Origin of the sequence: Streptomyces sp. NPDC003247 (genome assembly GCF_042888135.1) — a bacterium.
GTDB lineage: Bacteria > Actinomycetota > Actinomycetes > Streptomycetales > Streptomycetaceae > Streptomyces.
Genome location: NZ_JBIAPF010000002.1, coordinates 456,750 through 912,665 on the forward strand (window position 1 = coordinate 456,750; position 455,916 = coordinate 912,665).

Here is a 455,916-nt window from a genome sequence, read left to right on the forward strand (position 1 = left end):
GGCGTGGCCGCCGACGGGACCGTGTGGCACGTGAACTCCGCGGGTGCGATCTACCGCTACACCGGGGACCAGGGTTCGACCAACTGGGTCAACGTCTCCGGTGGCCTGGCCCGGATCTCGGTGGGGTCGAGGACCCACGTGTGGGGCGTGAACTCCTCCGACCAGATCTACCGTTACACCGGCCACGACGCCAGTCCCTGGATCGGTATCCCGGGCAGTGCGGTCGACATCGGCGTGGCCGCCGACGGCACCGTGTGGTGCGTCAACTCCGCCGGCGCGATCTACCGCTACACCGGGGACCAGCCGAGCTGACGTGGCCGACAACCGGTGGAGGGGTCCCGACCGGAAGCACCGGGCCCCCTCCTGGCCGGCTAGCGGGGATCCCGCTTCAGGGCCTGGAGGAAGGGGGTGAAGGCGGTGGTGGGGAAGGTGAGGGTGGCTCGGGTGGGGGTTTTGGAGTCGCGGATGGATATGTGGGGGTGGTGGTGGGCCACTTCCACGCAGGCGTTGCCGTCGCCGCCGCCGGAGTAGGACGACTTCTTCCAGGTGCCGGGGGTGACGATCATCGGCTTCTCGGCTCCTTCGCGACGGGTGGCTAGTGGGGGTTCCGCTTCAGGGCCTCGATGAAGAGGGTGAAGCCGATGGCGGTGAAGGTGAGGGGGGCACGGGTCGGGGCTTTGGAGTCGCGGACGGCGACGGTGCAGCGGCGGTCGGATATCTCCACGCAGTTGTTGCCGTCGCCGCCGCCGGAGTAGGACGACTTCTTCCAGGTGTCGGGCGTGACGGTCATCGGCTTCTCGGCTCCTTCGCGACGGGCGGCTAGCGAGGGTTCTGCTTCAGTGCTTGGAGGAAGGGGGTGAAGGCGGTGGTGGGGAAGGTGAGGGTGGCTCGGGTGGGGGTTTTGGAGTCGCGGATGGATATGTGGGGGTGGTGGTGGGCCACTTCCACGCAGGCGTTGCCGTCGCCGCCGCCAGAGTACGACGACTTCCGCCAGTTGCCGGGGGTCATTATGGCCTCACAGCTCCTTCGCCAACCTGTGGATGAAGTCACGGGAACGCACGGGTTCGAGCGATGCCGCCTCCACTCTACGGAAGAGCGTTCTAAAGACGTTGAGCTGCGCTGCGGAGTCGGCGAACACCGTTCCATGAGGGGTGTCCTGCACCACGGTGTCCAACTCCGGGACGTCGGCGCCCGCGTACACGATGACGCTTCCGAGAGGGGCGAAGCTCTCCAGGTCGAAGGGGACGATTCGTACGGTGATGTGGTCGGCTTCGGACAGTTCCAGAATGCGCGTGAGCTGAGCCCGCAAGGTGGTGCGGCCGCCGACTCGGATGCGTAGCGCCGCCTCATGGATCACCGCTTTGTACGGGACAGGTGCCGGATCTTCGATGATGACGCGTCGCTGCATGCGATGCCGGACGCGCAACTCAAGGTCCTCCTGCGGCAGTTCCGGAACCCGGCAGGAGAAGAGCGTCCGTGCGTAGTCCTCCGTCTGGAGGAGGCCGGGGATGTGCAGGAAGTCCATGTCCCAGCGGTATGCGGAGTGGTGCTCCAGCTCGGAGAGGTCGAGGAACGACGTGGGCAGGAGGCCTCGGTACTCCTCCCACCAGCCCTGAGTCCGGTCGCTCGCCATCGCCGCGAGCGCCTCGATCAATTCCTCGTCGGTGCAGGAGTACTGAGCGGCGAGCCGTCGTACGCGCTCGCCGCTCACGCCGGCCGTGCCGAACTCGATCTGGCTGATCTGAGCCGAGTCCGTGCCGAGCAGCGCGGCGGCCTCGCGTCCTTTGAGCCCCGCGGCCTCTCGTAGTTTCCGCAGCTCGGAGCCCAGGCGCTCCTGGCGTGCGGTGGGCTGCTTCCTGCGCGCCATACGGGCCTCCTCGCGCCGCAACTGCCCCACGGCAGCACCTCTTTCGAGGGGGAGATTATGACAACGACTTGCACGGTCCCAAATTGTGTCCCTACTGTCAGTGACGCGACGCACACACAGCGGAACACCGGGACCCCCGGAAGTGCACCGCCCCGTCCTGCCATGACGGCCGCGGCAAAGACACCGCCCGCCGACCGCAACACCTCACTACCGCAACGGAGTTGAGTCACGCCCGAGAACGACACCACCGCCCCCGTCGACTCCTGGGAGTACTCCCTCTACGTCCCCAACGACCCCCGCGCCGTGACCGTCGGTCGCCGCACCCTCCGTGCCGCACTCACCCTTCACGGGCACGCCGGGCTGGTCGACACCGCGGAGCTGCTGGCCTCCGAGCTGGTCGCCAACGCCGTAGGACACCAGAAGGGACCGGCCGCCCTCCGGGTCCGCTGGCGGGAGGGGGTGTTGCGGATCGGGGCGTGGGACGCGGATCCGGAGCCGCCCGGGGCGCCCGGGAGGTTCGAGGAGCTGGGGGACGCGGAGGAGGGGCGGGGGCTGGCCCTCGTGCGGGCGTGCTCGGACCTGTGGGGCTGGCAGCCGCTGTCACGGCTCGGGCACCGCGGCAAGTACGTGTGGTGCGAGCTGGCCGGACTGTGACAGATCCGTGCGGCGGGACGCTGATCACGACGGGGGTGTGGACGCGGCTCGACCGTGGACACGGTGGGCGCCGCGCACCCACCGGACACTCCGCACGGACGAGGACGGTTCTTGGGCCAGGGAGGGGAACCCCGACGTGCGCAGGCGTACGACGGGGAACTGGGCGCGGCCGTGGCACGGGCCCAGGAGGGGGACGAGGCCGCGTTCGCGGTCGCCTACCGGATCGTGCACCCGGGGCTGGTGGGCTATTTACGCGGCCTGGTCGGCGACGACGCCGAGGACGTCGCCTCCGACGCCTGGCTGGAGATCGCCCGGGACCTGGGACGGTTCCAGGGGGACGGCACGGGCTTCCGGGGCTGGACCGCCACCATCGCCCGGCACCGTGCGCTGGACCACCTGCGGCGGCAGCGGGCGCGGCCCCGGGCGACCGCGCTCGAACAGGACCTGCTCGAACTGCCCGGCCCGCACGACACCCACGACCAGGCCCTGGAGAGGCTCTCCACCGAACGGGCCCTGGAACTGGTGCGCGGGCTGCCGCGCGACCAGGCCGAGGCGGTGCTGCTGCGGGTCGTGGTCGGACTGGACGGGCCCACTGCCGCGCGCGTCCTCGGCAAGCGGCCGGGTGCGGTGCGGACGGCCGCCCACCGGGGGCTGAAACGGCTCGCCCGCCGGCTCGGCGCCGACGGCGGGACGGACGACGGTCCGCAGACTCCGGAAACGCCGGGGGCGTGACATGGACGCAGACGACTGCGTCGTTGAGACATATTCAATGCGACGCATTCTGTCGAAGTAGACTTAGACGCACTCGTGGGTCACCGAGGTGGAGGAGGGCGAGTGAAAAGCCTGCCGGTCAAGCCTGACGATGTGGTCGACCGTGACCGGGAGTGGGATCTGCTCGCGGAGTTCGTCACCGATCCGGATCCGGCGATGAGGCTCGGCATCGTGTCGGGGCGGCGGCGGCATGGGAAGTCGTACCTTCTACAGGCCCTGTCCGAGCAGGTCGGCGGCCTGTACGTCACGGCGGTGAGGGAGGAGGGGCGGCTTCCCGCGATCCAGCGGTTCAGCGACGCGGTCGCCGCCCACGCCGGCCTGCGGCCGGGGAGTCTGCGTCTGACCGACTGGCGTGACGTCCTGTCCAATGCCCTCGATGTCACCGCCCGTTCGGCGCACCCGCTCCTGGTGATCGACGAATTGCCGTACTTGCTCCAGCACTCGCCTGAGATCCCGGGGCTGCTGCAACAGCTCTACGACGAACGTCAGCGGGGTGCCCGGCCCGGCGCCGGGCCGGGCCCGCGGCTGATCCTGTGCGGCTCCGCGATGAGCGTCATGCACGAACTGCTCTCGGGGACCAAGCCGCTGCGGGGGCGCGCCGTGGTCGATCTACGGCTGGGGGCTTTCGACTACCGTGACAGCCGGGCCTTCTGGCAGATCACCGACCCGCTGACCGCGCTGAAGGTGCACGCGGTCCTGGGGGGAGCCCCCGGCTACCGGCCGGTGGCCGCCCGGCCGCATCCGGAGGACGGCTTCGACACCTGGCTCACCCGGACACTGCTCGACCCGGGGCGGGCGGTCTACTCGCGTACCGAGACCGAGTACCTGCTGCGCGAGGACCCGAGGATCACGCAGCACACGCTGTACTACGACATCCTCACCGCGATCGCGCAGGGCGCCACCACCCCGAGCAAGATCGGTGCCGCCCTGGAGCGCCCGCGGAACGCCGTCGCTCACCCGCTGGGAGTGCTGGAATCCACCGGCTACATCCGGCGGGAACAGGACATCCTCCGCTCCAGGCACCCCGTCATCACGCTCGCCGACCCCGTCATCCGCTTCAACCAGCTCATCACGCTCCCGCAGGCCGCCGCCGTGGAGCAGGGTTTCGCCGAGCAGGTGTGGCACCAGGCCGCTCCGACCTTCAACTCCAAGATCCTCGGGCCGCACTTCGAGGACCTGGCCCGCGACTTCACCCGTCGGTACGCCCACACCCTGTTGCCCGGTGGGCTGCCCGGACCGGTCGGTACCACCGAGGTCGCCGACCAGGCCGCCCGGACGAAGCACGAGGTCGATGTGATCGCCCTGGCCGCCGGTGAGCGCCCGCAGGCTCCCCGTGCGAGGATCGCGCTGCTGGGCGAGGCCAAGGCGACCGCCGCCCGCCGGGGGACCGGTGACCTGGAGCGCCTGGAACGCATCCGTGCCCTGCTCGCGGATCAGGGGTACGACACCGCTGCCACCACTCTGGCCCTGTACTCCCTGCACGGCTTCTACCCCGACCTGGTCGACCTGGCCGACAGCCGTGACGACCTCCTCCTGGTCGACCTGCCCGCCCTTTACGGCAGCTGAGACCAGAAGCGGTCGGTCCTCGAAAACGCCGCAGGTCAGAAAGGTGAACCGAGGCAACGGCCGGGGCCGCCACCCCCCACAGGAGAGGCCCCGGCCGTCGCGCGGCACGGGCCGCGCGGCGGCCCGTACTCCCTACAGCGCCGTGCGTGCGTTTTCTGTCACACCCCGCGCCCGCCCACCGCGTCACACGTCCCTCGCGCCTTGTCCGGACATGGACGGCCGACGGTTTCAGGTCGTAACGTGCCTTTCGCGCCGGACGGCGGAGCGGTGTGAACACCGTGACCACCGTGACCACTACGGGCCGCGACCACCCGCGGGCCGCGACCACCTACGGGTTGGTCACACCGCAACCATCGACCGAGGACCACGACGTGGGGGACGACGCGGAGCTGACAGCCGCGGTGCTCGCGGCACAGCACGGAGACGAGACCGCGTTCCGGGCCGTGTACCGCGCGGTGCACCCGCGGCTCCTCGGGTACGTCCGCACGCTCGTCGGCGACCACGACGCCGAGGACGTCGCCTCCGAGGCCTGGCTCCAGATAGCCCGGGACCTGGAGCGGTTCAGCGGCGACGCCGACCGCTTCCGCGGCTGGGCCGCCCGTATCGCCCGCAACCGCGCCCTGGACCACGTCCGGATGCGCGGCCGCCGCCCGGCGATCGGCGGCGACGAGACGGAGCTGACCGGCCGGGCCGCCGACTCCGACACCGCGGGGGAGGCCCTGGAGGCGCTCGCCACCGGCCGCACCCTCGACCTCATCGCCCGGCTGCCGCAGGACCAGGCCGAGGCCGTCGTCCTGCGGGTGGTGATGGGCCTGGACGCCAAGACCGCCGCCGAGACGCTCGGCAAGCGGCCCGGCGCCGTCCGGACGGCCGCGCACCGCGGACTGAAGAAGCTCGCCGAGCTGCTCGGCGACGACCCGGAAACGGCCGGTGTGCTCGACACCCTGCCGCCCCAGCGAGGACCGCGCACGCGCTCGGCGACGTCCGCCGGTGTGACGCCTGCGCTCGCGCGGACGCAGAAGGACATGTGATGGCCGACGAGCGCTGTGTCTTCCCGGGGGACGGGCAACCCCCCGGCGGTTCCGCCCCGGCCCGCGGTCCCGGCGGGGAACGCGGCTCCGGCCGTCGGCTGGACCGGGCGGCGGTGGAGCGCCTGCTGAGCGGGGACGTCCCCGACAACGCTGTCGGTCCCGCCCGCCGCGACGAGGCCGAACGGCTCGCCCGTACCGTCGGTGCCCTCGCCGCGCTCGCCGCCGCCCCCGCCCCGGCCGACGGCGAACTCCCCGGCGAGGCCGCCGCCCTGGCCGCCTTCCGCAAGGCCCGCGCCGAGCGCGTGCCCCAGCCGGTGGCTTCCCCGACGGCCTCCCCGACGATCTCCCCGACGGCCTCCCCGGACCTCGGCGGCGACGGACGCCCCGGCCGGACGGCGGCACCAGCCGCACTTTCGGCGGCCGGGCACGGCGACCACGCCGCGGCCGGGCACGGCGACCACGCCGCGGCCGGGCACGGCGACCACGCCGCGGCCGGGCACGGCGACCACGCCGCGGCCGGGCACGGCGACCACGCCGCGGCCGGACACGGCGACCACGCCGACGACGGCGGGCTGATCCGTATCGGCGGACGGCGCGCGCCGGACGGCCCTCGCCGCCGCCGCCGTCACCCCGTACGCCTCGGGCTGGCCGCCGCGCTGGCCGTCGGCATGGCCGGCGGGGTCGCCGTCGCGGCCGGTACGGGCATCCTGCCGACCCCCTTCGACGGCACCGACCCGGGACCCGCGTCCTCCGTCTCCGGTGCCGCGACCCCCGGCCCGGACCGCCCGCTCGTCTCGCCCCCGCCGGACGACGGCGAGGGCGGCGCGACCGCCTCCGACGGCACCGCGAGCGGCACCTCGGCACCGGACGCCGACGGGACCGCGCGGGGCACCGGCGACGACTCCGCCGCCCGTGGCACCGGGGACGGCCTGAGCTGGCCCAGCGGCGTGACCTCGGCCTGCCGCGACGTCCAGGACGGCCGCCGGCTGGACGCCGACCGCCGCAGCGCCCTGGAGGACGCGGCGGGCGGTTCCTCCCGCGTGTCGTCGTACTGCGCGCAGGTCCTCGACACGACCGGCGGCCAGGACTCCGGCACCGGCGACGACCGCGACGCGTGGGACAGCCAGGCCGAGGGCGGCACGAGCAGCGGCCAGGACCGCACGGACACCGGCGACGAGCAGGGCTACGACGGCGACCAGGGCATCACGGGCCAGCAGAACGACGACGGCGGCGGCGGAGCCGGCCAGGACACCGGGGACGACGAGGACAGCGGCGGCGGGAAGAGCGGCAAGGACACCGGTGCGAACGAGGTGACGGGTGAGTCCACCGCGTTCCACGGCACCAGCAGCACCAGCAGCACCAGCAGCACCGGTGGCGCCAGTGGCACCAGCAAGTCCGGTGCGTCTGGTGTGTCCGGTGTGTTCCGTGGTGCCGGTGGGTCTGTCGGCCCCGGTCCGTCCGGCGCCTTCCGGTGACCCCGCCCCGCCTCTCCCACCGCCCCCCGGGCCCCTGCAAACCCTCCTGACCTGCTGTTTCCCAACCGCCGAAAAAACTTCGGCTCAGGGTGTGACGTTTTCCGCGGCCGTGACGCAGTAGAGAGTGAGCCGACTGGTCATCGGCCCCTCGCACGAGCCGGGGTTCCCCCCGTACCCGCGGCTCGTGCACCCGGCGCGGGCGGGACACGTTCCCCCGGTCCCGTCCGCGCCGCGAACCTCTCCCCGAGAATCCCTCCCCGAGACGACGGCCTTAGGCGCGCGCCGGGATGACGGCACGCGTCCGGCCCGGCATGGTGGTGACTGACCGATCCGCACGATCGCTCAGCGGGAGGCATCACACCATGGCGCGCGAGTCGGAGTCCGGACTGCCGATCGAGCCGGTCTACGGGCCGGCCGCCCTGGACGGCTGGGACCCGGAGCGAAAACTGGGGGAGCCGGGGGCGTACCCCTTCACCCGGGGCGTCTACCCGTCGATGTACACGGGCCGCCCCTGGACGATGCGGCAGTACGCGGGGTTCGGCACGGCGACCGAGTCCAACGCCCGCTACCGGCAGCTCATCGCCCACGGCACCACCGGCCTGTCGGTCGCCTTCGACCTGCCCACCCAGATGGGCCACGACTCCGACGCGCCGATCGCGCACGGCGAGGTCGGCAAGGTCGGCGTGGCCATCGACTCGGTCGACGACATGCGGGTGCTGTTCGACGGCATCCCGCTGGACCGGGTCTCCACGTCGATGACGATCAACGCCCCCGCGGCCCTGCTGCTGCTCCTGTACCAACTGGTCGCCGAGGAACAGGGCGTCGCCGCCGACCGGCTGACCGGCACGATCCAGAACGACGTGCTGAAGGAGTACATCGCGCGCGGCACGTACATCTTCCCGCCCCAGCCCTCCCTGCGCCTGACCGCGGACATCTTCCGCTACTGCCGGACCGAGATGCCGAGGTGGAACACCATCTCGATCTCCGGCTACCACATGGCCGAGGCGGGCGCCTCCCCCGCGCAGGAGATCGCGTTCACCCTCGCCGACGGCATCGAGTACGTCCGTACGGCGGTCGCGGCCGGCATGGACGTCGACGACTTCGCCCCCCGGCTGTCCTTCTTCTTCGTGGCGCGCACCACCCTCCTGGAGGAGGTCGCCAAGTTCCGTGCCGCGCGCCGGATCTGGGCGCGGGTGATGAAGGAGGAGTTCGGGGCGGAGAACCCGAAGTCGATGATGCTGCGCTTCCACACGCAGACGGCGGGCGTCCAGCTGACGGCGCAGCAGCCGGAGGTGAACCTGGTGCGGGTGGCGGTGCAGGGCCTGGCGGCCGTGCTCGGCGGCACCCAGTCCCTGCACACCAACTCCTTCGACGAGGCGATCGCGCTGCCGACCGACAAGAGCGCGCGGCTGGCGCTGCGGACGCAGCAGGTGCTGGCGTACGAGACGGACGTGACCGCGACGGTCGACCCCTTCGCCGGGTCGTACGTCGTCGAGAGCATGACCGACGACGTCGAGGCGGCCGCGCTGGAGCTGATGCGGAAGGTCGAGGACCTCGGCGGGGCGGTCGCGGCGATCGAACACGGCTTCCAGAAGTCCGAGATCGAGCGCTCCGCCTACCGCATCGCCCAGGAGACCGACAGCGGCGAACGGACCGTGGTCGGCGTCAACCGCTTCCGGCTCGACGCGGAGGAGCCCTACGAGCCCCTCCGCGTCGACCCCGCGATCGAGGCCCGGCAGACGGAGCGGCTGGCGAGGCTGCGGGCGGAACGCGACCGGGCGGCGGTCGACTCCGCCCTGGACGCCCTGCGGAAGGCGGCGGAGGGCGACGACAACGTCCTGTACCCGATGAAGGAGGCGCTGCGGGCCCGGGCGACGGTGGGGGAGGTGTGCGACGCGTTGCGGGGGGTGTGGGGGACGCATGTACCGGCGGATGCGTTCTGAACCGGGTGATTCCCCCGTGTGGGTGATCACCGGAGGAAGGCGGCACGTCCCCGGACGCCCTCCTGAAGAGTGCTCCCGAAGGGAGGTCGTCGTGACTGTGACAGAGCGCCAGATGACGATCGCCGAGGCCGCCGACCGTGTTTCCGGCTGGCTGCCCGGACACCGCGCGGAGATCATTCGAGGGAGCCTCATCGTGTCACCACCGCTGGACGAGTCGCATCAGGGAACGGTGTTCGAGGTCGGCTACCAGATCCGGCGGGCCGGAGCGAAGGAGGCCGGTCTCAAGGTGCGCCCCGGGATCGGCCTGTGGTTGCCGACAGGGCCGGCGGACTACGCGATTCCGGACCTGTCGATCGTCGAGGCCGGAATCGGTGACGCTCTCGTCCAGAAGAACTGCTACGCACCGCACGTATTCCGCCTGGTGCTGGAGGTCACCTCCTCCCACTGGGCCGACGACACACTCAGCAAGCCCGAGGTCTACGCCGAGGCCGGGGTCCCCGTCTATGTGGTGGCCGACCGCAAGCACGCCGAGGTCCTCGTGTTCACCGACCCGGCCGACGGCAAGTACCCCGCCCCCCTCCGCTACGAGCGAGGCCAGTCGATCCCCCTCCCCGAGTCGGTCGGGGTCACCCTGGAGCTCTCCGTCGACCTCCTCCTGGACGGCGAGGACTGACGGTCGTACGCCCGTGCGACACTCGTCCTCATGTTCGGCGTCATCGATCTTCCCACCTACCTGGCAGGCCTCGTCCTGATCGTCCTCCTTCCCGGGCCCAACTCCCTGTACGTGCTCTCCGTCGCCGCCCGGCGCGGTGTGCGGGCCGGGTACACCGCCGCGGCCGGGGTGTGGTGCGGCGACACCGTCCTGATGACGCTGTCCGCCGCCGGTGTCGCCTCCCTCCTCCAGGCCAACGCCGTGCTGTTCGGGATCGTGAAGTACGCGGGCGCCGGGTACCTGACCTGGCTGGCGGTCGGCATGCTGCGGGCCGCGTGGGGGATGTGGCGGGAGCGGCGCGAGCCGGCCGCCGAGCGGCCCGAGGCCGCCGCCCCCGACGAGCGGCCCTTCCGGCGGGCCCTCGTCGTCAGCCTCTTCAACCCCAAGGCGATCCTGTTCTTCGTCGCCTTTTTTGTTCAGTTTGTTGACTCCGGATACGCCTACCCGGCCCTGTCGTTCGTCGTCCTCGGGGCGTTCGCGCAGCTCGCCAGCTTCCTGTACCTCAGCGCGCTGATCTTCAGCGGGACCAGGCTGGCGGACGCCTTCCGGCGGCGCAGGCGCCTCTCTGCGGGGGCCACCTCGGCGGCCGGGGCCCTGTTCCTCGGGTTCGCGGCGAAGCTGTCCCTCGCGAGCTCCTGACCGGGCCGGTTACCGGCGCGGACCCAGCTCCGTGACGTACGCGACGTACGCCGCGAGGTCCGCCGGCTCGTCACCGGCCCAGCCGACGTACCCGTCGGGCCGGACGAGGAACCACCCGGCCCCGTACCACTCCGGGGCGGCACCGCGGACGACACGCACCTCGTCCCCCGGGCCGTCCCCCAGACCGTCCCCGAGGCCGTCCCCCAGGTCCGGGACCTCACCGGCGGTGTCCAGCGCGAGCAGCGTCCAGTGCGGTCCGCGAAACGCGTCGAAGAGCCGTACGCCGCCCACCCTCCCGTCGGGTGCGCGGTCACCGGCCCGCACCGGGCCCGGGGTCGCTCGGGTCTCCCGCGACAGCGACGACTCCCGGTAGCCGAGGCCGAGCTGACGCGTCGCCTCCCCGCGCCGGGTCTCCCCCCGGTGCACGCTCGTCGACAGGCCGAGCACATCGGCGGCGATCGGGCGCCGCTCCTCCTCGTAGGTGTCCAGCAGGGCGGCCGGGGCCTGCCCCCGCAGGACCGCCGCCAGCTTCCAGCCCAGGTTGTACGCGTCCTGCACGCTGGTGTTGAGGCCCTGCCCGCCGGCGGGGGAGTGGACGTGCGCGGCGTCCCCCACGAGGAAGACCCGCCCGTCGCGGAAACGGTCCGCCAGTGCCGCCCGCGGACGGAAGTCGGACGCCCAGCGGACCTCGGTCACATCCTGCGGGGCGAGGTGCGTGCGGGCGGCGACGACCGCGCGGATGCCGTCGGCGGAGAGGTCCACCGACGTCCCCTCCGCGAACCGGGCCACCAGCTGGAAGTCGTCCGTGCCCGCCAGCGGGCAGAGGGCGAGGAAGCCGCCGTCCTCCCCGCTCGGCGGGAAGATGTGCCAGTTGTCGCGGTCCAGCCCGGCCACCCGCACGTCCGCCACCAGTGTCGGGCTCGGGTCGACCGTCTCGCCGGTCATGCCGATGCCGAGCGCCCGGCGCACGGCCGAACGGCCCCCGTCGGCGGCGACCACGTACCGGGCGCGGACGTCCCCGCCGGAGGCGCAGTGCGCCGTCACCCCCGTCGCGTCCTGCGCGATCCCCGTCACCTCGCGCCCGAAGGCGACCTTGCCGCCGAGTTCCTCCAGACGCGCCCGCAGGATCTCCTGCGTGCGCCACTGCGGCACCATCCACGACTCGTCGTAGGGGGAGTCCTCGGTCGGCTCCACCGGGTCGAACATGTGGTGCTCGCCCGCCCGCCGTCCGTCCTGCCAGATCATCCCTACCGGATAGCTGCCACCGGCCGCGCGGATCGCGCCGAGGACGCCGAGGTCGTCGAAGACCTCCATCGTGCGCGGCTGGAGCCCCTTGCCCCGCGAGCCGGGGAACAGCCCGTCGGCCCGCTCGACGAGGACCGCGTCCACCCCGCGCCGGGCCAGTTCGATGCCCAGGGCCAGCCCGCTCGGGCCCGCGCCCACGACGAGCACGTCCGTCTCGTGCGCATACGCCGTCATACGACCACTCTCCTTAACGCTGTTAAGTGCCGTCGGTCGCAAGGGTGTCCTTAACGGCGTTAAACTGTCAAGCGTGACCCCCGAACGACGCGCCCCCCTGGACCGGAAGCAGGTGGCCGACACCGCGCTGCGGCTGCTCGACGAGGTCGGCCTGGAGGGACTCACCCTGCGGGCCATCGCCCGGGAGCTGGACGTGAAGGCGCCCGCCCTGTACTGGCACTTCAAGGACAAGCAGGCGCTGCTCGACGAGATGGCGACGGAGATGTACCGCCGCATGGTCGCCGGAACGCCCCTGGACCCGGGCGACACCTGGCGGGAGCGGCTGCTGAAGGCCAACCGCGGACTGCGGGCGGCGCTGCTCGGCTACCGCGACGGCGCGAAGGTCTTCAGCGGCTCACGCTTCACCGGCTTCGAGCACGCCGAGCAGATGGAGGACAGCCTGCGCCTCCTCACCGCCGCCGGATTCCCCTTCGACCGGGCCGTCCGCGCGACCACCACGACCTACCTGTACACCCTCGGTTTCGTCACCGAGGAACAGGGCGTCCTCCCCCGGCCCGGCGAACGGAGCGAGGGCATCGACCTCGACGAGCGCGCCCGGATGATGGCCGACTTCCCCCTGGCGGCCCGGGCGGGCAAGGAGATCTTCACCGACTACGACCGGCACTTCGAGGAAGGGCTGGCGATCGTCCTCGACGGGATCGCGGAGCGGTACGGAATGCCGTAGGGGCCTTCCTCACCGCACCCGCGACAGCGCCGCCCGCAGCCGGGGCGTCAGCGGCTTCTCCACGAACCGGTTCAGCAGCCAGGCCAGCAGCAGCATCGAGGTGAGCGTCAGGGCGAAGGTGGCCGCCGACGGCAGGTGCAGGCCGCGGTGCAGCACGCGGATCACCACCCACCCCAGGTGCTCGTGGACCAGGTAAAACGGGTACGTCAGCGCCCCGGCCACCGTCAGCCGGCGCCAGTTCACCCGGTTCAGCAGGCCGAGCGCGATCGCCGCGACCGCCGCGAAGCCGAAGGCGACCACGAGGACGATGCCGAACGTGGTGCGGTGGGCGAAGGCGTCCGGGTCGGAGGCGTTCCACAGCGAGTCCACCGCGTAGTGCTGCCCGATCAGGAAGCCGACGGCGACGATGCCCCAGGCGACGGCGTCCCGCCGGTCGCGGTGGACCAGGTAGAGGCCGATGCCGCCGATGAAGTACGGCGCGTACTCCGGCATCACCAGCAGGTCGAGCAGCGGCTCGTGCGCCGCCTCCGCGACGACCGCCGCCAGGGTCCACACCGCGCAGAACAGCACGACCCGCCGCCGGCTCGCGCCCGGCAGCACGACGCACAGCGCGAACAGCGCGTAGAAGCGGATCTCCACCCACAGCGTCCAGCACACGCCCAGCACCCGGTCCGCGCCCAGCGGCTGCTGGAGCAGGGTCAGGTTCACCAGCGCGTCGCTCGGCGACACGGCCTCGTACACGACCGCCGGCAGCGCGAACACCGCCGTCACCAGGACGACGGCCACCCAGTACGCCGGCAGCAGCCGGGACGCGCGGGAGGCGAAGAACGACCGCGGCGAACGGCCCCAGCCGCTCATGCAGATCACGAACCCGCTGATCACGAAGAAGACCTGGACGCCGAGACAGCCGTAGGCGGCGAACGCGCTCAGCGTCGGGAACTGGAGCTTCGGCGAGGTGCCCCAGGCCCGGGTGACGTCACCGCCGCGCCCGGCGTAGTGGTACACCGCCACCATCAGCGCGGCGACCAGCCGCAGCCCGTCCAGGGCCCGGAGCCTGCCCTCCCGCCGCCCCGGACCCGGCGCGGACGGGTCCGGCGCGGACCGGGTCGGCGCGGACGGGTCCGGAACGTCCGGCTCCCGGGCCGCCGGTGCCGCGCCGGACCGTGATGCGGAGGTGCTCACGACCGTTTCCGTCACGCTGGTATCCCTCGCAGTGCGCCGTGGGTTCGTCTCTCCCGGCCCCGGACGCCCGGGGCCGGGCCGTGCGGTCGCCTCGGTCCGGTTTCGGCGGCCGGGCCGTGCGTGTGTCTCGGTCCGGTTTCGGCAGCCGGGTCGAGAGCGTGCCTGAGTCCGGCTTCGGCAGCCGGGTCGAGAGCGTGTCTCGGTCCGACTTCGCCAGCCGGGCCCAGAGCGTGCCTCAGTCCGACTTCAGCAGTCGGGCCGAGCGGTTGCCGAGCTGGACGCGCACCGCCTCCCGGCGCGCGAGCTGCCGGATGGAGCGGCCCCGCGTGCCGAGCAGGTTCGCGACCCGCGCGACCTCCGTCCACACCCGGGCCCGCTCGCCGCCCGCGATCGCGGCCGCGGAGAGCAGCCGGCAGGCCTCCTTGACCTCGCCGCGCCGGGCCCGGATCTCGGCCATGCCGATCAGGACGTCCACCGGCTGCCGGCGGCGCAGGATCTCGGTGCCCACCCGCAGGGCGTCGTCGTGCTTGCCCGCCTCGAAGTGACGGGTGAAGTCCTCGGTGAGGTACTTGCCGTGCCGGGCGAGCACCGCGGCGAACCGCGCGTTCGGCGACTCCGCGCCGTCCGGCAGGCCGTCGCCGGTCCCGTGGCCGCCCTCCGACACGCCGTGGGCCGTCCCGCCCGTGCCCTCCGACACGCCGTCCGCCGTCGACGCCGCGCCGGTCCCGGACGCCCCCGGGGACCCGCCGTCGGCCACGGGGGACCCGCCGTCGGCGACGGGGCGCCGCCGGGACTCGCCCGGCCCGGGCAGCCCCAGCGCCGTCGTCATCCGGGCGGTGAACGCGGGGATGTCGAACAGCTCCTCGACGTCCTGGTACTCCGTCTCCGACACGGCCTCGTCCAGCACCCGGCGCAGTGCGTCGAGCGCCGCCTCGGGCGTGTACTCGGCGAAGGAGCGGTAGCCGGGAACGCCCTCCAGGACCTCCCGGGAGCCCACCCGGTGGTAGGTGACGGTCCGCAGCCGCTGCTGGACCGCCTCCACCACCGACAGCGGCATGGGGTCGTCGACGCTGGACAGGAAGAAGACGTCCGAGGCGGCGAGTTCCTCCCGCACCCGGTCCCGGGAGAGCGCCCCCATCCACTCGACGCGGTCCGACAGCAGCGTGGAGGCGTTGATCCGCCAGGTCTTGTGCCCGATCCACGCGAAGCGCCACGGCAGTCCCTGCGCGTAGGCCAGTTCGGCGACCCGCGAGAACAGGTCGAGGCCCTTGCGGTCCTGCATGGAACCGACCATCACGATCCGCGGCCGCTCCCCGGGCGTGCGCCGCGCGCGGGCGCGGTGGGTGTCGCGGGGGACCGTGTTGTAGACCACGACCGGGTCGCTCACGCCCAGCTGGCGGAACATGTCGGCCTGCGCGGTGGAGACGCACAGCACCTTCAGCTTCGGCAGCAGGGTCAGCATCTCCTGGTGCCGCAGGGTGTGCTGGCCGCCCTCGAAGTTCATGACGTACTCGGTCTCGTGGGCGTACAGCACCACGGACTTCCCGGCGTCCCGCAGCGCCTGGACCAGCTCGTTGGCCAGCGGCGAACGCCAGAACGGGGCCAGGCTGTTGACCAGGACCACCTCGGCGCCCTCCAGGTCCGCCATGACGTCCTCGGCGCGGCTGTAGGCGCCGAGGTCGAAGTAGCGGACGTCCACCGGGCTCTGCGCGAGCAGCGCCTGGGTGTAGGTGAGGACGGGGATCGCCACGCCCGTGACGTACGAGAAGCCGAGGCCCAGCACCGCCAGCGAACGCGGCCGGTCCATCCGCCCCTGGACGGCGCGCAGCGCCCGTTCGGCCCGCGACAGGCCGGCGTGCCCGTCGTCCTCGCCCGCCGTCCAGCGCGGGGCGGGCCGCTCGGCGGGCACGCGGGCCCGCTCGACCAGGCGCAGGACGCGTTCGGGCACGTCGTCCTGGAAGGCGATGAAGTGCTCGACGGGCTCGCCGTGCACGTTGGCCGCGAACTTGCCCGAGCGCTGGAGGTCGGCGACCACGTCGACGAGCTCGCCGACGGTGCCCACGTTGCGCAGCAGCGGGTGGTTGACCGTGGGGAAGACGATGTTCAGCGGGGGCGGGCTGAACAGGATCAGCGGGGTGCCCGCCCGCAGCGTCTGGAGATACGTCGTCGAGAAGAACGTGACCGCCAGGTCGTACCCGTCGAGGGCCTCGGCGTCCAGCAGGGCCTTCTCGTCCAGGACCGTCACGTCCGGCAGGGTGCGCAGCCAGGTGAGGTGGCCGTCGAGCGTGGACGGATGCGGCTTGATCTCCACCTGCCCGAACTCGGTGAGCGCGGCGCACAGTTCGGTGAGCTGCTCGCGGTGCTGGTTCCGGGAGAGCTTGCGCTGGTCGCCCAGCGGCTGGTCGAGGACCACGATGCGCAGCGGCTCACCGGGGTCCTTGGCGTGCCGGTGGGTGGTGGAGCGGGCCGCCCGCAGCAGGGCGGGGTCGTCGCTGTGCCCGAGGGCGCCGGTGATGTGGACCGGCGCGTCGGCGTCCGCGGAGCGGAACAGCAGGTGGTGGGCGGTGGCCGGGCCCCAGACGCAGACGGCGGCCGGGCCGGAGGAGCCGTAGTACCAGTTCTGGTCGTGCAGCCCGGCGTCGGTCCGCTTGAAGTGGAAGTCGAGGTGGCCGTCCTGGACGAGGACCAGCGGGAGGGAGCGGCCCAGCGTCCCGGCCACCCGGCGTCCGCGCTGCGACTGGTCGTTGAAGAACACCAGCCGGTCGACGCCCTCCTCCTCGGCGAAGGCGCGTATGCGGTGGCCCAGTTCCTCCAGGAACTCGGCGTCGCTCAGCGCCTCGTCGACGGTGAAGAGATTGCGTGCCGTGAGACCGTCGAAACGGGCCGCCGCCTCCTCCGCGATCCATCCGGCGACGTTTCCGTCCCGGTCCGCGGTGACCAGGTGGAACGAATGGGCGTCGGCGCCCTCGGCGCGCATGATCTCAGACGCGAGGTTGACGCCGTTGCGGTTCTCGACAAACACAGCGATGCGCATCGATGTACCAGTCCACTCCGAAATCTTGGGCGGCGGAGAAGGCGCTCAGAACGCGGTAGCCACCTTGAGTACCGGCCTCGGTGACGGAGGACCAGGCATACCTTCTTTCGTGCATGAAATACGATCAGGTTTCCCGGAACGGGGAATCCAGGGGGAACGCCCGGTGAACATTCCGCGAGCGCTGGACGTCCATGCCCGGCCGTTCCGGGGTGATCCCTGAGCAGCGCCCTGGCCGAGCCTGTGCCCGACGCCCGACGCCCGACGCCCGACGCCCGACGCCCGACGCCCGACGCCCGGCACGCCGGCGTCCGACGCACCGGCTACGCCTGCGTACGCCGCACCGCCTTACGCAGCGCCCGTGCCCGGCGTACCACCCGGCGGGCGGTGGCGTTGCGGGGCAGGAAGGACAGCCGTTCCGGAATGCCGCCCGGCAGTCCCAGAGCGGTGAGCCGCTTGCGGCGGACGTACCGCTGGGTGCGCGGGCCGAGCCGGGTGCGCAGGTACTCCTCGGCGGCCGGGCGCAGGCCGGGGTGCATCTGCGGCTGCATCACGAAGCCGACCGCGGCGACCAGGTCGCCCACCGAGTCGGCGTCGAGCGGCTGCTCGCCCTCCCGGTCCTCCAGGTCCGGCAGCAGGGCGTCCGCCAGCACGGCCGGGATCCGGTTGCTGTTCTGGAACGGCGACAGCCGCTCCAGCAGCGGCCCGGTGCCGATCCGGGCGACCGGCAGGCCGTAGAACTCCCGCGCGGTGAACAGGGCCGTGGAGAAGCAGCCCACGACGAGCGCGGGCCGCGCCCGCTCGAACAGCACCTCGGCGAGGACCGGCGTCTCCAGCACGGTCAGCTCCACGCCCAGCGTGGCGGCCTCCGCCTCCAGGACGCGGCTGTAGCGGACCGGCGCGGTGGGGTGCGGCTTGAACACGATCGCGCGGTGGCCGCGGGCGACCGCCCCGCGCATCATCCGCACGTGCAGGTCCTCCTCCTCGTCCGGGGAGAGGATGCCCAGCGCGGACAGGTACTGGCCCAGCAGCAGCGCGCTGCCGTCGGGCAGCGCCGGCAGCGCGGGCACCGCCTCGCCGACCTGGCCGAGCACCTTCAGGAACGCGCTCACCGGCACGGTCCGCGCGGGCACCGCGAACTCGGTGAGCAGCAGCGGCGTCAGACCCGGCACCAGGTCCAGGTGGAGCAGCCGCCGCACGCGGGTGCCGATCAGCGGGTCGATCTTGTTGCGGGTGGGGCCGTAGCTCATCAGCCCGTCGGCGTAGACGTCGACGGGCGCTCCCGTGAAGATCTGGGCGATGGCCTGCGCCGGGTCGACCTGGATCGACTCCAGGACGATCTCCACCCGGTCCTCGCCCAGCCCCCACAACAGGCGCAGGTACCGCTCGAAGAGGGGCACGTCGTCGGGGCGGGGCGACCAGGCGCCGGGGTGGAAGGGGCTGATCGCCGCGTTCCAGGACAGCACCACATCAAAACGGTCCCGCAGCGGTTCAAAGCCGGGCATCTCGTCGACCGCCGGGGTGGTCTCCGGGTTCGTCGCGTTGTTGCACACCAGCAGCAGCCGCCGGTCCGCGGGCGACAGGCTCCCGGAGTCCAGGGCGGCGGCCAGGGTGGCGGCGCCGTAGAGGGTGGAGGCGCACAGGATCTGGGTCGTACGGGTCATCAGGCGGCCGCCTCGGATGTGCCGGTCTTCGATGGGTCGGTCTTGGATGTGCCGGTCTTCGGTGGGTCGGTCTTGGATGTGCCGGTCTTCGATGGGCCGGTCTTCTGGGAGGTGATCTTGCGGCGCAGCCGGCGCAGCTTCGCGGAGCGGCGCAGGTCCATGCGGTCCAGGACGTCGGTGAGCAGTTCCTGGGGCATGCGCTGTATGGCCGCCGCGCTCATCGTGCGCAGCTGCCGGGCCACGGCCGGCTCGAACTTCTCGGTCTCGGCGAGGTGGTGGGCGATGATCGCGCAGTAGGTGCGCACCGCCTTGGGCAGCAGCCGGCCCGCCTCGGGGTCCCGCGCTGTCTCGTCGACGACCTGGTCGAAGGCGCGGATGAAGTCGAGCTGCCGGACGTCACCGATCTGGGTGAGGGAGGAGGCGACCCCGCGGCGGTAGAAGACGCCGTGCAGGTTCAGCACCGCGAACGACTCCGCCTCCCGGTGCAGCTTCCAGATCCACGGCCGGTCCTCGGCGGTGCGCAGCCCGTCGGTGAAGTGCAGCAGGCCCTTGTCGAGCAGCCGGCGGTGGTAGGCGCCGGCCCAGGCGTAGGCGTAGTCCACGGAGGTGGTGCGGTCGGCGGGCAGGATCGCCTCGCGCGGGCGGAGCACCTCCCCGCGCCGCCCGAGCGGGTGCCGGACGAGCGTGCGGGCGCGCCCGGTGGCCTGCACGTGGTCGACGCGCACGAAGTCGCAGCCCAGTTCCTCGATCGCGGTGACCAGCTCGCCCAGATAGCCGCGCGCGAGCCAGTCGTCGCCGTCCAGGAACGTCACGTACTCGCCCTGCGCGGCGTCCAGGCCGGTGTTGCGGGCGGTGGCGAGTCCCCCGTTCTCCTCGTGGCGGATCAGGCGCACCCGGGCGACCGCCGACAACTCCTCGGCCGCCCGTTCGAGAATGGCCGGGGTCTCGTCCTTCGAATGGTCGTCCACCAGGACGAACTCGAAGTCCGGACGGGCGTTCGTCCGAAGGCTTCTGAGGGTGTCCGGGGCGTATTGCTGCACGTTGTAGAACGGCACGATCACGGAGAGCTTTGGCACCCGCGAAAGCCTAGGAGCGCGCCGGACAGCGAGTATTTCCGCCGCGGGTACGGGCGATGAAATCGGTGTGACGGAACGGTGCACCCCGTGTAATTCCCATGAATCGACGGGCCAGTTCGGTGACCGGTGGGGCGTTGTTAACTTCCTGTTGAGTCGAGGTTGGGCCGGACCTGGATTTCGCTTCCTAGCGTCTTCGACGTGCCACCACGTACTTCGAACCCCCTGCGGATCGCCGTGCTCGCGGACTCCGACACCCGCTGGAAGTGGGGTGCGGCGACCGCGGCCCGGATCGCGCCCGGCGGCCCGGCCATCGAAGCCGGATCCCCGGACGCGGCGCAAGCCGCCCCCGTTCTCGACGGGTTCCTCCTGCGCGGCCGCGCCACCCCCACCCCCCGGCAGCTGGCCGAGGTGGGCGTGCGCGCCGACTCCCTGCACGAGGTCACCGCCGTCGAGTTCCTGCGCGCCATGGCGCGGGAGCGGTACGACGTCCTCGTCCTCGCCCTCGTCGGCGGCGGCGTCCAGGCGGTCCTGCACGGGCTGAAGCGGATCACGGAGGGCACGAGCGAGCGGCCCGTCGTCGTCACCGGCTACGTCGGTGTCGTCTACGAGAAGCTCGCCGACGGTCTGCTGCTGCGGCACGGCGCCGACCTCGTCCTCGCCAACTCCCGCCAGGACGCGGAACGTTTCCGCGCGGTGTACGAGGGCGTGGGCGCCGACGCCTCCTCGGTGACCGAGGTGGCCCTGCCGTTCCTCGGGGGCGCCGCCCACCCGGGCGGACCCGACACCCGCACGGTGGTCTTCGCCGCCCAGCCCTCCGTACCGGAGAACCGCAGGGACCGCACCTACCTGCTGGAACGGCTCATCCGGCACGCCCGGCTCCACCCCGACCGCGACGTGCTCCTCAAGCTGCGCTCCCGGCCGGGCGAACACACCACCCACATCGAGGAACTGCCCTACCAGAAGCTGGCGCAGAAGCTCGACGCGCCGTCCAACTTCCGCCTCGTGTACGGCAACATGGGCGAGGTCCTCGACCGCACCGACCTGCTGGTGACGGTCAGCTCCACCGCCGCCCTCGAATCCCTCCACCGCCGCGTCCCCACCGCGATCCTCACCGACCTCGGGATCCGCGAGGCGCTCGGCAACCACCACTTCGTCGGCTCCGGCTGCCTCGCCTCCTGGGACCAGCTCGACGCCGGCCACCGCCCCACCCCCGACGAGGACTGGGTGGCCCGGCAGGGCGTCGCCGCCGACGGCTCGTACGACCGGGCCTACGACACGGCCCGCGCCCGCATCACCGATCTCCTCGCCCGACCCGGCGGCCTCCCGCCGCTCACCCCCTACTACACCCCCGCCACCGCCCCCGGCTACCTCCCCGGCATCCTCGCCCGCCACCACCTCGCCGCCGACGGCAGCCCCCTGCCCAACGCCCCGGCCGGCGACCGGGCCCCCGGCCCGGTCCGCCAGATCGTCCGCCGCGCGGCCCGCGGCGCCTACCGGCACGGCGTCCAGCGCGTGGCACCCGTCATCCGGCGCATGGGGGAGCTGTGAACGCCCGCCGCCCGGAGGCCGCCGTACCGCCGCACCGCCGGGCCGCCGGGCGGGGAGCGCGGGCGGCGTCGTGAACCACCGCCCCTCCCGCCGGGGAGTCCCGCTTCCACGTCAAGGAGTCCAGCCCATGTCCCACTCCCAGGCCGGGGTACGCCGGGTGCTCGCCGTGATCCCGGCGCGCGGCGGCTCCAAGGGCGTCCCCGCGAAGAACCTCGCCGCCGTCGGCGGTGTGCCGCTGGTGGTGCGGGCCGTGCGCGAGTGCCGGGCCGCCCGCCTGGTCACGGACGTCGTGGTCTCCACGGACGACCGGGCCATCGCGGCGGCGGCGCGCGAGGCCGGCGCCGAGGTCGTGCTGCGGCCCGCCGCCATCGCCGGCGACACCGCCACCTCCGAGGCCGCCGTCCGGCACGCCCTGGACGCGCACGAGGCCCTGCACGGCGCGTCCGTCGACGTGGTGCTGCTCGTGCAGTGCACCAGCCCGTTCCTGGTCCGTGAGGACGTCGACGGGGTCGCCGCGGCCGTCGTCGAGGACGGAGCGGACACGGCGGTGACCGTCGCCCCCTTCCACGGGTTCGTGTGGCGGGACGCGGAGGACACGTCGAGCGACACCGGCGAGTCGGGGGGCGGGGAGGACGCGCCGAGGGTCGCGGAGCACGCGCCGAGGGTCGCGGAGCGCGCGTCGGGAGTCGCGGAGCGCGCGCCGAAGGACGCGCAGTACGGCACCGGCGGCCACGGCGTCAACCACGACAAGTCCTACCGCCCCCGCCGCCAGGACCGCCCCCAGGACTTCCTGGAGACCGGCGCCGCCTACGCGATGGACGCGGCCGGCTTCCGCGAACACGGCCACCGCTTCTTCGGCCGCACCGACCTCGTCCGCACCGACCCCGCCCGCGTGCTGGAGATCGACGACCCGCACGACCTGGCCCGGGCCCGCGCCCTCGCCCCCCTCTTCGACGCGGACCTGCCCGGCGCCCTTCCGACCGCCGACGACATCGACGCGGTCGTCCTCGACTTCGACGGCACCCAGACCGACGACCGGGTGCTGATCGACTCCGACGGACGGGAGTTCGTCTCCGTGCACCGCGGGGACGGCCTCGGCATCGCCGCCCTGCGCCGCAGCGGACTGAAGCTGCTCATCCTGTCCACGGAACAGAACCCGGTCGTCGCCGCCCGGGCCCGGAAGCTGAAGCTGCCGGTCCTGCACGGCATCGACCGCAAGGACCTCGCCCTCAAGCAGTGGTGCGAGGAGCAGGGCATCGCGCCGGAGCGCGTGCTCTACGTCGGCAACGACGTCAACGACCTCCCGTGCTTCGCCCTCGTGGGCTGGCCCGTGGCGGTCGCGAGCGCCCACGACGTCGTACGCGGCGCCGCACGCGCGGTCACCACCCTCGCCGGTGGCGACGGCGCGATCCGGGAGATCGCCGGCTGGATCCTCGGACCGTCTCTCGACTCTCTCGACCCCGTCACCCAGTAAGGAACTTCCTGACATGAGCACCAACACCCGCCTCCGCCAGTTCGGCTCGCGCACCGCCGGCCCGGGGCAGCCCGTGTACATCTGCGGCGAGATCGGCATCAACCACAACGGCGAGCTGGACAACGCCTTCAAGCTCATCGACGTGGCCGCCGAGGCCGGCTGCGACGCCGTCAAGTTCCAGAAGCGCACCCCCGAGATCTGCACCCCGCGCGACCAGTGGGACATCGAGCGCGACACCCCCTGGGGCCGGATGACGTACATCGACTACCGCCACCGCGTGGAGTTCGGCGAGGACGAGTACCGGCAGATCGACGCGTACTGCAAGGAGAAGGGGATCGACTGGTTCGCCTCCCCGTGGGACACCGAGGCCGTCGCCTTCCTGGAGAAGTTCGACGTCCCCGCCCACAAGGTGGCCTCCGCCTCCCTCACCGACGACGAACTGCTGCGCGCCCTGCGCGCCACCGGCCGCACGGTGATCCTCTCCACCGGCATGTCCACCCCGAAGCAGATCCGCCACGCCGTCGAGGTCCTCGGCAGCGACAACATCCTGCTCTGCCACGCCACCTCGACCTACCCGGCGAAGGCCGAGGAGCTCAACCTCCGCGTCATCAACACCCTCCAGGCCGAGTACCCGAACGTCCCGATCGGCTACTCCGGCCACGAGACCGGCCTCCAGACCACCCTGGCCGCCGTCGCCCTCGGCGCCACCTTCGTCGAGCGCCACATCACCCTCGACCGCGCCATGTGGGGCTCCGACCAGGCCGCCTCCGTCGAACCGCAGGGCCTCACCCGCCTCGTCCGCGACATCCGCACCATCGAGTCCTCCCTCGGCGACGGCGTCAAGAAGGTCTACGACTCCGAGCTCGGCCCGATGAAGAAGCTGCGCCGCGTCACCGGCGTCGTCGCCGAGGCGGAGATCGCCGCGGCGGCCGGCGAGCCCGTCGCGGTCTGACCCGGACCCCGACCCCGGACCCCCTCCGACCACCGCCACCAGTGCCCTACGGGACGGTCGTACGACGATGAGCCCTCGCGCCGGGTCCACCGGCACCACTCCCCACACCCTCGCGTTCGTCGAGAGCCCGGTGCAGCTCCTGAACGTCCTGGAGTGGGCGCACGCCCAGGAACTCCACCCCCAGGAGGAACCCGGCGCGGGGCTCACCCTCGTCGTCCTGTCCCCGACCGACCCGATGACCCGCGGCCAGCTGCGCCGCATGGCCGAGCTGGCCCGCGAGGAGGGCCACGAGGTCCGCTGGGAGGAGGCCCGCGGCGGCACCACGGCCCCCTTCCGCACCATCGGCGGCCTCGCCCCCCTGCTGCGCGGGGCACGCCGGGTCGTCATGGGAGACCCCTTCTCCCGCTACGTCCAGCTCCTGCTGACCATCACCCGGGCCGCCGACCTGGTCGTCGTCGACGACGGCACGGCCACCATGGAGTTCGTCGGACAGCTCGCCCGCGGCGAGCGCCTGGTGCGCTGGCACCGCAAGGGCGGCACCCCCGGACCCCGCGACCTGCTCTTCGCCCCGGTGTCCGCCTCCGCCCGCCGCCGCCTGACACCCCGCGCGGACCGGCGGGTGGAGGTCTTCTCCTCCATGCCGGTGACCGAGGCCCCCGCTGACGTCACGGTCACCCCCCACACCTTCGCCTGGACCCGCGCCCGCTTCGGCCCGCCCCGCGTCACGAGGGGCGCGGACCTGGTCGGCACCTCCCTCGTCGAGACGGGCGTCGTCGACGGCGACCGCTACCTGCACGCCGTCGGCGCCCTCGCCCGGGCGCACGGCGCCACCCGCTACTTCGCCCACCGCCGCGAGAGCGCCGACAAGCTCCACCGGCTGGCCGGCGAGACCGGTCTGGAGATCGTCCGCCCCGAGCTCCCCCTGGAACTGATCGCCCGCCGGGGCCCCATCGGCAGCACCGTCCTCAGCTTCCCCTCCACCGTCGTCCACACCCTCCCCCTCGCCCTGGCCGGCACCGGCGTCCGCGTCGCCGTCTGCGACATCGACCCCACCTGGCTCACCGCCCACGCCTCCCCCCGCGCCCACGGCTTCCTCTCCGGCGTGACGGGAACGGCCCGGGGGGTGGACCGGCTGGCGACGGTGGTGAGCGTGGCGTAGCGCAGGCACCCGCGACGACGAGCGACGCCCGCGACGACGACGAGCGACGCCCGCGACGACGACGAGCGACGCCCGCGACGACGACGAGCGCCGCCCGCGACCACGACGAGCGCCGCCCGCGACCACGACGAGCGACGCCCGCGACCACGACGAGCGACGCCCGCGTCACCTCGCGGCGGCCCCGCGTCCCGCCCCCTCCGGCCTGCGCACCAGCAGAAAGGCCCGGCCCCGCGTCTCCTCCCCCTCCGGCTCCCGCGTCACCCGCGCCCGCACCTCCAGCCCGGCCCCCGCGAGCCGAGCGGTCACCGCGTCCGGGCCGCGCCAGAAGCAGGGCAGCGAGACCGGGTGACCGAACCGCTCGGTGAGCCGCTCCTCCTCACCGTCGCCCGTCCGGAAGCCGAGCAGCAGGTGGCCGCCGGGCACGAGGACCCGCCGGAACTCCCCGAACAGCACGGGCAGCCGCTCGTCCGGCACATGGATGACCGAGTGCAGGCAGAGCAGGCCGCCGAGGGTCGCGTCCGGCAGGGCCAGGGACTCCATCGAGCCCACGTGGAAGCGCAGCCGGGGGTGGGTGCGGCGGGCGAGGGCCACCATGCGGGGCGAGACGTCGACGCCGAAGACGGGTACGCCGAGGTCGTGGAGGCGGGCCGTCACATGGCCGGGTCCGCTGCCGACGTCCGCCACCGGCTCGGTCCCCCGCTCCCTGACCAGCTCGGCGAACCCGGTGAGCAGGGCCCGGTCCAGGGGCCGGTGCCCGAGTCCGTCCGGGACGCGGCGCGCGTACTCCTCGGCGATCGCGTCGTAGGACACCCGGGCGTCCCGCACATGACCGGGGTCCGCCGGCCCGTTCGGTTCCGTCACGGGGCGGACTGTAGCGAGGGCCGGTGAACGCCGGGGGAGGAACGGCCGTCCTCCCAACGGCCGAACTCCCCCAAGGAGCCGCGGCCCGGCGTCACGGAGGTGCCGGGGGCCGGTACCTCCGCGTACCGGCCCCGGTCCGCGGACCGCGACGCGGGTTCCGGCAGATGGACAGGCACGGCGTGGTTTCCCTGTGCCGTGGTATCCGTGGAGAGAGGAAAGAGTGAGATGGGTGGCGATGTCATGATCACTCGGGCGAAGTCGGCCGAGTTTACCCACCTCGAATGACAGCCATGCGCCGCGCGGCCAACTTTTCTTCACCGAATGGGTTGAAGTTTTGTTGATCGGGTCAGTTGACCGCCTCGGCGTCCTACCCTTCAGAGGGTGAAGCAACAGATGTCCCGAGAGTCCGAGGCCGATTCCGCCGGGGAAGACGCGCTCCCCGGCACCCTTCCGGAATCCCTGCGCGCCGAGCTCGTCGCCTTCCGCCGCGACATGCACATGCACCCGGAGCTCGGCAACCAGGAGTTCCGCACGACCGCAGCGATCAAGGAGCGCCTGGAGAAGGCGGGCCTGAAGCCGCGCGTCCTGTCCAGCGGAACCGGGCTCATCTGTGACATCGGCGACTGGACGGACGGCGTCCCCGTCCTGGCGATGCGCGCCGACATCGACGCGCTGCCCATCCCGGACACCAAGACGGAGTGCTCCTACCGCTCCACCGTGCCCGACCGCGCGCACGCCTGCGGCCACGACGTGCACACCACCGTCGTCCTCGGCGCCGGTCTCGTCCTCGCCGACCTGCACCGCCAGGGCCGGCTCCCGCGCCCGGTCCGGCTGATCTTCCAGCCCGCCGAGGAGGTGCTGCCGGGCGGTGCCGCCGAGGCCATCGAGGACGGCGCGCTGGAGGGCGTGGGCCGGATCATCGCCGTGCACTGCGACCCCCGTGTCGACGCCGGTCTGATCGGACTGCGGGAGGGCGCCATCACCTCCGCCTGCGACCGGCTGGAGATCGCCCTCGACGGGCCCGGCGGCCACACCGCCCGCCCCCACCTGACCACCGACCTCGTCACCGCCGCCGCCCGGGTCGTCACCGACGTCCCCGCGCTCGTCGGCCGCCGGGTCGACACCCGGGCCGGCCTCGCGGTGACCTGGGGCCGGATCGACTGCGGCCACGCCCCGAACGTCATCCCGCAGCACGCCGAACTGTCCGGCACCGTGCGCTGCCTGGACATCGAGGCCTGGCGCCAGGCCCCCGACCTCGTGGTCGCCGCGATCGACGAGGTCGCCAACCTGCACCGCGCCAAGTCCGAGATCAACTACGTCCGTGGGGTCCCCCCGGTCGTCAACGAGCCCGGCGTGACCGCCCTCCTGCGGGACGCCATGCTCGCCCGGCACGGCGAGGCGTCCGTCGAGGGCACCGAGCAGAGCCTCGGCGGCGAGGACTTCTCCTGGTACCTGGAGCGCGTGCCCGGCGCCATGGCCCGCCTCGGCGTCCGCACCCCCGGCGAGCGCACCGTCCGCGACCTGCACCAGGGCGACTTCGACGCCGACGAACTCTCGATCAAGGTCGGTGTGGAGCTGTTCACCGCCGCCGCGCTGCTCGACGCGGCGACCCGCGTGAACTGAGCGCGCGCCGGCCGTCGTACCGGCCGCTGTACCGACCGTCGTACCGACCGGAGGGGCGCCGGAAAGGCGCCCCTTCGTCCGCTCGTGTCACCCGGCCGTAACCGGCGGACGCCGCCCGTAACGCACGGTCGGCACGAATCGATAACGGCCGCGAGGAACCCCGTTCCCCTCCCCTTCTACGCGCGTTACTGTGCGCCGGAATCGCCAGCCGGAACGGCCCGTCGGGGAGCCGCGCCGCAGGCGTCACATTGGGGACGAGCGGGCCGGTGACGGCGCCGTGGGGATGAAGGGGTGGCTGCTGTGCGTCTCATATCTCGGAGGACCGGGTTCTCCCGGGCCGCGGTGACCGTCGCGGCCGTCGCGCTCGCGGCCGCCGGCTGCGGCGAGTCCAGCACCGGCTCCAAGGCCGCCGACGCCAAGGAGTCCGGCACCTACACCGGCAAGGGCATCGGCCTCGCCTACGACATCGGCGGCAAGGGCGACCAGTCGTTCAACGACGCCGCCTACGCCGGCTTCCAGAAGGCCGACAAGGAATTCAAGATGGGCGGCCGGGACGTCGAGCCGCAGGACGGCGAGTCGGACGCGGACAAGGTGCAGCGCCTCACCCAGCTCGCCCAGGCCGGCTACAACCCGGTGATCGGCGTCGGCTACATCTACGCGCCGGCCGTCAAGGAGGTCGCCGCCAAGTTCCCCGACACCACCTTCGGGATCATCGACGACGAGACCGTCCAGGCGAAGAACGTCGCCGACCTGGTCTTCCACGAGGAGCAGGCCTCCTACCTGGCCGGCGTCGCCGCCGCCAAGGCCTCCAAGACGGGCCACATCGGCTTCATCGGCGGTGTGGACATCCCGCTAATCCACAAGTTCGAGGCCGGCTACGTCCAGGGCGCCAAGTCCGTCGACCCGGCGATCAAGATCGAGTCGCAGTACCTGACGGAGACCCCCCAGGAGGGCGGCTTCTCCAGCCCCGACAAGGGCAAGGCGGGCGCGAGCGGCCAGATCGACGCCGGCGCCGACGTCATCTACCACGCGGCCGGCCTCTCCGGCCAGGGCGTGATCTCCGAGGCCGCCGCCAAGAAGGTGTGGGCCATCGGCGTCGACTCCGACCAGTACAACCAGAGCTCGCTCGCCACCTACAAGGACTACATCCTCGGCTCCGCCCTGAAGAACGTCGGCGGCGCGGTCTACGACCTCGCCAAGTCCGTCCACGACGGCAAGCCCTTGTCCGGCGTGGTCCGCGGCAGCCTCTCCAACGACGGCGTCGGCTTCGCCGACTCCAACCCCAAGTACCAGGCCATGACCGAGGTCGTCGCCGCCGTGAACGCGGCCAAGCAGGACATCGTCGACGGCAAGGTCACCGTCAACACCAATTGACATGCTCCTCGCCCTGAAGGGCGAGGATTCTGGCCTTCCTGACTGGTTGCCGTGCCTCCCCCAAGCTCTCAACTACGTTCGAGCAGGGGGTGCCCCCATCGCGGCACGGTTTCCGGTCGGGAATCCGTGGCTTCCTGTTTCTTCGCGCTGTGCCGGGATCGCTCCCGGTCTTACCGGCGCTCCGCAGGCCGATACCGCCAGTCCGGCGGCCGTTTCGATGTTGATCGCGGCGTTGTGGTCCCGGTCGTGGACCGTGCCGCAGGCGCTGCAGGTCCATTCCCGGACGTCGAGGGGCTTGGACCGTCCTTGACCCCGCAGGTGGAGCAGACCTGACTCGTCGGCTCGAACCGGCCGATCTTCACCAGGGTGCGCCCGTACCGGGCGGCCTTGTACTCCAGCATGTTCACGAACGACGCCCAGCCCGCATCATGGACGGACTCGGCGAATAAAATTCCGGTAGCGCTTCCGCCCGTCCGGACCTCCGTCCGACCCCTGATACGCCCCCCACGGGTGTCCTCGCAGCTGAGCGCCCCTTGCCCACGGCAAGGGGCGCTCAGCTGTCCGTAGTCTGGACAGTAACTGTGGCCACATCTCGATAACGGACCGGACAGAAGGGTTTTTCCGTCCGGTCTACGCGCGTTACGCTGCGCCGGAACCAGCGCCTGGTTTGGGCGCTTGCACGAAGGAGTTTCGTTCCATGCGCCGGGTGTCCCGTATCGCGGTTGCGGGTGTTGCCACCGCAGCCCTCGCCGTCACCGTTTCCGCTTGCGGAAGCTCGTCCACGTCGTCCGCCGCCTCCTCGGGCGACGACAAGAACCTGGGCCTCGCCCTCGCGTACGACGTCGGCGGCAAGGGCGACCAGTCCTTCAACGACGCCGCCACCTCGGGCATGGAGAAGGCCGACAAGGAGTTCGGCTACACGTCCACCGCCGTGGAGCCGCAGGACGGCGAGTCGGACGCGGACAAGGTGCAGCGCCTGGAGACCCTGGCCAAGCAGGGCTACAACCCGGTGGTCGGCGTCGGCTACGCCTACGCGCCCGCCGTCAAGGAAGCCGCCGCGAAGTTCCCGGACACCACCTTCGGCATCGTCGACGACGAGCAGGTCAAGGCCGACAACGTCGCCGACCTCGTCTTCAGCGAGGAGCAGGCCTCCTACCTGGCCGGCGTCGCCGCCGCCAAGGCCACCAAGTCGAATGTCGTCGGCTTCGTCGGCGGTGTCGACGTCCCGCTGATCCACAAGTTCGGGGCCGGCTTCAAGCAGGGCGTCCAGGACACCAAGAAGGGCGTCACGGTCAAGGAGCAGTACCTGACCGAGACCGCCGCCGAGGGCGGCTTCTCCAGCCCCGACAAGGGCCAGAGTGCCGCCGAGGGTCAGATCGACGCCGGCGCGGACGTCGTCTACGCGGCCGCCGGCCTGTCCGGCCAGGGTGTCATCAAGGCCGCCAGCGCCGCCAAGATCTGGGCGATCGGCGTCGACTCCGACCAGTACCAGCAGGACGCGCTGAAGGCGTACAAGTCCTCGATCCTGACCTCCGCCATGAAGAACGTCGAGGGCGCGGTCTACGACCTGGCGAAGTCCGTGAAGGACGGCAAGCCGCAGTCCGGCGTGGTCCGCGGCAGCCTCTCCAACGGCGGTGTGAGCCTGGCCTCCTCCAACCCGACGTTCTCCTCGGACAAGACGATCCAGGACGCCGTCACCAAGGCCGCGGAGGCCATCAAGGCCGGCACGATCACGGTGAAGACCTCCTGACGACCGTGTCGCGGGCCTGTCGACGGCCTGTCGAAGGCATGGCCAAAAGGGCGCTGTGATGACAGCGTTACGGCCACGGAACGGGGCCCTGGGAACATGACCTCCCGGTGCCCCGTTCGCGCGGCAGAATGCTCGGAACAGATCGGCTCCGAAACGAGTCGATCAGGTCCGGGCACTATTCAATGCAGGGGCGCTACGCGCGTAGAGAGGCCCCTTTCCCGAGGAGAGTGCGCCATCGACGCGTCCAGCAGCCCTCCGCCCACCGCCCCGTCGACCGTCGCGGTGGAGCTCGCGGGCATCACCAAGCGATTCCCCGGTGTCGTCGCCAACCACGACATCCACCTGACCGTCCGCAAGGGGACCGTGCACGCCCTGGTCGGTGAGAACGGCGCGGGCAAGTCGACCCTGATGAAGATCCTCTACGGCATGCAGAAGCCGGACGAGGGCACCATCGCGGTCGACGGCGAGCAGGTGAGCTTCGGCAGCCCGGCCGACGCGATCTCGCGCGGCATCGGCATGGTCCACCAGCACTTCATGCTCGCGGACAACCTGACCGTCCTGGAGAACGTGGTGCTCGGCAGCGAGAAGCTGTACGGCATCGGCGGCGGCGCCCGCCGGAAGATCAAGGAGATCTCCGACCGCTACGGCCTGGGCGTCCGCCCCGACGCCCTGGTCGAGGACCTCGGCGTCGCCGACCGCCAGCGCGTGGAGATCCTCAAGGTCCTCTACCGCGGCGCCCGCACCCTCATCCTCGACGAGCCGACCGCCGTCCTCGTCCCGCAGGAGGTCGACGCGCTCTTCGCCAACCTGCGCGAGCTGAAGTCCGAGGGCCTCTCCGTCATCTTCATCTCCCACAAGCTGGGCGAGGTGCTGTCCGTCGCCGACGACATCACCGTCATCCGCCGCGGCACCACCGTCGGCACCGCGGTCCCCTCCGCGACCACCCCGCGCCAGCTCGCCGAGATGATGGTCGGCAGCGAGCTGCCCACCCCGGAGACCGCCGAGTCCACGGTCACCGACCGGCCCGTCATCACGGTGGAGAACCTGACCGTCCACGCCGCCGGCGGCGCCTCCGTCGGCTGGGAGGAGGAGCCCGCGGGCGAGGGCCTCACCGAGTTCGCGGGGGGCGGCGACGTCAAGCGCGTCCTCGACGACGTCACCTTCACCATCCACGCCGGCGAGGTCATGGGCATCGCCGGCGTCGAGGGCAACGGCCAGACCGAGCTGATCGACGCGCTGATCGGCACCCGGCACGCCGACTCCGGCACCATCGCCTTCCTCGGCGAGGACATCACCGGCTGGCCCACCCGCAAGCGCCGCGAGTCCGGCGTCGGCTACGTCCCCGAGGACCGCCACCGCCAGGGCCTGCTCCTGGAGTCCCCCCTCTGGGAGAACCGCATCCTCGGCCACGTCACCGAGACCCCCAACGCCAAGGGCTTCTGGCTGAGCCCCAAGGGCGCCCAGGCCGACACCCGCCGGATCGTCGAGGAGTACGACGTCCGCACCCCCGGCATCGACGTCACCGCCGCCTCCCTCTCCGGCGGCAACCAGCAGAAGCTGATCGTCGGCCGCGAGATGAGCCACGACCCGAAGTTCCTGATCGCCGCCCACCCCACCCGCGGTGTGGACGTCGGCGCGCAGGCGCAGATCTGGGACCGCATCCGCGAGGCCCGCCGCGAGGGCCTGGCCGTCCTGCTGATCTCCGCCGACCTCGACGAGCTCATCGGCCTGTCGGACACCCTGCGCGTGATCTACGACGGCAGGCTGGTCGCCGACGCGGACCCCGCGACCATCACCCCGGAGGAACTGGGTTCGGCCATGACCGGCGCCGCGTCCGGGCACCTCGAGCACGTCGAAGAAGAAGCCGCCCCGGAGGACGAGGCCCGATGAAGAAGTTCGACAAGGAGCGGCTGCTCCTCGCGGTGGCCGGCCCGGCCATCGCGCTGGTCTCGGCGATCCTGCTGACCTCGGTCGTGCTGATCGCCTCCGGCAAGAACCCCTTCGAGCCGTACCGGCTGATGCTGGAGCAGATCCCCTACTCCGACATCCAGGTCCTGATCATCAACCAGGCGTCGCTGTACTACATCGCCGCCCTCGCGGTCGCCCTCGGCTTCCGGATGAACCTGTTCAACATCGGCGTCGACGGCCAGTACCGCCTCGCCGCCATGATGACCGCGGTGGTCGGCGCGCACGTGGCGCTCCCGTCCTTCCTCCAGATCCCGCTGCTGCTGCTGGTCGGCGCGCTCACCGGCGCGTTCTGGGCGGGCATCGCGGGCGTCCTGAAGGTCACCCGGGGCGTCAGCGAGGTCGTCGCGACGATCATGCTCAACGCCATCGCCACCAGCCTCATCGGCTACCTGACCCTCCGCGACAACTTCGGCGTCCTGGTCGGCGACAACGTCACCACCGGCGAGATGAAGGAGTCCGGCTGGGTGCCCGGCATCGACCTGGGCCCGGACGTCGGTGAGATCTACGGCCTGGTCTTCCTCGCCGCCGCCCTCGGCATCGGCTACTGGGTCGTCCTCAACCGCACCCGCTTCGGCTTCGACCTGCGCGCCACCGGCGCCTCCGAGACGGCGGCCGCCGCCTCCGGCGTCAACGCCAAGCGCATGGTCCTCACCGCGATGCTGATCTCCGGCGCGGTCGCCGGCCTCTCCGGCCTGCCGCTGCTGCTCGGCGACGCCCACACCTACAGCCTCAGCTTCCCGGCCGGCCTCGGCTTCACCGCCATCGGCATCGCCCTGCTCGGCCGCAACAACCCGGGCGGCATCGCCCTGGCCGCCCTGCTGTGGGCCTTCCTGGAGAAGACGTCCCCCGCCCTCGACTACGCCACCCCGGTCGCGTACGAGAAGGAGATCGCCACGATCATGCAGGGCCTGATCGTCTTCGCGGTCGTCATCTCCTACGAGGCCGTACGCCAGTGGGGGCTGCGCCGCCAGCAGAAGCGGGTCGGCGCCGAGCTCGCCGCCCAGGCCGCCGACAACAACGCCAAGAAGGAGGTGGCGGCCTGATGTCCACCGCGACCATCGCCAAGCCGCAGGCGAAGCAGCCCGGCAAGGGCGGCCGCCGCATGTCTCTCCCGGTACTCCTGCTGGTCATCGCGGGCGTACTGGTCCTCACCTCGATCGTCCGCCTGATCAGCGGCGCGGACGGCATCACCTCGACCGGCCAGATGTCCACCGCCCTGCGCCTGGCCGTCCCGATCGGCCTGGCCGGCCTCGGCGGCCTGTGGGCCGAGCGCGCGGGCGTCGTCAACATCGGCCTCGAGGGCATGATGATCCTCGGCACCTGGTTCGGCGCCTGGGCCGGCTACCAGTGGGGCCCGTGGACCGGTGTCGCCTTCGGCATCATCGGCGGCGCGCTCGGCGCCGTCCTGCACGCCGTCGCCACCGTCACCTTCAACGTCAACCACATCGTCTCCGGTGTGGCCCTGAACATCCTGGCCCTGGGCACCACCCGCTACCTGTCGAAGTTCACCTTCGAGGACGTCCCGCAGGGCTCCTCCAAGCAGTCCCCGCCGATCGAGTCCCTCGGCACCTTCGACATCCCCGGCCTGTCGTCCTGGCTGGAGACCCTGAACGAGAAGCACTGGTTCCTCGTCTCCGACCTCGCGGGCCTGGTCGGCGGCCTGGTCACCAACCTCTCGCCGCTCACCGTCGTCGCGGTCGCCCTCGTCCCGGCCACCTGGTACGTGCTGTGGCGCACCGCCTTCGGCCTGCGCCTGCGCTCCTGCGGCGAGAACCCGGTCGCGGCCGAGTCCCTCGGCGTCAACGTCTACAAGTACAAGTACATCGCCGTGATCGTCTCGGGCGGCTTCGCCGGCCTCGGCGGCGCCTTCCTGTCGATCGTCGCGTCCAACGTGTACCTCGACGGCCAGACCGCGGGCCGCGGCTACATCGGCCTCGCCGCGATGATCTTCGGCAACTGGATGCCGGGCGGTCTCGCCCTCGGCGCCGGTCTGTTCGGCTACACCGACAGCCTCAACCTGCGCGGCGGCACCACCAACGTCCACGCGCTGATCCTGCTGCTGGCGATCCTGCTGGTGTTCGGCGCGGCCTACCTGGCCTGGCAGAAGAAGTACGTCTCCGCCGTCGTCACCGTGGTGGTCTCGGCGGTGATGTTCCTCTGGTACGCCAGTGTGGACGAGGTCCCGCGTCAGGTCGTCTCCGCCGCCCCGTACCTCGTCACCCTGCTGGTGCTGTCGCTGTCCGCCCAACGCCTGCGCATGCCCAAGGCGGACGGCCTGCCGTACCGGAAGGGACAGGGCAAATGACCCCGGCCGCCCCGGTCGACTGGGACGCCCTGCGGGAGCTGGCCCGGGAGGCCATGCGCCACGCCTACGCCCCCTACTCGGGCTACCCGGTCGGGGTCGCGGCCCTGGTCGACGACGGCCGCACGGTCTCCGGCTGCAACGTCGAGAACGCCTCCTACGGCATCGGCCTGTGCGCCGAGTGCGGGCTGGTCTCCGAGCTCCAGCGCACCGGCGGCGGCCGGCTCACGCACTTCACCTGCGTGGACGGCCGGGGCGAGATCCTCGTCCCGTGCGGCCGCTGCCGGCAGCTGCTGTACGAGTTCGGCGGCCCCGAGCTGCTGCTGGAGACACCGGCCGGGATCCTGCCGCTGGCGGAGATGCTCCCGCAGGCCTTCGGCCCCGACCACCTCAAGTAACGACCGCGCCCGCGAAGCAACGCCCCGAGGCCCCTCCGACCGCCCGACCCGGACGGAGGGGCCGCGCACTTCCCGCGACGTCGTCCCCACCGGACGTCCTGCCCACCGGACGTCTCGCGCACCACCGGAAGGAAAGCCATGGCCATGGACGCCATCTCCGTCATCCGCACCAAGCGGGACCGCGGTGAACTCAGCGACGAGCAGATCGACTGGGTCATCGACGCGTACACCCGCGGCGAGGTCGCCGACGAGCAGATGTCGTCGCTCGCCATGGCGATCCTGCTCAACGGGATGAACCGCCGGGAGATCGCCCGCTGGACGGCCGCGATGATCGCCTCCGGCGAGCGCATGGACTTCTCCGCCCTGTCCCGCCCCACCGCCGACAAGCACTCCACGGGCGGCGTCGGCGACAAGATCACCCTGCCGCTGGCCCCGCTGGTCGCCGCCTGCGGCGCGGCCGTCCCGCAGCTCTCCGGCCGCGGCCTCGGCCACACCGGCGGCACCCTGGACAAGCTGGAGTCGATCCCCGGCTGGCGCGCCCTGCTCTCCAACGAGGAGATGCTGCACGTCCTCGACACCACCGGCGCGGTGATCTGCGCGGCGGGCGACGGCCTGGCCCCCGCCGACAAGAAGCTGTACGCCCTGCGGGACGTCACCGGCACCGTCGAGGCGATCCCGCTGATCGCCTCCTCGATCATGTCGAAGAAGATCGCCGAGGGCACCGGCTCGCTCGTCCTGGACGTCAAGGTCGGCTCCGGCGCCTTCATGAAGACGATCGAGGACGCGCGCGAGCTGGCGTCGACGATGGTGGGCCTGGGCACCGACCACGGCGTGCGCACGGTCGCCCTGCTGACCGACATGTCGACCCCGCTCGGTCTGACCGCGGGCAACGCCCTGGAGGTCCGCGAGTCGGTGGAGGTCCTGGCGGGCGGCGGCCCCGCCGACGTCGTCGAGCTGACGATCGCCCTGGCCCGCGAGATGCTCGACGCGGCCGGCGTGACGGGCGCCGACCCGGCGAAGGCCCTCACCGACGGCTCCGCGATGGACGTCTGGCGCCGCATGATCACCGCCCAGGGCGGCGACCCGGACGCCCCCCTCCCCACCTCGCGGGAACAGCACGTCGTCAAGGCCCCCGCCTCGGGCGTACTGACCCGCCTCGACGCCTACGACATCGGCATCGCCGCCTGGCGCCTGGGCGCCGGCCGCGCCCGCAAGGAGGACCCGGTCCAGGCGGCCGCCGGCATCGAACTCCACGCCAAGCCCGGCGACCCGGTCACCGAGGGCAGCCCCCTGCTGACCCTGCACACCGACACCCCCGAACGCTTCGCGTACGCCCTGGAGGCGATCACGGGCTCCTACGACATCGCCCCGACGGGCACGGCGCACGAGGCGTCCCCGGTGGTACTGGAGCGGATCGCCTGACGCCGGCAGCGACGCGCCCCCGACTGCGGCCCTTGCCTCCGCAGCCGGGGGCGCTGCCCGTCCCGGACGGGGGCACCGGGACGGGGTTCACCCGCTGCTGCCCTCGTCGCGCGTCACAGCGCCCCCCGACTCCGCCTGTTGACCTCCGCCACCTGGGCGCGCAGCCTCGCGTCCGTCCCCGCCCGGCACAGCGGGCAGGCGCAGGGCGGGAACCTGCCGAAGAGTTCGGGCACGTCCGGAGGCTCGACGGTCCGCACCGGCCGTACCTGGGTGCGGACGCCGGTCCGCGGATCGACCCGATAGACCGCGATCGTCATCGTCACCGCACATCCCCCCAAGGGTGCGCCCAGGGGCCTGCCCAGGGCGTTGCCTGGGCATCCGCGCGGTTGTTCCGGGGCGAGGCGCCCAGGTGTGCCACGTAGGGCCGGACGAGGGCGCCTGTCGGCTCCCATGCTTCCTCTGCCTCCCGGTTACGGAGCGGCTGCGTCTGTGTGGGCGTTGGGCGCTTTTTCGCGCGGAGCCCGCGCACGGTGACCAACCGGGCGCCCCAGACGTCCGGCGACAGACGGTGCGAGGAGGCAGGCAGTGTCACGGGGTGCGTGGCAGGGCGCCTGTGCCTGCCGGCGGTACGCGATCCGAACAGGACCACTCTCACCCGTTCGAGTAGCTGCGTGATAAGCATGGACTGTCGACGCTCCTAGTCAGCGTGGGCCATGCCCCCGGGCCGTTCGCGCGGCTGCGGGGGTCCTTGCGTCTGGGGCCACACTTCCGTGCTGCCCGCAGGTCGCACCACGGCAGAACTGCCGCATCTGGGCGGTAGGAAGGCGCCGGCAGACGATGAAGAAATGGCCGCATGGGAGTTGCCTCGACGCGTGCAGGCAAGCGATGTAGGGCCGAGACAACCCACCTGAACGCGCCTTTGATGCCTTTACGGTGTCGGCGCCACCGCCGGCAGGGCCAGGGAGCGCAGGGCGGCCTCCAAAGCCAGGGGCCGGTACAACTCGCTGGCCCCGTGCCCAGTAGTGGCTACGACTGCGCATTCCGTCGTCAGCGCGACGGAATCCAGCAGGCCCTGAAGGGCGAGGATCGACCCGGGCAGCCACTGGTACAGGAGTGGCAGGCCGTTCTGAAGCATGGCCGCTTCGCATGTGGCTGCGAAGTTCTCCCGCAGTGGCGGGTGGACGACCTCCCGGGAGTACCCAGCCTGTTCAAGGCGAATACGCATCAGCTTCTTGCCTCGCCGCCATGCCAGCGGCAGAGATTCACCGAATCGCAAGACGAGCGGGGTGGCCAGCGGACTGACGGGCCACAGGCCGTGACGCATGGCAGTCGCGCTGTGGACAGCGAGGGCGAGGAGGGTGGAGGCGTGGAGTACGGACGCGGGCGCCAGGTCGTCCTCGATGTGAGGCAGGGTGTCCCGGGCACGGGGGCCGAGGTGGACGGGCACGGGGTGCAGGTTCCACGGGTCGCCGGTGAGGGTGCGTTCCTCCGGCCGCTGGAAGCACAGCTCGTCACCACCGATCCCGGTGAACACCCACCGAGCACCGGCAGCGCCTAGTCGGCTGTACAACTCGTTCATGGCTTCGGCGTAGGTGCCGTCCGTGGGGCTGGTGGGCCGGCCACTGGCACGGGGCCCGGTGGGGTGGAAGGGGCCGAACTCTGCGACGGGTACGGTCAGGTCGGGGCCGAGGCGGGCGCGTGCGGAGAGCTCACAGCGCCGTCGGCGTTGCTGATCACCGATGTCCCCGCCGAGCGTGAGCGCCGCCGTGCGGACCGGGCCGACGGTCTCGGCGAGGGCGAGTGCGGTCATGGAGCTGTCCATGCCTCCGGACAACTCCACCACACAGTCGTCGGCGGACAGCGGACGGGCTGTGATCTCGCGTCGCAACAAGTCGTCGAACGCGGCCACGGGATCGGCGTCGGCGTGCAGAATCCGGGGCCGGGAGTGCAGGGCCGGGGCCGGGTAATTGATGCTCAGGCCGGTTCTGTGGTCCCAGGTGGCGGTCGAGCGTTCGGTGAGCTGGCGGATGGTACGGAAGACCGTCGCTGTGCTGTAGCGGGTGCGGTAGGCCAGCATCGCCGCCACTTCGCGGGCGTCCAGGTCATCAGCCCCCGGTTCCAGGTTGAGCAGGTCCCACGAAACAGCCAACCGACCTCTCGTGGAGCGGAGGTAAAGAGGTGCAACGCCGCGTTCCCCGCACGTGATGCGTACGCCCTGCCCGGCGGCCATCTCCACTCGCACCGCCGCCAGGGGCCAGGCATCGACCTCTTCGACCTGCCGCCGGTAATCCGGATCGCTCATCACGCGCCGGATCATCGTCACCGGTTGTCGGCCGCTGACGGCTTCACGCACGATCAGGCACGACTGGCCGTATTCGGGATTGGTGACCACGAGGTGCTCGATCGCGGGGTGCGTGAACGGCTCGATCCAGGACCGACCGGAGATCCACCGGCGCCTGTCCCACTGCCAGAGGCCCGCGTCGACCCCTTCCGTCAACTCCATCTTGATCATCGCGCGCCTCCCTGCCCCGGCGGCGGGCCAGGCACTTTCGCCTGGCCCGCCCCCGAGGACTGTCAGATGTCGTCGGTCTCGGTCTGCGTGTCCGAACTGCCCTGCTTCTTGGTGTAGAGCAGGTCCAGGCCCGGAACCTCACGGATCTCCTGGTCGGCGAACAGTTCCTCGAACGGAGTCTTCTGCTGCATGGCGATCACCTTTCTCATCGGGACAAGACGTGTGGTGCAACCGTCACTCAGGCGGAGTGCCGGAGTCTTTGATCACCGCCGCCAGGTCGGGCAGGGCCTCTGCCCGGCGAGCCATCAGGTACGCGGTGCGGTTCTTGCGCCGGGGCGTGTGGATCAACTCCCAGCCCTGAACGTCGCGGTAGTAGGTCATGAGCCGTTCCACGAACGTGCCGCGGCGCACCCACTCGACGCCTTCGTGGGCAGCTCGGTCCAGGACCCACCACGCCATCAGGGGGCCGGGCTGGTCCCGTCGGCGGGCGGGGTGGGTGAACGACGTTGCCAAGAAATACGCGCTCTGGGCCAGTTCCTCAGCCGTCCAGCCCCATTCCGGCGTCGTGGTGAACACGGTGGTGCAGCCGACGATCTGGCCGCCGTCGGCGAGTACCCAGACGGGGAAGTTCGGGTCGGCGGCCTGGGAGGCGATGGTGTCCACGTCGTCGTCGGTTCGGGGCCAGTCGGGGACACCACGCTCACGCATCCAAGCCATGCGCGCTCGCACCATCGCGGCGATTGCTTTCTGATCCTCGGCGGCGGCCGGACGCATCTCGTACACGGCGGTCCTCCTGGCTTTCGTGCTGAGTGAGTTATCCCGGCAAACGGTCCGTCGGCAGGGGATGTCCGGGACCGTAGCGCCGCTGCGGTTCCGGAGGTGCGACACACGGCGTCCCCAACTCCAGGCCCGGTAGCGAAGTCCCGCCCCTGGTGCAGGGCTGGGTCATCGAAGGCTTCGCTCGCGGGCTGGCTCTCGCCGGCCGATGGCCTGCTCCAGCTGAATTGCGCAGAGCTCCACCTCGCCGGCCGTAAGGATCAGGATCGTCTCCTCGGTCCCGCCATCGGTTCGGTGCAGGGCGATCGGCAGGGCGGCTTGCCGGGCACGGCCGTCATACGTCACATCGCGCTTGATCGGCGTGGCGTGGGTGATCACCTGTTGGTTGGCCTCTCTGGTCTGCACGAAAGCGTGATGTTCAGTCAACGACCCAGCAGGAAAACAGAGGAGGGGCCAGGCTGTGGTCCAGGTGTAGGCCCGTGTAGTCCAGGGGAGGCACAAGTGCCGGGGAACACGAGCATCGGGGACGTGATCCGACAAGCGCGCGAAGCGAAGGGCTGGGGACTGGCCAAGCTCGCCCGCGAGCTGGGCATCGCCGAAGGCCGGGGCCCGACTCAGCTGGAACGACAGGCTGTCTACCGGTGGGAGAGCGGGAAGCGGAAGCCTGAATACTGGTTGCCGTACATCGTCCAGGTCCTCGACCTGGACATGCGGGTTGTCCCCCCGTCGGATACCGCTGCAGAGGACCCGACGCCCGCAGATACCGTGGAGTCAGTCCTTGTCCTTGGAAGGAATGACGTGGATCGCCGGAACTTCCTGGCCGCATCCAGCGGTTACGCCCTCAGCGCGCTTGCACTGCCCGATCTGGAAAGCATCGTGCGCCGCACCCGTATGGTTCCGGCCGGGGCCGTACGCGTAGGCAAGGGTGAAGTGACCGCCATCCGGCAGATGGTCAAAGCGCTCGGCGACTCCGCTGCCGAACTCGGTGGCGGCCATGCCCGCCACCTCGCGGTCCGCTACCTGACGCAGGACGTAGCCCCCTGGCTGAACGGCAGATTCACCGAATCCACCGGCCGCGAACTGTTCGCGGCCACGTCGCAACTCGTCCACCTGGCCGGATGGATGGCCCAGGACGAGGGCCGCGACACGGAACACCAGGGACGGGCCCAGCAGTACTACGCGCATGCTTACCGGCTCGCGGCCGAAGCAGGGCATCCCGAACTGTCCGCGACCGCCCTGCGAGGTCTCGCTGTCCAGGCCATCGACCTGGGATACCGAGCCGAGGCCGTACAGCTCGGCGAAGCATGTGTCCACTACGGCCGGCACTCGGAGAACCCGCGGGCCGTCGCCTACTACGAGGCCACCCTCGCCAACGCCGCAGCCCAGGACGACGACCGACGTACCGCCATCCGCCATCTCGCGCTCTCCGAGACCGCCATCAGCGTCTCTCCCGACGAACCCGGCGAATCCTGGGCTGCCCATTACTCGCCCGGCCGATGGGCCCATGAATCCGGCATGATCCTTTCCCGCCTCGGAGACCTCGACGCGGCTGAAGAGCATCTGCGCCTCGCCCTCGAGATCCATGGCCTGGACCGGCGGCGTACCCGTGCCATCGTCCTCGCCGACCTCGGCGGCGTGCGCCTCCGACAAGGTGACATGGATGGTGCCCTGTCCACATGGAACGAGTTCATCGACTGCGCCGACGGCATCCGCTCTGTGAAGGTCCACCACGCCGTCAAAGACATGCGGCTGAGGCTGAACCGATTCCCTGGCATGGCGGCAGCCGAAGAATTGCGGCACAAGGCCGATCGGCTCATGGCCTGACAGGCGACAGTCACAGTCTGGCGGGGCCGCCCTGCTTGACCCCCTGGAGGGATGGCTCCAGCCCGCAGCTCCGCCGCACGACCATGCCGCTGCGGGCGGCTCGGCGCTCGGGAGACCGAGCAACTGGAGTCCACGGCTCGCGCCTTCCGCGCCTGGGACCACAAGTACGGCGGCGGTCTGCGCCGCAAGTGGCCAGACGGCGCCGCCCGCCGAGGCTGAGCAAAGGCGGCAGGCCGGGACTTCTCACCCGAACGCCCCGCCCTCCCCGAAGACCAGCGCGGCGAACCGCTCCCCGATGAGCCGGTGAGCGTCGGCACCGGGGTGCAGCCCGTCGGGCAGCGGCAGCTCGACGGCGTCGGCCTCGCCGTACAGCTCCCGCCCGTCCAGATAGTGGAGGTGTGGATCATCGGCGGCCCGCTGTGCGACGATCCGTTCCAGTTCCGTCCGGACGACCCGCAGTGTCAGCTTGCCCGCCGCCACCTCCGCCGGGTCGCCCAGCGGGACGAAGCCCAGCCGCCCCTCGGCGAGCCCGTCGAGGTCCGGCGCGCTGGGGCCGGGTGTGTCCTCGTGCGCGGGGCACAGGATCGGGGAGACGACCAGCAGCGGCGTGGTGGGGTGGCCCTCCCGGACGGTGTCGAGGAAGCCGTGGACGGCGGGGCCGAACGCGCGGAGCCGCATCACGTCGAGGTTGACCAGGTTGATGCCCACCTTGACGCTGATCAGGTCGGCGGGGTGGTCCCGGATGGCCCGCGCGGTGAACGGGTCGAGCAGGGCGCTGCCGCCCAGCCCCAGGTTGACCAGTTCCACGCCGCCGAGGGAGGCGGCCAGGGCGGGCCAGATGGCGGTGGGGCTCGCGGCGTCGGAGCCGTGGCTGATCGAGCTGCCGTGGTGCAGCCAGACCTTGCGGCTCGGGTCGGCCGGCGCAGGTTCGAGGGGGGCGTCGGTGCGCAGGGCCAGGAGTTCGGTCGTCTCGTTGTGGGGCAGCCAGATCTCGATGTCCTTGCGGCCCGGGGGCAGGTCCGTGAAGCGGACGGTGCCCGGTTCGCCGGTCCGGTGCTCGACGGTCCCGTCGCTCATGTCGATGGTCACCGTGCGGCCGCCGGTGACGCTCGCCTGCCCGCTCAGGCGGCCGTCGACGAGCAGGTCGTAGACGCCGTCAGGGACGGGCGGGGCGCCGACGTAGACGCGCCGGGTGCGCAGCGAGTCGAGTTCGACGGCGGTCGCCCGGGTCCGGAAGGCCAGCCGTACGCCCGAGGGCTGTGACTCCACCATCGCGAGCTGGGCGTCGGGGCACTGGGCGCGGGCGGCGGCGGGCAGGCGGTGCGGCAGGACGCCGTGGTCGGTGCGCTCCACCTCCAGGGCTCCCCGCAGGAGGTCGGCCGTGACGGGCGTGGTGATCCAGGGTTTCGGGGCGGCGGGCATGGCCTCGGTTTCGGTCGGCGGTGTACGGGCCTTTCCCAGGCGGCTGTCCGCTCGACGGCCGGGGAAACGCGGCGCGGCACGACCTGGGCAGTTCCGTCGGGATCACCACGCGGACCACCAGCTGCTCGACCTGCGGACGAGCAGCTGGTCTATGCCCAGTTCTGGCGCGCCCACACCACGTCGTCGACAAGGCCCGGGCCGCCGGCCGCGTAGTTGACCATTCCAGCGGAAGCATCCGCATTGTCCGAGGACTGAACAGCGATGATGCGGGGATTGCCCTGACCGAAGAAGGCGAACATCGGGCCGCCGGAAGCACCAGGGGTGATATCGCCGTAGTGGAGGCATTCGATGCCTCCATTGATGTCACTGTAGGCGGCGTGCACGCTGATTCCGCTCTCGTAGCTGGTTCCCAGGAGCCAGTAGATGTACGGGTAGCCCATGTTGGTCCACCACGACTGGCCGTTCCAGGCGGGGAGGTAGTGTCCCATTCCGAAGAAACCGAGTTGGTCCCCGAGCGGCTCGTACAGTCGGCAAACGGCCCTGTCGTAGGCTGCGGTCTCGCCCCCTGCCAGGTCTGGGTTGAAGCCGGACACATCCGATACGTAAGACTGGACGCCGGCGCCATGGAGGGACGTGCCGTTGTAGTGAGCGGGCACGAAACGCATCCACCAGTTTCCTGCCGCGACGTCAGCCCACGGCACCACATGGCCGGCCGTGAGGAGAACGCGGCGGCCGACGAGCGCCCCTGATCCAGTCCATCCCGCGCTGGTGAAGATCTTTCCCACGCAGCCCCAAGGCCAGCTTGTCTCGTTCAGTTCCTGCCGGTTGTCGGGGCCGATGACCCATCTCAGTTGCGTGCCGTCCCCGTCCAGTCGACTGATCGGCTTCTGCTTCTGCCTGCGACTGGGAAGAACGCGTGGCACATAGAAGAGGTCGAGCCAGTCGGGGCGATGGGGTGGCACGTCCCCGTCGTGATCGGTCCCGGACAACGGTTCCTGCCTGAGGCCTTGGATCGCGGTCCTGCCGGGCAAAGGAACGTCCCCCGCGGTCCCGACCGGCACGTCGACATGCCACACATTGCCGTCGGCTCCCTCCACGCGGCCGATCTCCGGCTTCGGCGGGCCGTCGTCGGAGTCGGTGAGCACGTGGATGCGCTGGCGGCTGGCACGCTCGACCATCTCGGCAGGCCGTTCGCCGGTTGCGAGTACCGGCCGCAATTGTGTGAGCTCAGACGGCATCAGTGGCCGCTCGCCGTTTCCGGCGAAGTTCAGGGAGCTCACCATCTGCTTCTGCGTGGGCATAGCGTGTCTCCGGAGTGAGTGAATGACGATCACGCTTGGCTGCTTGATGTGCCCGCGAAACCGGCGGACTTCGCCCTGCGTTCCGCACGGGCCGGACCGAGCGTGTGCCCTACCACGGCCTCGGAAAGAGGGCTCAGCGTGGCGGTGTGTTGCACCTTTCTTCCAGGACAGCACTGATCAGGCGGCGTCGCATCCGCTGCGGGTGGCCTCGCCCCATGGCCGGGACGTGCGGTCGTACGCTCAATCCGTGGGCGGGTGTCGTGACTTGACGCCCGGCCTTCGCTGTCACGGGTGTTGCCGACCGTGACGCCGACGACCAGCGGCGGTCTGTTCGCGTCCGGCAGGACGTGCACGGTGGCGGGATCGCCGTGAGGTGATCGCGTGATCGCCACCTGGGAAGATCACGATCGGCCTACGTCGCTTGTCCGGGCAGGTCGGGGGCGTCGGCCCGCGCCGCGCCACCGCGCCCCGCCCCCGTCGTGGGCCAGGTGCGCAGCAGGGCGTCGAGGGCGTCCAGGATGCGGTCCCACGACTCCTGGGAGTCGGGGGCGCTGTGGCTGAAGCCGCCGGCCAGTTCGAGGCTGACGTAGCCGTGGAAGACGCTGCCCAGCAGACGGACCGCGTGGGTCTGGTCCGGCTCGGTGAGGTCGTAGCCGCGCAGGATCGCCCGGGTCATCCGGGAGTGCCGGGGGCCCGCGCCGGCCGCGGCGGCCTCGGGGTCCAGGGGGAACCGGGCGGCGGCGTAGCGGCCGGGGTGCTCGCGGGCGTAGTCGCGGTAGACGTTCGCCAGGGCGGCGAGGGCGTCCTGCCCGGCGCGGCCGGCCAGGGCGGCGGATCCGCGGTCGGCCAGCTCCTCCAGGGCGAGCAGGGCGATCTTCGTCTTCAGGTCGTGCGAGTTCCTCACGTGCGCGTACAGGCTCGCGACCTTGACGTCGAACCGCCGGGCGAGCGCCGAGACGGTGACCTGCTCGAAGCCGACCTCGTCGGCGAGTTCCGCCCCCGCCCGGGCCAGACGTCCGGGGGTCAGCCCTGCGCGTGCCATGAGGTCTCCGGTGTCGTCGCGGCCGTGACTGACGTCGACCAGGGAGTTTCCTAAAAGCCTTAGCCGATGTCCTGCACATATTAGGAGTGGGAAGGCGATGAGTCGCGCCGTTCCGCCCGGTCTACCGCTCGTGGACGCGACGAGACCGCCGGTGATCGGCCTGTGCGGACCCCTCACCCGGACCCGGGTGGCGGGCCTCTGCGACGACCTGAGGGCGCTGCTGGACGGGACCGGGGCGGCGGTCGTGGTGTGCGACGTCGCCGGGCTCGGGCCACCCGGTCTCCCGGCCGTCGACGCGCTGGCCCGGCTCCGGCTCACGGCCCGGCGGGCCGGGGGGCGCCTCCGGCTGCGCGCTCCCGACCCGGCGCTACGCGCCCTGCTCGACCTCGTCGGGCTCCCCTTCGAGGTGGAGGGGCAGGCCGAAGAGGGGGAACCAGCGCCGGGTGTCGAGGAAGAAGTGGAAACCGGTGAGGCCGCCGTCTGAGATCTCCAGCACCTGGATCGCCCACGGCGTGTGTCCGCCCGCCTCGGGGTCCGGCTTGTACTGGGCGAAGCCCGGCAGGCCGTTGACCCGGACCGGCAGCAGCCGGGAGCCCGTGCAGGCGGAGCCGATCGTCGTCATGAAGCCGGTGATGTCCGCGTGGCCCGTCAGCCACAGGTCGAACGGCGGCATCGTCATGACCGCGTCCTCGTGGAGCAGCTGCGTCAGCGCCGTCATGTCGTACCCCTCGAAGGCGGCCACGTAGCGCTCCAGCAGCTTCCGCTGCTCCTCGTCCAGCGGGTCCGACACGGCCGCGTCCGCCGCCCTGTCCCGCTGTTCGGCGAGGGTCGCGCGGGCACGCTGCAACGCGCTGTTGACCGAGGCGACCGTCGTGCCGAGCAGCTCGGCGACCTCGCTCGCCCGCCACGCCAGGACCTCGCGCAGGATCAGCACCGCCCGCTGCTTGGGCGGCAGCCGCTGCAACGCGGCCATGAACGCGAGCCGCACCGACTCCTTGGCGACGGCCGCCTCCGCCGGGTCCTCGACCGCGGGCAGCACGCGCGCGTCCGGCATCGGCTCCAGCCAGGTGGTGTCCGGGCGGGGGGAGAGGGCCGCCCGGGAGAGCGGGGTGGACTCCGTGAGGTCCATCGGCCGGGCCCGCTTGTTGCCCGCCGTCAGCATGTCCAGGCACACGTTGGTCGCGATGCGGTAGAGCCACGAGCGCAGGCTGGAACGTCCCTCGAAGGTGTCGTAGCTGCGCCAGGCGCGCACCAGGGTGTCCTGCACCGCGTCCTCGGCCTCGAAGGACGAGCCGAGCATCCGGTAGCAGTAGCCCGTCAGCTCGACCCGGTGCCGCTCCAGCCTGGCGTCGAGGTCGTCCACCGTCGCCGTACCGTCCGTCATCGTCGTCCACCCACCCCTGTGGCCGTTTCTGTCACGCGCCTGTGCGTGCGTCCAGTACTCCAGAAGCTAACGCAGGCCACTGACAACGGCCCCCTGAGTCGACGAAAGCCCAGGTGGAGGGGGTTTCGCCGGGTGCCGGACCGGCCGCATCCGGCCCGGTACCCGACGGACCCCCCGCCCGGACGGTCGTGGTCCGCCGGAGCCGGCGGCGACCACGGACGGACGGTCCGGAGCGAGGGGACGGGAGGAGTGGGGGGAAGGAAGGAGTGGGGGGAAGGAAGGAGTGGGGGAGGAAGGGGTGCGGGGAAGGTCAGTGCGCGGCCACCGGCTCCCGGCGGGCCGCGACCCGCGCCGCCCGTGTGCCGAACGCCGTGATCGTCACGACGCCGAGCACCGCCAGGACGCCCACGCCGACCGTGCCGGCCCAGCCGCCCGCGTGGAAGGCCGTGGCGCCGACGGTGCTGCCCGCGCTGGAGCCGATGTAGTAAGCGGACTGGTAGAGGGCGGAGGCCTGCGCCCGGCCGGTGGTCGCCGTCTTGCTGACCGCCGAGGACGCCACCGCGTGGCCCGCGAAGAAGCCCGACGTGATCAGGACCAGGCCCAGCAGGACCAGGGCCAGCGAGTCCGCCAGGGAGAGCAGGAGGCCCGCCGCCGTCGTGCCGCCGGCCAGGTACAGCGCCCCGCGCCGGCCCAGCCGGCCGACCAGCCGGCCCGCCGTCGACGCCGACACCGTGCCCACCAGGTACACCAGGAAGATCGAGCCGACGATGCCCTGCGGCAGCGAGAACGGCGCCTCCGTCAGGCGGTAGCCGATCACCGTGTACACCCCGCCGAACACCGTCATGAACAGCGCGCCGATCGCGTACAGGCGGCGCAGCAGCGGGTCGGTGAGGTGGTCGCGGACCGTGCGGGCCAGGACGCGGGGGCGCAGCGAGCCCGCCACGAAGTGCCGCGGCGCCGGCAGCAGCAGCCGGAACGCCACCGCGCAGCCCACCGCGACCGCGCCGATCACGCCGACGGCCACCCGCCAGCCCCACTCCTGCGCGACCCAGCCGGTGATGACCCGGCCGCTCATCCCGCCGACGCTGTTGCCCGCCACGAACAGGCCGATCGCCGTGATCAGCGCCTTGGGCCGCACCTCCTCCGCCAGGTAGGCGGTCGCCGAGGCCGGCAGACCGGCCAGGGCGGCGCCCTGAAGACCGCGCAGGACGACCAGCGCGCCCAGCGACGGGGCGAAGGGGACCAGCAGCCCGACGGTCACCGCGACCGCCAGCGAGGCCGTCATCACCGTACGGCGGCCGTAGCGCTCCGACAGGGCGCTCATCGGCAGCACGAACAGGGCCAGCCCGCCGGTGGCCGCCGCCACCGTCCAGCTCGCCTCGCTCGCCGCGACGCCGAACTCGCCGGAGATCAGCGGCAGCAGCGCCTGCGTGGAGTACAGGAGGGCGAAGGTCGCCACGCCGGCCAGGAAGAGGGCGAAGCTCATCCGGCGGTAGCCGGGGCCGCCGGGGGCCATACGGGAGTCGGAGGAGGGGACGGCGGAGGAGGCGGCGGAGGGGACGGACGGAACGGCGCCCACGACGGTGGACGCCCCGGTACTGGCGGGAGACATACCTCGAACCTAGGACGACCCCACTCATCCGTCCAATGCATGGAATCGCCATAATCGTTCCCATGGAGCATCAGCAGAGGTCACAGGCGCGCCTGTCACCGTCCAGTGACACAGAAGACATCGTCACGCTGCTCGCGCCACGGCTCGCGTACTTCGCGGGCGTCGCCCGCACCGAGCACGTCACGCGGGCCGCGCAGGAGATGCAGGTCCCGCAGTCGACGCTTTCCCGGGCCATGGTCCGCCTCGAACAGGACCTGGGCGTCGACCTGTTCGCCCGCCACGGCCGGACCGTCTCCCTCACCCCCGCCGGACGCACGTTCCTCACCTCCGTCGAGCGCGCCCTCGCCGAGATCGAGCGCGCCGCCGACGCGGTGCGCGCCGACGCCGACGCCGCCACCGGCAAGGTCGCCTTCGGCTTCCTGCACACCATGGGCGCCGAGACGGTACCCGGCCTGATCCACGCCTTCCGCGCCGACCACCCCCGCGTCCGCTTCAGCCTCGTCCAGAACTACGGGGAGGCCATGCTGGAGCGGCTGCGGGCCGGCGAGCTCGACCTGTGCCTGACCTCACCGGTCCCGGACGCCCCCGACCTCGTCGCCCGCCGCCTCGACGAGCAGAAACTGCGCCTGGTCGTCCCCGCCGACCACCGTCTCGCCGCCCGCAAGCGCGTCCGGCTCGCCGAGGCCGCCGACGAGACCTTCGTGACCCTGGAACCCGGCTACGGCCTGCGCCGCATCACCGACGACCTCTGCCAGGAGGCAGGTTTCCGCCCCCGGGTCGCCTTCGAGGGGGAGGAGGCGGAGACCCTCCGCGGGCTGGTGGCGGCCGGCCTCGGCGTCGCCCTCCTGCCCCCGCCCGCCGTACCCCGGCCCGGCGTGGTGGAACTGACGGTCACGGCACCGAGGGCGGTACGGGAGATCGGCGTTGCCTGGCTGGACGGCCACCCGGACACACCCCCCGTGGCGGCCTTCAAGAGGTTCCTGCTGTCGCGGCGGGGGAGCCTGCTCCCGTAGGCCCCGCCGGGCCCTGACCTTTCCGCTCACGGTGCTAGTGGGCGATCCCCCCGCCCCCCATGTAGAGGTCCAGCCCCTCGGTGGAGTCGAAGCCGTCGCCGTACAGCCGGGTGACTCCGCCGGTGGCCGGGCCGTCCGCCGTGCCGGGCAGGAGCCACGCGGAGCCGTCGGTCCTGTCGGTGCCGGGTGCCGCCACGACCAGGTCGGACCGGTGGTCGCCGTCCATGTCGACCAGGCGCACCGCCGCGCCGAACCCGGGGTCGGGGTGGCCGTCCCCGTCGAAGTCGGCGGCGGGGGCGACCCCGGCCGGGGTCCTGCCGCCCGTCGCCGCGGTGCCCCCGGCCGGTGCGGTGCCGTGGGCGGCGGTGTGGCAGGCGTGCGGGGCGGTGAGGGGCTCGGTGCCGTCCCGCGCGACGACGGCCCCGACCACGACGGCCGGCGTCAGGGCCGCCGCGCCGCCCGCGATCACCCACCGGCGTCCGCCGCCTCGTCCCCGCACCGGCTGCGGCTCGCCACCCCGATCACCCATGTGGTCAAGCACGCCCGGACCGGACCCGGCGGTTCCGTCATCCCCGCCGAACGGCCTCACACCCCGCCAGCAAGCCGACGGCAACGCCGCTGGGGGCACCCCTTCCGGGGGAGAGCCACGTGCCAGACCCCGCGTCCGCGGCGTGATCCGAACGCGTGATGCGAACGCGTGATCCGAACGACAGGCCCTACCGTCGCAGCGAACTGCCGAAGCCCGCGGCCAACGGCATCCTCAGCCCCAGTGGCGGAGGCGCCGCCAGGGCGTCCCGCACCGGACGCGAGAAGCCGTGCCCGAACAGGGCGCCCCGCACGAAGTCCTCCGCCAGGGCCAGGACTTCCTGCCGGTACTGGTGCAGCCCGTGCCCGTCGGAGTGCACCTCGAACCGGCACACCTCCCGGTTCACCTTCTTCATCCGCGCCGCGAGCCGGAAGGACAGCTCGGGATCGGTCCGCTGGTCGTTCGTGCCGTGCACGATCAGCACCTGCCGCCCCACCAGGTGCTTCACCGGTTCGGGTGGCGCCGCGACGTCCTCCTCCGGCAGCCAAGGGGCGATCGCGAGCACCGAGTTGACGGCCTCGTGGCCGCCCGCGCGCAGCGCCGCCCGCCCGCCCATGCCGACACCGGCGAGGCATACGGGGACGTCCCCGTAGCGCCGTACGGCCTCGTCGGCGGCCCAGGACGCGTCGGTGGCGAGATGGGCCTCGCTGCCGTTCCAGCCCCGGTAGCGGTAGCGCACCACGTGGACGGCCAGGCCGTCCTGCCGGGCCGCGCGGGCGAGTCTGCGTCCGACGGCACGCACCGGGCCGTTCCCCCACAGGGGCGAGGGTCTGCGGTCGGAGACCTCGTCGCCGCCCGGGAGCAGCAGCACCACGCCGCTCACCGTCTCCGGCTCCGGGCCGATTCCCTTCCCCAGCCTGGCCGTTCGCACCGGCGTCGCTTGCTGTCCCATGACAGAACAGTGTCAGAAGCGCCGGTGTACTCCACCCGTCCGTGCGGTCACCGTTACATATCGGCGTAGATGTACAGCGCGCGATCTACGCGCGTAGGAGTTAGAGTGCGGAAATGACGAGCCAGACCATTCGACAGGGCGTCACTCCGAGCGCGGACCAGATCCGCCGGGCGCCCAAGGTTCTGCTGCACGACCACCTCGACGGCGGGCTGCGCCCCGGCACGATCGTCGACCTCGCCCGGGAGACCGGGTACGCACGGCTCCCCGAGACCGATCCCGGAAAGCTCGGCCTCTGGTTCCGGGAGGCCGCCGACTCCGGTTCACTGGAGCGGTACTTGGAGACCTTCTCGCACACCGTCGGCGTCATGCAGACCCGGGAGGCCCTGGTCCGGGTCGCCCGCGAGTGCGCCGAGGACCTTGCCGAGGACGGGGTCGTCTACGCCGAGGTCCGCTACGCGCCCGAGCAGCACCTGGAGGGCGGGCTGCGCCTCGAGGATGTCGTCGAGGCCGTCGACGAGGGCTTCCGGCAGGGCGAACGGCTCGCCCGGGCGAACGGCCACCGCATCCGGGTGGGCGCGCTCCTCACCGCCATGCGGCACGCCGCCCGCGCCCTGGAGATCGCCGAACTCGCCAACCGCTACCGGGACCTGGGCGTGGTCGGCTTCGACATCGCCGGCGCCGAGGCCGGCTACCCGCCCACCCGGCACCTCGACGCCTTCGAGTACCTGAAGCGGGAGAACAATCATTTCACCATCCACGCCGGGGAGGCCTTCGGGCTGCCGTCCATCTGGCAGGCGCTCCAGTGGTGCGGCGCCGACCGCCTCGGACACGGCGTCCGCATCATCGACGACATCGAGGTCGCGGAGGACGGCTCGGTGAAGCTCGGGCGGCTCGCCTCGTACGTCCGGGACAAGCGCATCCCGCTGGAACTGTGCCCCAGCTCCAACCTCCAGACCGGGGCGGCCGCCTCCTACGCCGAGCACCCGATCGGGCTGCTGCGCCGACTGCACTTCCGGGCCACGGTCAACACCGACAACCGGCTGATGTCCGGCACCGGCATGAGCCGGGAATTCGAGCACCTTGTCGATGCGTTCGGTTACACGCTCGACGATCTCGCATGGTTCTCGGTCAATGCTATGAAGTCAGCATTCATTCCTTTCGATGAACGACTGGCTATGATCAATGACGTGATCAAGCCCGGCTATGCCGAGCTCAAGTCCGAATGGCTGTTCCAGCAGACCGCCTCCACCAGGGGTTCCGTGGCCGGGGAGAGCTGAGGGGCGGGAAATTCCGGACCGTAATGCGGGCGGGCCTTCACGGTCTGTCCGCATTTCGTTGTTTGCGGTGGGTGCCTTTTTGTGTTTACGGTCGTGGACCGCTCAGTTCCCCGATATTCGAGGACGCATTTACCATGAAGCAGTCTGCTGCCAAGACCCTCGGCATCGCCGCGCTCGGTGCCGCTTTCGCCGCCGCCGGTGCGGGCGCCGCCACCGCGGCCCCGGCCGTTCCGGACGCCACCCAGGCACTGGGCGGCGTCACCCAGTCGCTGCCGGCGGAGAAGCTCGCCACGGCGCTGCCGGGAGCCGGTGACGCGGTCCAGCAGGCCCAGCCGACGCTCGGCGCCGGCCTGGCCTCCGTGCAGCCGATCGCCCAGCAGGCGCTCACCGAGCAGCCGACCGCGCCGGCCGCCGATCTGCTCGGCGGTCTGCCCATCCTCAAGGGCCTGCCCACGAACGGGGTAGGGGTGAACGGGATCCCGCTGGGCTGACTCCTCCGCGTCGCGGCGCCGTCGGGCGCATCCGGGTCCTCCGGGTGCGCCCGACGGCTTTTCCCGTGCGCGGCTCCTTCCGTACCCGCTGCCCACCAGGCCGCGCGGGCCCTACCAGGCCGTGGGCGCCTACCAGGCCGTGGGCCCCTACCAGGCCGCGCGGGCCTTGTCCTCGGACGGCAGGAAGATCCACAGCGCTATGTAGAGCAGGAACTGCGGGCCCGGCAGCAGACAGGACAGCAGGAAGATCACGCGCATCGTCGTCGCGGAGGTGCCGAAGCGCCGGGCCAGCGCGGCGCACACTCCGCCGATCATGCGGCCGTGGGTGGGGCGGGCGAGGCTGCGGGACATCTGCGGCTCCTTCGTGAGTCGGTCCGGGGCGGCCTTTCGGTGGCTCCCCCGTCTGATGTCCACGCTACGGAGACGAAGCGGGTGAAACGTCGCCCTACGGGGCGATCCCGACCCTGGGAATCGTCGGGGTCCGCCCCTGAGCCGGCTCCTCCGGGCGGTCCGCCCGGTCCGCACGGCGCTCGGCCCGGTGCCGCAGGCGGGCGCGGGCCGCGGGCACCACCGCGGTGTGTGCCAGGGCCACGCCCACGGTGTTGAGCAGGAGCGAGTCCACGTCGACCACCTGGCCGGGCACCCCGGTCTGGAGGAGCTCGATGGCCAGCGACAGCAGGGCGCCCGCCGTGACCGTGCGGACCAGGGAGGCGAGCGGCGAGACGTGGAGCCGGCCGTGCACCAGGGGGAGGAGGACGCCCAGCGGCGCCAGGAGGGCGAGGCCCCCGCCGATCCGGCAGGCCGCCTGCGGCCAGCCCAGCTCCAGGTCGGCGCGGATGCCGGCGAACGGGCGCAGGTTGGAAGGCATCACCCAGGGAACGTCCAGGGGGCGCAGCGTGCACCAGGCGACGAACACGAGGTGGACGACCAGGAGAACACTCCCGGTCGCGCGAACGCGGAACGCGGCGCTGCCGCCGATGGAGCCTTGACGCTGCACGTCCCCCTAGACGCGGGAGGCGGCGGGATCGGTTCCGGCCCCGCGGCAGCCGCACCGAGGCCCGCGCCACAGCGACGGCCGGACGGGACCCTACGGGCCCGCCGAACCGGCCGAAAGACCCGAACCGGCCTGGCCCGCCGGCCGGCCCGGATGCCCTCGCCGGTCCGGCCCGGATGCCCTAGCCGGTCAGGCCCGGATGCCCTAGCCGGTCAGGCCCGGATGCCCTCGCCGGTCAGGCCCAGATGCCCGGACCCGCTCGGCCCGCCGAGCCAGTCTGGCCCGCCGACCGCCCATGACGTCGGCCGTCAGCCGCCCATGACGTCGGCCGTCAGCCGCCCGTGCCCCCGCCGTCAGCCCCCCGTGACCTCCGTCGACGGGGGTTCCGCCGTGCCCGGGCGGGAGCGGACCTCGTCCGTGCACTGGTAGCGGCGGGGAGGGGCCGTGGGACCGCCCAGGACCACCGAGCCGTCGCCCTCCGCCGCCGCCGAGTCGGAGAAGGTGCAGACGATCTGGGCCAGGGCGTACGAGGTCAGGTCGTCCGGCGAGGTGCTCAGGCGCAGGGTGTCGTCCGGGTCCTCGGCGGCCGGGCCGCTCACCGCCGTTCCGCCCCGCACGTCCGTGGTGTAGCCGGCTTCCTTCTCCGCGGCCGAGGGGGACCGCGCCAGTTCGTCCAGCAGGCCCTGGGCGACCAGGACGCGGCGCGCGGAGTCGGCCGTGCCGTCGGGGACCGGGACCGTGCGGTCCACGGCGACCAGGGAGGAACCGCACAGCAGGAACACCCGTACGGGGACGTCCCCGGAGGCCTGGGCGGTCACCTCGGGCCCGGAGAGGGAGCAGCGGACCCGGGAGGGGGCCGGGCCGAAGTCGGTCGGCACCTCGGTCGCGCGTATGCCGCAGCCGGTGAGCAGGGCGGCGAGGACGGGGAGGACGGGGAGGACGGGGAGGATAGGGAGGGCGAGACGGCGGCGCGCGGACGTGGCGTGAGCGGTCATCAGGTGGTGTCCCCCTTGTCCTTCTGCTCGCCCTGTTCCGCCAGGTCCGAGATGTCCCGGGGCAGGCGGAGGGTGAAGACCGCGCCCGACTCGGGCGAGTTGGCGGCGCTGATCTCGCCGCCGTGGATGTGGGCGTTCTCCAGGGCGATGGAGAGACCCAGCCCGCTGCCCTCGGAGCGGGGGCGGGAGGCGCTCGCCTTGTAGAAGCGGTCGAAGACGTGGGGCAGGACCTCCTCGGGGATGCCGGGGCCGTGGTCGCGCACGGCGATGACGACCTCGTCGGCCGACTCCCGTACGGACACCCGCACCGGCGAGCCGCCGTGCTTGAGGGCGTTGCCGATGAGGTTGGCGAGGATCACGTCCAGGCGGCGCGGATCGAGGCGGGCGTGGATGCCGCGCTCGGCGTCCAGCTCTACGGCGTCCAGCCAGGCGCGCGCGTCGATGCAGGCGGTGATCTGGTCGGCGACGTCGACGTCGTCCAGGACCAGGCGCGCCGTGCCGGCGTCGAAGCGGGTGACCTCCATCAGGTTCTCGACCAGGTCGTTCAGCCGCCGGGTCTCGGAGACCACCAGGCGGACGGCCGGCTCGATCATCGGGTCGATACCGCCGGACTCCGCGTCCAGTTCCTCCTCCAGCACCTCGGTGACGGCGGTGATGGCGGTGAGCGGGGTGCGCAGTTCGTGGCTCATGTCCGCGACGAAACGGCGGGATGCCTCGTCCCGGGCCGCCATGTCCGCCACCCGTTTCTCGAGCGACTCGGCGGCGAGGTTGAACGTACGGGACAGATCGGCCAGTTCGTCCGTCCCGGAGACCCGCAGCCGGGTGTCCAGCTTGCCCTCGCCCAGCCGGCGGGCGGCCACTCCCAGCCGGTGCACCGGCTTCAGCACGGTCGTGGCGGCGGCCTGCGCGAGCAGCGCGGCGCCGATCAGCGCCAGACCGGTGGCGATGCCCAGGGACCAGGCCAGCGAGTTGAGGTCCTTGGCCTCCGGCTCCAGCGACTTGCGCATGTAGCCGGTCGGACCGCCCCCGATCACCTTCGTCCCGGCCACCAGGTACGGCGTCCCGTGGTCGACCACCCGCTGCCAGTACAGGTGGTACGGCGACGTGTTGCCGGCGGTCGTCCCCTGCTGCTTGTCCACCGCCCTGCGCAGCGACTCGGGCACGTCCTCCAGGGAGAAGCCGTTCAGCCCCCCGGAACTGCCGTAGACCGTCTTGCCGGTGCCGTCCTCGGCGACCAGCAGCACGCTGAAGCGCTGGCTGCTGGTGGCCATCTGGCCGGCCGTGTACTGCAACTCGTCCTGCGACGGGTACTCCGCCAGCGAGCCGGCCCGGTTCTGCATCTCCTGCTCGAAGTCGCGCAGCACCGCGCCCTGGGTACGGGTCAGCACGGCCTCGCGGTTGAGCCAGTACGCGATGCCGGACGCGGACACGGCCGCGGTCAGCGCCACCAGCCCGAAGACCACGACGAGCCGCAGCCGCAGGCTGGTCAGGCGCAGCCGTGACAGATGTCCCTTGCGCGCCGCGGACCAGCCGCGGATCCCCCCTTGCCGCTGTGTCACTGAGGGGCGTCCAGGCGGTAGCCGACCCCGCGCACGGTACGGATCAGGGTGGGGGACGACGGCACGTCCTCGACCTTGGCGCGCAGCCGCTGGACGCAGGCGTCCACCAGCCGGGAGTCGCCGAGGTAGTCGTGCTCCCAGACCAGGCGCAGCAGCTGCTGCCGGGACAGCGCCTGACCGGGGCGCCGGCTCAGTTCGAGCAGCAGCCGCAGCTCGGTCGGGGTGAGCTGGAGGTCCTCGCCGTTCTTCGTCACCGTCATCGCGGCGCGGTCGATGACGAGGCTGCCGAAGGTCGCCGAGTCGTTCGACTCGCGCTCCCCGCGCCGCAGCACGGCCCGGATCCGGGCGTCGAGCACCCGGCCCTGCACCGGTTTGACGACGTAGTCGTCGGCGCCGGACTCCAGCCCGACGACCACGTCGATGTCGTCGCTGCGTGCGGTGAGCAGGATGATCGGCAGCTGGTCGGTGCGCCGGATGCGCCGGCACACCTCGAATCCGTCGATGCCGGGCAGCATCACGTCCAGCACGATCAGATCCGGCCGCTGTTCGCGCAGCAGCTTCAGACCGTCCTCACCGCTCGCAGCGGTCGCCACGCGGTGTCCCTGGCGCGTCAGTGAGAGCTCCAGGGCCGTACGGATGGCGTCGTCGTCCTCGATCAGCAACAGGGAAGGCACGGGCTCATTCTGGCCCATGGAGGTGCCGTCGTTCGACCTGTGGGCGGGGGCTCGGATGCCAGAGGGGCGTGGTTTCCGCGGCGCGCGCGGCGTACGCGGGGTCGGGGGCGGGTCCGGAGCGCCGGTGGAACCCGCGCCGGAACGCCGTAGCGCCGGTGCCTGTGCGCGGGCTGTGGCGCCACCGTGACGGACCCCTGTGACAGGTCTGTGACAGTCGGCGGACACGGCGATGAAGTGCCATGGGCAGGATTTTCGGCACAGGCACGGCAGCGGGCGGCACACAGCACACCGCCGCGGCGGACGGGCCGAACGGAACGAGCACAGACACCGGAAGTCCACGACGGGGGGCGCGAGATGAACACGCTGCACGGTAAGAGCACCAACGCAGCCGCAGTCGTCACGCGTCTGCACGACGTGCACCGGGTGTCCGAGAAGTCCGGTGCCGTGATGAGCGGGCGGGGGTGCGCTCGCGGCACCGGGCGTCAGCACACCGCCTTCATGACGGTGGTCGACGCGGGGGAACAGGCGGCTCACGGGGGAGCCGCGTACAGGGAGGACACGGGGGAGCGCCGCTCGCTGTCGGAGGCGGAGTTCACCGCCTACGTCCAGGAGCGCCGCGCCTCCCTGTACGCCACCGCCTACCACCTCACCGGCGACCGCTTCGAGGCCGAGGACCTGTTGCAGAGCGCGCTGTTCTCGACCTACCGGGCGTGGGACCGGATCAGTGACAAGGCGGCCGTCGGCGGCTACCTGCGACGCACGATGACCAACCTGCACATCAGCGCGTGGCGCCGCCGCAAGCTGAACGAGTACCCGACCGAGGAACTGCCGGAGACGCCCGGCGACACGGACGCGATGCGCGGCACCGAGCTGCGCGCCGTCCTGTGGCAGGCGCTGGCCCGGCTGCCCGAACTCCAGCGGACGATGCTGGTCCTGCGCTACTACGAGGGCCGCACCGACCCGGAGATCGCGGAGATCCTCGACATCAGTGTCGGCACGGTGAAGTCCAGCATCTGGCGGTCGCTCCGCCGGCTGCGCGAGGACGAGGTCCTCAGCTTCGGCCGTGACGAGGAGGACGCCTTCGGCGAGCTCGTCGCCTGAGGTGCACGGGGGCCGGCCTCCCTCGGGAGGCCGGTGATCGGGGGAACACGGGGGAAACACGGGGGAGCGGTACCGGGGGGACCCAACGGGGGACGTCGGGGGAGCGGTACCGCGCACAGCACGGGGGAGCACCACCCGGGGGACACGGGGGAACACGGGGAACACGGGGGAAACGAGCGGGGCTGGAGGGCCGGGGGGTCCGTCCAGTCCCGCTCTTCCGCGTCCGCCCGCCGGAGCCGGTCTTCCGCCCGCCGGAGCCGGTCTTCCGCCCGACGGAGCCGGTCTTCCGGCAGCCGGCCGGGGCCCGCGCGCCGCAGGGGCTGCCGCCCGCCCGTCAGACGGGCGGGCCGGGGCCCCGCGCGTGAGCACGCCCGTCACGGCCCGCGCGTCGCATGGGGCCTGCCGCAGCCCGCCCGTCAGCCGTCAGACGGCCGTACGCGCCGTCGTGGCGCTGTCGCCCGCCGCCGCGGCCGCCAGGCGGCCGAGCGCCTCGTCGCGGTCGCAGGCGTACGCGCCGAGGGCGGTCTGGCGGGCCACGATGGAGCGTTCGGCGCGCATCAGGCGCCAGCCGCGGCGCAGGAGGAACGGCACCGACTTGCGGCCCTCCTTCAGGTCCCGCAGGAAACGGCGGCGGAACGTCGTCACCGGACCGCGGCTCAGGCACAGCGCGTCGGCCAGCACGCCCAGGTCCCGGCAGCGGGCGACGATCTCCGCGGCGAAGATGCCCTCCGCGATGAACAGCGGGGTCCGCCCGATCCCGACGGTCTCCGCGCCGGTGCGGGCGCTGAGCGCGATGTCGTAGACCGGGACGTTCGTACGGCCCGTGCGGCACAGGTCGGTGATCGCGGCGACCGCGGTGTCCGCGTCCCACGAGCCGGGGTGGTCCCAGTCGATGTCGGAACTCCCCGCCACCTGCGGCAGCGTCGGGTCGTCGCCCTCCTTGTAGAAGTCGTCGAGCCGCAGCACGGGCAGGCCGGAGAGGGCGGCGAGGAGGGACTTGCCGGAGCCCGAGGGGCCGCAGAGCAGCACGACTCGCGTGGATAGGGGCGGTGGGGAACTCACGGGACACCAGTGTGAGGCATCCGCCGGGCGGTGAACGACCCCGCGGGTCGGCTTTGATGCACGGGTCACTCCTCAACTACCCTTCGTGTCGACCTGATTACCCGACGCAGCAGAAAGTGGGCATCGCGATGGCCCGACACGACTCTTCCCGCACCCCGACCGGACGGCGCGCCCTCGTCGCCCTCGCCACGGCGGGAGCGGCCCTGGGCGCGGGCACGGGCGTGGCCGCGGCGGCCGGGACCGAACCGGTCGTGGACGTGGTGCGCACGCGTCCCACCTCGCTCGGCAAGATCGACCCCCAGGCCGGTGCGCAGGCCCTGGGCGGCACCGTCGGGTACGTCACCGGCCCGCTGTCGGACCTCAAGCCCAACCCGCTCGCGGGCACGGGTGTCGACCCGCTCGACAACGGCGTCGGCACCCGGCTCGCCGACTTCCAGCCGGTGTCGTCCCGCTCGCTGACCGAGCCGGTGGCGCAGGCGTCGTCGGTCGGCGCGGTGCCGGTGCTGGGGCAGGCGACGGGGCTGCTGGGCGGCTGACCGGCGCGTACCCGCGGCAGGCCGTGCGCGTGGAGCGGGCCGCGTCCCTCCGGACGGAGAGGGGCGCGGCCCGCTCGTCGTGGCGGGCCGTCAGTACGACGAGCCCGAGGCGCCCAGCGACCCCGTCGGGTGCCAGACGGTCTTCGTCTCCAGGAACGCCGTCATGCGGTCGATCCCGGGAGTCGCGGACCAGTCGTCCACAGGCTGTGGACGGAGAACCCGCTTCAGGTTGTCCGCGGCCGCGATCGCCAGCTCCTTCGCCAGCGCCTCGTCGGCGCCCGCGAGGTCGATCGCGTTGACGTCCTGGTGGGCGGCGAGGGGCGCCGCGATCTCCGCCGTACGGCCGGAGAGGACGTTGACCACGCCGCCGGGCACGTCGGAGGTGGCCAGGACCTCGGCCAGGGAGAGGGCGGGGAGCGGGGACCGCTCGGAGGCCACCACGACCGCCGTGTTGCCGGTCGCGATCACCGGGGCGAGCACCGAGACCAGGCCCAGGAACGACGACTCCTGCGGGGCCAGGACGGCGACCACGCCGGTCGGCTCGGGCGAGGACAGGTTGAAGAACGGGCCCGCGACCGGGTTGCCGCCGCCGACCACCTGGGCGATCTTGTCGGTCCAGCCCGCGTACCAGACCCAGCGGTCGACGGCCGCGTCGACGACCGCGGCCGCCCTCGACTTCGACAGACCCTCGGCGTCGGCCACCTCGCGGACGAACTGGCCCCTGCGGCCCTCCAGCATCTCGGCGACGCGGTAGAGGACCTGGCCACGGTTGTACGCCGTCGCCCCGGACCAGGCGCCGAACGCCTTGCGGGCGGCCACGACCGCGTCCCGGGCGTCCTTGCGGCTCGACTGCGGCGCGTTGGCCAGCCAGTTGCCCTTGGAGTCGGTCACTTCGTACACCCGGCCGCTCTCGGAACGGGGGAACTTGCCCCCGACGTACAGCTTGTAGGTCTTGAGGACGGAGAGACGGGTCACGTCAGACATCGAGGTACGCCTCCAGGCCGTGGCGGCCGCCCTCGCGGCCGGAACCCGATTCCTTGTAGCCGCCGAACGGCGACGTCGGGTCGAACTTGTTGAACGTGTTGGACCAGACGACACCGGCCCGGAGCCTGTTCGCCACCGCGAGGATGCGGGAGCCCTTCTCCGTCCAGATGCCCGCCGACAGGCCGTACGGCGTGTTGTTGGCCTTGGCGACGGCCTCGTCCGGGGTGCGGAAGGTGAGGACCGACAGGACCGGGCCGAAGATCTCGTCGCGGGCGACGGTGTGCGCCTGGGTGACGTTCGTGAAGAGCGTCGGGGCGAACCAGTAGCCGGCGGAGGGGAGCTCGCAGGCCGGGGACCAGCGCTCGGCGCCCTCCGCCTCACCCTGCTCGACGAGCGCGGTGATGCGCGCGAGCTGCTCGGCGGAGTTGATCGCGCCGATGTCCGTGTTCTTGTCCAGCGGGTCGCCGAGGCGGAGCGTGGAGAGCCTGCGCTTGAGCGACTCCAGCAGCTCGTCGTGGATCGACTCCTGGACCAGGAGGCGGCTGCCCGCGCAGCAGACCTGGCCCTGGTTGAAGAAGATGCCGTTCACGACGCCCTCGACGGCCTGGTCGATCGGGGCGTCGTCGAAGACGATGTTGGCGCCCTTGCCGCCCAGTTCGAGGGTGAGCTTCTTGCGGGTGCCCGCGACCGTGCGCGCGATCTCCTTGCCGACGGCCGTGGAGCCGGTGAAGGCCACCTTGTTCACGTCCGGGTGCGCGACGAGCGCGGCGCCCGTGTCACCGTAGCCGGGGAGGATGTTGACGACCCCCTTCGGCAGGCCCGCCCGGCGGCAGATGTCCGCGAAGAACAGGGCGCTCAGCGGAGTGGTCTCGGCCGGCTTGAGGACGACCGTGTTGCCCGTCGCCAGCGCCGGGGCGATCTTCCACGCCAGCATCAGGAGGGGGAAGTTCCAGGGGATGACCTGGCCGGCGACGCCGAGGGGCCGGGGGGCCGGGCCGAAACCGGCGTGGTCGAGCTTGTCGGCCCAGCCCGCGTGGTAGAAGAAGTGCGCGGCGACCAGGGGGAGGTCGGCGTCGCGGGTCTCCTTGATGGGCTTGCCGTTGTCCAGCGTCTCCAGGACGGCCAGTTCGCGGCTGCGCTCCTGGATGATGCGGGCGATGCGGAAGAGGTACTTGGCGCGCTCGGAGCCGGGCAGCGCCGACCACTTCTCGAAGGCCTTGCGGGCGACCTTCACCGCGCGGTCGACGTCCTCGGAACCGGCCCGGGCGACCTCGGAGAGAACCTCCTCGGTCGACGGGGAGACCGTCTTGAAGACCTTGCCGTCGGCCGCGTCCACGAACTCGCCGTCGATGAACAGCCCGTAGGAGGGCGCGATGTCGACGACCGAGCGGGACTCGGGTGCGGGGGCGTACTCGAATGCGGATGCCGATGCCATGGTGATCAGTCCACCGTCACGTAGTCGGGGCCGGAGTAGCGGCCGGTGGCCAGCTTCTGACGCTGCATCAGCAGGTCGTTCAGGAGGGAGGAGGCGCCGAAGCGGAACCAGTGGTTGTCCAGCCAGTCCTCGCCCGCGGTCTCGTTGACCAGGACCAGGAACTTGACGGCGTCCTTGGAGGTGCGGATGCCGCCGGCGGGCTTCACGCCGACCTGGACGCCGGTCCGCGCGCGGAAGTCGCGGACGGCCTCCAGCATGAGCAGGGTGTTGGCGGGCGTGGCGTTGACGGCGACCTTGCCGGTGGACGTCTTGATGAAGTCCGCCCCGGCCAGCATGCCGAGCCAGCTCGCCCGGCGGATGTTGTCGTACGTCGACAGCTCGCCCGTCTCGAAGATGACCTTCAGCCGGGCGGACCCGCCGCAGGCCTCCCGTACGGCGACGATCTCGTCGTACACCTTCAGGTAGCGGCCCGCGAGGAAGGCGCCGCGGTCGATGACCATGTCGATCTCGTCGGCACCGGCGGCGACGGCGTCCCGCACGTCGGCCAGCTTGACGTCGAGGGCCGCGCGGCCCGCCGGGAAGGCGGTGGCCACGGAGGCGACCTTGACGCCGGAGCCCGCGACGGCCGCCTTGGCGGTGGCGACCATGTCGGGGTAGACGCAGACCGCGGCCGTCGAGGGCGTCGTCCGGTCGGTCGGGTCGGGGCGGACGGCCTTCGCGCCGAGCGCCCGGACCTTGCCCGGGGTGTCCGCGCCTTCCAGCGTCGTCAGGTCGACCATCGAGATGGCGAGGTCGATGGCGTACGCCTTCGCGGTCGTCTTGACGGAACGGGTACCGAGGGATGCGGCGCGCGCCTCCAGGCCGACCCCGTCGACGCCGGGCAGCCCGTGGAGGAAGCGGCGCAGCGTGCTGTCGGACGCGGTGACGTCCGTGAGGGCGTGAGCTGCGGTGGGTGCGTTGGTGGGCATGGTCACCAGACGAGCATATCTACGCGCGTAGCGGCTGTACACCCCGGAGGACGGCTCCGTGGGCGGCGAGGTGAGGGCGGGTCGGCCCGGCGCCGCGGGCGTGCGGCAGAATCGGGGCCATGACGAGCCCGGAAGACCAGTCACCAGCGCCGCAGCCCTCGGCCCCCGAGTCCAGGGACCGTGTCTACCGGTCGCCCGCGGGCATCGTCGGCGGGGCGCTGCTGCTCGCGGTCGTCGGCTGGCTCGGTGTCGACGCGATCGTCGCGGGGGAGGGCCGCACGCCGTGGCTGGCGCTCGCGGCGCTCATCCTGCTGGTGCCGCTGATCGTCGCGTTCACGCTGCGCCCGGCCGTGTACGCCAACGCGGACCGGCTGCGGGTGCGCAACCCGCTGCGGGTGATCGCGGTGCCCTGGGGGGAGGCCGAGTCGCTGCGGTCCGGGTACTCCAACGAGGTCGTCACCCGCTCCGGGCGGAAGTTCCAGCTGTGGGCGGTCCCCGTGTCGCTGCGGGCCCGGAAGAAGGCGGTCCAGCGGGAGGCGCGGGCCGCGGCGGAGCGGGAAGGCCGGGGCGGCCGCGCCGGCCGGGGGTCCGGGGGGCTCGGCGGTCTCGGTGGGCTCGGGGGCGGGCTGCCCTCGCGCGGCTCCGCGGCCGGCGCGGGTGTGCCGGAGGGGCCGGTGCGGGCCGAGAGCGACCAGATCATGTACGAGCTGCGGGAACTGCTGGAGGCGGGGGAGAAGGCGGAGAGCGCCCAGGGCGAGGTGACCGTGCGGTGGGCCTGGGAGATCGTGGGGCCCGCCGTCGCCGGGGCCGTGGTGCTGGGGATCCTGCTGGCCGTGGGGTGAGGCAAGGGCCTCGCTCTACGGGCGTTCGGGCGGCCGGCGGCGCCGTGTCCGGGGCGGCGCCCCACCCCATGGGCGGGTCGGTGTCCCGAACGCGGGTTCGTCTGCCGTGGTCGGGGCTCCTTCCGGACGTCCGGGGCGTCGCCCGTGCGGAAGGGGCCCGTCCAGGGTGGGACGCGCGGTCGCGAGCCGGGCGGCCGAGAAGCATGCGGCACACCAACTCCCCGTGAACCAGGACCGCCCGGCCACCTGCGGACCGGGCAGGCCCGCGGCACGCCGACCCCACGGCCGTACGGGTCAGATGCCGGCCGCCGCCGACAGGTCCCGCTTGACGGCCGCGAGCAGCTCGTCCGCCTCGGCGCGGGCCGCGGGGAGGCCGGCGTGCGTCGCGACCGGGACCACGACCTCCAGGTAGCACTTCAGCTTCGGCTCGGTGCCGCTGGGCCGGACGATCACCCGGGCGCCGTCGAGCGTGTAGCGCAGGCCGTCCGTGGGAGGGAGTCCGCCGGTGCCCCGCGTGAGGTCCTCGACGCGGGTGACGGGCAGCCCCGCCAGGGCGGACGGCGGCCGCTCGCGCAGGCGCCGCATCGCGTCCGTGATCACCGACAGGTCGTCCACCCGCACCGCGAGCTGGTCGGTGGCGTGCAGACCGTGCTCGACGGCGAGGTCGTCGAGGAGGTCGAGCAGGGTGCGGCCGCCCTCCTTCAGGACGGAGGCCAGCTCGGTGACGAGCAGGGCGGCCGTGATGCCGTCCTTGTCGCGCACGCCCTCGGGGTCCACGCAGTAGCCGAGCGCCTCCTCGTAGCCGTAGCGCAGGCCGTCGACGCGGGCGATCCACTTGAAGCCGGTGAGGGTCTCCTCGTACGGCAGCCCGGCCTTCCCGGCGATCCGGCCCAGCAGGGACGAGGAGACGATCGACTCGGCGAACGTGCCCCGGGCGCCCCGGTCCACCAGGTGCGCGGCGAGCAGGGCGCCCACCTCGTCGCCCCGGAGCATGCGCCAGCCGCCGCCGTCCTCGACGGCCACGGCGCAGCGGTCGGCGTCCGGGTCGTTGGCGACGACGAGGTCGGGCCGGGTCTCCGCGGCCTTCGCGAAGGCCAGGTCCATCGCCCCGGGCTCCTCCGGGTTGGGGAAGGCGACCGTCGGGAAGTCCGGGTCGGGCTCGGCCTGCTCGGCGACGAGGGCGGGCGCGGGGAACCCGGCCCGCGCGAAGGCGGCGAGCAGGACGTCCTTGCCGACGCCGTGCATCGCCGTGTACACCGTCCGCGCGGTGCGGGGGGAGCCGGGGGCGAGGACGGCGTCCGTGCGGGCCAGGTAGGCGTCGAGGACGGTGTCGTCGAGGGTCTCCCAGCCGGAGTCCGGGCGGGGGACGTCGGCCAGCGCGCGGACGGCGGCGATCTCGGCCGCGATCTCCGCGTCGGCGGGCGGGACGATCTGCGAGCCGTCGCCCAGGTACACCTTGTAGCCGTTGTCCTGGGGCGGGTTGTGGCTGGCGGTGACCTCGACGCCGGCGACCGCGCCCAGGTGCCGTACGGCGAAGGCGAGGACGGGGGTGGGCAGCGGGCGGGGCAGGACGGCCGCGCGCAGGCCCGCGCCCGTCATCACGGCGGCGGTGTCCCGGGCGAACTCGGCGGACTTGTGGCGGGCGTCGTAGCCGATGACGACGAGGCCGTCGCCCCGGCCCTTCGCCACGAGGTACGCGGCGAGGCCCGCGGCGGCGCGGATGACGACGGCCCGGTTCATGCGCGTCGGACCGGCGCCGAGCGCGCCGCGCAGACCGGCGGTGCCGAACTGGAGGGTGCCGCCGAACCGGGCGGCGAGCTCGGCGCGGTCGCCCGCGGCGAGGAGCGCGGCGAGTTCCTCGCGGGTGTCCGGGTCGGGGTCCTCGGCGAGCCAGGCGTGGGCGCGAGCGGTCAGATCGTCGTCGTGCACGGGGGTCAACCTCTCAGAGTGTGCGTGCGGTGCGGGTGCCGGGCGTCTCCCCGCCCCCGCCGCCCCTTACAGCCGGTCCAGCACCTGCGCCAGCAGGGACCCCATCCGGGCCGCGCTGTCGCGGCCGGCCTGGAGGACCTCCTCGTGGTTGAGGGGCTCGCCCGTCATCCCGGCCGCCAGGTTCGTCACCAGGGAGATGCCCAGGACCTCCGCGCCCGCCTCGCGCGCGGCGATCGCCTCCAGGACGGTCGACATGCCCACCAGGTCCGCCCCGATGACCCGCGCCATGCGGATCTCGGCCGGCGTCTCGTAGTGCGGGCCGGGGAACTGGGCGTAGACGCCCTCCTCCAGCGTGGCGTCGATCTCCTTGCACAGCGCCCGCAGCCGCGGCGAGTACAGGTCGGTGAGGTCGACGAAGTTCGCGCCGACGATCGGGGAGGCCGCCGTGAGGTTGATGTGGTCGCTGATCAGGACCGGCTGTCCGGGACGCATGCCCTCGCGCAGACCGCCGCAGCCGTTGGTCAGCACGATCGTCTTGCTGCCGGCCGCGACCGCCGTACGGACGCCGTGCGCGACGGCGGCCACGCCACGGCCCTCGTAGTAGTGCGTCCGGCCCAGGAAGACCAGCGCGCGCTTTTCACCGATGCGGTACGAGCGGATCCGGCCGCCGTGTCCCTCGACCACCGGCGGCGGGAAGCCGGGCAGCTCGGTCACGTGGAACTCGGCCTCGGGCGCGCCCAGGGCGTCGACGGCCGGTGCCCAGCCGGAGCCCATCACGAGGGCGACCTCGTGGGTCTCGGCGCCGGTGAGTTCGCGCAGGCGCGTGGCGGCCGCGTCGGCGGCGCCGTGGGGGTCGCCCTGGATGTCGTCCGGGAGAAGAGATGCGTTCACGCGGACGAGCGTAGCCGGTCCGGGCCTACGCGCGTAGATGACGGAGCCCACGGGACGGCGATCGTTGTCTTGTCGTTTCCTACGGTGTCGTAGCCGAGGGCAGGACGGACGAGGACGAGGGCCTCACTCGTCCGTGATGAGGACGTCCTTGTCGTTGAAGACCTCGACGATGAAGACGAGCAGCCTGCCGCGGCTGACCGTGTACTCCACGAGGATGTTCTGCGTGAGCCGGATCGTGCGGTCGTCGCCGGTGGAGCTTATGGGCCGGGACACCGAGAGGAAGGGATCGCGGGACAGGAGGGCGATGCCCTTGTCGAACGCGGCGCGCTGCCGGTCGTCGAGCCGGTCACGGGCCTCGGCGGCCTGCACCGTGTAGTAGACGTCATACGTGGTGGGGGCCATGCGATCTCCCGTTGATGCGTCGATCCCCCAAGCTTATGGGGCCGCGGTCATCAGCACGGCCGCTTGCGCAGCTCCATCACGTAATCGTGTGGTGCTCCCGCGGACTCGGCGGCGTCGGCGACCTCGCCCAGGTAGCGGGCGGACGGCAGACCGCCCTCGTAGCCGTTCAGGACGTACGTCCAGCCGCGCTCCTCGCCGTCCAGGGTGTGGACCCGGACCCGGAGCCGGCGGTAGATGCCGAGGCCCACGCCCTCCCACCGGTCCAGCGGCTCCTCGTCCATGGGGGCGAGGTCGTACAGCGCGACGAAGACCTGCGCGGTGGGGTCCTCCACGATCGTCGCCAGGGCGCCCTCCCAGCCCAGCTGCTCCCCGCCGAAGGTCAGCCGCCAGCCGTTCAGCCAGCCGGTCGCGCGCAGCGGCGAGTGCGGGGCGCGGCGGGTCATCAGCCGCGCGTCGAGGTTGCCGGCGTACGCGGCGTAGAGCGACATGCGACGAGGGTACGGCAGCCCCGGCACGTCCCTCCCGTCGTCCACCGCCCCCGCGGCACCGGCCGTACCGCCGCCCGGCCCCCCGGCGACGTACGACGCCGGGGCGTGCGGGACAATGGAGTACGTGACTCGGATCGTGATCATCGGTGGCGGACCCGGCGGCTACGAAGCGGCGCTGGTGGCCGCTCAGCTCGGCGCGGAGGTGACCGTCGTCGACGCCGACGGTCTGGGCGGGGCGTCGGTGCTGACCGACTGCGTACCGTCGAAGACTCTCATCGCCACGGCCGAGGTGATGACCACCTTCGACTCCTCCTACGAGGAGCTGGGGATCATCGTCGCCGACGACACCCCGCCGCTGGAGCAGTCGGCCCGGGTCGTCGGCGTGGACCTCGACAAGGTCAACCGGCGGGTGAAGCGGCTCGCGCTCGCGCAGTCGCACGACATCACCGCCTCCGTCACGCGCGCGGGCGCCCGCGTCCTGCGCGCACGCGGCCGACTGGAGGGCATGCAGGCCCTCGACGGTTCCCGCAAGGTCGTGGCGCGGGCGGCCGACGGCAGCGAGGAGACCCTCGTCGCGGACGCCGTGCTCATCGCCACCGGCGGTCACCCCCGGGAGCTGCCCGACGCCCAGCCCGACGGCGAGCGCATCCTCAACTGGACCCAGGTCTACGACCTCCGTGAGCTGCCCGAGGAGCTCATCGTGGTCGGCTCGGGCGTGACGGGCGCCGAGTTCGCCGGCGCGTACCAGGCGCTCGGCTCCAAGGTCACCCTCGTCTCCTCCCGGGACCGCGTGCTGCCGGGCGAGGACCCCGACGCCGCCGCCGTCCTCGAGGACGTCTTCCGGCGCCGCGGCATGAACGTCATGGCCCGCTCCCGCGCCCAGTCCGCCAAGCGGGTCGGGGACGGCGTCGAGGTGACCCTCGCCGACGGGCGGGTCATCACCGGCTCGCACTGTCTGATGGCCGTCGGCGCCATCCCCAACAGCGAGGGCCTCGGACTGGAGGAGGCGGGCGTCAAGGTCCGCGACTCCGGGCACATCTGGACCGACAAGGTCTCCCGCACCACGGCTCCGGGCGTCTACGCCGCCGGTGACGTGACCGGCGTGTTCGCGCTCGCCTCCGTCGCCGCCATGCAGGGGCGCATCGCCATGTACCACTTCCTCGGCGACGCGGTGGCCCCGCTGAACCTCAAGACCGTCTCCTCCAACGTCTTCACCGACCCCGAGATCGCCACCGTCGGCTACACGCAGGCCGACGTCGACGCGGGCAAGATCGACGCGAAGGTCGTCAAGCTGCCGCTGCTGCGCAATCCGCGCGCCAAGATGCAGGGCATCCGCGACGGATTCGTCAAGATCTTCTGCCGGCCGGGCACGGGGATCGTCGTCGGCGGCGTCGTCGTCGCGCCGCGCGCCTCGGAACTCATCCACCCCATCTCGATCGCCGTCGACAACAATCTGACGGTCGAACAGATCGCGAACGCCTTCACCGTGTATCCGTCCCTTTCGGGCTCGATCGCCGAGGTGGCACGGCAGTTGCACACGAGGAAGACGGGCGGGGACGTCTAGGGCGTGACCTGCGGCCGGATTCGATTCCCCGCCGGTGACGGGGAGTTGTGGACCGTGCGGGTGGCATAGGCATCAGAACTAAACCCCTATACCACCTCCCACCCTGCTGTGCGAACAACTTCTATTATTCGGCGCAAAGAGCTGAAAGCAGACGGTCGTCCGCGTTACTGTCAGTTTCGTGTTCGCTGCAGAACGTCGCCAATTGATCCTCGAAATGGTGCGAGCGAACGGAGCCGTGTCGCTCCGTGAGCTCGCCCGCGTCGTCCAGACCTCCGAAGTGACCGTACGGCGGGACGTGCGCGCACTGGAGGCAGAAGGACTCCTCGACCGCCGGCACGGCGGTGCGGTACTGCCGGGCGGTTTCACGCGGGAGTCCGGCTTTCCGCAGAAGTCCCATCTCGCGACCGCCGAGAAGACCGCCATCGCCGACCTCGCCGCCAACTTCGTCGAAGAGGGCGAGGCCATCGTGGTCGGGGCGGGGACCACCACCCAGGAGCTGGCCCGCCGGCTCGCCCGGGTGCCCGGACTCACCGTGGTCACCAACTCCCTCCTGGTCGCCCAGGCGCTGGCCCACGCCAACCGGGTGGAGGTCGTGATGACCGGCGGCACGCTCAGGGGGTCCAACTACGCCCTCGTCGGCAGCGGAGCCGAACAGTCCCTCCAGGGGCTCAGGGTCTCCCGGGCCTTCCTCTCCGGCAGCGGCCTCACCGCCGAACGCGGGCTCTCCACGTCCAACATGCTGTCGGCCTCGGTCGACCGGGCCCTCGTCCAGGCGGCCGCCGAGGTCGTCGTCCTCGCCGACCACACCAAGCTGGGCACCGACACGATGTTCCAGACGGTCCCCACCGACGTCATCACCCGCCTGGTCACGGACGAGCCGCCCGCCCACGACGACCGCGCCCAGACCGAGTTGCAGGCCCTGGCGGACCAGGGAGTGCAGATCTCGGTGGCCGGGGCGTCGGGAAACCCGGGGGGTGACGCGGTCCCGGCGCGTCGCCAGCAGCAGCGCCGGGACGTCCCCCTGCCCGCGCCCCGCCGCGGCCAGGTCCCCGGCGCCTCGTCGGGCCTCCGCGCCACCACGGTCCTGGGCGAACAGCCCCCTGGCGCGGAACGGGCCAGGGTGGCCGACCTGCGCCGCCGGTGAGACGACGGCCCCGGCCGGCGTGTCCGCCGTGACGGGTCCGGTCGATCCGGGCGAGTCGCTCGGTGTGGCGGGTTCGGCTGATCGGGGCCGAGTCGCTCCCTGTGACGGGTCCGGCTGATCCGGCCGAGCCGCCGTTGCGACGGGACGGCTGATCCGGTCGGTCCGGTCGACGTGACCACTGGTCGGCCGTGGCACGCCCCGCCTCGCGACGGGTCCAGCGGACGGCGCATCGTCCACGGGCGCACGGCGACGGACGCCGAGGGGTGTGGGCGGCCGAGTGCCCGCCGGCCCACGCACCACCCGCGGCCACCGGCACACCGCGCACCTGCACGCCTCCTGGCGCCCGCGAAGCCACTCCGGCCCGTGCACCTGCCGCCGCCCGCGCGAGGGGGCGGAGGCCGCCGCCGGTCGCCCCGGAAGCCGTACGTCTCGCGTCGGCCCGGCGCCCGGTGCGGCCATCGTGTGTTGTCGGGGCAGTGCCCCGGGACAGAGGCCGCCGCCGCGGGCCTCCGGGCCGTACGCCCTGCGGAAAGCCGCTCGCCCTGCGAAAGCCACTCGCCCTCGCGGGGGCAGACGCGAAGCCGCTCCCTGCCGACGCGAAGCCGCTCCCTGCCGCACGTCGCCCGGTGACGGGGCCGAGGCGCGGGATGCGTCCGTCAGCGGATGCCGGTGCTTCGGGGTTTCGGGTCGTCGGACGCGTCCGTCAGTCGACAGGGCCGGGCGGTGCGCCGCGCGCGCCGGCCCGAGTGCGGGACCTGCGCCGAGTGCAGGGCTTCCGCCGGGTGCGGGGCCTGCGCCGGGTGTGGGGCTTCCGCCGGGTGTGGGGCCTGCACCGTGGCGTGGGGCCTCCGCCGGAGTGCAAGCCCCCCGGCGGAGTCTCCGGCGTGTGAGCTCCCGGCGGAGTCTCCGGCGTGTGAGCTCCCGGCGGAGTCTCCGGCGTGTGAGCCCCCGGCGGGGCCTCCGGAGTGCGAGCTCCCGGCGGGGCCTCCGGAGCGCGAGCTCCCGGCGGGGCCTCCGGCGTGCGAGCCCTCGGAGGGGTCTCCGGCGTGCGAGCCCCCCGGCGGAGCCTCCGGGCCGCGAGCCCCCTGCCCGCGGCCCGGAAAGCAAGGCGCCCGGCGGGCCGCAAGGTGCGGGCCGCCGGGCGTCTGGACGCCGGGTGAGGGGGGTCAGTCCTTGATCTCGCAGATGGCCGCGCCCGACGTGATCGACGCGCCGACCTCGGCCGACAGGCCCTTCACGGTGCCGGAGCGGTGCGCGTTCAGCGGCTGCTCCATCTTCATCGCCTCCAGGACGACGATCAGGTCGCCCTCCTGGACCTCCTGGCCCTCCTCGACGGCGACCTTGACGATCGTGCCCTGCATCGGGGAGGCGAGGGTGTCGCCGGAGGCGACGGGGCCGGACTTCTTCGCCGCTCGGCGCTTCGGCTTGGCGCCGGCCGCGAGGCCCGTGCGGGCCAGGGACATGCCGAGCGAGGACGGGAGGGAGACCTCCAAGCGCTTGCCGCCGACCTCGACGACGATCGTCTCGCGGTCCGTGTCCTCCTCGGCCTCGGCGTCGGCTGGGGCGGCGAAGGGCTTGATCTCGTTGACGAAGCCGGTCTCGATCCAGCGGGTGTGGACCGTGAACGGGTCGGTGGAGCCGGTCAGCTCGGGAGCGAACGCCGGGTCCCGCACCACCGCGCGGTGGAACGGGATCGCCGTGGCCATGCCCTCGACCTGGAACTCCTCCAGGGCGCGGGAGGCCCGCTCCAGGGCCTCCTTGCGGGTGCGGCCGGTGACGATCAGCTTGGCCAGCAGCGAGTCCCAGGCCGGGCCGATGACCGAGCCGGACTCCACGCCCGCGTCCAGCCGCACACCGGGACCGGTCGGCGGGTCGAACGCGGTGACCGTGCCGGGGGCGGGCAGGAAGTTGCGGCCCGGGTCCTCGCCGTTGATGCGGAACTCGAACGAGTGACCGCGCAGCACCGGGTCGCCGTAGCCGAGCTCCTCGCCGTCGGCGATGCGGAACATCTCCCGGACGAGGTCGATGCCGGCGACCTCCTCGGTGACCGGGTGCTCGACCTGGAGACGGGTGTTGACCTCCAGGAAGGAGATCGTGCCGTCGTTGCCGACGAGGAACTCCACCGTGCCGGCGCCGACGTAGCCGGCCTCCTTCAGGATGGCCTTCGAGGAGGAGTACAGCTCGGCGATCTGCGCCTCGGACAGGAACGGCGCGGGCGCCTCCTCGACCAGCTTCTGGTGGCGGCGCTGGAGGGAGCAGTCACGGGTGGAGACGACCACCACGTTGCCGTGGGTGTCGGCGAGGCACTGCGTCTCGACGTGGCGCGGCTGGTCGAGGTAGCGCTCGACGAAGCACTCGCCCCGGCCGAAGGCGGCGACGGCCTCACGGACGGCGGAGTCGTACAGCTCGGGGACCTCGTCGAGGGTGCGGGCCACCTTCAGACCGCGGCCGCCGCCACCGAAGGCGGCCTTGATCGCGATCGGGAGCCCGTGCTCCTTGGCGAAGGCGACGACCTCCTCGGCGCCGGACACCGGGTCGGGCGTACCGGCGACCAGGGGCGCGCCCGCGCGCTGGGCGATGTGACGGGCCGCCACCTTGTCGCCGAGGTCGCGGATGGCCTGCGGGGGCGGGCCGATCCAGATCAGGTCCGCGTCCAGGACCGCCTGGGCGAAGTCGGCGTTCTCGGAGAGGAAGCCGTACCCGGGGTGGATGGCGTCCGCGCCGGACTCGCGCGCGGCGTTCAGCACCTTGCCGATGTCGAGGTAGCTGGTCGCCGGAGTGTCACCGCCCAGGGCGAACGCCTCATCCGCGGCGCGGACATGCAGAGCGTCCCGGTCCGGCTCCGCGTAGACGGCAACGCTCGCGATACCGGCATCCCGGCAGGCCCGGGCCACACGGACTGCGATTTCGCCACGGTTGGCGATGAGCACCTTGCGCACGATTGAGGCTCCCTCCTTGAAACAAGCCGAGTTTAGGGACTGCCGACACGGCTCTTCGACCCGTCCCCTCAGGTGAGCTTGCCCACACGGAGCGTGATACCAGGCTCACTCGACCGTGAAATCCCTTGCAGTACCGCCGTACGCAGCACTCCTTTCGGAAACCCTAGCCCTCTACTGTGGCCAAGGTCTCTGTGAGGGCGTGCTGCGGCCCACTCTGTTTCTTTGTCGAGTCCCTACGAATGGCCCAACGATTCTTTGCGGGCCGCCGGACCCTTGTCCCGCCGTTTACCCGTTAGTAGCGTTCGCGATGTCTCGAACGTACTAGGGGTAACCACAGTCCCTCCGAGGGCTGGGACGAGAGTGGGTGGGGAACCGGTGGTGCGCAGACCCGTGGCGGCGGTCGTGGCGCTCGTGCTCTTCGGGGAGGCGCTCGGCGTGGCGGCGCTGAACTGGTTCCTCGGGATGGTCGTGGACCGGCAGGACATGTCCCTGGCGGGTCTGGACCCGGACAGGATGTCGGCCTCGGCGAAGGCCGGCGGAATCGTCTTCGGCCTCTACTTCGCCCTGTGCGGACTGGTCGCGCTGCTGGTGGCGGTGCGCGACCGGCAGCCCGCCGGGTTCGGCCGCGTCCTGCTGATCAGCGCCGCGGTGGTGCACGGGCTGCTGGGCGCGTTCGTGTGGGGGCTGGTGGGCCCGTCGGCGTTCGCGTTCATGATGGCCGTGCTGGCGCTCATCGTGCTGCTGCTGATGACGTACGACCGTCCGGTGGACGCGGGCGGGGACCCGGGCGCCCCGGAGCCGCGCGACGGCGGCCCCCAAGGCGCGCCCCAGGGCGACACGCCCGCTCCGGTCACTCCGCCGGCGCCCACAACTCCGTGATGCCGACCCCCAGCTCGGCCAGCAGGCGCCGCAGGAGGGGCAGGCTGATGCCGATGACGTTGCCGTGGTCGCCGTCGATGCCGTCGACGAACGGGGCCGACCGGCCGTCCAGGGTGAACGCCCCGGCGACGTGCAGCGGCTCGCCCGAGGCGACGTACGAGGCGATCTCCTCGTCCGTGGGCTCACCGAAGCGGACCACGGTGGAGGCGACGCCGGAGACGTACCGGCCGGTGGCGGTGTCGTAGACGCAGTGCCCGGTCTGGAGCGTGCCCGCCCGCCCGCGCATGGCCTTCCAGCGGGCGGTGGCCTCCTCGGCGTCCGCGGGCTTGCCCAGGGCCTGGCCGTCCAGGTCGAGGACCGAGTCGCAGCCGATCACCAGAGCGCCCTTGACCTCGGGCTTCGCGGCCACGACGGAGGCCTTCGCCTCGGCGAGGGCGAGCGCCAGCTCGGCGGGCGTGGGAGCGGTGACCGCGTCCTCGTCGACCCCGCTCACGATCACCTCGGGGTCGAGCCCGGCCTGCCGCAACAGGCCCAGCCGGGCGGGGGACTGGGAGGCGAGCACGAGTCGGCGGCGCGGCTGATCAGTCATGCGGCCAGCGTATCGGCGCGCCGCGGGGCCTTCACACCCGTCCCGCGGCACCCGCGACGCCCCCCGGGCCGGCCGGTCCCCGCGCGGCCGGCCGGTCACCGCACGCCGATCACGATCATCGCGAGCACCATGGCGAGCGCCATGAGGAGTCCGAGCCGCCGCAGCATCGCCTGCATGTCGCGCAGTTCCTCGGGCGGCTCGTTCTCGGGATCGGACCACAGCATGGTCCCCAGCGTGCGGCGAAGCCGTGGCCGGCGCCTGAGTACGCGTACTCAACTTGCCGCCGCGCCCCACGGCCCGTGCCCCGCCGCCCGCGTGTCCGGGCCTAGCCGGGCCAGTACGTCCGCGCCCAGGTGGCCGGTCCCGGCTGGGGCAGGCGGTGGGCGGCGATGCGGGACGGGTCCGACCAGGAGTCGCGGGAGCCCTGCGCGCCGGACGGCGTGGCGGCCGCCGCCGCGGCGCGGGCCCGGACCACCGCCAGAGCGGCGGCCAGCTCCTCCGGGGTCGGGTTGCCCCGTACGACCTTGATCACAGCGGCTCCTTACAGGGGGATGTTGCCGTGCTTCTTCGGAGGGAGGGATTCCCGCTTGGTCCGCAGTTGACGCAGCCCGCGCACGATGTGCCGGCGGGTGTCCGACGGCATGACCACCGCGTCCACGTAGCCGCGCTCGGCCGCGACGTAGGGGTTGAGGAGGGTGTCCTCGTACTCCTGGATGAGCCGGGCCCGGACGGCCTCGACATCCTCACCGCCCGCCTCGGCCTCCGCGAGGGTGCGGCGGTGCAGGATGTTGACCGCGCCCTGGGCGCCCATCACCGCGATCTGCGCGGTGGGCCAGGCCAGGTTGAGGTCGGCGCCCAGGTGCTTGGAGCCCATCACGTCGTACGCCCCGCCGAAGGCCTTGCGGGTGATGACCGTGATCAGGGGGACGGTGGCCTCGGCGTAGGCGTAGATCAGTTTCGCGCCGCGGCGGATGATGCCGTCGTGCTCCTGGTCGACGCCGGGCAGGAAGCCCGGCACGTCGACGAAGGTGATCACCGGGAGGTTGAAGGCGTCGCAGGTGCGCACGAAGCGCGCCGCCTTCTCGGAGGCCTTGATGTCCAGGCAGCCCGCGAACTGCATCGGCTGGTTGGCGACGATGCCCACCGGGCGGCCCTCGACGCGGCCGAAGCCGGTGAGGATGTTCGGCGCGTACAGCGGCTGCGTCTCGAAGAACTCGGCGTCGTCCAAGACGTGCTCGATCACCGTGTGCATGTCGTACGGCTGGTTCGCGCTGTCCGGGACGAGCGTGTCCAGCTCCAGGTCCTCGCCGGTGACGGTGAGGTCCGCCTCCTCCGGGAACGACGGGGCCTCGGAGAGGTTGTTCGACGGCAGGTACGACAGCAGCTGCTTGACGTACTCGACGGCGTCCTTCTCGTCGCCGGCCATGTGGTGGGCCACGCCCGAGGTGGCGTTGTGGGTGCGGGCGCCGCCCAGCTCCTCGAAGCCGACGTCCTCGCCGGTGACCGTCTTGATGACGTCGGGGCCGGTGATGAACATGTGCGAGGTCTGGTCGACCATCACCGTGAAGTCGGTGATCGCCGGCGAGTAGACCGCGCCGCCCGCGCACGGGCCGACGACCAGGCTGATCTGCGGGATCACCCCGGAGGCGTGGGTGTTGCGGCGGAAGATCTCGCCGTACGCGCCGAGCGAGGCCACGCCCTCCTGGATGCGGGCGCCGCCGGAGTCGTTGATGCCGATGACCGGACAGCCGGTCTTCAGCGCGAAGTCCATGACCTTGACGATCTTCTGCCCGTAGACCTCGCCCAGCGCCCCGCCGAAGACGGTGAAGTCCTGGGAGAACACGGCGACCGGGCGGCCGTCGACGGTCCCGTAGCCCGTCACGACGCCGTCCCCGTAGGGGCGGTTGGCCTCCAGGCCGAAGTGGGTCGAGCGGTGGCGGGCGAACTCGTCCAGCTCGACGAAGGAGTCCTCGTCGAGGAGGAGTTCGACGCGCTCACGGGCCGTCAGCTTGCCCTTGGCGTGCTGCTTCTCCACGGCACGTGCGGAGCCGGCGTGCGTCGCCTCCTCGACGCGGCGCCGGAGATCCGTGAGCTTCCCCGCGGTCGTGTGGATGTCGATCTCTTGACGCTCTTCCGGCTCGGACATCGGGATACGGCTCCCTGCCTGCTCAAAAGGGGGGACGGTTACTCATCCGTAGCGTAGTGGCGGCCCTACTGGTCGGCAGTGCGGTGTTTACCACACCTAGGGTGGCTTGCATGACGCCGCGAGATGCCTCAGACGACCCCCACAGCCGCTGGTCCGACCTGGACCGGCCTCCGCTCAACGCCGCGGCGCTACGGCGCGGGCTCGTCCGGGAGGGCGGACTGTGGACGGGGCTGGACGTCGTGGCGCGGACCGGGTCCACCAACTCCGACCTGGTGGCGCTGGCGACCGCCGGGAAGGCCGCCGAGGGGGCGGTCCTGGTCGCCGAGGAGCAGAGCGCCGGACGGGGGCGCCTGGACCGGCGGTGGACGGCACCGGCCCGCTCCGGGCTGTTCTTCTCCGTCCTGCTCGAACCGAGCGGGATCCCGGTGGCCCGCTGGGGCTGGCTGCCGCTGCTCACCGGCGTGGCGGTGGCGACCGGCCTCGCTCGCGCGGCGGGCGTGGACACGGCACTCAAGTGGCCGAACGACCTGCTGGTGACCGTGGGCGGCGAGGAGCGCAAGGCCGGCGGCATCCTCGCCGAGCGGGCCGGGGAGGACGGCGTCGTCGTCGGCGTCGGCATCAACGTCACCCTGCGCGCCGCCGAGCTCCCGGTGCCGCAGGCGGGGTCGCTGGCGCTGGCCGGGGCGGTGAGCACCGACCGGGATCCGCTGCTGCGGGCCGTGCTGCGGTCGCTGGAGGAGTGGTACGGGCGCTGGCGCGCGGCCGACGGCGACCCGGCCGACAGCGGACTCCAGGAGGTGTACACGGCGGGGTGCGCGACCCTGGGCCGCTCGGTGCGCGCCGAGCTGCCGGGCGGGCGCTCCCTGGTGGGCGAGGCGGTCGCCGTCGACGGCGACGGCAGGCTCGTGATCGCCACGGAGGACGGGGTGCAGGAGCCGGTGGGGGCGGGGGACGTGGTGCATCTGCGTCCGGCGTGAACGCCGGTGCGGGTCCTGGCGGGCCCCGGCCCTGGCGGGCGCCGGTGGTGGCGGGTCCTGGTCCTGGCGGGCCCCGGTGGTGGCGGGTCCTGGTCCTGGCGGGCCCCGGTGGTGGCGGGTCCTGGTCCTGGCGGGCCCCGGTGGTGGCGGGCCCCGGCCCCGGCGGGCCCCGGCCCCGGCGGGCCCCGGCCCCGGCGGGCCCCGGCCCCGGTGGACCCCGGTGGACCCCGGTGGTGGCCGTCCGCGCCGGGTGTCCTCGCCCCGGGCGGCGGGGCCCTCCGGTTCCTGCTTGCGGAGTGAGCTGGCGCACACCTGCCGTAGAGTTGAGGCCGGTCGATACCTGACCGCTGTAGATCGGAAGGGCAGCAGGCGTGACCGTCGACGACACGGGCTCCGGCGCGGGCGCGGACGGCCGGGTTGACCATCCTCCGCACTCGGTCCCGGCCGAGCGGGGGGACCCCCAGGCCACCGAGCCCGGCGACGACCCGCTCGCCCTGCGCCTGGAGCAGCTCATCCTCGGCGCCGAGCGGCGCTACACCCCCTTCCAGGCGGCCCGCAGCGCCGGTGTCTCCATGGAGCTGGCGTCCCGTTTCTGGCGGGCGATGGGCTTCGCCGACATCGGGCAGGCCAAGGCGCTCACCGAGGCCGACGTGCTGGCGCTGCGGCGGCTCGCGGGTCTGGTGGAGGCGGGCCTGCTGAGCGAGGCGATGGCGGTGCAGGTGGCCCGGTCGACCGGGCAGACCACCGCCCGGCTGGCGGAGTGGCAGATCGACTCCTTCCTGGAGGGGCTGACCGAGCCGCCCGAGCCGGGGATGACCCGCACCGAGGTCACGTATCCGATCGTCGAGCTGCTGCTGCCCGAGCTGGAGGAGTTCCTCGTCTACGTGTGGCGCCGGCAGCTCGCCGCCTCGGCCGGGCGGGTCGTGCAGGCCGCGGACGACGAGGAGATGGTGGACCGGCGGCTCGCGGTCGGGTTCGCCGACCTGGTCGGGTTCACGCGGCTGACCCGCCGGATGGAGGAGGAGGAGCTCGGCGAGCTCGTCGAGGCCTTCGAGACGACCGCCGCCGACCTGGTCGCCGCGCGGGGCGGGCGGCTCATCAAGACGCTGGGCGACGAGGTGCTGTACGCGGCCGACGACGCCGGTACCGCCGCCGACATCGCGCTGCGTCTCGTGGAGACGATGAGCAACGACGAGACGATGCCCGAGCTGCGCGTCGGCATGGCGTTCGGGACGGTGACCACCCGGATGGGCGATGTCTTCGGCACGACCGTCAACCTGGCCTCGCGGCTGACGTCGATAGCGCCGCGGGACGCCGTGCTCGTCGACAGCGCGTTCGCCGAGGAGGTCGTCCGCACCGGCGACGCGCCCGCCTCCGAGGCGGAGGCCGCCGAGGAGGCCGCCGCCGCGGAGAAGGAGGGCAAGGAGCCGCCCGTCTACCGCTTCGCGCTCCAGCCGATGTGGCAGCGGCCGGTGCGCGGCCTCGGCGTGGTCGAGCCCTGGCTGCTGACCCGCCGCGGCGACGGCGGCCGCTGACGACGCCCCTCCGGACCCGAGCGGGCCGGCGCACAGGCCGGCGCACAGGTCGGCGCACAGGCCGACGAGGGGGACGCGCGCCCCCGGTCGGCCCGGCGGTCGCGCTGTCGCCCTTCCCCCCGCCCACCCGGCCTGCGATCATCGGGCGAGCGGTGGGTGTTAACCCGCGTTAACCAGTCCAGTGTCGGTCTGTCGATCCGGAGGGTGTCGTGAGCGGTGTCGTGCGTGAGGAGCGGTTCGGGGAGTCCGTGCTGGTGCGGCGGCACGGGGACGGGCATGTCGCGGAGCTGGTCCTGGACCGGCCCAAGGCCATGAACGCCGTCTCGACGGAGCTGGCCCGGTCGATCGCGGCGGCCTGCGCGGCGCTGGGCGGCGACCGGGAGGTGCGGGTGGTCGTGGTGACCTCCACGCACGAACGGGCCTTCTGCGTCGGCGCCGACCTCAAGGAGCGGAACTCCCTCACCGACGCCGAGCTGGTGCGGCAGCGGCCGGTGGCGCGGGGGGCGTACACCGGGGTGCTGGAGCTGCCGGTGCCGACGGTGGCGGCGGTGCACGGGTTCGCGCTGGGCGGCGGGTTCGAGCTGGCGCTGGCGTGCGACGTGATCGTGGCGGACCGTACGGCCGTGGTCGGGTTGCCCGAGGTGTCGGTCGGGGTGATCCCGGGCGGTGGCGGGACGCAGTTGCTGCCCCGGCGGGTGGGGGCGGCACGCGCCGCCGAGCTGATCTTCAGCGCACGGCGGGTGGAGGCCGCGGAGGCGCGGGAGCTGGGGCTGGTGGACGTCCTGGTGGAGGCGGGGCGGGACCGCGAGGAGGCGTTGGCGCTGGCCGCGCGCATCGGGGCGAACTCCCCGGTGGGGCTGCGGGCGGCCAAGCGGGCCCTGCGGCTGGGGCAGGGGCTGGATCTGCGGGCCGGACTGGAGGTCGAGGACGCGGCCTGGCGGGCGGTGGCGTTCTCGGGCGACCGGGCGGAGGGCGTGGCGGCGTTCAACGAGAAGCGGACGCCGCGGTGGCCGGGTGAGTGACGCCGCCCCTCCGGCCGGGAGGGGGCGCGGGACACGGGCGCGTCACTTCGGGTGCCTGCTGGTGCCACCTTCGTAGGCAAAAGTCCCTAACCTGGTGAAATGGGTGAGGACAGACGCCTCGCGGCCGTGGTGGCGCTGGCGCAGGGGATGGCGGCCGCGCACACGCCCCGCGAGTCGTGGCGTGCGGCGGCGTTCGGCGCGTGCCGGGCACTGGCCGGCGCGTTCGCCGCGCTCTCGGTGTGGGAGCGGGACCTCGGGCGGCTGCGGGTCCTTGTGAACGTGGGGGACCGGGCGCCGGACGAGGACGAGTTCCCCGAGGGTGAGGCCTATCCGGTGCATCAGTTCCCGGAGATCACCGAGTTCCTGCACGAGCGCTGGGCGGCCGGCGGCGAGCCCAACGCCTGGGTGGAGACGGCGCGGGGGCCCGCCGCCGGGCGGCCCGGCTACTGCCAGCAGCGGGTCGCCGCGCTGCGCCGGCGCGGCCGCGGCTCCTGCGTCGTCGCGCCGATCGTGCTGCACGGCCGCGCGTGGGGCGAGCTGTACGTCGCCCGCTCCACCGGCGCCCCCGTCTTCGGCCGTGCCGACGCCGACTTCGCCACCGTCCTCGCCGCCGTCGTCGCCGCCGGGCTCGCGCAGTCGGAGCGGCTGGAGGAGGCCCGCAGGCTCGCCTTCACCGACGCCCTCACCGGCCTGGCCAACCGCCGCGCCGTCGACGTACGGCTGGAGGAGGCCGTCGAGCGGCACCGGACGCACGGGGAGACGGTGAGCCTCGCCGTGTGCGACCTCAACGGGCTCAAGCGGGTCAACGACACCCGGGGGCACGCCGTGGGGGACCGGCTGCTGGAGCGGTTCGGGTCGGTGCTGTCGCTGTGCGGGGCGATGCTGCCCGGCGCGCTCGCCGCGCGGCTCGGCGGGGACGAGTTCTGTCTGCTCGCCGTCGGTCCGCCGGCCGACGACGTGGTGAAGGTCGCCGGCGAACTGTGCCGGCGGGCCGCCGAGCTGGAGCTCGGCGAGGGCGTGGCCTGCGGGGTCGCCTCCACGGACGACCCCATCGGGCCGGTGCGCTCGGCCCGGCGGCTGTTCCGGCTCGCGGACGCCGCCCAGTACCGGGCCAAGGCCGTACGGGCCGCCCGGCCGGTGGTCGCGGGCCGGGAGGGGCCCGACGACCCCGTCGTACGCCTCGCCGACGAGCCGCCGCGGGGACCGGCCGCCGAACGGCGGAGCTTCCGCGGGCTGCCGAACTGAGCCGGCGGTGTGACGCATCGGTAAGGGGTGAACCCCGGCCCCACGGGTGACATCCTCGTCTTCACTGCGTACGCTCCTGAATATGGATATGCATACTGTGGTGGTGGGGACGTCCGGGGTGACCGCGTCCGACGTGCTCGCCGTGGCGCGCGGCGGCGCCCGGGTCGAGCTCTCCGGGGAGGCGGTGGCGGCCCTCGCCGCCGCCCGCGAGATCGTGGACGCGCTGGCGGCCAAGCCCGAACCCGTCTACGGCGTCTCCACCGGATTCGGCGCCCTCGCCACCCGGCACATCAGCCCGGAGCTGCGCGCGCGGCTCCAGCGCAACATCGTCCGCTCGCACGCCGCCGGCATGGGACCGCGGGTCGAGCGGGAGGTCGTCCGGGCCCTGATGTTCCTGCGGCTGAAGACCGTCTGCTCCGGCCACACCGGAGTGCGCCCCGAGGTCGCGCGGTCCATGGCCGACCTGCTGAACGCCGGCATCACCCCCGTCGTCCACGAACACGGCTCCCTCGGCTGCTCCGGCGACCTCGCCCCGCTGTCGCACTGCGCCCTGACGCTCATGGGGGAGGGGGACGCCGAGGGCCCCGACGGCGTCGTACGGCCCGCGGGCGACCTGCTCGCCGAGCACGGCATCGCGCCCGTCGAACTGCGGGAGAAGGAGGGGCTCGCCCTCCTCAACGGGACCGACGGCATGCTAGGCATGCTGCTCATGGCCCTGGACGACCTCGACACCCTCTACAAGTCCGCCGACGTCACGGCCGCCCTCAGCCTGGAGGCCCTGCTCGGCACCGACAAGGTGCTCGCCCCCGAACTGCACGCCATCCGCCCGCACCCGGGACAGGCGGCCAGCGCCGCCAACATGCTGGCCGTGCTGAAGGGCTCGGAGCTGACCGGCCACCACCAGGACGACGCGCCCCGCGTCCAGGACGCCTACTCGGTGCGCTGCGCCCCGCAGGTCGCCGGCGCCGGACGGGACACCCTGGCGCACGCCCGGCTGGTCGCCGAGCGGGAACTGGCGTCGGCCGTCGACAACCCGGTGGTGCTTCCCGACGGACGCGTCGAGTCCAACGGCAACTTCCACGGCGCCCCGGTCGCCTACGTCCTCGACTTCCTCGCCGTCGCCGCCGCCGACCTCGCCTCGATCGCCGAACGGCGCACCGACCGGCTCCTGGACAAGAACCGCAGCCACGGGCTGCCGCCGTTCCTCGCCGACGACGCCGGGGTCGACTCCGGGCTGATGATCGCCCAGTACACGCAGGCCGCGCTGGTCGCCGAGATGAAGCGGCTGGCCGTACCCGCCTCGGCGGACTCCATCCCGTCCTCCGCCATGCAGGAGGACCACGTGTCGATGGGCTGGGCGGCGGCGCGCAAGCTGCGCACGGCCGTCGACGACCTCGCGCGCGTGCTCGCCGTCGAGCTCTACGCCGCCACCCGCGCCGTCGAACTGCGCGAGGGGCTCACCCCGGCGCCCGCGACCCGGGCCGTCATCGACGCCGTCCGCGCGGCGGGCGTCCAGGGGCCCGGACCCGACCGGTTCCTCGCGCCCGACCTCGCGGCGGCGGACGGGTTCGTCCGCGAGGGACGGCTCGTGGCCGCCGCGGAGACGGTCACCGGGCCGCTGCGGTAGGGGGCCAGGGGGTGGCCGACGTGCCGGGGCCCCGCCGCGCGCACGCGCGTGGCGGGGCCCCGGACGGTCACTTCAACTTGGCGACCTGCGCCTCGACCACGACGGCCGGGACCTCGCTCTCGCCACCCTCCACCAGTGTGGTCAGGTTGATCGGGTAGAACGTGGCCAGCGTGCTGCCGCTACGGACCATCTCGACGTGGAACGTAACCGGGCCGTCGCTGCCCGTGTCGACCACGGCGGCGAACGCGGCGGACCCGTCGCCCGCCACGGAGGCCTGGTCCGCCGTGACCTTGGTGATCTTCTGGTCCTCGCCGTCGGCGGTGATGCCGAACCCGCCGGAACAGGCGTCGATGCCGTCGGTGACGGCCTTCAGGGCCTTCTCGGCGCCGTCCCCGTCGTAGGAGGACAGGCCCACGAAGGTGGTGGCGACGCTGAAGGCGTCGTCGATGTCTTCCTCGGTGAGGTCCTCCACCGAGGTGGCGTCCGACAGCTTGTCCTCCGTCACCGTGTTGCTCGCGCCGGCCTCCGTCTCACCCGGCGGGAGGGCGGCCATGGCGTAGGCGAGCGGCGCGCACGCCTCGTCGTCGACCTGCACCGTGCTCTTGGACTTCGGGAGCGTGTCGTCGCCCGATTCGACGGTGAACCCCTTGTCCACGCCCTGGGCGAGGAGCAGCTTCTCCAGTTCGGCCGAGGTCAGCGCCTCGGCGGCCGGAGCCGACGACGAGGCGGCGGCACCGGAACCGGAGCCGGACCCCTTGGATCCCTTGTCCTTCTTGCCGTCGCCGCTGGAGCACCCCGTGACGAGTGCGAGCGACAGCGCCCCCAGGACAGCCGCGGCGCACAGCCGCGCCCCCGATGATCTGTTCATGATCGGGACTATGAGGTCCCTGTGAACGAAGCGTCAAGTCTTTTCAAAAACCGAGACGCTCCCGGCGCACCGAGTACACGACGAATCCCGCCCCCAGCGCGAGCAGTGCGGTCCCGCCGGCCACATAGGGAGTGGTGTCGAAGCTGCCGGTGTCGGCGAGGCGGGTGCCGTCCCCGGTCTCCGAGGTGTCCGTGGCCGTGGAGGCGGCCCGGGCCTGGGTGGTGACCTGGGTCCGGGTGGCCGTGGCGGACTGCGCCTGGCCGTCGGACTGTGCCTGGATGGTCTGCGACGCCGCGTTCGTTCTCGCCGGGGCGTCCTGCGTCGCGTTGGCGTTCGGGACGAACCACAGGGCGCCCAACAGGGTCCCCGCGGCGGCGGCGGTCAGCAACGGACGGCGAGCGGATGACACGGAATATCGATCCCCTTGTGACGCTGGCGAATTGGCCGTGTGTCCCGATGCTAATGAAAGGCGCGGGTCGCGGGAAAGTTGCGGGAGCCGACAGGCACGCGCTCCTCACGGGAACACCGAAAAGGCGCCCGGATATGTCCCGATTCACATGGATTTCGCATCGCGAGGGGAATGTCCGGCCGCTGTGACCGAAGACACCGCGGCGGAGCCCGGTGCCCCCACCGCTCCGTACGGGCTGGTCAGCGCGGTGCCGACGGCCGGACTTCACCGAGTCTCCCGGCCCCGCGCACCGATCGATCATGACGGTGACTCGCCTTGCCGGGGCCCGGCCGAGGATGATGGTGGGCGGACGACGGGCGGACACCGACGGCGGTGGCCGCACGGGTGGCATCGGCTGGGCGTATCGGGGAATTCTTGACTCCGGACGGCAACCGCGCCCGGGGTTCCGTCGTCTCAAGCAATGCGCCCCGAGCGAAGTGCCTCAGGATGACGCGCTGACCGACACCGCGCCGCGGGTCCCGGGCGGGCCAGCCCCGCCGTGGACGTGGTGTGGCCCACACATCGGGGAAATGTGGAACGGGACGAACCGGTCGAGGCGTTGAGGCTTTTTAACGGGGACCCTCGGGGTAGTTCGGGATTTCGGCAACGATGGAGAAGCGTGTGATGACGGACAGTAGGCGGCGCAGGGGTCTGATGACCGCGTCCGCACTGCTCGGCGGTGTTCTGGTGCTCACCGCGTGTTCCAGTGGCGACAGCAGTGCCTCGGACGGCGCGGGAAGCTCCTCTCAGGCCCAGGCCGACGAGGCGGCGGCCCAGAAGGCCTCCGAGGCCCAGATCAAGATCACGCCCGCGGACGGCTCGGACAACGCCTCCATCAACAACTCGGCGGCCGTCACGGTGAGCAAGGGCACGCTCACCGAGGTGACGATGACCACCGCCGACGGCACCGCCGTGGCGGGCGAGCTCTCCGCCGACAAGACCACCTGGAAGCCCAGCGACCAGCTGGAGCGCTCCACCACCTACAAGCTCGCGGCGACCGCGAAGGACTCCGACGGCCGCGAGGCCCACGAGAACGCCTCCTTCACCACGGTCTCCCCCGACAACAGCTTCATAGGCAACTTCACGCCGGAGGACGGCTCGACCGTCGGCGTGGGCATGCCGGTGTCGATCAACTTCAACAAGGAGATCACCAACAAGGCCGCCGTCCAGAAGGGCATCACGGTCAGCTCCAGCAGCGGCCAGGAAGTCGTCTGCCACTGGTTCAACACCCAGCGCATGGACTGCCGCCCCGATGAGTACTGGCAGGAGAACTCCACCGTCACGCTGAAGCTCGCGCTCGACGGCGTCGAGGGCGCCGACGGCGTCTACGGCGTCCAGCAGAAGACGGTCACCTTCACGATCGGCCGCAACCAGGTCACGTACGTCGACGCGAAGACCAAGCAGATGAAGGTCACGCAGGACGGCAAGACGGTCCGGACCATCCCGATCTCCGCCGGCTCGCCCGACAACAAGACGTACGAAGGCCAGATGGTGATCTCCGAGAAGTTCAAGGAGACCCGGATGAACGGCGCGACGGTCGGCTTCACCGACGACGACGGCAAGGGCGAGTACGACATCAAGGACGTGCCGCACGCCATGCGCCTGACCACCTCCGGCACCTTCGTGCACGGCAACTACTGGGGCGCGAAGTCCATCTTCGGCTCGGTGAACACCAGCCACGGCTGCGTCGGCCTGTCCGACACCAAGGGCGCCGACGACGACAGCACGCCGGCCGCCTGGTTCTACAACAACTCGATCATCGGTGACGTCGTGGTCGTCCAGAACACCGGCGACAAGACCGTCTCCCCGGACAACGGCCTCAACGGCTGGAACATGGACTGGGCGCAGTGGAAGGCCGGTTCGGCCGTCTGACCCGCCCGGCCTCCGGGCCGATCCACAGCTTTCCGGTGCCGCCCCCAGGGGCGGCACCGGCGTTTCCGGGGTTGTTCACAGCCTTCTCATCGTTCTCTTATATTCGCCTTATCCCTTCATCACGGTCTGTCCCTAGCTTGCGGCGCATGTTCTTCACCTACCTGAGGCGCGAACTGCGCCGCCGCAGAAAGGCGGCCCTCGTCGTCGCCTCCGGGCTCGCGCTGGGTATCGCGCTGGTCATCGTGGTCACCTCCGTGTCCGCCGGCATGAGCAAGGCCCAGGACAAGGTCCTCCAGTCCCTGTACGGCCTGGGCACGGACATGACCGTCACCAAGGCCGCCGCCGCCCCCACCGCGAACTCCTCGGAACGCCCGCGCTTCCAGTTCGACGCGCAGGAGGACGGCTCCGACGAGGAACAGAGCAGCGACCGCGTCATGGTCCAGGGCTTCCAGACCCTGTCCACCTCGACCGTCACCAAGGTCGGCAAGCAGAGCGGTGTCGCCGACGCGGTCGGCGGACTGAGCCTGCAAGTCATCAAGGTCAGCGGCCAGTTCACCCGCGGCCAGTTCCAGCAGGACGGCAACGGCGGCGGCCAGCAGGGCGGTCCGGGCGGCATCGGCGGCGGCTCCGGCCAGCCGCAGGGCGAAGTGCAGGGCGGCGGCGCCGACTTCGACGTCAACAACTACTCCGTCTACGGCACCGACGTCGCCGAGCCCGCGCTCGGCCCGCTGACCTCCTCCAAGATCACCAGCGGTCGTACCTTCAAGACGACGGAGACCGACGGCAAGGTCGCGGTCGTCGACTCGGCGTACGCCAAGGAGAAGGAGCTCAAGGTCGGCTCCACCGTCACCATCAAGAGCGTCAAGTTCAGCGTGATCGGCATCGCCACCGCCGACAGCGGCGACTCCGCCGCCAACGTCTACATCCCGCTGACGCAGGCTCAGACCCTCAGCGACTCGAAGAACAAGGTCACCACGATCTACGTCAAGGCGACCGACTCGCAGCAGATCGACAGCGTCAAGTCCGCGATCCAGAAGAACGTCTCCGGTACGACGGTGACGACCTCCGCCGACCTCGCGGACACCGTCTCCGGTTCCCTCTCCACGGCGTCCTCCCTCGCCACCAGCGTCGGCAAGTGGCTGTCCATCGCGGTGCTGATCGCCGCGTTCCTGGTGGCCGGTCTGCTGACCTCCTCGGCGGTCTCGCGGCGCGTGCGGGAGTTCGGCACGCTCAAGGCGCTCGGGTGGAAGTCCGGGCGCGTCACCCGTCAGGTGGTCGGGGAGGCGATGGTCAACGGGCTGCTGGGCGGCGCGCTGGGGATCGCGATCGGCCTGGCGGGCGCCTACGTCGTGACGGCCATCAGCCCCACCCTCGAGGCCCAGCTGGGCTCCGGCGGCGGTGGCGGCATGGGCGGCGGTGGCGGCATGGGCGGTGGCCCCGGCGGCGGTGGCGGGGGCGGCTTCGGCGGTGGCGGCCCGCAGTCGGCCTCCCAGACGCTCGACGTCGCGCTCACCGCGCCCGTCAGCGTCACGACCGTGGCGATCGCCGTCGCGCTCGCCGTGGCCGGTGGGCTGATCGCGGGGGCGTTCGGTGGCTGGCGTGCCTCCCGGCTGCGGCCGGCCGACGCGCTGCGCCGCGTCGAGTAGCACGCCGCGTCGCACAGCCGGCGCCGCCGCAACCCCTTCACCCACCCCAGGAGTTGACCCATGTACGAACTCAGAGGCGTCACCAAGCGCTACACACGCGGCAAGGAGACCGTCCACGCCCTCGACGGCGTCGACCTGACCATCCCGGACGGCGACCGGCTCGTCATCCAGGGACCCACCGGCGGCGGCAAGTCGACGCTGCTCCAGATGCTCGGCGGACTCGACCGGCCCTCCGAGGGCGAGGTCGTCCTCGACGGCACCGACCTGGCCAAGCTCTCCGAGGCCCGCCTGACGAAGGTGCGCAGCGAGAACATCGGCTTCGTCTTCCAGTCGTTCAACCTCATCCCGACGCTCACCGCCCAGGAGAACGTCGAGACCGCCCTCGTCCCCCTCGGCGTGAAGACCCGCGAGCGGCGCGAGCGGGCCGCCGAGGCACTGCGGTCGGTCGGGCTCGGCGAGCGGCTCGGGCATCTGCCCAGCGAGATGTCCGGCGGGCAGCAGCAGCGCGTGGCGATCGCCCGCGCGCTGGTGAAGCAGCCGAAGGTGCTGCTCGCCGACGAGCCCACCGGCAACCTCGACGAGTCGATGCGCGACGAGATCATGGACGTGCTGGAGACCCTGTGGAAGGAGCACGGGCTCACCTTCATCATGGTCACCCACGACTCGTCCATCGCGAAGAAGGCCCCGCGCCTGGCGACGATCCGCAAGGGCAAGATCACGGTGAAGGAGAACCCCAAGGCCGCCGCGGCGGAGAAGGCCAAGGGCCCGGTCAAGGAGGGCTCGGCCAAGGAGGGCTCGGTCAAGGAGGGCGACAAGGGCACGGTGGACGAGGACGCCAAGAAGGCCGCTGCTTCCTGAGGTCCGGTTCTTCCGGTCCGTCGGCCTTCCGGCCGGTCCTTCCGGGCCTCCGGTTCTCTCGCGTTCTTTCGCGGCGCACCGAGCGTCCCCCGGGACCACCCCGCACCACCCCGCACCAGCCCGTACGACGACCCCGTACGACGACCCCGTACGACCCCGCACCCCCCGGCGGCCTTCCGGCGCCGGGGGGTGCGGGTATGACAACGGGTTCTGTACGGGTCCCGCTGCCCCGCCCCTCAGGCGTACGGCGCCTGGGACCCCGCCCCCGCCCTCGTCGCGTCGGCCCCCCAGCTCGCCAGCAGCCGCAGCGCCTCCGCCGAGGGCGATCCCGGTTCCGCGTGGTAGGTCACCATCGACTGCTCGCCGTCGCCCGAGAGCCGGAACCCCTCGAAGTTCAGGGACAGCTCCCCGACCAGCGGATGACGGAGCAGCTTCACCCCGTGGCTCTTCTCCTTGACGTCGTGCGTCGCCCACAGCCGCCGGAAGTCCTCGCTCTTCACCGACAGCTCGCCCACCAGCGCCGACAGCCGGGGGTCGTCCGGATAGCACCCGGCGTCCATGCGCAGCGCGCACACGATGTCGATCGCCTTCTGCTCCCAGTCGACGAACAGCTCGCGGTAGTCGGGCCGCAGGAACACCAGCCGCGCCCAGTTCCGCTCGGCGTCCGTCAGCTCCGACCAGTCCCCGAAGACCGCCGCCGCCATCCGGTTCCACGCCAGGATCTCGGCCCGCCGCCCGACGACGTACGCGGGCACCCCGTCCATCACGTCCAGCAGCTGCCGCAGCGCCGGCCGCACCTGCCGGGCCCGCGCCGCCGGCTTCTTCTTGTGCTGCTTGGGCTTGGCGAGGTGGGTGAGGTGCGCGTGCTCGGCGTCCGTCAGCCGCAGCGCGCGGGCGATGGAGTCCAGCACCTCCGCGGACACGTTCCGCCCGTTGCCCTGCTCCAGGCGCGTGTAGTACGCCACCGACACCCCGGCCAGCTGCGCCAGCTCCTCGCGCCTCAGCCCCGGCACCCGGCGGTGCCGCCCGAAGTCCCGCAGCCCCACGTCCTCCGGCTTCAGCCGGGCCCGCCGGGTGCGCAGGAACTCGCTGAGCTCGGCACGCCGGTCCAGACCCGCGCCGGCCCCGCCGGGTGCGCCGGGTGCGCCGGTCCTCGGCACGGGCTCGGGCTGTTCGTCCATGCGTCCAGTATTCCTGGTCGTACGCACACGATCCTGACCTTGCCAGTGGTACGCACCGTGGTCGTAGGCACGGGCGGGGGCTGGGCGGCCGCCGTGCGGCACGGCAGGCTGGTCGCCGTACCCGGTCCGGTCGCGGGCCGGGTGTACGACCCGCTAGGAGACCCCCGCATGACCACGGGCACGACCACCGTCGCCGCGTACGCCGCCCCCGCCGCCAAGGCTCCGCTGGAGCGCACCACGATCGAGCGCCGCGCGGTCGGCGAGCACGACGTACTGATCGACATCAAGTTCTCCGGAATCTGCCACTCCGACATCCACCAGGCCCGGGAGGGCTGGGGCAAGGCGATCTTCCCGATGGTGCCCGGCCACGAGATAGCGGGCGTCGTCTCGCAGGTCGGCCCCGGCGTGACGAAGTTCGCCGTCGGCGACCGGGTGGGCGTCGGCTGCCTCGTCGACTCCTGCCGGGAGTGCGACAACTGCCGGGCGGGCCTGGAGCAGTACTGCACCGGCGGCAGCGTCGGCACCTACAACGCCCTCGACAAGAACGGCGAGCCGACCTACGGCGGCTACGCGCAGAAGATCGTCGTCGACGAGGACTTCGTCGTCCGCGTCCCCGACGCGCTGCCGCTGGACGTCGCCGCCCCGCTGCTCTGCGCCGGCATCACCACGTACTCCCCGCTGCGGCACTGGAACGCCGGACCCGGCAAGAAGGTCGCCGTCCTCGGCATGGGCGGCCTCGGCCACATGGCCGTGAAGATCGCCCACGCGCTCGGCGCCGAGGTGACGGTCCTGTCCCAGTCCCTGCGCAAGAAGGACGACGGCCTGCGGCTGGGCGCCGACCACTACCACGCCACCAGCGACCCCGAGACCTTCGAGAAGCTGGCCGGCACCTTCGACCTCATCCTGTCCACCGTCTCCGCCCCGCTGGACCTGGGCGCCTACCTGTCCCTGCTGCGCACGGACGGCGCCTTCGTGAACGTCGGCGCGCCCGAGGAGCCCGTCGCCCTGAACCTGTTCTCGGTGATCGGCGGCCGCAAGACCCTGGCCGGCTCCTCCATCGGCGGCATCCGCGAGACCCAGGAGATGCTGGACTTCTGCGCCGCGCACGGCCTCGGCGCGGAGATCGAGCTGATCGGCGCGTCCGAGATCAACGAGGCGTACGAGCGGGTGCTCGTCAGCGACGTGCGCTACCGGTTCGTGATCGACGCGGCGACCATCTGAAACGCCCGGACCCCCGAACGTGCGTACGTGCGTACGACGAGCACGGACGAACGGCCGGGCGGCACCGAGACGACCGCCCAGGGCCCCGGCACCGCACGCACCCCGCCGGGGCCCTACGGGGCGGCGGTGAAGGACTCCCCGGCGCCGTAGGACCGCACGAGCACCCCGCCCCCCGGCGCCGGACGGACGGAGTGGGCGCGCCCCCGCCCGGCGACCCGGGCCGTACCGTCGCCCGACACCCGGACGACGGTGTGCTCGTCGACGGCGACCCCGTGCCGGAGCCGCCCGTCCGCGACGACGGCGGCCAGCCTCGGCAGCGTCCCCCACTGCGCCGCGTGCACGTCCACCCCGAACGGCACCAGCCCGAGCCCCGGCCGCACCTCCACCTCCTCCAGGTCCTCCGCGGTCTCCGGCGGACACACCGCGGCCCCGTCGACCAGCCATCCCCCGGCCACGCAGTCCCGCGCCGCGACCGCGGCACCGGCGGAGAAGCCGGCGTACGGAACGCCCCGCTCGGCGACCAGCGCGGCCAGCGCGTCCCGGCACCCGGCGAGCGCCTCCTGGTACGCCGGCGTCGGCCCGCCGCAGACGAACACCGCGTCCACGTCGTCCGACAGCGCCCCGAGCCCGACCCGCCCCCCGACCGGCACCGGCAGCGGCACGGGCGTACAGTCACCGGCCTTCCGCAGCAGCGCGTCGTACCGCGCGAACTGCTCGGCCCCGTCGCCCTCGTCGACCAGCACGCACAGGACGCGCGGCACCCGCACCGGGGCGGCCCGCAGGAACGGCCCGCACACGACCTCGGCGACGGACTCGTCCCGCCCGCCGCCGATCAGGAACACCTCACCGCCGGCCCTGTCGTTCCTCCTGTCGTTCCTGCCGCTGCCGCTTGCGCCGTGGCTGCTCACGCGTGTGCCTTCCTGGCCGGTCGTCCGATGTCCGCGGCCAAGTAACGCACGACCGGCGGCCCGCCCGCTCGGGCATTTCCCGTGGGTGACGGCCGGCGGCGGAGGTCACCGCGCCGGTGCGCGCCCACTCCGTACCGGCCGGCGGAGCAGGTAGACGGCCGCGACCGAGACCAGGACGGCCATGCAGGCGATGAACACCAGCCCCGCGCCCTCCAGGCCGAGCGGGACCGTCAGCACGCCCACACCGATGACGGGGACCGAGATCCCCGCGTACGCCACCACGAACAGCGTCGAGATCACCGCCGCGCGCCGGTCCTCGGGCGACGCCCCGGCGACCACGGACAGCCCTCCGCGGAACGCCAGCCCCTGCCCGCCACCGCCGACGAGCGCGCTCAGCACCACCAGCGGCAGCAGGTCCCACCGCAGCGCGCCCGCGAGCAGCGCCAGCCCGGCGAGCAGGCCGGCGCAGCCGAGCGGCAGCGAGCGCCCCGCTCCGACCCGGCCCACCGCCAGTTGCCCGGCGGTCGAGGCGAAGAAGGCCAGCGCGACGACCAGTCCGCTCACCGCGTGGTTGCCGACGTCCAGCGACTGCGCGAGGAACGCCGGGCTGACCGACGTGAACACCCCGAACAGCGCGAACCCCACGAACGAGGCGATCGCCGCGGGCCCGAACACGGCCCGCACCCGCGGGGGCAGCGCCGGCCACCGCGGCCGTACCGCGCTCAGCGGGCGCCGCTCCCGGACGGTCTCCCGAAGGCGCAGCAGGACCGCGGCCGAGCCGGCCACCAGGACGAGGTGCACGGCGAACGGCAGGTACAGCGGCCGGGCCGCGTACTGCGCGAGCACCCCGGCGAGCAGCGGACCGCAGCCCAGGCCGCCCATGGTGGCGGCCGTCGCCACGAACGTGGCCCGGGAGGCGCCGCCGCGGGGCGCCGACTCCATCACGTACGCCGTGGCGGCTCCGGTGAACAGCCCGGCGGACAGTCCCGACAGCAGCCGCCCCGCGTACAGCCAGCCCAGTCCGGTGGCACACAGGAAACAGACGGCGCTCGCCGCCGCGAACCCCAGCCCCCACAGCAGCACCGGCCGCCTGCCCACGGCGTCCGAGGCGTTCCCGGCCAGCAGCAGCACGCCGATGACCCCGAAGGCGTACACGGCGTACACGACGGTCACCGTCACCTCGGAGAACCCGAACTTCTCCTGGTAGAGGCCGTAGAGGGGAGTCGGCAGCGTGGTCCCGGCCATGCACACGGCGAACACCGCCCCGGCGAGCAGACACTGGCGCCACCCCCGACGATCACCGTTCATGCCGCCGACCGTAACCCCGCACACCACCGCGAAAGGTGTGGCGTGCCCGGCGGCGCGGGAGAGCCGGGGACGGCGGGCAGCGGACCAGGGGGTCCGTCAGATCACGGACCCCCTGCGTCTTCTCCCGGGGCGGGCCGGCGGGCGGTGCGGTTCTGTCAGGTGCAGATCGTGCCGACGGGCGGAAGCTGACCCTGTGTCAGATAGCGGTCCACGGCGGTGACGACGCAGGCGTTGCCGCGGTGGTAGGCGGCGTGCCCGTCGGCGTCGTAGGTGAGCAGGCGGCCGGAGGAGAGCTGGCGGGTGAGCGCCTTGGCCCAGGGGTACGGGGTGGCGGGATCACGCGTGGTGCCGACGACCAGGATGGGCGCGGCATCCGGCGCGGAGACGGTGCGCGAGGGCTGGGCCGGCGGGACGGGCCAGTGGGCGCACTGCATGAGCGGGGTCGCGAACAACCTGCCGAACTGGGGCGAGGTGCGCAGGAACTGCGGCAGCGCGGCCTGGACCTCCGCGGAGCTGAACCGCGGGGCGAGGGGGGCGCTCAGGCAGCTGATGGCGAAGAACGCGTCGGTGGCGTTGCTGGAGGTGTCCGTCGCGGAGCCGAGGAGTCGCTGGAGCGCGGTGGTGTCACCGGCCAGCACCTGCCGGAGCGCGGTGCGCAGCAGCTCCCACTCGGGGGCCCTCAGCGCCGTCGCGATCGCGATGAGGAGCTCGTCCCCCGAGACGGAGATGTCCTTGCCCTGGCGCAGGGGAACGCGGTCCAGGGAGCGCCGCAGCGTGTCCAGTCCGCGGCTGATCTCCTCGACGGAGCGGCCCAGCGGGCAGTCGGTGCGGGCGGCGCACGCGGCGGCGAAGGACTCCCAGGCCTGCTGGTAGCCGGCCGCGGTCTGAAGGACGTCCTGGTACCCGTCGAGGGAGGGGTCGACGGCACCGTCGAGCACCATCCGGCCCACCCGGGACGGGAAGAGGTCGGCGTAGGTGGTGCCCAGGTAGGTGCCGTAGGAGAAGCCGAGGTAGTGCAACCGGTCGTCGCCCACGAGCGCACGGAACAGGTCCATGTCCCGGGCCGCGTCCAGGGTGCCGAGGTGGGGGAGCAGCCGGCCGGCGTGCCGTGCGCACGCGGCGGTGAACTGCTCGTACTCCGCGTCATGGGCGGTGAACTCCGCCGAGTCGGCCGACAGGTGGCGGCCGAGCCCCGAGGAGTTCGTGGACGTGTCGGTCCCGCAGTCCACCGGGGTGCTGTGCTGCACGCCGCGCGGGTCCAGCGCGACCAGGTCGTAGGCGGCCCGCACGGCCGGGGAGAAGCGGTCGGCGCCGCCGCCCACCAGGAAGTCGATCGCGGACGCTCCGGGTCCGCCGGGATTGACCAGCAGCGAGCCCCTCCGCGCCGCGCCGTCGCCGGTGGACTTCTTCCGGGTGGCCTTCAGGAGGAGGTCGCCCGCGTCCGGACGGGCGTAGTCCAACGGCACCTTCATGGTGGTGCACTGGAACGAGGGGGAGCCGGGACAGGGCTCCCACAGGAGTTCCTGCTGGTGGTAGCGGAGCAGTCCCGGCGGGACGGCCGCGTCGGGGGCGGTGCCGTCCGTCTTCGCCGACCGCGTCACGGCGGGGGCCTCTCCGGGCCAGGCGGCGTACGGGGCGGTCAGCAGCAGCCCGCAGGCGCCCAGCAGTGCCGCCCTGTCGCGCAGCCTCCGCCTGCGTATTCGGTCGAGGTGGGGTGTGCGGTCAGTGGCTCGTGCAGCGGTCATCGCCATGCCTTCCTCGTGCGCCCATGCGAGCGATCCGGACCCGCCGGATGGGGCTTCACGGCGGGCCCGAGGTCACCTGCGTGCCTGGACGGTTCGGGCGGTTCCCTCCACCGCGCCCCGTCCTGTGATCAGGTCATCACAGACTGTGCTCAATGGATGGTTCGAGTAGGCCGAAGGCGTGAACCGGGACGGTCCGCGGAGCGGCCGGAGCGACGCTGTCGCGTCACCCGGGCCGTTGCACGGTGCTCTGTGCGTGGCTCTGCGTGCTGCTCTGCGTGCTGCTGTGTGCGCTGCTGTGTGCGCTGCTCTGTGCGCGCGGGATGCGGCCGGAGCCGTGCCGGGGCCCGGTGAAGTAGTCCGCGTCCTTGGCCCGCGTGGCGTCATGGCCGGTGGGGCGGGGTGCCGGTTCCAGGTGGGGTATGTACTTGGAGCAGTGGATGTAGGCCTCTTCGACGCTCAGGTGGACCCACAGCTCGGGGCTGCGCCCGGGCGCGACGTCGGTGGGCAGACCGGGATGGAGGGAACGCAGGCCCGCGTCGGTGTGCAGCCGGGCCGTGCCGTTGACGTGCAGGCCGACGTGGTGGTGGGTGAAGTCCACGAAGAGCATGCCGAGGTGGGGGTTCTCCGTCATGTTCCCGGCGCTGGCGAGCACACCGTTCCCGCGGAACTCGGGATACGCGAGCGAGTGGTCGTCGATCACGTGGACGAATCCCGGCGGTCCGGCGCGGAAGCTGGCGTCGCACTCCCCGTGGGAGTCGGCGGTGGCCAGGAAGACCATGGCCTGGCGGCCGATGAAGTCCCGCATCTCGGGCGTGAGACAGGGGCGTACCTGTCGGTCGTAGAACCGGGCGGCGCGGTCGGCGGTGCCCAGTTGCTGCTGCAACCGGTGTTCACCTGCTGATCCGAAGGGCGGCTGAGGGAAGGTCACGGGCGTTCTCCTGGCGGGACGGGCAAGCGCTTGGCTCAGGGAAGGGACAGGACGGGCGTCTCGAACGGGTCGTGGTGGATGCGGTCGGGCGAGGTGCCGCCCAGCGTGAGCGCCTTCGTGGCGGCGACGACCATCTGGGCCGGGCCGCTGAGGTAGGCGTCGTGCTGGTACCACGGCCCGTACTCGGCCAGGACGTCCGGCAGCGACCCCCTGATCCCGGGGATGTGCTCCTGGGACACCGCGCCTCTGATGGTCAGCCAGTGGTGCCGCTGGGCCATCCGCAGCATGTCGTCGACCCCGTACAGCTCGGCGCTGGTCCGGGCGCCGAGGAACAGGTCGACCTGGTGGCGGCCGCCGCGCCGGGCGACCTCTTCGACGAGCGCGCGGATGGGGGCGAGACCGGTGCCGCCGGCCACGAGGAGCAGGTCGCTGTGGGCGGCGGCGTCCAGCACCATGTCGCCCTGCGGGGGGCCCAGCCGGATCACGTCGCCCACCGAGGCCCGGTGCACCAGCGCGCCGCTGACGGAGCCGCCGGGCACCGCGCGCACGTGGAAGGTGAGAGTGCCGTCCTCACGGGGCGCGTTGGCGGGCGAGTAGGAGCGCCACAGCTTCGGCCACCAAGGGGTCTCGACGCCCACGTACTGTCCGGCGGCGTACTCGTACGGCAGGTGGGGGCGCACGGTGATCTCGACGATGCCGTGTCCCCGCGGGAGACGGTGGACGACCGTGGCGGGCCACACGGCGGGCCGGACCGCCTCGTCCTGCTCCGCGGCACTGATCATGACGCCGGCGACCGTGCCGTACGCCTTGGTCCAGGCGGCGGCGATCTCCGCGGTCCACGCGGGGCCGGCGTAGTGGGCCAAGGAGGCGAGGAGGCACTCGCCCACGGCCGGGTAGTGCGCGCCGAGCGTGCCGAACTTGCGGTGATCGCGTCCGAGGTGTCCGCAGAAGCGCACCAGGCTCTCGGGGTCGTCGACCAGGTCCACGATGCGCAGCAGCGCGCGCAGCAGGCGGCCGCGCTGGGCGTCCATCGCCTGCGGGAACAGGGGGCGGACCTCGGGATAGCGGGCGAAGAGGATGGCGTAGAAGTAGACCGTCATCTCCGCGGCGAACGGCTCGACCACCGAGACGGAGGCACGGATGAGGGCCTGCTCGTGGGCCGACAGAGGTGGCTCGACGATCTCGGGTTCCACGACCTCGGGCTCCACGGCGTGCGCCGTGGGAGCGGGTGCCGAGTGCTCCGAAGACGGGGGCGCCGTGGACGCGCTGCTCGAACGGCTGAACCGGAATCTCAACGGGCCGGCGCTCCCCCGTCCGTCGGCAGGGATCTTCTCCCGTCGGCGGACCGCGGGGCGGCATCGCGCAGGGGGGCGTCGCTCACGGCGGCATCGCTCAGGGGGACGTGAGGGACGTGAAGGACGTGGGGGGCGTGGGGGGCGTGTCTTCGTGGCGCGGCGGTCGGGGCGGCTGCACAGGCGGGCATGAGTCCTCATCAGGGGCGGCGGCAGAGAAACGGATCAAACGGCTCCGGACGCTACATGACCGCACGGGTGACTCAGAAGTAGCCATGATCCCGGGACACGGTCCCGGTGAACTGCCCTGACCGGACGGGGAGGAGGGGGCGAACCGGTCGGCCTGCTCAGACTGAGTTGAGTACGTGCGCTCATGTCCGGCAGGCCCGTGCGCGGCGAGCATCGGGGAAGCGGCGCGGTCGAACGGCGCCGGCCCGATCCAGCTGAGACAGTTGCGGAGAATCCCATGTCCCGACGTATCGCCCTGTCCGTGGCCGCCGGTGTCGTCGCCCTCGGCGGTGCCGGTGCCTTCGCCCTCGCCCACGCCGGGGAGCAGCCGCCGTCGCTGGCGGACAGTACCGTCCGCTACACCGCTCCCGACGGCGACCGCGCCGGCTCGTTGACCTTCGTCACCGGCGTCACGGCGTCCTCCGGCGTCAAGAGCGTGAAGGTGCTGGCGTGGCCGGAGAACTCGTCCCTCGCCGAGGAGGAGCCGACCGCCAAGGACATGGCCGCCGTGGAGTCGGCCGTCTGCAAGGCCTCCGGGGAGGACACCGCGCGCTGCACCTACACCGTCGAGGTCACCGCTTCCGACGCCGCGTCGTCCCCGCGCGGTCCCTGGCACGTCGCCGTCCTGGCCACCGCGCAGGACGGCACCACGACCCTGGACACCGAGGCGGCCGACTTCACCGTCGGCTGACCCGGTGATCGCCGGTGGCTGGTGGCTGGTGGCCGGTGGCCGGCGATCGGCGATCGGTGGTCGGCGATCGCGCGGCGGGTGGTCGGACGGGCGCGGAATCGCCGGGACCCCTCCGGCGTTGAGGACGGTGTGCAGGGGATGCCGGTGGTATGCGAGCCGAGCAGCCCGAAAGACCGAGCTGACAGACATTGGAGGGGCCGTGATGGCGGCGCAGACGCAGAGGGCCGTGCTGGCCGGCGGATGCTTCTGGGGGATGGAGGAGCTGATCCGCCGACTCCCGGGCGTGACGGCGACCCGGGTCGGATACACGGGCGGTGACGTGCCGAACGCGACGTACCGCAACCACGGCACGCACGCGGAGGCCATCGAGATCCTTTTCGACCCCGCGCAGACCGACTACCGCGCGATCCTGGAGTTCTTCTTCCAGATCCACGACCCGAGCACCAAGAACCGCCAGGGCAACGACATCGGCCTCAGCTACCGCTCGGCGATCTACTACGTGGACGACGAGCAGAAGCGGATCGCCGAGGACACGATCGCGGACGTGGACGCCTCCGGACTGTGGCCCGGCAAGGTCGTCACCGAGGTGGAGCCCGTCGGCCCCTTCTGGGAGGCCGAGCCCGAGCACCAGGACTATTTGCAGCGTTACCCGAACGGCTACACCTGCCACTTCCCGCGCCCGGGATGGCGGCTGCCCGCCCGCGCGGAGGGCTGACCGCGAGGCCGTGAGGCCGTGAGATCGCCCGGGCTGACCGCGAGCCGGCTCGGGCGGGAGGCGGCCCGGGCGGGAGGTGGCTCGGGCGGGAGCCGGCCCGGCGGAACGTTCGCCGTGGCCGGGTCGGCCGTACGCCTGTACGCCTGTACGCCTCAGTGCGGGAGGGACGCCGGGCTGCCGCCGTTCGCCTCGTAGCCGGCCACCGCCAGCGCCCGGTACACCGCGAACTCCGCCGCCGGGTCAGGGGACAGGGTCCAGGGCAGTGCGCCGACGTGGCCGTCGACGTGCACCAGCTGGTTCATGGCCTCCGCCCAGCGCTCGGCGCGCACCAGGAAGAAGACGAGGAGATGGCGCACGTGCGCCAGCATCGGGTCGTCGGGGCGGGCGGCGTGGACGGCGAAGAGCGCGCCGTGGACCGCCTTCGTCACCACCTCGCTCTGGTAGAAGCCCCTGACCAGGTTGACCTCGGGGAGGTGCTCGAACACCGCGAACAGGGGCATCGCCGCGAGCAGTGACCCCTGGGGCGCGCGGGCCGCCGCGGCCTCCGCGAAGGACATCGCCGTCTCGCGCGAGCCGTGCCACTTCTCGCACCAGTAGTGCAGGGCCGCCAGATGCGCCCCCATGTGCGCCGGTGCCCGGTCCAGGATCCTGAGCCACAGCTGCTCGAACTCCGCCTGCGAGTAGCCCAGACCGCGGGCCACCGAGAGCTCGACGATGTACGGGACCGGGTCACCGGGGGCGAGCAGCGCCGCCTGGCCGCAGGCGTCCCTCGCCTCCTCCATGATGATCCGGAAGTCGTCCGTGCCGGGCGTCGAGGTCCGCCACGCCTGCTGCACCAGGAACTCGGCGTGCACCGCCGCGCCGCCCGCGTCCTTGGGCACCTCCGTGCGCCACACCCGCAGCCACTGCCCGCCCGGCAGGTCGCCGACCCCGCCGGGCCGCTGCTGGAGCTCCAGCGAGGCCGAGCCCGCGAAGGCCTGCACCCGCTGCCAGCGCAGCTCGCCCTCGGCCTCCGTCCCCGCCAGCAGCTGCTGCGCCGCCCGGTAGTCCTGGGTGCGCTGCACCACGTCGAGGACGTCCAGCAGATCCTGGTCGGGGCCGGGCATGCGGACGTCCAGCTCCTCCGTCCGCGCGAAGCCGTAGTCCGCCGGGTCCGCGGCGTCCGGGTGACCGGCCGGAACCTGTTCGATCATGCCGCGCCTGCGGCGCAGGATCGGCAGCAGCACGAAGCCGAACATGACCAGCGCCATCAGGACCCAGAGAATCTCCATGCCTCAAGGGTTCCAGACGCCGCCGACAATTGGCCAACCCCCTACGCCCCGCGTCCGGCCGTCCCGCGCACCGGCCTCCGGCGCACTACGCTCGGTGCCCATGAGCGACAGGCACATCAGTCAGCACTTCGAGACCCTCGCCATCCACGCGGGGAACACCGCCGACCCCCTGACCGGCGCCGTGGTCCCGCCGATCTACCAGGTGTCGACCTACAAGCAGGACGGCGTCGGCGGCCTGCGGGGCGGCTACGAGTACAGCCGCAGCGCCAACCCGACCAGGACCGCCCTGGAGGAGAACCTGGCGGCCCTGGAGGGCGGCGTCCGGGGCCTCGCGTTCGCGTCCGGACTGGCGGCCGAGGACTGCCTGCTGCGCACGCTGCTCAGCCCCGGGGACCACGTGGTCATCCCGAACGACGCGTACGGCGGCACGTTCCGGCTGTTCGCGAAGGTCGTCTCCCGCTGGGGCGTGGAGTGGTCGGTGGCCGACACCGCCGACCCGGCCGCCGTACGGGCCGCGATCACGCCGCGGACCAAGGTCGTCTGGGTGGAGACCCCCTCCAACCCGCTGCTCGGGATCACCGACATCGCCGCCGTCGCGCAGGTCGCCCGGGACGCGGGCGCCCGGCTCGTCGTCGACAACACCTTCGCCACCCCCTACCTCCAGCAGCCGCTGGCGCTCGGCGCTGACGTGGTCGTGCACTCGCTGACCAAGTACATGGGCGGCCACTCCGACGTCGTCGGTGGCGCGCTGATCGTGGGCGACCGGGAGCTCGGGGAGGAGCTGGCGTACCACCAGAACGCCATGGGCGCGGTCGCCGGGCCCTTCGACTCCTGGCTGGTGCTGCGCGGCACCAAGACGCTGTCGGTGCGCATGGACCGGCACAGCGAGAACGCCGTGAAGATCGCCGACATGCTGACCCGGCACGCGCGCGTGACGCGGGTGCTGTACCCGGGCCTGCCGGACCACCCCGGTCACGAGGTCGCCGCCAAGCAGATGCGGGCGTTCGGCGGCATGGTGTCGTTCCAGGTCGAGGGCGGCGAGGAGGCGGCCGTCGAGGTGTGCAACCGCGCCCAGGTGTTCACCCTCGGGGAGTCCCTGGGCGGCGTCGAGTCCCTGATCGAGCACCCCGGCCGGATGACGCACGCCTCGGCGGCGGGCTCGGCCCTGGAGGTCCCGGCCGACCTGGTGCGCCTCTCCGTCGGCATCGAGAACGTCGACGACCTCCTGGAGGACCTCCAGCAGGCCCTGGGCCGGCCCTAGCCCGGCCCTGGCCCGGCCCTGGCCCAGCCCGCTCGTCCGCTTCACCAGTCGGTCAGCGGCGGAGTCGTCTCCGACGGCGGCTCCTCCCACGGCCGGGCCGTCAGCGCCCACACGGCGAACAGCACGACGGCCGCGCACAGCAGCAGCCACAGCAGCCGCCGGGCGAGCGCCCGCCGGCGCAGCAGGCGGCTGCCGCGGCGTACGGCGTCCGCGTGCAGCTCCGGCGGCACGCGCGGCACCGTCCGGTGCATGATCCGCCGTACGGCGGCCTCCTGTTCGGTCCGGTTCACCCGCGCCTCCCCTCGGCGATCGGCCGCTCGGCCGCGTGCGCACGCGCGCGTGCCGCACGACGGCGGTCCGGCGGCGGACGCAGCAGGGTCGCCGTCGCGCGGTCGCGGAGGGCGTGGACGCGTTCCGTCGGGAGACCGAGCAGGGCCGCCACCTGTTCCTCGGCGAGGCCTTCGTGGAGTCTCAGGACGAGGACGAGGCGTTCCTGAGGGGAGAGGCGGGCCAGAGCGCCGGCGGGGCGGTCCCGGGCGCGGGCCGGGCCGGCGCCGTGGCGGTGCCGGCCGGTGTGGGCGAAACGGGTGGCGAGATGCCGGCGGGCGTGGTCGTAGGGATCCTCGCCCCGCAGCCGGTCCCAGCAGGCGTACGTGTGCGCGAGGGCGAGCGTCGACAGCCGTCGCGCGCGCGGGTTGTCGTCCGGTGCCTCCGCGGTGAGCAGGGTGGCGGAGAGCAGCAGCCGGGCGCCCGCGCCGGCGACGAACGCCTCGAACTCCCCGGCCCGGCGGGCGTCCCGGGCCGCATGCCGTGCTCGCACCCCCGCGCCCCCCGCCTGCCGGAGACTCCCCTGGAGACGGATCCCGGCCGCACGCGGCGAACGGGGACCCGGTCTCATATGAGGCCAGGGGCGGTCCGTCGTCAAGAGCCGCGCACACGCGGACCGGCCGCCCCCGCGCGGACCGGAACGCCCCCGCGCGCGTGGGGGTCAGGAAGTCTGCGAGGGCTCCGCGCCGGCGACGCCCTGGGAGGTCATCCGGGCGGAGAGCGCGCCGTTGAAGCGGGCGAGGAGGGTGCAGAACGCCTCGCGCTCCTCGGGCGCCCAGTCCTGCGTCAGCTCGGCCATCAGCTGACGCCGGGAGGAGCGCACCTCCTCCAGGCGCGACATCCCGCGCGGGGACAGCTGGAGCACCACGGCCCGCCCGTCCTCGGGGTGGGAGGTGCGCTTGACCAGGCCGGTGTCGACGAGCGGAGCCACCTGCCGGGTGACGGTGGAGGAGTCGATGCCCATGCTCGAAGCGAGCGCCTTGACGCCCATCGGACCCTCCTTGTCGAGGCGGTTGAGCAGCAGGTACGCGGCGCGGTCCATGGAGTTGCGCACCTGCCCGACACCGCCGAGCCGGGTCTGTTCGGCACGGCGTGCGAAGAGCGCCACCTCGTGTTGCAGCGTCTCGAGAAGACCGGTGTCACCGACGGTCGTCATGTCCATCGACATTTCAGGTGTTGTGGGCATGGCCGGGGGCTCACTTCATGAAGGGGTGCTGGGTTGGGGGACAGGGTACGCGGCCGGACGGCGGGCCGTACCGGCGCTGCCGAAACCGGTCTCGGTGGTTGGGCACGGCGGTCGTTCCCGCCCGTGAACTGCGATGCTGGTGCCATGAGCTACGGCACGGCTGACCCCTTGCCGCCCGTCACCCTCGATGACGTGCGCGGCGCCCAGAAGATGCTCTCGGGCGTCGCGCGGATGACCGCGATGGAGGGCAGCAGGCACCTCTCCCAGCTCGTCGGGGCGCCGGTGCACTTCAAGTGCGAGAACCTCCAGCGGACGGGTTCGTTCAAGCTGCGCGGCGCGTACGTCCGGATCGCCGGGCTGCTGCCGGAGGAGCGGGCGGCCGGCGTGGTCGCGGCGAGCGCGGGCAACCACGCGCAGGGCGTGGCGCTGGCGTCCTCGCTGCTGGGGGTGGGCTCCACGGTGTTCATGCCGAAGGGCGCGCCGCTGCCGAAGATCAGCGCGACCCGCGAGTACGGCGCGGAGGTGCGCCTGCACGGCCAGGTGGTCGACGAGACGCTGGCCGCGGCGCAGGAGTACGCGGCCGGGACCGGCGCGGTGTTCATCCACCCCTTCGACCACCCGGACGTCATCGCGGGGCAGGGCACGGTGGGCCTGGAGATCCTGGAGCAGTGCCCGGAGGTGCGCACGATCGTCGTCGGCATCGGCGGCGGCGGTCTGGCGGCGGGCATCGCGGTCGCGGTGAAGGCGCTGCGGCCGGACGTGCGGATCGTCGGCGTGCAGGCGGCGGGGGCGGCCGCGTACCCGCCGTCGCTGGCGGCGGGGCGCCCGGTCGCGCTGGAGAACCCCGCGACGATGGCCGACGGCATCAGGGTCGGCCGGCCCGGCGACGTCCCGTTCGGCATCATCGGCGACCTGGTGGACGAGGTGCGCACGGTGACGGAGGACGAGCTGTCCGCCGCGCTGCTGCTGTGTCTGGAGCGGGCCAAGCTGGTCGTGGAGCCGGCCGGGGCGAGCCCGGTCGCGGCGCTGCTGAGCGAGCCCGGCGGCTTCGAGGGCCCGGTCGTGGCGGTGCTCTCGGGCGGCAACGTCGACCCGGTGCTGATGCAGCGGGTCCTGCGGCACGGCATGGCCGCCCAGGGCCGCTACCTCGCCGTACGGCTGCGGCTGACGGACCGGCCGGGCGCCCTGGCCACGCTGCTGGGGGTGCTGTCGGCGGTCGACGCCAACGTCCTCGACGTGAGCCACGTGCGGACCGACCCGCGGCTCGGCCTCACGGAGGCGGAGGTGGAGCTGCACCTGGAGACCAAGGGGCCGGCGCACTGCGCCGAGGTGGAGCAGTCCCTGCGCGAGGCCGGTTACCCGGTCATCGGCTGAGGCGGGCACCCGCACCCGCACGGCACGACGAGGCCCCTGCACGGCGTGGCGAGGTCCCCGCACGGCACGACGAGGTCCCTGCACGGCATGGCGAGGTCCCGCACGGCATGGCGAGGCCCCCGGCGCCGCGGGGCGCCGGGGGCCTCGTCGGGGGACCGGGAGGCGGTCCGTCAGCCGTTGTAGGGATCGGCCTTGAGGATGCGCACGGAGGCCTTCTTGCCGTTCGGCAGCTCGTACTCCGCGTCCTCGCCGACCTTGTGACCGATCACGCCGGCGCCCAGCGGCGACTGCGGCGAGTAGGTCTCGATGTCGGAGCTCGCGTACTCGCGCGAGGCCAGCAGGAAGGTCAGGGTGTCGTCCTCGTCACCGTCGAAGGCGATCGTCACGACCATGCCGGGCGCGACCGCGCCGTCGGCGGACGCGGGCGCCTCGCCGACCTTCGCGTTCTCCAGGAGCTGGGTCAGCTGGCGCACACGGAGCTCCTGCTTGCCCTGCTCCTCCTTGGCCGCGTGGTACCCGCCGTTCTCGCGCAGGTCGCCCTCCTCACGCGCAGCCGCGATCTTGGCAGCGATCTCGGTGCGCGCAGGACCAGTAAGGTACGCAAGCTCATCCTTGAGCTTGTTGTACGCCTCCTGGGTCAGCCAGGTGACGTTCTCGCTGGTCTGGGTCACAGGGTGCTCCTCGTCGGTACTGGGAATACAAAGCATCGCCCTACCCGGAAGCATGTTCCTCCAGGGATGGGCGAAACCACGAGCCTAACAATTCAGTGGCCCAAGGGGGAGGACATAAGCCATCAGAATTACGTCAACGCAGGTCAGCGCGTACGTATTCCGGGGGGCGGGCCGAGGTGTCAGTCGGCGTGACAGCCGAGCAGCTCCGCCGACGTGGCCTTGGCCGTCGTACGGAGCGTGACCACCTTGTCGATCCGCGTGTCGGGGCCGGAGAAGCGGAAGTCCGCGCGGCCCACCTCGGCGCCGCTCTCCGCCTGTGAGCGGACCGTGCAGTAGCCGCTCGACCCCGCGTCCTTGCGGACCTCCAGGTGCACCTTCACCGCGTCGTCCGCGATGGAGAAGGCGATCAGCTCGCCGCTGATCTCGTTCTGGCCGACGTAGTGGTAGCCGAAGAAGCCGATCACACCGAGGAGGACCGCGCCCAGGGCGGCGCCGACGAGCTTGAGCGTGCGGTCGGTGCGCTCGTCCGAGGAGCGGCCGTAGCGGCCCTCGGGCGTGCGCGTGCTCGCCGTACTCATGAACGTCCTCCCGAGGGACTCGACAGGGGGTGGGACGAAGGTCCCGAAAGGGCTTCCGAAGCCCGGCTCCGGAATTATTGGCCCTTCGATTCGGTCACTATAGAAGCCGCCGATCGCACCCCTGCTCACGGGGGCGCCGACCTACCGAGGATTGAGTCTTGACTGACCAGCTGCGACTGATGGCCGTCCACGCGCACCCCGACGACGAGTCGAGCAAGGGCGCGGCCACCATGGCGAAGTACGTGTCCGAGGGGGTGGACGTGCTGGTCGTGACCTGCACGGGCGGGGAACGCGGCTCCATCCTCAACCCCAAGCTTCAGGGCGACACGTACATCGAGGAGCACATCCACGAGGTGCGCAAGAGGGAGATGGACGAGGCCCGCGAGATCCTCGGGGTCGAGCAGGAGTGGCTCGGCTTCGTCGACTCCGGCCTGCCCGAGGGCGACCCGCTGCCGCCGCTGCCCGAGGGCTGCTTCGCCCTGGAGGACGTCGACAAGGCGGCGGGCGAGCTGGTGAAGCGGATCCGCTCCTTCCGTCCCCAGGTGATCACCACCTACGACGAGAACGGCGGCTACCCGCACCCCGACCACATCATGACCCACAAGATCTCGATGGTCGCCTTCGACGGCGCGGACGACACCGTCAAGTACCCGGAGGCCGAGTTCGGGCCGGCGTACCGGCCGCTGAAGCTGTACTACAACCAGGGCTTCAACCGTCCGCGCACCGAGGCGCTGCACCAGGCGATGCTGGACCGGGGCCTGGAGTCCCCCTACGGGGAGTGGCTCAAGCGCTGGGACGAGTCCGGGCACAAGGACCGGACGCTGACCACGCACGTGCCGTGCGCCGACTTCTACGAGGTCCGCGACAAGGCGCTGATCGCCCACGCCACCCAGATCGACCCCGACGGCGGGTGGTTCCGGGTGCCGCTGGACGTCCAGAAGGAGGTCTGGCCCACGGAGGAGTACGAGCTCGCGAAGTCGCGGGTCGACGTCTCCCTCCCCGAGGACGACCTCTTCGCGGGCATCCGCGACAATGCCTGATATGAGCGCAAGCGTGAGCCTGGCAGTGACGCAGTTCGCCACCCTCGCGAAGGAGGTGGACGAGGACAAGGTCACCCCGGGTGTCCTCGGCTTCATCGTCTTCGCGGTGATGGCACTGGCCGTGTGGGGGCTGATGAAGTCCATGAACCGCCACATGGGCAAGGTCGACTTCGAGGAGACCCCGGAGGACGCCTCCGGCCAGGACACCGCCGGCAAGGCCACCCCGGGGAAGGCCTCCCCGGCGAAGGGCTGATCCCGGCAGCCGGGGGGGCACGTACCGGGCGGCCTGCCCCGGTTGCCGGGTCGGCACGCACTGGCGGTCCGCACCGGCTGCCGGGCCGGCACGTACCGGGCGGCCCGCCCGGCCGCCGGGGCCGACGCGCACCGGGCGGCCCGTCCCTGCCGCCCGGGGACGTGCGGACGTGCGGCGCGATCACCTGGCGGAACGAGCGCGTCCGCCACTGCGGGCGTCCGGAGGCGCGGTTTGGTCTCGGGGTCCGGCCCGATCGCGGTGCGCGCGGCCGGGGCCGTGGTGCAGGGTCCGGCCGTGGTGCCTGGCCTGGCCGCGATGCAGGGTCCGGCCGTGGTGCCTGGCCCGGCCGCAGCGCCTGGCGTGGCCCGGCCGCGGTGTGCGGCCTGCTGCGAGGGTGCGGTCCGGTGCGCGGCCTGCTGCGAGGGTGCGGTCCGGTGTGCGGCCTGCTGCGAGGGTGCGGTCCGGTGCGCGGCCTGCTGCGACGGGTGCGGTCCGGTGCGTCCGGTGCCGGTCGGCGTGGGCCGCGCGGCCGCCGCGGTACGGGTGCCCCTCAGCCCTCAGCCCTCAGCCCTCAGTCCTCGCCCTCCCGCACCGCCACCCCCATGACCTCCCGCGCGTGTCTGCCCGGCACCATTCCCAGACGCCACGCCTGCCAGCCGGACTCCGGGCGGACACCGCGGTCCAGCAGCGGGCCGTAGGCGCCCACCGCCTCGGTGAGCCGGGGGTCCCGCAGCGGATGGGCCGCCGCGGACAGGCGGGCCAGCTCCTCCCGGGCCGCCGCCGTGCCGGACGCGACGCCGCCGGGGGCCGTGTACGGGAGCAGCGTGCAGCGCAGGAAGCGGGCCCAGTCCTCGCCGCGGCGGTCGCCGTAGGAGGCGAAGAGCGCCGCCGCCTCGTCGCACAGCGCCAGGGCCTGACCGGTGCGGGCGTTGCCCGCGTCGACGATCGCGAGCTCCAGGCAGGACCAGGCCTCGCCGTGGGCGACACCGATGCGCTGGAAGTCGGCGCGGGCGTCCATCAGGAGCTGGCGGGCGAAGCCTGAGTTCCGCAGCGAGCCGGTCTGGGCCGCCCGCTGGTCGCGGGTGACACGGGCCGAGTGATGGCGGGCACAGGCCAGGCCGTAGACGTCGCGCAGACGGGAGAGCAGGGACCGGGAGCGTTCCAGTTCGCGGACCGCCTGGTCCAGCTCGCCCGCCTCCTCCAGCGCGAGCCCCAGGTAGTAGACCGTCCAGGCCTCGCCCCGCGCGTCCTCGTTGTCGCGGTGCCGGGCCGCGGCGGCGCGCAGGCCGTCCACCGCCCGCGACGGGTCGCCGGCGATCAGCCGGGCGCGGGCCAGCTGGGTCAGCGCCCAGGCGGCGCCGCGGCCGTCGCGGGTACGGCCGTACAGGCCGAGGGCGCGGCGCAGCTCGGTCTCCGCGCCGGCGACGTCGCCGCGGCGCAGGTTCAGCTGGCCGAGCTGGTAGTGGGCCCACGCCTCGCCGTGCACCGAGCCGCCCTCGCGGTGCAGCACCAGGGAACGGGTGAGCAGGTCGAGGGCCTCCGCCAGCCGGGCCCGGTCCCGTTCCACCGCGGCCAGCGCGTGCAGGGTCCACGCCCGGTCCGTCGCCAGTTCCGGTGCCGCCTGGAGGTCCAGGGCCTCCCGCAGCCGCGCCGCCGCCTCCGTGAGGTTGCCCTGGTGGTGCAGGGTGATGCCCAGCGAGCACAGGGCGCGGGCCGCGCCCGCGTCGTGGTGGGCCTGGAGGTAGAGGTCCACCACGGAGCTGAGCGTCGTGCGGGCCTTGTCGAGCTCGCCCAGCTGGCGGGCCGCGATGCCGGTGCGCCACCGCACGGAGCGCACCAGCGGGTCCTGGCCGGCCGACTGCGCCAGCTCGCTGATCTCGCCGAGGCGGTAGAGGTCGCCGCGCAGCAGGCAGTGGTCGCACAGCGCGCCCAGCAGGCTCAGCACGGCCGCCTGGTCGACGCCCTCCGCGTGCCGCAGGGTCGCCGTGATGGAGCCCGACTCGTCGTCCAGCCAGCGCAGCGCCTCCTCCAGGGAGGCGAAGCCGTGCGGGGTGAAGCGGTCCGAGCGGGTCGAGATGTTGCCGTCGACCAGGCGCAGCACGGCGTCCGCGAGTTCGGCGTAGCTGACGATCAGGCGTTCCTGGGCCTTGGCGCGGTCGGCCGGCTCCTCCTCGTCGGCCAGGCGGGCCTCGGCGAAGGCGCGGACCAGGTCGTGCAGGCGGTAGCGGTCGCCGCGCACCGGGGCGACCAGGCCCGCCCGCGCGAGCGCCGTGAGGTGCCGGGCCGCCTCCGTGCGGTCGGTGCCCAGGAGGGCCGCCGCGGCGGCCGCGCCGAACGAGGCCCGGCCCGCCGGCGCCAGCCGCCGCAGCAGCCGCCGGGCCTCCTCCGGCTGGTCGGTGTAGCGCAGCCGCAGCGCGCGCTCGACCGGGTCCACCGGGCCGTACGCCGCCAGGTCCGCCGCCAGCCGGCGCGGGGAGCGCGGGCCGAGCGAGGAGCCCGCGATCCGCAGCGCCAGCGGCAGCCCGCCGCACAGCTCGCGGATGCGGTCGGCGGACTCGGCGTCGTACGGATCCGAGGCGTCCTGCGCGGCCGCGGCGAGCAGTTCGTCCGCGCCGGCCGCGTCCAAGGGCGCGACGGGCAGCTCATGCACCCGGGCGGACAGGCCGGGCGGCAGGGCCAGCGGGGCCCGCGCGGTGACCAGGACGAGGCTGTCGGAGCGCTCCGGGACGAGCGCGCGGACCTGGTCCGGGTCGGCGGCGTTCTCCAGGACGACCGTCACCGGCAGGCCCGTCAGACGCTGGTGGTACAGCTCGCCCAGCCGCTCCACCTGCTGCTCCGGTGAGGAACGCTCCCGGAAGAGCAACTGCTCGCGCGGTGCGCCGAGCCGGTTCAGCAGGTGCAGCAGCGCGTCCCGGGTGGACAGCGGTGCCTGCGCCGCGCCGTCACCGCGCAGGTCCACCACGCACGCGCCCCGGAACCCGTCCCGCAGCTCGTGCGCGGCCCGTAGCGCGAGGGTGCTGCGGCCGCTGCCGGGCGGGCCGTGCAGGACGACCACCGTCGGCCGGGTCCCGGTGGCGGCCCGGTCCTCCCGCACCCACTGCCGGATCCGCTCCAGTTCCGCCCGGCGTCCCGCGAACGGCGAGACCGGCTCGGGCAGTTGGGCGTACGACTGCTCCAGCACCGTCCGCCCGCGCGCCGCCGCGCTCTTGTCCGCGCCGCGCAGCCGCGGCCCCGGCCCCGGCCCCGGCTTCCCGGAGGCGGGACCGCGGGAGCCCGGTCTCCTCGGGCCCGTCGTCGTGCCCAGCACCCGTTGCCGGTCCAGGAACGGACGGATGCCGCGCTCCTCCAGCGCCGCCAGCCACCGCTGCCGCAGCTGCTCCGGGTCACCGGCCCGGCCGGCCTCGCCCGCGGGGCGGCGGGCCGCCGGCAGCGGGGTCCCGGCGGCCTTCACGACGGTCGTCGCCGCGCCGACGACACCGACGGCCACGCCGGCCCCCAGTGCCGTCCCCGCACCCGTGCCCAGTGCCAGGTCGGCGACGGCGGTCGTCACGGCCGCGACGCCCGCCACCAGCAGGGGGACCCCGCCCCCGCCCTCCCGCGCGTACCGCTGGGCGAGGGCGAGCCGCCCGGAGCGGGTCTCCGTGTCGGCCCGCGCGTACGCCTCGTACTCCTCGGCGGCGGTCTGGAGAATCGTTTCGAGCGCGCCGTGCGCCCGTGTCGTCAGCACCTGCCGGTCGGTACGGCCGCCCGTGCGCCGCACCTCCTCCTCCACGGCCCGGGCCAACAGCCTCTCGGCTTCCGCCCGATGGCGGTCCCGCATGTCGTCCCCCTCCGGCGGCCACAGCGTGTCCAGGCCAAGTGTGCGGCGGAGGGCGCACGGGCGCGAGGGTGCGGACGCGGTCCGCTCGCCGGAGTGCGCCGGAGGGCGGGCGAATGTCCCGCGCGTGCCCCGTGGGGTACTGCGGCAGGATGGACCCCATGGCGAACCGACTGGCCCATGAGACCTCCCCCTACCTCCTCCAGCACGCCGACAACCCGGTCGACTGGTGGCCCTGGTCGGCGGAGGCGTTCGAGGAGGCGCGCCGGCGGGGGGTGCCGGTGCTGCTGAGCGTCGGGTACTCGAGCTGCCACTGGTGCCACGTCATGGCTCACGAGTCCTTCGAGGACCAGGAGACCGCCGACCACCTCAACGAGCACTTCGTGAGCGTCAAGGTGGACCGCGAGGAACGCCCCGACGTCGACGCCGTCTACATGGAGGCCGTACAGGCCGCCACCGGGCAGGGCGGCTGGCCGATGACCGTGTTCCTGACGCCGGACGCCGAGCCGTTCTACTTCGGCACCTACTTCCCGCCCGCCCCCCGCCACGGGATGCCGTCCTTCCGCCAGGTGCTGGAGGGCGTCGGCCAGGCCTGGCGCGACCGCCGGGAGGAGGTCGCCGAGGTCGCCGGGAAGATCGTGCGGGACCTCGCGGGACGGGAGATCTCGTACGGGGAGGGCGTGGCACCGGGGGAGCAGGAGCAGGCGCAGGCCCTGCTGGGGCTGACCCGCGAGTACGACCCACAGCGCGGCGGGTTCGGCGGCGCGCCGAAGTTCCCGCCGTCCATGGTGATCGAGTTCCTGCTGCGGCACCACGCCCGCACGGGCGCCGAGGGCGCGTTGCAGATGGCGGCGGACACGTGTGAACGGATGGCGCGCGGCGGCATCTACGACCAGCTCGGGGGCGGCTTCGCGCGGTACTCCGTCGACCGGGACTGGATCGTGCCGCACTTCGAGAAGATGCTGTACGACAACGCGCTGCTGTGCCGGGTGTACACCCACCTGTGGCGGGCCACGGGATCCGAGCAGGCGCGGCGGGTGGCGCTGGAGACCGCCGACTTCATGGTGCGCGAACTCCGCACCGAACAGGGCGGTTTCGCGTCCGCGCTCGACGCCGACAGCGACGACGGGACGGGCAGGCACGTCGAGGGCGCCTACTACGTCTGGACGCCGGAGCAGCTCACCGAGGTCCTCGGCGCCGACGACGCCGCCCTGGCCGCCCAGTACTTCGGGGTGACCGAGGAGGGCACCTTCGAGCACGGCTCCTCCGTCCTGCAACTCCCGCAGAGCGAGGGCGTGTTCGACGCCGAGCGGATCGATTCGGTCAGGCGGCGGCTGCTCGCGGCGCGGGCGGAACGCCCCGCCCCCGGCCGGGACGACAAGGTCGTCGCCGCCTGGAACGGGCTCGCCGTCGCCGCGCTCGCCGAGACCGGGGCCTGCTTCGACCGCCCCGATCTGATCGACGCCGCCCTCGCCGCCGCGGACCTCCTCGTCCGCCTGCACCTCGACGACCGCGCGCACCTCTCCCGCACCAGCAAGGACGGGCGCGTCGGGGCGAACGCGGGGGTGCTGGAGGACTACGCCGACGTGGCGGAGGGCTTCCTCGCGCTGGCCTCCGTCACCGGGGAGGGCGTCTGGCTGGAGTTCGCCGGCTTCCTCCTCGACCACGTCCTCACCCGCTTCACCGACCCCGGCTCCGGTGCCCTGTACGACACCGCCGACGACGCCGAGCGGCTCATCCGCCGCCCCCAGGACCCGACCGACAACGCGACGCCCTCCGGGTGGACCGCCGCCGCGTCGGCCCTCCTCGGGTACGCGGCCCACACCGGTTCCGAGGCGCACCGCTCGGCGGCCGAGCGGGCGTTGGGCGTCGTCAAGGCGCTCGGGCCGCGGGTGCCCCGGTTCATCGGATGGGGCCTCGCGGCGGCGGAGGCCCTGCTCGACGGGCCCCGCGAGGTCGCGGTCGTCGGACCGTCCGCCGAGGACGCGGGCGCCCGCGAGCTGCACCGCACCGCCCTGCTGGGGACCGCGCCGGGGGCGGTGGTGGCCTGGGGCACGCCGGACAGCGGGGAGTTCCCGCTGCTCGCCGGCCGCGCGCTGATCGACGGGAAGCCGACGGCGTACGTCTGCCGCGGTTTCGTCTGCGATCTGCCGGTGACGGACCCGGCCGCCCTGAAGGCGAAGCTGACGCCGTGAGATGAAGGGCCTGCCCGTCGTCCGGGGCCCGGGTGCCGGGCGCCGGGAGTCGCGGACGACCAGGGGCCCGGGGGACGGATCCCCCGGGCCGCCTCGGCGTCCGGTCAGCCCAGCGGGTCCGGTACCGGCTCCGCCACCTTCTCCGGCGTGACGCGGGCGAGCGCCGCCTCGCGCCGGTGCAGGCGGCCGTACAGCCACCGGTCCACGACCAGGAAGCGGGCCGTGAACACGACCGCCATGGCGAGGGCCGTGGCGGGCAGGGCGGTCATGCCCCCGGCGCCGATCAGGAGCGCGGCCAGGGGGATGCGGGCGATCAGGTCGGCGTTGCCGACGGCCGCGAAGGAGAGCAGGCGCACGTCGCGCCGGCGGTGGCGGCGCTGGTTGCGGTAGACGAAGGAATCGATGAGGGCGAAGTTCCACAGGAGCCCCGCCTGGTTGGCGATGATCTCCGCCGGGGCGTAGTGCAGACCGGGGGCCCAGGTGGTCAGGAACCACAGGAGTGCCAGGTTGGGGACGAAGCCCGACAGGCCGATCAGCCCGAAGACCACCGCCCGGGCGCGGGGGTCGGCGGTGCGCAGGGTGATCAGGTGCCGCAGGAAGCGCATGCCCTCGCGGGCCGTCGACTTGGACTCGCCCGCGTGCCGCTCCCCGAAGGCGTACGGCACCTCGGCGATGCCGCGCGGACGGCACCGTACCGCCAGTTCGAGGAGGATCTTGTAGCCGAGGGGCTGGAGGCCCTCGTCCTGGCTCGACGCCCGGTCGATCGCGGTGCGGCGGATGGCGAAGAAGCCGCTCATAGGGTCGGTGAGGCCGCTCAGGGCGCGCGGGAAGAGCGCCTTGGTGACCAGCGTGGAGGTGCTGGAGACGAGCTTGCGGTAGCCGCCGTCCAGACCGCTGCGGTCGCCGCCGGCCGCGTACCGGCTGGCCACGACCAGTTCGGCGCCGGTGGCCTCGCCGCGGGCGATCAGCTCGGGTATGAGTTCCGGCGGGTGCTGGAGGTCGGCGTCGATGACGACGATCCAGGGTGCCGACGCGCGGGCGATGCCCTCGACCACCGCACCGCCCAGGCCGCCCTCGGGGGTGTCCCGGTGGTGCAGGACCACCGGGACGGCGCTGTAGGCCGCCTCCTCCTCGATGACCTGGCAGGTGTGGTCCGTGGAGTCGTCGGCGAAGACGACCTCCGCGCGGGTCCCGGCGGGGACCGCGGCGCGGACGCGGGACAGCAGCTCGCGGATGTTGTCGGCTTCGTTGAAGGTGGGGACGACGATGGACACGTCGGCGGGCAGCGCCGTCACCGTGCCTCCTGGGGCTGCGGGGTCTGGACGGGGAGGTGGGCACCGACGTGCGAGGTCAGCTCCCAGTCGCGGCGGCCGGTGTACTCGCGCCACACGGCGCGCAGCGCGGCGGCCGCGAGGATCACGGCGTACACGGGACCGCCGAGGACGAGCTTGGCGTAGTGCCCGAAGCCGATGCGGAAGCCGTACTCGCGGCCGAAGTCGTGCAGGGCGACCGCCTCGAAGACGATCATCGCGGCCATCGGCAGCATGGGCAGCCAGGCGAACATCGAGAACGGCAGCGGGACGCCGCCGATGACGGCGAAGAGGACGCCGAGCGGGATCATCACGCCGGTCGCGGCCTGCACGAACGGGGTGCTGAGGGTGTAGCGGGCGAGCATCCGCTGCCCGAAGCCGGGCAGCCGGCGCCACTCGCCCTTGCGCAGGACCTGGAGGAACCCCTGGTTCCAGCGGGTGCGCTGCTTGTAGAGCGCCTTGATCGAGTCGGGCGTCTCCTCGCGGGTGACCAGCGCGGAGTGGTAGGCGACGACGACCCTGGCGCCGCCGCTGGACAGCCTGACGCCCAGGTCGCAGTCCTCGGCGAGGCAGTTGCCGTCCCAGCCGCCGGTCTCCCGCAGCAGGGCGGACCGGACGAAGACGGTGTTGCCGCCGAGCGGGATGAACCCCTTGCGGGCGTGCAGGTGGAGCCGGCTGCGGAACCAGAAGAAGTACTCCAGGCAGTTGCGCAGGCTGTACCAGCTGCTCTCGTAGTTGATCAGCTGGACGCCGCCCTGGACGACGTCGGCGTCCTCCCGCCGGAAGGCGAAGTCGACGTGGCTGAGCAGCTCGGGGTGGACGACGTCCTCGGCGTCGAAGACCCCGATGACCTCGCCGCGGGCGTGCGGCAGCGCGGTGTTGAGCGCGCGGGGCTTGTTCTTCTTGTCGTGGGTGTCGACCACCGTGCGCACCGTGCCGGGGTGCTCGGCGGCCAGCTCGTGGGCGATGGCGGCGGTGCCGGGATCGTCGTGGCCGACGATCAGCAGGATCTCGAAGTCCGGGTGGTCGATGCGCAGCATCTGCTCGACCGTGTGCCGCAGCACGGCTTCCTCGTGCCGGGCCGGCACCAGGAGAGAGAAGGACAGGTCCGCCCTGCCGTCGGGTGTGGCGAAGGCCGTCGACTCCAGTGTCTCCGGGGTGCGCCAGGCGTGCAGCATCCACCACAGGGTCACGCCGGCGGCGGCCATGAGGACGATCGAATCGATGAAAAGAATGGCGGAGACCACGAATTCCCCCCTCGGTCTTTCTTGGTCATCCTTGGTGAACGGTCGTTCAACTCTTACGTGCGCGGAAGGCTCCCGTCCGTCTGCGGCCCCCCGGCCGACGGGACTTCCAAAGGTGCTCGTGATCAGTGACGGCCCTCGGCGAGGACCCGGTTCCCAGCCGGTTCCCAGCCCGTTCCCCTCCGGTTGTCCGGAGTTTTCGCGCATGATCGATTCGGGCTCACGAGCAAAGTAGGGCCGAAGTTAGCAGGTTCGGCTTTTACGCCGCAATGTGGCCTCGCTGTGATGATCCCCGCCTCAAACGGAATCACAGGTTCTGCTCATATTGGGTCCCGAGCTGTGTCATGATGCTCCGGCATGCCTGATTCCGGGGGGTTTCAAGGGGGAGGCCCCCGGCTGCCATCAGGCCCAGAAATGGGTGGGGGGATTCCGCATGGGGACCGCCATACCGCACACGCGAGCGCGTGATGCGTCCGAGGCGCAGGTTTCCGAAAGTTCTTCTTCCGTTTCCCGTCCGGGTTCCGGTGATTCCGATGACGGGCGCACCTCCATACGCGGGAGTGTGTTACGGAAAGATGTTTTCTGGGTTGCGCCTGTTTTCGTCGTAGGCCTCCTGGCGAGGATCCTCGGAATCGGCAATTACCCATTCCCGAATGACGACGAGGGCACGTATCTCGCGCAGGCGTGGGCCGTACAGCACGGTGAACTCGCGCATTACACCTACTGGTACGACCACCCGCCCCTGGGCTGGATCCAGCTCGCCGGCGTCTCCTGGCTGCCGAACTGGCTCCTGCCCGACGTGCCCACCTTCGTGCAGGGGCGGATCGCCATGCTGCCGGTGGCCGCGGCGGCGATGGTCCTGGTCTACGTGATCGGCCGGCGCCTCGGACTGGCGCGGCCCACGGCCGCCGCGGCCATGCTGCTGTACGCGCTGTCGCCGCTCGCCGTGGTGCTGCACCGGCAGATCTACCTGGACAACATCGCCGTCCTGTGGGTGCTGGTGTCCTTCGCCTTCGCCCTGTCCCCGCGCCGCCACCTGTGGCACCACGTCGCGGCCGGCACGGCGTTCGCGGTCGCGGTGCTCTCCAAGGAGACCATCGGGGTCCTGCTGCCCGTGCTGCTGGTCACCCTCTGGCAGGGCAGCCACCCCAGCACCCGCAAGTTCTCCTTCGCCGGCTTCGGCTCCGGGTTCGTCCTGACCGGCCTGTTCTACCCGCTGTACGCCCTGCTCAAGGGCGAGCTGTTCCCGGGCGCCGGACACGTGTCGCTGCTCGGCACGCTCAAGTTCCAGCTCGGCGGGCGCGAGGGCAGCGGATCGGCCTTCGAGGACGGCACCGACGCCCACCAGCTGTTCACGGACTGGCTGGACCGGGACCCGTACCTGCTGATCGGCGGGGGCGTGGCGGCGCTGTGCGCGTTCGCGGTCCGCCGGCTGCGGCCGGCCGCCCTCGCCGTCCTGGTGCTGGCCCTCGTGGCGCTGCGGCCCGGCGGCTACCTGCCGCAGATGTACATCGTGCAGGTGCTGCCGTTCCTGGCGCTCACCCTGGCCGGGACCGCCCAGGCCGTGGTCGCCCGGCTGCCCGGGAAACCGCACCTGCGGCCGGTGGCCGCCGTCGCGGCCGTGGCCGCCGCCGCCCTGCTCGCCGGGCCGCACTGGTACGACCGTGACCGCGCCGCCACGCGGGCCGACGACAACGGCGTCTACCGCGACGCCGCCCGCTGGCTGCGCGAGACCCCCGTCGGCGACCGCTCCGAGGTCCGCGTCGTCACCGACGGCGTGCTGTGGCTCGACGCGGTCGACGCCGGCTACCGCCCGGGCACCGGTGTCATCTGGCACTACAAGCTCGACCAGGACCCGGCGGTCACCAGGACGCTGCCGCACGGCTGGCGGGACATCGACTACGTGGTGTCCACCGCGGCCCTGCGCGGTGAGCGCGAACACCTGCCCACCCTGCGCGCCCTGTTCGCGCACGGCACGCCCGTCGCCACCTTCGGTGAGGGCGGCGGCCGGATCGACATCCTCCGCATCGAGAACGACGCCTGACGCACCACCTGTACCGCAGGCAGCCGTGACCGGCACCACCTGCATCGCAGGGCGGCCGTGACGGAACCGCCTGCACCGCAGGACAGCCGTGACGGAACCGCCTGCACCGCAGGACAGCCGTGACCGGAACCGCCTCTACCGCAGGGAGCCGCGACCGGTACCACCTGCATCGCAGGGCAGCCGTGACCGGCACCGCCTGCATCGCAGGAGCCGTGAACAAGGGGGGAAACACCATGTACGGAGCCCGAAGACCAGCCCGTGGCGGACGGTGGCGGCCGCTGCCCCGCGGGAGAACGACACGTCTGCTGCTGACCGCCCTCATGCTCTTCACCGCCGCCCTCGGGCTCGGCCCGCTGGGCGCCCAGCCCGCCACCGCCGCGACCAACCTGGTGAAGAACCCGGGCCTGGAGATCCTCGACGGGCCTTCCCAGTTCCCCCAGTGCTTCGAGAAGTCGGGCTGGGGGGACAACGACTTCACCTTCACCGTCACCGACGACGCCCACTCCGGCAGCCGCGCCGTCCGCATCGAGCTGACCCGGCGCGCCGACGGCGACCGCAAGACGATGATGCTGGAGAACTCCTGCGCCCCGCAGGTCACTCCGGACCACCAGTACGACCTGTCGTTCTGGTACCGGTCGACGACGCCGGACGTCGCGTTCACCCTCTTCCGCCACGACACCGTCCAGGGCTGGGTCTACTGGACCGACCTCAAGACCCTGGCGCAGTCGGCCGGCTGGACCCGCACCGAGGTCCGCACCCCGGTGATCCCGCCGAACACCGATCGGATCACCTGGGGCGGCGCCCTCTACGGCGTCGGCACCCTCACCACCGACGACTACGCGATGACGGACGCCACCGTCCCCTCCGACCCCGACCCCTGCACCACCGGCGGCACGGGACCGGAGTGCAAGGGGCAGTGGACCGTCCAGACCACCGAGATGCCGGTCCGGGCCATCCACTCGGTGCTGCTGCACACCGGGAAGGTGCTGCTGATCGCCGGCTCCGGCAACAACCTCGACATGTTCGAGGCCGGCACCTTCAAGACGTCCGTCTACGACCCGGTCGCCGGCACCTACACCGACATCCCGACGCCGGAGGACTTCTTCTGCGCCGGACACGTCCAGCTCCCCGACGGACGCGTGCTGGTCATGGGCGGCAACAAGGACTACGCCGAGCCCGACGGCAGCGTCGGCTACAAGGGCCTGCGCTCCAGCTACGTCTTCGACCCGGACCTCAACCAGTACATCAAGGTCAACGACATGCTGGCGGGCCACTGGTACCCGTCGGCGACCGCGATGGGCAACGGTGACGTCATCTCCCTGGGCGGCCTCGCCGAGGACTCCTCCGGAACGGTCGTCAACGAGCACTTCTCCTACGCCCAGAACAAGTGGCTGCCGCTCGGCGAGGCCAAGCAGGCCTGGACGTTCTGGGGCCTGTACCCGTCGATGATCCTGCTCCAGGACGGCCGCCTCTTCTACACCGGCAGCCATGTCTTCGGCAACGGCCTGCCCGGCACCGGCGCCTCCGTCTACGACTACGACGCCGGCACCATCGCCGACGTACCGGGCCTGCGCAAGAAGGACGAGCGGGACCAGTCGATGTCGGTGCTGCTGCCGCCCGCCCAGGACCAGAAGGTCATCACCATCGGCGGCGGCAACCACACCGTCGCGCCCGACGCGCACCGGCTCACCGACGTCATCGACATGAAGGCCGACTCGCCGCAGTACGTGCCCGGCCCCGACCTGCCGCAGGGCCACTACCAGGACGGCACCGCGCAGACTGGCGACCAGGGCAAGGTGTACGTGTCGGCCGTCATCCTCCCGGACGGCAAGGTCCTGGAGACCGGCGGCGCCCTGCACACCTACCGAGAGGACCCCGTCTTCGAGGCGTCGATGTACGACCCGGCGACCAACGCGTTCCAGCCGGGCCTGGCCACCGACCCCGTCCCGCGGACCTACCACTCCTCGTCCCTGCTGCTGCCCGACGGACGCGTCCTGAGCGTCGGCGACAACCCGGGCGACGGCTCCTTCGACCAGCGGGTGTCGATCTACCAGCCGCCGTACCTGTTCAAGGGCGACCGGCCGCAGATCACCTCGGTCGCCGACACCGAGTGGGCGTACGGCACCTCGCAGCGCATCACGGTCGACAAGCCGGTGGTGAAGGCGTCCCTGATCCGCCCGGCCGCGATCACCCACTCCTCCGACCCCAACCAGCGCTACGTCGACCTGCCGATGACGGTCGAGGGCAACACCATCGACCTCAGCCTGACCAGCAACCCCGACCTGGCGCCGCCCGGCTGGTACATGCTGTCGGTGGTGGACGCGAACGGCGTCCCCTCCGTGTCGAAGTGGGTGCGCATCGGCACCGACGGCCAGGTCGCCGCGGCCCGGGTGCAGGAGTTCGCGGAGGACCTGACGGAGGTCCCCGCGAGCGAGAAGAGCACGGTGAGCCCGGAGAGCACCGCCAAGAGCGACGTCCAGCACCACCAGGGCCACGAAGGTCACGAGATGCCCGCCGGGTACGACGGCTGCGACCACTCCTACGGCACCATCAGCCAGTGCGTGCCGTGGACCTTCCCGAAGAAGGTGAACACCGTGGCCGAGCGGTGCGACTGGCTCGAGGAGAAGGGCTACGGCACCGGCCTCACCGTCGCCGGCCGCGACCGCCACGGCCTGGACCGCGACAAGGACGGCATCGCCTGCGGGAAGGGTGACGTGAAGAAGAAGTAGACCGGGTCAGCGTTCGCCCGGCAGTCCGGGTCAGCGTTCGCCCGCGAAGTCCTGAAGGGCGCGCTCCACGATGGCCTCCAGCTGTTCGTGGTGCGCGCCCTTCCAGTACGCCCGCCCGCACTCCCGGCACTGCGCGAACACGTCGTACGACCGCTGTGTGCCGTGCTCCAGCTGGTCGGCCACCTCGTCCTTGGTGGCCTCGCGCAGCAGCCCGTTGCAGGCGGTGCACCGCGTCCAGGGCCGCAGGGCGGGCGCGAACCGGTCCAGGACGTCACGGAGCTGGTCGTCGGGGCGGGTGCTGTAGACGAACGCCCCGGCCCACAGCTCACGGCGGCGCAGCAGACCGCGGTCGCGGCTGAGCATGACCCGCCGCTCGGCCGCCGACCGGGCGGCGAGCGCCGGGTCGCCGATGTCCGTCGACTCGTACGCCGTGTCCACGCCGAGCAGCCGCAGCCGGCGGGCGAGGGTGCCGAGATGGACGTCCAGCAGGAACCTCAGCGGAGCGCCCGGCACCCGCTGGGGGCGCTCGACCGGACGGACGCTCACCGACTCGCCGTGCGCCGGGATGTGCGAGACCGGCACCTCGCGCCCGTCGACGACCAGCGCGCCGACCTCGGTCAGCGGCACGCCGACGGACTCGACGACATGCCCCAGGGTGGAGACCCCGTCGACGGCCAGGGCGTGGGCGCCGCCGCGCCGGGCGTGCGGGACGAACAGGGCCAGCTCGGGGGCGACGGCCAGGTGGATCTCGGGTGTGCTCACCCGGTCAGGATGGCACGGGGGAGCGGCGGGACCTCAGGGGTTTTCCCGGGGCAGGCCGTGCTGGAGGACCAGCAGGGTGCGGTCGACGAGGGAGGTGAAGTCGTCCTGGTGCCCCTTCTCCGCCCAGTACAGGGAGGTCTCCATCAGACCGCCGATCAGGGCCATCGCGTAGACCCGGACCTCCAGGCTGTCGGGGTCGCGGCCGGTGCGCTCGCCGATGGCGGTGCAGAGCAGGCGGCCGGTGACCGACATGCTCTCCATCATCCGCGACCGCACGGCCGGGACCTCGACCATCAGCCGGGTCCGCAGCCGCGCCACCTCCAGGTCCGCGTCCACGCCCGTGCGGACGGCCTCGCGCAGCACGGACCGGATCGTGTCGGGCCACGGCTCGTCGGCGGGCCGGGAGCGCACCTCCTCCAGCAGGACCGGGTCGTACTCGTCCGTGAGGACGATGTCCTCCTTGGTCGGGAAGTAGCGGAAGACGGTCGACGGCGACACCTCGGCCCGTTCGGCGATCTGCTCGATCGTCGTGGCGTCGTACCCCTGCTCCTCGACCAGCGCGTAGGTCGCGGCGCGGATCGCCTCCCGCGTCTTGATCTTCTTGCGCTCGCGCAGGCCGGGCTGCGGTCGGTCGGCGGAGGTGAGGGGGGAACGTGCGGCCGTCATGGCGTCATTGTCGGGCATCCGCCGTCGACGCGACCACGTCAGGGGCGTCGCTTTCCGCACGCCGTGACGCGCCCGGCAGGAACGCCGCCGCCAGCAGCGCCGAGACCAGGGCGGCCGCGCACACGACCAGCACCACGGTCATGCCGTGCACGTACGCGGTGTTCGCGGAGGCGGCGAGCGGTGCCGAGCCCACCTGTTCGGCGATCGTCCGCGCGGCGACCACGGAGTCCCCGGCGGCGTCGGCGGCCCCGGGCGGCAGACCGGTGACGTCGAGGCGGTCGCGGAAGGCGGCGGACAGCAGGCTGCCCAGGACGGCGATGCCGATGGCGGCTCCGACCTGACGCAGGGTCAACAGCAGCCCGGATCCGCTGCCCGCGCGGTCGGCCGGCAGCGTGCCGAGGGCGCCGGACATCGCCGGCACGACCGAGAAGCCGAACCCGACGCCGGCGACGGACAGCCACAGCGCGGTGAAGCCGTACCCGGAGTCCACCGTCGTACGGCAGCCCAGCAGGGCCGCGAAGGCCAGCACCGCCAGGCCCGCGCCGACCACGGCCCGCGCCCCGAACCGGGCGACGACCGGCTGCGCGGCCCGCGCGGCGACCATCAGGCCGCCCATCAGCGGCAGCAGCCGCACGCCGGTGCCGAGGGCGTCGTGGCCGAGGACGGCCTGGAGGCAGGGCGGCAGGACGAACATCAGCCCGGACAGGACGAACATCACCAGCGTGGCGGCGAGCGCGTTGAGCAGGAAACCGCGGTGGGCGAGCAGCGTCATGTCCAGCATGGGCCGCGCGACCCGCCGCTCGCGCAGCACCAGCGCGGCGATCAGGGCCACGGCGGCGCCGGCCACGGCCAGGACCAGGGGGTCGCCCCAGCCCCGGGTGGGCACCTCGATGATCGCGTAGACGAGGGCGCCGAGTCCGGTCGCGGTGAACGCGGTGGAGACGGTGTCGACCTTCGGGGAGGCCGGGTCGCAGGTCTCGGGCAGCAGGAGGACGCAGGCGGCGATGCCCAGCGCGGCCATCGGGACGTTGATCAGGAAGACCGAGCCCCACCAGAAGTGGTCGAGCAGCCAGCCGCCGACGATCGGGCCGAGCGGCAGGCCGAGCGTCGAGCCGGCGGAGACGATGCCGACGGCCTTGACACGCTCGTCGGGCGCGAAGAGCGAGGGCAGGACGGAGAGGGCGAGCGGGGTGACCAGGGCGGCGCCGACGCCCGTCACGGTGCGTGCGACGACGACCGCGGTCACGTCGTCGGCCAGCGCGCCGACCAGCGAACCGGCGAGGAAGATCCCGAGCCCGGTGATCAGCATCCGCCGCCGCCCGAAGCGGTCGCCGAGCAGCCCGGCCGGAAGCATCAGGGCCGCGAAGACGACGACGTACGCGTCCGCCATCATCCCCCAGTGCTAAACGCCTGGGGGACCCCCAGCTGCTCACCGGTACCGGCGCCGAGTTCACCGGCCATCGTCGGGAGCGCGACGTTGAGGATCGTCATGTCGAAGCCGAGCGTCAGCATGCTCGCGACCAGGGCACCGAGGGCCCACCAGCGGCGTGGATCGGGAGAAGTGGAAGTAGCAATGAAATGAAAGTAACTGTCAAAAAATGGAGTCTGTCAATAAGATGGGGGCGCAAGGAAGAAGGGCCACGGCGGGAAGCCGTGGCCCTGAGGGGGTCGGGGTGTCGGAGGAGGGCTACGCGTGCTGGTAGGCGACCAGCGAGATGCCCACGTAGTGCGCGATGAACGCGGCCAGTGTGAAGGAGTGGAACACCTCGTGGAAGCCGAACCACCGCGGTGACGGGTTCGGGCGCTTGATGCCGTAGATCACGCCGCCCGCGCTGTAGAGGAGGCCGCCGACGATCACCAGGACGAGGACCGCGATCCCGCCCGCGCGCATGAAGTCGGGCAGGAAGAAGACGGCCGCCCAGCCCATCGCGATGTAGCAGGGGGTGTAGAGCCAGCGCGGGGCGCCGACCCAGAAGACGCGGAAGACGATGCCCGCCGCCGCGGCGGCCCAGATGCTCCACAGCAGCCACTGGCCCTTGCTGCCCGGCAGGAGCAGCAGCGTCAGCGGTGTGTAGGTGCCCGCGATGATCAGGAAGATGTTCGCGTGGTCGAGGCGGCGCAGGACGCCGTCCATGCGCGGGGACCAGTCGCCCCGGTGGTAGAGCGCGCTGACGCCGAACAGCAGGCACGCCGTGAGGGCGTAGACGCCGCAGGCGATGCGGCCTCTGGGGGAGTCGGCGAGCGCGGTGAGCACGAGGCCCGCGATGAGGGCGGCCGGGAACATGCCCAGGTGCAGCCAGCCGCGGAGCTTGGGCTTGACCGGATGCGGAAGGGAGAGCGCGACGGGACCGCGGCCGGCGGCCTGCGTGTCCCTGGGCGCGTCGGGGGCGGACGCAGTCATGGATCGCATCGTACCTACGGAACCGTAAGTTACGGGTCAGTGAGGCGAGATGAACGGCTGCCGTCACCATCATCTCACGGCCGCCCAAGGGTCGCCGAGGGGTCGCGCCGAGAGGTCGGGGAGGGCGTGTCGGGAGGTCGGGGAGGGCGTGTCGGGAGGTCGCTGGTGCGGGCGGGTGACGCCGGACGGCGGGGCGGATGCATGGGCCGGCGCTCCGAGGGGTACGCGTGGCGAGGCTCACCCTGCTCATCTGTGACGCCCTCTGGACAGATGCGCTGAGGCGTCGGATGATCAAATGAGTGCGGTCGACACCGGATGAGCGCTCAGCAGCTCGCTGCGAAGCATCCGGGTCGCGGCCCCCACGGGGCAGACAAGGACAAAATCCCTCACCTAGGAGCAATCGTGGCGCGCGACATCGCGGCTCCCCCCGTCATCCCCACCCAGCACCAGGAACTGATCTCGTGGGTGAACGAGATCGCCGAACTGACCCAGCCGGACAGCGTGGTCTGGTGTGACGGATCCGAGGCCGAGTACCAGCGGCTCTGCGACGAACTGGTCGAGAAGGGCACCTTCCGAAAACTCGACCCGATCAAGCGCCCCCACTCCTACTACGCGGCCTCCGACCCGACCGACGTCGCCCGCGTCGAGGACCGCACCTTCATCTGCTCCGAGAAGGAGGAGGACGCCGGCCCGACCAACCACTGGAAGGCCCCCGACGAGATGCGGGAGATCTTCCAGGGCGAGAAGGGCCTGTTCCGCGGCTCGATGCGCGGCCGGACGATGTACGTCGTGCCCTTCTGCATGGGCCCGCTCGGCTCCCCGCTCTCCGCGATCGGCGTCGAGATCACGGACTCCGCGTACGTGGCCGTCTCCATGCGCACCATGACCCGCATGGGCCGCCCGGTCCTCGACGAGCTCGGCTCCGAGGGCTTCTTCGTGAAGGCCGTGCACACCCTCGGCGCCCCCCTGGAGCCCGGCGAGCAGGACGTCCCCTGGCCCTGCAACCGGACCAAGTACATCTCCCACTTCCCGGAGACCCGCGAGATCTGGTCCTACGGCTCCGGCTACGGCGGCAACGCCCTGCTCGGCAAGAAGTGCTACGCCCTGCGCATCGCCTCCGTCATGGCCCGCGACGAGGGCTGGCTCGCCGAGCACATGCTCATCCTCAAGCTGACCCCGCCGCAGGGCGAGTCCCAGTACGTCGCCGCGGCCTTCCCGAGCGCCTGCGGCAAGACGAACCTCGCCATGCTGGAGCCGACGCTCTCCGGCTGGACCGTCGAGACGATCGGCGACGACATCGCCTGGATGCGCTTCGGCGAGGACGGCCGGCTGTACGCCATCAACCCCGAGGCCGGTTTCTTCGGCGTCGCGCCCGGCACCGGTGAGCACACCAACGCCAACGCGATGAAGACGCTGTGGGGCAACTCGGTCTTCACCAACGTGGCGCTGACCGACGACGGCGACATCTGGTGGGAGGGCATGACGGAGGAGACCCCGGCCCACCTGACGGACTGGAAGGGCAACGACTGGACGCCGGAGTCCGGCACCCCGGCCGCCCACCCCAACGCCCGCTTCACCGTGCCCGCCGCCCAGTGCCCGATCATCGCGCCCGAGTGGGAGGACCCCAAGGGCGTGCCGATCTCGGCGATCCTCTTCGGCGGCCGGCGCGCCACCGCCGTACCGCTGGTGACGGAGTCCTTCGACTGGAACCACGGCGTCTTCCTCGGCGCCAACGTGGCCTCCGAGAAGACCGCCGCCGCCGAGGGCAAGGTCGGCGAACTGCGCCGCGACCCGTTCGCCATGCTGCCGTTCTGCGGCTACAACATGGGCGACTACATGGGCCACTGGGTCGACGTCGCCAAGGGCAAGGACCAGGCGAAGCTCCCGAAGATCTACTACGTCAACTGGTTCCGCAAGAACGACGAGGGACAGTTCGTCTGGCCCGGCTTCGGCGAGAACGGCCGCGTCCTGAAGTGGATCGTGGAGCGGCTGGAGGGCAAGGCCGAGGGCGTCGAGACGCCGATCGGCGTGCTGCCCACCAAGGACGCCCTCGACACCGACGGCCTCGACCTCGCCGACTCCGACCTGGACTTCCTGCTCACCGTCGACAAGGACGTGTGGCGCGAGGAGGCCGCCCTCGTCCCGGAGCACCTGAACACCTTCGGCGACCACACGCCCGAGGAGCTGTGGGACGAGTACCGCGCACTGGTGCGGCGCCTGGGCTGAGCGAGCCCACCCAAGACGCCGCGGCCGGCTCCGATCGTGCCCTGACCAGCAGTATCGTCACGGCCGGCCGCGGTGAGCACCACAGACCGGCGAGGCTTCGCACAACGGAGTGCGAGGCCCTGGGCCTGTCGTCGCCCCTCCCGTCCGCCCCGACGGGCGGGACGGCGGCAGGCCTTCGCCCGTCCCGCCCACCTTCCCCGCGACGTCACTGCGACCGGTCCTCCAGGTACCGGGTGTGCGACTCCTGCCGCCGCGCCTCCGTCTCGCGCAGACCCGCGGCCAGCCGTTCCGCCTCCTCCTGCAACAGCGTCAGCTGCTTCTCCAGGTGCCGTTCGGGAGGCTCCTGGCCGGGGGCGAGCCGGGTCCACCACCGGGTCCGGACGAACGTGTCGACGGCCTCCGGGACGTCCTGCCGCACCGCCCGGGACAGCGCGTGGACGGCCTCCGGGTCCTGGGCGAGCAGCTCGGTGACCCAGCCGGGGTCCAGCAGCGCGGCCAGCAGCTCGGTCAGCTCGGTGAGCCGGCCCGCGGCGGCGGGCGGCAGGTCGACGTCCGCCAGATAGGCCCGGAGCCGGCCGAAGTCGGCGCGCACCTCGTCGAGCTGCGCGGACGGGTCGGGGAAGTCCGGCACCGGCGGGCGCTCCGGCGGGGCGATCAGCGCGCCCGCGCCGTACAGCCCGGCGACCACGACCGGCCAGTACGGGCCCGCCACCCCCGCGAAGGTGAGGGCCAGGCCGGCCAGCCCGCACAGGCTGCCGGTGATGTTCTTGCGGGACTCCAGGTATCCGGTGAACCTACTGGTAGCCACGGATCTCCTCGAAGGCGCCGTCCAGCGAGCCCTCCTGGGCGTCGAAGAGGCGGCCGCCGGTCAGCTCGGCGATGTGCTCCAGCTCGGAGCGGTCGGAGTCGCCGAAGAGGATGGGGAAGACGGGGATGTCCTGCCGCGCGCCGCTCAGCTTCCGGTAGAAGGCGTCGAAGTCCCCGGCGTCCGCCCCGGCGGTGTTCTCGCCGTCGGTCATCAGCACGATCGAGGTGAACGTGTCCCGGCCGGTGCCCAGGTGGTCGTACGCCTTCTGGAGCGAGGTGTAGATCGCGGTGTCGCCGTCCGCCTCCAGCTGCTCGGTGTCCGCGCGGATCGCGGCGAGCCCGGTCTCCGGATCGGAGGGGCTGACGACATGGGTGCGCACGCTCTTCACGTCCGAGCCGAACGGCATCAGGGTGACCTCCTCGCGGTCGCGGAAGTCGCCGGTGAGACCGGTGAGCGCGTCCTTGAGCCCCTGGAGCCGGTCGCCCTCCATGGAGCCGGAGGTGTCGAGGACGTACACCGTCCGGGAGGGCCGGCGCAGTTCGTTCTCGTACGCGTCGAGGAGTCCGTCGGCCACCGAACGGCTGCCGGGGAAGGGCAGTTCGCGCCGCCGGGTGGTGTCCAGTCCGGACGCGGGCGGTACGGAGGCGACGACCGGGCGGCGGTGGGTCCGCGTGGTGATCAGCTCCTGGACGGCGGGGGTGCGCAGCGCGTCGGCGACCTTCTTGACGTCCTCGCGGGTCGTCGCGTCGGTCGCGGCCAGGGAGGACAGCGGGTAGTCGGCGGTGAGCACGCCGTCCTTGGGCCGGATCACGGTCAGCCCCGGGATGCCCTTGAGCACCGACTCGTAGTTGAGCAGCGCGTCGACGTCGCCGCGCCGCCGGTAGGCGCTCGCCAGCCAGCCCGACGAACCCGACGTCAGCTTCTGCCCGGCGAAGAACTCCTTCAGCCGCGGGCTCGCCTTCGTGACGTCCGCGTCGGTGAGCGCGGACTGGGCGCCGGAGAGCGCCGAGGCGACCGAGACGAGGGTGGCGAAGCCGGAGTGGGAGCGGGCCGGGTCGGTCATGCCGTAGGTCAGCCCGCCGTCCTGGACGGCCTGTTCGATCTGCGACCAGGTGACGTCCTCCGGCGTCCAGCCCAGCGCGTTCATCGTCCGCGTCTTCACACCGAGCGCGACCGGGCTGGACATCACCGGCGTCTCGGACACGACCTTCTTGGCGACCTCCGGCCGCAGCCGCAGGTAGTCGTTGGAGGACAGCCACACGGCGTCGTAGCGCGCGTCGGCGCTCTTCTCCGCCAGCAGGTTCACCGCGTCCAGGGTGCCCATGTAGGTGGGCCGGATCGTGACGCCGGTGTCCTCGCGGACCTGCTCCCACACCGGTTCCATGTCGGCGAGTTCGCTGGAGGCGAGGACCCGCAGGGTGCCGGGCGCGGGGGCGGCCGGGTCGTCCTCGCGCTCCTGGCCCGTGCAGGCGGTCAGCAGCAGGGCGAGCGCGGTCAGGGCGAGCAGGGGCCGTCTCATCCGAGGCCCCCGTCCAGCGGGCCCCGCGACCGGCTGCGCTCCAGGTAGGTGCTCGCGCCCTGGAGTTCGGTGGTCAGGCTCTCCACGGTCGCCGCCATCGCCTCGGTCGCCTGCACCTTGTAGCTGTCGATGGCGTCGAGGGTGCGGTAGATCTGCTGGAAGGCCGCGCGCAGGGTCTCGGCGCCCACGGCCGGGTCGGCGGCGATCCGCTGGATCTCCCCGCTCTGCGTGGCCAGCATCTCGGCGTTGCCCCGGATGAGGTCCTCGGTCGTCCCGCGCAACGCGTTGACCTGCTCGACGACCTTCTTCTGGTGGTCGAGGGCGGAGGCCAGCATCACGGAGATCCGCAGCGCGGAGACGGTCGTGGTGGCCGCCCGGTCGACGCCCTTGATCAGCTCGTCGTTGTTGCGGCGTACGACGTCCATGGCGAGGTAGCCCTGCGCGCACACCGCGAGCTGGGTGAGCAGGTCCTGGTGCTTCTGCCGGACGGGGAAGAGGACGTCGGCGCGCAGCCCGTCGGCGCGCTCGGGGTCGGTGCCCGCGACGCCGGTGATGTGCCGCTCGACGGCCGTGTCCAGGGCGTCGGTGAGGACGACGTACTCCTGGAGCTTGCCCATGGTCTCCCAGAGGCGGACCCGCTCGGTCTGCAACGCGGCGTTGTCCCGGCGCAGTTCGTCCTGACCGCCGCGCAGCGACCCCACGATCCTGTTCAACGTGCCCTGCGCGGAGGCGTACTTGGCGACGTGGTCGCGCAGCTTGTTGCCGCCGGGCAGCTTGGACAGGAACCTGCGTCCCTTGTTCGCGGACAGATCGCGCGGGTCCAGGTCCTCCACCACCCGCCGCAGCTCGACGAGCGAGCCCGCGACCTTCGACTGGGCGTCACCGCCCTTGTCGGGCAGGCTGCGGACGGTCCGCTCCAGCATGCGGTTGGACTGCGCGGCGGCCGTGCGCATCTCGCCGGCGCCGAGCGCGGTGATCTCGCCGACCTTGCCGGCGAACTCGGGCGAGCGGGCGTCGAGGACGGCCAGTGACTCGACGTACGCGGCGGCCTTGGCGGCCATGTCGGTGCGTACCCCGTCGTCCACCGGGACGAGTCCGCCGGCCTTCTCGCGCGGCACGGCGGCCACCGGCTCGGGCGGGGTGAGGGTGAAGGTGTCGTCGGGCGTGCTCATGGTGGTGTCCCCCTTTATCCGCGCGCCCGTCGCGCCAGCTCGTGCAGCACCTTCGAGGTGGGCACGGGCGCCTGGCGGACGCCGGTCAGTCGCTGCTTGAGGTAGGTGCCGGCCGAGGCGAACTCGGCGGTGTCGCCCTGCGGGCGGAATCCGTGCCGGACCTCCAGCTCGCGCAGTCGCGGGTCGGTGGCGAGGAGTTCGGCCACGGCCTTGCCGTTCCCGGTGAGCGGTACGGCGGTGTGGTCGCTGTTGACCGTGGTGTCGGGGTAGAGGACGACCAGGTCGTCGGGCTGCTGTCCGTCCGCGAGGAGGGCGGCGACCTGCGACTCGTAGACGAGGACGAGCGGGTTGCCGGCGCCGCTGACGAAGTCCCGGAAGGCCGCGTCCGTGCTGGACTGCTGGGCGCCCTGCACGCTGACCAGCTTGTGCAGCAGCGGCCCGGCCCCGTCGACCTCGGCGTCGCTCGCGACGACCTTGCCGTCGTTGGCGACGTAGGAGGCGGCGGCGAGGTACAGGGCACCGGAGTTGGAGGTCTCCGGGTCGGTGCTGGACAGGTACAGCGTGCCCGTCAGCTCACCGTACTTGTCGGCCCCCTTGAGCTGCTGCCAGGTGCGGTCGGCGCGGGCCGCGTCGAGGTAGGCGGCCATCTCGAACGTGCCCCGGTGCTCGGCGTCCAGGGCGGCGAGGCCGTTGCCGGCGAGCACTTCGGCGGCGTTCTTGTGCGCCACGACGACGAGCGGCGAGTAGAAGGGGCGGGGGAGGGTCCCCGTCACCTTGTACTTGGCCGCCAGCTCGACGGCCGGTGCCTGGCTGGACGGGAAGGCGAGGTCGTACCCCTTGAGGTCCAGCCCTTCCATGGCCCAGGACCCGGAGGTCTCGGCCCGCACGGTCCAGCCCTTGGCGGCGAGGGCCTTCACCACGTCCGGATCCGCGAAGAACTCCGCCTTCTCCGACCCGATGACCATGCGCACGGTCTTCGTTGCCGTGCCTGTCGCCTCGTTGTCCCGGCCTGCGACGACGGCGGCCACCACGCCACCGATCAGCAGCACCGCGAGGACTATTCCTGCGATACGTCTCACGCGGGGAGCGTGCTCGCGGAACGGGTCGTTCCTGGGGGAGCCGGGTGAACGGGGGGTGAAGGGGGCGCCCCGGAACGCAACGGGAGGGCGGAGTTCCTCTTCGCGCGGGCGACAGAAGGCTCAGTGAGCGATGCTGCCGAGCCTGCCGTAGCGGCGGAACTCGGAGGTGTCCACCGTCCAGGCACCGAAGGGCACTTTGTCCCCGTAGATGTACGGGTCCTTGCCGGTGTAGCGGCCCCGGCAGGGCTCGGAGTGCACCTCGACGGTGCCGGTGCGCGGGTCGACGATCAGGTAGTGGGGGATGCCCATGGCGGGGTAGTCGGCGAGCTTCTCGACGTAGTCGTTGTTCGGGTTGGACGGCGAGACGATCTCGATGACGGCGAGCACCTGTGTGGCGTCCACGGCGAGGCATTCCTCATCGAGGACGTCCTCGCGGAGGACGACGGCGTCGGGCCGGCGCATACGGCCGAGTCCGGGATGCTCGATCCCGGGGCCGTTCGCACAGATGTGTCCGGGGTGAGTGACGGGCACCTGTGCGTCCAGTTGCCGGCGGATGCGGTGAACGGTGCCCTCATGGCGCTTCGGCCTGCACGTCATGGCCAGTACCGGGCCGGAGGGTCCGATCTCGACGCTCCAGGTTCCCTCGAGCCGCTCGGCGTAGGCGTCGAGCTTCTCGGCGATCGCGCGCATCTTCCTGTACTCCATGCCCATGGCCGCAGAGTACGGAGATCGTGGCGCCCGGTCCGCGCGTCGCTGCGGGTGCACGCGGACCGGGGCCGTTCGCGGGGACCCCGGGGAGGGTCGGACCCGGGTGGGGGCCGGCCCGGGAGGGGTCAGCCGGCGGGGGTCAGTTCCCCGCCGGACAGCGCGGCGGAGTGCGCGTCCATGCGCTCCGCCACGAGGATCGCCACCGCGGTGTCGGCTCGCGACGCCGCGACGACGAGGGCGCGCCCGGCGAGCGTGTGCGCCCGCTCGTGCAGTGCCGTGAGGGACGCCTCACGGCTGCCGGATGCCACCGCGCGGACCGGCGTCCGTCCTCCCCGCAACCGGGCCACCTGCTGCGCGAGCCGTTCGGCCGCGGTGTCCAGGTCGGTGGACGGTGCCTGCGCGCGCAGCTCGTCGGTGACGGCGAGCAGCGCGGCGAGATGGCCCGCGAGCTGGATGTCCAGCTCCTCCTCGCGGGACCGATGGGGGAAGTCGGAGGTGGTGCCGGCCATCGTGCTGTGGACCGACTTGGTGCGGATCGGCTCGTACATGGATGGCCTCCCGTGCTCTGACAGGAAGCCATCCTAGCTTAGATTTCGTCTAAAGTTGACTTGATCGCAAAACCGGACTTATATGATCATGGCGGTGGGGGTGGGGCGGGGTCAGGGCTGGCCGTAGCCGTCCAGGAAGCGCGCGATCCGGCCGACCGCGTCCCGCAGGTCCGTGACCGTCGGCAGGGTCACCACCCGGAAGTGGTCCGGTTCGGGCCAGTTGAAGCCGGTGCCCTGGACGACCATGATCTTCTCCCGGCGCAGCAGGTCCAGGACCATCCGCCGGTCGTCCTTGATCTTGAACACCGTGGGGTCCAGCCGTGGGAAGAGGTACAGCGCCCCCTTCGGCTTGACGCAGCTCACCCCCGGGATCTGGGTCAGCAGCTCGTACGCCACGTCCCGCTGCTCGCGCAGCCGCCCGCCCGGCAGTACCAGGTCGTTGATGGTCTGGCGGCCGCTGAGCGCGGCCACGACGCCGTGCTGCCCCGGCATGTTCGCGCACAGCCGCATGTTCGCCAGGATCGTCAGGCCCTCGATGTAGGAGTCGGCGTGGGCGCGCGGGCCCGAGATCGACACCCAGCCGACGCGGTAGCCGGCCACCCGGTACGCCTTCGACATGCCGTTGAAGGTGAGGGTCAGCAGGTCCGGGGCGACCGAGGCGGTCGGGGTGTGCGTGGCGCCGTCGTAGAGGATCTTGTCGTAGATCTCGTCCGAGCAGACCAGCAGGTTGTGCCGGCGGGCGATGTCGGTCAGGCCCCGGATCATCGCCTCGTCGTAGACCGCGCCCGTCGGGTTGTTCGGGTTGATGATGACGATCGCCTTGGTGCGGTCGGTGACCTTGCGCTCGACGTCGGCGAGGTCCGGCATCCAGTCCGCCTGCTCGTCGCAGCGGTAGTGGACGGCCGTGCCGCCGGAGAGGGAGACCGCCGCGGTCCACAGCGGGTAGTCGGGCGCCGGTACGAGGACCTCGTCCCCGTCGTCCAGCAGGCCCTGCATCGCCATCACGATCAGCTCGGAGACGCCGTTGCCGATGAAGACGTGCTCGACGTCGGTCTCGATGCCCAGGGTCTGGTTGTGCATGACGACCGCGCGGCGCGCGGCCAGCAGGCCCTTGGCGTCGCCGTAGCCGTGCGCGGAGGAGACGTTGCGGAGGATGTCCTCCAGGATCTCCGGCGGGCAGTCGAAGCCGAACGCGGCCGGGTTCCCGGTGTTCAGCTTCAGGATGCGGTGCCCTGCCGCTTCCAGGCGCATCGCCTCCTCGAGAACCGGGCCCCGGATCTCGTAGCAGACGTTGGAGAGCTTCGTGGACTGGATCACCTGCATGTCTGGGAGCTTACGGCTCGGTAACGCTCCTCGGGGGGTGTTTTCCGCCACGTGAGACGTGTGGTTTGTGTGGATATCGTCCTCAGCTGTCCCTTCCGCCCCACGGATACCTAGAATCCACGGTCATGTTCAGGCCAGGTGAAAGTGAGGTGTCCCCGGTGCGTCCGAACGTGTACCTCCCGGACGCGGCGGACGCGCCGGCGTACGAGCAGTACCGGGATCCGGCCGCCGCGCACGGCTGGGAGATCGCCTATGACGAGACGGCCGAACTGCCGCGCGTGGCTTCCGCCGACGCCGGTGCCGCCCCCGATGCCGATGTCGCCGCGGACGCGGGCGCCGGGGGCGGGGGCGGTCGCGCGGCCCGGCGGCGCGCGGCGGCCCGCGGGGCGGCGGCGGGGCGGTCGCGGCGGTCGCGGCGGGTGGTGGCCGCCGTGGGGGCGGTGGGGGCCGTCTCGGTGGCCGCGCTGATCGCGGGGATGGGGTTCTCCGGGGCCCCGGAGGGCGGCACGCGCGGTGAACAGGGGGGTACGCGCTCGGAGCCCGCGGAGTCGGCCGCCCCGGCGGAGTCGGTGTCCCCGTCGGCGTCCGTCTCCGCCGGCGGGACCGTACGGACTCCGGGTGCGTCCGTCTCCGCCGGCGGGACCGTACGGACTCCCGGTGCGTCCGCCGGTGCGTCGGGTATGCCGGACGCTGCGTCGCCGGAGGTCGCGGAGACCACGGCGGGTGCGGCGTCCGAGGCGACCGCCGAGGTCGACACGCCGACGAGCGCCGCCCCGGTGGCCGGGACGGCCGACTCCGGCACCCCTGCGGCCAAGGGCAACGGGAAGGGGCACGGGGCGAGCGGGTTCAAGGGGGATCGGTAGGGCGGGGGGGAGTGGGTTCAAGGGGGATCGGTAGGGCGCGCGGGGCGAGCGGGGCCGAGGGGGATTTGGTAGGGCCCGGTGGTCGGGGGCGCTCGCGGGGCCCGGTGGTGTGTCCGGCCCGGTTCTCCCGGCCCAGCCTTCCCGGCCCGGTCTTCCTGACCTCGTCCTCCCGGCCCAGCCTTCCCGGCCCGGTCTTCCTGACCTCGTCCTCCCGGCCCCGCCTCCCCACCCCCCGGCGGCCGAAAACCACTGCTTGTTCTCCCCTCCCGACGCACTGATGATGCACATGACAAATCAGCGGGCGACCGGAAGACCTCCGGTCGCCTCGTCGTCAGAGGGGACCCCCACATGCCCAAGCCTCTCGTCGCCGCGCTCTTCGCCCTGGCCATCGCCGGGGCCGGCGCGGCGCCCGCGGTCGCGACACCCGGGACCGCCACGGCTCCGACCGCCGCCACCGCCGCGCGCACCGTGCCCACCACCGAGGTGACCGCCACCGCACCGGCCGCGGCCCCCGCGTCGCCCGCCCTCCAGGCCGTCACCCTGGCCGGGACCGTCGCGCTGAGCAACTGTTCCGGGTCCGTCGTACGCTTCCCGGACTCCCTCGACACCGACCCGGCGCTCGTGCTCACCAACGGCCACTGTCTGGAAACCGGGTTCCCGGAGCCCGGCGAGGTGATCGTCGGCCAGGCCTCCACCCGCACCTTCGGGCTGCTGAACTCCGCCGGCACCCGCGTGGCCACCCTGCGCGCCTCCAAGGTCGCGTACTCGACGATGACCGACACGGACGCCACGGTCTACCAGCTCACCACCACCTACGCGGCCATCCGCAGTTCCTACGGCATCAGCGCGCTCACCGTCCAGGACACGCACCCCACCGCCGGCACCGCGATCACCGTCGCCTCCGGCTACTGGAAGCGGCTCTACAGCTGCGCCATCGACGGGTTCGTGTACCGGATACGGGAGGGCGACTGGACCTGGAAGGACTCGGTCCGCTACACCTCGGCCTGCCAGACCATCGGCGGCACCTCCGGCTCGCCGGTCGTCGACCAGGCCACCGGCGCGGTCGTCGCCGTCAACAACACCGGCAACGAGGACGGCGCTACCTGCACGGTGAACAACCCGTGCGAGGTCGACGAGAACGGCACCGTCACCGTCCGCCAGGGCATCAACTACGCCCAGCAGACCTACCAGCTCCCGGCGTGCTTCACCACCGGCAACCAGCTGGACCTGAGCGCCGCCGACTGCACCCTGCCCAAGCCGTAGCCGGCGCGCAGGGGCGGTCCGTCACCCGGGACGGCGGCGGACCGCCCGCCCGGCCAGGACGTCCGTCCGCCGCCCGTCCTCGATCACGAAGCGGCCGTCGACCAGGACGTGCGGGATGCCGGTGGGCAGCGCGCGCGGGGTGTCGTAGGTGGACCCCGCCGCGACCGTCCCCGGGTCGAACAGCACCAGGTCCGCCGTGTACCCCTCCCGCACCAGGCCCCGGTCCGGCAGGCGCAGCCGGGCCGCCGGACGTCCCGTGAGGTGGGCGACGCACTCCTCCAGCGACAGCACCCCGAGCTCCCGGACGTACCGGCCCAGGTAGCGCGGGAACGTGCCGTACGCCCGCGGATGCGGCCTGTCGCCCTGGAGGATGCCGTCCGAACCGCCGGTGTGGACCCGGTGGCGCATGATCGCGCGGACGTTCTCCTCGTGGCCGACGTGCTGGAGGACCGTCGGGGCCAGGCGGTCCTCCAGGAGCAGGCGGCGGGCCGTGGTCCAGGGGGTTTCGCCGCGCAGACGGGCCGACCGGTGGACCGTCCGGCCGACGTGGTCCGCCAGGCGCGGGTCCCGCACGCCGGAGATCTCGACGGTGTCCCAGTCGACCGGCACGCCGTGGCAGCCGTCGGCGCCGGTCACCTCCAGGTCGTGGCGGATGCGTTCGGCCGTGGCGTCGTCGGCGAGGCGGCGCAGGACCGCCTCGGGGCCGCCCTCGCCCGCCCAGCTCGGCAGCAGGGCGGCGAGCGTGGTGCAGCCGGACGTGTAGGGGTAGGTGTCGAGGGTGATGTCGGCGCCCGCGGCCAGCGCGTCGTCCAGCAGGGCCAGCAGCTCCGGGGCCCGGCCCTCGTTCACGCCGAAGTTCATGGTGGCGTGCGCGAGGTGGAGGGGGCAGCCCGTCTTCCGGGCCAGCTCCACCATCTCGGCGTACGCCTCCAGCGCGCCCGCGCCGTACGAGCGGTGGTGGGGGCAGTAGTAGCCGCCGTGGCGCGCCACCACCTCGCACAGCTCGGCGAGTTCGGCGTCCTCGGCGTACATGCCGGGCGTGTAGGTCAGACCGGACGACAGGCCGACCGCGCCCTGCTCCAGGCCCTCCGCGACCAGCCGCCGCATCCGGTCCAGCTCGGCGGGGCGGGCCGGCCGGTCCTCCCAGCCGACGGCGAGGGCCCGGACCGTGCCCTGCGGGACCAGGTAGGCCGCGTTGACCGCGATGCCCCGCCCGTCGGCCCCGCGGTCCAGCCGGTCCAGGTACTCGCCCACCGACCGCCAGTCGAAGTCGACGTCGTCGCCGTACCCGTTCCAGCCGGCGATCGCCCGGCGCACCTCCTCCAGCGTCCGGTCGTCGACCGGCGCGTACGACAGCCCGTCCTGGCCCAGCACCTCCAGCGTCACGCCCTGCGCCGCCTTCGCGCTGTGGTCGGGGTCGCGCAGCAGGGCGAGGTCGCTGTGGGCGTGCATGTCGATGAAGCCGGGGGAGAGGACGAGCCCTTCGGCGTCCAGCTCCCGCGTCGCCCGGGGGCGCTGGCAGCCGGCCGCCGCGGCCTCCTGGACGATCGAGACGATCCGGCCGTCGTCGACGACCACATCGGCGCGGTACGACGGGCCGCCGGTGCCGTCGACGACGTCCGCGTCCCGGATGACGAGATCTTCCATGCCCGGCCTCCCCGACTCGGAAGAACTAGAAGAACTAGAGGAACGTGCGACCAGAAGAACGTGCGACCAGAAGAACGTGCGACCAGAAGAACGTGCGACTGGAAGAACGTGAGACTAGAAGAACGTGCGGATGTAGTCGACGACCGTGCCGTCCGCCTCGGCCAGCGGGATCAGCTGCCACTTGTCGAAGGACGTGCACGGGTGGGACAGGCCCAGGCCCACCCAGTCGCCGACCTCCAGGTCCGCCTCGTCGGTCGTGCGCAGCCAGGCGTGCTGGTCGGACAGGGCGGTGACCGAGATGCCGGTGGCGGGGCGTTCCGTGCCGTCCCGGCGGACCACCTGGGCGAAGGGCAGGTCGAGGTCGTACGCCGCGTCGCGCTTGCCCGCGTTGACGAAGGCCTGCTCGGGGGAGGGGCGGGAGACCACCTGCGTCCACAGCCGGAACGCCGGCTCCAGGGCGCCCTCCTCCGGGACCCGGTTGAACGGCGTCAGCTTGCGGTAGTGGCCGTCGTCGTGCGAGACGTACGCGCCCGAGCGCAGCAGCTTCAGCACCGGCCGGGAGAGGCCGGGCAGCTCGGCGAGGACGTCGGCGACCGCGTCGAACCAGGCGCTGCCGCCCGCGCTGACGACGATCTCCTCCGCGTCCGCGAACCGCCCCGCCGCGTCGAGGTCCACGGCGAGCGCGACCAGCCGCCGGAGCCAGGCGCGCACCCGCTCGGGGGTGGCCCGCGGGACCTCGCCCTCGTACCCGGCGACCCCGACCAGCCGCAGGCCCGGGGCGGCCGCCACCGCGGCCGCCACCGCCGTGCACTCCGCCTCCGTGCGCACACCGGTGCGGGCGCCGTCGCCGGCGGCCAGTTCGACGACCACGTCCAGCGGGCGGGACGTGCCGTGCAGCGCCGCCTGCATCAGCTCGACCCCGCGTACGGAGTCCACGTAGCAGACGACGCGGAAGTCCGGGTCGGCGCGCTGCCGGTCGTCGATCCAGCGCAGCGACGCCGCGTCCACCAGCTCGTTCGCGAGGAAGACCCGCCGCACGCCGTATGCCCGCGCCACCCGGACCTGGTGCGGCACCGCGACGGTGATGCCCCAGGCGCCGTGCTCGATCTGGCGCCGGAAGAGCTGCGGGGCCATGGACGTCTTGCCGTGCGGCGCGAAGGCGAGGCCGTGGCGGGCCGCGTACGTCTCCATGAGCCGCAGGTTGTGCTCCAGACGCTCGGCGGACAGGGCCAGGACGGGGGTCGCGAAGCCGTCGGTGAAGAGGTTGCGGCGCTGCGCGGCCAGCTCGCCGACCGTGAGCCCGTCCGCGTCCGGCGGGAGACCCTTGAAACGGTGGTCGACGCGTTCCTCGGCGAGACGGGCGAGCGCTTCGGTACCGGTATCGAGGGCCATGCGTCTCTCCTCATCAGCTACGTTGCATCAAGTGCAACGCTCGTTGCGTATGCCGCTCACGGCTGTCTAACATCTCGGCCGAGGCGGGGTCAACGGAGACGGCCGCCCCGCCACCGCCCCCTCACACGGACCGGGAGCCACCATCGTGACCACCAGCGGACCGTGCACCGCCCCCGACGTCGTGGACGTCGTCGCCCTCACCGCCCCCGGCGACCTCGCCGCGCCCCCTTCCCGCCACCACGCCGACCGCCTGGCCGCCCTCGACGACACCGGGTGGGGGAGACTGCGACTCGGCCCCGGCTGGACGCAAGCCGAAGAGGACCTGGAGGAGGTACGCACCCCATGAGCCAGACCGTCGACCGCGCCCTGAGCATCCTTCCGCTGCTCGCCGAGGGCCCCGCCGACCTCGGACAGGTCGCCGACCGCCTCGGCGTCCACAAGTCGACCGCCCTGCGCCTGCTGCGCACCCTCCATGAGCACGGGCTGGTCTACCGCCAGTCCGACCAGCGCTACCGCCTCGGCGCCCGCCTCTTCGCCCTCGCCCAGGAGGCGATGGAGAACCTCGACGTCCGCGAGATCGCCCACCCCCACCTGGCGCGCCTGAACGAGCACTGCGGTCACACCGTCCACCTCGCCGTGTACGAGGAGGGCGAGGTCCTCTACATCGACAAGGTCGACAGCCGCTACCCGGTCCGCATGTACTCGCGGATCGGCAGGCCCGTCGCCCTCACCGTCGCCGCCGTCGCCAAGCTGCTCCTCGCCGACCTGCCCGAGCCCGAGCGGCGCGCGGTCGCCGAGAAGCTCGACTATCCCCTGTACACGGCCCGTTCCACCCCCGACGCCCCGGCTTTCCTCAGGGAGTTGGAGAAGGTGCGCGAACAGGGCTGGGCCACCGACCTCGGCGGCCACGAGGAGTCCGTCAACTGCGTCGCCGCGCCGATCCGCGGCGCCGACGGCCGGGTGGTCGCCGCGATGTCGGTGTCCGCGCCGAACGTCGTCGTCACCGCCGACGAACTCCTCACCCTCCTCCCGCAGGTGCGCCGCACGGCCGACGACATCAGCGGCGAGTACTCCGGCAGGACCCCAGTGAAGGACACCGTATGACCGACAAGACCGCGCTCACGCCGAAGACCCACACCACCCCTCCGGCGAGGTTCTCGCACGGTGTGCGGAAGGGGAACATCCTCCAGGTCGCCGGGCAGGTCGGCTTCCTGCCCGCGGAGGAGGGCAAGCCGCCCACGCCCGCCGGCCCCACCCTGCGCGAACAGACCCTCCAGACCCTCGCCAACGTCCAGGCGATCCTGGAGGAGGGCGGCGCGAGCTGGGACGACGCGATGATGATCCGCGTCTACCTCACCGACGTGGACCACTTCGCCGAGATGAACGACCTCTACAACGCCTACTTCGAGGAGCAGGGCCTCACCCAGCCCCCCGCCGCCCGTACGACGGTCTACGTCGGCCTGCCCGCCGGGCTCCTCATCGAGATCGACGCGCTCGCCGTGCTCGGCTGACGTCCTCTCCGGCCGGCGGCGGGGCCGTACCGAGTCTGTTCGTATGGCCCGTTGCGCGCCCGGGGCCCCATGTAGGCGTCTCATAACGAAGTCGGGGGCTGACTGTGTACGGCACAGGATCTTCGACCATACTGCCCGCTGTGGAGCAGCGCATAGGTTCGAGCAGCCAGCCCCTGGAGGGCGCCGGATTCGACCCGGCATTCATCCCCGGGCTCACCTCGCCCGTGACCGCGGAGCCGAAGGGCGGGAAGCCGGGGGGCGTCGACCCGGAGGACGCCGTTCCGGAGGACGCCGCGCCGGAGGACACCGTGCGGGAGGACTCCGGGGCGGCCGTCGTGGAGGACGACGCCGCCGCGGCGGGACCGGCCGCCGACGGGGAGGAGCCGGAGGAGGAGACCGCCGACGGTCCCGTCTTCGAGGCCGCCGACCGCCGGGCCCGGATCGTCGCCGACGCCAAGGGCGTCCGTCTCCGGCTGGACGCCGAGGAGTGCGAGTTCCGCTGGGACGAGATCGGCGCGGTCGAGACGGAGACGCCGCGCTTCGGCAAGCGGTACACCGTCACGGTGCACACCCCCGACCGCCGTTGGTACCCCATCGAGATCGAGGCGACGGCCAGGGGGCGCTTCAAGGAGTGGGACGACCAGCTGGACGCGGTCCTGGACGCCTACTTCGACGAAGGCACGGAGGACACCGAGGACGCCGATGACGTCACGGAGGCCGACGACGCCGAGGACACCGGGGGCTCCGAAGGTGCCGGGGACGTCGAGGGCTCCAAGCACTCCGAGGGCTCCGAGGGCTCCGAGGAAGTGAAGGACACCAAGGACACCAAGGACGCCAAGGGCGACGCCGGCTAGGTCCCCGAGTCCGGCGGCCTAGCCGCAGTACTGGGTCTCCTTGCCGATCGACCGGTACATGCAGTCCGCGTTCTCCAGCAACTGGAGTACGGCGTCCCGGTTCCGCGCGGTCTCCCGCTCGATCACCTCGTCGGGCGGGTAGAACCCGCCCCCGCTCGCCGAGCCCGGGTACATCTCGAAGGTGTACCCGAAGATCCGGTGCGTGCCCCAGAGGTAGTCGTCGATCGACCCGTCCGTGATGTACAGGTCGCTCGACTGCTCCGGGGTGTACCCGTTGCTCGCGGCCATCGACTGCCCGACGGTGGCGAAGGCGTTGCGGTCGTCGGCCGTCATCCCGGTGGCCGTGTCGGCGGTGGTGTACCCGAAGGGCCACAGCACCAGTTCGCTGTAGGTGTGGAAGTCGATGCCGGCCTTGATCTGCTGGACGCCGCCGACGACCCGGCCCCGCACGAAGTCCGCGACCACCTTCACCTCGGGCGCCGACTCGGCCGCCGCCCCGCGGTACGTCTCGGAGGACGCCGAGCCCGACGAGCCGCCGCAGCAGCCCCACCGGTAGGCCCAGTTGCGGTTGAGGTCCGTACCGACGTACGAGGAACCGGAGTTGGGCTGGCGGTTCTTGCGCCACGAGCGGTAGGAGCCGGTGGCGATGTCGTACTCGCCGCCGTCCGGGTTGAGGTCGGGGACGATCCAGATCTCCCGGCCGTTCACCGCGTCGGTGACCCGGGAGTCGGTGCCGTACCCGGCGCCCAGCTCGCGGATCAGGTACAGGGCCATCTCCACGGTGAGGTGCTCACGGGCGTGCTGGTGGTGGGTGAACAGCACCTCCGGCTCGGCCTCGTCGGTGGCCACGTTGTCGCTGATCTTGACGGCGACGATGTCCCGGCCCTGGTACGACGTGCCGATGACCCGCTTGCTCATGATGCCCGGGTAGGCGGCGATCCGCTGGTCGATCTCCGCCGTCATCTCCGCGTAGTTGTGGTACTGGGAGTCGGCGGAGGGGAAGTCGTACAGCCGCACCTCGCCCTCGGCGACGCGGTCCGGCGCGGCGCCGGCCGGCGAGACCTCGTAGCCCTGGGCGCGCAGCTTCGCGATCTGGTCCGCGCGCCCGGAGACGACCACGGTCTCCTCGTCGGCCTCGTCCACGCTCACGCCGGACGCGGCGATCGCGGTGCGCGTCCGGGACGTGCTGTGGTGGACGTGGATCTCGTACTGGCTGATGTCGTCGGCGGAGGCCGTGGCCTCCGGGGCGCCACCCGCGGCCGCGGGCGTGACGGTCGCCGAGACCGGTGCCGCGAGGGCCAGGGCCATCAGGGCGGCGAGCACGGCGGTCCGTCTGCCGCCGCGGGCGCCTGAGCCGCGTATACGGAGTCGCATGAACTCTCCTCGGTTCTCCGGAAGTCCGGGATCGCCGGACCTGTGGGGGAGTGGAGCGGGGGGTGGTGCCTCGTGCGACGTGCTGTGCGCCGGCCGTGCGCGGGTCCGCTCATCGTCGAGCCGTGACATGGTCAGGTCAAGTGTGAACGGGCGGGCGGATGACCGGAATCCGCCTCCGCGGGGCCCGGCCGGCCGCGCAGTGTAGGGCTCGGCGGTGGTGCCGACCGGGTCCTGGCGGAAGGTCACCCGCAGGTGTGAGGCGGGCGTGCATATATGTACGGACCGGGGAAGGCTAGGGGTCCGCACGGAAGAGGAGCCGTATCCTCCGGCCCTCCGAACCCACCCGAAGGACTGGCTGATCATGGGCGGATCAGCGCCACGACGGGACTGCCGCCTGCCGGCGGAGACGACCAGTTTCGTCGACCGGCGGACCGAACTGGCCGAAGGGCGCGAACTGTTGGCCAGGGCGCGGCTGGTCACCCTGACCGGTCCCGGCGGCGTCGGCAAGACCCGTCTGGCCGGACGGCTCGCGGCCCGTGTCGCCCGGGCCTTCCCCGACGGCGTGCGCTTCGCGCACCTCTCCGGTCTGCACGACCCCGCCCTCGTCCCGCTCGCGGTCGCCGACGCGCTGGGGCTGCGCGACCACTCCGACCGCCCCGCGCTGGACGCCCTGGTGGAGCGGGTCCGCGACCGCCGCCTGCTGCTCGTCGTCGACAACTGCGAACACCTGCTGCCGGCCTGCGCCGCCCTCGCCGGCGCCCTGCTGCACGGCACCCCCGGCGTACGCCTCCTCGCCACCAGCCGGCACCGGCTCGGGCTCACCGAGGAACACCTCCTGGACGTACGGCCGCTGCCCGTCCCCGATCCCGACGGCGACCTCTCCGCCGCCGACGGCTACCCGGCCCTCGCCCTCTTCGCCGACCGGGCCGCCGCCGTCGTCCCCGGCTTCCGCCTCACCGCCGCCAACCGCGCCTCCGTCGCCCGCCTCTGCCGCCGCCTCGACGGCCTCCCCCTCGCCATCGAACTGGCCGCGGTCCGCATGCGGGTCCTCGGCGTCGACCAGCTCCTGCGCCGCCTCGACGACCGCTACCACCTGCTGACCACCGGCAGCCCCACCGACCCGCCCCGCCACCAGACCCTCCGCGCGGCGGTCGCCTGGAGCCACGACCTGTGCGGCGAGACGGAACAACTGGTCTGGGCCCGCCTGTCGGTCCTGGCGGGCAGCTTCGACCTGGAGACCGCGGAGGCGGTGTGCGGGGGGCTGCCGACGGACGCGGAGAAGGGTCAGCCGACGGACGCGGAGAAGGGCCAGCCGACGGAAGGGGGCCAGCCGCCGGAAGGGGGCCAGCCGCCGGAAGAAGGACGGCCGCCGGAAGAGGGCCAGCCTCCGTCCTCGCCGCCGACCGTGCCCCCCGTTCCCGCTCCGCCCCTGCGCGCCCACGACGTCCTCGACGCCGTGGCCGGTCTGGTCGACAAGTCCGTCCTCAGCCGTGAGACGACCCCCACCGGCACCGTCCGCTACCGGCTCCTGGACACCCTGCGCGACTACGGCCTGGAACGGCTGGGACAGCACCCCGGGGAGGAGCACACCACCCGCCTCCGCCTGCGCGACTGGATGCAGCACAGGGCCACCGCCTGCGAACGGGACTGGTTCGGCCCGGACCAGCCCGGCATCGCCGCCCGCCTCCGCGCCGACCAGGACAACCTCCGCGCCGCCCTCGACTTCAGCCTCACCGCCCCCGGCGAGGCCCTCGCCGGACTGCGCCTGGCCGGCACCCTGTGGTTCCACTGGCACGCCTGCGGAGCCCCCCGCGAGGGCCGCTACTGGCTCGACCGCGCCCTCGACGCCAGCCCCGGACCGACCCGGGAACGCGCCCGCGCCCTGTGGGTCGCCGGGCTCCTCGCCGGCTGCCCCGAGGACCTCACCCGCGGCCGCCGCCTCGCCGAACAGGCCCGCGACCTCGCCCACCGGCTCGGCGACGCCGCCGAGGCCGCCCACGCCGAGTACGCCGTCGGCGTCATCCGCCTCTTCAGCGACGACCTGTCCGGCGCCCTGGAACACTTCCGGGCCGGCGTCGAACGCGGCCGCGTCCCCGGTCAGCACCTCGGCCTCGTCGGCCTCGACCGCGTCGAACTCGCCTGCTCCCTGGCCCTGCTCGGCCACGCCGACGACGCCCTCGCGGTCTGCGAGGAGACCCGCGCGCTGTGCGTCGGTCACGGCGAGCGCTGGGTGCTGTCGTACGTGGAACGGATGACGGCCCTGGCCCACAGTGTGAAGGGCGACTGGCGGCAGGCGGAGCGGCACGGCCGTGAGGCGCTGCGCCTGAAGTTCGCGGTGCACGACGTCGTCGGGATGGGCCTCACGCTCGACCTGCTGGCCCGGGTCGCGGCCGAACGCGGCGCCCACGGGCGCGCGGCCGTCCTGCTGGGCGGCGCCGACCGCACCTGGGCGGACGTCGACCGCAGCCGCTGGGGATCGGCGGCCCTCGACTCCACCCGGCGCGGCAGTGAGGAACACGCCCACCGGGCCCTGGGCCGCACCGCCTTCCGCAGGGCCTACGACCGGGGCGCCGCCCTCTCCCTCCCCGACCTCGTCGCCCACGCCCTCAGCGACGACGACCCCGTCCGGCGGCGCCCGCCGTCCCCGTCGGTGCCGTGCCCGGAGACCCCCGGGCACCGGCGGCCCGACGGCCCCCCGACCGCCGTCCGCCCACCCCCTCCGCACGCGCCCGCCGCGAGCCCGCGGCCGCCGGGCGACGCCCCGCCGGCCGCCGTCCGCCTCACCCGCCGCGAGGCCCAGGTCGCCGAACTCGTCGCCGAGGGACTCGCCAACCAGCAGATCGCCGACCGCCTGGTGATCGCCCGCCGCACCGCCGAGGGACACGTCGAACGCGTCCTCAGCAAGCTCGGCTTCAGCAACCGCAGCCAGATCGCCGCATGGGTGACGGCCCAACGGTGAGACACCCCGCAACCGCCCGACCCCCCACCTCGTTCAGCCCACGCACCCCTCTCGGCACCGCACCTCCTCCCCGAGGCCTTCCCTCCCTCCACCCACCCACCCGCCTCTCCACCCACCGCAACCGCCTCGCACACCGAAGTTGAGGGCCAGATGACCGCTCGACCCGTCCACCCGCCGGTGGCATTCGACCACCGCATGGCCGCCCCCACCACGGACGACGCCTTCCTGGCCGCCGCCCTTCCCTTCCTCGCCGAAGGGCTCGCGGCCCCCGACGAACCCCCGCCCCTGGCCATCGCCGCCCCCGCCAAACTGGACCTCCTGCGCGACGCCCTCGGCGCCGACGCCGAACGGGTCGGCTTCGTCCCGCACACCGACTGGTACTTCGGCTCCGCCGCCAACGCCGTGGCCCGGGCGGCCGAGCACCTCGCCGGGCACACCGGTCCGGACGGCCGCGTCCACCTGCTGATGGAACCGGTGTGGAACGGACGGGCCGGCCGCTCACCGCGCGAGAGCGCCGAGTGGATCCGCTACGAGGCACTCTCCAACCTCCTCTTCGCCGAAGCCGCCACCACCGCGCTGTGCGTCTACGACACCCGCACCGCCGGCTCCGCCCTCGTGGCCGCCGCCCGCCGCGCCCACCCCGGCACGGGCGTGTACGAGGATCCGCTCCGGCTCGTGGCCGAGCTGGAGGCCGTACCGCTGCCCCCGCCCCCGCCGGACGCGCGCCGCCTCGCCGTGCCCGAAGCGGACACCGTGCGGGACTGGGCCGCGGGGCGCGGGATGGGCGCCGCCGACGCCGAGCGGTTCGCGGCGGCCGTCGCGGTGGCGGCCGCGCTCGGCCCGGTCACCGGCGCCGTGCTGTGGGGCGAGCCCCCCGGCTGCGTCTGCGAACTGACCCTGGCCCGCCGGATCGACGACCCGCTCATCGGCTTCGCCCCGCCGACCACCCCCGGCCTGGAACCAGGCCAGGGCCTCTGGTTCGCCCGCCAGGTGTGCGCCTACGTCGACCTCCGCGACGCCGACGACGGGGGCACCGCCGTACGCCTCCAGTACGTCTGACACGTACGCTTCCGGTACTCCGACACGTACGCCTCCGGTACGCGGACACGTACACCTCTGGTACGGCGGACACACACACCTCCGGTACGGCGGACACGTACACCTCCGTACGGAGACCGTGGGACCCACGGGTCTCCCGCAAGTCCCACGGGTCTCCCCGCAAGTCCCACGGGTCTCCCCGCAAGTCCCACGGGTCTCCCCGCAAGTCCCACGGGTCTCCCCGCAGGTCCCACGGGTCCCGCCCCGTCCCCGCAGGTACGGAATCGGGTAGTCCTCCCCGTGTACGGGCCGTTCGGCCCGGCCATCCTGGAGCCATGCTGGAACTCTCAGGGGGGCGCCTTCCGGAGCCCGACGCTCCGTACGGCGCCTGTCTGCAACCGCCCCTCGGGGCGGGCCACCTCAGCGTCGGGTACGACCTGCGGCCGCCGTCGGTCGGACGGGCGCGCGCCGAGGTGCGCCGGCAGCTGGAGCTCTGGGGCCTGGCGGACCGGGGCGACCTGGCCGACACGGCCGTCCTGCTCGTCAGCGAGCTGGCCACCAACGCCCTGCTGCGCCATCACGGCCGGGACGCCGCGGGAGGCCCCGACGCACGCCGCTTCCAGCTCACGCTGTCTGCCGCGCACGGCGTGCTGCGCTGCGAGGTGACCGACGCGGGCCGCCGCACCGCGCAGGTGACGGAGGCGGGCTGCGCGCAGACCTGCCGGGGGATGTTCCTGCTGGAGGCGCTCGCCCGGCGCTGGGGGTGCCGTCAGGACGGGGCGGGCACCACCGTGTGGTTCGAACTCGGCACCTGCGGGTGCGGCGACTGCGGCCGGCGTCAGCCGTAGCGCCGGCCCGGTCCACGCCCCGCACCGGACCCCCGGGGCCGGCGCGCCGACCGCCCCTGCCGGACGGGTCACGGGCGCCGTCCGGTGCTTGACCACATCGGGTGGACATCGCGCACGCCCCCTTGCCGGACCGGCGCCGGTGGGCTTTCTTGACCGTCATGGCGGACACCACGGGCAACCCCACGGACTCCCAGGCCTCCCAGACCCCCCATGCCTCCCCGGCACCATCCGGCGGCGACGGTCCCCTCCCCCGCAAGGCCGGCTGGCGTCACATCGGCCCCGGCATCGTCGTCGCCGCGACCGGCGTCGGCGCCGGCGACCTGGTCGCCACCCTCATCGCCGGCAGCAACTTCGGCTACACCCTGCTGTGGGCGGCGATCATCGGCTGTCTGGTCAAGATCTCCCTGGCGGAGGCGGCCGGCCGCTGGCACCTGTCCACCGGCCGCACCCTGTTCGACGGCTGGGCGAGCCTCGGCCGCTGGACGACGTACTTCTTCGTCGCCTACGTCGTCGTCTGGGGCTTCGTCTACGGCGCGGCGGCGATGTCGTCCAGCGCGCTGCCGCTCCAGGCCCTCTTCCCCGGTGTGATGGACCTGAAGTGGTGGGCCGTCGCCTGCGGGCTGGTGGGCCTGGTGTTCGTCTGGTTCAACAAGTACGCGGTCTTCGAGAAGGTCATGACGGTCCTGGTGGGCGTCATGTTCGTGGTGACCGTGTACCTGGCGGTCCGCGTCACCCCGAACCTGGCCGACGCCTTCGCCGGCCTGCTGCCGGTCCTGCCCGACGAGAAGGACTCGGTCCTCAACACCCTCGGCCTGATCGGCGGCGTCGGCGGCACCATCACCCTCGCGGCCTACGGGTACTGGGTCAACGCCAAGGGCTGGACCGACACCGGCTGGATGAAGGTGATGCGCCTGGACAACCGCGTCGCCTACGCCACCACCGGCGTCTTCGTCATCGCCATGCTGTTCGTCGGCGCGGAACTGCTGCACTCCGCGAACATCGCCATCGCCAGCGGCGACAAGGGCCTCGTCCAGCTCGGCGACATCCTGGAGGAGGAGTACGGCACGGCGACGGCCACGTTCTTCCTCGTCGGCTTCTTCGCCACCTCCTTCACCTCCCTGATCGGCGTCTGGCACGGCGTGAGCCTGATGTTCGCCGACTTCGTCGCCCGCTACCGCAGCCGCGAGGGGACGACCGGCGCGGAGGTCGCCTCCGGCGAGCGCGAGCGTTCCCGGCCGTTCCGCGCCTACCTGCTGTGGCTGACCTTCCCGCCGATCGTCCTGCTCTTCCAGGGCGAGCCGTTCCGCCTGATCATCCTCTACGGCGTGCTCGGCGCGGCCTTCCTGCCGTTCCTCTCCCTCACCCTGATCTGGCTCCTCAACTCCGCCCGCACGCCCCGCGAGTGGCGCAACGGATGGGTCAGCAACGGCATGCTCGCGGTGGCCGCGCTGCTGTTCCTGGTGCTGTGCGTGAAGCAGGTCTGGGACCAGCCGTGGTCGGAGTTCTTCTGAGGCACTCCTCCGGCCGGGGGAGAACGGCGGTCCGGGCCCGGAAGAATGTGCCCAGCGCACCACCGCGACGCACGAGGAGCCTCCGGATGACCTACCCGCCCCCGCCCCCGGGCCACCAGCCCCCCGGCTTCGGCCCGCCCCCGCCCGCGTACGCCTACCCCGCGGCCCCGGCCCCGGGTTACGGCGCCCCGGCACCCCAACCCGTGCCGACCGGCCCGGAGTTCCTGGCCGTCGACAAACACAACTCGGTCGTCGTCGACGTCTCGGGCGTCGCCTTCGAGATGTACGGCACGTCGGCCGAGTTCGACTGGCCGGAGATCCGCAGCGTCCACTACAAGGCGAGCCCGAACGGCAAGGCCCTCATGGTCGCCGTCGTCCACCTGGACGGCCGGGTGTACGAGTGCGTGGTGAACGCGAAACCGCGGGAGGCGTTGCAGGGTTGGTTCGCGCAGTTGGCGTGGGTGCTGGGGCACTACCGGCCGATGGGGTGACGGGCGGGGACTGGATAGGGTGCTCCACCGACTGCCGATCAGCAACGGAGACGTCGTGAGCACACCCCCACCTCCCCACCAGCCTCCGTACGGCCACCCGGCATACGCGCCCCCGCCGTACCCGCACCCGCACCCACAGCCGGGTCCGGCCCCGCTCCCCGTGTGCCAGATCTGCGGAGCCGCCCCCGCCGTGTCGGTGACCGTCCGAGGCCACCAGGGCATGATCGTGCTGATGCGTTTCCTGCGGCGGCAGGGCGTGTTCTGCCGGCTCTGCGGGCTGGCCGTCTTCCGTGAGATGCAGGCGGACACCATGCTGCTGGGCTGGTGGGGCCCGCTGTCGCTGCTCATCACCCCCGTCACCCTGCTGATGAACCTCGGCGCCAGGTCCGCCCTGCTCCGTCTCCCCGAGCCCACGACCTGGGGCGGCCGCCCACCGCTCGACCCGGGCAAGCCCCTGATGAGACGCCCGGCCGGCGTGGTCGCCCTCGTGCCCCTCGCCCTGCTCGGCCTGCTCGTGACGGCCGTCCCCGTACTGATGATCATCGGTCTGGCGAGCGGAGACAGCAGCCCGAAACCCCTCACCGTCGGTTCGTGCGCCCGCAACGGCGGCTCCTGGGCCGACCAGGACCTGACCGAAGAACCGTGCGGCTCGCCGGACGCGCAGTACCGGGTCCTGGAACCGGGAACGGACGGCTGCGAGGACGGCGACTACCTCGCGTACCCGGAATACAGCGAGGCCGGCACTACGAGCCTGTGCCTGCGGCCACTGGACTGACGCTCCTCAGCGCCGGCTTATCTTGGGTCACCAAGCTGGATGGAGACGAGGATGACGCCCCTTTCCAGGGCCCTGACTCCTTCCCCCGAAAAGTGAACTTTGGCACTGTGGGGCGGATCAATAAAATCCGTCAACTGTTCATATCGATTAATCCAGTCAAGTGCCACGGGTGGCATACCGCCGGCTGCTCTTGCCTCCTGGTCAATGGTGAATTGCCGACCGGTCTGGACGACGCCGCCTACGCACCGCACAATGCATACAGCGGCCTCTGCCCCTCGATATTCCACTGAGTAGATTTGCAATTTCCCTGCAGTGTCGTCATCCATGCCTGTCGGCCTCCTTGAAGCACTCCCTCCGTCAGCCGCTCGAAATTCTCGCCTGGTGGGGACGAGCAGATTGTTTTTATTCCTGCCGTGCAGTTGTTCATCGGCCGTGAGCGGAATGAGGTCCTGCTCCGGGATCGGTGCGGAAGCCCAGTACGCGATTGACCAGCAGCGTAATCTCAATCAGTTGCTCCTGTTCCAAAGGTGGCACGCGGAATTCATTCCCCTCGATGAACGTCAGGAATTCCTGAGGTAGGGCGATAGAGTGGTGCTGCACATAAGAAGCCAGATCCAGTCGCCAGGTGAAGCATCCGTCGGTCAGTACGGAAGATCCCCCGGGCACGCGAAAGGCGTTCCCGATCACATCTCTCGTTAGTTCGGTCACATCGAGGATCGAGTGTCCGGAGAGTAGATATTGACCCACAGTCTCAACTGAGTAAGAATGAGCGGGATTGGGGGAGGGAACGAGGCTCGAAGCGGCGAGGATCGGACAGGCGGAGGGTTGCGAGGAGGGCGACTACCTTGCGTACCCGGAGTACAGCGAAGACGACACCACGAGCCTGTGCCTGCGGCCACTGAGTTGCCCCTCCTCGAAGCCACGGAGACGCTGCTGCAGCGCTGAATGCCCCCGATAACCCTCAGCGCGATCGATGCCCTCGCTGCGAGGCGTCGAATCCTATGCCATGGTGTCCGAGAAAGGGTTTCCTGTTCCCTTCCAGGTAAAGACATAATCCCCGGTCGACGCGATGACGGCAGCGGCCACACCATTGTCTGCCAAACCGAACTCTTCTTGTAGCCACAAGTTCATCGCAAGTGCTGCCACTTCAGCTCTGTAGTCACTCAAGGGCACCTGGAGAGCTATCACTTGGATCTTTACGCCTTCGGGGAACCTGGCATCGATCTCCTGGGCGTTGAGGGAGACACCGAAGGACAGCCATGCGACATCCTTCCAATGAAGTCCGCCGGGCGGCAAAGCCATTCGAACTTTCCCGAACACTTGAATATCTGGAGCATCCGGATCTGTGAGACTCCGCTGCGCTGCGGTGAGATCGACCGCCAACCCGCCAACAGGTGTGCGCAAGCGATATTTAACTTTTCGAGCCATCTTGGGTCTTTCCGGTCTCAGAACTTCAAATTTGGAAATACGTGACGTGTGAAGTAGTGCTCATCTCCCATTCCGATGTGGCCTCGTATGTAATCGTAGTCGTGTGGGAGGCCATCGCCGTAGAGTCTGCTGTGAGTATCGACGAACGCCTCGGCTTGTTCGGGTGTCATAGAGACGATGTCTGCCCTCTTCATGCTGGCGAAATCGTCACCGGAGCCCCGGAAGGTGACTATCTCTACGTCGCCCCCACGGCTGCGGATGCGCTCGGCATAACGGACCGCCTCCTCCATGGATCCCCATGAGTAGACACCTTCTCCATACTGGCCACGAATATCCTCGGTTGGCCAGCATTGGCGCGGTCCTGCACCGTGTGGAACACGTGATAGTCAGGCGCGAGGCCCATCGGGTCAACCCAGCTGACTGGGTTGTGAATGTAAGTGGTGGGGTTGGGTGCTGGCGCCAGTCCGAGAGGGTCGGGCGTGAGGTACCTTGCGGTTTCGGGGTCGTAGTGCCGGAAGTAGTTGTAATGCAGGCCCGTTTCCGGGTCGCAGTACTGGCCCGGGAAGCGGAGCGGTGTGTAGGCGGTGCTGTTCGCTGTCCAGGCGGTGGTGCCCCCTCTGCTCGGCCTGCTCGTGACGGCCGTCCCCGTACTCATGGTCATCGGCCTGGCGAGCGGGGGCAGCGCCCCGGAGCACCTCACCGTCGGTTCCTGCGTCCGCAACGACGCCTCCTGGCCCGACCAGAACCTGGCGAACGAGCCGTGCGGCTCGCCCGACGCGCAGTTCCGGGTCCTGGAACCGGGGACGGAGGGCTGCGAGGACGGCGACTACCTCGCGTACCCGGAGAACAGCGAGAACGGCATCACGAGCCTGTGCCTGCGGCCACTGGACTGACGCTCCTCAGAGGAGGTGGTCGGCCTTCCCGGCCTTGATGTCGAGGATCATCGTGCGGAGCGCTTCGCGGGAGTCGGTGAGGTAGGTGTCCTCGGCGCCGGCTATGGCGATGTAGGCGTTGCCGGCGGGGTCGGTGCCGAGGCGGAAGCAGGCCGATCCCTCGGCGCAGAACGCGTCTTCCCAGGTGATGTCGGGCACGGTCGTCTCCTCAGAGCTGGCTGGCGATGTCCTGGATGAACCCGTACGACTCCTCGGTTGAGAGCGCCCGTTCCTCCATCCAGTCCAGTTGCGTGCGGTACTTGGACAACTGGGCTTCCTGGTATAGGAATTCCGGCCCATGGGTGCTGTCTACCTGAACGGTGTCCAGACGTGGCACTGGCCCCTCAAGGTAGACCACGGTCTGTCCGGCCCCGGGGAACGACCCCGCCTCGAACGGAATGACACGCAGCGTCACATGAGGGCGCTCCGATGCGGTGAGCAGGTGCTCCAGCTGTCCCCGTGCGACCTTGCGCCCACCGAACTGCATGCGCAGCGCGGCCTCGTGCAGTATGCCGATGTACTCGGTGGGCGTGTCGCCCTCCAGAACCCGCTGCCGCTCCAGCCGGTGGGCGAGCCGCAGGGCGACCTCATGCTCGGGCAAGGGCGGAAGTGCGGTTTTGAAGACGGCCTGAGCATGCTCGGTGGACTGCAACAACCCGGGCATATGGATCAGATGCACGCTGCGGATCCGCGCAGCGTGGTGCTCCAGTTCTGCAATGTCGAGGATTCCGGTGGGAAGGCTGCCCCGGTACCGTTCCCACCAGCCTCGCTCGGCAGGCTGGGCCATCTCGACCAGCGCATCGACGTATGTCTCGTCGTCGCAGTCACAGTTGCAGGCCAGAGTGCGCAGCCGCTCGGCACTGATGGCACGTGTGCCCGACTCGATGTTGGAGATCTTGCCGCGGTCCACACCGAGCAGTCCGGCCGCGTACTCCCCGGTCATGCCGGCAGCGGTGCGCAGCCTGCGTACCTCCACGCCGAGCCGCTTCTGACGTTCGGTCGGGGACGTCCTCGCGGCCATGCGATCTCCTCCTAGAATCGGCGTCCCCCAATAGGGGCCTATGTTGCCCCAAGTAGGGGCAACATAGGCCCGCAAGCCTTACGTTCGGTAGTGCACAAGCTACACACAGCAGCTGGGGCTGTGCCGCGCCAGCCTGCCGCACACCCTTTGCTTGCAGGGGCGGGCCCGTGCAGGGCAGACGAGTCACCGACTGCGAACGCCTGCTCGCCTATATGCGACAAGGAGCCTCCATGCCCATGCCCCTCTGCCCCCTCGCCTCCCCTTTCCCCACGGACTTCACCGCCCCCGTCCCCGAAACCCTCTCCTACAGCCTCACGCTTCCCGCAGCCCTGGCGAGCCCCGCCCTGGCGCGGGCGACCACGCGTGAGGCGCTGACGGCCCACGGCCTGCACGACATGCTGGACCCCGCGCTGCAAGCGGTGGGCGAACTGACGGCGGTCGCGGCTCAGTTCACGGAGTCCACGGACTTCTACCTCTCCCTCCGCTACCGAGCCGACACCCTTCGGGTGATCGCCTACGACAACCACCCCCGCCACACCCAGTCCCACCTCGCCACCGCCTGCGACACCCGCCGCCGAGCGGCCCTCCGCGTCCTCGCCTGCGTCTGCCGCGCCTGCGACGGCGACTGGGGCTTCGGCGAGGCACGGGAGCCCGGCGGCGGGACGCGGATGTGGGCGAGGCTGCCGAGGGCGGGGGCGACGGCGTACGGCAGGGCTGCCGGAAGGGAATGTTGAGGTACGGACTGCCGGGGGTGGACATCGGGATCCGAAGGGCAGCGACCATGTTCGTATACCGCTCGCCGAACTCCTCGTCGTCGAAGTGCAGACACCGGCCGAGGATGTAAGCGGCGGGAAAATCTTGCCAGGACTGCACCGTGCCGCTGTCCGCTCGGCCTCCATGACGGCGGTATCGACCTCGCGCAGGGCAGGATCCCGGCGCCGAACGGAGGCAATACCGTCTCTTGTTCGGCGTTCTGTCGACCCGCATGCGAGCCTCGTACCGGGTGATACGTCCGATGGGATGCTGCGCGCCTTCGGTGACGGCTGCCGATCGGGCGTCGTGAGGCTGTCGTAGGTTCAGGTTCAGTCTGGGGCAGCCTGATGTCCCCGATTCATAACCGCCTCGATGAATTGGTGCGGGGGAAGATATTCATGGTCGACGATGTAATGGACGATCAATGTGGGAGCTCGATATGTTATCCCGAGTGCGGTTTTGGTTACAATCTCGCCATTTCCTAGGAATGCAGTTTCCTTTGATGTCCGACTTGTCATTTGGATGGGTGACCGCTGTTCGCAAAATTCGCAGTGATGAACCCCCCTGGTTAGGTTGTCCGGTGTGCTTGCATGCTCGATAAGGCGATCGATGAAACCTCTAGGGCATTTTCCGCGAGGGAAGCTTGCGCCTTGTCCTAGCCATCCCACGTTAAAGCAGTTCTCGGAATTTTCGGGAGGGGTTGGCGGGTAGATTGTCTTCCAGTATTCGTAGTGAGAGAGGTCGTCGTACCGCGTCATGGATTCTCCCAGATTGAAGGGCCATTTCGGCATGCAGCCCAGTGGCAGGGGCCCATGTCAGGGTACAGGAGGTCGCCTAGATTCATGTCTCCGGCGACGTCTATGGACTCGCTCATCCTTGGGAGCTCTGGTGCTGGGCTGAGTGTGTAATTGGGTATCATTGATCCCGCTTCGAAAGTCTCGACTGGATTCCAGTTAATTCCTTGTTCCACGTCCAATGCGCTTCGATTGGCGAGTCCTGTTCCGTGGGGGGAATAGAAGGTTATGGAGGTTCCCTCTGGTACAACTGTGAATCCATTCGATGGGTCCCATCCCCCATGTCCGGTGAAAACGAGTTCGCCATCGGAGCGACCTCCTGGGATCACTGCTCCAGCGTCGGAGTCTGATGCGTTGTCGGAACGCCCGCGCATCGGTCCGCGTGAACCATCGCTGCTGCGGCATTCAGTTGGTGCCAAGCCTAGATGGTCAATCCATCTGTGAGGATTGCTGACGTAGCTGGCGGGATTCGGTGCAGGTCTAAGGCCCAGTGGGTCGGGAGTAAGGTAGCGGGCGGTTTCGGGGTCGTAGTGCCGGAAGTAGTTGTAGTGCAGCCCTGTTTCCGGGTCGTAGTACTGGCCGGGGAAGCGGAGTGGTGTGTAGGCCGTGCTGTTCGCTGCCCAGGCGGTCGTGCCCCAGAGGGTGCTGCGGGTCCGCCAGGCGATCTCGCCCTGTTCGTCGACGAGTTCGCTCGGGGTGCCGACCAGGTCGGTGACGATGGCGAAGAAGCGGGAGTCGATCTCTTCCTGGGGGGCGTCGGCGGCGTGGATGCGTTCGGTCTGGGCGATGGGGTGGAGGCCCCGGTGGTCCCACGTCAAGGTGACCGGGTGGGGGAGGGCCGGGGACGTGGTGGTCTGTTCGCACAGGGTCGTGCCGTCCCAGGTGAACAGGACCTGTTCGACGACCGTCTCGCCGTCGTCGGCCAGGCGGAGTTTGGCCGTGCGGCGGCCCAGGGGGTCGTAGGTGTAGCGCCAGCGGGTGCCGTCCGGGGTCGTGACGGAGGTCAGGCGGTCCTCGGTGTCCCACTCGTAGCGCCAGGTGTCCGGTCGGCGGGACAGGCGGGTCTTCTGGCGCAGGACGATGCGGCCGAGGGTGTCGTGTTCGTAGCGGACGCGGCCGGCTCGGGTGATGCGGGTGCCCGTGTACGCGCGGTCGCCGGTCGCCTCCCCGCCCGGGTGGGAGGCCGGCCAGGACGCCGACGTCTGGTTGCCCGCCGCGTCGTAGGCGTAGGTCTCCGTCCAGTTCGCGGCGTGCACCGCCGTCACCCGGCCCGTCGCGTCCAGGTCGAAGCTGCGGGGGCCGGAGAGCTGGTCGTCGACGCCGGTCAGGTTGCCGTCGGCGCGGTAGGTGTACGTGCGGGACTGGACCGTGTGGCCGCCCGCTCCCGTCACCGACTGGGTCGTCAGGCGGCCGAGGTCGTCGAAGCCGTGCTCCAGGGTGACCGTCTCGCCGATGCGGCGGGCCAGTTCGCGGCCCGCCTCGTCGTACGTGAAGTCGATCGAGCGGCCCGAGGCCGTCATGCCGGTGCGGCGGCCCGCCGCGTCGTACGACCACGTCGTCGCGGGCGCCGGTCGGGGTCGTGCGGCCCGTTCGGCGGCCCAGTTCGTCGTGCTCGTACGTCAGTGTCCGGCCGTTCACCGTCTCCGACCTCAGGCGGCCGAAGCGGTCCCGCAGCAGGGTCAGCACGGTGCCGTCCGCAGCCGTCGCCTGAGCGAGCTGGTCAGTCAGGTCGTACGCGAACGTGGTGACCCGGCCCGCCGCCTCCTTGCGGATCACCTGGCCCAGGTCGTTGCGCCGGAAGGACACGACCTTGCCGAGGGCGTTCGTACGGGTGGCCAGGCGGCCCGCCGCGTCGTACGCGTACGTCAGCTCGCGGTCGTCGAAGTCCGTCTCCCCCACCAGGCGCCCGGCCGCGTCGTACTCGTACGTCCACGTCAGCCCTTGCGGGTCGGTGACCTTCGTCAGCCGCAGTTCCATGTCGTGGTCGAAGGCGTAGCGCACGCCGTCCGGGCCCGTGCGGGCCGTCAGGAGGTCGAAGTGCGTGTACTCGAAGGACGAGACGCCGCCCATGGGGTCGGTGTGGCTGGTGCAGTTGCCCTCGCCGTCGTACGTCCACGACTCGGTCGTGCCGTCGGCCGCCGTACGGCGCGACGGGCGGCCCTCGACCGTCCACTCCAGGCGGGTCGTCGAACCGGTGGGGTCCGTGATGGCGACCGGGCGGCCGTAGGCGTCGCGTCGGTAGCGGGTGACGGCACCCAGCGGGTCCGTGATCTCCAGGGGGAGGCCCGCACGGTCGCACACCACCGTGGTCGTGTGGCCGAGCGGGTCCGTGACGGCGGTGAGGCGGCCCGCGTCGTCGTACGTGAAGCCGGTCGTCCGGCCCGCCGGGTCGGTGACCGACGTGCGGTTGCCGTGGTCGTCGTACGTCTGGCGTACGACCGTGCCGTCCGGGTTCACCACCTTCACCGGCAGACGGAGTGCGTTGTACTCCGCTCGGGACTCGTGGCCGTCCGGGCGGGTGAGCCGGACGAGGTTGCCCGCCTCGTCGTAGTCGAACGTCGTGCGGTGGCCGAGCGGGTCCGTGTGGGAGAGGAGGCGGTGGTACCGGTCCCGTTCGAAGCGGGTGACCCCGCCGAGGGGGTCGGTCTCGGCGACGACCCGGCAGGCGTCGTCGACGGCGTAGCGGCGGGTGTGGCCCTCGGCGGTGGTCGTGGTCGTGACCCGCAGGCCCGTCTCGGGGTCCCGCTCGCCGTAGGACAGGCGCAGGGTCATGTGTCCGTGCGTGCCGCCCTCGGCGACGCAGCGGTCCCGGTCGTCGTAGGCGTAGGTGTAGCCGCGGTCGTTCGTGTCCGTCCAGGACGTGACACGGCCGTAGGCGTCGTAGGTGAAGCGGAGGGGCCGGCCGGAGGAGTTGACGACCTCTGTCAGGTCGCCGTCGGTGTAGCCGTAGCGCATCAGTACCTGGTCGGCCGCCGACAGGCGGAGGGCGGTGACCCTGCCCGCCTCCGTGGCGATGCGTACGTCGTAGCCGGCGCTGGAGACGATCCCCAGCGGGGTGCCCTCCGCGTCGTACTCGAAGGTGAGCCAGTTGCCGTTGCGGTCGTCGATCTGTTCCAGGACGGCCAGATCGTCGCCGCGGTCGGCGAAGTGCCAGACGCGGCGCGTCCCCGGGTCGGTGACCGTGTAGCCGCCGTCCTCGCGGTCCAGCGGCCAGCGCGGGCCGTGACTGGGCAGGGTGGGCAGGCCGGGTGCCGGGTGGGGGTAGGCGAGCAGCATGCCGTCCTCGGTGGCGAAGACGACCCCCTCGGAGTCGATCTCGAGGCGCTGGTCGACCGTCGAGGACCAGGACGGGCCGAACCAGCGGCCGAAGTGATAACCCGACTCCACGCGTCGCCGGAAGACCAGGGGGAGGGCGCCCGGCAGCGTCACGTCCGTCTGCGGCAGGTACATCTTGCCGGTGGTGAGGTCGACCGGGTCGGTGGGGTCCTTGTCGACCTTGTCCCGAGGGCTGGGGGTGTCGTGTTCCGGGCCATGGTTCCTGGCGGTCTCGGCGGCGCCCTTGGCCTCTTTCCGTGCCGCGGCCTCCGCAGCCTCCTCCGCTCCCGCTTTGATCCCCGCCCGCACCCCACCCCGCGCCAGCCCCATCCCCTTCGTGCCGATCAGCTCCGGCAGGAGGCGGCCGATGCCCTCGGCCGGGTCCTTCTTGAAGCCGTCCCACATCGACTTCGCCGTGCGCTCGGGATGCGAGGCGCTGGAGACGAGGCCGGAGAGCGTCATGCTGATGTTCTGGTAGTACTCGGCTGGGTGCGCGAGGTTGTACGGGTCCATCGGGTTGAGGCCGCGGGCGAAGTTCACGAGGCCGCCCAGACCCTTGGTGACGCCGCCCAGGAGGTGCATGCCCTCCGTGTTGAGCGCCTGGAAGCCGTCGGCGGCGTCGGCCTGGAGCCGGTCCAGTGCCGGCGGTTCGGCGGGCGCGTGGGCGAGGGCGGCGGTGACCGCGGCGGCGGCGGTCCGGCCGGCGTCGTCGCGCTGGCGGCGGGCCTCCGCGAGGACCTGGCGGGCCTGCTTCCTGAGGGCGTCGCCGGGGTCCCGGCCGGGCGCCGGGCACGGGCCCGGGTCCTCGTTCGCCTTGATCTTGGCCTGGTAGGCGTCGACCCGCTCGGTGTACGCCTGCTCCGCCCGCTCGGTGGCCTTCCTGCCCTGTTCGTAGAGGTCGATGGCGTCCTGGGCCTGGACCTGCGCCCAGGTGATCGTGTCGGCGAAGTCCTCCAGCGCCTTGGCGGCCTTCTCGCAGGCGTCCGCCGCGTGCAGCCACTTGGCGGGGTGCATGGCGAACTTCTCACGGAAGGTGTCGGCGGCCTCGCCCTTCCAGTGCGAGGAGTCGAGCTTGCGCATGCCCTCGCCGGTCGTGTCGAAGGCCTTCTTGAAGTCCTTCAGATGCCCGGCGGCACCTCGGACGGCGGCCGGGTCCCCGTGCACCAGCTCGTCGGCCTGGTCGGTGGCCCCGAGCTGTTGTTCACCCGGTGTCGCGCCGAGGTCGGAGGCGAGGCCGTCGCCGAAGTCCTCGACCTTGTCGGCCAGGCCCTCGGCACCGACCTTCTCCAGGCCCCACCCGACGGCGTCGGTGCCCTTGTCGATGCCCTCCCCGACGATCTTCTTGCCGGCGTCGATACCGTCGCCGACCTTGTCCAGGCCCGCGTTGACCAGGTCGTCGATCCCCATCAGCCGGCGTTCCCGTCCTGCTGTGCCTGCCCCGCCTCATCCGCCTGATCTGCCTGATCGGCCTGATCCGCCTGTCCTGCTTGCTGCTCGGCGGCCTCGGCCCGGTCCTCCGGCGAGGGGCCGAAGGTGTCGTCGAGCCACTGGTCGTACTCCTCGTCGCTCACCCCGACCGCGCCGTGCAGGTTCTCCGGGTTCATGTACACCGGACCTCCCCAGCGAGAGGTCATCACGTCCCGTCCCGCGTCCTTCCACCCCTGCGCGCTGTTGTCCCACGCCTCCTCGAAGGACTCCGCACTGTAGTCCGGGTTGCGGAGGGCGTCACCGCTGCTCTGTACCAGCTCGTCCCAGCTCATCCCCGTCACCTCGTCCTCGGAGGCATACGGGTTGCCCATCAGGGAGTTCGCCCCGATCTTCAGGGCGCCTTCGACGTACACGTCGGTCTCGTACAGCGTGCCCGCCGCGAGGCCCACGTTCTGCGCGAAGGCGTTGCCCTCGATCACGAGCGCGCGGACACCCCACTCCCAGCGCTCGCAGAACGAGTCGAAGGCGGACCGCAGACCGTCGTGGCCGAGTTGCAGTCCGGACAGGGACAGTTGGGAGAAGCCGCGGCCCGCCCCGGCCGCACTGTCGACGCCGAGCTCCTTCAACTCGGCCAACGTCAGCGTGATGCCCTGGGCGATCGCCTCCAGGCCCGACGCCCTGATGTCCTTGCCCTCGTCACCGCTCACCGCGGCCCCTCCCTCTTCTCCGCCCGTACGTCCACCGCCGCCGCGTCCGGCACGATCCCCGCCACCGGCGGGAACAGCACGCCGTCGCCCTCGCTCCCCACGTCGAGCGCCACCCCGCACGGCACGCCCGTCCCGACGACACCGGCGTCCAGCAACCGGGCCCCCAGCACCCGCCGGTACGTCCACTCCCGCGCGCCTTCGCCCCTCGCGATCGCGAAGCGGGCCAGCGCCGACTCGTCCGAGAAGGCGTAGATCCAGCGGATCCCGCCGAGATCGGCGGCCAGGGGGGCCTCGTCCCCGTCGGCCGGGACGACGGGGACGAGTACGGCCGTGCGCCGGAACTCGCCGAGCAGCGCCGGGAACACGCGGCGGTCACGGGCGAGGGTGAGGGCATGTGCGGCGTCGGGGGAGGGAACGGCGCTGGTCGGCGGCTCGGGCGGTGTCTCTGCCGGCGGGGCGGGGGGAGGCGGCAGCGCTGCCGCCACGGGGCCCGTACCGTCAGGCACCGTCATCTCCGCGTACCTGTCCAACGAGGACCTGGGCGTCCGCTCCTCGCGGCCGGTCCCCCCGTCTGCGACCATGCCCGGGATCATCACATCAGCGCATTGCCGGATGCAACGCGGATGTTCTGCCGGGTGTTCGGCCATGGCGTGAATCCGACGCCTGCCGCCGGTTCCTTCGACGGGCAGGCGTCAGCCGCCCGCCCGGCACGCCTCAGGGCACGGCGTGCCCTCGCGATGCCACCTCCGTGCCGGACCACGCGATCCCGGCCGTCGTGAACCCGTTCGTCGACCGCGCCGTCGGGCTCCGCGGACCGGGGCGAATCCGCGGCGGGCTGACGGCGCCGCGGTCCGCGGTCCGGTCCGGGGAGCGAGGGTGTGTGGGGAGGCGTTGCCGCTGCCTGGAGGGCGAGGTGGAGGATGCCATGTGGGCAACCTGTGCCGGTTTGGCGGGACTTGCGCGAAGAACAGTTGCTTCGCAGCCGTGGAAGTGCCACGGAAAGTGGTTCTCCGGCCACAGGGCCGTGGATACAGTGCTGAGGTAGTCACGCAATGAAGTCACCCCGGTGCGCCGGAGTAACACCGGTGGGCCGGACCGCGGAAATCGGGGAGCTGCGCGTGCCAACTGCCATTGCCGTGACCGGCGCCGACCTGGCGCTGCCACCGCAGGACGAGCGGACCCTGCCCGCCGCCGTGCTCGACGGCCTCGACCGCCGGCCCCTCGACGAGGCCGTGGCCGACGTCCAGACGCTCGTCGAACAGCACGGGCACCTCATCGTCGTCTACTCACGGGCCGTCCCCGCGGCCGTCGAACAGCGGCTGCACACCGTCCGCTCCCTCCTGGAGAGCGACCGCATCGCCCTGTTCCGGCCCGACCTGCCGCCGCTCGGACTCGCCGTGCTGGCCCGTCAGCTGCGCCAGCTCGCCTCCTGCGACCTCAGCCCCGGCGTCCTCGCCTCGGCGGGCCGGCTGCTCACCCACTACCTGCACGCCGGCGCCCTCCTCGCCTCCGTCTCCCGGCTCGACCGGATCCCCGTGGGCCTGACGTCGCACGCCCGGTCCTGGGTCCCGGGCAGCCAGTTCGGGGTGCTCGCCCATCCGCAGCCGCAGCTGGTGAAGGCCGGACCCGACACCGTCCTCCAGGGGCCCGAGTTCGGTACGTGGATGCTGGTCGCCCGCGGACAGCTCCCGGCCGACTGGGTCACCGGCACCCTCGCCCCCGCCTGGCGGGTCCAGGGCCTGCGCGAGACGGAGCTGCCCGCCGAGTCCGCCGACTGGTGGGGCACCGGCAGGCTCGTCGAGTTCTGCGCCTACCTCCCCGACCTGTCGGTCCTCTACCAGCTCGTCACCTCGGTACGGCAGACCGTCTGCCACTGGTGCGGCATCGACGTCATCGGCGACCGCTGCGTCTTCTGCTCCGCCACCCCGCCGCCCGCCCACGAGACGACCCACCCCGTCCGCGCGCTCACCGCGGGCGGCGGCCGCCACAGCCGCGCGCTCACCGCCGGCGGCTGACCCGGGTCCACCGCCCCGCCCGTTCCCGTCCGCACGACCCGACCCCCAACGAGGTTGCACGGTTCATGAACTCCCGTCAGCGCCGCGGCGTGATCCTCCTGCTCCTGTCCGTGCTGTGCGCCCTCGGCGCCTCCGCCGGCGTCCTCTCCGTCATCGACGACGTGGAGTCCAAGGTCGGCCCCGAGGTCGCCGCCTACCGCCTCAAGACCGACATCACGCCCTACACCCCGCTCACCACGGGCCAGTTCGAGAAGATCGAGATGCCCGAGCGGTGGCTGTCCGAGAACGCGGTGACCGATCTCGCCGCCATCCGCGGCAAGATCGCCGTGACGGCCCTGAAGAAGGGCTCGCTGCTCCAGAGCGACATGATCGTCGACCAGCCCGCCCTCCAGCCCGGCCAGCAGGAGGTCGCCATCATGATCGACGCGGCCACCGGCGTCGCCGGAAAGATCACCCCGGGCTCCTCCGTCAACGTCTACGCCACCTTCGAGGGCGCCAAGGAGAGCGACCCCGACCAGTCGAAGATCATCGTCACCAACGCCCGCGTCCTCGACGTCGGCGAGCTGACGGCCCTCGAACCCGACGCCGACAACCGCGCGCAGCAGCCCACCGACGCCGTCCCCATCACCTTCGCCCTGTCCACGCTCGACGCCCAGCGCATCACGTACGCCGAGTCGTTCGCCAAGCGCGTCCGGCTGGCACTGGTGGCGCCCGGCACCGACACCGCGGTCCCCGACCAGGACCGCACGTACGAACTCGCCACGGACAAGTAAGGGGCCGCCGCCATGCCCACGAGGATCTTCCCGGCCGTCGGCGACGCGGACGCGGCCCGCTCCCTCACCACGCTGCTCAGCCAGCTCCCGGACGCCGAACCCGTCACCCCCGTCACCGACTCCACCCAACTGGTCGACGCCCTCGGCCGCCTCGCCGCGGAGTCCGTCGACGAACTGCCCGAGGTCGTCGTCGTCCACGAACGCATCGGTCCCGTACCGGCGTTGGAACTGGTCCGCGACGTCGCCCTGCGCTTCCCGGCGGTCGGCGTCATCCTCGTCACCACCGACGCGAGCCCCGGCCTCTTCGCCGCGGCCATGGACTCCGGCGCCCGCGGCCTGGTCACCCTCCCCCTCGACTACGAGGAACTGGCCAGCCGCGTCCAGGCGGTCGCCCGGTGGTCGGTCGGCGTACGCCGCCATCTCGGCCACGGCGGCGACGTGTTCACCGGCGTCGGCGGCACCGTCGTCACCGTCAGCGGCGCCAAGGGGGGCGTGGGCGCGACCCTCACGGCCGTCCAGCTCGCCCTCGCCGCCCAGGCGTCCGGCCGTTCCACCGCCCTGGTCGACATGGACCTCCAGACCGGCGACATCGCCTCCTACCTGGACGTGCAGTTCCGCCGCTCGGTCGTCGACCTCGCCGCCATCACCGACATCTCGCCCCGCATCCTGGCCGAGGCCGTCTTCCGCCACGACACCGGCGTGGCCCTTCTCCTCGCCCCCGGCGAGGGCGAACGCGGCGAGGAGGTCACCGACCGCGCGGCCCGCCAGATCGTCACCGCCCTGCGCTCCCGCTACGAGGTCGTCGTCGTCGACTGCGGCGCCCAGCTCGGCGGCGCCGGAGCCGCCGTCGTCGAGACGGCCGACACGGCCCTGCTGGTCACCACCCCGGACGTGGTGGCCGTGCGGGGCGCCAAACGCGCCGTCCGGATGTGGGACCGCCTCCAGATCCGCAAGGCCGAGGAGACCACCGTCGTGGTCAACCGGCACAGCCGCGCCACCGAGATCCAGCCCGCGCTCATCCAGAAGATCACCGGTACGGCCATGGCCACGACCACGATCCCCGCCCACTTCAAGGAACTCCAGGCCGCCGTCGACGCCGGCCGCGTCCACGCCCTCGACGCCAAGGGCGCCGTCCGCCAGGCGACCTGGGCGCTCGCCGGCGAGCTGGGCCTGGTGAAGACACCGGAGGGCACCGAGCGCAGACACGGACGGGCCCGCGGCGCGGTCCGGGGCGGCGACCGGGGGTCGGTGGGGTTCCGGCGGAGGAGGGAGTGAGGGTGACGTCACGGCGGTGCAAGGACGACCGGGGCCAGGTCACGATCGAATTGCTCGGCATGACCCCGCTCATCATCGTGACCCTGGTGGTCGTGTGGCAGTTCGTGCTGGTGGGGTACACCTTCACGCTCGCGGGGAATGCTGCCGACGAGGCGGTGCGGGCGGCGACGGCGGCGCATCGGGGGGAGCGGCAGGCCGTGTGCGAACAGGCGGGCACGCAGAAGCTGTCGGGCGCGTGGCAGTCCGGCGCCCAGGTCGACTGCGGGTGGTCGGCGGAGTACGTCACGGCCCGGGTCACCCTGAGGGTCCCCGTCCTCTTCCCGGGCACGGTCTCCTTCCCGTTCGACGTGCACGGTCAGGCGGGCGCGGTCGAGGAGGAGGACGACTGAGATGGCGGCGTACGAGCATCGGGACCGGCGGCGGGACGGCTTACGGGACGGCTTGCGGGACGGCGGCCCGGACGGCTTGCGGGACGGCTGTCCGGACGGCCGGTGGTTCACCCCCCGCGGGGGGTGCCGCGACCGCGACCGCGACCGTGTCCGCGACTTCCGCCGCGACCGGGGCCAGGTCGCCCTCGAATACCTCGGGTTCGTGCCGGTCCTGCTCCTCGTCGCGCTGGCCGCCGTCCAGTTGGGCCTGATCGCGTACACGGCCCAGCAGGCGGGGACGGCGGCCCGGGCCGGAGCCCGCAGCGCGTCCCTCGACAAGGGCGCCCAGCAGGCCTGCCAGGGCGCGGTCAGCTCCTGGCTGGCCGGCGGCACCAACTGCACGAGCGCCGGTCTGGGCGACGAGGTCCGGGTCACCGCCGGCGTCACCATCCCGTCCGTCATCCCCGGGATCGGGGACTTCGGCCAGGCCCGCAAGACGGCCACGATGCCGGTCGACCACTGAAGGCCAGCGAAGGAAGGCACCGGAGATGAGCCTGCGCGCACGCATCACCTCGCCCGAGGAGAACACCGGCCGGGGCGAGGACGGCCACCTGGTCGCCTCCTACCGGGCCAAGCTGCTGGAGGAGATCGACCTCGCGGAGATGAGCGCGCTGGCGGCGGCCGAGCGCCGGGCCCGCCTGGAGCGGGTGCTGGGGCACATCATCAGCCGCGAGGGCCCCGTGCTGTCGACCACGGAACGCTCCCAGCTCATCCGCCGGGTGGTCGACGAGGCCCTCGGCCTGGGCATCCTGGAACCGCTCCTGGAGGACGCGTCCATCACGGAGATCATGGTCAACGGCCCCGACGCGATCTTCGTGGAACGGGCCGGCCGGGTCGAGCAGCTCCCGATCCGCTTCGCGTCGAACGACCAGCTCATGCAGACCATCGAACGCATCGTCTCCACGGTCAACCGCCGCGTCGACGAGACCAACCCGATGGTCGACGCCCGCCTCCCCTCCGGAGAACGCGTCAACGTCATCATCCCCCCGCTGGCGCTGACCGGCCCCACCCTCACCATCCGCCGCTTCCCGCGCTCCTTCACCCTGCACGAACTGATCGGCTTCGGCTCCCTCGACGAGCACATGGTGTACCTGCTGGCGGGCCTGGTGCAGGCGAAGTTCAACGTGATCGTCTCCGGCGCGACCGGCACGGGCAAGACCACGCTGCTCAACGCCCTCTCGGGCCTGATCCCCGACGGCGAACGCATCATCACCATCGAGGACTCCGCGGAACTCCAGCTCCAGCAGTCGCACGTGATCCGCCTGGAGTCCCGCCCCCCGAACGTCGAGGGCAAGGGCCGCATCACCATCCGCGACCTGGTCCGCAACTCGCTGCGCATGCGCCCCGACCGGATCGTGGTCGGCGAGGTCCGCGGCGGCGAGTCGCTCGACATGCTCCAGGCCATGTCGACGGGCCACGACGGCTCCCTCGCCACGGTCCACGCCAACAGCGCCGAGGACGCCCTGATGCGCTTGCAGACCCTGGCCTCCATGTCGGACGTCGAGATCCCCTTCGTCGCCCTCCACGACCAGATCAACAGCGCCGTGGACGTCATCGTCCAGCTCACCCGCTTCGCCGACGGCGCCCGCCGCATCACCGAGATCGCCCTGCTCGACAGCCACGGCAGCGAGCCCTACCGGCTGGCGACGATCGCCCGCTTCCACGCCCGGCCGATGACGGCGGACGGCCGCATCCACGGCTCCTTCGCGTACTCCCCGCTCCCGCGCCGCGCCGCCGACCGCCTCTACATGGCGAGCCAGCCCGTCCCGCAGGCCTTCGGCGTGGCCCGCACGCTCGACGAACTGACCACCCGAGAAGCCCGGTAGACAGGCCAGGCAGGCCAGGCAGGCCAGGCAGGCCAGGCAGGCCAGGCAGGCCAGGCAGGCCAGGCAGGCCAGGCAGGCCAGGCAGGCCAGGCAGGCCAGACAGGCCAGACAGGCGAGACAGGCCAGAAGGACAGACAGGACGGACAGGACGGACAGGAAACGGCCCCATGGATCTGAACACCCTGATCACCCTCACCACCGGCGTGACCCTCCTGGCCTGCGTCCTGGCCGTCGCGGGCCTGCACACCTACGGGCGGGGCCGCGCCCAGCGGGCGGCCCTCGTCGACCGCCTCTCCGCCACCGGCCAGATCCCCCTCACCGGCCGCCGGCGCCGCTTCCGCACCCTGGACCGGCGGCTGCGCCGTACGCACCTCGGCCGCACCCTGGAGCGGAAGCTCAACGCGACGGGCCTGGACGTGACGCCGGGCGAGTTCTTCGTCTCCATGCTGGCGGCGGTCGCCGCCCTGTGGCTGATCGGCCAGGCCACCCTCGCCCCCTTCTTCGGCCCCCTGGCGGGCGTCCTCGGCGTCTGGGCGGCCTGGCAGTTCCTCACCTGGCAGCGCCAGAAACGCATCGAACGCTTCATCAACCAGCTCCCCGAACTCGCCCGCATCCTCGCCAACGCCACCCACGCCGGCCTCGCCCTGCGCACCGCGATCGGCATGGCCGCGGAGGAACTGGAGGCCCCGGCCGGCGAGGAACTGGCCAAGGTCGCCAACCAGCTGGCCGTGGGCCACTCCCTCGACGACGCCCTCGGTGAACTCGCCGACCGCCTCCCCTCCCGCGAACTGGTCGTCCTCGTCACGACCCTGGTCCTCTCCAACCGGGCCGGCGGCCAGGTCGTCGGGGCGCTGCGGAACCTGACGGAGACGCTGGAGGAACGCAAGGAGACGCGACGGGAGGTGCGGACCCAGCTGTCGCAGGTGAACATGACCTCGTACGCCGTGCCGGTGCTCGGGGTCGGCGCGCTGTTCCTGATGAACAGCGTCGAGGACGGCACCCTCGACCGCATGACGGGCTCCCCCCTCGGCCAGGCCGCCGTGATCATCGCCTTCGGGCTGTACGCCGTCGGCTTCGTCCTCATCCGCCGCATGTCCCGCATCGACGTCTGAGGCCGGGGAGGAACCGCCCGCCATGGAACTGCTGCTCGCACTCGTCATGGGCCTCGGCGTCTGGGGCGCCTTCACCGGCCTGCGCATGTACCGGGCCGACGCGAAACTGCCCAGCGACCTCGCGCTGGCCCTGGAGATCGGCGCCAGCCGCACCGGCGCCGTCGGCTCCCTCGTCGACCGCCTCGGCATGCGGTACGCCCCCGCCGTCCTGCGCCTCATGGGACCCGCGCAGGTCGCCCGCTACCGGCGCCGGATCGACCTGGCCGGCAACCCCGGGGGCCTCACCATCGACCGCTACGCCGCCCGGCGCGCGGTCTACGGCGCGGTCGGCGCCCTCGGCGGCCTGGTCGCCCTCCTCCAGGGCAGCTACTTCCTCGCCCTCCTCATGGTCGCCTTCGGCGTGTTCTGGTCCGAGGTCGGCATCTGGTCCGCCATCCGCGTCCGCAAGGACGCGATCGAACGGACGCTGCCCGACTTCCTGGACGTACTGGCCGTCGTCGTGAGCGCGGGCCTCGGCTTCCGCCAGGCCCTCGACCGCGTGGCGTCCCGGTACGAGGGCCCGTGGGCCGACGAGATCCGCATCACGCTCCGCCAGATGGACCTCGGCATGAGCCGCCGCGAGGCCTTCGCCGAACTGCGCCGCCGCAACGACTCCGAGCAGGTCGCCATGTTCGTCACGGCGCTCCAGCAGGGCGAGGAACTGGGCGCGCCGATCGTGGACACGCTGGTCTCCATCGCCAAGGACATGCGCCGCACCGACGCCCAGAACGCCCGCCGCAAGGCCGCCCGGGCGGTCCCCAAGGCCACCTTGATGATCACCACGTTCATGGTCCCGGCCACCATGCTCCTCCTCGGCGCGGGCATGCTGCTCGGCTCCGGCACGGACTTCACTTCGATCACGGGCGAGTAGGGGGAGCGGGGTGACGGTCATGACGGCGACCACCCAGGGGCACGACGACCGCCCGGACCGACGCGCCGGCCCGTCGGCGGCCGACGGCGGATCCGAGGACGCGGTGCCCGGGAGCGGGCCACCCCACGGGCCCCAGCCGCCCCTCACCCTCCAGGTCAACGCCCTCCAGGCCATGTGCCGCCACGTCTTCGGCTTCCGCCTCGCCATGATCGCGCTGGCCGCGCCGGCCGCCCTCCTCAACGCCTCCCCGGGCCTGGGCGCCCGCCTGGTCGGCGCGGCCGTGGTCGTCACCTTCATGGGCTCGTACGTCCTCTTCCGCGACTGGGAACGCTTCGGCCCCCTCCTCCTGCGCCACCCCACCCTCCTGGCCGTGGACACCCTCTTCGGCACCCTCCTGCTGATCTCCGCCGGCCCGGACACCACCCTCGCCTACGTCAGCGTCTGCACGCCCCTCCTCGCGGGCATCGTCTACGGCTGGCGCGGGGCGGCCTGCTTCGCCTCGCTCCAGTCGCTGATCCTCCTGCTCGTCCACACCACCCTGGAGCGGGAGTCCGGCGCGAGCCTCGCCGAACGGCTGCTCCTGCCCGGCTTCTGCGTCATCACCGGCGCCGTCGGCTCCACCCTGCGCAACCTCATGCTCCGCTTCGGCACCGCGACGCACGCCCTGACCACCGTCAGGACCCGCCTCGCGGCCACCGAGGCGGTCGCGGCCGAACGCGCCCGCCTGGCCCGCGAGATGCACGACTCGGTGGCCAAGACCCTCCACGGTGTCGCCCTCGCCGCGGACGGCCTCGCCCGCTCGGCGGCGGCCGCGACCGTGGACCGGACCCGTGTCCAGCACCAGGCCGCGCTGATCGCCCGCGCCGCCCGCCGGGCCGCCGCGGAGTCCCGCGAACTCCTCACCGACCTGCGCCGCGAGACGGACCCCGCGCAGGGCGTCGACGTCCTGGCGGAACTGGCGGCGCACACCCGCGACATCGCCGACCGCCTCGGCGTCCCGGCCACGTACCACCCGACGGGCGACCGCGCGGCGCTGCCCGTCCCGCCGGCCGTGGCCCGCCACCTCCTCACGATCGCCTCGGAGGCCCTGGAGAACGCGCACCGTCACGCGGACGCGCACCGCGTCGAGGTACGGGCCGGCGTCCACGGCGGCGTACTGCGTCTGAGCGTCCTCGACGACGGCCGCGGCCTCCCACCCGGCACCACCTTCGAACAGCTCCGCCGCGGCGGACACTTCGGCCTCGTCGGCATGGCGGAGCGGGCCGCCTCCGTCGGCGCCCGCCTCCACCTGGGCGACGGCCCGCACGCCCGCGGCACCAGCGTGCTCCTCGAACTCCCGCTCACGGCCCTCGAATGACCCGTGGCACCCCGCCCGCCCCCGACCCGTGACGCCCTCGACCGCTAGCGCCTCGCCCGCCATCCCCACGACGAAAGGAGGCCGCCTCCCATGCCGGACCGACCGCGGCAGCCGACCCCCCCGCCACCGCCATCACCCCCGCCACCGCCATCACCCCCGCCACTGCCATCGCCACCGAACCCCTTCGGAAGCGTCTCCCGGCCCCGGCCGGCCCCCCGCCCGACCCTGCGCGTCGTGATCGCCGACGACAACCCCGTGGTCCGCGCCGGTCTCACGGCACTCCTCTCCGACCGCGAGGACATCACGGTCGTCGCGGAGGCCACCGACGGCCGCGAGGCCTACGAGGCCGCCCACCGCCACCGGCCCGACATCGTCCTGCTGGACGTCCGCATGCCCGGCGTGGACGGCCTCTCGGCACTGCCCCACCTGGTGGGGATCGCCCCGGTCGTGATGCTCACGTACAGCGGCGAGTCGGAGGTGGTCGAGGAGGCACTGCGCCGGGGCGCGGGCGGCTACCTGGTCCACGGGGAGTTCACCGTCGAGGAGTTGGTGAACGCCGTCCGGGACGTCAGGGACGGCCGGGCCCACTTCACCCCGACCGCGGCGACCGCCGTACTGACCCGGCTGAGGTCGACGCCGAGCGCGATGTCGAGTGCGACTGCACACAATGGCGTAACCCAACCACCCCCATTTCCAGCGACTTCCCTCAAACTGCTTTCGCAACTGCAATCGACTGTGGGACAGTCGCGTCGGGGCTCGGAACTCAGCGTGAGGGAGGCGGAGATCATGGACCTCATCGCATCCGGCATGACCAACCAGCAGATCGCCGCCACCTGCTTCATCAGCGAGAAGACGGTCAAGAACCACATCAACCGCATCTTCGCCAAACTGCACAGCAGCAGCCGCTCCGAGGCGGCCGCCAAGTGGCTGGGAACGGCGGTGACCCCATGAGGCCCCGCCACCCCTCGGCCTGGGCCCGGATCTGGGCCCAGGGACCCTTCCCCCGGCCGTCCGCTCCGCCCTACGTTCCCAGAGCCGGGAACGCCTCAAACGGAGAGGAACGCCATGAGCGACCTGAGCGACCTGCTGCTGAGGACCACCGTCGCGGCCCGGGTCCGGGTGAGCGGCTGGAAGAACACGACGGCACAGGCCGTACGACGCCGTGGCGACCGGGGACAGACCGCGGTGGAGTACCTGGGCATCATCGCGGTGGTGGTGGCGATCGTGGTGCTCATCGCCAATACGAACCTCGGCGCCACCATCGTCAACAAACTCACGGCTCAGATCGCCAAGGTGGCACCCTGACCCGATCGCGTTTCTACGGCGACGCAGGGCAGGTCTTCCCCGTCTACATCACGGTGGTGGGGGGCCTGCTCTTTCTCGCGTTCGCGTACTTCGCGGTCGGCCAGGCAGCGGTGAACCGGAACGGCGCCCAGACCGCCGCCGACGCGGCGGCGCTGGCGGCGGCGCAGGAGACCCGGGACCAGCTGGCCGACCAGTGGCTGCTGGTGGTCCGGGACCCCACCCGATGGCAGGACGTCTTCGACGGCAACGGCGCCACCGACTCCTGCTGGCGGGCGGCGCAGCTCGCGGCGCTGAACGACGCCGGCAACGTGCAGTGCGGCCCGGACGGCCTGCTGGGATACAAGGTCACCGTCCAGGCGAACCAGTCCGCCGGAGACTCCGTCATCCCCCTCACGAGCACGACGCGGGCGCATGCCTCCGCGACCGCCGTGATCGAGCCGCTGTGCACGTTCGAGCTCCCGGCCGAGGATGCGGAGGACGACGTCCTGCCGGGGCTCACCTGTGACGACGAGGACTGGGAACTCGACCCGGATGACCTCACCGATCTGCCGGGACCCGAGGACCTCTTCGATGTCCACCTGGTCGGCTGACGAGCGAACGACGAGTGGAGAAGGAAGCAGAGTGATGAGCATGCGGTTCACTGCGGAGGCCCGCAGGGGGTTGGTCACGCTGGCCGTCGTGGCCGGCCTGGCCCTGGGGTCCGCCGCCTGCGGTGGTGGTGGCGGGGACGACGACAAGAAGGCGAACAATTCGGCGTCCGCTTCGCAGAGCAGTGGGTCCGCGCCGAGTGCTCAGGAAGGCCAGTCCGACTCGCCGCTGGCCGAGATCAAGGGCCCGAGCGGGCTCCTCCTCCAGATCACCTCGGCGGTCCGTGACTCCGGCGGATTCGTCACCGTCAACGGCGCTCTGAAGAACGACGGATCGGAAGTCGCCGTCATCCCGCTGGAGTTGAGCGGCAACGAAACAGAGATCATGAACAACGGCAGGTCCCTCGGCGGAGCCACCCTCGTCGACTCCAAGACCAAGAAGCGCTACTACGTCCTGCGCGACACGGAAGGCCGCCCCCTGACCACCACGGGCTTCTCGACCCTCAAGGCCGGGGAATCGATCGACGTGTTCCTCCAGTTCCCGTCGCCGCCCGCCGACACGACCGACGTCTCCTTCCAGCTGCCGCTGTTCCCCAGCGCGGTCGTCAAGATCTCCGGGTGAGGCCGGTCATGACCCGCACCCGGACGGCGTCCGCCCCCCTCGCCCTGGCGATGGTCACCACCGCGCTCCTCCTCACCCCCGCGAGCCCGGCCCGGGCCGACGGCCCCAGCGTGCCGCCGGGCACCGAACCCACCGCCACCGCCCCCGTGGAGGTCGACCCGAACGACCCCGACCTCAAGCTCCCCGAGGGCGCCACCCTGGCCGAGCCCAAGGTGCTGGACATCAAGCAGGTCGTCGAGGACCAGAGCGGCGACGAACGCCGGGAGGACACCAACGCCGACGTGACCTTCGCGCTCCAGGCGGAGGTCCTCTTCGGCAAGAACAGCGCGAAGCTCAGCGCTGCCGCGCAGGCGCGGATCGCCACGATCGCCCAGGAGATCAACACGCAGAAGGCCACCCAGGTCCGCGTCTTCGGCTTCACGGACAACCTCGGCTCCTCGTCCCACGGCGACGTCCTGTCGAAACAGCGTGCCGACGCCGTCCAGGCCGCGCTCGCGGGCGATCTGAACGACCCGAACATCACCTTCGAGGTGCGCGGCTACGGCGAGCAGTTCCCCATCGCGGACAACTCCACCGAGGCCGGCCGCAAGAAGAACCGCCGAGTGGAGGTCACCTTCCCCCGCATCGCGAGCTGAGTAGTACGGACAGGTGAGCGTGGTGTCTCATTCGGCGAGCTGCAAATCGTTCGGGATGTCTGGTTTGTTGATGCAAGCCAGTTCATCCCGCAGTGTGCGAGCCAACTCCACGGCCAACTTCTGATGGAAGTCCTGCGTGACCCGAGGGGGATCCGGGGCACTGACTCTGGCTTCGAGGAGCACCTGAGGCTGTTGCCCGTCCGTGCCCTTGATCTCGCAGCGAAAAAGGAGGTCGACGTCTCCGGCCACGCTGGACGGTTCGGCCACGTAGACGTCCGTAGCCGCTTGATGCCAGCGTTCAGTGTAAGTCTGTACCGCCTTCAGGGTATCCGAGGCCCACCTCGTCGTGGCAGAGAAGTGGCCGCTCCCCGAAAGAGTGCAGGCGTTATACTCCTCAAACCCCTTGTTAACGTTGTAAGGTTCAGTCGCTTCCCGGGTCAGATTGTTTCTGATCTGGGCGATGGAGAAAGCGCTACCGGAGAACTTCAGGTCATCGGAGTCGAGGGCGTCCCGCAGTGACTTCATGTTATCTGTGCCGAATAGTGCGTTACAGGTTTTCCACTGCGTGGGGTACTTTTCGCTCAGTGACTGTTCGTCCGAGCAGCCTGTGGACAGTGCCAGGGTCGCTATCACTCCGCACCAGGCAGTCCAGGTCAGAGGTCTCACTACGACACCTTTTCATTGTTTGAAATGGCCGTTTTCCCAGCCAAGTAGGACTGCTCGATCTCATTGATGAGGTCAGTGGCCTGCTTGTTGCTCATTCCAGTGGTCTGGGCATACTGCAGAACGGGGTGGGTCACCGCCCGCTCGCCGACCTCCTCCACCCACTGCACGTCTTGGAGTGCCTCGGGACTGTTCTTGTACTCGTTGTCCTGGAGGTACTGCATGGTGTGGTTGCCGTAGGCCGTGCTGACCGTCGAGGCGCCTGACTCCAACACGATCGGAACCACGGTAGTGGCGACGACGCCGGCGGCAGGGCCCAGGATCATAGCCGTGCCACCAGCGGCGACTGCTGTGACAACACCGGTCATCAGGGACTTGCGCCATTCGCCCTGCTTCCCCAACTCCAGGTTCTCAGCGGTCGCGTCGTCCTTGAACTCCTCACGGATCCCGTGGGACCGGGACTCATCAAGGATGCCGTGTACCTTCGCGGCGTTCTGCGCGAACGCGATGCCGTGGTCCTGGTCGTTCTCGAATGCTGCGAGACCACTCGCCATGTAGACCTGCTGGGCTACGGTCAGTGTCTTGTATCCGTCCTCGTCCCCAGCCACCAGCATCATGAAATTCCGCACCTGGCGCTCGTCGAATGATGTTCGTGTCGAACCGTCGCTGCTGTGAGCGAAGAGCGCGTCGCGATCCAGTACCTCGCCCGAGCCGCCGAAATTGTTGATCGAATAGTTGAAGTCGTCGATGTACGCCGCACCCATGCGGGCCAGGCTGTCCTTCATGACGTCGTGCGGAGGTCCGTCTTCGGAAGCCACGTTGTAGCGCTCGATCACCCGTCCCATGATGTCGGCCGTCTCCTCGTCCCGGTGCAGCACCGGCGGATCCGCGTCCCACGCCGCCCCTGTCGTAGCGGCCTCCAGGGCGTGCCCCAGGGCGTCCGGGCCCATCTCACGGGCGTGTTCGGCCTCGTCGCTGGCGGGGTGGGCGAGGCTGTCCGGGGCCCATTCGAAGTCCGCCTTGTTCAACTCGTCGAAGTACGACGTGAAGTCGAGGGTGCCGTCCTTGTCGACCGTGCCGTCCTCGTTGTAGGCGGTGGGCGGGTCGGTGAAGAACCTCTTCGCGGCCTCGGGGCTGTGCCCGAGCCCCTCCAGGACGCTGGTCAGCGGGTCGTAGCCGGCGCCGTTCTTTCCCGAGGGGTTGAAGCCCCAGTCGAGGTCGGAACCGCCGATCATGGGCTTGTTCTCCATGAACCGGTACGGGTCCTGCTTGTGCAGCTGCACGACGTGCTCGGCGATCGGGTTGATGAACCGCGCGTCGTAGTTGCCGTAGCGCAGGATTCCGCCCAGGAGCTGGTAGCCGTACGGCGACATGCCCGCGCCGGGGTAGAGCTCGACTCGCTGCGTGCCCAGCTTGCGGAACTCCGTCGACCAACTCGCCGGCAGGTGCGACTTGTTGTCGGGATCGGTTGCCGAGGCCAGGGCCAGGCCCATGTTCCGCTGGAGCTGCCGGGTGAGGGCGAGCCGCTCCTTGTTGTCGCCCATCGTGCCGTCCAGGGACATACGGCCGTAGAACTCCAGCGCCTCCTTCGGGCCGCCGAGGGACTTGTAGAAGTCCGTGGAGAAGTCCGCGTCCCTGGCGTTGAACCTCATGATGGAGTTCAGTTCCATGAACTGCTTGTCGCTCAGCTCCGGCCCGAGCTTCGCCAGCTCGGCCGCGCGCTCGGCCTGGGCGTCGTCGAGGGACTCGTACGACGCGTGACCGGCGTTGTGCTTGTCATTGCCGTGGCTCTTGGCCAGTGCACGGGTCAGGGACGTGTCGATCTCGGTGGCGTGGGCGACGAGCCGGTTGATGCGGTCCTCCAGCTCCTGCTTGGCGTCGAGCTGTTCCTGGGTGCGCTCGTCGCTGTCGCCCCGGATGTGCGGGAAGAAGCAGCGGACCTTGCCCTCGCCGATGTCCTCGACGCGGATCCCGAGGTTCACCGCGTCCTGCTGGACCGCGGTCCGGATCTTCTTCTGGAGCGCGACCAGTTCCGTGTGGCCGTCGACGAGCACCTTGTGGATGCTGTCGGCCTCGGTGTGCAGGTCGTCGATCTCCTTCACCGTCTTGGTGACGAACTCCCGCGTCACCGTCGCGTTCACACCGGCCCATCGGGCCTTGTCCGACTTGGCCTGCATGCCCGTGCGGGCGTTCTCCGCCGCGGTCTTGAGCGCGTCCACGCTCTTGCTCCAGTCGGAGACCGCGGTGCCGAGTCTGCCGAGGTCGACCTCGACGAGGTCCATGTAGGTGAGGGCCACCGAGACGCTCCTACTGGAAGTACTTGTCGATCTGGGACACGGGCAGGGCCCCACCGTCGGTGCCGAGGATCACGGCACCGATCTTGGCGTCCTCCTGGGCATGCAGCTTCTTGCTGAAGTCGAGGTGGTCCGAGATGTGGGCACAGGCCTGGAGCACCGTCTTGAGCTGCGACGTCCAGATGTCGACCGTCGTCTCCAGCGCGCCGCCTGTCGTGAAGCCGTGCGACTTCAGCGCGGCGGCGGCCTGGTTCGAGGAGCCCACGCCGTCCTTGTTCGCACCGGCGCCGGCGATGTCCGCGCCGGCCTGGAGGTCCTCGTAGAGGAGGAACGCGTCGTGGCCGACGGCACCGAGGTCGTCCTGGTTGACCACCAGGTCACCGGCCCCGCCGCCACCACCCGGGTCCGCGGGGATCTGGTTGAGCCGCATCTGCGTCGCTCCGCGCCCGACCGCGTCGGCCTTCAGTTGCTCCCACTCGTCCCACGCCATGTCAGTGCCCCCGCTGCACTCCGCCGATCAGGCAATTTGCGGGGACTTTACCGTACGTACGGTGCGCGCGGGCTGACTCTGCGCCCACAACTCGTGAGGTACATGGACGTACTTGAGGGCCCGGTGGGCCTGATCAGCGGAGGACCGTGTAGTGCAGCAGGGTGACTCCGCTGGGGAAGGTGCGGGATGCGGTGAGGTGGAGGGGGGTGGTGGTGCCGGTGGGCGGGAAGAGGGGTTTGCCGTGGCCGAGGAGCACGGGGTGGACGTAGAGGCGAATCTCGTCCACCAGGTCGTGGCGGAGGAAGGTGGCGGCGAGGTCGGCGCCGCCGAGGCCGAGGTCGCCCGCGCCCGGCTGGTTCTTCAGGGCGGTGACCTCCTCGGGGACGACCTCCCGGACGATCGTCGTGTTCCAGTCGGCCCGTTCCAGCGTCCGCGAGTAGACGTACTTCGGGATGTCGCGCCAGATGCCCGCGAACTCGGCCTCGGTCGAGCTCGTTCGGGGGTCGGCGTCGGCCGTGGGCCAGAAGGCAGCCATGAGGTCGTAGGTGACCCTGCCGTGGATCAGGCCGCCCATGTCTCCGACGATGTCGTTGAAGTGCTGGTGCAGTGCGTCGTCGACCCGGTTCCAGGAGATGTCGTGGTCCGGGCCCTCGAAGTACCCGTCGATGGAAACCGACGCCATCAGAACGATCCTGCGCATACGACGGCCACCTCTTCGTGTCCCGGCTCGCTACCGTGCAGAGGGTAGCTACGCGGCCGAGGGGAGACGGGTATGGCGCGCTGGCGTGACGGGCGGGGGGAACTCGTCGTGGGCGGCGAGGCGGGCCCGCGGGTCCCCTTGGAGATCGCCACCTCGTACCGGGCGCGGACGCGCGGGCTGCTCGGCCGGGACCGCGTCGAGGGGGCGTTGCTGCTCTCCCCCGCCGGGAGCGTCCACACCTTCGGCATGCGCGTCCCCATCGACGTCGCCTATCTCGACCGCCGCCTCACCGTGATCGCCGTCCGGACCATGCCGCCGGGGCGGCTGGGGCTGCCCCGGCCGCGTTCCCGGCATGTGGTGGAGGCGGCCGCGGGGGCCATGTGGGGGTGGGGGATCCGGGTCGGGGTGACGGTTGAGGTCGTGGCTGCTCACTGAGGGCCCCATGCCCCTCCGCCCGCTGCGTACGAGAGCCCAGGAGCCATCCCGTGGTGAGGAGCTGAGGAACGTTTCCTCGGCGGCCGACTCAGTTGATCACCAGGGGGAAGACCAGGGCTGGACGGTGCCGAGGTCGGGGCACGGTAGGAGGAGTAACACGGTCACCGGGCCAAGCGCTGCTGGCTCACGGGCGGGACACTACGAGGAGGCTGATGGCGCCTGTCGGCTTCGCGGACATGACCTCATCGCGCTGTGCGCTCGGTTGAGCTCAAGCTCAACTGGGAGGCCGAGTGTTCGTAGGAGAGGGGAAGCGCGTCATCTCGAACAATGAAAAGGTGTCGTCGTGAGGTTTGCCGGCAGGACGTTCCCGGCGATCGGGGCGGTGATCGCGGCACTGGCTGTGCTGGCTGCCTGCTCCGGTTCCGAAGAGGGAGACACGAAGGACCGGAACGATGCCCCGATCGGCTGGAGCACGTGCAACGCGCTCTTCGGCGAAGACCGGATCGACGCGTTGCAGGACGAGATGGGGAAGGGGACCCTGGCCGTGCTGAACCAGACGTTCCCGGTGGACACGTTCGTGTCCGGCTCGGCGAGTGTCGTCCAGTCGTGGGAGCCGGGCGATACCGGGCACGTCGCGTATACCGCGAGTCACCCCTGTGACCTGGGACTCGACGGCACGGGCAAGCGGTTCAACTCCTACGTTCGCTGGTCCGTCGACACCCCGAAGGGCATCGAGAACGGTGTCGCGTCCAAGAACGGCTGGCAGTCGGCGGGTGGTGACGTCTACGTGGTGCGCGAGGATTCCGGCCTGCGCCTCACCGCCCTGTTCCCCTGCAAGATCAAGGGGTCTCACCAGGAGCAGCAAGCCGAACTTCCGTTGGAAGTGGAGACCGAAGTCCGGAACGTCCCCGGTTTCGACGCCGAGCTCCTGAGCGAGATGACCGCCCAGCTCGCCCGTAACCTCGCGAAGAAGCTGCCCTGCACCAACGACCCGGAGATTCCGAGCGCGCTGTGAGGGAGCGGCAAGGCTGGTGAGGACCGGTGCAGCGGAAAATCCCTCCCGCGTCCGAGATTCCGCCGCCGGCGGCGCCCGTGCGGGTGCCTCGGAATCCCGCCGACCGCCTCTGCGGGCGCCACCGGGCCCCCTCCCGCGTCCTGCCGCGGGATTGGCCAGGAAGCGCCGCCCGAGCGCTCGCACGCTCACCTCACGCCAACCGGTCGTCGAGGTCGGGACGCTGACGGAAGAGCCCGAAGAGGGCGCGTCCCGTCCTCGGTGGCAGTCGAGCGGAACGGTGTATTCCGTCTTGTGACGCGACAGAACGCCCCGCCATCTCCACAGGGTTTCCACATCGTTATCGCCAGCGGCTCGCATCACCCGTCTGCCTCACGTAAGTTCATGGCCGGGCAATTCGCGCCAGCAAAGCTGCGCGGGCGTCACCGCGCGGTGGAGGGGGCTGTGCGGTGGCGTCCGCGTCAAGGTGGCGCGCATCCTCGGGGTAGCCCGTCGGAGGGATGGTCGTACGTCTGCCTGATGTGGGGCGAAGTGGGGCGGATACCTCCACTTCCGTTGTCGTATGACTGATTGACCTGTGAATCTACTGCCTTTCGGCCATGTGTCATCTGAAAACCTGGCCGTACAGGGCCAGCGCCGCGTCGTCGCACGGCTCCGGAGAGTAATTGTGGCGCGCTGATGCACGCACCATCCCTCACGAAGGGTTATGGTGGAAACCCCCCCTCGGGCCGGTCCGTCTCCCCCCCACGGACCGGCCCGTTTTTTCTGCCCGCGTGCGCGGCCCCCCGGCGGCCGGCCCGGAGCGTGCGTCCGGCGTTTGCCGCACCGGTCTCCGTGCCGCGCCGGCCCCGTGCCGCACCGGTCTCCGTGCCATGCCGGCCGTGTGCCGCACCGCCCCCGTGCCGCGCCGTCGGCGGCCCCCGAGCGCCACGGGCCAGGCGCCGCAGGGGTAGGCTTCCGGCTCGCGGGGACCGCATCCGCCCGGAGGGACCGCATCCGCACGGAGGGGCTGACATTCACGTGAACCTGCGCGACAAGCTGCGCGGCCTGCTGGTGAGGCTGTACGCACGCCGGGTGGAAGGACACCTGGACCACGCTCAGGTGCCCAAGCACATCGGCGTCATCATGGACGGCAACCGCCGCTGGGCGAAGGCCGCGGGCTCCACCACCGTGCACGGTCACCGGGCCGGCGCCGAGAAGATCGAGGAGTTCCTCGGCTGGTGCTCGGAGACGGACGTCGAGGTCGTCACCCTCTGGCTGCTGTCCACGGACAACTTCGACCGCGCCAAGGAAGAGCTCGTCCCCCTCCTCGGCATCATCGAGGACGTCGTGCGCACCCTCGCCGCCGACGGCCGCTGGCGCGTGCACCACGTCGGCACCCTCGACCTCCTCCCGGCCGGCATGCAGCGCACGCTGAAGGAGGCCGAGGAGAGCACCGCCCACACCGACGGGATACTGGTCAACGTGGCCATCGGCTACGGCGGCCGCCAGGAGATCGCCGACGCCGTCCGCTCGATGATCCTCGACGCCCAGGACAACGGCGTCTCGATGGAGGACCTCGCCGACTCCGTCGACATCGACATGATCGGACGTCACCTCTACACGGGCGCCCAGCCCGACCCCGACCTCGTGATCCGCACCAGCGGGGAGCAGCGGCTGTCCGGATTCATGCTCTGGCAGACGGCCCACTCCGAGTACTACTTCTGCGACGTCTTCTGGCCGGCCTTCCGCAAGGTCGACTTCCTGCGCGCCCTGCGCGACTACGCGGCCCGCCACCGCCGCTTCGGCGGCTGACGCACCCCCCTGCCGGTCACCCGTTCGGGCGTATCCCACGTCGCCCCGGAGCCCGCCCGCACCGCCGAGGAAAGTGTCGCGAGTGCCCCGGTCGGTGCGGAAGTAACAAGGAGTTCACCGGCGCGCCGTTCTGGGCCGTGGCATGGCGTCGCGTGTTCGAGGGCATAGTCCAAGCAGGTCGACGCCCGAACCACGGGTGTCGCATCCTCAGCGGGCGGCACGGGGCCGTCCGCCCGGGAGGCCCTTTGCACCAGCCCGATCGTGCGGTCAGCACGGACGCAGCGGAGGGCCGGTTTTCGGCCCGTGCAGGGGCGCCGAACTCCGGTCCAGCTCCACTCCGTCGCTCCCCGACCTCATCCGAGGGGGTACGTCCTTCCGTGGTGACCAGCACAAAGCGCCACAAGCCCGACCGGCGCACCTACGTTCTCGACACCAGCGTCCTGCTGGCCGACCCGAACGCCCTGACCCGCTTCGACGAGCACGAGGTCGTGCTCCCCATCGTCGTGGTCACGGAGCTGGAGGCCAAGCGGCACCATCCCGAACTCGGCTACTTCGCCCGGCAGGCACTGCGCCTGCTCGACGACTACCGGGTGCGGTACGGACGCCTCGACGCGCCCATCCCGATCGGGGAACTGGGCGGAACCATCCGTGTCGAGCTCAACCACTCGGACCCCAGCGTGCTGCCCACCGGCTACCGCCTGGGGGACAACGACTCACGCATCCTCGCGGTCGCCCGCAACCTCCAGGCCGAGGGGTTCGACGTCACCGTCGTGTCGAAGGACCTCCCGCTCAGGATCAAGGCGTCCTCCGTCGGGCTCCTCGCCGAGGAGTACCGGGCGGAGCTCGCCATCACGGACTCCTCCGGCTGGACCGGGATGTCCGAACTGCCCCTGTCGGGCGAACAGGTGGACGTCCTCTTCGACGAGGGACACGTGTACGTGCCGGAGGCCGCCGACCTCCCCGTGCACACCGGCCTGACCATCCAGTCCGAGCGCGGCAAGGCGCTCGGCCGGGTGACGCCCGAGGGCAACGTCCGGCTGGTGCGCGGCGACCGGGAGGCATTCGGCATCAAGGGCCGCAGCGCCGAACAGCGCATCGCGCTCGACCTGCTGCTCGACCCGGACATCGGGATCGTGTCCATGGGCGGCCGGGCCGGCACCGGCAAGTCGGCGCTCGCGCTGTGCGCGGGCCTGGAGGCGGTCCTGGAGCGCCGCCAGCACCAGAAGGTGATGGTCTTCCGTCCGCTGTACGCGGTGGGCGGGCAGGAACTGGGCTACCTGCCCGGCACCGAGGCCGAGAAGATGAGCCCGTGGGCGCAGGCGGTCTTCGACACCCTGTCGGCGGTCACCAGCCGCGAGGTCATCGAGGAGGTCACCGCCCGCGGCATGCTGGAGGTCCTCCCGCTCACCCATATCCGCGGCCGCTCGCTCCACGACGCCTTCGTGATCGTGGACGAGGCCCAGTCGCTCGAACGGAACGTCCTGCTGACCGTTCTGTCCCGTATCGGCGCCAATTCACGGGTCGTCCTCACCCATGACGTGGCGCAGAGGGACAATCTGCGCGTCGGCCGTTACGACGGCGTGGTCGCCGTCGTGGAGAAACTGAAGGGCCATCCGCTCTTCGCGCACGTCACCCTGAACAGGTCCGAGAGGTCCCAGATCGCGGCCCTTGTGACCGAAATGCTGGAGGACGGGCAGATCTGACCCGTCTGCTCGAATTCACGCAGGTCGCGGGGTAGTTGGCGCCGTCCGGCAAAGGCTGTGAGCCTAGTCGGGCGGCGCCTTCGTATGTGGCCGAACGGCGAAATCCCCAGGGGCGAACAGGATGTGAGCTTTCACACCCGACACGGAATTGCCTTGCGGCGCTGGATTACGGCAGAGTCTCACTCCTGTCAGGCCCCGCATACGACACATCTGCGCCCCCATCGGTGCGGCACCACAAGCGCTTCACAGCCAACTCCATACCGACCGTCGTATGCCGCCCGAGCATCACGCGGCGCTCCCCACGGGGAGTTGCCCACCGGGCCCGCGCCTCCGTGACCCCGCAGTGGGGAGGCCAGTGCCAGGGGCACGATCGCGTCCGTCAGGGTCACCTCAGCGGGCGATGCTGGAAGGAAACCGTGTGAGCCGGATCTCGGTCCGGGGATTCGCAGTGGCCTCGGCCACGGCGGTCACCGCTGTCGGAAGCGTCGTCGGCGTTGCCTCGGGCAGCACCGCGCAGACCATCGACGCTGAAACGACGGCCAGCGACGCGACCCTCCTCGCGGACATCCCTGTCGGCCAGCAGGCCCAGGTCCAGACCGCGTCCCTGACGCAGCAGGCCAGCGTCCAGGCCATCGCCGCGGACGAGAGCGCCAAGAAGGACGCCGAGGAGGCGGCCCGCAAGGCGGCCGCCAAGACCGCGATCGCCAAGAAGGAGGCCGCCGAGAAGGCGGCCGAGGCGGCCAAGGAGGCCAAGGAGCGCGCCGAGGCGACGGCCACGGCCAGCCGCAGCTCCTCCGACTTCCCGGTCCAGAGCTCCTACACCGTCGCGCAGATCCAGGCGATGGCGGCGCAGATGGTCCCCAGCGGGCAGTTCCAGTGCTTCAGCAACATCGTGAACCACGAGTCCAGCTGGAACTACCAGGCCGTCAACGCCTCCTCCGGCGCCTACGGCCTCTTCCAGGCCCTGCCCGGCTCCAAGATGTCGTCCGTCGGCTCCGACTGGCAGACGAACCCGGCCACCCAGATCAAGTGGGGCCTCAACTACATGAACGAGCGGTACGGCAGCCCCTGTGAGGCCTGGACGTTCTGGCAGGCCAACCACTGGTACTAGCCGACCACCGGTAGCCGGCCCCGGCCCCTCGGTACCGCACGTCGAGCAGGACCCACGGTCCGCGCCCGGCGGCTCAACCCCGCGCAGCCCCTCCCCGTCCTAGGGGGAGGGGCTTTCGCCCTGTACGGTCGGATCCGGCGACTCCAGGGGGAGTGGTGGGGAGAGACGGGGGAAGAGGTCGGATCATGTCGCGAGTGCCACGGTGGCTCGGCCGGGTCGGTGCCGGTCTGAGCAGGATGGGGGAGCGGCTCGACGAGCGCCGTGCCGAGGCCCGGCGGGAGAGCGCGGAGGCCGGGGGAACCGGACCGGTGGCGCCCGACACCCTGGTGGTGCCCCCCGAGGAACTGCCGCCTCCCCCTCCCCGCCCCGACCCCGCACAGGTCGTGCCGTGGGGAGTCCGGGTCGCCGCCGAGGCGGGCTGGCGGCTGCTGGTGCTCGCGGGGACCGTCTGGGTCCTGATGAAGGTCATCAGCGCCGTCCAACTCGTCGTCCTCGCCTTCGTGGTGGCGCTGCTGCTGACCGCCCTGCTGGAGCCCACCGTCGCCCGCCTCAAGCACCTGGGCGTGCCCCGGGGTCCCGCGACCGCCCTGACGGCCATCCTCGGGTTCGTCGTCATCGGGCTGATGGGCTGGTTCGTGACCTGGCAGGTCATGGAGAACATCGACAACCTCTCCGACCAGGTCCAGGACGGCATCGACGACCTGCGGCGCTGGCTGCTCACCAGCCCGTTCCACGTGACCGACAAGCAGATCAACGGCATCGCCGAGAACCTGCGGGACGCCGTCGGCGCCAACACCGACGAGATCACCTCGGCCGGCCTGGAGGGCGTCACCGTCGTCGTCGAGGCCCTCACGGGCATCCTGCTCGCGTTCTTCTCGACGCTGTTCCTGCTCTACGACGGCAGGCGCATCTGGCAGTGGACCCTCAAGCTGGTCCCGGCCGCCGCACGGGCCGGCGTGGCGGGCGCGGGCCCGCGCGCCTGGGCGACGCTCACGGCGTACGTGCGGGGCACGGTGATCGTCGCGCTGATCGACGCGATCTTCATCGGCCTGGGCATCTACTTCCTCGACGTGCCGATGGCGGTGCCGCTCGCCGTCTTCATCTTCCTGTTCTCCTTCATCCCGCTGGTCGGCGCGGTCGCCTCCGGCGCGCTGGCCGTCGTGGTCGCGCTGGTGACGCAGGGCGTGTTCACCGCGGTGATGACCCTGGCGGTCGTCCTGGCCGTCCAGCAGATCGAGGGCCACATCCTCCAGCCGTTCATCCTCGGCCGCGCGGTGCGTGTCCACCCGCTCGCGGTGGTGCTGACGGTCGCGGCCGGCGGCATGGTCGCGGGCATCGGCGGCGCCGTGGTCGCCGTACCGCTGGTGGCGGTGTCCAACACGGTCGTGGGCTATCTGGCCGCCTACTCGCGGGAGTCGGCGCTGCGGCAGGCGCCGCGGCCGCGGGGAGCCACGGCGCTGGAGGTGGCGCCGGTGGCGCCCATCGAGGCCGGGGACGACTCCGGCCGCCCGGCGGAGGGTGCCCCCTCCGGGGAGGCCTGAAGGGCCGGGAGGGCCGGGAGGGCCGGGGGGCCGGGGGGCCGGGGGGCCGGGGGGCCGGGAGGGCCGGGGGAGCCGGGGGAGCCCGAAAGGAGAACGACGCCGCCCGTACGGGTGCGGCGGCGCGCGCCCCGGAAGGGAGCCCCGCCGGGAGACGCGCGGCAACGACGGAGCCCCGCCCACCACCCGGGTGGACGGGGCCCGCGGACGACCGGCCCTACTCGGAGAGCACCGCCTCCGTCTCCAGGGTCACGCCGACCGCCTGGACCACCGAGGCGATCTTGAACGCTTCCTGGATCACCTCGCGCTCGACGCCCGCCTTGCGCAGCACCTGCTCGTGCGAGTCCAGGCACATGCCGCAGCCGTTGATGGCGGAGACGGCGAACGACCACAGTTCGAAGTCGGTCTTGTCGACCCCGGGGTTGCCGATGACGTTCATCCGCAGGCCCGCCCGCAGGTTGCCGTACTCGTGGTCCGACAGCAGGTGGCGGGTGCGGTAGAAGACGTTGTTCATCGCCATGATCGCGGCGGCCGACTTGGCGGCCGTGTACGCCTCCGGCGAGAGGTTCGCCTTCGCCTCCGGCTCCAGCTCGCGCAGGACGATCGGGGAGCGGGAGGCGATCGCGGTCGCCAGCACCGTGCCCCACAGCTGCTGCGCGGGAAGGTCGGAGTTGCCGATGACCGAGCCCAGGTTGAGCTTCAGGTCCTTGGCGTAGTCCGGTATGCGGGACTTCAGGGTGTCGAGGGCCATGTCAGGTCACTCCCCGGCCAGCAGCTCGACCGGGTCGAGGGTGTCCTCGCCCTTGGACCAGTTGCAGGGGCACAGCTCGTCGGTCTGGAGGGCGTCCAGGACCCGCAGGACCTCCTTGGGGTTCCGGCCGACGGAACCGGCGGTGACCATCGTGAACTGGATCTCGTGGTTCGGGTCCACGACGAACACGGCACGCTGGGCGAAGCCGTCCTCGCCCTCGATGCCGAGCTCGCGCATCAGCTCGTGCCGGGAGTCGGCCATCATCGGGAACGGCAGGTCCGTCAGGTCCGGGTGGTCCTTGCGCCAGGCGTGGTGGACGAACTCGGAGTCGCCGGAGAAGCCGAGGATCTGCGCGTCGCGGTCGGCGAACTCGTCGTTCAGCCGGCCGAAGGCGGCGATCTCCGTCGGGCACACGAAGGTGAAGTCCTTCGGCCACGCGAAGACCACGAGCCACTTGCCCTCGTAGGACTTGTGGTGGATCTGTTCGAACTCCTTGCCCTTCTCCAGCGAGACGCAGGCGGTCAGTTCGAACTCGGGGAACTTGTCACCGACGGTGAGCACAGGCCCTCCTTGCAGCGAGGAGACGTCCGGATCGCGGACATTTCCCATGGGTTGGACGGAGGCGATCGTGGCACATAGTGCATTGATTACGGAAATGGCTACACTCGATAGGGTTGATCGGAGGTGGTTATCGGTGACCGTCGGTAATGTCGGTGCCAAGAGCGGGGGCGGTGCGGGGACCAAGCGGCGGCAGCCCACCCTGGCCCAGCTGAGGGCCTTCGCGGCCGTCGCCGAGCACCTGCACTTCCGGGACGCGGCCGCCGCCATCGGCATGAGCCAGCCCGCCCTGTCCGGCGCCGTCTCCGCGCTGGAGGAGACGCTCGGCGTGACCCTCCTCGAGCGTACGACCCGCAAGGTGCTGCTCTCCGGGGCCGGCGAGCGGCTTGCCGTACGGGCGAAGGCGGTGCTGGAGGAGGTCGGGGCGCTGCTGGAGGAGGCCGAGGCGGTCCGGGCGCCCTTCACCGGCGCGCTGCGCCTCGGCGTCATCCCCACGGTCGCGCCCTATCTCCTGCCCACCGTCCTGCGCCTGGTGCACGAGCGCTACCCGCTCCTCGACCTCCAGGTCCACGAGGAGCAGACCGCCAGCCTCGTCGACGGCCTGCACGGCGGCCGGCTCGACCTGCTGCTGCTCGCCGTGCCGCTCGGGGTGCCCGGAATGCGGGAACTCCCGCTCTTCGACGAGGACTTCGTGCTCGTCACCCCACCGGGCCACCGGCTCGGCGGCCGGGACGGCATCCCGCGCGAGGTGCTCAAGGAACTGAACCTGCTGCTCCTGGACGAAGGGCACTGCCTGCGCGACCAGGCGCTCGACATCTGCCGCGAGGCCGGGCGCGGCATGAGCGGGGCGGGGCGGACCGCGTCCGAGGGCGGCGGCGGGCGCCGGGAGGGCGCGCCGGTGACGACGACCGCCGCCGGGCTCTCCACGCTCGTCCAGCTCGTCGCCGGCGGACTCGGCTGCACCCTGCTGCCGCGTACCGCCGTCACCGTCGAGACCAGCCGCTCCAGCCGGCTCCTCACGGGCTCCTTCGCCGACCCCGCCCCCACCCGCCGGATCGCCCTCGCCATGCGGGCCGGCGCCGCCCGCGGGGCGGAGTACACGGAGCTGGCGGCCGCCCTGCGCGAGGCGCTGCGGCCGCTGCCGGTCCGGGTGCTCGACACCGGCGACTGAGACCCGCCGACCGGTCGAATGCGGTCCCGGGCCGCCGAATTGAGCCCAGCGGCGTGGCAACTTCCGTCACCTGGGGGCAGGTCGGAAACACGCCACAGGACGCTCCGCCCCGGCTGATACACATTCCCTCCTCAGCGCTACGCGTCAGGCGTGTGTGCGAGAGTCCAAGGGGCGTGATGTCGGGCTACGAGCTGCTGGCACGCGACCTGGCCGCGTGCGGGCGGGACGGCTTCACCGGGGAAGTGCGGGTGTCCGGCTCGCCCGGCGGCACCGTCCACCTGCGCGGCGGCCTGGTCGTCGCCGTCGAGTCACCGGGGGCGCCCGGACCGGAGGCGCTGCTGCTGCGCTCCGGGCGGATCGGCGGCGAGGAATGGGCCCGCCTGGTGCGCGAGTCCGGCGGTGCGCGCTGGCCGGCCGCCGGGCTCGTCGCCCACGGCCACACGGGCGCGGCCCAGCTGCGGGTGGTCTGCGCGATGGCCCTGAGGGACGCCGCGTTCGCGGTCGTCGCGGGCGGCGTCGACGGCTGCGAACGCGGTCCGGCCACCGGACCGGCGCCCGCCGCGGTCGCCGTGGGCGAACCGCCCACCCGGCTCCTGAAGGACGCGGCCCGCAGACTCGGCGCGCTGCTCGCCCTTCCGTACCCCGTCCGTCCGGAGCGTGAGCGTCCCGTCCCCGCGCCCCGCTCCTTCCCGGCCGACGGCCTGACCGCGCTGCGCCGCGAGCTGCTCACCCACGCCGACGGCCGCCGCACCGCCCGCGACCTCGCCTTCCTCACCGGGCGCGGCGTCTACGCCGTCACCGTCGAGGTGGCCCGGATGCTCGGCGAAGGGCTCCTGGAGTGCCCCGGGGCCCCCGCCCCGATCCCGGTCCGGCTGCCGCCCGACGGCCCCGGACTCCGCCCCCGCACACCCGTCCCGCCCCCGCCGGCCACGCCCCCCGAACCGGTCGCCCTGCCCCGCCGCCGGCCCGGCGCCAGCGGCATCAAGGAGTTCTTCCGGCTGCGGAACCCGGCCGGCAACTGACCGTCCCCCCACCCGAACGTCCCACGACACAGGGGAGTTGCACCATGGTCCACCAAGCCCTCGCGCGGGAGATGCGCGGTCTGCGAGAGCAGGTGAGCGGCATCACCGACACCGCGGTCGCGGCGGCCGACGGGCTGCTCATCGCCGCCGACACCGCCGACTCCATCGATCCCGAGGGCCTAGCCGCCCTCGCCGCGGCCGGTCTCGGCCTCGCCCGCCGTACCGCCGAGGCCACCGACCGCGGCGCCCTGCACCGCACGGTGACCTACGGCAGCCACGGCTGCGCCGCCTTCTACGCCGTCGGCGACACCGCGCTCATGATCGTGCTCGGCGACGAGGGCATGGACGTGGACCGGCTGCACACGGCGACCCAGCCGGCCCTGCGCCGCATCGACCTGATCCTCACCGGCCCGGCCGGGGAGACCGTGAAGGCCGCCGAAGGAGTCTGAAGGGATGGCGACGAAGCGTATGACCCCGGGTTTCTCCGACCAGGTGATGGGCCTGGTCAAAGCACTGCGTACGGATGCCCCCGACTGCGTCGCCTCCGGCGTCGTCGACATGTCGACCGGCATGCTGCTCTCCTACGAGACCGTCGACAACCATCCGCCCGAGGTCCTCGACCTGCTCGCGGGCGCGACCCTCGACCTCTTCCAGGGCCGTACGGTCGTCATGATCGAGGACGTCTTCAAGGAGCGGCGCGGGATCACCGGTGACAACCACTTCTTCCAGGAGATCCTCGTCAACAGCGACAACCTCACCCACCTGTTCGTGCGGATGACCGAGCAGCAGGACGTCGTCGCGGTGGTCGTCTGCCGCAAGTCCGTCAACGTGGGGATGTTGTTCGCGCAGGTGCGCAGGGTGGTGAAGGAGTACCGGCTGTGAGCGTGCCGAGGGCTCCTCACCGCGTTTCCCCGGTGAGGAGCCCTCGGCCGTGCGTGGCCTACTCCGTGCGCAGCCCGTCCGGCCGCATCAGCCGTACCAGCGGGGGCAGGCTCAGCAGCGTCACCAGGAGGACGACCGCCGCGCCGCAGCCGGCCATGGCCAGGACGCTCGCCCAGTCCACGCCCACCGGTGTGTCCGTCATCCGCAGCAGCACCGCGCCCAGGGTGAGTCCCACCACCGAGGCCGGCAGCAGGCCCAGCGCGACCGGGACCGCCGTCTGCCACAGCACCGACAGGCCCAGCGTGCGCCGCCGGGTGCCGAAGGCGACCAGCGACGACAGCAGCTTGCGGCGCTCGCGCAACTGCTCCAGCTGCGACACCAGCAGGCTCGCCCCGATCAGCGCCAGCACACAGACGGCGCCGACGAGCAGCCCGGTGCGGATCGAGTCGTACTTCGAGGACGTCGTCGTGGCCGACCAGGTCGTCGGGTCGGTCAGCGGGCCGATCGCGGCGGCGGTGTTGCGGACGTGCTCGACGGCGTCGGGCACCGACTCGTCGACCGAGAGGTAGAGCTGGCCGCTGGTCACCTTCTGGAGGTCTTCGGGCAGCGCGGCCGGTGTCATCAGGAAGCCGCCGCGCCGGGTGCCGGTCGGGTCCTCGGCCGCGTGGGCGCGGGTGACGCCCGCCGGGACGGTCCAGACGACCTCCGTGCCGCTCGCGGGGGAGGACGACTCCAGGTACAGCTTCGTGCCGGGCACGTTCAGCTTCGGCCCGTCGGCGGAGTAGTCGGAACCGTCGAGGACGAACAGGTCGCCGTCCGCGCAGGACGGCAGCTCGGCCACCTCGCGCAGCGCCGCGCAGTCGCCGACGGTCAGCTCGGTGGCGAGGTCCGGGCCGTTCTCGCCGCGCCAGCTGGAGTCGCCGAGGTAGCCCTCCCCCAGGGCCGTGACCTTCCGTACGCCCTCGGTCTCGGTGAACTTCCGGGCGCTCGCCGCCAGCGAGGTGCCGTCCGGCACGCTCACCTGCATCTGCGCCCGGCCGAGGTCCATGGGGGTGTCCTCGGTGTACTGGCCGTCGAGCCCGGCGAACAGCATCTGGAGCGCGATCGCCCCGGCCACCGCCACCGCGATGCCGTTGACCATCCGGGCCGCGGAACCGCTGCTCAACTGGAGGCGGCGCACGGCGAGCTGCCAGGCGACCCCGCCCGCGCCCAGCCGGGCGACGAACCGCTCCACCAGCCACGGCAGCAGCGCGGTCACCCCGACGAGGAGGAGCAGGACGCCGCCGACCACCAGGTACTGGTTGAAGTCGCCGTTGGCGCGGCCCTGGCCGATCATCGGGTAGAGCAGGGCGAGGCCGGTCACCGGCAGCAGCAGCCGCCACCACAGCCGGCGCCGCGAGGGCTTCGCCGCGCGCACCACGCCGAGCGGCTCGATCACCACACCGCGCAGCGCGACCAGGGTGACCAGCACGGCGGCCGACGGGACCGCCACCGCCACCAGTGCGGCCAGCACCGGCGAGGGGTCGAGGTAGCTGGGCCACACGCTGATGCCCATCACCTCCACCGACCCCGCCACCTGGCGTCCGATCAGGAAGAAGCCCGTGCCGAGGACCAGGCCGAGCAGCGCGCCGGCCATCGCCTCGCCCGCCGCGATGCGCCGGGCCATCCGGCTGTCGGCGCCGACCAGCCGCAGCGCGGCGAGCCTGCGGTCGCGCCGCTCGCCGCCGAAGCGGACGGCCGCCGCGATGAACACCGCGACCGGCATCAGCAGCACCACGATCACCACGAGGTTCAGCAGGACCAGGACCGGGTCGTCCTCCTCCTCCGGTTGGTTCCGGTCCCCGAACCGCTCCAGCCGGGACACCGTCGAGCCGTCGACGCGCGCGGCGAGCCCGGAGGCGCCCGCGTAGTAGGCGAGTTCCCGCGAGCCGATGAGCCCGCTCTCCCCGATGGTCCCTACGATCCGGTACGGCAGCCGCTCGCGCAGCAGCTTCGCGCCGTCCGAGGCGAGCAGCTCCTTCAGCGCGGGGGAGACCACCATGTCGCCCTCGGCCGGGTACGCGTCCACCCCGGGCGGCAGCGGCGCGCGCGGTCCCTCCGGCTCCACCAGCCGGCCGCGGATGTCCCGGTCCCGGAACGCCGTGTCGACGTCGGCGACGAGCAGGGTGTCGTCGGCCGCGGACGGCGGCTCGGAGCCGAACGTGTAGTCGATACGGGCCTGTTCGCGGGCGTGCCGCTCCGTGAGCGCGTTCGGTAACGCGGTCGACAGCAGCAGCAGTGCCACGCCGAGTCCGACGCCCACCGCCGTCAGCACGGTCCGGACCCAGCTCTCCCGCCCGCCGGCGAAGGCGAACCGGACCCCCAGCCCCAGGTCGCGAGGCCACCGCGGCAGGCTCATACGATCCGCTCCATGTCCCGGGACTTCCCGTCCCGTACGACGATCTCGCGGTCGGACCAGGCGGCCACCCGCGCCTCGTGCGTGACCAGCACGACGGCCGTGTTCGCGGACCGGGCGGCGTCGGTGAGCAGCTCCATCACGCGCTCGCCGTTGAGGGAGTCCAGCGCGCCGGTCGGCTCGTCGGCGAACACCACCCGCGGGCCGGTGACCAGGGAGCGGGCCACCGCGACCCGTTGCCCCTGCCCGCCGGAGACCTCGCCGGGCCGTTTGCCGGCCAGGTCGTCGGCCTCCAGCCGTTCCATCCAGCTCAGCGCGGTCCGCTCCGCCTGCTTGCGCGGGGTGCCGTTCAGCCGGAGCGGCAGCGCCACGTTCTCCACGCAGGTCAGCTCCGGCACCAGCTGCCCGAACTGGAACACGAACCCGAACTCCGAGCGCCGCAGCGCGCTGCGCCGGGCGTCGCCCAGGGTGGTGAGCTCCTGTCCGTCGTAGGTGATCGAACCCGAGTCGGGGGTGACGATCCCGGCGAGGCAGTGCAGCAGCGTGGACTTGCCGGACCCGGACGGGCCCATGACGGCGACGACCTCGCCGGGGTGGACGGAGAAGTCGGCGCCGTCGAGGGCGAGGGTCGGACCGTAGGCCTTCCGCAGGTCCTCGGCGGCGAGCAGGGAGCCGGCGGGGGCGCTCATGACGTCACCGCCCGGCGCAGCCTGTCGAGGCGCGCGGCGGTCAGCTCCAGCCAGCGCACGTCGGCCTCGAGGTGGAACAGGGCGTGGTCGCAGATCAGCTGGTCGGCGAGGTCGCCCCGGCGCTTGCGGTCGGTCAGGATGCGCATGCCGCGCAGGTGCTCGGCGCGCTGGGTGTCGAGGATCTCGGCCGCGTCGCGGTGGGTGAGCAGGGCGAGGACGACCTTGGTGTACAGCGTCGACTGGAGGTACGGCTCGGGCTTCTCGGGCGTGGCGAGCCAGCGGGCGAGGTCGGTGACGCCGGCGTCGGTGACGGCGTACCGCTTGCGCTCCGGGCCGCCGCCCGGCTCGATGCCGTCGACTTCCACGAGCCCGTTCTTCAGCAGCCGGGACATCGTCGAATAGACCTGGCCGTAGTGCAGCGGCCGGTCGTGACCGAACTTCTCGTCGAAGGCCCGCTTGAGGTCGTAGCCGTGGCGGGGCCCGGACTCCAGGAGTCCCAGAAGGGTGTGACCGATGGACATGGCAGCGACTGTACACACGGTGTATACGCGGTGTGTATACGTGAAGTCCGGGACGGTCGGGAGGAGTTGGTGAGTGCGCAGGTGGGGGCCGATTGTCACAGATCCGCTACAGCGCCGACGGGTCGCCCGTGGCTGTTCCCGGGGCGGCGGGGTGGGGGCGTTGTGCGCCTGCGGCCGTTCCCGGGGTGGCGGGGTGGGGGCGTTGTGCGCCTGCGGCCTTTCCCGGGGTGGCGGCCGCCCCGCGGGGCGCCGGCCGCCGTGCTCAGGGCGACGGCGGCCGGGGCGCGGAGTCCTTGGGCGGCCGTCCGCGACGCGGGAGGGGGCCGGCCTCGCCCGGCAGCCTCCCCGCCTCCTTCAGCGCCTTGCGCAGCAGGAACTCGATCTGGGCGTTCGCCGACCGCAGCTCGTCCGACGCCCACCGGGCCAGCGCGTCGTGGACCGACGGGTCGAGCCGCAGCAGCACCTGCTTGCGCTGCCGCGGCCGACGCTGCGGGGCACCGCCCCCGGCGGGATCCGTCACTGGTACAGGGACCCGGTGTTGAGCACGGGCTGCGGTGACCGGTCCCCGCAGAGCACCACCAGCAGATTCGACACCATCGTCGCCTTCCGTTCGTCGTCCAGTTCCACGATGTCCCGCTCGGCGATCCGGCCGAGCGCGTCCTCGACCATGCCGACCGCGCCGTCCACGATCTGCCGCCGCGCCGCGACCACCGCGCCCGCCTGCTGCCGCTGGAGCATCGCGGAGGCGATCTCCGGGGCGTAGGCGAGGTGGGTGAAGCGGGACTCGATGATCTGCACACCGGCGGCGTCCACGCGCACGCGCAGCTCCGCGGCCAGCTTCTCGGTGATCTCCTCGGCGTTGCCGCGCAGCGAGAGCCCGTCCACGTCATGGGCGTCGTAGGGGTACTCGATGGCGATGTGCCGGACGGCGGCCTCGGTCTGGGTGGAGACGAACTCGACGTAGTCGTCCACCTCGAAGGTCGCCCGGGCGGTGTCCTCGACCCTCCACACCACGACCGCGGCCAGCTCGATCGGGTTGCCGTAGGCGTCGTTGACCTTCAGGACGGCGGTCTCGTGGTTGCGGACCCGGGTGGAGATCTTCGTGCGGGAGGTGAAGGGGTTCACCCAGCGCAGGCCGTCCTCGCGGATGGTCCCGCGGTACCGCCCGAAGAGCTGCACCACGCGGGCCTCGCCCGGTGCCACCATGTTCAGTCCGCGCAGGGAGAGGAGCGAGGCGAGGGCGACGAGCACGCCCACGGTGATCAGGACGGCCTTGCCGGCGGTCGCCGCCACCGCCGCGGCGGCCGCGATCAGCCCGCCGCCGGCCAGCAGCCCGACCAGCCCCGTCAGCAGCGCGAGCCCGCCCCCCACGCTCCGCGCGGGGAACTCCCGCACGCGCGGGGCGGGCATCTCCGGCACGTCGATCTCGGCCGGGACGGGCGCGGCGGGCGCCGGGATCTGCGGGTCGTGCGTGGACATGGGAATCCCCCGTTTCTCGCCGGCCGCTGCCTCGCGAACCGGCTCTCGTCACTCCGGCCTTCTTCACTCCGGCCTTCTTCACTCCGGTCGTCTTCACTCCGGTCGTCTATCTAAGTGATAGCACTTTATTCAGGGATGGCAACCCTGGGGCCCTGTCGTACGTCGATTTCGGTGGAACGGCGTGCCGGTTCCCCCGCGGGGGGTGCTGATTCTCACGCCCGGGCCCGGCCGGATCGGGCCCCCTTCGTCACAGAGAGCGGTGTTAGCTTTCTGAGCTGACCTGCCTCCGGGCACGGGTGCGACTGCCGAACAGGAAGCGGAGCGAGCGGACTCATGGGACGAGCGGACGAGAGACGAGCGCGACAGCGCGGTGGCCGCCGCGCAGCGCCCAGGGACCGTTCGCCGGGGGCGGGCCCGGAGCCGAGCGAGGAGTCGGTGCCGACGGCGCAGGCGGCCACCGGCGTCGCGGCCGGCGGACGCGCGGCGGCCCGCCGGAGCGCCAGGAAGGGCGCCAAGGGCGGCGACAAGGGCCGCATACGCCGGCTCTTCACCTGGAAGAAGATGATCGGCACGTTCCTCGGCGTCTGTCTGCTGGGCATCGGCGCGTTCGTCGTGCTGTACCTGACGACGCCGATCCCCGAGGGCAACGCGGCCGCCCAGTTGCAGAGCAACGTCTACAACTACAGCGACGGCACCCTGCTGACCCGCGACGGCGAGCTCAACCGGGAGAACGTCGACCTCGCCGAGGTCCCCAAGGCCGTCCAGCGCACCTTCGTCGCCGCCGAGAACAAGTCCTTCTACCAGGACGCCGGCGTCGACCTGAAGGGCACCGCCCGCGGTCTGCTCAACACGGTCATGGGCAAGGGCGCCCAGGGCGGTTCGACGATCACCCAGCAGTACGTCAAGAACTACTACCTGACGCAGGAACAGACCGTCACGCGCAAGCTGAACGAACTGGTCATCTCGCTGAAGCTGGACCGGGAGAAGTCCAAGGACTACATCCTCGCCGGCTACATCAACACCAGCTACTACGGCCGCGGCGCCTACGGCATCCAGGCCGCCGCCCAGGCCTACTACCGCGTCGACGCCGACCAGCTCACCGTCGCCCAGGGCGCCTACCTCGCCGCCCTGCTCCAGGCCCCCAGCCAGTACGACTGGGCCGTCGCCACCGACACCGGCAAGAAGCTGGTCCAGCAGCGCTGGAACTACGTCCTGGACAACATGGTCGAGGAGGACTGGCTCGACAAGTCCGAGCGGGACGCCCTGAAGTTCCCGGTGCCCAAGGAGCCCAAGGCCGCCCCCGGCCAGGAGGGCCAGGTCGGCTACCTGGTGAACGCGGCCAACAGCGAGCTGGAGCGGCAGCTCGTCCAGCAGGGCGTCGCGGACAGCAGCAAGGAGGCCGAGGCGATGGTCAACGCCGGCGGCTGGAACATCACGCTGAACATCGACAAGAAGAAGCAGAAGGCGCTGGAGAAGTCCGTCAAGCAGCAGCTCACCAGCAAGCTCGACGCGACGAAGCGCTCCGTCGACGGCGACGTCCAGGCCGGCGCGGTGTCCGTGGACCCGAAGACGGGCGCGGTCGTGGCCATGTACGGCGGGGTCGACTACGTCAAGCACTACACGAACAACGCCACCCGCGCCGACTACCAGCCCGCCTCCACCTTCAAGCCGGTGATCCTCGCCGCGGCCCTGGACCAGGCGGCCCAGACCCAGGACGGCGAGGAGATCACCGCCGACACCCTCTACGACGGCACCAGCAAGCGCCCCGTCGTCGGCAGCGACATCGGCTTCGCCCCGGAGAACGAGGACGACGTCGACTACGGCGACGTCACCGTCCAGACGGCGATGAACAAGTCCATCAACTCCGCCTTCGCGCAGATGGGCGTCGACGTCGGCATGGACAAGGTGCTCCAGACCGCCAGTGACCTCGGCATGGACACCGAGGGCCTGAAGGCCGTGCCCGCGCAGACCCTGGGCACCATGGGCGCGAGCCCCCTCCAGATGGCCGGCGTCTACGCGACCCTCGACAACCACGGCAAGAAGGTCACCCCGGCCGTCATCAAGTCGGTGGAGAACAGCGCCCACGAGGTGGAGCTCTCCGACCCCATCGGCGAGCAGGTCATCAGCCGCGAGGCCGCCGACACGGTCACCTCGGTCCTGACCGGCGTGGTCGACGACGGTACGGCCCAGACGTCCGTACGGGACAACCCCGAGCGCAACGGCCAGAAGGTCGCGGGCAAGACGGGCACCTCCGACAACAACCTGTCGGCCTGGTTCACCGCCTACACCCCCGACCTGGTCACCTCCGTCGGCCTGTTCGGCGAGTCCGCCAAGTCCCCGCACCCCCAGGTCAGCCTGACCGGCGCGACCGGTCTGATCCCCGGCAAGGGCCGCATCAACGGTGGTGGCTACCCGGCGCAGATCTGGGCGGCGTACACCTTCGGCGTCTCCACCAAGGTCACCAAGTTCGACCTGGAGACCGACCAGGGCGCCGCGGTCCAGCCGACCGTGACGGCCGAGCCGTCCCCGTCGGAGTCCCCGGAGCCGACGGAGGAGCCGAGCACCGAGGCCCCGACGTCCAGTGCGCCCGCCGAGAGCGCGACCCCGTCCGAGGAGCCGACCACGGAGGAACCCTCGGAGGAGGCGACCACGGAGGAGCCGTCGGAGTCGCCGACGGCGGAGGAGTCCGAGACGGAGGAATCCGAGAACCCGTTCGAGCAGATGGGCCAGTAGCGGACGGTCCGGTGGTGGACCGTCCGGTGGTGGACGGTCCGGTGACGGCAGGGGGCCCGGTGATCACCGGGCCCCCTGCCGTGTCGCACGGGCTAACCGTGGTTGAGCTCGAACCAGACCACCTTGCCGGTGCTCAGCCGGGTCGCTCCCCAGCGCCGGGCCAGCCGGTTGACGAGGAACAGGCCCCGCCCGCCCTCGTCCGTGGCGCGGGCCTGCCGCAGCCGCGGCAACTGCGGCACGTCGTCCCCGACCTCGCACCGCAGCACATCGGTACGGAGCAGCCGCAGCGTCACCGGCCGGGTGGCGTACCGCACCGCGTTGGTGACCACCTCGCTCACCAGCAGCTCCACGGAGTCGGACAGTTCCTCCAGCCCCCAGCGGGCCAGCGCCCGCCGGGCCAGCCGCCGCGCCCGGCCCGGCGCGGCGTCCTCCGGTTCCAGGTACCAGTACGCCACGTCGTTCGGCGCGATCCCGTCGAAACGCGCGGCGAGCAGCGCGATGTCGTCGTCCCGGTCGCCCGGCCCGAGCATGTCGAGCACCTCGTCGCACAGCGCTTCCAGGGGCGGCGGATGGTCCGGCCCGGTGAGCTGGGCGGTCACCGCGAGCTTCTCGCGCAGTTGCTCTATGCCGGTCGCCACGTCCCGCAGCCGGGACTCGACCAGGCCGTCGGTGTAGAGCAGGAGCGTCGCCCCGGCGGGCGCGTCCAGCTCCACGGCCTCGAAGTCGACGCCGCCCACCCCGATCGGCGCGCCCGGCGGCACCCGCAGCACCTCGGCCCGCCCGCCCAGGTGCAGCAGCACGGGCGGCGGATGGCCGGCGTTGGCGATGGTGATGCGGTGCGAGACCGGGTCGTACACGGCGTACAGGCAGGTCGCCATGCGGTCGGTGCCCAGGCGCTGCGCCTGCTCGTCCAGGTGGTGCAGCACCTCCTGGGGCGGCAGGTCGAGCCCGGCGAGCGTCTGCGCCGTGGTCCGCAGCTGGCCCATGATCGCGGCCGACGTCATGGAGTGACCCATGACGTCCCCCACCACCAGCGCCACCCGGCTGCCCGGCAGCGGGATCGCGTCGTACCAGTCGCCGCCGACCCGCGCGGTCTCCGCGGCGGGCAGATAGCGGGAGGCCAGCCGGACGCCCGTGGGGCGCGGCAGGGTCTCCGGCAGCATCGTGCGCTGGAGCTCGTCGGCGATGTACGCCTCACGGTCGTACAGCACCGCCTTGTCGATGCCGAGGGCGCTGTGCGTGGCGAGCTGGGCGGCGACCAGCAGGTCGTCGTTCTCGAAGGGGATGCGGTCCGGGCGGCGGATGAACACCGCGGCCCCGATCACCCGGCGCCGGCCGCGCAGCGGGGCCAGGATCGCCCGCTGGCCGTCCGGCACGTCCAACTGGCTGTCCTCGCCGAGCAGTTCCGGGAGCGCGGCGCGCGCGGCCGGATGGTCGGCGAAGACCGGGCGCACCCCGCGCAGCACCTCTGCCAGCGCGCCGCCGGGCCGCACCTCGCACAGCTCCGCGATCGCCGCCGACAGCTCCGACAGCTCCGGTGTCTCCGGGGGCGGCAGGCCGAGCGCCGCGAACCCCGTCTCGGTGTCGCGCTCCTCGGGGATGCGGTCGGTGCGCCGCAGCCGCAGCACGACCCGGTCCGCGACGGGCCGTTCGTCGCCCACCGGCAGGGGGTCGCGCAGGTAGACGAGGATCGCGTCGGAGAACGTCGGCACGGTGGCTCGGCACAGCCCCATCACGATCTCGTCCAGGTCCAGGCCCCGGGCGATCCGCCGGGTGGCCGCGCCCACGAAGCGCAGCCGGTCCCCGTCCCGCCGCATCGGCGTGGGCCGGCCCGGAGCCGGCGCCTGGCCGGTGCGGCGCTCCGGCCCGTCGGCGCCGTGCTCCGGCCGCGTCTCGGCGCCCGGCTGGACCGGGATGGACTCGGGCGCGGGCCGCGGCCGGTGCTCCCCGACGCCCGGCTTCGACCCCGCGGACGGCACGCCCAGCGGCTCGGCGGCCGTGGGCTGGGAGTGCTCGGAGCCGGACGCGGCCGGTTCCGTCCCCTTGCCGCGCGGCGCGGTGCCCGGGGCGTCCTCGGTGCGGCCCTGGGCGGCGGCGGACGGTAAGGCGGCGGAGCCCGGCGCGGAGGCCTGGGTACGCAACAGCGCCCCGCGGGGGTCCGTGGGGTCGACGCCCTGGGGGCGTTCGTAGGAGGTGGGCTGCTCCGTCACGCGTGTCGAATCCGTCCGTCCGGGGCTGCGCGCCGTGCGTGCAGTCGGTCCCGCAGAGAACCCGATACCCGGAACACATGTCCCCGGAACGGAATTCCCGCGTGGTCAGAGGCTGTTCCTGTGTCACCGGTGGATCGGGCACGGCCGCGAGGGCCCACGTCGAAGGCCCTGCCGGTGTTGCCCTCGTACCCCTCGCTCACGTCCTGCCGCCCCTCGGTGACGTTGGGTCAGACTCGGCGTCTGATCCGGGAGTTGCTCTGTGCTGCGCTTGCGGAGGACGATCCTACGTTTGTTGCCCGGGGGCGCAGCAAGGGTCTCATGTGGACAGGTGCGCGGGCACCCGGTCCCAGTCCTCCGGCAGCAACGGTACGGCCCAGGACGGATCCGGGCGCCAGTGCTGCCAGCCCTCGTCGAACGGCGGCCCCCAGGCGCGGATCGCCGCCACGGCGGCCCGGCCCGCCTCCCGCACCCGCCCGGCCGCCGCCGCGTCCATCAGGCCGTCCTGCTGGGCCTGCGCGAACTCGTCCTCGTCGCGCCACTCCCAGGTCCGGTCCTCGTAGACGCAGAGGTCCAGGAAGTGGTCCTCGGAGTCGACGCCGCCGTCCCAACGGGCCAGCGGTTCCTCGAGGTTGACGTACCAGTTCTTGAACTGCCAGCCCGGCTCCCAGAACAGCCACACCGACCAGGGCTCGCCGGGCCGGGCCAGCTTCAGCACGCCCGTGCCGAACCAGCGGTCGAGCACCATGCTGCGCGGCTTGACGTACCGGCTGTGCAGCGGTTCCTGGTGCAGCGGGGTGCCGTCCGCGAGGACGGGCTTGACGCACTCGGTGCCGGGGGCGAGCCACACGGCGAGCACGTCCTCGTCGTCGCGGACGACGGTCACGGGCCGGACGATGTGCAATCGCTCGCCGCCGTTCTCCCGGTAGCGCCACAGGATCTGGTCACCGGGCTCCCAGAAGGCCGCCGCACCGCCCGTTCCCACGTGTCTCACCGCTCCGCCGTCTGCCATGCACAGATATTAGGTGCCATGGGCATACGACGCTGCGGCGCGCGTCACGGTTCTCGCGCCGGGCGTGAAACGTCACGGACGTGTCATCCGCAGGACATCGAGCGCCTCGTCGAGCTGTTCGAGCGTCAGGTCGCCGCGCTCGACGTACCCGCCCTCCAGGACCGCCTCCCGGATGGTCCGCCGCTCCGCCAGCGCCTTCTTGGCGACCTTCGCGGCCTCCTCGTAGCCGATGTACTTGTTGAGCGGGGTGACGACGGACGGCGACGACTCGGCGTACTCGCGGGCCCGTTCGCGGTGGGCGACGATGCCGTCGACCGTCCGGTCGGCGAGCAGCCGGGAGACGTTGGCGAGCAGCCGGACCGACTCCAGCACGTTCTTCGCGATGACCGGCAGCATGACGTTGAGCTCGAAGTTGCCGGCGGCGCCCGCCGCGGCGACCGTGGCGTCGTTCCCGGTGACCTGCGCGGCGACCATCAGCACGGCCTCCGGGATCACCGGGTTGACCTTGCCGGGCATGATCGAGGAGCCGGGCTGGAGGTCGGGCAGGGAGATCTCGGCCAGTCCGGTGCGCGGTCCCGAGGCCATCCACCGCAGATCGTTGGCGATCTTCGTCAGTCCCACGGCGATGGTCCTGAGCTGCCCGCTGGTCTCGACGACGCCGTCGCGGGCGCCCTGCGCCTCGAAGTGGTCGCGGGCCTCGGTCAGCGGCAGCCCGGTGACCCGGGCGACCTCCTGGATGACGGCGGCGGAGAAGCCGGGGGGCGTGTTGATGCCGGTGCCGACGGCGGTGCCGCCCAACGGCAGTTCGGCCAGCCGGGGCAGCGAGGCCCGCAGCCGCTCGACGCCGTACCGCATCTGGGCGGCGTACCCGCCGAGCTCCTGGCCCAGTGTCACCGGGGTGGCGTCCATGAGGTGGGTCCGCCCGGACTTCACCACGTCGGCGAACTCCCCGGCCTTCCGCTCCAGCGCGGCGGCCAGGTGCTCCAGGGCCGGGATCAGGTCGCGGGTGACGGCGGCGGTGGCGGCGATGTGGAGGGAGGAGGGGAAGACGTCGTTGGACGACTGCGAGGCGTTGACGTGGTCGTTGGGGTGGACGTCCCGGCCCAGGCGCTCGGCCGCCAGCGTCGCGACGACCTCGTTGGTGTTCATGTTGGACGAGGTCCCCGACCCGGTCTGGAACACGTCCACCGGGAAGTGCTCGTCCCACCGGCCCTCGGCCACCTCGGCGGCCGCCTCCTGGATCGCCTCGGCGATCTCCTTGTCGAGCACCCCCAGTTCGGCGTTGACCTTGGCGGCGGCGCCCTTGATCCTGGCGAGGGCCTCGATGTGCGCGCGCTCCAGGCGCTGCCCGGAGACGGGGAAGTTCTCCACGGCCCGCTGCGTCTGGGCCCGCCACTTCGCGTGCGCGGGAACGCGGACCTCGCCCATGGAGTCGTGCTCGATGCGGTAGTCGCTCATACCGGGTTCAGCGTGGGGGCGGGCGCGGTTGTTCCGGGAGTGGTCCGATCGGGGTCCCCCAAAAGCCTGTCCGGCGTTTGAGGACGAGGCCCGTCCAGGGCCGAAGCGGGGGTCCGGGGGCGCAGCCCCCGGGGACGATGGGGGTCCCCCGCTCGAGCGAAGCCGAGAGTGGGGGAGGGAAGGGGCGTCGGGGGCGAGAGAACTCCCGCCTCCGCCGCCCCGCCGTACAAGGCGCTACGCCAGCCCCGGCCCCCGCACCGGGATCGACGTGAACGTCGGCGCCGGCGCCGGGTCCTTGAAGAAGTCGTTGCCCTTGTCGTCGACGACGACGAACGCCGGGAAGTCCTCGACCTCGATCTTCCAGACCGCCTCCATGCCGAGTTCCTCGTACTCGACGACCTCGACCTTCTTGATGCAGTCCTGGGCCAGCCGCGCCGCCGGCCCGCCGATCGAGCCGAGGTAGAACCCGCCGTGCGCGCCGCACGCGTCGGTGACCTGCTGCGAGCGGTTGCCCTTGGCCAGCATCACCTTGGAGCCGCCCGCCGCCTGGAACTGCTCGACGTAGGAGTCCATGCGGCCGGCCGTCGTCGGACCGAAGGAACCGGAGGCGTACCCCTCCGGGGTCTTCGCCGGACCCGCGTAGTACACCGGGTGGTCCTTCAGGTACTGCGGCATCTCCTCACCGGCGTCCAGCCGCTCCTTGATCTTGGCGTGCGCGATGTCGCGCGCCACGACCAGCGGACCGGACAGCGACAGCCGGGTCTTGACCGGGTACTTGGTCAGCTCGGCGAGGATGTCGTCCATCGGCTGGTTCAGGTCGATCCGGACGACGTCGCCGTCCTGTTCGAGGTGCTCGTCGGTGGTGTCGGGCAGGAACCGCGCCGGGTCCGTCTCCAGCTGCTCCAGGAAGACGCCCTCCGCGGTGATCTTCGCGACGGCCTGCCGGTCGGCCGAGCAGGAGACGGCGATGGCCACCGGGCAGGAGGCCCCGTGGCGCGGCAGCCGCACCACGCGCACGTCGTGGCAGAAGTACTTGCCGCCGAACTGCGCGCCGATGCCGATCTTCTGCGTCAGCTCGAAGACCTTCTCCTCCAGCTCCTTGTCGCGGAAGCCGTGCCCGAGCGGCGAGCCCTCGGCCGGGATCTCGTCCAGGTAGTGCGCGGAGGCGTACTTCGCGGTCTTCAGCGCGTACTCGGCGCTGGTGCCGCCGACCACGATCGCCAGGTGGTACGGCGGGCAGGCGGCCGTACCGAGCGAGCGGATCTTCTCCTCCAGGAACTTCATCATGGAGGCCTCGTTCAGGACGGCCTTCGTCTCCTGGTACAGGAAGGACTTGTTGGCGGAGCCGCCGCCCTTCGCCATGAACAGGAACTTGTAGGCGCCGCCGTCCGTGGCGTACAGCTCGATCTGGGCCGGCAGGTTGGAACCGGTGTTCTTCTCCTCCCACATGGTGACGGGGGCCATCTGGGAGTAGCGGAGGTTCAGCTTCGTGTACGCGTCGTAGATGCCGCGGGAGAGCGCCTCCTCGTCCCGCCCCTGCGTGAGCACGTTCTGCCCGCGTTTGCCCATGACGATCGCCGTGCCGGTGTCCTGGCACATCGGCAGCACGCCCGCCGCGGCGATGTTGGCGTTCTTCAGCAGGTCGAGGGCGACGAACTTGTCGTTGCCCGACGCCTCCGGGTCGTCGACGATCCGGCGCAGCTGCGCGAGGTGGGCCGGGCGCAGGTAGTGCTGGATGTCGTGGATCGCCTCCTCGGCCAGCTTGCGCAGCGCCTCCGGCTCCACCTTGAGGAAGGTCCGCCCGTCGGCCTCGACGGTGGAGACACCTTCGGAGGTCACCAGCCGGTACGGGGTGGTGTCCTCTCCCATGGGGAGCAGATCGGTGTACGCGAACTCAGGCATCTCGCCCATTCCTCACTCGACTGACGCGTGCGGCCGGTTTCCAGAGCACGACGGCTGGCCTCCTTCGGCAGCGCTCACCAGCGTAGAACCTGCCGTCGGCGGTGAGCTTGTGAGGTAAGGCTCAGTTCGGCCTCGACGGGGACTGTCGCGATCTATCGTGTCTCGGTACGCTGCTGTCGTGGACCTTCAGAAGCGGACCGCCCCGCGTGCCCCCGCCGCCGACCCGCGCGCCTCCGTGGCCGAGCTGCGTGCCTCGGACGCCGACCGTGACCGCATCGTCGGCATCCTGCGCGAGGCCCTCGCGGAGGGACGCCTCACCGCCGACGAGCACGCCGAGCGCGTCGAGGGCGTGCTGGCCGCCAGGACGGTCGGCGAACTGGACGTGTTCATCAGGGACCTGCCCGCGGCCCACCACCGGCACGTCCCGCCGTACGCCCCCGCCGCGCACCGTCCGCCGCCCGGCGCGCTCCCCGCCGACCCGGACGACAACCTGGTCGCCGTCTTCAGCAGCAGCGTCCGCAGGGGCCGTTGGCGGGTCGGCCGCCGCATCCACGCGTACGCGGTGTTCGGCAGCGTCGAGATCGACCTGAGCGAGGCGCTGTTCGAGTACCGGCACGTCGTCGTCAGGGCGGTCTCAATCTTCGGCAACGTCGAGGTCCGCGTCCCGGAGAACGTCTCGCTGTTCGGCACCGGCGGCGGTGTCCTCGGCACCTTCGAGGTCGACACGCTCGACTCCGCCGATCCCGACGCGCCGGTCGTCCACGTCGAGGGGTGGGCCGTCCTCGGCCACATCGAGGGCCGGCCCCGGCGCGGCCGGGTCGTCGCGGACATCCTCGACAAGGTGCACCGCAAGGTCGACCGGGGTTTGCGCAGGCATCTGGACCGTTGACGGTCGCGAACCGGCGGGCGGGGCGGTGGGACGGGCCGAGGGGGAGGGCCGCGGGGCGCACCGGAAGGGGCCGGCCGGCGGGCGGACCGGCGGGCCGGGTGAGCGCCGGTCCCCGGCGGGAGCGTGCGCGAGGCCTGGTCCCCGGCGCGGGGTCCGGTCCGGCGGTCGGGAACTCAGTGCATAGGCGCGCGCACAGCGGGTAGGCCTTGCTGCATCGTCTCTCGCTCGCGAAGCCGTCGTCAGGAGTAGACCGTGCTGCAACCGCCGCATTCGTCCCTGCAGGTCGCCGCAGTTCCGGCCCAGCGGGTGCCGGCGCGGGACAGGGACCAAGACGCTCCGTGGCACACCGAGGCCGTGTGCCGGCGCGACGAGGCAGGCCTGTTCTTCGCCCCCTCCAAGGAGCCCACCGCCGCCCGGCTCTCCCGCGAGGAGGCCGCCAAGCGGGTCTGCGCCCGCTGTCCCGTGATGGTCGAGTGCCGCGAGCACGCCCTGCTCCAGCCCGAGCCGTACGGCGTCTGGGGCGGCCTCACCGCCGCCGAGCGCCGTGTGGTCCTCGCGCGCCGTCGGCGCCGCGACATGGAGCTGAAGAAGGCGGCCCGGGCCACCGACCGCATAGCGGCGGCCGGCTGACGCACATCGACAAGGGGCGCCCCCTCCGCACCGGGGGCGCCCCCTTTCGTCCGGGACGGGCCGTCACGCTCGTTCAGGCCCTCCCGCAGGCCACCTACTTCGCGCGGTCGAAGTCGATCGCGCTGTAGGCCCGCAGCTTGCTCAGCCGGTGCTCGGAGTCGATCCGCCGCACCGTCCCCGACTTCGACCGCATCACGATCGAGTCGGTCGTCGCGGTCTCCGAGCGGTAGCGCACCCCGCGCAGCAGCTCGCCGTCGGTGATCCCGGTGGCGACGAAGAAGACGTTCTCGCCCTTCACCAGGTCCTCGGTCGTCAGCACGCGGTCCAGGTCGTGCCCCGCGTCGATCGCCCGCTGCCGCTCCTCGTCGTCCTTGGGCCACAGCTTGCCCTGGATGGTGCCGCCCAGGCACTTCACGGCGCAGGCCGAGATGATGCCCTCGGGGGTGCCGCCGATGCCGAGCAGCAGGTCGATGCCGGTGCCCTCGCGCAGCGCCAGGATCGAGCCGGCCACGTCACCGTCCGAGATCAGCTTGATGCGCGCGCCGGTGTCCCGGATCTCCTTGATGATCCCCTCGTGCCGGGGCCGGTCCAGGATGACGACGGTGACGTCCTCCGGCGTGGCCCGCTTGGCCTTGGCGACCCGGCGGATGTTGACCCCGACGGGTGCGTCGATGTCGACGAACTCGGCGGCCTCCGGGCCGGTGACCAGCTTGTCCATGTAGAACACGGCGGACGGGTCGAACATCGCGCCACGCTCGGTGGCGGCGAGGACGGCGATCGCGTTCGGCATGCCCTTGGCCGTCAGCGTGGTGCCGTCGATCGGGTCGACGGCGATGTCCACCTCCGGCCCGGTGCCGTCGCCGACGCGTTCGCCGTTGAAGAGCATCGGCGCCTCGTCCTTCTCGCCCTCGCCGATGACGACCACGCCGTTCATCGAGACGGTGGAGACGAGGGTCCGCATCGCCCGCACCGCGGCACCGTCGGCGCCGTTCTTGTCGCCGCGCCCGACCCAGCGGCCCGCGGCCATCGCCGCCGCTTCGGTCACCCGGACGAGTTCCAGGGCGAGGTTGCGGTCGGGAGCCTCGGAGGGGACATCGAGTTCGGACGGCAAGTGATGGTGCTCGGTCATCGGAGCGCACCTTTCTGATACGACGACGGCCGGATGAGGGTTCGAAACCCGACTCTATCGCCAGTCCGACAAAATGAGCAGGGGACCCCACGGATGAGCGCACCGGGCACCTGCGACGATAGGGGGCGTGGCAGGTTCGAAAGGCAAGATGCAGACGGTCCGGGACATGGTCCTCTCCCTCGGAGTGATCATGATCGCAGGCCTGGTGATGTACCTCTTCATCCCGCACGACGACCACGCTCCCGACGTCCAGCGCGTCGACTACCGCGTGGAACTGCTCACGGCACGTCGCGCGGCCTCCTACCCGATCGCCGCGCCGGAGGGCCTGCCGTCCACCTGGAAAGCGACCTCGGTGCGCTTCGACGGCACCGAGTACGACGCCTGGCACCTGGGCTTCCACACGCCCGACGGGGAGTACGTCCAGGTCGAGCAGTCCACTCAGAAGCCGTCCACGTTCATCGACGAGGCGACGCAGGGCGGCCGGCGGGCGGAGCGGACCGAGCAGCTCGCCGGCCGCACCTGGACCCGCTACACCGAGGGCCGCTACGACGCCCTCGTCGTGGAGAGCGCCGACGGATCGACGACGGTGGTGGCCGGCACGGCGTCGTGGGCCGAGCTGGCGCGGTTCGCGGAGTCGCTGGAGACGTCGGAGACCTCGTCGTCGCAGACGGCGTCGGAGACGGCGTGAGTGCGCCGCGCCGCCTCACGGCCGTACCGCCCTCCCGGTGGGCGCGCCGCGCCGCCTGAGGTGAGCGACGACCGAGGCCCCCGGCGGGATCGCCGGGGGCCTCGGTCGTGCCGTGCGCGAGCTGTCAGACCGTGGTCACGACCTGCTCGTACGTCAGGCGCGGGGAGCGCGGGAACCAGGCGTTCTCGCCCGGCTTGCCGATGTTGACGACCATCAGCGGGGTGTGGTCGTCGTCCAGGAACTCCTTGCGGACGCCCTCGAAGTCCAGACCGGTCATCGGGCCGGCGGCCAGACCGGCGGCGCGGACGCCGATGATGAAGTAGGCGGCCTGGAGGGCGGCGTTCAGCAGGGCGGCGCTCTCACGGGCCGGACGCTCGCTGAAGAAGAGGTCCTTGGCCTGCGGGAAGTGCGGGAGGAGCTGCGGCAGCTCCTCGTGGAACTCGTTGTCCGCGGAGAGGATCGCGACCAGCGGCGCGGCGGCGGTCTTGGCCTGGTTGCCCTCGGCCAGGTGCTGGACCAGACGCTCGCGGGCCTCGGGGGAGCGGACCAGGGTGATACGCAGCGGGGTCTGGTTGAAGGCGGTCGGCCCGTACTTGACCAGGTCGTAGATCGCCTGCACCTGCTCGTCGGTCACCGGCTCGTCGGTGAAGGTGTTCGCGGTGCGGGCCTCGCGGAACAGCAGGTCCTGGGCGGCGGGGTCAAGAACGAGAGACATGCGTGGACTTCCCTGGGGTGCGCGTCCGGACCCGGGTGCACCGGACCGGCTGACGTGATCGACCGTACGCCATGGAAGTTCAAGCTTCAACTAGCGGTGGGGCGGGGGTGACCGCCCTCACAGCCGTCCGCCGCGTCACCCCTCCTCCTCCGCCTCCCCCTCCTCCGCGAGCGCCGCGTCCAGCCGTGCCCGCGCGCCCTCCAGCCAGCGCCGGCACACCTTGGCCAGCTCCTCCCCGCGCTCCCACAGGGCGAGGGACTCCTCCAGCGTCGTACCCCCCGCCTCCAGGCGGCGTACGACCTCGATCAGCTCGTCGCGCGCCTGCTCGTACCCCAGCGCCTCGTCCGTCCTGCCCGTCATGCACCCAGCCCCTGATCGTCGACTCGTACCGTGAACTCACCCTCGGCGACCCGCGCGCGCAGCGCCTCGTCCGCCGTCACCTCGCCCGGATCCCGCACCACGTGCCCGTCGGCCCGCTGGAGCACCGCGTACCCCCGCTTCAGCGTGGCGGCCGGCGAGAGCGCCACCACGCGCGCGTGGGTGTGCGTCAGCTCGGAGTCCGCGCGGTCCAGGAGATGGCCGAGGGTACGGCGGGAGCGGTCGACCAGCGAGGCGAGGTGATCCGCCCGCTCGTCGATCATCCGGTGCGGATCCTGGATCACCGGCCGCGCCAGCGCGTGCGCCAGCCCCCGCTCCTCCCGCTCCACGAATGCCTCAGCGCACCGGCGAGCCCGGCCGCGCAGCATCCGCACCCGCTCCAGCTCCTCGCCGACGTCCGGCACGACCTTCTTCGCCGCGTCGGTGGGCGTCGAGGCCCGCAGGTCGGCCACATGGTCCAGCAGCGGGTTGTCCGGCTCGTGGCCGATCGCCGACACCACGGGCGTACGGCAGGCCGCGACCGTCCGCACCAGCTGTTCGTCGGAGAACGGCAGCAGGTCCTCCACGCTCCCGCCCCCGCGCGCCACGACGATCACGTCCACCTCCTCCAGCGCGTCCAGCTCCTTGACGGCCTGTACGACCTGCGGCACGGCGTGCACGCCCTGCACGGCGACGTTGCGCACCTCGAAGCGGACGGCGGGCCAGCGGTGCCGGGCGTTCTCCAGGACGTCCCGCTCGGCGGCGGAGGCCCGCCCGCACACCAGCCCGATGAGCTGGGGGAGGAAGGGCAGCGGCTTCTTCCGCTCGGGAGCGAACAGCCCCTCCGCGGCCAGCGACTTCTTCAGCTGCTCCAGCCGGGCCAGCAGCTCCCCGACCCCCACCGGCCGTATCTCGACCGCCCGCAGCGACAGCTGCCCCCGCGGCGCGTACCACTCCGGCTTGGCGTGCACGACGACCCGCGCGCCCTCGCCGACGACGTCCGCGACCGCGTCGAACACCTGCCGGTAGCACGTCACACTCACCGAGACGTCGTGCGACGGGTCCCGCAGCGTCAGGAAGACGACGCCCGCACCCGGGCGCCGCGACAACTGGGTGATCTGCCCCTCGACCCACACCGCGCCGAGCCGGTCGATCCACCTCCCGATGAGCCGGGACACCTCGCCCACGGGCAGCGGAGTCTCGGCGGACGTGTTGACAGCCATGCCCGCGAGAGTAGTGGCAGCCACTGACAACCGGGCGCCCGCCTCGGCTGCGGCACCGCGTCCGCCTGGGCTGGCCAGCACTGCGCCCGCCTGTGGCCGCCGGCACCGCGTCCGCTTCGGCCGTCGGCATCGCGTCCGCCTAGCTGGGCCGCCGGTACCGTGGCCGGCGCGGTGTATGGCGTCCGCGGTGTACGGCGTACACGGTGTACGGCGTACACGGTGTACGGCGGCGGCCGAGGCGGACGGTCAGCCGGTGGCGGCGCCCGGTGCTCTCCGCCCCCGCTGCACCGCCAGCACCACCAGCCCCACCGCCAGCCACACCGCCCCCACCACCTGAGCCGTGCGGGACGCCTCCACGATCACCGCGACGGTGATCGCCGCCCCGGCCACCGGCGCCAGCACGTGCCGCCACCACACCACCGGGCCGCCCGCCCGCCGCACCGCGAACCAGCCCACCACGCTCGCGTGCAGCAGCGTGAACGCCGTCAGCGCCCCGACGTCCACCACCGACACCAGGTGATCCATCCCGTCGTCCCGCCGGGCCGCCCACACCGCCGCCACCAGCGTCACCACGGCCGAGCACGCCACCGCCACCCGCGGCACCCCGGAGTCCGTCCGCGCCAGCACCGCCGGCAGCCGCCGGTCCCGCCCCATCGCGAACAGCAGCCGGCCGGCCGCCGCCTGGCCGGCCAGCGCGGCGAACGCGGCCCCGACCGCCTTGCTCACGGCCACCAGGTCGTGCAGCCAGGTCCCCACGGACACGTCGACGGCGTCGTAGAACGCCGCCCCCTGCCGCCCCGGCTCGGCGGCCAGCCCGGCCGACGTCACCGGCTCCAGCAGCGCCACCAGGTACGTCTGCGCGACGAACAGCACACCCGCCAGCGCCAGGCAGAACAGCAGCGCCCGCGCCACCTTCGCCGAACCGCCCGTGACCTCCTCCGCGAACGTGGCGACCGCGTCGAAGCCCAGATACGACAGCACGGCCACCGACACCGCCCCCAGCACCGCCGACAGCGCGAACGCCCCCTGCGTCCCGTCCCCGGTGAACGGCGACAGCCATCCCCGCTCCGCGCCGTCCCGCGCGAGGACGACGACCGCCGACACCACGAACACGGCCAGCACCACGATCTCCATGGCCAGCACCAGGAAGCCCACCCGGGCCGCGGCCCGCACCCCCCACAGGTTCAGCAGCGTGGTGACGACCACCGCCAGAGCCGTCCACACCCACCGCGACACCTCCGGGACCAGCGCGTTCATCGCGATGCCGGAGAAGAGGTAGGCCACGGCCGGGATGAGGACGTAGTCGAGCATCGCCATCCAGCCGGCGACGAACCCGGCCCCGTTCCCGAGCCCCACGCGCGCGTAGGCGAACACCGACCCCGCCTGCGGCACGACCCGCACCATCTGCGCGTAGCTGAACGCGGTGAACGCCATGGCGACCGTCGCGACGACATAGACCAGCGCGACCGCCCCGTGCGACTTCGCGTCCAGCGTGCCGAAGACGCCGACCGGCGCCATGGGCGCGATGAACAGCAGCCCGTAGACCACCAGGTCCCGGAAGCCGAGACTGCGCCGCAGCTCGTGCGCCCCGGCGGGCGGGTGCGTCGACGTACCGGTCTCGGACATCCGTGCCTCCGATCCTCCGCGGGGAGCGCCCTGCCCCGCCCGTCCCCGCCCACCCGCCAGTCTCCCCGCCCGCACCGTCCACAGGCGATCTTCGACCCGCCGGACGCGGCCTTACGATGGGACGCATGACCGCTTCGCCTGGCCGCCGTGTCCTGCTCGCCGCCCCCCGGGGCTACTGCGCGGGAGTGGACCGCGCCGTGATCGCCGTCGAGAAAGCCCTGGAGCAGTACGGCGCTCCCGTCTACGTCCGTCACGAGATCGTCCACAACAAGTACGTCGTGCAGACCCTGGAGAAGAAGGGCGCCGTCTTCGTCGAACGGACGGAGGAGGTCCCGCCGGGCAACATCGTCATGTTCTCGGCGCACGGCGTCGCCCCCGTCGTGCACGAGGAGGCCGCGCGCGGCAGGCTCGCCACCATCGACGCGACCTGCCCGCTGGTCACCAAGGTCCACAAGGAGGCCGTCCGCTTCGCGGGCGAGGACTACGACATCCTGCTGATCGGCCACGAGGGCCACGAGGAGGTCATCGGCACCTCCGGCGAGGCCCCCGACCACATCCAGCTCGTCGACGGCCCCGCCGACGTCGCCAAGGTCGAGGTCCGCGACCCGTCCAAGGTCGTCTGGCTGTCGCAGACCACCCTCTCCGTCGACGAGACCATGGAGACCGTCGACGCCCTGAAGGAGAAGTTCCCGCAGCTGATCTCCCCGCCCAGCGACGACATCTGCTACGCCACGCAGAACCGTCAGCTGGCGGTGAAGCAGATGGGCGCCGAGGCGGACCTCGTCATCGTGGTCGGCTCGCGCAACTCCTCCAACTCCAAGCGGCTCGTCGAGGTCGCCAAGCTCGCCGGCTCGCGCCAGGCGTACCTCGTGGACTTCGCCAGCGAGATCGACGAGGCCTGGCTGGAGGGCGTGACCACGGTCGGCGTCACCTCGGGCGCCTCCGTGCCGGAGGTCCTCGTCGAGGAGGTCCTGGAGTGGCTCGCCGAGCGCGGGTACGGCGACGTCGAACTCGTCAAGGCCGCCGACGAGCACATCACCTTCTCCCTGCCCAAGGAGCTCCGCCGCGACCTGCGCGAAGAGGCCGCGGCCCTGGTCGCCCAGCGCGGCGGGACCGGCGCGGGGACCGCGTCGGCGCAGTGACCGCGCGGCGGGCGGTGCCGGAGTCCGCGTGAGACCGCGCGGCGGGGTGGTGGCGGCGTCCGGGTGACGAGGCACCGCGGGCGGTGACCGTCAGTCGGTCGTCGTAACGTGGTGCCATGCAGATCTTCGGCGTGGACATCGGTGGATCCGGGATCAAGGGTGCCCCTGTGGACCTGGACCAGGGCGACCTGGCCCAGGAGCGGTGCAAGGTGCTCACCCCGCACCCGGCGACGCCCGAGAGCGTGGCCGACGGCGTGAAGCAGGTCGTCGACCACTTCGGGTGGACGGGACCGGTGGGGCTCACCTTCCCGGGCGTGGTCACCGGCGGATCCACCATCCGCACGGCGGCCAACGTCGACAAGGGCTGGATCGACGTCGACGCGCGCGCGTTGTTCAGCGAACGGCTCGGCGGCCTCCCGGTGACCGTCGTCAACGACGCCGACGCGGCGGGCGTCGCCGAGGTCGCGTTCGGCGCCGGCCGGGACCGCAGCGGCACCGTGATCCTGCTGACGTTCGGCACGGGCATCGGCAGCGCCCTCTTCGTCGACGGCGTCCTCGTCCCCAACACCGAACTCGGCCATCTGGAGCTGCACGGCCACGACGCGGAGAAGCGCGCCTCCAGCAAGGCCAAGGAGGACGGCGACCTCAGCTGGGAGCAGTGGGCCCACCGCGTCCAGAAGTACCTCGCCCACGTGGAGATGCTGTTCTCGCCGGAGCTGTTCATCATCGGCGGTGGCGTCAGCCGCAAGGCGCAGAAGTTCCTGCCCCTCATCGAGGGCATCAAGGCGGAGATCGTCCCGGCGCAGCTCCAGAACAACGCGGGCATCGTCGGGGCGGCGATGCGGGCGGCCAAGGACAGCCACCAGGCCTCGTAGGGGGCCGGCCGTCGGGAGAGGCTTCAAGACAAGCCCCTTCGGGGGTCCCGGAGGCCCTTGGGGGCCGCCGGACGGCGCGGCGCGGGACGGCAGCCCCTGGGGGCCGCCGGACGGCGCGGCAGCCCCCGGAGGTCGCCGGACGGCCCGGCACGGCTACGGACGGCCCCCGGTGTGACCGCTGCCCCCGGTGTGATCGCGGCCCCTGCTGTGATCGCGGCCGCCGGATCGGCCCGCCGCGCCGATCCGGCGGATCAGCACCACCAGCCCGGCGACGAAGGTCCCGCAGTAGAGCCAGCCGACCTCCGTGGCCAGCGCGGTGACCACCCCCATCAGCCGGGAACCGAACCCGTCGCCGCCGTCGGCGACGGGCAGGAGCCCCACCGCGAACGCGATCGGTGCGACGGTGGGCGCGGACAACGGCTCGGCCCGGCGCACCCACAGCGCGGTCAGCAGGCACACCGGCAGGAAGAGCACCCCGTACACCGTCGGCGAGGCGCCGAACAGCGCGTGGTCGAGCCAGCCGGCCAGCAGCATCAGCGCCATGCTGAACAGCCCGCAGCCGAGCCCGGTGAGCCGGGGACCGGGCAGCCGGCGCGCGACGACGCCCGCCGGAGCCGCGGCGCCCACTCCCGGAGCACGTGCGGGCCGGGGAAGGCCCGGGGAACGACCGGACTCGGCCGGCGCACCGGAACGGGAGCCGGAACCGGCCTCTCCCCGCGCGGGAGCCGCCGGACGTGCGCCGCGGCCCGCCTGCGGCGGCAGGGGTGGTGTCCCGCGTCGCGCCCCGTTCCGCCGTGGACGAGTCCTGTGCTGCTCCATTGGTCCAACATAAGTCGGTTAATGTGCCGAATCCGGCGCGGGACACGCCGGGGCCAGGACCTTGACCGTGCGTTCGACAGGTCCGCCGGGGCGGGCGCGGGCACGCCGTAAACTGGGGGATCGGCCAGCCCTCTGGCCCCCTGGCCGTCTGGCCCCCTGGCCCTCTGACTACGGGAAGTCGCAACGTGTCGCTCACGATCGGAATCGTCGGTCTGCCGAATGTCGGCAAGTCGACCCTGTTCAACGCCCTGACCAAGAACGACGTGCTGGCGGCCAACTACCCGTTCGCCACGATCGAGCCCAACGTCGGCGTGGTCGGCGTGCCCGACGCCCGCCTGACCAAGCTGGCGGAGATCTTCTCCTCGCAGCGCGTCCTCCCGGCGACCGTCGACTTCGTCGACATCGCGGGCATCGTGCGCGGTGCGAGCGAGGGCGAGGGCCTGGGCAACAAGTTCCTGGCGAACATCCGCGAGTCCGACGCGATCTGCCAGGTCATCCGCGCCTTCAAGGACGAGAACGTCGTCCACGTCGACGGCAAGGTCTCCCCGAAGGACGACATCGAGACGATCAACACCGAGCTGATCCTCGCCGACCTCCAGACCATCGAGAAGGTCCTGCCGCGCCTCCAGAAGGAGTCGCGCATCAAGAAGGACGTGGCGCCCAAGGTCAAGGCCGTCGAGGAGGCGAAGGAGATCCTGGAGAAGGGCGACACGCTCTTCTCGGCGGGCATCGTCCAGGGCTCCGGGAACGAGGAGCTCCTCCACGACCTCCACCTGCTCACCACCAAGCCCTTCCTCTACGTCTTCAACGTCGACGAGGACGAGCTGACCGACGAGACCTTCAAGGACGAGCAGCGCGCCCTGGTCGCCCCCGCCGAGGCGATCTTCCTCAACGCCAAACTGGAGGCGGACCTCGCCGAGCTCGACGAGGAGGACGCCCTGGAGCTGCTGGAGTCGGTCGGCGCGGAGGAGCCCGGCCTCGCCACCCTCGCCCGGGTCGGCTTCGACACCCTCGGCCTCCAGACCTACCTCACGGCCGGCCCCAAGGAGTCCCGCGCCTGGACCATCAAGAAGGGCGCCACCGCCCCCGAGGCCGCCGGCGTGATCCACACGGACTTCCAGAAGGGCTTCATCAAGGCGGAGGTCATCTCCTTCGGCGACCTGGTGGAGACCGGCTCGGTCGCCGAGGCCCGCGCCAAGGGCAAGGCCCGCATGGAGGGCAAGGACTACGTGATGCAGGACGGGGACGTGGTGGAGTTCCGCTTCAACGTCTGATACGTCCGGCGAAAGGCCGTCTGACCTGCGACGGAGCGGGTTGGGCGGCCTTTGCGGTCCGCACAGAGTCCGCAGCGTGCTGACTTCGGTCAGCGCGCGGGGGGAGCGGCTACGCCGCTTCGTCGACCTGCGGCTGGATATCGGCGGACTGATCCGCGTACGCCTTGTCGACGGCAGCCCGGGTTCGCTCCTCGGAGTCGGGCCACAGGTGGGTGTAGATGTTCAGCGTCATGGCCGCGTTGGTGTGGCCGAGGCGCTCGGAGACCGTCTTCACGGACTCGCCGTGCTTGATCAGCAGGCTGGCGTAGTGGTGCCGGAGTGCATGAGGTCCGGTGCCCTTCGCTATGCCGGCCTTCGCGCAGGCGGGCCGCCAGGACCCGTCCATGAAGTGCGTGTAGACCACGGGCCCGCCCTGCGGCGCCGTGAAGATCCAGCTCTCGGGCCCATCGGCGGGAAAGTCCCGCAGGTGGGCCTTCATCGCGTCCACCGCTATGCGGGGGAGCGGGACCGTGCGGTGCGAGCGAGCGGTCTTGGGCGGGCAGACATACACGCCATGCTTGGCGGTCTGCTGGACCTGCTGCTCGACCGAGACGGTGGCGTGCAGCAGGTCCACGTGCCGAAGCTGCAGGCCGAAGAGCTCGCCGGGGCGGAGCCCGGTGGCCGCGCCGAGCAGCACGAGGCCCTTGTATCGGGCGGGTATCTCCTCGGACAGCGTCCGTACCTGCTCGACGGCCAGTGGCACGATCTTCTTCCGTGGTACCGAGGGCAGTTTCGCCTCGGCGCACGGGTTGTGGGGGATCATCCGGTCACGGACGGCTGCCCGGAAGACGGCGTTGACCGTGTTGAAGACCGTCCGTGAGGTGCTGGCGGCCAGCCCGTGCGTGGTGGTCAGGCCGGTGACCCAGCTCTGTACGTCGCCGGGCTTGATGGCGCCGAGCGCCCGCTTCTCCCAGGCCGGGTAGACGTAGCAGCGCAGGTGCTGGGCCACCGCCTTGGCCGTGGAAGGCCGGTGCGGCTGGATGGCCCGCCATTCCTCCGCGTACTCCTTGAAGGGCTTCTTCGCCGATCGCGGGTCAACGTACTGACCGGTGACCAGGCTGGCCGTGACCTCGTCGATCCACCTCTGGGCGTCGATCTTGCGGTCGAAGTGGCGGGCGTGCTCCTTGCCGTCGAGATCGCGGTAGCGGGCCCGCCATTTGCTGTTGGGGCGCTTCTGGATGTTGGCCAAGTGGCCTCTCCTTCGTGTCGGTTGTCAGTAGTGGCCGCCGTCCTCGATGTCGCTGCTGAGCGTGCGAGCGTCTCGCTCGTCGCCCATGAGGCGGAGGCACTGCTCGTGGATCGCCCGCGAGCTGTCGGGGTGGGCCTTGATGTGGTCGGCAATGGCGACCACGGCGCGGTGGAGACGGTCGCGCGCGTCGCGGGTCTCGTAGAACGCCTCGACGGCCTCCTGAACGAGCCGCCGGCTGTCGATGTCGAGCCCCTCCAGGGGCGGGGACATCAGCTCTTCGAGGGGGAGCTCGAAGACACGGGAGAAGGCGAGAGCCTCGTCGAGGTTGATGCGCCGACGAGGGGTGCCGTTCTCGATACGCCAGACCGCCGTCTGGTTCATCTTCACGCCGGCTCTGGTCACCCGCTCCGCCAGCTCGGTCGTGCTCCACCCTCTGACCTCGCGCTCCAGCGCCACGCGCGCGGCCACGTTCCCCTCGCTGTAGAGCAGCGGCACCTCGCCGCCCTCGGGCCTGTCGCCTGCCATCGAACCTCCATCGTCACCGTCGCTATCCCAATTGAAACATGAGCTTCCCTATTTGGTTAACCGGCGATCCCGGGGTACAACTCTATGCAGATCGAATCGCCGCCTAGCCGAATGGGAATGCATGCGATACCTGACCACCACCGAGGTCGCCGAGCGCTACCGCACAGCCGAGAGCACCGTCCGCTACTGGCGCCACATCGGGAAGGGGCCGCGCGGCATCAAGGTCGGCAAGCGGGTGCTGTACCCCGAGGCGGAGCTGCTGCGCTACGAGCGCACGCTGATCGACGGCCGAGACGAGTGGGGCCTGGCCTCATGAGCCACCGACAGGCCCGGACACAGCAACGGCCCTCGGCGCGCCAACGCCGAGGGCCGGAGATTCCCCTGCCTGTCGCCCATCCCTGAACGAACGAACCGGTGAGGGGCGGGACCTTGCCCGTCCCGTCCCTCACCTGAGAGGAACGTCGATGGAGGACTCTACGTCCCCCGCCACCTCGAACACGTCCCACAATTTCGTCTGGCCCACCCCCGCGGTCCCCGGCCAGGGCATCCCCTGGCGCAACGGGGACCGAACGGAGTCACGGTCCCCGGCTGCAACCACCAGCGGCGCTGCTGCGACGGGTGTTCCGGTTAGGGACCGAAATTCCCCCAACGCGGGACATGCGCAGGTCAGCGCCCCGGGGACCGGTCCCGCCGAACCGGAAGTCGGGGACCGGACAGAGACTTCCGGTCCGCCGGTCCCCGAACCCGGTCCCCGAATCCCGGACGAGCGCGACGCGCCCCGAGCCGATGGTGACGACCACGGTCCCCAGGTATCTGCGGGGACCGTGGTCCCCGACGGCGGTTCGGGGACCGGGGACCCCGCCCGTGTGAGCGACGAGACGGCGGACGAAGGAGCCGTGCTGCTGGATGACCTCCGTGCGGCGATCGGCCGGTACGTCGTGCTGCCGAGCGAGGAGGCACTGACCGCGGTCACCTTGTGGGTGGCGGCCTCCCACATTCAGCCCGCCCTCCAGCACGCGCCGCGCCTGGCGGTGGTGGGGCCGACCAAGGGATGCGGCAAGTCCCGCGTCCTGGACGTGCTCCACGAGACCGTGTCCCGGCCGATGATGACGGTGAACACCTCGCCGGCGGTGGTCTTCCGGATCATCGGCGAGGACCCGCCAACGCTCCTGGTGGACGAGGCCGACACCATCTTCGGCCCGAAGGCAGGCGACAAGGAGGACCTGCGCGGCCTCCTGAACGCCGGACACCAGCGCAACCGCCCCGCCTGGCGGATCTCCGGCCCGGAGCACAAGCCCACTGCGTTCCCCACCTTCGCCATGGCCGCGCTGGCAGGCATCGGCGACCTGCCGGACACGATCATGGACCGCGCCGTCGTGCTCCGCATGCAGAAGCGCAAGCCCGGCGAGAAGGTCGCCCCCTTCCGCTCCCGGCACTCCGTCCCGGAACTGAACGCGCTGCGCGACCGACTGACCGCATGGCTGACCCCACTACGCGGGGCAGCGCACCGGCTGGTGCCACCGATGCCGGTCGAAGACCGGGCCGCGGACACCTGGGAGCCCCTGGTCATCGTCGCCGACCTGGCCGGCGGCCACTGGCCCGCCCAGGCCCGCGCCGCCTGCCTGGCAATGACCCGCACCGAGCTGGTCCAGGACGAGCAGACGACGCTGAAGACCCGGCTGCTCCGGGACATCCGCCGTGCCTTCGAGCAGTGCGGCCACCCGGAGGCGCTACGCAGCCACGACCTGCTCGCCGCCCTCATCCAGGACGCTGAGGCGCCCTGGGCCGAGTACGGGACGAAGGGCCTGAACGCCTACCACCTGGCCAACTTGCTGCGCGACTTCGGCATCAGCCCGGCCAACCACCGCTTCGAGAACGGCAGGCAGGCGAAGGCGTACGCCCGCAACCAGTTCCTCGACGCCTGGGCCCGCTACTGCCCCGACCCCGCCCCACCGGCCCCCGCAACCGGCGAGGCCGCGCTCGCACGTCAACCCCAGGGCAAGCCACCGATCCCGCCGTCGAGGATGCTGCCCATCGGTCCTCCTGGCGGGCCTGCCGGCCCCAGGCCCACTCGCTGACACCGGCTCCGTATCAATCCGTCGCATCCGTCCCCGCGCAGGTCAGCGCGGGGACGGAGTTCCTTGCCGATACGGATCACTCCGTACCTGCGACCGCCTCCGTACCTGTGCTGACCAGCTACGGGACGGATGCAACGGACGTGACGAAGCCCCACCCCCACACAACCACCGGAGCGCCACCATGCCCGAAACGAGCACCGCCAACGCCCCCGCCCGCCGCCGCAAGGGATTCTTCGGCCTGACCCGTCGATCAGCAGCAAGCTGGAGCGAACGAGCCTCTAACGAGGCTTCGTCCGCGCTTGCCCCCGCCCCAGGGGTGGCGGAGGAGAAGGCCGAGCGCCAGGGGGCGCCCGAGCCGGAGGAGGCTGTAGCCGAGACCAGCTCTCAGCCCGCAGCCGACTCCGTCGCCCCGAGCGCTCAGCCGCCGGCCGATGTCCCGCCGCCCGCCGAGCAGCCCTCCTGGCGGGATCTCGACGCCCCCGTCCTGCCCGCACTGATGAACCGCAAGCGCACCGTGGAGAAGCGCGACCAGGAGAAGACCATCCGCTTCACGCGGACCGCTGTGAGCGTCATCAGCGCCGCAGCCCACCAGCGCGGTCAGAAGTTCGCCGGATTCGTCGGCGACGCCGCCCTGGCCGTTGCCATCGGCAAGGCAGGGCTGGTCGGCAGCCCGGAGGACGATCCGGTCCGCCCGCTGATCGAGGCCGTCGAGGCACAGACGGTCGCGCTGAAGCGCATCGGCGGCAACCTCAACCAGATCACCGCAGCCATCCACAGAGGAACCGTGCCCGAGCGTGCCGAGGCGGTGCTGGACCGCGTCGAGCAAGCAGCCGAGAGCAGCTATCGACTGATCGACCAGCTCCTGACGGAAGGCGCCGCGCATGGTTCCTGACGTCTCCACCGGTTCCGACACCCGCGGGCTGATCGTCTACCTCTTCGGCCCCGGCCGCCGGGACGAACACACCGATGCTCACATCGTCGCCGCCTGGGACATGGCCGGCGCCCCCGACCCGGGCCGCGACCCGGCAGCCACCTACTCCCAGCTCGCCAAGCGCCTCGACCACCACGTCGACCTGCGCACTCGCGAACTGGGCGGCAAGAAACCACCCCAGTACGTCTGGCACTGCCCGGTCCGCACCGCGCCCGGCGACCGCTACCTCACCGACACCGAGTGGGCCGAGGTAGCCCGCCGCATCGTTCACGCCACAGGCATCGCCCCCGAAGACAACGAGAAGGCATGCCGGTGGATCGCGGTGCGCCACGCCGACGACCACATCCACATCATGGCCACCACTGTCCGCGCCGACGGGCGCCGTCCTCGCACCCACCGCGACGGACAGCGGGCCCAGGCGGAGTGCCGCAAGATCGAGGCCGAGTTCGGCCTGCGCCGCCTGAAGTCCGGCGACCTTACCGCGCCCCGCACCCCCACCGGCGCCGAACGCGCCAAGGCCGAGCGCCAGGGCCAGACGGTCACGGCACGGCACTGGCTGCGCGAGCAGGCGTACGCGGTGGCCGCCGCCGTACACAACGAAGCCGACTACTTCACCGTGCTGCAGTCCCTCGGCATTAAGGTCAAGACACGCCTCGGACCCGAGACCGGCAACGTGATCGGCTACAGCCTCGCCGCACCCGGCGACACCAACGCGGCCGGCGAACCCGTCTGGTACGGCGGCTCGAAACTCGCCCCCGACCTCTCCACCAACCGCCTACGCGAACGCCTCCCCGACCAGGAGATGACCGACCGCCCGCGGTATGTGGCGGACCCCGCCACCCCATGGCGGCACACCACCACCCCATGGCGGCACACCACCACCGCCATACACGCGGCGCGCTCCGTTCTCGACTCCGGTGACGATGCCGCCGCCCAGGGCCACCTGGCCGCCTTCGGTGACGCCCTGTACAACATCGCCAGCGCCACGACCGATCCACACCGGGCGGAACTGCAGGCAGCGGCGATGGCGTTCAACCGCGCCCGACGCTCCGCCACCCGCGCCGACCACCAGGCCGCCACCGCCCTACGCAAGGCCGCCAAGGAACTCGCCTACGCCTCCAGCGAGCCGGGCGGACTCGCCATCGCCCTGCTCTTCGCCACCGTGCACCTGGCCCGCGCCGCCTCCAAGTGGCACGAACAGCGAGGCCACGAACAACAGGCCGCCGCGGCCGAGGAAGCCCTCCGCCACCTCCAGGCGGGTTACCAACAAGCCGCCACACCCGTCCTGGCGGACTTGGCCCGCCGCGCACCACGAGCCGCAACCGCCCGCCGCTTCGAGCAGGACGTTCGCGCGGCCCTCCCCGACCACGCCGACCGGATCCTCGCCGACCCCACTTGGACCGCCCTGACCGCCACCCTCGCCCACGCCGAAACCGCCGGCCACAACCCCCGGCACCTCCTGGCCACGGTCGGCACCCTGCGGGAACTCGACAGTGCCGAGCGCCCCGCCGAGGTCCTCAACTGGCGCATCACCGCTCAGCCGAACAGGCGGACGCAAGCGGCTCGCAGGCGAAGTACGGTCAGCGGCACGTCGTCCATGTCCGCCACACCAATCCCACCGGCCACACCAGTGGGCACGAGGCCCGAAGAGCACAGTCGACACCGCTGACCCCGGCCGGATGCCCCCGCCACGCATCGTGGCGGGGCACCGGGTCGAGTTCAATGGCAAGCTTCATGATGGTGCTGTCCTCTGCGGCCCGCACGATGATCGCCGCGGCCGTAGCCGCCCGGCAGCCCCAACGTCGTGATCACCACTGCTCGGGCTACGCGCGAGCTCACCCACGGGGCGAACCTCCCGTCAGACGCTTGTGAAACTGGCTTCGTTGAGCTGAGGTCGAGAACGGGTCAGGATTGTCAGACCGATCATCTACTGTCAAAACCTGATCAGTACTCAACTGACCTGCTGGCCCGAAGACTTGTATGAGGTGTGCGACATGGATGTTCCGTATGAGGCACGACTGCGCGACATGCTGGCCGACCTCCTGCCGCTCATCGAGCCGAGTCTTCGGTTGATTGGCACGGAGTACCCGCTGCCCAATGCTCATGGAACACGCGGGCGTATAGACATCCTGGCCCGAGACGGCCACGGATCGTGGGTGGTGATCGAATTGAAGCGATCCGACTCGACCTCGGCCCGCGCCCTTCATGAGGTCACGAAGTACGCCGAGCTGTTGCAGCAGGAGTTGGGGCTCCGCAAGGACCGCATCCGCGCGATGATTGTCTCCACCACTTGGCACGAACTGCGCGTCCCGGTGAGCAACATGGCGAGAGACTGGTCCCACGATCTCCGCGGGTACCAACTCACATTGGACGACAACGGCGTTCCTGTGCGCGCGGACCGGGTGGAATTTCTCGAAGCGGCGGTACCGCCTCGGGTCACCCCACATCACTTCATCTACTTCTACAACTCCCCGGAGGAGCGATCGAAAGGCTGGAACGAAATTCTGGCCACATCCGCCGAGGCGGGAGCGCATGATCTCCTCGCGGCGAACTTCCGGCGCATCTCACAGAAAGACCTTGTTGTCGCACCGTACGGCCTCTATTTCGCAATCGGGCGCCTGGACCCCGATGAGGCGCCAGCATGGCTCGATGGCAATGAGGCGGATTCGTACGAGGAAACTGGGGGGTATCCCCTAGAGTACTCGGCCCTTTGCCATATCACCCGGAATGTCTTCGCAGCTGGCTATGATACGGCCCGCCCCGGCGTGCTCCGGCATCTGGCGGAGAACCCGCACTGGGAGATTGAGGGCTATCGGGCGGCAGGTGCATTCGAGAAGCGTACTTCGCTGGACGAGCGAGATCTTCTCCGCGACCTGAACGGTGACGAAGAGGGAATCGGCGAAGTTCTCTACACAGGCTCCGCGCGTACCACGGATCGTGGAAGATGGCCGGCTTTCCGGGAGGAGAGCAGGATGTGCTTTGCGGGGAATCCCGATTGGGAGAGGCTCGTGGGACGGTGGCTGGACGACGTCTCGGCTGATGCCGTAGAGCGGGATGTCATGCTCCACGTGTACAACCCCTGCGACCTGATTCGATCCCTGGTGCACGGGTGGCCTGACAAGCTCTCAAACCTTGTTCCGATGACCTTTGGAACGGCGCTTACCCAGGATGGCGTCAACCGCACGATCCATGGCTCGCTTTATTGGGACGGCATTCCGCACACCAATGTGACTGACCGAGTAAGGTTGGTTTATCGAGACGCTATGCACTGGCAGGCCCACCGACTCATGGATGCGGCCTGGGTCACCGATCTTGATCTCCTTAACCTTCTCGGTCTTCGTTACGTACTCATCGAGCAGATTGGGGGAAATCCATTGAACATCTCCGAGGCGCGCGAACTCCGACTCCACTTCGTAAAGGACGCGGACCTCTGCACACTACCGATCCCCTGTGAGGGGTCGCAGCTGCGCGACGCTGGCTGGAACGGCGCCTACTCGCTCGATACATTCCTGGAAAAGTACAGAGATCAGTTCGATGCAATGATTTCGACATATCGATCCGGATTTCATTTCGCGCCCTGATGTTCCACAGTGATCGGCCAGCGGGTCACTTCGCGCGATCACTAGAATCCGGAGGTCATGGGGTCAATCCCCTGGATAGTTGATAGATGCCAACAAATTGCTGGTCGAGAGCAATATCGACGAGTAATTTTCGTTGGCGAGTCAATAGAAGATCGATCTCAACGGCGCAAGTCCCCACTATGGAACGCCGAAGCCGCCGCCACCACTCCGCCGCACGCGGCTATGCCCTCGCTGCTCGTGGCAGCGAGGGCCAGTCGTCAGGCGGCGTGGGCTGTGGGTAACTGTGCGACCCACCTCGTGACCTCGGTCAGGTGCTCGGGCTGTAGACCGAGGTGCGGGTCGGGCTGAATGAGGAAGGTCGCCGTTCCCTTGGCATTGCGCTCCGCCGCCCATTCATGGTCGAGGCCGGTGAAGTCGTCGTCGATCCACACAGCGGGGGCGTCGCCGAGCCAGTCGTCGACGTGGTCGCGCTTCCACAGGTAACCGTTGGGGTGGCTGGTGGTGATCTGCGGACGCGGCAGATCGACGTACGAGAGGGTCGGAAGGCCGAGGAGCGGGCCGATGAGGGCGGTGGCGTCCTGGCGCCAGCTGGTGCACCAGACCGGGGTGACCAGGCCGGTGCGGATGACGTCCATGAGCAGGCGGCCGTGGTCGGGGTTGAGCCAGACGGTGACCGGGTCGTCGGCGCTGCGGCCGGTGGGGACGACGTCGTGGCGGGCGTGCGTGGCCGGGGTCGAGCCGTGCTCGTCGGGGAAGGGTATGAGGACGCCGTCAATGTCGAGAAGCAGGTAGGGCGGGCGCATCGGTTCCTCCGGGGGAAGCCGGGCGGGGGCTGTCAGAGCTTGCGGGCGCGGATCAGCAGGGTGGTGGGCCAGTGGCCCATGCGGGGGTCGTGGAACTCTTGGGCCGAGATGAGCCAGAAGCCGGCCTGGCTGAGGTGCTTCTCCCAGAGGTCGGTGTCGAACTCCCAGCGGGCGATGGGGAGCCGGGTGCGGTCGGGGAGAGTGACGTAGTCGCGGCGGGGCCGGTCGTCGCCGGAGGGGCTGCGGCCGCCGCGCTGCGGGTGGGGGACGGAGAAGGCGAGCACCCGGCCGGGCGTGAGGCGCTGGGCGATGGCCGGGAGCAGGAGTTCGGGGGCAACGAGGCCGACGGCGCCGAAGACGGAGTAGATCGCGTCGAACTGCTTGTCGGAGGCGTGCAGGTAGTGCAGCGCGTGGCCTGCGACGAAGGTGAGGTTGTTCAGCCGTCCGTAGTGGGAGCGGGCGCGGCGGACCTGGAGGCCGACCAGGTCGACGCCGGTGACGTGGGCGCCGTGGCGGGTGGCGAGGTGGGCGGCGTTGTGGCCGGGGCCGCAGCCGAGTTCCAGGAGTCGCTTGCCGCGCAGGTCGGGGCCGAGTATCTCCGCTCCGGGACCTTGGCCGGGTCTTGTGGTCCATTCCATCCGGGTGGGTATGGAGAGGGGTTCGGCGAGGCCGGCGGCGGTGCGCTGGGCGGCGTGGGCGTGCCAGGGGGATGCCTGGGCGAGCACGTCAGATCTCCAGGAGGTGGAGGACGTCGGTGAGGTGGCGGCGGACGGCCTTGATGTAGGCGGGGTCGGTGGTCGGGTTGTTGATCCAGCGGATGGACTGCTCCATGAACCACTCGACGGCCCACATGCGGTGCCAGCCCAGGGCCCAGTTCTCGGCGGTGAGCCCGCCGCGCGGGGCGAGGGCGTCGGGGGTGCCGCCAGCGGTGACGTACTGCTCCAGGAAGACGCGGAGGCGGATGGGGTGCGGGGACTCGATGGTGCCGTGCCAGCTGGCGAGGTCGAGCAGGCCGGGACCGGTGAAGGCGCGGGCGAAGTCGAGCAGCCGCCAGCCGCGCTCGCCGATGTGGAGGCTGGTGGGGTGGAACTCGGAGTGCACCCAGCCGAACGGTTTCAGCGTCGCTCCGGCCGAGCGGGCCTCGGCGGCCTGGGCGATCCGGTCGAGCGCGTCCTCGACATCGTCGGCGTCCTGCCACCGGTCGGCCTTGCGCAGCCGTTCGAGATGCTCCAGAGCCCGGGCCGGAAGTGTGCGCAGGCGCTCCTGGCCTAGGACGGGCAAGGGCGGAGCCGTACGGGTGCCGTGCAGGACCACGGCCGCAGCGACACCGTCGAGGTCGTCGGCCTCGCGGACGGACGGTCCGAGGTCCTCCATGAGCATGCCGAGCCAGCCGTCCAGGACGGCGGAGGTGTGGACCTGGGGGACGGGTGCGCCGAGGGTGTGGGCCAGGCGGAGGGCCTGGTCCTCGCTGTCGAAAGGCTTCTTGGCGTACTTGAAGATGGCCGTGGATCCGTCGGGGAAGGTCACGCGCTCGACGCCGGACATGGACCACACGCGTACCTCCTCCCGTACGGCGGTGGTCTGGCCGGTCGCGGTGAGCAGGTTGTCGAGGAGTTCGGCGCTGGGGTTCGTGGTCACGTGGGGCTCCGGGGAGGGGTGGTGGCGTCCGGGGCGGGCGAGGGATGTCGGCCCGCCCCGGAGCCTGATCGGGTGGGTTACGCGGCGGGGTTCACGCGGTGGGCGTAGACCTGCTCGATCCAGCCCGCCTTGAACGCGGCGAGGTCGTCGCGGAAGTTCGCCATCGAGGCACCGTAGGGCGCGACCACGCCGCCGGACTGGTCCGGCACGGACTGGCAGCCGTGCACGAGCCGGCCGCCGAGCGCGGCGTGGGCCTTGATGGACTCGATCCGGCGGTGCTCGTTGAACCAGCCGCCGTGGTAGACCTCGTCGAGCATCCCGCCCATCTCGTCGTCCAGGTCGAAGACGACGGAGGTGGCGGCGGGGAAGAACCAGCACGGGCCGACGTTGGAGATGTGCCCGTCCAGCTCGACCTTGTTGAGCGCCATGAGCGTGGCGGCCTCGCGGAGCATCCGCAGGTGGTCGGCGGTGATCTGCGGCAGGCCGAGGCTGGCCAGGTGCTCGTCGCGGAAGAGGTACGCGTACACCTCGTACGCGGTGGCCAGGACACTGGCCGCGTCGGAGGTCGACTCGCTGTGCTGCTTGATGAAGTCGAGCGCGAGCTGCTCGACCGCGCTCTCGGTCGTCTCGTCCACGTCCAGGAGCTGGGACGTGACCAGCTCCCAGTCGGCGACGAGCCAGGTGTTCGACTCGAAGCGGAAGAAGTACTCGGCCGGGTCGATCGTGATGCGTCGGCCGTCGACCTGGATGCCGGGCAGGCGGCTCCAGCGCGGGTCGAATGCCTCGGGCAGCTCGACCATGATGGCCGTGGTGTCGATGGTGGTCACCGTGTCTCCGTCTCTGATCGGCCGGGTCCGGGCACAGGAATGCCCGAGCCCGGTGTGGGCGTACGGAACTTCGGGGAGCCGCCCCGGACCAAGGGGGAGCCTGGATCACGGTCGCGCCGTTCCGGGCGGCTGCTGATAAGTGAACCGGTGGTCACGCTCAGTGGGTACGGTGGAGGGCAGTTGAAGCGGTATACGCGGTTTACAGCTCCGGAGTGGAGGCGATCGTGGCGGCGCAGCGAGAACCCAACTCCCGCCTGCGTGATGCCATCGACGCGGTCGGCTGCACCTACGAGGCCCTCGCCAGAGACGTGCGACGCGTCGCCGCCGAGAACGGCGAGATCCTCCAGACCAACAAATCGGCCATCTCGCACTGGGTGACCGGCGCCCGTGCCCCGTCGGGCCGGGTAGGCCAGTACCTGGCCGAGGCGTTGTCCCGCCGAGCGGGGCGCACGGTCACCCAGACCGAGATCGGCCTCCAGGCCGGTGATGACGAAGAGCCGGCGGAATCCGACCCCGTCCTCGCGGTTACTGACCTGGGCCGGGCCGACGTCGAGCGCCGCCGCTTCCTCGCCATCGCGGCCTTCACCACCGCCGGCGTCGCCATGCCACTCGGTTACGACCACGAAGCCACCGCCCGCATGCTCCGCGCCCGCGCCGGCACGTCCCTGGTCGGTGCGGAGGACGTGGACGTCGTACGCCAGATCACCGCCGCCTTCAGCGCCGCCGACGAGCGCCTCGGTGGCGGGCACGGCCTGACCACCGTCACCGCGTACCTCGCCGACACAGCCGCCCCCATGCTGCGCGGACGCTTCCCCAGCGAAGCCTTACGCCGGGCCGCCTTCGGTGCCGTCGCCGAACTCGCCTACCTCGCAGGGTGGAAGCACCACGACCTCGGCCAGGAAGGTGCCGCGCAGCGCTACTACCAGGTCGGCTACCAGCTCGCCTGCGAAGCCGACCCGCACGGCCACGCCGCCTGGATGATGCGCGCTCTCGCCCACCAGGCCCTGAGCCTCAAGCAGCCCCACCACTGCATCGACCTCGTCGAAGGCGCCCTCCGCACAGGTCTCGGCCACGTCGACGGCCAGACCGAGGCCCTCCTCCACATCACCCACGCCCGCGCCTACGCAGCGGCCGACGAGAACTCGTCGGCCGCACGCGCCCTGCTTGCCGCCGAGGACGCCCTCCTACGGGACGACGGCCCCCAGCCCAGCTACTCCCGCGTCAGCGGCCCCGCCGCCGGCACCGTGGCCAGCCACACCGCCCGCACCCTGACCGACCTCGCCGACCACGTCGGCACCGAACAACAGCACCGCGACGCCCTCACCCGCTGGGACCCCGCGAAGTACAAGCGCGTCCACGCCCTCACCCACGCCGACCTCGGCGACAGCCTCGCCGCCCAGGCCCGCGCCGACGAAGCGGTCGCCGCCTGGACCCAGGCCCTGGTCCTCATGGAGGGCATGACCTCCGACCGCACCCGCAAGGCGATCACCTCGATCCGATCCACCCTCGCGATCTACCAGCGCCGCCGCGTTCCCGGTGCCGCCGATCTCGCCCGCCGCGCCCGCGAGGCCCTCGCCTAACATGCCCAACAACCCGCCCGACGAAGGGAACACCGTGGCCCAGCAGACCGACGACCGCTCCCAAGCCCTCAAGCCGGCGCTCGAATCGATGACCCTGCTGGTCGCGGCCGTCATCGTCCACGACAAGGCCACCAACCGCGTTGTCCTCCTCCAGCGCAGCGAGAACGCCAAGTTCGCCCAGGGCCTGTGGGACCTCCCCGTCGGCAAGAGCGAGCCGGGCGAACCCATCACGGAGACTGCGGTCCGCGAGCTCTACGAGGAGACGGGCCTCACGGTGAAGCCCGAGTCTCTCAAGGTCGCCCACATCATCCACGGCGCCTGGGGCGTCGAAGCCCCCAACGGCTTTCTCACGGTCGTTTTTGCCGCCCACGAATGGACCGGCGAACCCGAAAACCGCGAACCCCGCAAGCACTCCCAGGTCCGTTGGGTCGACGCCAACGCCATCCCCGATGCCTTCGTAGACACGACCGCCAGCGCCCTAAGGCGGTACCTGGCTGATGGCCACCAGGTGTCTCTTGATGGCTGGCGCTAGAGCGACAAGAGAAATTCAACCCGTAGTGGCGATCAAATGAAACGGCGTGTTGGCGTGAAGTGCATTATTACCGGATATTCAAATATGTCGGTGCAAGGGATCGCGGAAACCCTGTCTATGCTCGGTGTCGAGGCGCTCAGGGTGGATCGATACCATGGTGACTGGGTGACCGGTCGAATGAAGCACGAGGTGGACTTTCTCTGTGCCGTTCTTGGGCCTGGTGATCAGGAATTTCCACCTGTGGTCTATCTGGATATTGGTGTAGCTCTGGGGCGGAAAATTCCAGTCCTTCTGATCATGCCGCCAGGCGTCAGAACCCCTTTGGCGATCTCTGGACTCCCTCGGGTCGACGTCAGCCTAGACAATCTGGAAGCCTTGCAACTTCATTTAGAAAACTTTGTCGCTTCGATGCGAACCCCGCAGGCCGAGCCGCAGGAGCTGGGCGGAAGGTCTCTTGATGACAGCCAGTATGCCGACCTTAAGCATGAACTGGAGCGCATAGCTAGCGGCTTCGAGGGCGTGGATTACATCCGGCAGCCTTACAAGGAGTTGGAAGACTACGTTCGCAAGGTATTCGAGACTGCAGGTGCGGTTACGTCCACTCCCGCGAGGCGAGATTCTGGGTACGACTTTGCCATATGGGTAGATGGGGCCAGCGAAGTGATTGGCGGGCCGACCATCGTGAGTGTCAAGTTCATGCGACAGCCTCGAAAATCCGCCTCCATTCACGCGCGAGAATTCTCCTCGTACCTCCATTACAATCCGTCCCCCTTTGGGCTGCTCATCTATGCGCTCCCTTCGGGGGTGGAAGGGCCTCGCTACGAGAACCCTGGGCTGCCCGTTTCCATGCTCTCGGTGGCGGAGCTGCTCGAATCGCTGCATGAAGGGTCACTAGCGACGCTCATTTTGAGAATGAGGAATGCCCTCGCTCACGGAGGGGTGCGTCGTGACGGGATTTAATCCGGTCCGCCTCAGGGGGCACCTGAGGGCTGCATCAAACTCCAACGCCACTGCCCAGGCAAGAGGGCGTGCCTACGAGGATGCTTTGACTTACCTTTTTGGCAGCCTCCCCGGTTGTACGACAAGGAGGAACAGCCTCAATAAATTCGAGTCTGAAGAAATTGATATCATCGTCGCGAACCACAGGTTTGACGATGGGCTGAAGATGCTCCCACCTATCTTTCTTGTCGAGTGTAAGAATTGGAGTGCCCCCGTTGACTCTTCGACTATCTCGATCTTCCTCCAGAAGATCGAGAACAGGGCTTGTCGGGTTGGAATTCTCGTGGCGGCAAGTGGGGTAACGGGAGACGCTGAGAATCTGAAATCGGCGCATCATCAGGCCAGTCTTGCGTTGGCCAGGGGAATAATTCTGATCTTGCTCACCTCTCACGACCTGCGCCGCCTGGAAAGTCCGGATGAATTCGTTTCTCTTCTTCATGGGCGCTTCCTTGACGTTTATGCCGCAGGTACGTTCGTCACGCCAAATTCATAGAATCCCAAGGGCAGCAACACGCGCGATAGCCATCTCAGGCTCGGTTCCAGTGGCGCGGCTGTGACCGAGTCCAGCCGTTTGCGAAGTCGCACTGGAGGTCGGTCCAGCGGCGCTGTTCTTCCGGGGCGTAGCCGGGCTGCTGGCAGAGGTGCGCCAACGCCTGGACCCAGCGGTCCCAGAGACCGTCAGGCTGGGTGAAGCGGTCCGCATGGTGGGTGCCGAGGTGGGCGTCGAGGCGGAGGAGGGCGCCGAGGGCTGCGGGCTGGTCATAGCGGAGGTCGGTGCGGGGGAGGTAATGGTCGAGGTAGGCGGTGAGGATCTCGGCGTCCGCGTGGGTGCCGAAGCGGGCCAGGGTAAAGCAGTAGGCGCTACCGGAGAAGCAGACCTCGCTGGCCAGGAGCAGGTCGCCGATGCGCTCGCGGAACCGTTCGCGGCGGTCGACGCCGATCAGCCATGCGGCGGTGAGGCGCGAGCGCCACTCGTAGCCGAGGAGGGCTTCCAGCTCGGCATCGGTGATCGTGGCCGCGTCGTCGACGAGGTGATGGGCGAAGCGTTCGCCGTGAGGCCACTCGGGCCGCAGGAATCGACCACTTTTCAGGACGAGGTAGCGCGCGTGGCCTGAGTCCTTCCTTGCCGCATAGCGCTCGATCACGTAGCCGTAGCCGACCTCCTCGGGGTGCTGGAACGGCATCGGTCACCTCTCCGGGTACAGGTCGGTACGGTCGATCCAGGTGGGGGCGACGAAGATGTTGTCGCCGGTGGGGGCTTCGGAGGCTTCCAGCAGGGACCAGGTGCGGGACTCCTCGACCAGGTGCTCCCAGGGCGCAGTCCAGTCGAGTTCCCAGTTCAGGGCGGGGCCGGAGACGCCGTATGTGTCGCAGGCGTCCACTCGCCAGAACTGGGAGTAGAGGATCACCTGGGCGTGGTCGGCCAGGTCGTTGATGATCTCGGGGAAGTGAGCTGAAGGCCAGCCGGGGGCGTTGTCCGCAGTGGTGGGTCGTAGGTGCGCGGTGAGCGGCGGGACGACGGGGGTGCGGGCGCCGAGTTCGGTCAGGGCCCAGCGGATGCCGACGGGCTCGGTCCAGTCCGGTGGGGTCGCCCGTTCCAGGCAGGCGCGGTAGGCGCGGCGCAGGGGCTCGATGGCGCCGTCGATCTCAAGGCTCGCCAGGGCGATGGCCGCCCATTCACGGACGGTCGGGTTGTCGCTGTCCAGCAGGCCGATCAGAGCGGGGCCGCAACGGTGATCGCCCACCTCCTCGAAGACCTCGATGGCGGTCAGCTGACCGAAGCCGTCGAGGGAAGGCAGGCCGTTGATGACGGCGGATATGGCGTCGGTGCCGATCCAGATCAGCTCCGCACGGGCGTCGTAGGACTCGTCAGCCTTGCCGTCGAGCTGCTGGACGAGTGTCTCGATGTGGGAGGTCATGACGCGGAGTGGTCCCGGCGCCAGAAAGTGGGGAGCCACCAGCACAGCACCGAGCGGTCGTCGGGCCACGGGGCGCGGTCCTCGGCCTCCCAGTCCTCGAAGGAGTCGCGTGTCAGGTCGATGGGGCGCCAGGCGGGGTCGAGCGGCTCGTCCTCGGCCGGAGGGCGGACATACCGGCGGCCGTGCTGGTCGCAGGCGCCGAAGTCCTGGTAGTTGCGCTGGGCCTCGATGAGGGAGACCTTGTTCGCGCCATCGGCCATGGTGGGCCAGCGGAACTGGACCCCGTCGTCCTCCCAGAAGCAGACGGGGCAGATGTCGTACGAGCCGGGCATCGCGTCCAGCACGCGGTGTCCGCAGCACGGGCAGGGGTGGGAGTCGCTCACCTGCGCAGTCTCGTTGCAGGTCCGGCCGGTGCGCCATGGATTTCTCTGCCTCGGTATGCCCGGTCAGTCCGCAGCCAGTCCGCAGGACACCCGTAAACAGCCGTCTGGAGCCAACGCATGCCAACCAGGAAGTCCCAGGTCAGAGCCCTGAAGGGGGCTCCGCCGCAGGTCAGGATCAGTCCGCAGACATTCCGCTTCAACGTCTGCTACGTCCGGCAAAAGGCCGTCCGACCTGCGGCGGAGTGGGTCGGGCGGCCTTCGCTGTCCGTGCGGGGGTGCTGGGGCCACAGCGTGCTGGATGAGCCCGGTGCGCTTCGCTACGCAGGATCGCGCGGGAACAGAAGCTCGTACGGCAGGTGATCGTCGTCCGGTACGCGCGGCACGTAGTCGGGGGCCGTGCGGGCGGCCACGGCCAGCAGCCGGGCGGCGGCCTCCTCCTCGGAGACGGGAGCAAGCCCGAGGGCGTGCAGGAGGCGGTCGCGCTCGGCGTCGAAGTCCGGGTGGTCGGCCCGAAGGTCCGAGCCGAGCTCGCTGATCGTGAAGCCCATCGCCAGGTCGCGCCAGAAAGGCAGTACGGCGATGAGCGTGATGGCCTCGACGAGGTCGGCGCCGATCAACGTGGCCTGTCCCTCGGAATCGGCATACAGGACAGGCCGCTCCTCGGGCCCGGCTTCCCCGCAGAGGAAGTACGTGCCGCCGGCGCCGCATCCGGCTACCGCGTGCAGGGGCCTGCCGGAGGGGAGTACGAGATCCTCGATGGGATCCCGGCGACCTATGTCGAAGTCACCTGGCCAGGCCAGCGCGGCAGCCAGCGACGAGTCCTGCTCGAGGCGGCGAAGCAGAGCGTCTGATGCGGTCATGGGCGGAAGGTAACAGCGCCCTCGGACAGTGCGTCCGGCTGCCGTGCTGCGTGACGCCGAAGCCGGAAGCCGGAAGCCGGAAGCCGGAAGCGGTGTGCGTGGCCGTCGGGCGCACGGGAATTCATGTGTGGCCGTCGGGCGCCGCCGTCACCAGGTGACGGGCAGTGCGAGCGGGTAGCGCCAGATCGATGTCTTGTTCCAGCGCACTTCCTCGGCCGGCTTCGCCAGTTTCAGGTCGGGGAAGCGCTCCAGCAGGGTTCCGAGCGCGACCTGGAGTTCCGTGGTGGCGAGCGGAGCGCCGAGACAGTGATGTCCACCCCAGCCGAAGGTCATGTGGGAGGGACCGGAGCGACGCAGATCCAGCTCGTCGGCCCGTTCGAACTTCCGTCCGTCACGGTTGGCCGTCAGATAGGAGACGTGCACGATGTCCCCTGCCTTGATGGTCACCCCGCTCAGTTCCACGTCCTCCAGGGCGACGCGGGGAATGCCGACGCCCTTGCGGAACGGGATGAAGCGCAGCAGTTCCTCGATGGCCTGCGGAAGCAGAGCGGGATCGGCGCGCAGCATGGCGAGCTCATCGGGGCGGGTGAGCAGGAGGTAGGCGATGTTGCCGATCTGGTAGGTGGTGGTGTCCTGTCCGGTGATGAGCAGGACCATGGCCATGACGGCCAGTTCCTGGTCGTTGAGGATCTCGTCCCCGTCGCGAGCCGTGGCCAGCGCGCTGATCAGGTCGTCGCCCGGGTTCTCGCGCCGGTGCTGCGTCAACGTCTGGAAGTAGGCGCGGAGATCGGCCTTGGCCCGTACGGCGTCGTCCCGGTTGTCGATGCCGGTGTCCATCATGGTCCGTGCGTGGGCGCGCAGTTGGGCCCGATCGGCCTCGGGGATGTCGAGGACCTCGCAGATGGTGGCGAGGGGCAGCGGGTCGGCCAGGTGCTCGGTGAGGTCCGCGGGAGAACCGTGCTCCGCCATCCGGTCGAGCAGTTCGTTCACGACATGCTGGGTGCGGACCCGCATGCGTTCCATGTGACGAGGGGCGAATCCCTTGGAGACCAGGCTGCGCAGGCGGCTGCTGGCCGGCGGGTCCATGACGTTGATCGCCTCGTCCTGGACGATGGGCTCAGGGGTCATGCGCGGGAAGTTCCGGCCGATGACGGCGCGGCGGCTGAAACGCCGGTCCGTGGTGACCGTGCGCACGTCGTCGTAGCCGGTGACGAGCCATGCTTCCCCCTCGCCGTGGGGCAGCCGGATACGGGAGACGGGCTCTTCGGTCATCAGGTGCCGGAGCACGGGATCGAACTCGAGGGCCTCGGCATAGTCGAACGGACAGGTTCGCGGAGGGGCGACTGGTTCCATGCGTGGCTCCCGATCGGATCTGACAGGCGGTCCCAGGTGTCCGGAGTGTCCGGCGCGACATGGGTGCCCGATCACCCGCGAAGGCACGCACCACTGCGGCCATCCGGCCCAAGAACTTCTCCTCGGCGGTGACGCGTCCGCCCGCCGACTCCCCGCCGTCGAGCAGCCCCTGAGGGGGCGCCACCTACGGCCACCCGGGAGGCGACCGGGGTGCGCGCCCCGGCGTGGGGGGCCGCCTGCGCGCCGCCCGGATCGTCGCGTTCGCGCCCCCCGTACCGCCCCCGCGCGCGCGGTGCTTACCATGCGCCCAGTCGTCGTACGTCAGTTCGTCAGTCAGGAGCCCGTCGCTCGTGTCCATACCCCCGCCCTCCGGGCCCCAGCCGCCCCAGGACCCGTACCGGCCTCCGCAGCCGCAGGACCCGTACGCTCCCCATCCCCAGGGGCCGGCTCAGGGAGCCCCCCAGGGGCCGCCCGCGGGGGCGCCGCAGGGAGCACCCCCCTCGCCGCCCCAGGGGCCGTTCCCCGGGCCGTTCCAGGGGCCGCCGCACGGGATGCCGCACGGGATGCCGCAGGGCCCCTACGGGGGGCCGCCGTCGTACCCGGTCTGGGGGCAGGGATACCTGCCCTTCAACCGGCCCGCGCCGGTCAACGGGGTCGCCATCGCCGCGCTCGTGCTCGGCGTGCTGTGCTTCCTGCCCGCCGTGGGGCTGGTCCTCGGCATCGTCGCGCTGGTGCAGATCCGCCGGCGCGGTGAGCGCGGCAAGGGGATGGCGATCGGCGGTGCGGTGCTGTCCTCCCTAGGGCTCGCCCTGTGGGTGACGATGCTGGCCACCGGGGGCGCCTCCGCAGTCTGGGAGGGCTTCAAGGAGGGCGCGAGCGGCGCCGGCACCCTCTCGCTCGCCAAGGGCGAGTGCTTCGACGTGCCCGGCGACACCTTCCGCGAGGACGTCTACGACGTCGACAAGGTGTCCTGCTCCGGTGAGCACGACGCAGAGGTCTTCGGCACGGTCACCCTCACCGGGAGCGGGTACCCGGGCGACGACTCCGTCACGGACACGGCCGAGGACAAGTGCTGGACGCTCCAGGACGGTTACACCATGGACCCCTGGCTGCTGACCGAGGAGGTGGACATGTACTACCTCACGCCCACCCAGGAGAGCTGGGACTGGGGCGACCGGGAGATCACCTGCGTCTTCGCCAACACCGACGAGCGGGGCACCCTCACCGGCTCGCTGCGCGCCGACCGGACGACCCTCGACGCCGACCAGCTGTTCTTCCTCGAGGCGATGGCCGCCGTCGACGAGGTGCTCTACGAGGAGCCGGAGGCCTACGCCGAGGACGACCTGGAGGTCAACCGGACCTGGTCGGGCGAGGCCGGCGACGCGACCGGTGAGCAGGCCGAGGCGCTGGGCGGGCACACCTGGTCCGCCGAGGCGCAGCAGCCCGTCGCCGACCTGGTGAAGGACATGCGGGACGCCGCCGAGGAGTGGGCGAAGGCGGCGGACGCCACCGACGTGGACACCTTCTACGAGCACTACGACAACGCCTACGCCTACGTGGACGGCGACACCACCGTCACCGCGCGCGAGGCTCTGGGGCTGGCCACCACCCCGCCGAGCTACGGGGAGGACTACGAGGACGGAAGCGGCTCCGGGGACGAGGGCGGGCTCGATGTGTGATCACGTCCATAGCGGGGAGAAAGTGCCTGCGTAAAGCCTCTCCCGGCGATAAGTCATCACATCGAGTGATTCTCTGGCCTTTACTTGCACGGCCCAACCCACGGTTGCCAGTCTGTTGCTGTCTGTACAACCTGATGGGAGCGGCCAGTGACATTCGGTGAGCAGCCGGCGTATCTGCGTGTCGCGGGTGATCTCCGCAAGAAGATCGCCGACGGCTCGCTGCCACCGCACACCCGCCTCCCGTCCCAGGCCAGGATCCGCGAGGAGTACGGCGTCTCCGACACCGTCGCCCTGGAGGCGCGCAAGGTGCTGATGGCCGAGGGGCTGGTCGAGGGCCGCTCCGGGTCGGGGACGTACGTGCGGGAGCGGCCGGTGCCGCGCCGGATCGCCCGCTCCGGCTACCGGCCGTCCGGCGGTGCGACACCGTTCCGGCAGGAGCAGGCCGATGCCCGCGCGCGCGGGACCTGGGAATCCAGCAGCGAGCAGGCCGAGGCGAGCCGGGCCGTCGCCGAGCGGCTCGCGATCCAGCCCGGTGACCGCGTGATGTGCACGAGGTACGTCTTCCGGGAGGGGGGCGAGGCGATGATGCTCTCCACCTCCTGGGAGCCCCTCGCCGTCACCGGCCGCTCCCCGGTCATGCTGCCCGAGGAGGGCCCCCTGGGCGGCATGGGCGTCGTCGAGCGGATGCGCGCCATCGACGTCGTCGTCGACAACGTCACCGAGGAGGTCGGCGCCCGTCCCGGCCTCGCCGAGGAACTGCTCACCCTGGGCGGTGTCCCGGGCCATGTCGTCCTCGTCGTCCACCGCACGTACTACGCGTCGGGCCGCCCGGTGGAGACGGCGGACGTGGTGATCCCGGCCGACCGCTACCGGGTCTCCTACCACCTGCCGGTGAAATAGCCGCCCATCGGTGTACTGGCCGCCCGCCGCCCGCCGCCTGCCGCCTGCCGCCTGCCGCCTGCCGCCTGCCGCCTGCCGCACGCCGTCCGCCGCATGCCGCACGCCGTCCGCCGCACGCCGTCCGCCGCCCGCCGGTGGGTGACGGCGGGCCGCCCGTCCGCGGGCCTCACCGGCCGCCCAATGGTTGGGGTCCCGGCTCGCCGGTGGGGCGCGGGCGGTCGCGGGTGCGGCGGCGCGTCCGGTGAGACAGCGCACACCCCTTTGGCAGATGCCCCCGGAAACCGCCCGCCGCGAGGCCGCCCGCGCGCCGTCGGAATCCGGTCGAATCCCGTCGTTCCCGCAGGTGGCCCGCCCGATGCCCGGCGTGCCGCCGACCGGAGGCGTCGCGCCACGCGCCCGGCGCATCCGGACCCGTGCGCCCCCTCCGCCATGGCTGGTTGCGTACCTCTTGGTGAAAAGCCGTATTCGCTGCGTAAAGGTTAGGCGTACGCTCGGGCATATGCGGATTGCGGTTTCCTTGCAAGGCCGGGCGCGGGACGCGCTCGGGACGGGACCGGGATGGGCCGGGGAGGGAAGGGGGCGCGGGGCGTGATGAACGACAGCACCATCTCTCTGCCCTGGCTCGTCATACGGCAGGACGACAACGGCAATCGCTACCGTGTGGGGCGGTACGCGACGCGCGCCGAGGCCCAGAAGATCGCGGACAGCCTCGACGTCCGCGGACACAAGCAGCTCTACTGGGTCGAACGCATCGGCCAGAACGGGGACGCCTCCCGTAACTGACCGCCCCGGCGGTCCCGTAGGCTCCGGCGCATGACGGATCGCACCGTGGTGGTCGGCGCCGCCCTGCTCGACGGCGACCGCCTGCTCGCCGCGCGCCGCAGCGCACCCCCCGAGCTGGCCGGGCGCTGGGAGCTGCCCGGCGGCAAGGTCGAGCCCGGCGAGCGGCCGCAGGAGGCGCTCGTCCGTGAACTGCGCGAGGAACTCGGCGTGGCCGCCGAAGCCGTCGAACGCGTGCCGGGGGAGTGGCCGCTGAAGCCCCCCTACGTCCTCCACGTCTGGACCGCCCGTCTGCGCCCCGGCTCCCCGGCCCCCGCCCCCCTGGAGGACCACGACGCCCTGCGCTGGCTCACCCCGGACGAGATCTGGGACGTGGACTGGCTCGACCAGGACGTGCCCGCCGTACGGGAGGCGGTCCGGCGGCTCGGGCCGACGGCGCCCCGCCTCCGCCCCCGCCCCCGCGCGCCGCGTCGCTGAGGAACTCCCGCCCACGCCCTCACGCCCCGCGTCGCTGAGGAACTCCCGCCCCGCCACCTCCCCGGCTGTCCCACCACCCTGCCGCGCCGTCGCCCCGCTGCCCGGCCGCCCCGCCGCCCAGTACACCGTCGCCGCCGGCGTCGACGTCGCCGTACGCCGTCGCCGTACGTCGTCGCCGTCGCCGTACGCCGTCGGTGCCGCCGTGTGCCACCAGTGCCACCGGCCGCGGTACCGGACGTCGTATATCGGGTATGTGCCGATTAGCCCAGTTAGAACGGATATGGGACGCACGCTGCTGGCCCGGGAAGTGATCGGCGTGATCGACACCGAAGGCGACTGCGCCGAGTGGACGTTCCCCGCGGATCCCGGAGCGGTGCGCACCGCCCGCGGCGCGGTGCGGGGGCAGTTGCGCCACTGGGGGCTGGACAGCGTCGGCGACCTCACGGCCCTGCTGGTCAGCGAACTGGTGACGAACGCGCTGCGGCACGCCACCGGCCCCATCGGCGTCCGACTGGTCCGCCCGGTCGGCCTGGACGGCGTGCTGCGGGCGGAGGTCTCCGACCCGCTGCCGGACCCGCCGCGCGAGCGGGTCGCCCGGCCCGACGACGAGGGCGGGCGCGGACTGCAACTGGTGGCGTCCTCCGCACGCTCCTGGGGCACCCGGCCCGGCGACACCGGCAAGACGGTGTGGTTCGAACTGGTGGTGCCCGACTGAGTCCGTCCGGGATGCCGGGGGCGGACGGGGCGGGGTGTGCGTACGTCGGCACGCCCCGCCCGGCGACCCGTGCCGGAAGGTGGGGTTCGGCGGCGTGTTCGCTGGTTAGAAGACTGGAAGTGTTGTCACGGAACGGTTCTGAATACGTTTGGACCGTGCTGTGATCGTGAACACCGTGCCGTGCGGCGCCGTAGTGCTGGATACTGCGGGCAGCCGCCCCCGGTGACCGGTGCCGGGCGCGGTGAGCTGGAGGGGACGGTTCGCGTGAGCGAGATACCAGCGAAGGCCACGGAGTCGGAGGACCCGTCGGACGGCGCGAGGGCTGCGGACGCGGGTACGCGCGCAGGGGATACGGGACATGTCCCGGCTGTCCGCGGTGGCGCCCGCGGCGACGGCGAGGTGCCGGCCGGGGACGCCCTGTGGCAGAGCAGTCCGCCCGGCTCGATCTACGACTACATCAGGGTCGCCTCCTTCTCCATCGGCCCCGACGGGCTGGTCGACCAGTGGAGCCTGCGCGCCGAACGGATCTTCGGCATCCCGGCCGAACGGGCCGTCGGCATGGACCCGATCGACGCGTTCGTCGACCCGGACCTGCGCGAACGCGGCCAGCGCAAGATGGCCGAGATACTCGACGGGCGGGAGTGGACCGGCGTGGTCCCGTTCCGGATGCCCGGCATGGAGAACGGCAAGCCCGGCGAGGACGGCCTCGCCGAGGTGTACGTCATGCCGACGCGCACCCGGGAGGGCGAGAAGGCCGCCGTGTGCATCGTCGTCGACGTCCGCACCCTGCGCAGCATCGAGACCGACCTGGCCGCCTCGCAGGCGATTTTCGGTCAATCTCCTTTCGGGTTCCTGCTGATCGACCCCGAGCTGCGGGTCCGCCGCGTCAACCATCGGTTCGCCTCCCTCTTCGGCGGAGGTCCCGACGACCACCGCGGCAAGGGCGTGTACGACTACCTGCCCCGCCCCGAGGCCGACCGGGTCACCGCCATCCTGCGCCGCGTCCTGAAGACCGGCGACTCCATCACGGACATGCACGTCACGGGATTCGTCCCCGGCTCCGACGAACGCCGGCACTGGTCGATCAACCTCTACCGCGTGAAGAGCGGCTCCGGCCGCCCGATCGGCATCGCCTGGCTCGGCACCGACATCACCGCCCGCCGTGCCGCCGCCCGCGAGGCCGCCGCCGCCCGGCGCAATCTCGCCCTGCTGAACGAGGCGGGCGCCCGCATAGGGAACTCCCTCGACCTGGAGACGACCGCCCGCGAACTCCTCGACGTCGTCGTCCCCGGCTTCTGCGACCTGGCCACCGTCGACCTCTACCAGGGCCTCCTGGCCGGCGACGAGACCCCGCCCGGGCTCGCCGACGGCAGCGCCGAGCTGCGCCGTGTCGCCTTCGCGTCCGCCGTCTCCGACGCGCCCTTCGCCGGCACCGGCGCACCCGTCGCGGTCGGCGCGGTGCACCACTACCCGTTCAACTCGCCCTGCGCGGACGCGCTGCGCACCGCCCGCCCGCAGAGCATCCCCGGCGAGGACGGCGGCCTCGTGCAGTCCACGCTCGCCATTCCGATGGTCGCCCACGACACCGTCGTCGGCCTCGCGCAGTTCTCCCGGACCAAGGGCAGCGAGCCGTTCGGGGACCGGGACCGGGACCTGGCGGTGGAGCTGGCCGCCCGGGCCGCCGTCTGCATCGACAACGCCCGCCTCTACCGCCGCGAGCACGAACGGGCGTTGATACTGCAACGGTCCCTGCTCCCGCCCGGCGACCCGGTCGCCTCCGGCCTGGACATCGCCTGCCGCTACCTGCCCGGCAACGTCGCCACCGGCCGCCCCAGCGAGGTCGGCGGCGACTGGTTCGACGTCATCGAACTCCCCGGTCACCGCACGGCGCTGGTGGTCGGCGACGTGATGGGCCGGGGCCTGCGCGCCGCGGTCGCCATGGGCGAACTACGCACGGCCGTCCGCACCCTGGCCCTGCTCGACCTCGAACCCGCCGAGGTCCTCTCCGCGCTGGACGAGATCGCGCGCGGGCTCGGCACCCCCGGCGGCGTCCAGCAGGCCACCCGCGCCGCCCGCCGCCCCCGCGAGGCCGACCTGTCCGAGGTGTACCTCGCGACCTGCGTCTACGCCGTCTACGACTCCGTCACCCGGCGATGTACGTTCGCCAACGCCGGCCATCTGCCGCCGGTGCTGGTCGAGCCGGGCGAGCCGGCCCTGATGCTCGACGTGCCGCCGGGCATGCCGCTCGGCGTGGGCGGGGAGCCCTTCGAGGAGGTCGAGGTCGAGCTCCCCGAGGGCGCGCTGCTGGCGCTCTACACAGACGGCCTGGTCGAGTCCCGCGACCACCCCCTGGACGAGGGCCTCCAAGCCTTCGTAGGGGCGCTGACGGACCCGTCACGCCCCCTGGAGGACGTCTGCGACCACGTCCTCAACACCCTCGACACGCACCACGGCGAGGACGACATCGCGTTGCTGATGGCACGTGTCCAGGGACTGCCCACCGAGTCGGTCGGCGACTGGACCCTGCCGCGCGAGCCGCGCAGCGTCGGCCGCGCCCGCGAGTACGCGCGCGGCCAGCTCCTCAGCTGGGACCTGGAACCCCTCGTCGACACCACCGAGCTGCTCGTCAGCGAGCTGGTGACCAACGCGCTGCGGTACGGCGAGGGCGAGATCCGGCTGCGCCTGCTGCTGGACCGCACCCTGGTCTGCGAGGTCTGGGACGCCGGCCTGGTCCAGCCACGCCGCCGCCGGGCCCGCGACACGGACGAGGGCGGCCGCGGCCTGCAACTCGTCGGCCTGCTCTCGGCGGCCTGGGGCTCACGCCGCACCCCGCACGGCAAGACGGTGTGGTTCGAACTGCCCCTGCCCGACGGCGAGACGCCCCTGACGGATCCGGCGGAGGCGCTGCTGAGCCTGTTCTAGACGGCACGGGCGGCGGCGCGGCACGGGTGCCGGAGACGGAACGGGCGCGCCCCCGCCGTGACGTGGTACCTGGCCGCAGCCTCACCGAGTCGCTCGGAATGCTTGCTGTTGTTCGGAACGCCTTCCAGGCACGCGACCGGCCCACCGGTCCTCCCGCTGTACGTCGCCGGACGTGCCCACCTGGCGCCAGACCTGCCGCGATCCGGGCATCAGACCACGCTGGACCCGCCCCTCGCGGCCGCAGACCGACGGCGCACGCCTAGGTGTCCTCCCTGCTCCAGGCCCGCGTCGGCTGTCCGTTCTCGTCCCACTCGCGGTCTGACAGCATGGTCAGCCCGTCGTCGGCGAAGACCCGTTCGGACGCGAGCGTGCCGTTCGCGTGCCACTCGCGTGAGACGCCGACGGGGCGGCCCCTGCGCGCCGTGCCTTCGGAGCGGAGCGTGCCGTCCTTGTACCACTCCTGATTCGGACCGTGCCGCAACCCGTCCTCGTAGCCTTCGAGGCTGACAAGCGCATCGCCCAGGTGTTCCACGACCTCGCCCGTGAACAGCGCTCCCCGATACAGCAAACGCTGCATGTGGTCCATATCGACTTCGGGGTCGTCAATGTCGATACGGATCGGCTCAGCCATCATGGAATCCAATTACTGTCGTCGGCGTCTTTACCAGTGAACCTGCCGTGCAGGCTGTCCACGTCTTTCAGCATATGGTGGCAGTTCACGCAGAACGGCGCCGGACGCCCAGGGAGCTGCGTCTCCATGTGCGGGGTGTAGGGGAATTCGACCGCCGCACGAAGCTCGCCCAGCGCCGACGGGCCGTCCGGCAGCCCGAGCTTGGTGCGTTCCCAGAGCAGCTCATTGACCGCCTTCACCTCCGCGTGCCCCAAGGGATGGTCGTAACCCGGAACGGGATCGGGAAGGGCATCGAGATTCGCGGCGAGCGTCGGGTGGACGCGGTCCGGCGGAATGACGTTGTCGGCCTTTCCGTTGATGCCCTCGACGATATTGCCGGTGCGCAGGTCCATGACCTGGCCGGCGCAGGCTCCGACCTGCCTTCTCGACAGCGTTCCGAGTTCCTTGGCCTCCCGGAAAGCCGCACCGCGCTGGTACGAGAGATCCTTGAGGAAGTGCTCGAAGTCGCGGCCGTCGACGTGGGTGATCAGACCGTCCGCGTCGCGTTGTACACGACTCTCCGGCAGCCGGCCGAGTGAGTTCTCGCCCGCTGCCGGGGAGGGCATCGGCTGGTCTCCGATCTGGATGGGGTCCGCCGCCCGCCGTGCGGCGTCGTCCGCGAGCGAGCCCCTGGGTTCACGCACGTCCCGAGGGTCGGCCTCGTGCCCACCGTGATCGGTGTGATCGTGCGGAGTGCCGCCGTCGCCGGTATGACCGTCGCCCACGCGGTCGCTCCCGTGGCCCGACGAGCCCTCACCGTGACCGGTGTCGGCCGCATCGCCGCCATGCCCGTCCGAGGCACTCTCATGACCGCCCGCGTCTGATCTTTCGCGTCCGCCGTCGGCCGGGTGACCGTTGGGCCCGTCGCCCGTTCCCTCGGTGTGGCCGGTCGGCGGCTCATGGCCGGCGGAAGGCCCGGCACCGTGCTCGTGTGCCGATCCGCCGGGCAGGTGGTCGGGTGCCGATCCTCCGGGGAGGTGGGCGGCGGTGCCGCCGGGGAGGTGGCTGCCCGCGCCGCTGCCGGGCAGGTCGCCGCCGGCGTGGACGGCCGGGAGGTCGCCGCCCGCGTGGACCACCGGTGTCGTGCTCACGTCCTCGCCGACGCGGCCAACGTCCCCGACGTTGTCGAGGCTGTTGCCGAGGCCGACGTGCTGGGCGGCGTTGTCGGCGGTGTGGGGGGCCGCGCCGACGAGGGCCGGTTCCTTCACCGGGGAGTCCACCCGGGGCAGGTCCGCGCCCGCCGGCGGGCTGCCGAGGTCGGGCTGGTCGACGATGTCGCCGGGACCGTCCTCGGCCTTCTGCAGGACGTTTCCCCGCTCGTCGAGGAGGTTGCCTTCCGGGTCCCAGTAGCGGTCCGGAGTGCCCGGCTCGGTCGGCAGCTTCGTGCTGCCCTCCGGCAGCACCGGCGCGTCGTCGGGCAGCTTCACACTGCCGTCCGGGAGCTTCGCCGCCCCCTCCGGGACCGCCACGCCCTCCGGCAGCCGGACCGTGCCGTCGGGGAGTCTCACCGTGCCCTCGGGGAGGGTGATGGCGTTGTCCGGCAGCTTCGGGATCTCGATGTTCCCGACGCCCTTCAGCGCCTTCGTGATGTCGCCGATCTTCGACAGGCCCGCACCCGCGCCCTTGGCGATGTACGTCATCGGGTCGATGATCTTGCCGGCCTTCCCGGCGACCGACAGGACCTTCGCCACCGCGCCCGCCTTGCCCGCGCCGGACGCGGCAGCTCCGGTCCCGCCGGTGAACACCGTGGTCAGCACGTTGAAGGTGACCGCACCCGCCGCACGGGCCGGGTTCTTGCCCCACTCGTCCCACGCCACCAGCGCCTTGCCGGTCTCCTTCATCGCCGTGCGCGAGTCCCGCAGCCACGACGGCAGCTTGTCGTCCGGCAGCAGCCAGAACGCCGTGCCCACCAACGGCATCCCGGTGAGGACCAGACCCGTCGCGAGCTGGGCGAGGCCCTTCCAGGCCTGCCCCATCGCCTCCCAGCCACCGAACCCGACCAGCGTCCCCAGACCCTTGATCGTCCCCCACACACCGTCGACGATCAGACCGTCCCACACGAACGACTTCACCCAGTGGCCGACCTCGTACCAGTGGTGCTTCTCCTCCACCGGGTCACCCCAGGGAAGCTTCGCGTTCTTCATGTCCTCGGCGTTGAACCCGTACTGGTCGGTGCGCTCCGAACCGTCGCCCGCGACCATCTGGGTCCCGCCCCACAACGCGGTGATCTTGTTGTGGCAGGTCCGCTCCGCCGCCCAGAACGCCGCCACCGTCGCCGTGATGTCGTCCCGCAGCCGGTTGTGCTCCCCGACCTTGTCCTCGTCGTACTCCCACTCGTCGTCGTCCTTCACCGAACCGACGAAAGTGTGCGCCTTGGTCTTCAGCTCCAGCAGCTTCGACACCAGCGGACGGATCTCCGCCGCGTACGACGACAGCGCGGACGACACGGTCTCCAGATCCGTCGCGAAGTCGTCCGCACGGTCCTGCACCGGCTTCGTCGTCGCGAACAACTGCTCCGCCTCCGGAGCCTGGTAGAACGCCGACAACCCCTGGAACTGGGAGTGCACATCGCTGCCCGTGTCCCGCACGGCCCCCGCGTCCTTCTTCAACGCGGCATGATCCAACTCCAGTTGGAAGAGGTTGCCGGTGAACTGCGGGATCTCCTCCGGATTGATCACGCTCAACCACCCCCGTTATGCGTGTCAAAACCAGGTCATCATACAAATGGGGGTCCTGGGGAGCCGGAAAGCGTCACTGAACCGCTACAAGTGCGGTGGCTTCCGGGGAGCTTGAGGCGCGCGGCCCTACAAGTGGCCGAAGCCCACCGGGCCGTACGGGTCCCCGTCCGTACCGGTGCCCGGCAGGAGGCCGCCCAGGACGGCTCCGGCGGTCCCGCTCTCCTCGCCGGCCGCTTCGGGAAGGGGGTTCCCGCGCAGACGTACGTCCTGTTCGGCGAGGCCGCGGGCCTCCAGGGCCAGGGTGTCGGCGAGCAGGCGGTCGGACACGGTGTCCGAGGCCAGGAGGCGGCGGGCCTCCGCGAGGCGGGTGCGGGCCGTGGCGCCCACCGCGCCCCGGTGCGTCGCGACGAAGTCGTCCGCGGCGGCGGTGGCGCTGCCGGCGGTGAGGCGGGCGGCGGCCGGCAGCACCCCGGACCGGCCCGGGGCGAGGGGCGCCGTCGCGCGCACGATCCGGCGCAGGACGCCCATCGGGTCGTACGCCTGACGTGCCGTCAGCTCCTGCCGTACGGCGGCGAGGACGGCGTCGGCGTGGAGCAGCGCGGCGAGGACCCCGCCCCCGCCCCCGCCCCCGCCCCCGCGCCCGGAGCCGGCCGGGCCGCGCACCGCCGCCAGGTCCGCCTCGGCGCCGGTCAGCGCGGCGGGCACCGTCGACTCGGCCTCCCGCAGCTCGGCGGCCAGCCGGTGCACGCCGTCGACGAGGACGTCCGCCTGTACGACGGCGCCCTCGGCGGCCCGCAGATGCCGGGCGGCGTCCTCGGGCCGCCCCGCGTCGGCGGCCTGGCGCGCCAGGTTGAGGCGGACGGTGGCGAAGAACAGCCGGTCCTTGGCCTGTTCGACGTTCCCGGCGACGGAAGCGGTCGCGATGGGGGCGTACCGCGCACCGATCTCCCCTAGGAGCGCCTCGGCCGCACCCGTACGCCCCGCCAGCTCGCGGAACCGCGTCTCCGCCACCTCCAGCGCTCCGCCCGGCCCTTCCGCCACCCCCAGCGCCCCGCCCGGCCCTTCCACCGGCCCCCGCAGCCGCGCGAAGTCGGCCGCCACCGCGTCCAGCCGCCGGCCCGCCTCCTCGCACCGCCCGACGACCCCGGCGAGCGCGTGCCGCCGGCTCTCCTCCTGCTCCGGCACCCCCTCCTCGAAGAGCTGCCGTATCCGGAACGCGGCCGCCAGCTCGCCCTCCGCGTCCCGCAGCGCACGGGCGAACCGGGCCACGGGCTCCGCCCCGGACCTGGCCTCGGCGAAGGCGAGTTCCCCGCGGGCGGTCCGGACGCGGTCGTCGGCCGCGACCAGGGCCGCACGGGCCTGCTCGTCCAGTTCGTGCAGTTCGTGCAGTTCGTGCAGGAGTGGCGAGGAACGCTTCGGCGGCGGTGGTCCCGTTCCGCCCGGTGTCGTCCGGCCACGGGCGCGGCGGACGCGCCGTACGTACCCGTAGCCCGCCACCGCGCCCGCCGTGCCGACCGCCACGAGCGGCAGCACCAGGTCGGCCGTGGACGTGCCGTCCTCCGCCGGTGCGGCGGACGTCGGAGAGGCCGGTGCCGGAGAGTCCGGTGCCGGAGAGTCCGATGTCGATGCGCCCGATGTCGATGCGTCCGAGGTCGGTGCGGCGGACGCCGGACGGGTGATCGCAACCGGAGCGTCCGTCCCCGACGTCATTCCCGGCAACACCAGCCACACCACTCCCGCGACGCCGCCCCACGCGGCAAGGGCCACCCGCACGGACAGGTGCGACGTGGCCTGCCGGGGCCGGCCTCGGAAGAGCGATGGCGTCACCTTTCGGAGCGTATGACCGCCCATGCGGCCACGCGAGCGGGATGCGCCCGAGGTGGGAGGCGTGTGACCGGGCGACAGGGGAGGGGAACCGGTGGATCGGCAGTCGGCGCGAACGGGAGCGCGGTCGCAGTCACAGCCACGGGCAGAGGCACAGTCACAGCCGCGGCAGAAGCCGCAGCCGCAGCAGAAGCCGCAGCAGAATCCGCAGTCACAGCCGCAGGGGGACACCGGCGCGGAAACGGCCCCGCCCGTCGCCGCCCCGGCCACCGCCCCACCCGACGCCCCCGACGCCCCCGGCCCCGCCGAGCCTCCCGCCCCCCGCCGCCCCTGGCTCCGCCGCGTCCGTCGGACCGTCCTCGTACTGGTCCTCCTGGTCCTCCTCCCCGTCCTCGCCTCCCAGATCGCCCTGAGCGTCAACTCCCTGGGCGACCCCGCCGACAGTGCCCGCACCCGGGGCCGGGACGCGGTCTGGCTCGGTCATGCCTGGGTCGACGGCCGGAAGAAGGACGCCGACGTCACCGCCCTGGCCGCCCGTCTGGAGGACACCGGCGTCCACGATCTGTACGTGCACGCCGGCCCGCTGGAACACGACGGCACGCTGCCCGCGACGGCCTACCCCGAGGCCCGCTGGTTCATCGCGGCCGTGCACCGCGCGATGCCCGGCATCAGGGTCCAGGCGTGGCTCGGTGACGTCCTGGCGAGCGAGAGCCCCCGTGGCATGCGGCTGGAGGACGCCGGGACGCGCGCCCACGTCGTCACCTCCACCCGGCAGATCCTCGCCGCCGGCTTCCAGGGCGCCCACTTCGACCTGGAGCCGCTGCACTCCGGCGACCGGGACTACCTCACGCTCCTCGACAGCCTGCACGACGTCACCGGCGCGCAGGACGCCCCGCTCTCCGTCGCCGCCCACCAGATCGACCCGCTGCCCGGTCTCCACTCCGTCCGGGGCGCCGTCACCGGCCACCCGAAGTGGTGGTCGCAGGAGTTCTTCGGCCAGGTCGCCCGCCGCGTCGACCAGATCGCCGTCATGTCGTACGACACCGGGCAGCTGATGGAGAGCGCCTACGCCGGCTACGTCGCCCAGCAGACCTCGCTCGCCCTGGAGGCCACCCCGCCCGGCACCGACCTCCTCATGGGCCTGCCGTTCTTCCACGAGAACGACGTCGGCCACTGGGAGCACGCCGAGACGGTCCCGGCGGGCGCCCGCGGCGTCCGGCTCGGCCTGTCCCGCACCGACGCCGGCCGCGCCGCCTTCGGCGTCGCCCTGTACGTCGACTTCGCGGCGACGGAGTCCGACTGGACGGCGTACCGGGAGGGCTGGGTCCGCTGAGAGCCTGTGGTGGCCGTCGAGTGCCGGTGGCGGTCGTCGAATGCCGGTGGCGGTCGTCGAAGTGCCGGCGGAGGCCGCCGAGAGCCGGTGGAGGCCGTCCGATTCGGTAGCGGCCGTCCGGTCCGGTGGAGGCCGTCCGGTCCGGTGGCGGCCGTCCGGTCCGGTCCGACGTCCGGGATGTAACCCAGGCGTCGGCCACACGTCACCCGGGCTTCTCCCCGATGGCCCGCCGTCGCGGTTGTGCATGGGCTGTGGACGTCCTAGCGTCCTCGTCCCCTACCTCTGCGAGGGTCACACTCCGATGCGATCACCACTCACCGGCAAGGCCGTCCGCCGGGCTCTGCGCCCGGTGGCACACCTCATCGACCAGCGCATCGAACGCCAGGTCCGGCGCCTCGTCGGGACCGGCGGCACCCCGGCCGGCGCGGCGCGGCAGCCGGAGGCGCACCGCGACCACCGGCACCCCCTGGAGCTGTTCTTCGACGGCACCGGGCGCGGGGTGTCCCGGGTGCCGTCCGCCGCCGCTCTCCAGCGCCTGATCGCGGAGCTCGCCGAGGTGACCGGGGACCGGGCCGGCGCCGAGCGCGCCGCCGCCCAGGCGTTCCGGCTGCTCGTCGCGCTGGAGGCGCTCGGGGTCGGCCGGATCGCCGGCGGCACCATGAACATCGTCGGCAAGCTCTCCGCCGTACCGCTGCTGGATCCGCCGAACGACGAGATCCTGGAGATCGGCACCCTCTACGGGATGTTCGGCGCGGCCCTGATCCGGATGATGGAACGCGCGGGGCGCGACCCGGGGCTCACCATCGTCGACCCGCTCGCCGGAACGCAGGTGCAGCCCGGCACCACCATGGGCGACGACGCGTCCGGCACGCCCGTGCGGGAGGCGGCGGTGCGCACGAACCTCTCCCTGGCGGGCGCGGCCGGCGCGGCGGCGCGTGTCCAGCAGGGCTACTCCGGGGACCCCGGGGTCCGCGCCCTGGTCTCCGACCGGTCGTACGGCGTGATCGTCGTCGACGGCGACCACTCCGCCGCCGGGGTCGCGGCCGACCTGGAGTGGGCCGAGGAGATCACCGCCCCCGGGGGCATCGTCGTGCTGGACGACTTCGGGCACCCGAAGTGGCCCGGCATCACGGAGGCGTTCCAGCGGCACATGGCCGGGGACACCCGGTTCACGTTCCTGGGCCGCGTGGCGCACTCCGGATACCTGCGCGCGAAGGCCGCCTGAGACGGGTCACGCGCGCCCCGGGACCGGTTACGTACCTCGGGACCGGTCATCCGCGCGCCCCCGGACCGGTTACGCGCGCCCCGGGCCGGTCACCCGCGCGCCCCCGGACCGGTCACGCGTGCCCCAGGACCGGTCACGCACGCGCCCCCGGACCGGTCACGCGCGTCGGCGGATCTTGTTCCCGAGCCAGACGAGCGGGTCGTACTTGCGGTCCACGGCCCGTTCCTTCAGCGGGATCAGCGCATTGTCGGTGATCTTGATGCCTTCGGGGCAGACCTCCGTGCAGCACTTGGTGATGTTGCAGTAGCCGAGACCGTGCTCGTCCTGGGCCGTGCGCCGGCGGTCCAGCCCGGTCTCCTCCGCCGCGTCCAGCGGGTGCATGTCCAGCTCCGCGACCCGCATCAGGAAGCGCGGTCCCGCGAAGGCCCGCTTGTTCTCCTCGTGGTCGCGCACCACATGGCAGGTGTCCTGGCACAGGAAGCACTCGATGCACTTCCGGAACTCCTGCGGCCGGTCCACGTCCTCCTGCATCATCCGGTACTCGCCGGGGGCCAGACCGGCGGGCGGGACGAAGGCCGGGACCTCCCGCGCCTTGACGTAGTTGAAGCCCACGTCGGTGACCAGGTCCCGGACGACCGGGAACGCGCGCAACGGCGTGACGGTGATGGTCTCCGCCCGGTCGAACACCGACATGCGGGTCATGCACAGCAGCCGGGGCCGCCCGTTGATCTCCGCCGAGCAGGAACCGCACTTGCCCGCCTTGCAGTTCCAGCGCACGGCGAGGTCGGGGGCCTGGGTCGCCTGGAGGCGGTGGATGATGTCGAGGACCACCTCGCCGTCGTGCACCTCGACCGTGAAGTCCCGGAGGCCGCCGCCGTCCGCGTCGCCGCGCCACACCTTGAAGCGCGCCTGGTAGCCGCTCATTCGTACAGCTCCTCCTCGGCGAGGTACTTGACCAGCTCCTCCTTGTCGAAGAGGGCCAGCAGGTCGGGGCGGACCGGCTCGGTGGTCTCCCGGTCGAGGGCGATCTGGCCGCGGACCGGGTCGGTCGCCGCGAGCCCGCCCGTGGGGTCGGTCAGCCGGCACAGCAGGTTGATCCGGCGCCACGGGCGCTCCATCGCCGGGTGGTCCTCACGGGTGTGGCCGCCGCGCGACTCGGTGCGCTCCAGCGCGGCCCGTGCCACACACTCGCTGACCAGCAGCATGTTCCGCAGGTCCAGGGCGAGGTGCCAGCCCGGGTTGAACTGCCGGTGTCCCTCGACGCCGGCCCGGCGGGCCCGTACCCGCAGCTCCGCCAGCTTCTCCAGGGCCTGTTCCATCTCCGCCTCCCGGCGGATGATGCCGACCAGGTCGTTCATCGTCTGCTGGAGTTCCTGGTGCAGGGTGTACGGGTTCTCCGGCGGCCCTCCGGACGGCTCCTCCACCTCCGCCTCGGCCGAGAACGGGCGCAGCGCCTCCGCCGCGGCGGCGGCCACCTCGGTGTCGTCCACCCGGGGGCGGTCCGCCGCCGCGGCCGTCGCGTACCCGGCGGCGTGCAGTCCCGCCCGGCGCCCGAACACCAGCAGGTCGGACAGGGAGTTCCCGCCGAGCCGGTTGGAGCCGTGCATACCGCCGGCCACCTCCCCGGCCGCGTACAGCCCCGGCACCCCGCGCGCCGCCGCGGTGTCGGAGTCGACGGCGACGCCGCCCATCACGTAGTGGCAGGTGGGCCCGACCTCCATCGCCTCCGCCGTGATGTCGACGTCGGCCAGCTCCTTGAACTGGTGGTACATCGACGGCAGCCGGCGTGTGATCACCTCGGCGGGCATCCGCGTCGACACGTCCAGGAAGACCCCGCCGTGCGGGGAGCCGCGGCCCTCCTTGACCTCCGCGTTGATCGCCCGCGCGACCTCGTCGCGGGGGAGCAGCTCGGGGGGCCGCCGGTTGGCGTCCGGGTCGTCGTACCAGCGGTCGGCCTCGTCCTCCGTCTCGGCGTACTTCTCCTTGAAGACGTCGGGGATGTAGTCGAACATGAACCGCTTGCCGTCGGAGTTGCGCAGCACCCCGCCGTCGCCGCGCACGGACTCGGTGACCAGGATGCCCTTCACCGACGGCGGCCAGACCATCCCCGTCGGGTGGAACTGCACGAACTCCATGTTCAGCAGCGGCGCCCCGGCGAGCAGCGCCAGCGCGTGCCCGTCGCCGGTGTACTCCCACGAGTTCGACGTCACCTTGAACGACTTGCCGATGCCGCCGGTCGCGATCACCACGGCGGGCGCCTCCAGGACGAAGAAGCGGCCCGTCTCGCGTTCGTAGGCGAAGACGCCGGAGACCCGGCCGCCGTCCTTGAGGACACGGGTGACCGTGCACTCCTGGAAGACCTTCAGCCGGGACTCGTGGTCGCCGGTCTCGCGGTGGTCCTCCTGCTGGAGGGCGACGATCTTCTGCTGGAGGGTGCGGATCAGCTCCAGTCCGGTGCGGTCGCCGACGTGGGCGAGGCGCGGGTACTCGTGGCCGCCGAAGTTGCGCTGCGAGATCCGGCCGTCCTTCGTGCGGTCGAACAGTGCGCCCCACGTCTCCAGCTCCCACACCCGGTCCGGGGCCTCCTGGGCGTGCAGCTCGGCCATCCGCCACTGGTTGAGGAACTTGCCGCCGCGCAGGGTGTCGCGGAAGTGGACCTGCCAGGTGTCGTGCTCGTTGGCGTTGGCCATGGCCGCCGCGATGCCCCCCTCGGCCATCACCGTGTGCGCCTTGCCGAACAGCGACTTGCAGATCACGGCCGTACGGGCGCCCCGCTCGCGCGCCTCGATGGCGGCGCGCAGGCCGGCGCCACCGGCCCCGACCACGACGACGTCCCACTCCTGCCGGTCGACCACGGACATCAGAAGGCCCCACCCATCTAGAAGAAGCGCGGATCGTCGAAGACGCCGGACGCGACGAGATAGACGTAGAAGTCGGCGAGCGCCACGCTCACCAGCGACGCCCAGGCGAGCAGCATGTGGCGGGCGTTGAGCCGCCCCACGAACTGCCACATCCGGTAGCGGACGGGGTGCCGGGAGAAGTGCTTGAGCTTGCCGCCGACGATGTGCCGGCAGGAGTGGCACGAGATCGTGTACGCCCAGATCAGCACGATGTTGACCAGGAAGACGAGGGTGCCGAGGCCCATGTGGCCCCAGGCGTAGTGCTCGTCGCGGAAGGCGAGCACGGTGTCGTAGGTGAGGATCCCGGCGACCAGGAGGGCCGCGTAGAAGAAGTAGCGGTGGAGGTTCTGGAGGATCAGCGGGAAGCGGGTCTCGCCGGTGTACGTGCGGTGCGGCTCGGCCACCGCGCAGGCCGGCGGGGACGCCCAGAAGCCCCGGTAGTAGGCCTTGCGGTAGTAGTAGCAGGTCAGGCGGAAGCCGAGCGGGAAGACCAGGATGATGATCGCGGGGGAGACGGCCCACCACTCGCCGAAGATCTCCCAGTTCGGGCCCGCGCGCATCGGGGTGCAGCGCTCGGCCAGACAGGGCGAGTAGAACGGCGAGACGTAGGGGGCCGCGTAGTAGTCGGCGTCCGCGAACGCCCGCCAGGTCGAGTACACGACGAAGGCCAGCAGCCCGGCCGCGGTGGCGGCCGGGGCCAGCCACCAGCGGTCGGTGCGCAGGTGGGGCGCGGAGATCGCGGCGCGCGTGGCGGAGCGCACGCCGCGGGGCGGATGGGGGTCGGTGGCGGGAGGTTCCGTACCAGTGGCCACTTCAGGACTCCGGTCGGCTCGGGACTCCGGACGGTTCAGGACTCCGGTCGGCTCGGGACTCCGGACGGTTCAGGGGGCACGTCGGTCACGGGCGCCGAGTCCCTCGTCGTCCGTGTCGATCCACAGGGAGTCGTCGTAGGGGGTGTCGGGGATGGTGACGAGGTCCGGGCGCTTGGCCGCGGCGGGCGTGGCGGCCGCCGCGCGCAGCAGCGCGACGCTCTCGCGCAGGTGGTCGGTGTCGGCGCGGACCCGGCGCATGTCCAGACCGCCGCTGCCGAGCTGCTGCTCCAGACGGCTCACGGACCGTGCCAGGTCGTCCAGACAGCGCTGGACCGTTGTCAGATCGTCGTGCACGGACATGACGTGACCTCACTTCCGCGGGCCGGTGGCCCTGGACGGAGACGCTCATGCGCCTGCGAGTGTTGCGCGTCACACCTGTGGATGTGAAGGCGTGTGCAGCGATTGGCCGATCGCACGCCCCCGACACACGCGGGACACGCTCTGTGTGCGCCGGGGGCGCGCGTTGCTCCGCGCGGGTGAGGTTGCGTGCCTCCGCCGCCGTGTCGCCCCCGGCAGGCGAACCCTTTCCTCTTCAGTGGGCCGTAGATCAGATCAGCTCCAAAATACCGCCAAATGTGAACAGAACGCACTAACAGGGCGCAGTAATAGCAGGACGCAGTAATAGAACGCACTCGTGTCACCGGCGCGTGCGACCGGCGGCAGCGGCTCCCCGGAGGTACCTGAGATGTCCCACGACGGCGTCGGACTGCGCGCGGTCATGCGCTCGGTCGCCTTCCTCACCGCGGGCGCGCTCGCGGTGCCCGCGCTGGCCGGCTGTGGCACCGACGACCCGGCCGGCAGACCGCTGGCACCCCAGGACATCGCCCGGGCGGACCGCGCCCAGGTCGCCGAGGGCGGCACCCTGCGCTGGGCGGTGGACGCCCTGCCGGAGACCTTCAACGCCTTCCAGTCCGACGCCGACGCCACCACCACCCGGGTCGCCCAGGCCGTCCTGCCGTCGATGTACCGGCTGGACGCCGACGGGCGGCCCGCGCGCAACCCCGACTACCTGGAGTCCGCCGGCGTCGTCGAGACCGAGCCGAAGCAGGTCGTCCTCTACCGGCTCAACCAGCAGGCCGTCTGGAGCGACGGCCGTGAGATCGGCGCCGCCGACTTCGCCGCCCAGTGGCGCGCCCTGTCCGGCAGGGACAGCGCCTACTGGACCGCGCGCAACGCCGGATACGACCGCATCGAGAAGATCGAGCGCGGCGCGAACGACCTGGAGGTCCGGGTCACCTTCGGCCGCCCCTACGCCGACTGGCAGTCGCTGTTCTCCCCGCTGTACCCGAAGGACGTCATGGGCACGCCGGACTCGTTCAACGACGGGGCGCGGCGCAAGCTGAAGGTCACCGCCGGACCGTTCGCCGTGAAGCAGGTCGACCGGGAGAAGGACCGGATCCGGCTCACCCCCAACCCGCGCTGGTGGGGCCGGCCCGCCAAGCTCTCCGAGATCGTCCTGACGGCCGTGCCGCGCGAGAAGCGGGCCGCCGCGCTCGCCGCCGGCGACATCGACCTGGCCGAGATCGACCCGGCCGCCGCGCAGCGCATCGACGGCGCGGCCCAGGGCGGCGCCGGGCCCCTGGCCGGCCCCGGCGGCGGCCGTACGGCGGCCAAGGCGCTGCGGTCCTGGGCCCTGGCCCACGGCTCCGACGAGGACGCCGCCGAGGACGAGACGCACGCCCGCAGGAAGCTGAGCCAGGCGATCGCCACCTGGGAGCGCCAGCAGAAGGCGCTGCGCGACTTCGAGGTGCGCAAGTCGCTGGAGCCGGCCTCCACGCAGCTCGCCCTGAACGGCGCCGACGGCCCGCTCGCCGACGAGCGGGTGCGCCGGGCGGTGGCCCGGGCGCTGGACCGCGAGGAACTGGTCGAGGTGGTGCTCAAGCCGCTGGGCCTGCCCGCCGTGCCCGTCGGCAGCCACCTGGCCCTGTCCGGCCAGGAGGCCTACGCCGACGGCAGCGGGGCGCTCGGCGGTCAGGACACCAAGGAGGCCCAGGCGCTCCTCGCCGACGCCGGCTGGGTGCCGGGCGGCCCGGTCGAGGAGCGGAAGAAGACGGAGAAGGCGGCCGGCTCCGAGGGCGAGAAGGGCGAGAAGGGCGAGAAGGGCGAGAAGGGCGAGAAGGGCCGGAAGGGCGACGACGGCGGCGGCGACCGGAGCGAGCAGGGCGCCCGGTCCGGGAACGGCCGGTCCGAGGGCGACGACGACGGCACGTACATCGTCGGCGAGGACGACAAGGCCCCGGGCGAGGCGGGACGCGAGGACCACGTCCGGCAGCTCGCCCAGGACGGCAAGCGCTCCGTCGGCCAGCAGGGCCCGCCCGGCGCCTACGCCCCCCAGGGCACCGCCGCCCCGGCCGGTGCCGCGCGCGGGGCGCTGGCCAAGGACGGCAAGGCGCTCACCCTGCGGTTCGTGCTGCCGAGCGGCGCGGGCTCGGAGCCCCTGCACGCGGTCGCCGCCCGGATCACCCGGATGCTGGACCAGGTCGGCATCGGCACCGAGATCACCAAGGTCTCCGACGAGAGCTACTTCAAGGACCACATCGCCTCCGGCGAGTACGACCTCGCGCTGTACTCCTGGCCCGCCTCCGCCTACCCGGCCACCGACGCCCGGCCGATCTACGCCAAGCCGGTGCCGGCCGCCGACGGGTCGCTGAGCGTCCAGCAGAACTACACCCGCGTCGGCACCGACCAGGTCGACCAGCTGTTCGACCAGGCGATCTCGACGCTGGACGCGGAGGAGGAGCGCTCCCTGCTCCGCAAGGCCGACGCCCGGATCTGGGCGGCCGCCGGATCGATTCCCCTCTACCAGCGCCCCCAGCTCACGGCCGCGAAGAAGAACGTGGTCAACGCCGGCGCCTTCGGCTTCCAGACGCCCGTCTACGAGGACATGGGCTTCCTGAAGAAGGGCGCGCGGATCGCCGCGAGCCCCTCCGCGGAGTGACGCGGACCCGCCCGGGGAGTGAGGCGACGGGCACGGGGGAGTGAGCTGCGTGGCCCTGCGGAGGTCGGCTCCCGCAGGGCCACGTACCATGGGGTGAGGCCGTGGCATGTCAAGCCCGGCAGGGCCCGCGTAACACAGATGTACGCAGCAGGGCCGTCCTCACACTCCGGGAGAACGCCGCTTTATGGCCACGCGCCACGACATTCGCAACGTAGCCATCGTCGCCCACGTCGACCACGGCAAGACGACCATCGTCGACGGCATGCTCAAGCAGGCCGGTGCCTTCGCCGCCCACCAGCTCGACTCGGTCGACGACCGCATGATGGACTCGAACGACCTGGAGCGTGAGAAGGGCATCACGATCCTCGCCAAGAACACCGCGGTGAAGTACCACCCGAAGGACGGCGGGGACCCGATCACCATCAACATCATCGACACCCCGGGCCACGCCGACTTCGGTGGCGAGGTCGAGCGCGGTCTGTCGATGGTCGACGGTGTCGTCCTGCTCGTCGACGCCTCCGAGGGGCCGCTGCCGCAGACCCGCTTCGTGCTGCGCAAGGCGCTCCAGCAGCGCCTGCCCGTCATCCTGTGCATCAACAAGACGGACCGTCCGGACTCCCGCATCGACGAGGTCGTCAACGAGACCTACGACCTCTTCCTCGACCTGGACGCGGACGAGGAGCAGATCGAGTTCCCGATCGTCTACGCCTGCGGTCGCGACGGCATCGCCTCGCTGACCAAGCCGGAGGACGGCACGGTCCCGGCGGACTCCACCAGCCTGGAGCCGTTCTTCTCCACGATCCTCCAGCACATCCCGGCCCCCACGTACGACGAGGACGCCCCGCTCCAGGCCCACGTCACCAACCTGGACGCCGACAACTTCCTCGGCCGTATCGCGCTGCTCCGGGTCGAGCAGGGCGAGCTCAGGAAGGGCCAGACCGTCGCGTGGATCAAGCGTGACGGCACCATCAGCAACGTCCGCATCTCCGAGCTGATGATGACCGAGGCGCTCACCCGCAAGCCGGCCGAGATGGCCGGCCCGGGTGACATCTGTGCCGTCGCCGGTATCGCCGACATCATGATCGGCGAGACCCTCGCGGACACCGAGAACCCGGTCCCGCTGCCCCTGATCACGGTCGACGAGCCCGCGATCTCCATGGTCATCGGCACCAACACCTCCCCGCTGGTCGGCCGCGGCGGCACCGGCAAGGGCGCCGACGCCAAGTCGGCCGTCAAGGACCGCAAGGTCACCGCCCGCCAGGTCAAGGACCGCCTGGACCGCGAGCTGGTCGGTAACGTCAGCCTCCGTGTCCTGGACACCGAGCGCCCGGACGCCTGGGAGGTGCAGGGCCGTGGTGAGCTGGCGCTGGCCATCCTGGTCGAGCAGATGCGCCGCGAGGGCTTCGAGCTGACCATCGGCAAGCCCCAGGTCGTCACCAAGGACGTCGACGGCAAGACGTACGAGCCGGTCGAGCGCATGACGATCGACGTCCCCGAGGAGCACATGGGCGCGGTCACGCAGCTCATGGGTGTCCGCAAGGGCCGGATGGACAACATGTCCAACCACGGCTCGGGCTGGGTGCGCATGGAGTTCGTGGTGCCCTCGCGCGGTCTCATCGGATTCCGGACCGAGTTCCTGACCCAGACCCGCGGCACCGGTATCGGCCACTCCATCCACGAGGGCTTCGAGCCCTGGTTCGGCACGCTCCAGACCCGTAACAACGGCTCGCTGGTCGCCGACCGCTCCGGCGCCGTCACCGCCTTCGCGATGACGAACCTCCAGGAGCGCGGTGTGCTGTTCACCGAGCCCGGCACCGAGGTGTACGAGGGCATGATCGTCGGCGAGAACTCCCGCGCCGACGACATGGACGTGAACATCACCAAGGAGAAGAAGCTCACGAACATGCGGTCGTCCTCGGCCGACTCGTTCGAGGCGATCGTCCCGCCGCGCAAGCTCTCCCTGGAGCAGTCGCTGGAGTTCTGCCGCGACGACGAGTGCGTGGAGGTCACCCCGGAGGCGGTGCGCATCCGTAAGGTGAACCTGGACGCGCGGGAGCGCGCCCGCGCCGCGAGCCGCGCCAAGCACGGCTGATCACCGACCGCACCCGACGACACCGGGCACCCCGCCAGGCGGGGTGCCCGGTGTCGTCGTTGACGACAGGGCGCGGACACCGCTGCCGGTCGACGGTACGAGGGTAGGGAAAACCCTCTGTTTGCCGCGGTGTGCCCCTCTGATGGCGCCGCGCCCACTACCCTGCTTGCGAAAGCGGCCGTGACGGATCGTCCGCGGCCCGGCGGCCGGCCACCGCGCCGACGGCGGAACGGCCCCGCCGGAAGCGCGGGGAGAGCCCGCGAGCCCGCGGGGCACCTTGCACGCCGGCCCCGCTCAGCGCAATCGAATTTCCTCCCCCACGCGTCCGGAAACCGGACACCTGTTGCCGCTAGGCGTGTAACAAGTCCGTTTCGCAGGGATCTCCCACCAAACTGTTTGTCCGGATTTTGGAAGATGTTAGCGCGAGCTGTGATCGAACCGAGACCTCGTGGGTGTGGTTCGGCCTTGGCGCATGGCAGATAGTTAGGCGCGTAGAACTCGGACGAACGGGTCACACGCCGAGGCGGCGCCCGTTCACGAGGGCGGGGGCACCCGAGCAACTCCGGCACCGGCGACGGGCGGTGCGGTGCTGTGTCGCACGCTCCCTTTGCGGTGAAGCTATGGATGTATGAGGAGGAACCCATGCGCGGTGGCCACGAGCGCCCTACGGGTCGCGTCGTCCCCGAGGACAGGTGCAGGCCCCGCGGGTTCGCCCGGTCCCGTCGCGCTGGTCGCGGCAGCGACGCGTCGACGCGCACTTCCTCGACGACCTGTTCCGTCGGCCGGTAGGCGCCGGCCGCGAACCAGGGTTCCCCAGGGGGCTGGTGTCGCCCCTCCGTCGTTGTTCCCCTCGCGCGCTGCGCATGACGTACGCCGTGCGAAGGCCGTCGGGTCGCCGTGCACTCCCGACGACCTCCAACCTGTGAAATGGACGAATCATGACGAGTCCAATCGAGATTGAGGGTGCTGAAGCCTCTTCCGTCTTGGACGAAGCGAGCGTGCCCCCCGGTGGCGCCAAGGAGTCGAAGAAGCTCGAGGGGCGCAGTCCCGGGCAGTTGATGTGGGCGCGTTTCAAGCGTGACCGGACCGGTGTGGTCTCCGCCGTCGTCGTCCTGTTCTACTTCCTCATCGCGGCGGCGGCACCGCTGATCGCGAAGCTGTACGGCAAGGACCCGTACACCCTGTACGGGCAGGACAACCCCGAACTGCTGGACATGTTCACCATGCCGGCGAAGCCGGCCGGCGGCATCGACGGCGAGTTCTGGTTCGGCATCGAACCGGGCCTCGGCCGCGACGTCTTCACGCAGCTCCTGTACGGCATCCGGACCTCGCTGCTCACGGCGCTGGCCGCCACTCTGCTGATGACCGTGGCGGGCGTGCTGATCGGCCTCGCCGGCGGCTACTTCGGCGGGAAGATCGACTACTGGCTCGGCCGGACGACCGACTTCTTCATGGCCCTGCCCAACCAGCTGTTCTTCGTCGCGGCGATGCCCGTCATCACCACGGTGTTCGTCGCCCCCGACGAGGAGACGCCCACCTACGTGCGCACCGCCGCGATCATCATCGTGCTGTCCTTCCTCGGGTGGATGAGCATGGCGCGCATCGTCCGCGCCGCCACGCTGTCCCTGCGCGACCGGGAGTTCATCGAGGCCGCGCGCATCTCCGGAGCCTCGTCCTGGCGCATCATCCGCAAGGAACTGCTGCCCAACATCGTCACTCCCACGCTGGTGCAGGCGACGCTCACCCTGCCGAGCACCATCCTCAGCATCGCGTTCCTGTCCTTCGTGGGTGTCGGATACGTCGAACCCACCCCGGACTGGGGGCGGATGTTCTCCATCGGCGCCAACATCGTGGAGCAGGACCCGTACTACATGCTCTTCCCCGGCGTGGCCATGGTGGTCTTCGTCGTGGCCTTCAACCTCCTCGGTGACTCGGTGCGGGACGCCTTCGATCCCAAGACCGGACGCTGAACCCCGGCAGGTCCTCCCCCCACACTCTTCGCCTGGCCGGTCCGGGGGCTCCACGGCCCGGAACCGGTCACGTACCAGCATGGCTCACTACTCACAGGCAGGTGGATTCGTCCCCATGAGCATCTTCCGCAACCGCACCGCCACGGCCGCGATAGTCGCGGTCGCCGCCGGCGCCCTGACCCTGACCGCTTGCGGCGGTGGCAGCGACAGCTCCGCCAAGGACAACAGCAAGAGCAAGGAGGATGCCAAGTCGCAGTCCAAGCCGGTGCAGATCGGTGACGCCAAGGCGTCGACCGGTCCGGCCCCCGCGGTGACCGGTGCCCAGACCGGCGGCACGGTGACCGTCTACCAGGAGGCGGACTTCTCCCACCTGGACCCGGGCCAGATCTACGTGTCGGACGGCAAGCTCCTCAGCCGCCTCATCTTCCGCGGTCTGACCCAGTACGCCGAGGACGACAACGGCAACCTGACCGTCGTGGGCGACCTCGCCACCGACGCGGGTACCGCCTCGGACGGCGGCAAGACCTGGACGTACACCCTGAAGGACAACCTGAAGGACGAGAACGGCAACCCGATCAACGCGGCGGACATCCGCCACACGGTCGAGCGCCTGTACGCCTCGTACATCACCGACGGTCCGACGTACCTCCAGCAGTGGCTGTCCGGCTCCGGCACCGCCTACCGCGACGCGTACGCGGGCCCGGACAAGGGCAAGCACCTGCCGGACAGCGTCCTGGAGACGCCGGACGAGAAGACGATCGTCTTCCACTTCAAGGACGCGCAGCCCGACCTCCCGCAGACGCTGACCATGCCGGGTTACAGCGTCGTCCCGGAGGAGACGGACACCAAGGAGAAGTACGACACCGACCCGGTCGCCACCGGGCCGTACAAGATCTCCGACTTCAAGCCGGGCAAGTCCATGACGCTGGTGAAGAACCCCCAGTGGGACGCGAAGTCCGACTCGGTGCGCCACCAGTACGTGGACGGCTTCGCCATCGAGATGAACCACGATGACGAGGACCAGACCAAGACCCTCCTGGCCGACCAGGGCACGGCCAAGAACGCGATGATGTTCACCGGCCAGGTCGCCACCACGCAGCTCCAGAACGTGGTGAGCGACAAGACCGCCATGGCGCGCACCATCCAGGGCTACGCGCCCTACGTGTGGCAGCTCAACTTCAACCTGGACCGCGTCAAGGACAAGAAGCTCCGGGACGCCATCACCCTGGCGCTGCCCGCCACCTCGGTCTTCAAGGCCGACGGCGGCGCCTACGGCGGTGAGGTCGCCAACTCGCTGTTCTCGCCGACCACTCCGGGCTACGACGAGTCCTTCGACCCGTTCAACCGCGCGTCCAAGCCCAACGGCGACATCGAGGCCGCCAAGAAGCTGATCAAGGAAGGCGGCTTCGAGGGCAAGAAGCTCGTCTACGCCTACGGCAACACCCCGGTCCGCCAGCAGCAGGCCGTGCTGATCGCCACCGCCCTGGAGAAGATCGGTCTCGACATCCAGAAGAAGGAGATCGACTCCGCCACCTGGTACGAGCAGGTCGGCAAGGTCAACAACGGCTACGACCTGTACATGACCGGCTGGGGTCAGGACTGGCCGTCCGCCTCCACGGTCATCCCGCCGCTCTACGACGGCACGCAGATCCAGGACGGTTCGTCGAACTACGCGCACATCAACGACGACCACGTCAACTCGGAGATCAAGCGCATCCAGAAGATCACCGACACGGCGGAGGCCACCAAGGCCTGGGCCGAGCTGAGCGAGTACATCGCCAAGGAGATCAACCCGGCCGCCCCGATCTACTACACCAAGGTGTTCCAGATCTTCGGCTCGAACATCGGCGGCATCCGCTACAGCTCCGACTCGAGCTACGTGGACGTCACCCGGATCTTCCTCAAGAAGTAACCGTCAGACCGGGAACCCGGTGGGGGACGCGCGGCGGAGCGCCCCCACCGGGCCCCGGACCTCCCGCAGACCCCTCCCGATCGCCGCCGTCCTGAGAGCAGCTGCCTGCCATGCTTCAATTCCTCATTCGCCGGACGTTCGGCGCGGCGCTGATCTTGCTGTTGATCAGTGCTTTCACGTTCTTCATGTTCTTCGCCATCCCGCAGGACCCGGCCATGCTGGCCTGTGGCAAGAACTGCACTCCGGACGCGCTGGAGATCATTCACAAGAACCTCGGCCTCGACCAGCCGGTCACCACCCAGTACTGGGACTTCCTGGTCGGTATCTTCGCGGGCCGTGACTTCGCCGTCGGCCACTGCGACGCCCCCTGCTTCGGCGTCTCCTTCGCCAACAACCAGAACGTCTGGGACACCATCCTCGACCGCTTCCCGCTGACCGTCTCGCTCACCGTCGGCAGCCTGCTGGTCTTCCTCACCGTCGGCCTCGGTGCCGGCCTGCTGGCCGCCAAGTTCCGCGGCACCTGGCTGGACAAGGTGTTCAGCACCGGCTCGCTGGTCATCAGCTCCCTCCAGATCTACTTCCTCGGCCCGCTGCTCCTGCTCGCCTTCGTCTACAGCACCGGCTGGCTCGACAAGCCGAAGTACGTGCCGATCTCCGAGGATCCCGGCGGCTGGTTCATGGGCCTGCTGATCCCCTGGGTCGTGCTGGCGACCATCTTCACCGCCAACTACACCCGTATGAGCCGTTCCTCGATGGTCGAGCAGCTCCAGGAAGAGCATGTGAAGGCGGCCCGGGCCAAGGGCATGTCGGGCAACTACACCTTCTTCCGCTACGCCTGGCGCGGCTCCCTCATCCCGATCATCACCATCCTCGGCATCGACCTGTCCGCGCTGCTGGCCGGCGGCATGGCGACCGAGCTGACGTTCGGCCTGGCGGGGCTCGGCCGGCTCGCGCTGGACTCCGTCACCAACAAGGACCTGCCGATGCTGATGGGCGTCATGCTGATCAGCGCCGCGCTCATCATCGTCTTCAACCTGATCGTGGACGCCCTGTACGCCGTCATCGACCCGCGCGTGCGCCTGTCCTAGGAGAACCACCGTGACCACTCAGACCAAGCCCGACGAGGCCGCGGCCGCCGCCGCGGGGGACGCCTTTCTCTCGGTGCGCGACCTCAAGGTCCACTTCTCCACCGAGGACGGCATCGTCAAGGCGGTGGACGGGCTCTCCTTCGACCTCCAGCGCGGCAGGACCCTCGGGATCGTGGGCGAGTCCGGCTCCGGCAAGTCGGTGACCAACCTGGCCGTCCTCGGCCTGCACAACCGCAAGAACACCGCCGTCGACGGGTCGATCAAGCTGGACGGCCAGGAGCTGACCGACGCCGGTGAGAAGCAGCTGGAGACGCTGCGCGGCAAGAAGATGGCGATGATCTTCCAGGACGCGCTGACCGCGCTGTCGCCGTACTACACGGTCGGCCGGCAGATCGGCGAGCCGTTCATGAAGCACACCGGCGCGTCCAAGAAGGACGCCCGGGTACGCGCCATCGACCTGCTGGAGAAGGTCGGCATCCCGCACCCGCAGAAGCGGGTCGACGACTACCCGCACCAGTTCTCCGGCGGTATGCGGCAGCGCGCCATGATCGCCATGGCGCTCTCCTGCGACCCGGACCTGCTCATCGCCGACGAGCCCACCACGGCGTTGGACGTGACGGTCCAGGCGCAGATCCTGGACCTGCTCAAGGACCTCCAGCAGGAGTTCGGCTCCGCGATCATCATGATCACCCACGACCTCGGTGTGGTCGCCAACATGGCCGACGACATCCTGGTGATGTACGCCGGCCGTGCCGTGGAGCGCGGATCGGTGCGCGAGGTGCTCAAGGCGCCCGAGCACCCGTACACCTGGGGTCTGCTGGGCTCGATGCCGCGCCTGTCGTCCGACGTCGACGAGCCGCTGGTGCCGATCCCCGGATCGCCGCCCTCGCTGCTCAACCCGCCCACGGGATGCCCGTTCCACCCGCGGTGCGCGTTCACCGACCGGGTGGCCGGGGAGCGTTGCTCGGGTGAGCGCCCGTTGCTCGCCCCGGGACGTGCCGCGGCCTGTCATCTGACGAAGGAGCAGCGGCAGCAGGTCTTCATCGAGACGATTCAGCCCCGGCTGGGCTGAGCGGAAACCGGCGACTGGGGCATCACCATGAGCGACAACAGCAAGACGACCACGGCGGTCGCCGACACCATCCCGCAGCAGCGGGACGAGGCCGCCGCACCGCTGGTGAAAGTCAGCGGTCTGACCAAACACTTCCCGATCAAGGGCGGTTTCCCGATCCGGCGTACCGTCGGCGCGGTGAAGGCCGTCGACGGCGTCGACTTCGAGGTGTTCCCGGGGGAGAGCCTCGGCCTCGTCGGCGAGTCCGGCTGCGGCAAGTCGACGACCGGCCGGCTGCTGACCCGGCTGTACGAGCCGACCTCGGGCACCATCGAGTACAAGGGCCAGGACATCAGCCGGGCCGGCCGCAAGGAGCTGGCGCCGGTCAGGTCCGAGATCCAGATGATCTTCCAGGACCCGTACGCCTCGCTGAACCCCCGGCAGACCGTGGGCACGATCATCTCGGGCCCGATGGAGATCAACGGCATCAACCCGCCGGGCGGCCGGGAGAAGCGCGTCCGTGAACTCCTGGAGATCGTCGGTCTCAACCCGGAGCACTACAACCGCTTCCCGCACGAGTTCTCCGGCGGCCAGCGCCAGCGCATCGGCGTCGCGCGGGCCATCGCCCTCCAGCCCCAGCTGATCGTCGCCGACGAGCCGGTCTCGGCCCTCGACGTGTCGATCCAGGCCCAGGTCGTGAACCTGCTCCAGGAAGTGCAGCGGGAGATGGGCATCGCGTTCGTCTTCATCGCCCACGACCTGGCGATCGTGCGGCACTTCTCGCAGCGCGTCGCGGTGATGTACCTCGGGAAGATCGTCGAGATCGCGGACCGCGACTCGATCTACAACCGGCCCCGCCACCCCTACACGCACGCGCTGCTGTCCGCCGTGCCGGACGCCGACATCGACGCGGAGAAGCGGGAGCGCATCCGTCTGGAGGGCGACGTCCCCTCGCCGATCGCCCCGCCGTCCGGCTGCCGCTTCCGCACCCGCTGCTGGAAGGCGCAGGACAAGTGCGCGACCGAGGAGCCCCCGCTGGTCCGCCTCGACGGGAACAAGCAGGGCCACCTGACGGCCTGCCACTTCCCCGAGGCGCCCAGCACCACGGCGCGCACCGAGGACGTGGTGATGGACCCGGGCCTGAAGGCCCTGGAGGAGCACGGCACCGCGGACGTCGACAAGAGCTGACCCGGCGGACCCCTCCGTTCGGGGCACCGGCCACGCCGAACCACCCGGGACCGGGGGCGGGAGCGAGCGCTCCCGCCCCCGGTCCCGCTGTGTGCCGGGCGTTCCTCCGTACGCTCCTGTGGAGCAACCCCGTACCCATACGGACCGGACGAACGTGCGCCGCGCGGCACCTCCTCGGAAGCTGACCCAGCAAGGGATCGGCGGACGAGGAGGCACTCCATGCGCGGAGCGACGCACGCCAGATGGGCCGCGGGCGCGGCGGCGGCAGCCCTCGCGGCGGCGGGCTGCGGAGGCGGGGCGGACAGCGGCGGCGACACCGCCGCGGTGCTCAGCTCCTCCTGGGGGGACCCGCAGAACCCGCTGGAGCCCGCCAACACCAACGAGGTGCAGGGCGGCAAGGTCCTCGACATGATCTTCCGCAACCTGAAGCGGTACGACCCCCAGACCGGCGAGGCCGAGGACATGCTCGCCGAGAAGATCGAGACCTCCGACTCGCGGAACTTCACGATCACCGTCAAGGACGGCTGGACGTTCAGCAACGGGGAGAAGGTGACCGCGCGGTCCTTCGTGGACGCCTGGAACTACGGCGCGAGCCTGAGGAACAAGCAGCGGAACGCGTACTTCTTCGAGTACGTCGAGGGCTACGACCGGATCCACCCCAACGACGGCGGCAAGCAGAGCGCCGACACCCTCTCCGGTCTCCAGGTCGTCGACGACCGTACGTTCACGGTCCGGCTGACGCAGAAGTTCTCGACCTTCCCCGACACCCTCGGCTACCCCGCCTTCGCGCCGCTGCCGCGGGCCTTCTTCACCGACCACGAGGCCTGGCTGGCCAAGCCCGTCGGCAACGGCCCGTACGCGATCCAGTCCTACACCAAGGGCTCCCAGATGGAACTGCGCACCTGGGAGGGGTACCCGGGGCCGGACAAGGCGCGCAACGGCGGGGTGACCCTGAAGGTGTACACCGACAACAACACCGCCTACACCGACCTGATGGCCGGCAACCTCGACCTCGTCGACGACGTGCCCGCCGCCCAGCTCAAGAACGTGAGGAACGACCTGGGCGACCGCTACCTCAACACCCCCGCCGGCATCATCCAGACGCTCGCCTTCCCCTACTACGACCCCGACTGGAACAAGACCGGCTCCGCCAAGGTCCGCACCGGCCTGTCCCGGGCGATCGACCGCGAGCAGATCACCCGGACGATCTTCCAGAACACCCGCACCCCCGCCACCGACTGGACCTCCCCGGTGCTCGGCGAGGACGGCGGCTACAAGAAGGGCCTGTGCGGGGACGCCTGCGCCTACGACCCCGAGGCGGCCAAGAAGCTCATCGAGGAGGGCGGCGGCCTCCCCGGCGGCCAGGTGAAGATCACGTACAACGCGGACAGCGGCTCCCACAAGCAGTGGGTCGACGCGGTCTGCAACTCCATCAACAACGCCCTGGACAACGACCGGGCCTGCGTCGCCAACCCGGTCGGCACCTTCGCCGACTACCGCGGCCAGATCACCGAGAAGAAGCTGGCGGGCCCCTTCCGGGCCGGCTGGCAGATGGACTACCCCCTCATCCAGAACTTCCTCCAGCCGCTCTACTACACCAACGCCTCCTCCAACGACGGCAAGTGGTCCGACGAGCAGTTCGACCGGCTCGTCGACGAGGCCAACGCCGAGACCGACACCGCCGCGGCCGTGGCGAAGTTCCAGCAGGCCGAGGAGGTCGTCCGGGACAGCATGGCCGCCATCCCGCTCTGGTACCAGAACGGCAGCGCCGGCTACTCGCAGCGGCTGTCCGGCGTACGGCTCAACCCGTTCTCCGTCCCCGTCTACGACGAGATCAAGGTCAGCTGACCCGCCATGGGGCGGTATGTGATCCGGCGCCTGCTCCAGATGGTCCCGGTGTTCGTCGGCGCCACCCTGCTGATCTTCCTGATGGTGCACGTGATGGGCGACCCCATCGCGGGACTCTGCGGCGACCGCGAGTGCGACCCGGCCACCGCCGCCCAGCTCAGGAAGGAGTTCGGCCTCGACCAGCCGGTGTGGCGGCAGTACCTGACCTACATGGGGAACGTCTTCACCGGCGACTTCGGCACGGCGTTCAACGGCCAGCCGGTCACCGAGCTGATGGCGACGGCGTTCCCGGTCACCGTCCGGCTGACGATCGTCGCGATCCTCTTCGAGATCGTCGTCGGCATCACCCTGGGCGTCGTCACGGGCCTGCGCCGGGGCAGGCCCGTGGACACCGGCGTCCTCCTCGGCACCCTCGTCGTCATCTCCGTCCCCACCTTCGTCACCGGTCTGCTGCTGCAACTGCTGCTCGGCGTGGAGTGGGGGTGGATCGCACCGTCGGTGTCCCCGGCGGCGACCTTCGACGAGCTGATCGTCCCGGGCCTGGTGCTGGCCTCGGTCTCCCTGGCCTACGTCACCCGTCTGACCCGCACCTCCATCGCGGAGAACCGGCGCTCCGACTACGTCCGCACCGCCGTCGCCAAGGGACTGCCCCGGCACCGGGTCGTCACCCGGCACCTGCTGCGCAACTCCCTGATCCCCGTGGTCACCTTCATCGGCACCGACATCGGCGCCCTGATGGGCGGCGCCATCGTCACCGAGCGCATCTTCAACATCCACGGCGTCGGCTTCCAGCTCTACCAGGGCATCCTCCGCCAGAGCACCCAGACCGTGGTCGGCTTCGTGACCGTCCTGGTGCTGGTCTTCCTGGTGGCCAACCTGCTGGTCGACCTCCTGTACGCCGTACTCGACCCGAGGATCCGCTATGTCTGAGCAGCCGTACGCGATGTCCGAGCAGCCGTACGCGGTGCCGGAGCAGCCGTACGCGCCCGGGGGCGCCGTCGCCGGGACCGGCATGGGCGGCACGATGGACCTCGCGACGAGCGAGGGCGCGTCGCTGGAGGCGGCGCCGCGGGGCCCGGACGACGCCGGCCCCGGCGCCAAGCCGCGCTCCCTGTGGTCCGATGCCTGGCGGGACCTGCGCCGCAACCCGGTCTTCCTCCTCTCCTCCCTGGTCATCCTCTTCCTGGTGTTCGTCTCCCTGTGGCCCTCGGCGATCGCCTCCGGCTCCCCCCTGTCGTGCGACCTCGCCAAGGCCCAGGAGGGCTCCCAGCCGGGCGCTCCCTTCGGCTACGACGGACAGGGCTGCAACGTCTACACCAGGACCGTCTACGGCGCCCGTACGTCCGTCACGGTCGGTGTCCTGGCCACGCTGGGCGTCGCCGTCCTCGGCAGCGTGCTCGGCGGGCTCGCCGGGTTCTTCGGCGGGGCGGGGGACGCGGTCCTGTCCCGGATCACCGACATCTTCTTCGCGATCCCGGTCGTCCTCGGCGGTCTGGTCCTGCTGTCCGTGGTGACCGGCGACACGGTCTGGCCGGTCATCGGGTTCATGGTGCTGCTCGGCTGGCCGCAGATCTCCCGGATCGCCCGCGGCTCGGTCATCACCGCCCGGCAGCACGACTACGTCCAGGCCGCCCGCGCCCTGGGCGCCTCCCCCGCCCGGACGCTGCTGCGGCACATCGCGCCCAACGCCGTCGCCCCGGTGATCGTCGTGGCGACCATCGCGCTCGGCACGTACATCGCGCTGGAGGCGACCCTGTCCTACCTCGGCGTCGGCCTGAAGCCGCCGACCGTCTCCTGGGGCATCGACATCTCCGCCGCCTCCCCCTACATCCGCAACGCCCCGCACGCCCTGCTGTGGCCCTCCGGCGCGCTGGCGGTCACCGTCCTCGCGTTCATCATGCTGGGCGACGCGGTGCGCGACGCCCTCGACCCGAAGCTGAGGTGACGGCGTCATGCTGCTCGACGTACGCGACCTGCACATCGAGTTCCGCACCCGCGACGGCGTCGCGAAGGCCGTCAACGGCGTCTCCTACGGTGTCGACGCGGGCGAGACCCTCGCCGTGCTCGGTGAGTCCGGCTCCGGCAAGTCCGTCACCGCCCAGGCGGTCATGGGCATCCTCGACACCCCGCCCGGGCGGATCACCGGCGGCGAGATCCTCTTCCGGGGCCGGGACCTGCTGAAGCTGAAGGAGGAGGAGCGCCGCGCGGTCCGCGGCGCCCAACTGGCGATGATCTTCCAGGACGCGCTGTCGTCCCTCAACCCCGTGCTCACGGTGGGCGACCAGCTCGGCGAGATGTTCGTCGTCCACCGGGGCCTGTCGCGCAAGGACGCGCGGGCCCGCGCCGTCGAGCTGATGGACCGGGTGCGCATCCCGGCGGCGAGGGAGCGGGTCAGGGACTACCCGCACCAGTTCTCCGGCGGCATGCGCCAGCGCATCATGATCGCGATGGCGCTGGCCCTGGAACCGGCGCTCATCATCGCCGACGAGCCGACCACCGCCCTCGACGTCACCGTGCAGGCCCAGGTCATGGACCTGCTCGCCGAGTTGCGGCGCGAGTACCGCATGGGCCTGATCCTCATCACCCACGACCTGGGCGTGGTCGCCGACGTCGCCGACCGCATCGCCGTGATGTACGCGGGCCGGATCGTGGAGTCGGCCCCGGTGCACGGCCTCTACAAGGCGCCGGCCCACCCGTACACCCGGGGGCTGCTGGACTCCGTCCCGCGCCTGGACCGGAAGGGCCGGGAGCTCTACGCGATCAAGGGCCTGCCGCCGAACCTCATGGACATCCCGCCCGGCTGCCCCTTCCACCCGCGCTGCCCGATGGCCCGGGACGTGTGCCGGACCGACGTGCCGCCGCTGTACGCGGTGGACGAGGACCGGGGCAGCGCCTGCCACTTCTGGAGGGAGTGCCTGCATGGTGCCGACGGCTGAACCGGTCCTGGAGGTGAGCGGGCTCGTCAAGCACTACCCGCTCACCCGGGGCGTCCTCTTCAAGAAGCAGGTCGGCGCCGTGAAGGCGGTCGACGGCGTCGACTTCGCGCTCGGCCGGGGCGAGACCCTGGGCATCGTGGGGGAGTCGGGCTGCGGCAAGTCCACGGTCGCCAAGATGCTGGTCCACCTGGAGCGGCCGACGGCGGGCCGCATCCGGTACCGGGGCGAGGACATCACCCGGCTGTCGGGCCGGGCCCTCAAGGCCGTCCGCCGCAACATCCAGATGGTCTTCCAGGACCCCTACACCTCCCTCAACCCGCGGATGACGGTCGGGGACATCATCGGGGAGCCGTACGAGATCCACCCCGAGGCGGCCCCCAAGGGCGACCGGCGGAGGCGGGTGCGGGAACTGCTGGACGTCGTGGGTCTCAACCCCGAGTACGTCAACCGCTATCCGCACCAGTTCTCCGGCGGCCAGCGCCAGCGCATCGGCATCGCGCGCGGGCTCGCCCTGCGGCCCGAGGTCATCGTCGCCGACGAGCCGGTCTCCGCGCTGGACGTGTCGGTCCAGGCCCAGGTGGTCAACCTCCTCGACCGGCTCCAGAGCGAGTTCGAGCTGTCGTACCTCTTCATCGCGCACGACCTGTCCGTCGTGCGGCACATCTCGGACCGGGTCGCGGTGATGTACCTCGGGCGGATCGTGGAGACCGGCAGCGACACCGCGATCTACGACCACCCCACCCACCCGTACACCCAGGCCCTGCTGTCGGCGGTGCCGGTGCCCGACCCCGGCGCGCGGGAGCGCCGGGAGCGCATCATCCTCTCGGGTGATGTGCCGTCCCCGACGAACATCCCCTCCGGCTGCCGCTTCCGCACCCGCTGCTGGAAGGCGCGGGAGCGGTGCGCGGTGGAGGTGCCGGCGCTCGCGGTCCCGGCGTGGTTCCGCGCCGGGGGCGGTCCCGCGGCCCACGACTCGGCCTGCCACTTCGCGGAGGAGAAGAAGGTCGTTCCACCGGAGCGGTCGCGCGAAGATCGTGCCCAGGGAGACGCATAGCAGCACATTTGTGCAGTAATCGCGTTAACACGCAGGCAACTTGGCCGACCCGGTTCCGATATACGGACGCGTCAGGCTGAACAGCGTACGGCCGTGCGGGTGCCGTGAACGGGCCGGGAGCACCATGTCTCCCGGCCCGTTGCCGTGTCTCAGCCGCCGGGGCGTCCGGCGGTGCCGCCCGTGAGGCCCAGGGACCGCTTGAGGAAGTCCACCTGGAGCAGCAGCAGGTTCTCCGCGACCTGTTCCTGCGGGGTGATGTGCGTGACCCCGGACAGCGGCAGCACCTCGTGCGGGCGGCCGGCGGCCAGCAGGGCGGAGGACAGGCGCAGGGCGTGGGCGACGACCACGTTGTCGTCGGCGAGGCCGTGCACGATCATCAGCGGGCGGTGCGGGCCGGCCGGCGCGGAGAGCCCCTCGTCGGTGACGAGCGAGTTGTGCGCGTACGTCCCGGCGGCCGCGGCCGGGTCGCCGAGGTACCGCTCGGTGTAGTGGGTGTCGTAGAGCCGCCAGTCGGTCACCGGGGCGCCCGCGACGGCCGCGTGGAAGACGTCCGGGCGGCGCAGCACCGCCAGGGCCGCCAGGTAGCCGCCGAAGGACCAGCCGCGGATCGCCACCCGGGACAGGTCCAGGGGGTGGCTCCGGGCCAGGTCCTGGAGCGCCTCGATCTGGTCGTCGAGGGCGACCGTGAAGTCCTGGTGGATCGCCTTCTCCCAGCCGGGGGAGCGGCCGGGCGTGCCCCGGCCGTCCGCGACGACCACCGCGAAGCCCTGGTCGGCGAACCACTGGGAGGTCAGGTGCGTGTTGTGCGCGGCGAGCACCCGCGGCCCGTGCGGCCCGCCGTAGGGGTCGAGGAGCACCGGCAGTGAGGTGTCACCGGGGTAGTCCGTAGGCATAAGCACGGCGCACGGGATTCTTCGTGCGCCCCCCTCGGTGAAGCGCACGCGGGGGGACAGACCGGGATCTTCCGCATACGACCGGACAGTCGCCACGGTCTTCCCGTCCCGCTGGACCAGGGCCCGGCTCCCCGGCCGGTCGGGCACCGCCGATACCATCACGGTCACGCCCCCCGAGCGCACCGCCGAGTGCACCCCCGGCTCCTGCGAGAGGCGCTCGACGCCGAGTTCGCTGACGCGGTAGACGTGCACCTCGCCGGTCTCCCGCGGCGACGCGTCCTCCCCGGCCGACGCCGAGACCAGTACGTCGTCGGCCGTCACGTCCAGCACCGCCCGCACGTGCAACTGTTCTCCGGTCAGCGGCCGTTCGCCGACCGCGAGGACCCGCGCACCGCCCTCGTCGGTGATTCGGACAAGTTGTCCCGACGGGCTCCAGCACGGCACTCCAGGGAAAAGATCAAGCCATTCTCGATCTTCGTCGGCGTGCACCATCCGGGTCGTCCCGGAGTCGGCGTCCACCGCCAGGTACACCTGAGTTCGCTGGTCGCGAGCCTGTACGAGCAGCAGTGGCGCACCCCCCGCTGACCAGTGCACTCGCGCCAGATAGGGGTAGCGCGCACGGTCCCAGACGACCTCCGTGCGCGCCCCGTCGAGGCCGAACAGGAACAGCCGGACCTCCGCGTTGGCCGTCCCGGCAGCTGGATACGGCACGTGTTTTGGGTCACGTTTCGGATGGGCCGGATCGGAAATCCACCACCGTTCCACCGGCGTGTCGTCCACCCGCGCCACGAGCAGCCGGTCGGACTGCGGGGACCACCAGAACCCCCGCGAACGCCCCATCTCCTCCGCCGCGATGAACTCGGCCAATCCATAGGAAACCGGCTCCGACTCCGGTGCGGCGACCACCCGGTCGCCCTCCCCCTCGGCTCCCACCACCCGCAGCGCACCCCGGGCGACGTACGCGACCAGCCGTCCGTCGGGGGAGGGGCGGGGGTCGACCACCGGCCCCGCGACAGGGAGTTCGCGCGCCGTACCGGCCCGCAGCTCCGCCGTGAAAAGCCGCCCTGACAAGGCAAAAGACGCCAACTCGACGGTCTCGTCGGTGGCGTAGCCGACGATGCCGGCGCCGCCCTCGCGGCTGCGCTCGCGGCGTGCCCGCTCCTCGGGCGGGAGGTCCTCCGGGGCGCCGCCCAGGAGGGCGCGCGGGTCCGCCGCCACGCGCTCCCGGCCGTCCGCCGGATCGAGCATCCACAGCGCGTTCGCCCGGTCCGTGCCGGAGGACGAGCGGAGGAACACGACACGGGAGCCGTCGGGGGCCACCGTGAACGAACGCGGCGCGCCGAGCGTGAAACGCTGGGTGCGGGCGAGCCGCCGGGGGAAGGAGTCCGACTCGGTCGTCATACCCCGACCATATTGGCCATGCGCCCCCTTGTGCGGCTGTGCGCCACTCGATGCGCACGCACTCATAGTTATGATCACTAGCGCTGTGTGGGTATGAACCTGCTGGCAGTTGTACGGTTTTACGCGTTCCCCGCTCTGTACTTTCCCCCACGTTCCCGGGTTCTTGGAGGTGAGCCGCCGTGGCACTCTCGATTTCGGCGGTGGTGCTGCTGGCGATCATCGTCTTCTTGCTGATCAAGAAGTCAGGGCTGAAGGGCGGTCACGCGGTCGTCTGCATGCTGCTCGGCTTCTACCTCGCCTCCTCCACCATGGCGGGGACGATCAGTGATCTGACGACGAGCGTGGCAAGCATGATCGGCAGTATCAAGTTCTGACGCGCGTCGGCCCGTGGCTCCGGTGAGCGGTCGACCGGAGCCCGGCTCCGGTCGTCCTGATTCCGCGCCTTCCCCGGATCGGGGTCCGTAAGCCACCCGGCTTCGGGCGTTCTCCCCTCGGTCCGGGGTGAGCGGACCGTCAGCCCTCGGACGCGTACGGCACGAAGGCGGCCCAGGCCCCCGGCGAGAGCCGGAGGCGTGGTCCTTCGGTGTGCTTGGAGTCGCGGACGTGGACGGTGCCGGGGGTGGTGGCGATCTCGACGCAGTCGTTCGGGTTGCTGCTGTCGCTGTAGCTGCTCTTGAACCACGCCAACGTGAACGCGTCTTCGGCAGAGTCCTTGCGGATCATGTCTCTCCCACCAGTTGCTCGACGAAGGCCAGTGACTCCCGTGTGGTCAGAGCCTCGGCCCGGATGATGCCATAGCGCAGTTCGAGGATCCGGAGCTGCTTCGGGTCGTGGACGGGACGGCCGTTGAACTCGTCGTCCATGCGCCCAACTGCCGTGCCGTCCAAGAACTTCAGCACCTGGATCCGCCCTCCCGTCCCAGGGTGGTCCCAGCGGTCTGTCGGCATCACCTGAATTTCGACGTTCCGCAACAGCGAGACCTCCAGCAGGTGTTCGAGCTGCCGGCGCCACACCATCTTGCCTCCGACCGGGCGCCTCAGCGTCGTCTCTTCCAGGATGAAGCTGAGTTCAGGGGCTGGTGAGCGCTCGTAGATCGCCTTCCTGGCCATGCGCGCCGCCACAGCCTGCTCCAGTTGGTCTTCGGGGGTCACCGGCCGCCGCGTCTTCAGCAGCGCCCGTGCGTACTCTTCCGTCTGTAGCAGACCGTGCAGATTGTGGTTGCCGTACGAGAGCAGCTCCGCGGCCTTTGCCTCCATCTCCGCCAGCTGCCGGAGCTTCCTGGGGTACCGGACCTTCTCCACGTCCTCCTTCATCGCCGCCAGCAGTCCACCCGCCCCCAGCAGCTCGTCCGCCCGGTCCAGGAACTCCGGCCGGGGAATCCGCTTCCCGCCCTCGATCTTGTAGATCAGGTCCTCGCCGTACCCGAGGGCCTCCGCGAACTGGCCGGCGCGCATCCCCACGGCCTCACGCCGCAGCCTGATCTGCCGCCCCACCGTGGCGACGACCGCGATGCCCCACTCGTCGTCGGGCTCCACCTCCCAGCCCGGCTCGTCCGCCTCGGCCGTGGGCCGGTCCAAGACCCGGCCGTCCACCTGCTGCATCCCGCACCCCTCCGTCGTCCGAACGTGGCGCGACGCCCCTACCCGCACGGCGGCCCTCGACGGCCTCGACACGACCGGACAACCTCCGGACGGTCACCGTGCGCAACGGAGTCGTCACTCGTCACGGTAAGGGGGTGCGGCCGCTTCGGGTGACGCGATCCGGGGAACCGCCCCCTCTGCATCTGCGATCCCGCCGGAACCCGCGCTCTCGCGTTCCGGTGCCACGGGCGGTCTTTCCCAAGGATCACGATGGAGAAATCACCCCACCAAGCCCCACCCCTCCCGCCCGTCGGCGGGCTCTCACTCGCGCGAGTGAATATCGCCGATTGGGCTGGATTTGCGGGGTGTTGCCTGCCCTACTCTCAGCGCAACGCAACACCACACCGCAGACATGAGACGGCCCTCGCCGGGCTGCAATCCCAAGGCGAGGGCCTGACCACCGAGGAAGAAAAGGCCTTCCTGATGGATGCGCAGAACCCTAGCGTGCGCCCACACGCCCAGTCCCGTCCTACCGCCGACAAACCCCCGAAACGGCGGAACTTCGGCGGTCTCGTCCACGACAACGCCCGCCACACCACCCGCTTCACGGTGATCGGCAACCATCTCGCCCAGCACAGGGAGCTGTCCCTCCTGGCCATCGGGCTGGCCGTGTACATCCAGTCACTGCCCAAGGGCGCCCGCGTCGACATCAAGTCCCTCGTCGCGCGCTTCCCCGAGGGCGCGACCCGTATCGCCGCCGCCCTGCGCGAGCTGGAGGCCCACGGCTACCTCCGTCGCGAGCGCGAGCGCATCCCCGACGGCCGCATCGTCACCCGTACGGTCTCCTGCAACCAGCCCGGCCATCACCGCCGTGCCGCTGCGGTCGCCACCGAGCACACCCCGAGGACGGTCCCCGCCGGGCCGAGGCCGTCCGTGCCCCGCAAGGCACTCCCCGCCGTCCCACGCCCCTCGCACCCCTACCCCAAGCTCCTCGAAGCGGCGACCGACCTCCTTGCCGGTCTCCGCCGCCACGACTCCCGCCTCCTCCTCTCCGCCTGCGACACGGCCCACCTGGCCCCCGGCGTCGCCGCCTGGCTGGAGCGGGACGTCAGCCCCACCGCCGTACGCCAGGCCCTCTCCGCCGACCTGCCGCCCGAGGGCCTCCGCCGCCCCGCCGCCTTCCTGGCCCACCGCCTCACGGCCCTGATGCCGCCCCTGCCCCTGCCCGGCGCCTCCGTCGCCCCGCCGCCGGCCGTCCGGCACCCCCTGCGGAACTGCGAGGGCTGCGACCGAGGCTTCCGCGGGCCCGAACCAGGCCTCTGCCGCGACTGCCGAGCGCGGTCGGCAGCGGCCGTCTGAACACCGAACAAGCAAAGGAACCGCATGGTCAACTCGTCCCACGAGGCGATGCACCGCATCTTCCAGGAGTACCCCGGCCTGTTCACCGGTGTCTCCAAGGTGCTCGACCTCCCCTTCATCCAGCCCGCGTCCGTCACGGTGCTGCCGACGGATCTCACCGAGGTGCGACCCGTCGAGCGCCGTGTCGACACGCTGCTGCGTTTCGACTACGACGGCGAGGACTCGTTCCTGCTCGCTGTCGAAGCGCAGAGCGGGAAAGATCCGGACAAGCCCGCGAGCTGGGCCTACTACCTGTCCTTCCTTTACGCGAAGTACAAGATCCCGCCCTTGCTGCTGGTCGTCTGCCAGGACCGGAGCACGGCCGAGTGGGCCGCGCGTCCGATGGTCCTCGGACCCCCGGACTGGCCGTCTCTCACCCTGCGCCCGCTCGTGGTCGGGCCGCACAACATGCCCGTGATCACCGATCCGGAGGAGGCCCGCGCAGACCTGGCGCTGGCGGTGCTGTCCGCCATCACTCACGCGAAGGAACCGGCCGTGGATGGGATACTGAAGACCCTGTCCACCGCTCTGCACGACGCACCCGAGGCGGTCGTCGTCACGATCATCGAATTCACCGCTCAAGGCCTCGGTGGCAACCGTCGGGCCGCAGAACTCTGGAGGAACCTGGTGGCTGTGGACCTCTCCCCTTACAAGTCGTACATCTTCGAGGAGTTCCGTGACGAGGGGCGTGCCCAGGGGCGTGCCCAGGGGCGGGCCCAGGGGCATGCGGAGGACATCCTGCTGGTCCTGGAGGAACGGGGCCTCGACGTCTCCGAAGAGACCCGTGCGCGCATCACCGGCTGCGACGACCCCGACCTCCTGCGCCGCTGGCTGAAGCGCGCCATCAATGTCTCGTCCGCCGAGGACGTCTTCAGGGAGCCGGACGGCGCCGCCTGATCTTCCCGGGAGCCGTCGTCCCCGCTCCGGCGGGGCGCGGCGGCTCCCCCAGGCAGTCGTGAACGACGCCATCGACTGGCGCGAACGCCTCGCGCTCGCCATCGCCCCCGTACGCGGCGGCGCGGCGGCAGCCGGCCGGGTGGGCGGCCGGGGACAGGCGTCCGCCTCGTAGGGTTGGGCGCATGACGGAACTGCCCGCTCGACGTCTGCTGCTGGTGCACGCGCACCCGGACGACGAGTCGATCAACAACGGCGCGACCATGGCCGGGTACGCGGCCGACGGAGCGCACGTGGCCCTGGTCACCTGCACCCTCGGTGAACGCGGCGAGGTCATCCCGCCGGAGCTGCGGCACCTCACGGGCGCCGCCCTCGGCGAGCACCGCCTGCGCGAGCTGCGGGCCGCCACGGCGGAGCTCGGCGTGCACGACGTCCGGCTGCTCGGCGGCGCCGGCCGCTTCGCCGACTCCGGGATGATGGGCATCCCCGACAACGACGACCCCGGCTGCTTCTGGCAGGCCGACGTCGACGGTGCCGCCGCCCTGCTCGCCGAGGTGATCCTGGAGCTGCGCCCCCAGGTGCTCGTCGCCTACGACGACGACGGCGGCTACGGCCACCCCGACCACATCCAGGCCCACCGCGTCGCCATGCGCGCCGTGGAGCGGGCCGCCGACGCCGGCTGGAGCGTCCCCAAGGTCTACTGGAACCGCGTCCCGCGCTCCGTCGTCGAGGCCGCCTTCGACCGGCTCCGGGACGAGCTGCCCGGCCTGCCCTTCACCGAGAGCGCGACGGTCGGGGACGTCCCCGGCGTCGTCGACGACGAGCGGATCACCACCGAGATCGACGGCACCGCCCACGCCGCCGCCAAGGCCGCCGCGATGCGCGCGCACGCCACCCAGATCGAGGTCGCCCCCGACGGGCGCTCCTTCGCGCTCTCCAACGAGCTGGCGCAACCCCTGTTCACCACCGAGTACTACCAACTGGTGCGCGGCGGTCCGGTGGCGGGCCCCGGCCGGGAGACCGACCTGTTCGCCGGCGTCGGGGAGGAGGCCTGATGTCCGGTCACGGCTCCCCGCTCGCCCAGCCGCTGCGTCCGCCCTCCGCCGGACGGGCCGCCGCCTACCTGGGCCTGCTGCTGCTCGGCGCGGTCACCGGCGCCGCCGGGGCGCTCGTCCAGTCCGGCTGGTTCCCGGGCGGACTGCTGCTCGCGCTCGCGGGCGCCGCCGGCCTCTTCCTCGGCGGGGCGCGCGCCCTCCGCGGCCGGGGCGGGGCCGTCGCCCCCGCCGCGGGCTGGATGATCGCCGTCGTCCTGCTCACCACGGCCCGCCCCGAAGGCGACTTCATGTTCGGCGCGGGAGGCGGCTCCTACCTCTTCCTGCTCGGCGGTATGGCACTGGCTGTGATCTGCGCCACCCTCGCTCCGGGGCGGCAACCTGTCGGCGACGACGTCCGACTTGAGAAGTGACGTACCGCTTCGCCGTGCCGGGGCCGTGCGGGTCCGGTGCGGGTTTCGACGGCGGTCGTGGGATAAGCGCCAGAAGTGGCCAGTATGGTGGTGCGCGCCGCCGGGCCGCCTCTGAGGTCGTGGCGGGCGGCGGAGCCAACCTGGAGAACCTGCCTTGAGTCGTGAAACTGACAGTCCGTCCTCCGGGCCCCACGGGCGCGGCGGAGCCGCATACCCCTCGGGCACCCCGCCCTACGGCACACCGGTGGTGTCCGACGGCGGTGCGGACGCGGGCCGTTCGGCCGCGCAGCCGGAGGAACGCAAGACCGAGACCACGCTGACGACCCGGATCCGGATCAACATCCCCGGGTCGCGGCCCATTCCGCCGGTCGTCGTGCGCAAGCCCGTGGCGGACGCCGAGGGCGCGGGCGACGGCGGTGCCGACGCCCGGACGCAGGGCTCCCCCGCGGAAGCGGGCGCCCCGGCGGCGTCCGCGGCTGCCGGGAACGGAAGTTCCGCGTCCGCCGCGAGCACCGCCGAACCGCCCGCCGCGCAGGCGCCGGCGACCGGGGAGAAGACCAGCGACTGGTTCGCGCCGCGCAAGTCCGCGCCGGGCAAGGCCGGTCAGGGCGGCGGCCCGGCCAACGGGGCCGCGGCCGCGGGCGGTTCCCCCGCGGGCGCCAACGGCGCCGCGGGCGGCGGCGCCCCGCGTCCGGCCGGACCCGGGGCCGGCGCGCCCGGTGGCGGTGCCCCCGGTGGCGCGCGTCCGGGCTCCGGGCGGCCCGGTGGCGCCGGCGGCCCGATGAGCACGCAGGGCGCCCCCCGCTCCGGCGGTGCGAACGGCGCCGGGCTGCCCGGTGGCGCCACCGGCGGTCCGGTGGCTCCGGGGCACGGCGGCGGCACCGGCTCCTTCGACGTGACCGAGGCGCTCGCCGCGGGCCCGCTGGCGGGCGGCACGCGTCCGGGGCAGGGCGGCGGCACCGAGCCGCGCCGCGACGACCTGCCGTACTTCTCGGACGACGGCGGCGGCGGCCGGAACGGCTACGCCCCGGCGAACGGCCAGGGCGGCGTCCCCGGCGCCCCGGGTGGTACCGGTGCTCTGGGTGTCCCCGGTGCGCCGGGTACGCCCGGTGGGCCGAACGGCTTCACCGGCGCGGACGCCCCCGGCGGGCCGAGGGACTTCAGCGGCCCGGACGGCGCCGGCCGCGGTGGCAGGAGCGGCCCGAAGGGTCCCGCCGGCCCGACCGGCGGCCCGGTCACCGGCGACGGCCCGATGGTCCCGCCGATGAACGGCACGGCGCCCGGCGCCGCCACCGGCACGGTGGGCGCCCCCCGCGCTCCCCAGGCACCCGGTGGCCCCGGCGCGCCCGGCGGTCCCGGCGCCCAGGCGGGTCCGGGCGGTCCTGGTGGTCCGGGCGTGCAGGGCGGTCCCGGCACCGGGCCGCTCTTCCCCGGTGGCGGTCTCAGCGACGACACCGCGATCCTCACCCCGCAGCAGCCGGCCCCCGAGCCGGGCCCGGGCGGCGGCTACGGCCGTCATGACAACGTCTCCGGCCAGACCGTCACCAGTGGCATCCCGGTCGTGCCCCCGGGCGGCCAGGGCGCCGGTCCCGGCGGGCCGTTCGCGCCCGGCGCGCACCCCGACGGGCCGCTGCCGCACACCCCGCCGCAGCAGACCGGGCCGGCCGGGCAGAGCACGCCCGCCGCCGACTCGAAGAAGAAAAAGAAGAAGGGCCGCAGCAAGCTGGTCCTGCTCGGCGGCCTGGTCGTGGTCGGCGCCGCCGGCGTCTACGGGGCCGGCCTGCTGATGAACCACTCCGACGTGCCCAAGGGCACCACCGTGCTCGGCGTGGACATCGGCGGCGGCACCCGTGACGACGCCGTCAAGAAGCTCGACAGCGCCTTCGACACCCGGGTGAACCAGGCGCTGAAGCTGTCCGTGGACGGCGGCACCGTCACCCTGAAGCCGGACCAGGCGGGCCTCCAGTTCGACATGCAGGCCACGGTCGACGAGGCGGCCCACAGCGACTACAACCCCGTCTCGGTGATCGGTTCGCTGTTCGGGCAGCAGCGTGTGGTCGAGCCGGTCATGCCGGTCGACGAGGAGAAGCTCCAGGCCGCCCTGGAGAGCGCCGCGGGCGGCTCCGGCTCGGCCACCGACGGCTCGATCACGTTCAAGGCGGGCAAGGCCGTCGCCGTCTACGGCAAGGCCGGCAAGGGCATCGACGCGACCCAGGCCGAGACGGCCGTCGTGGCCGCCTACCGGGCCCTGGTGGAGAACGGCACCACCACATCGGTGAAGGTCCCGACGACCACCAAGCAGCCGACGGTCACCGACGCCGAGGTCGACCGGATGATGAAGGAGTTCGCCGAACCGGCGATGTCCGGCACCGTCACGGTCCAGACCGATGCCGCGCACAGCGTCGCCTTCAGCCCCGAGAACTCCCTCTGGAAGTTCCTCAAGGTCAAGGCCGTCGACGGCAAGCTCGTCGACAGCTACGACGAGGCGGCCCTGAAGGAGCTGTACGGCGGGACCTTCGACGGCGTCAAGATCACCCGCGCCACCGGCCAGAAGACCGACGTCACCGTCCAGGACGTCATCGGAGCCCTGCGCCTGGCCCTGAAGAGCACCACCGACCGGGTCGGGGTCATCGAGACCGACCCGAGCTGACACACCCCATCCGCGAGGGGCACCCGGCACCACCGCCGAGTGCCCCTCGCTCGTCCCGGCCCGGGACGAGCGGATCAGGCGGCGCCGGGTCAGTTCATCAGGGCCCGCGCGGCCTGGGCCTCCTGCCGTACGCGCGCGGCGGCGGCCTCGTCCACCACCTCCACCAGCCCCGCGTACTCCTCCAGCTCCGCCGCCCCGCCGAGGAAGTCCCCGCGCCGCACCAGCACCTGCCCCCGCTCGTAGCGCAGCCGCGCCGGATGGGACGGCACCAGCAGCGACAGCTCCACCGCCCACAGGGCCACGTCGGACCGCTCGGGCCGGGCCGCCGCCCACGACCGGATGTTGTTCAGGATGCGCATCACCACCTCCAGCGGCTCGGCCGGCGTCAGCATCGACGGCTCCAGCCGGGCCCCCGTCGCCCCGCTCACCAGCCGGTCCGCGTCACCGGCCGTGAGCACCCGGCCCCCGTCGAAGGGATCGACGAGCACCTGCCGCTCCAGGTCGCCGGGCGGCCCGAACCCCACCGCGAAGTGCCCGGGCAGGGCCACCCCGTACACCGGTGCCCCCGCCCTGCGCGCCACCTCCAGCCACACCACCGACAGCAGGATCGGCAGCCCGCGCCGGCGCCGCAGCACCTCGTGCAGCAGCGAGGACTCCAGCCGCCCGTAGTCCGCGGGGGAGCCGCGGAACCCGTACCGCTCACCCAGCAGCTCCCGCAGCGCCTCCGCCCACGCCCGCGGACCGCCCGGCCGGAACGGCACCTGCCCGGCCAGCGCGTCCAGCTCGACCTGCGCGGCGTCCAGACCGGCCTCGTCCAGCGCGGGGTCCGCCTCCGCCCCCATCAGCAGGCACAGCACGGACAGGTCGGGCCGCTCGGCCCGCGCCTCCTCGCCGAACCGACGCCGCGCATCCCCGGGCTCCCACGCGTTCACGGCGCACCAGCCCCCGGCTCCCGGTAGTGGTGGTACGCGTGGTGCGGCGCGAAGCCCAGCGCCTCGTACAAGGCGCGCGCCCCCACGTTGTCGGTCTCCACCTGGAGCCAGGCGGCCGAGGCCCCCTCCTGGAGCGCCCGCCCGGCCAGCGCGGCCATCACCACGGTGGCCAGCCCCCGTCGGCGCTGCTCCGGGTCCACCTCGACGGCGGCGAAGCCGGCCCACCGCCCGTCCACGACACACCGTCCGACGGCGGCCGGCGCCGCCCCCTCGTCGCCCGGCACGGAGGCGAACCACACCGACGGTCCGGACCCCAGCACCTTCAGGGCCACCTCGCTCACCCCCTTGCGCTGATACCGGGCGAGCCACGCCTCGTCGGCCTCCCGGGCGAGCGCCACGCCCGCCACGTCCTCGGCCGCCACCCGGTCGGCGACCGGCGCCAGGGCCCCGGTCCACAGCTCGGCGGTCACCTCCCGCACCCAGCCGCGCCGCTCCAGCTCCGCGCCCAGCAGTTCCTGGGTTCCCTCGGCGCCGGTCGCGGTCTGCACATAGGCGGGCAGGCCCCGCTCGCCGTACCAGCGGCGCACGGCGTCCAGCGCCGCGTCGAGCGGCAGGCCCGGGTCGCCGAGCGGCAGCACCGAGTTGGCGCGGCGGGTGAACCCGGAGGCGGCCCGCAGCTCCCACTGCCCGAGCCGCTCGCTCTCCACCGGCCGCCAGGCCCGGGAGGAGACCCGGGCGAGCTCCTCGTACGAGGCGGCCGGCCCCCGGCGCCGCGCCGGAGCGGCCGGCACGACCTTCCCGGCGACCAGAGAGGTCTCGTCAATACGGACACTCTCCCCGCTCTTTCGTGTGATCACCAGCACACCGGCGTCCCATGATGTGAGAACACCCAGCGTGTCAGTGAATTTCCCCTCCGTCACACCGGGCTCGCTCAAACGCCGCACAGAGACGCGTTTCCCCACGTCAGCGGCGGTAATGCGGACCTCGAGGCGTCCGGCGGCCGAGAATTCCACAGGTCGGTCCACCCCTCCTGTTCGGATCATGCCCAAGAACGGAGATACTAGGGGCGGGCATCGACGACGCCGCGCTCCCGCGCGCCAGGCGGCGGAGCCTGTGGGAGGCCCGCCAGCGCCCTATCGAGGAGGAACGACAGCGTGACCTACGTCATCGCGCAGCCTTGTGTCGACGTCAAGGACAAGGCGTGCATCGAGGAGTGCCCGGTCGACTGCATCTACGAGGGCTCCCGGTCCTTGTACATCCACCCGGACGAATGCGTCGACTGTGGTGCCTGTGAGCCGGTCTGCCCGGTCGAGGCGATCTTCTACGAGGACGACGTCCCGGACGAGTGGAAGGACTACTACAAGGCGAACGTCGAGTTCTTCGACGAGCTCGGTTCGCCCGGCGGCGCCAGCAAGCTGGGTCTGATCGAACGCGACCACCCCTTCGTCGCCGCGCTGCCGCCGCAGGCCGAGTAATACGCGAGCGGCCCGCACACCGTGCCGCCTCGGTCCCGTACGGCCCGATCGTCCGCGATCGCCGTACGGGGCCGAGGCGTTTGCCGTGACCGTCCCGTGCGGGTCGCACCGAGGAAAGTGAGCCAGTAACCGTGTCCGCAGTATCCGACCGCCTTCCGGTCTTCCCCTGGGACAAGCTGGAGCCGTACAAGAAGACGGCCGCCGCCCATCCGGACGGCATCGTCGACCTCTCCGTCGGCACCCCGGTCGACCCGGTCCCCGAGCTGATCCAGAAAGCACTGATCGACGCGGCGGACTCCCCGGGCTACCCGACGGTCTGGGGCACCCCGGCCCTGCGCGACGCGATCACCGGCTGGCTGGAGCGCCGGCTGGGCGCCCGCGAGGTCACCCACCGCCACGTCCTGCCGATCGTCGGCTCCAAGGAACTGGTCGCCTGGCTCCCCACCCAGCTGGGCCTCGGCCCCGGCGACCGGGTCGCGTACCCGCGTCTGGCCTACCCCACGTACGAGGTGGGCGCCCGTCTCGCCCGCGCGGAGTACGAGGTCTACGACGACCCGACGGAGCTCGACCCGGCCGGTCTGAGGCTGCTCTGGCTGAACTCGCCGTCCAACCCCACGGGCAAGGTCCTGCCGAAGGACGAGCTGACCCGGATCGTGTCCTGGGCCCGTGACCACGGCGTCCTGGTCGTCTCCGACGAGTGCTACCTGGAGCTGGGCTGGGAGGCCGACCCGGTCTCGGTCCTCCACCCGGACGTCAACGGCGGCTCGTACGAGGGCGTCGTCGCGGTCCACTCCCTGTCCAAGCGGTCGAACCTGGCCGGCTACCGCGCGGCCTTCCTGGCGGGCGACCCGGCCGTCCTCGGCCCCCTGCTGGAGATCCGCAAGCATGGCGGCATGATGACGTCGGCGCCCACCCAGGCGGCGGTGGTGGCGGCCCTCGGCGACGACGAGCACGTCCGCGTCCAGCGCGAGCGCTACACCTCCCGCCGCGCCCTCCTGCGTGACGCCCTCCTCGGCCACGGCTTCCGCATCGAGCACAGCGAGGCCAGCCTCTACCTGTGGGCCACCCGGGGCGAGTCCTGCTGGGCCACGGTCGCCCACCTGGCCGACCTCGGCATCCTCGTGGCGCCGGGCGACTTCTACGGCCCCGCGGGCGACACGTTCGTACGGGTGGCGCTGACGGCGACGGACGAGCGGGTGCGGGCCGCGGTGGACCGCCTGGCGTGACCCGGCGTCGTACCGCCGCTCCCGCGCGGACGCGGCGGCGCACACCGCACACGGCACGGTGAAGGGGTCCGGGGAAGCTCCCCGGACCCCTTCACGTCACCGGTCGATTCGCAGCCGCCTCAGCCGACGGGCAGGTCCTTCACCGGCAGCGTCTCCGCGCCCGGAAGACCGCCCTGGGCCAGGGACTCCGTCGGCAGGCCGCCCTTGGTGGCCGTCGACGCGGTGTCCCCGAGGATGCCCCCGGCCGAGCCGGCCGCCTCGCCCGCCGCCTTCTGGGCCGCCGGCGTCGCCTTCTTCACGGCCTTGCCGCCGGTCTTGCCCGCGGCGGGAACCGCCTGCTTGACCGTCTTGCCGCCGGTCTCGCCCGCGGACTTGGTGACGCTCTGCGCCGCGCTGTCGACCGTGTTGCCGACGTTCGCCCCGTCCAGGGCGGTCAGGCCGCCGAGGTTCGGGGTGGCGGGCAGTCCGGGGGCCGCGCTGGCGGAGCCGGCCGCACCGACCCCGGCAGCCGCTCCGGCAGCGACGAGCAGCGCGGCACGGGCGATCCTGCGGGTCAGGGGGAGGGACATGATGCTCCTTCGACGGAGGAAACGAGAAACGGTGATGACGGCTGAAGGTCCGCCCCGGCCCGGCAGTCGGCCGACTGGGTGACGGCCGCCGCCCGGGCTCGGGCGCAGTGACTACCGCTCGAGGCCCGCGAAGGTTGCGGACGGCCGACGTAAAGAGTTGGCAATGCGTCGCATTATCGGCTGCGGATGAAAACGGGCAAAAAGCGCCCGGTGTGAAAGTCCGCCGAACCCCGGGAGCCCTTTGTCCTCAAGGGTTTTCGGGCGTGGGGGAGTGAGGGCGCGAAAACCTGACCACCCGGCGTCCGTGGCCGCCGCACACCACCCGTGCGGGTGAGCGGCCGTACTACTGCGCGGTGACGATCCGCACGGCGCCGGTGCCGGCCCCGGCCGCCGAGCCCGCGGCCCCGGCCGCCTCCGTCCCGCCGCTCCGGGCGGCCCGCCACCGGGTGTCGGTGGTCCCGGCGGTCCACTCCCGGCCGGCGTACGTGACGCGCTCGATGTGCAGGGCCGAGGCGTTGGCCACCGCCCAGTGCGCGAGCTGCCAGCCGCGCTGGGAGACCCCGCGGCCGGCGGCGGCGCCGTCGGTGACGGGCAGCGTGACGGTCCGCCCGCTGGTCCGGGCCGCGGGCACGTCCACCGTCTCCGCGGTGGCGGACGCCTCCTCCGTGCTGCCCTCGGCGTCGTCCTGCGCGTCGTCCTCCGCGTCCGCCTCCCGCAGCGCGTCCGTCCCGAAGTCCCGCAGCAGTGCCGCGCGCACCGCCGCCGGCCCGGTGGCCGTCGCGGTCTGCGGGCTGCCCTCGCAGGTCAGCGTGGCCGCGGAGGTGCCGGTGAGCGCGGCGGCGAGCGCGGTGGCGTCCGCCTCGTGCTTGGCGTACGCCTCCGGGTAGCCGCTGCGCTGCACGCGCTGCGCGGCGACCGTCAGCGCCAGCTCGGTGTAGTCGGGCACCTCGGCGAGGTGCTCGTAGAAGACGGCGGCCGCGTACGAGGGGTCGGTGACCTGGGCCGCGGTCCCCCAGCCCTGTGAGGGCCGCTGCTGGAACAGACCGAGCGAGTCCCGGTCCCCGTGAGCCAGGTTGCGCAGCGCCGACTCCTGGAGCGCGGTCGCGAGCGCGATGGCCACGGCCCGCTCCGGCATGTCCCGGCTGGTCCCGACGGCCGCGATCGTGGCCGCGTTCACCGCCTGCTCCGGCGTGAACTCGTACGCCGTCCCGGAGTCCTCCGCGGAAACGACTCTGCACCCCGGGTCCCCCGCGCCACCGCTGACGTACTGGACCACGACGTAGCCCGCGACGGCGGACAGGACCACACAGGCCGCCCCGAACCGGAGGAGGCGGCCGCGGCGCTTGGGGGAAGGCGACGGCTCTGGCACGCGTACAAGGTACTGGAGAGTACGGAAACGGGGGAGACGTGCGGGACGGCCGGGGTCGGCGGGACGCGCACCCGGCGCGTTAGGGTCGACGCCATGGCCGAGACCCCGCTTGACCTCACCCTGGACGCCGCGCTGCTCACCGCGCAGCTCGTCGACTTCCCCTCGGAGAGCGGCACCGAGAAGCCGCTCGCGGACGCGATCGAGACCGCCCTGCGCGCGCTGCCCCACCTGACCGTGGACCGCCACGGCAACAACGTGGTCGCCCGCACCGACCTGGGCCGCCCGGAACGGGTGATCCTCGCCGGCCACATCGACACGGTCCCGATCGCCGGCAACGTCCCGTCCCGGCTGGACGCGGACGGCGTGCTCTGGGGCTGCGGGACCTGCGACATGAAGGCGGGCGTCGCGGTCCAGCTGCGCATCGCGGCGACGGTCCCGTCCCCCAACCGCGACCTGACCTTCGTCTTCTACGACAACGAGGAGGTCGCCGCCGACCTGAACGGCCTCAAGCACGTCGCCGAGGCCCGGCCGGAGTGGCTGCGGGGCGACTTCGCGGTGCTGCTGGAGCCGTCCGACGGCCAGGTCGAGGGCGGCTGCCAGGGCACCCTGCGGGTCCTGCTCAAGACCAAGGGGGAGCGGGCCCACTCGGCGCGCGGCTGGATGGGCTCGAACGCGATCCACGCGGCGGCCCCGATCCTCGCCCGCCTGGCCGCGTACGAGCCGCGCCGGCCGGTGATCGACGGCCTGGAGTACCGCGAGGGCCTCAACGCGGTCGGCATCGGCGGCGGAGTGGCCGGCAACGTCATCCCCGACGAGTGCGTCGTCACCGTCAACTTCCGCTACGCGCCCGACCGCACCCCGGAGGAGGCCGTCGCCCACGTCCGCGAGGTGTTCGCCGACTGCGGGGTGGAGGAGTTCGTCGTCGACGACCACAGCGGCGCCGCCCTGCCCGGCCTCTCCCACCCGGCCGCCGCGGCCTTCATCGAGGCGGTGGGCGGCACCCCCCAGCCCAAGTTCGGCTGGACGGACGTCTCCCGTTTCTCGGCGCTGGGCGTCCCCGCGGTCAACTACGGCCCCGGCAACCCGCACCTGGCGCACAAGCGGGACGAGCGCGTGGAGACGGCGAAGGTCCTGGCGGGCGAGGAACGGCTGCGCGCCTGGCTCACCGCCTGACCCACGGGACACCCGTGTGACCCCGGCCGTGGTTTGCGGCGCTTCACGGCGGACATGCTGAGGTCCCCCGTACGTAACCCGCGTAGATCTACGCTGAGGTGGAACCACTGCAAGCGGAGGGAGCTCTTATGGCCACAGGCAACCCGGAGGGCAAGAAGCAGCCACCGGAGGAACAGCGCCTGGGACCCGTCCTCCGGCGGCGGGACCAGGTCCAGGCGAGCACCACGGACCAGCGGCTGCTGGACGAGCGCGCCCCCTCCGACTGGGTGCACACCGACCCCTGGCGGGTCCTGCGCATCCAGTCGGAGTTCATCGAGGGCTTCGGCACCCTCGCCGAACTCCCGCCCGCCATCAGCGTCTTCGGCTCCGCCCGGACCCCGGTGGACTCGCCCGAGTACGAGTCGGGCGTACGGCTGGGACGCGCCCTGGTCGACGCCGGCTGGGCGGTCATCACCGGCGGCGGCCCCGGCGCCATGGAGGCGGCCAACAAGGGCGCCAGCGAGGCGGGCGGCATCTCGGTCGGCCTCGGCATCGAACTGCCCTTCGAGCAGGGCCTGAACCCCTACGTCGACATCGGCCTCAACTTCCGGTACTTCTTCGTCCGCAAGATGATGTTCGTGAAGTATGCCCAGGGCTTCGTCGTCCTGCCCGGCGGCCTCGGCACCCTCGACGAACTCTTCGAGGCCCTCACCCTGGTCCAGACCCAGAAGGTCACCCGCTTCCCCATCGTCCTCTTCGGCACGGAGTACTGGGGCGGCCTGGTCGACTGGCTGGAGAACACCCTGGTCGCCCAGGGCAAGGCCTCCGCCAAGGACCTGCTGCTCTTCCACGTCACGGACGACGTGGAGGAAGCGGTGGCACTGGTGTCGAAGGAAGCGGGCCGGTAGCCCTACTCAGCCCGTCCGGCGCTTGAGGACGAGGCCCGTCCAGGGCCGAAACGGGGGTCCGGGGGCGGAGCCCCCGGGGACGGGGGGGGGGGGGGGGGGGGGGGGGGGGGGCCCCCCCCCCCCCCCACCCCCCCCCCCCAACCCCCCCCGGGCCCCCCCCCCCCCCCCCCCCCCCCCCCCCCCGGGCCGGGGGGGGGTGGGGGGGGGGGGGGCGCGCACCCCCCGCCCCCCCTCCCCGACCCGCACAACCGCCGGAGGCCTACGCCAGCCCCCTCCGCGCCACCGCCGGCGCCCGGTGCCCCGCGATCGACGCCACCATGTCCAGCACCTGCCGCGTCTCGGCGACCTCGTGCACCCGGTACACCTGGGCACCGAGCCACGCCGACACCGCCGTCGTCGCCAGCGTCCCCAGCACCCGCTCCTTCACCGGCCGGTCCAGGGTCTCCCCGACGAAGTCCTTGTTGGACAGGGAGACCAGCACCGGCCACCCCGTCTCCACCATCTCGCCGAGCCGCCGCGTCGCCTCCAGGCTGTGCCGCGTGTTCTTGCCGAAGTCGTGCCCCGGATCGATCATGATCGACTCCCTCGGCACGCCCAGCCCGGCCGCCCGCTCCGCCAGCCCCACGGTCACCCGCAGGATGTCGGCCATGACGTCGTCGTACGTCACCCGGTGCGGACGGGTCCGGGGTTCCGCGCCCCCGGCGTGCGTGCACACCAGCCCCACCCCGTACCGCGCCGCGACCTCCGCCAGCCGGGGGTCGACGCCGCCCCACGCGTCGTTCAGCAGGTCCGCGCCCGCCTCGCAGACGGCCTCGCCGACCTCGGCCCGCCAGGTGTCGATGCTGATGACGACGTCCGGGAAACGCCGCCGCACCTCGGCCACGAAGCCGACCGTGCGCCGCGCCTCCTCCTCGGCGGTCACCTCCTCTCCGGGCCCCGCCTTCACCCCGCCGATGTCGATGATCGCGGCGCCCTCCGCGACCGCCTGCTCGACCCGGGCCAGCGCCGGCTCGTCCCGGAACGTCGCCCCCTGGTCGTAGAAGGAGTCCGGGGTCCGGTTCACGATCGCCATGATCACCGGCTCGTGCGTGCCGAACTCACGCCTGCCCAGCCTGAGCATCCCCTGTGACCTCTCCCAGTACCTCGTGGACATCCGCCGCCTGCGACCCTAACCGTCCCGCCCGCATGGCACGATCGGAGCCTGACACATCCGACACCGAGCACTGCGAGCGTGGGGACCCACCGATGGTTATGTTCTTCTTCCTGGTCGTCGCGCTCGCCGTCGTGGTCGCCGCGGTGACACTCGCCGTGGTGGGCGGCGGCGAGGGCACGGGCCCCCTCCCGGAGGCCGTTCCGCAGCGGCTGCACGACCCGCTGCCCCCGGACCGCCCGCTCGACCGGTCCGACGTCGACCGCGTCCGCTTCCCGCTCGCCGCCCGCGGCTACCGCATGGCCGACGTCGACGACGCGCTCAACCGCCTCGGCGCCGAACTCGCCGAACGGGACGCCCGTATCACCGAACTGGAGTCCGCCCTGGCCGGTGCCCGGCGGCCCGAGCCGCACGTCTCCATGGAGAAGCCCGAGCAGGAGGAGCAGCGGTGAGCGACGGCACCGCCCTCGTCGGCCCGGACGGCGCCCCGCGCTGCCCCTGGGCCCTGTCCACGCCGGACTACGTCACCTACCACGACGAGGAGTGGGGCCGCCCGGTCCACGGGGACGACGCCCTCTACGAACGCCTCAGCCTGGAGGCCTTCCAGTCCGGCCTGTCCTGGATCACGATCCTGCGCCGCCGGGCCGGCTTCCGTACCGCCTTCGCCGGCTTCCGGATCGTCTCGGTGGCGGCCTTCACCGACGAGGACCGCGCGCGCCTCCTCGCCGACCCCGGCATCATCCGCAACCGCGCCAAGATCGACGCCACGCTCGCCAACGCGCGCGTGCTCGCCGACTGGGCGCCGGGTGACCTGGACGAACTGATCTGGTCCCACGCCCCCGACCCGGCCGCCCGCCAGGTCCCGAAGACCCTCGCCGACGTCCCCGCGGTCACCACGGAGTCGACGGCCCTGTCCAAGGCGCTGAAGAAGCGGGGCCTGCGGTTCGTCGGGCCGACGACGGCGTACGCGCTGATGCAGGCGTGCGGGCTGGTGGACGACCACCTGGAGACGTGCGTGGCGAGGCGGGGCTGAGCCCCGCCCGCCGGCTCACCGCCCCAGGTACTTCGGCCTCTCCTTGTCGATGAACGCCTGCACCGCGATCGCGTGGTCCTCCGACCGCCCCGCCCGCGTCTGGAGCTCGTCCTCCTTCTCCAGGGTCTGCGCCAGCGAATGGGAGGACCCGTACGCCACCGCCTCCTTCAGCGCCGCGTACGCCACCGTCGGCCCCTCGGCGAGCGCCCGCGCCACGCCCTCGGCCTCCGCGCGCAGCGCGTCCGCCGGCACGACCCGGTTGGCGATGCCCAGCTCGTAGGCCTCCTGGGCCTTGATGCTGCGCGGGAAGAACAGCAGGTCCGTGGCCCGGCCCGGGCCCACCACGCGCGGCAGCGTCCAGGAGACGCCGGAGTCGGCGGTCAGCGCCACCCCGGCGAACGAGGTGTTGAAGGCCGCCGTGTCCGCCACGATCCGGTAGTCCGCCGCGAGCGCGAAGCCGAAGCCCGCCCCGGCCGCCACCCCGTTCACGGCGGCGACCACCGGCTTCGGCGCCTCCGTCAGCGCCCGCACGATCGGGTTGTAGTGCTCCTTGACCGTGCTCATGGTCCGGGTCGAGCCGGTCTCCCGGTCCTCCACCAGCAGCCCGATGTGCTCCTTGAGGTCCTGGCCGACGCAGAAGGCCCGGTCACCGGCGGCGGTCAGCAGCACCGCGCGGACGGCCGAGTCCTCCGAGGCCGTGCGCACGGCCTCCCGCAGGGCGACCTTGGCCGCGGTGTTCAGCGCGTTCATCGCCTCCGGGCGGTTCAGTGTGATCGTCGCGAGCCCGTCGCTCACCTCGTACAGCACGGTGTCGGCCATGGGTGTCCCCTCCGGTGTCACGGCTGCGGCGTACCCACCGGTACGCCCCTCTCGAAGGACAGCATGCGGGAAAGGCTCCGCGCGGTACGTGTGACCTGCGTCAAAGAAAACGGCACGATGTCCGGCCGGGGGACGTCCGTGCGGATGCGCAGTATCGCAGGCACATCGCCGAATTGAGTGGTTTTGCTCGCGCGCGTTGCCCAAGCGATGCCGACCGATGTTGGTCATCGGGTCCTGAGATGCGGGATAATGGCTTGGAAGCAATGTGTTCGATGCCGGTGTCGCGTGTCCCACGCTGGATTGCGCGTGCCCTTCACGGGCCGTCGGCTTTGACGGTGAGCTGGTTTGAGGAAGGGGAACGAGCATGGCGGCCATGAAGCCGCGGACGGGCGATGGCCCGCTCGAGGTGACCAAGGAGGGGCGGGGCATCGTCATGCGCGTTCCGCTCGAAGGCGGCGGTCGGCTCGTCGTCGAGCTGACCCCTGACGAGGCCGACGCGCTCGGCGACGCCCTCAAGAAGGTCGTCGGCTGACGCGGAAGCGACCATACCCTTTCAGCTGCCCCGGCATCCTCATGGGTGCCGGGGCGGCTCGTTTCCCGGGACGTCCTCGGCGCTGTTTCCCCATGTGAGCGCTCAGGGTGTCGTCCGCGGCGGCGTGTGCGACCACGGCAGTGTGGTTGACCACGGCAGTGTGCTTGACCGCGGCAATGTTCTGGGCCGCGACGGTGTTCTCGACCGCGTCAGCGTTCTCGAGCGCGTCAGCGTTTGACGGCGCACAGCAGCCCGTCCCCGACGGGCAGCAGGGACGGCACCAGCTCCTGGCTCTCGCGTACGGTGCGCAGCAGCTCGCGGATCTTTATGACCTCCGTGGGCTGCGGACCGGAGTCGATCGTGCGTCCGTTGGCGAAGCAGCCCTCGAACACCACCAGGCCCCCGGGGCGCAGCAGCCGCAACGATTCAGCGAGGTAGTCCATGACCTCTAGGCGGTCGCCGTCGCAGAAGACCAGGTCGTAGCCGGAGTCCGCGAGGCGGGGCAGCACGTCGAGCGCGCGGCCGGGGATGAAGCGGGCCCGGTTGCTGGCGAAGCCGCAGGCGCGGAAGGCCTGCCGGGCGAACTGCTGGTGCTCCGGCTCCGGATCGACGGTGGTCAGCACGCCGTCCGGGCGCATCCCGTGCAGCAGGTGGATCCCGGAGACGCCGGTGCCGGTACCGATCTCCGCGACCGCCTTCGCGTCCACGGTGGCGGCGAGCAACCGCAGCGCGGCGCCCGCGCTGGGCGACACCGAGCGCAGCCCTGCCTCGCGGGCCCGGTCGCGGGCCCAGAGCAGCGCTTCGTCCTCGGCGACATAGGCGTCGGCGAACGCCCAGCTCGTCTGCCGGTTGCCGGTAATGACCCTCTCCCTACCCCATGGTTGCCTCGGCGTGACTGTATCCGTTGCCGCCGGGAACCCGCAGATGGGACCGGGCGTTTGAAGGGGTGGGAAGGACGACCGGGGGACACAGTTGGATCACGACGAGGGACGAGACGCAGAGCAAGTGCTGACGCAGGCGTATGAGCCGTATCAGCACAGATCAAATTCTCGTAAAACCGCTTATCCGGAGCTAACGGGCGAGGTGGCTATGGTAGGGGCTCCACTGGACACCACCAGAGCCGACAGGGGAGGTGCGGCTGCGCCTGTGGATCGGGGAGGAGTGCTGCGGCGCTTCCTCGGATCGGCGGGCAGGCCGAAATCCGTGAACGACACCGCTGCTGACCACAGCCACGCCGCCGGCCTCGCCGTCGGCCCCGCCCAGACCGCGACCTTCTCCACCGACGCGGACGGGCAGGCGTGGACTCCGCCCACGTGGGAGGAGATCGTCAGCATGCACAGCGGCCGGGTCTACCGGCTCGCCTACCGCCTCACCGGCAACCAGCACGACGCCGAGGACCTCACCCAGGAGGTCTTCGTCCGCGTCTTCCGCTCGCTGTCGACGTACACGCCGGGCACCTTCGAGGGCTGGCTGCACCGCATCACCACCAACCTCTTCCTGGACATGGTCCGCCGCAAGCAGCGCATCCGCTTCGACGCGCTCGGCGAGGACGCCGCCGAGCGGCTGGCCAGCAAGGAGCCCACCCCGCAGCAGGTCTTCAACGACGCCCACTTCGACGCGGACGTCCAGCAGGCCCTCGACACCCTCGCCCCGGAGTTCCGGGCCGCGGTCGTCCTGTGCGACATCGAGGGACTGTCGTACGAGGAGATCGCCGCGACCCTCGGCGTCAAGCTCGGCACGGTCCGTTCGCGGATCCACCGCGGCCGTTCGCAGCTGCGCAAGGCGCTCGCGCACCGCTCGCCCCAGGCGCGCGCGGAGCGACGCACTTTCCTGGCCCGCGTGCCCGCTCTGGGAGGAGGGGGCGCGACCGCGTGAGTGGCACCCGTCCTACCCCTGCCGAGCAGCATCTCGGTGACCGGCTCTCCGCCCTCGTGGACGGCGAGCTCGGACATGACACCCGGGAGCGTGTCCTGGCGCACGTCGCCACCTGCCCCAAGTGCAAGGCGGAGGTCGACGCGCAGCGCCGGCTGAAGAACGTCTTCGCGGAAGTGGCCCCGCCCGCCCCCTCCGAGAGCTTCCTGGCCCGTCTCCAGGGGCTCCCCGGGGGAGGTGACACGGACGGCGGCGGTATGCCGCTCGGGGGAGGATTCGGCGACCGCTTCGGCTCCCGCCCCGCGGCGTCCGACATCTTCGGAGTGACGGCGGCGGACGAGCCGTTCGGCTTCGGCTACGTGCCCGCCCGTGACCACGGCGCCGTGCTCACACCGTCCTCGGAACGCGGCTTCCGGATCCATCCGGTCGGCCGTGGCGACACCGAGCGCTCCCGCAGCATGCGGTTCGCCGTCGTCGCCGCCGGAGCGGTGTCGCTGGCCGCGATCGCCCTGGGCGGCGTGAACACCGGCGTCCCGCCGGCCGACACGGAGGCCCGTGGCGGTTCCGGCAGCAACGTCACCCCGGCCCGCACCTCCGGCACCGGCTCCACGACGGCCCCCGACGGCCAGCGCCGCCGCGGCACCGGACCGCTGCTCGCGCAGGGCGGCCAGTTGCTCGCCGGGAACCCGGTCGCTCCCACCCAGATCTCGGCTCCGCTGCTGCCCGGAGTTCCCGCCCCGGCCCCGGCCCCTGCCGACCAGGCCTTCCAGCACGGGCTCACCACCCCCGTGGTGGCCGGCGCCGCCGCCATGTCGCCCCTGATACGTCCGCTCGGCGCCCCCCCGCCGATCGCCCTGACCGCGTGGACCACCGCGCCCGAGGTCTCGGCGCCCGGCCTGCTCTCCGCGCCCGTCCCCGCCGCCACCCCCAGCACCTCCCCCTCCGCGCAGAACGCCCGCTGACCGGCTCCGGCGCCGGTGCGCCGCGAACCTGGTTGAATCCTCACAGGACCGCGCACGTGCCCGGCGGCGGGCACGCAGGCGGCGTTCGACGTGCGGGGAGAGCATGGACGAGGGGAAGTCCCCGAAGGGGAAATGGTGGAGCCGGCCCCGACCGCAGAGCCCTGCCGGGCAGGAGAGCGGCCGTGAGAGCACCGAGGGCGACTTCGAACTGGCGCGCCCCGCGGGGGCGGCGGACGCGCCGACGAACTCCGGATCACGGGCCGGCTGGCCCGACGGCGATACGTCCGACGGGGGCTCGTCCGACGGTGGTTCGGCTGACGGCGGCCCGTCCAACGGCGGCCCGTCCGACGGGGGCTCGCCTGTCGGTGGCCCGGCCGATGTGGCTCCGTACGACGGGGGCTCGCCAGACGTCGGTTCACGTGACGGTGCCTCGGACGACGGGGGCCCGGCCGTTGTCGCTCTGCACGACGGTCACTTGTCCGAGGGCGGCCCGGTCGACGTCGCTCCGCACGACGGTGCCTTGGACGACGGCGACTACGAACTGAGCCGGCCGTTGGGGGCGGGCGCTCCTCGTCCCTCGGAGCAGGACGACTCGGGCCGGTCCGTCCCTGACGACCGGCCCGAGGACCGGGGTGGTGACTTGTCCGAGGACCGGGGTGGTGACTTGTCCGAGGACCGGGATGGTGACTTGCCCGGCGACCGGCTCGGTGAGCGGCCCGAGGACCGGCTCGGCGACTCGTCCGGTGACCGGCCCGGCGAGCAGGACGCGCAGGTCGGGGCCGTCGTCCTGCCGTCGGGCACGAGCGACCGTCCCAAGCCCTTGCACGATCCGGACCCCTACAGCACCCCGCCCTACGGCGAGCCGGGCCCCTGGGCCCCCGCACCGCCCGTGCAGCACCCGGCGCTGGCCATGCCGGCCCAGGGCGCGATGCCGGGCGGCCCGCCTCCCGCCATGCCCGGCGCCGTTCACGACGTGGTCACGCCAGGCTCGCCCGCGCCCGGCGAGACGGCCGCGACGCCCCTCCTGCCCGCGCCTTCCCGTCCCTCGGACGCTCCCGGCGCGATGGCCCCTGCTGTCCCACCGGCCCTCACACCCGCGACGGCGCCTGCGCCCGTGCCGGTCTCCACACCCGCGACGGCGCCTGCTGTCCCGTCAGGCTCAGCGCCCGCGACCGCCTCTGCCATCCCGTCAGGCCCAGCGCCCGCGACGGCCCCTGCCGACCCGTCGGCCTCCGCGCCCCTTACCCCGACGGCCCCCGCGGCCCCCGCGGCCCCCGCGGCCTCCGCGGACCCCACGTCCCAGACGGCGCCCGCCGATCCCTGGCGCCGCTACGACCCCTGGGCCGCGACCCCGCTCCGGTCGGTTTCCGGCGGGGCGTTCCAGCAGACCGGAGCCGCCGTGCTCACGGAGCCGCAGCGGCGCAAGCGGGCGCGGCGGGCGCTCGTCGGCGGGGCGCTGGGGCTCGCGCTCGTGTCCGGGCTGGTCGGAGGTGTCGTGGGCGGGTACCTGGAGCGCAACGGCGGACTCGACGGGGTGCAGCTGCCGCAGACCTCCGCGGAGCCCGCCGGGCGTGCCGCGGACGGCGTGGCCGGGATCGCCGCGCGTGCCCTGCCCAGCGTCGTCACGCTGCACGTCAGCGGCAGCGAGACGTCCGGCACCGGCACCGGCACCGGCACCGGCTTCGTGCTCGACACGCTGGGTTACATCCTCACCAACAACCACGTCGTCGAGCCCGCCGGTTCCGACGGCCGGATAACCGTCGTCTTCAACGGCGGCCAGACGGCCGAGGCCGAGGTCGTCGGCGGGGACAGCGGCTACGACCTCGCCGTCGTGAAGGTGACCGGAGTAGGGGGTCTGAAGCCCCTGTACCTCGGCAACTCCGACAACGTCCGGGTGGGTGACCCGGTCGTCGCCATCGGCGCCCCCTTCGACCTGGAGGGCACCGTCACCTCCGGCATCATCAGCGCCAAGGAGCGGCCGATCACGGCCGGCGGCGAGAGCGGCGACGGCAGCGACGTGTCGTACGTCGACGCGTTGCAGACGGACGCGCCCATCAACCCCGGCAATTCCGGGGGCCCGCTCCTCGACGCTCAGGGGCATGTCATCGGCATCAACTCGGCCATCCGTTCGGCCGCCGACGGCACCGGCTCCGACAGCGGGCAGGCCGGCTCCATCGGGCTGGGCTTCGCCATCCCCGTCAACCAGGGCAAGCGCGTCGCCGAGGAACTGATCAACACCGGCAGGGCGACCCACCCGGTCATCGGCGTCACCCTCGACATGGACTACACCGGCGACGGCGCCCGCGTCGGCGGCCAGGGCGCCGACGGCGGCTCACCGGTCACCCCCGGCGGCCCCGGTGACCGGGCCGGCATCCGGGCCGGCGACGTCATCACCGAGATCGACGGCCAGCCCGTCCACTCGGGTGAGGAACTGATCGTCAAGACCCGCGCCCACCGCCCCGGCGACCGTCTGGAGCTCACCGTCGAGCGCGACGGGAAGGAGCGCGCCCTCACCCTGGTGCTCGGCTCCTCGGATTGACAGGAACCTCACAGAAGGAGCCCCGGAACGCCGTCCCACAAGGCAAACAACGCCAAAAAGAGGTCGCCCGTACGCACTCGGACACCTCGGGACGGTACCGGCCGGACAGGTCCGACAGGTACCGTGGTCCCGGCCCGGACCACGGAAGACCCGAACCGACCACCGAGGGCCGAGGACCGCGGACATCGCAAGGAGCTTCAGGTGTTCAATGACATAGGTGCGCTCGAGCTGGTGACGATCGTCGTCCTGGCCGTGCTCGTCTTCGGTCCGGACAAGCTCCCGAAGGTCATCCAGGACGTGATGCGCACGGTGCGGAAGATCCGTGAGTTCTCGGAGAGCGCCAAGCACGACATCCGTCAGGAGCTCGGCCCGGAGTTCAAGGACTTCGAGTTCGAGGATCTCAACCCCAAGACGTTCATCCGCAAGCAGCTGGACAACGAGGACCTGGGGCTGAAGGAGATCCGCAACGGCTTCGACCTGAAGAAGGAGATGGCCGAGGTCACGGACGCGGTCCACGGGCGCGACAGCGACTCCTCGTCGTCGGCCTCCTCGTCGTCGGGCTCTTCGTCGTCGGCCTCCTCGTCGGGTTCGTCCGGCGGCCGCGTCGACATGGTGAAGAAGCCCGAGGAGCCGGCCAAGGACGACCGCCCGCCCTTCGACGCGGACGCCACCTGAGCCCCACGCGCCCCCCGGTGTGAGGGGGCGCACGCCTCACGCGCCGGGCGGCTTCCCGACAGTCGGCAGCGGGGTGGCTATGCTGCCTGGTTGTTGTGCGGACCGGACCCCCCAGGGGGAAACGCCGCCCGAAGGGGGGCGGGCCGGGTCGGTCCGCCGAGATCGAGGAGGCGTCCGGGCACATGGAGACGACGAGTCGGGCAGTCGCTGAGGCGCCGGCCGCGGAGGATGGACAGCAGGTCCGCTCCGCCCGGCGCACGGTCGACGGCTACCTGGAGGCACCCTTCCCGTGGTACGGCCTCGACGAGGCCTTCACGGGACCGCGCTGGCTCATGCAGGTCGGCACGGCCGCCGACGGGGCCGTCGAGCACGGTTCCACCGGGCACGGTGACGAGCCCTCCGTGCGGCACGAGACGGCGGGCGAGGACCGCGGGAAGTTCGCGGTCGTGGTGACCGTCGCCGCGAGCCCGTCGCGCAGGAGCGCCGACGGCACGGGGCTGCTGGAGGCCACGTCGGTCTCCTCCGCGGCCTGGCTCGCCGGAGTGGGGCTGCTGTCCTTCACCTGGCCCGGCCAGATGGACCACAGCCTGCGCGACGACTGGCTGGAGCAGCAGACCGAGACCGCGTGGGTCCTGGCCGACGACCTCTCCGGCCCGGACTGGTCCACGCTGTCCCTCCCGGTCGACGGAGTGCCGACCCCGTTCCACTACCGCGAGTCCGAGTTCGGCTGGGTCCTGGCCGGCTCGACGGAGGAAGGGGTGCACGTGGGGGCGTACGGGAGAGGGATGAGCGCGTACGGGCTCGGCTTCGCCGTCATCAAGGACATCACCACCTACGCCTGACCCCGCGCACGAGACCGGGGCGCCGTCCGCGCACGAGACCGGGGCACTCTCCGTTCACGAGACCGGGGCGCCGTCCGCGCACGACAACGGGGCGCCGTCCGCGCAGGACGGCGCCCCGACGTCGTAGGGGTCCTAGAACTTGTTCCTCGGGGTGATTCCCAGGGACAGCCCCGACAGTCCGCGCTGGCGTCCCCCCAGCTTCCCCGCGATCGCCCGCAGGGCCGAGCCCGCCGGGGAGCCCGGGTCGGTCAGCACGACCGGCCTGCCCTCGTCGCCGCCCTCGCGGAGGCGGACGTCGATGGGGATGCTGCCGAGGACGGGGACGGAGGCGCCCGTCGTGCGGGTCAGGCCGTCGGCGACGAGCTGGCCGCCGCCCGTGCCGAACACGTCGACCATCTCGCCGCAGTGCGGGCAGGGCAGGCCGGACATGTTCTCCACCACGCCGACGATCTTCTGGTGGGTCTGTACGGCGATGGAACCGGCCCGCTCGGCCACCTCGGCGGCGGCCTGCTGAGGCGTCGTCACGACCAGGATCTCGGCGTTCGGGACCAGCTGGGCCACCGAGATGGCGATGTCGCCGGTGCCGGGCGGCAGGTCCAGCAGGAGGACGTCCAGGTCACCCCAGTACACGTCGGCGAGGAACTGCTGGAGCGCCCGGTGGAGCATCGGACCGCGCCACACCACGGGGGCGTTGCCCGGGGTGAACATGCCGATGGAGATGACCTTCACGCCGTTCGCGGACGGCGGCATGATCATGTTCTCGACCTGGGTGGGACGGCCGTCGGCGCCCAGCATGCGCGGCACGCTGTGGCCGTAGATGTCGGCGTCGACCACACCGACCTTCAGGCCGTCGGCCGCCATCGCCGCCGCCAGGTTCACCGTCACCGACGACTTGCCGACACCGCCCTTGCCGGAGGCGACCGCGTACACGCGCGTCAGTGAGCCGGGCTTGGCGAAGGGGACCTCGCGCTCGGTCTGGCCGCCGCGCAGGGCGGTGGCGAGCTCCTTGCGCTGCTCGTCGCTCATCACGTCGAGCGTGACGTCGACCCGGGTGACGCCCTCGACCCGGGAGACCGCCTCGGTGACGCGCTGCGTGATCGTGTCGCGCATCGGGCAGCCGGAGACCGTCAGGTACACGGTGACCGCGACCGCTCCGTCCGCGCCGATCTCCACCGACTTGACCATCCCCAGCTCGGTGATGGGGCGGTTGATCTCGGGGTCGTTCACCGTCGCCAGTGCTTCGCGCACCGCGTCTTCCGTAGCCATAGAGACGATGGTACGGCGCGCCGCGGGCGCCCCGGGATGCCCGTCAGCGGTCGTCTACGTCACGTCCGCGCGACCGTTCTGCCGCGACTGCCGGGAATACGCCGTGGCCGTCCCGGCGGTCCTCCAGTTCCTTGAGCACGTCCTGGAGCTCGGAGCGGATCCAGTCCCGGGTGGCGACCTCGCCGAGGCCGATGCGCAGGGCGGCGATCTCCCGGGTGAGGTACTCGGTGTCCGCGATCGACCGCTCGTTCTGTTTGCGGTCCTGCTCCAGGTTGACCCGGTCGCGGTCGTCCTGCCGGTTCTGCGCGAGCAGGATCAGCGGGGCCGCGTAGGACGCCTGGAGGGACAGCATCAGGGTCAGGAAGATGAACGGGTACTCGTCGAAGCGCAGGTCGTGGGGGACGGAGACGTTCCACACCACCCACAGGATGATGACGATCGTCATCCAGACGATGAACCGTCCGGTGCCCAGGAACCGGGCGATGCGCTCCGACAGCCGCCCGAAGGCCTCCGGGTCCCACTCGGGCACGATGCGCCGCCGGGGCGGGCGCGGCTGGTCCAGCCGGGCCCGGGGGCGGCCGGCCGCGGTGGCACCGGTCGCCGCCGGCCGGCCCGTGGCGGTGGCACCGGCCGGGGTGCGCTCGACGCGGCCGCCCTCACGCTCGGGGACCATCGGTCGCCTCCCCGTCGCCCAGGTGGAACTCCGTCTCCCGCCAGTCCTCCGGCAGCAGGTGGTCCAGCACGTCGTCCACGGTCACCGCGCCCAGCAACGCCCCCGCCTCGTCCACGACGGGCGCCGCGACCATGTCGTACGTCGCGAAGAACCCGGCGACCACGGGCAGCGCCGCGTCCGGCTCCAGCGGCAGGAGGTCGTCGTCGAGGAGGGAGCTGACCAGGGTGTAGGGCGGGTCGCGCAGCAGGCGCTGGAAGTGGACCGTCCCGAGGTACTTGCCGGTGGGGGTCTCGTCGGGCGGGCGGCAGACGTAGACCTGGGCGGCGAGGGCGGGGGAGAGGTCGCGGTTGCGGACCCTCGCGAGGGCGTCGGCGACGGTGGCGTCGGGCCGCAGCACGATCGGCTCGGTCGTCATCAGACCGCCCGCCGTGTGCTCCTCGTACGACATCAGGCGGCGCATGTCGGCCGCGTCGTCGGGCTTCATCAGGCTCAGCAGCCGCTCCTTGTCCGCCTCCGGCAGCTCGGCGAGCAGGTCGGCGGCGTCGTCGGGGTCCATGGCCTCCAGGACGTCCGCCGCCCGCTCCTCCTGGAGCTTGCCGAGGATCTCGATCTGGTCGTCCTCCGGGAGTTCCTCCAGGACGTCGGCGAGACGGTCGTCGTCGAGGGCGGCGGCGACCTCCGCGCGGCGCTTGGCGGAGAGGTGGTGCAGCACGTTGGCGAGGTCGGCGGGGCGCAGCTGCTCGAAGGTGGCGAGGAGGCTCTCCGCGCCCTGCCCGTGCTCCTCCAGGGAGAAACCGGAGACCGCCGACCACTCCACGGTCAGCTTCTCGCCCCTGCCGCGCCGGAAGGCGCCCGACCTCTTCCCCTTCTGCACGAAGACCCGGTCGATCTCCCAGTCCCGGCGGGCGGGCAGCTGCTGCACGGACAGGTCGAGGACGGTGACCTCCTCGCCGGTCTCGGCCAGCGTGACGCGCCGGTCGAGCAGTTCCCCGAAGACGAGGCGCTCGGTGGGCCGCTGCTCGAAGCGGCGGACGTTGAGCACGCCGGTGGTGATGACCTGGCCGGACTCGATGCTGGTCACCCGGGTCATGGGCAGGAAGATACGGCGGCGGGTGGGCAGTTCGACGACCAGCCCGAGCAGTCTCGGCGGCCGGCGCCGGACGCGCAGCATCACCACCAGGTCGCGTACGCGGCCGACCTGGTCGCCGTTGGGGTCGAAGACGGCGACACCGGAGAGGTGCGAGACGAAGATCCGGGGAACGCCCGCGGCCATGGCCGCACCTCCTTCGTTGCCCGTGGTTGTTACCTGTGGTGCTCTTTTCGCAAATGCCCGCTCGTGCGGGCTTCAGGCTAGCCCGTCCCGATCGGGTACGCCCTGGTGAGCGGTCCGGACGGACTGGCTCCGCTGCCGCCGGACAGCCCCGGTACGCTGCGGTACGCCGCTCAGGACTCCCCCGCAGAAAGGCTGTTGTCTCTGTGACTGCGATGCCCCAGGGCCGTACCCACCGCCGGACACTGGTGAGCGCGATGTGCGCACTGGTCGTGACGGGCCTGGGCGTGACGGGGTGCAGCGAGGACCCGGACGCGGGCACGAACGGCGTCGGCAAGCTGTCGGCGGACCGTATCCAGAAGAAGACGAAGGCGGCCGCGACCGCGGTCGACACGGTGCGGCTGTCCGGGACCGTGGTCGCCGGCGGGAAGTCGTACAAGCTCGACATGCGTCTGAAGTCGGACGGCGGCACGGGCTCGGTCACCGCCGAGGGGGCCTCCTTCCACCTGCTGCGGATCGACGAGCAGCTGTACCTGAAGGCGGACGCGGCCTTCTGGAAGAACGAGGACGGCGAGACCGGCAGCGACTCCGACACGGCGGCCGCGGACAAGCTCGACGGCAAGTACGTGAAGGTGCCGTCCGGGGACCCCTCGTACAAGAAGTTCAGCGGCTTCACGGACAAGGACCTGCTCCTCGGCGACCTGCTGACGCTGCACGGCTCGCTGGGCAAGGACGGGTACCACGAGCAGTCCGGCAAGCGCACGGTCCGCATCACCGGGGGCGGCGGCTCCGGCGGCACGCTGGACGTCTCCCTGGAGGGCACGCCGTACCCGCTGCGCCTGGTGCGCGCGGGCGACGCCGGCACGCTGAGCTTCTCGGCGTGGGGCGAGGACTTCACCCTGAAGGAACCGGCGAAGGGCGAGACGGTCGACTACGGCAAGGAACTGCCCACGTCGTGAGCGGCGCGGCCGGGCGGGCGGCGCGGCTGGACGTGCGGGCGGCGCGGCCGACCGCGCGGGCGGGTCCCGCCGCCGACCGGCTACCGCGCGGGCGGCTTGGTCCGGCCTGGCCCGGCCTGGCCGGGTTCGGTCCGGCCCGGGCGCGGGCGGTCCGGTTCGGTCTGGCCCGGGCGCGGGCGGTCCGGTCCGGCTCGCGCGCGGGGCGGCCGCGGGTGCGGGTCCGCTCGGGCCATCGCGCGGGGGCGGCGATGACCGGGTCTGCTCGGGCACACCGGGCGAGGGCAGCCGCGAGGGATGAACCTGCGCGGGCGACCGCGAGGGGGGCTGTGACGGCCGGGTCCGCCCGGGCCACGCCGGGCCGGGGCAGCCGCGAGGGCTGAATCGGCTCGGGCGACCGCGAGGGGCGGCTGCGACGGCCGCGGGCAGCTGCTCGGGCTGCCGTGAGGGGGCTGCGGCGGCGGGCCGGACCCTACGAGGGGCGCCGGGCCGGGTCGGCTGCGACGGTCGGGGCCGCTCGTGCGACTACGCCGGGTCGGCTGCAACGGCCGGGGTCTGCTCGGGCCACTGTGCTGGGGTCGGCTGCGACGGTCGGGGTCTGCTCGGGCCGCTACGCCGGGGCGGGGTGAGGCGGGGGCGGGTGGCTGCCGGGCCGTGCTGGGCCGGTGCCCGGCCGCCGGGTGCCCGGCTGGACGGAGGCTACTTCCTCTTGCGCTTCTTCTTCAGCAGCAGCCGCGGCAGGCCGGCGGGCATCTCGCGCCGGGTCGTGGCCGGCGACGGCCGCGGGGCCTCGGCCAGGGAGCCCTCGGGCAGCGGCACCGTCCCCCCGGTCGGCTCCAGGCGGACCACCCTGCACTCGGCCGCCCACCGCTCCGTCATCGCCTCCCCGTCGGGCGCGTTCAGCCGCTTGCCCTTGAGGTCGGCGACGGCCGCCTCGTACGCCTCGGTGCCGGGGGCGAGCTGGACGACCCGGGCGGTCCAGGAGACCAGCCGGCCGCCCTTGTCCTTGCTGCGCACGGTCACCTCGGCCGACACGCCGTCGGCCAGGCCGGGCAGCGGCTGCTCGCCCGGTCCGTCACCGACCAGGCAGGCCGCGCCCTCGTGCCAGACGTGCCACAGCGCCCGCGCGGCCGGCTCACCGGCCGCCTTGACCCAGATGAGGCCGGACTTCTTGGTGGCCTCCTCGACGAGGGCCTGGTCGAGCAGCTCGCGTGTCATGGCCTCACCCTATCCAGGCGCGGTCACAGCCAGCCGTTGCGCTTCAGGGTGCGGTGGATGCCCAGGCACAGGACGACCGTGACCGACATGATCACGGGGTAGCCGTACTTCCAGTGGGTCTCCGGCATGTAGTCGAAGTTCATGCCGTACACCCCGCAGACCATGGTCGGTACGGCGATGATGGCCGCCCAGGACGTGATCTTGCGCATGTCCTCGTTCTGGGCGACGGACGCCTGCGCGAGGTTGGCCTGGAGGATGGAGTTGAGCAGCTCGTCGAAGCCGATGACCTGCTCCTGGACGCGGGCGAGGTGGTCGGCGACGTCCCGGAAGTACTTCTGGATGTCGGGGTCGACCAGCCGCATGGGCCGCTCGCTCAGCAGCTGCATCGGCCGCAGCAGCGGCGAGACCGCGCGCTTGAACTCCAGTACCTCGCGCTTGAGTTGGTAGATCCGTCCGGCGTCGGTGCCGCGCGGGGCGCCCTTGCGGCCCGGCGAGAAGACCTCGGTCTCTACCTCGTCGATGTCGTCCTGGACGGCGTCGGCGACCGCGATGTAGCCGTCGACGACATGGTCGGCGATGGCGTGCAGCACGGCCGAGGGGCCCTTGGAGAGCAGCTCGGGGTCGTCCTGGAGGCGGCGGCGCAGTCCGCGCAGCGAGCCCTGTCCGCCGTGCCGGACGGTGATGAAGAAGTCCTTGCCGGTGAAGCACATGACCTCGCCGGTCTCGACGACCTCGCTGTTGGCGTCGAGCTGGTCGTGCTCGACGTAGTGGATGGTCTTGAAGACCGTGAACAGGGAGTCGTCGTACCGCTCCAGCTTGGGCCGCTGGTGGGCCTGGACGGCGTCCTCCACGGCCAGCGGGTGCAGCCCGAACTCGCCGGCGATCCCCGCGAACTCGGCCTCGGTGGGCTCGTGGAGCCCGATCCACACGAATCCGCCGTCGCGCCGCACCTGGCGCATCGCCTCCTGCGGGGTGAGCGGCGCGGGGGTGTGGACGCGGGCGCCGTCGCGGTAGACGGCGCAGTCGACGACGGCCGAGGGCGTGGCGGGGTCGCGGGTGGTGTCGTAGGCGTGGCCGTCCTTGCGCGGGGAGGGACGGGACGGGCGGACCACGGCACGCAGGTCGCGGATCATCGACATGGCGGGCTCCTTCGCGACGGGCAACGAAAGGCGCCGACGACGGGTGGAACTACCCGGAATGGGGACGTCCTGACTCCAGATGTTTGGCACGTCCACAAAGCGGGGAGCACCGCACCGTCGCGGTGGCGGGTTTCGCTACTGATTCAGCTACTGCTTCAGATCAGAAGGACCAGCACGATCGGACCCTGAGGGCCGGTCGGACGGATCCGGTACAACGAAACGAAGTGCTCTTCCGTGTGAAGACGCGAGCGCGAGAGGCGGCGATCGGCCGGAGCCACAGAGCTACATCAGCGGCGGGAAGAGCGAGTGGTACTGCACGGTCGACTTCGATCCATGACAGCCCCACCTCCTCCAGCCGGTCCCCCGTAGGGGAGTACCTTCGGCGTCGGGGCTTGATCGCGACGCTTCTGCGTGCTGCCCCGAACCACCGGGCAAGAGTACCAGTCGACGGAAGTGTCAAGGCGCTGCTTTGCCCGGTACTGACGAGTTCTATTCTCGCGGCATGACGGATGTTCTCCCTTTGGTCGAGGCCCGGTTGCGTACCGCGCTGGGTGAGCCGGACGCCCGCGCCGCGGTCACCTTCCTCGGTACGGACCGCGTCGAGGTGCTGCGCTTCCACGAGGGGGACATCGTGCGCTACGCCACACTCGGCATGTCCGCGCAGCCGATGGGCGACCCCACCGCGATGGTCGCCGACCCGGTCCGGGGGCCGCGCGCCGAGTTGCTCCTGTCCGTGCGCGGCGGTCTCGCCGACACCGACAAGGTGCTCCGCCCGCTCGCCGTGCTCGCCGCGTCCCCGCAGGTCGAGGGTGTGGTCGTGGCCCCCGGCGCCTCCCTCGACGTCGGTGAACCCCTGTGGCCCGGCGCGCCGTTCACCTCGGTGCTGGTCGCCGAGCCTGGCGGTCTGGTCGAGGACCTGGACCTCGACGAGCCCCTCGACCCGGTCCGCTTCCTGCCGCTGCTGCCGATGACGCCGAACGAGGCCGCCTGGAAGCGCGTGCACGGCGCCCAGGCCCTCCAGGAGCGCTGGCTCACGCACGGGACGGACCTGCGGGATCCGTCCCGCCGGCCCGTCCCGCTGGACTGACGGCACGTGAGCAAGGTCACCAACCGGCTCGGGCCGAGCGCCGGTTGACCGGACGCCGGCTCGGTCGGCGAAGACGGTGGCCCCCTTCACCGGTTAGGCCGGCCGGTTCGGCAGGCGAAGGCGGTGACGCCCTTCACCGGTTCGGTCGGCCGGTCAGGTCCGCGAGGACGGTGACGCCCTTCACTGCTTCGGTCGGCCGGTCAGGTCCGTGAGGACGGTGACGCCCGTCGCCGGCTCAGTCGGCGAAGACGGTGACGCCGTCCTCCGTGGCGTGCCGCGGCGCGAGTTCTTCCGCGTCGTGCTCCAGCGCCCCGCGCCGTACGACGACCACCAGCGCACCGGCGGCCGCGGTGAGCGCCGCCACGACGAACGGGACGTGGACGTCGGTCCACTCCTCGATCTTGGGCGCGAAGTAGGGAGCGGCCGCCGCCGCGAACCACCGCACGAAGTTGTAGCCCGCGCTCGCCACCGGGCGCGGTGCGTCCGACACGCCCAGGGCGAGCTCCGTGTACACGGTGTTGTTCACGCCGATGAAGGCGCCGGACAGGATCGTGCAGACGACGGCCGCGGTGTGGCCGCCGTAGCCGAGGACCAGCACGTCGGCGGCGAGCAGCACCAGGGAGCCGCCGAGCACCTTCAGCGAGCCGAACCGCTTCTGCAGGCGCGGTGCCACGACGACGGAGAAGACGGCGAGCAGCACACCCCAGGCGAAGAACACCGCCCCCGACTTGTACGGCGTCATGTTCAGCACGAACGGGGTGAAGGCCAGCACGGTGAAGAACGTGTAGTTGTAGAAGAACGCCGACACGGCCGCCGAGGCGAGACCGCCGTGGCCGAGGGCCCGGATCGGGTCGAGGAGGGAGGTCCGGCGGGCCGGCCGCGGCTGCTCCTTCAGGAACGCCGTGATGCACAGGAAGCCGATCGCCATCAGGACCGCGGTGCCGAAGAAGGGGTAGCGCCAGCTCGCGTCGCCGAGCAGCGCGCCCAGCAGCGGTCCGCACGCCATGCCGAGGCCCAGGGCGGACTCGTACAGCAGGATCGCGGCCGCGCTGCCGCCCGCCGCCGCGCCGACGATGACGGCGAGGGCGGTGGAGACGAACAGGGCGTTGCCCAGGCCCCAGCCGGCGCGGTAGCCGACGAGCTGGCCGACCGTGTCCGAGGTGCCGGACAGGCCCGCGAAGACCACGACGAGGGCGAGGCCCAGCAGCAGGGTCTTGCGGCCGCCGATGCGGCTGGAGACGAAGCCGGTCAGCAGCATCGCGAAGGCGGTGATGAGGAAGTAGGACGTGAAGAGGAGGGAGACCTGGCCGGCCGTGGCGTCCAGGCCCTGGGCGATGGACGGCAGGATCGGGTCGACCAGTCCGATGCCCATGAAGGCGACGACGGACGCGCCGGCGGTCGCCCACACCGCCTTGGGCTGCCGCAGTATGCCGCCGGCTTCGGTGCGGGCTCCGGTGTCGGCTCCGGTGTCGGCGGCGGAGCCCGTGTCGAAGGGGTCCATGCCTGCTCCAATCCCGGGAGATGGATGGTTGGTGTATGCACATAGTAAGTTAGCGACTCTAATTAATGCAAACTACATCTATCTCTGGGGGTGGAGGGTGCCGCCACCCGTGCCCCGGCTTCCGTCCGGACGGGTGATCGTCCTTGACGTGGAGGGAACGGGGTAGGACCGTGGGGCTCTATGAGGGGCGAACCCAGTTGCCCGAAGTGTGGTGGCCGGGTCAGGGCTCCCGGTCTCTTCGCCGATTCCTGGCAGTGCGATGTGCACGGGACGGTGCATCCGCTGCAGCCCGTGATCCCGCCCAGCGTCGAGGCTCTCAGTGTCGTCGTCCACCGCACCCAGGTGCCGGTGTGGATGCCGTGGCCGCTGCCGGTCGGCTGGCTGTTCACGGGCGTGGCGTACGCCGGTGACGACCGCAGCGGCGGCCGGGCCTCCGCCGTGGCCTGCTCCGGTCCCGGCCCGCTCGGAGGGGTGGGCGAGCTGATCCTCGTCGCCGAGGAGCTCGGTGTCGGTCTCGGCGCGCGGTACGCCGGCATCGACGGGCCGGACCCCGGCCCGTATCTGGACGTCGAGAAGCCGCCCCAGGCCAAGGTGCTCGCCGCCGGCCGCCCGACCCCGCTCTGGCACGTCTCCGGCTCCCCCGACGACCGGGCGGTCTTCGCGGGCGAGGCGCGCGGGCTGTGGCTGTGGGCGGTGGCGTGGCCCGAGCAGTCCGGGCTCCTGATGTACGACGAGCTGGTGCTGACGGACCTGCGGGACGCGGGCGCGGAGATAGAGCTGGTGCCGTGCGGCGCGCTGTCGCCGCGGCTGTTGAAACCCTAGGGGCTGGCTGTAGGGGGTGCCTCCGGGGTGCAGGTGTGACAGGGGCCTGCGAGGTGCGGTTATGCTGGAGCGTCCCCTTCCGCCCCGTCACCGCCTGGAGCCCGCGTCGTGCGTATCGACCTGCACTGCCACTCCACGGCCTCCGACGGCACGGACACCCCGGCCGAGCTGGTGCGCAACGCCGCCGCGGCCGGCCTGGACGTCGTCGCCCTCACCGACCACGACACCACGCGTGGGTACGCCGAGGCGGTCGCCGCGCTGCCGGAGGGGCTCACCCTCGTCACCGGCGCCGAACTGTCCTGCCGTGTCGACGGCATCAGCATGCACATGCTGGCCTACCTGTTCGACCCGGAGGAGCCCGGGCTGCTCGCCGAGCGGGAGCTCGTGCGCGACGACCGGGTGCCGCGCGCCCGGGGCATGATCACCAAGCTGAACGAGCTGGGCGTGCCCGTCACCTGGGAGCAGGTCGCGCGCATCGCCGGAGACGGGTCCGTCGGACGGCCGCACGTCGCCACGGCGCTGGTGGAGCTCGGCGTCGTCCCGACCGTGGGCGACGCGTTCACGCAGGACTGGCTGGCCGACGGCGGCCGGGCCTTCGTCGAGAAGCACGAGACCGACCCCTTCGAGGCGATCCGCCTGGTCAAGGCCGCGGGTGGGGTGACGGTCTTCGCGCACCCGGGCGCGAGCAAGCGGGGCCGTACGGTGCCGGAGTCCGCGATCGCCGACATGGCCGCCGCCGGCCTCGACGGCATCGAGGTCGACCACATGGACCACGACGCGGACACCCGCGCGCGGCTGCGGGGGCTCGCCGGTGAACTGGGTCTGCTGGTGACCGGTTCCAGCGACTACCACGGCAGCCGGAAGACCTGTGTGCTCGGCGAGTACACGACCGACCCCGAGATCTACGGGGAGATCACCCGGCGCGCCACGGGGGCGTTCCCGGTGCCGGGGACCGGCGGGGCCTGAGGCTCGGGGCCGGCTCCGTCCGTTCGGCGTCCGGCGTCCATCGTCCGGCGTCCGCCGCGCCGTCCTGCGTTCGCCGTCCACCGTCCCGCCCGCGTTCGCCGCACCGTCCTGGCCGTTCCCGCCGTCCCGGACTTGCTCGTTCCGTCCGGACTCGCTCACCCTCCACGGTCCCGTGACCGTGCCCCGCGCCGTCCTCCCGGCGCTCCCACCCCCTTTCCGTACTTTCGCGCGTGTGCGCGCCGTTTCCGCAAGGCCTTGTACCGATGTTCGACCTCGCCGTCTTCGGCTCCCTCTTCCTCACCCTGTTCGTCATCATGGATCCCCCCGGGATCACCCCCGTCTTCCTCGCGCTGACCGCCGGGCGCCCGGCCGCCGTCCAGAAGCGGATGGCCTTCCAGGCCGTCTGCGTGGCCGGCGGGGTGATCGCCGTGTTCGGCCTCCTGGGGCACCAGATCCTCGCCTACCTGCATGTGTCCGTGCCCGCGCTGATGATCGCGGGCGGGCTGCTGCTCCTGCTGATCGCACTGGACCTGCTGACCGGCAAGACCGACGAGCCGAAGCAGACCAAGGACGTCAACGTCGCGCTCGTCCCGCTGGGCATGCCGCTGCTCGCCGGTCCGGGTGCGATCGTGTCGGTGATCCTGGCCGTGCAGAAAGCCGACAGCGCCGCCACGCAGCTGTCGGTGTGGACGGCGATCCTCGCCATCCACGGGGTGCTGTGGCTGGTGATGCGCTATTCGCTGCTGATCATCCGGGTCATCAAGGACGGCGGTGTGGTGCTGGTGACACGGCTCGCGGGCATGATGCTCTCCGCGATCGCCGTGCAGCAGATCATCAACGGGGTCACGCAGGTGATCCGGGCGAACTGAGCGGAGCCGCGCCGGGCCGGCCCGGCGCGGGAAAACGTACGGAGCCCCGTACGGCATTCGAGTGACTGCCGTACGGGGCTCCGAAGTGCGTGAAGAGGGATCCGCGCGTTACGAGGCCGAGGTGTCGGCCGGGCGGATCCACAGCCGCTGCCCTATGGCGGCGGCCTGCTGAACGATCCGGTTGACGGAGGCGGCGTCCACGACGGTGCTGTCCACGGGCGTGCCGTCGACGTCGTCGAGTCGCATGATTTCGAAGCGCATGGCTTCTCCCTTCGTCTGGTCATCCTCCTGAGGAGAACTACTGGTGAGTGACCCATGGGACGACGGTGCCCCCTGGTCCGTTCGTATTCAACGCGGTGCGTGTTACAAACATTCCCTACGCTAAAGAAATTTTTCGAACGACTAATTACTAACGAGTAAGAGAGCGTCATGGACCGAACGGGACCGGTTGTGTTCGCAGCGTGACCGCCGGGAGAATGGAGGTGATGAACGACGACCTCCCGGCCCTCGCCGCCCGCATCGACCGCACGAACGAGCTGCTGAACCGCATGCTCGCCGAGGTGGCGAAGACACCCTCGACCCATGCGATCTTCGTCGACGCGGGGTACCTGTACGCGGCCGCGGGCCGGCTCATCGCGGGGACCGAGGACCGCCGGGCCTTCGACCTGGACGCCGAGGGCCTGATCGAGGCGCTCATCGACCGGGCGCGGACCATCTTCGCGGACAGCCGGCTGCTGCGGGTCTACTGGTACGACGGCGCCCGGCGCCGCATCCACACCGCCGAACAGCAGTCCATCGCCGAACTCCCGGACGTCAAGGTCCGCCTGGGCAACCTCAACGCCAACAATCAGCAGAAGGGCGTCGATTCCCTGATCCGCTCCGACCTGGAGTCCCTCGCCCGGCACCGCGCCATCAGTGACGCGGCCCTCCTCGGCGGCGACGAGGACCTGGTGTCGGCGGTGGAGGCGGCCCAGGGCTACGGCGCCCGCGTCCACCTCTGGGGCATCGAGGCCCCGGAGGGCCGCAACCAGGCGGAGCCGCTGCTCTGGGAGGTCGACAGCCAGCGCACCCTCGACCTCGACTTCTTCAAGCCGTACGTCTCACGGCGTACCACCACCGCCTACGAGCCGGCCGGCGCGGCCCGGCCCACCCGCGAGGACGTCCGCTTCGTCGGCGCGCAGATCGCCGCCAAGTGGCTGGCGGCGCGGGGCAGGGAGTCCCTCGGGGAACTGCTGCCCGGCCACCCCTACCTGCCCGGCTCCGTCGACCAGGACCTCCTGGTCGAGGCGGAGGGGCTCCTTCAGTACTCCCTGCGCGGCCAGGCGGACCTGCGGCGCGCGCTGCGGGACGGATTTTGGGAGCACCTTCAGACGCAGTACTAGCGGGACCGGCTGTACTGGCGGGACCGGCTGTGCCGACGGGACCAGTGGTACCAGTGGTGTCGGCAGGGTCAGTGGCGTCGGCAGGGTCAGTGGCGTCGGCAGGACTGGCGGCTAGAGATCGTCCCGGTCCTGGTGGGCCTTGTCCCAGAAATCCGCGAGGCCGTGGGCCGTGGGCAGAGGCTGGTCCATGTTCGGCGAGTGCTCCGCGTCCGGGACGACCGTCCGGTGCGCACCCAGCCGTACGGCCATGTCGTCGAGGACCGTCACCGGCCAGGTGTCGTCGTGGGCCCCCGACAGGACGTGGAACGGCAGCGGGACGGCGGCGAGTTCGTCGACGCGGTCCGGCTCGACGGTCAACTGGCGTCCGGTGACGAGGAGTTGCGCGGGCTTGTGGTTCAGCCAGCGCCGTCGCAGCAGGGCGAGGCCCCCGAGGCCGCGGGCCGGCCCGCCGACCTCCTCCGGCGGGCCCATCGCCAGGATGGCCTCCCACACCTCGGACATCGTCAGCACCGCGAGCGCCTCGTGCAGCAGTCGCACGCGTTGCTGCTGGGCCGGGGAGATCCTGGCCGGGCCCGAGGAGAGCAGGGTGAACGAGACGAAGGGGGAGTGGTCCAGAAGGACGGCGGCCCGGGCGATCTGTCCGCCCAGGGAGTGCCCGACGAGGTGGACGGGCGTGTCGAGGGCGGCCGCCTGGGCCAGCACGTCCCGCGCCAACTCCTCCTGCGCGTAGGGCGCTTCGTCGTGCGCGGGACCGTCCGACTCGTTCTGTCCGCGCCCGTCGACGGCGACGGTACGGTACCCGCGCGCCGCGAGGGGCTCGTGCAGGAGGTGGAAGTCCTCCTTGCTGCCAGTGAACCCGGGCACCAGCAGCGCGACCCCCCGGGGCTCGACCCCGGCGGCCACGGGCGCGTCGACGACGGCGAACTCACCGCGCGCGGTGCGCAGGCGGTGGGCGCGGGCGCCGGGAGGGGGCGTGAAGCTGATCGGCGTGGTCACGGAGCGAGGTTATCGGGCGGGTGGGCCGGGGCGGTTCCCGGTGCCCGGTGTCGTGCGGAACGCCGACGGCCCGGCGCCTCCGTGCGGGAGGAACCGGGCCGTCGAGCCGTTCTGCCTTGCCTTGCCTTGCCTTGCCTTGCCTTGCCGGGCCGTTCCGGCCGGGCGATCAGCCGTCCGCGGGCTCCGCGGGGACCGTCGCCTTGCGGGTGGTGCGGCGTGCCCTCGGCTTCGCTTCGGCCGTATCGCCCGCGCCCGCGGTGGTGTCGACCGTCGTGGTGGTGGCGGCGGTCTTGCGGGTGCGGCGGGGCTTGGGCTCCGGTTCCGCGGTGGCCTGGGCCGGGATGCCGGCGGTGGTGGCCGGTTCCGGCTGGGTGGCCTTGCGGGTGGTGCGGCGGCGGGGCTTGGCCTCGGCGCCTTCGGCGGTGTCGACGGCCGCGACGGCGTCGGCGGTCTCGGCGGGTGCCTCGGTCGGAGCGGCGGCCGCGGTCTTGCGGGTGCGGCGCGGCTTGGCCTCGGGGGTCGCCTCCGCGGCGTCGGCCGGGGTCTCGGCCTTCGCCGCCGTCTTCCGCGTGCGGCGGGGCTTGGCCTCGGCGGCCTCGGCCGTGCCGGCCGGGGTCTCGGCCTTTGCCGCCGTCTTACGGGTCCGGCGGGGCTTGGCCTCGACGGCTTCGGCCGTGTCGACCGCCGCTTCCGCCGCGTCGGTCGCCGTGGCCGCAGCGGTCGCCTTGCGCGTACGACGCGGCTTGGCCTCGGCCGCGTCCGGGGCGACCTCCGGAGCTTCGACGCTCGCGGCGGCTGCCTTCCGGGTGCGGCGCGGCTTGGCCACCGTCGCCTCGGCCGTGTCGACGGCGGCTTCCGCCGCCGCCGTCGCCTTGCGGGTGCGGCGGGGCTTCGCCTCCGCGGGGTCCGCCGTTGCCGGCGTCTCCTCGGCGGTCGTCGCGGGTGCCGTCGTCGCGCTGTCCGTCGTCGTGGTGGTGGCGGCGGTCTTGCGGGTGCGGCGGGGCTTGGGCTCCGGTTCCGCGGTGGCCTGGGCCGGGATGCCGGCGGTGGTGGCCGGTTCCGGCTGGGTGGCCTTGCGGGTGGTGCGGCGGCGGGGCTTGGCCTCGGCGCCTTCGGCGGTGTCGACGGCCGCAGCGGCGTCGGCCGGTGCCTCGGTCGGAGCGCTGGCCGCGGTCTTGCGGGTGCGGCGCGGCTTGGCCTCGGGGGCCGCCTCCGCGGCCTCGACCGTGTCGACCGTCGCGACCGCGGCCTCGGCCGGGGCCGCGGCAGCGGTCTTGCGGGTACGGCGGCGAGGCTTGGCCTCCACGGCCTCCACAGCCACCACGGCCTCCGCCGAGTCGACGGCGGCCTCGGCGGCCGTGGCCACCGCGTCCTGCGCGACCGTCTCCGCCGTGGGCTCGACGACCGTCGCCGCCGACGTCTCGACGGCCGTTTCGGCCGGAGCGTCGGCCCCGCGACGGGTGCGGCGGCGCCTCGGCTTCGTCGGCGTCTCCGGGGCGTCCAGGGCCGGGCTCTCCGCCGTCGTCACGGCCGTTTCCGCAGCCGCGGGTGCGGGTGCGGGTGCGGCGGCGGTGACGGTGTCGGTCGCGGCAGGTACGGCGTTGACGGCCTCCTGCGCGGCACCGCCGCGCGTACGGCGGCGACGGCGCGGAGTGCGCGAGGGAGCCGCGTCCTCCGCCACCGGGGTCTGCTCGACGGCGGGAGCGGCGGGAGCGGCAGTCGGCGTCGCGTCGAGCGATGACCCGCCCCGGGTACGGCGTCGGCGGCGCGGCGTCCGCGCGGGGCGCTCGTGGTCGGCGGAGCGGGACTCGTCCCGGCCGCCGCCTCGGCGGTCACCGCGACCGCGTCCACCACGGCCGCCCGGCTCGCCCAGGTCCTCCAGCTCCTCCGCGTCGAGCCCGGCGCGGGTGCGCTCCGAACGGGGCAGAATGCCCTTGGTGCCGGCGGGGATGCCCAGGTCCTCGAAGAGGTGCGGGGACGTGGAGTACGTCTCCGGCGGGTCGGCGAAGTCGAGCTCCAGCGCCTTGTTGATCAGCTGCCAGCGCGGGATGTCGTCCCAGTCGACGAGCGTGATCGCCGTACCCTTCGCACCCGCGCGGCCCGTACGGCCGACGCGGTGCAGGTACGTCTTCTCTTCCTCGGGGGACTGGTAGTTGACGACGTGGGTGACGCCCTCGACGTCGATGCCGCGGGCGGCGACGTCGGTGCAGACGAGCACGTCGACCTTGCCGTTGCGGAAAGCGCGCAGCGCCTGTTCGCGGGCGCCCTGGCCGAGGTCGCCGTGGACCGCGCCGGAGGCGAAGCCGCGGCGCTGGAGCTGCTCGGCGATGTCGGCGGCCGTCCGCTTCGTGCGGCAGAAGATCATCGCGAGTCCGCGGCCGTCGGCCTGCAGCATGCGGGCGACCATCTCCGGCTTGTCCATGGAGTGCGCGCGGTAGACGAACTGCTTGATGTTGGCGACCGTCGCGCCCTCGTCGTCCGGCGCGGTGGCGCGGATGTGCGTGGGCTGCGACATGTAGCGGCGCGCGAGGCCGATGACCGCGCCCGGCATGGTCGCCGAGAACAGCATGGTCTGCCGCTTCGCCGGCAGCATGTCGATGATCTTCTCGACGTCGGGCAGGAAGCCCAGGTCGAGCATCTCGTCGGCCTCGTCGAGGACGAGGGACTTGATGTGCTTCAGGTTCAGCTTCTTCTGGCCCGCGAGGTCCAGCAGGCGGCCGGGGGTGCCGACGACCACGTCGACGCCCTTCTTCAGGGCCTCGACCTGCGGCTCGTACGCACGGCCGCCGTAGATCGCGAGGACGCGCACGTTGCGCACCTTGCCCGCGGTCAGCAGGTCGTTGGTGACCTGGGTGCACAGCTCGCGCGTGGGGACGACGACGAGCGCCTGCGGGGCGTCGGTGAGGTCCTCGGGACGGGCGCGGCCCGCCTCGACGTCCGCGGGGACGGTGACCCGCTCGAGAAGGGGGAGGCCGAAGCCGAGCGTCTTGCCGGTGCCGGTCTTGGCCTGGCCGATGACGTCCGTGCCCGACAGGGCCACGGGGAGCGTCATCTCCTGGATGGGGAAGGGGGTGATGATGCCGACGGCCTCGAGGGCTTCGGCGGTCTCGGGGAGGATTCCGAGCTGTCGGAACGTCGTAGTCAGGGTGCTGCCTCTTCTGTGTGCGCGGTGCGAGGCGAGCGCGGGGGGTCTTTGACGGACCGTGCCGGGGACGTCGGCTGCCTTACGGGCAAACCGCTGGGGCAAGCCGTATGGCACGGGACCACTGCCGACGCTCTAGCGCTCGTACCGCTGAGGGGTTCCCTCCGGTCGCCGTACGCGATGTGCCGTACGAGCCGGTAGGGCTGTCGGGTCGGAGCCGATCGGGCCACCGACCGGGCATCCTCATACGTGCGGCCCGTCGAGATACGTCAACGTACTCAGCAGGCGCTTTACCACCATACCCCGGATTCGCGCACATGCGATGGCCGATTCGGTCACGTTGTGGTTGTCACATCGACGGGCCCGGTCCTCGGAGCGTCGTGGCGGCACTGTTCGACCAGGGCCTTCCCGTGCGCGGCGGGCGAGCTATTGTGCGCTTCATGACGACCTCTGACAAGCCCGAGAACGCCGCCACCCGTATCGCAGCCCAGGACTGGGCGAGCGCCTCCACGGATCCCCAGTACCGCGCCGCGGTCGTGGACCTGCTCGGCGCGCTCGCGTACGGCGAGCTGGCGGCGTTCGAACGGCTCGCCGAGGACGCCAAGCTGGCGCCCTCGCTGGAGGACAAGGCGGAGCTGGCGAAGATGGCGTCGGCCGAGTTCCACCACTTCGAGCGGCTGCGCGACCGGCTCACGGAGATCGGCCAGGAACCGACGAGCGCGATGGAGCCGTTCGTCGCCGCGCTCGACGGCTTCCACCGGCAGACGGCTCCCTCGGACTGGCTCGAGGGCCTCGTCAAGGCCTACGTCGGCGACTCGATCGCCAGCGACTTCTACCGGGAGGTCGCCGCGCGCCTGGACTCCGACACCCGCGCGCTGGTGCTGGCCGTGCTCGACGACACCGGGCACGCGGGATTCGCCGTGGACCGGGTGCGTGCGGCGATCGACGCCGACCCGCGCGTGGGCGGACGTCTCGCCCTGTGGGCGCGGCGGCTGATGGGCGAGGCCCTGTCGCAGTCCCAGCGGGTGGTCGCGGACCGCGACGCGCTGTCGACGATGCTGGTGGGCGGTGTCGCGGACGGCTTCGACCTCGCGGAGGTCGGCAAGATGTTCTCCCGGATCACCGAGGCGCACACCAAGCGGATGGCCGCTCTGGGCCTCGCGGCCTAACGTTCGCTCGCCGCCGCTCCCGCTGCGTCTGGCTTCAGCTCCGCCGACGCTTGCCCTAGGCCGTCCAGGCTGTCTAGGCCGTCGCTGATCGTCGGCGGAGCCGGCGGCCAGCGGGACGCAGCAGCAGGGAGAGTGAGGCGGCGGAGACGACCGCCGCGCCGATGAGGCTCACCGGTGCGGAGCCGGGGCCCAGCGCACTGTGGGTGACGAAGTCGCCGAAGAGCGCTCCGGCGACGCCCGTCGCGAAGACCAGCGTGGGCGTCGGCAGCCGGTGGGACAGGCGGTGGACCGCCGCCCACGCGAGCACCAGACCGAGCACAGCGGAGCTGAGCGCTTCCAGAATCATGCGGGTCCCTCCGAGACGGCCTGGCTGTGCATCGAGGTCGTAGCCGGTCTTACCCGTGACCTGCGGAATGCAATCCTCCTCTGTGGCTGAGATGTGCTCCATCTGTGGAGGGCCGTACGGGTGTACGGAGGGTGCGGCCGGGCCCGGTCGGGGGGTGTCGGAGACGGGCCGGAGAGAGGCGAAGAGAAGCGCGGGGCGGAGCGGCGCGCGGAGGAGCGGGGACGAGAAGGGGCCCGGCGACCATGCGGTCACCGGGCCCCTTCTCGCGTATGTGCCTACAGCGCGCCGAAACCCACCTTGCGCGGGGCCGGCTCGCCCAGCTCGACGTAGGCCAGGCGGTCGGCCGGGACCAGGACCTTGCGGCCGTGCTGGTCCACGAGGCTGAGCAGCTGCGACTTTCCGGCCAGGGCCTCGGCCACTACCCGCTCGACCTCCTCGGGAGTCTGACCGCTCTCCAGAACGATCTCGCGGGGCGCGTGCTGCACGCCGATCTTGACCTCCACGGCTAAGTCCCTCCGACGGTCAGTGGTGCGCGGGCGTCCGCGCCGTACGCTGCACACATTAGCCCGGTGAGGGGACGGACACGGCATGGCCGTCCACGCCACGAGCGAACAGCGGGCGGGAACAAACGGCCGACACGCGGGAACGGCTCAGTGCTGGTCGGTGCCGTGCAGCGGGAAACCGGCGATGCCGCGCCAGGCCAGCGAGGCCAGCAGCTGCACCGCCTGGTCGCGCGGGACGCTGCGGTCGCTGTGCAGCCAGGAGCGGGCCACCACCTGGGCGAGCCCGCCGAGCCCCGAGGCCAGCAGCATCGACTCCGCGCGCGAGAGACCGGTGTCCTCGGCGATCACGTCGCAGATCGCCTCGGCGCACTCGTTGGTGACCTTGTCGACGCGTTCGCGCACCGCGGGCTCGTTCGTCAGGTCCGACTCGAAGACCAGCCGGAAGGCCCCTCCGTCGTCCTCGACGTACGCGAAGTAGGCGTCCATCGTCGCGCGGACGCGCTGCTTGTTGTCCGTGGTCGACGCCAGCGCGCCGCGGACCGCCTGGATGAGCGACTCGCAGTGCTGGTCCAGCAGGGCGAGGTAGAGATCGAGCTTGCCCGGGAAGTGCTGGTAGAGCACCGGCTTGCTGACACCGGCGCGCTCGGCGATGTCGTCCATCGCGGCCGCGTGGTAGCCCTGTGCGACAAAGACTTCCTGGGCCGCGCCCAGGAGCTGGTTCCGTCGGGCACGGCGCGGCAGGCGCGTGCCTCGCGGGCGCGCCGCCTCAGTTTGCTCGATGGCTGTCACGCCGCCTCCCAAAGTCGTCCTCTTGCGGTGTGCCGCCGCGCCGCCATCGTACTTTTCGGTAACCGTGCTGTGCGCGGTGCGAGCGCAGAATTTCACGGACCGGACGGTGACAAAAGCCGTACGCAAGGTTTCAAAGCAGGGCGTTGTGGGCAGAATGCGGCTCCGTCCCAGGTCGGCGCAGGCCGATGCGGCCGTGGGCGGCGGTCGGTCCCCGGCTCTGCATCCCTGCCACTCGTTCCCCCGCTCCAGGTCACCGTCCCGTCAGCGGTAGTCGTCCTCGTCGAGCGAGACGACACGGGCCTGTTCGACGAGGTCGGCCTCGTTCGCCCGGGCGGGATCCACGTCCTCCAGGGGGTCGTCGCGCTCCGGTGCGAGGTCCGTGTGCTGCTGGGCGGCGTCGTTCTCCGGGGCCTCGACGTCGAACTCCGCCGCGTCGTCCTCCGTGAACGTCTCGGGATCGGTGGGGTCGATGGGGTCGATGGCCATGGCGGGCTCCCTTCCTACGAACGTCCCTGAAGATGCAGGTGCCACACGCGGGTGCCCTCTGTACGAGCCTAGGAGACACCCTTTTCGGACGCTATGCGATGTGCCCACGATCCGTGCGGCCATCCGGACCGGCCCCCCAGCTGTGACGCCGAACACACGGGCCCCGACGTGATCACCTCGTAACATTGCCGCATGTCTTCGACCGAGCTGCCGTCCGTGCCGCCCACCGACGTGCTGCCGGAGGCCGCGTCCGTCCGGATCGCCGAAGGCGAGCGGCTCCGGTCGGTCGGACTGCCGGGCGTCACCCTGAAGATCCGCAGCAGGCCGCCCGCGCGCGAGGGACTCGAACCGGCGCTGTACGTGCACGGGTTGGGCGGTTCCTCGCAGAACTGGTCCGCGCTGATGGCACTGCTCGACGGGGTCGTCGACAGCGAGGCCGTCGACCTGCCCGGCTTCGGCGACTCGCCGCCGCCGGACGACGGCGACTACTCCGTCACGGCACACGCGCGTGCCGTCATCCGCTACCTCGACGCGTCCGAGCGCGGGCCCGTGCACCTCTTCGGCAACTCCCTCGGCGGCGCGGTCTCCACGCGCGTCGCCGCGGTCCGCCCCGACCTCGTCCGCACGCTCACGCTCGTCTCGCCCGCCCTGCCGGAACTGCGCGTGCAGCGCACCGCGGTGCCGACGGGACTGCTCGGCCTGCCCGGGGTGGCCACTCTCTTCAACCGGTTCACCCGTGCGTGGACGGCCGAACAGCGCGTCCGTGGCGTCACCGCCCTGTGCTACGGCGACCCCGGGCGGGTCTCGCCGGAGGCGTTCCGCCACGCGGTGGAGGAGATGGAGCGGCGGCTGAGGCTGCCGTACTTCTGGGACGCGATGACACGTTCCGCGCGCGGGCTGGTCAGCGCCTACACCCTGGGCGGCCAGCACGGACTGTGGCGCCAGGCCGAACGCGTCCTGGCCCCCACCCTCCTCGTCTACGGCGGCCGCGACCAGCTCGTCGGCTTCCGCATGGCCCAGCGGGCCGCACGGGCGTTCCGCGACTCCCGTCTGCTCACACTGCCGGATGCCGGGCACGTGGCGATGATGGAGTACCCGGAGACGGTGGCGACGGCGTTCAGGGAGCTGCTGGCGGAGAGCGGCCCGAGATCCCGTCCGGGAACCGGCCGGGACCGTGAAGCGTTCTCCGAGCGGACCGGTGGGTCCGCGGACACGGGGAGCTGAGGGGGGCGTGGGACGCCACAGCCGACGGGGGCCCGCGCCCAAGAGCGCGGCGCAGAGCGGTTCAGGGGGAGCCTCACCGGCACCGGCAGCGGCACCGGCACCGGGAGCCCCGGCCGGGGGCGCGGCGCGGGGCGGGCGGGGTGATCGGAGCGACCCGGGCGATCGAGACGGCCGTGGTCCGGGGACCGCGGGCCGGCGCGTCGCCGGAACGCCGGTACAGGGCACGCCGCGGATTCCCGACGGTACGCCGGCGTACGGCACGCCGCGGTTTCCGGACGGCACTCCGGCCGGTGGTGTGCCCCGGGTCGCTCAGGGCACTCCGGCCGGTGGTGTGCCCCGGGTCCCAGGCGGGCCGCCGGCCCAGGGTGCGCCGAGGCTCCCCGACGGGACGCCGGCCCACGGCACCCCCGGTCTCGCCGACGGCACGCCCGCCCGTGGCACGCCGAGGCTTCCCGACGGGACGCCCGCCCGTGGCGTCCCGCGGGTCCGTGGCGGTCACCCGCAGCAGCGTGAGACCGGCGGAGGCTGGGGCGAGTTGGGCGGCCCTGCGGCCAGTGGCGCCGGGCCCGTGATCCCCCGTCAGCGGCCGGCGGCCGCGGGCGGGCCGCGGCAGGAGTACCTCGACGCCTTCGCCGAGGACGAGGACGTCTTCGCGCGTCGCAAGCCCGTGTCCGTCGCCGCGTCCGCGCGCGTCAAAGACCCGTACGACACCTTCGGCCCGCTCGATCCGGACGGCCGTCAGGGCCCGGACGGGCGCCGGGACCTTCGCGGCTCCCTGGGCCCGGACGACCCCCGGGGCCGCCTCGGCGTGTCCGCCTCCGTCGCGGGCCCGGACGCGGTCCGCCGCCCGCCCGGCGCCGCCGACGGAGAGCCGCCCACCGGTGAGCCCGCTGCCGCCGCGAAGGGCGGCAAGGGGCGGGCGTTCACCGGGGTCGCGGCCGCCGCCGTCACCACCGTGCTGGCCGTCGTGGTGGCCGGGCAGGTCGCCGACTCGCGCGGGGGCGGGGACTCCGTCCAGTCGCAGTCCGCGGCCGACACGGCCGGCCGTGACGTCAGCGACTCCTCCGGGCGCGGGGACGACCGGCCGAGCCCCTCCGCGTCGGCCGCGGCGGCGCCGCTGACGTACGAGCAGAAGATGGCCCGGAAGTACGAGATCAGCGCAACGCTCGAAGGGTCTGGGACGTTCGAGGCGGTGCCGGGCGTCGACAAGGCGCCCGGCACGGGGCAGAAGTACACCTACCGCGTGGACGTCGAGGAGGGACTGGGGCTCGACGCCGAGCTCTTCGCGCAGGCCGTGCAGACCACGCTGAACGACGACCGCAGCTGGGCGCACAACGGCGCGCGCACCTTCGAGCGGATCTACTCGGGCGACCCCGACTTCGTCATCACGCTCGCCAGCCCCGGCACCACCGCCGACTGGTGCGCCAGATCGGGTCTGGACACCACCGTGGACAACGTGTCCTGCGACTCGGCCGCCACCCAGCGCGTGATGATCAACGCCTACCGCTGGGCGCAGGGGTCCGAGACCTACGGCGACGCGATGCACTCCTACCGGCAGATGCTCATCAACCACGAGGTCGGCCACCGGCTCGGCTACAACCATGTCACCTGCGACAAGGACGGGGACCTCGCGCCGGTCATGCAGCAGCAGACGAAATTCCTCGAGCACGACGGGATCCGCTGTCTGCCGAACGCCTGGCCCTACCCCGAGAGCTGACGCACGGGCCGCCCGCCGCTCCGGTCGGCGTGCCCGCGGCGTCCTCCCGGCCGGTCCGACGGCGTCACGTTTCGCGTTCGCGTGATCTCTTAGCGCGACGAAACGCGGCCCGTCCGGGAAAGTTACGACCGTTCACCCCTTTTGGTGGTGCGACGGACAACCGTCCGTCGTACCACCGCCTTGTCCGCATACGTTCTTCCCGCTGCGAGCCGCCGGGTCAACGGCGGCTCACCCAACGGGAGATCGGGGGTGCACACGTGCGCATCGGACTGCTGACGGAGGGCGGCTATCCGTATCTGAGCGGTGACGCCGGACTCTGGTGCGACCGGCTCGTACGCGGGCTCCGGCAGCACGAGTTCGACCTCTACGCGCTCAGCCGCAGCGAGCGCCAGGAGGCCACCGGCCGGGTCGGACTGCCACCGAACGTCGGCCGGGTGCACACCGCGCCACTGTGGAGGGCGCGGAACGACGGAGCGGCGCACGGTCGCCGCGCGCGCCGGCGCTTCACCGAGTGCTACGGCGAACTGGTGACCGTCCTGTGCCAAGGAAGCCCCGTCGACGCGTCGAAAGCCACAGGGGTCACAGCGGTCACAGGTGGCGCCACAACGGTCACACCCGGCACAGAGGCCACAGGAACCATAGGGGCCACAGTGGCCTCGGAGGACCGTTTAGCTTCTCAGGCGGACCGTTTCGGCAGTGCGCTGTACGGACTCGCCGACCTTGCCCGCGACGAGGGCGGACTGGTCGGCGCCCTCCGCTCGGAAAGCGCCGTACGGACGTTGGAACGCGCCTGCCGTGCGCCCGGCGCGCTGCGCACGGCGCGTGAGGCGCGCGTACCCGATCTGCTCGCCGTCGCCGCGCACCTGGAACGCCTCCTGCGCCCCCTCTCACTCGACTGGTACGAGGACCACGGCGCCGACGGCCTCGGCTCTGTGGACCTGTGCCATGCGACGTCGGGCGGCGCCGCGGCCCTGCCGGGGCTCGTCGCACGGCACTTCTTCGGGATCCCCCTGGTGGTCACGGAGTACGGCGTGCGGTTACGGACCCACTACCTCGGATCCGGTACCGGGCCGCACGCCACGGGCTCCGCGGCGGCCGCGTCGTCGGCCGGCCCGTCCGCGGAGCCGACCCCCGCCGTCCGCGCGCTGCTCGCCGCCCTCCACGGACGGCTCGCCGCCGAGGTGTACCGGCAGGCGGCCTGCGTGACCTCCGGCAACGCGCACGCCCGTCGCTGGCAGGAGCGGTGCGGGGCCGACCGGACCGCGCTGCGCACCGTCTACCCCGGCATGGAGGCCGCCCGCTTCGCCGAGGTCGGGGACCTCCCGGACGGCGCCGACCCGCGCACCCTCGTCTGGGTCGGCCGTGTGGAACCGGCCAAGGACCTGGTGTCCCTGCTGCACGCCTTCGCGCAGGTCCACAAGGAGGAGCCCGGGACCAGACTCCGGATCATCGGAACGCCGACCGGGCCCGAGGGGCCGGCGTACCTCGGCCACTGCCGGATGCTGGCCGCACAGCTCTTCTCCGACGAGGCGGACGGACCGCACGCCGTCGGGGACAACCCCGTCTCCTTCGAGGAGGTCGGCGGCCCGGAGGCGCCCGGCCTCGCGGAGGCGTACGCGGCGGGTGCCGTCGTCGTCCTCTCCAGCGTCGTCGAGGGCTTCCCGGTCGGCCTGGTCGAGGCGATGTTCTGTGGCCGCGCGACGGTGTCCACCGACGTCGGAGCGGTCGTCGAGGTCATCGGCGGTACGGGGCTGGTCGTCCCGCCGCGCAACCCGCGGGCGCTGGCGGACGCGTGTGTGGCGCTGTTGCGCGACCCCGAGCGCCGTGCGCGCCTGGGTGCGGCCGCCCGCGCACGCGCCCTCGAACTCTTCACGGTCGAGCAGAACCTCGCGGCGTTCCACGGCATCTATCTGGAGACCGTCGCCCGCAGCCCGGTCCGTCGGATCGTCCTCGACGAGGCCGGCGAGCCCCGGCCCTTCGCCGTCCCGGCGGAGGCACGGGTGCCGGGCCACTGGACCGGACCCCGCGCGCGGCACCACGCCGGACGCGGGGCCGGGCGCCTGGCGGAAGCACGGGGAGGGGACGCGCCGCCGATGCGGGCCGCCTCCACGGTGCCCGGCCACTCTCCGGCCCGGGCCGCGTCGCCGGTGTCCGGTGCGTCGGGTGTGCCCGCGGTGACGCCGGTGCCGTCCGTGGCGTCGGGCGGTACGAGGGAGGGAGCGCGATGAGCGGCCTCGATGAACTCTTCGGTGAACTGGACCGGCCCGGGACACCGGGCAGTCCAGGAGCCTGGGACGAGCGGTCGGAAGGATGGCTCTCGGGGGAGAGCGGCGAAGCGGGGGAGCGCCGTCGGCCGGTGAGCCGCGAGCAGGCGGGCGGTGACACCCACCCCGGTGAGGGCCACGGCGAACGGCACGGTGAGCGGCACGGCGAGGGCCGCCGTGAGTGGCACGGTCAGGGCCACCGTCAGGGGGAGGAGCGGGGGAGTGCCGGAGCCGTGAGCCGGGGCAGGGGCGCCGACGCGCCTTCTCCCCCTCGCGCCGAAACGGCGGCCCCCCGTGGACCGAGCGCACCCCGCCGAGGTGCCGCGGACCCCGTGAAGATCCTGATGCACCGCCATCGCGCACTGTGCGAACGGGCCGTCGACCCCTTGGAGATCGCGGCCGCCCTGGAGGCGCACGGCATCACCGACCGGACCGCCGCCCGCTTCCGGCACCGGGACGTCTTCTCCCTCGCGGAGGAGATCTACGCCCGCGTGCCCCGCGACGGCGACACGCCACCGCAGCCGGCAGCGCCCGAGGCGCTTCCGAAGGCGCGCGCCGACTGGGCGCTGCTCACCCTGCTGCCGGGCGCCCTGTGCGCGGCGACGGTCGCGGGCGCACGCCTCACGCAGGGCCAGACGCGTGCGTTCGTCGTGGCCGCGGGTGTGCTGGCGGTGGTGCTCGCCCTGGGCGCGGCCCTCCGCCGGGGCCCGCTGAGCCTCCCGGCCCGTCCGGACCCCGGCCCGCACCGGGCCGGCGGCTGGACCTGCTGGCTCCTCGCCTACGCGGCCCTCGGCGACGGTCTCCTGCGTGCCGCCGCCCACGGCGGCCCCGACGGCCTCCCCACCGGCGCCGCCGACGGGCCGTGGCCCCTCACCACCGCACCCCTGGTCGCCCTCACCCTGGCCTGTGCCCCCGCCGCCTGGAGCGCCCACCTCCTCGCCGTAAGCGTCCGGCGCCGGCTGAGCGCCAGTCGCGGCCTGGAGGAGTTCGCCGCCTCCGTACAGCCCCTGGTGCTCGGCACGTTCGCGCTGTTCCTGGGCGCGCTGGCGGCGCTCACCGGCCTCTGCGCGGCCGCCCTCGGCGAGCCCGCCGGTCTTGCTCAGGTCCTCACCCTGGGCGCCCTCCTCTACCTGGCCCGCCTCCTCACCGCGCACGGCTTCCCGCACGCCCCGGCGCTCGCCCTCGGGGTCGCCGGCGCCGCCGAGGGGACCGCCCTGGCCTCCGTCTTCGCGGCCCGGCTGCCCGGCTGCGGATTCCTGGCCACCCCCGTCGACGGCCTTCTGACCGCCTGGGGCCCGGCCGGTGTGCCCGCCCTCTGCTGCGGAGCGGCCGCCCTGGCCCTGCTGGTCCACGCGACCCGCACGCTCACCCGGGCCTCCGCCCACGCCCACGCCCGCGCGGAGCAGCCGTGCTGACGCGCGGCCACCCGGCCGCGCCGCGGCAGCCGTCCCGGCCACGACCGCGCGCAGTGCCGCCCCCACCGTGCACGGACCGCACGAGGCACGCGCTCCCTCGCCCACGCACCACCCCCGAAGGAGAAACGAGATGACCACCTCCCGATCCGGAGCGACCGGAGCGACCGGAGCGACCGGAGCCACCGGGGCACCCGCGGTCGCGGGAGCCCTCGCGGTCACAGGAGCAGCCGAAGCGGTCGCGGCCCCGGAAGCCGCCGACGCCTCCGCAACGGCCGCAGCGGCCGCAGTGACCGGAGCGCTCGACGTGACCGGGGCTGTCGGAGCGGCCGGAGCACGCACCCCGGGAGCCGCACGATGAGGGCCCTGCTGATCGGAGCCAACGGTTACCTCGGCCGCTTCGTCGCCGACCGTCTGCTCGCCGACCCGGCCGTCCAGCTCACCGCGCTCGGCCGCGGTGACGACGCCGACGTCCGCTTCGACCTCGCGACCGGCAGCCCCGGCGCGCTCACCCGCTTCCTCGACGCGGTGCACCCCCAGGTCGTCGTCAACTGCGCGGGCGCCACCCGCGGCGGTGCCCGTGAACTCACCCGGCACAACACCGTCGCCGTCGCCACCGTCTGCGAGGCCCTGCGCCGCAGTGGCTGCGGCGCCCGTCTCGTCCAGATCGGCTGCGGCGCCGAGTACGGCCCGAGCCAGCCCGGCTCCTCCACGGCCGAGGACGCCGTGCCGCGCCCCGGCGGCCCGTACGGGGTCAGCAAGCTCGCCGCGACGGAGCTGGTCCTCGGCTCCGGCCTGGACGCCGTCGTCCTCCGCGTCTTCTCCCCGGCCGGACCCGGCACCCCCGCCGGCTCCCCCCTCGGCCGGCTCGCCGAGGCGATGCGCCGCGCCATGCAGTCCGGCGACGGCGAACTCAAACTCGGCGGCCTGGGCGCCCAGCGCGACTTCATCGACGTCCGCGACGTCGCCCGCGCCGTGCACGCCGCCTCGCTCTCCGCCGCGCAGGGCGTCATCAACATCGGTTCCGGCCGTGCCGTCCGCCTGCGCGACGCCGCCGGGATCCTCGCCCGCGTGGCGGGATACGGCGGCGCCCTCCACGAACTCGACGGCCCGCCCGGCGTCCACCTGCGGCCGGCCATCGGCCACCCCCGCGCCGACCCCGACCACGCGGCCCCCGTCGCGTACCCGTATCCGGACGGCTGCGGCAGCTGGCAGCAGGCCGACGTGCGCACCGCACGCGACCGGCTCGGCTGGCGCCCCCGGATCAACCTGGAGGAGTCCCTCGCCGACATCTGGATGGAGGCGGCGTGTCGTATCTGACGGGCACCCCCGCGGGTACCGCGCACGCCGGGACCACCGACGTCCGCACCGGCTTCGGCGTCCCCGGCCTCGCCCATCCCCTCCTCGCTCCGGCCGAGTGGGGCGAACTCGCCCGTCCCGGCCGGCCCCTGCACTGGGTCGTCCTCGACGTGGCCGACGGACCCGGCACCCGCCCCGACCCGCACTGCCTGGGAGCCGCCGGCCGACTCCGCGCCGCGGGCGTCCGCGTCCTCGGCCGCCTCGACCTCGCCCACGGTACCCGTGCCGTCCCCGAGGTGATCTCCGACGCCCAGCGGTTCCTCGACTGGTACCACGCCGACGGCTTCCTCCTGGACCGTTGTCCGGCGGACCGCGTGGACCTCCCCGGGGTGCGCCGCATCACCGGCATGCTGCGCACGCTCCACCGGGCGTCCCACCTCGTCCTCGGCCACGGCACCCACCCGTACCCCGGCTACGCCGAGAACGCCGACCAGCTCGTCACGTTCTCCGGCTCCTGGAGCGACTACCGCTGGTCGCAGGTGGCCGAGTGGACCGCGGCCCATCCGCCGGAGCGCTTCTGCCACCTCGTACACGGCGTCCCCCACGGCCACCTGGAGGAGGCGCTGCGCATCGCCCGCTGGCAGGGCGCGGCGACCATCTGGTTCACCGACCGCACCGACCGCGGCGGCCTGCACGACCCCTGGGAGACGATGCCCGGCTACTGGGACGAAATCGTCTCGCGCATCGGAATGGGTGTCTCGGAATGAAGATGGCCATGGCAGTGTTACGGGGAGAACAACTGTAGTGATTGACCGACCAACGGAGTCCCCGTGTCGTTGCCACCCCTGGTCGAGCCCGCCTCCGAGCTCACCGTAGACGAGGTCCGCAGGTACTCCCGCCACCTGATCATCCCCGACGTCGGGATGGATGGGCAGAAGCGGCTGAAGAACGCCAAGGTGCTGTGTGTCGGCGCCGGCGGCCTGGGCTCGCCGGCGCTGATGTACCTGGCCGCGGCGGGCGTGGGCACACTGGGCATCGTGGAGTTCGACGAGGTCGACGAGTCGAACCTGCAGCGCCAGATCATCCACAGCCAGGCCGACATCGGCCGCTCCAAGGCCGAGTCCGCCCGCGACAGCGTCAAGGGCATCAACCCGTACGTCGACGTGGTCCTTCACGAGGAGCGGCTCGAGGCCGACAACGTGATGGACATCTTCAGCCAGTACGACCTGATCGTCGACGGCACGGACAACTTCGCGACCCGCTACCTGGTCAACGACGCGTGCGTGCTGCTGAACAAGCCGTACGTGTGGGGTTCGATCTACCGCTTCGACGGTCAGGCCTCCGTCTTCTGGTCGGAGCACGGCCCCTGCTACCGCTGCCTCTACCCGGAGCCCCCGCCCCCCGGCATGGTCCCCTCCTGCGCCGAGGGCGGCGTCCTGGGCGTGCTGTGCGCTTCCATCGGCTCCATCCAGGTCAACGAGGCCATCAAGCTCCTCGCCGGCATCGGCGAGCCGCTGGTCGGCCGTCTGATGATCTACGACGCCCTGGAGATGCAGTACCGCCAGGTCAAGATCCGCAAGGACCCGAACTGCGCGGTCTGCGGTGAGAACCCGACCGTCACCGAGCTCATCGACTACGAGGCCTTCTGCGGCGTCGTCTCCGAGGAGGCCCAGGAGGCGGCCGCCGGCGCGACGATCACTCCCAAGCAGCTCAAGGAGTGGATCGACGACGGCGAGAACATCGAGATCATCGACGTCCGCGAGCCGAACGAGTACGAGATCGTCTCCATCCCGGGCGCCAAGCTGATCCCGAAGAACGAGTTCCTCATGGGCACCGCCCTGGAGGGTCTGCCCCAGGACAAGAAGATCGTCTTGCACTGCAAGACGGGCGTCCGCAGTGCGGAAGTCCTCGCGGTGCTGAAGTCCGCGGGCTTCGCGGACGCGGTCCACGTCGGCGGCGGTGTGATCGGCTGGGTCAACCAGATCGAGCCGAGCAAGCCCGTCTACTGATCCGACCTGCCTGCCCGGACGGCGGGGGTCTCGCGCACCACGGGTGCCCGGGGCCCCCGCCGCCGTCATGAGCAGACCGTGCCGTCCTTCGGCACCGTGCCGTTCAGCAGGTAGCCGTCCACCGCCGAGTCGACACAGTCGCTGCCGCTCCCGTACGCCCCGTGCCCCTGGCCCTTCCAGGTGAGCAGCACACCGACGTCCTTGCCGAGCTCGTCCGCCATCTTCCGCGCGCCCTCGTAGGGCGTCGCCGGGTCCCCGGTGTTGCCGACCAGCACGATCGGCGCCGCGCCCGGCGCGCTCACGTCCGGGGTGTCGAACTGCCCGGCGACCGGCCAGTCGTGGCACCAGCCGGCCGTGTCCCAGCCCAGGAAGGTGCCGAACACCGGCGAGATCTCCTCGAACTCCGCCAGCAGCTTCTTCGTCTGCTCCAGCGTCGGCCGCTGCTTGTCGTCCAGGCACGATATGACCCGCTGCGAGTGGGTCATGGTGCCGTAGTGCCCCTCGGCGTCCCGTTCGTTGTAGGCGTCGGCGAGCGTCAGCAGCTCGGAGCCGTCGCCCTGTTCCGCCGACTCCAGGGCGCTGGTCAGGCTCGGCCAGCCCTGCTCGCTGTACAGCGGCAGGACGATGCCGGTCACCGCGAGGGTCTGGGTCAGCTCGCGCCCGGACGACGTCGGCAGGGGCTTCGTGTCGATCCGCTTCAGCAGGGCCGCGATCTTCGCGCTGCCCTGCTCGGGGTCCTGGCCGGTCGACTTCAGGTAGTTGTCGAGTGCGAGCTGGAAGCCCTTCGTCTGGTTCTTCGCGTGGCCCACCGTGTCGGCGGTCGGGTCGACGACCGCGTCGAGGATCAGCCGGCCCACGTTCTTCGGGAACAGGTGGGCGTACACGCCGCCCAGTTCGGTGCCGTAGGAGATCCCGAAGTAGTGGAGCTCGTCGTCGCCGAGGACCTGCCGCATGAGGTCCAGGTCGCGGGCGGTGTCGGTGGTCGAGACATGCGCCAGCAACGGGCCGGCCGCCTTCTCGCAGCCCTCGCCGAAGTCGGTGGCGTCCTCGAGGTAGGCCTGCTCCTCGGCCGAGGTGTCCGGGGTGGAGTCGACGGACTCGGCAGCCTGGATCTCCTTGTCGCTGCGGCAGCGGACGCCCTCGCTGGCACCCACCCCTCGCGGGTCCCAGCTGACCAGGTCGTAGCGCTCGCGCAGCGAGGAGACCGTGGAGCCGTAGGACGGCAGGGTGGAGATGCCCGAGCCGCCCGGGCCGCCGAAGTTGAACAGCAGCGAGCCGATGCGCCGGTTCTCCGAGCCGCTCGTCCGCGCACGGATCATCGCCAGGTCGATCGTCTCGCCGCCCGGCTTCGACCAGTCCAGCGGCACCTTCAGCGTCGCGCACTGCCATTCGCCGCCCGGCGCGGGGGCGTCGGCGCTGTCCTCGCACTGCCCCCAGGCGAGCTTCTGCCCGGTCAGCGAGGCGGGCAGCGCCGCTGTCGTGCCCGCCGTGCCGGAGGGGTCGGCCGACGCCTGCGCGTCCGTCGTGCTCCCTTTGCCGTCGCCCCCGTCCGACGTGCCGCCGCTGCACCCCGCCACCAGCAGCGCGGCGGCGGCGCCGAGCGCCGTCCACTGTACGAATCGCGCCATGTGCACTCCCCCTAGCGGACCGTCCGCTTCGGGCGGCGGACGGCTGTCAGGCCATAGTAGGCGGATCGGGCCGCGACTGCCGAAGCCTGTGGATAACCCTCTGACCTGGCGCTTTGTCATGCTCCGGATGTGATCGAAGGGTCGCCGGAAGCCCCGCGGGCCGGTGGGCCTCAGGAACAGACCGTCCCGGCGGCCGGCACCTTCCCGTCCAGCAGATAGCCGTTCACCGCCGCCTGCACGCACTTGTTCTTGCTGTCGTAGGCGCCGTGCCCCTGACCCCGGTACGTCAGCTCGACCCCGACGCCCTCGCCCAGCGCGGCCACCATCTTGCGCGCGCCCTCGTACGGGGTGGCCGGGTCGCCGGTGTTGCCGACCACGAGGATCGGTGCCGCACCGGGCGCGGACACGTCGGGATGGTCGGCGGCGCCCGGCACCGCCCAGTCGGTGCAGCTGAGCATCGACCAGGCCAGGAAGTCCCCGAACACGCCGGACGCGGCCCGGAACCGGGGCAGCTCGCGCTGCACGTCGGCGACGGAGTACCGGGGTTTGTCGTCCGAGCAGTTGATGGAGATGTTGGCCGCGGTGATGTTGCTGTACTCGCCGTTCTCGCTGCGGCCGTTCATCGCGTCGGACAGCAGCATCAGGATCCTGCCGTTGCCGGCGTACGCCTCCTCCAGTCCCTCGGTGAGGTACTGCCAGAAGTCCTGCGAGTACAGCGACTGCGCGATGCCGTTGGTCGCGGCGGTCTGGGTCAGTTCACGCGGGAAGATGCCCGGGATCGGCTTGTGGTCGAGCTCGTCGAGCAGCTCGGCGATCCGGTCCTTCACCTCCTGTGCCGTGTCCCCGACGGGGCAGTCCTCGACCTTCGACGTGCAGTCCTCGGCGAAGTTGTCCAGCGCCCGCTGGAAGCCCCCCGCCTGTCCGAGCGAGCTCTGCTCGGGCGTCTGCGTGGGGTCGACGACCGCGTCGAAGACGGCACGCCCCACGTTCTTCGGGAACAGGTGGGCGTACACGCCGCCCAGTTCGGTGCCGTAGGAGATGCCGAAGTAGTGGAGCTTGTCGTCGCCGAGGACCTGGCGCATGAGGTCCATGTCGCGGGCCGCGTCGGTGGTGCGCACGTGCGGCAGGATCTCCTCGGAGTTCTTCTCGCAGGCGCCGTTGAACTTCTTGGTGCTGTCCACGAGCGCCGTGCGCTCGGCGCTGTCGTCCGGTGTCATGTCCTGCTGGAAGTAGGCGTCGAGCTGCTGGTCGTTCTCGCAGCGGACGGGTGCGCTGCGGCCGACCCCGCGCGGGTCGAAGCTCACCAGGTCGTACCGGGTTCGCAAGGCCGCGTAGTCCTCGCCGAACGCGGGCAGCGTGGTGACACCGGAGCCGCCCGGCCCCCCGAAGTTGAAGATCAGCGATCCGATCCGCCGGCTCTTGTCGCCGTCGGCCCCGGCCCGGATCAGCGCGATGCCGATGGTGTCTCCGTCCGGTTCGTCCCAGTCCCGGGGCGCTTTCATGGTGGCGCACTGCCACGGGTCGCCGTCCGGCAGGGGGGAGGGCGCGCTGCCGCCGCCCTCGGCCTGGGACGGGGCCGGGCAGTCCGTCCATTCCAGCTTCTGCGCCGTCAGGTCCCCGTCCCGGGTGTCGTCGCCGCAGCCGGCCGCCAGGGAGCACAGCAGGACAGCCGTGGCGGTCAGGGCGAGGGCACGCGGGCGGAAAGGTTTCGGCATGATCCCATCCTGGGGTCGTGCCCGCCCACGCGCGCGGGGCGCGGTCCGTACGAGGTACGGCTGTCGCGGCCGCTCTAGAGGGCGCCCTTGCGCGTCAGGTGGTTGAAGGCCAGCCAGCCCGGCAGGACCGGCAGCCACAGTGTCAGCAGCCGGTACAGCAGTACGGCGGGAGCGGCGACCTCCTTGGGGAGGCCGACGGCGATCAGACCGACGGTGAGGGTCGCCTCCACCGCGCCGACACCGCCGGGCGTGGGGGCGGCGGAGCCGAGCGCGTTGCCGGCGAGGAAGACGACGGCGACGCCGGCGATGCTGATCGACGTGGTCTCGTCGCCGAACGCGCGGATCGACGCGTCCAGGCACATCACGAAGCAGGCGGTCAGCAGCAGCATGCCGCCGATGCCGGTGACCAGCTTCTGCGGCCGCTGGAGCACGTCCAGCATGCGCGGCACGACGCCCGCGAAGAGCGACCTCACGCGCGTGACGACGAACTTGCGCAGGAACGGCACCGACGTCACCACGAGCACGAGCACGGCGACCGTCAGCAGACCCGCGATGACCGTGCGGGACGGCGACAGCGACGGCGTCTTCTCGGTGCCGGTCAGGTAGCCGAAGGACAGCAGCATCAGGATGTGACAGCCGAGCCCGAACAGCTGCGAGGCGCCGACGCTCGCCACCGCGAGCCCCGGCCGGACCCCGGAGCGCTGGAGGAAGCGCGTGTTGAGCGCGACCCCGCCGACCGCGGCGGGCGCCACGATCTTCACGAACGACCCGGCGACCTGCGCCGCCACGGTCCGCGGGAAGGGCACCCGCTCAGGGACGAACCCCAGCAGGCTCATCGCCGCGGCCACGTAGCTCAGAGCGGAGAACAGCACGGCCGCGGCGACCCAGCCCCACTCGGCGTTGGCGATGAGCGGACCGAACTCGATGTGCGTGAGCTGGGTCAGCAGGAAGTACGCGCCGATGGCGCCGGCGATGAAGCTGATGAGGGTGCGTGGCCGCACCCGCTCCAGCCGGGCCGGCTCGACCGGCGCCTGTGGCCGGATCCGCAGCACCGCGTGCCGGATCTGCGTCAGCAGGTCCTCCTCGCGGGCCTCCTCCAGCGCCTCGTCTATGGCCCGCTTCTCGGCCCGTGCCTCGGCGCGCTCGGCCTTCTTGCCGGGCTTGTCGAGGGCCGGCTCCGCATCCGTCCCGGCGGCCTCGTGGCGGGCCTGCTTGGCCTGCCGGGATGCCTCCAGCACCGCCTCACGCTCGCGCTCCGCGCGCTCGCGGCCCAGTCTGCGCAGCGTCGCGCGCGTGGAGCGGCTGAGCGCGATGGGCTGCAGCATCGGCAGGCAGTCCGCCACCGCGTCGGGCCCGAGCACGCTCACCGCCGAGGCGACCGTGCGCTCGGCGCCCACCCGAAGCCCCAGCGTCACGAGCAACTGGGAGGTGTCCATGCGCAGCAGCAGGTCACCGGCCGCGATCTCGCCGACGCGCAGGTCGGTGAGGACCACCGTGCCGGAACGATCCACCAGAATCGCGTCGCCCACCAGCCTGCGGTGCGCGATGCGCCGGGACTGCAGGGCGCGCACCTGGTGCCAGGTGTCGTGCAGCAGCTCGTCGGTGATCTCCTCGTCCGGCAGCGAGTCCAGGGTGCGGCCGCCGGTGTGCTCGTAGACCAGCATCACGGCGTCGGGGCCGAGCTCGGAGGTCGCGATCAGCTTGGGCGCGTTCGCGCCGGCGGCGATGGCGGCGTAGGCCAGCAGCGCCTCCTGCTCCAGCGCCTGGCGCAGCGACTGCAGGCTGCTGCGGGTGGCGAAGCCGCGCAGGGTGAGGTTGCGCCACGCACGGTAGAAGAAGCCCTGGGCCTGCTGCTCGCGGTCGACCACCGTGACGTCCAGCGGAGGGCCGTCCTCCAGGGTGACGAAGTAGCGCCGGCCCCGGTCGCCGGTCTCCGCGGTGTCCGTGACCTCCTGGCGCGCGGCGCTCACCGGGTGGAAGCCGACGTGCCGCAGGCCCGCCATCAGTGTCCGTCCGGTGGGGCGGACGTTGGGCGAGCCGACCGCGTACAGCGTCCCGTAGGCCACCGTCCAGCCGATCAGCACCGTCAGGATGATCGAGAACGGGGTCGTGTAGCCGGTGACGAGCATCGAGAACGCGTCGAGGAGCAGCACGATCCACAGCACCGCGCGCCAGCGCGGTCTGCGCGACATGCCCACGGCCGTCATGTACGCGATGACCGGGGCGAGGTAGCCGTGCACGGGGTCGGTCAGGGCGTGGATGTCACCGGGGGAGGGCTGGGTGAGCGCCTCCTGGATCGAGTCCGGGGCCGCTTTGGCCACCCAGAGGTCGGTGGCGAGGGTCACCCCGTGCGCCAGGACCGCCGCGAGGACGCCGTCGGCGATGCGCAGCCCGTCCCGCTTGATCAGCCGTTCGATCGCGAAGGCCACCGGCACCAGCAGGATCGCGATGCTGGACGCCAGCCCCGCGATCTTGATGAGCAGGTCGGGCGCCTGTCCGGTGCCCTTGTTGATGTCCTGTTCCAGGCCCGACGTCGTCCCGTGCGCGAAGGCGGCGACGGCCAGCAGCACGACGACGCCGAGCACGCCCACGAGCAGGCGCATCAGGTCGGACGGACGGTGCACGCGCGCGGGGAGCAGCGGTTCGTCGCCCTCGACCTCGTCGATGGTCGTCACCTCGACGAGTTCCGGGTCCCGTTCCGCCGCGTCGGCGGGATCCGGGCGCGACGCAGCGTCAGAGGTGCCCTCCGCGTCCTCGGGATGCACACCCTGCTGCTTCATCGTCTCTTCTTGATCTCGTATCACCGGTCACCGCCCGCACGATGGTGGCATGCCCCACCGACACACAGGGGCATCAGGGTGCAAGCGCGGGGGCGGACAGTCTGCCCGAAGCACCGCCCGGGGGCGAGGCTCACGCACCGTCGCGGGCTCGTCGCATTGTCGGTGGGGTGGGGCAGGATGGGACGGATGAGCGAGCAGAGCCTTCCGGACGGCGCCCGCCCGGAGCACACCGCCAGGCCGCCGGAGGACGCGGGGACAGGGCGCGGGCACGAGGAGACACGGGGCGGGTACGCGGACGCGCCGCCCGAGCACGCGCCGCCCGAGCACGCGGACGCGCTGCCGGAGTACGCGGAGCGGGTCCTCGACGTCGCCGAGCTGATCCCGCCCGGGCGGGTCATGACGTACGGGGACGTCGCCGAGTGGCTCGCGGAGGGCGGCCCCCGGCAGGTCGGCCGGGTGATGGCCCTCTACGGGGGAGCCGTCCCGTGGTGGCGCGTGGTCCGCGCCGACGGGGTACTGCTGCCGGGCCACGAACTGCGGGCCCTCGACCACTACCGCACCGAGGGCACGCCGCTCAGGGAGGCGGGCAGGGCCACCGAGGGCCATCTGCCGCGCCTGGACATGAGACGCGCGCGATGGGACGGCGGTGAACGAGCGGAGGGTCACACCTGACAGCTTCCGCCATCGGACCCGCCCAGCGGGACCCCGTGGCCCGTACGGGGGAAACGCGGCACGTCCGTGGCATGGCGTACGTTCGAAGGGCGAGGGGCACGCGGGGCTCACGGGCCGCACGTGCCTCGCGGGTCGTGAGGGAAGAAGCGGAAGCGGCCCTTCCGGGCGGCTCGTCGGCGTAGCGTCGCCGGCACGCCTCCCCCTCATCCCTCGACCACCGCTCTGCCCGAGCGGCCGTCTGCCAACCAGCACACCCACCAGGACCGGCGAACCACGTGAGCTCCTCTTCCTCCACCAGGCGCCTGCCGCCCCCGCGCGGGCGGCAGGGGAGCCGTGGCGCTTACCGGCTGGTGCGTACCCCGCCGGAGCGGGTGGATCCCCCTCGTCTGGACGCCGCGCAGCGCTCCGTGGTTGACCACGCCACCGGCCCGCTGCTCGTCCTCGCGGGCCCGGGCACCGGGAAGACCACCACCCTCGTCGAGTCGGTGGCCGCCCGCGTCGCCCGCGGCGGAGACCCCGCGCGCATGCTGGTGCTGACCTTCAGCCGCAAGGCCGCCGTGGAACTGCGCGACCGGATGGCGCTGCGCATGGGCGCCGCCCGCGCGCCCCGGGCGACCACCTTCCACTCGTACTGCTACGCCCTGGTCCGCGCCCAGCAGGACAGCGACCTGTTCGTCGAACCGCTGCGGCTGCTCTCCGGACCCGAACAGGACGTGGCCGTCCGCGAGCTGCTCGCCGGCCAGCTCGACCTGCAACGCCTCGGCCTCGCGCACGTGCGCTGGCCGGACGACCTGCGCGCCTGCCTCACCACGCGCGGCTTCGCCGACGAGGTCCGCGCGGTGCTCGCCCGCAGCCGCGAACTCGGCCTCGACCCGGACGCCCTGGACGCCTTCGCCCGCCGCATCGGCCGACCCGACTGGCGTGCCGCGGCCTCCTTCCTCGCCGAGTACCTCGACGTCCTCGACCTGCACGGTGTGATCGACTACGCGGAACTCGTCCACCGCGCGGTCCTCCTCGCCCGCCGCCCCGAGACCGCCGAGCGGCTCGCCGCGCAGTACGACGCCGTCTACGTCGACGAGTACCAGGACACCGACCCGGCCCAGGTACGGCTGCTGCACGCGCTCGCCGGCGGCGGCCGCACCCTGGTCGCCCTCGGCGACCCCGACCAGTCCATCTACGCCTTCCGGGGCGCCGACGTGAACGGCATCCTGGAGTTCCCGCGCGCCTTCCCGCGCCCCGACGGCAGCCCCGCTCCCGTGCAGGTCCTGCGCACCTCCCGCCGCTCCGGCGCCGCCCTGCTGGACGCCACCCGGCTGCTCACCCAGCGCATGCCCCTGACCCGCCTCCCGGCGGAGAAGGTCCGCGCCCACCGCGACCTCGCCGCGGCGAGCGACGGCGGCCGCGTCGAGGTGTTCACGTACCCGACGCCCGGCACCGAGCTGGACAACATCGCCGACGTGCTCCGCCGGGCACACCTGGAGGAGGGGGTGCCCTGGCGCGAGATGGCCGTCCTGGTCCGCGCCGGCGCGCGCACCATCCCGGCGGTCCGCCGTGCCCTCACGGCCGCCGGCGTACCCCTCGACATCGACGGCGACGACCTGCCACTGCGCCATGAGCCGGCGGTGGCCCCCCTGCTGACAGCGCTGCGGGCGGTGGCCACGGCGGAGGCTGCCGGGGTGGGGGCGGTGGTCACGGCGGAGGCTGCCCGGGTGGGGTCGGTGTCCGCTGCGGAGGCGGTGGCCACGGGAGGGGCTGCCGCGGAGGAGGTGGTCACGGCGGAGGCTGCCGCGGAGGCGGCGGCTGCAGCGGGGGCAGCGGTGGCTGTAGAGGAGACGGAAGGGGCGGAGGCGGCAAAAGGCGCAGAAGCCGCGAATCCCTGCTGGCTCGACACCGAGACCGCCCTCACCCTCCTCGCCTCCCCTCTCGCCGGTATGGACGCCGCGGACCTGCGTCGCCTGGGGCGTGCCCTGCGCGAGGAGGAACGGGCCGCGGGCAACCCGCTCCCGCCCCCCTCCGACGAGCTGCTCGCGCGGGCGCTGGCCGAACCGGAGCGGCTGGTCACGCACGACCCCGCGTACGCGCGCGGTGCCCAGCGGCTCGGCGGGCTGCTGCGCAAGGCACGTGAGCGCCTCGCGGGCGGCGGCACGGCCGAGGAGGCGCTGTGGGACCTCTGGGAGGGCACGCCCTGGCCCGGGCGCCTGGAGCGGGCCGCCCGGCGAGGCGGCGCCGCCGGCCGCAACGCCGACCGGGACCTCGACGCCGTGTGCGCGCTGTTCGCCACCGCCGCGCGCGCGGAGGAGCGCACCGGAGGCCGGGGCGCCCTGAACTTCCTGGCCGAGATCGAGGCGGAGGACATCGCCGCCGACACCCTCGCCCGGCGTGCCGTGCGCCCCGACGCCGTCCGCCTGATGACCGCGCACCGCGCCAAGGGCCTGGAGTGGAGCCTGGTCGTCGTGGCCGGCGTCCAGGAGGGGCTGTGGCCCGACCTGCGCCGCCGGGGTTCCCTCCTGGAGGCGGACCGCATCGGCCGCGACGGACTCGCCGAGCCGCTCACGCCGGGCGCCCTGCTCGCCGAGGAACGGCGCCTGTTCTACGTGGCCGCCACGCGCGCGCGTGACCGCCTCGTCGTGACGGCGGTGAAGGCGCCCGCCGAGGACGGCGACCAGCCCTCCCGGTTCCTCACCGAACTCGGCGTCGAACCCAGGGACGTCACGGGCCGCCCGCGCCGCCCCCTGGCGGTCGCGGCACTCGTCGCGGAACTGCGCGCCACGACCGTCGACCCGGAGGCGTCCGCGCCCCTCAGGGAGGCCGCCGCACGCCGTCTCGCCCGCCTGGCCGCCCTCGCCGACGAGGACGGCCGGCCGCTGGTGCCGTCGGCGCATCCGTACCGCTGGTGGGGCATGTTCGAGCCGACCGAGAGCAAGGTGCCGCTGCGCCACCGCGACCAGCCCGTCGTGCTCTCCGGCAGCGCCCTCGACCAGCTCGCCAACACCTGTGCCCTCCAGTGGTTCCTGGGCCGCGAGGTGAAGGCCGACGAGCCCGCCACCGCCGCCCAGGGCTTCGGCAACGTCGTGCACGTCCTCGCCGACGAGGTCGCCTCCGGGCACACCCCGGCCGATCTCGACGTCCTCATGGAGCGGCTGGACTCCGTGTGGAACGCGCTCGCCTTCGACGCGCCCTGGAAGTCGGCGCAGGAGAAGGACAACGCGCGCGTGGCCCTCGAACGCTTCCTGAAGTGGCACGTCATGGACCGCACGGGCCGCACGCCGGTGGCCAGCGAGCACGACTTCGACGTCACCCTCGAAGCGGGCGACTACGAGGTGCGCATCCGCGGCCAGATGGACCGGGTCGAGGCGGACGCCGACGGCCGCGCCTACGTCGTGGACTTCAAGACCGGCAAACAGGCCCCCACCGCGCGCGAGGTGGAGCGCCACCCCCAGCTCGCCGTCTACCAGCTCGCGGTCCGCGAGGGCGCCGTCGACGAGGCCTTCGACGGCGTACGCCCGGAGCCCGGCGGTGCCGAGCTCGTCCAGCTGCGCCAGGGCGCCGCCAAGCGGGACGGCGGCGAGAGCCTGCCCAAGGTGCAGGCCCAGGAAGCCCTGGCGGGGACGTCGGGGGAGTGGATCGGCGACCTGCTCGCCACGGCGGCCGGCAAGGTCCTCGACGAGAGGTTCACCCCGACCTCCGGCCAGCACTGCACGCACTGCGCCTTCCGCGCCTCGTGCAGCGCCCGGCCCGAGGGACGGCACGTGGTCGAGTGACATGGCGGACGCGGTCCGCGGACCCGCGGCACCTACGGTGTGACGGACCGCACCCCACGCGCTGACCTGCGCATCCTCCATCCCGCCGGGGTGATTTGTCACCGACTGTCAGTGCCCGCCGCTAGCCTCTCCGTCATGCCCGCCCGTATCACCGATCCCGAGCAGCTCAAGGAGCTCCTCGGGATCCCGTTCACCCCGGAGCAGACGGCCTGCATCATCGCGCCGCCCGCCCCGCAGGTGATCGTGGCCGGAGCGGGGTCGGGCAAGACGACCGTGATGGCCGCGCGCGTGGTGTGGCTGGTCGGCACCGGCCAGGTCGCGCCCGAGCAGGTCCTCGGCCTGACCTTCACCAACAAGGCCGCCGGCGAGCTCGCCGAGCGCGTCCGCAAGGCCCTGGTCAGGGCGGGTGTCACCGACCCCGACGTCATCGACCCGGACAACCCGCCCGGGGAGCCGGTGATCTCCACGTACCACGCCTTCGCGGGCCGTCTGCTGACCGACCACGGCCTGCGCATCGGCCTGGAACCGACGTCCCGTCTGCTCGCCGACGCCACCCGCTACCAGCTCGCCGCGCGGGTGCTGCGCGAGGCGCCCGGCCCCTACCCGGCGCTCACCCGGTCCTTCGCCGACCTCGTCAGCGACCTCCTCGCCCTCGACTCCGAACTCGCCGAGCACCTCGTCGACCCTGACGACCTGCGCGCCTGGGACGCCGCGCTGCTGCACACCCTGGAAGGCGCCAAGCTCACCAACGCCGACCTGCGCAAGGTGCCCGAGGCCGCCGCCGCCCGCCGGGAACTCGCCGACCTGGTGCTGCGCTACAGGGCCGCCAAGCGCGCACGCGACCTGCTCGACTTCGGCGACCAGATCGCCCTCTCGGCGCGCCTCGCACGGATCACCGAGGTCGGCCGTGTCCTGCGCGACGAGTTCCGCGTGGTCCTGCTGGACGAATACCAGGACACCTCCGTGGCCCAGCGCGTCCTGCTCGCCGGTCTCTTCGGCGACGGCACCGGCCACCCGGTGACCGCCGTCGGCGACCCCTGCCAGGCCATCTACGGCTGGCGGGGCGCCTCCGTCGCCAACCTCGACGACTTCCCCGAACACTTCGCCCACGCCGACGGCCGCCGCGCCACCCGGCAGGCGCTCAGCGAGAACCGCCGGAGCGGAGGCCGCCTCCTCGACCTCGCCAACGGCCTGGCCGAGCCGCTGCGCGCCATGCACGCGGGCGTGGAGGCCCTCCGCCCCGCCCCCGGCGCCGAACGCGACGGCGTGGTCCGCTGCGCCCTGCTGGCCACCCACGCCGAGGAGATCGACTGGATCGCCGACTCCATCGCCCACCTGGTGGACACCGGCAAGGCGCCCGGCGAGATCGCCGTCCTGTGCCGTACGGCCGGCGACTTCGCGGAGATCCAGGGCGCGCTGGTGGCCCGGGACGTCCCCGTCGAGGTGGTCGGCCTCTCCGGGCTGCTGCACCTGCCCGAGGTCGCCGACCTCGTCGCCGTCTGCGAGGTGCTCCAGGACCCCGGAGCCAACGCCTCCCTGGTCCGCCTGCTCACCGGCCCGCGCTGGCGCATCGGGCCACGCGACCTCGCCCTCCTGGGACGGCGGGCGCGGCTGCTGGTGTCCCACGCGCGCGGGGACGCCGCCGACGACCCGGACCGGCGGCTCGCCGAGGCCGTCGAGGGGACCGACCCGTCCGAGGTGATATCGCTCGCGGACGCCCTGGACACCTTCCTCGAGTCACCCCTGTACGGCGACGACGGCGCCGGTGACGACGACGGGCTGCCCTTCTCCCCGGACGCACGCGTGCGCTTCGCCCGGCTCGCCGCCGAACTGCGCGACCTGCGCCGCTCCCTCGCCGACCCGCTGATGGACGTCCTGCACCGCGTGCTGGCCGTCACCGGCCTCGAGGTCGAGCTGTCGGCGTCCCCGCACGCCCTGGCCGCCCGCCGCCGCGAGACCCTGTCGAACTTCCTCGACATCGCCGCCTCCTTCGCCGCCGGCGAGAGCGAGGCGAGCCTGCTGGCCTTCCTCGGCTTCCTGCGCACCGCCGCCCAGTACGAGAAGGGCCTCGACAACGCCCTGCCCGGCGGCGAGAACACCGTCAAGGTGCTCACCGCGCACAAGTCCAAGGGCCTGGAGTGGGACGTCGTCGCCGTACCGGGCCTGGTCACCGGGACCTTCCCCAGTGCCCAGGGCCGCGAGAAGTGGACGGCCCAGGCCCGGGTGCTGCCGCACGGGCTGCGCGGCGACGCCGACACGCTCCCCGAGATCGAGACCTGGGACGCACGGGGCATGAAGGCCTTCCACGAGGCCATGAAGGACCACCAGCACACCGAGGAGCTCCGCCTCGGCTACGTCACCTTCACCCGCCCCCGCTCCCTGCTCCTCGGCTCCGGCCACTGGTGGGGCCCCACACAGAAGAAGCCCCGCGGCCCCTCCGCCTTCCTCCAGGCGCTCCACGACCACTGCGCGGCCGGCCACGGCGAGATCGAGGTCTGGGCGGACGAACCGGAGGAGGGCGCGGAGAACCCGGCCCTGCACCGGGCCACCGCCGACCAGGTCTGGCCGCTGCCCCTGGACGACGCGGCCCTGGCCCGCCGCCGCGCCGCCGCCGAGACCGTCCTCGCCCACCTGGACGCCCTCGCCGCCGCCGGGGACGGCCACCCCGCCACCCACGACCACGACCCCGGCACCTACGACGACCCGGACTGGCCCACACCCGCCGACGAGGACGAGCCCGTCCACGACGGGCCGCCGTCCCTGGAAACCCCGTACGACCACCCGTTCCCGGACGACCCCTTCCTGGACGACCCGTTCCCCGAGGAGCCGTTCCCCGAGGCCCCGGCCGCCGACGAACCGCCGTACGACGACGCCCCCCACGAGCCGCCCCACGATCCGCTCGACGACAGGCAGCCGTACGACACGTCGCCGTACGACACCCCGCCGTACGACGAGCCGCCCCACGACGAGCCCGACCCCTTCGACGACGGCCGGCCCGCGGTCGCCGCCTCCCCGGAAGAGCCCTCCCCCGGCCGGCAGCACGGGTGGGCCCCCGCCCGGCCGACCGTCCCGCACCAGGCCACGGCACCGGAACCGCCCGTCGGGCGCTCCCACCCGCCCGAGCCCCGGCACGCCCCGGGCGCCCCCCTCACCCCCGAGGAGGCGCGTGCCGTCGCCTCCTGGGACCGGGACCTCGACGCGCTCACCGGGGAACTCCTGCGCACCCGGCAGAGCGTCACCGAGGTACCCCTGCCCACGACGCTGACCGCGTCGCAGCTGCTGCGTCTCGCCGCCGACCCCGACGGGTTCGCGCAGGAGCTCGCGCGCCCCATGCCGCGCCCCCCGCAACCCGCCGCCCGCCGGGGCACACGCTTCCACGCGTGGGTGGAAGCCCGCTTCGAGGAGTTGACGCTCCCCCTGCTGGAGCCGGAGGAGCTGCCCGGCCAGGACGCGGAGATCGCCGACGAACGCGACCTGGAGGCCCTCAAGGAGGCCTTCGAACGCACCGAGTACGCCCGCCGCACCCCCCACCGCGTCGAGGCGCCCTTCCAGCTCGCCCTCGCCGGGCGGGTCGTACGGGGACGGATCGACGCCGTCTACAAGGACGGCGACGGCGCGACGGCGACGTACGAGATCGTCGACTGGAAGACCGGCCGGATCCATGCCGCCGACCCCCTCCAGCTCGCGCTGTACCGTCTCGCGTGGGCCGAGCAGGCGGGAGTGCCCGTGGAATCCGTCACAGCGGTGTTCCTCCACGTCCGCACCGGCGAGACCGAACGACCCGAGCACCTGCCCGATCGGGCCGCTCTGGAGCGCCTGTTGACGGGGGAAGAGGCGTCCGCGGACGCGTCCGGGGCTCCCGGCGTGCAACAAAACCCTGCGGAAGGGCCCGGCGAGGATGCCGGCCCGGGCCGATAGGCTCGTGACCATGAGCCATCCCGTTGACAGTGTGGTCAGCGCCGTCCGCACGTACATCGAGCGCCACCGTGCCGCCTTCCTCGACGACCTCGCCGAGTGGCTGCGCATCCCGTCGGTGTCGGCCCAGCCCGACCACGCGCCCGATGTACGCCGCAGTGCCGACTGGCTCGCCGGCAGGCTCAAGGAGACCGGCTTCCCGACCGCCGAGGTCTGGCAGACCCCCGGCGCGCCCGCCGTCTACGCCGAGTGGCCGTCCGAGGACCCCGGGGCACCCACCGTCCTGGTCTACGGCCACCACGACGTGCAGCCCGCCGCCCGCGAGGACGGCTGGGACGGCGACCCCTTCGAGCCCGTCGTCCGCGACAACCGCCTCTACGCGCGCGGGGCGGCCGACGACAAGGGCCAGGTGTTCTTCCACACCCTCGGCGTCCGCGCCCACCTCGCCGCCACCGGCCGCACCACCCCCGCCGTCACCCTCAAGGTGCTGATCGAGGGCGAGGAGGAGTCCGGCTCCCCGCACTTCCGCGCCCTCGTCGAGGAGCACGCCGAGCGGCTGGCCGCCGACGCCGTGATCGTCTCCGACACCGGCATGTGGTCCGAGGACACCCCCACCGTGTGCACCGGCATGCGCGGCCTCGCCGAGTGCGAGATCCGGCTGTCGGGCCCCGACCAGGACATCCACTCCGGCTCCTTCGGCGGCGCCGTGCCCAACCCGGCCACCGCGGCCGCCCGCCTCGTCGCCGCCCTCCACGACGAGCACGCGCGCGTGGCCGTCCCCGGCTTCTACGACGGCGTCCTCGACCTCACCGACCGCGAGCGCGAGCTCTTCGCCGAGCTGCCCTTCGACGAGCGGCAGTGGCTGCGCACCGCCAGGTCGCACGCCGCCCACGGCGAGGCCGGGTACACCACCCTGGAGCGCGTCTGGGCCCGTCCCACCGCCGAGGTCAACGGCATCGGCGGCGGCTACCAGGGCCCCGGCAGCAAGACGATCATCCCGGCGTCGGCCTTCGTGAAGCTGTCCTTCCGGCTCATCGCCGGGCAGGATCCCGACCGGATCGAGAAGGCCGTCCGGGCCTGGGCCGACGAGCAGGTGCCCGCCGGGATCCGGCACGAGATCACCTTCCTGCCGGCCACCCGCCCCTGCCTGACACCGCTCGACCACCCGGCCCTTCAGTCCGTGGCCCGCGCCATGGGCCGGGCCTTCGAACGCCCCGTCCGCTTCACCCGCGAGGGCGGCTCGGGCCCGGCCGCCGACCTCCAGGAGGTGCTCGGCGTCCCCGTGCTCTTCCTGGGCATCTCCGTCCCCTCGGACGGCTGGCACGCCCCGAACGAAAAGGTCGAGCTGGACCTGCTCCTCAAAGGCGCCGAGACCGCCGCCCACCTCTGGGGCGACCTCGCGGAGACCTGGCGCCATGCGCCCTGACGTCCCCGCTCCCTGCGGAGCGACCCACCGCGCGGGGCACACTGGAGTGACCGCCCCGTCCCACGGCACCGCACCTGACCCGGCCGCCCTCCGCCGCCCGTCCCGCTGAACCGCCCGCCGAAAACAACCGTTCCACCGGGGGAGTTGGAAGCACCCGTGACCACCTGGACCGACCAGAACGCCGACCGACCCATCTCGCTCACCGCCCCGAGCGGCGTCGACCGGGCCGCCCACCACCGGCTCGACGAGGCCTGGCTCGCCGCGGCGTGGAGCCACCCCACGACCCGCTGCTTCGTGGTCTCCGGCGGCCAGGTCCTCATCGACGAGACGGCCGACGGCCGCACCGAACTCGTCATGACGCCCTCCTTCGAGGCCCCCCTGACCGAGGCGCACCGCTACTTCCTCGGCATCGACGAGGACGGCGTCAGCTACTTCGCCCTGCAGAAGGACGGCCTGCCCGGCCGCATCGACCAGTCCGCCCGCCCGGCGGGCCTGCGCGAGGCGGGCCTGCTGCTGTCGCCGCGCGACGCCGGACTGATGGTGCACGCCGTCGGACTGGAGAACTGGCAGCGCACCCACCGCTTCTGCTCCCGCTGCGGCGAGCGCACCGTCATCGCGGCGGCCGGCCACATCCGCCGCTGCCCCGCCTGCGGCGCCGAGCACTACCCGCGCACCGACCCGGCCGTGATCATGGCCGTCACCGACGAGGACGACCGGATCCTGCTGGGCCGCCAGGTCCACTGGCCGGAAGGCCGCTTCTCGACGCTCGCCGGCTTCGTCGAGCCCGGCGAGTCCATCGAGCAGTCGGTGCGCCGCGAGGTCTTCGAGGAGGCCGGCATCACCATCGGCCAGGTCGAGTACGTCGCCAGCCAGCCCTGGCCCTTCCCGTCCAGCCTGATGCTGGGCTTCATGGCCCGCGCCACCTCCGTGGACATCGACGTCGACGGCGACGAGATCCACGAGGCCCGCTGGTTCTCCCGGGACGAACTGAGCGCCGCCTTCGAGTCCGGCGAGGTCCTGCCGCCGTACGGCATCTCGATCGCGGCCCGCCTGATCGAGCTGTGGTACGGCAAGCCCCTGCCCACCCGCAGCTTCGTCTGACCACGACGAAGGGGGCCGCCCCACCGGGACGGCCCCCTTTCACGGCTGTGCCGCCGACGGCCTACCGGTCGCCGCTCACACGCCGACCTTCTGCTTCACCTGCGCCAGCGACGGGTTCGTCAGCGTCGAGCCGTCGGCGAAGAGCACCGTCGGGACCGTCTGGTTCCCGCCGTTCGCCTTCTCGACGAACGCGGCCGACTCCGGGTCCTGCTCGATGTTGATCTCGGTGTACGCGATGCCCTCACGGTCCAGCTGGCTCTTCAGCCGACGGCAGTAGCCGCACCACGTGGTGCTGTACATCGTCACAGTGCCCTGCATCTCGCTCGCGCTCCTCTGGCAGCTCGGGAAGGTCGTCCGAGGAAGGAACGCACGCGGCCGGGCCGCCATTCCCGCCCAGGGCACACACCCGACGTGACGCCTGCCGCACCGGTCCTCCGCGACGCCCGCACCGGCCCTCGGCGACACCCGCACCGGCCCTCCGCGACGCCCGCCGCACCGGCCCCGCGTGATGCCTGCCGCACGGGCCTCACGTGACGCCTGCCGCATTAGTACGACGAAAGGTGCCCGCCTGTGGACAACCGGCTCGTCCGTCCCGGGCGACCTGGCAGCATGGCTGTGTGACAGCAGCAACGCACTCCACCCTCTTCCCGCAGGTACCGGACTCGGCCGACGCGGTGCTCGAAGGGCTCGACCCCGAGCAGCGCGAGGTGGCCACCGCCCTGCACGGCCCGGTGTGCGTACTGGCCGGGGCCGGCACCGGCAAGACCCGGGCCATCACCCACCGCATCGCCTACGGGGTGCGCGCGGGCATCCTGCACCCCTCCAGCGTGCTCGCGGTCACCTTCACCAACCGCGCCGCCGGCGAGATGCGCGGCCGGCTGCGCCAGCTCGGCGCCCAGGGCGTCCAGGCCCGCACCTTCCACTCGGCGGCGCTGCGGCAGCTTCAGTACTTCTGGCCGAAAGCGATCGGTGGCTCGCTGCCCCGGCTCGTGGACCGCAAGATCCAGCTCGTCGCCGACGCGGCGGCCGTCTGCCGCCTGCGGCTCGACCGCGGTGAGCTGCGGGACGCCGCCGCGGAGATCGAGTGGTCCAAGGTCACCCAGACCGTCCCCGCGGACTACCCCTCGGCCGCGGCCGAGGCGGGCCGCGAGGCCCCCCGCGACCCCGCCGAGATCACCCAGCTCTACGCCGCCTATGAGGACCTCAAGCGCGAGCGCGCCGTCATCGACTTCGAGGACGTCCTGCTGCTGACCGTCGCCGTCCTCCAGGACCGCCGCGACATCGCCGAGCAGGTCCGCGCCCAGTACCAGCACTTCGTCGTCGACGAGTACCAGGACGTCAGCCCCCTCCAGCAGCGGCTGCTGGAACTGTGGCTCGGCGAGCGGGACAGCCTGTGCGTGGTCGGCGACGCGAGTCAGACCATCTACTCCTTCACCGGAGCCACCCCCGACCACCTCCTCGACTTCCGCACCCGCCACCCCGGCGCCACCGTCGTCAAGCTGGTCCGCGACTACCGCTCCACCCCCCAGGTCGTCCACCTCGCCAACGGCCTGCTCGCCCAGGCCCGCGGCCGTGCCGCCGACCACCGCCTGGAACTGATCTCCCAGCGCGCCCCCGGTCCCGAGCCCGTGTACGCCGAGTACACCGACGAACCCGCCGAGGCCGAGGGCGCCGCCCGCCGCATCCGGGAACTGCTGGACGCCGGCGTCCCGGCCGCCGAGATCGCCGTCCTGTTCCGCACCAACGCCCAGTCCGAGACCTACGAGCAGGCCCTGGCCGACGCCGGCATCCCGTACCAGCTGCGGGGCGCCGAGCGCTTCTTCGACCGGCCCGAGGTGCGCAGGGCGATCACCGCGCTGCGCGCGTCCGCCCGTTTCGGCCGCAACGACACCCTCCTGGAGGACACCGTCGACCTGCCCTCCCAGGTCCGCGCCGTCCTCTCCGGCGAGGGCTGGACCTCGCAGCCGCCGGCCGGCTCCGGCGCCGTCAGGGAGCGCTGGGAGTCGCTGGCGGCCCTGGCCGACCTCGCCCAGGACTTCGCCGCCGCCCGCCCCGGCGTCACCCTCGCCGACCTGGTCACCGAGCTCGACGAGCGGGCGAACGCCCAGCACGCCCCGACCGTCCAGGGCGTCACCCTCGCCTCGCTGCACTCGGCCAAGGGGCTGGAGTGGGACGTCGTGTTCCTGGCCGGCGTCGCGGAGGGCATGATGCCGATCACCTACGCCAGGACCGACGAGCAGATCGAGGAGGAACGCCGCCTCCTCTACGTCGGGGTCACCCGGGCCCGTGAACGCCTCCACATCTCCTGGGCCCTCTCCCGTGCGCCCGGCGGCCGTCCCAGCCGCCGTCCCAGCCGCTTCCTCGACGGGCTGCGCCCCGGCTCGGGCCCCGCCGCCGGCCGGACCGGCACCGCCGCCGGCGGAGGCGTCGAGCACGGCCACCGCAGCGCCAGGACGAGCGCCCCCGCCGTACCGCGCCGGACCCACCGCGTGCCGGCCCGCTGCCGGGTCTGCGGACGCACCCTGACCGACGCCGGCGAGATGAAACTGATGCGCTGCGAGGACTGCCCGTCCGACATGGACGAGGGACTGTACGAACGGCTGCGGTCCTGGCGCGCCCTCCAGGCACGACGCAACGGTCAGCCGGCCTTCTGCGTCTTCACCGACAAGACACTGATGGCGATCGCGGAGACGGTTCCCGACGACGTGGGTGAACTCGCGCGGATCCCGGGCGTCGGCATGCGCAAGTTCAACCGCTACGGAGCCGATGTCCTGGCCATCTGCGCAGGCCAGGACCTGGAGGGGGAGGCCGGGGGCGATTGATCCGAACTCGTCGAAAAAATAGTTTGCGCATGCCCCAGCAATCCCCATAGGTTCTTAGCCACGAGACCGGAGGCCTTCTCGAAGGCCCTGATCCCGTGCTGTACTTACATATCCGCCGGACTGGGCTCACCCCGGTCCCCCGAGACGCCGAGAGGAGGCGATTCCAGTGATCATCAACAACGCCGGTTCCATCAGCACCGTCAAACTGACCGATCCCTCGATCGTCTCCCTGTGCATGCTCGGCGGCTCCGACCTGGGCACCGGTCTGTCCGGCATTCGTGCCGACCGGTCGGCGTCCTCCTCCGTCGCCCCCGCGGGCCTTCCCGTCCGCGAGCGCAGCGAGCGACCGACCAAGGCACTGGAAGCAGCAGTAGCGGCACAGGCGAAGGCCTATGCCTTTACGGCGACCGGTGCCGGATACCGGAAGCAGACGACGCAGCACCACCTGATGTGGGCCTTCCGTGGGCCACAACCCTGGAGTGATCCAGCCTGATTTCCAGGCCGGCGCCTTCAGGGCCGCGGAACCCCATCCGGGATCCGCGGCCCTTCTGTTTGTCCTCCAACGGGACGACGGAGCGAAGGGGCCTCGGGACAAGAAAAGAACCCGGTACTCAGCCGCCACCCGGCCCAACAGGGCCGGACCGACCAGACGAGGAAGACGAACCGTGCAACTCGAAGCGCACGCCCCGTCCGTACCGCCTTCCGAGACGATCCCCCCGCCCGGCCCCACGGAGGACTCCACCTTGACCCCGCTGACCGCGCTCACCGCGCTCGACGACGCCATCGAGAACCTCGGCGTACCCGTCCCCTGCCGCTCCTACGACCCGGAGGTCTTCTTCGCCGAGTCCCCGGCCGACGTCGAGTACGCCAAGTCCCTGTGCCGCACCTGCCCGCTGATCGAGGCCTGCCTCGCCGGCGCCAAGGAGCGCCGCGAGCCCTGGGGCGTCTGGGGCGGCGAGCTGTTCGTCCAGGGCGTCGTCGTCGCCCGGAAGCGGCCGCGCGGCCGCCCGCGCAAGAACCCGGTCACGGCATGAACACCGCAGGAACGATCGATCGCCCCCTCACGCACGACCCCAAGAAGCAGGCCCCGATGAAGCCGTCCACCAACGCGCCCGCAGGCTCCGCCACCGAAGACGTCACCACCACCGGCGCGATCGACTCGCGTCAGAACAGGACCCGAGAGATGCAACTCATCCCAGAAGCCCTGGCGCGTGCGCATATGCACGAGCGCCTGCGCGAGGCCGAGCAGGAACGCCGGGCCCTGCGCCTGGCGACCGCCCGCCGGATGCAGCGCCGGGCCGAGCGCGCCTCGCTGCGTGCCCGCCGGGCGCTCGCCATGGCCGTGATGCAGTAACCCCTCCCACCTGAAGCGGTGACCTCCCGGCAGGGAGGTGAAGCTCTCCTCGCGGGGGCCGGTCCGTCCGAACGGACCGGCCCCCGCCGTGCGTTGCCTCCGGCGATCCACCGGCCGCGGCGCCGCTGTCCGAGGACGCCCCGCGCCCCCGGACGGTTCACGCTTCCGCCGCCAACTCCTCCGCCACCATGCCCTCCTCAGGGACGAACCCCGGGAGCCACTCCTCCAGCTCCTCGCGCAGCCGCACCGTCGCACCGAGCTGGCACAGCACCCCGATGGTGCTCAGGGTCACCCGGTGGATGAGGAGATACGCCGGGGGCAGGTTCAGCTTCTTGCCCAACTGGTGGGCGGGGGAGCGCGGATCGGCGATCCTGGCCGCCTGACTGCGCATCCAGTCACGGGTGAACGTGAACTCCTCGACCCGCGCCGGCTCGATGATCGGCAGCAGGTAGTCGAGGACCGCGTCCGGGTCCAGCTCGATGGACTCCTTGACGAAGCCCTCCGCGCACAGAAGGGCGTACACCGCGTCCGCCTCGCCGTCGAGCGTCATCCGCAGGGACTCGCCGATCGGCCGCGGCAGGCCACCCGAGAGCCGGTCGACCGTACCGAAGTCGAGCACGCCCAGACGCCAGTCGTCCTCACCCCCCGGGCCGCCGGGCAGCAGCCGGAAGTTGCCGGGGTGAGGATCGGCGTGCAGCAGGCCGGTGCGCGCCGGGCCGGAGAAGAGGAAACGCGACAGCAGCTGACCGGCCCGGTCCCGCTGCTCCCGGGTGCCGCCGGAGATCACCTCGGACAGGGGCACCCCGTCGATCCACTCGGTGACCAGGACCTGGTCGCACTGGTGGACCACCGCGGGCACCACGACGTCGGGGTCGTCGGCGAACTCCTCCGCGTGTTCCTGCTGGGCCCGCGCCTCCAGGCCGTAGTCCAGTTCCTCGGAGACGCGGTCCCGCAGTTCGGTGATCAGCGGCTTGACATCCATGCCGGGGACCAGCGGGCCCAACAGCCTCGCGAACCTGCTCAGTTGCGTGAGGTCGGAGAGGAGGGCCTCGCCCGCCCCCGGGTACTGGACCTTGACCGCGACCTCGCGCCCGTCGTGCCACACCGCCCGGTGCACCTGGCCGATCGAGGCGGCCGCGGCCGGTTTGTCGTCGAACTCGAGGAACAGCTCCGGCCAGTCCTCGCCGAGGCGTTCGGCGAGCACCGAGCGCACCGTGCGGGTCGGCATCGGCGGGGCCGCTTCCTGGAGTCTGGTGAGGGCTGCCCGGTAGGGGCCGGCGATCTCCTCGGGGAGGGCGGACTCGAAGACGGACAGGGCCTGCCCGAACTTCATCGCACCGCCCTTCAACTCGCCCAGCACCTTGAACAGCTGTTCCGCCGTGCGCTGTTGCAGCTCACGGCCGACGATCTCCGCGGACTCGCCCACGATCCGTTTGCCCAGCCCCCAGGTGGCCCGGCCGGCGAAGCCGAGCGGGAGCGCGGCGAGCTTGGCGGTCCGGGTGACCGCCTTCCGGGGAAGATCAGACATGCGCCCTCCAAGTCCCAGCCGGCCGCGCCGCGTCCGTCGTACGGCCCGAGTCCTTCGAATGCCGTTGCCCCGCCATTGTCGCGCGCGATCCCCCCTCCTCGGAGGGGTGTTCCGCGCTGCCCTTCCCCGCGGCCCCGCAGGGGCAGGCGGAGTGGCCCGGCACCGGCCGCGCGTGCCACTGGAGAGCGGGTGGCGAGACCTCCCAGCGGGCCCCGGCGCTCGACGGGAGCCGGCCGTCGAGGAAGGTCAGTGCGTGGGCGGCCGCCAGTCCGGCGACCGTCGTGGCCAGCGTCAGGTCGCAGGCCCGGGCCGGGCGACGCCTCCCGGAGTGCCACTGCGCGACCAGTCGCGGCCAGGTCGGGTCGCGGTCGGTGCGCGCCCGGTGCAGACAGCCGGCGCATCCCGTCTCACCGGGCAGGACGAGCGGGCCGACCACGCCGGTCGCCTCCACCACGCCCGCGTGGAGATGGGGTGTCCCCGAGGCGACCAGGGGCTCGGTGGCCGACGGCGGGGGCGCGTACACGGACACGTCGTCCCTCGGGGCGAGGATCACCAGGGAGAAGCCCGGGGTGTGCGTCCCGGCCGGTGACCGCGCGCCGGCACGGGGCGGGCGGCCCGGAGCGGCCCGGCGCACCGCGCGGCGGGCGGCCTCGACCCGGCGTTCACCGACCGCCTCGGCCGGCAGGCCGCCCGGGGCGACGTCCCCCGGCTCCACCCGGCCCTCGTCACGTACGTCCACCTCACCGACACCGGCTCCCGCCAGCAGGGAGGCCAGCACCGCGCCCACCCGGCCCGCGCCCCGGACCTGCACCCGCAGCCGGCGCCGGGCGGCGAGCCGCCCGAACGCCTCCCCCGGGTCCGACGTCGTCAGCGACAGCGAGGCGAGGTCGGGGCGCAGCCGGTCCAGGACGTCCCGGCTCTCCCTCAGCGCGTCGGCGTCCGGCCCGCCGCCGCGCGCGTCGTCCAGCAGCCCCGCCTCCGCCAGCCGCTCCACCAGCCGGTCGACCCGGCCGTCGGGCAGATTCCTGCGACGCCCCTCCTCGCGCAGGAGGGCGAGCCCCCGGGTGCCGTCCAGCTGGTCCAGGAAACCGGCCGTCGCCGCATCCAGCGGGCCGAGCGTCATCGCGTGCGCCGGTGCCATGCCGAACTGCACGGTGTTCAGGTCACGCCAGCCGCGCCGCAGCGCGGGCTTCACCATCGGATGCATCGAAGACCCCCCGTCCGCCTGGAACTTCCCCGTACGCCGGCGGAGCGGGGGCGTGGAGGCGACCTCGCTCCGCCGACGAGTGCCAGCATGCCGGGCCCCGCCGACAGGCGCCGAAAGTTGTCCACAGGCAGACGGATTCGTCGTACAAATCAGTCGTTTATGGTGGACACCGGGACGGGCGGCTGCGGGTCCGGGGCGGAGCGACGGAACCGAACCGTCCCGGGGGCGGGACTTCCGCCGTGTGCAGCGGGTAACGTCTTGGCGTGCCCGCCGACCCACCGCACCGCGCCGGAACGCCACAGCGCAGCATGACGAGCCAGCCGCCGAGCGGCCACGGGGCGAGCGCGATCGAGGTCCGCCGGAGCGCCCGCCGACGCCGCACGGTCTCCGCGTACCGCGAGGGCGATCGCACCATCGTGCTCATCCCTGCCCGGATGTCCGAGGCCGAGGAACAGCGCTGGGTGAGCGTCATGCTCGACAAACTCGCCGCCCAGGAGAGCCGGCGCGTCCCCGGCGACGCGGAGCTGGCCGAGCGCGCCGGACGGCTGTCGGTCCAGTACTTCGGCGGCCGGGCCCGCCCCGCGTCGGTCCGCTGGGTCACCAACCAGAACACGCGCTGGGGCTCGTGCACTCCCGCGGAGGGAAGCATCCGCCTGTCGCATCGGCTGAAGGGCATGCCCGAGTACGTCATCGACTACGTACTCCTCCACGAGCTCGCGCATCTGCTCGTGCCCGGCCACGGCCCCGACTTCTGGCGGCTGCTGGAGGCCTACCCGCGCACCGAGCGGGCTCGCGGCTACCTCGAGGGCGTGGCCGCCGCCGCGCGTCTGCCGCATCCGCCCGGCGCCCGCGACGAGTGAGGACGGCCGCGAGGACCGTCCGGCACCCACGCGCGCGGGTTGTGTACCGGGACTGTACCGACATCGTCCGATGTCCGAGTTTGCCGTTAGCCTGGCGCGACGCACTCGCAATCGGGATGGGGGACGGTCGTTACGCATGCCCAGGGAATTCCAACGCGGCCACAAGGCCAGGATCAGTGACCTCACGGCGGGCACCGATCTGTACGTAGGCGTGCAGATCTCCGCCCCCGGCCTGACCTTCGACATCAGCTGCTTCGGCCTCGACGCCGACGAACGGCTCTCGGACGACCGGTACTTCGTCTTCTTCAACCAGCCGAAGTCCCCCGAGGAGTCCATCCAGCTCCTGGGCGCCCAGGCCGGTGACACGGAGTCCTTCCGCGTCACCCTGGACCGGGTCCCGCCGCAGATCCAGAAGCTGTCCTTCACCGCGACCATCGACGGCGCCGGGCAGATGTCGCAGATCGACCCCGGATACATCCGGATCGTCGCGGGCGGCGAGGAGGTGGCCCGCTACGCGTTCGACGGTGCGGAGTTCTCCACCGAACGGGCCGTGATGCTGGGCGACTTCTACCTGAAGGACGTGTGGCGCTTCGCGGCCGTCGGGCAGGGCTTCGACGGCGGTCTGGAGGCACTGCTGAGGAACTTCGGCGGCGAGGTGCTGGAGGAGGAGGCGCCCGCCGCCCCGCAGCAGCCGCAGGCCGGTGCCGCCCCGGGCTTCGCCCCGCCGGCCCAGGCCGCCGCCCCGCCCGCCTTCGGCGCCCCCTCCGCTCCGGCTCCCGCGCCCGCTCCGGCTCCCGCGCCCGCTCCGGCTCCCGCGCCGCAGCAGCCGCAGCCCGCGGCGCAGGGCTTCGCCCCGCCGGCCGCGACGCCCGCGGCCGCGCCCCCGCCGCCGCCGGCCCAGCCCGTGCACACCGCGCCGACCATCGTCGCGCCCATGACCCCGCCCGGCGGCGCCCAGGTCCCGCCGCCGGGCCCGGCCCCCGCGCCCTACGGCCAGCCCGGCCAGCAGCCGCCGTACGGCCAGCCGCCCCAGCAACAGCCCTACGGCCAGACCGCCGCACCGACCGCCCCGCCACCGCCCGGCTACGCCCAGCCCCAGGCGCCCCAGGCCCCGCCCGGCTACGGCCAGCAGCCCCCGTTCGGACAGCCGCCGGGCCAGCAGCCCTACGGTGTGCCGCCGCAGGGCGCGCCCCAGGTCGGCGCCGGGGTGACCGCCGCGCTCGAGCAGTTCAAGGAGACGCCCACCGGGCAGCGCTGGACGCAGCAGAACCGCAAGATGGTCCGCGTCGACCTCGGCATCGGTGGCCAGCCCGTGCTCGCCCGCCAGGGCAGCATGGTGCTCTACCAGGGCAAGGTCGACTTCAGCTACAAGGGCGCCGGGTTCGCCGGCCGGATCGTGGGCAACGCGACCGGCCAGGAGATGCAGCTGATGCGCTGTACCGGCCAGGGCCAGGTGTTCCTCGCCGAGGACTCCACCATGCTGCACCCCATCGAGCTCCAGGGCGACGGCATCTGCGTCTCCGCCGAGAACGTCCTCGCCTTCGACGAGAGCCTCCAGCACGAGGTCCGCCGCATCGAGGGGCACGGCATCCCCGGCGGAGCGCTCTTCACCATGCAGTTCACCGGTACCGGCACGATCGTCGTGAAGACGCACGGCGCGCCCGTCGTCCTGCCGGTCACCCCCACCACCTTCGCCGACTGCAACGCCGTCGTCGCCTGGTCGGCGGCCTCCCAGGTCGTCGTCTCCAGCCAGGTGCGGATGCGCCGCAACGCCTACCCGGGCGACACCGGGGAGAGCGTCAACCTCCAGTTCCGGGGCGCGCCCGGCAACTTCATCGTCGTCCAGCCGTACGAGGTCTGAGGGAGCCCGTCATGAACCAGCCGCTCGCGGGCTACGCCCCGGCACCCGTCACCGCCCGGATGGAGAACCACGGCAACCACATGCTGAAGGTCGCCCTCCAGACCGGCAACGACCTCTTCGCGCGCGTGGGCTCGATGGTCGCCTACGAGGGCTTCATCCAGTACGAGCCCAACCCGCCGGCCGTGCGCCAGATCGCGCGCGACTGGATGACCGGCGAGGGCGCGCCGCTGATGAAGTGCTCCGGCGACGGCCTGCTCTACCTCGCCGACTACGGCGCCGATGTCGTCGTGATCAACCTCAACGGCGACGGCATCTCCGTCAACGCCACCAACCTGCTCGCCTTCGACGCGCACCTCACCTGGGGCGTGGAACGGGTCAAGGGACTGGCCAAGTTCGCCGGACAGGGCCTGTGGAACACCAAGATCTCCGGGCAGGGCTGGGTCGCGCTGACCTCCCGGGGCAAGCCGATCGTCGTCGACTGCGGCGGTGGCGAGAACGAGACGTACGTCGACCCCGACGCGCTCGTCGCCTGGTCCCCGAACCTCAAGGTGAAGGGCAAGCGCAGTTTCAAGGCGCAGTCGCTCCTCGGCCGGGGCAGCGGCGAGGCCTTCCAGATGGCCTTCTCCGGCGAGGGCATCGTCGTCGTCCAGCCCAGCGAGGACAGCACCGACCGCCTTCGGGTCCGGGGCTGAGGGGGAGCCAGAGTCACCATGCAGAGCCCGCTTTTCGCCTACAACGACCAGCAGACCCAGGAGCGCTGGAGTCTGCAGAACAAGCAGATGCTGCGCGTCGTCCTGGAGGGCCACGACGACATCCTCGCCCGCAAGGGCACCATGGTCGCCTACCAGGGCCTCGTCGAGTTCGACGCCGAGTTCCAGAGCAACAGCCAGTCACGCGCGCGTGCGCGCACCGGTGAAGGCCTGGACCTGATGCGGTGCCACGGCCAGGGCACCGTCTTCCTCGCCAACCTGGCCCAGCACGTCCACCTGGTGGACGTGGACCAGGACGGTCTGACCGTCGACAGCAGCTACGTGCTGGCGATGGACTCCTCGCTGCACCACGAGGTCATCGCCGTCGACAGCCTCTACGGCATCTCCGGTTCGGGGAAGTACCAGCTCAACATCACCGGCCGGGGCCGAGTCGCCCTGATGACCTCGGGCGTCCCGCTGATGATGCAGGTCACACCCGACAAGTACGTCAACTGCGACGCCGATGCGATCGTCGCCTGGTCCACCGGGCTGCGGGTGCAGATGCAGGCCCAGACGCACTCCTCCGGGGTGTGGCGGCGCCGCGGCAACACCGGTGAGGGCTGGGAGCTCAGCTTCATGGGCACCGGCTTCGCCCTCGTCCAGCCCAGTGAACTGCTCCCGCCGCAGAACGCCCAGATCGGCTCGGGCCTCGCCGCCCAGTACGGCATGGGGCAGCAGGGGGCGCGCGGGCAGAATCAGGGCAACGTCTGGAGCTGACCGCCCGCGGAGCACACGCGTAAGGGGCGACCGTCCAGGAGGTCGCCCCTTACTCATGCGTCGGACCGAAGACGCGCGCGGGTGGCTCGCAGCAGTCGTACGACGGAGTCGTCCGCCACGTCGGCGACCTCCGTGTACGCGAACCAGCGCAGGTCGAGGGACTCGTCACTGATGGCCTCCACGGCCCCGGCCGGGGCCAGCGCGGCGTACTGGACGTCCAGATGCCAGGCGCAGGGCGTGTGATGCCGGTCCAGTCGCACCGGGCCGCCCGGCAGCAGGGTCAGTCCCGGGATGCCGGACTCCTCGGTCGCCTCCCGCAGGGCGGCGGCCGCCAGCGTGTCGTCGGCCGGTTCGCAGTGGCCGCCCATCTGCAACCACATGCGCATCTTCTTGTGGAGGGTCAGCAGGACGCGTCCCCGCTCCGGGTCGATCACCAGGGCGCTCGCCGTGATGTGCCCGTCCCCGCAGGCCTTCCACATGCCGTCCGGGTGGCTCTCGAGGTGCTCCAGGTAGGTCTGGCGCAGCTCCTGCTGGTCCTCGTAGCCCTTCAGCACGAGGACCGCGTCGTCATGGAGGCTCACTCGGTGTCGTCGCCCTTGTCCTGCTCGTCCTTCTTCCTCAGGTCCGGCTTCTCGCCGGACCCGCCGCTCGCCGCCTCGCCGAGCATCTTGTCCCACTCGGAGAAATCCATCTGCTCGCGGTGCACGAAACCGTCGGGGTCGTCCAGGTCGCCGGCCGTCGGCAGCATGTCCGGGTGGGCCCACAGGCCGTCACGGCCGTCGACGCCGCGCGCGTCCGTCAGCGAGGCCCACAGGCGGGAGGCGTCGCGCAGACGGCGCGGGCGCAGCTCCAGACCGATCAGCGTGGCGAACGTCTGCTCCGCCGGGCCGCCCGAGGCACGGCGGCGGCGCAGGGTCTCACGCAGCGCGTCCGCGGACGACAGACGGGGCTTCGCGGCCGCGTGCACCACGGCGTCCACCCAGCCCTCGACCAGCGCCAGCGCCGTCTCCAGACGGGCCAGCGCGGCCTTCTGCTCGGGGGTGTCCTCCGGCTGGAACATGCCCTGCTGGAGCGCGTCCTGCAACTGCTCGGGGTTCTGCGGGTCGAACTGGCCGACCACGTCCTCCAGCTTCGCGGTGTCGACCTTGATCCCGCGCGCATAGCCGTCGACCGCGCCGAACAGGTGCGAGCGCAGCCACGGCACGTGCGCGAAGAGACGCTGGTGGGCGGCCTCGCGCAGGGCGAGGTACAGCCGCACCTCGTCCTTGGGCACGCCCAGGTCCTTGCCGAACCCGTCGATGTTGACCGGGAGCAGCGCGGCCTTGCCGGCCGGGCCCAGCGGCAGGCCGATGTCGGTCGAACCGACGACCTCGCCCGCGAGCACGCCGACGGCCTGCCCGATCTGCGAACCGAACATGGCGCCGCCCATCGAGCGCATCATGCCGATCAGCGGGCCGGCCATGGCCTGCATCTCCTCCGGCAGCACGTCGCCCATCGCCGTGCCGACGCGCTCGGCGACCGGGTCGACCAGCTCCTTCCACGCGGGCAGCGTCGCCTCGACCCACTCCGCGCGCGACCAGGCGACGGCCGAGCCGGCGCCGGACGGCAGGGACGTCACGTCGTCCAGCCACAGGTCGGCCAGGCGGACGGCCTCCTGCACGGCGGTGCGCTCGGCCGGGCCGATGCTGGAGTCCTTGACGCCGTCGGAGGTGCCCTGCGACACCGTCTGGCGGGCGATCTGCTTGGCCATGTCCCAGTTCACCGGGCCGCCCTCGTAGGAGAGCATCTGGCCCAGCTGCTGGAACGCGGCGCCCAGGTCGGTGGGGTTCAGCGAGCCGAACACGGCAGCGAGCGGATTGTCGGCTCCCGGACCGCCCGGGCCGCCGAAGCCTCCGGGCAGCCCGAAACCGAACGGGTTGGCCGGTCCCTGACCACCACCGCTCTGCGGGTCCTTCTTCTTGCCCTCGTCGCCGTCCTCCGGCTCCTCCGGCGGAAGGCCGAATCCGAATGGGGTGTCACTCACGGGGTTCCTCGGCTGGTAAGGCCACCGGCTCTCGTCCGGCGGCGCGGCTGCCCTGCAACACCACCCAGCGTAGACACCCCGGCTCGATCGGGCCTCGGTGCTTCGCCGACTCTCGGCCTGCGGCAGGATGGATGCCACCTGGTACGCACGCGTCATCGCGCTCGTATGGAAAACAACCGCTGGAGACACCTGGTGAGTTCCCCAGATCCGCAGGTTCGCGCAGCGCGAAACCACTCGACCCCGGTCGGCGGGCGAGGGCCCGTCGTGGCCGTCACCGGCGCCGCGACCGGGGTGGGCGCGCTGCTCGCCGAGCGCCTCGCCGCCTCGGACGAGATCAAGCAGGTCGTCGCCATCGACGAGCGGCGGGGGGAGTGCGACACGGCGCAGTGGCACATCCTCGACGTCCGCGACCCGGCGATCGCCGACAAACTGCGGGGCGCGGACGTGGTGGTCCACCTCGCGCTCGACCTCGACCTGGGGAGTGACAGCGCCGCCCGGACGGCCTACAACGTGCGGGGAACGCAGACGGTGCTGACCGCCGCGGCGGCCGCCGGGGTGCACCGGGTGGTGCTGTGCACCTCCGCGATGGTCTACGGGGCGCTGCCCGACAACGAGCTGCCGCTGTCGGAGGACGCGGAGCTGAAGGCGACGGCCGAGGCGACCGGGGTCGGCGACCTGCTGGAGATCGAACGGCTGGCGCGACGCGCACCGCGGGCGCATCCGGGGCTCAACGTCACCGTGGTCCGGCCGGCGGTGCTGGTGGGCGGCACGGACACCGCCCTGACCCGGTACTTCGAGTCCCCCCGGCTGCTCGTCGTCGCCGGCTCGCGCCCGGCCTGGCAGTTCTGCCACGTCGAGGACCTGTGCGGCGCGCTGGAGTACGCCGTCCTGGAGAAGGTCGACGGGGAACTGGCCGTCGGGTGCGACGGGTGGCTGGAGCAGGAGGAGGTCGAGGAGCTCAGCGGGATCCGGCGGATGGAACTGCCGTCGGCGGTCGCGCTGGGCGCCGCCGCCCGGCTGCACCGGATCGGGCTCACGCCGTCCCCGGCGGGGGACCTGGCGTACACGATGTACCCGTGGGTGGTCAGCGGCAGTCGGCTGCACGACGCCGGGTGGCGGCCGCGGTGGACCAACGAGGAGGTGCTCGCGGAGCTGCTGGAGGAGGTGTCCGGCCGGCACACCGTGGCCGGGCGGCGGCTGGGGCGCAAGGACGCCACCGCCGCCGGCGCCGCGGGGGCGACCGTGGCACTGCTGGGCGCCGCGGCCGTGGTGCGGAGGGCCCGCAAGGCCCGGCGGAGGTGAGGGAGGGGCGCGGGTGCGCCCCGGGAACCCGCCGACGGCCCCGGCGTCTCGGCCTTCCCGGCCCCGGCGCCCCGGCCTTCCTGGTCCTGTCCCCCTTGTCGTCCCGTCCCCCTTGTCGTCCTGTTCCCCTTGTCGTCCTGTTCCCCCTCGTCCCCGGCGTGCGGCACGATGAGGGCATGGCACCGAGCAATGATCACCCCGGCGAGCAGCCAGCGCAGGACCCCGTCAAGCTGATCGCGATCCGTGAGACGGCGCTCTCCGTGGACGAGGTGTTCACGGCCGTCGGGGACGCCGCGGCCGGTGGGACGGCGCTGTTCGTGGGGACCGTACGCAACCACGACGGGGGTGCCGACGTCGACGCGCTCGGGTACTCCTGCCACCCCAGTGCCGAGGCGGAGATGCGGCGGATCGCGGAGAAGGTGGCCGCCGAGTACCCGGTGCGGGCGCTGGCCGCCGTTCACCGGGTGGGGGACCTGACAGTCGGCGACCTCGCCGTCGTCGTCGCCGTGTCGTGTCCGCACCGGGGAGAGGCCTTCGAGGCCTGCCGCAGGCTGATCGACGACCTCAAGCACGAAGTGCCCATCTGGAAGCACCAGACGTTCTCCGACGGGACGGAGGAATGGGTGGGCGCCTGCTGAGAGACGGGCCCCCTGCCCTGCGACGGCCTCCGGTTGCGTAACCGCCCCCCTGGCACGAGCGTTGTCCGTACGGATGGTTAATCTGCTGATCAGTCAGTTGCGGTCGCTCGATTGGGGTTGGGAGGTCGGCATGGCGGTGCTCGCCTGGTTGCTGATTCCGCTGATGGCTGCGGTCGGTGCCGGTCTGTGGGGCAGCTGGGCCCACCGGACCCGCAAGGTCCGTGGCGACGGTCCCGAACTGGACGGGTACGCCAGGTTCCGCGCGGCGATGGAGAAGCCCTCGTCCCGCACGTGACCCGGGCGGAGCCCCTGACGGTGCGCTGACAGAGGCGTCCCGTACTGTCGAGGCATGCCACGCCGCACCGCGACGATGCTCGCCTCCACCCTGATGCTGATCGCGCTCCTGTGCGTGGGAGTGCTCATCAAGGCGCCGTACTCGGAGATGTCCCCGGGGCCGACGGTGAACACGCTGGGCGAGCACGACGGCGAGCCGGTGCTGCAGATCTCCGGCCGGAAGACCTATGCGACGACCGGCCACCTCAACATGACCACGGTGCGGGTCACCGGCGCCGACTACCGGATGAACCTCGTCGAGGCGGTCTACGGCTGGCTCGCCCACGACAGCAAGGTCGTGCCGCACGACACGCTGTACCCGGACGGCAAGACCGAGGAGGAGTCCACCCAGGAGAACGCCGAGGAGTTCAGCCAGTCCCAGGAGAGCGCCAAGGTCGCCGCCCTGGAGGAGCTGGGCATCCCGGTGCAGTCCTGGGTGATCGTCTCCACGGTGGTCAAGGGCTCGCCCGCCGAGGGCGAGCTGCACGCCGGTGACGTCATCAAGACCGTCGACGGTACGGACATCAAGGCGCCCGAGGACGTCGCGAAGCTGGTCACGAAGCACAAGCCGGGCGAGAAGGTCGTCTTCGGGATCGTGCCGGCCGCGGCCCAGGCCGCCGCCGAGAAGGCGAACAGGACGGCGACCGAACTCGAGTCCGTCACGATCACCACGGCCACGTCCGACGACGAGGGGGAGGAGCGGGCGATCGTCGGGATCTCCGCCGGGACCGACCACACCTTCCCCTTCACCATCGACATCAAGCTCGCCGACGTCGGCGGGCCGAGCGCCGGCCTGATGTTCGCGCTCGGCATCTACGACAAGCTCACCCCGGGCAGCCTGACCGGCGGGAAGTTCGTCGCCGGCACCGGGACGATCGACGACGACGGCACGGTCGGCCCGATCGGCGGCATCGAGATGAAGACCGTCGGCGCCCGCGACCAGGGCGCCCGGTACTTCCTCACGCCCGCCGACAACTGCGCGGCCGCCGCCAAGGACACCCCGAGCGGGCTCACCCTCGTCAAGGTCGGCACCATCGACGACGCCCTCGACGCCCTGAAGGACATCCGCAGCGGCGACACCGCCGACCTGCCGAAGTGCACGACGAAGTAGCAGCCGGGCCGCACGGCCGCCCGGCGGGGCGGACCGCGCGTGTCCTCCGCCCTACTCCTCGAAGGTCGCCGACAGGGCCTCCGCCAGGCCCGGGACCAGACCGGCGCCGGTGAGGACCTCCGTCGAGGCGTCCTTCTCGCGCAGGCGCAGCGCCGACTCACGGCTGCCGTCCCGCAGGACCGCGACCGTCATTCGGACCTCCTGGCGCTCGGGGTGGTCCGCGACCCACCGGGCCAGCTTGGCCTCGCTCAGGCCCTGGGGGACCTGCGCCTCGGCGGACGGGGGCAGCATCAGGCGCTCCACGGTCAGGGCGCAGCCCGTCACCGCGTCCGGCCAGGCGATCGTGGCCAGGAACTCGTCGAGCGGCTTGTCCGTTGGCACTTCATCCTGCTCGATCGGGGTGAGGCCGGTGGTCTCGGACTCTTCCAGACCGAGCTGGGCGGCGAGCGAGGGTTCCTGCACCCGCAGCCGTGCGGTGTCTACGAGGGCGAAGAGGCGGGCGGGCTGGTCCCAGCCGAGGCCGGAGGCGTACTCGTCGATCTCGAGCACGGCCCGGGTGAGCGGGTTCGCTGCCATGGGAGTGTTGGACATGGTCACAATCCTGCCTCGTTCCCGGCCGGAATCGGGAACCGAGTAAACGGTGAGTAAGTTGCATAGGTGTGGGCCCACGATCACGGGGGGCCACCCACGGTCCACGAACACGCGGGCCTGACGGACTCAACAGCGACTTCGAGGTGCGCACCTTGGCTTTCCAGATGCCGGACCGCGGCGGAGGCCCGACAGGGCCGCGGATGAGAGTGGGCCGCCCGTCCCGGCGCGTCCGGACCCTGCTCATGACACTGGGCGTCCTTGCCGTGCTCGGCATGGCGTTCACCATGTTCGCCGGGTTCTGGACGGACTGGCTCTGGTACCGGTCGGTGGACTACTCGTCCGTGTTCACGACGACCCTGTGGACCAAGATCGGGCTGTTCTTCGTCTTCGGTCTGCTGATGGCCCTCGCGGTCGGGTTCAACATCTGGCTGGCCCACCGGCTGCGCCCGCCGCTGAGCGCCATGTCGATGGAGCAGCAGAGCCTCGACCGCTACCGGATGGGCATCGCGCCGTACAAGAAGTGGCTGCTGCTCGCGATCACCGCCCTGGTGGGCCTGATCGCCGGCGCCTCGGCGTCCGGCCAGTGGCGGACCTGGCTGATGTGGGTCAACGGCGTCTCCTTCGGCCAGAAGGACCCGCAGTTCCACCTCGACGTGAGCTTCTACGCCTTCGACCTGCCGTGGTACCGGTTCCTGCTCGGCTTCGGCTTCGCCGCCGCGATCCTCTCCCTGATCGCCGCCGCGCTCACCCACTACCTGTACGGCGGGCTGCGCGTCACCAGCCCCGGCGCGCGCGCGACGGCCGCGGCCACCGGGCACCTGTCGGTGCTGCTGGGCATCTTCGTCGCCCTGAAGGCGGTGGCCTACTGGCTCGACCGGTACGGCCTGGCGGTGAAGTCCAGCGACTTCAAGGCCACCGACAACTGGACCGGCCTGCGGTACGTCGACGCCAACGCCTACCTGCCGGCCAAGACCATCCTGTTCTGCATCGCCGTTATCTGCGCCCTCCTCTTCTTCGCCACCCTCTGGCGGCGCACCTGGCAGCTCCCGGTGATCGGCTTCGGCCTGATGGTGCTCTCCGCGATCCTGATCGGCGGCCTCTACCCGGCGATCGTCCAGAAGTTCCAGGTCCAGCCGAACGAGCAGGCCAAGGAAGCGCCGTACGTCGAGAAGAACCTCAAGGCGACGCGTGAGGCGTACGGCATCGACGGCGCCGAGGTCACCGAGTACACGGGGACGAGCAAGACCGAGGACAAGACCCAGCTGCGCGACGACGTCGACGCCACGGCGAGCATCCGCATCATGGACCCGAACATCGTGTCGCCGACGTTCCAGCAGCTCCAGCAGATGCGTAAGTACTACGCCTTCCCGGACAACCTGGACGTCGATCGCTACAGCGTGAACGGCACCGACCAGGACACGGTCATCGGTCTGCGCGAGCTCAACCTCGCGGGCGTGGACAAGCAGAACTGGATCAACAACCACTTCCGCTACACGCACGGCTACGGCGTGGTCGCCGCCAAGGGAACCACGGCGGACACCGAGGGCCGGCCGGCCTTCACCGAGTCGAACCTCCCCTCGGAGGGTGTCCTCGGGCAGTACCAGCAGCGGATCTACTACGGCGAGAAGACGACCACGTACTCGATCGTCGGCGGTCCCCAGAAGGAGATCGACTACTCCGACGACGAGGGCGAGAAGACCACCAGCTACACCGGCAAGAGCGGGGTCAACCTCTCCAGCCCGGTCAACCGCGCCGCGTACGCGGTCGCCTTCGGCGAGCCGCAGATCCTGTACTCGGGAGCGATCGGCGACGGTTCGCGGATCCTGTACAACCGCACGCCGAAGGAGCGCGTGGAGGCGGTGGCCCCGTGGCTCACCATCGACGGCGACGCCTACCCGGCGGTCGTGGACGGCAAGATCCAGTGGATCGTCGACGCGTACACGACCACCAACGGATACCCGTACGCCTCCCGTACGACCCTCGGTGACACGACGGCCGACTCGCTGACCGCCACCAACACCAACCGCGCGGTCGTGGCCCAGCAGAACCAGGTCAACTACATCCGCAACTCGGTCAAGGCGACGGTCGACGCCTACACCGGTGAGGTCAAGCTCTACCAGTGGGACACCGAGGACCCGGTCCTGAAGACCTGGATGAAGGCTTTCCCCGGCACGGTCGAGAAGAAGTCCGCGATCTCCGACTCGCTGATGGCCCATCTCCGCTACCCGCAGGACCTGTTCAAGGTCCAGCGCGAGCTGCTCACCCGCTACCACGTCAAGGACGCGACGACGTTCCTCAGCGGCAGCGAGGTGTGGCAGGTGCCGGACGACCCGACCAACAAGTCGGGCGACGCGGTGCCCCCGTACTACCTGAGCATGAAGATGCCCGACCAGGAGGCGCAGGCGTTCTCGCTGACGACGACGTTCACGCCCAACGGCCGGGACAACCTCAGCGCGTTCATGGCGGTCGACTCCGAGGCGGGCACACCCGACTACGGCAAGATCAGAGTGCTGAAACTACCGACCAGCACCACCGTCGACGGCCCCAAGCAGGTCCAGAGCCAGTTCAACTCCGAACAGGACATCGCCGAGTCGATCAGGCTGCTGAGAGGCGGCGACTCCGAGGTCGAGTACGGCAACCTGCTCACGGTGCCGCTCGACGGAGGACTGCTCTACGTCGAGCCGGTCTACGTGCGCGGTGGTGGGCTCAAGTACCCGCTGCTGCGGAAGGTGTTGGTGACCTACGGAGGCAACACCGCCTTCGAGGACACCCTCGACGAGGCACTCAACAAGGTCTTCGGCACGGAGGGCACGACACCGACCCCGCCGGCGGACGACGGTGACACCACGACCCAGCCGCCGACGTCCGGCGACGCGACGGTCCAGGAGGCGCTGAAGGACGCCCAGGAGGCCTTCGAGGCCGGCCAGGAAGCCCTGAAGAAGCCCGACTGGGAGGCGTACGCCAAGGCGCAGAAGGAACTCGAGGCCGCGCTCAAGCGGGCCGAGGAGGCGCAGGCCGAGGTGGACCGGAGCAGCAGCAGTGGTAGCAGCGGCAACAAGGCCACCAGCAGTCCCAGTCCGAGCGCGAGCGCGAGCACGAGTGGGAGCGGCGGAACAGGCAGCAGTGCCAGTCCGAGCAGCAGCCCCAGTCCTGTCAGCAGTCCCAGCGGCTGACCGAGGCGGCCGATCGAGGCGGCCGATCGAGGCGGCTTGATCGCGGTCGCTGACCGAAACGGCTGGTCGTAAAGGCCCACCCCGTGTCGTGGTACGGTTGTGGAACACGACGCGGGGTGGAGCAGCTCGGTAGCTCGCTGGGCTCATAACCCAGAGGTCGCAGGTTCAAATCCTGTCCCCGCTACTGAAACCGAAGGCCCGGATCCTGAAAAGGATCCGGGCCTTCGTGGTGTGCGAACGCATGTGCTCGCCCCCGGGATCGTCGCGCCGCCTCGGGGAGTTGGGCGAACTGTGTTTGACTTGTCTCTCTGTGGGCATGTCGACAAAACGCTGAAGTGACCTCACGGGCTGCGGCATACGAGGTGTACCCGGGGTGCAGGTGGTGCGACGATGGACGTTATGGGGGACAAGGCAACTCTGTTCGAGACAGGGCGGTTTGTGCAGCCTTCCACCGAGGAAGCGACCCCGGGCGAGGCTCCGGACGACAGCCGGGACGAGACGGGGGAGGCCGTCGAGGAGGCCCGCCGACGGATGGCCGCCGAGGCCGGCGACGTCGAGGCGATGAGCGTCCTCGGGGCCATGCTGCTGCGCCGCGGCGATCTCGACGGTGCCGAGCCCCATCTGCGGGCCGCCACCGCGGGCGGCGACCGGGCCGCCGCCAACAACCTGGGTGTCCTCCTCCACCAGCGCGGCTACGCCGACGACGCCGCCGGATGGTGGCGGGTCGCCGCCGTCGCCGGCTCCGCGGCCGCCGCGCACGCGCTGGGCCGCTACCACCGTGAGCGCGGGGACGAGCCCGCGGCGGAGTACTGGCTGCGCCAGTCCGCCGAGCAGGGGCACGTGCTCGGCGCGTACGCCCTCGCCGATCTGCTGGAGCACCGCGGGGACCGGGGAGCCGAGCGGTGGATGCGGGCCGCGGCCGAGCGGGGGCACCGGGAGGCGGCGTACCGGCTGGCCCGCGCCCTCGACCGGCGGGGGACGCAGGACTTCGGCGGTGACCACGGCGTCTCCGCGGCGGCGGAGGCGGCGGCGGAGCAGTGGTACCGGCAGGCCGCCGCGCGCGGCCACCGGCGCGCCGCCCTGCACCTCGGGGCGATCCTGGAACAGCGGGGCGACATCCAGGAGGCCGGGCGCTGGTACCTGACGTCCGCCAAGGACGGCGAGCCGCGGGCGGCCTGCGCGCTCGGGTTCCTGCTGCGTGACGCCGGCGACACCGAGAACGCCGCCGTGTGGTGGCTGCGGGCCGCGCAGGACGGTGACGGCAACGCGGCGAACGCGCTGGGCGCGCTGTACGCCGAGCGGGGCCAGACCCAGACCGCCGAGCGCTGGTACCGGACCGCGATGGACGCCGGCGACGACAACGGCGCCTACAACCTCGGGCTGCTCTGCGCCGAGCAGGGCCGTACCGCACAGGCCGAGCAGTGGTACCGGCGCGCCGCCTACGCCGGGCACCGGGAGGCCTCCAACGCGCTCGCCGTCCTGCTGCTCCAGGGCGGGGACACGGCCGGAGCCGAGCCCTGGTTCTCCAAGGCCGCCGAGGCCGGCAGCGTCGACGCCGCGTTCAACCTGGGCATCCTGTTCGCGGGACGGGGCGAGGACGCCGTGGCGCTGCGCTGGTACGAGCGGGCTGCGGCGGCCGGGCACACCGAGGCCGCGCTGCAGGTCGGGATCGCCCGGCTGCGGGTCGGTGACGAATCGGACGCCGAACGGCACCTGCGGTGCGCGGCCGGCGGCGGGAGCGCGGAGGGGGCGTACCGGCTTGCGACCGTGCTCGACGCGCGCCGTCCGCCGACGCCCGCGCACGAGCTCGGGGAGTCCGTGCACGAGAAGACCGAGTGCGAGGAGTGGTACGAGCGGGCGGCCTGCCAGGGGCACCGGCGGGCGCAGGTGCGGGTGGGCATGCTGGCCGCCGCGCGGGGCGACGTGCCGGAGGCGGCGCGCTGGTACCGGGCGGCCGCCGAGGCCGGGTCGCGCAACGGTGCCTTCAACCTGGGCCTGCTGCTGGCGCGGGAGGGGAGCGAGCCGGAGGCGGCGGTGTGGTGGGCGCGGGCCGCCGACGCCGGCCACGGTCGGGCGGCGTTGCGCCTCGCCCTGGTCTACGCGCGTCGTGGAGAGCTCGCGGAGGGGCAGCGGTGGGCGGACCGGGCGGTGTCGCTGGGGCCCCGGGAGGTGGCCGAACGCGCCGCACGGCTGCGGGACGCGCTCCGCGAGGAACTGTCGGCCTAGAGACTGGAGAGGGGAACGCGGAGGCCCCCAGAGGTGTCCCGCCGGGGAGCGCCTCATCCGGTGTGACCGAGGTCGCGTGGCGGGGCCCCCGGTACGGATTTGCCTCGTGCCGCCGTGTTGACGTAACGTTGCATTCAACGACGCGGGGTGGAGCAGCTCGGTAGCTCGCTGGGCTCATAACCCAGAGGTCGCAGGTTCAAATCCTGTCCCCGCTACTGAACACCGAGGGCCGGAATCCGAAAGGGTTCCGGCCCTCGGTGCATGCTCAGTGCGGTGCATGGTCAGTCATGGTCGGCGCGTGCTCGTGTGCGGGCTTCGCCGCCCCCCCGCCTGCCGCACCCGGCGGAAGCCGCAGCCGTCCCCGGGTAGACGGAAGCCCCGGCCCCCGTGATGGGGTGCCGGGGCTTTCCGGGGGTCCTGGCCGCTGCTGTCCCGGCCGTCCCGCGCGTTCGCGCGAAGGCCGTCCTACGCCGCCGCGCAGTTCGGGCATATGCCGCGGTACGTCACCTCGACGTCCGAGACGGTGAAGCCGAAGCGCTCGGAGTCGGGGAGGTCCGCCAGCGGGTTGCCGCTCGGGTGCACGTCCCGGATCGCACCGCACTGCGCGCACACCAGGTGGTGGTGCGGGCGGTGGGCGTTCGGGTCGTACCGCTTGGCGCGCTTGTCGGTGGCGACCTCGAGCACCTCGCCGAGCGTCACCAGCTCACCCAGCGTGTTGTAGACGGTCGCCCGCGAGATCTCGGGCAGCTTGGCCACGGCCCGCGCATGCACCTCGTCGGCCGTCAGGTGGACGTGTTCGCCGTCGAGGACCTCGGCCACGACGCGCCGCTGCGCGGTCATTCGCCATCCGCGGCCGCGCAGCCGTTCCAGAAGGTCACTCATACGTTTCAGCCTAACAGCAGGGGGACCAGGTCCCGAATGGGTGTGACTTTGGAGCGTTGCTTGACTTAGACATTGTCCATTGTAGGATCGACCTCGGCTTCGGCCAAGCGACAGGAAGCGGCAGAAGCCAGGACCAGGCAGAAGTGACGTAGGTGCCCAGAGCGAAGCTCCGGGGCGCAGGTGCGCGCCCCGGCCCGTTCCACCGCCGCAGTTCCTGAGTTCCGTGATCCGCCCAGCCCTCTAAAGGATTACCCCCATGACCGAGAACCATGACGCGATCGTCACTGATGACAAGCCGGCGGAAGCAGGGAAGTGCCCGGTGGCGCACGGGCGCGCCGCGCACCCCACTCAGGGTGGCGGCAACCGCCAGTGGTGGCCGGAGCGCCTCAACCTGAAGATCCTCGCCAAGAACCCGGCCGTCTCCAACCCGCTCGGTGAGGAGTTCGACTACGCCGAGGCCTTCAAGGCCCTGGACCTCCCGGCCGTGAAGCAGGACATCGCGGAGGTTCTGACCACCTCCCAGGACTGGTGGCCGGCCGACTTCGGCAACTACGGCCCGCTGATCGTCCGTATGGCCTGGCACAGCGCGGGCACCTACCGCATCAGCGACGGCCGCGGTGGCGCCGGCGCCGGTCAGCAGCGCTTCGCGCCGCTGAACAGCTGGCCGGACAACGCCAACCTCGACAAGGCCCGCCGTCTGCTGTGGCCGGTCAAGAAGAAGTACGGCCAGAACCTCTCCTGGGCCGACCTCCTGATCCTCGCCGGCAACGTCGCCCTGGAGACGATGGGCTTCGAGACCTTCGGCTTCGCCGGTGGCCGCGCGGACGTGTGGGAGGCCGATGAGGACGTGTACTGGGGTCCCGAGACGGTCTGGCTCGACGACCAGCGCTACACCGGCGACCGTGAGCTGGAGGAGCCCCTCGGCGCCGTCCAGATGGGTCTGATCTACGTCAACCCCGAGGGCCCCAACGGCAACCCGGACCCGATCGCCGCGGCCCGCGACATCCGCGAGACGTTCCGCCGGATGGCGATGAACGACGAGGAGACGGTCGCCCTGATCGCGGGCGGCCACACCTTCGGCAAGACCCACGGCGCGGGCCCGGCCGACCACGTCGGCAACGACCCCGAGGCCGCCTCCATCGAGGACCAGGGTCTGGGCTGGAAGAGCACCTTCGGCACCGGCAAGGGCGGCGACACCATCACCAGTGGCCTCGAGGTCACCTGGACCAGCACGCCGACCCAGTGGGGCCACGGCTTCTTCAAGAACCTCTTCGGTTACGAGTGGGAGCTGACCAAGAGCCCGGCCGGCGCCCACCAGTGGGTCGCCAAGGACGGGGCCGGCGCGGGCACCATCCCCGACGCCCACGACCCGTCGAAGAGCCACGCCCCGACAATGCTCACGACCGACCTGTCGCTCCGGTTCGACCCGGCGTACGAGCAGATCTCGCGCCGCTTCCTGGAGAACCCGGACGAGTTCGCGGACGCCTTCGCGCGGGCCTGGTTCAAGCTGACCCACCGTGACATGGGCCCGGTCGTGCGCTACCTCGGCCCGGAGGTCCCCTCCGAGACGCTGATCTGGCAGGACCCGCTGCCGGAGCGCACCGGCGAGCTGATCGACGCCGGGGACGTCGCCGCCCTCAAGGCCAAGATCGCCGAGTCGGGCCTCACGGTGTCCGAGCTGGTGTCCACCGCCTGGGCGTCGGCCTCCTCCTTCCGCGGCAGCGACAAGCGCGGCGGTGCCAACGGCGCCCGCATCCGCCTCGAGCCGCAGATCGGCTGGGAGGTCAACGAGCCCGACCGTCTGCGGTCGGTGCTGCGCACCCTGGAAGGCGTCAAGGAGTCCTTCGACGCCGCCGCCCAGAGCGCCGGCAAGCAGGTCTCGCTGGCCGACCTGATCGTGCTCGCCGGTGCGGTGGGTGTCGAGAAGGCCGCCAAGGACGCCGGCTTCGACATCGAGGTGCCGTTCACGCCGGGCCGGGTGGACGCCACGCAGGAGCAGACGGACGTCGAGTCGTTCGCCGCGCTCGAGCCGAAGGCCGACGGGTTCCGCAACTACGTCGGCAAGGGCCAGCGCCTGCCGGCCGAGTACCTGCTGGTCGACAAGGCCAACCTGCTGAACCTCAGCGCGCCCGAGCTGACGGTCCTGGTCGGTGGTCTGCGCGTCCTGGGCGCGAACTACCAGCAGTCGAAGCACGGCGTCTTCACCGAGACGCCGGGCGTCCTGACGAACGACTTCTTCGTCAACCTGCTCGACCTGGGCACGAGCTGGACGTCGACGACCGACGACCAGACCGTGTTCGTGGGCAGCGACTCCGCCACCGGCGAGGTCAAGTGGACCGGCACCCGTGCCGACCTGGTCTTCGGCTCGAACTCCGAGCTGCGCGCGCTCGCCGAGGTCTACGCGAGCGACGACGCGAAGGAGAAGTTCGTGAAGGACTTCGTCTCCGCGTGGGTCAAGGTCACGAACGCGGACCGGTTCGACCTGGTCTGAGCCGGGGGCCCCGCCTGAGCGCGGGGCTCGTCCGGGCGTGAGGTGAGCGACGGGCCGGATTCCCTTCGGGGGGTCCGGCCCGTTCCCGTGTGCGTGTGCGCCCGTGCTCAGGCCGGTACCTGCTGCCGTGCCGGCAGCCAGCAGCGGATGATGTCGCGGACCGAGACGATGCCGGCCGGCTCGCCGCGGTCGAGGACGACGAGGTGCCGGAAGCCGCCGTGCGTCATGGCGCGGGCCGCTTCCTCCAGGGTCCAGACCGGGGTGGCGAAGACGACGGCGGTGGTGGTGTGGGCGTGGGCGGGCTCGGTGTCCGGGTCCTGCCCCAGGCCGACGGAGTTGAGGATGTCGCGTTCGGTGAGGATGCCGATGCCGCCGGCGTCCGGGTCGTGGACCACGGCCGCGCCGACGCGGCGGGCGGACATCAGGGCGGCGGCCTGGCGGAGGGTGTGGGCGGGGCCGATGGTGAGGACCAGTGTGCTCATGGCGTCGCGGACGAGCATGGGTTCCGGGTCACCTCCTGGAAGCGCTGCGACCACCGGGATGGTGCAGCGATTCACAAGTTCACAATGCGGGGGTGGCCTCAGCGTCTCAGGTAAAGCACGGGTCAACAAGAGGGCGTGCGGGGCCAATTGAGGGCGCACGCGCTCATCTGTGAGGTTCAGGCGCGCGGGGCGAGATACCCCAGCAGCTCGTCGTGGAGCAGGCCGTTGGACGCGGCCGCGTCGCCGCCGTGCGGGCCCGGACGGCCGTCGAGGCCGGTGAAGGTGCCGCCGGCCTCCGTGACGACGATCGCGTTTGCGGCCATGTCCCAGAGGGAGAGCTCCGGTTCGGCGCAGAGGTCCACGGCGCCCTCGGCGACCATCATGTACGGCCAGAAGTCGCCGTACGCGCGCGTGCGCCACACCGCGCGGGTGAGGTCCAGGAAGCCGTCGAGCCGGTCCTGCTCCTCCCAGCCGCTCAGCGAGGAGTACGCGAAGGAGGCGTCCGACAGCTCCGCGACGCGTGAGACGTGCAGCCGGGTGGCGGAGGAGAGGCTGCGGCCGGTGTACGCGCCGTGCCCCTTCGCGGCCCACCAGCGGCGGCCCAGGGCGGGCGCGGAGACGACGCCGACGACGGGCTCGTAGCCGCCCTCCGCCGCCTCCATCAGGGAGATCAGGGTGGCCCAGACGGGGACGCCGCGGACGTAGTTCTTGGTGCCGTCGATCGGGTCGATCACCCAGCGGCGGGGGCCGGTGCCCTCCACGCCGTACTCCTCGCCGAGGATCGCGTCGCGGGGGCGGGCGCGCTGGAGGTGGCCGCGGACGACCTCCTCGGCGGCCTTGTCCGCCTCGCTCACCGGCGTCATGTCCGGTTTTGTCTCGACCTTGAGGTCGAGGGCCTTGAAGCGGGCCATGGTCGCGGCGTCGGCGGCGTCCGCGAGGACGTGCGCGAGGCGGAGGTCGTCGAGGTAGTCCGGCATGGGGAAACGGTATCCGCCGGGGTGGGGGCGGGGCCACGGGGGGTGGACCGGGCCCGGCCCGACGCAGCGGCCGGACCCGGCTGATCGCGCCGGTCCCGGCTGGTCCGCATCGGTCCCGGCTGGTTCGCATCGGACTGGCTGGTCCGCACCGGTCTCGGCTGGTTCGCAGCGGTTCCGGCTGGTCCGCATCGGACCTGGCCGGGCCGCCCCGGTCCCGTCGGGTCCGCATCGGACCCGTCCGGGCCGCACCGGTCCCACAGCCGGGCCGCACCGGTCCCACAGCCGGGCCGCATCGGTCCTGGCTGGTCCGCACCGGTCCCACAGCCGGGCCGCATCGGTCCTGGCTGGTCCGCACCGGTCCCACAGCCGGGCCGCATCGGTCCTGGCTGGTCCGCACCGGACCCGGCCGGCCCGCACCAGACCCAGTCGACCGCACCGATCCGGCCGACCGCCGTCGGACTCCTACCCCCTCCGCGAACCCTTGACAGTGCGCACAGGCCCGTCAAATCTGGGCGCAGAGTCGCTCGCCCCAGGGAGGCGATGATGCCGGCAGCCCGGGAATCCCTGCTCGACGCCGCCTTCACGGCCGTCACGCGCCGGCCGTGGGCCGCCGTGCGGATGGTCGACGTCGCCGCCGCGGCCGGGGTGTCGCGGCAGACGCTGTACAACGAGTTCGGGAGCAAGGACGGGCTGGCCAGGGCGCTGGTCAGGCGGGAGGCCGACGGATACCTCGCCGGGGTCGAGCGGGCGCTGGCCGGCCACGGGGACACCCGGGACCGGCTGACCGCGGCCGCCGAGTGGACGGCGTCGGCCGCCCGGGGCAACGCGCTCGTACGGGCCATGCTCACCGGCTGCTGGAGCGAGCGTCTGCCGTCGCCGACGCTCTCGGCCGTGCCGTCCTCCACCTCCGTACCGGCGCAGCGGCGGGCGGACGGGCCGCTGCCCTCGCCCGGCGAACTCGTGACGACCGTCCGCGACCGGGCCGTGTCCGCGCTCGCCGGTGGCCCCGGAGCGACGCCGGACACCACGGAAGTCGCCCGTTCCTGCGAGCTGGCCCTTCGCCTCGCGCTGTCCTGTGTGGCCGCGCCCCCCGGCGAGGGCGGGGTCGCCGACCTGGTCCGCGGCGCCCTGCACCGCCGGCCCACCGGCTAGCCGCCGGTCTGCGCCGGCCCAACGGTCAGCCGCCGGTCTCCGCCGGCCCAACGGTCAGCTTCCGGTCACCACCGGCCTGCCGACTGGTCGCTGGTCTCCGCCGACTCACCGGCCAGCCGCTGGTCTCCGCCGACCCACCGGCCGACCGCCGGTCACCACCGGCCCGCCGGCTAGCTTCCGGTCACCACCGGCCCGCCGGCTAGCTTCCGGTCACCACCGGCCCGCCGACTGGTCGCCGGCCTCCCCCGACCCACCGGCTAGCCGTCGGCCACCACCGGCCGTCGGCCACCACCGGCCGTCGGCCACCACCGGCCGTCGGCCACCACCGGCCGTCGGCCACCACCGGCCGTCGGCCACCACCAGCCCCCGGCCACCACCAGCCCCCGGCCACCACCAGCCCCCGACCCATTGCCTAATGCGCCGACCCCGACAACTGGAGCCCTATCACCCCGATGATCACCAGGCTGATCGAGACGATCTTCAGGATCGACACCAGGTCGCCGAGGAAGATCATCCCGTAGATCGCGGTGCCGGCCGCGCCGATGCCGGTCCAGACGGCGTACGCGGGGCCCACGTCGAGTTTCTTGAGGGACAGGGTCAGCAGGCCGAAGCTGCCGAGGGCGAAGACGCAGAAGGCGATCGTCGGCCACAGCCGGGTGAAACCGTGCGACAGCTTCAGGCAGACGGCGAAGCCGGTCTCGAGCAGTCCCGCGACGATGACCAGCAGCCACGCCATGTGGTGTCCTCCCGTATGTGCGGCTCGGTGCGATTATGCACTTACCGGACTCACGCACCGACAAACACCGGGGAGGTCAGTCGCCTTCCGTGCGCTCCCGCGTGGACAGCAGCCGGCGCAGCGAGTACAGCCGCGCCGGGTCGGCGTGCCCCTCGGTCACCCAGGCGTCCAGCGCGCAGTCCGGTTCGTCGTGGCTGCACGCGCGCGGGCAGCCGGCCGTGCCCGGCTCCAGGTCGGGGAAGGCGTGGATCACCCGGGACGGGTCGATGTGGGCGAGACCGAAGGAACGCACGCCCGGGGTGTCGATCACCCAGTCGTCCGTGCCCGCCAGGGGGAGGGCCAGGGCCGAGGTCGTGGTGTGCCGGCCGCGGCCGGTCACCGCGTTCACATGGCCCGTCAGCCGGCGCCGTTCCTCCGGGACCAGCGCGTTGACCAGGGTCGTCTTGCCGACGCCGGAGTGGCCGACGAACGCCGTGATCCGCCCGGTGAGGTGCTCGCGCACCCGGTCCGCCGCGTCGCCGTTCTCCAGTTCCCCGCGGCTGGTGACGACGTAGGGGATGTCGAGGTCGCCGTACAGCTCCAGCAGCTTGTCCGGCGGGGCCAGGTCCGACTTCGTCATGACCAGCAGGGGTTCCAGGCCGCCGTCGTAGGCCGCCACCAGGCAGCGGTCGATCAGCCGGGGCCGGGGCTCGGGGTCGGCCAGGGCCGTGACGATCGCCAGCTGGTCGGCGTTGGCGACCACCACCCGCTCGTAGGGGTCGTCGTCGTCCGCGGTGCGGCGCAGCACCGAGGTGCGCTCCGTGATGCGGACGATGCGCGCGAGGGTGTCCTTCGTCCCGGAGAGGTCGCCGACGAGGGCGACGCGATCGCCCACGATCGCCGCCTTGCGACCGAGTTCGCGGGCCTTCATGGCCACCACGATCCGGTCGTCCACGAGGCAGGTCAGACGGCCGCGGTCGACGGTGAGGACCATGCCCTCGGCCGCGTCCTCGTGCTTGGGCCGGATGTGCGTGCGCGGCCGGTTGCCCTTGCGGTTGGGGCGGCTGCGGATGTCGTCCTCGTCGGTGTGCTTGCCGTAGCGGCGCATGGCGAAAGTCCCTAGGCCCCGAGCATCCCGGTCCACAGCTCCGGGAAGTCCGGCAAGGTCTTCGCCGTCGTCGCCACGTTCTCGATCCGCACGCCGTCGACCGCCAGCCCGATCACCGCGCCGGCCGTGGCCATGCGGTGGTCGTCGTAGGTGTGGAAGACCCCGCCGTGCAGGGGGCGCGGGCGGATGTGCAGTCCGTCGGCCGTCTCGGTCACGTCCCCGCCGAGCTCGTTGATCTCCTTGGTGAGCGCGGCCAGCCGGTCCGTCTCGTGCAGCCGCAGGTGGGCCACGCCCCGCAGGGTGGAGGGTGAGTCCGCGAGGGCGGCGACCGCGGCGATGCCCGGGGTCAGTTCCCCGACGTCACCGAGGTCGACGTCGACGCCGTGCACCGCGCCCGAACCGGTGAACACCAGGCCGTACTCGGTCAGCTCGCAGGAGCCGCCCATCTCGGTGAAGATCTCGCGCAGCCGGTCACCCGGCTGGGTGGTGCGCGCGGGCCAGTCGGGGACGACGACCCTGCCGCCGGTGACCAGCGCCGCCGCGAGGAACGGCTGCGCGTTGGACAGGTCCGGCTCGATCGTCAGGTCCCGGCCGAGCAGCGCGCCCGGCGTGACCCGCCAGACGTTCGGCTCGCCGCCCGACTCCGGGGTGTCCACCTGGGCGCCGACCGCGCGCAGCATGTCCACCGTCATCCGGATGTGCGGCAGGGAGGGGAGCGTCGAGCCGGTGTGGCGGACCTCGACGCCCTGGTTGAAGCGCGGGCCGGACAGCAGCAGGGCGGAGACGAACTGCGACGACGAGGACGCGTCGATCTCCACCGGACCGCCGTCCAGCGCGCCCCCGCCGTGCACCGTCAGCGGCAGCGCGCCCCGGCCGTCGTCGTCGATCCGGGCGCCGAGCACCCGCAGCGCGTCGATGACGCCGTTCAGGGGACGTTCGTACGACCGGGGGTCGCCGTCGAAGCGGACCGGGCCGTCGGCGAGCGCGGCCACCGGCGGCAGGAACCGCATCACCGTGCCGGCGTTGCCGACGTCGACCGTGGCCGGGCCGCGCAGCCCCGCGGGCAGCACCCGCCACGCCTCACCGCCGCTCTCGGGACCGCCCGCCACGGTGGAGCTGGACGACACCGTCTCCTCGATGCCCACGCCCATCGCCCGCAGCGCGTCCGCCATCAGCAGGGTGTCGCGGGAACGGAGGGGGCGGCGCAGCCAGCACGGCTCGGAGGCGAGGGCGGCGAGGACGAGAGCGCGGTTCGTGACCGACTTGGACCCCGGCACGTGGACCGTCGCGTCGACGGCTCCGCTCGCGTGCGGGGCGGGCCAGAGGGCGGTGTGGGCGGGGTTTTCCGGCATGCGACCACTCTATAAGCAGGGCGGGATCCGGGTGCGGCGCCGTTGTGGCTGGTCCGGCCCCGCGGCGGGGCCGCCGGTCGCACCCCGCGTCCGCCCGGGTCCCCGCCCGCGCGCGGGCGCCCCGTTGACCGGCGCTCCTGGCCACGGTCCCCGGCGCGGCCGTGGCGCCCCCCGCACCCGGGGCGAGCGCGTGTCACCACCGCCCCGGCGCCCCCGCGGGGACGCCTCCGGAAGCCCGCACCCGTGGGGCGGCTCCCCGAAGACCCCTCACCACCCCAACAGCCACCGCCCGCCCCCCATCAGGGAGCACAGGCTCACCGCGTGGAAGAGGAACAGCCACAGCCCCGCCGGTACGTGCGTCAGGCGCGCGAGCTGGTCCGCGTCCGAGTCGCCCGCCCCGCCCCGCGACCGCTTCGCCTGGAGTTCGAACGCCGGGCGCACCCCGCCCAGCAGCAGGAACCACACCACCGCGTACGCGAACGCCGCCTGCACCTGGGGGCCGGTCAGCCAGGAGACCAGCAGGAAGGCGCCGCCCGTGAGGATCACCGTCAGGGCCCCGTACGCGTTGCGGATCATGACCAGCATGGCGATCAGCAGCGCGGTCGCCAGCCACAGCAGCAGGGTGATGCGGCCGGCACCGAGCAGGGCCGCGCCGCCCAGTCCGAGCAGGGGAGGGGCGGTGTAGCCGGCGGCCGCGGTGAGGATCATGCCGAGGCCGTGCGGCTTGCCCCGGCTGACGGTCAGGCCGCTGGTGTCGGAGTGCAGCCGGATGCCGGTGAGCGTGCGGCCGGTGAGCAGGGCGACCAGGCCGTGGCCGCCCTCGTGGGCGATGGTGATCGCGTTGCGCGATATGCGCCACAAGGTGTGCGGCACCACTACGGCGAGGGCCGCCACCACGGTGGCCAGCACCACCCACAGGTCGGGGTCGGGCTGGGTTCCCGTGAGACGGTCCCAGAGGTCGGGCAGCGCGGTGGCGGCGGAGCTGTCCATGTGTCCCGGTGGCTCCCTCTCGTCTTGTGCCGGCCCCGTCCCGTGTGGACGGGTGCCGGCGGTGTCGGTGTCGGTGGGTCTCGGCGCTGTCGGGCGTGTAGGGGGTGTCGGTGGTGTCGGGGGTCGGCGGTCCGGTGCGCCGACGGGTCCCGGCCCCCGGCGCCGGCTCCCGGCCCGGGGCGGTGGCCGGGGGGCGGGTGAGCCTGGCAGTGTGGCACGTATGTGCGGACGGTATGCAGCGAGTCGCAGGCCCGAGGATCTCGCGGGAATCTTTGAAATCGAGAAGTGGGAGCCCGAGGAGTCCCTGGCCCCCGACTACAACGTGGCGCCCACCAAGGAGGTCCACGCCGTCCTGGACCGTCCCTTGAAGGACGCCGGCGACCGGCGACCGGTTCGCCAGCTGCGCAAGCTGAAGTGGGGACTCGTTCCCTCCTGGGCCACGTCGCCCGAGGGCGGCGCCCGGATGATCAACGCCCGTGCGGAGACCGTCCACGAGAAGCCGTCGTACCGCCGTGCCTTCGCCGCCCGGCGCTGCATCCTGCCCGCCGACGGCTACTACGAGTGGGTCACCGGCCGGCAGGAGCGGGAGCTGGAGGTCGAGGGCAAGAAGAAGCGGCCCCGCAAGCAGCCGTACTTCGTGCTCCCGGCCGACGGCTCGGTGTTCGCGATGGCCGGGCTGTACGAGTTCTGGCGCGACCGCACCCTGCCCGACGACCACCCCCAGGCCTGGTGGGTGACCTGCTCGGTGATCACCACCGAGGCGGAGACGGCCCCGCTCGCCGTGGCCCCGGCCGACGGTCCGCACGCGCTCGCCGACATCCACCCCCGGATGCCCCTGATGCTCACCCCCGACCGCTGGGACGCCTGGCTGGACCCGGCGCGCACCGACGTCGAGGACCTGCGCCCCCTGCTGGAGCCGCCCCCGGCGGGTCTGATGCGCGCCTACCCGGTGTCCACGGCCGTCAGCAACGTCCGCAACAACGGCGCGGAGCTGCTGAAGGAGCTGGAGGGGCCCGAGGAGGGCACACTCTTCTGATGTGACTGTGACGACCGAGACCATCCCCACCGACGCGGGGGACGCGCGCATCACCTGGCACCGGGCCGGGAAGGCGCGGCTGCTGCTGGCGGTGAGCCACGGCGTCGGCGGCGGCATCGAGGCCCGTGACCTCCGGGCGCTCGCCGCCGCCCTCCCCGCGCACGGCGTGACCGTGGCCCTCGTCGAGCAGCCCTGGCGGGTGGCCGGCAAGAAGGTGGCGCCCGCGCCGAAGACGCTCGACGCCGGCTGGCGCGGGATCTGGCCGACCGTCGCGAAGGCCGGACTGCCGGTGATCTCCGGCGGACGGTCGGCGGGCGCGCGCGTGGCCTGCCGGACCGCCGCCGAACTCGGCGCCCACGCCGTGCTCGCGCTCGGCTTCCCGCTGCACCCGCCGGGCCGGCCGGAGAGGTCCCGCGCCGCCGAACTCCTCGGCGCCGGGGTGCCCACCCTGGTGGTCCAGGGCGGCAACGACCCGTTCGGCAGGCCCGAGGAGTTCCCCGAGGGGCCGTACGAGCTCGTCGAGGTGCCCCACGGCGATCACGGCCTGGCGGTGCCCAAACGGGCCGGGATCAGCCAGGAGCAGGCGCTGGAAACCGTCACCTCCGCCGTCGTCCGCTGGGCCGCGCGCCTGGGATGACGGACCGGGAATGTTGCGGGACGGGACGCTGTTGAGGCGGACAGAAGTGCTGAACACGCAGCACCGACGTCGTGGGAGAGGAAGTCCGCCGCATGGGTTCGACCATCTGCCCGCTCGCCGCCCACCACCACCCGGTGGACGGGCTGCGCCCGGGAGAGTCCGATTCGAGCCGCAGCAGCCGCCCGGATCTGGACTGGACGGTGCTGCACGCGGCCAAGACCACTCCTTTCGGAGCGGCGGCAGGCACCGGTCGTCGTCTATCCTCCGATTCGAGTGGGGCCGGTGTCGGTCCCGCCCGCGATCTTGAGGAGGTGGGTCCGGTCACCGGTACCGACGCAGGGACCGACAACGGCCAGGCGGAGCTGCCCGAGGGCCAGGGCACAGGCGTGGAACCGGGCACGGAGTCGACCGCGGAGCGCAGCGCGCGCTTCGAGCGGGACGCGCTCGAGTTCCTCGACCAGATGTACTCGGCCGCGCTGCGCATGACGCGCAACCCGGCCGACGCCGAGGACCTGGTGCAGGAGACGTACGCCAAGGCGTACGCGTCCTTCCACCAGTTCCGCGAGGGCACCAACCTCAAGGCCTGGTTGTACCGGATCCTCACCAACACGTTCATCAACTCGTACCGCAAGAAGCAGCGTGAACCCCAGCGCAGCGCGGCCGAGGAGATCGAGGACTGGCAGCTGGCGCGCGCCGAGTCGCACATGTCGACCGGTCTGCGGTCGGCCGAGTCGCAGGCGCTGGACCACCTGCCCGACTCGGACGTGAAGGCGGCGCTCCAGGCCATTCCCGAGGAATTCCGCATCGCCGTGTACCTCGCCGATGTCGAGGGCTTTGCGTACAAGGAGATCGCGGACATCATGGGGACACCCATCGGTACGGTGATGTCCCGGCTGCACCGGGGCCGCCGGCAGCTGCGCGGCATGCTCGAGGACTACGCCCGAGAGCGCGGGCTGGTGCCGGCCGGCGCCGGCAAGTCGGACGAAGCGAAAGGCTCGGGCTCATGAGCTGCGGAGAGCCGCACGAGACGGACTGCAGTGAGGTCCTCGACCATCTCTACGAGTTCCTCGACAGTGAGATGCCGGACGTCGATCGCGACAAGTTCAAGCAGCACTTCAGCGAGTGCTCGCCGTGCCTGGAGAAGTACGGGCTCGAAGAGGCGGTGAAGAAGCTCGTCAAGCGCTGCTGCGGCCATGACGACGTACCCACCGACCTGCGTTCCAAGGTCATGGGCCGGCTCGACCTGCTCCGTTCGGGGCAGGCCGTGCCCGAGCACGACGTGACGGCCACCCCGCAGGAATCCTGACGGCGACCCCGCGGGGCCGTCACCCGAATGTGCTAATCCGCGGGTGATACGCCCGCAGAGCCACCCCCCGCCACCCTAGGCTCCGGAACCTGAACCGGAGCCTGTGGAGGCGTGGCCGGGGGGAGGGTGGCATGGGAGAGATCCCGGCGCGGGCGCGGGTGTACGTCGTCTCCGTCGCCCTCGGGGCCCTGCCCTGTCTGCTGCCGCTGCCGTCGGTGCGCGCCCCCTGGTGGGCGGTCCCGCTGCTCGCCGCGCTGTACGCCGGCGGTGAGCGGATCGCCCGCCGCCGCTTCGCCGGCACCTTCTACCCCGTGCTGCTCGCCGGGGCCTTCCTGCTGCCGCCGTACGCCGCCGCGCTCGTGGCGCTGCCCGGCGCGCTGCTCTCCGCCGTCGAGCAGCGGCCCTGCCTGCCGCGGCGGATCTGCCGTGCCGCCCACCTGGCGATCGCCGTGTGGGCGGCCGCCCGTGTGCACGGCGCGCTGGACGCGCGGCACGCCGTCGAGGCCTCCGACGTCCCGCAGGTGTTCCTGCCGGCCGGGGCCGCCGTCCTGGTGTTCTGCGGGGTGCTCGCCGCGCTCGACGGAACGATCCTGGCGCTGGCCGAGGGGCTGCCGCCCACCCGGGTGTGGCGCGGGCTGTTCCTGGGGTCGCTCGCCCCCGTCGCGGTGCACGGGCTGGCCGGGCTGATGATGGCCGTCCTCTGGCACAGCCCCTACGGGCCGGTCGCCGCGCTGCTCGTGCTCTTCCCGATGGCCGTCTCCTGGTGGATGTTCGCCCAGTACCACCGGGAACGGGCCGCCCACCAGGCCACGATCCGGGCGCTGGTGCAGGCCGTCGACATCAAGGACGGGTACACCCGCGGTCACAGCGAGCGGGTCGGACAGGCCTCGATGATGATCGCGCGCGAGCTGGGCATGGACGAGGGGCGGGTCGAGGTGCTCCGCTTCGCCGGCATCCTGCACGACGTCGGCAAGCTCGGCGTCCCCACCCGGCTGCTGCGCAAGGACGGGCCGCTGACGCCGGAGGAACGCCGGGTGATCGAACTGCACCCGGAGTACGGACACGAGATCACCCGGGGCATCTCCTTCCTCGGCGAGGCCCGCTCGGCGATCCTCCACCACCACGAGCGGGTCGACGGCAGCGGCTACCCCTACGGGCTGGTGGGCAGCCAGATCCCGGAGTGCGCCCGGGTCGTGGCGGTCGCCGACGCCTTCGACGCGATGACCTCCACCCGGTCCTACAGCAGGGCGCGTCCGGTGGCGGTGGCCCTGGAGGAGCTCCAGCGGTGCTCGGGCTCCCAGTTCGACCCCCGGATGGTGACCGCGCTGGCCCGGGTGATCGGCCGGGAGGGGTGGCGGCCGGTGGTCACGGCCGACGAGCCCCGGCCCACGGTGCCGCCCCCCGCCCCCGTCCACGGCGGGTCCGGAGCGCGCCGATGACCTCCCGCCGCCCCCTGGTCGCCCTGCACGGCAGCGCCGCCGTCCTCGTCGCCGGCTCCCTCCTGGTCACCCTCCGCTCGGGCGTCGAGGAGCGGCCCGTCGCGCTCGCCTTCGGGGTCCTCGTCGCCGTCGGCGAGCTGACCCTCCCGCCCGCCCGGCTCCTCCCGGGCGGGGCGGCCCCGAGGGGCGGGCCCGCGCCGCGCGAGGCCGCGCCCCTCGGGGCCGCCGGGGCGCTGTCGTACGCGCTGCTCGGCGAGCACGCCGGGCAGGCCTCGCACCACGGGGTCGCACAGGTCGTCTCCGTCGTGTTCGCCGCCTCCCTGCTCGGCAGCGTGCCGCACCTCGCGCGCGGGGACGGGCCCGTCCTGGACCACCTGGCGCGCCGCGTCCTGGCCGTCGGCTTCACCGCCGTGTGCTTCCAGCCCCTCTACCACCACGGGGTGTTCGACCCCTGGAGCGGCCCGGCGTACGCCCTGCTGCTGATCGCGCTGCTCGTCCTGACCGTGCTGTGCGACGCGGTGGTCGCGGCCGCGCTCGCGCACTCCCGCACCCGCTGGCCGTTCGCCCCGCTGCTCCGCGACGAGCTGCGGTCGGTGCCCGGGATCGGGTCGGCCGTGTGCGCGACGGGCGCGGTGATGGCGCTCGCGGTGGCCGTGGTCGGGCTGTGGGCGCTGCCCGTGTTCTCGGTGCCGCTGCTGCTCACCCAGCACTCCCTGCGCCGGTACGCCGCCGTCCGCGCCACCTACCGGCAGACCATCGCCTCCCTCGCCCGCGCCACCGAGATCGCCGGGTACACCCCCGCCGGGCACGCCCGCCGGGTCGCCGCCCTCAGCCAGGCCGTGGGCCGGGACCTGGGGCTGACGGAGCCCGAACTCACGGTCCTGGAGTACGCCGCGCTGATGCACGACATCGGCCAGCTCAGCCTGGTCGACCCGGTCCCGGCGGGGGCCACGGCCGGGCTGCCGGCCGCGGAGCAGCGGCGGATCGCGCTGCTGGGCGGGGCCGTCGTCCGGCAGACCGGGGCGGACGGGCAGGTCGCGGCGGTCGTGGAGCGGCAGGCCGACCCCTACCCCGAGCAGCCGGTCGCCGCCCGGATCGTGCGGGTGGTGAACGCCTACGAGGAGAAGGTGCGCGACGCCGGCCCCGGCGGACCGCTCACCGCGCTGGAGGAGCTGCGGCTGGGGACGGGGACGCACTACGCTCCGGAGGTGGTGGAGGCGCTCGCCCGGGTACTGGGCGATCAGGGGCGCGGTGGGTGAACGCCTCGGCCGGCAGGGCCCGCGGGCGCCGGCCGGGACGGTCTGACCTCCCCGCCGGTGGGTAACCCATGGGTAATGAGCGACCTTCCAGCCACACGTGGTTGGATGCGAGGGAGAGGGTGTCCGGGGGCACCGGCCAGCCCACACCACGGCACTGGCAGGCGGGAATCGTGAGGATCTTCGGCAAGGGACGGCACCGGCCCTCCGCCTCCTGGCGGCAGGCCACCGACCGCGCGTTCACCCTGATCGGCGACGGCCGGTACGAGGACGCGGGGGCGCTGCTGACACGTGCCGCCGATCTGGAGCCCTGGCTGTCCGAGTCCTGGTTCAACCTGGCCCTGCTGCACAAGTTCCGGCACGACTGGGAGCAGGCCCGCACCGCCGGGCTGCGCGCGGTCGCCCTCCTCGACCGGGAGAGCGGCGCCCCCGACTGGTGGAACGTCGGCATCGCGGCGACCGCCCTCCAGGACTGGCCGCTGGCCCGCCGCGCCTGGCAGGCCTACGGGCTGAACGTGCCGGGTGCTGCCACCGTCGTCGGCGAGCCCCTCGGAATGGACCTGGGCAGCGCCGCCGTACGGCTGTCCCCGGAGGGGGAGGCCGAGGTGGTGTGGGGGCGGCGGCTGGACCCGGCCCGGATGGAGGTGCTGTCGATCCCGCTGCCGTCGTCCGGGCGGCGCTGGGGCGAGGTCGTGTTGCACGACGGGGTGCCGCACGGCGAGCGGACCACGTCCGCCGGGCACGCCTACCCCGTCTTCGACGAGATCGAGCTGTGGGCGCCGTCCCCGGTGCCGACCTGGGTGGTCCTGCTGGAGGCCGCCACCGAGTCCGACCGGGACGCGCTGGAACAGCTGGCGGGCGACGCGGGGTTCGCCGCGGAGGACTGGTCGTCGTCGGTGCGGCTGCTGTGCCGGATGTGCTCGGAGTCGCGGATGCCCTCCGATGAGGGCGACGGCGAGCACCTGGACCCGCACGACCACAGCGAACCGGGGCATCCCGGGCCGCTCGGGCACCGTACCGACGGCCAGTTGTGGGTGCCGGAGCGGGAGTGCGGGGTGGCCGCGCCGGCGTCTCTGGTGCGGGGCCTGCTGGACGGGTGGGTCGCCGACAGCCCGGACTCCAGGGATTGGCGTGATCTCGAAGAGGTCTGCTGAGGCCGGCTCCCGGCGGCGGGCCCGTCGTGTCCGGTCGCGCCCCCGCGGCGGAGCCGCATGCCGGACACGGCCGCGCGCCCCTTCCGGGCGCGTCCCCGTACCCTGTATCCGCAACTTCACCCCCCGTTTTGAGGAAGGCATCGTCGGTCATGGCGCAGCAGGACACCGATCAGCAGCACGCGGGCGTGCTCCCCGTGGACGACGAGGGCTTCGTCATCGACACCCAGGACACCGAGGAGCGGGAGCGGGCGTACCGTGAGCGCGGCACCTCGCGGCCGATCACCGTCGTCGGCAACCCCGTCCTGCACAAGGAGTGCAAGGACGTCACCGAGTTCGACGACGAGCTGCTGAAGCTGGTGGACGACATGTTCGCCAGCCAGCGCACCGCCGAGGGCGTGGGCCTGGCCGCCAACCAGATCGGCGTCGACCTCAAGGTCTTCGTCTACGACTGCCCCGACGACGATGGCGTGCGGCACGTCGGTGTGGTGTGCAACCCCAAGCTCGTCGAACTGCCCGCCGACCGGCGCCGGCTGGACGACAGCAACGAGGGCTGCCTGTCGGTGCCGACCGCGTACGCGCCGCTCGCGCGGCCGGACTACGCCGAGGTGACCGGTCAGGACGAGAAGGGCAACCCGATCAAGGTACGCGGCACCGGATACTTCGCACGGTGTTTGCAGCACGAGACCGACCACCTCTACGGGTACCTGTACATCGACCGCCTCTCCAAGCGCGAACGCAAGGACGCGCTGCGGCAGATGGCCGAGAACGAGCCTCGCTACCCCGTGGTCGCCAACGACTGAGCCGCGCTCCGCGCTTCCGCACCCCAGACGCCTGGCCGGGATTCCCCCCGGCCAGGCGTCGTTCGTGTGTCCGACGCACGTTCGATCGCTGCTGCACATCTACTGAGCCGCAATCGGTCATGCGACGGGGGATTCTCGTCAGGTTGAGGGAGTGAATGCAGCAAATCCGTTCCCAGAGCGGTCAGTTGTAGGGCTGAATGGGATGTGCGGGGATACGCAACGGCGCACGCCCGGCTTGGCGGGAGAGGTGTGCGCACCGGCGGCTGAGAGGGGTTGTTCGTGCCAGCTTTCCCATACAGCACCACATACAGCACCACATGCAGCACCACATGCAGCACCACGGCGACGGTGACCGCGGTCGCGGTCCCGTCCACGCTCTCCCTCCCGGTCATCGAGGCGGTGTTTCCCCGGCAACTGCACCCGTATTGGCCCCGGTTGCAGGAGAAGACGCGCTCCTGGCTGCTCGAAAAGCGGCTCATGCCGGCCGACAAGGTCGCCGAATATGCCGACGGCCTGTGCTACACCGACCTGATGGCGGGGTACTACCTCGGTGCCTCCGAGGAGGCGCTCCAGGCCATCGCCGACTACAGCGCGTGGTTCTTCGTCTGGGACGACCGGCACGACCGCGACGTCGTGCACGGCCGGGCCGGCGACTGGCGGAGGCTGAGGTCGCGCCTGCACGCGGCGCTGGACGCGCCGGACGACCACCTGCGGCATGAGGATCCGCTGGTCGCCGGGCTGGCGGACAGCGTGGGCCGGCTGTTCTCCTTCCTCCCCGGCACCTGGAACGCCCGGTTCGCCCGGCACTTCCACGCCGTCATCGAGGCCTACGACCGGGAATTCCGCAACCGCGTCGAAGGACGCGTCCCGGCCGTCGAGGAGTATCTCGCGCTGCGCCGGCTCACCTTCGCCCACTGGGTCTGGACGGATCTACTGGAACTGAGCGCGGGACACGAAATACCGGAACCGATACGAAAACACCCGGCCTATCGGCGGGCGGCCCTGCTGAGCCAGGAATTCGCCGCCTGGTACAACGACCTCTGCTCACTCCCCAAGGAAATAGCGGGCGATGAGGTGCACAATCTCGGAATCAGTCTCGTCACCCATGAGGGAATGAGCCTGGAAGAAGCCGTCGAGGAAGTCCGGCGGCGCATCGAGCGATGCATATCGGATTTCCTGGCCGTGGAGCGGGACGTACTGCGGCTGGCCGACCGGGTCGACGACGGGACGGTCCACGGAAAGCAGCTGAGCACCGCCGTCGGTGCCTGTCTCGCGAACATGCGGAACTGGTTCAGCTCCGTCTACTGGTTCCACCACGAGTCGGGCCGCTACCGGGTCGACAGCTGGGACGACCGGTCCACCCCTCCGTACGTCAGCAACGAACCGGCAGGTGAGAAATGACCGTCGAGTCGGTGAAACCCGCGACGCCCGACGCCCCGGAACTGCGGGAGCCGCCCCTGGCCGGCGGCGGGATTCCGCTTCTCGGCCACGGCTGGCGGCTCGCCAGGGGTCCGCTGGCCTTCATGACCCGGCTGCGCGACCACGGCGACGTCGTCCGCATCAAGCTCGGCCCCAAGACGGTCTACGCCGTCACCGACCCCGGCCTCACCGGAGAGCTGGCCCTCGACCCCGACTACATCATCGCCGGACCCCTGTGGGAGTCCCTGGAGGGCCTGCTCGGCAACGAGGGCGTGGCCACCGCCAACGGGCCGCTGCACCGGCGCCAGCGACGCACCATCCAGCCCGCGTTCCGGCTCGACGCCATCCCGGCCTACGGGCCGATCATGGAGGAGGAGACGCACGCGCTCGCCGAGCGCTGGAAGGACGGCCGGACGGTCGACTGCACCTCGGAGGCGTTCCGCATCGCGGTCCGCGTCGCCGCCCGCTGCCTGCTGCGCGGCCGGTTCATGGACGAACGCGCGGAGCGGCTGTGCACCGCCCTCGCCAGCGTGTTCCAAGGTATGTACCAGCGCATGGTGGTACCGCTCGGACCGCTGTACAAACTACCGCTTCCGGCCAACCGTGAATTCAACCGGGCTCTGGCCGATTTACATCTCCTGGTCGACGAGATCATCGCCGAACGCCGGGCATCCGGTCAAAGGCCGGACGATTTGCTGACGGCATTGCTGGAAGCGAAGGACGACAATGGCGACCCCATCGGGGAACAGGAGATCCACGATCAGGTCGTCGCGATACTCACCCCCGGCAGCGAAACCGTCGCGGCCACGATCATGTCTCTGCTGCTGGTCCTCGCCGACCACCCGGAACACGCCGACAAAGTGCGCGCCGAGGTCGAGGACGTAACCGGGGGGCGGCCCGTCGCATTCGAGGACGTGCGCAAGCTGACGCACACCAACAACGTCGTCGTGGAAGCCATGCGTCTGCGCCCCGCCGTATGGATTCTGATGCGGCGGGCGGTCACCGACACCGAACTCGGCGGGTATCGCATTCCGGCCGGTGCCGACATCGTGTACAGCCCGTACGCGATCCAGCGCGACCCCCGTTCCTACCGGCGGCACCTGGACTTCGACCCCGACCGGTGGCTCCCCGAGCGGTCGGGCGACGTTCCGAAGTACGCCATGCGCCCCTTCGGGGTGGGCAAGCGCCAGTGCCCCGGCGACCACTTCTCCATGGCCCTGCTCACCCTGGTCACGGCGGTGCTCGCGGGCACGTTCCGCTTCGAGCAGGTCGCCGGCTCCGACGCCGCGACCCGGGTGGGCATCACCCTGCGCCCGAAGCGGCTGCTGCTGACGCCGGTACCCCGCTGACCGGTGCGTCTCCGGCGTACGGTCAGGCGGCCGACGGCCCGCGGAACGTGCGCCGGTAGGCGTTCGGGGTGGTGCCCAGCGCCCGCACGAACTGGTGCCGCAGCGCCGCCGCCGTCCCGAAACCGGCGCGCCCGGCGATCGCGTCGACCGTCTCGTCCGTCGACTCCAGCAGGTGCTGGGCGAGCAGGACGCGCTGGCGCAGGAGCCAGCGGTAGGGGGTGGTGCCGGTCTCCTGCTGGAAGCGGCGGGCGAAGGTGCGCGGTGCCATGTGCGCGCGGGCCGCGAGCTGCTCGACGGTGACCTCCCGGTCGAGGTGCCGCTCCATCCAGGCGAGCACCTCGCCCACCGTGTCGCACCGCGACCGGGGCAGCGGCCGTTCGACGTACTGGGCCTGGCCGCCGTCCCGGTGCGGCGGTACGACCATCCGCCGGGCGATCCGGTTGGCGACCTCGGGCCCCTGCTCCTTGCGGACCAGGTGCAGACAGGCGTCGATCCCGGCGGCCGTGCCGGCCGACGTGATCACGGGGTCGTCGTCGACGTAGAGGACGTCGGGCTCGACGTCCGTGCGCGGATACCGCCGGGCGAGCTGCTCCGCGTGCCGCCAGTGCGCCGCGCAGCGCCGCCCGTCCAGCAGCCCCGCCGCGCCCAGCACGAACACCCCGGAACAGACGCTCAGCACCCGCGTCCCGCGGTCCACGGCCCGCCGCAGCGCGTCGAGCAGCTCGGGCGGGTAGTCGCGTGTCAGGTACGCCTTCCCGGCCGGCACGGCGATCAGGTCGGCGCTCTCCAGGCGTTCCAGGCCGTGCTCCGTGCGCACCCCGAAACCTGCGGGGGTGGTCAGCGCGGGCCCCTCCCCGGAGGCGACCGCGAAGTCGTACACCGGCAGCCCCTCGTCACTGCGGTCGAGGCCGAACACCTCGCACACCACACCGAGTTCGAAGGGGTGCACACCGTCGAGGACGACCGCGACCACGTTCTTCAGCATGCCGCCAGTGTGCCGTGCGAGTGGCAGGATTTTGAAGGTGTACGGCAGTCCTGCCACTGCCATGAGCGTCACGGGCGCACGATGCTTACCCCCATGAACGCACTCGGCTCCTACCTCACGGTCCTGGTTCTCTTCCTCCTCCTCGCGGGTCCGGCGCTCGTGGGACTGGCCCGCGAACGCCGGATCGACCGTCAACTGAGGGCGGCCAGGACTCAGAAGTCCTCGTCCAGGTCGACCGTGCCCTCCACGGCCACCTGGTACGCCGACACCCGGCGCTCGAAGAAGTTGGTCAGCTCCTGAACGCCCTGCAACTCCATGAAGGAGAACGGGTTCTCCGAGCCGTACACCGGGGCGAAGCCGAGGCGCGTCAGTCGCTGGTCGGCGACGCACTCCAGGTACTGCCGCATCGAGTCGGTGTTCATGCCGGGGAGCCCGTCACCGCACAGGTCGCGCGCGAACTGAAGCTCGGCCTCGACGGCCTCCCGCAGCATGTCGGTGACCTGCTGCTGGAGCCGGTCGTCGAAGAGGTCCGGCTCCTCCTTGCGGACGGTGTCGACGACGTCGAACGCGAAGGACATGTGCATGGTCTCGTCCCGGAACACCCAGTTGGTGCCGGTGGCGAGGCCGTGCAGCAGGCCCCGGCTGCGGAACCAGTAGACGTACGCGAAGGCGCCGTAGAAGAACAGGCCCTCGATGCACGCGGCGAAGCAGATCAGGTTGAGCAGGAAGCGGCGCCGGTCGGCCTGGGACTCCAGGCGGTCCAGCTTCTCCACCGAGTCCATCCAGCGGAAGCAGAACTCGGCCTTCTCGCGGATGGAGGGGATGTTCTCGACGGCGGCGAAGGCGGCCGCGCGGTCGTCCGGATCGGGGAGGTAGGTGTCCAGGAGGGTCAGGTAGAACTGGACGTGGACCGCTTCCTCGAAGAGCTGCCGGCTGAGGTACAGCCGTGCCTCGGGGGAGTTGATGTGCTTGTACAGCGTCAGCACCAGGTTGTTCGCGACGATCGAGTCGCCCGTCGCGAAGAAGGCGACCAGCCGGCCGATCAGGTGCTGCTCGGCCGGCGTGAGCTTCGCGAGGTCGGCCACGTCCGAGTGGAGGTCGACCTCCTCCACGGTCCAGGTGTTCTTGATGGCGTCCCGGTAGCGCTCGTAGAAGTCCGGGTAGCGCATGGGGCGCAGAGTCAGCTCGAAGCCGGGGTCGAGAAGGTTCTTCGTGGTGGAGCTCATTACTGGCAGGCCTCGCAGGACTCGGGGTTTTCCAGGGAACAGGCGACGGCGTCCTCGGGCGCCGGCTGCTGGACGGGAACGGTGGCCTGCGCGGCGCGGGCGATGCGGGTCGCCGGGCGCGAGCGCAGGTAGTACGTCGTCTTCAGGCCCGATTTCCAGGCGTACGCGTACATCGAGGAGAGCTTGCCGATGGTCGGCGTCTCCAGGAACAGGTTCAGGGACTGCGCCTGGTCCAGGTACGGGGTGCGGGCGGCGGCCATGTCGATCAGGCCGCGCTGCGGGATCTCCCAGGCGGTGCGGTAGAGGGCGCGGACGTCGGCCGGGATCCAGGTGAAGTCCTGCACCGAGCCGCCCGAGTCGCGCAGCGCCTCGCGGGTGCGCGCGTCCCAGACGCCGAGCTCCTTGAGCTCCCGCACCAGGTAGGAGTTGACCTGGAGGAACTCGCCGGACAGCGTCTCGCGCTTGAACAGGTTGGACACCTGCGGCTCGATGCACTCGTAGACGCCCGCGATGGACGCGATGGTGGCGGTCGGCGCGATGGCGAGGAGCAGGGAGTTGCGCAGACCGGTGCCGGCGATGCGCTCGCGCAGGGCCGCCCAGCGGTCCGGCCAGGTGAACTCGACGCCGTAGTGGTCCGGGTGCAGGACGCCCCGGGCGGTGCGGGTCTTCTCCCAGGCCGGCAGCGGGCCGTTGCGCTCGGCGAGGTCGGCGGAGGCCTCGTACGCGGCGAGCATGACGCGCTCGGCGATCCGGGTGGAGAGGGCCTTGGCCTCGGGGGAGTCGAAGGGCAGGCGCAGCTTGAAGAAGACGTCCTGGAGGCCCATCGCGCCGAGGCCGACCGGGCGCCACCGGGCGTTGGAGCGGCCCGCCTGCTCGGTCGGGTAGAAGTTGATGTCGACGACGCGGTCGAGGAAGGTGACGGCGGTGCGGACGGTGTCGTCCAGCCGCTGCCAGTCGATGCCGTCGCCGTCGACGAAGGCGCCGAGGTTCACCGATCCCAGGTTGCAGACCGCCGTCTCCCCGTCGTCGGTGACCTCCAGGATCTCCGTGCAGAGGTTGGAGGAGTGCACGACGTGGCCCGGCGTCGCGGTCTGGTTGGCGGTGCGGTTGGCGGCGTCCTTGAAGGTCATCCAGCCGTTGCCGGTCTGCGCGAGGGTGCGCATCATCCGGCCGTACAGCTCGCGCGCCGGGATCGTCCTCCGCGCCAGGCCCGCCGCCTCGGCCCCGCGGTAGGCCGCGTCGAACTCCTCGCCCCACAGGTCGACCAGCTCGGGCACGTCGGAGGGGGAGAAGAGGGACCACTGCGCGTCGGCGTTCACCCGGCGCATGAACTCGTCGGGGATCCAGTGCGCGAGGTTCAGGTTGTGCGTACGGCGGGCGTCCTCACCGGTGTTGTCGCGCAGCTCCAGGAACTCCTCGATGTCCGCGTGCCAGGTCTCCAGGTAGACCGCGGCCGCGCCCTTGCGCCGGCCGCCCTGGTTCACGGCGGCGACGGAGGCGTCGAGGGTCTTCAGGAACGGGACGATGCCGTTGGAGTGCCCGTTGGTGCCGCGGATGAGGGAGCCGCGGGAGCGGATCCGGGAGTACGACAGCCCGATGCCGCCGGCGTGCTTGGAGAGGCGGGCGACCTGGTGGTAGCGGTCGTAGATCGAGTCCAGCTCGTCCTTGGGGGAGTCGAGGAGGTAGCACGACGACATCTGGGGGTGCCGGGTGCCGGAGTTGAAGAGCGTCGGGGAGGAGGGGAGGTAGTCGAGGCGGCTCATGAGCCCGTAGAGCGCGGCGACTTCGTCCACGGCCCGCGCGGTGTCGTCCTCGGCGAGTCCGGCGGCGACGCGCAGCAGGAAGTGCTGGGGCGTCTCGACGACCTTGCGGGTGATCGGGTGGCGCAGGAGGTAGCGGCTGTGCAGGGTGCGCAGGCCGAAGTACCCGAAGCGGTCGTCGGCGTGCGGGTCGACCAGCGCGTCGAGCCGCGCGCCGTGCAGCGTGACGAACGCGGCCGTCCGGTCGGCGATCAGCCCCTCCCGGTGTCCCACGGCGACGGACCCGGTGAAGGAGGTCACGCCCTGGGAGGCGGCCTCGGCGCGGATGCCGAGGGTGAGCAGACGGGCGGCCAGCCGGGAGTAGGCGGGGTCCTCGGAGATGAGGCCGGCGGCCGCCTCCGTGGCCAGCTCGCGCAGTTCCGTCTCGTCCGCCCGCGCGGAGCGGCCCCGCAGGGCGGCGGCGGCGACCCGGCCCGGGTCGCCGTCGGGCAGGTCGGCGGTCAGCTCGGTCAGGGTCCGCAGCAGGGCGGTACCGGGGCCGTCGGTGTCCTGCGGGGTGGCTGAAGCCGGATCGGCTGGCGCGATGGTCACGTGGGGGCTCTCCCTCGCTCGGCAAGGGGCCTGGCGGAGGGCAGGGGGCAGCACACGAGCGCGCACGGCGTCGCGTCCACCGGCCCACTCCACGAGGCCCGGACGTCAAGGCACCCGAGCCGGACGGCCGGGCGCACTGTCGGCAGGTCCTCGGACTGGACGGGTGTGCGCACATGGGTAGGCGCGCACACGAGTACACCGTTGCGGGACAGTTCCGGATTCACACCGGATTCCCCTGCGGCGACAGCGAGCACGAGCATACATCTTGTGCTCGCCCGTCACGCCACCCCCAGATGTTGTGTTGCCGGTGATCTCAGAGCGTCAACCGGTAGGTCAGGAGAGTGATGTCGTCCAGGTGCGGCACGGGATTCCAGTCCCGCTCGGGTGTGCGGACGAAGCCCAGCCGCTCGTAGAGCCGGTGGGCGGTGTGCATGGCCCGCTGGCTCGACAGCACGACGGCCGTGCAGCCCCGCGTGGTCCGCGCACGCTCCACACAGGCCCGCACGAGGGCCTCGCCGGCGCCCCGGCCGCGCTGCTCGCGCGCGACCGCCAGCGCGCGGATCTCGGCCTCGCCGGGCCGGGCGATGTCGGCGACGGGCCCGGGGCCCGGTACGAAGGTGACCCCGCCCAGGAGCAGGTCGCCCGCCACGGCCACGAGGACGGTGGCGGCGGCCGCCCGCGCGGCCACGTCCTTCAGCACGGGCAGGTACGCGTCGCCCTCGCCGTAGTCGAGGAGGCCGTCGTCGAGATAGGCGCGGGCGGTCAGGTCGCCGAGGCCGGCGTGTTCGGAGGGTTCCGCTTCCCGGATCCTTATGTCCATGGCGCGCAGTGTGCCCCACGCACACGACGGTGGGCCGCCGGATTTCTCCGCCGGCCCACCGAGAGCCTTGCCGCGTGCGACGTTCCGGCTAGTGGGACGTTCCGGCGGTCGCCGGCGGCAGCTCCACCTGGACGCCCGGGTCGCCGGCGTCCGCCGTGTAGTCCTCCGGGCTCGTCTCGTCGACGCCCTCCGGGGCCTTCAGCGCCTTCAGCACGAAGGTGAGGACCACCGTCACCACCACGTTCAGCACGAACGCCGTCAGACCGATATACCCGATCTCGCCGATGCCGGGGATCTCCTTCGCCGACCCGCCGAAGTGCTTCTGGGTGGGGGAGGCCACGCCGTAGGCGGCGAGCGTGCCGTAGAGCATGCCGACGGCCCAGCCCGCGAGCAGCGCCCAGCGGTGGAACCAGCGGGTGAACAGGCCGCCGACCAGGGCCGGGAAGGTCTGGAGGATCCAGATGCCGCCGAGGAGCTGGAAGTTGATGGCGACCGTCTTGTCCATCGTCAGGACGAACGCCAGGGCGCCCACCTTCACCAGCAGCGAGACCAGCTTGGAGACGCGGGTCTCCTCCTTGGGCGTCGCGTCCGGCTTGATGAAGTCCTTGTAGATGTTGCGGGTGAACAGGTTCGCGGCCGCGATGGACATGATCGCCGCCGGGACCAGCGCGCCGATGCCGATCGCGGCGAAGGCCACGCCCGCGAACCAGTCCGGGAACATGTCCTCGAACAGCTGCGGGATGGCCAGCTGCCCGTTGGTGACCTTGACGCCGGCCGCGATCGCCATGAAGCCCAGCAGGGCCAGCAGGCCGAGCATGAGGGAGTACAGCGGCAGGATCGTGGTGTTGCGGCGGATCACGTCACGGCTCTTGGAGGACAGCGTCGCGGTGATCGAGTGCGGGTACATGAAGAGCGCCAGCGCGGAGCCCAGGGCCAGCGTGGCGTACGTCCACTGACCCGCCTCGGCCGGCGCCAGCGCGCCCCGCGGCTTGCCCGTCGCCGGGTTGGTCTGCGCGAACGCGTCACCCGCCTTGGCGAAGACGTCGTCGAACCCGCCCAGCTTGATCGGGATGTAGATGATCGCCACCGCGATCACGATGTAGATCAGCGTGTCCTTCACGAACGCGATCAGGGCGGGCGCGCGCAGCCCCGACGAGTAGGTGTACGCGGCCAGCACGCCGAAGGCGAGCAGCAGCGGCAGGTCCTTGACGAACCAGTTGGTGTTCTCGCCGCCGCCGACCCCCATCACGTCCAGCACGGCCTGGATGCCGACGAGCTGGAGCGCGATGTACGGCATGGTCGCGAGGATGCCGGTGACGGCCACGGCCAGCGACAGGCCCTTGGACCCGAACCGGCCGCGCACGAAGTCCGAGGTGGTGACGTACCCGTGCTTGTGCGAGACCGACCAGAGGCGGGGCAGGAAGGTGAAGATCAGCGGGTAGACGAGGATCGTGTACGGGACCGCGAAGAAGCCGGACGCGCCGGCCGCGTAGATCGCCGCCGGGACCGCCACGAACGTGTAGGCCGTGTACAGGTCGCCACCGAGCAGGAACCAGGTGATCCAGGTGCCGAACGACCGGCCGCCCAGGCCCCATTCGTCGAGGCTGTGCTCGTTCTCGGCCCTGCGCCAGCGGGCCGCGAGGAAGCCCATGACGGTCACGGCCAGGAAGAAGAGGACGAAGACGGTGAGTGCGACGCCGTTGACCTCGTTGTTCATCGGGACGCACCCCCGTCCGAGGCCTTGCGGGCGCGCTGGTCACGCTGCCACAGCCGGTACGCGATCATCGTGAGCACGGTGGAGATCAGCACCCAGGCCATCTGGTACCAGTAGAAGAAGGGGATGCCGATCAGCGTCGGCTCCACCTTCGCGTACGAGCCGACCCAGAGCATCGCCACGAAAGGCGCGAACAGGCAGAGGGCGATGACGACGCGTACGGGCGTCACCACCGGACCTCTTGAGACGTGTGGTGCTTCCGGCATCGGGCGACTCCATCCCCTCGTTGATCGCGCGTGCAACGCACGCGAAATGTAGGGGACGGATAAAGGTCAGCGGAAGACCTCGTCCGGATATCGGGACCTCCGCTCCTGCCCGCTCCACCCGAACCGGGGGGGCGGGAGCTCGGTGGGAGCTCGGCCGCGGTGGCCGCCTACTCCTGCGGGCGCTTCAGCCGGGCCACGAACTTGTAGCGGTCCCCCCGGTAGACGGACCGCACCCACTCCACCGGCTTGCCCGCCTTGTCCAGGGAGTGCCGGGACAGCATCAGCATCGGCAGGCCCACGTCGGTGCCGAGCAGGCCCGCCTCGCGCGGGGTGGCCAGGGAGGTCTCGATGGTCTCCTCGGCCTCCGCGAGGTGGACGTCGTAGACCTCGGCGAGGGCGGTGTAGAGGGACGTGTACTTGACCAGCGACCTGCGCAGGGCGGGGAAGCGCTTGGCCGACAGGTGCGTCGTCTCGATCGCCATGGGCTCGCCGTTGGCCATGCGCAGCCGTTCGATGCGCAGCACGCGTCCGCCGGCGGTGATGTCGAGGAGCCCGGCCAGCCGGTCGTCGGCCGTGATGTAGCCGATGTCCAGGAGCTGGGAGGTGGGTTCGAGGCCCTGGGCGCGCATGTCCTCGGTGTACGAGGTCAGTTGCAGCGCCTGGGAGACCTTGGGCTTGGCGACGAACGTGCCCTTGCCCTGGATGCGCTCCAGCCGGCCTTCGACCACCAGTTCCTGGAGGGCCTGGCGCACGGTCGTGCGCGAGGTGTCGAACTCGGCCGCGAGGGTCCGCTCGGGCGGCACGGGGGTGCCGGGCGACTGGGTCTCCGTCATGTCGAGCAGGTGCTTCTTCAGGCGGTAGTACTTGGGCACGCGCGCGGTACGGACGGTAGCCCCACCCTCGTTCTCCGCACTGCTGACGTCGGTGCTCATGGCCTGCCTTCCCGGCTCCGGATGCCGAACGGCCGACATCCCATCGGCCGCGGCTCACATCGTGGCACGGGTTCGTGGGCGGGGTGACCGGTGCGGGTGACCTCGCACGCTCCGTGATCCCCTCTGTATACCCGCGGGACCCGTCTTGGTCTAGTCCAGCACGCCGTCGTAGGGCGGTGGTCCGTTCCGCGCGAGGGCCTTCGGCGGGCGCCCCGGAAATTGAAAAGTCCCTGCATATCGCGGTCGCGTAACGGACGACTCGGCGCCTGTGAAGCACCCTTGACAGCCCTATTGGTCTGAGCCAAGCTCCCCGTACTGGTCTACACCATTGGTCCAGGTCCTGGCCCCACGGACGGTACGCGTTGACGCTCGACCGCGGCGGGGAGGCAGGGGGGTTTGTGGCATCCCTGAGGAGGATGGCGTGAAGCGCAAGCTGATAGCCGCGATCGGTATCGCGGGCATGATGGTCTCCATCGCGGCGTGCGGGGACAGCGACAAGGGGGGCTCGGACAAGGGTGCCGAGGCTAAGGAGCTGACGGTCTGGCTCACCGTCGACGCCCAGAACAACTGGCCCGAGCTGGTGAAGGCCGCCGACGCGGCGGTGCAGAAGAAGCACCCCGGCCTCAAGATCGACCACGAGTACTACGGCTGGCCGGACAAGAACGCCAAGCTCGACGCGGTCCTCGCCACCGACAAGGCCCCCGACGTCGTCGAGATGGGCAACACCGAGATGCTCGGCTACATGGTCAAGGGCGCCTTCGCCCCCCTCGACGCCTCGCAGTTCGACAACTCCTCCGCCTGGCTGGACGGCCTCAAGACCTCGGTGACCTACGAGGACAAGACCTACGGCGTCCCCTACTACGCCGGCGGCCGCGTCGGCAACTGGCGCAAGGACCTCTTCGCCGCCGCGGGCGTGAAGACCGCCCCGACCACCTACGCCGAGCTGACCGCCGCCCTGGACAAGGTCCAGAAGAAGGAGGGCGACAGCTTCAGCGCCTGGTACCAGCCCACCCGCGACTGGTACGCGGCCATGTCCTTCGTCTACGACGCCGGCGGCTCCATCGCGACCGAGTCGGGCGGCCAGTGGAAGGCCAACCTCTCCTCGCCGGAGTCCCTCAAGGGCCTCAACGAGTTCAAGAAGATCGTCGACACCTACATGCACGGCGACAAGACCAAGGACGAGTCCGACCGCTACATCGTCTACGGCCAGGGCAAGTCCGGCATGATCTTCGCCCCCGCCTGGGAGGGCGCCACCGCCGCGGCCCCGGAGAACGACAAGACGGGCAAGCTCAAGGACAACGTCGAGAACTTCGTGCTGCCCGGCCCGTCCGGCAAGAACCTCCCGGTCTTCCTGGGCGGCTCCGACCTGGCCGTGCCGGTGAAGTCGGACGCGCAGGACCTCGCCGCCGAATGGATCAACGCCTTCACCGGCCCCTCCGGCCAGAAGGGTCTGATGGCCAAGGGCAACCTGCCCAACAACAAGACCGACCTCGCGACCCTGAAGAACGACCCCGAGACGGTCGTGCCGGCCACCGCCGCCGAGTCCAACTGGTTCGTCCCGATGGCCCCCGGCTGGGGCCAGGTCGAGAAGGCCCAGGTGCTCCAGACCATGCTCCAGAACATCGGCACCGGCAAGAAGACGGTCGAGGAGGCCGCGAAGGAGGCGGACGCCGCGATCGACAAGGTCATCAACACCAAGTGACCTGAGAGCAGGGCCCCGACCCCCCAGGGTCGGGGCCCTGCTTCCCGGACGACCGAGGGACCGCTGAGGAGCGCGCGGATGAGTGCCGCAGACACGACCACCCCTGCCAAGGTGCCGCCGACGCGGCCCTCACCCCCACCACGGGCCGCCGCGGGAAAGCCACCGGGACGGCGGGGCGCGGCCGGCGCCGGCACCCCCTGGCTGCTGCTCGCGCCCTGTCTGCTGGTCCTCGCGCTGGTGATGGGCTATCCGCTGGTCCGCCTGGTCACCCTGTCCTTCCAGAAGTTCGGCCAGTCCCAGCTCTGGGGCTTCCAGCCCGCCGAGTCCGTCGGCTTCGACAACTTCTCGGGCGTGCTGGGCGACGGCGAGTTCTGGCAGGTCGTCCTGCGCACGATCGTCTTCGCCGCCGGCTGCGTGCTCCTCACGATGGTCCTCGGCATGCTGATCGCGCTGCTCCTCCAGCGGGTCTCCGGCTGGGTGAAGACCCTGGTCAACATCGCCCTGGTGGCCAGTTGGGGGATGCCGGTCATCGTCGCCACCACCGTCTTCAAATGGCTCTTCGACTCCGACTACGGCATCCTCAACGCGGTCCTGAGCAGGCTCCCCGGGGTCGAGCTGATCGGCCACAACTGGTTCGCGAGCGGACCGCAGGGCCTCGCCGTCATCATGCTGCTGGTGATCTGGGGCGCGGTGCCCTTCGTGGTGATCACCCTCAGCGCCGGCCTCACCCAGGTCCCGGCCGAGCTGGAGGAGGCCGCCCGCCTCGACGGCGCCGGCGCCTGGGGCGTCTTCCGGTACGTCACCCTGCCCATCCTCAAACCGGTCGTCGTGATGCTCACGACCCTGTCGGTCATCTGGGACATGGGCGTCTTCCCGCAGGTCTTCGTGATGCGCAACGGCCACCCGGAGCCCGAGTTCCAGCTGCTGACGACGTACTCCTACGACCGCGCCTTCGTCGTCAACGACTACGGGCAGGGCTCGGCGATCGCCCTGATCACCGTGCTGCTCCTGCTCGGGGTGGTCGCCGTCTACATGCGCCAGATGCTGAAGATCGGAGAGGTCGAATGAGTACGGTGTCCGCTCCGGGGCGGTCGAAGCTCGGCTGGAACCTCCTCGGTCTCCTGGTCTTCGCCGTCGCCGGCTTCCCCGTCTACTGGATGCTCAACACGGCGTTCAAACCGGCGAAGGACGCCATCGACCCCGAGCCGAGCCTGCTGCCGACCGGCGGGACCTTCTCCAACTTCGGCCGCGCGCTCGACATCGCCGACTTCTGGGGCCCGGTCGGGCGCAGCCTGGCCGTCTCGCTGACGGTCGTCGCGATCGGCGTCGCCGTCGGCATGCTGGCCGCCCTCGCCATCTCCCGGTTCGCCTTCCGCGGCCGCAAGATCGTGATCGTGGGCATCCTGGCCGTGCAGATGGTCCCGCTGGTCGCCATGATCATCCCGGTCTTCCTGCTCCTGAACGACCTGGACCAGTACGACAAGCTGTCCGGCCTGATCATCACCTATCTGACCTTCATCCTCCCGTTCACGGTGTGGACCCTGCGCGGCTTCATCGTCAACATCCCCAAGGAACTGGAGGAGGCCGCGATGGTCGACGGCTGCACCCGCACCGGCGCCTTCGTCCGCGTCGTCTTCCCGCTCCTGGCCCCCGGCATGGTCGCCACCTCGGTCTACGCCTTCATCCAGGCCTGGAACGAGTACCTCTACGCCCTGATGCTGCTCAGCCAGAAGAACCAGACCGCGACCGTCTGGCTCGGCAACTTCACCACCAAGCACGGCACCGAGTACGCCCCGATGATGGCGGGCGCCACCATGATGGCCGTCCCGATCGTCGCCCTGTTCCTCCTCGTCCAGCGCAAGATGGCCGCGGGTCTCACCGCGGGCGCGGTGAAGGGATGACGCCCCGATGACGACCATCGCCAGCGGCACCGACACGCTCACCCGGGACGCCCTGACCGTCCTCCAGCCCGGCTTCCCCGGCACCACCGCCCCCGACTGGCTGCTGCGCCGCCTCGGCGAGGGCCTGGCCTCGGTCGGCCTGTTCGGCCGCAACATCGCCTCCCCGGACCAACTCGCCGCCCTCACCGCACAGCTGCGCGCCGAACGGGACGACGTCCTGGTCGCGATCGACGAGGAGGGCGGAGACGTCACCCGCCTGGAGGTGCGCACCGGCTCCTCCTTCCCCGGCAACCACGCGCTGGGCGCGGTGGACGACGTGGACCTGACCCGCCGGGTCGCCCACGAGCTGGGCCGCCGGCTCGCTGAGTGCGGGGTGAACCTCAACTGGGCCCCGTCGGCGGACGTGAACTCCGACCCGGCGAACCCGGTGATCGGGGTCCGTTCCTTCGGCGCGGACCCCGGCCTGGTCGCCCGGCACACCGCCGCCTATGTCACCGGCCTCCAGTCCGCCGGCGTGGCGGCCTGCACCAAGCACTTCCCCGGCCACGGCGACACGGCCGTCGACTCCCACCACGCGCTGCCGCGCGTCGACGTGCCGGCGGCCGTCCTCGCGGAGCGGGAGCTGATCCCGTTCCGGGCGGCCATCGGCGCCGGCACCCGGGCGGTCATGAGCGCCCACATCCTGGTCCCGGCCCTGGACCCGGTCCGCCCCGCGACGCTGTCCCGCCGCATCCTCACCGGCCTCCTCCGCGAGGAACTCGGTTACGACGGTCTGATCGTCACCGACGGCATGGAGATGCGGGCCGTCGCCGGCACCTACGGCATCGAGCGCGGCAGCGTCCTCGCGATCGCCGCCGGCGCCGACGCCATCTGCGTGGGCGGCGGCCTCGCCGACGACGAGACGGTGCGCCGTCTGCGCGACGCCCTGACCACCGCGGTGCGCACCGGGGAACTGCCCGAGGAGCGCCTGGCCGACGCGGCGCGGCGGGTACGGTCCCTGGCCCGCTGGACGGCCTCGGCACCCACCGCGGCCGCCGAGGCGGAGCGGGACATCGGCCTGACCGCAGCCCGCCGCGCCCTGCGCGTCACCCGCGCCGACGGCTTCACCCCGCTCACCGGGGCCCCCTACGTCGCCGCCCTCACCCCCGTCGCCAACATCGCCGTCGGCGACGAGACGCCGTGGGGCGTGGCCGCCGAGCTCGCCCGTCTGCTGCCCGGTACCGGGACGGGCAGCTTCTCCGGCGAGCACGCGGGGCGCGCGGCGCTGGCCGCGGCGGGGGAGCGGCGCATCGTGGCCGTGGTCCGCGACGAACACCGCCACCCGTGGATGGCGGCGGCCCTGGACACGCTCCTCGCCGCCCGCCCCGACACGCTCGTCGTCGAGATGGGCGTCCCCCAGGCCGCTCCCCGCGGCGCCCTCCACCTCGCCACCCACGGCGCGGCCCGCGTCTGCGGCCGGGCGGCGGCGGAGGTCGTCGCGGGCACCCGGTGACCCACCGGTCCGCCGCACGCCGAAGGCGCCGGCCCCGGGAGGGGACCGGCGCCTTCGGCTGCGCGCGGGGCAGGAGCCGGGCGCGCGGGGCAGGTGCCACGTGTGCGGGCAGGTGCTAGATGCCCTGCCACTCCGGCTTGTTCGCGTACGTGTGCCGGAAGTACTCGGCGAGCTTCAGCTTGGCCGCGGCGGCCTCGTCGACGACGACCGTGGCGTGCGGGTGCAGCTGGAGCGCGGAGGCCGGGCAGACCGCGGCGACCGGCCCCTCGACGGTCGCCGCGACCGCGTCCGCCTTGCCCTCGCCCGTCGCGAGCAGCACCAGGTGCCGCGCCTCCAGGATGGTGCCGATGCCCTGCGTGATGACGTGGTGCGGGACCTGCTCGATGTCCCCGTCGAAGAACCGGGCGTTGTCGACGCGGGTCTGCTCGGTCAGCGTCTTGATCCGCGTCCGGGAGGCCAGCGAGGAGCAGGGCTCGTTGAACCCGATGTGTCCGTCGGTGCCGATGCCGAGCAGTTGCAGATCGACCCCGCCGGACTCGGCCAGCGTCCGGTCGTACGCCGCGCACGCCGCCGGGACGTCCTCGGCCGTGCCGTCGGGGCCGAGGAACGCGTCCATGCCGATGCCGAGCGGCTCCAGCACCTCCCGCCGCAGCACGGAGCGGTAGGACTCCGGATGGTCGGCGGGCAGCCCCACGTACTCGTCGAGCTGGGCGATCCGCGCCCGTGAGGTGTCCACGGCACCGGAGCGCACCCTGGCCGCGAGCGCCCGGTAGACCGGCAGCGGGGTGGAGCCGGTGGCCACGCCGAGCAGGGCGTCGGGCTTGCGCCGCAGGAGGTGGGCCATGGCCTCGGCGATGAGCTCGCCGCCCGACCTGGCATCCGGAACGATGACAACTTCCACGCTGGGCCTGCCGTTCTGGAAAGAGAGCTGAAGGGCTGGAAGGAGGAGCCGGAAAGGGCTCGACACGGGCGACCGTAAGGCTAAGTGGTTTAGACCAATTTTAACAGAGGGGGATCCCGCGGGCACGGCGTACGACGGCGGCCGGCCGGGGTGCGCGGCACCGTCCGGCGCACGCGGGCGGAGGCGCGACGGCGCGAGCGGGAGGAAGTCGACGCGTGCGCGGAAATTGCCCCGCCCAACCGCCCCGCAGAGCAACCCGCACAGGCTAGGCTGCGGTGTGGATACTAGGGCGTCCGACTAGTCCCCCGATTCGGGCGGCGGGTACGCTGACCGATTCCGGCGCATCACCTCCGGCGCATGGACACAGGCAACTGGTCTAGTCCACAATCGAGTGGACGTCGTGCGAAGGAGCACCACCGCACTTCCGCCTTCCCCGCACAGGAGGGCGGACGGAGGATCCGGAGCTCTCTGCCCTGACTGCCCCGGCTCCTCACCTTTCGGCCGACCGGGACCGCACACCCCACGGCCGGGATTGCTCCGGGCTGCGGTGCCGGGAGGGCTGAGGGTCCCTCTCAGGCGCCGCGGCCCGCGGGTGTTTTTCGGCCGGGTCCGGCGCACGGGTACGCTCGCAGACGTGCCCTCCATGAACGAACTCGTACGCCAGCACACCGCACTCGGCGACTCCGACCTCGAGTGGCTCCACCTGCTGGTCTCGGAGTGGCAGCTGCTCTCCGACCTCTCCTTCGCCGACCTGGTCCTGTGGGTCCCCACCCGCGACGGCACCCGCTACGTCTCCGTCGCCCAGATGCGCCCCAACACCGGCCCCACCTCCTACCAGGACGACATGGTCGGTCACCTCGTGCCCCGCGGCCGCCGCCCCCTGCTGGACGCCGCCCTCGACGAGGGCCGGATCGTGCGCGAGGGCGACCCGGAGTGGCGCGAGGAGGTCCCCGTCCGGGTCGAGTCCATCCCCGTCCGGCGGGACGGCCGTGTCCTCGGCGTCATCGCCCGCAACACCAACCTGCTCACCGTGCGCACCCCGAGCCGTCTGGAGCTGACCTACCTCCAGAGCGCCTCCGACCTCGCGCAGATGATCGCGGCCGGCTCCTTCCCCTTCCCCGACCAGCAGATGGACATGGACGCGGCCCCCCGGGTCGGGGACGGCCTGATCCGCCTCGACGCGGACGGCATCGTCCAGTACGCCTCCCCGAACGCGCTGTCCGCCTACCACCGCATGGGCCTCGCCTCCGACCTGGTCGGGCAGCACCTCGGCCAGATCACCGCCGAACTCGCCCCGACCCGGGGCCCGGTGGACGAGGCGCTCGCCAAGGTCGCCAGCGGCTGGGCGCCCCGCGAGTTCGAGATCGAGGCCCACGACGGGGTCATCCAGTTCCGTGCGATCCCGCTCAAGCCCAAGGGCGCTCGCATCGGCTCCCTGGTCCTCCTCCGGGACGTCACGGAACTGCGACGCCGCGAGCGGGAGTTGATCACCAAGGACGCCACCATCCGGGAGATCCACCACCGGGTGAAGAACAACCTCCAGACGGTGGCGGCCCTGCTGCGCCTCCAGGCCCGGCGCATCGAGTCCGAGCGTGGCCGGGAGGCCCTGGAGGAGGCCGTGCGCCGGGTCGGCTCGATCGCCATCGTCCACGAGACGCTGTCCCAGAACCTGGACGAGCGGGTGGAGTTCGACGAGATCGCCGACCGTGTCCTCGCCATGGTGGCGGAGATCTCCCCGGGCAAGGTCACCGGCCGCCGCAGCGGACGCTTCGGCATCCTGGACGCGGAGGTCGCCACCCCGCTCTCCATGGTCCTCACCGAGATCCTCCAGAACGCGCTGGAGCACGGGTTCCGCGAGGGCGACACCGGCACCGTCGAGGTCTCCGCCGTCCGGGGCGGCTCCACCAAGGAGGCCCGGCTGCTGGTCACCGTCCAGGACGACGGCGTCGGCCTGCCCGCCGGCTTCGACCCGCACACCTCCGGCAACCTCGGCCTCCAGATCGTACGGACGCTGGTCGAAGGGGAGTTGGGCGGCACCTTCGACATGGTCCCGGCGCCGGAGCGCGGCACCCAGGTCATCCTGGACATCCCGGTGCGGGCCCAGAAGTAGGACCGGGTACAGAAGCGGGGCCGGGTGCAGAAGCGGGGCCGGGTGCAGAAGCAAGGCCCGGTGCAGAAGCGGGGCCAGGTGCAGAAGCAAGGCCGGCCCCCGGGTGCACAGCACGAAGCCCCGGACCGTTCCAGGTCCGGGGCTCGAATGCTCGTTGCCAGCGATTGCTGCGCATCGGGGGTACTGCGCGCTGCGGCTCGGGGGCGGGAGTTGCGTACTCGCTGTACGCGCCGCCAAGCTCAGGCTGTGTGCGGGGCGGGTGTTGTCAGGCGGAGGCCTGACGGGCCCGGTTGCGGGCGGCGCGGCGCTTCATCGCGCGGCGCTCGTCCTCGCTGAGACCACCCCAGACGCCGGAGTCCTGACCGGACTCGAGCGCCCACTGCAGACACTGCTCGATAACGGGGCAGCGACGGCAGACGGCCTTGGCTTCCTCGATCTGCAGCAGCGCAGGACCGGTGTTGCCGATGGGGAAGAAGAGCTCGGGGTCTTCCTCGCGGCAAACGGCGTTGTGACGCCAGTCCATGGCTGCTACCTCTCCTTGGTAAAACGTGCAAGTTGCTTGTGAATGTGAACGCTTTCACGAATCCCTCAACAAGTGAAGGGCCACCAGCCAGGTTTCCTGGCGTGGTCCTGTGGATTGAAGAGGGGTTCCGGTGATCAGTGGAGGCTGGTGTTGCGGGCCGTCCCGATCGCCACGTAGAGACTCGCAAACCTCAGCGGCGGATACAACCCCTTCCGGAAAGTTTTTTTTGATTCCTCGGTGTCGACTAGGTCACAGCCGTACTTCCATGGGGTGGATCCTGGCCTAAACGTTCGAGTGAAAGGACTTCAGCCCTTTCTGCTCACACAATCACACGCAGTGCACGGCGTACGCCTGTGAACGTCACGCTGGTACGCAGCCCCAGGTGGTCACCGTCCATCTGGAGAGGGAGCGGCACCTTCGAATGCAAGGTGAACTGGTCCAGATCGTGCAGGGAGACGGCGTGCTTGCCATAGGGACCCCGCTGGGGGGACGAAGTGAGCAACTGCGTCCCATACCGGACAACCGCGGCGGTGGACAGACGACTGAGACCGAATACGTCGAGCCCGGTATCGAACGAGGCCTTAGGTGACGCGTACACCGGGCGATTGCCCAGATAGGTCCACGGAGCCGTGTTGCAGACGATGGACAGCACCAAATCGGTCACCGGCTCGGCGCCCGGACGCTCCAGGGTGATCGAGCCGTGCCGGCGCTGCGGTTCGCCCAGGAGCTGGCGCACGGCTTGGCGGACGTAGAGAGCGTGTGTGGATTTCCTGCCGCGTTCGCGGTGCTGCTCGACCCGGCCCACCACACCCGCGTCGAAGCCGAGCCCGGCGTTGAAGGTGAACCAGCGGGCCGGCACCGCCTCGTCCTCCGTGCCGGGCGTGCCCGAGGTCAGTCCCAGCCCGACCGTGCGCTCCCGGCCCTCGCGCAGCGCGTCCAGCAGGGCGCCGGTCGCCTCCACGGGATCGTTGGGCAGACCGAGGGCGCGGGCGAAGACGTTGGTGGAGCCACCGGGGACCACGGCGAGACCGGGCAGGCGCTCGGGGTCGGGCCCGTCGTGCAGCAGGCCGTTGACCACCTCGTTGATCGTGCCGTCGCCGCCCAGGGCGACGACCATGTCTATGTCCTCGCTCTGCGCCGCCTGCCGGCCCAGATCGCGCGCGTGCCCCCGGTACTCGGTGGTGACCGCCTCGAGCTTCATCTCGCTCGCGAGCGCGTGGATGAGGACGTCACGCGTCCGTGCACTCGTAGTGGTTGCTGCCGGGTTGACCACGAGAAGTGCACGCATGGAGGGCAGCGTACCTACTGGGTGGTACCCGGGCCCAGGCCGTTCGGAGATCGGGTGGGGGAGCCCGCCGTGAGCCTCGACACGGACGGGCCCCGGCCCCGCACGGGTACCCGCGGGCGTGCCCGCGCGTGCGGGCTACCCTTCAGGGGTGAGCCGTGAGCAGACCCCCGCCGCCCCCGAAACCGCAGGCCCCCGCCCGCGCCGTCTGACGTACGCCGCCGGGCTCACCGCCCTGGAGGGGCTGGCGCTGCTCGTCGGCGGTGTGTGGGTGCTCGTCCTCGGGATCACCGGGGATCCGGACGACCGGCAGCAGGCCGTCACCGGCGGGGTGACGCTGATGGTGCTCGCGCTGCTGCCGCTGCTCGCCGCCCGCGGACTGCTGGGCCGTCGCGGCTGGAGCCGGGGTCCGGCCGTCATCACGCAGATCATCGCGCTGCCCGTCGCCTACAACCTGCTCCAGGCCGACAGCATGGCGATCCCGGCCGGGATCGCGCTGGCGGTCGTGGCGGTCGCGGCACTGGTGCTGCTCGTCAACGGCGAGACGACCCGGGCCCTCGGGATCCGGGGGCCCGGTAACGCGCGGATCCCGGAGCACACGGAGAAGCCGGAGAACGCGCGGGACAAGGGCGACGGCCCGAAGCCGGAGAACGCCCGGAAGCGGAAGTAGGGCCCGGGCCTACTCCTCCACGAGCAGCTTCTCCCGCAGCTGCGCCAGCGTCCGCGCCAGCAGGCGCGAGACGTGCATCTGGGAGATGCCGACCTCCTGCGCGATCTGCGACTGGGTCATGTTGCCGAAGAAGCGCAGCAGCAGGATCCGCTTCTCCCGGGGCGGAAGGTCCTCCAGCAGCGGCTTGAGCGACTCGCGGTACTCGACGCCCTCCAGCGCCTCGTCCTCCGCGCCCAGCGTGTCCGCCACGGCCGGGGACTCGTCGTCGGTGTCGGGGACGTCGAGGGACAGCGTGGAGTACGCGTTGGCGGACTCCAGGCCCTCCAGGACCTCCTCCTCCGAGATCGCCAGTTTCTCGGCGAGCTCGTGGACGGTGGGGGAGCGGCCGTGCAGCTGGGACAGCTCGGCCGTCGCCGTGGTCAGCGCGAGCCGCAGCTCCTGGAGTCTGCGCGGCACCCGCACCGCCCAGCCCTTGTCGCGGAAGTGCCGCTTGATCTCGCCGACGACCGTCGGGGTCGCGTACGTGGAGAACTCCACCCCGCGGTCCGGGTCGAAGCGGTCGACCGACTTGATCAGCCCGATGGTGGCGACCTGCGTGAGGTCGTCCAGCGGCTCACCGCGGTTGCGGAAGCGGCGCGCGAGGTGCTCGACGAGCGGCAGGTGCATGCGGACCAGCTGGTTGCGCAGCTCCGCGTACTCCGGGCTGCCCTCCCTCAGGGAGCGCAGCTCCAGGAACATCGCCCGCGCCCCGCTGCGGTCCTGCGGTGCGCGGTCCTGAGGCACGCGGTCCTGAGGCACGCGAACCTGCGGTGCGCGGTCCTGGGTCGCGTGCCGTGTCCCCGGCACGCCCTGGTCGTCGTCTCGCTCGTGCTCGCTCATCGTCCCGCCCGTCGCACTCTGTCGAGCCCTCGCCTCCGCCCGGCCGGGGGTCGCCCCGATCCGCCTCTCCCGAGGTGAGCCCTGAACGGCACTGTCCGGGGAGCCGGCCGGCGCGGAGGACACGTCGTCCTCCGGGTGCGGCCGGGCCTGCTCGGGAATGCCGTCGACACCGTCCGTCATGCGTCGGGAACCGCCCGGCGAGACCGGATTCCCGGCGCTCTCGGCCGGCAGCTCCCGTGTGCCGCGCTCTTCGTCCCGCACCGGACCGTCCCCGTTCCTCACGCCGGCCCGGGTCCCGCGCCGCGCTGTTTGTAGAGGCTGATCGAAACGGTTTTGTCCTCGTCCACGGCGGAGGAGACCTTGCCGGCCAGGGCGGACAGCACGGTCCAGGCGAAGGTGTCGCGCGAGGGCGCGTGGCCGTCGGTGGTCGGCGCCGAGACGGTGACCTCCAGCGAGTCGTCGACCAGGCGGAAGACGCAGCTGAGCACCGAGCCGGGCACGGCCTGCTGGAGCAGGATCGCGCATGCCTCGTCCACCGCGATGCGCAGGTCCTCGATCTCGTCCAGGGTGAAGTCCAAACGGGCCGCGAGGCCGGCCGTGGCCGTCCGCAGCACCGACAGGTAGGCACCCGCAGCCGGCAGCCGGACTTCCACGAAGTCCTGGGTCGCGGGCTCGCCTGCGATCTGGGACACCCTCACCTCCAAGGTGGTACAAGTCTTCGGGGGCCGAGGGTCGCCCCCCGGGGTAACGCGTGTGTGGTGCAGCGGTGACGCTACCGCGCCCTCAAGTGTCCTGTCCCGGGACCCCAACCCCCTGGCGTCACTCACAGTAAAGCTGTGAACACGCTCCGTGTCTAGGGGGTCTGCGGACCCAAAAGGGAAGAGGGTGCGCCGGGTTGACGTACCCAGGCGTCTGATGCTCGAACCGTACCCGCCGGACGGCCGGACCGTCCCGGGCGCCCCTCAGACGAGGACGTGGTCGACGAAACACCAGCGCCAGTCCTCGCCGGGTTCGAAGGTCCGCATGACCGGATGGCCGGAGTCCTTGTGGTGCCCCGTGGCGTGGCGGCCCGGCGAGGAGTCGCAGCAGCCCACGTGGCCGCACGTCAGACACAACCGCAACTGCACCGGGTGGGTGCCGTCCCGCAGGCACTCCGTACAGGTCTCGCTGAGCGGAACCGGATCGGGGTGCGGCAGCGCGTCGGCGTGCGTGCACTGTTTCATGATTGCCAGATTACGACGGGCGTGCGGACGCCCGCGCGGAAAAACGAGGGTGGGCGGGACATGGACGTGATGCCACTGCTGTTGCTGGTGGCGGGCAGTACGGCGATCGCCGCGGCGGCCCGGCGCACCCCGGTGCCCGCCCCGCTGCTCCTGGTCGGCGCCGGCCTGGCCGTGTCGTACGTCCCGGGGGTGCCCGACTACGCCCTCGACCCCGAGATCGTCCTCCCCCTCCTGCTGCCGCCGCTGCTCCACACCTCGGCGACCGACAGCTCCTACCTCGACCTGCGCGCGCAGGCGCGGCCCGTGGCGCTGCTGTCGGTCGGGTACGTGCTCTTCGCGACGGTCGTCGTCGGCTGGGCCGCCCACCTGCTCGTGCCAGGGCTGCCGCTGACCGCGGCGCTGGTGCTGGGCGCGGTGGTGGCGCCGCCGGACGCGGTCGCGGCCACGGCGGTGGCGCGCCGGCTGGGCCTGCCCTCCAGGATCACCACCATCCTCCAGGGCGAGTCCCTGCTGAACGACGCCACCGCGATCACCGCCTACAAGGTGGCCCTGGCCGTCGTCGTCGGCGAGGGCGTGTCCTGGGCCGGCGGCATCGAGGAGTTCCTGGTGGCGGCGGTCGGCGGCACCGCCGTCGGCCTGATCCTGATGGCCCCGCTGCACTGGCTGCGCACCCGCCTGAAGGAACCGCTCCTGCAGAACACCCTGTCCCTCCTCATCCCGTTCGTCGCCTACGCGGCCGCCGAGCAGTTCCACGCCTCCGGGGTCATCGCCGTGGTCGTCGTCGCCCTCTACCTCGGCCACCGCGCGTGGGAGGTCGACTTCGCCACCCGCCTCCAGGAGGAGGCCGTGTGGAAGATGGTCGCCTTCATCCTGGAGTCGGCGGTCTTCGCCCTGATCGGCCTGCAACTGCCGGTCGTCCTGAGGGGCCTCCGCGCCTACGAGGGCATGGACGCCGCCTGGTACGCGGTCGCCCTTTTCCTGGTGGTCGTCGCGTGCCGCTTCCTGTGGGTGTATCCGGCGACCTTCCTGCCGCGGCTGCTGTCGGCGCGCATCCGCGCGCGCGAGGAGAACCCGACCTGGCGCGGCCCGATCGTCATCGCCTGGGCCGGCATGCGGGGCGTGGTGTCGCTCGCCATCGCCTTCTCCATCCCGCTCACCGTCGACCACGGCGAGGAGCCCTTCCCGTACCGCGACCTCATCCTCTTCCTGACCTTCACCACGGTCATCGGCACCCTGGTCGTGCAGGGCCTGACCCTGCCCCCGCTGATCCGGCTGCTGAAGTTCCCCGTCCGCGACCCGCAGGCCGCGACGCTCGCCGAGGCCAACGCCCAGGCGCAGGCCTCCCGGATCGCCGAGGAGCGCCTGGACGCCCTCCTCGCCGACGAGCGCAACGCCCTGCCGCAGCCCCTCGCCGACCGCCTGCGCACCGTCCTGGAACGCCGCCGGAACGCCGTATGGGAACGCCTCGGCCAGGTCAACGCGGTCACCGGCGAGACCGTCGACGACACCTACCGCCGGCTGGCCCGCGAGATGATCAGCGCCGAACGCGAGGTCTTCGTCCGCCTCCGCGACGGCCGCTACATCGACGACGAGATGCTCCGCGCGCTGCTGCGCCGACTGGACCTGGAGGAGGCGGCGGCCCACCGGGAGGCGGAGTAGGCGCGCCGGCCGCGACGGTCAGCCGTCGAACGGCGCGCCCGTCACCACGGCCGCGAGCCGGGTGCCCCGCGCGAAGGAGCCCTCCTCAGCAAGGACGACAAGTCCGTAGAGCAACTTGGCGACATAGAGACGTTCGACCGGCAGGCCGTGGCGGCTGCCGAAGTCCTCGGCGAAGGCGTCGAGGGCGGGGCCGGTGCGGGCGTAGCCGCCGAAGTGGAAGCGGTCGTCCAGGCGCCAGTCGCCCCGGGGACCGCCGAAGGCCGCCGTCTGCAACGCCCGGACCTCGTCGCCGAGGAAGCCGCCCCTGAGGACCGGCACGCCCAGGGCGCGCGTGCCGGGGGCGAGGCCGGCGGCCAGACCCGCGAGGGTGCCGCCCGTGCCGCACGCGACGGCGACGACGTCGGCGTGGCCCGTGAGCTCCTCGCCCAGCGCCCGGCAGCCACGGACCGCCGCCGCGTTGCTGCCGCCCTCGGGGACGACGTACGCGTCCTCGGCGCCGGCCGCGCGCAGGACGGCGGCGAGGGTCTCGGGGTCGGTCTTGCGGCGGTAGGACGAGCGGTCGACGAAGTGCAGCCGCATGCCGTCGGCCGCGCAGCGGGCGAGGGAGGGGTTCAGCGGCCGGTCCGCGAGCTCGTCGCCGCGTACGACGCCGACGGTGGGCAGGCCCAGCAGCCGGCCGGCGGCGGCCGTGGCCCGCAGGTGGTTGGAGTAGGCGCCGCCGAAGGTGACGACCGTCCGGCCCGCCGCCGCCTCCAGGTTCGGCGCGAGCTTGCGCCACTTGTTGCCGACCAGCTCCGGGTGGATCAGATCGTCCCGCTTCAGCAGCAGCCGTACGCCGTGCCGGGCGAACCGGTCGTCGGACACCTCGTGCAGGGGGGAGGGCAGCCGGGGGCGCAGGGCGGCGGGGTCGGTCACCCGCCCATTGTCGAACACCGTTCGGTGCGCGAAAAACGCGCTGTGCCCAGTCGGCCGTTGATCCATTCCCGCTCTTTCGTGTAATAGCACGAGCACTCTGAGCAATGGAAAGGTTGGCCCCGAAACAAATGCATCGGCGCATTTCGGCGCCCGTGCATGATCGGGAGGGCATTTCTCTATGTCGGTAGGCGAAGAGGTCCGCACCACGCAGGTCAAGCCGCAGCAGAGTCTCGGCACCGCGGCCGCGCGGAACCTGGCCACCACGACCAAGTCCGTGCCGCAGATGCAGGAGATCAGCTCCCGCTGGCTGCTGCGGACGCTGCCTTGGGTGGATGTGCAGGGCGGCACGTACCGGGTGAACCGGCGGCTGACGTACGCGGTCGGAGACGGCCGTATCACGTTCGTCAAGACCGGCGACCGCGTCGAGGTCATCCCCGCCGAGCTGGGCGAACTGCCCGTACTGCGCTCGTACGGCGACGAGGAGGTGCTCTCGGAGCTGGCCTCCCGCTGCCGCCAGCGGGAGTACGCCGCGGGCGAGGTCATCGCCTCCTTCGGAAGCCAGACCGACGAGGTCTACCTGCTGGCGCACGGCAGGGTCGAGAAGATCGGCACCGGCCCCTACGGCGACGACCAGATCCTCGGGGTCCTGGCCGACGGCGCCTATTTCGGCGACCAGGCGCTGCTCGACGGCGAATCCATCTGGGAGTACACCGCGCGCGCCCACACCGCCAGCACGGTGCTGATCCTTTCCCGCGCGGACTTCGAGCAGGTCGCGGAACGCGCGGACTCCCTGCGCGAGCACCTCCACCAGCAGCGCACGATCCCCCAGCAGCGCACCAACAAGTACGGCGAGAAGGCCGTCGACCTCGCCGCCGGCCACGCCGGCGAGCCGGACATCCCGCACACGTTCGTCGACTACGACGCCCGGCCCCGCGAGTACGAACTGAGCATCGCCCAGACCGTGCTGCGCATCCACACGCGCGTCGCCGACCTGTACAACCAGCCGATGAACCAGACCGAGCAGCAGTTGCGGCTCACGGTCGAGGCGCTGAAGGAGCGCCAGGAGCACGAACTGGTCAACAACCGGGACTTCGGGCTCCTCCACAACTGCGAGTACGACCAGCGGATCCAGCCGCACGACGGGGTCCCCAGCCCGGACGACATGGACGAGCTGCTCAGCAGGCGCCGCGGCACCAAGCTCTTCCTCGCCCACCCGCGCGCGATCGCCGCGTTCGGCCGCGAGCTGAACAGGCGAGGCCTCGTCCCGGAGACGATCGACGTCGGCGGCAACCGGATCCCCACCTGGCGCGGGGTCCCGATCTACCCGTGCAACAAGATCCCGGTCACCGAGGCCCGGACCAGCTCGATCATCGCCATGCGTCTCGGCGAGCAGGACCAGGGCGTGATCGGCCTGCGCCAGTCCGGCATCCCCGACGAGATCGAGCCGAGCCTGTCCGTGCGGTTCATGGGCATCAACGAACAGGCCATCATCAAGTACCTGGTCACGGCCTACTACTCGGCCGCCGTGCTGGTACCGGACGCGCTGGGCGTCCTGGAGAACGTCGAGATCGGCCGCTGGCAGTGACCTCTCCCGTCCGGACGCCGCGTCCCCGCCCCCCGGGGCGGGTACGCCCTGGGCGTACGCGCCGGGCGGCAGCGCAGCGGCCACCGTTCGCGGACCCTGCGAGGGGGACTCGATGACCGACTTCGTGACGGAGACCAGGCCGTGCTCCGAGGAGACGGGTGGAAGGCGGGAGCCCATCGCAAGCCGTGGCGACAGCGGGTCCGGAGCGTTCGACGGGCAGGAGGCGACGGCGATCCTGGAGGAGGCCCGGGCCTCGGTCGACCCCGCCCTGCGCACCGCCCTCGACGCCCTGCCCCGCGCACTGCGCCGGATCGCGCGCTACCACTTCGGCTGGGAGCACGCCGACGGCACACCGGCCGCCGGCAACGCCGGCAAGGCGATCCGCCCGGCGCTCGTGCTCACCGCGGCCGACGCCCTCGGCGGCCCGGCGGCCCGCGCGGCGGCCGTACCGGCCGCCGCGGCGGTGGAACTGATCCACAACTTCACGCTGCTCCACGACGACGTCATGGACCGGGACACCACACGGCGTCACCGCCCCACCGCCTGGACCGTGTTCGGCGACGCCGACGCGATCCTCGCCGGGGACGCGTTGCAGGCACTGGCCCTCGGACGGCTGGCCGCGGACCCCCACCCGGCGTCCGCGGCAGCCGTCGCCCGCCTCGCCGCCTGCGTGGTGGAGCTGTGCGCCGGGCAGCAGGCGGACACGGCCATGGAGAAACGGGCCCCCACCGAGGTCACCCTCGACGAGGTGCTCACCATGGCCGAGGCCAAGACGGGCGCGCTGCTCGGTTGTGCCTGCGCCCTCGGTGCCCTGTACGCCGGGGCGCCCGAGGAGGACGTCGAGGCGTTGGACGCGTTCGGCCGCCAGGCCGGGCTCGCCTTCCAGTTCATCGACGACGTGATCGGACTGTGGGGCGACCCGCGGCACACCGGCAAGCCTGCGGGCGCGGATCTCGCGGCCCGCAAGAAGTCCCTGCCGGTGGTCGCCGCGCTCGCCTCCGGCACCCCGGCCGCCGCGGAGCTGGCCGAGCTGTACACGGCCCCCTACGACCAGGGCGACCTGGAACGGACCACGCGCGCCGTCGAGCGGGCCGGCGGGCGCGCCTGGGCGCTGGAGCAGGCGGCCGACCGGATGGCGCGGGCGATGTCGGAACTGGCCCGGGCGGTCCCGGAGCCCGAGTCGGCGGGCGGGCTGCTGTCCCTGGCGGAGTTCGTGACGCGGCGCACCACATGACGGCGCCGCCCCGCTGACCCCGGGGCCCCGGTCCGTGCGGCTCCTGACCCCGCACGGCGCCGGGGCCCCGGCCCGCGGGTCCCGCCCATCCCACGGTGCCGCGGGACCCGCCTCGGCGCATCCGGGCCGCACCGGCCGCCCCCCCGCCCCGCCTGGTTGCCGGTCGGGCCGCACCGGCCGCCCGCCGCCCCGCCTGGTTGCCGGTCGGGCCGTTCTCGCCTCGCCCCGCCCCGCCCGGTTGCGGGACCGGTCGTTCCCGCCTCGCCCGCCCCACCCCACCCGGTTGCCGGACCGGTCGTTCCCGCCTTGCCCCGCTCCCCGCCGTGTGCCGGCTCGCCCGGCCGGAGTTCTCGCCGGTGTCCACGCACGACAGCGGTGACCGGCCTACCCTGGTGGCATGGACAGGGAACATCAGGTCTGTCCCGCCTGCGGGCAGCCCGTGGACACCGTCGTCCGGCGCTACAAGACACTGGGCGCCTGGGTGCCGCGCTGGGTCGCGGGCCCCTGCCACAACCCCGACTGCGAGGCCTACGTCGAGGCGGGCGCGGAGCTGCACGGCCACCAGGAACGGCACGGCCACGCGGAGGGGCACGGCCACGCGGAGGGGCACGGCCACGCCGGGCACGCCGGCGGTTCCGGGCCCGGCGAACCCGGCCACGGGGACACAGGCCGGCCCGGTGGTCCCGGGCACGAGCCCGTCGGAGGCCCGGATTCGGGTGTCTCGGCAGACCGCACCGAACCGGACGAGGACGTCGGAATCCCTCCCGCCCCGATCTCCTGACGCATGTCCGAGGGGCCATCGTGGTTCGATGGCCGGACAGCGGGGAGGGGCGGACATGACAGAGGCAGCTGGGCGCCGCCGCCTATGGCGGTGGGCCGTGGTCGTCTGGGCGGTGACCGCGGCCGTCGGAGGCGGCCTGACCCTCTGGCTCCAGGACGACGCCGCCGCACCGACGGGACCGACCGGCTGGCAGAGGGCCGGCGTACCCACACCGCTCCTCGGGAGCGAGGTGACCGACAGCCCGTGCCGGCCGTACGGGTCGATCCCGCCGGACACGACGGTCCTGTGCGCCTACGCGGAGACCCGCTAGCCGTCGGCCGCCGCCCGCGGCAGCCCGCCCGTCTCCGGGTCGCGCCCGGTCAGGCAGTACAGGCCGCCCGCCGGGTCGCGCATCACCGTCCAGTGGGAGTGGGAGGCGACGAGGACGGCACCGAGCCGTTCGTGCCGGGCGCGGACCGCGTCGAGGTCCGGGCCGCACGCCAGGTCGAGGTGGGCGGAGAGGGGGCGTTCGTCGTCCAGCCGCTGGAGGAGGAGACGGACCGGCAGTCCGGCGGGCGGCGCGACGGAGTGGAACTCCGGCCGGGAACCGGGCCGGGACGTCCAGTCCGGCAACAGGGCCGTCCAGAAGGCGACTTCGCCGGCGTACGCGGACGGCGGGACGTCCAGGCACACCTGGTCCAGACGGCTGCCGGACACCACGGGCGGCCGTACGGACTCGCCGTGCCAGGGGACCGCGCAGAACAACTGACCGGCGGGAGAGCGCAGGACGGCCCAGCCGTCGTGCGGGGCGACCGTCTCGGCACCGAGCGCCAGCGCGGCACCGACGAAGCCGGGCACGTCCTCGACACAGAGGTCCAGATGCGCTCCACCCCCGCCCCCGGCGACCCGCTGCGCCTTCACGCACCCGTCCGCGCCCTCCGGCAGCAGCGTGACGAACTCCCCCCGCTCGCCCCGCGCTTCGGACAGACGCGTGGCCGTGACGGCCGTCCAGAACACGCAGGCCCGCTCGAAGTGCTCGGCGGGCCGGTCGGCGAAGGCGTACGCCCAAGGGACGGGGATGCTCATGGGGCGATGGTAGGCGCCGGCCACCGCGACCCGGCCGGCCTCACCTTCGTCATGCCTTCGTCATCCCTTCGTCATGCCGAAGGGGCCCGGTGGTGATACCGACCGGGCCCCTTCGTGTTGTCCCTCCGCCCGCGGTGGTGCACCGACCGCCGGCCGCGGGACGGCCTGAGGGTGTCAGGCCTTCTTGGTCTCCCAGAAGATCTTGTCGATCTCGGCGATGAGCTCCAGGGCCTTCTCACCGGTCTTCGGGTCCGTCGAGGCCTTGGCGGCCGACAGGGCCTTCAGGGTGTCGTTGACCAGCTGGTGCAGCTGCGGGTACTTCTCGAAGTGCGGGGGCTTGAAGTAGTCGCTCCACAGCACGGAGACGTGGTGCTTCGCCAGCTCGGCGCGCTGCTCCTTGATGACGGTGGCGCGAGCCTGGAAGTGCGGGTCGTCGTTGGCGGCCATCTTCTCCTGCACGGCCTTCACCGACTCCGCCTCGATGCGGGCCTGGGCCGGGTCGTACACGCCGCAGGGCAGGTCGCAGTGGGCGCTGACCGTGACCTTGGGGGCAAACAGGCGGGAAAGCATGGAGCATTCCTTCCTCGTGATCGTCTTCTCAGGTGGGACATTACTCCCTGCGAGACGGGTTTTCGCGAGTGCCCCCATGGGCTTAGGACAAAAGTCCGGGGTCAGACTGAGACTGGTGGAGGAACGGACCAGGGGAGGTGTCGGCGATGCCGGAGCCGTCGCAGGAGACCGGGCGGGGGAGGGCGGCCGCGCCCTTCGGGCTGGCCGAGGTGACCGGCCCGTCCATGGTGCCCACGCTGCTCCACGGGGACCAGCTGGTGGTGCGGTACGGCGCGCGGGTCAGGCCCGGGGACGTCGTCGTGCTGCGGCACCCCTTCCAGCAGGACCTGCTGGTCGTCAAGCGGGCCGCCGAGCGCCGCGACGGCGGCTGGTGGGTGCTCGGGGACAACGCGTACGCCGGAGGCGACAGCACCGACTACGGGACCGTGCCCGACGAGCTGATCCTCGGCACGGTGCGGTTCCGCTACCGGCCGCTGAAGCCGGATCAGCGCTCGCCGCTCGCGGTGCTGCGCTGGGCGCTGTCGGCGGCCAGGCCGGTGCTGGCCGACCGGTCGGCCTCCAGGCGTTTGCGGGCGCGGTAGGCCGCCACGTTGGCGCGGGTGGCGCAGCGGTCGGAGCAGTAGCGCCGGGAGCGGTTCGTGGAGGTGTCGAGGTAGGCGTTGCGGCAGGGCGCGGCCTCGCACAGGCCGAGGCGGTCCACGCCGTACTCCGTCAGGTGGAACGCCAGGCCCATCGCGGCGATGGCCGCGTACCCGGCGGTCGCGTTCGACGGGTGGTCGGCGAGGTGCATGTGCCACAGCGGGCGCCCGTCGTCGTCGCGGACGTCGTGCCCGGAGATCTGCGGGCTCACCGGGAACTCCAGCAGCAGGGAGTTCAGCAGGTCCACGGCGAGGGTCTCGTCGCCGCCGTCGGCCGCCTCGAAGACCGCGCGCAGCCGGGCCCGTACCGAGCGGAAGCGGGTGACGTCCGCGTCGGTGGCGCGGCGGGCCGCCGACTGGTTCACGCCGAAGAGGTCGCGGACGGCCTCGACCGAGGTCAGCGTGTCGTTGCCCCGGGCCGGCTCCTCACTGTTGACGAGGCGCACGGCGTAATCCGAGTAATAGGCCAGTTCCACTTGTAGTCCTTACGGAGGCGCTCTATGGTCGGGAGGCGGACGGAGTAACGGCCGGTCGTGCATCCAGGGTATTACGTGACCGAGGGGACGGAGGGGTTCGATGACGGACGGGCAGGCCATCACGACCGGTACCGACTGGGCGGCCTGGCAGGAGAGCTGGGACCGGCAGCAGGAGTGGTACATGCCCGACCGGGAGGACCGCTTCCGGATCATGCTCGACATGGTCGAGGCGCTCGTCGGCACCACGCCGCGCGTCCTGGACCTCGCCTGCGGCACCGGCACCGTCACCGCCCGGCTGCTCGCCCGCTTCCCCGGCGCCACCAGCACCGGCGTGGACCTCGACCCGGCCCTGCTCGCCATCGCCGAGGGCACCTTCGCGGGCGACGACCGGGTCACCCTGGTGACCGCCGACCTCAAGGACCCGCACTGGCGGGCGGCACTGCCGTACGACTCCTACGACGCCGTCCTCACCGCCACGGCCCTGCACTGGCTGCACAGCGAACCCCTCGCGGCCCTCTACGGCCGGATCGCGGAACTCGTCCGCGACGGCGGTGTCTTCATGAACGCGGACCACATGATCGACGAGGCGACGCCCCGGATCAACGCGGCCGAGCGCGCCCTGCGCCACGCCCGTATGGACCGGGCCAGGGCGGCCGGCGCCGTCGACTGGGCCGAGTGGTGGCAGCTCGCCGCCGCCGACCCCGTCCTCGCCGGGCCCACCGCCCGCCGCTTCGAGATCTACGGCGAGCACGCCGACGGCGAGATGCCCTCGCCGGCCTGGCACGCGCGCGTGCTGCGGGAGAAGGGGTTCGCCGAGGCCCGCCCGGTGTGGGCCTCGCCGTCGGACACGCTGCTCCTCGCCCTCAAGTAGGACGCGCGGCGACCGGGGCGGCCAGGTGGGCGGGCACGCGGAAGGGGCGGCACGGGAGACCCGTACCGCCCCTGCGCGCCGGACCGCGGTCCGTCACAGCACCTTGGACAGGAAGGCCTGCGTCCGCTCGTGCTGCGGGTTCGTCAGGACCTCGCGCGGGTTGCCGGACTCGACCACCACACCGCCGTCCATGAAGACCAGGCTGTCGCCGACCTCGCGGGCGAAGCCCATCTCGTGGGTGACGACGACCATCGTCATACCGGACTCGGCCAGGTCGCGCATGACGTCGAGGACGTCGCCGACCAGCTCCGGGTCGAGGGCCGAGGTCGGCTCGTCGAACAGCATCAGCTTCGGGTCCATGGCCAGGGCCCGGGCGATGGCCACCCGCTGCTGCTGGCCGCCGGACAGCTGCGAGGGGTAGTTCTGCGACCGGTCGGCCAGGCCGACCCGGTCCAGCAGTTGCAGGGCGCGCTCCCTGGCCTCGGCCCGGCTCACGCCCTTGACCTGGACCGGGGCCTCCATGACGTTCTCCACCGCGGTCATGTGCGGGAACAGGTTGAACCGCTGGAACACCATGCCGATGTCCCGGCGCTGGAGCGCGACCTCGCTGTCCTTGAGCTCGTACAGCTTGTCGCCCTTCTGGCGGTAGCCGACCAGATGGCCGTCCACCCAGAGCCGGCCCGCGTTGATCTTCTCCAGATGGTTGATGCACCTCAGGAAGGTGCTCTTGCCGGAGCCCGAGGGGCCGATGAGGCAGAACACCTCGCCGGACCGCACCTCCAGGTCGATGCCCTTGAGCACCTCGACCGCGCCGAAGGACTTGTGGACGCCCTCGGCCTTCACCATGGCGGTCATGCCGCACCAGCCCTTCCGCTCGTCAGCGACGTCAGGTTCGCCTTGACCTTCTGCCACGGGGTCGGCGGCAGGCTGCGGGACGAACCACGCGCGTAGCGGCGCTCCAGGTAGTACTGGAAGACGCTGAACACGCTGGTCATGACCAGGTACCAGATGGAGGCCACGAAGAGCATCTCCATCACCGCGTACGAGGTGGAGCCGATCGTCGAGGTGGCCCGCAGCAGCTCGTTGTACGTCACCGCGTACACCAGCGACGAGGTCTTCAGCATGTTGATGAACTCGTTGCCCGTCGGCGGCACGATCACCCGCATCGCCTGCGGGATGACGATCCTGCGCAGCGTCTTGCCGTGGCTCATGCCGAGCGCGTGCGCGGCCTCCGTCTGGCCCTCGTCGACGGCCATCAGACCGGCGCGGCAGATCTCCGCCATGTACGCGGCCTCGTTCAGGCCGAGGCCCAGCAGGGCGCACATGAACGGTGTCATGACGTCCGTCATCTCGTCCTTGTAGATCGGACCGAGATTCAGGAGGGGGAAGATCAGTGCCAGGTTGAACCACAGCAGCAGCTGGACGTAGACCGGCGTACCGCGGAAGAACCAGATGTAGACCCAGGCCACCCAGCTCGTCACCGGGTTCCTGGACAGCCGCATCACGGCCAGCACGATGCCCAGGACCACGCCCACGACCATCGCCAGGACGCTGATCAGCAGGGTGCGGCCGGCGCCCGCGAGGACCGTGGAGTCGAACAGCTTGTCGCCGACCGCGGCCCACTGGATCTTCTCGGCCGTGGCGAAGGCGTTGACCAGCAGGGCCACCAGCACCAGGACCACGACGGCGCTCACGTAGCGGCCGTAGTGGCGGACCGGGACGGCCTTGATCGCCTCGGGCGGAACGGTCCCGCTCTCCTTGGTGACGCCGGCCGTCGGCCGCGCGCCCGGCGGTGTCTTGTCGAACTTGTCAGTCACGGTGACTGCCCTTCAGTGCTGCCCGGACGGTCACTTGCCGCCGTTGATCGCGGCCTTGTCGATGGCGCCGCTCTCGGCGCCCCACTTCTCCAGGATCTCCTGGTACGTGCCGTCCTCGATGATCGCGTCGACGGCCGCCTCCAGCGCGGAGGTGAGCTGCTTGTTGTCCTTGTTCACGGCGATGCCGAACGGGCCGGCGTCGACCTGCTCGCCGACGACCTCGAAGGCCTTGCCGCCGTCGGCCTTGCGGGCCAGGTCGACCGCGACCGGGTAGTCGTTGACGCCGGCGACGGCGCCGCCCGACTTGACCCGGGTCTGGGCCTCGGTGTCGTTCTCGAACGACTCGATCGTGATCTTCTTCTTGCCGCCGTCGGTACAGGCCTTCGACTGCTTCTGCAGGGCCTCCTCGTACGTCGTGCCGCGCTGCACGGCGGCCGTCTGGCCGCAGAGGTCCTCGATCGAGCCGATCTTCTTCGGATTGCCCTTCTGGACGTACACGGCGGTGCCGGCCGAGAAGTAGTCGACGAAGTCGACACCCGGGCCGAGCTTCTTGCCGCTGTCGTCCAGGCCCTCCTGGCGCGCCTTGTTGTCCGTGATGGACGACATCGCGACGTCGTAGCGGCCGGAGTTCAGGGAGGTGATCAGGCCGTCGAAGGAACCGGAGGTGAACTTGAACTCCACGCCCAGCTTCTCGCCCAGCGCGGCGGCGATGTCGGGGTCGACACCGACGATCTTCCCGCTCTCCTGGTACTCCATGGGGGCGTACTCGGCGTTGGTGCCGACCTGGATGACGCCCGCCTTCTGGATCTCGGCGGGCAGCTTCGAGAAGAGCGGCGCGGCGTTCCCGCTGGTCGACGTCTCGGAGGAGCTCCCGCCATCGGTCTGGTCACCGCAGCCGGTGAGCAGCAGGGCGCCCGCGACCGCGAGGGAACCGACCGCGGCTAGCCGGGTGTGCGCGGCGGTGGAACGGCGGATGGAGCGTGCGGTCATGGTCAGTGCCTCCGGCGGGTGGGTGGAGATGCCGATGGGTCGACGAGAACACACACCTTTGGGTGTCGCGACCTCGTGCGATTACGGCATCTTGCCATTCGGACGGCGCCATTCAGGGGGCCGCCCATGTCAAAATCGGATAACGGGCGGCCCTCGAACCGCACCAGTCCGGTGCAGCACGACCGGGTCGAACCGCACCTTCTGCGGGAATCCATCCGTCCGGCCGCAAGATTTTCGGCATTTCCCGCCATGTGGTCGGTCGTGGCGTGATGTGTGAGTCCTTTGGCGTCTGTGTCAAGAGTTCGGCCGGGAAATCCCCCTTCCTGCGACCATGAGTCATGTCACTGGCATATGACAGCACGCGGGGGCTGTGGGGGTCCTGCAAGAACCGGCATGTGACCTTGCACGGATTGGACTCGTCGTCGGTGCTGTCCGTCCGGTAAGAAGGTTCTTTACACCCCTCATCCGGGGCTCAGGGCGCGTGTGCGGCGCGCCCGACGCGCAGGCGCCCGTACGTGTCACCACCGCTGGGTCCTGCGCGGTGCCCGCCCACTTCTCAACCAGGAGTGGCCACCCTCAACCATGAACACCTAAGGGGTAAGACACAGTGGCAGCGGAGATCGTCAATCCTCGCAGCGAGAGTGAAACCGACCATACGGGCCAGGAGGGCGGTGCGGAGCCCCTCGACTCGTTCGACCCGGCGTTCGCGTTGCACCGCGGCGGAAAGATGGCCGTGCAGGCCACCGTCCCGGTCCGTGACAAGGACGACCTGTCCCTCGCCTACACGCCCGGCGTCGCACGCGTGTGCACCGCGATCGCGGAACAGCCGGAGCTGGTGAACGACTACACCTGGAAGTCGTCCGTCGTCGCCGTCGTCACCGACGGCACGGCGGTCCTCGGGCTCGGTGACATCGGGCCGGAGGCGTCCCTTCCGGTGATGGAGGGCAAAGCGATCCTGTTCAAGCAGTTCGGCGGTGTCGACGCGGTCCCGATCGCGCTGGCCTGCACGGACGTGGACGAGATCATCGAGACCGTGGTGCGCCTCGCGCCCTCGTTCGGCGGAGTGAACCTGGAGGACATCTCGGCGCCGCGGTGCTTCGAGATCGAGCGCCGGCTCCAGGAGCGGCTCGACATCCCGGTCTTCCACGACGACCAGCACGGCACGGCGGTCGTGACGCTGGCGGCGCTGCGCAACGCGGCGCGGCTGAGCGGGCGGACCATCGCGGACCTGCGGGCCGTCATCTCGGGCGCCGGCGCGGCCGGTGTCGCCATCGCGAAGATGCTGGTCGAGGCCGGTATCGGGGACGTCGCGGTCACCGACCGCAAGGGCATCGTCTCCGCGGACCGGGCGGACCTGACCGACGTCAAGCGCGAGCTGGCCGGGTTCACCAACAAGGCCGGGCTGACCGGCTCGCTGGAGAACGCGCTGGCCGGCGCTGACGTCTTCATCGGCGTCTCCGGCGGTACGGTCCCCGAGGAGGCCGTGGCCTCGATGGCGAAGGGCGCGTTCGTCTTCGCCATGGCCAACCCGAACCCCGAGGTGCACCCCGACGTCGCTCACAAGTACGCGGCGGTCGTCGCGACCGGGCGCTCGGACTTCCCGAACCAGATCAACAACGTGCTGGCGTTCCCGGGCATCTTCGCCGGTGCGCTGCAGGTGCGGGCGTCCCGGATCACCGAGGGCATGAAGATCGCGGCGGCGGAGGCGCTGGCGGGTGTCGTCGGTGACGACCTCGCCGCGGACTACGTCATTCCGTCGCCCTTCGACGAGCGGGTGGCGCCGGCGGTCACGGCCGCCGTCGCCGCGGCGGCTCGCGCCGAGGGTGTCGCGCGTCGCTGACGCGGGCCGGCGAACGGCCCCGCCCGGACCCGGGCGGGGCCGTTTCCCATTTCCCATTCCCTGTTCCGGTCCGCCGTCCGTTTAGCTGTTCCGGTCCGCCGCCCGTCCGGGTGGCGGAGGGCGGGGGTGCGGCCGGTGCGGCAGTGCAAGAGGGCATTGCTCACAGCGCCGCCCGGTTTCCGTCCGGGTGCCTGGACCCTATCGTCGTGTGCATGTTCGCCGTCTACGCCGCTCGCATCGACCGTGACCAGCCGCTGAACGGCCTGGAGTCGGGGGAGCGTCCGGCTCCCGGGGTCCGGCCCGGCTGGAGCACCGTCCGGGTCCGTGCCGCCTCCCTCAACCACCATGACCTCTGGTCCCTGCGGGGCGTGGGCCTCGCCGAGGACAAGCTGCCGATGATCCTCGGCTGTGACGCCGCGGGCGTCGACGAGGACGGCAACGAGGTCGTCCTGCACTCCGTGATCGGGCAGAGCGGGCACGGGGTCGGCCCCGACGAACCCCGCTCCATCCTCACCGAGCGCTACCAGGGCACCTTCGCCGAGCAGGTCGCCGTGCCGACGTGGAACATCCTGCCCAAGCCCAAGGAGCTCTCCTTCGAGGAGGCCGCCTGTCTGCCCACCGCCTGGCTGACGGCCTACCGCATGCTCTTCACCAACGCCGGGGTCCGCCCGGGCGACTCGGTCCTCGTCCAGGGCGCCGGGGGCGGTGTCGCCACGGCCGCGATCGTCCTCGGCCGGGCCGCCGGGCTGCGGGTCTTCGCGACCAGCCGGGACGAGTCCAAGCGGAAGCGTGCCCTGGAGCTCGGCGCCGTGGAGGCGGTCGAGCCGGGCGCGCGGCTGCCGCAGCGGGTGGACGCGGTGATCGAGACCGTCGGGGCCGCCACCTGGTCCCACTCCGTGAAGTCCCTGCGGCCCGGCGGCACGCTCGTCATCTCCGGCGCCACCAGCGGTGACCGGCCCTCCCATGCCGAACTGACCCGCATCTTCTTCCTAGAACTCAAGGTCGTCGGCTCGACGATGGGCACCAAGGACGAGTTGGAGGACCTGCTCGCCTTCTGCGCCGCCACGGGTGTCCGGCCCGTCATCGACGAGGTGCTCCCTCTCGACCGCGCCCGTGAGGGCTTCGAACGGCTCGCGTCCGGCGACCAGTTCGGCAAGATCGTCCTCACCTCGCGCTGAGGAGGGCGGCAGCCGTGCGAAGCCGGCGCCGGCCCGGCGGTGCCGACGTAGGCTGACCGCTCGCCCCGGTCCGCCCGCCGGGACCTTCGCCGACCGCGGCGTCACCCACGCGTGGGCGCCCGCAGTATCGCCCCGATGTGGGCCGCCGCCGTCGACAGATGGCGGCGGGCGTCACGGAGCTGGTCCGCCGTGACGCCGTGGTCGCGGGCCGCGTCGCGGATGTCGTCACGGAAGCGGTCCAGCAGACGGTCCAGGTCGCGGGCCGGGTCGCCGCTGGGGGCCTCGTGGGCCCAGGCCGGCTCGTAGTCGGCGGGGAAGTCCACCGGAGTCTCCGAGTACGCCGGCCCTTTGGCCGTCGTACCGTCCGGGCCGGTGCTGCCGCTGCCGCGTCCGAACCCGAAGTCCTTGCCGAACTCCTTCCCGACGTCCTTGCCGAACTCGCCGAACTCCTTGGCCAGCTCGGTCAGCCCCTCCCGGACGCCCGTCGGCCAGTCACCCCGGGCGAAGTGGTCCTGGACCTGTTCCTGGACGCGTCGCGCTATGCGCTGCACCTCCTCCTGGGCCTGGGTGCGCGCCCGGTCCTGGGCCTCCTTGGCCTGACGCCGGGCCCGCTGGGCCTCCTCGCGGGCCCGCCGGCTCTCGTCCTTGGCCCGGCGTGCCTGCTCCTTCCACTCCTGCTTGACGCGGCGCATCTCCTCCTTCGCGGCGCGCCACGCCTCCTTGTCGCCGAACTCCCCGGGCTCCCCGAGGTCGCCGGGGGCCGGTCCGGAGCCCTGGCGGGCCTGGGAGGCCGCCGCCCGCATCTCGCGGCGCAGATCGCCCGCGGCGCCGCGTACGTCGGCCCGGATCTCCGCGGCGAGCTCGGCGACCGATTCGCGGATCTCCAGTTCCAGGTCGGCCAGTTCGCCGCTGCGGTCGGCCAGTTCGGCGCGGCCGGCGTCGGTGATGGCGTACACCTTGCGGCCGCCCTCGGTGGTGTGGGTGACCAGGCCCTCGGCCTCCAGCTTGGCCAGACGGGGGTAGACCGTGCCCGCCGACGGCGCGTAGAGCCCCTGGAAGCGCTCCTCCAGGAGGCGGATCACCTCGTAGCCGTGGCGTGGAGCCTCGTCCAGCAGCTTCAGCAGGTAGAGACGCAGGCGGCCGTGGGCGAAGACGGGGGGCATGTCAGAGCACCTTCTTGTCGGTCGTGCTGTCGGCCGGGGCGTCGCCGTCGGAGGAGGTCGCGTCGGCCGGGCCGCCTGAGGCATTCTCCCCCGGAGCCGAGGGTGTTCCGCCGGGCGGAGCCGCGGGTGTTCCGTCGGACGGAGCGGGCGCCTCCGGCTCCCAGGGCTCGTCCTCCGTCTGGGGCCGGCGCAGCAGGGCGATCGAGCCGGAGACCGTCGTCGCCTTCAGGCTGCCGTTGCCCGCGCCGAGCCGGCCGGTGATGCGCTTGGCCCCCCAGTGGCCGTTGACCCGCAGGTCCTCGAAGGCGTTGGAGACGGCGCCGCGCGCGGTGTGGGCCTCCACCTCCGCGTCCGCCGGGTGGGGCAGCCGGATGGCGATCTCACCGGAGACGCTGGCCAGGCTGACGGTGGTGGGGCGGCTCGTCGGATCGAGGTCGACGATCATCGATCCGCTCACCGAGTCGGCTTTCACGGAGGAGCCGGCCTCCACCACCGTCAGGTCCCCGGACACCGAGTTGAAGCGGAGGTCGCCGGTGAGGGCCTGGGCCTCCACGTTCCCCGAGACCGTGTCGGCGCGCACCGGGCCCGTGAGCCTCACCAGGGTCGTGTCCCCGGAGACACCCTTCACCTCGGCGTGCCCGTCAAGGCCGGAGACGACCGTCCCTGCGCTCACCGCGCCCACCGCGACACGGGTGTGCGCGGGCACGGTCAGGGAGACGACGGCGCTGCGCCGCCAGCCCTTGGGATCGAGCCATTTGAGGAAGCCCTTCCAGGGCAGGTCCTCGTAGGCCACCGTCAGGGTCCCGTCGCGATGGGTCACCGCCAAGGGCGGTCCCTCGATGTGCGAGACCTCCAGACGGGCGGGGCCCTCGTCGGTCCCCACCACGTTCACCGTGCCGTCGACCACGCGGACGTGCAGTTCGCGCACCGGCTCGTCGAAAGAGAGCGTGCTGGGCTCGGCGACGGACCACTCGGACATGGCAGACCTCCTCGACGGCGCGACGCGCCATATCGCGTTCCCTGTCAATCACGATATATCGCGGCAGGGGGAAGTCAAGACACTCGATGCGGTGAACGGCGCCGTCGAGCCGCTGGCCCGCAGGCCCGCACGGACCGGCCCAACGGCCACGCCGCCGCGCAGACGGACAGGCGACCAGACGCCGAAGGGCGCCCCGAAGGGCGCCCACACATACGGCGAGAGGGGCCGACGGACCGCCGCCGGCTGCCCCGGCGGCGGCTACTCGTCGTCCGGCGGCTACTCGTCGTCCTCGTCGTCCAGCCGGGCCAGCCACGTCGCCAGCCGCTCCACCGGGACCTCGAAGTCCGGGTTCAGGTCGACGAACGTCCGCAGCTGCTCGGCGAGCCACTCGAAGGTGACCTCCTCCTCGCCGCGCCGCTTCTCGAGTTCCTCGATGCCTCGGTCGGTGAAGTACACGGGTTGTTCTCCTGGGGAATGGGCCTGGTCCGCGGGTGATACGACTCCAGGGTATGCGGCACCGCTGCCGGCCGGACCCGCCGCCGGCGCACACGGCAGCGGCCCCGCCGCCCCGGCGCACACGGCAGCGGCCCCGCCGCCATGGAGGCGACGGGGCCGCTGCACGCGCTACCGGTGCTCAGCGGTGTTCAGAGGCTCAGGCCTCGAACACCTCCCGCACCAGCTGCTCCTGCTCCGCCTGGTGCCGCTTGGCCGAGCCGACCGCCGGGGACGAGCCGTGCGGCCGCGAGATGCGGCGCAGGCGCTCGCCGTGCGGGACGTCGGCGCCGACGGCCAGGTCCAGGTGGTCGATCAGGTTCAGGGCGATGAACGGCCAGGCACCCTGGTTGGCCGGCTCCTCCTGGGCCCACAGGTACTTCTCGGCGTTCGGGTACTTGGCGATCTCCGCCTGGAGCTCGGCACCCGGCAGCGGGTACAGGCGCTCGATGCGGAGGATCGCGGTGTCCGTGACGCCGCGCTTCTGGCGCTCGGCCTCCAGGTCGTAGTAGACCTTGCCGGCGCAGAAGACGACCTTCTTGACGGCGTTCGGCTCGACCGAGGCGTCGCCGATGACCGGGCGGAACTGGCCGCTCGTGAACTCCTCCGCCTTCGACGCGGCGGCCTTCAGGCGCAGCATCGACTTCGGGGTGAAGACGACCAGCGGCTTGTGGTGCGGGTTGTGCACCTGCCACCGCAGGAGGTGGAAGTAGTTCGACGGCGAGGTCGGCATCGCGACCGTCATGTTGTTCTGGGCGCAGAGCTGGAGGAAGCGCTCCGGGCGGGCGGACGAGTGGTCCGGGCCCTGGCCCTCGTAGCCGTGCGGGAGGAGCAGGGTGACGCCGGAGGTCTGGCCCCACTTCTGCTCCGCCGACGAGATGAACTCGTCCACGACCGTCTGCGCGCCGTTGACGAAGTCGCCGAACTGCGCCTCCCACATCACGAGCGCGTCGGGGCGGGCCAGCGAGTAGCCGTACTCGAAGCCCATCGCCGCGTATTCGGAGAGGAGGGAGTTGTAGACGTTCAGGCGCGCCTGCTCCTCGGAGAGGTACATCAGCGGCGTGAACTCCTCGCCGGTCTCCCGGTCGATGATCACCGCGTGGCGCTGGCCGAAGGTGCCGCGCTGGGAGTCCTGGCCGGCCAGACGGACCGGGACGCCCTCCAGGAGGAGGGAGCCGACGGCGAGGGTCTCGCCCATGCCCCAGTCGATGGTGCCGTCCTCGACCATGGCCGCCCGGCGCTGGAGCTGCGGCAGCAGCCGCGGGTGGGCGGTGATGTGGTCGGGGATGTTGACCTGGGACTCGGCGATGCGCTTGACGATCTCGGCGGAGACCGCGGTGCCCACCGCGACGGGGAAGCCGTCCTGCGGCGCCTCGGCGTCGCCGGACGTCGGCTGGGAGGTGGCCTCGCGGACCTCCGTGAAGACCTTCTCCAGCTGGCCCTGGTAGTCCTGGAGCGCCTGCTCGGCCTCTTCCAGGGTGATGTCGCCGCGACCGATGAGGGACTCGGTGTACAGCTTGCGCACCGAGCGCTTCTTGTCGATCAGGTCGTACATCAGCGGCTGGGTGAAGGCCGGGTTGTCCGACTCGTTGTGACCGCGGCGGCGGTAGCAGATGAGGTCGATCACCACGTCCTTGTTGAACGCCTGGCGGAACTCGAAGGCGAGCCGCGCGACGCGGACCACGGCCTCCGGGTCGTCGCCGTTCACGTGGAAGATCGGGGCCTCGATCATGCGGGCCACGTCCGTCGCGTACATGGAGGAACGCGAGGACTCGGGGGCCGCGGTGAAGCCGACCTGGTTGTTGATGACGATGTGGACCGTGCCGCCGGTGCGGTAGCCGCGCAGCTGCGACATGTTCAGGGTCTCGGCCACCACGCCCTGGCCCGCGAAGGCCGCGTCGCCGTGGATCGCCACCGGCAGGACGGTGAAGTCCGTGCCGCCCTTGTTGATGATGTCCTGCTTGGCGCGCGCGACGCCCTCCAGGACCGGGTCCACGGCCTCCAGGTGCGAGGGGTTCGCGACCAGGGAGACCTTGATCTGCTCGCCGTCCAGGCCGGTGAAGGTGCCCTCGGCGCCCAGGTGGTACTTCACGTCGCCGGAGCCGTGCATCGACTTCGGGTCGAGGTTGCCCTCGAACTCGCGGAAGATCTGCGCGTACGACTTGCCGACGATGTTGGCGAGGACGTTCAGGCGGCCGCGGTGGGCCATGCCGATGACGACCTCGTCCAGGCGGGACTCGGCCGCCGAGTCGATGACCGCGTCGAGCAGCGGGATGACGGACTCGCCGCCCTCCAGCGAGAAGCGCTTCTGACCGACGTACTTGGTCTGGAGGAAGGTCTCGAAGGCTTCCGCCGCGTTCAGCCGGCGCAGGATGCGCAGCTGCTCCTCGCGCTCCGGCTTGCTGTGCGGGCGCTCGATGCGGTCCTGGATCCACTTGCGCTGCTTGGGGTCCTGGATGTGCATGAACTCGATGCCGGTGGTGCGGCAGTACGAGTCGCGCAGCACGCCGAGGATGTCGCGCAGCTTCATCAGGGACTTGCCGGCGAAGCCGCCGACGGCGAACTCGCGCTCCAGGTCCCACAGGGTGAGCCCGTGCTCGGTGATGTCCAGGTCGGGGTGCTTGCGCTGCTGGTACTCCAGCGGGTCGGTGTCGGCCATGACGTGGCCGCGGACCCGGTAGGAGTGGATCAGCTCGAAGACGCGGGCGGCCTTGGTGACGTCGTCGTCGTGGCTGGCGTCGATGTCCTTGAGCCAGCGGACCGGCTCGTAGGGGATCCGCAGGGCCTCGAAGATGTCGTCGTAGAAGCCGTTCTCGCCCAGCAGCAGGTTCGCCACCGCGCGCAGGAACTCGCCGGAGGCGGCGCCCTGGATGACCCGGTGGTCGTAGGTCGACGTGAGCGTCATGACCTTCGAGATGCCGAGCTTGTTCAGGGTGTCCTGGGAGGTGCCCTGGAACTCCGCCGGGTAGTCCATGGAGCCGACGCCCATGATCACCGACTGGCCGGGCATCAGGCGCGGGACGGAGTGGACGGTGCCGAGGCCGCCGGGGTTGGTCAGGGAGACCGTGACGCCGGTGAAGTCGTCCATCGTCAGCTTGTTGTCGCGGGCGCGACGGACGATGTCCTCGTAGGCCTGCCAGAACTCGAAGAAGTTCAGCGTCTCGGCCTTCTTGATGGCGGCCACGACGAGCTGGCGGTCGCCGTTGGGCTTCACCAGGTCGATGGCCAGGCCGAGGTTGACGTGCGGCGGCTTGACGAGGGTCGGCTTGCCGTCCTTCTCGCCGAACGACCAGTTCATCGACGGCATGGCCTTGATGGCCTGCACCATCGCGAAGCCGATCAGGTGCGTGAAGGAGATCTTCCCGCCCCGGGCGCGCTTCAGGTGGTTGTTGATGACGATGCGGTTGTCGAACAGCAGCTTCACCGGGACGGCGCGCACGGACGTGGCCGTGGGCAGCTCCAGGGAGGCGTTCATGTTCTTGGCGACGGCGGCGGAGGGGCCGCGCAGCGTCACGAACTCGGGGCCCTCGGGAGCCGCGGTGGCCGGCGCGGCCGGCTTGGCCGCGGGCGCGGCGGGCTTCGCGGGCGCCGGGGCGGCGGCCGCGGGCTTCGGGGCGGCGGCGGCCGGCGCGGGAGCCGGGGCGGCGGGCGCGGCCTGGGCCGGGGCGGCCGGAGCGGCCGGGGCAGCCGGAGCGGCGGGTGCCGCGGGTGGGGTGGTGGTCCCTGCGGCCCCCGCGGCCGCAGTACCCGCCGGAGCCGGAGCGCTGGCGGCCCCCGGCTTGTAGTCGGCGAAGAAGTCCCACCAGGCACGGTCTACGGAATTCGGGTCCTGGAGGTACTGCTGATAGATCTCGTCGACGAGCCACTCGTTCGCGCCGAACGCGGCAGCGGGATTCTTGCCCGCTTGGTCTGCGTCGGTCGAGATGCTCGATGCGTTACTGGGGGACTGTGGCGACACGGCGGCAACCGCCCTCTTCCGCTTCACAAGGTGATGGACAGCGGGAATAAAGGCTACGCCTCCCAGCCCGCGAAGGTCAGGCCGGGCAGCTCCATCGTCGCGTATGTCACATCGACAAGGGTGTTTCGGGGCTGGAAATGGCGGGAAACAAGCGCGGTTGACGTTCAAAACGGGTGCGTCGATACAGGTCGCGCACGCTGAGCGTGCGGACCGCGGCCGGCCTGGGCCGGTGCTGTGCCTGATCACACGTGTCCATCAGCCGTTCGTCGGTGCGGACGCTCGTGGATCTTGGGGCTCCGCTTCGCACTTTACGTCAACTTGGCACGGATGGCTCTCCCGGAAGGGTGACAAGAATCCGGCAACCCCGCTCGGATTCGGCCACTCCGATCCGGCCGCCGTGGAGATCGACCGCCCAGCGGGCGATCGCGAGTCCCAGCCCCGTGCCGCCGTCGCTGCCCGGGCCGTGCGGCCGGCGGACGGCCCCCCGGTTGAACCGCTCGAAGACGCGGCGCCACTCCGAGCGCGGGATGCCGGGCCCCTCGTCCAGGACCTCCAGCTCCAGCGACTCAGGCATCGGCCCGCGCCGTGCCTTCACCGTGACCCGGCCGTGCGGCGGACTGTGCTTGACCGCGTTGTCGATGAGGTTGGCGACGACCTGGTGGATGCGCTCGGGGTCCGCGTGCGCGGTCAGCTCCGGCGGCGAGACGTCCAGGTGCAGATGGACGTCGGTGCGCGTGTGGCTGCCGCCCGAGCCCATGGTCGCGCGCGCGGAGGCCACCATGTTGGCCTCCTTGAGCACCCCCGACAGGTACGGCCACACCTCGAAACGCCGCTTGCGCAGCGGTACGACGCCGTTGTCCAGCCGAGACAGGTCCAGCAGCGTCTCCACCAGCCGGCCGAGCCGCTCCGTCTGTTTCAGGGCCGTGCGCATCGTCTCGGGGTCGGCCTCGGCGATGCCGTCGACCACGTTCTCCAGGACCGCGCGCAGACCCGCGATGGGGGTGCGCAGCTCGTGCGAGACGTTGGCCACCAGCTCCTTGCGCTGACGGTCCTGCGCCTCCAGCTCGTCGGCCATGATGTTGATCGTCTGGGCGAGGTCGCCCAGCTCGTCCCGGCGGTTCTCGCGCACCCGGCGGGTGTAGTCGCCGTGCGAGATGGACCGGGCGACCGTGTTCATCTCGTCCAGCGGCGCGGTGAGCGAGTGCGCCACGAACTGGGTGATGAGCAACGTGGCGATCATCGAGAAGATGGTGATGAAGCGCAGTTCGGTCGCGGTGCGCAGGGCGATCAGCACCAGCCCGGTGGTGATCAGCACCGAGATGACGACCAGCGCCCCCAGCTTGGTGTTGATCGAGAACGGTCGTACGCCGCCCCAGGGCTCCCCGGGGCCTCTCGGTGCGTCCGGCCCGCCGCTCATGGCGTCGGCGTCTCCAGCGCGTAGCCGACGCCGTGCACCGTGCGGATCCGCTCGGCGCCGATCTTCCGGCGCAGTGCCTTGATGTGGCTGTCGACGGTCCGGGTGCCGGAGGCGTCCGCCCAGTCCCACACCTCGGCCAGCAGCTGCTCACGGGAGAGCACCGCGCGCGGGGTGTTCGCCAGGCAGACCAGCAGGTCGAACTCGGTGGGCGTGAGGTGCACGTCCTCGCTGCGCACCCGCACCCGGCGCTGGGCGTGGTCGATCTCCAGCTCACCGAGGCGCAGGATGCCGGAGCGGGGCGTGGCCGCCGCGAGCGCCGCGCGCTCCACGCGGCGCAGCAGCACGTGCACGCGCGCCGCCAGCTCCCGCATCGAGAACGGCTTGGTCATGTAGTCGTCGGCGCCCACGCCGAGCCCGACCAGCATGTCGGTCTCGTCGTCGCGCGCGGTGAGCATCAGCACCGGCACCGGGCGGGCGGCCTGCACACGACGGCAGACCTCCAGGCCGTCGAAGCCGGGCAGCATGATGTCGAGGATCAGCAGGTCGGGCTGCCAGGCCTCCGCCGTGTCGACGGCCGCCGGGCCGTCACCCGCCGTTTGCACGAGGAATCCCTCGGCGCGCAGGCGGGCCGCGATGGCGTCGACGATCGTCGGATCGTCCTCGACCACCAGAACGCGGCGCTGTGCGCCCGGGGTCGCCGTCGTGCCGTTGTGCGAGGTGTGTGTCTGCTCCATCGCCCGCCCCTGAGGTGTGCTTTTCCGGGACCAGTGGGGTGATCCCTTGATTGCGCATGACTGCGGTTGACGCCTCAATGATCGACGTCAGGGCAGCAGCGTACGGGGAGTCACCGCGCCTTTGCTATCCGGGTACGACGGCGAGGTGCACGACGTCCGGCACGCCTCGGGCAACCGGGATCTCTTCGGTACGCACCCGTTGGAACCCGGCATTTCTCAAGGTTCCTTCGAATTCAGGCGCCGGCTGCGCGGACCACACGGCCAGTACCCCGCCGGGCCTCAACACCCTTGCGCAGCCCGCGAGTCCGGCCTCCGAGTAGAGCCCGCCGTTGCCTTCGGTGACGGTCCAGCCGGGCCCGTTGTCGACGTCGAGACAGAGCGCGTCGAACGTGGCGGAAGTCTCATTGACGTAGTCGAGCAGATCCGCTTCCACGATCGTCGTGCGCGGATCGGCGAGGGCGGTGCGGGAGATCGCGGCGAGCGGGCCGTCGAGGTGCCAGTCGACGACGGCGCGTTCCCGCTCCACGACCGTGACGCGTCCCCAGCGGGGGTCGGCGGCGGCGTGCGCGAGCGAGAACCCGACGCCCAGGCCGCCGATCAGCACGTCGGGTGCGGGGCGTCCGTCCAGCGCGGTCAGGGCGGCGTCGACGAGCAGCCGCTCCGAGCGGCCGTCGGAGGTGTCCATCAGGAAGCAGCCGTTGGCGATGATCTGGAGCAGCTCCCCGTGCCGGCGCAGCACGACCTCGCCGTACGGGCCCTCACGACGGTCCAGGACTTCGGGCCGGCCGCCGGGTTCGGGGGACAAGTCGCGGGAGAGGGGCATCGCCCCATCCTGGCACCGGGGGCGGGGGAGGGCGGGGGATTTCGGGGGGCCGGTCTCGGGCCCGTTCTGTGCCGGGCCTCGGTCCTCGGGCCCCTGGTCCTCGGGCCTCGGGCCTCTGCCCTCGGGCCCCTGCCCCGGGCCTCGGCTCCCAGCCCCTGGCGCTCGGCTCCGGTCCCTGGTCCTCGGCCCTCGGCTCCGCTCCTCAGCCCCCGGTTCCCGGCCCTCGGCTCCGATCCTCGGCTCCAGTCCCCCGGCTCCGATCCTTTGCCCCGGTCCCCGGACCCCGGCCCTCGGCACCGGTCCCCGGCCCCCCGGTCACGAGTCGCCGCCCCCGCTCGCACCCAGGAACTTCGCGCTCGTCAGCGGTGCCACCACCGTCCAGCCCAGCGATTCGTACAGCGCGCGCCCCGCCGGTGTCCCCGCGAGGACGCCGGTCTCCGTGCCCTCGGCCGCCGCGGTGGCCGTGAGCGTGCGCATGACGGCGCTGCCCAGGCCGCGGCGGCGGTGCCCGGGGGCGGTCTCGATCTGGTCGAAGACGGCGGTCGCGCCGGTCGGGGCCACCTGGCCCCGCGCGGCGAAGGAGCCGTCGGGCGCGGTGACCAGCACGCGCGTGACACCGCCGCGCGTCCACACGCGCAGCCGGTAACCGTCGGGCGCCTCGGCCGGTCCCGCCTCGGCCGGTCCCGCCTCGGCCGGTCCCGCCTCGGCCGGTCCCGCCTCGGCCGGTCCCGCCTCGGCCGGTCCCGCCTCGGCCGGTGCCGCCCCGGCCGGTCCCGCCTCCGCCGGTGCCGACCTCGGTCCCCCTTCCGCCGCTTCCGGTGCCGTGCGCAGTGGCAGCGTCATCAGCCACCCCGGCTCCGGGTCCACCCACCAGCCGGGGCCCAGCCATCCCGCGGTCACTGTCGGGTCCCGGAAGACCTTGAGCCACACGCCGGCCCCGGTCACCCCGTCCGCGACCTCGCGCACCACGCCTTCCTCGACGTCGTCCCCGATCCGGGCGAGGACGTGCCGCGACACGTGCGCGGCCTGCCCCACGTCGACGGTGAACCCCCAGGGCCGCCGCACGGGCGGAGAGGCCCCGCGCGACACGACCCACCCGTCCACCCAGGCCCGTACGATCCCGTCCACCCCGACCTCCGTAATGGCCAGAAAAGGCATTCACCACTTACGCGGAACGACTGTACGGCGCCGCGCGCCGGGCCCGGCGGACGTGATCGCTCACAGCGAACGACCCCGCGGGAACATTCGCGGCCGCCCGTGCATTGAGTCGGCATAACTCAACTTGACTGCCGAAGGGGAGATCATGGCTGCTGAGTCCGCAGCGTTCACACCGCTCACCCTGCCCGTACTGCCGCTCGACGACGAGGTCGTGCTGCCCGGGATGGTGGTACCGCTGGACCTCAACGACGCCGATGTGCGCGCCGCGGTGGAAGCGGCCCAGGCCGCCGCCCGCTCGGAACCCGGGAAGCCCAGGGTGCTCCTGGTGCCGCGCATCGACGGCACGTACGCGAGCACCGGCGTGCTCGGCACCGTCGAGCAGGTCGGCCGGCTGGCCGACGGCGACCCGGGCGCGCTGATCCGCGGCCGCGGCCGCGTCCGGATCGGCGCCGGCACCACCGGCCCCGGCGCTGCCCTGTGGGTCGAGGGCACGCGGCTCGACGAGAAGGTGCCCGAGCCCCTGCCCGGCCAGGTCGCCGAACTGGTCAAGGAGTACAAGGCGCTGGCCACCGCCTGGCTGCGCAAGCGCGGCGCCTGGCAGGTCGTCGACCGCGTCCAGGCCATCGACGACGTCTCCGCGCTCGCCGACAACTCCGGCTACTCGCCCTTCCTGACCACCGAGCAGAAGGTCGAGCTCCTGGAGACGGCCGACCCGGTGGCCCGTCTGAAGCTCGCCACCCAGCAGCTGCGCGACCACCTCGCCGAGCAGGACGTCGCCGAGACCATCGCCAAGGACGTCCAGGAGGGCGTCGACAAGCAGCAGCGCGAGTTCCTGCTGCGCCGTCAGCTGGAGGCCGTCCGCAAGGAACTGCGCGAGCTCAACGGCGAGAGCGAGGGCGAGGAGTCCGACGACTACCGCACCCGGGTCGAGGCCGCCGACCTGCCGGAGAAGGTCCGCGAGGCCGCCCTCAAGGAGGTCGACAAGCTGGAGCGGGCGAGCGAGCAGTCGCCCGAGGGCTCCTGGATCCGCACCTGGCTCGACACCGTCCTCGAACTGCCGTGGAACGAACGCACCGAGGACGCCTACGACATCCAGGGCGCCAAGGCGGTCCTCGACGCCGAGCACGCGGGCCTGGAGGACGTGAAGGAGCGGATCACCGAGTACCTGGCGGTGCGCAAGCGCCGCAGCGACCGGGGCCTGGGCGTGGTCGGCGGACGGCGCGGCGGTGCCGTGCTGGCCCTGGTCGGCCCGCCCGGCGTCGGCAAGACCTCGCTCGGCGAGTCGGTCGCGCACGCCATGGGCCGCGCCTTCGTCCGCGTCGCCCTCGGCGGTGTCCGGGACGAGGCGGAGATCCGCGGTCACCGGCGTACGTACGTCGGCGCGCTGCCCGGCCGGATCGTCCGCGCGATCAAGGAGGCCGGTTCGATGAACCCGGTCGTCCTGCTCGACGAGATCGACAAGGTCGGGTCCGACTTCCGCGGCGACCCGGCGGCGGCCCTGCTGGAGGTGCTGGACCCGGCGCAGAACCACACCTTCCGCGACCACTACCTGGAGGTCGAGCTCGACCTGTCGGACGTCGTCTTCCTCGCCACCGCCAACGTCCTGGAGGCCATCCCCGAGGCCCTGCTCGACCGTATGGAGCTGGTCCGCCTCGACGGCTACACCGAGGACGAGAAGGTCGTCATCGCCCGTGACCACCTGCTCCCGCGCCAGCTGGAGCGGGCGGGCCTGGACAAGGACGAGGTGACCCTCGACGAGAGCGCCCTGCGCAAGCTGGCCGGCGAGTACACGCGCGAGGCCGGCGTGCGCACCCTGGAGCGGTCCGTCGCCCGGCTGCTGCGCAAGATCGCCGCGCAGCACGAACTGGGCGAGCGGGAGCTGCCGTTCACCGTCACCGAGGCGGACCTGCGCGGTCTGATCGGCCGGCCGCACCACGTGCCCGAGTCCGCCCAGGACCCGGCCGAGCGGCGCACCTCGGTGCCCGGCGTGGCGACGGGTCTCGCGGTCACGGGCGCGGGCGGCGACGTGCTGTACGTCGAGGCGTCGCTGGCCGACCCGGAGACGGGCGCGGCGGGCCTGACCCTGACCGGTCAGCTGGGCGACGTGATGAAGGAGTCGGCGCAGATCGCGCTGAGCTTCCTGCGCAGCCACGGCGCCGAGCTCGAACTGCCGGTCGCCGACCTGAAGGACCGGGGCGTGCACATCCACTTCCCGGCGGGCGCGGTCCCCAAGGACGGCCCGAGCGCGGGCATCACGATGACGACGGCCCTCGCGTCCCTGCTGTCCGGACGGCTGGTCCGTACGGACGTGGCGATGACCGGCGAGGTCTCGCTGACCGGGCGGGTCCTGCCGATCGGCGGCGTGAAGCAGAAGCTGCTCGCCGCGCACCGCGCCGGGGTGACCACCGTGATCATCCCCAAGCGCAACGAACCCGACCTGGACGACGTCCCGGCGGAGGTCCTGGACAAGCTGGACGTCCACGCCGTCACCGACGTCCGCCAGGTCCTGGAGCTGGCGCTCGCCCCCGCGACCAGCGGAGCGACGCCGGAGGTTCCGGTCGCGGCGTGACGGACGCGTCCGGAGGGGATAGGCCCGGGTCCCGTGAGGGAGGCCCGGGCCTTCGCCCGCCCGGCCGCCACCGGGCCACGGAGTCGCGGCGTCGCGGAGTCGCCAGGCCACGGCGTCGCGGAGTCGCCAGGCCACGGCGTCGCGGAGTCGCCAGGCCACGGCGTCGCGGAGTCGCCGGGCCACGGAGTCACCGAGTCACGGCGTCACGGAGTCACGGAGTCAGCGAGCCACGGAGTCGCGGAGTCGCGGAGTCACCGGGCCACGGCGTCACGGCGTCACGGCGCCAGGGAGTCGCGGGGCAGCTGCATGCCACGGCCGCCCTCGGCCCGGGGTGCGGCTACGCACGTAGAATCGGCACGGAACCGGATCAGGAGCGCTGACGTGCACGAGGACGGAAACGGCGACGGACGCGGGGGCGCATCCGAGGTGTCGCGAAGAGGTGTGGACCAGGAGTTCCTGTCCCTGGAGCGGGAGCTGACGGTGCTGCTGCGCCGCGCCCGGGCCAACCAGGGCGAGATGGCCCGCGAGGTGCACCCGGACCTGGAGTCCGCGGCGTACGGCCTGCTCGTCCGGCTGGAGGAGTGCGGGCGGCAGCGGGCGACCGAGCTCGCCGCCTACATCGGCGTCGGCAAGGCCACCATGTCCCGCCAGCTGCGCGCGCTGGAACAGCTCGGCCTGATCGCTCGCGCGCCGGACCCGGCGGACGGGCGCGCCTGGCTCGTCGACCTGACCGAGGAGGGCCGCACCCGGGTCGGCCGGGTCCGCGAGGCCCGCCGGGCGCGGTACGTCAGCCAGCTCGCCCACTGGGACCGCGGTGAGGTGGCGGAGCTGGCCCGCCTGCTCCACGAGCTGAACCAGGGCATGGCCAAGCAGGCCTGAACCGGCGCACGGGCCGGCCCGCCTGAACCGGCGCACGGCCGAGCCGGCCCAAGCAGGCCCGAACCCGTGCGCGGCCCAGGCCAGGCCTGGGCCAGGTCCAGGCCGGGCCCGGGCCATGGCCAGGCAAGGCCCAGCCCCCGCCTCACAGCTCCACGAAGACCGCCGTCGCGTCGTCGTGCCGTTTGGCGCGGCCCAGGAACGTCCGCCCGGTGTCCGCCCGCTCCAGCTCCCGCACCCGTTCCACCAGCGCGCGAGGGCCGTCCTTGCGGACGTGGCCGAACAGGTCCCTCCAGTCGCCCTCCCGGAAGGTGTCCACCCACCGCGTCACCCCGTCGCTGAGGGCCGCCAGGGCGGCCACCTCGGAGCGCGGGACGGCGCCGGTGACCGCGCGGGCCGCCACCGCCGGGTCCGCGGCGGCGGTGAAGAAGCCGCCCTCCTTGTTGCGGACCCGCGTGTCGCAGATCTCCGCGCTCGCCAGCAGCGCCGGCGGGACGAGCGCCAGGCGGTCGTCCAGGACGGGGGTGACCGTGCCGTCGGGCGAGGCCAGCAGGAGCGCCGAGTCCGACAGGACCAGGTACTCCACCGCGTCCGGGGACCAGCGGGCGAGAACCACCGTCGCCTGGGGCGTACGCGGGTGAGAAAGGTCACAGGTGCCCGAGTGGGCGTCGGCGGTACGCGTCAGGGCGAGGGAGAGTGCCTCGGCCAGGGGAACATCCGGGAGTGAAACGGTCAGTTCGGTCAGGGCGCCGCCCAGACGCGCCGTGTACCAGGGGACCGAATGGAGACAGCCCGTGCCGCTCCGGGGCGGCGTCACGCCGTCCAGCAGGACGAGTGAACCGCCCTGACCGGAGGCGGGAAGTCCGACGCTCGCGAAGTCCTCGTTGGGGTAGGCCCGATCACCGGGCTCCGACACAAGTTCCGTGCGCATCCCGCCAGTCTGCACGACCCCTTCACACCCTTCGCGAAAGGCTGGCAACACTCCCCGGGCGGGCGCACCGTCGCAGGTCAGGCGCCTGTTTTGGGCGGGAATAACGCACTCCGGGAAGGCGTGGCGGCGAATATTGCCAAAGCCCGCCGCCCACGTCCAACCGGCGCCCCGCGCAAGGGCCTCGCGGGTGCCTGAGTGACTTGCCCCTCAACTCCCCTCCGATGTTCACTCCTTCGGGTGGCGGGGCAGTCGATGCGCGACCCCTGCCCACCGGCACTGGGAGGGTCGGGGACCGTACCGGACGTACGCACCCGTTGACGGAGCGTCATCCGGCCCATGGGTAACACGAGTCAGGAATGCGAGCACCGGTGCAGAAGACGCGGCCTCGGCGCACAGGCAGCAAGACGGCCTCCGAGGGGGGCGCGGAGCGCACCCCTGTCGGAAAGGGCCGCCCGACCCACGTACGCAACCGGCTGATCGTCGCGGTGGCCGTGGTGGCCGCCGCCGTCGCGGGCGCCGGAGCCCCCTCCGTCCTCGACGCCTCCGGGCAGTTGAAGGACGCGCAGGATCTGGTGACCCTCGCGGAGCGGACCCAGGACGCGCTGGTCCTCGCGCAGTCGATCGCCGACGAGCGGGACGAGGTCACGGTCTACGTCGCGGCCGGCCGTACCAAGGCCTCGGCGCCCTCGACGCAGAGCAGTACCCGCGTGGACCGGCAGGTGCGGGAGCTGACCGCCGACGCCGACACGCCCGCCGGGCTCCGTGCGGAGCTCGCCGGACTCGCCTCCGTCCGGCAGACGGCCCTCACCGGCAAGAGCACGGCGCTCGAGGCGCACCAGGCGTACTCCGCCGCCATCACCGCGCTGCACGGTCTGGCCGAGCGGCTCGCGGAGCAGATGCCGCCCCGCGCGGGCTCCGGCGCCCACGCCCTCGCCGACCTCGACACCGCCGTCCAGCAGGCCGACGCGGCCCGCGGGCTGCTGCTCGCCGCGCTGAACGTGCCGACGTCCACCGAGAGCGTCTACGACCCCGTCACGGGCGTGTCGTCCACCGAGACGGTCTCCTCCGGCGGCGACGCCAAGCGGCGGGACGCCCTCACGGCCGCCGCCCAGCAGGCCCGGCTGCGCTCCGACGCGGCCCTGACGGCCTTCCGGGAGAACGCCCCGCAGCCGGCCGTCGACTCCTACGACTCCACCGTCACCGGCGGTGACGTGGAGGCCGCCGAGAAGTACCTGGCGGCCCTCACCGACCAGCCGGAACTCAGCGACGACGAGCTCGACACCAGCGTCAAGAAGCTGGACGCCGCGCTCTCCGCCCGGGTCGACCTGATGCGCGGCGCCGAGTCGTCGCTCTACGACCGCCGCACCAAGGACCTCGCCCAGCTGCGCGACGACGACGTCACCGCGCTGGAGATCCGCATCGCCCTGCTCGGCGCCCTGATACTGGTCGCCATAGGCATCGCCACCGCCCTCGCCCGCAGCCTCACCCGCCCGCTGGCCGTGCTGCGCCTCGGCTCGAAGCGGCTGGCCGACGCCGAGGACCCGGCGGCCGAGGAGCCGCTGCGGTTCACCGGCCGCAACGACGAGTTCGCCCAGGTCGTCCGCTCCGTCAACGCCCTGCACGAGCACGCCGTCGCCCTCCACGAGCGCGTCACCACCCTGGAGTCCGACCGCAAGCACCTCGTCGGCCAGCGCCAGAAGATGGCCGACGCCCGCGAGGGACTGCGCGCCGAACTCGCCGACGCCGCCGCCCGCCTGGAGCGGCTGCGGTCCAGCATCAGCGGCACCTTCGTCAACCTCTCCCTGCGCACCCTGGGCCTGGTCGAGCGCCAGCTCGCCGTCATCGAGGGCCTGGAGGAGCGCGAGCAGGACCCCGACCGCCTGGCCACCCTGTTCAAGCTCGACCACTTCGCCACGGTCATGCGCCGGCACAGCGAGAACCTGCTGGTGCTGGCGGGCACCGAGCACGTCCAGCAGCACGCCGGACCGATCCCGCTGGTGGACGTGGTCCGCGCCGCGGTCAGCGAGATCGAACGCTACGAACGCGTCCGCATCTCCGCGCTCCCGCCGCACGCGCACGTGGCCGGCTTCGCCGCCGACGACCTCAGCCACCTGCTCGCCGAACTCATGGAGAACGCCACCTCGTTCACCCCGCCGGACCTGCCCGTCGAGGTCTCCGGCTGGCTCCTGGAGAACGGCGAGGTCATGCTCTCCGTCCAGGACGAGGGCATCGGCATGACCGAGGAGCGCCTGACCCGCCTCAACAGCCGCCTCACCGAGTTCGACCCGGAGACCCCCTACGACCAGGAGGGCGAGGAGGGACTCGGCCTCGGCCTCTACGTCGTGGCCCGCCTCGCCCACCGGCACGGGGTGCGGGTGCAGCTGCGCGAGCAGAAGAAGGGCGGTGTCGCCGCGGTCGTCGTCGTCCCGACGCCGCTGTTGGCCACCGCGCCGGCCACCGCGGTCCCGGCGTCCTCACCGGCGCCCTCCGCGGGCCAGTCGTTCTCCCTGCCCGGCGCGGACGCCGAGGCCAACTCCAACGTCCTGCCGGGCCGCTCCAAGGAGACCGGCGACAGCGGCGACCCCCTGGTCGCCCTGGCCGAGAAGGCGGTCCGCGAGGCCGAGTCGCCCACCCGCGACCAGGCCCCGGACCGGTCCCCGGCCCCGGCCGAGTCGCCCACCGGCGACCAGGCCCCCGCACAGCCCCCGGCCCGGCCGGCGCAGTCCCCGGCCGAGTCCCGCACCGACGCGCGGACCACGCCGGAACCGCACTCCCGGTCCGAGACCACGATGGAACTCCTGCTGCCGGACCCGCCCGGGGAAGCGGACGGCACGCCGGAGGAACAGGGACCCGCCGCACCGGCCACCCCGCGACCCGGGGCCACCGACGGCGCGGACGCCCCCCAGGGGTCACCCGTCCCGGGCCAGGACGCCTCACAGGGACGGCCCGCCCCCGGCGACGGCGGCGGCGCGCACGGCGGGGACGGCACGGACGGAGTCAGGCCCGACCAGGGCGAGGCCGAGACCGCGGCGGAGGCGGAGGCGGAACACACCCGCACCCCCGACGCCCCGGAGGAACTCCTCACCGACAAGGGCCTGCCCAAGCGCACTCCCAGGATCACCGCACCCACCACGGCCCCACGCCAGCGGACCGGCTCTGTCGACGCCGACGCCCTCCGCCGCCGGCTGGGCGGTTTCCGTCGGGGGGCGGAGGCCGGCTACCGCGACGTCGAGGCGGAGATCGCCGAAGAGACGGGGCGGAACGCGGCACCGTCACCTCAAGCAGCACACGCACACGCCGAAGAAGACACGGGGGGCACAGTCGAGGAGGCAAGCAGTTGACCGCGCCCAGTACCTTCGGACTGAGCAGTGAAGCCCGAAACCTGCACTGGCTGTTGACCAACCTCGTGGAGGAAGTGCCAGGGATCCAGTCCGTCGCGGTCGTCTCCTCCGACGGCCTGCTCCTGCTCTCCTCGGACCCCGGGCGCAACGACGCGGCCCGTCAGGTGCAGGAGGCGAAACCCGCCGGTCCGCGCGGGTCCGCCGCCGACCTCGCCACCATCGTCTCCGGCATCGGCAGCCTCACCATCGGGGCCGCCAAGCTCATGGACTCCGGCTCGGTGAAGCACACCATGGTCGCCATGGAGGAGGGCAGCCTCTTCGTGATGTCGATCAGCGACGGCTCGCTGCTCGGTGTCCACGGCTCCGCCGACTGCGACATGAGCGTGGTGGCGTACCACATGGCCCTCTTCGTGGGCCGCGCCGGACATGTGCTGACCCCGGAGCTGCGCAGCGAGCTACGGCAGTCCCTGGAGTCCACGACGGCGGGGAGCACCCGATGAGCAGCTCTCCGAAGAAGGCCGCCGCGCTCCCGGTCCGCGGCGGCGACCGCAAGCCCGCCCGGGTACGCCCCTACTCGCTCACCGGCGGCCGTACCCGCTTCGGCCACGTCCTCCTCGTCGAGACGTTCGTGGCCACCACGGCCGAACTCGAGGCGCCCGAGGAGCGCAGGGAGCTGACGAACGGTTCCCTGACCACCCGGGTGATGCCGGAGCTGAGGGCCATTGTCGAACTGTGCCGCCGTATGCGTACGGTGGCGGAGATCGCCGCGCTGCTGAAGATGCCGCTCGGCGTGGTCCGCGTGCTCCTCAGCGACCTCGCGGACCAGGGAAAGATCCGTGTGTACGGCACCGGGACCGGTCACGGTACGGGCCGTCCCGACCGCGCTCTGCTGGAAAGGGTGCTGAGTGGACTCCGTCGTCTCTGACGCCGCTCGTGGCGTCTCCCCGTTCGTCGAGCCCGCGCCCGACGAGCCGTTGCAGCCCTGGCAGACGGACCGCACCCGGCCCCCCATCGCCACGAAGATCGTGGTGGCCGGCGGCTTCGGTGCCGGTAAGACCACCTTGGTCGGCACCGTCTCGGAGATCGAGCCCCTCCAGACGGAGGCGCTGATGACCGAGGCCAGCGAGGCCACCGACGACCTCACGGGCACCCCCGAGAAGGTCACCACCACGGTGGCCATGGACTACGGCCGCATCACGCTCGACGACGACCTGGTGCTGTACCTCTTCGGTACGCCGGGCCAGCAGCGGTTCTGGTTCATGTGGGACGACCTGGTGCGCGGTGCGATCGGCGCCGTCGTCCTCGCCGACACCCGCCGTCTGAAGGACTGCTTCCCGGCCCTGGACTACTTCGAGAGCTGCGGACTGCCGTACGTCGTCGCCGTCAACCACTTCGACCACAGCGAGCGGTTCGACCCGGAGGACGTGCGGGAGGCATTGACGATTCCGCCGCACATACCTGTAATGATCATGGATGCGCGCCGCCGGATCTCGGTGATCGAGACCCTCCTGGCCCTCGTCGGCCACGCGCTCGACGAAACCCCCGAGTAAGGCCCCCCCGGGCCACCTAGGAGACACCCCCGCATGCGGAAGATACTCGTCGTCGGAGCCGGTCAGTCCGGTCTTCAGCTCGCCCTCGGCCTCCAGTCGCACGGGTACGAGGTCACCCTGATGTCCAACCGGACGGCGGACGAGATCCGGTCCGGCCGGGTGATGTCGACGCAGTGCATGTTCCACACCGCCCTCCAGCACGAGCGCGACCTCCAGCTGAACTTCTGGGAGTCCCAGGCCCCGAGGATCGAGGGTGCCGGCGTCTCGGTGGCGGCCCCCGGCTCGCACGACCCGGGCCCGACCCAGCGCGTGATCGACTGGGTCGGCAAGCTCGACGGGTACGCCCAGTCGGTCGACCAGCGGGTGAAGATGGCCGGCTGGATGGAGACGTTCGCCCAGCGCGGCGGCCAGCTGGTGATCCACGGCGCGGCGGTCTCCGACCTCGACTACTTCGCCCGGGCCTACGACCTCGTGCTGGTCTCCGCGGGCAAGGGCGAACTCGTGCAGATGTTCGGCCGCGACGCGTCCCGCTCCCCCTACAGCGAGCCGCAGCGGGCCCTCGCGGTGTCCTACGTCCACGGTCTGGGCCCGCGCCCGGAGCACCCGGAGTTCGACGCGGTCCGCTGCAACCTGGTGCCCGGCGTCGGCGAGCTGTTCATCATGCCGACGCTGACCCTCTCCGGCCGCGCGGACATCCTGTTCTGGGAGGGCATACCCGGCGGTCCGCTCGACGTCTTCAAGGGCGTCAAGGACCCGGCGGAGCACCTCTCCCTGACCCTGGAACTCATGGAGAAGTTCACGCCCTGGGAGTACGCGCGGGCCACCGAGGTCGAACTGACCGACGCCGGCGGCACCCTCGCCGGCCGGTACGCGCCCACGGTCCGCAACCCGATCGGCCGCCTCCCCGGCGGCGGCCTGGTGCTCGGTGTCGCCGACGTGGTCGTCGCCAACGACCCGATCACCGGGCAGGGCTCCAACTCGGCGTCCAAGTGCGCGGCCGCCTATCTCGCCTCGATCCTCGAGCGGGGCGAGAAGGAGTTCGACGAGGAGTGGATGCAGGCGACGTTCGACCGGTACTGGGAGACCGCCCAGCACGTCACCAAGTGGACCAACGCGATGCTGGCCCCGCCGCCGGAGCACATCCTCAACCTCATCGGCGCGGCCGGTCAGCTCCAGCCCGTGGCGAATCGATTCGCCAACGGGTTCAACAACCCGGCGGACTTCGAGAACTTCTTCTACGACCCGAAGAAGACCGAGGCCTACCTGATGGAGGTCTCGGGCGCAGCGGGCGCGTAAGCCTGCGCCGGCCCGCCCCGGCCCGACGGCCCGTCCCGGCCCGGCGGGCCGACCGACCCGCCGGACGTCCGCCGGACCCTCCGGCCCCGCCGCCGACCCGCCGACCTCGGCCGCCGACCCCGGTCGTCGGTCGCAGGGCCGTTCGACCACTGCCGCCGTTCGGCCGCCGTCCCGGGGCGGCCGCTGGGCCCGGTCGTCGACCACCCCTGCTAGGCCGGCATGCCGAACCCCTGCCGCCAGGGCGGCGGGGGGTTCCGCCACCCCCTCCGACCGTCGGGCGGCATCTCAGCTGCACTTGGCTGCTCGGCCGTCGGCCGGTCGACTGCCGCCCCGGCCTGGCGTGCAAAACCGTGTCGCGAGGGCGACCGGAGAGCTCCGCCGCCACCGTCGACCGTCGGGTGACGGGGTCTCCGGCCGTAGGACGGCATGTCGGCTGCACTTGGCTGCTCGGCTGCTCGGCTGCTCGGCCGCCGGGTCGGTCGACAGCCGCCCCCGGCCCGGTCCGCGCGCCCGCGTCGCCAGGGCGGCGTGGAGCTTCGCCATCACCGTCGACCGTCGGGTGACGGGGTCTCCGGCCGTAGGGCGGCATGTCGGCTGCACTCAGCTGCTCAGCCGCTCGGCCGCCGGGCCGGTCGACAGCCGCCCCCCGGCCCGGTCCGCGCGCCCGCGTCGCCAGGGCGGCGGGGAGCTTCGCCATCACCGTCGACCGTCGGGTGACGGGGTCTCCGGCCGTAGGGCGGCATGTCGGCTGCACTTGGCTGCTCGGCTGCTCGGCTGCTCAGCTGCTCGGCCGCCGGGCCGGTCGACAGCCGCCCCCCGGCCCGGTCCGCGCGCCCGCGTCGCCAGGGCGGCGTGGAGTTCCGCCATCACCGTCGACCGTCGGGTGACGGGGTCTCCGGCCGTAGGGCGGCATGTCGGCTGCACTCAGCCGCTCAGCTGCTCAGCTGCTCGGCCGCCGGGCCGGTCGACAGCCGCCCCCCGGCCCGGTCCGCGCACCCGCGTCGCCAGGGCGGCGGGGAGCTCCGCCACCGCCCGCGGCCGTCGGGTCACAGCGCCTCCGGTCGGCCGTCGCGACCGACGGCCGGGATCGGCGGTCGGCCGTCGGGCCGTGCGGCGGCCCCGGTGTCCGGTCGGACACCGGGGTGCACGGGACCGGCCTCCGGTCGGCCGTCGGGAGGTGTGGGCTCTGTCTCCGGTCGGCCTCCGGATGGTGTGGGCTCTGTCTCCGGGCGGTCGTCGGGTGGTGTGGGCTCTGGCTCCGAGCGGCCGTCGGGTGGCACCGCTGACGTTGCCGGTGGGGTGTCGGGTGGGGCGGACCCCGTCTCCGGGTGGGCGTCGGGTTGTCCGGCCCCCGGGCGGGCGTCGGGGCGTACTGCTCCCAGGACCGGGGCGGCGGCGAGGGGGGAGACCTTGACGTGGCCGCCGGGGCGCGGGGCCTGGACCACGCGGCCCTTGCCCAGGTACATCGCCACGTGCGTGGCCTCGGGGAAGTAGATCACCAGGTCGCCGGGGCGCAGCTCGTCCAGCGGGACCCTGGGCAGCCGTGCCCACTGCTCCTGGCTGGTGCGGGGGATCGGTGCCCCGGCGGCCCGCCACGCCTCGGACGTCAGGCCCGAGCAGTCGTAGGACGCCGGGCCCTCCGCGCCCCACTCGTACGGCTTGCCGAGCTGCCGCACGGCGTAGCGCACCGCGCGGCCGCCCTCCTCCGAGGGGTTGCGGTCGTCGCTCAGCGCGCCCGACGCCATGAGCGTCTCCTGGGCCTTGGCGACGCCGTCGCGCTCCAGCTCGGCGAGGGCGGTGAGCTGGCCGGCGGTGAGGGAGGCGAGCAGCTTCTCCACGGCGTCCAGGCGGCGGCGCACGTCGTCGCGTTCCTTCTTCCGGCGTTCGGTGAGGGTGAGCTGGGCGTCGAGGGCCGCGCGCGCCCGGCGGGCCAGTCCGTCGGCCTTGCGTTCGCTGCCCTCCAGCCGCCCCACCGTCTCGGCCCGCTCCCGCGCCAACTGGCCGATCACATGCCCCTGGTCGAGGGCGTGCTGCGGATCGCGGGCCAGCAGCAGCCGTACGTAGGGGGAGATGTCGGTGGTGTTCTGGTACTGCTGCCGGGCCAGGCGTCCGGCGGCGCCCCGGCTGTCCAGCAGCGACAGACGGGTCCTCGCCAGTTCGTCGCGGAGCCGGTCGGCCTCGGCGCGCCGTTCCTTCAGTTTCTCCTCGGTGGCGTTGTAGGCCTCGGTGGCCTGCTCGGCCTCCCGGTACAGCCGCTGAAGGTCCGTCAGCAGACCGGCCACCGACCGCTCGGCGGGCTCCGGGGGCCGGGGAACGGCCGTGGCGGCCTCGGGGATCAGCAGGGTCTGCGCGGCCAGTGCCGCCGTGCAGACCGTTCCCGCCAGACGGGACATCCTTCCTGACACGTCATCACCTCCGCCGCGGGGCGGCCCCTCCACCCCGCAGGGCGAGCATCAGGGGTGCGCGGGCGGGTCGCGTGGCAGGCCTGCGCGGTTCGGCCCAACGGGTTCACCCGTCGGCGTCACCCCGCTTGCCGTCCGGGGCGGTGTCGGGCTTGGACCACGGCCACCTCGGCCGGCCGCCCGCCCGTCCCTCGGGGTCGTACTCGTACTTCCAGCCGCGCGGCAGCCCGAGCCGGCCGCCGTGCCCGCGGGGCACCCGCCGGTAGACGAGGACGGTCGGCGGACCGCCCGCAGCGTCGGGGACGGGGATGCGGTACGTCTTCGGCGGCTGCCCGGTGAGGCCCAGCAGCACGGGGAGGACGCGGCCGTCCATGGGCCCGCCCTCGAAGGGGGTGTCTTCGCGTTTCACGGCACCAGTGTCGATCAGGTCCCCGCCGCGAGCGCACCGTGCACCACGTCGGCGGTCTGCGCGTCCCGGGCCGCGGTCACCGTCAGGACGGCCACGAACTGCTCCACCAGCCAGTCCCGCAACTCCTCGGCGGGCGGCTGCTTGTCCTCGTCGAGCCAGATGAGCGAGGCCGCCTCGACGGCGGTGATCCACATCCGGACGGTCATCCGCAGCCGGGGGCCGGGGGCGGCCACCCCGAGGTGGTTGTAGATGTGCTCGGCCGCGGCCCGCCGCACGCCGTCCACCAGGGCGGTCGTACGGGAGGTCTCGACGACGCTGCCGCCCTGGAGGAGGGCGCTGAAGCCGGCGTCGTGCTGGTCGACGAAGGTGAGGTAGCGGTCCAGGGCGCGGGCGAGGCGGGGGAGGAGGGGGCCGTCCTGGGGTTCGTCGAAGCAGTGCTGGAGCACTTCGGCGGCGGACCGCAGCGCGGCCTCGTAGAGCTGCTGCTTGCCGCCGGGGAAGTACCGGTACACCAGGGGCCGGGAGACTCCGGCCGCCTCCGCCACGTCGTCCAGGGAGACGTCCTCGGGGGCGCGGTGCGCGAAGAGGGAGAGCGCGGCGTCGAGCAGCTGACTGCGGCGCTCCTCGACGCTGAGCCTGCGGTAGGCGGGGGCGGCGGGGGTCATGACGTGCAGCGTAATCGCCCGCCCCCGCCGGGCGCCCGGCCAGGTGGCCATGAAGGCGAGGTCAGGCCAGCAGTCCGGACGACCGCCACAGCTGCCGTCCCACGCCGCGCAGCACGCCGATGTCGTCCAGGAAGTCGGTCAGCTTCCTCGCCCCGTTCTGCATCACCTCGCGGCGGTGGCCGCTGGCCTTGACCTGGGCCATCGCCACCCGCTTGTCCAGGCCGACGTTGGTGTAGACCTCGGGGTTGACGAAGGCGACGGAGAACACGCGGGCGAACTCCCCGGAGGTCACGCGCGTGAACTCCTGGGACCACCTGGGCGCGGTCATCATCTGGCGGCGCAGCTCCTCACGGGCGTACCGCACGTGCCGGGCCTCCTCCACCACGTGGATGCGGGTGACGCCCCGGATCAGGGTCTGGACCCGCTCGTCGGGGAAGGTCAGCCGCTGCATCCAGTCGAGGACCTCCTCGCCGAGCAGGGTCGCGGTGAACGACCCGGGCGTGGTGGAGATCGTCTTGAACAGGCGGCCGAGGTTCTGGTGGACACGGCTCACCGGGTACCAGGGGGTGCCGCCCTGCGCGATCAGCCGGGCGAACATCTTCGAGTGCCGGCACTCGTCCTCGATCTCGGTGAGCGCGTACCGCACGTGCGCGCTCGTGGCCGACTTGTCGTAGATGTGCCGGCACAGCAGCTGCATCAGGATGATCTCGAACCAGATGCCGAGCGAGGCGAGCGCGGCCGCCTCGTGCTGGGAGAGCAGGATCCGCTGCTCCTCGCTCATCCGCTTCCACATCGGCGTGTCGTACAGCGACACCAGCTCCGGCGGCCAGAACCACTTGCCCTCCTCGAAGGGCGCGTCCCAGTCCAGCTCCTTGTCCGGGTCGAACGAGTGCTTGGCGGAGGAGGCGAGGAGCCGCTCGGCCACCTGCTCCCGGTCCTTGAGCAGCCCGAGCGCATCGCGCAGCCCGTCGAGCGCGTCGGCTTCCGTGAGGGTCGTCATGGCTCTTATGAGACTGCTTGTCAGCAAGACCGTCAATCCCCCGCGCACGACTTGTTGACCCGTCGTCTACCCCGTTCGAACGCGCGGCAACGGGCGGCTATCCCGAACCGGTGGATCCGACGGGCGTCGCCCCACGCGGCCGATGACCGCCGGGAAGGCGCCGGGTGCCGGTACCGCTGAGCGGCACCGGTGCCGGCGCCGGCACAGATGGGCGGCACCGGCGCCGGCGCCGGTGGGCGGACTACTGGGCCGAGCAGCCCAGCCCCTCCGGCACCTCGAACGCGACCGGCCGCGCCCCCTGGGCCGGGAACGACGTGCGCAGGGTGAAGGCGTACGGTGTCGGGCCGTGCGCGCGCAGGTGCAGCAGGCGGGCCTCCGCCTCCGCGACCGTCGGGCGGTGGCCGGCCGGGACCCACCACAGGGTCGTCATCGCCTCCTGGACCCGCTCGAACCACTCCCGCCGCCGGGAGAGCATCTCGCGGTGCTGCCCCTGGTACATGTAGGCGGTCAGGGCGTCCGTGTCCCGCCACACCGACATGTTGACGATCAGCCAGTCGTCGCCGAAGACCGCGATGTCGGTCGCGTTGCCCTCGTCCGACTGGAGCCGCCACACGAAGCCGGCCGCCGCGTCCGCGTCGGCGTTGACGGGGTCGAGGGCGTCGACGAAGTCCTTCAGTTCGGGGGAGTCCAGCGGGAACTTGAGCCGGGCGAGGTTGACTTGGGCGAGTTCGAATGCGGTGGCGTCGGTCATGACCGAACGGTAGGACGCACCTGTCCGGTCCGGAACCCCCCGTCTCACGAGGTGAGCACCGCCTCCATCACCGCCCGCGCGATCGGCGCCGCCAGCCCGCCGCCGGTGATGTCCCGCCGGTTCGCCGCCGAGTCCTCCACCACCACCGCGACCGCCACCTTCGGCTCCAGGTCCCGGTGGCCCTGCGCCCAGGACACGAACCAGGCGTACGGCGTGCCCGCGTTGCCGATGCCGTGCTGAGCGGTGCCGGTCTTGCCGCCGACGGTCGCCCCGGGGATCGCGGCGTTCGTGCCGGTGCCCTCCCGCACCACGTCCGTCATCAGCTGCCGCAGCCGCCGCGCGGTCGACGGGTACATCACCTGCCGGGCCGGGCGCGACCCGGCCGTGGCGACCGTCGTCCCGCCCCGCCGGGTGGTCCGTTCCACCAGGTACGGCGTCCGCAGCTGCCCCCCGTTGGCGACGGCCGCCGCGACCATCGCCATCTGGAGCGGAGTGGCCCGCGTGTTGTACTGCCCGATCGAGGACAGCGCCAGCTGCGCCCGGTCCACCGAGGTGTCGAACGTGCTCGGCGCCACGGAGAACGGGATGCGCACTCCCCCGGAGGAGGTGCTCCCGGGCGCGTCGAACCCGAACGCCTCCGCCGTGGCCGCCATGTTCGCCACCCCCACATCCACGCCCAGCTTCGCGAACACCGTGTTGCACGACCACATGAACGCGTCCCGCAGCGAGGCGTCCTCGCACCCTCTGGACGCGTTCGCCAGCCGGGTCGTCGTCCCGGGCAGGGTGTAGGGGGCGGGGGAGTCGGTCGGCGCGTCGAGGTCCCGGATCACACCCGCGTCCAGCGCCGCCGCCGCGGTCACCACCTTGAACGTCGACCCCGGCGGATACGTCTGCCGCACCGCCCGGTTCAGCATCGGCCGGTCCGGGTCGGCGTTCAGTCGCGTCCACTCCCGTTCCACCGCGGGCCCGTTGCCCGACAGCACGGCCGGGTCGTACGACGGCGCCGAGAACAGCGCCAGGATCCGTCCCGTCGCCGGCTCCACCGCCGCCACCGCGCCCTTGCGCCCGGCCAGCCCCTGGTACGCCGCCCGCTGCGCCCCCGCGTTCAGGGTCGTCACGACGTTCCCGCCGGCGGGCCGCGACCGGGTGACGTCGTTCCACAGCGGGAACGGCCGCAGCAGCGGGTCCGCGCCGGAGAGGACGCCGTCCTCGGTGTGCTCCAGGAACGTCGTCCCGTACACCTGCGAGGCGAACCCGGTCACCGGCGCCCACAACGGCCCGTTCGTGTAGGTCCGTTCGTACCGCAGCTGCTCCCCGGTGTCCCAGGAGCCGGTGACCGGCTCGCCGCCGACCAGGATGTCGCCGCGGGGCTGGCCGTAACGGGCGATGGAGGCGCGCCGGTTGGCCGGGTTGTCCTCGTAGGAGGTGGACCGGACGACCTGGACGCGGGCCGCGTTGACGAGGAGGGCCACCAGGAGCAGGACGCAGAAGACGGCGGCGTGCCGGATGTGGCGGCTCACGGTGCCGCCTGTCCGTCGTACTGCCGCCGTGCCGAGTCGCTGACCCTGATCAGCAGCGCCACGATCGCCCAGTTGGTGACGACCGACGAGCCGCCCTGGGCCAGGAACGGCATCGCCATGCCGGTCAGCGGGATCAGCCCGGTCACCCCGCCGGCGATCACGAAGACCTGGAGCGCCACGATCGAGGCGAGGCCGATCGCGAGGAGCCGGCCGAAGGGGTCGCGCAGGGCGAGGCCGGCCCGGTAGCCGCGCTCCACCAGCAGGCCGTACAGGAGGAAGAGGGCGGAGAGGCCGGCCAGGCCCAGTTCCTCGCCGGCCGTCGCCAGGATGAAGTCGGACTTCGTGGCGAAGCCGATCAGGACGGAGTGGCCGAGGCCCAGGCCGGTGCCGAGCATGCCGCCGGCCGCGAACGAGAACAGCGACTGGGCGAGCTGGTTGGGGCCCTGGCCTGCCTCGATCGACGCGAACGGGTGCAGCCAGTCCTCGATCCGGCTGTGCACGTGCGGCTCCAGCCGGCCGACGGCGACCGCGCCGAGCGAGGCCAGCAGCAGCCCGACCGTGATCCAGCCGGTGCGGCCGGTGGCGACGTAGAGCATGACGACGAACAGGCCGAAGAAGAGCAGCGAGGTGCCGAGGTCGCGTTCGAGGATCAGGACACCGACGCTGAGCAGCCAGATCGCGACGATCGGACCGAGGACGCGGCCGGTGGGCAGCTGCATCCACCAGATCTTCCGGCCCGCGTGCGCCAGCGCC

400 protein-coding genes, 2 tRNA genes, 8 pseudogenes and 1 riboswitch (1 of these 411 cut by a window edge) are annotated in these 455,916 nt (G+C 72.0%); of the genes and pseudogenes, 213 read left to right on the forward strand and 197 right to left on the reverse strand.

Translation table 11 applies throughout. The features are described 5' to 3' along the window. The coding region (locus ACFYWQ_RS06985; protein ID WP_389513528.1) for a tectonin domain-containing protein at positions 1-312 on the forward strand (312 nt) is incomplete at its 5' end. 59 nt (positions 313-371) lie between these two features. Here the strand turns inward: ACFYWQ_RS06985 and ACFYWQ_RS06990 are convergent. The 4 genes from ACFYWQ_RS06990 to ACFYWQ_RS07005 are packed head-to-tail and all read right to left on the reverse strand — an operon-like array spanning position 372 to position 1,867. Beyond that, complete coding sequence (locus tag ACFYWQ_RS06990) at positions 372-566, reverse strand: DUF397 domain-containing protein (RefSeq protein ID WP_389513530.1); 195 nt, start codon at positions 564-566, stop codon at positions 372-374. A 29-nt stretch (positions 567-595) separates the two neighbouring features. Continuing rightward, positions 596-790 carry a DUF397 domain-containing protein gene (locus ACFYWQ_RS06995; protein WP_389513532.1) on the reverse strand — a complete coding sequence of 65 codons (195 nt, stop codon included), beginning with the start codon at positions 788-790 and terminating at the stop codon, positions 596-598. A 29-nt stretch (positions 791-819) separates the two neighbouring features. Further along, positions 820-1,008, reverse strand: coding sequence for a DUF397 domain-containing protein (locus ACFYWQ_RS07000; RefSeq protein WP_389513534.1), 189 nt, complete (start codon positions 1,006-1,008; stop codon positions 820-822). A 7-nt stretch (positions 1,009-1,015) separates the two neighbouring features. Further along, on the reverse strand, positions 1,016-1,867 hold the full coding sequence (locus tag ACFYWQ_RS07005; protein WP_389513537.1) for a helix-turn-helix domain-containing protein: 852 nt from the start codon (positions 1,865-1,867) through the stop codon (positions 1,016-1,018). Positions 1,868-2,125: 258 nt separating this feature from the next. Between ACFYWQ_RS07005 and ACFYWQ_RS07010 the strand changes: the two are divergent. The 8 genes and pseudogenes from ACFYWQ_RS07010 to leuE form a co-directional block, all read left to right on the forward strand. Further along, a pseudogene (locus tag ACFYWQ_RS07010) lies at positions 2,126-2,521 on the forward strand (ATP-binding protein); the annotation flags it as partial. 111 nt (positions 2,522-2,632) lie between these two features. Beyond that, entirely contained in the window at positions 2,633-3,253 is a 621-nt protein-coding gene (locus ACFYWQ_RS07015; RefSeq protein ID WP_389513540.1) for an RNA polymerase sigma factor, read from the forward strand. A 195-nt stretch (positions 3,254-3,448) separates the two neighbouring features. After that, entirely contained in the window at positions 3,449-4,858 is a 1,410-nt protein-coding gene (locus ACFYWQ_RS07020; RefSeq protein ID WP_389514374.1) for an ATP-binding protein, read from the forward strand. 371 nt (positions 4,859-5,229) lie between these two features. After that, positions 5,230-5,889 carry an RNA polymerase sigma factor gene (locus tag ACFYWQ_RS07025; RefSeq protein ID WP_389514376.1) on the forward strand — a complete coding sequence of 220 codons (660 nt, stop codon included), beginning with the start codon at positions 5,230-5,232 and terminating at the stop codon, positions 5,887-5,889. After that, complete coding sequence (locus ACFYWQ_RS07030; protein WP_389513542.1) at positions 5,889-7,364, forward strand: hypothetical protein; 1,476 nt, start codon at positions 5,889-5,891, stop codon at positions 7,362-7,364. Before ACFYWQ_RS07025 ends, ACFYWQ_RS07030 begins: the two co-directional genes overlap by 1 nt. Before the next feature lie 362 nt (positions 7,365-7,726). Next, a complete protein-coding gene (locus tag ACFYWQ_RS07035; RefSeq protein WP_389513544.1) occupies positions 7,727-9,307 on the forward strand; it encodes a methylmalonyl-CoA mutase in 1,581 nt (526 codons plus the stop codon). A gap of 91 nt (positions 9,308-9,398) precedes the next feature. Further along, positions 9,399-9,980, forward strand: coding sequence for a Uma2 family endonuclease (locus tag ACFYWQ_RS07040; RefSeq protein ID WP_389513546.1), 582 nt, complete (start codon positions 9,399-9,401; stop codon positions 9,978-9,980). A 30-nt stretch (positions 9,981-10,010) separates the two neighbouring features. Further along, positions 10,011-10,658 (forward strand): leucine efflux protein LeuE, encoded by a 648-nt coding sequence (leuE, locus tag ACFYWQ_RS07045; RefSeq protein ID WP_389513548.1) that lies wholly within the window; start codon positions 10,011-10,013, stop codon positions 10,656-10,658. A 9-nt stretch (positions 10,659-10,667) separates the two neighbouring features. Here leuE and ACFYWQ_RS07050 read toward each other — a convergent pair whose 3' ends face one another. Continuing rightward, complete coding sequence (locus tag ACFYWQ_RS07050; RefSeq protein WP_389513549.1) at positions 10,668-12,137, reverse strand: FAD-dependent oxidoreductase; 1,470 nt, start codon at positions 12,135-12,137, stop codon at positions 10,668-10,670. A 73-nt stretch (positions 12,138-12,210) separates the two neighbouring features. Between ACFYWQ_RS07050 and ACFYWQ_RS07055 the strand changes: the two genes are divergently transcribed. Continuing rightward, positions 12,211-12,861: a TetR/AcrR family transcriptional regulator gene (locus ACFYWQ_RS07055; protein WP_389513551.1), complete on the forward strand. Its 651-nt coding sequence runs from the start codon at positions 12,211-12,213 to the stop codon at positions 12,859-12,861. 9 nt (positions 12,862-12,870) lie between these two features. Here the strand turns inward: ACFYWQ_RS07055 and ACFYWQ_RS07060 are convergent, their stop codons facing one another. The 4 genes from ACFYWQ_RS07060 to ACFYWQ_RS07075 all read right to left on the reverse strand — a co-directional run bounded on the left by ACFYWQ_RS07060 (position 12,871) and on the right by ACFYWQ_RS07075 (position 19,814). Further along, positions 12,871-14,058, reverse strand: a complete 1,188-nt coding sequence (locus ACFYWQ_RS07060) for an acyltransferase family protein (RefSeq protein WP_389513553.1) — start codon at positions 14,056-14,058, stop codon at positions 12,871-12,873. A gap of 220 nt (positions 14,059-14,278) precedes the next feature. Next, on the reverse strand, positions 14,279-17,077 hold the full coding sequence (locus tag ACFYWQ_RS07065; RefSeq protein WP_389513554.1) for a glycosyltransferase: 2,799 nt from the start codon (positions 17,075-17,077) through the stop codon (positions 14,279-14,281). Between the two features lie 320 nt (positions 17,078-17,397). After that, a complete protein-coding gene (locus ACFYWQ_RS07070; RefSeq protein ID WP_389513555.1) occupies positions 17,398-18,738 on the reverse strand; it encodes an alpha-2,8-polysialyltransferase family protein in 1,341 nt (446 codons plus the stop codon). Next, on the reverse strand, positions 18,738-19,814 hold the full coding sequence (locus ACFYWQ_RS07075; RefSeq protein WP_389513557.1) for a glycosyltransferase family 2 protein: 1,077 nt from the start codon (positions 19,812-19,814) through the stop codon (positions 18,738-18,740). Before ACFYWQ_RS07075 ends, ACFYWQ_RS07070 begins: the two co-directional genes overlap by 1 nt. A 198-nt stretch (positions 19,815-20,012) precedes the next feature. On the opposite strand from ACFYWQ_RS07075, the gene ACFYWQ_RS07080 reads away from it, so the two are divergent. The 4 genes from ACFYWQ_RS07080 (at position 20,013) to ACFYWQ_RS07095 (ending at position 24,947) form a co-directional block, all read left to right on the forward strand. Then, complete coding sequence (locus tag ACFYWQ_RS07080; RefSeq protein ID WP_389513559.1) at positions 20,013-21,362, forward strand: DUF6716 putative glycosyltransferase; 1,350 nt, start codon at positions 20,013-20,015, stop codon at positions 21,360-21,362. Positions 21,363-21,489: 127 nt separating this feature from the next. Further along, a complete protein-coding gene (locus ACFYWQ_RS07085) occupies positions 21,490-22,836 on the forward strand; it encodes a cytidylyltransferase domain-containing protein (protein WP_389513561.1) in 1,347 nt (448 codons plus the stop codon). Positions 22,837-22,849: 13 nt separating this feature from the next. Continuing rightward, positions 22,850-23,788, forward strand: a complete 939-nt coding sequence (locus ACFYWQ_RS07090; protein ID WP_389513563.1) for an N-acetylneuraminate synthase family protein — start codon at positions 22,850-22,852, stop codon at positions 23,786-23,788. A gap of 67 nt (positions 23,789-23,855) precedes the next feature. Beyond that, on the forward strand, positions 23,856-24,947 hold the full coding sequence (locus ACFYWQ_RS07095) for a hypothetical protein (RefSeq protein ID WP_389513565.1): 1,092 nt from the start codon (positions 23,856-23,858) through the stop codon (positions 24,945-24,947). Between the two features lie 165 nt (positions 24,948-25,112). On the opposite strand, the gene ACFYWQ_RS07100 is transcribed toward ACFYWQ_RS07095, so the two are convergent. Beyond that, on the reverse strand, positions 25,113-25,808 hold the full coding sequence (locus ACFYWQ_RS07100; protein WP_389513567.1) for a class I SAM-dependent DNA methyltransferase: 696 nt from the start codon (positions 25,806-25,808) through the stop codon (positions 25,113-25,115). 393 nt (positions 25,809-26,201) lie between these two features. Between ACFYWQ_RS07100 and ACFYWQ_RS07105 the strand changes: the two genes are divergently transcribed. Continuing rightward, the gene (locus ACFYWQ_RS07105) at positions 26,202-27,431 is read left to right on the forward strand and encodes an amidohydrolase (protein WP_389514378.1); all 1,230 of its coding nucleotides are present in this window, start codon (positions 26,202-26,204) and stop codon (positions 27,429-27,431) included. A gap of 309 nt (positions 27,432-27,740) precedes the next feature. Further along, positions 27,741-28,805 (forward strand): BMP family protein, encoded by a 1,065-nt coding sequence (locus tag ACFYWQ_RS07110; protein ID WP_389514380.1) that lies wholly within the window; start codon positions 27,741-27,743, stop codon positions 28,803-28,805. A 72-nt stretch (positions 28,806-28,877) separates the two neighbouring features. Here ACFYWQ_RS07110 and ACFYWQ_RS07115 read toward each other — a convergent pair. Then, positions 28,878-29,248 (reverse strand): annotated as a pseudogene (locus tag ACFYWQ_RS07115) (zinc ribbon domain-containing protein); the annotation flags it as partial. A gap of 254 nt (positions 29,249-29,502) precedes the next feature. Between ACFYWQ_RS07115 and ACFYWQ_RS07120 the strand changes: the two are divergent. The 6 genes from ACFYWQ_RS07120 to ACFYWQ_RS07145 all read left to right on the forward strand — a co-directional run bounded on the left by ACFYWQ_RS07120 (position 29,503) and on the right by ACFYWQ_RS07145 (position 36,645). Continuing rightward, entirely contained in the window at positions 29,503-30,555 is a 1,053-nt protein-coding gene (locus tag ACFYWQ_RS07120; protein ID WP_389513569.1) for a BMP family protein, read from the forward strand. Positions 30,556-30,789: 234 nt separating this feature from the next. Beyond that, a complete protein-coding gene (locus ACFYWQ_RS07125) occupies positions 30,790-32,445 on the forward strand; it encodes an ABC transporter ATP-binding protein (RefSeq protein WP_389514382.1) in 1,656 nt (551 codons plus the stop codon). Continuing rightward, entirely contained in the window at positions 32,442-33,566 is a 1,125-nt protein-coding gene (locus ACFYWQ_RS07130; RefSeq protein ID WP_389513571.1) for an ABC transporter permease, read from the forward strand. The genes ACFYWQ_RS07125 and ACFYWQ_RS07130 overlap by 4 nt, the downstream gene beginning before the upstream one ends. Beyond that, a complete protein-coding gene (locus ACFYWQ_RS07135) occupies positions 33,566-34,828 on the forward strand; it encodes an ABC transporter permease (RefSeq protein ID WP_389513573.1) in 1,263 nt (420 codons plus the stop codon). Before ACFYWQ_RS07130 ends, ACFYWQ_RS07135 begins: the two co-directional genes overlap by 1 nt. Further along, entirely contained in the window at positions 34,825-35,223 is a 399-nt protein-coding gene (locus ACFYWQ_RS07140; protein WP_389513574.1) for a cytidine deaminase, read from the forward strand. Before ACFYWQ_RS07135 ends, ACFYWQ_RS07140 begins: the two co-directional genes overlap by 4 nt. A 138-nt stretch (positions 35,224-35,361) precedes the next feature. Next, complete coding sequence (locus ACFYWQ_RS07145) at positions 35,362-36,645, forward strand: thymidine phosphorylase (RefSeq protein ID WP_389513576.1); 1,284 nt, start codon at positions 35,362-35,364, stop codon at positions 36,643-36,645. A 113-nt stretch (positions 36,646-36,758) separates the two neighbouring features. Here ACFYWQ_RS07145 and ACFYWQ_RS07150 read toward each other — a convergent pair whose 3' ends face one another. The 5 genes from ACFYWQ_RS07150 to ACFYWQ_RS07170 all read right to left on the reverse strand — a co-directional run bounded on the left by ACFYWQ_RS07150 (position 36,759) and on the right by ACFYWQ_RS07170 (position 40,339). Continuing rightward, a complete protein-coding gene (locus tag ACFYWQ_RS07150) occupies positions 36,759-36,968 on the reverse strand; it encodes a hypothetical protein (protein WP_389513577.1) in 210 nt (69 codons plus the stop codon). Between the two features lie 605 nt (positions 36,969-37,573). Then, the gene (locus ACFYWQ_RS07155; protein ID WP_389513578.1) at positions 37,574-39,157 is read right to left on the reverse strand and encodes an asparagine synthase-related protein; all 1,584 of its coding nucleotides are present in this window, start codon (positions 39,155-39,157) and stop codon (positions 37,574-37,576) included. A 62-nt stretch (positions 39,158-39,219) separates the two neighbouring features. After that, complete coding sequence (locus ACFYWQ_RS07160; protein ID WP_268893758.1) at positions 39,220-39,348, reverse strand: hypothetical protein; 129 nt, start codon at positions 39,346-39,348, stop codon at positions 39,220-39,222. Between the two features lie 43 nt (positions 39,349-39,391). Further along, positions 39,392-40,045 (reverse strand): GNAT family N-acetyltransferase, encoded by a 654-nt coding sequence (locus tag ACFYWQ_RS07165; RefSeq protein WP_389513580.1) that lies wholly within the window; start codon positions 40,043-40,045, stop codon positions 39,392-39,394. A 57-nt stretch (positions 40,046-40,102) separates the two neighbouring features. Continuing rightward, on the reverse strand, positions 40,103-40,339 hold the full coding sequence (locus tag ACFYWQ_RS07170; protein ID WP_389513582.1) for a hypothetical protein: 237 nt from the start codon (positions 40,337-40,339) through the stop codon (positions 40,103-40,105). 123 nt (positions 40,340-40,462) lie between these two features. Between ACFYWQ_RS07170 and ACFYWQ_RS07175 the strand changes: the two genes are divergently transcribed. Next, positions 40,463-41,758, forward strand: coding sequence for a tetratricopeptide repeat protein (locus ACFYWQ_RS07175; RefSeq protein WP_389513583.1), 1,296 nt, complete (start codon positions 40,463-40,465; stop codon positions 41,756-41,758). Between the two features lie 243 nt (positions 41,759-42,001). Here the strand turns inward: ACFYWQ_RS07175 and ACFYWQ_RS07180 are convergent, their stop codons facing one another. The 3 genes from ACFYWQ_RS07180 to ACFYWQ_RS07190 all read right to left on the reverse strand — a co-directional run bounded on the left by ACFYWQ_RS07180 (position 42,002) and on the right by ACFYWQ_RS07190 (position 45,523). Next, positions 42,002-43,180 (reverse strand): GDSL-type esterase/lipase family protein, encoded by a 1,179-nt coding sequence (locus ACFYWQ_RS07180; protein WP_389513585.1) that lies wholly within the window; start codon positions 43,178-43,180, stop codon positions 42,002-42,004. Between the two features lie 149 nt (positions 43,181-43,329). Further along, complete coding sequence (locus tag ACFYWQ_RS07185; RefSeq protein WP_389513587.1) at positions 43,330-44,481, reverse strand: trypsin-like serine peptidase; 1,152 nt, start codon at positions 44,479-44,481, stop codon at positions 43,330-43,332. Positions 44,482-44,893: 412 nt separating this feature from the next. Next, positions 44,894-45,523 carry a TetR/AcrR family transcriptional regulator gene (locus ACFYWQ_RS07190; protein WP_389513588.1) on the reverse strand — a complete coding sequence of 210 codons (630 nt, stop codon included), beginning with the start codon at positions 45,521-45,523 and terminating at the stop codon, positions 44,894-44,896. A gap of 97 nt (positions 45,524-45,620) precedes the next feature. Here ACFYWQ_RS07190 and ACFYWQ_RS07195 point away from each other — a divergent pair, with 97 nt between their 5' ends. Beyond that, a complete protein-coding gene (locus tag ACFYWQ_RS07195) occupies positions 45,621-46,007 on the forward strand; it encodes an STAS domain-containing protein (protein ID WP_389513590.1) in 387 nt (128 codons plus the stop codon). Here the strand turns inward: ACFYWQ_RS07195 and ACFYWQ_RS07200 are convergent. Beyond that, entirely contained in the window at positions 45,891-46,907 is a 1,017-nt protein-coding gene (locus tag ACFYWQ_RS07200) for a sigma-70 family RNA polymerase sigma factor (RefSeq protein ID WP_389513592.1), read from the reverse strand. The genes ACFYWQ_RS07195 and ACFYWQ_RS07200 overlap by 117 nt on opposite strands. A 310-nt stretch (positions 46,908-47,217) precedes the next feature. Beyond that, the gene (locus tag ACFYWQ_RS07205) at positions 47,218-48,519 is read right to left on the reverse strand and encodes an MFS transporter (protein WP_389513594.1); all 1,302 of its coding nucleotides are present in this window, start codon (positions 48,517-48,519) and stop codon (positions 47,218-47,220) included. 62 nt (positions 48,520-48,581) lie between these two features. Between ACFYWQ_RS07205 and ACFYWQ_RS07210 the strand changes: the two genes are divergently transcribed. Further along, positions 48,582-49,532, forward strand: a complete 951-nt coding sequence (locus tag ACFYWQ_RS07210; RefSeq protein ID WP_389513595.1) for a LysR family transcriptional regulator — start codon at positions 48,582-48,584, stop codon at positions 49,530-49,532. A 34-nt stretch (positions 49,533-49,566) separates the two neighbouring features. On the opposite strand, the gene ACFYWQ_RS07215 is transcribed toward ACFYWQ_RS07210, so the two are convergent. Together ACFYWQ_RS07215 and ACFYWQ_RS07220 are read right to left on the reverse strand one after the other, a co-directional pair. Further along, complete coding sequence (locus tag ACFYWQ_RS07215; protein WP_389513596.1) at positions 49,567-50,061, reverse strand: hypothetical protein; 495 nt, start codon at positions 50,059-50,061, stop codon at positions 49,567-49,569. 187 nt (positions 50,062-50,248) lie between these two features. Continuing rightward, on the reverse strand, positions 50,249-51,010 hold the full coding sequence (locus ACFYWQ_RS07220; RefSeq protein ID WP_389513598.1) for an alpha/beta hydrolase: 762 nt from the start codon (positions 51,008-51,010) through the stop codon (positions 50,249-50,251). A gap of 113 nt (positions 51,011-51,123) precedes the next feature. Here ACFYWQ_RS07220 and ACFYWQ_RS07225 point away from each other — a divergent pair, with 113 nt between their 5' ends. After that, positions 51,124-52,287: an adenosine deaminase gene (locus tag ACFYWQ_RS07225; protein WP_389513601.1), complete on the forward strand. Its 1,164-nt coding sequence runs from the start codon at positions 51,124-51,126 to the stop codon at positions 52,285-52,287. Positions 52,288-52,421: 134 nt separating this feature from the next. Then, positions 52,422-52,778: an ATP-binding protein gene (locus ACFYWQ_RS07230; protein WP_389513603.1), complete on the forward strand. Its 357-nt coding sequence runs from the start codon at positions 52,422-52,424 to the stop codon at positions 52,776-52,778. A gap of 147 nt (positions 52,779-52,925) precedes the next feature. On the opposite strand, the gene ACFYWQ_RS07235 is transcribed toward ACFYWQ_RS07230, so the two are convergent. From ACFYWQ_RS07235 to afsQ1, 5 genes are all read right to left on the reverse strand, one after another. Next, entirely contained in the window at positions 52,926-53,129 is a 204-nt protein-coding gene (locus tag ACFYWQ_RS07235; RefSeq protein WP_389513605.1) for a PspC domain-containing protein, read from the reverse strand. A gap of 94 nt (positions 53,130-53,223) precedes the next feature. Then, a complete protein-coding gene (locus ACFYWQ_RS07240; protein WP_389513607.1) occupies positions 53,224-53,775 on the reverse strand; it encodes a VanZ family protein in 552 nt (183 codons plus the stop codon). Between the two features lie 350 nt (positions 53,776-54,125). Continuing rightward, the gene (locus tag ACFYWQ_RS07245; RefSeq protein WP_389513609.1) at positions 54,126-54,767 is read right to left on the reverse strand and encodes a hypothetical protein; all 642 of its coding nucleotides are present in this window, start codon (positions 54,765-54,767) and stop codon (positions 54,126-54,128) included. After that, positions 54,767-56,326, reverse strand: coding sequence for an ATP-binding protein (locus tag ACFYWQ_RS07250; protein ID WP_389513611.1), 1,560 nt, complete (start codon positions 56,324-56,326; stop codon positions 54,767-54,769). Before ACFYWQ_RS07250 ends, ACFYWQ_RS07245 begins: the two co-directional genes overlap by 1 nt. Continuing rightward, the gene (afsQ1, locus tag ACFYWQ_RS07255; protein ID WP_189933766.1) at positions 56,323-57,000 is read right to left on the reverse strand and encodes a two-component system response regulator AfsQ1; all 678 of its coding nucleotides are present in this window, start codon (positions 56,998-57,000) and stop codon (positions 56,323-56,325) included. The genes ACFYWQ_RS07250 and afsQ1 overlap by 4 nt, the downstream gene beginning before the upstream one ends. 354 nt (positions 57,001-57,354) lie before the next feature. Here afsQ1 and ACFYWQ_RS07260 point away from each other — a divergent pair, with 354 nt between their 5' ends. Further along, a complete protein-coding gene (locus ACFYWQ_RS07260; protein ID WP_389513614.1) occupies positions 57,355-58,101 on the forward strand; it encodes a SigE family RNA polymerase sigma factor in 747 nt (248 codons plus the stop codon). Between the two features lie 423 nt (positions 58,102-58,524). On the opposite strand, the gene ACFYWQ_RS07265 is transcribed toward ACFYWQ_RS07260, so the two are convergent. Next, the gene (locus ACFYWQ_RS07265; RefSeq protein WP_389513616.1) at positions 58,525-59,232 is read right to left on the reverse strand and encodes a uridine kinase; all 708 of its coding nucleotides are present in this window, start codon (positions 59,230-59,232) and stop codon (positions 58,525-58,527) included. 59 nt (positions 59,233-59,291) lie between these two features. On the opposite strand from ACFYWQ_RS07265, the gene ACFYWQ_RS07270 reads away from it, so the two are divergent. Then, positions 59,292-59,699 carry a hypothetical protein gene (locus ACFYWQ_RS07270; RefSeq protein ID WP_389513618.1) on the forward strand — a complete coding sequence of 136 codons (408 nt, stop codon included), beginning with the start codon at positions 59,292-59,294 and terminating at the stop codon, positions 59,697-59,699. A 90-nt stretch (positions 59,700-59,789) separates the two neighbouring features. Here the strand turns inward: ACFYWQ_RS07270 and ACFYWQ_RS07275 are convergent, their stop codons facing one another. From ACFYWQ_RS07275 to deoC, 3 genes are read right to left on the reverse strand one after another with little or no spacing between them, the layout of a single operon-like run. Further along, the gene (locus ACFYWQ_RS07275) at positions 59,790-60,683 is read right to left on the reverse strand and encodes an aldehyde dehydrogenase family protein (protein ID WP_389513620.1); all 894 of its coding nucleotides are present in this window, start codon (positions 60,681-60,683) and stop codon (positions 59,790-59,792) included. After that, on the reverse strand, positions 60,676-62,118 hold the full coding sequence (locus tag ACFYWQ_RS07280) for an aldehyde dehydrogenase family protein (protein WP_389513622.1): 1,443 nt from the start codon (positions 62,116-62,118) through the stop codon (positions 60,676-60,678). Before ACFYWQ_RS07280 ends, ACFYWQ_RS07275 begins: the two co-directional genes overlap by 8 nt. Positions 62,119-62,123: 5 nt before the next feature. After that, a complete protein-coding gene (gene deoC / locus ACFYWQ_RS07285) occupies positions 62,124-63,086 on the reverse strand; it encodes a deoxyribose-phosphate aldolase (RefSeq protein ID WP_389514384.1) in 963 nt (320 codons plus the stop codon). 119 nt (positions 63,087-63,205) lie between these two features. On the opposite strand from deoC, the gene ACFYWQ_RS07290 reads away from it, so the two are divergent. Next, on the forward strand, positions 63,206-63,928 hold the full coding sequence (locus ACFYWQ_RS07290; protein WP_389513624.1) for a PH domain-containing protein: 723 nt from the start codon (positions 63,206-63,208) through the stop codon (positions 63,926-63,928). A gap of 294 nt (positions 63,929-64,222) precedes the next feature. Here ACFYWQ_RS07290 and ACFYWQ_RS07295 read toward each other — a convergent pair whose 3' ends face one another. From ACFYWQ_RS07295 to ACFYWQ_RS07310, 4 genes are all read right to left on the reverse strand, one after another. Next, positions 64,223-65,866 carry a phospho-sugar mutase gene (locus tag ACFYWQ_RS07295; RefSeq protein ID WP_389513626.1) on the reverse strand — a complete coding sequence of 548 codons (1,644 nt, stop codon included), beginning with the start codon at positions 65,864-65,866 and terminating at the stop codon, positions 64,223-64,225. A 57-nt stretch (positions 65,867-65,923) separates the two neighbouring features. After that, positions 65,924-66,748 (reverse strand): purine-nucleoside phosphorylase, encoded by an 825-nt coding sequence (locus ACFYWQ_RS07300; protein WP_389513628.1) that lies wholly within the window; start codon positions 66,746-66,748, stop codon positions 65,924-65,926. Between the two features lie 123 nt (positions 66,749-66,871). Further along, the gene (locus ACFYWQ_RS07305) at positions 66,872-67,150 is read right to left on the reverse strand and encodes a hypothetical protein (protein WP_389513630.1); all 279 of its coding nucleotides are present in this window, start codon (positions 67,148-67,150) and stop codon (positions 66,872-66,874) included. A gap of 50 nt (positions 67,151-67,200) precedes the next feature. Next, a complete protein-coding gene (locus ACFYWQ_RS07310; RefSeq protein WP_389513633.1) occupies positions 67,201-67,638 on the reverse strand; it encodes a gamma-glutamylcyclotransferase in 438 nt (145 codons plus the stop codon). Between the two features lie 115 nt (positions 67,639-67,753). Here ACFYWQ_RS07310 and ACFYWQ_RS07315 point away from each other — a divergent pair, with 115 nt between their 5' ends. Together ACFYWQ_RS07315 and ACFYWQ_RS07320 are read left to right on the forward strand one after the other, a co-directional pair. Then, a complete protein-coding gene (locus tag ACFYWQ_RS07315) occupies positions 67,754-69,202 on the forward strand; it encodes an NAD(P)H-quinone dehydrogenase (RefSeq protein ID WP_389513635.1) in 1,449 nt (482 codons plus the stop codon). 178 nt (positions 69,203-69,380) lie between these two features. Beyond that, positions 69,381-70,346, forward strand: coding sequence for a DeoR/GlpR family DNA-binding transcription regulator (locus ACFYWQ_RS07320; RefSeq protein ID WP_389513637.1), 966 nt, complete (start codon positions 69,381-69,383; stop codon positions 70,344-70,346). Positions 70,347-71,512: 1,166 nt separating this feature from the next. On the opposite strand, the gene ACFYWQ_RS07325 is transcribed toward ACFYWQ_RS07320, so the two are convergent. Next, entirely contained in the window at positions 71,513-73,285 is a 1,773-nt protein-coding gene (locus tag ACFYWQ_RS07325; protein ID WP_389513639.1) for an acetyl/propionyl/methylcrotonyl-CoA carboxylase subunit alpha, read from the reverse strand. A gap of 375 nt (positions 73,286-73,660) precedes the next feature. On the opposite strand from ACFYWQ_RS07325, the gene ACFYWQ_RS07330 reads away from it, so the two are divergent. After that, on the forward strand, positions 73,661-74,164 hold the full coding sequence (locus tag ACFYWQ_RS07330; RefSeq protein WP_389513641.1) for a hypothetical protein: 504 nt from the start codon (positions 73,661-73,663) through the stop codon (positions 74,162-74,164). On the opposite strand, the gene ACFYWQ_RS07335 is transcribed toward ACFYWQ_RS07330, so the two are convergent. The 4 genes from ACFYWQ_RS07335 to ACFYWQ_RS07350 all read right to left on the reverse strand — a co-directional run bounded on the left by ACFYWQ_RS07335 (position 74,136) and on the right by ACFYWQ_RS07350 (position 76,899). Next, on the reverse strand, positions 74,136-74,753 hold the full coding sequence (locus tag ACFYWQ_RS07335) for a Maf family protein (RefSeq protein ID WP_389513643.1): 618 nt from the start codon (positions 74,751-74,753) through the stop codon (positions 74,136-74,138). The genes ACFYWQ_RS07330 and ACFYWQ_RS07335 overlap by 29 nt on opposite strands. A 95-nt stretch (positions 74,754-74,848) precedes the next feature. Continuing rightward, a complete protein-coding gene (gene mmpB, locus ACFYWQ_RS07340) occupies positions 74,849-74,977 on the reverse strand; it encodes a morphogenic membrane protein MmpB (RefSeq protein WP_389513645.1) in 129 nt (42 codons plus the stop codon). A 101-nt stretch (positions 74,978-75,078) separates the two neighbouring features. Further along, a complete protein-coding gene (locus ACFYWQ_RS07345; RefSeq protein ID WP_389513647.1) occupies positions 75,079-75,285 on the reverse strand; it encodes an acyl-CoA carboxylase epsilon subunit in 207 nt (68 codons plus the stop codon). A 9-nt stretch (positions 75,286-75,294) separates the two neighbouring features. After that, positions 75,295-76,899, reverse strand: a complete 1,605-nt coding sequence (locus ACFYWQ_RS07350) for an acyl-CoA carboxylase subunit beta (protein ID WP_389513649.1) — start codon at positions 76,897-76,899, stop codon at positions 75,295-75,297. Positions 76,900-77,009: 110 nt separating this feature from the next. On the opposite strand from ACFYWQ_RS07350, the gene ACFYWQ_RS07355 reads away from it, so the two are divergent. The 5 genes from ACFYWQ_RS07355 (at position 77,010) to hutH (ending at position 83,305) form a co-directional block, all read left to right on the forward strand. Next, positions 77,010-77,876 (forward strand): biotin--[acetyl-CoA-carboxylase] ligase, encoded by an 867-nt coding sequence (locus ACFYWQ_RS07355; protein WP_389513651.1) that lies wholly within the window; start codon positions 77,010-77,012, stop codon positions 77,874-77,876. A 371-nt stretch (positions 77,877-78,247) separates the two neighbouring features. Next, complete coding sequence (locus ACFYWQ_RS07360) at positions 78,248-79,411, forward strand: adenylate/guanylate cyclase domain-containing protein (protein ID WP_389513653.1); 1,164 nt, start codon at positions 78,248-78,250, stop codon at positions 79,409-79,411. A gap of 221 nt (positions 79,412-79,632) precedes the next feature. After that, positions 79,633-80,433 (forward strand): enoyl-CoA hydratase/isomerase family protein, encoded by an 801-nt coding sequence (locus tag ACFYWQ_RS07365; RefSeq protein WP_389514386.1) that lies wholly within the window; start codon positions 79,633-79,635, stop codon positions 80,431-80,433. Between the two features lie 99 nt (positions 80,434-80,532). Further along, positions 80,533-81,678: a diguanylate cyclase domain-containing protein gene (locus tag ACFYWQ_RS07370; RefSeq protein WP_389513655.1), complete on the forward strand. Its 1,146-nt coding sequence runs from the start codon at positions 80,533-80,535 to the stop codon at positions 81,676-81,678. A gap of 88 nt (positions 81,679-81,766) precedes the next feature. Then, on the forward strand, positions 81,767-83,305 hold the full coding sequence (gene hutH, locus ACFYWQ_RS07375) for a histidine ammonia-lyase (protein ID WP_389514388.1): 1,539 nt from the start codon (positions 81,767-81,769) through the stop codon (positions 83,303-83,305). A 67-nt stretch (positions 83,306-83,372) separates the two neighbouring features. On the opposite strand, the gene ACFYWQ_RS07380 is transcribed toward hutH, so the two are convergent. Together ACFYWQ_RS07380 and ACFYWQ_RS07385 are read right to left on the reverse strand one after the other, a co-directional pair. Next, entirely contained in the window at positions 83,373-84,173 is an 801-nt protein-coding gene (locus ACFYWQ_RS07380; RefSeq protein WP_389513657.1) for a hypothetical protein, read from the reverse strand. A 43-nt stretch (positions 84,174-84,216) separates the two neighbouring features. Then, positions 84,217-84,582, reverse strand: coding sequence for an LAETG motif-containing sortase-dependent surface protein (locus tag ACFYWQ_RS07385; RefSeq protein ID WP_389513658.1), 366 nt, complete (start codon positions 84,580-84,582; stop codon positions 84,217-84,219). Positions 84,583-85,230: 648 nt separating this feature from the next. On the opposite strand from ACFYWQ_RS07385, the gene ACFYWQ_RS07390 reads away from it, so the two are divergent. The 3 genes and pseudogenes from ACFYWQ_RS07390 to ACFYWQ_RS07400 all read left to right on the forward strand — a co-directional run. Next, positions 85,231-86,493 (forward strand): Ig-like domain-containing protein, encoded by a 1,263-nt coding sequence (locus tag ACFYWQ_RS07390; protein WP_389513659.1) that lies wholly within the window; start codon positions 85,231-85,233, stop codon positions 86,491-86,493. Between the two features lie 146 nt (positions 86,494-86,639). Then, positions 86,640-88,139, forward strand: coding sequence for an ABC transporter permease (locus ACFYWQ_RS07395; RefSeq protein ID WP_389513661.1), 1,500 nt, complete (start codon positions 86,640-86,642; stop codon positions 88,137-88,139). A gap of 60 nt (positions 88,140-88,199) precedes the next feature. Continuing rightward, a pseudogene (locus ACFYWQ_RS07400) lies at positions 88,200-88,871 on the forward strand (ABC transporter ATP-binding protein); the annotation flags it as partial. Between the two features lie 362 nt (positions 88,872-89,233). Here the strand turns inward: ACFYWQ_RS07400 and ACFYWQ_RS07405 are convergent. After that, positions 89,234-90,178, reverse strand: a complete 945-nt coding sequence (locus ACFYWQ_RS07405; protein WP_389513663.1) for a helix-turn-helix domain-containing protein — start codon at positions 90,176-90,178, stop codon at positions 89,234-89,236. Positions 90,179-90,346: 168 nt separating this feature from the next. Here ACFYWQ_RS07405 and ACFYWQ_RS07410 point away from each other — a divergent pair, with 168 nt between their 5' ends. Continuing rightward, positions 90,347-91,399 (forward strand): NAD(P)-dependent alcohol dehydrogenase, encoded by a 1,053-nt coding sequence (locus tag ACFYWQ_RS07410; RefSeq protein ID WP_389514390.1) that lies wholly within the window; start codon positions 90,347-90,349, stop codon positions 91,397-91,399. Positions 91,400-91,512: 113 nt separating this feature from the next. On the opposite strand, the gene ACFYWQ_RS07415 is transcribed toward ACFYWQ_RS07410, so the two are convergent. From ACFYWQ_RS07415 to ACFYWQ_RS07435, 5 genes are all read right to left on the reverse strand, one after another. Further along, entirely contained in the window at positions 91,513-92,307 is a 795-nt protein-coding gene (locus ACFYWQ_RS07415; protein WP_389513665.1) for a Type 1 glutamine amidotransferase-like domain-containing protein, read from the reverse strand. A gap of 105 nt (positions 92,308-92,412) precedes the next feature. Continuing rightward, complete coding sequence (locus ACFYWQ_RS07420) at positions 92,413-93,615, reverse strand: MFS transporter (protein WP_389513666.1); 1,203 nt, start codon at positions 93,613-93,615, stop codon at positions 92,413-92,415. Between the two features lie 155 nt (positions 93,616-93,770). After that, entirely contained in the window at positions 93,771-95,360 is a 1,590-nt protein-coding gene (locus ACFYWQ_RS07425) for an alpha/beta hydrolase (RefSeq protein WP_389513668.1), read from the reverse strand. A gap of 223 nt (positions 95,361-95,583) precedes the next feature. Then, the gene (locus ACFYWQ_RS07430) at positions 95,584-96,288 is read right to left on the reverse strand and encodes a pyridoxamine 5'-phosphate oxidase family protein (protein WP_389513669.1); all 705 of its coding nucleotides are present in this window, start codon (positions 96,286-96,288) and stop codon (positions 95,584-95,586) included. Between the two features lie 35 nt (positions 96,289-96,323). After that, complete coding sequence (locus ACFYWQ_RS07435; protein WP_389513671.1) at positions 96,324-97,481, reverse strand: globin domain-containing protein; 1,158 nt, start codon at positions 97,479-97,481, stop codon at positions 96,324-96,326. Between the two features lie 565 nt (positions 97,482-98,046). Here ACFYWQ_RS07435 and ACFYWQ_RS07440 point away from each other — a divergent pair. Together ACFYWQ_RS07440 and msrA are read left to right on the forward strand one after the other, a co-directional pair. Continuing rightward, positions 98,047-98,499 carry a DUF5707 domain-containing protein gene (locus ACFYWQ_RS07440; RefSeq protein ID WP_389513673.1) on the forward strand — a complete coding sequence of 151 codons (453 nt, stop codon included), beginning with the start codon at positions 98,047-98,049 and terminating at the stop codon, positions 98,497-98,499. Between the two features lie 202 nt (positions 98,500-98,701). Then, complete coding sequence (gene msrA, locus ACFYWQ_RS07445; protein WP_389513674.1) at positions 98,702-99,214, forward strand: peptide-methionine (S)-S-oxide reductase MsrA; 513 nt, start codon at positions 98,702-98,704, stop codon at positions 99,212-99,214. Between the two features lie 152 nt (positions 99,215-99,366). On the opposite strand, the gene ACFYWQ_RS07450 is transcribed toward msrA, so the two are convergent. After that, positions 99,367-100,485, reverse strand: a complete 1,119-nt coding sequence (locus ACFYWQ_RS07450; RefSeq protein ID WP_389513676.1) for a hypothetical protein — start codon at positions 100,483-100,485, stop codon at positions 99,367-99,369. A gap of 100 nt (positions 100,486-100,585) precedes the next feature. Here ACFYWQ_RS07450 and ACFYWQ_RS07455 point away from each other — a divergent pair, with 100 nt between their 5' ends. Beyond that, positions 100,586-101,746, forward strand: coding sequence for a cystathionine gamma-synthase (locus ACFYWQ_RS07455; RefSeq protein WP_389513677.1), 1,161 nt, complete (start codon positions 100,586-100,588; stop codon positions 101,744-101,746). 41 nt (positions 101,747-101,787) lie between these two features. Here ACFYWQ_RS07455 and ACFYWQ_RS07460 read toward each other — a convergent pair whose 3' ends face one another. The 3 genes from ACFYWQ_RS07460 to ACFYWQ_RS07470 all read right to left on the reverse strand — a co-directional run bounded on the left by ACFYWQ_RS07460 (position 101,788) and on the right by ACFYWQ_RS07470 (position 103,241). Beyond that, positions 101,788-102,036 (reverse strand): hypothetical protein, encoded by a 249-nt coding sequence (locus ACFYWQ_RS07460; protein ID WP_389513679.1) that lies wholly within the window; start codon positions 102,034-102,036, stop codon positions 101,788-101,790. Further along, positions 102,033-102,566 carry a sigma factor-like helix-turn-helix DNA-binding protein gene (locus tag ACFYWQ_RS07465; RefSeq protein WP_389513680.1) on the reverse strand — a complete coding sequence of 178 codons (534 nt, stop codon included), beginning with the start codon at positions 102,564-102,566 and terminating at the stop codon, positions 102,033-102,035. The genes ACFYWQ_RS07460 and ACFYWQ_RS07465 overlap by 4 nt, the downstream gene beginning before the upstream one ends. Before the next feature lie 168 nt (positions 102,567-102,734). Then, positions 102,735-103,241, reverse strand: a complete 507-nt coding sequence (locus tag ACFYWQ_RS07470) for a MarR family winged helix-turn-helix transcriptional regulator (protein ID WP_389514392.1) — start codon at positions 103,239-103,241, stop codon at positions 102,735-102,737. Between the two features lie 162 nt (positions 103,242-103,403). Here ACFYWQ_RS07470 and ilvA point away from each other — a divergent pair, with 162 nt between their 5' ends. Beyond that, positions 103,404-104,633, forward strand: a complete 1,230-nt coding sequence (ilvA, locus tag ACFYWQ_RS07475) for a threonine ammonia-lyase (RefSeq protein ID WP_389513682.1) — start codon at positions 103,404-103,406, stop codon at positions 104,631-104,633. Between the two features lie 170 nt (positions 104,634-104,803). Here the strand turns inward: ilvA and greA are convergent, their stop codons facing one another. Together greA and ACFYWQ_RS07485 are read right to left on the reverse strand one after the other, a co-directional pair. Continuing rightward, the gene (gene greA / locus ACFYWQ_RS07480) at positions 104,804-105,304 is read right to left on the reverse strand and encodes a transcription elongation factor GreA (RefSeq protein ID WP_389513683.1); all 501 of its coding nucleotides are present in this window, start codon (positions 105,302-105,304) and stop codon (positions 104,804-104,806) included. A 179-nt stretch (positions 105,305-105,483) separates the two neighbouring features. Continuing rightward, positions 105,484-105,882: a DUF4307 domain-containing protein gene (locus tag ACFYWQ_RS07485; RefSeq protein ID WP_389513684.1), complete on the reverse strand. Its 399-nt coding sequence runs from the start codon at positions 105,880-105,882 to the stop codon at positions 105,484-105,486. Positions 105,883-106,061: 179 nt separating this feature from the next. On the opposite strand from ACFYWQ_RS07485, the gene mca reads away from it, so the two are divergent. Next, positions 106,062-106,922 (forward strand): mycothiol conjugate amidase Mca, encoded by an 861-nt coding sequence (mca, locus tag ACFYWQ_RS07490; protein WP_389514394.1) that lies wholly within the window; start codon positions 106,062-106,064, stop codon positions 106,920-106,922. Continuing rightward, positions 106,915-107,175 (forward strand): hypothetical protein, encoded by a 261-nt coding sequence (locus tag ACFYWQ_RS07495; RefSeq protein ID WP_389513686.1) that lies wholly within the window; start codon positions 106,915-106,917, stop codon positions 107,173-107,175. The genes mca and ACFYWQ_RS07495 overlap by 8 nt, the downstream gene beginning before the upstream one ends. Before the next feature lie 571 nt (positions 107,176-107,746). Here ACFYWQ_RS07495 and ACFYWQ_RS07500 read toward each other — a convergent pair. Beyond that, positions 107,747-110,995 carry an ATP-binding protein gene (locus tag ACFYWQ_RS07500; RefSeq protein WP_389513689.1) on the reverse strand — a complete coding sequence of 1,083 codons (3,249 nt, stop codon included), beginning with the start codon at positions 110,993-110,995 and terminating at the stop codon, positions 107,747-107,749. Positions 110,996-111,153: 158 nt separating this feature from the next. On the opposite strand from ACFYWQ_RS07500, the gene ACFYWQ_RS07505 reads away from it, so the two are divergent. After that, on the forward strand, positions 111,154-113,187 hold the full coding sequence (locus ACFYWQ_RS07505; RefSeq protein ID WP_389513690.1) for a thioredoxin domain-containing protein: 2,034 nt from the start codon (positions 111,154-111,156) through the stop codon (positions 113,185-113,187). A 104-nt stretch (positions 113,188-113,291) separates the two neighbouring features. On the opposite strand, the gene ACFYWQ_RS07510 is transcribed toward ACFYWQ_RS07505, so the two are convergent. Both ACFYWQ_RS07510 and ACFYWQ_RS07515 read right to left on the reverse strand, forming a co-directional pair. Next, positions 113,292-114,482, reverse strand: coding sequence for a glycosyltransferase (locus ACFYWQ_RS07510; protein ID WP_389513692.1), 1,191 nt, complete (start codon positions 114,480-114,482; stop codon positions 113,292-113,294). Then, positions 114,479-115,705, reverse strand: coding sequence for a glycosyltransferase (locus ACFYWQ_RS07515; protein WP_389514396.1), 1,227 nt, complete (start codon positions 115,703-115,705; stop codon positions 114,479-114,481). The genes ACFYWQ_RS07510 and ACFYWQ_RS07515 overlap by 4 nt, the downstream gene beginning before the upstream one ends. 598 nt (positions 115,706-116,303) lie before the next feature. Between ACFYWQ_RS07515 and ACFYWQ_RS07520 the strand changes: the two genes are divergently transcribed. Both ACFYWQ_RS07520 and ACFYWQ_RS07525 read left to right on the forward strand, forming a co-directional pair. Then, positions 116,304-117,785 carry an ArnT family glycosyltransferase gene (locus ACFYWQ_RS07520; RefSeq protein WP_389513693.1) on the forward strand — a complete coding sequence of 494 codons (1,482 nt, stop codon included), beginning with the start codon at positions 116,304-116,306 and terminating at the stop codon, positions 117,783-117,785. Positions 117,786-118,018: 233 nt separating this feature from the next. Next, positions 118,019-120,514: a galactose oxidase-like domain-containing protein gene (locus ACFYWQ_RS07525; protein ID WP_389513695.1), complete on the forward strand. Its 2,496-nt coding sequence runs from the start codon at positions 118,019-118,021 to the stop codon at positions 120,512-120,514. A 30-nt stretch (positions 120,515-120,544) separates the two neighbouring features. On the opposite strand, the gene ACFYWQ_RS07530 is transcribed toward ACFYWQ_RS07525, so the two are convergent. From ACFYWQ_RS07530 to ACFYWQ_RS07545, 4 genes and pseudogenes are all read right to left on the reverse strand, one after another. Next, positions 120,545-121,276 carry a Mut7-C RNAse domain-containing protein gene (locus ACFYWQ_RS07530; RefSeq protein WP_389513697.1) on the reverse strand — a complete coding sequence of 244 codons (732 nt, stop codon included), beginning with the start codon at positions 121,274-121,276 and terminating at the stop codon, positions 120,545-120,547. A gap of 33 nt (positions 121,277-121,309) precedes the next feature. Beyond that, on the reverse strand, positions 121,310-121,942 hold the full coding sequence (locus ACFYWQ_RS07535; RefSeq protein WP_389513699.1) for a TetR/AcrR family transcriptional regulator: 633 nt from the start codon (positions 121,940-121,942) through the stop codon (positions 121,310-121,312). 4 nt (positions 121,943-121,946) lie between these two features. After that, positions 121,947-123,454: pseudogene (locus tag ACFYWQ_RS07540) on the reverse strand (MFS transporter). A gap of 175 nt (positions 123,455-123,629) precedes the next feature. Next, the gene (locus ACFYWQ_RS07545; RefSeq protein ID WP_389513700.1) at positions 123,630-124,343 is read right to left on the reverse strand and encodes a hemolysin III family protein; all 714 of its coding nucleotides are present in this window, start codon (positions 124,341-124,343) and stop codon (positions 123,630-123,632) included. Positions 124,344-124,745: 402 nt separating this feature from the next. On the opposite strand from ACFYWQ_RS07545, the gene ACFYWQ_RS07550 reads away from it, so the two are divergent. Continuing rightward, positions 124,746-126,569, forward strand: a complete 1,824-nt coding sequence (locus ACFYWQ_RS07550) for a phosphoenolpyruvate carboxykinase (GTP) (RefSeq protein WP_389513702.1) — start codon at positions 124,746-124,748, stop codon at positions 126,567-126,569. Between the two features lie 205 nt (positions 126,570-126,774). Here the strand turns inward: ACFYWQ_RS07550 and ACFYWQ_RS07555 are convergent, their stop codons facing one another. The 7 genes from ACFYWQ_RS07555 to ACFYWQ_RS07585 form a co-directional block, all read right to left on the reverse strand. Next, a complete protein-coding gene (locus ACFYWQ_RS07555; protein ID WP_389513704.1) occupies positions 126,775-127,377 on the reverse strand; it encodes a hypothetical protein in 603 nt (200 codons plus the stop codon). Further along, positions 127,364-128,896: a substrate-binding domain-containing protein gene (locus tag ACFYWQ_RS07560; protein WP_389513705.1), complete on the reverse strand. Its 1,533-nt coding sequence runs from the start codon at positions 128,894-128,896 to the stop codon at positions 127,364-127,366. Before ACFYWQ_RS07560 ends, ACFYWQ_RS07555 begins: the two co-directional genes overlap by 14 nt. Continuing rightward, complete coding sequence (locus ACFYWQ_RS07565; protein ID WP_389513707.1) at positions 128,893-130,068, reverse strand: toxic anion resistance protein; 1,176 nt, start codon at positions 130,066-130,068, stop codon at positions 128,893-128,895. Before ACFYWQ_RS07565 ends, ACFYWQ_RS07560 begins: the two co-directional genes overlap by 4 nt. 14 nt (positions 130,069-130,082) lie before the next feature. Then, a complete protein-coding gene (locus ACFYWQ_RS07570; RefSeq protein WP_389513709.1) occupies positions 130,083-131,147 on the reverse strand; it encodes a hypothetical protein in 1,065 nt (354 codons plus the stop codon). A gap of 120 nt (positions 131,148-131,267) precedes the next feature. Then, positions 131,268-131,852 (reverse strand): Uma2 family endonuclease, encoded by a 585-nt coding sequence (locus tag ACFYWQ_RS07575; RefSeq protein WP_389514398.1) that lies wholly within the window; start codon positions 131,850-131,852, stop codon positions 131,268-131,270. Between the two features lie 128 nt (positions 131,853-131,980). Next, positions 131,981-132,403 carry a hypothetical protein gene (locus tag ACFYWQ_RS07580; RefSeq protein ID WP_389513711.1) on the reverse strand — a complete coding sequence of 141 codons (423 nt, stop codon included), beginning with the start codon at positions 132,401-132,403 and terminating at the stop codon, positions 131,981-131,983. 111 nt (positions 132,404-132,514) lie between these two features. Next, positions 132,515-133,726, reverse strand: coding sequence for a pyridoxal phosphate-dependent aminotransferase (locus ACFYWQ_RS07585; protein WP_389513712.1), 1,212 nt, complete (start codon positions 133,724-133,726; stop codon positions 132,515-132,517). Positions 133,727-133,884: 158 nt separating this feature from the next. Here ACFYWQ_RS07585 and ACFYWQ_RS07590 point away from each other — a divergent pair, with 158 nt between their 5' ends. Together ACFYWQ_RS07590 and ACFYWQ_RS07595 are read left to right on the forward strand one after the other, a co-directional pair. Next, positions 133,885-134,589: a hypothetical protein gene (locus tag ACFYWQ_RS07590; RefSeq protein ID WP_389513714.1), complete on the forward strand. Its 705-nt coding sequence runs from the start codon at positions 133,885-133,887 to the stop codon at positions 134,587-134,589. A gap of 348 nt (positions 134,590-134,937) precedes the next feature. Then, positions 134,938-135,852, forward strand: a complete 915-nt coding sequence (locus ACFYWQ_RS07595; protein WP_389513715.1) for a serine protease — start codon at positions 134,938-134,940, stop codon at positions 135,850-135,852. Positions 135,853-135,873: 21 nt separating this feature from the next. On the opposite strand, the gene ACFYWQ_RS07600 is transcribed toward ACFYWQ_RS07595, so the two are convergent. Then, positions 135,874-137,499, reverse strand: a complete 1,626-nt coding sequence (locus ACFYWQ_RS07600) for an amidohydrolase family protein (RefSeq protein WP_389513716.1) — start codon at positions 137,497-137,499, stop codon at positions 135,874-135,876. Between the two features lie 114 nt (positions 137,500-137,613). Then, complete coding sequence (locus ACFYWQ_RS07605; protein ID WP_389513717.1) at positions 137,614-138,891, reverse strand: amino acid deaminase; 1,278 nt, start codon at positions 138,889-138,891, stop codon at positions 137,614-137,616. 193 nt (positions 138,892-139,084) lie between these two features. Between ACFYWQ_RS07605 and ACFYWQ_RS07610 the strand changes: the two are divergent. The 4 genes and pseudogenes from ACFYWQ_RS07610 to ACFYWQ_RS07625 form a co-directional block, all read left to right on the forward strand. Next, positions 139,085-139,237: pseudogene (locus ACFYWQ_RS07610) on the forward strand (sugar kinase); the annotation flags it as partial. Beyond that, on the forward strand, positions 139,234-139,995 hold the full coding sequence (locus ACFYWQ_RS07615) for an IclR family transcriptional regulator (RefSeq protein WP_389513719.1): 762 nt from the start codon (positions 139,234-139,236) through the stop codon (positions 139,993-139,995). The pseudogene ACFYWQ_RS07610 and the gene ACFYWQ_RS07615, both read left to right, overlap by 4 nt. Continuing rightward, on the forward strand, positions 139,992-140,402 hold the full coding sequence (locus ACFYWQ_RS07620) for a RidA family protein (RefSeq protein WP_389513721.1): 411 nt from the start codon (positions 139,992-139,994) through the stop codon (positions 140,400-140,402). Before ACFYWQ_RS07615 ends, ACFYWQ_RS07620 begins: the two co-directional genes overlap by 4 nt. Positions 140,403-140,542: 140 nt before the next feature. Further along, positions 140,543-141,256, forward strand: a complete 714-nt coding sequence (locus tag ACFYWQ_RS07625; RefSeq protein WP_389513723.1) for a hypothetical protein — start codon at positions 140,543-140,545, stop codon at positions 141,254-141,256. An 18-nt stretch (positions 141,257-141,274) separates the two neighbouring features. Here ACFYWQ_RS07625 and ACFYWQ_RS07630 read toward each other — a convergent pair whose 3' ends face one another. Then, entirely contained in the window at positions 141,275-142,630 is a 1,356-nt protein-coding gene (locus tag ACFYWQ_RS07630) for a M14 family metallopeptidase (protein WP_389513725.1), read from the reverse strand. 361 nt (positions 142,631-142,991) lie between these two features. Here ACFYWQ_RS07630 and ACFYWQ_RS07635 point away from each other — a divergent pair, with 361 nt between their 5' ends. The 6 genes from ACFYWQ_RS07635 (at position 142,992) to ACFYWQ_RS07660 (ending at position 150,252) form a co-directional block, all read left to right on the forward strand. Next, the gene (locus ACFYWQ_RS07635) at positions 142,992-145,589 is read left to right on the forward strand and encodes an ATP-binding protein (protein WP_389513726.1); all 2,598 of its coding nucleotides are present in this window, start codon (positions 142,992-142,994) and stop codon (positions 145,587-145,589) included. Positions 145,590-145,739: 150 nt separating this feature from the next. Next, positions 145,740-146,648: an anti-sigma factor RsbA family regulatory protein gene (locus ACFYWQ_RS07640; protein ID WP_389513728.1), complete on the forward strand. Its 909-nt coding sequence runs from the start codon at positions 145,740-145,742 to the stop codon at positions 146,646-146,648. 314 nt (positions 146,649-146,962) lie between these two features. After that, complete coding sequence (locus ACFYWQ_RS07645) at positions 146,963-147,475, forward strand: ATP-binding protein (protein WP_389513730.1); 513 nt, start codon at positions 146,963-146,965, stop codon at positions 147,473-147,475. A 158-nt stretch (positions 147,476-147,633) separates the two neighbouring features. Beyond that, entirely contained in the window at positions 147,634-148,986 is a 1,353-nt protein-coding gene (locus tag ACFYWQ_RS07650) for an Nramp family divalent metal transporter (protein WP_389513732.1), read from the forward strand. Positions 148,987-149,072: 86 nt separating this feature from the next. Further along, entirely contained in the window at positions 149,073-149,477 is a 405-nt protein-coding gene (locus tag ACFYWQ_RS07655) for a hypothetical protein (protein WP_389513734.1), read from the forward strand. Between the two features lie 190 nt (positions 149,478-149,667). Beyond that, positions 149,668-150,252, forward strand: coding sequence for a hypothetical protein (locus tag ACFYWQ_RS07660; protein ID WP_389513736.1), 585 nt, complete (start codon positions 149,668-149,670; stop codon positions 150,250-150,252). A gap of 423 nt (positions 150,253-150,675) precedes the next feature. Here the strand turns inward: ACFYWQ_RS07660 and ACFYWQ_RS07665 are convergent, their stop codons facing one another. The 4 genes and pseudogenes from ACFYWQ_RS07665 to ACFYWQ_RS07680 form a co-directional block, all read right to left on the reverse strand. After that, complete coding sequence (locus ACFYWQ_RS07665) at positions 150,676-150,939, reverse strand: hypothetical protein (RefSeq protein ID WP_389513738.1); 264 nt, start codon at positions 150,937-150,939, stop codon at positions 150,676-150,678. A gap of 312 nt (positions 150,940-151,251) precedes the next feature. Continuing rightward, positions 151,252-151,680 (reverse strand): hypothetical protein, encoded by a 429-nt coding sequence (locus ACFYWQ_RS07670; RefSeq protein WP_389513740.1) that lies wholly within the window; start codon positions 151,678-151,680, stop codon positions 151,252-151,254. A 17-nt stretch (positions 151,681-151,697) separates the two neighbouring features. After that, positions 151,698-151,970 carry a hypothetical protein gene (locus tag ACFYWQ_RS07675; protein WP_389514450.1) on the reverse strand — a complete coding sequence of 91 codons (273 nt, stop codon included), beginning with the start codon at positions 151,968-151,970 and terminating at the stop codon, positions 151,698-151,700. A gap of 98 nt (positions 151,971-152,068) precedes the next feature. Beyond that, positions 152,069-152,299: pseudogene (locus tag ACFYWQ_RS07680) on the reverse strand (RHS repeat-associated core domain-containing protein); the annotation flags it as partial. Between ACFYWQ_RS07680 and ACFYWQ_RS07685 the strand changes: the two are divergent. Continuing rightward, on the forward strand, positions 152,265-152,573 hold the full coding sequence (locus ACFYWQ_RS07685) for a hypothetical protein (RefSeq protein WP_389514452.1): 309 nt from the start codon (positions 152,265-152,267) through the stop codon (positions 152,571-152,573). The pseudogene ACFYWQ_RS07680 and the gene ACFYWQ_RS07685 sit on opposite strands and share 35 nt — an antisense overlap. A 6-nt stretch (positions 152,574-152,579) precedes the next feature. Here the strand turns inward: ACFYWQ_RS07685 and ACFYWQ_RS07690 are convergent, their stop codons facing one another. Both ACFYWQ_RS07690 and ACFYWQ_RS07695 read right to left on the reverse strand, forming a co-directional pair. After that, a complete protein-coding gene (locus ACFYWQ_RS07690) occupies positions 152,580-152,771 on the reverse strand; it encodes a hypothetical protein (protein WP_389513742.1) in 192 nt (63 codons plus the stop codon). Positions 152,772-152,781: 10 nt separating this feature from the next. Next, positions 152,782-153,633, reverse strand: coding sequence for a helix-turn-helix domain-containing protein (locus ACFYWQ_RS07695; RefSeq protein ID WP_389513744.1), 852 nt, complete (start codon positions 153,631-153,633; stop codon positions 152,782-152,784). A 230-nt stretch (positions 153,634-153,863) separates the two neighbouring features. Between ACFYWQ_RS07695 and ACFYWQ_RS07700 the strand changes: the two genes are divergently transcribed. After that, entirely contained in the window at positions 153,864-154,367 is a 504-nt protein-coding gene (locus ACFYWQ_RS07700) for an ATP-binding protein (RefSeq protein ID WP_389513746.1), read from the forward strand. Positions 154,368-154,413: 46 nt separating this feature from the next. Here the strand turns inward: ACFYWQ_RS07700 and ACFYWQ_RS07705 are convergent. The 4 genes and pseudogenes from ACFYWQ_RS07705 to ACFYWQ_RS07720 all read right to left on the reverse strand — a co-directional run. Further along, a pseudogene (locus tag ACFYWQ_RS07705) lies at positions 154,414-154,620 on the reverse strand (hypothetical protein); the annotation flags it as partial. A gap of 520 nt (positions 154,621-155,140) precedes the next feature. After that, a pseudogene (locus tag ACFYWQ_RS07710) lies at positions 155,141-159,902 on the reverse strand (putative T7SS-secreted protein). Continuing rightward, on the reverse strand, positions 159,902-160,630 hold the full coding sequence (locus ACFYWQ_RS07715; protein WP_389513748.1) for a hypothetical protein: 729 nt from the start codon (positions 160,628-160,630) through the stop codon (positions 159,902-159,904). Before ACFYWQ_RS07715 ends, ACFYWQ_RS07710 begins: the two are co-directional and overlap by 1 nt. Beyond that, entirely contained in the window at positions 160,627-161,142 is a 516-nt protein-coding gene (locus tag ACFYWQ_RS07720; RefSeq protein ID WP_389513751.1) for a hypothetical protein, read from the reverse strand. The genes ACFYWQ_RS07715 and ACFYWQ_RS07720 overlap by 4 nt, the downstream gene beginning before the upstream one ends. A gap of 606 nt (positions 161,143-161,748) precedes the next feature. Between ACFYWQ_RS07720 and ACFYWQ_RS07725 the strand changes: the two genes are divergently transcribed. The 14 genes from ACFYWQ_RS07725 (at position 161,749) to ACFYWQ_RS07790 (ending at position 173,475) form a co-directional block, all read left to right on the forward strand. After that, the gene (locus tag ACFYWQ_RS07725) at positions 161,749-162,645 is read left to right on the forward strand and encodes a hypothetical protein (protein ID WP_389513754.1); all 897 of its coding nucleotides are present in this window, start codon (positions 161,749-161,751) and stop codon (positions 162,643-162,645) included. 65 nt (positions 162,646-162,710) lie between these two features. Continuing rightward, positions 162,711-163,418 carry a Flp pilus assembly protein CpaB gene (gene cpaB, locus ACFYWQ_RS07730; protein ID WP_389513756.1) on the forward strand — a complete coding sequence of 236 codons (708 nt, stop codon included), beginning with the start codon at positions 162,711-162,713 and terminating at the stop codon, positions 163,416-163,418. A 12-nt stretch (positions 163,419-163,430) separates the two neighbouring features. Continuing rightward, entirely contained in the window at positions 163,431-164,693 is a 1,263-nt protein-coding gene (locus ACFYWQ_RS07735; RefSeq protein ID WP_389513758.1) for a CpaE family protein, read from the forward strand. Positions 164,694-164,752: 59 nt separating this feature from the next. Beyond that, positions 164,753-165,082, forward strand: coding sequence for a pilus assembly protein (locus ACFYWQ_RS07740; protein ID WP_389514400.1), 330 nt, complete (start codon positions 164,753-164,755; stop codon positions 165,080-165,082). Positions 165,083-165,158: 76 nt separating this feature from the next. Continuing rightward, a complete protein-coding gene (locus ACFYWQ_RS07745; protein WP_389514402.1) occupies positions 165,159-165,584 on the forward strand; it encodes a TadE/TadG family type IV pilus assembly protein in 426 nt (141 codons plus the stop codon). A gap of 25 nt (positions 165,585-165,609) precedes the next feature. Further along, positions 165,610-166,947 carry a CpaF family protein gene (locus tag ACFYWQ_RS07750; protein WP_389513760.1) on the forward strand — a complete coding sequence of 446 codons (1,338 nt, stop codon included), beginning with the start codon at positions 165,610-165,612 and terminating at the stop codon, positions 166,945-166,947. Between the two features lie 167 nt (positions 166,948-167,114). Beyond that, a complete protein-coding gene (locus tag ACFYWQ_RS07755; protein ID WP_389513762.1) occupies positions 167,115-168,059 on the forward strand; it encodes a type II secretion system F family protein in 945 nt (314 codons plus the stop codon). Positions 168,060-168,081: 22 nt separating this feature from the next. After that, positions 168,082-168,969 carry a DUF5936 domain-containing protein gene (locus ACFYWQ_RS07760; RefSeq protein WP_389513764.1) on the forward strand — a complete coding sequence of 296 codons (888 nt, stop codon included), beginning with the start codon at positions 168,082-168,084 and terminating at the stop codon, positions 168,967-168,969. A gap of 19 nt (positions 168,970-168,988) precedes the next feature. Beyond that, positions 168,989-170,326, forward strand: a complete 1,338-nt coding sequence (locus tag ACFYWQ_RS07765; RefSeq protein ID WP_389513766.1) for a sensor histidine kinase — start codon at positions 168,989-168,991, stop codon at positions 170,324-170,326. Between the two features lie 90 nt (positions 170,327-170,416). Beyond that, positions 170,417-171,277: a response regulator gene (locus tag ACFYWQ_RS07770; RefSeq protein WP_389513768.1), complete on the forward strand. Its 861-nt coding sequence runs from the start codon at positions 170,417-170,419 to the stop codon at positions 171,275-171,277. Between the two features lie 123 nt (positions 171,278-171,400). Further along, entirely contained in the window at positions 171,401-171,631 is a 231-nt protein-coding gene (locus tag ACFYWQ_RS07775; RefSeq protein ID WP_389514404.1) for a Flp family type IVb pilin, read from the forward strand. Further along, a complete protein-coding gene (locus ACFYWQ_RS07780; RefSeq protein WP_389514407.1) occupies positions 171,628-172,221 on the forward strand; it encodes a pilus assembly protein TadG-related protein in 594 nt (197 codons plus the stop codon). Before ACFYWQ_RS07775 ends, ACFYWQ_RS07780 begins: the two co-directional genes overlap by 4 nt. 34 nt (positions 172,222-172,255) lie before the next feature. Beyond that, positions 172,256-172,840, forward strand: coding sequence for a hypothetical protein (locus tag ACFYWQ_RS07785; protein WP_389513770.1), 585 nt, complete (start codon positions 172,256-172,258; stop codon positions 172,838-172,840). 8 nt (positions 172,841-172,848) lie between these two features. Further along, positions 172,849-173,475 (forward strand): OmpA family protein, encoded by a 627-nt coding sequence (locus tag ACFYWQ_RS07790; protein WP_389513772.1) that lies wholly within the window; start codon positions 172,849-172,851, stop codon positions 173,473-173,475. A gap of 27 nt (positions 173,476-173,502) precedes the next feature. Here ACFYWQ_RS07790 and ACFYWQ_RS07795 read toward each other — a convergent pair whose 3' ends face one another. From ACFYWQ_RS07795 to ACFYWQ_RS07810, 4 genes are all read right to left on the reverse strand, one after another. Continuing rightward, entirely contained in the window at positions 173,503-174,141 is a 639-nt protein-coding gene (locus tag ACFYWQ_RS07795) for a hypothetical protein (RefSeq protein ID WP_389513774.1), read from the reverse strand. Continuing rightward, positions 174,141-176,435: a hypothetical protein gene (locus tag ACFYWQ_RS07800; RefSeq protein WP_389513776.1), complete on the reverse strand. Its 2,295-nt coding sequence runs from the start codon at positions 176,433-176,435 to the stop codon at positions 174,141-174,143. Before ACFYWQ_RS07800 ends, ACFYWQ_RS07795 begins: the two co-directional genes overlap by 1 nt. Positions 176,436-176,445: 10 nt before the next feature. Beyond that, entirely contained in the window at positions 176,446-176,922 is a 477-nt protein-coding gene (locus ACFYWQ_RS07805; protein WP_389513778.1) for a hypothetical protein, read from the reverse strand. A gap of 133 nt (positions 176,923-177,055) precedes the next feature. Continuing rightward, a complete protein-coding gene (locus tag ACFYWQ_RS07810; protein WP_389513780.1) occupies positions 177,056-177,622 on the reverse strand; it encodes a dihydrofolate reductase family protein in 567 nt (188 codons plus the stop codon). 72 nt (positions 177,623-177,694) lie between these two features. Between ACFYWQ_RS07810 and ACFYWQ_RS07815 the strand changes: the two genes are divergently transcribed. The 6 genes from ACFYWQ_RS07815 (at position 177,695) to ACFYWQ_RS07840 (ending at position 185,218) form a co-directional block, all read left to right on the forward strand. Beyond that, on the forward strand, positions 177,695-178,057 hold the full coding sequence (locus tag ACFYWQ_RS07815; protein WP_389513782.1) for a DUF192 domain-containing protein: 363 nt from the start codon (positions 177,695-177,697) through the stop codon (positions 178,055-178,057). A gap of 343 nt (positions 178,058-178,400) precedes the next feature. Continuing rightward, a complete protein-coding gene (locus ACFYWQ_RS07820) occupies positions 178,401-179,072 on the forward strand; it encodes a hypothetical protein (RefSeq protein WP_389513784.1) in 672 nt (223 codons plus the stop codon). Positions 179,073-180,089: 1,017 nt separating this feature from the next. Continuing rightward, positions 180,090-180,863: an isoprenyl transferase gene (locus ACFYWQ_RS07825; RefSeq protein WP_389513785.1), complete on the forward strand. Its 774-nt coding sequence runs from the start codon at positions 180,090-180,092 to the stop codon at positions 180,861-180,863. Between the two features lie 377 nt (positions 180,864-181,240). Beyond that, positions 181,241-182,566: a PhoH family protein gene (locus tag ACFYWQ_RS07830; RefSeq protein WP_389513787.1), complete on the forward strand. Its 1,326-nt coding sequence runs from the start codon at positions 181,241-181,243 to the stop codon at positions 182,564-182,566. 418 nt (positions 182,567-182,984) lie between these two features. Beyond that, positions 182,985-183,677: a transglycosylase SLT domain-containing protein gene (locus ACFYWQ_RS07835; protein WP_389513789.1), complete on the forward strand. Its 693-nt coding sequence runs from the start codon at positions 182,985-182,987 to the stop codon at positions 183,675-183,677. 185 nt (positions 183,678-183,862) lie between these two features. Next, entirely contained in the window at positions 183,863-185,218 is a 1,356-nt protein-coding gene (locus ACFYWQ_RS07840; RefSeq protein ID WP_389513791.1) for an AI-2E family transporter, read from the forward strand. 214 nt (positions 185,219-185,432) lie between these two features. On the opposite strand, the gene ACFYWQ_RS07845 is transcribed toward ACFYWQ_RS07840, so the two are convergent. Next, positions 185,433-185,966 carry an alkyl hydroperoxide reductase gene (locus tag ACFYWQ_RS07845; protein ID WP_389513793.1) on the reverse strand — a complete coding sequence of 178 codons (534 nt, stop codon included), beginning with the start codon at positions 185,964-185,966 and terminating at the stop codon, positions 185,433-185,435. 6 nt (positions 185,967-185,972) lie between these two features. After that, positions 185,973-186,527 carry a peroxiredoxin gene (locus ACFYWQ_RS07850; RefSeq protein ID WP_389513794.1) on the reverse strand — a complete coding sequence of 185 codons (555 nt, stop codon included), beginning with the start codon at positions 186,525-186,527 and terminating at the stop codon, positions 185,973-185,975. Positions 186,528-186,660: 133 nt separating this feature from the next. Here ACFYWQ_RS07850 and ACFYWQ_RS07855 point away from each other — a divergent pair, with 133 nt between their 5' ends. From ACFYWQ_RS07855 to ACFYWQ_RS07870, 4 genes are all read left to right on the forward strand, one after another. Next, the gene (locus ACFYWQ_RS07855; RefSeq protein WP_389513796.1) at positions 186,661-187,695 is read left to right on the forward strand and encodes a LysR substrate-binding domain-containing protein; all 1,035 of its coding nucleotides are present in this window, start codon (positions 186,661-186,663) and stop codon (positions 187,693-187,695) included. A 176-nt stretch (positions 187,696-187,871) separates the two neighbouring features. After that, positions 187,872-188,717 carry a MarR family transcriptional regulator gene (locus tag ACFYWQ_RS07860; RefSeq protein WP_389513798.1) on the forward strand — a complete coding sequence of 282 codons (846 nt, stop codon included), beginning with the start codon at positions 187,872-187,874 and terminating at the stop codon, positions 188,715-188,717. A gap of 44 nt (positions 188,718-188,761) precedes the next feature. Beyond that, a complete protein-coding gene (locus ACFYWQ_RS07865; protein WP_389513800.1) occupies positions 188,762-189,166 on the forward strand; it encodes a roadblock/LC7 domain-containing protein in 405 nt (134 codons plus the stop codon). 4 nt (positions 189,167-189,170) lie between these two features. Continuing rightward, positions 189,171-189,599, forward strand: coding sequence for a hypothetical protein (locus tag ACFYWQ_RS07870; RefSeq protein WP_389513802.1), 429 nt, complete (start codon positions 189,171-189,173; stop codon positions 189,597-189,599). Positions 189,600-189,657: 58 nt separating this feature from the next. Here the strand turns inward: ACFYWQ_RS07870 and ACFYWQ_RS07875 are convergent, their stop codons facing one another. From ACFYWQ_RS07875 to ACFYWQ_RS07895, 5 genes are all read right to left on the reverse strand, one after another. Beyond that, the gene (locus ACFYWQ_RS07875) at positions 189,658-191,997 is read right to left on the reverse strand and encodes an ABC transporter permease (protein ID WP_389513804.1); all 2,340 of its coding nucleotides are present in this window, start codon (positions 191,995-191,997) and stop codon (positions 189,658-189,660) included. Continuing rightward, a complete protein-coding gene (locus ACFYWQ_RS07880) occupies positions 191,994-192,683 on the reverse strand; it encodes an ABC transporter ATP-binding protein (RefSeq protein WP_389513806.1) in 690 nt (229 codons plus the stop codon). The genes ACFYWQ_RS07875 and ACFYWQ_RS07880 overlap by 4 nt, the downstream gene beginning before the upstream one ends. Continuing rightward, on the reverse strand, positions 192,680-193,204 hold the full coding sequence (locus ACFYWQ_RS07885) for a PadR family transcriptional regulator (RefSeq protein WP_389513808.1): 525 nt from the start codon (positions 193,202-193,204) through the stop codon (positions 192,680-192,682). Before ACFYWQ_RS07885 ends, ACFYWQ_RS07880 begins: the two co-directional genes overlap by 4 nt. A 262-nt stretch (positions 193,205-193,466) precedes the next feature. Next, positions 193,467-193,724: a hypothetical protein gene (locus ACFYWQ_RS07890; protein WP_389513810.1), complete on the reverse strand. Its 258-nt coding sequence runs from the start codon at positions 193,722-193,724 to the stop codon at positions 193,467-193,469. After that, the gene (locus tag ACFYWQ_RS07895; protein WP_389513811.1) at positions 193,721-194,683 is read right to left on the reverse strand and encodes an SPFH domain-containing protein; all 963 of its coding nucleotides are present in this window, start codon (positions 194,681-194,683) and stop codon (positions 193,721-193,723) included. The genes ACFYWQ_RS07890 and ACFYWQ_RS07895 overlap by 4 nt, the downstream gene beginning before the upstream one ends. A 333-nt stretch (positions 194,684-195,016) precedes the next feature. On the opposite strand from ACFYWQ_RS07895, the gene ACFYWQ_RS07900 reads away from it, so the two are divergent. Beyond that, positions 195,017-197,416: a transglycosylase domain-containing protein gene (locus tag ACFYWQ_RS07900; RefSeq protein WP_389513813.1), complete on the forward strand. Its 2,400-nt coding sequence runs from the start codon at positions 195,017-195,019 to the stop codon at positions 197,414-197,416. Between the two features lie 92 nt (positions 197,417-197,508). Here ACFYWQ_RS07900 and ACFYWQ_RS07905 read toward each other — a convergent pair whose 3' ends face one another. The 4 genes from ACFYWQ_RS07905 to ACFYWQ_RS07920 all read right to left on the reverse strand — a co-directional run bounded on the left by ACFYWQ_RS07905 (position 197,509) and on the right by ACFYWQ_RS07920 (position 203,995). Further along, positions 197,509-199,626 (reverse strand): SpoIIE family protein phosphatase, encoded by a 2,118-nt coding sequence (locus ACFYWQ_RS07905; protein WP_389513814.1) that lies wholly within the window; start codon positions 199,624-199,626, stop codon positions 197,509-197,511. A gap of 316 nt (positions 199,627-199,942) precedes the next feature. After that, the gene (locus ACFYWQ_RS07910) at positions 199,943-200,635 is read right to left on the reverse strand and encodes a DUF402 domain-containing protein (protein WP_389513816.1); all 693 of its coding nucleotides are present in this window, start codon (positions 200,633-200,635) and stop codon (positions 199,943-199,945) included. 72 nt (positions 200,636-200,707) lie between these two features. Next, a complete protein-coding gene (locus ACFYWQ_RS07915; RefSeq protein ID WP_389513818.1) occupies positions 200,708-202,093 on the reverse strand; it encodes a class II fumarate hydratase in 1,386 nt (461 codons plus the stop codon). Positions 202,094-202,327: 234 nt separating this feature from the next. Continuing rightward, complete coding sequence (locus ACFYWQ_RS07920) at positions 202,328-203,995, reverse strand: fumarate hydratase (RefSeq protein WP_389513819.1); 1,668 nt, start codon at positions 203,993-203,995, stop codon at positions 202,328-202,330. 178 nt (positions 203,996-204,173) lie between these two features. Between ACFYWQ_RS07920 and ACFYWQ_RS07925 the strand changes: the two genes are divergently transcribed. Both ACFYWQ_RS07925 and ACFYWQ_RS07930 read left to right on the forward strand, forming a co-directional pair. Beyond that, a complete protein-coding gene (locus tag ACFYWQ_RS07925) occupies positions 204,174-204,884 on the forward strand; it encodes a DUF1707 domain-containing protein (RefSeq protein WP_389513820.1) in 711 nt (236 codons plus the stop codon). A 252-nt stretch (positions 204,885-205,136) separates the two neighbouring features. Further along, on the forward strand, positions 205,137-205,514 hold the full coding sequence (locus tag ACFYWQ_RS07930) for a WhiB family transcriptional regulator (protein ID WP_389513821.1): 378 nt from the start codon (positions 205,137-205,139) through the stop codon (positions 205,512-205,514). Between the two features lie 94 nt (positions 205,515-205,608). On the opposite strand, the gene glpX is transcribed toward ACFYWQ_RS07930, so the two are convergent. Beyond that, positions 205,609-206,643 carry a class II fructose-bisphosphatase gene (gene glpX, locus ACFYWQ_RS07935; protein ID WP_389513823.1) on the reverse strand — a complete coding sequence of 345 codons (1,035 nt, stop codon included), beginning with the start codon at positions 206,641-206,643 and terminating at the stop codon, positions 205,609-205,611. Between the two features lie 127 nt (positions 206,644-206,770). Here glpX and ACFYWQ_RS07940 point away from each other — a divergent pair, with 127 nt between their 5' ends. Then, a complete protein-coding gene (locus ACFYWQ_RS07940; protein ID WP_389513824.1) occupies positions 206,771-207,331 on the forward strand; it encodes a DUF4245 domain-containing protein in 561 nt (186 codons plus the stop codon). A gap of 124 nt (positions 207,332-207,455) precedes the next feature. On the opposite strand, the gene ACFYWQ_RS07945 is transcribed toward ACFYWQ_RS07940, so the two are convergent. The 4 genes from ACFYWQ_RS07945 to ACFYWQ_RS07960 all read right to left on the reverse strand — a co-directional run bounded on the left by ACFYWQ_RS07945 (position 207,456) and on the right by ACFYWQ_RS07960 (position 211,252). Further along, on the reverse strand, positions 207,456-208,046 hold the full coding sequence (locus ACFYWQ_RS07945; protein WP_389513826.1) for a malonic semialdehyde reductase: 591 nt from the start codon (positions 208,044-208,046) through the stop codon (positions 207,456-207,458). A gap of 135 nt (positions 208,047-208,181) precedes the next feature. After that, complete coding sequence (locus tag ACFYWQ_RS07950) at positions 208,182-208,406, reverse strand: exodeoxyribonuclease VII small subunit (protein ID WP_389513828.1); 225 nt, start codon at positions 208,404-208,406, stop codon at positions 208,182-208,184. Beyond that, entirely contained in the window at positions 208,403-209,626 is a 1,224-nt protein-coding gene (gene xseA / locus ACFYWQ_RS07955; protein ID WP_389513830.1) for an exodeoxyribonuclease VII large subunit, read from the reverse strand. The genes ACFYWQ_RS07950 and xseA overlap by 4 nt, the downstream gene beginning before the upstream one ends. A gap of 246 nt (positions 209,627-209,872) precedes the next feature. After that, the gene (locus tag ACFYWQ_RS07960) at positions 209,873-211,252 is read right to left on the reverse strand and encodes an APC family permease (protein WP_389513832.1); all 1,380 of its coding nucleotides are present in this window, start codon (positions 211,250-211,252) and stop codon (positions 209,873-209,875) included. 125 nt (positions 211,253-211,377) lie between these two features. On the opposite strand from ACFYWQ_RS07960, the gene ACFYWQ_RS07965 reads away from it, so the two are divergent. Both ACFYWQ_RS07965 and ppgK read left to right on the forward strand, forming a co-directional pair. After that, complete coding sequence (locus ACFYWQ_RS07965; protein ID WP_389513833.1) at positions 211,378-212,394, forward strand: 4-hydroxy-3-methylbut-2-enyl diphosphate reductase; 1,017 nt, start codon at positions 211,378-211,380, stop codon at positions 212,392-212,394. A 116-nt stretch (positions 212,395-212,510) separates the two neighbouring features. Beyond that, positions 212,511-213,269 (forward strand): polyphosphate--glucose phosphotransferase, encoded by a 759-nt coding sequence (gene ppgK, locus ACFYWQ_RS07970; protein WP_389513835.1) that lies wholly within the window; start codon positions 212,511-212,513, stop codon positions 213,267-213,269. Between the two features lie 153 nt (positions 213,270-213,422). On the opposite strand, the gene ACFYWQ_RS07975 is transcribed toward ppgK, so the two are convergent. Beyond that, entirely contained in the window at positions 213,423-213,896 is a 474-nt protein-coding gene (locus tag ACFYWQ_RS07975) for a DUF6542 domain-containing protein (RefSeq protein ID WP_389513838.1), read from the reverse strand. Between the two features lie 377 nt (positions 213,897-214,273). Here ACFYWQ_RS07975 and ychF point away from each other — a divergent pair, with 377 nt between their 5' ends. Further along, positions 214,274-215,362 (forward strand): redox-regulated ATPase YchF, encoded by a 1,089-nt coding sequence (ychF, locus tag ACFYWQ_RS07980; protein WP_385067369.1) that lies wholly within the window; start codon positions 214,274-214,276, stop codon positions 215,360-215,362. Positions 215,363-215,471: 109 nt separating this feature from the next. On the opposite strand, the gene ACFYWQ_RS07985 is transcribed toward ychF, so the two are convergent. Both ACFYWQ_RS07985 and ACFYWQ_RS07990 read right to left on the reverse strand, forming a co-directional pair. After that, on the reverse strand, positions 215,472-216,590 hold the full coding sequence (locus ACFYWQ_RS07985; protein WP_389513840.1) for a tyrosine-type recombinase/integrase: 1,119 nt from the start codon (positions 216,588-216,590) through the stop codon (positions 215,472-215,474). 24 nt (positions 216,591-216,614) lie between these two features. Continuing rightward, positions 216,615-217,115 carry a helix-turn-helix transcriptional regulator gene (locus ACFYWQ_RS07990; protein ID WP_389513842.1) on the reverse strand — a complete coding sequence of 167 codons (501 nt, stop codon included), beginning with the start codon at positions 217,113-217,115 and terminating at the stop codon, positions 216,615-216,617. A gap of 121 nt (positions 217,116-217,236) precedes the next feature. Here ACFYWQ_RS07990 and ACFYWQ_RS07995 point away from each other — a divergent pair, with 121 nt between their 5' ends. The 5 genes from ACFYWQ_RS07995 to ACFYWQ_RS08015 all read left to right on the forward strand — a co-directional run bounded on the left by ACFYWQ_RS07995 (position 217,237) and on the right by ACFYWQ_RS08015 (position 223,705). After that, the gene (locus tag ACFYWQ_RS07995; RefSeq protein ID WP_344568940.1) at positions 217,237-217,431 is read left to right on the forward strand and encodes a helix-turn-helix domain-containing protein; all 195 of its coding nucleotides are present in this window, start codon (positions 217,237-217,239) and stop codon (positions 217,429-217,431) included. A 508-nt stretch (positions 217,432-217,939) separates the two neighbouring features. Continuing rightward, on the forward strand, positions 217,940-219,193 hold the full coding sequence (locus ACFYWQ_RS08000; RefSeq protein WP_389513845.1) for a DUF3631 domain-containing protein: 1,254 nt from the start codon (positions 217,940-217,942) through the stop codon (positions 219,191-219,193). A gap of 316 nt (positions 219,194-219,509) precedes the next feature. After that, positions 219,510-220,085, forward strand: coding sequence for a hypothetical protein (locus ACFYWQ_RS08005; RefSeq protein ID WP_389514409.1), 576 nt, complete (start codon positions 219,510-219,512; stop codon positions 220,083-220,085). Beyond that, positions 220,075-221,793 carry a relaxase/mobilization nuclease domain-containing protein gene (locus tag ACFYWQ_RS08010; RefSeq protein ID WP_389513847.1) on the forward strand — a complete coding sequence of 573 codons (1,719 nt, stop codon included), beginning with the start codon at positions 220,075-220,077 and terminating at the stop codon, positions 221,791-221,793. The genes ACFYWQ_RS08005 and ACFYWQ_RS08010 overlap by 11 nt, the downstream gene beginning before the upstream one ends. Before the next feature lie 325 nt (positions 221,794-222,118). Beyond that, positions 222,119-223,705, forward strand: a complete 1,587-nt coding sequence (locus ACFYWQ_RS08015; protein WP_389513849.1) for an endonuclease NucS domain-containing protein — start codon at positions 222,119-222,121, stop codon at positions 223,703-223,705. A 257-nt stretch (positions 223,706-223,962) separates the two neighbouring features. Here ACFYWQ_RS08015 and ACFYWQ_RS08020 read toward each other — a convergent pair whose 3' ends face one another. The 4 genes from ACFYWQ_RS08020 to ACFYWQ_RS08035 form a co-directional block, all read right to left on the reverse strand. Continuing rightward, the gene (locus ACFYWQ_RS08020; protein ID WP_389513851.1) at positions 223,963-224,508 is read right to left on the reverse strand and encodes an HAD domain-containing protein; all 546 of its coding nucleotides are present in this window, start codon (positions 224,506-224,508) and stop codon (positions 223,963-223,965) included. 32 nt (positions 224,509-224,540) lie between these two features. Then, positions 224,541-225,233, reverse strand: a complete 693-nt coding sequence (locus ACFYWQ_RS08025; protein WP_389513852.1) for a class I SAM-dependent methyltransferase — start codon at positions 225,231-225,233, stop codon at positions 224,541-224,543. A 1-nt stretch (position 225,234) separates the two neighbouring features. Then, on the reverse strand, positions 225,235-226,146 hold the full coding sequence (locus ACFYWQ_RS08030; protein ID WP_389513855.1) for a phosphotransferase family protein: 912 nt from the start codon (positions 226,144-226,146) through the stop codon (positions 225,235-225,237). Positions 226,147-226,223: 77 nt separating this feature from the next. Further along, complete coding sequence (locus ACFYWQ_RS08035) at positions 226,224-226,973, reverse strand: hypothetical protein (RefSeq protein WP_389513857.1); 750 nt, start codon at positions 226,971-226,973, stop codon at positions 226,224-226,226. A 224-nt stretch (positions 226,974-227,197) separates the two neighbouring features. On the opposite strand from ACFYWQ_RS08035, the gene ACFYWQ_RS08040 reads away from it, so the two are divergent. The 4 genes from ACFYWQ_RS08040 (at position 227,198) to ACFYWQ_RS08055 (ending at position 230,577) form a co-directional block, all read left to right on the forward strand. After that, positions 227,198-228,553 (forward strand): tetratricopeptide repeat protein, encoded by a 1,356-nt coding sequence (locus ACFYWQ_RS08040; protein ID WP_389513859.1) that lies wholly within the window; start codon positions 227,198-227,200, stop codon positions 228,551-228,553. Between the two features lies 1 nt (position 228,554). After that, positions 228,555-229,085 carry an NUDIX domain-containing protein gene (locus ACFYWQ_RS08045; protein ID WP_389513861.1) on the forward strand — a complete coding sequence of 177 codons (531 nt, stop codon included), beginning with the start codon at positions 228,555-228,557 and terminating at the stop codon, positions 229,083-229,085. A gap of 90 nt (positions 229,086-229,175) precedes the next feature. Further along, positions 229,176-230,045: a hypothetical protein gene (locus tag ACFYWQ_RS08050; RefSeq protein ID WP_389513863.1), complete on the forward strand. Its 870-nt coding sequence runs from the start codon at positions 229,176-229,178 to the stop codon at positions 230,043-230,045. Further along, positions 230,005-230,577, forward strand: coding sequence for a restriction endonuclease (locus ACFYWQ_RS08055; RefSeq protein ID WP_389513865.1), 573 nt, complete (start codon positions 230,005-230,007; stop codon positions 230,575-230,577). Before ACFYWQ_RS08050 ends, ACFYWQ_RS08055 begins: the two co-directional genes overlap by 41 nt. A gap of 34 nt (positions 230,578-230,611) precedes the next feature. Here the strand turns inward: ACFYWQ_RS08055 and ACFYWQ_RS08060 are convergent, their stop codons facing one another. From ACFYWQ_RS08060 to ACFYWQ_RS08080, 5 genes are all read right to left on the reverse strand, one after another. Then, positions 230,612-231,268 (reverse strand): DUF6000 family protein, encoded by a 657-nt coding sequence (locus ACFYWQ_RS08060; protein WP_389513867.1) that lies wholly within the window; start codon positions 231,266-231,268, stop codon positions 230,612-230,614. A gap of 3 nt (positions 231,269-231,271) precedes the next feature. Then, positions 231,272-232,003 carry a HEAT repeat domain-containing protein gene (locus ACFYWQ_RS08065; protein ID WP_389513869.1) on the reverse strand — a complete coding sequence of 244 codons (732 nt, stop codon included), beginning with the start codon at positions 232,001-232,003 and terminating at the stop codon, positions 231,272-231,274. Continuing rightward, on the reverse strand, positions 232,000-232,386 hold the full coding sequence (locus ACFYWQ_RS08070; protein WP_389513871.1) for a CPCC family cysteine-rich protein: 387 nt from the start codon (positions 232,384-232,386) through the stop codon (positions 232,000-232,002). Before ACFYWQ_RS08070 ends, ACFYWQ_RS08065 begins: the two co-directional genes overlap by 4 nt. A 317-nt stretch (positions 232,387-232,703) precedes the next feature. Continuing rightward, positions 232,704-233,246 carry a hypothetical protein gene (locus ACFYWQ_RS08075; RefSeq protein ID WP_389513873.1) on the reverse strand — a complete coding sequence of 181 codons (543 nt, stop codon included), beginning with the start codon at positions 233,244-233,246 and terminating at the stop codon, positions 232,704-232,706. A gap of 147 nt (positions 233,247-233,393) precedes the next feature. Next, positions 233,394-234,599, reverse strand: coding sequence for a cytochrome P450 (locus ACFYWQ_RS08080; protein WP_389513875.1), 1,206 nt, complete (start codon positions 234,597-234,599; stop codon positions 233,394-233,396). A 350-nt stretch (positions 234,600-234,949) separates the two neighbouring features. Between ACFYWQ_RS08080 and ACFYWQ_RS08085 the strand changes: the two genes are divergently transcribed. The 6 genes from ACFYWQ_RS08085 (at position 234,950) to ACFYWQ_RS08110 (ending at position 242,072) form a co-directional block, all read left to right on the forward strand. Beyond that, positions 234,950-236,278, forward strand: coding sequence for a DUF4190 domain-containing protein (locus tag ACFYWQ_RS08085; protein ID WP_389513877.1), 1,329 nt, complete (start codon positions 234,950-234,952; stop codon positions 236,276-236,278). 147 nt (positions 236,279-236,425) lie between these two features. Continuing rightward, a complete protein-coding gene (locus ACFYWQ_RS08090; RefSeq protein WP_389513879.1) occupies positions 236,426-237,178 on the forward strand; it encodes a GntR family transcriptional regulator in 753 nt (250 codons plus the stop codon). Positions 237,179-237,769: 591 nt separating this feature from the next. Then, positions 237,770-237,961, forward strand: a complete 192-nt coding sequence (locus ACFYWQ_RS08095; RefSeq protein WP_385067357.1) for an SPOR domain-containing protein — start codon at positions 237,770-237,772, stop codon at positions 237,959-237,961. Between the two features lie 30 nt (positions 237,962-237,991). After that, on the forward strand, positions 237,992-238,435 hold the full coding sequence (locus ACFYWQ_RS08100; protein ID WP_389513882.1) for a (deoxy)nucleoside triphosphate pyrophosphohydrolase: 444 nt from the start codon (positions 237,992-237,994) through the stop codon (positions 238,433-238,435). A gap of 280 nt (positions 238,436-238,715) precedes the next feature. After that, a complete protein-coding gene (locus tag ACFYWQ_RS08105) occupies positions 238,716-239,150 on the forward strand; it encodes an ATP-binding protein (RefSeq protein ID WP_389513884.1) in 435 nt (144 codons plus the stop codon). 264 nt (positions 239,151-239,414) lie between these two features. Next, positions 239,415-242,072 (forward strand): SpoIIE family protein phosphatase, encoded by a 2,658-nt coding sequence (locus ACFYWQ_RS08110; RefSeq protein WP_389513886.1) that lies wholly within the window; start codon positions 239,415-239,417, stop codon positions 242,070-242,072. Positions 242,073-242,331: 259 nt separating this feature from the next. Here the strand turns inward: ACFYWQ_RS08110 and ACFYWQ_RS08115 are convergent, their stop codons facing one another. The 3 genes from ACFYWQ_RS08115 to ACFYWQ_RS08125 form a co-directional block, all read right to left on the reverse strand. Further along, the gene (locus ACFYWQ_RS08115) at positions 242,332-242,703 is read right to left on the reverse strand and encodes a toxin-antitoxin system YwqK family antitoxin (RefSeq protein WP_389513888.1); all 372 of its coding nucleotides are present in this window, start codon (positions 242,701-242,703) and stop codon (positions 242,332-242,334) included. After that, positions 242,703-245,420 carry a YwqJ-related putative deaminase gene (locus ACFYWQ_RS08120; RefSeq protein ID WP_389514411.1) on the reverse strand — a complete coding sequence of 906 codons (2,718 nt, stop codon included), beginning with the start codon at positions 245,418-245,420 and terminating at the stop codon, positions 242,703-242,705. Before ACFYWQ_RS08120 ends, ACFYWQ_RS08115 begins: the two co-directional genes overlap by 1 nt. A gap of 126 nt (positions 245,421-245,546) precedes the next feature. Beyond that, on the reverse strand, positions 245,547-246,953 hold the full coding sequence (locus ACFYWQ_RS08125; RefSeq protein WP_389513890.1) for a hypothetical protein: 1,407 nt from the start codon (positions 246,951-246,953) through the stop codon (positions 245,547-245,549). Positions 246,954-247,338: 385 nt separating this feature from the next. Here ACFYWQ_RS08125 and ACFYWQ_RS08130 point away from each other — a divergent pair, with 385 nt between their 5' ends. Both ACFYWQ_RS08130 and ACFYWQ_RS08135 read left to right on the forward strand, forming a co-directional pair. Beyond that, positions 247,339-248,577: a hypothetical protein gene (locus ACFYWQ_RS08130; protein WP_389513892.1), complete on the forward strand. Its 1,239-nt coding sequence runs from the start codon at positions 247,339-247,341 to the stop codon at positions 248,575-248,577. 301 nt (positions 248,578-248,878) lie between these two features. After that, a complete protein-coding gene (locus tag ACFYWQ_RS08135; RefSeq protein WP_389513894.1) occupies positions 248,879-249,802 on the forward strand; it encodes a class I SAM-dependent methyltransferase in 924 nt (307 codons plus the stop codon). Positions 249,803-249,958: 156 nt separating this feature from the next. Here ACFYWQ_RS08135 and ACFYWQ_RS08140 read toward each other — a convergent pair whose 3' ends face one another. From ACFYWQ_RS08140 to ACFYWQ_RS08155, 4 genes are all read right to left on the reverse strand, one after another. Then, entirely contained in the window at positions 249,959-250,726 is a 768-nt protein-coding gene (locus ACFYWQ_RS08140; protein ID WP_389513896.1) for a succinate dehydrogenase/fumarate reductase iron-sulfur subunit, read from the reverse strand. Next, on the reverse strand, positions 250,723-252,663 hold the full coding sequence (locus ACFYWQ_RS08145; protein WP_389513898.1) for a fumarate reductase/succinate dehydrogenase flavoprotein subunit: 1,941 nt from the start codon (positions 252,661-252,663) through the stop codon (positions 250,723-250,725). The genes ACFYWQ_RS08140 and ACFYWQ_RS08145 overlap by 4 nt, the downstream gene beginning before the upstream one ends. 17 nt (positions 252,664-252,680) lie before the next feature. After that, positions 252,681-253,514: a hypothetical protein gene (locus tag ACFYWQ_RS08150; RefSeq protein ID WP_389513900.1), complete on the reverse strand. Its 834-nt coding sequence runs from the start codon at positions 253,512-253,514 to the stop codon at positions 252,681-252,683. Positions 253,515-253,583: 69 nt separating this feature from the next. Next, entirely contained in the window at positions 253,584-253,874 is a 291-nt protein-coding gene (locus ACFYWQ_RS08155; protein WP_389513902.1) for a hypothetical protein, read from the reverse strand. Between the two features lie 385 nt (positions 253,875-254,259). On the opposite strand from ACFYWQ_RS08155, the gene ACFYWQ_RS08160 reads away from it, so the two are divergent. The 12 genes from ACFYWQ_RS08160 (at position 254,260) to ACFYWQ_RS08215 (ending at position 271,651) form a co-directional block, all read left to right on the forward strand. Then, a complete protein-coding gene (locus tag ACFYWQ_RS08160) occupies positions 254,260-256,512 on the forward strand; it encodes an ABC transporter family substrate-binding protein (RefSeq protein WP_389513904.1) in 2,253 nt (750 codons plus the stop codon). A gap of 184 nt (positions 256,513-256,696) precedes the next feature. After that, positions 256,697-258,604: a translational GTPase TypA gene (typA, locus tag ACFYWQ_RS08165; protein WP_389513906.1), complete on the forward strand. Its 1,908-nt coding sequence runs from the start codon at positions 256,697-256,699 to the stop codon at positions 258,602-258,604. Between the two features lie 938 nt (positions 258,605-259,542). Then, positions 259,543-260,574, forward strand: coding sequence for an ABC transporter permease (locus ACFYWQ_RS08170; protein WP_389513908.1), 1,032 nt, complete (start codon positions 259,543-259,545; stop codon positions 260,572-260,574). Between the two features lie 115 nt (positions 260,575-260,689). Further along, entirely contained in the window at positions 260,690-262,486 is a 1,797-nt protein-coding gene (locus tag ACFYWQ_RS08175) for an ABC transporter substrate-binding protein (protein WP_389513910.1), read from the forward strand. 110 nt (positions 262,487-262,596) lie between these two features. Next, the gene (locus tag ACFYWQ_RS08180) at positions 262,597-263,574 is read left to right on the forward strand and encodes an ABC transporter permease (protein WP_389513912.1); all 978 of its coding nucleotides are present in this window, start codon (positions 262,597-262,599) and stop codon (positions 263,572-263,574) included. A 10-nt stretch (positions 263,575-263,584) separates the two neighbouring features. Further along, on the forward strand, positions 263,585-264,646 hold the full coding sequence (locus tag ACFYWQ_RS08185; protein ID WP_389513914.1) for an ABC transporter ATP-binding protein: 1,062 nt from the start codon (positions 263,585-263,587) through the stop codon (positions 264,644-264,646). A 27-nt stretch (positions 264,647-264,673) separates the two neighbouring features. Beyond that, a complete protein-coding gene (locus tag ACFYWQ_RS08190) occupies positions 264,674-265,813 on the forward strand; it encodes an ABC transporter ATP-binding protein (protein WP_389513916.1) in 1,140 nt (379 codons plus the stop codon). Positions 265,814-266,032: 219 nt separating this feature from the next. Beyond that, a complete protein-coding gene (locus ACFYWQ_RS08195) occupies positions 266,033-267,661 on the forward strand; it encodes an ABC transporter substrate-binding protein (RefSeq protein WP_389513920.1) in 1,629 nt (542 codons plus the stop codon). 6 nt (positions 267,662-267,667) lie between these two features. Further along, positions 267,668-268,591 (forward strand): ABC transporter permease, encoded by a 924-nt coding sequence (locus ACFYWQ_RS08200; protein ID WP_389513922.1) that lies wholly within the window; start codon positions 267,668-267,670, stop codon positions 268,589-268,591. A 34-nt stretch (positions 268,592-268,625) separates the two neighbouring features. Further along, a complete protein-coding gene (locus tag ACFYWQ_RS08205; RefSeq protein ID WP_389514413.1) occupies positions 268,626-269,606 on the forward strand; it encodes an ABC transporter permease in 981 nt (326 codons plus the stop codon). 7 nt (positions 269,607-269,613) lie between these two features. Further along, positions 269,614-270,597, forward strand: a complete 984-nt coding sequence (locus tag ACFYWQ_RS08210; protein ID WP_389513924.1) for an ABC transporter ATP-binding protein — start codon at positions 269,614-269,616, stop codon at positions 270,595-270,597. After that, entirely contained in the window at positions 270,581-271,651 is a 1,071-nt protein-coding gene (locus ACFYWQ_RS08215) for an ABC transporter ATP-binding protein (RefSeq protein ID WP_389513926.1), read from the forward strand. Before ACFYWQ_RS08210 ends, ACFYWQ_RS08215 begins: the two co-directional genes overlap by 17 nt. A 149-nt stretch (positions 271,652-271,800) precedes the next feature. Here ACFYWQ_RS08215 and ACFYWQ_RS08220 read toward each other — a convergent pair whose 3' ends face one another. Next, entirely contained in the window at positions 271,801-273,945 is a 2,145-nt protein-coding gene (locus tag ACFYWQ_RS08220) for a prolyl oligopeptidase family serine peptidase (protein WP_389513928.1), read from the reverse strand. Positions 273,946-274,124: 179 nt separating this feature from the next. Between ACFYWQ_RS08220 and ACFYWQ_RS08225 the strand changes: the two genes are divergently transcribed. Further along, positions 274,125-274,319: a hypothetical protein gene (locus ACFYWQ_RS08225; RefSeq protein ID WP_385067291.1), complete on the forward strand. Its 195-nt coding sequence runs from the start codon at positions 274,125-274,127 to the stop codon at positions 274,317-274,319. Positions 274,320-274,458: 139 nt separating this feature from the next. Here ACFYWQ_RS08225 and ACFYWQ_RS08230 read toward each other — a convergent pair whose 3' ends face one another. Beyond that, complete coding sequence (locus ACFYWQ_RS08230; protein WP_389513930.1) at positions 274,459-274,668, reverse strand: DUF397 domain-containing protein; 210 nt, start codon at positions 274,666-274,668, stop codon at positions 274,459-274,461. Then, on the reverse strand, positions 274,665-275,546 hold the full coding sequence (locus ACFYWQ_RS08235; protein WP_389513933.1) for a helix-turn-helix domain-containing protein: 882 nt from the start codon (positions 275,544-275,546) through the stop codon (positions 274,665-274,667). Before ACFYWQ_RS08235 ends, ACFYWQ_RS08230 begins: the two co-directional genes overlap by 4 nt. A 462-nt stretch (positions 275,547-276,008) precedes the next feature. Between ACFYWQ_RS08235 and ACFYWQ_RS08240 the strand changes: the two genes are divergently transcribed. From ACFYWQ_RS08240 to ACFYWQ_RS08260, 5 genes are all read left to right on the forward strand, one after another. After that, complete coding sequence (locus tag ACFYWQ_RS08240; RefSeq protein WP_389513934.1) at positions 276,009-276,884, forward strand: helix-turn-helix domain-containing protein; 876 nt, start codon at positions 276,009-276,011, stop codon at positions 276,882-276,884. A gap of 24 nt (positions 276,885-276,908) precedes the next feature. Then, the gene (locus tag ACFYWQ_RS08245) at positions 276,909-277,820 is read left to right on the forward strand and encodes a hypothetical protein (RefSeq protein ID WP_389513936.1); all 912 of its coding nucleotides are present in this window, start codon (positions 276,909-276,911) and stop codon (positions 277,818-277,820) included. 182 nt (positions 277,821-278,002) lie between these two features. After that, on the forward strand, positions 278,003-278,872 hold the full coding sequence (mshB, locus tag ACFYWQ_RS08250) for an N-acetyl-1-D-myo-inositol-2-amino-2-deoxy-alpha-D-glucopyranoside deacetylase (protein WP_389513938.1): 870 nt from the start codon (positions 278,003-278,005) through the stop codon (positions 278,870-278,872). Beyond that, entirely contained in the window at positions 278,872-279,282 is a 411-nt protein-coding gene (locus ACFYWQ_RS08255; protein WP_389513940.1) for a DUF6113 family protein, read from the forward strand. Before mshB ends, ACFYWQ_RS08255 begins: the two co-directional genes overlap by 1 nt. Before the next feature lie 154 nt (positions 279,283-279,436). Further along, positions 279,437-281,932 carry a hypothetical protein gene (locus ACFYWQ_RS08260; RefSeq protein WP_389513942.1) on the forward strand — a complete coding sequence of 832 codons (2,496 nt, stop codon included), beginning with the start codon at positions 279,437-279,439 and terminating at the stop codon, positions 281,930-281,932. Positions 281,933-282,021: 89 nt separating this feature from the next. Here ACFYWQ_RS08260 and ACFYWQ_RS08265 read toward each other — a convergent pair whose 3' ends face one another. Continuing rightward, positions 282,022-282,864: a tetratricopeptide repeat protein gene (locus tag ACFYWQ_RS08265; protein WP_389513944.1), complete on the reverse strand. Its 843-nt coding sequence runs from the start codon at positions 282,862-282,864 to the stop codon at positions 282,022-282,024. Beyond that, positions 282,861-283,877: a GNAT family N-acetyltransferase gene (locus ACFYWQ_RS08270; protein WP_389514415.1), complete on the reverse strand. Its 1,017-nt coding sequence runs from the start codon at positions 283,875-283,877 to the stop codon at positions 282,861-282,863. Before ACFYWQ_RS08270 ends, ACFYWQ_RS08265 begins: the two co-directional genes overlap by 4 nt. Before the next feature lie 141 nt (positions 283,878-284,018). On the opposite strand from ACFYWQ_RS08270, the gene fdxA reads away from it, so the two are divergent. Both fdxA and ACFYWQ_RS08280 read left to right on the forward strand, forming a co-directional pair. Continuing rightward, complete coding sequence (gene fdxA, locus ACFYWQ_RS08275) at positions 284,019-284,339, forward strand: ferredoxin (protein ID WP_385078888.1); 321 nt, start codon at positions 284,019-284,021, stop codon at positions 284,337-284,339. Between the two features lie 131 nt (positions 284,340-284,470). Continuing rightward, complete coding sequence (locus ACFYWQ_RS08280; protein WP_389513945.1) at positions 284,471-285,565, forward strand: bifunctional succinyldiaminopimelate transaminase/glutamate-prephenate aminotransferase; 1,095 nt, start codon at positions 284,471-284,473, stop codon at positions 285,563-285,565. Between the two features lie 119 nt (positions 285,566-285,684). Here ACFYWQ_RS08280 and ACFYWQ_RS08285 read toward each other — a convergent pair whose 3' ends face one another. Continuing rightward, positions 285,685-286,134 carry an ATP-binding protein gene (locus ACFYWQ_RS08285; protein ID WP_389513946.1) on the reverse strand — a complete coding sequence of 150 codons (450 nt, stop codon included), beginning with the start codon at positions 286,132-286,134 and terminating at the stop codon, positions 285,685-285,687. A gap of 343 nt (positions 286,135-286,477) precedes the next feature. Continuing rightward, positions 286,478-287,503, reverse strand: a complete 1,026-nt coding sequence (locus tag ACFYWQ_RS08290) for a heavy metal transporter (RefSeq protein ID WP_389513948.1) — start codon at positions 287,501-287,503, stop codon at positions 286,478-286,480. Positions 287,504-287,596: 93 nt separating this feature from the next. Here ACFYWQ_RS08290 and dapE point away from each other — a divergent pair, with 93 nt between their 5' ends. Further along, positions 287,597-288,676 carry a succinyl-diaminopimelate desuccinylase gene (gene dapE, locus ACFYWQ_RS08295; protein ID WP_389513949.1) on the forward strand — a complete coding sequence of 360 codons (1,080 nt, stop codon included), beginning with the start codon at positions 287,597-287,599 and terminating at the stop codon, positions 288,674-288,676. Positions 288,677-288,804: 128 nt separating this feature from the next. Continuing rightward, entirely contained in the window at positions 288,805-289,563 is a 759-nt protein-coding gene (locus ACFYWQ_RS08300) for a TIGR00730 family Rossman fold protein (RefSeq protein ID WP_389513951.1), read from the forward strand. A 259-nt stretch (positions 289,564-289,822) separates the two neighbouring features. Here the strand turns inward: ACFYWQ_RS08300 and folP are convergent, their stop codons facing one another. Then, the gene (gene folP / locus ACFYWQ_RS08305) at positions 289,823-290,683 is read right to left on the reverse strand and encodes a dihydropteroate synthase (RefSeq protein ID WP_389513952.1); all 861 of its coding nucleotides are present in this window, start codon (positions 290,681-290,683) and stop codon (positions 289,823-289,825) included. Between the two features lie 125 nt (positions 290,684-290,808). Here folP and ACFYWQ_RS08310 point away from each other — a divergent pair, with 125 nt between their 5' ends. Next, positions 290,809-291,165 (forward strand): DivIVA domain-containing protein, encoded by a 357-nt coding sequence (locus tag ACFYWQ_RS08310; protein ID WP_389513953.1) that lies wholly within the window; start codon positions 290,809-290,811, stop codon positions 291,163-291,165. Then, positions 291,162-291,746, forward strand: coding sequence for a DNA-3-methyladenine glycosylase I (locus ACFYWQ_RS08315; RefSeq protein ID WP_389513954.1), 585 nt, complete (start codon positions 291,162-291,164; stop codon positions 291,744-291,746). The genes ACFYWQ_RS08310 and ACFYWQ_RS08315 overlap by 4 nt, the downstream gene beginning before the upstream one ends. A 15-nt stretch (positions 291,747-291,761) precedes the next feature. Here ACFYWQ_RS08315 and ACFYWQ_RS08320 read toward each other — a convergent pair whose 3' ends face one another. Further along, positions 291,762-292,565 (reverse strand): enoyl-CoA hydratase/isomerase family protein, encoded by an 804-nt coding sequence (locus ACFYWQ_RS08320; protein ID WP_389513955.1) that lies wholly within the window; start codon positions 292,563-292,565, stop codon positions 291,762-291,764. A gap of 364 nt (positions 292,566-292,929) precedes the next feature. Here ACFYWQ_RS08320 and ACFYWQ_RS08325 point away from each other — a divergent pair, with 364 nt between their 5' ends. Next, positions 292,930-293,097 carry a DUF3117 domain-containing protein gene (locus tag ACFYWQ_RS08325; protein ID WP_003966491.1) on the forward strand — a complete coding sequence of 56 codons (168 nt, stop codon included), beginning with the start codon at positions 292,930-292,932 and terminating at the stop codon, positions 293,095-293,097. 227 nt (positions 293,098-293,324) lie between these two features. Here the strand turns inward: ACFYWQ_RS08325 and ACFYWQ_RS08330 are convergent, their stop codons facing one another. Further along, positions 293,325-294,023: an O-methyltransferase gene (locus ACFYWQ_RS08330; RefSeq protein ID WP_389514417.1), complete on the reverse strand. Its 699-nt coding sequence runs from the start codon at positions 294,021-294,023 to the stop codon at positions 293,325-293,327. Positions 294,024-294,186: 163 nt separating this feature from the next. Between ACFYWQ_RS08330 and sigE the strand changes: the two genes are divergently transcribed. After that, on the forward strand, positions 294,187-294,972 hold the full coding sequence (sigE, locus tag ACFYWQ_RS08335; protein ID WP_389513957.1) for an RNA polymerase sigma factor SigE: 786 nt from the start codon (positions 294,187-294,189) through the stop codon (positions 294,970-294,972). After that, positions 294,969-295,931, forward strand: a complete 963-nt coding sequence (locus ACFYWQ_RS08340; RefSeq protein ID WP_389513959.1) for an anti-sigma factor family protein — start codon at positions 294,969-294,971, stop codon at positions 295,929-295,931. The genes sigE and ACFYWQ_RS08340 overlap by 4 nt, the downstream gene beginning before the upstream one ends. A 415-nt stretch (positions 295,932-296,346) precedes the next feature. Here the strand turns inward: ACFYWQ_RS08340 and ACFYWQ_RS08345 are convergent, their stop codons facing one another. After that, positions 296,347-296,757 carry a hypothetical protein gene (locus ACFYWQ_RS08345; RefSeq protein WP_389514454.1) on the reverse strand — a complete coding sequence of 137 codons (411 nt, stop codon included), beginning with the start codon at positions 296,755-296,757 and terminating at the stop codon, positions 296,347-296,349. An 84-nt stretch (positions 296,758-296,841) separates the two neighbouring features. On the opposite strand from ACFYWQ_RS08345, the gene ACFYWQ_RS08350 reads away from it, so the two are divergent. The 3 genes from ACFYWQ_RS08350 to ACFYWQ_RS08360 all read left to right on the forward strand — a co-directional run bounded on the left by ACFYWQ_RS08350 (position 296,842) and on the right by ACFYWQ_RS08360 (position 299,987). After that, a complete protein-coding gene (locus ACFYWQ_RS08350) occupies positions 296,842-298,470 on the forward strand; it encodes a trypsin-like peptidase domain-containing protein (protein WP_389514419.1) in 1,629 nt (542 codons plus the stop codon). 201 nt (positions 298,471-298,671) lie between these two features. Further along, on the forward strand, positions 298,672-299,145 hold the full coding sequence (locus ACFYWQ_RS08355; RefSeq protein ID WP_389513961.1) for a sec-independent translocase: 474 nt from the start codon (positions 298,672-298,674) through the stop codon (positions 299,143-299,145). Between the two features lie 182 nt (positions 299,146-299,327). Then, on the forward strand, positions 299,328-299,987 hold the full coding sequence (locus ACFYWQ_RS08360; protein WP_389513963.1) for a hypothetical protein: 660 nt from the start codon (positions 299,328-299,330) through the stop codon (positions 299,985-299,987). Between the two features lie 132 nt (positions 299,988-300,119). On the opposite strand, the gene ACFYWQ_RS08365 is transcribed toward ACFYWQ_RS08360, so the two are convergent. Genes ACFYWQ_RS08365 through ACFYWQ_RS08375 form a run of 3 tightly spaced genes read right to left on the reverse strand, consistent with a single transcriptional unit; the run spans position 300,120 to position 303,199 of the window. After that, complete coding sequence (locus ACFYWQ_RS08365) at positions 300,120-301,253, reverse strand: Mrp/NBP35 family ATP-binding protein (RefSeq protein ID WP_389513965.1); 1,134 nt, start codon at positions 301,251-301,253, stop codon at positions 300,120-300,122. A gap of 43 nt (positions 301,254-301,296) precedes the next feature. After that, positions 301,297-301,926, reverse strand: coding sequence for a DUF1003 domain-containing protein (locus ACFYWQ_RS08370; RefSeq protein WP_389513967.1), 630 nt, complete (start codon positions 301,924-301,926; stop codon positions 301,297-301,299). Continuing rightward, on the reverse strand, positions 301,910-303,199 hold the full coding sequence (locus tag ACFYWQ_RS08375) for a magnesium transporter MgtE N-terminal domain-containing protein (protein ID WP_389513969.1): 1,290 nt from the start codon (positions 303,197-303,199) through the stop codon (positions 301,910-301,912). Before ACFYWQ_RS08375 ends, ACFYWQ_RS08370 begins: the two co-directional genes overlap by 17 nt. Positions 303,200-303,402: 203 nt before the next feature. Between ACFYWQ_RS08375 and ACFYWQ_RS08380 the strand changes: the two genes are divergently transcribed. Continuing rightward, entirely contained in the window at positions 303,403-304,155 is a 753-nt protein-coding gene (locus tag ACFYWQ_RS08380) for a hypothetical protein (protein ID WP_389513971.1), read from the forward strand. Positions 304,156-304,851: 696 nt separating this feature from the next. Here ACFYWQ_RS08380 and ACFYWQ_RS08385 read toward each other — a convergent pair. After that, a complete protein-coding gene (locus ACFYWQ_RS08385; protein WP_389513973.1) occupies positions 304,852-305,370 on the reverse strand; it encodes a hypothetical protein in 519 nt (172 codons plus the stop codon). Positions 305,371-305,393: 23 nt separating this feature from the next. Further along, complete coding sequence (locus ACFYWQ_RS08390) at positions 305,394-306,509, reverse strand: magnesium and cobalt transport protein CorA (protein WP_389513976.1); 1,116 nt, start codon at positions 306,507-306,509, stop codon at positions 305,394-305,396. Positions 306,510-307,011: 502 nt separating this feature from the next. On the opposite strand from ACFYWQ_RS08390, the gene ACFYWQ_RS08395 reads away from it, so the two are divergent. Then, positions 307,012-307,596 carry a suppressor of fused domain protein gene (locus ACFYWQ_RS08395; RefSeq protein WP_389513977.1) on the forward strand — a complete coding sequence of 195 codons (585 nt, stop codon included), beginning with the start codon at positions 307,012-307,014 and terminating at the stop codon, positions 307,594-307,596. Positions 307,597-307,831: 235 nt separating this feature from the next. On the opposite strand, the gene ACFYWQ_RS08400 is transcribed toward ACFYWQ_RS08395, so the two are convergent. Next, on the reverse strand, positions 307,832-309,097 hold the full coding sequence (locus tag ACFYWQ_RS08400) for an MFS transporter (RefSeq protein WP_389513980.1): 1,266 nt from the start codon (positions 309,095-309,097) through the stop codon (positions 307,832-307,834). A gap of 180 nt (positions 309,098-309,277) precedes the next feature. Here ACFYWQ_RS08400 and ACFYWQ_RS08405 point away from each other — a divergent pair, with 180 nt between their 5' ends. The 3 genes from ACFYWQ_RS08405 to ACFYWQ_RS08415 all read left to right on the forward strand — a co-directional run bounded on the left by ACFYWQ_RS08405 (position 309,278) and on the right by ACFYWQ_RS08415 (position 311,754). Beyond that, positions 309,278-309,919 (forward strand): DUF6758 family protein, encoded by a 642-nt coding sequence (locus tag ACFYWQ_RS08405; RefSeq protein ID WP_389513982.1) that lies wholly within the window; start codon positions 309,278-309,280, stop codon positions 309,917-309,919. Between the two features lie 108 nt (positions 309,920-310,027). Further along, positions 310,028-310,885, forward strand: a complete 858-nt coding sequence (locus ACFYWQ_RS08410; protein WP_389513983.1) for a PHP domain-containing protein — start codon at positions 310,028-310,030, stop codon at positions 310,883-310,885. 263 nt (positions 310,886-311,148) lie between these two features. Continuing rightward, positions 311,149-311,754: a MarC family protein gene (locus ACFYWQ_RS08415; RefSeq protein ID WP_389513985.1), complete on the forward strand. Its 606-nt coding sequence runs from the start codon at positions 311,149-311,151 to the stop codon at positions 311,752-311,754. A 108-nt stretch (positions 311,755-311,862) separates the two neighbouring features. Here ACFYWQ_RS08415 and ACFYWQ_RS08420 read toward each other — a convergent pair whose 3' ends face one another. Next, positions 311,863-312,015, reverse strand: coding sequence for a hypothetical protein (locus tag ACFYWQ_RS08420; protein ID WP_007384531.1), 153 nt, complete (start codon positions 312,013-312,015; stop codon positions 311,863-311,865). 224 nt (positions 312,016-312,239) lie between these two features. On the opposite strand from ACFYWQ_RS08420, the gene ACFYWQ_RS08425 reads away from it, so the two are divergent. Continuing rightward, on the forward strand, positions 312,240-313,136 hold the full coding sequence (locus ACFYWQ_RS08425) for an NYN domain-containing protein (protein WP_389513987.1): 897 nt from the start codon (positions 312,240-312,242) through the stop codon (positions 313,134-313,136). Positions 313,137-313,247: 111 nt separating this feature from the next. Here ACFYWQ_RS08425 and ACFYWQ_RS08430 read toward each other — a convergent pair whose 3' ends face one another. Continuing rightward, on the reverse strand, positions 313,248-314,132 hold the full coding sequence (locus tag ACFYWQ_RS08430) for an alpha/beta fold hydrolase (RefSeq protein ID WP_389513989.1): 885 nt from the start codon (positions 314,130-314,132) through the stop codon (positions 313,248-313,250). A gap of 166 nt (positions 314,133-314,298) precedes the next feature. Next, positions 314,299-317,184, reverse strand: a complete 2,886-nt coding sequence (locus ACFYWQ_RS08435) for a DEAD/DEAH box helicase (RefSeq protein ID WP_389513991.1) — start codon at positions 317,182-317,184, stop codon at positions 314,299-314,301. Between the two features lie 521 nt (positions 317,185-317,705). Here ACFYWQ_RS08435 and ACFYWQ_RS08440 point away from each other — a divergent pair. Continuing rightward, complete coding sequence (locus tag ACFYWQ_RS08440) at positions 317,706-318,443, forward strand: ferritin-like fold-containing protein (RefSeq protein ID WP_389513993.1); 738 nt, start codon at positions 317,706-317,708, stop codon at positions 318,441-318,443. Between the two features lie 73 nt (positions 318,444-318,516). Here ACFYWQ_RS08440 and ACFYWQ_RS08445 read toward each other — a convergent pair whose 3' ends face one another. The 4 genes from ACFYWQ_RS08445 to ACFYWQ_RS08460 form a co-directional block, all read right to left on the reverse strand. After that, the gene (locus ACFYWQ_RS08445) at positions 318,517-318,789 is read right to left on the reverse strand and encodes a hypothetical protein (protein WP_389513995.1); all 273 of its coding nucleotides are present in this window, start codon (positions 318,787-318,789) and stop codon (positions 318,517-318,519) included. 275 nt (positions 318,790-319,064) lie between these two features. After that, complete coding sequence (locus tag ACFYWQ_RS08450) at positions 319,065-319,292, reverse strand: DUF3107 domain-containing protein (RefSeq protein WP_030784015.1); 228 nt, start codon at positions 319,290-319,292, stop codon at positions 319,065-319,067. Between the two features lie 147 nt (positions 319,293-319,439). Further along, the gene (locus ACFYWQ_RS08455; protein ID WP_133912550.1) at positions 319,440-320,081 is read right to left on the reverse strand and encodes a TetR/AcrR family transcriptional regulator; all 642 of its coding nucleotides are present in this window, start codon (positions 320,079-320,081) and stop codon (positions 319,440-319,442) included. A gap of 261 nt (positions 320,082-320,342) precedes the next feature. Then, positions 320,343-320,567 (reverse strand): hypothetical protein, encoded by a 225-nt coding sequence (locus ACFYWQ_RS08460; RefSeq protein ID WP_389513997.1) that lies wholly within the window; start codon positions 320,565-320,567, stop codon positions 320,343-320,345. A 192-nt stretch (positions 320,568-320,759) separates the two neighbouring features. On the opposite strand from ACFYWQ_RS08460, the gene ACFYWQ_RS08465 reads away from it, so the two are divergent. The 7 genes from ACFYWQ_RS08465 to moeZ all read left to right on the forward strand — a co-directional run bounded on the left by ACFYWQ_RS08465 (position 320,760) and on the right by moeZ (position 330,492). Beyond that, positions 320,760-321,791 (forward strand): alpha/beta fold hydrolase, encoded by a 1,032-nt coding sequence (locus ACFYWQ_RS08465; RefSeq protein WP_389513999.1) that lies wholly within the window; start codon positions 320,760-320,762, stop codon positions 321,789-321,791. Positions 321,792-321,798: 7 nt separating this feature from the next. Continuing rightward, a complete protein-coding gene (locus tag ACFYWQ_RS08470; protein WP_389514001.1) occupies positions 321,799-323,508 on the forward strand; it encodes a DUF3152 domain-containing protein in 1,710 nt (569 codons plus the stop codon). A gap of 257 nt (positions 323,509-323,765) precedes the next feature. Further along, positions 323,766-325,736, forward strand: a complete 1,971-nt coding sequence (locus ACFYWQ_RS08475) for a DUF3492 domain-containing protein (protein WP_389514003.1) — start codon at positions 323,766-323,768, stop codon at positions 325,734-325,736. Then, positions 325,733-327,187 carry a hypothetical protein gene (locus tag ACFYWQ_RS08480; protein ID WP_389514005.1) on the forward strand — a complete coding sequence of 485 codons (1,455 nt, stop codon included), beginning with the start codon at positions 325,733-325,735 and terminating at the stop codon, positions 327,185-327,187. Before ACFYWQ_RS08475 ends, ACFYWQ_RS08480 begins: the two co-directional genes overlap by 4 nt. 354 nt (positions 327,188-327,541) lie before the next feature. Further along, positions 327,542-328,504 (forward strand): NAD-dependent epimerase/dehydratase family protein, encoded by a 963-nt coding sequence (locus ACFYWQ_RS08485; protein WP_389514007.1) that lies wholly within the window; start codon positions 327,542-327,544, stop codon positions 328,502-328,504. Next, complete coding sequence (locus ACFYWQ_RS08490) at positions 328,492-329,250, forward strand: spherulation-specific family 4 protein (protein WP_389514009.1); 759 nt, start codon at positions 328,492-328,494, stop codon at positions 329,248-329,250. The genes ACFYWQ_RS08485 and ACFYWQ_RS08490 overlap by 13 nt, the downstream gene beginning before the upstream one ends. A 63-nt stretch (positions 329,251-329,313) precedes the next feature. Next, on the forward strand, positions 329,314-330,492 hold the full coding sequence (moeZ, locus tag ACFYWQ_RS08495) for an adenylyltransferase/sulfurtransferase MoeZ (protein ID WP_389514011.1): 1,179 nt from the start codon (positions 329,314-329,316) through the stop codon (positions 330,490-330,492). Between the two features lie 65 nt (positions 330,493-330,557). Here the strand turns inward: moeZ and ACFYWQ_RS08500 are convergent, their stop codons facing one another. The 3 genes from ACFYWQ_RS08500 to ACFYWQ_RS08510 form a co-directional block, all read right to left on the reverse strand. Next, positions 330,558-332,120 (reverse strand): alpha/beta fold hydrolase, encoded by a 1,563-nt coding sequence (locus tag ACFYWQ_RS08500; protein ID WP_389514013.1) that lies wholly within the window; start codon positions 332,118-332,120, stop codon positions 330,558-330,560. A gap of 170 nt (positions 332,121-332,290) precedes the next feature. Next, positions 332,291-333,835 carry an alpha/beta hydrolase gene (locus ACFYWQ_RS08505; protein WP_389514014.1) on the reverse strand — a complete coding sequence of 515 codons (1,545 nt, stop codon included), beginning with the start codon at positions 333,833-333,835 and terminating at the stop codon, positions 332,291-332,293. 74 nt (positions 333,836-333,909) lie between these two features. Next, the gene (locus ACFYWQ_RS08510; RefSeq protein ID WP_389514016.1) at positions 333,910-336,615 is read right to left on the reverse strand and encodes a lysylphosphatidylglycerol synthase domain-containing protein; all 2,706 of its coding nucleotides are present in this window, start codon (positions 336,613-336,615) and stop codon (positions 333,910-333,912) included. A 186-nt stretch (positions 336,616-336,801) separates the two neighbouring features. Between ACFYWQ_RS08510 and ACFYWQ_RS08515 the strand changes: the two genes are divergently transcribed. From ACFYWQ_RS08515 to nudC, 5 genes are all read left to right on the forward strand, one after another. Then, the gene (locus ACFYWQ_RS08515; protein ID WP_389514018.1) at positions 336,802-337,287 is read left to right on the forward strand and encodes an MGMT family protein; all 486 of its coding nucleotides are present in this window, start codon (positions 336,802-336,804) and stop codon (positions 337,285-337,287) included. A 275-nt stretch (positions 337,288-337,562) separates the two neighbouring features. Continuing rightward, positions 337,563-341,048, forward strand: coding sequence for an ATP-dependent helicase (locus ACFYWQ_RS08520; RefSeq protein WP_389514020.1), 3,486 nt, complete (start codon positions 337,563-337,565; stop codon positions 341,046-341,048). Between the two features lie 135 nt (positions 341,049-341,183). Continuing rightward, complete coding sequence (locus tag ACFYWQ_RS08525) at positions 341,184-344,966, forward strand: UvrD-helicase domain-containing protein (protein ID WP_389514022.1); 3,783 nt, start codon at positions 341,184-341,186, stop codon at positions 344,964-344,966. 10 nt (positions 344,967-344,976) lie between these two features. Continuing rightward, positions 344,977-346,389, forward strand: a complete 1,413-nt coding sequence (locus ACFYWQ_RS08530) for a dipeptidase (RefSeq protein WP_389514024.1) — start codon at positions 344,977-344,979, stop codon at positions 346,387-346,389. A 156-nt stretch (positions 346,390-346,545) separates the two neighbouring features. Continuing rightward, the gene (gene nudC / locus ACFYWQ_RS08535) at positions 346,546-347,490 is read left to right on the forward strand and encodes an NAD(+) diphosphatase (RefSeq protein WP_389514026.1); all 945 of its coding nucleotides are present in this window, start codon (positions 346,546-346,548) and stop codon (positions 347,488-347,490) included. 75 nt (positions 347,491-347,565) lie between these two features. Here the strand turns inward: nudC and ACFYWQ_RS08540 are convergent, their stop codons facing one another. Further along, positions 347,566-347,808 carry a mycoredoxin gene (locus tag ACFYWQ_RS08540; RefSeq protein ID WP_037937849.1) on the reverse strand — a complete coding sequence of 81 codons (243 nt, stop codon included), beginning with the start codon at positions 347,806-347,808 and terminating at the stop codon, positions 347,566-347,568. 242 nt (positions 347,809-348,050) lie between these two features. Between ACFYWQ_RS08540 and ACFYWQ_RS08545 the strand changes: the two genes are divergently transcribed. The 4 genes from ACFYWQ_RS08545 (at position 348,051) to ACFYWQ_RS08560 (ending at position 351,666) form a co-directional block, all read left to right on the forward strand. Then, entirely contained in the window at positions 348,051-350,312 is a 2,262-nt protein-coding gene (locus ACFYWQ_RS08545; protein ID WP_389514028.1) for an ATP-dependent DNA helicase UvrD2, read from the forward strand. A gap of 166 nt (positions 350,313-350,478) precedes the next feature. After that, positions 350,479-350,805, forward strand: a complete 327-nt coding sequence (locus tag ACFYWQ_RS08550) for a hypothetical protein (RefSeq protein WP_389514030.1) — start codon at positions 350,479-350,481, stop codon at positions 350,803-350,805. Positions 350,806-350,977: 172 nt separating this feature from the next. Then, positions 350,978-351,346, forward strand: coding sequence for a WhiB family transcriptional regulator (locus ACFYWQ_RS08555; RefSeq protein WP_388567928.1), 369 nt, complete (start codon positions 350,978-350,980; stop codon positions 351,344-351,346). Further along, positions 351,343-351,666, forward strand: coding sequence for a hypothetical protein (locus tag ACFYWQ_RS08560; protein WP_389514031.1), 324 nt, complete (start codon positions 351,343-351,345; stop codon positions 351,664-351,666). Before ACFYWQ_RS08555 ends, ACFYWQ_RS08560 begins: the two co-directional genes overlap by 4 nt. A gap of 157 nt (positions 351,667-351,823) precedes the next feature. Here ACFYWQ_RS08560 and ACFYWQ_RS08565 read toward each other — a convergent pair whose 3' ends face one another. Then, the gene (locus tag ACFYWQ_RS08565) at positions 351,824-353,194 is read right to left on the reverse strand and encodes an ABC1 kinase family protein (RefSeq protein ID WP_389514034.1); all 1,371 of its coding nucleotides are present in this window, start codon (positions 353,192-353,194) and stop codon (positions 351,824-351,826) included. Next, complete coding sequence (locus ACFYWQ_RS08570) at positions 353,187-354,401, reverse strand: TOMM precursor leader peptide-binding protein (protein ID WP_389514036.1); 1,215 nt, start codon at positions 354,399-354,401, stop codon at positions 353,187-353,189. Before ACFYWQ_RS08570 ends, ACFYWQ_RS08565 begins: the two co-directional genes overlap by 8 nt. Before the next feature lie 263 nt (positions 354,402-354,664). Between ACFYWQ_RS08570 and ACFYWQ_RS08575 the strand changes: the two genes are divergently transcribed. The 4 genes from ACFYWQ_RS08575 to ACFYWQ_RS08590 all read left to right on the forward strand — a co-directional run bounded on the left by ACFYWQ_RS08575 (position 354,665) and on the right by ACFYWQ_RS08590 (position 358,588). Further along, entirely contained in the window at positions 354,665-355,261 is a 597-nt protein-coding gene (locus ACFYWQ_RS08575) for a M48 family metallopeptidase (RefSeq protein ID WP_389514038.1), read from the forward strand. Between the two features lie 136 nt (positions 355,262-355,397). Beyond that, complete coding sequence (locus tag ACFYWQ_RS08580; RefSeq protein WP_389514040.1) at positions 355,398-357,122, forward strand: TerD family protein; 1,725 nt, start codon at positions 355,398-355,400, stop codon at positions 357,120-357,122. 11 nt (positions 357,123-357,133) lie between these two features. Next, positions 357,134-357,814: an AIM24 family protein gene (locus tag ACFYWQ_RS08585; protein WP_389514042.1), complete on the forward strand. Its 681-nt coding sequence runs from the start codon at positions 357,134-357,136 to the stop codon at positions 357,812-357,814. A gap of 18 nt (positions 357,815-357,832) precedes the next feature. Then, a complete protein-coding gene (locus tag ACFYWQ_RS08590; RefSeq protein ID WP_389514043.1) occupies positions 357,833-358,588 on the forward strand; it encodes an AIM24 family protein in 756 nt (251 codons plus the stop codon). A 53-nt stretch (positions 358,589-358,641) separates the two neighbouring features. On the opposite strand, the gene ACFYWQ_RS08595 is transcribed toward ACFYWQ_RS08590, so the two are convergent. Then, positions 358,642-359,169: an NUDIX hydrolase gene (locus tag ACFYWQ_RS08595; protein WP_389514044.1), complete on the reverse strand. Its 528-nt coding sequence runs from the start codon at positions 359,167-359,169 to the stop codon at positions 358,642-358,644. Further along, on the reverse strand, positions 359,166-360,611 hold the full coding sequence (locus ACFYWQ_RS08600) for a zinc-dependent metalloprotease (protein ID WP_389514046.1): 1,446 nt from the start codon (positions 360,609-360,611) through the stop codon (positions 359,166-359,168). Before ACFYWQ_RS08600 ends, ACFYWQ_RS08595 begins: the two co-directional genes overlap by 4 nt. Positions 360,612-360,803: 192 nt before the next feature. Here ACFYWQ_RS08600 and ACFYWQ_RS08605 point away from each other — a divergent pair, with 192 nt between their 5' ends. The 4 genes from ACFYWQ_RS08605 (at position 360,804) to ACFYWQ_RS08620 (ending at position 363,995) form a co-directional block, all read left to right on the forward strand. Then, the gene (locus ACFYWQ_RS08605) at positions 360,804-361,913 is read left to right on the forward strand and encodes an SDR family oxidoreductase (RefSeq protein WP_389514047.1); all 1,110 of its coding nucleotides are present in this window, start codon (positions 360,804-360,806) and stop codon (positions 361,911-361,913) included. A gap of 176 nt (positions 361,914-362,089) precedes the next feature. Next, positions 362,090-362,551 (forward strand): molybdenum cofactor biosynthesis protein MoaE, encoded by a 462-nt coding sequence (locus ACFYWQ_RS08610; RefSeq protein WP_389514049.1) that lies wholly within the window; start codon positions 362,090-362,092, stop codon positions 362,549-362,551. A gap of 73 nt (positions 362,552-362,624) precedes the next feature. Next, entirely contained in the window at positions 362,625-362,846 is a 222-nt protein-coding gene (locus ACFYWQ_RS08615; protein WP_385061945.1) for a hypothetical protein, read from the forward strand. A gap of 54 nt (positions 362,847-362,900) precedes the next feature. Then, positions 362,901-363,995: a PDZ domain-containing protein gene (locus ACFYWQ_RS08620; protein WP_389514050.1), complete on the forward strand. Its 1,095-nt coding sequence runs from the start codon at positions 362,901-362,903 to the stop codon at positions 363,993-363,995. A 51-nt stretch (positions 363,996-364,046) separates the two neighbouring features. On the opposite strand, the gene ACFYWQ_RS08625 is transcribed toward ACFYWQ_RS08620, so the two are convergent. After that, the gene (locus tag ACFYWQ_RS08625; RefSeq protein WP_389514052.1) at positions 364,047-364,586 is read right to left on the reverse strand and encodes a PPA1309 family protein; all 540 of its coding nucleotides are present in this window, start codon (positions 364,584-364,586) and stop codon (positions 364,047-364,049) included. A gap of 164 nt (positions 364,587-364,750) precedes the next feature. On the opposite strand from ACFYWQ_RS08625, the gene ACFYWQ_RS08630 reads away from it, so the two are divergent. From ACFYWQ_RS08630 to ACFYWQ_RS08645, 4 genes are all read left to right on the forward strand, one after another. Next, positions 364,751-367,759 (forward strand): UPF0182 family protein, encoded by a 3,009-nt coding sequence (locus tag ACFYWQ_RS08630; RefSeq protein ID WP_389514421.1) that lies wholly within the window; start codon positions 364,751-364,753, stop codon positions 367,757-367,759. A 110-nt stretch (positions 367,760-367,869) separates the two neighbouring features. Next, positions 367,870-367,943, forward strand: a tRNA-Met gene (locus ACFYWQ_RS08635). Between the two features lie 206 nt (positions 367,944-368,149). Next, positions 368,150-369,985, forward strand: a complete 1,836-nt coding sequence (locus ACFYWQ_RS08640; RefSeq protein ID WP_389514054.1) for a tetratricopeptide repeat protein — start codon at positions 368,150-368,152, stop codon at positions 369,983-369,985. Between the two features lie 141 nt (positions 369,986-370,126). Beyond that, a tRNA-Met gene (locus tag ACFYWQ_RS08645) sits at positions 370,127-370,200 on the forward strand. A gap of 250 nt (positions 370,201-370,450) precedes the next feature. Here ACFYWQ_RS08645 and ACFYWQ_RS08650 read toward each other — a convergent pair. Then, entirely contained in the window at positions 370,451-370,867 is a 417-nt protein-coding gene (locus tag ACFYWQ_RS08650; protein WP_385061869.1) for a Fur family transcriptional regulator, read from the reverse strand. 256 nt (positions 370,868-371,123) lie between these two features. Between ACFYWQ_RS08650 and katG the strand changes: the two genes are divergently transcribed. Further along, positions 371,124-373,358 (forward strand): catalase/peroxidase HPI, encoded by a 2,235-nt coding sequence (gene katG, locus ACFYWQ_RS08655; RefSeq protein WP_389514055.1) that lies wholly within the window; start codon positions 371,124-371,126, stop codon positions 373,356-373,358. A gap of 107 nt (positions 373,359-373,465) precedes the next feature. On the opposite strand, the gene ACFYWQ_RS08660 is transcribed toward katG, so the two are convergent. Next, positions 373,466-373,858: a cyclic nucleotide-binding/CBS domain-containing protein gene (locus tag ACFYWQ_RS08660; RefSeq protein ID WP_389514057.1), complete on the reverse strand. Its 393-nt coding sequence runs from the start codon at positions 373,856-373,858 to the stop codon at positions 373,466-373,468. 158 nt (positions 373,859-374,016) lie between these two features. After that, a complete protein-coding gene (hisN, locus tag ACFYWQ_RS08665; RefSeq protein ID WP_389514058.1) occupies positions 374,017-374,817 on the reverse strand; it encodes a histidinol-phosphatase in 801 nt (266 codons plus the stop codon). Positions 374,818-375,357: 540 nt separating this feature from the next. Between hisN and ACFYWQ_RS08670 the strand changes: the two genes are divergently transcribed. Continuing rightward, the gene (locus ACFYWQ_RS08670) at positions 375,358-375,969 is read left to right on the forward strand and encodes a TetR/AcrR family transcriptional regulator (RefSeq protein ID WP_389514059.1); all 612 of its coding nucleotides are present in this window, start codon (positions 375,358-375,360) and stop codon (positions 375,967-375,969) included. Positions 375,970-376,381: 412 nt separating this feature from the next. On the opposite strand, the gene ACFYWQ_RS08675 is transcribed toward ACFYWQ_RS08670, so the two are convergent. From ACFYWQ_RS08675 to ACFYWQ_RS08690, 4 genes are all read right to left on the reverse strand, one after another. After that, a complete protein-coding gene (locus ACFYWQ_RS08675) occupies positions 376,382-376,705 on the reverse strand; it encodes a DMT family transporter (protein ID WP_389514061.1) in 324 nt (107 codons plus the stop codon). 76 nt (positions 376,706-376,781) lie between these two features. Next, positions 376,782-377,792 carry a ribosome small subunit-dependent GTPase A gene (gene rsgA, locus ACFYWQ_RS08680; protein WP_389514062.1) on the reverse strand — a complete coding sequence of 337 codons (1,011 nt, stop codon included), beginning with the start codon at positions 377,790-377,792 and terminating at the stop codon, positions 376,782-376,784. 11 nt (positions 377,793-377,803) lie between these two features. Next, positions 377,804-379,144 carry a 3-phosphoshikimate 1-carboxyvinyltransferase gene (gene aroA, locus ACFYWQ_RS08685; protein WP_389514064.1) on the reverse strand — a complete coding sequence of 447 codons (1,341 nt, stop codon included), beginning with the start codon at positions 379,142-379,144 and terminating at the stop codon, positions 377,804-377,806. A 267-nt stretch (positions 379,145-379,411) separates the two neighbouring features. Then, positions 379,412-380,134 (reverse strand): M50 family metallopeptidase, encoded by a 723-nt coding sequence (locus tag ACFYWQ_RS08690; RefSeq protein ID WP_389514066.1) that lies wholly within the window; start codon positions 380,132-380,134, stop codon positions 379,412-379,414. 220 nt (positions 380,135-380,354) lie between these two features. Here ACFYWQ_RS08690 and ACFYWQ_RS08695 point away from each other — a divergent pair, with 220 nt between their 5' ends. From ACFYWQ_RS08695 to ACFYWQ_RS08740, 10 genes are all read left to right on the forward strand, one after another. Further along, positions 380,355-381,170, forward strand: a complete 816-nt coding sequence (locus ACFYWQ_RS08695; protein ID WP_389514423.1) for an SOS response-associated peptidase — start codon at positions 380,355-380,357, stop codon at positions 381,168-381,170. A 7-nt stretch (positions 381,171-381,177) separates the two neighbouring features. Beyond that, positions 381,178-381,807, forward strand: a complete 630-nt coding sequence (locus ACFYWQ_RS08700; RefSeq protein ID WP_389514425.1) for an alpha/beta family hydrolase — start codon at positions 381,178-381,180, stop codon at positions 381,805-381,807. Between the two features lie 311 nt (positions 381,808-382,118). Next, entirely contained in the window at positions 382,119-382,814 is a 696-nt protein-coding gene (gene sigR / locus ACFYWQ_RS08705; RefSeq protein ID WP_389514428.1) for an RNA polymerase sigma factor SigR, read from the forward strand. After that, positions 382,811-383,113, forward strand: coding sequence for a mycothiol system anti-sigma-R factor (rsrA, locus tag ACFYWQ_RS08710; protein ID WP_389514068.1), 303 nt, complete (start codon positions 382,811-382,813; stop codon positions 383,111-383,113). Before sigR ends, rsrA begins: the two co-directional genes overlap by 4 nt. Positions 383,114-383,244: 131 nt before the next feature. Then, positions 383,245-384,552 carry an HD-GYP domain-containing protein gene (locus ACFYWQ_RS08715; protein WP_389514070.1) on the forward strand — a complete coding sequence of 436 codons (1,308 nt, stop codon included), beginning with the start codon at positions 383,245-383,247 and terminating at the stop codon, positions 384,550-384,552. Further along, positions 384,549-385,811: an HD-GYP domain-containing protein gene (locus ACFYWQ_RS08720; protein WP_389514072.1), complete on the forward strand. Its 1,263-nt coding sequence runs from the start codon at positions 384,549-384,551 to the stop codon at positions 385,809-385,811. Before ACFYWQ_RS08715 ends, ACFYWQ_RS08720 begins: the two co-directional genes overlap by 4 nt. 170 nt (positions 385,812-385,981) lie before the next feature. After that, positions 385,982-386,962, forward strand: a complete 981-nt coding sequence (locus tag ACFYWQ_RS08725; RefSeq protein WP_389514430.1) for a tetratricopeptide repeat protein — start codon at positions 385,982-385,984, stop codon at positions 386,960-386,962. Positions 386,963-387,111: 149 nt separating this feature from the next. After that, positions 387,112-387,762, forward strand: a complete 651-nt coding sequence (gene def / locus ACFYWQ_RS08730; RefSeq protein ID WP_389514074.1) for a peptide deformylase — start codon at positions 387,112-387,114, stop codon at positions 387,760-387,762. Between the two features lie 279 nt (positions 387,763-388,041). Further along, a complete protein-coding gene (cyc1, locus tag ACFYWQ_RS08735; RefSeq protein ID WP_389514076.1) occupies positions 388,042-389,163 on the forward strand; it encodes an epi-isozizaene synthase in 1,122 nt (373 codons plus the stop codon). Continuing rightward, positions 389,160-390,530 carry a cytochrome P450 gene (locus ACFYWQ_RS08740; RefSeq protein WP_389514078.1) on the forward strand — a complete coding sequence of 457 codons (1,371 nt, stop codon included), beginning with the start codon at positions 389,160-389,162 and terminating at the stop codon, positions 390,528-390,530. The genes cyc1 and ACFYWQ_RS08740 overlap by 4 nt, the downstream gene beginning before the upstream one ends. A 22-nt stretch (positions 390,531-390,552) precedes the next feature. On the opposite strand, the gene ACFYWQ_RS08745 is transcribed toward ACFYWQ_RS08740, so the two are convergent. The 7 genes from ACFYWQ_RS08745 to ACFYWQ_RS08775 all read right to left on the reverse strand — a co-directional run bounded on the left by ACFYWQ_RS08745 (position 390,553) and on the right by ACFYWQ_RS08775 (position 398,824). Continuing rightward, positions 390,553-391,515, reverse strand: coding sequence for a GlxA family transcriptional regulator (locus ACFYWQ_RS08745; RefSeq protein ID WP_389514081.1), 963 nt, complete (start codon positions 391,513-391,515; stop codon positions 390,553-390,555). Positions 391,516-391,727: 212 nt separating this feature from the next. Then, entirely contained in the window at positions 391,728-392,741 is a 1,014-nt protein-coding gene (locus ACFYWQ_RS08750; RefSeq protein WP_389514083.1) for a ribonucleotide-diphosphate reductase subunit beta, read from the reverse strand. Next, complete coding sequence (locus tag ACFYWQ_RS08755; RefSeq protein ID WP_389514085.1) at positions 392,741-395,092, reverse strand: ribonucleoside-diphosphate reductase subunit alpha; 2,352 nt, start codon at positions 395,090-395,092, stop codon at positions 392,741-392,743. Before ACFYWQ_RS08755 ends, ACFYWQ_RS08750 begins: the two co-directional genes overlap by 1 nt. A gap of 123 nt (positions 395,093-395,215) precedes the next feature. Then, positions 395,216-395,365: riboswitch (cobalamin riboswitch) on the reverse strand. A gap of 40 nt (positions 395,366-395,405) precedes the next feature. Further along, the gene (locus ACFYWQ_RS08760) at positions 395,406-395,912 is read right to left on the reverse strand and encodes a GNAT family N-acetyltransferase (protein WP_389514087.1); all 507 of its coding nucleotides are present in this window, start codon (positions 395,910-395,912) and stop codon (positions 395,406-395,408) included. Between the two features lie 88 nt (positions 395,913-396,000). Further along, positions 396,001-397,629 (reverse strand): monocarboxylate uptake permease MctP, encoded by a 1,629-nt coding sequence (gene mctP, locus ACFYWQ_RS08765; protein WP_389514089.1) that lies wholly within the window; start codon positions 397,627-397,629, stop codon positions 396,001-396,003. After that, positions 397,626-397,892: a DUF3311 domain-containing protein gene (locus ACFYWQ_RS08770; protein ID WP_389514091.1), complete on the reverse strand. Its 267-nt coding sequence runs from the start codon at positions 397,890-397,892 to the stop codon at positions 397,626-397,628. Before ACFYWQ_RS08770 ends, mctP begins: the two co-directional genes overlap by 4 nt. Positions 397,893-398,059: 167 nt before the next feature. Continuing rightward, positions 398,060-398,824, reverse strand: a complete 765-nt coding sequence (locus ACFYWQ_RS08775) for a GntR family transcriptional regulator (RefSeq protein WP_389514093.1) — start codon at positions 398,822-398,824, stop codon at positions 398,060-398,062. A 421-nt stretch (positions 398,825-399,245) separates the two neighbouring features. Here ACFYWQ_RS08775 and ACFYWQ_RS08780 point away from each other — a divergent pair, with 421 nt between their 5' ends. The 4 genes from ACFYWQ_RS08780 to ACFYWQ_RS08795 all read left to right on the forward strand — a co-directional run bounded on the left by ACFYWQ_RS08780 (position 399,246) and on the right by ACFYWQ_RS08795 (position 403,919). Then, complete coding sequence (locus ACFYWQ_RS08780; RefSeq protein ID WP_389514095.1) at positions 399,246-400,526, forward strand: extracellular solute-binding protein; 1,281 nt, start codon at positions 399,246-399,248, stop codon at positions 400,524-400,526. A 78-nt stretch (positions 400,527-400,604) separates the two neighbouring features. Next, complete coding sequence (locus ACFYWQ_RS08785; protein WP_389514097.1) at positions 400,605-401,594, forward strand: carbohydrate ABC transporter permease; 990 nt, start codon at positions 400,605-400,607, stop codon at positions 401,592-401,594. Continuing rightward, positions 401,591-402,427, forward strand: a complete 837-nt coding sequence (locus ACFYWQ_RS08790; RefSeq protein ID WP_389514099.1) for a carbohydrate ABC transporter permease — start codon at positions 401,591-401,593, stop codon at positions 402,425-402,427. The genes ACFYWQ_RS08785 and ACFYWQ_RS08790 overlap by 4 nt, the downstream gene beginning before the upstream one ends. A gap of 7 nt (positions 402,428-402,434) precedes the next feature. After that, complete coding sequence (locus tag ACFYWQ_RS08795) at positions 402,435-403,919, forward strand: glycoside hydrolase family 3 protein (protein ID WP_389514101.1); 1,485 nt, start codon at positions 402,435-402,437, stop codon at positions 403,917-403,919. Positions 403,920-404,034: 115 nt separating this feature from the next. On the opposite strand, the gene nagB is transcribed toward ACFYWQ_RS08795, so the two are convergent. After that, a complete protein-coding gene (nagB, locus tag ACFYWQ_RS08800) occupies positions 404,035-404,820 on the reverse strand; it encodes a glucosamine-6-phosphate deaminase (protein ID WP_389514103.1) in 786 nt (261 codons plus the stop codon). 634 nt (positions 404,821-405,454) lie between these two features. Between nagB and ACFYWQ_RS08805 the strand changes: the two genes are divergently transcribed. Continuing rightward, positions 405,455-406,930 carry a sensor histidine kinase gene (locus ACFYWQ_RS08805; protein ID WP_389514105.1) on the forward strand — a complete coding sequence of 492 codons (1,476 nt, stop codon included), beginning with the start codon at positions 405,455-405,457 and terminating at the stop codon, positions 406,928-406,930. Positions 406,931-407,195: 265 nt separating this feature from the next. Here the strand turns inward: ACFYWQ_RS08805 and ACFYWQ_RS08810 are convergent, their stop codons facing one another. After that, positions 407,196-407,453 (reverse strand): WhiB family transcriptional regulator, encoded by a 258-nt coding sequence (locus ACFYWQ_RS08810; RefSeq protein ID WP_003992873.1) that lies wholly within the window; start codon positions 407,451-407,453, stop codon positions 407,196-407,198. A gap of 319 nt (positions 407,454-407,772) precedes the next feature. After that, positions 407,773-408,741, reverse strand: a complete 969-nt coding sequence (locus ACFYWQ_RS08815; protein ID WP_389514106.1) for a diacylglycerol/lipid kinase family protein — start codon at positions 408,739-408,741, stop codon at positions 407,773-407,775. A 148-nt stretch (positions 408,742-408,889) separates the two neighbouring features. Between ACFYWQ_RS08815 and ACFYWQ_RS08820 the strand changes: the two genes are divergently transcribed. Then, entirely contained in the window at positions 408,890-409,408 is a 519-nt protein-coding gene (locus ACFYWQ_RS08820) for a hypothetical protein (RefSeq protein ID WP_389514108.1), read from the forward strand. Between the two features lie 9 nt (positions 409,409-409,417). On the opposite strand, the gene ACFYWQ_RS08825 is transcribed toward ACFYWQ_RS08820, so the two are convergent. From ACFYWQ_RS08825 to ACFYWQ_RS08835, 3 genes are all read right to left on the reverse strand, one after another. Beyond that, a complete protein-coding gene (locus tag ACFYWQ_RS08825; RefSeq protein WP_389514109.1) occupies positions 409,418-410,569 on the reverse strand; it encodes an RNA polymerase sigma factor SigF in 1,152 nt (383 codons plus the stop codon). Then, entirely contained in the window at positions 410,566-410,979 is a 414-nt protein-coding gene (locus ACFYWQ_RS08830; RefSeq protein WP_004925829.1) for an anti-sigma regulatory factor, read from the reverse strand. The genes ACFYWQ_RS08825 and ACFYWQ_RS08830 overlap by 4 nt, the downstream gene beginning before the upstream one ends. A gap of 270 nt (positions 410,980-411,249) precedes the next feature. After that, positions 411,250-411,510 carry a UBP-type zinc finger domain-containing protein gene (locus ACFYWQ_RS08835; RefSeq protein WP_389514110.1) on the reverse strand — a complete coding sequence of 87 codons (261 nt, stop codon included), beginning with the start codon at positions 411,508-411,510 and terminating at the stop codon, positions 411,250-411,252. Positions 411,511-411,570: 60 nt separating this feature from the next. Here ACFYWQ_RS08835 and ACFYWQ_RS08840 point away from each other — a divergent pair, with 60 nt between their 5' ends. Further along, the gene (locus ACFYWQ_RS08840; protein ID WP_389514112.1) at positions 411,571-413,169 is read left to right on the forward strand and encodes a Na+/H+ antiporter; all 1,599 of its coding nucleotides are present in this window, start codon (positions 411,571-411,573) and stop codon (positions 413,167-413,169) included. Between the two features lie 18 nt (positions 413,170-413,187). Here ACFYWQ_RS08840 and ACFYWQ_RS08845 read toward each other — a convergent pair whose 3' ends face one another. Further along, complete coding sequence (locus ACFYWQ_RS08845; RefSeq protein ID WP_389514114.1) at positions 413,188-414,084, reverse strand: 1-aminocyclopropane-1-carboxylate deaminase/D-cysteine desulfhydrase; 897 nt, start codon at positions 414,082-414,084, stop codon at positions 413,188-413,190. 178 nt (positions 414,085-414,262) lie between these two features. Here ACFYWQ_RS08845 and ACFYWQ_RS08850 point away from each other — a divergent pair, with 178 nt between their 5' ends. The 4 genes from ACFYWQ_RS08850 (at position 414,263) to ACFYWQ_RS08865 (ending at position 417,994) form a co-directional block, all read left to right on the forward strand. After that, complete coding sequence (locus ACFYWQ_RS08850) at positions 414,263-415,669, forward strand: family 2B encapsulin nanocompartment shell protein (RefSeq protein ID WP_389514116.1); 1,407 nt, start codon at positions 414,263-414,265, stop codon at positions 415,667-415,669. A 112-nt stretch (positions 415,670-415,781) separates the two neighbouring features. Next, positions 415,782-416,903 carry a family 2 encapsulin nanocompartment cargo protein polyprenyl transferase gene (locus ACFYWQ_RS08855; RefSeq protein WP_389514117.1) on the forward strand — a complete coding sequence of 374 codons (1,122 nt, stop codon included), beginning with the start codon at positions 415,782-415,784 and terminating at the stop codon, positions 416,901-416,903. A gap of 397 nt (positions 416,904-417,300) precedes the next feature. Next, positions 417,301-417,684 (forward strand): hypothetical protein, encoded by a 384-nt coding sequence (locus tag ACFYWQ_RS08860; RefSeq protein WP_389514119.1) that lies wholly within the window; start codon positions 417,301-417,303, stop codon positions 417,682-417,684. Between the two features lie 55 nt (positions 417,685-417,739). Continuing rightward, complete coding sequence (locus ACFYWQ_RS08865) at positions 417,740-417,994, forward strand: hypothetical protein (protein WP_389514120.1); 255 nt, start codon at positions 417,740-417,742, stop codon at positions 417,992-417,994. On the opposite strand, the gene ACFYWQ_RS08870 is transcribed toward ACFYWQ_RS08865, so the two are convergent. Further along, a complete protein-coding gene (locus ACFYWQ_RS08870) occupies positions 417,991-418,749 on the reverse strand; it encodes a VOC family protein (RefSeq protein ID WP_389514122.1) in 759 nt (252 codons plus the stop codon). The two genes, ACFYWQ_RS08865 and ACFYWQ_RS08870, sit on opposite strands and share 4 nt — an antisense overlap. A 174-nt stretch (positions 418,750-418,923) precedes the next feature. Next, positions 418,924-419,319 carry a superoxide dismutase, Ni gene (sodN, locus tag ACFYWQ_RS08875; RefSeq protein ID WP_385061796.1) on the reverse strand — a complete coding sequence of 132 codons (396 nt, stop codon included), beginning with the start codon at positions 419,317-419,319 and terminating at the stop codon, positions 418,924-418,926. 146 nt (positions 419,320-419,465) lie between these two features. Between sodN and sodX the strand changes: the two genes are divergently transcribed. Then, on the forward strand, positions 419,466-419,900 hold the full coding sequence (gene sodX / locus ACFYWQ_RS08880; RefSeq protein ID WP_389514123.1) for a nickel-type superoxide dismutase maturation protease: 435 nt from the start codon (positions 419,466-419,468) through the stop codon (positions 419,898-419,900). Here sodX and ACFYWQ_RS08885 read toward each other — a convergent pair. After that, positions 419,804-420,433 carry a CGNR zinc finger domain-containing protein gene (locus tag ACFYWQ_RS08885; RefSeq protein WP_389514125.1) on the reverse strand — a complete coding sequence of 210 codons (630 nt, stop codon included), beginning with the start codon at positions 420,431-420,433 and terminating at the stop codon, positions 419,804-419,806. The two genes, sodX and ACFYWQ_RS08885, sit on opposite strands and share 97 nt — an antisense overlap. Before the next feature lie 100 nt (positions 420,434-420,533). Here ACFYWQ_RS08885 and ACFYWQ_RS08890 point away from each other — a divergent pair, with 100 nt between their 5' ends. Beyond that, the gene (locus tag ACFYWQ_RS08890; protein WP_389514126.1) at positions 420,534-421,304 is read left to right on the forward strand and encodes a class I SAM-dependent methyltransferase; all 771 of its coding nucleotides are present in this window, start codon (positions 420,534-420,536) and stop codon (positions 421,302-421,304) included. 93 nt (positions 421,305-421,397) lie between these two features. Here the strand turns inward: ACFYWQ_RS08890 and ACFYWQ_RS08895 are convergent, their stop codons facing one another. From ACFYWQ_RS08895 to ACFYWQ_RS08905, 3 genes are read right to left on the reverse strand one after another with little or no spacing between them, the layout of a single operon-like run. Then, a complete protein-coding gene (locus tag ACFYWQ_RS08895) occupies positions 421,398-422,159 on the reverse strand; it encodes an amino acid ABC transporter ATP-binding protein (protein WP_389514128.1) in 762 nt (253 codons plus the stop codon). Beyond that, positions 422,156-423,121 carry an amino acid ABC transporter permease gene (locus ACFYWQ_RS08900; RefSeq protein WP_389514130.1) on the reverse strand — a complete coding sequence of 322 codons (966 nt, stop codon included), beginning with the start codon at positions 423,119-423,121 and terminating at the stop codon, positions 422,156-422,158. Before ACFYWQ_RS08900 ends, ACFYWQ_RS08895 begins: the two co-directional genes overlap by 4 nt. Positions 423,122-423,151: 30 nt before the next feature. Next, positions 423,152-424,111 carry an ABC transporter substrate-binding protein gene (locus tag ACFYWQ_RS08905; RefSeq protein WP_389514132.1) on the reverse strand — a complete coding sequence of 320 codons (960 nt, stop codon included), beginning with the start codon at positions 424,109-424,111 and terminating at the stop codon, positions 423,152-423,154. A 607-nt stretch (positions 424,112-424,718) separates the two neighbouring features. Here ACFYWQ_RS08905 and ACFYWQ_RS08910 point away from each other — a divergent pair. Together ACFYWQ_RS08910 and ACFYWQ_RS08915 are read left to right on the forward strand one after the other, a co-directional pair. Then, positions 424,719-425,951, forward strand: a complete 1,233-nt coding sequence (locus tag ACFYWQ_RS08910; protein ID WP_389514134.1) for an NADP-dependent malic enzyme — start codon at positions 424,719-424,721, stop codon at positions 425,949-425,951. A 212-nt stretch (positions 425,952-426,163) separates the two neighbouring features. Further along, the gene (locus ACFYWQ_RS08915) at positions 426,164-427,129 is read left to right on the forward strand and encodes a zinc-binding dehydrogenase (protein ID WP_389514136.1); all 966 of its coding nucleotides are present in this window, start codon (positions 426,164-426,166) and stop codon (positions 427,127-427,129) included. A gap of 101 nt (positions 427,130-427,230) precedes the next feature. Here the strand turns inward: ACFYWQ_RS08915 and ACFYWQ_RS08920 are convergent, their stop codons facing one another. From ACFYWQ_RS08920 to ACFYWQ_RS08955, 8 genes are all read right to left on the reverse strand, one after another. Next, a complete protein-coding gene (locus ACFYWQ_RS08920) occupies positions 427,231-428,292 on the reverse strand; it encodes a helix-turn-helix transcriptional regulator (protein WP_389514138.1) in 1,062 nt (353 codons plus the stop codon). A gap of 1 nt (position 428,293) precedes the next feature. Then, positions 428,294-429,271, reverse strand: a complete 978-nt coding sequence (locus tag ACFYWQ_RS08925) for a DUF4097 domain-containing protein (protein WP_389514140.1) — start codon at positions 429,269-429,271, stop codon at positions 428,294-428,296. 276 nt (positions 429,272-429,547) lie between these two features. Continuing rightward, positions 429,548-429,727: a DUF6104 family protein gene (locus tag ACFYWQ_RS08930; protein ID WP_003992906.1), complete on the reverse strand. Its 180-nt coding sequence runs from the start codon at positions 429,725-429,727 to the stop codon at positions 429,548-429,550. Positions 429,728-429,923: 196 nt separating this feature from the next. Then, positions 429,924-433,721 (reverse strand): multifunctional oxoglutarate decarboxylase/oxoglutarate dehydrogenase thiamine pyrophosphate-binding subunit/dihydrolipoyllysine-residue succinyltransferase subunit, encoded by a 3,798-nt coding sequence (locus ACFYWQ_RS08935; protein ID WP_389514141.1) that lies wholly within the window; start codon positions 433,719-433,721, stop codon positions 429,924-429,926. Positions 433,722-434,034: 313 nt separating this feature from the next. Beyond that, entirely contained in the window at positions 434,035-435,138 is a 1,104-nt protein-coding gene (locus ACFYWQ_RS08940) for an ATP-binding protein (protein ID WP_389514143.1), read from the reverse strand. Beyond that, the gene (locus ACFYWQ_RS08945; RefSeq protein ID WP_058923261.1) at positions 435,135-435,872 is read right to left on the reverse strand and encodes a response regulator transcription factor; all 738 of its coding nucleotides are present in this window, start codon (positions 435,870-435,872) and stop codon (positions 435,135-435,137) included. The genes ACFYWQ_RS08940 and ACFYWQ_RS08945 overlap by 4 nt, the downstream gene beginning before the upstream one ends. Positions 435,873-435,996: 124 nt before the next feature. Then, positions 435,997-436,695: a spermidine synthase gene (locus ACFYWQ_RS08950; protein WP_389514145.1), complete on the reverse strand. Its 699-nt coding sequence runs from the start codon at positions 436,693-436,695 to the stop codon at positions 435,997-435,999. A 315-nt stretch (positions 436,696-437,010) separates the two neighbouring features. Beyond that, positions 437,011-437,823 (reverse strand): GNAT family N-acetyltransferase, encoded by an 813-nt coding sequence (locus tag ACFYWQ_RS08955; protein WP_389514146.1) that lies wholly within the window; start codon positions 437,821-437,823, stop codon positions 437,011-437,013. Positions 437,824-437,998: 175 nt separating this feature from the next. Between ACFYWQ_RS08955 and lon the strand changes: the two genes are divergently transcribed. Then, the gene (gene lon / locus ACFYWQ_RS08960) at positions 437,999-440,422 is read left to right on the forward strand and encodes an endopeptidase La (protein WP_389514148.1); all 2,424 of its coding nucleotides are present in this window, start codon (positions 437,999-438,001) and stop codon (positions 440,420-440,422) included. Between the two features lie 381 nt (positions 440,423-440,803). Continuing rightward, the gene (locus ACFYWQ_RS08965; protein ID WP_385061764.1) at positions 440,804-441,301 is read left to right on the forward strand and encodes a MarR family winged helix-turn-helix transcriptional regulator; all 498 of its coding nucleotides are present in this window, start codon (positions 440,804-440,806) and stop codon (positions 441,299-441,301) included. Between the two features lie 142 nt (positions 441,302-441,443). Here ACFYWQ_RS08965 and ACFYWQ_RS08970 read toward each other — a convergent pair whose 3' ends face one another. Next, entirely contained in the window at positions 441,444-442,229 is a 786-nt protein-coding gene (locus tag ACFYWQ_RS08970) for a hypothetical protein (protein WP_389514151.1), read from the reverse strand. A 368-nt stretch (positions 442,230-442,597) separates the two neighbouring features. Here ACFYWQ_RS08970 and ACFYWQ_RS08975 point away from each other — a divergent pair, with 368 nt between their 5' ends. The 5 genes from ACFYWQ_RS08975 to ACFYWQ_RS08995 are packed head-to-tail and all read left to right on the forward strand — an operon-like array spanning position 442,598 to position 448,416. Next, positions 442,598-445,570 carry a nitrate- and nitrite sensing domain-containing protein gene (locus ACFYWQ_RS08975; RefSeq protein ID WP_389514153.1) on the forward strand — a complete coding sequence of 991 codons (2,973 nt, stop codon included), beginning with the start codon at positions 442,598-442,600 and terminating at the stop codon, positions 445,568-445,570. Continuing rightward, entirely contained in the window at positions 445,567-446,070 is a 504-nt protein-coding gene (locus ACFYWQ_RS08980) for a roadblock/LC7 domain-containing protein (protein ID WP_389514155.1), read from the forward strand. Before ACFYWQ_RS08975 ends, ACFYWQ_RS08980 begins: the two co-directional genes overlap by 4 nt. Then, positions 446,067-446,495: a DUF742 domain-containing protein gene (locus tag ACFYWQ_RS08985; protein WP_389514157.1), complete on the forward strand. Its 429-nt coding sequence runs from the start codon at positions 446,067-446,069 to the stop codon at positions 446,493-446,495. The genes ACFYWQ_RS08980 and ACFYWQ_RS08985 overlap by 4 nt, the downstream gene beginning before the upstream one ends. Then, complete coding sequence (locus ACFYWQ_RS08990; RefSeq protein WP_389514159.1) at positions 446,476-447,120, forward strand: ATP/GTP-binding protein; 645 nt, start codon at positions 446,476-446,478, stop codon at positions 447,118-447,120. The genes ACFYWQ_RS08985 and ACFYWQ_RS08990 overlap by 20 nt, the downstream gene beginning before the upstream one ends. 33 nt (positions 447,121-447,153) lie before the next feature. After that, on the forward strand, positions 447,154-448,416 hold the full coding sequence (locus tag ACFYWQ_RS08995; protein ID WP_389514160.1) for a styrene monooxygenase/indole monooxygenase family protein: 1,263 nt from the start codon (positions 447,154-447,156) through the stop codon (positions 448,414-448,416). A 1,046-nt stretch (positions 448,417-449,462) separates the two neighbouring features. Here the strand turns inward: ACFYWQ_RS08995 and ACFYWQ_RS09000 are convergent. From ACFYWQ_RS09000 to ACFYWQ_RS09030, 7 genes are all read right to left on the reverse strand, one after another. Next, on the reverse strand, positions 449,463-450,821 hold the full coding sequence (locus ACFYWQ_RS09000; protein ID WP_389514162.1) for an NlpC/P60 family protein: 1,359 nt from the start codon (positions 450,819-450,821) through the stop codon (positions 449,463-449,465). A gap of 103 nt (positions 450,822-450,924) precedes the next feature. After that, a complete protein-coding gene (locus ACFYWQ_RS09005; RefSeq protein WP_389514164.1) occupies positions 450,925-451,227 on the reverse strand; it encodes a hypothetical protein in 303 nt (100 codons plus the stop codon). A gap of 14 nt (positions 451,228-451,241) precedes the next feature. Further along, on the reverse strand, positions 451,242-451,892 hold the full coding sequence (locus tag ACFYWQ_RS09010) for a TetR/AcrR family transcriptional regulator (protein ID WP_389514165.1): 651 nt from the start codon (positions 451,890-451,892) through the stop codon (positions 451,242-451,244). A gap of 61 nt (positions 451,893-451,953) precedes the next feature. Continuing rightward, the gene (locus ACFYWQ_RS09015) at positions 451,954-452,892 is read right to left on the reverse strand and encodes a diiron oxygenase (protein WP_389514167.1); all 939 of its coding nucleotides are present in this window, start codon (positions 452,890-452,892) and stop codon (positions 451,954-451,956) included. Positions 452,893-453,133: 241 nt separating this feature from the next. Next, positions 453,134-453,643 carry a DUF3291 domain-containing protein gene (locus tag ACFYWQ_RS09020; RefSeq protein WP_389514169.1) on the reverse strand — a complete coding sequence of 170 codons (510 nt, stop codon included), beginning with the start codon at positions 453,641-453,643 and terminating at the stop codon, positions 453,134-453,136. A gap of 44 nt (positions 453,644-453,687) precedes the next feature. Next, a complete protein-coding gene (locus ACFYWQ_RS09025; RefSeq protein WP_389514171.1) occupies positions 453,688-455,163 on the reverse strand; it encodes a peptidoglycan D,D-transpeptidase FtsI family protein in 1,476 nt (491 codons plus the stop codon). Beyond that, positions 455,160-455,916, reverse strand: the 3' portion of a protein-coding gene (locus ACFYWQ_RS09030) for an FtsW/RodA/SpoVE family cell cycle protein (protein ID WP_389514172.1). It continues 611 nt past the right edge of the window; only the last 757 of its 1,368 coding nucleotides appear in the window; its start codon lies off the right edge, out of view; the stop codon is at positions 455,160-455,162. The genes ACFYWQ_RS09025 and ACFYWQ_RS09030 overlap by 4 nt, the downstream gene beginning before the upstream one ends.

What these genes read in the sequence shown, in the direction of transcription:
- ACFYWQ_RS08485 (WP_389514007.1), top strand. Translation starts at nt 327,542, where the DNA reads ATGAGGGCCCTGCTGATCGGAGCCAACGGTTACCTCGGCCGCTTCGTC.
- glpX (WP_389513823.1), bottom strand. Translation starts at nt 206,643, where the DNA reads ATGACCGAGCACCATCACTTGCCGTCCGAACTCGATGTCCCCTCCGAG.
- typA (WP_389513906.1), top strand. Translation starts at nt 256,697, where the DNA reads ATGGCCACGCGCCACGACATTCGCAACGTAGCCATCGTCGCCCACGTC.
- ACFYWQ_RS08255 (WP_389513940.1), top strand. Translation starts at nt 278,872, where the DNA reads ATGTCCGGTCACGGCTCCCCGCTCGCCCAGCCGCTGCGTCCGCCCTCC.
- ACFYWQ_RS07380 (WP_389513657.1), bottom strand. Translation starts at nt 84,173, where the DNA reads ATGAACAGATCATCGGGGGCGCGGCTGTGCGCCGCGGCTGTCCTGGGG.
- sigE (WP_389513957.1), top strand. Translation starts at nt 294,187, where the DNA reads ATGGTAGGGGCTCCACTGGACACCACCAGAGCCGACAGGGGAGGTGCG.
- ACFYWQ_RS08160 (WP_389513904.1), top strand. Translation starts at nt 254,260, where the DNA reads ATGTCCCACGACGGCGTCGGACTGCGCGCGGTCATGCGCTCGGTCGCC.
- ACFYWQ_RS08640 (WP_389514054.1), top strand. Translation starts at nt 368,150, where the DNA reads ATGGACGTTATGGGGGACAAGGCAACTCTGTTCGAGACAGGGCGGTTT.
- ACFYWQ_RS08785 (WP_389514097.1), top strand. Translation starts at nt 400,605, where the DNA reads ATGAGTGCCGCAGACACGACCACCCCTGCCAAGGTGCCGCCGACGCGG.
- ACFYWQ_RS07410 (WP_389514390.1), top strand. Translation starts at nt 90,347, where the DNA reads ATGACCACGGGCACGACCACCGTCGCCGCGTACGCCGCCCCCGCCGCC.
- ACFYWQ_RS07005 (WP_389513537.1), bottom strand. Translation starts at nt 1,867, where the DNA reads ATGGCGCGCAGGAAGCAGCCCACCGCACGCCAGGAGCGCCTGGGCTCC.
- ACFYWQ_RS07845 (WP_389513793.1), bottom strand. Translation starts at nt 185,966, where the DNA reads ATGGCCCTCGACACCCTGAAGTCCCGCATACCGGACTACGCCAAGGAC.
- ACFYWQ_RS07750 (WP_389513760.1), top strand. Translation starts at nt 165,610, where the DNA reads ATGAGCCTGCGCGCACGCATCACCTCGCCCGAGGAGAACACCGGCCGG.
- ACFYWQ_RS08750 (WP_389514083.1), bottom strand. Translation starts at nt 392,741, where the DNA reads ATGAGCTCCACCACGAAGAACCTTCTCGACCCCGGCTTCGAGCTGACT.
- ACFYWQ_RS08945 (WP_058923261.1), bottom strand. Translation starts at nt 435,872, where the DNA reads ATGGAGCAGACACACACCTCGCACAACGGCACGACGGCGACCCCGGGC.
- ACFYWQ_RS08415 (WP_389513985.1), top strand. Translation starts at nt 311,149, where the DNA reads ATGTTCGACCTCGCCGTCTTCGGCTCCCTCTTCCTCACCCTGTTCGTC.
- ACFYWQ_RS08525 (WP_389514022.1), top strand. Translation starts at nt 341,184, where the DNA reads ATGCCCGCCCGTATCACCGATCCCGAGCAGCTCAAGGAGCTCCTCGGG.
- ACFYWQ_RS08860 (WP_389514119.1), top strand. Translation starts at nt 417,301, where the DNA reads ATGGACAGGGAACATCAGGTCTGTCCCGCCTGCGGGCAGCCCGTGGAC.
- ACFYWQ_RS07205 (WP_389513594.1), bottom strand. Translation starts at nt 48,519, where the DNA reads ATGTCTCCCGCCAGTACCGGGGCGTCCACCGTCGTGGGCGCCGTTCCG.
- ACFYWQ_RS07120 (WP_389513569.1), top strand. Translation starts at nt 29,503, where the DNA reads ATGCGCCGGGTGTCCCGTATCGCGGTTGCGGGTGTTGCCACCGCAGCC.
- ACFYWQ_RS08400 (WP_389513980.1), bottom strand. Translation starts at nt 309,097, where the DNA reads ATGGACCCCTTCGACACGGGCTCCGCCGCCGACACCGGAGCCGACACC.
- rsgA (WP_389514062.1), bottom strand. Translation starts at nt 377,792, where the DNA reads ATGCGCCGCTACGGCAAGCACACCGACGAGGACGACATCCGCAGCCGC.
- ACFYWQ_RS08585 (WP_389514042.1), top strand. Translation starts at nt 357,134, where the DNA reads ATGAACCAGCCGCTCGCGGGCTACGCCCCGGCACCCGTCACCGCCCGG.
- ACFYWQ_RS07200 (WP_389513592.1), bottom strand. Translation starts at nt 46,907, where the DNA reads ATGACGGACGGTACGGCGACGGTGGACGACCTCGACGCCAGGCTGGAG.
- ACFYWQ_RS08325 (WP_003966491.1), top strand. Translation starts at nt 292,930, where the DNA reads ATGGCGGCCATGAAGCCGCGGACGGGCGATGGCCCGCTCGAGGTGACC.
- ACFYWQ_RS07065 (WP_389513554.1), bottom strand. Translation starts at nt 17,077, where the DNA reads ATGCGCATCGCTGTGTTTGTCGAGAACCGCAACGGCGTCAACCTCGCG.
- ACFYWQ_RS07670 (WP_389513740.1), bottom strand. Translation starts at nt 151,680, where the DNA reads ATGGCTCGAAAAGTTAAATATCGCTTGCGCACACCTGTTGGCGGGTTG.
- ACFYWQ_RS07575 (WP_389514398.1), bottom strand. Translation starts at nt 131,852, where the DNA reads ATGGAGTACAGGAAGATGCGCGCGATCGCCGAGAAGCTCGACGCCTAC.
- ppgK (WP_389513835.1), top strand. Translation starts at nt 212,511, where the DNA reads ATGCAGATCTTCGGCGTGGACATCGGTGGATCCGGGATCAAGGGTGCC.
- ACFYWQ_RS07405 (WP_389513663.1), bottom strand. Translation starts at nt 90,178, where the DNA reads ATGGACGAACAGCCCGAGCCCGTGCCGAGGACCGGCGCACCCGGCGCA.
- ACFYWQ_RS09020 (WP_389514169.1), bottom strand. Translation starts at nt 453,643, where the DNA reads ATGACCGACGCCACCGCATTCGAACTCGCCCAAGTCAACCTCGCCCGG.
- ACFYWQ_RS08140 (WP_389513896.1), bottom strand. Translation starts at nt 250,726, where the DNA reads ATGAGCGGCTACCAGGCGCGCTTCAAGGTGTGGCGCGGCGACGCGGAC.
- ACFYWQ_RS08065 (WP_389513869.1), bottom strand. Translation starts at nt 232,003, where the DNA reads ATGACCTCCCACATCGAGACACTCGTCCAGCAGCTCGACGGCAAGGCT.
- ACFYWQ_RS07885 (WP_389513808.1), bottom strand. Translation starts at nt 193,204, where the DNA reads ATGTCCATCGGTCACACCCTTCTGGGACTCCTGGAGTCCGGGCCCCGC.
- ACFYWQ_RS07310 (WP_389513633.1), bottom strand. Translation starts at nt 67,638, where the DNA reads ATGTCGCTCTACGCCGCGTACGCCGGCAACCTCGACGCGCGGCTGATG.
- ACFYWQ_RS07195 (WP_389513590.1), top strand. Translation starts at nt 45,621, where the DNA reads ATGAGTCGCGCCGTTCCGCCCGGTCTACCGCTCGTGGACGCGACGAGA.
- ACFYWQ_RS07210 (WP_389513595.1), top strand. Translation starts at nt 48,582, where the DNA reads ATGGAGCATCAGCAGAGGTCACAGGCGCGCCTGTCACCGTCCAGTGAC.
- mctP (WP_389514089.1), bottom strand. Translation starts at nt 397,629, where the DNA reads ATGAACAACGAGGTCAACGGCGTCGCACTCACCGTCTTCGTCCTCTTC.
- ACFYWQ_RS08865 (WP_389514120.1), top strand. Translation starts at nt 417,740, where the DNA reads ATGACAGAGGCAGCTGGGCGCCGCCGCCTATGGCGGTGGGCCGTGGTC.
- ACFYWQ_RS08240 (WP_389513934.1), top strand. Translation starts at nt 276,009, where the DNA reads ATGGATGCGCAGAACCCTAGCGTGCGCCCACACGCCCAGTCCCGTCCT.
- ACFYWQ_RS08100 (WP_389513882.1), top strand. Translation starts at nt 237,992, where the DNA reads ATGACGGATCGCACCGTGGTGGTCGGCGCCGCCCTGCTCGACGGCGAC.
- mca (WP_389514394.1), top strand. Translation starts at nt 106,062, where the DNA reads ATGGCCGTCCACGCGCACCCCGACGACGAGTCGAGCAAGGGCGCGGCC.
- ACFYWQ_RS07650 (WP_389513732.1), top strand. Translation starts at nt 147,634, where the DNA reads ATGGCGGACACCACGGGCAACCCCACGGACTCCCAGGCCTCCCAGACC.
- ACFYWQ_RS07695 (WP_389513744.1), bottom strand. Translation starts at nt 153,633, where the DNA reads ATGGCCGCGAGGACGTCCCCGACCGAACGTCAGAAGCGGCTCGGCGTG.
- ACFYWQ_RS08630 (WP_389514421.1), top strand. Translation starts at nt 364,751, where the DNA reads ATGCCGGACCGCGGCGGAGGCCCGACAGGGCCGCGGATGAGAGTGGGC.
- ACFYWQ_RS08675 (WP_389514061.1), bottom strand. Translation starts at nt 376,705, where the DNA reads ATGGCGTGGCTGCTGGTCATCGTCGCGGGACTGCTCGAGACCGGCTTC.
- ACFYWQ_RS07950 (WP_389513828.1), bottom strand. Translation starts at nt 208,406, where the DNA reads ATGACGGGCAGGACGGACGAGGCGCTGGGGTACGAGCAGGCGCGCGAC.
- ACFYWQ_RS07760 (WP_389513764.1), top strand. Translation starts at nt 168,082, where the DNA reads ATGGAACTGCTGCTCGCACTCGTCATGGGCCTCGGCGTCTGGGGCGCC.
- ACFYWQ_RS07700 (WP_389513746.1), top strand. Translation starts at nt 153,864, where the DNA reads ATGCCCATGCCCCTCTGCCCCCTCGCCTCCCCTTTCCCCACGGACTTC.
- deoC (WP_389514384.1), bottom strand. Translation starts at nt 63,086, where the DNA reads ATGCCCACCAACGCACCCACCGCAGCTCACGCCCTCACGGACGTCACC.
- ACFYWQ_RS07585 (WP_389513712.1), bottom strand. Translation starts at nt 133,726, where the DNA reads ATGCAGGTGATCCAGTCCACGAAGCTCTCCAACGTCTGCTACGAGATC.
- ACFYWQ_RS07600 (WP_389513716.1), bottom strand. Translation starts at nt 137,499, where the DNA reads ATGGAAGATCTCGTCATCCGGGACGCGGACGTCGTCGACGGCACCGGC.
- ACFYWQ_RS07620 (WP_389513721.1), top strand. Translation starts at nt 139,992, where the DNA reads ATGACCGACAAGACCGCGCTCACGCCGAAGACCCACACCACCCCTCCG.
- ACFYWQ_RS08420 (WP_007384531.1), bottom strand. Translation starts at nt 312,015, where the DNA reads ATGCGCTTCGAAATCATGCGACTCGACGACGTCGACGGCACGCCCGTG.
- ACFYWQ_RS08170 (WP_389513908.1), top strand. Translation starts at nt 259,543, where the DNA reads ATGACGAGTCCAATCGAGATTGAGGGTGCTGAAGCCTCTTCCGTCTTG.
- ACFYWQ_RS07895 (WP_389513811.1), bottom strand. Translation starts at nt 194,683, where the DNA reads ATGTCCACGCACGACCCGCAGATCCCGGCGCCCGCCGCGCCCGTCCCG.
- ACFYWQ_RS07290 (WP_389513624.1), top strand. Translation starts at nt 63,206, where the DNA reads ATGACGAGCCCGGAAGACCAGTCACCAGCGCCGCAGCCCTCGGCCCCC.
- ACFYWQ_RS08775 (WP_389514093.1), bottom strand. Translation starts at nt 398,824, where the DNA reads ATGAGCACCGACGTCAGCAGTGCGGAGAACGAGGGTGGGGCTACCGTC.
- ACFYWQ_RS07155 (WP_389513578.1), bottom strand. Translation starts at nt 39,157, where the DNA reads ATGATCAAGATGGAGTTGACGGAAGGGGTCGACGCGGGCCTCTGGCAG.
- ACFYWQ_RS07395 (WP_389513661.1), top strand. Translation starts at nt 86,640, where the DNA reads ATGTTCTTCACCTACCTGAGGCGCGAACTGCGCCGCCGCAGAAAGGCG.
- ACFYWQ_RS07105 (WP_389514378.1), top strand. Translation starts at nt 26,202, where the DNA reads ATGTCCCGAGAGTCCGAGGCCGATTCCGCCGGGGAAGACGCGCTCCCC.
- ACFYWQ_RS08760 (WP_389514087.1), bottom strand. Translation starts at nt 395,912, where the DNA reads ATGGACATAAGGATCCGGGAAGCGGAACCCTCCGAACACGCCGGCCTC.
- ACFYWQ_RS08620 (WP_389514050.1), top strand. Translation starts at nt 362,901, where the DNA reads ATGCCACGCCGCACCGCGACGATGCTCGCCTCCACCCTGATGCTGATC.
- ACFYWQ_RS07560 (WP_389513705.1), bottom strand. Translation starts at nt 128,896, where the DNA reads ATGAGACGGCCCCTGCTCGCCCTGACCGCGCTCGCCCTGCTGCTGACC.
- ACFYWQ_RS08300 (WP_389513951.1), top strand. Translation starts at nt 288,805, where the DNA reads ATGGCCACAGGCAACCCGGAGGGCAAGAAGCAGCCACCGGAGGAACAG.
- ACFYWQ_RS08835 (WP_389514110.1), bottom strand. Translation starts at nt 411,510, where the DNA reads ATGAAACAGTGCACGCACGCCGACGCGCTGCCGCACCCCGATCCGGTT.
- ACFYWQ_RS08235 (WP_389513933.1), bottom strand. Translation starts at nt 275,546, where the DNA reads ATGCAGCAGGTGGACGGCCGGGTCTTGGACCGGCCCACGGCCGAGGCG.
- ACFYWQ_RS08580 (WP_389514040.1), top strand. Translation starts at nt 355,398, where the DNA reads ATGCCCAGGGAATTCCAACGCGGCCACAAGGCCAGGATCAGTGACCTC.
- ACFYWQ_RS07790 (WP_389513772.1), top strand. Translation starts at nt 172,849, where the DNA reads ATGACCCGCACCCGGACGGCGTCCGCCCCCCTCGCCCTGGCGATGGTC.
- ACFYWQ_RS08145 (WP_389513898.1), bottom strand. Translation starts at nt 252,663, where the DNA reads ATGTCCGTGGTCGACCGGCAGGAGTGGGACGTCGTCGTGGTCGGGGCC.
- ACFYWQ_RS07765 (WP_389513766.1), top strand. Translation starts at nt 168,989, where the DNA reads ATGACGGCGACCACCCAGGGGCACGACGACCGCCCGGACCGACGCGCC.
- ACFYWQ_RS08310 (WP_389513953.1), top strand. Translation starts at nt 290,809, where the DNA reads ATGGTTATGTTCTTCTTCCTGGTCGTCGCGCTCGCCGTCGTGGTCGCC.
- ACFYWQ_RS08615 (WP_385061945.1), top strand. Translation starts at nt 362,625, where the DNA reads ATGGTTAATCTGCTGATCAGTCAGTTGCGGTCGCTCGATTGGGGTTGG.
- ACFYWQ_RS08740 (WP_389514078.1), top strand. Translation starts at nt 389,160, where the DNA reads ATGACCGTCGAGTCGGTGAAACCCGCGACGCCCGACGCCCCGGAACTG.
- ACFYWQ_RS07130 (WP_389513571.1), top strand. Translation starts at nt 32,442, where the DNA reads ATGAAGAAGTTCGACAAGGAGCGGCTGCTCCTCGCGGTGGCCGGCCCG.
- ACFYWQ_RS07915 (WP_389513818.1), bottom strand. Translation starts at nt 202,093, where the DNA reads ATGAGCGACTACCGCATCGAGCACGACTCCATGGGCGAGGTCCGCGTT.
- ACFYWQ_RS08985 (WP_389514157.1), top strand. Translation starts at nt 446,067, where the DNA reads ATGAGCAGCTCTCCGAAGAAGGCCGCCGCGCTCCCGGTCCGCGGCGGC.
- ACFYWQ_RS08180 (WP_389513912.1), top strand. Translation starts at nt 262,597, where the DNA reads ATGCTTCAATTCCTCATTCGCCGGACGTTCGGCGCGGCGCTGATCTTG.
- ACFYWQ_RS07595 (WP_389513715.1), top strand. Translation starts at nt 134,938, where the DNA reads ATGCCCAAGCCTCTCGTCGCCGCGCTCTTCGCCCTGGCCATCGCCGGG.
- ACFYWQ_RS07525 (WP_389513695.1), top strand. Translation starts at nt 118,019, where the DNA reads ATGTACGGAGCCCGAAGACCAGCCCGTGGCGGACGGTGGCGGCCGCTG.
- ACFYWQ_RS08570 (WP_389514036.1), bottom strand. Translation starts at nt 354,401, where the DNA reads ATGCATCCGATGGTGAAGCCCGCGCTGCGGCGCGGCTGGCGTGACCTG.
- mmpB (WP_389513645.1), bottom strand. Translation starts at nt 74,977, where the DNA reads ATGCTGTGGTCCGATCCCGAGAACGAGCCGCCCGAGGAACTGCGCGAC.
- ACFYWQ_RS08390 (WP_389513976.1), bottom strand. Translation starts at nt 306,509, where the DNA reads ATGTCGATGATCCGCGACCTGCGTGCCGTGGTCCGCCCGTCCCGTCCC.
- ACFYWQ_RS07190 (WP_389513588.1), bottom strand. Translation starts at nt 45,523, where the DNA reads ATGGCACGCGCAGGGCTGACCCCCGGACGTCTGGCCCGGGCGGGGGCG.
- ilvA (WP_389513682.1), top strand. Translation starts at nt 103,404, where the DNA reads ATGAGCTACGGCACGGCTGACCCCTTGCCGCCCGTCACCCTCGATGAC.
- ACFYWQ_RS08460 (WP_389513997.1), bottom strand. Translation starts at nt 320,567, where the DNA reads ATGGCCATCGACCCCATCGACCCCACCGATCCCGAGACGTTCACGGAG.
- ACFYWQ_RS07770 (WP_389513768.1), top strand. Translation starts at nt 170,417, where the DNA reads ATGCCGGACCGACCGCGGCAGCCGACCCCCCCGCCACCGCCATCACCC.
- ACFYWQ_RS07270 (WP_389513618.1), top strand. Translation starts at nt 59,292, where the DNA reads ATGGCCCGACACGACTCTTCCCGCACCCCGACCGGACGGCGCGCCCTC.
- katG (WP_389514055.1), top strand. Translation starts at nt 371,124, where the DNA reads ATGACCGAGAACCATGACGCGATCGTCACTGATGACAAGCCGGCGGAA.
- ACFYWQ_RS08395 (WP_389513977.1), top strand. Translation starts at nt 307,012, where the DNA reads ATGACGGATGTTCTCCCTTTGGTCGAGGCCCGGTTGCGTACCGCGCTG.
- ACFYWQ_RS07965 (WP_389513833.1), top strand. Translation starts at nt 211,378, where the DNA reads ATGACCGCTTCGCCTGGCCGCCGTGTCCTGCTCGCCGCCCCCCGGGGC.
- ACFYWQ_RS07755 (WP_389513762.1), top strand. Translation starts at nt 167,115, where the DNA reads ATGGATCTGAACACCCTGATCACCCTCACCACCGGCGTGACCCTCCTG.
- ACFYWQ_RS08080 (WP_389513875.1), bottom strand. Translation starts at nt 234,599, where the DNA reads ATGGAACCAGTCGCCCCTCCGCGAACCTGTCCGTTCGACTATGCCGAG.
- ACFYWQ_RS08200 (WP_389513922.1), top strand. Translation starts at nt 267,668, where the DNA reads ATGGGGCGGTATGTGATCCGGCGCCTGCTCCAGATGGTCCCGGTGTTC.
- ACFYWQ_RS07860 (WP_389513798.1), top strand. Translation starts at nt 187,872, where the DNA reads ATGTCGGGCTACGAGCTGCTGGCACGCGACCTGGCCGCGTGCGGGCGG.
- ACFYWQ_RS08530 (WP_389514024.1), top strand. Translation starts at nt 344,977, where the DNA reads ATGAGCCATCCCGTTGACAGTGTGGTCAGCGCCGTCCGCACGTACATC.
- ACFYWQ_RS07180 (WP_389513585.1), bottom strand. Translation starts at nt 43,180, where the DNA reads ATGCCCGCCGCCCCGAAACCCTGGATCACCACGCCCGTCACGGCCGAC.
- ACFYWQ_RS07085 (WP_389513561.1), top strand. Translation starts at nt 21,490, where the DNA reads ATGTCCCACTCCCAGGCCGGGGTACGCCGGGTGCTCGCCGTGATCCCG.
- ACFYWQ_RS07350 (WP_389513649.1), bottom strand. Translation starts at nt 76,899, where the DNA reads ATGTCCGAGCCGGAAGAGCGTCAAGAGATCGACATCCACACGACCGCG.
- ACFYWQ_RS08905 (WP_389514132.1), bottom strand. Translation starts at nt 424,111, where the DNA reads ATGACCGCACGCTCCATCCGCCGTTCCACCGCCGCGCACACCCGGCTA.
- ACFYWQ_RS07535 (WP_389513699.1), bottom strand. Translation starts at nt 121,942, where the DNA reads ATGACGGCCGCACGTTCCCCCCTCACCTCCGCCGACCGACCGCAGCCC.
- sodN (WP_385061796.1), bottom strand. Translation starts at nt 419,319, where the DNA reads ATGCTTTCCCGCCTGTTTGCCCCCAAGGTCACGGTCAGCGCCCACTGC.
- rsrA (WP_389514068.1), top strand. Translation starts at nt 382,811, where the DNA reads ATGAGCTGCGGAGAGCCGCACGAGACGGACTGCAGTGAGGTCCTCGAC.
- ACFYWQ_RS08925 (WP_389514140.1), bottom strand. Translation starts at nt 429,271, where the DNA reads ATGTCCGAGTGGTCCGTCGCCGAGCCCAGCACGCTCTCTTTCGACGAG.
- ACFYWQ_RS07370 (WP_389513655.1), top strand. Translation starts at nt 80,533, where the DNA reads ATGGGTGAGGACAGACGCCTCGCGGCCGTGGTGGCGCTGGCGCAGGGG.
- ACFYWQ_RS07740 (WP_389514400.1), top strand. Translation starts at nt 164,753, where the DNA reads ATGACCCCGCTCATCATCGTGACCCTGGTGGTCGTGTGGCAGTTCGTG.
- ACFYWQ_RS07035 (WP_389513544.1), top strand. Translation starts at nt 7,727, where the DNA reads ATGGCGCGCGAGTCGGAGTCCGGACTGCCGATCGAGCCGGTCTACGGG.
- ACFYWQ_RS08320 (WP_389513955.1), bottom strand. Translation starts at nt 292,565, where the DNA reads ATGGCCGACACCGTGCTGTACGAGGTGAGCGACGGGCTCGCGACGATC.
- lon (WP_389514148.1), top strand. Translation starts at nt 437,999, where the DNA reads ATGGCTGCTGAGTCCGCAGCGTTCACACCGCTCACCCTGCCCGTACTG.
- ACFYWQ_RS07505 (WP_389513690.1), top strand. Translation starts at nt 111,154, where the DNA reads ATGGCGAACCGACTGGCCCATGAGACCTCCCCCTACCTCCTCCAGCAC.
- ACFYWQ_RS07070 (WP_389513555.1), bottom strand. Translation starts at nt 18,738, where the DNA reads ATGACCCGTACGACCCAGATCCTGTGCGCCTCCACCCTCTACGGCGCC.
- ACFYWQ_RS07880 (WP_389513806.1), bottom strand. Translation starts at nt 192,683, where the DNA reads ATGAGCGCCCCCGCCGGCTCCCTGCTCGCCGCCGAGGACCTGCGGAAG.
- ACFYWQ_RS08770 (WP_389514091.1), bottom strand. Translation starts at nt 397,892, where the DNA reads ATGCCGGAAGCACCACACGTCTCAAGAGGTCCGGTGGTGACGCCCGTA.
- aroA (WP_389514064.1), bottom strand. Translation starts at nt 379,144, where the DNA reads ATGCCGGAAAACCCCGCCCACACCGCCCTCTGGCCCGCCCCGCACGCG.
- ACFYWQ_RS08745 (WP_389514081.1), bottom strand. Translation starts at nt 391,515, where the DNA reads ATGCTGAAGAACGTGGTCGCGGTCGTCCTCGACGGTGTGCACCCCTTC.
- ACFYWQ_RS07095 (WP_389513565.1), top strand. Translation starts at nt 23,856, where the DNA reads ATGAGCCCTCGCGCCGGGTCCACCGGCACCACTCCCCACACCCTCGCG.
- ACFYWQ_RS07495 (WP_389513686.1), top strand. Translation starts at nt 106,915, where the DNA reads ATGCCTGATATGAGCGCAAGCGTGAGCCTGGCAGTGACGCAGTTCGCC.
- ACFYWQ_RS07260 (WP_389513614.1), top strand. Translation starts at nt 57,355, where the DNA reads ATGAACACGCTGCACGGTAAGAGCACCAACGCAGCCGCAGTCGTCACG.
- ACFYWQ_RS07135 (WP_389513573.1), top strand. Translation starts at nt 33,566, where the DNA reads ATGTCCACCGCGACCATCGCCAAGCCGCAGGCGAAGCAGCCCGGCAAG.
- ACFYWQ_RS07275 (WP_389513620.1), bottom strand. Translation starts at nt 60,683, where the DNA reads ATGTCTGACGTGACCCGTCTCTCCGTCCTCAAGACCTACAAGCTGTAC.
- ACFYWQ_RS07390 (WP_389513659.1), top strand. Translation starts at nt 85,231, where the DNA reads ATGGAGAAGCGTGTGATGACGGACAGTAGGCGGCGCAGGGGTCTGATG.
- ACFYWQ_RS09015 (WP_389514167.1), bottom strand. Translation starts at nt 452,892, where the DNA reads ATGACGACCCTCACGGAAGCCGACGCGCTCGACGGGCTGCGCGATGCG.
- ACFYWQ_RS08425 (WP_389513987.1), top strand. Translation starts at nt 312,240, where the DNA reads ATGAACGACGACCTCCCGGCCCTCGCCGCCCGCATCGACCGCACGAAC.
- ACFYWQ_RS08515 (WP_389514018.1), top strand. Translation starts at nt 336,802, where the DNA reads ATGAGCGAGCAGAGCCTTCCGGACGGCGCCCGCCCGGAGCACACCGCC.
- ACFYWQ_RS08500 (WP_389514013.1), bottom strand. Translation starts at nt 332,120, where the DNA reads ATGGCGCGATTCGTACAGTGGACGGCGCTCGGCGCCGCCGCCGCGCTG.
- ACFYWQ_RS08590 (WP_389514043.1), top strand. Translation starts at nt 357,833, where the DNA reads ATGCAGAGCCCGCTTTTCGCCTACAACGACCAGCAGACCCAGGAGCGC.
- ACFYWQ_RS08855 (WP_389514117.1), top strand. Translation starts at nt 415,782, where the DNA reads ATGACCGACTTCGTGACGGAGACCAGGCCGTGCTCCGAGGAGACGGGT.
- ACFYWQ_RS07630 (WP_389513725.1), bottom strand. Translation starts at nt 142,630, where the DNA reads ATGCGACTCCGTATACGCGGCTCAGGCGCCCGCGGCGGCAGACGGACC.
- ACFYWQ_RS08670 (WP_389514059.1), top strand. Translation starts at nt 375,358, where the DNA reads ATGATGCCGGCAGCCCGGGAATCCCTGCTCGACGCCGCCTTCACGGCC.
- ACFYWQ_RS08060 (WP_389513867.1), bottom strand. Translation starts at nt 231,268, where the DNA reads ATGCCGTTCCAGCACCCCGAGGAGGTCGGCTACGGCTACGTGATCGAG.
- ACFYWQ_RS08020 (WP_389513851.1), bottom strand. Translation starts at nt 224,508, where the DNA reads ATGCGCCCGCCCTACCTGCTTCTCGACATTGACGGCGTCCTCATACCC.
- ACFYWQ_RS08045 (WP_389513861.1), top strand. Translation starts at nt 228,555, where the DNA reads ATGCCCAACAACCCGCCCGACGAAGGGAACACCGTGGCCCAGCAGACC.
- ACFYWQ_RS07515 (WP_389514396.1), bottom strand. Translation starts at nt 115,705, where the DNA reads ATGGCCGCCGCCGGCGTGACCCTGTGGTGGATGCTGCACGCCTGGCGC.
- ACFYWQ_RS07230 (WP_389513603.1), top strand. Translation starts at nt 52,422, where the DNA reads ATGAAGCAGTCTGCTGCCAAGACCCTCGGCATCGCCGCGCTCGGTGCC.
- ACFYWQ_RS08480 (WP_389514005.1), top strand. Translation starts at nt 325,733, where the DNA reads ATGAGCGGCCTCGATGAACTCTTCGGTGAACTGGACCGGCCCGGGACA.
- ACFYWQ_RS08230 (WP_389513930.1), bottom strand. Translation starts at nt 274,668, where the DNA reads ATGATCCGCAAGGACTCTGCCGAAGACGCGTTCACGTTGGCGTGGTTC.
- ACFYWQ_RS08920 (WP_389514138.1), bottom strand. Translation starts at nt 428,292, where the DNA reads ATGCCCCCCGTCTTCGCCCACGGCCGCCTGCGTCTCTACCTGCTGAAG.
- ACFYWQ_RS07960 (WP_389513832.1), bottom strand. Translation starts at nt 211,252, where the DNA reads ATGTCCGAGACCGGTACGTCGACGCACCCGCCCGCCGGGGCGCACGAG.
- ACFYWQ_RS08245 (WP_389513936.1), top strand. Translation starts at nt 276,909, where the DNA reads ATGGTCAACTCGTCCCACGAGGCGATGCACCGCATCTTCCAGGAGTAC.
- ACFYWQ_RS08560 (WP_389514031.1), top strand. Translation starts at nt 351,343, where the DNA reads ATGAACACCGCAGGAACGATCGATCGCCCCCTCACGCACGACCCCAAG.
- ACFYWQ_RS08010 (WP_389513847.1), top strand. Translation starts at nt 220,075, where the DNA reads ATGGTTCCTGACGTCTCCACCGGTTCCGACACCCGCGGGCTGATCGTC.
- ACFYWQ_RS08465 (WP_389513999.1), top strand. Translation starts at nt 320,760, where the DNA reads ATGTCTTCGACCGAGCTGCCGTCCGTGCCGCCCACCGACGTGCTGCCG.
- ACFYWQ_RS07900 (WP_389513813.1), top strand. Translation starts at nt 195,017, where the DNA reads ATGGGACGAGCGGACGAGAGACGAGCGCGACAGCGCGGTGGCCGCCGC.
- ACFYWQ_RS07785 (WP_389513770.1), top strand. Translation starts at nt 172,256, where the DNA reads ATGAGCATGCGGTTCACTGCGGAGGCCCGCAGGGGGTTGGTCACGCTG.
- ACFYWQ_RS07580 (WP_389513711.1), bottom strand. Translation starts at nt 132,403, where the DNA reads ATGTACGAGCCGATCCGCACCAAGTCGGTCCACAGCACGATGGCCGGC.
- ACFYWQ_RS07030 (WP_389513542.1), top strand. Translation starts at nt 5,889, where the DNA reads ATGGCCGACGAGCGCTGTGTCTTCCCGGGGGACGGGCAACCCCCCGGC.
- ACFYWQ_RS08385 (WP_389513973.1), bottom strand. Translation starts at nt 305,370, where the DNA reads ATGACACGCGAGCTGCTCGACCAGGCCCTCGTCGAGGAGGCCACCAAG.
- ACFYWQ_RS07615 (WP_389513719.1), top strand. Translation starts at nt 139,234, where the DNA reads ATGAGCCAGACCGTCGACCGCGCCCTGAGCATCCTTCCGCTGCTCGCC.
- ACFYWQ_RS08505 (WP_389514014.1), bottom strand. Translation starts at nt 333,835, where the DNA reads ATGCCGAAACCTTTCCGCCCGCGTGCCCTCGCCCTGACCGCCACGGCT.
- ACFYWQ_RS07470 (WP_389514392.1), bottom strand. Translation starts at nt 103,241, where the DNA reads ATGTCGATGGACATGACGACCGTCGGTGACACCGGTCTTCTCGAGACG.
- ACFYWQ_RS08565 (WP_389514034.1), bottom strand. Translation starts at nt 353,194, where the DNA reads ATGTCTGATCTTCCCCGGAAGGCGGTCACCCGGACCGCCAAGCTCGCC.
- ACFYWQ_RS08950 (WP_389514145.1), bottom strand. Translation starts at nt 436,695, where the DNA reads ATGCCCCTCTCCCGCGACTTGTCCCCCGAACCCGGCGGCCGGCCCGAA.
- ACFYWQ_RS07565 (WP_389513707.1), bottom strand. Translation starts at nt 130,068, where the DNA reads ATGAGCACGCCCGACGACACCTTCACCCTCACCCCGCCCGAGCCGGTG.
- ACFYWQ_RS07735 (WP_389513758.1), top strand. Translation starts at nt 163,431, where the DNA reads ATGCCCACGAGGATCTTCCCGGCCGTCGGCGACGCGGACGCGGCCCGC.
- cpaB (WP_389513756.1), top strand. Translation starts at nt 162,711, where the DNA reads ATGAACTCCCGTCAGCGCCGCGGCGTGATCCTCCTGCTCCTGTCCGTG.
- ACFYWQ_RS07215 (WP_389513596.1), bottom strand. Translation starts at nt 50,061, where the DNA reads ATGGGTGATCGGGGTGGCGAGCCGCAGCCGGTGCGGGGACGAGGCGGC.
- ACFYWQ_RS07450 (WP_389513676.1), bottom strand. Translation starts at nt 100,485, where the DNA reads ATGGAGATTCTCTGGGTCCTGATGGCGCTGGTCATGTTCGGCTTCGTG.
- ACFYWQ_RS07485 (WP_389513684.1), bottom strand. Translation starts at nt 105,882, where the DNA reads ATGAGTACGGCGAGCACGCGCACGCCCGAGGGCCGCTACGGCCGCTCC.
- ACFYWQ_RS07920 (WP_389513819.1), bottom strand. Translation starts at nt 203,995, where the DNA reads ATGCCTGAGTTCGCGTACACCGATCTGCTCCCCATGGGAGAGGACACC.
- ACFYWQ_RS07805 (WP_389513778.1), bottom strand. Translation starts at nt 176,922, where the DNA reads ATGGCGTGGGACGAGTGGGAGCAACTGAAGGCCGACGCGGTCGGGCGC.
- ACFYWQ_RS08510 (WP_389514016.1), bottom strand. Translation starts at nt 336,615, where the DNA reads ATGAAGCAGCAGGGTGTGCATCCCGAGGACGCGGAGGGCACCTCTGAC.
- ACFYWQ_RS08970 (WP_389514151.1), bottom strand. Translation starts at nt 442,229, where the DNA reads ATGCGCACGGAACTTGTGTCGGAGCCCGGTGATCGGGCCTACCCCAAC.
- ACFYWQ_RS07990 (WP_389513842.1), bottom strand. Translation starts at nt 217,115, where the DNA reads ATGGCAGGCGACAGGCCCGAGGGCGGCGAGGTGCCGCTGCTCTACAGC.
- ACFYWQ_RS08890 (WP_389514126.1), top strand. Translation starts at nt 420,534, where the DNA reads ATGACGGACGGGCAGGCCATCACGACCGGTACCGACTGGGCGGCCTGG.
- ACFYWQ_RS07235 (WP_389513605.1), bottom strand. Translation starts at nt 53,129, where the DNA reads ATGTCCCGCAGCCTCGCCCGCCCCACCCACGGCCGCATGATCGGCGGA.
- ACFYWQ_RS07910 (WP_389513816.1), bottom strand. Translation starts at nt 200,635, where the DNA reads ATGGCAGACGGCGGAGCGGTGAGACACGTGGGAACGGGCGGTGCGGCG.
- ACFYWQ_RS07225 (WP_389513601.1), top strand. Translation starts at nt 51,124, where the DNA reads ATGACGAGCCAGACCATTCGACAGGGCGTCACTCCGAGCGCGGACCAG.
- ACFYWQ_RS07810 (WP_389513780.1), bottom strand. Translation starts at nt 177,622, where the DNA reads ATGCGCAGGATCGTTCTGATGGCGTCGGTTTCCATCGACGGGTACTTC.
- ACFYWQ_RS08135 (WP_389513894.1), top strand. Translation starts at nt 248,879, where the DNA reads ATGCGATCACCACTCACCGGCAAGGCCGTCCGCCGGGCTCTGCGCCCG.
- ACFYWQ_RS07545 (WP_389513700.1), bottom strand. Translation starts at nt 124,343, where the DNA reads ATGACTGCGTCCGCCCCCGACGCGCCCAGGGACACGCAGGCCGCCGGC.
- ACFYWQ_RS09010 (WP_389514165.1), bottom strand. Translation starts at nt 451,892, where the DNA reads ATGACCCCCGCCGCCCCCGCCTACCGCAGGCTCAGCGTCGAGGAGCGC.
- ACFYWQ_RS07315 (WP_389513635.1), top strand. Translation starts at nt 67,754, where the DNA reads ATGGAGTACGTGACTCGGATCGTGATCATCGGTGGCGGACCCGGCGGC.
- ACFYWQ_RS07455 (WP_389513677.1), top strand. Translation starts at nt 100,586, where the DNA reads ATGAGCGACAGGCACATCAGTCAGCACTTCGAGACCCTCGCCATCCAC.
- ACFYWQ_RS08795 (WP_389514101.1), top strand. Translation starts at nt 402,435, where the DNA reads ATGACGACCATCGCCAGCGGCACCGACACGCTCACCCGGGACGCCCTG.
- ACFYWQ_RS08190 (WP_389513916.1), top strand. Translation starts at nt 264,674, where the DNA reads ATGAGCGACAACAGCAAGACGACCACGGCGGTCGCCGACACCATCCCG.
- ACFYWQ_RS07945 (WP_389513826.1), bottom strand. Translation starts at nt 208,046, where the DNA reads ATGTCTCTCGTTCTTGACCCCGCCGCCCAGGACCTGCTGTTCCGCGAG.
- sodX (WP_389514123.1), top strand. Translation starts at nt 419,466, where the DNA reads ATGCCGGAGCCGTCGCAGGAGACCGGGCGGGGGAGGGCGGCCGCGCCC.
- ACFYWQ_RS08115 (WP_389513888.1), bottom strand. Translation starts at nt 242,703, where the DNA reads ATGGCTGAGCCGATCCGTATCGACATTGACGACCCCGAAGTCGATATG.
- ACFYWQ_RS07090 (WP_389513563.1), top strand. Translation starts at nt 22,850, where the DNA reads ATGAGCACCAACACCCGCCTCCGCCAGTTCGGCTCGCGCACCGCCGGC.
- ACFYWQ_RS08840 (WP_389514112.1), top strand. Translation starts at nt 411,571, where the DNA reads ATGGACGTGATGCCACTGCTGTTGCTGGTGGCGGGCAGTACGGCGATC.
- ACFYWQ_RS08105 (WP_389513884.1), top strand. Translation starts at nt 238,716, where the DNA reads ATGGGACGCACGCTGCTGGCCCGGGAAGTGATCGGCGTGATCGACACC.
- ACFYWQ_RS08540 (WP_037937849.1), bottom strand. Translation starts at nt 347,808, where the DNA reads ATGCAGGGCACTGTGACGATGTACAGCACCACGTGGTGCGGCTACTGC.
- ACFYWQ_RS08850 (WP_389514116.1), top strand. Translation starts at nt 414,263, where the DNA reads ATGTCGGTAGGCGAAGAGGTCCGCACCACGCAGGTCAAGCCGCAGCAG.
- ACFYWQ_RS07815 (WP_389513782.1), top strand. Translation starts at nt 177,695, where the DNA reads ATGGCGCGCTGGCGTGACGGGCGGGGGGAACTCGTCGTGGGCGGCGAG.
- ACFYWQ_RS08220 (WP_389513928.1), bottom strand. Translation starts at nt 273,945, where the DNA reads ATGACGACCGAGTCGGACTCCTTCCCCCGGCGGCTCGCCCGCACCCAG.
- ACFYWQ_RS07185 (WP_389513587.1), bottom strand. Translation starts at nt 44,481, where the DNA reads ATGCCCACGCAGAAGCAGATGGTGAGCTCCCTGAACTTCGCCGGAAAC.
- ACFYWQ_RS08915 (WP_389514136.1), top strand. Translation starts at nt 426,164, where the DNA reads ATGTTCGCCGTCTACGCCGCTCGCATCGACCGTGACCAGCCGCTGAAC.
- ACFYWQ_RS08365 (WP_389513965.1), bottom strand. Translation starts at nt 301,253, where the DNA reads ATGGCTACGGAAGACGCGGTGCGCGAAGCACTGGCGACGGTGAACGAC.
- ACFYWQ_RS08055 (WP_389513865.1), top strand. Translation starts at nt 230,005, where the DNA reads ATGCCCTCGCTCACGGAGGGGTGCGTCGTGACGGGATTTAATCCGGTC.
- ACFYWQ_RS08370 (WP_389513967.1), bottom strand. Translation starts at nt 301,926, where the DNA reads ATGGTCCCCGAGCGTGAGGGCGGCCGCGTCGAGCGCACCCCGGCCGGT.
- ACFYWQ_RS07675 (WP_389514450.1), bottom strand. Translation starts at nt 151,970, where the DNA reads ATGGAGGAGGCGGTCCGTTATGCCGAGCGCATCCGCAGCCGTGGGGGC.
- dapE (WP_389513949.1), top strand. Translation starts at nt 287,597, where the DNA reads ATGGCCGAGACCCCGCTTGACCTCACCCTGGACGCCGCGCTGCTCACC.
- ACFYWQ_RS07355 (WP_389513651.1), top strand. Translation starts at nt 77,010, where the DNA reads ATGACGCCGCGAGATGCCTCAGACGACCCCCACAGCCGCTGGTCCGAC.
- ACFYWQ_RS07605 (WP_389513717.1), bottom strand. Translation starts at nt 138,891, where the DNA reads ATGGCCCTCGATACCGGTACCGAAGCGCTCGCCCGTCTCGCCGAGGAA.
- msrA (WP_389513674.1), top strand. Translation starts at nt 98,702, where the DNA reads ATGGCGGCGCAGACGCAGAGGGCCGTGCTGGCCGGCGGATGCTTCTGG.
- ACFYWQ_RS07995 (WP_344568940.1), top strand. Translation starts at nt 217,237, where the DNA reads ATGCGATACCTGACCACCACCGAGGTCGCCGAGCGCTACCGCACAGCC.
- ACFYWQ_RS07000 (WP_389513534.1), bottom strand. Translation starts at nt 1,008, where the DNA reads ATGACCCCCGGCAACTGGCGGAAGTCGTCGTACTCTGGCGGCGGCGAC.
- ACFYWQ_RS08660 (WP_389514057.1), bottom strand. Translation starts at nt 373,858, where the DNA reads ATGCTCGTCCGCGACGCCATGAGCACACTGGTCCTCACCATCGGCCCC.
- ACFYWQ_RS08215 (WP_389513926.1), top strand. Translation starts at nt 270,581, where the DNA reads ATGGTGCCGACGGCTGAACCGGTCCTGGAGGTGAGCGGGCTCGTCAAG.
- ACFYWQ_RS08650 (WP_385061869.1), bottom strand. Translation starts at nt 370,867, where the DNA reads ATGAGTGACCTTCTGGAACGGCTGCGCGGCCGCGGATGGCGAATGACC.
- ACFYWQ_RS07160 (WP_268893758.1), bottom strand. Translation starts at nt 39,348, where the DNA reads ATGCAGCAGAAGACTCCGTTCGAGGAACTGTTCGCCGACCAGGAGATC.
- ACFYWQ_RS08695 (WP_389514423.1), top strand. Translation starts at nt 380,355, where the DNA reads ATGTGCGGACGGTATGCAGCGAGTCGCAGGCCCGAGGATCTCGCGGGA.
- ACFYWQ_RS08610 (WP_389514049.1), top strand. Translation starts at nt 362,090, where the DNA reads ATGGCACCGAGCAATGATCACCCCGGCGAGCAGCCAGCGCAGGACCCC.
- ACFYWQ_RS07635 (WP_389513726.1), top strand. Translation starts at nt 142,992, where the DNA reads ATGGGCGGATCAGCGCCACGACGGGACTGCCGCCTGCCGGCGGAGACG.
- mshB (WP_389513938.1), top strand. Translation starts at nt 278,003, where the DNA reads ATGACGGAACTGCCCGCTCGACGTCTGCTGCTGGTGCACGCGCACCCG.
- def (WP_389514074.1), top strand. Translation starts at nt 387,112, where the DNA reads ATGGCGCAGCAGGACACCGATCAGCAGCACGCGGGCGTGCTCCCCGTG.
- ACFYWQ_RS07140 (WP_389513574.1), top strand. Translation starts at nt 34,825, where the DNA reads ATGACCCCGGCCGCCCCGGTCGACTGGGACGCCCTGCGGGAGCTGGCC.
- ACFYWQ_RS07875 (WP_389513804.1), bottom strand. Translation starts at nt 191,997, where the DNA reads ATGAGCCTGCCGCGGTGGCCTCGCGACCTGGGGCTGGGGGTCCGGTTC.
- ACFYWQ_RS07840 (WP_389513791.1), top strand. Translation starts at nt 183,863, where the DNA reads ATGTCGCGAGTGCCACGGTGGCTCGGCCGGGTCGGTGCCGGTCTGAGC.
- xseA (WP_389513830.1), bottom strand. Translation starts at nt 209,626, where the DNA reads ATGGCTGTCAACACGTCCGCCGAGACTCCGCTGCCCGTGGGCGAGGTG.
- ACFYWQ_RS07280 (WP_389513622.1), bottom strand. Translation starts at nt 62,118, where the DNA reads ATGGCATCGGCATCCGCATTCGAGTACGCCCCCGCACCCGAGTCCCGC.
- ACFYWQ_RS07020 (WP_389514374.1), top strand. Translation starts at nt 3,449, where the DNA reads ATGAGGCTCGGCATCGTGTCGGGGCGGCGGCGGCATGGGAAGTCGTAC.
- ACFYWQ_RS08075 (WP_389513873.1), bottom strand. Translation starts at nt 233,246, where the DNA reads ATGACCGCATCAGACGCTCTGCTTCGCCGCCTCGAGCAGGACTCGTCG.
- ACFYWQ_RS07245 (WP_389513609.1), bottom strand. Translation starts at nt 54,767, where the DNA reads ATGACCGCTCACGCCACGTCCGCGCGCCGCCGTCTCGCCCTCCCTATC.
- ACFYWQ_RS08155 (WP_389513902.1), bottom strand. Translation starts at nt 253,874, where the DNA reads ATGTCCGTGCACGACGATCTGACAACGGTCCAGCGCTGTCTGGACGAC.
- ACFYWQ_RS08210 (WP_389513924.1), top strand. Translation starts at nt 269,614, where the DNA reads ATGCTGCTCGACGTACGCGACCTGCACATCGAGTTCCGCACCCGCGAC.
- ACFYWQ_RS07640 (WP_389513728.1), top strand. Translation starts at nt 145,740, where the DNA reads ATGACCGCTCGACCCGTCCACCCGCCGGTGGCATTCGACCACCGCATG.
- ACFYWQ_RS08995 (WP_389514160.1), top strand. Translation starts at nt 447,154, where the DNA reads ATGCGGAAGATACTCGTCGTCGGAGCCGGTCAGTCCGGTCTTCAGCTC.
- ACFYWQ_RS06995 (WP_389513532.1), bottom strand. Translation starts at nt 790, where the DNA reads ATGACCGTCACGCCCGACACCTGGAAGAAGTCGTCCTACTCCGGCGGC.
- ACFYWQ_RS07720 (WP_389513751.1), bottom strand. Translation starts at nt 161,142, where the DNA reads ATGACGGTGCCTGACGGTACGGGCCCCGTGGCGGCAGCGCTGCCGCCT.
- leuE (WP_389513548.1), top strand. Translation starts at nt 10,011, where the DNA reads ATGTTCGGCGTCATCGATCTTCCCACCTACCTGGCAGGCCTCGTCCTG.
- ACFYWQ_RS08375 (WP_389513969.1), bottom strand. Translation starts at nt 303,199, where the DNA reads ATGGCCGCGGGCGTTCCCCGGATCTTCGTCTCGCACCTCTCCGGTGTC.
- ACFYWQ_RS08350 (WP_389514419.1), top strand. Translation starts at nt 296,842, where the DNA reads ATGCCGGCCCAGGGCGCGATGCCGGGCGGCCCGCCTCCCGCCATGCCC.
- ACFYWQ_RS07425 (WP_389513668.1), bottom strand. Translation starts at nt 95,360, where the DNA reads ATGACCGCTGCACGAGCCACTGACCGCACACCCCACCTCGACCGAATA.
- ACFYWQ_RS07870 (WP_389513802.1), top strand. Translation starts at nt 189,171, where the DNA reads ATGGCGACGAAGCGTATGACCCCGGGTTTCTCCGACCAGGTGATGGGC.
- ACFYWQ_RS07865 (WP_389513800.1), top strand. Translation starts at nt 188,762, where the DNA reads ATGGTCCACCAAGCCCTCGCGCGGGAGATGCGCGGTCTGCGAGAGCAG.
- ACFYWQ_RS07335 (WP_389513643.1), bottom strand. Translation starts at nt 74,753, where the DNA reads ATGACTGATCAGCCGCGCCGCCGACTCGTGCTCGCCTCCCAGTCCCCC.
- ACFYWQ_RS07305 (WP_389513630.1), bottom strand. Translation starts at nt 67,150, where the DNA reads ATGGCCCCCACCACGTATGACGTCTACTACACGGTGCAGGCCGCCGAG.
- ACFYWQ_RS08940 (WP_389514143.1), bottom strand. Translation starts at nt 435,138, where the DNA reads ATGAGCGGCGGGCCGGACGCACCGAGAGGCCCCGGGGAGCCCTGGGGC.
- ACFYWQ_RS07050 (WP_389513549.1), bottom strand. Translation starts at nt 12,137, where the DNA reads ATGACGGCGTATGCGCACGAGACGGACGTGCTCGTCGTGGGCGCGGGC.
- ACFYWQ_RS07440 (WP_389513673.1), top strand. Translation starts at nt 98,047, where the DNA reads ATGTCCCGACGTATCGCCCTGTCCGTGGCCGCCGGTGTCGTCGCCCTC.
- ACFYWQ_RS08720 (WP_389514072.1), top strand. Translation starts at nt 384,549, where the DNA reads ATGACCTCCCGCCGCCCCCTGGTCGCCCTGCACGGCAGCGCCGCCGTC.
- ACFYWQ_RS07500 (WP_389513689.1), bottom strand. Translation starts at nt 110,995, where the DNA reads ATGCGGGACCGCCATCGGGCGGAAGCCGAGAGGCTGTTGGCCCGGGCC.
- ACFYWQ_RS08715 (WP_389514070.1), top strand. Translation starts at nt 383,245, where the DNA reads ATGGGAGAGATCCCGGCGCGGGCGCGGGTGTACGTCGTCTCCGTCGCC.
- ACFYWQ_RS08815 (WP_389514106.1), bottom strand. Translation starts at nt 408,741, where the DNA reads ATGCGTGCACTTCTCGTGGTCAACCCGGCAGCAACCACTACGAGTGCA.
- ACFYWQ_RS08435 (WP_389513991.1), bottom strand. Translation starts at nt 317,184, where the DNA reads ATGACGCTCCCCGTGGCCCTGTCGGGCACGGACGTCATCGGCCAGGCC.
- ACFYWQ_RS08175 (WP_389513910.1), top strand. Translation starts at nt 260,690, where the DNA reads ATGAGCATCTTCCGCAACCGCACCGCCACGGCCGCGATAGTCGCGGTC.
- ACFYWQ_RS08445 (WP_389513995.1), bottom strand. Translation starts at nt 318,789, where the DNA reads ATGATTCTGGAAGCGCTCAGCTCCGCTGTGCTCGGTCTGGTGCTCGCG.
- ACFYWQ_RS07220 (WP_389513598.1), bottom strand. Translation starts at nt 51,010, where the DNA reads ATGGGACAGCAAGCGACGCCGGTGCGAACGGCCAGGCTGGGGAAGGGA.
- ACFYWQ_RS08360 (WP_389513963.1), top strand. Translation starts at nt 299,328, where the DNA reads ATGGAGACGACGAGTCGGGCAGTCGCTGAGGCGCCGGCCGCGGAGGAT.
- ACFYWQ_RS08015 (WP_389513849.1), top strand. Translation starts at nt 222,119, where the DNA reads ATGGATGTTCCGTATGAGGCACGACTGCGCGACATGCTGGCCGACCTC.
- ACFYWQ_RS08095 (WP_385067357.1), top strand. Translation starts at nt 237,770, where the DNA reads ATGAACGACAGCACCATCTCTCTGCCCTGGCTCGTCATACGGCAGGAC.
- ACFYWQ_RS08405 (WP_389513982.1), top strand. Translation starts at nt 309,278, where the DNA reads ATGAGGGGCGAACCCAGTTGCCCGAAGTGTGGTGGCCGGGTCAGGGCT.
- ACFYWQ_RS08810 (WP_003992873.1), bottom strand. Translation starts at nt 407,453, where the DNA reads ATGGACTGGCGTCACAACGCCGTTTGCCGCGAGGAAGACCCCGAGCTC.
- ACFYWQ_RS08285 (WP_389513946.1), bottom strand. Translation starts at nt 286,134, where the DNA reads ATGTCCCTCCCCCTGACCCGCAGGATCGCCCGTGCCGCGCTGCTCGTC.
- hisN (WP_389514058.1), bottom strand. Translation starts at nt 374,817, where the DNA reads ATGCCGGACTACCTCGACGACCTCCGCCTCGCGCACGTCCTCGCGGAC.
- ACFYWQ_RS08870 (WP_389514122.1), bottom strand. Translation starts at nt 418,749, where the DNA reads ATGAGCATCCCCGTCCCTTGGGCGTACGCCTTCGCCGACCGGCCCGCC.
- ACFYWQ_RS06990 (WP_389513530.1), bottom strand. Translation starts at nt 566, where the DNA reads ATGATCGTCACCCCCGGCACCTGGAAGAAGTCGTCCTACTCCGGCGGC.
- ACFYWQ_RS08690 (WP_389514066.1), bottom strand. Translation starts at nt 380,134, where the DNA reads ATGGACAGCTCCGCCGCCACCGCGCTGCCCGACCTCTGGGACCGTCTC.
- ACFYWQ_RS08895 (WP_389514128.1), bottom strand. Translation starts at nt 422,159, where the DNA reads ATGACCGCCATGGTGAAGGCCGAGGGCGTCCACAAGTCCTTCGGCGCG.
- ACFYWQ_RS08625 (WP_389514052.1), bottom strand. Translation starts at nt 364,586, where the DNA reads ATGTCCAACACTCCCATGGCAGCGAACCCGCTCACCCGGGCCGTGCTC.
- folP (WP_389513952.1), bottom strand. Translation starts at nt 290,683, where the DNA reads ATGCTCAGGCTGGGCAGGCGTGAGTTCGGCACGCACGAGCCGGTGATC.
- ACFYWQ_RS07420 (WP_389513666.1), bottom strand. Translation starts at nt 93,615, where the DNA reads ATGAACGGTGATCGTCGGGGGTGGCGCCAGTGTCTGCTCGCCGGGGCG.
- ACFYWQ_RS07655 (WP_389513734.1), top strand. Translation starts at nt 149,073, where the DNA reads ATGACCTACCCGCCCCCGCCCCCGGGCCACCAGCCCCCCGGCTTCGGC.
- ACFYWQ_RS07645 (WP_389513730.1), top strand. Translation starts at nt 146,963, where the DNA reads ATGCTGGAACTCTCAGGGGGGCGCCTTCCGGAGCCCGACGCTCCGTAC.
- ACFYWQ_RS07145 (WP_389513576.1), top strand. Translation starts at nt 35,362, where the DNA reads ATGGCCATGGACGCCATCTCCGTCATCCGCACCAAGCGGGACCGCGGT.
- ACFYWQ_RS08195 (WP_389513920.1), top strand. Translation starts at nt 266,033, where the DNA reads ATGCGCGGAGCGACGCACGCCAGATGGGCCGCGGGCGCGGCGGCGGCA.
- ACFYWQ_RS08790 (WP_389514099.1), top strand. Translation starts at nt 401,591, where the DNA reads ATGAGTACGGTGTCCGCTCCGGGGCGGTCGAAGCTCGGCTGGAACCTC.
- hutH (WP_389514388.1), top strand. Translation starts at nt 81,767, where the DNA reads ATGCATACTGTGGTGGTGGGGACGTCCGGGGTGACCGCGTCCGACGTG.